The organism is Roseixanthobacter glucoisosaccharinicivorans (genome assembly GCF_043195095.2).
Taxonomy (GTDB): domain Bacteria; phylum Pseudomonadota; class Alphaproteobacteria; order Rhizobiales; family Xanthobacteraceae; genus NCEH01.
Genome location: NZ_CM195538.1, coordinates 1,420,688 through 1,875,715 on the forward strand (window position 1 = coordinate 1,420,688; position 455,028 = coordinate 1,875,715).

The 455,028-nt window shown below is 65.8% G+C and carries 414 protein-coding genes, 7 tRNA genes and 1 riboswitch (2 of these 422 only partly in view); of the genes, 302 read left to right on the forward strand and 119 right to left on the reverse strand.

What is annotated here, in order from left to right:
• On the reverse strand, positions 1-1,993 hold the 5' portion of the coding sequence (locus V5F78_RS06280) for a pseudouridine synthase (protein ID WP_394069205.1). It extends 245 nt beyond the left edge of the window; only the first 1,993 of its 2,238 coding nucleotides appear in the window; the start codon lies at positions 1,991-1,993; its stop codon lies beyond the left edge, outside the window.
• 66 nt (positions 1,994-2,059) lie between these two features.
• Between V5F78_RS06280 and V5F78_RS06285 the strand changes: the two genes are divergently transcribed.
• Positions 2,060-2,488, forward strand: a complete 429-nt coding sequence (locus V5F78_RS06285) for a nucleoside deaminase (protein ID WP_394015173.1) — start codon at positions 2,060-2,062, stop codon at positions 2,486-2,488.
• Positions 2,489-2,707: 219 nt separating this feature from the next.
• Here V5F78_RS06285 and V5F78_RS06290 read toward each other — a convergent pair whose 3' ends face one another.
• Positions 2,708-3,607, reverse strand: a complete 900-nt coding sequence (locus V5F78_RS06290; RefSeq protein WP_394069207.1) for an alpha/beta fold hydrolase — start codon at positions 3,605-3,607, stop codon at positions 2,708-2,710.
• Between the two features lie 95 nt (positions 3,608-3,702).
• Positions 3,703-4,959: a phosphoribosylamine--glycine ligase gene (gene purD, locus V5F78_RS06295; protein WP_394069208.1), complete on the reverse strand. Its 1,257-nt coding sequence runs from the start codon at positions 4,957-4,959 to the stop codon at positions 3,703-3,705.
• 132 nt (positions 4,960-5,091) lie between these two features.
• Between purD and xseA the strand changes: the two genes are divergently transcribed.
• Together xseA and V5F78_RS06305 are read left to right on the forward strand one after the other, a co-directional pair.
• Complete coding sequence (gene xseA, locus V5F78_RS06300; RefSeq protein ID WP_394069209.1) at positions 5,092-6,711, forward strand: exodeoxyribonuclease VII large subunit; 1,620 nt, start codon at positions 5,092-5,094, stop codon at positions 6,709-6,711.
• Between the two features lie 80 nt (positions 6,712-6,791).
• A complete protein-coding gene (locus tag V5F78_RS06305; protein ID WP_348845273.1) occupies positions 6,792-7,019 on the forward strand; it encodes a DUF2093 domain-containing protein in 228 nt (75 codons plus the stop codon).
• Here the strand turns inward: V5F78_RS06305 and lpxK are convergent.
• From lpxK to V5F78_RS06340, 7 genes are all read right to left on the reverse strand, one after another.
• On the reverse strand, positions 6,991-8,103 hold the full coding sequence (gene lpxK / locus V5F78_RS06310) for a tetraacyldisaccharide 4'-kinase (RefSeq protein ID WP_394069211.1): 1,113 nt from the start codon (positions 8,101-8,103) through the stop codon (positions 6,991-6,993). The two genes, V5F78_RS06305 and lpxK, sit on opposite strands and share 29 nt — an antisense overlap.
• Positions 8,103-9,395, reverse strand: a complete 1,293-nt coding sequence (locus V5F78_RS06315; protein WP_394069213.1) for a 3-deoxy-D-manno-octulosonic acid transferase — start codon at positions 9,393-9,395, stop codon at positions 8,103-8,105. Before V5F78_RS06315 ends, lpxK begins: the two co-directional genes overlap by 1 nt.
• Positions 9,392-10,096 (reverse strand): lysophospholipid acyltransferase family protein, encoded by a 705-nt coding sequence (locus V5F78_RS06320; RefSeq protein ID WP_394069214.1) that lies wholly within the window; start codon positions 10,094-10,096, stop codon positions 9,392-9,394. The genes V5F78_RS06315 and V5F78_RS06320 overlap by 4 nt, the downstream gene beginning before the upstream one ends.
• Before the next feature lie 189 nt (positions 10,097-10,285).
• Complete coding sequence (locus tag V5F78_RS06325) at positions 10,286-10,534, reverse strand: DUF4170 domain-containing protein (RefSeq protein ID WP_394043842.1); 249 nt, start codon at positions 10,532-10,534, stop codon at positions 10,286-10,288.
• A 27-nt stretch (positions 10,535-10,561) separates the two neighbouring features.
• Positions 10,562-11,401, reverse strand: coding sequence for a 3'(2'),5'-bisphosphate nucleotidase CysQ (locus V5F78_RS06330; RefSeq protein WP_394069216.1), 840 nt, complete (start codon positions 11,399-11,401; stop codon positions 10,562-10,564).
• 138 nt (positions 11,402-11,539) lie between these two features.
• On the reverse strand, positions 11,540-12,508 hold the full coding sequence (gene ubiA, locus V5F78_RS06335) for a 4-hydroxybenzoate octaprenyltransferase (protein ID WP_394069218.1): 969 nt from the start codon (positions 12,506-12,508) through the stop codon (positions 11,540-11,542).
• A 10-nt stretch (positions 12,509-12,518) separates the two neighbouring features.
• Positions 12,519-13,016: a hypothetical protein gene (locus V5F78_RS06340; protein ID WP_394069219.1), complete on the reverse strand. Its 498-nt coding sequence runs from the start codon at positions 13,014-13,016 to the stop codon at positions 12,519-12,521.
• Between the two features lie 405 nt (positions 13,017-13,421).
• On the opposite strand from V5F78_RS06340, the gene V5F78_RS06345 reads away from it, so the two are divergent.
• The 3 genes from V5F78_RS06345 (at position 13,422) to ilvC (ending at position 17,114) form a co-directional block, all read left to right on the forward strand.
• Positions 13,422-15,182 (forward strand): acetolactate synthase 3 large subunit, encoded by a 1,761-nt coding sequence (locus tag V5F78_RS06345; protein WP_394069221.1) that lies wholly within the window; start codon positions 13,422-13,424, stop codon positions 15,180-15,182.
• A 158-nt stretch (positions 15,183-15,340) separates the two neighbouring features.
• On the forward strand, positions 15,341-15,856 hold the full coding sequence (gene ilvN / locus V5F78_RS06350) for an acetolactate synthase small subunit (RefSeq protein ID WP_348844863.1): 516 nt from the start codon (positions 15,341-15,343) through the stop codon (positions 15,854-15,856).
• Positions 15,857-16,094: 238 nt separating this feature from the next.
• Positions 16,095-17,114, forward strand: a complete 1,020-nt coding sequence (ilvC, locus tag V5F78_RS06355) for a ketol-acid reductoisomerase (protein ID WP_394069222.1) — start codon at positions 16,095-16,097, stop codon at positions 17,112-17,114.
• A 540-nt stretch (positions 17,115-17,654) separates the two neighbouring features.
• Here the strand turns inward: ilvC and acuI are convergent.
• Entirely contained in the window at positions 17,655-18,647 is a 993-nt protein-coding gene (acuI, locus tag V5F78_RS06360; protein WP_394069224.1) for an acrylyl-CoA reductase (NADPH), read from the reverse strand.
• 49 nt (positions 18,648-18,696) lie between these two features.
• Positions 18,697-19,437 carry a FadR/GntR family transcriptional regulator gene (locus V5F78_RS06365; protein WP_394069225.1) on the reverse strand — a complete coding sequence of 247 codons (741 nt, stop codon included), beginning with the start codon at positions 19,435-19,437 and terminating at the stop codon, positions 18,697-18,699.
• A 164-nt stretch (positions 19,438-19,601) separates the two neighbouring features.
• Between V5F78_RS06365 and V5F78_RS06370 the strand changes: the two genes are divergently transcribed.
• The 18 genes from V5F78_RS06370 to V5F78_RS06455 all read left to right on the forward strand — a co-directional run bounded on the left by V5F78_RS06370 (position 19,602) and on the right by V5F78_RS06455 (position 40,425).
• Entirely contained in the window at positions 19,602-20,819 is a 1,218-nt protein-coding gene (locus tag V5F78_RS06370; protein WP_394069227.1) for an ABC transporter substrate-binding protein, read from the forward strand.
• Positions 20,820-20,858: 39 nt separating this feature from the next.
• Positions 20,859-22,070 (forward strand): MFS transporter, encoded by a 1,212-nt coding sequence (locus tag V5F78_RS06375; RefSeq protein WP_394069229.1) that lies wholly within the window; start codon positions 20,859-20,861, stop codon positions 22,068-22,070.
• A 14-nt stretch (positions 22,071-22,084) separates the two neighbouring features.
• Complete coding sequence (locus V5F78_RS06380) at positions 22,085-22,906, forward strand: enoyl-CoA hydratase/isomerase family protein (protein WP_394069231.1); 822 nt, start codon at positions 22,085-22,087, stop codon at positions 22,904-22,906.
• Positions 22,903-24,303 (forward strand): class I adenylate-forming enzyme family protein, encoded by a 1,401-nt coding sequence (locus V5F78_RS06385; RefSeq protein ID WP_394069233.1) that lies wholly within the window; start codon positions 22,903-22,905, stop codon positions 24,301-24,303. Before V5F78_RS06380 ends, V5F78_RS06385 begins: the two co-directional genes overlap by 4 nt.
• A 379-nt stretch (positions 24,304-24,682) precedes the next feature.
• The gene (locus V5F78_RS06390; RefSeq protein WP_394069235.1) at positions 24,683-24,931 is read left to right on the forward strand and encodes a sulfurtransferase TusA family protein; all 249 of its coding nucleotides are present in this window, start codon (positions 24,683-24,685) and stop codon (positions 24,929-24,931) included.
• Between the two features lie 24 nt (positions 24,932-24,955).
• Positions 24,956-25,318: a DsrE family protein gene (locus tag V5F78_RS06395; RefSeq protein ID WP_394069236.1), complete on the forward strand. Its 363-nt coding sequence runs from the start codon at positions 24,956-24,958 to the stop codon at positions 25,316-25,318.
• A gap of 22 nt (positions 25,319-25,340) precedes the next feature.
• Positions 25,341-25,880: a hypothetical protein gene (locus tag V5F78_RS06400; protein WP_394069237.1), complete on the forward strand. Its 540-nt coding sequence runs from the start codon at positions 25,341-25,343 to the stop codon at positions 25,878-25,880.
• Between the two features lie 13 nt (positions 25,881-25,893).
• Positions 25,894-27,474, forward strand: a complete 1,581-nt coding sequence (locus V5F78_RS06405; RefSeq protein WP_394069239.1) for a hypothetical protein — start codon at positions 25,894-25,896, stop codon at positions 27,472-27,474.
• A gap of 34 nt (positions 27,475-27,508) precedes the next feature.
• A complete protein-coding gene (locus V5F78_RS06410; RefSeq protein WP_394069241.1) occupies positions 27,509-29,008 on the forward strand; it encodes a 5-methyltetrahydropteroyltriglutamate--homocysteine methyltransferase in 1,500 nt (499 codons plus the stop codon).
• 256 nt (positions 29,009-29,264) lie between these two features.
• A complete protein-coding gene (locus V5F78_RS06415; RefSeq protein ID WP_394069243.1) occupies positions 29,265-30,710 on the forward strand; it encodes a UbiA family prenyltransferase in 1,446 nt (481 codons plus the stop codon).
• Positions 30,710-32,071 (forward strand): FAD-binding oxidoreductase, encoded by a 1,362-nt coding sequence (locus tag V5F78_RS06420; protein ID WP_394069245.1) that lies wholly within the window; start codon positions 30,710-30,712, stop codon positions 32,069-32,071. The genes V5F78_RS06415 and V5F78_RS06420 overlap by 1 nt, the downstream gene beginning before the upstream one ends.
• On the forward strand, positions 32,068-32,820 hold the full coding sequence (locus V5F78_RS06425; protein ID WP_394069247.1) for an SDR family oxidoreductase: 753 nt from the start codon (positions 32,068-32,070) through the stop codon (positions 32,818-32,820). Before V5F78_RS06420 ends, V5F78_RS06425 begins: the two co-directional genes overlap by 4 nt.
• A gap of 150 nt (positions 32,821-32,970) precedes the next feature.
• A complete protein-coding gene (locus V5F78_RS06430; RefSeq protein WP_394069249.1) occupies positions 32,971-35,109 on the forward strand; it encodes a sodium-translocating pyrophosphatase in 2,139 nt (712 codons plus the stop codon).
• Between the two features lie 239 nt (positions 35,110-35,348).
• Entirely contained in the window at positions 35,349-36,638 is a 1,290-nt protein-coding gene (locus V5F78_RS06435) for an NCS2 family permease (protein ID WP_394069250.1), read from the forward strand.
• A 157-nt stretch (positions 36,639-36,795) separates the two neighbouring features.
• Entirely contained in the window at positions 36,796-37,212 is a 417-nt protein-coding gene (gene secG, locus V5F78_RS06440) for a preprotein translocase subunit SecG (protein WP_394069252.1), read from the forward strand.
• A 110-nt stretch (positions 37,213-37,322) separates the two neighbouring features.
• Positions 37,323-38,951, forward strand: coding sequence for a CTP synthase (pyrG, locus tag V5F78_RS06445; protein ID WP_394069253.1), 1,629 nt, complete (start codon positions 37,323-37,325; stop codon positions 38,949-38,951).
• Between the two features lie 31 nt (positions 38,952-38,982).
• The gene (locus V5F78_RS06450) at positions 38,983-39,861 is read left to right on the forward strand and encodes a VOC family protein (protein WP_394069255.1); all 879 of its coding nucleotides are present in this window, start codon (positions 38,983-38,985) and stop codon (positions 39,859-39,861) included.
• A 243-nt stretch (positions 39,862-40,104) separates the two neighbouring features.
• Positions 40,105-40,425: a DMT family transporter gene (locus V5F78_RS06455; protein ID WP_394069257.1), complete on the forward strand. Its 321-nt coding sequence runs from the start codon at positions 40,105-40,107 to the stop codon at positions 40,423-40,425.
• Positions 40,426-41,061: 636 nt separating this feature from the next.
• On the opposite strand, the gene V5F78_RS06460 is transcribed toward V5F78_RS06455, so the two are convergent.
• Both V5F78_RS06460 and queF read right to left on the reverse strand, forming a co-directional pair.
• Entirely contained in the window at positions 41,062-42,069 is a 1,008-nt protein-coding gene (locus tag V5F78_RS06460) for a hypothetical protein (protein ID WP_394069258.1), read from the reverse strand.
• A 2-nt stretch (positions 42,070-42,071) separates the two neighbouring features.
• Complete coding sequence (gene queF, locus V5F78_RS06465; RefSeq protein ID WP_394069259.1) at positions 42,072-42,524, reverse strand: preQ(1) synthase; 453 nt, start codon at positions 42,522-42,524, stop codon at positions 42,072-42,074.
• A 182-nt stretch (positions 42,525-42,706) separates the two neighbouring features.
• Between queF and eno the strand changes: the two genes are divergently transcribed.
• The 12 genes from eno (at position 42,707) to V5F78_RS06525 (ending at position 53,381) form a co-directional block, all read left to right on the forward strand.
• Positions 42,707-43,990, forward strand: a complete 1,284-nt coding sequence (gene eno / locus V5F78_RS06470) for a phosphopyruvate hydratase (protein ID WP_348844876.1) — start codon at positions 42,707-42,709, stop codon at positions 43,988-43,990.
• A 327-nt stretch (positions 43,991-44,317) separates the two neighbouring features.
• Positions 44,318-44,632: an FtsB family cell division protein gene (locus V5F78_RS06475; RefSeq protein ID WP_394069260.1), complete on the forward strand. Its 315-nt coding sequence runs from the start codon at positions 44,318-44,320 to the stop codon at positions 44,630-44,632.
• 164 nt (positions 44,633-44,796) lie between these two features.
• Complete coding sequence (gene pdhA, locus V5F78_RS06480; RefSeq protein WP_394069262.1) at positions 44,797-45,810, forward strand: pyruvate dehydrogenase (acetyl-transferring) E1 component subunit alpha; 1,014 nt, start codon at positions 44,797-44,799, stop codon at positions 45,808-45,810.
• Positions 45,811-45,820: 10 nt separating this feature from the next.
• The gene (locus V5F78_RS06485; protein ID WP_394069263.1) at positions 45,821-46,156 is read left to right on the forward strand and encodes a hypothetical protein; all 336 of its coding nucleotides are present in this window, start codon (positions 45,821-45,823) and stop codon (positions 46,154-46,156) included.
• Positions 46,157-46,165: 9 nt separating this feature from the next.
• Positions 46,166-47,575 carry a pyruvate dehydrogenase complex E1 component subunit beta gene (locus V5F78_RS06490; RefSeq protein WP_394069264.1) on the forward strand — a complete coding sequence of 470 codons (1,410 nt, stop codon included), beginning with the start codon at positions 46,166-46,168 and terminating at the stop codon, positions 47,573-47,575.
• A gap of 13 nt (positions 47,576-47,588) precedes the next feature.
• A complete protein-coding gene (locus V5F78_RS06495) occupies positions 47,589-48,977 on the forward strand; it encodes a pyruvate dehydrogenase complex dihydrolipoamide acetyltransferase (RefSeq protein ID WP_394069266.1) in 1,389 nt (462 codons plus the stop codon).
• Positions 48,978-48,987: 10 nt separating this feature from the next.
• Entirely contained in the window at positions 48,988-49,575 is a 588-nt protein-coding gene (locus tag V5F78_RS06500; protein WP_394069267.1) for a hypothetical protein, read from the forward strand.
• 119 nt (positions 49,576-49,694) lie between these two features.
• Complete coding sequence (locus V5F78_RS06505; RefSeq protein WP_394069268.1) at positions 49,695-49,931, forward strand: HP1242/YdcH family protein; 237 nt, start codon at positions 49,695-49,697, stop codon at positions 49,929-49,931.
• 161 nt (positions 49,932-50,092) lie between these two features.
• Positions 50,093-51,511 carry a dihydrolipoyl dehydrogenase gene (gene lpdA, locus V5F78_RS06510; RefSeq protein ID WP_394069269.1) on the forward strand — a complete coding sequence of 473 codons (1,419 nt, stop codon included), beginning with the start codon at positions 50,093-50,095 and terminating at the stop codon, positions 51,509-51,511.
• A gap of 41 nt (positions 51,512-51,552) precedes the next feature.
• Positions 51,553-51,831 carry a GlsB/YeaQ/YmgE family stress response membrane protein gene (locus tag V5F78_RS06515; RefSeq protein WP_394069271.1) on the forward strand — a complete coding sequence of 93 codons (279 nt, stop codon included), beginning with the start codon at positions 51,553-51,555 and terminating at the stop codon, positions 51,829-51,831.
• Between the two features lie 124 nt (positions 51,832-51,955).
• A complete protein-coding gene (gene lipA / locus V5F78_RS06520; RefSeq protein WP_394069273.1) occupies positions 51,956-52,909 on the forward strand; it encodes a lipoyl synthase in 954 nt (317 codons plus the stop codon).
• 4 nt (positions 52,910-52,913) lie between these two features.
• The gene (locus V5F78_RS06525; protein ID WP_394069275.1) at positions 52,914-53,381 is read left to right on the forward strand and encodes a type II toxin-antitoxin system RatA family toxin; all 468 of its coding nucleotides are present in this window, start codon (positions 52,914-52,916) and stop codon (positions 53,379-53,381) included.
• A gap of 3 nt (positions 53,382-53,384) precedes the next feature.
• On the opposite strand, the gene V5F78_RS06530 is transcribed toward V5F78_RS06525, so the two are convergent.
• Both V5F78_RS06530 and V5F78_RS06535 read right to left on the reverse strand, forming a co-directional pair.
• Positions 53,385-53,879, reverse strand: coding sequence for a CinA family protein (locus V5F78_RS06530; RefSeq protein WP_394069277.1), 495 nt, complete (start codon positions 53,877-53,879; stop codon positions 53,385-53,387).
• A complete protein-coding gene (locus V5F78_RS06535; RefSeq protein ID WP_394069279.1) occupies positions 53,876-55,057 on the reverse strand; it encodes a bifunctional 2-C-methyl-D-erythritol 4-phosphate cytidylyltransferase/2-C-methyl-D-erythritol 2,4-cyclodiphosphate synthase in 1,182 nt (393 codons plus the stop codon). The genes V5F78_RS06530 and V5F78_RS06535 overlap by 4 nt, the downstream gene beginning before the upstream one ends.
• Before the next feature lie 194 nt (positions 55,058-55,251).
• Between V5F78_RS06535 and dusB the strand changes: the two genes are divergently transcribed.
• From dusB to V5F78_RS06595, 12 genes are all read left to right on the forward strand, one after another.
• Positions 55,252-56,286, forward strand: coding sequence for a tRNA dihydrouridine synthase DusB (gene dusB / locus V5F78_RS06540; protein WP_394069281.1), 1,035 nt, complete (start codon positions 55,252-55,254; stop codon positions 56,284-56,286).
• Positions 56,283-57,410, forward strand: a complete 1,128-nt coding sequence (locus V5F78_RS06545; protein WP_394069283.1) for a two-component system sensor histidine kinase NtrB — start codon at positions 56,283-56,285, stop codon at positions 57,408-57,410. The genes dusB and V5F78_RS06545 overlap by 4 nt, the downstream gene beginning before the upstream one ends.
• Before the next feature lie 7 nt (positions 57,411-57,417).
• The gene (gene ntrC, locus V5F78_RS06550) at positions 57,418-58,860 is read left to right on the forward strand and encodes a nitrogen regulation protein NR(I) (protein WP_394069285.1); all 1,443 of its coding nucleotides are present in this window, start codon (positions 57,418-57,420) and stop codon (positions 58,858-58,860) included.
• A gap of 130 nt (positions 58,861-58,990) precedes the next feature.
• A complete protein-coding gene (locus tag V5F78_RS06555; RefSeq protein ID WP_394069287.1) occupies positions 58,991-61,189 on the forward strand; it encodes a putative bifunctional diguanylate cyclase/phosphodiesterase in 2,199 nt (732 codons plus the stop codon).
• 123 nt (positions 61,190-61,312) lie between these two features.
• The gene (locus V5F78_RS06560) at positions 61,313-63,550 is read left to right on the forward strand and encodes a sensor histidine kinase NtrY-like (protein ID WP_394069289.1); all 2,238 of its coding nucleotides are present in this window, start codon (positions 61,313-61,315) and stop codon (positions 63,548-63,550) included.
• A gap of 3 nt (positions 63,551-63,553) precedes the next feature.
• Positions 63,554-64,918, forward strand: a complete 1,365-nt coding sequence (ntrX, locus tag V5F78_RS06565; protein WP_394069290.1) for a nitrogen assimilation response regulator NtrX — start codon at positions 63,554-63,556, stop codon at positions 64,916-64,918.
• Positions 64,919-64,975: 57 nt separating this feature from the next.
• Positions 64,976-66,352, forward strand: coding sequence for a Trk system potassium transporter TrkA (gene trkA, locus V5F78_RS06570; protein WP_394069291.1), 1,377 nt, complete (start codon positions 64,976-64,978; stop codon positions 66,350-66,352).
• Positions 66,353-66,364: 12 nt separating this feature from the next.
• Positions 66,365-67,783: a hypothetical protein gene (locus V5F78_RS06575; RefSeq protein ID WP_394069292.1), complete on the forward strand. Its 1,419-nt coding sequence runs from the start codon at positions 66,365-66,367 to the stop codon at positions 67,781-67,783.
• Between the two features lie 15 nt (positions 67,784-67,798).
• Entirely contained in the window at positions 67,799-68,659 is an 861-nt protein-coding gene (locus V5F78_RS06580) for a D-amino-acid transaminase (RefSeq protein ID WP_394069294.1), read from the forward strand.
• A gap of 146 nt (positions 68,660-68,805) precedes the next feature.
• On the forward strand, positions 68,806-69,063 hold the full coding sequence (gene hfq, locus V5F78_RS06585; protein WP_348844899.1) for an RNA chaperone Hfq: 258 nt from the start codon (positions 68,806-68,808) through the stop codon (positions 69,061-69,063).
• Between the two features lie 6 nt (positions 69,064-69,069).
• Positions 69,070-70,458, forward strand: a complete 1,389-nt coding sequence (gene hflX / locus V5F78_RS06590; protein ID WP_394069296.1) for a GTPase HflX — start codon at positions 69,070-69,072, stop codon at positions 70,456-70,458.
• A gap of 74 nt (positions 70,459-70,532) precedes the next feature.
• The gene (locus V5F78_RS06595) at positions 70,533-70,886 is read left to right on the forward strand and encodes a hypothetical protein (protein WP_394069298.1); all 354 of its coding nucleotides are present in this window, start codon (positions 70,533-70,535) and stop codon (positions 70,884-70,886) included.
• A gap of 33 nt (positions 70,887-70,919) precedes the next feature.
• Here the strand turns inward: V5F78_RS06595 and mazG are convergent, their stop codons facing one another.
• Positions 70,920-71,750, reverse strand: coding sequence for a nucleoside triphosphate pyrophosphohydrolase (mazG, locus tag V5F78_RS06600; RefSeq protein WP_394069300.1), 831 nt, complete (start codon positions 71,748-71,750; stop codon positions 70,920-70,922).
• 160 nt (positions 71,751-71,910) lie between these two features.
• Here mazG and V5F78_RS06605 point away from each other — a divergent pair, with 160 nt between their 5' ends.
• On the forward strand, positions 71,911-72,417 hold the full coding sequence (locus tag V5F78_RS06605; protein WP_394069302.1) for an SAM-dependent methyltransferase: 507 nt from the start codon (positions 71,911-71,913) through the stop codon (positions 72,415-72,417).
• A gap of 43 nt (positions 72,418-72,460) precedes the next feature.
• Positions 72,461-73,087 (forward strand): hypothetical protein, encoded by a 627-nt coding sequence (locus tag V5F78_RS06610; protein WP_394069304.1) that lies wholly within the window; start codon positions 72,461-72,463, stop codon positions 73,085-73,087.
• Here V5F78_RS06610 and V5F78_RS06615 read toward each other — a convergent pair.
• Genes V5F78_RS06615 through V5F78_RS06625 form a run of 3 tightly spaced genes read right to left on the reverse strand, consistent with a single transcriptional unit; the run spans position 73,045 to position 76,092 of the window.
• Positions 73,045-74,097, reverse strand: coding sequence for a YcjF family protein (locus V5F78_RS06615; protein ID WP_394069306.1), 1,053 nt, complete (start codon positions 74,095-74,097; stop codon positions 73,045-73,047). The two genes, V5F78_RS06610 and V5F78_RS06615, sit on opposite strands and share 43 nt — an antisense overlap.
• 14 nt (positions 74,098-74,111) lie before the next feature.
• The gene (locus V5F78_RS06620; protein WP_394069568.1) at positions 74,112-75,560 is read right to left on the reverse strand and encodes a YcjX family GTP-binding protein; all 1,449 of its coding nucleotides are present in this window, start codon (positions 75,558-75,560) and stop codon (positions 74,112-74,114) included.
• Positions 75,561-75,570: 10 nt separating this feature from the next.
• Entirely contained in the window at positions 75,571-76,092 is a 522-nt protein-coding gene (locus tag V5F78_RS06625; RefSeq protein WP_394069308.1) for a SixA phosphatase family protein, read from the reverse strand.
• Between the two features lie 208 nt (positions 76,093-76,300).
• Between V5F78_RS06625 and V5F78_RS06630 the strand changes: the two genes are divergently transcribed.
• The 4 genes from V5F78_RS06630 (at position 76,301) to dksA (ending at position 81,380) form a co-directional block, all read left to right on the forward strand.
• Complete coding sequence (locus V5F78_RS06630; protein ID WP_394069310.1) at positions 76,301-77,941, forward strand: ATP-binding protein; 1,641 nt, start codon at positions 76,301-76,303, stop codon at positions 77,939-77,941.
• A 517-nt stretch (positions 77,942-78,458) separates the two neighbouring features.
• On the forward strand, positions 78,459-79,751 hold the full coding sequence (locus V5F78_RS06635; RefSeq protein ID WP_394069312.1) for an NAD(P)/FAD-dependent oxidoreductase: 1,293 nt from the start codon (positions 78,459-78,461) through the stop codon (positions 79,749-79,751).
• A 163-nt stretch (positions 79,752-79,914) separates the two neighbouring features.
• Positions 79,915-80,769 carry a MipA/OmpV family protein gene (locus V5F78_RS06640; RefSeq protein ID WP_394069314.1) on the forward strand — a complete coding sequence of 285 codons (855 nt, stop codon included), beginning with the start codon at positions 79,915-79,917 and terminating at the stop codon, positions 80,767-80,769.
• 194 nt (positions 80,770-80,963) lie between these two features.
• Complete coding sequence (gene dksA / locus V5F78_RS06645; protein ID WP_394069316.1) at positions 80,964-81,380, forward strand: RNA polymerase-binding protein DksA; 417 nt, start codon at positions 80,964-80,966, stop codon at positions 81,378-81,380.
• Positions 81,381-81,492: 112 nt separating this feature from the next.
• Here the strand turns inward: dksA and V5F78_RS06650 are convergent, their stop codons facing one another.
• Complete coding sequence (locus V5F78_RS06650) at positions 81,493-83,679, reverse strand: flagellar biosynthetic protein FliO (protein ID WP_394069318.1); 2,187 nt, start codon at positions 83,677-83,679, stop codon at positions 81,493-81,495.
• Positions 83,680-83,912: 233 nt separating this feature from the next.
• Between V5F78_RS06650 and V5F78_RS06655 the strand changes: the two genes are divergently transcribed.
• Positions 83,913-86,474 (forward strand): response regulator, encoded by a 2,562-nt coding sequence (locus V5F78_RS06655; RefSeq protein WP_394069319.1) that lies wholly within the window; start codon positions 83,913-83,915, stop codon positions 86,472-86,474.
• Between the two features lie 68 nt (positions 86,475-86,542).
• On the opposite strand, the gene V5F78_RS06660 is transcribed toward V5F78_RS06655, so the two are convergent.
• Positions 86,543-86,929, reverse strand: coding sequence for a hypothetical protein (locus tag V5F78_RS06660; RefSeq protein WP_394069321.1), 387 nt, complete (start codon positions 86,927-86,929; stop codon positions 86,543-86,545).
• Between V5F78_RS06660 and V5F78_RS06665 the strand changes: the two genes are divergently transcribed.
• The 23 genes from V5F78_RS06665 to V5F78_RS06775 all read left to right on the forward strand — a co-directional run bounded on the left by V5F78_RS06665 (position 86,928) and on the right by V5F78_RS06775 (position 109,256).
• The gene (locus V5F78_RS06665; RefSeq protein ID WP_394043885.1) at positions 86,928-87,293 is read left to right on the forward strand and encodes an NADH-quinone oxidoreductase subunit A; all 366 of its coding nucleotides are present in this window, start codon (positions 86,928-86,930) and stop codon (positions 87,291-87,293) included. The two genes, V5F78_RS06660 and V5F78_RS06665, sit on opposite strands and share 2 nt — an antisense overlap.
• The gene (locus tag V5F78_RS06670; protein ID WP_394014934.1) at positions 87,284-87,868 is read left to right on the forward strand and encodes a NuoB/complex I 20 kDa subunit family protein; all 585 of its coding nucleotides are present in this window, start codon (positions 87,284-87,286) and stop codon (positions 87,866-87,868) included. Before V5F78_RS06665 ends, V5F78_RS06670 begins: the two co-directional genes overlap by 10 nt.
• Before the next feature lie 32 nt (positions 87,869-87,900).
• Positions 87,901-88,527 (forward strand): NADH-quinone oxidoreductase subunit C, encoded by a 627-nt coding sequence (locus V5F78_RS06675; protein ID WP_394069322.1) that lies wholly within the window; start codon positions 87,901-87,903, stop codon positions 88,525-88,527.
• Positions 88,528-88,538: 11 nt separating this feature from the next.
• Complete coding sequence (locus V5F78_RS06680) at positions 88,539-89,747, forward strand: NADH-quinone oxidoreductase subunit D (protein ID WP_394069324.1); 1,209 nt, start codon at positions 88,539-88,541, stop codon at positions 89,745-89,747.
• Positions 89,744-90,106 carry a hypothetical protein gene (locus V5F78_RS06685; RefSeq protein ID WP_394069326.1) on the forward strand — a complete coding sequence of 121 codons (363 nt, stop codon included), beginning with the start codon at positions 89,744-89,746 and terminating at the stop codon, positions 90,104-90,106. The genes V5F78_RS06680 and V5F78_RS06685 overlap by 4 nt, the downstream gene beginning before the upstream one ends.
• Positions 90,106-90,975 carry an NADH-quinone oxidoreductase subunit NuoE gene (nuoE, locus tag V5F78_RS06690; RefSeq protein ID WP_394069328.1) on the forward strand — a complete coding sequence of 290 codons (870 nt, stop codon included), beginning with the start codon at positions 90,106-90,108 and terminating at the stop codon, positions 90,973-90,975. Before V5F78_RS06685 ends, nuoE begins: the two co-directional genes overlap by 1 nt.
• Before the next feature lie 3 nt (positions 90,976-90,978).
• Positions 90,979-92,286: an NADH-quinone oxidoreductase subunit NuoF gene (nuoF, locus tag V5F78_RS06695; RefSeq protein WP_394069330.1), complete on the forward strand. Its 1,308-nt coding sequence runs from the start codon at positions 90,979-90,981 to the stop codon at positions 92,284-92,286.
• A 3-nt stretch (positions 92,287-92,289) separates the two neighbouring features.
• Positions 92,290-92,496 (forward strand): hypothetical protein, encoded by a 207-nt coding sequence (locus tag V5F78_RS06700; RefSeq protein ID WP_394069332.1) that lies wholly within the window; start codon positions 92,290-92,292, stop codon positions 92,494-92,496.
• Positions 92,497-92,505: 9 nt separating this feature from the next.
• The gene (gene nuoG, locus V5F78_RS06705) at positions 92,506-94,584 is read left to right on the forward strand and encodes an NADH-quinone oxidoreductase subunit NuoG (RefSeq protein WP_394069334.1); all 2,079 of its coding nucleotides are present in this window, start codon (positions 92,506-92,508) and stop codon (positions 94,582-94,584) included.
• Positions 94,585-94,697: 113 nt separating this feature from the next.
• On the forward strand, positions 94,698-95,717 hold the full coding sequence (nuoH, locus tag V5F78_RS06710; protein ID WP_394043781.1) for an NADH-quinone oxidoreductase subunit NuoH: 1,020 nt from the start codon (positions 94,698-94,700) through the stop codon (positions 95,715-95,717).
• 52 nt (positions 95,718-95,769) lie between these two features.
• Positions 95,770-96,258, forward strand: coding sequence for an NADH-quinone oxidoreductase subunit NuoI (gene nuoI / locus V5F78_RS06715; RefSeq protein WP_348844923.1), 489 nt, complete (start codon positions 95,770-95,772; stop codon positions 96,256-96,258).
• A 172-nt stretch (positions 96,259-96,430) separates the two neighbouring features.
• Positions 96,431-97,045 (forward strand): NADH-quinone oxidoreductase subunit J, encoded by a 615-nt coding sequence (locus tag V5F78_RS06720; RefSeq protein ID WP_394069336.1) that lies wholly within the window; start codon positions 96,431-96,433, stop codon positions 97,043-97,045.
• Between the two features lie 9 nt (positions 97,046-97,054).
• A complete protein-coding gene (gene nuoK / locus V5F78_RS06725; RefSeq protein WP_348844925.1) occupies positions 97,055-97,363 on the forward strand; it encodes an NADH-quinone oxidoreductase subunit NuoK in 309 nt (102 codons plus the stop codon).
• A 4-nt stretch (positions 97,364-97,367) separates the two neighbouring features.
• On the forward strand, positions 97,368-99,293 hold the full coding sequence (gene nuoL / locus V5F78_RS06730) for an NADH-quinone oxidoreductase subunit L (protein ID WP_394069337.1): 1,926 nt from the start codon (positions 97,368-97,370) through the stop codon (positions 99,291-99,293).
• 2 nt (positions 99,294-99,295) lie between these two features.
• Entirely contained in the window at positions 99,296-100,810 is a 1,515-nt protein-coding gene (locus V5F78_RS06735) for an NADH-quinone oxidoreductase subunit M (protein WP_394069339.1), read from the forward strand.
• A gap of 14 nt (positions 100,811-100,824) precedes the next feature.
• Positions 100,825-102,252: an NADH-quinone oxidoreductase subunit NuoN gene (nuoN, locus tag V5F78_RS06740; RefSeq protein WP_394069341.1), complete on the forward strand. Its 1,428-nt coding sequence runs from the start codon at positions 100,825-100,827 to the stop codon at positions 102,250-102,252.
• A 3-nt stretch (positions 102,253-102,255) separates the two neighbouring features.
• Positions 102,256-103,023, forward strand: coding sequence for a biotin--[acetyl-CoA-carboxylase] ligase (locus tag V5F78_RS06745; RefSeq protein ID WP_394069343.1), 768 nt, complete (start codon positions 102,256-102,258; stop codon positions 103,021-103,023).
• Between the two features lie 8 nt (positions 103,024-103,031).
• Positions 103,032-104,699: a ribonuclease J gene (locus V5F78_RS06750; protein WP_394069344.1), complete on the forward strand. Its 1,668-nt coding sequence runs from the start codon at positions 103,032-103,034 to the stop codon at positions 104,697-104,699.
• Between the two features lie 59 nt (positions 104,700-104,758).
• Positions 104,759-105,163 (forward strand): methylmalonyl-CoA epimerase, encoded by a 405-nt coding sequence (mce, locus tag V5F78_RS06755; protein ID WP_394069346.1) that lies wholly within the window; start codon positions 104,759-104,761, stop codon positions 105,161-105,163.
• Positions 105,164-105,176: 13 nt separating this feature from the next.
• Entirely contained in the window at positions 105,177-105,449 is a 273-nt protein-coding gene (locus V5F78_RS06760) for a DUF1467 family protein (protein WP_394069348.1), read from the forward strand.
• Positions 105,450-105,916: 467 nt separating this feature from the next.
• Complete coding sequence (gene proS / locus V5F78_RS06765; protein WP_394069350.1) at positions 105,917-107,239, forward strand: proline--tRNA ligase; 1,323 nt, start codon at positions 105,917-105,919, stop codon at positions 107,237-107,239.
• Between the two features lie 14 nt (positions 107,240-107,253).
• Positions 107,254-108,546 (forward strand): lipoprotein-releasing ABC transporter permease subunit, encoded by a 1,293-nt coding sequence (locus V5F78_RS06770; RefSeq protein WP_394069351.1) that lies wholly within the window; start codon positions 107,254-107,256, stop codon positions 108,544-108,546.
• The gene (locus V5F78_RS06775) at positions 108,546-109,256 is read left to right on the forward strand and encodes an ABC transporter ATP-binding protein (protein ID WP_394069353.1); all 711 of its coding nucleotides are present in this window, start codon (positions 108,546-108,548) and stop codon (positions 109,254-109,256) included. Before V5F78_RS06770 ends, V5F78_RS06775 begins: the two co-directional genes overlap by 1 nt.
• 171 nt (positions 109,257-109,427) lie before the next feature.
• Here V5F78_RS06775 and V5F78_RS06780 read toward each other — a convergent pair whose 3' ends face one another.
• A complete protein-coding gene (locus V5F78_RS06780; protein WP_394069355.1) occupies positions 109,428-109,862 on the reverse strand; it encodes an EamA family transporter in 435 nt (144 codons plus the stop codon).
• A gap of 205 nt (positions 109,863-110,067) precedes the next feature.
• On the opposite strand from V5F78_RS06780, the gene dnaE reads away from it, so the two are divergent.
• Together dnaE and gcvA are read left to right on the forward strand one after the other, a co-directional pair.
• The gene (dnaE, locus tag V5F78_RS06785; RefSeq protein ID WP_394069357.1) at positions 110,068-113,523 is read left to right on the forward strand and encodes a DNA polymerase III subunit alpha; all 3,456 of its coding nucleotides are present in this window, start codon (positions 110,068-110,070) and stop codon (positions 113,521-113,523) included.
• A 15-nt stretch (positions 113,524-113,538) separates the two neighbouring features.
• A complete protein-coding gene (gcvA, locus tag V5F78_RS06790) occupies positions 113,539-114,450 on the forward strand; it encodes a transcriptional regulator GcvA (protein WP_394069358.1) in 912 nt (303 codons plus the stop codon).
• On the opposite strand, the gene V5F78_RS06795 is transcribed toward gcvA, so the two are convergent.
• A complete protein-coding gene (locus tag V5F78_RS06795; RefSeq protein ID WP_394069359.1) occupies positions 114,435-115,232 on the reverse strand; it encodes a crotonase/enoyl-CoA hydratase family protein in 798 nt (265 codons plus the stop codon). The genes gcvA and V5F78_RS06795 overlap by 16 nt on opposite strands.
• 283 nt (positions 115,233-115,515) lie before the next feature.
• On the opposite strand from V5F78_RS06795, the gene V5F78_RS06800 reads away from it, so the two are divergent.
• The 14 genes from V5F78_RS06800 to lpxB all read left to right on the forward strand — a co-directional run bounded on the left by V5F78_RS06800 (position 115,516) and on the right by lpxB (position 130,357).
• The gene (locus V5F78_RS06800) at positions 115,516-116,517 is read left to right on the forward strand and encodes a 30S ribosomal protein S2 (RefSeq protein WP_394014915.1); all 1,002 of its coding nucleotides are present in this window, start codon (positions 115,516-115,518) and stop codon (positions 116,515-116,517) included.
• Positions 116,518-116,622: 105 nt separating this feature from the next.
• The gene (gene tsf, locus V5F78_RS06805; RefSeq protein ID WP_394069360.1) at positions 116,623-117,549 is read left to right on the forward strand and encodes a translation elongation factor Ts; all 927 of its coding nucleotides are present in this window, start codon (positions 116,623-116,625) and stop codon (positions 117,547-117,549) included.
• A gap of 20 nt (positions 117,550-117,569) precedes the next feature.
• Positions 117,570-118,286, forward strand: a complete 717-nt coding sequence (gene pyrH / locus V5F78_RS06810) for a UMP kinase (protein ID WP_348844942.1) — start codon at positions 117,570-117,572, stop codon at positions 118,284-118,286.
• A gap of 221 nt (positions 118,287-118,507) precedes the next feature.
• Entirely contained in the window at positions 118,508-119,071 is a 564-nt protein-coding gene (frr, locus tag V5F78_RS06815; protein ID WP_394069361.1) for a ribosome recycling factor, read from the forward strand.
• A 34-nt stretch (positions 119,072-119,105) separates the two neighbouring features.
• On the forward strand, positions 119,106-119,870 hold the full coding sequence (locus tag V5F78_RS06820) for an isoprenyl transferase (RefSeq protein WP_394069570.1): 765 nt from the start codon (positions 119,106-119,108) through the stop codon (positions 119,868-119,870).
• Positions 119,867-120,679, forward strand: a complete 813-nt coding sequence (locus V5F78_RS06825; RefSeq protein ID WP_394069362.1) for a phosphatidate cytidylyltransferase — start codon at positions 119,867-119,869, stop codon at positions 120,677-120,679. The genes V5F78_RS06820 and V5F78_RS06825 overlap by 4 nt, the downstream gene beginning before the upstream one ends.
• Before the next feature lie 10 nt (positions 120,680-120,689).
• Complete coding sequence (gene dxr / locus V5F78_RS06830) at positions 120,690-121,862, forward strand: 1-deoxy-D-xylulose-5-phosphate reductoisomerase (RefSeq protein ID WP_394069364.1); 1,173 nt, start codon at positions 120,690-120,692, stop codon at positions 121,860-121,862.
• A gap of 197 nt (positions 121,863-122,059) precedes the next feature.
• Positions 122,060-123,205, forward strand: coding sequence for an RIP metalloprotease RseP (rseP, locus tag V5F78_RS06835; RefSeq protein WP_394069366.1), 1,146 nt, complete (start codon positions 122,060-122,062; stop codon positions 123,203-123,205).
• A 193-nt stretch (positions 123,206-123,398) separates the two neighbouring features.
• Positions 123,399-125,804, forward strand: a complete 2,406-nt coding sequence (bamA, locus tag V5F78_RS06840; protein WP_445322281.1) for an outer membrane protein assembly factor BamA — start codon at positions 123,399-123,401, stop codon at positions 125,802-125,804.
• A 62-nt stretch (positions 125,805-125,866) separates the two neighbouring features.
• Complete coding sequence (lpxD, locus tag V5F78_RS06845) at positions 125,867-126,934, forward strand: UDP-3-O-(3-hydroxymyristoyl)glucosamine N-acyltransferase (RefSeq protein ID WP_394069370.1); 1,068 nt, start codon at positions 125,867-125,869, stop codon at positions 126,932-126,934.
• Positions 126,931-127,437 carry a 3-hydroxyacyl-ACP dehydratase FabZ gene (fabZ, locus tag V5F78_RS06850; RefSeq protein WP_394069372.1) on the forward strand — a complete coding sequence of 169 codons (507 nt, stop codon included), beginning with the start codon at positions 126,931-126,933 and terminating at the stop codon, positions 127,435-127,437. The genes lpxD and fabZ overlap by 4 nt, the downstream gene beginning before the upstream one ends.
• 1 nt (position 127,438) lies before the next feature.
• A complete protein-coding gene (lpxA, locus tag V5F78_RS06855) occupies positions 127,439-128,245 on the forward strand; it encodes an acyl-ACP--UDP-N-acetylglucosamine O-acyltransferase (protein WP_394069374.1) in 807 nt (268 codons plus the stop codon).
• Between the two features lie 4 nt (positions 128,246-128,249).
• Complete coding sequence (locus tag V5F78_RS06860) at positions 128,250-129,185, forward strand: LpxI family protein (RefSeq protein WP_394069376.1); 936 nt, start codon at positions 128,250-128,252, stop codon at positions 129,183-129,185.
• On the forward strand, positions 129,182-130,357 hold the full coding sequence (gene lpxB / locus V5F78_RS06865; protein WP_394069378.1) for a lipid-A-disaccharide synthase: 1,176 nt from the start codon (positions 129,182-129,184) through the stop codon (positions 130,355-130,357). Before V5F78_RS06860 ends, lpxB begins: the two co-directional genes overlap by 4 nt.
• 193 nt (positions 130,358-130,550) lie before the next feature.
• Here the strand turns inward: lpxB and gltA are convergent, their stop codons facing one another.
• From gltA to V5F78_RS06880, 3 genes are all read right to left on the reverse strand, one after another.
• Positions 130,551-131,861, reverse strand: a complete 1,311-nt coding sequence (gltA, locus tag V5F78_RS06870; protein WP_394069380.1) for a citrate synthase — start codon at positions 131,859-131,861, stop codon at positions 130,551-130,553.
• 324 nt (positions 131,862-132,185) lie between these two features.
• Positions 132,186-134,813: a glycosyltransferase gene (locus V5F78_RS06875; protein ID WP_394069382.1), complete on the reverse strand. Its 2,628-nt coding sequence runs from the start codon at positions 134,811-134,813 to the stop codon at positions 132,186-132,188.
• A 214-nt stretch (positions 134,814-135,027) separates the two neighbouring features.
• Positions 135,028-135,483, reverse strand: a complete 456-nt coding sequence (locus tag V5F78_RS06880; protein WP_394069384.1) for a hypothetical protein — start codon at positions 135,481-135,483, stop codon at positions 135,028-135,030.
• A 214-nt stretch (positions 135,484-135,697) separates the two neighbouring features.
• On the opposite strand from V5F78_RS06880, the gene V5F78_RS06885 reads away from it, so the two are divergent.
• Positions 135,698-137,323 carry a glycoside hydrolase family 17 protein gene (locus V5F78_RS06885; protein ID WP_394069386.1) on the forward strand — a complete coding sequence of 542 codons (1,626 nt, stop codon included), beginning with the start codon at positions 135,698-135,700 and terminating at the stop codon, positions 137,321-137,323.
• Here V5F78_RS06885 and V5F78_RS06890 read toward each other — a convergent pair.
• Entirely contained in the window at positions 137,283-137,672 is a 390-nt protein-coding gene (locus V5F78_RS06890) for a hypothetical protein (protein ID WP_394069387.1), read from the reverse strand. The two genes, V5F78_RS06885 and V5F78_RS06890, sit on opposite strands and share 41 nt — an antisense overlap.
• Before the next feature lie 326 nt (positions 137,673-137,998).
• On the opposite strand from V5F78_RS06890, the gene glmU reads away from it, so the two are divergent.
• Together glmU and glmS are read left to right on the forward strand one after the other, a co-directional pair.
• Positions 137,999-139,342, forward strand: a complete 1,344-nt coding sequence (glmU, locus tag V5F78_RS06895; protein ID WP_394069389.1) for a bifunctional UDP-N-acetylglucosamine diphosphorylase/glucosamine-1-phosphate N-acetyltransferase GlmU — start codon at positions 137,999-138,001, stop codon at positions 139,340-139,342.
• Between the two features lie 138 nt (positions 139,343-139,480).
• The gene (glmS, locus tag V5F78_RS06900; RefSeq protein WP_394069572.1) at positions 139,481-141,304 is read left to right on the forward strand and encodes a glutamine--fructose-6-phosphate transaminase (isomerizing); all 1,824 of its coding nucleotides are present in this window, start codon (positions 139,481-139,483) and stop codon (positions 141,302-141,304) included.
• Positions 141,305-141,490: 186 nt separating this feature from the next.
• Here the strand turns inward: glmS and V5F78_RS06905 are convergent, their stop codons facing one another.
• From V5F78_RS06905 to recG, 3 genes are read right to left on the reverse strand one after another with little or no spacing between them, the layout of a single operon-like run.
• Entirely contained in the window at positions 141,491-143,665 is a 2,175-nt protein-coding gene (locus tag V5F78_RS06905; RefSeq protein ID WP_394069391.1) for an acyltransferase family protein, read from the reverse strand.
• A gap of 50 nt (positions 143,666-143,715) precedes the next feature.
• The gene (locus V5F78_RS06910) at positions 143,716-144,129 is read right to left on the reverse strand and encodes a YbaN family protein (protein WP_394069393.1); all 414 of its coding nucleotides are present in this window, start codon (positions 144,127-144,129) and stop codon (positions 143,716-143,718) included.
• Positions 144,130-144,150: 21 nt separating this feature from the next.
• A complete protein-coding gene (recG, locus tag V5F78_RS06915; protein ID WP_394069395.1) occupies positions 144,151-146,259 on the reverse strand; it encodes an ATP-dependent DNA helicase RecG in 2,109 nt (702 codons plus the stop codon).
• A gap of 258 nt (positions 146,260-146,517) precedes the next feature.
• Between recG and V5F78_RS06920 the strand changes: the two genes are divergently transcribed.
• The 16 genes from V5F78_RS06920 to V5F78_RS06995 all read left to right on the forward strand — a co-directional run bounded on the left by V5F78_RS06920 (position 146,518) and on the right by V5F78_RS06995 (position 164,532).
• A complete protein-coding gene (locus tag V5F78_RS06920; protein ID WP_394069397.1) occupies positions 146,518-147,171 on the forward strand; it encodes a protein-L-isoaspartate(D-aspartate) O-methyltransferase in 654 nt (217 codons plus the stop codon).
• Between the two features lie 88 nt (positions 147,172-147,259).
• Positions 147,260-148,531, forward strand: a complete 1,272-nt coding sequence (locus V5F78_RS06925) for an alpha/beta fold hydrolase (protein WP_509276679.1) — start codon at positions 147,260-147,262, stop codon at positions 148,529-148,531.
• Between the two features lie 125 nt (positions 148,532-148,656).
• The gene (locus V5F78_RS06930) at positions 148,657-149,829 is read left to right on the forward strand and encodes a peptidoglycan DD-metalloendopeptidase family protein (RefSeq protein ID WP_394069401.1); all 1,173 of its coding nucleotides are present in this window, start codon (positions 148,657-148,659) and stop codon (positions 149,827-149,829) included.
• Between the two features lie 131 nt (positions 149,830-149,960).
• A complete protein-coding gene (gene nagZ, locus V5F78_RS06935; protein WP_394069403.1) occupies positions 149,961-150,974 on the forward strand; it encodes a beta-N-acetylhexosaminidase in 1,014 nt (337 codons plus the stop codon).
• Between the two features lie 4 nt (positions 150,975-150,978).
• Complete coding sequence (locus V5F78_RS06940; protein ID WP_394069405.1) at positions 150,979-151,785, forward strand: segregation and condensation protein A; 807 nt, start codon at positions 150,979-150,981, stop codon at positions 151,783-151,785.
• On the forward strand, positions 151,782-152,501 hold the full coding sequence (gene scpB, locus V5F78_RS06945) for an SMC-Scp complex subunit ScpB (protein ID WP_394069407.1): 720 nt from the start codon (positions 151,782-151,784) through the stop codon (positions 152,499-152,501). The genes V5F78_RS06940 and scpB overlap by 4 nt, the downstream gene beginning before the upstream one ends.
• Complete coding sequence (locus V5F78_RS06950) at positions 152,498-153,589, forward strand: ABC transporter ATP-binding protein (RefSeq protein ID WP_394069409.1); 1,092 nt, start codon at positions 152,498-152,500, stop codon at positions 153,587-153,589. Before scpB ends, V5F78_RS06950 begins: the two co-directional genes overlap by 4 nt.
• A 173-nt stretch (positions 153,590-153,762) precedes the next feature.
• Positions 153,763-153,993: a twin-arginine translocase TatA/TatE family subunit gene (locus V5F78_RS06955; RefSeq protein ID WP_394069411.1), complete on the forward strand. Its 231-nt coding sequence runs from the start codon at positions 153,763-153,765 to the stop codon at positions 153,991-153,993.
• Positions 153,994-154,048: 55 nt separating this feature from the next.
• On the forward strand, positions 154,049-154,660 hold the full coding sequence (tatB, locus tag V5F78_RS06960) for a Sec-independent protein translocase protein TatB (protein ID WP_394069413.1): 612 nt from the start codon (positions 154,049-154,051) through the stop codon (positions 154,658-154,660).
• Complete coding sequence (tatC, locus tag V5F78_RS06965; RefSeq protein ID WP_394069415.1) at positions 154,657-155,457, forward strand: twin-arginine translocase subunit TatC; 801 nt, start codon at positions 154,657-154,659, stop codon at positions 155,455-155,457. Before tatB ends, tatC begins: the two co-directional genes overlap by 4 nt.
• A 103-nt stretch (positions 155,458-155,560) precedes the next feature.
• On the forward strand, positions 155,561-157,009 hold the full coding sequence (serS, locus tag V5F78_RS06970; protein WP_394069417.1) for a serine--tRNA ligase: 1,449 nt from the start codon (positions 155,561-155,563) through the stop codon (positions 157,007-157,009).
• 303 nt (positions 157,010-157,312) lie between these two features.
• On the forward strand, positions 157,313-158,080 hold the full coding sequence (surE, locus tag V5F78_RS06975) for a 5'/3'-nucleotidase SurE (protein WP_394069419.1): 768 nt from the start codon (positions 157,313-157,315) through the stop codon (positions 158,078-158,080).
• A gap of 82 nt (positions 158,081-158,162) precedes the next feature.
• Complete coding sequence (locus V5F78_RS06980) at positions 158,163-158,492, forward strand: hypothetical protein (RefSeq protein ID WP_394069421.1); 330 nt, start codon at positions 158,163-158,165, stop codon at positions 158,490-158,492.
• Between the two features lie 136 nt (positions 158,493-158,628).
• On the forward strand, positions 158,629-158,931 hold the full coding sequence (locus V5F78_RS06985; RefSeq protein WP_394069423.1) for an FAD assembly factor SdhE: 303 nt from the start codon (positions 158,629-158,631) through the stop codon (positions 158,929-158,931).
• A 99-nt stretch (positions 158,932-159,030) separates the two neighbouring features.
• Positions 159,031-162,543: a transcription-repair coupling factor gene (gene mfd, locus V5F78_RS06990; RefSeq protein ID WP_394069425.1), complete on the forward strand. Its 3,513-nt coding sequence runs from the start codon at positions 159,031-159,033 to the stop codon at positions 162,541-162,543.
• Between the two features lie 348 nt (positions 162,544-162,891).
• Positions 162,892-164,532, forward strand: coding sequence for an EAL domain-containing protein (locus tag V5F78_RS06995; RefSeq protein WP_394069427.1), 1,641 nt, complete (start codon positions 162,892-162,894; stop codon positions 164,530-164,532).
• Positions 164,533-164,605: 73 nt separating this feature from the next.
• On the opposite strand, the gene V5F78_RS07000 is transcribed toward V5F78_RS06995, so the two are convergent.
• The gene (locus V5F78_RS07000) at positions 164,606-165,055 is read right to left on the reverse strand and encodes a hypothetical protein (RefSeq protein WP_394069429.1); all 450 of its coding nucleotides are present in this window, start codon (positions 165,053-165,055) and stop codon (positions 164,606-164,608) included.
• 262 nt (positions 165,056-165,317) lie between these two features.
• On the opposite strand from V5F78_RS07000, the gene greA reads away from it, so the two are divergent.
• Positions 165,318-165,797, forward strand: a complete 480-nt coding sequence (greA, locus tag V5F78_RS07005; RefSeq protein ID WP_394069431.1) for a transcription elongation factor GreA — start codon at positions 165,318-165,320, stop codon at positions 165,795-165,797.
• Between the two features lie 775 nt (positions 165,798-166,572).
• On the opposite strand, the gene V5F78_RS07010 is transcribed toward greA, so the two are convergent.
• Positions 166,573-168,357, reverse strand: coding sequence for an extracellular solute-binding protein (locus V5F78_RS07010; RefSeq protein WP_394069433.1), 1,785 nt, complete (start codon positions 168,355-168,357; stop codon positions 166,573-166,575).
• Between the two features lie 236 nt (positions 168,358-168,593).
• Here V5F78_RS07010 and V5F78_RS07015 point away from each other — a divergent pair, with 236 nt between their 5' ends.
• Entirely contained in the window at positions 168,594-169,286 is a 693-nt protein-coding gene (locus V5F78_RS07015) for an invasion associated locus B family protein (RefSeq protein ID WP_394069435.1), read from the forward strand.
• 129 nt (positions 169,287-169,415) lie between these two features.
• Here the strand turns inward: V5F78_RS07015 and hspQ are convergent, their stop codons facing one another.
• Entirely contained in the window at positions 169,416-169,739 is a 324-nt protein-coding gene (gene hspQ / locus V5F78_RS07020; RefSeq protein WP_394069574.1) for a heat shock protein HspQ, read from the reverse strand.
• A gap of 158 nt (positions 169,740-169,897) precedes the next feature.
• On the reverse strand, positions 169,898-170,938 hold the full coding sequence (locus V5F78_RS07025) for an HpcH/HpaI aldolase/citrate lyase family protein (RefSeq protein WP_394069437.1): 1,041 nt from the start codon (positions 170,936-170,938) through the stop codon (positions 169,898-169,900).
• A gap of 169 nt (positions 170,939-171,107) precedes the next feature.
• Between V5F78_RS07025 and V5F78_RS07030 the strand changes: the two genes are divergently transcribed.
• A complete protein-coding gene (locus V5F78_RS07030) occupies positions 171,108-172,067 on the forward strand; it encodes an AEC family transporter (protein ID WP_394069439.1) in 960 nt (319 codons plus the stop codon).
• Positions 172,068-172,075: 8 nt separating this feature from the next.
• On the opposite strand, the gene V5F78_RS07035 is transcribed toward V5F78_RS07030, so the two are convergent.
• The gene (locus V5F78_RS07035) at positions 172,076-173,254 is read right to left on the reverse strand and encodes a UbiH/UbiF family hydroxylase (RefSeq protein ID WP_394069441.1); all 1,179 of its coding nucleotides are present in this window, start codon (positions 173,252-173,254) and stop codon (positions 172,076-172,078) included.
• Positions 173,255-173,433: 179 nt separating this feature from the next.
• Between V5F78_RS07035 and V5F78_RS07040 the strand changes: the two genes are divergently transcribed.
• The 10 genes from V5F78_RS07040 (at position 173,434) to V5F78_RS07085 (ending at position 185,902) form a co-directional block, all read left to right on the forward strand.
• Entirely contained in the window at positions 173,434-174,408 is a 975-nt protein-coding gene (locus V5F78_RS07040; RefSeq protein WP_394069443.1) for a quinone oxidoreductase family protein, read from the forward strand.
• Positions 174,409-174,539: 131 nt separating this feature from the next.
• Positions 174,540-176,756: a RelA/SpoT family protein gene (locus V5F78_RS07045; protein WP_394069445.1), complete on the forward strand. Its 2,217-nt coding sequence runs from the start codon at positions 174,540-174,542 to the stop codon at positions 176,754-176,756.
• A 12-nt stretch (positions 176,757-176,768) separates the two neighbouring features.
• The gene (locus V5F78_RS07050; protein WP_394069447.1) at positions 176,769-177,542 is read left to right on the forward strand and encodes a pyridoxine 5'-phosphate synthase; all 774 of its coding nucleotides are present in this window, start codon (positions 176,769-176,771) and stop codon (positions 177,540-177,542) included.
• Positions 177,539-177,955 (forward strand): holo-ACP synthase, encoded by a 417-nt coding sequence (gene acpS / locus V5F78_RS07055; protein ID WP_394069449.1) that lies wholly within the window; start codon positions 177,539-177,541, stop codon positions 177,953-177,955. Before V5F78_RS07050 ends, acpS begins: the two co-directional genes overlap by 4 nt.
• 218 nt (positions 177,956-178,173) lie before the next feature.
• Positions 178,174-178,926 (forward strand): signal peptidase I, encoded by a 753-nt coding sequence (gene lepB / locus V5F78_RS07060; RefSeq protein ID WP_394069451.1) that lies wholly within the window; start codon positions 178,174-178,176, stop codon positions 178,924-178,926.
• Complete coding sequence (gene rnc, locus V5F78_RS07065) at positions 178,923-179,633, forward strand: ribonuclease III (protein ID WP_394069453.1); 711 nt, start codon at positions 178,923-178,925, stop codon at positions 179,631-179,633. The genes lepB and rnc overlap by 4 nt, the downstream gene beginning before the upstream one ends.
• Entirely contained in the window at positions 179,630-180,565 is a 936-nt protein-coding gene (gene era, locus V5F78_RS07070) for a GTPase Era (RefSeq protein WP_394069455.1), read from the forward strand. Before rnc ends, era begins: the two co-directional genes overlap by 4 nt.
• Positions 180,566-180,572: 7 nt before the next feature.
• A complete protein-coding gene (gene recO, locus V5F78_RS07075) occupies positions 180,573-181,328 on the forward strand; it encodes a DNA repair protein RecO (protein WP_394069457.1) in 756 nt (251 codons plus the stop codon).
• Between the two features lie 562 nt (positions 181,329-181,890).
• On the forward strand, positions 181,891-184,131 hold the full coding sequence (gene parC / locus V5F78_RS07080) for a DNA topoisomerase IV subunit A (RefSeq protein ID WP_394069459.1): 2,241 nt from the start codon (positions 181,891-181,893) through the stop codon (positions 184,129-184,131).
• Positions 184,132-184,207: 76 nt separating this feature from the next.
• Positions 184,208-185,902, forward strand: a complete 1,695-nt coding sequence (locus V5F78_RS07085; protein ID WP_394069461.1) for a chloride channel protein — start codon at positions 184,208-184,210, stop codon at positions 185,900-185,902.
• Between the two features lie 20 nt (positions 185,903-185,922).
• Here V5F78_RS07085 and V5F78_RS07090 read toward each other — a convergent pair whose 3' ends face one another.
• The 3 genes from V5F78_RS07090 to V5F78_RS07100 form a co-directional block, all read right to left on the reverse strand.
• Positions 185,923-186,630 (reverse strand): MarC family protein, encoded by a 708-nt coding sequence (locus V5F78_RS07090; protein ID WP_394069463.1) that lies wholly within the window; start codon positions 186,628-186,630, stop codon positions 185,923-185,925.
• An 86-nt stretch (positions 186,631-186,716) separates the two neighbouring features.
• Positions 186,717-187,466: an arginyltransferase gene (locus V5F78_RS07095; protein WP_394069465.1), complete on the reverse strand. Its 750-nt coding sequence runs from the start codon at positions 187,464-187,466 to the stop codon at positions 186,717-186,719.
• Between the two features lie 82 nt (positions 187,467-187,548).
• Complete coding sequence (locus tag V5F78_RS07100; protein ID WP_394069467.1) at positions 187,549-188,076, reverse strand: RDD family protein; 528 nt, start codon at positions 188,074-188,076, stop codon at positions 187,549-187,551.
• A 187-nt stretch (positions 188,077-188,263) separates the two neighbouring features.
• Between V5F78_RS07100 and ggt the strand changes: the two genes are divergently transcribed.
• Positions 188,264-190,033, forward strand: a complete 1,770-nt coding sequence (gene ggt, locus V5F78_RS07105) for a gamma-glutamyltransferase (protein ID WP_394069469.1) — start codon at positions 188,264-188,266, stop codon at positions 190,031-190,033.
• Between the two features lie 117 nt (positions 190,034-190,150).
• On the opposite strand, the gene V5F78_RS07110 is transcribed toward ggt, so the two are convergent.
• Together V5F78_RS07110 and hemB are read right to left on the reverse strand one after the other, a co-directional pair.
• Positions 190,151-191,410, reverse strand: coding sequence for a threonine ammonia-lyase (locus V5F78_RS07110; protein ID WP_394069471.1), 1,260 nt, complete (start codon positions 191,408-191,410; stop codon positions 190,151-190,153).
• Positions 191,411-191,583: 173 nt separating this feature from the next.
• The gene (gene hemB / locus V5F78_RS07115; RefSeq protein ID WP_394069473.1) at positions 191,584-192,630 is read right to left on the reverse strand and encodes a porphobilinogen synthase; all 1,047 of its coding nucleotides are present in this window, start codon (positions 192,628-192,630) and stop codon (positions 191,584-191,586) included.
• Positions 192,631-192,852: 222 nt separating this feature from the next.
• On the opposite strand from hemB, the gene V5F78_RS07120 reads away from it, so the two are divergent.
• From V5F78_RS07120 to V5F78_RS07135, 4 genes are all read left to right on the forward strand, one after another.
• On the forward strand, positions 192,853-193,923 hold the full coding sequence (locus V5F78_RS07120; RefSeq protein ID WP_394069474.1) for an enoyl-CoA hydratase/isomerase family protein: 1,071 nt from the start codon (positions 192,853-192,855) through the stop codon (positions 193,921-193,923).
• On the forward strand, positions 193,920-194,351 hold the full coding sequence (locus tag V5F78_RS07125) for a DUF6163 family protein (protein ID WP_394069476.1): 432 nt from the start codon (positions 193,920-193,922) through the stop codon (positions 194,349-194,351). The genes V5F78_RS07120 and V5F78_RS07125 overlap by 4 nt, the downstream gene beginning before the upstream one ends.
• Before the next feature lie 51 nt (positions 194,352-194,402).
• Positions 194,403-195,092, forward strand: coding sequence for an O-methyltransferase (locus V5F78_RS07130; RefSeq protein WP_394069478.1), 690 nt, complete (start codon positions 194,403-194,405; stop codon positions 195,090-195,092).
• Between the two features lie 140 nt (positions 195,093-195,232).
• Entirely contained in the window at positions 195,233-195,676 is a 444-nt protein-coding gene (locus tag V5F78_RS07135; protein ID WP_509276685.1) for a DUF4142 domain-containing protein, read from the forward strand.
• Positions 195,677-195,809: 133 nt separating this feature from the next.
• Here V5F78_RS07135 and V5F78_RS07140 read toward each other — a convergent pair whose 3' ends face one another.
• The 5 genes from V5F78_RS07140 to panC form a co-directional block, all read right to left on the reverse strand.
• Positions 195,810-196,028, reverse strand: coding sequence for a hypothetical protein (locus tag V5F78_RS07140; RefSeq protein ID WP_394046263.1), 219 nt, complete (start codon positions 196,026-196,028; stop codon positions 195,810-195,812).
• Between the two features lie 140 nt (positions 196,029-196,168).
• Positions 196,169-196,441: a helix-turn-helix domain-containing protein gene (locus tag V5F78_RS07145; protein WP_394069482.1), complete on the reverse strand. Its 273-nt coding sequence runs from the start codon at positions 196,439-196,441 to the stop codon at positions 196,169-196,171.
• 33 nt (positions 196,442-196,474) lie between these two features.
• Positions 196,475-198,586 carry a hypothetical protein gene (locus V5F78_RS07150; RefSeq protein WP_394069483.1) on the reverse strand — a complete coding sequence of 704 codons (2,112 nt, stop codon included), beginning with the start codon at positions 198,584-198,586 and terminating at the stop codon, positions 196,475-196,477.
• Between the two features lie 111 nt (positions 198,587-198,697).
• Positions 198,698-198,937, reverse strand: a complete 240-nt coding sequence (locus tag V5F78_RS07155) for a DUF6894 family protein (protein WP_394069484.1) — start codon at positions 198,935-198,937, stop codon at positions 198,698-198,700.
• Positions 198,938-198,969: 32 nt separating this feature from the next.
• Positions 198,970-199,815 (reverse strand): pantoate--beta-alanine ligase, encoded by an 846-nt coding sequence (gene panC, locus V5F78_RS07160; RefSeq protein ID WP_394069486.1) that lies wholly within the window; start codon positions 199,813-199,815, stop codon positions 198,970-198,972.
• Positions 199,816-200,026: 211 nt separating this feature from the next.
• Here panC and V5F78_RS07165 point away from each other — a divergent pair, with 211 nt between their 5' ends.
• Together V5F78_RS07165 and V5F78_RS07170 are read left to right on the forward strand one after the other, a co-directional pair.
• Positions 200,027-200,734 carry a VWA domain-containing protein gene (locus V5F78_RS07165; protein WP_394069488.1) on the forward strand — a complete coding sequence of 236 codons (708 nt, stop codon included), beginning with the start codon at positions 200,027-200,029 and terminating at the stop codon, positions 200,732-200,734.
• Between the two features lie 45 nt (positions 200,735-200,779).
• The gene (locus V5F78_RS07170; protein WP_394069490.1) at positions 200,780-201,517 is read left to right on the forward strand and encodes a J domain-containing protein; all 738 of its coding nucleotides are present in this window, start codon (positions 200,780-200,782) and stop codon (positions 201,515-201,517) included.
• A gap of 20 nt (positions 201,518-201,537) precedes the next feature.
• On the opposite strand, the gene V5F78_RS07175 is transcribed toward V5F78_RS07170, so the two are convergent.
• Positions 201,538-203,256, reverse strand: coding sequence for a serine hydrolase (locus tag V5F78_RS07175; protein WP_394069492.1), 1,719 nt, complete (start codon positions 203,254-203,256; stop codon positions 201,538-201,540).
• Between the two features lie 301 nt (positions 203,257-203,557).
• On the opposite strand from V5F78_RS07175, the gene V5F78_RS07180 reads away from it, so the two are divergent.
• The 3 genes from V5F78_RS07180 (at position 203,558) to clpA (ending at position 207,164) form a co-directional block, all read left to right on the forward strand.
• The gene (locus V5F78_RS07180) at positions 203,558-203,887 is read left to right on the forward strand and encodes a phasin family protein (RefSeq protein WP_394069494.1); all 330 of its coding nucleotides are present in this window, start codon (positions 203,558-203,560) and stop codon (positions 203,885-203,887) included.
• Between the two features lie 269 nt (positions 203,888-204,156).
• Complete coding sequence (gene clpS / locus V5F78_RS07185; protein ID WP_394069576.1) at positions 204,157-204,492, forward strand: ATP-dependent Clp protease adapter ClpS; 336 nt, start codon at positions 204,157-204,159, stop codon at positions 204,490-204,492.
• A gap of 158 nt (positions 204,493-204,650) precedes the next feature.
• Positions 204,651-207,164 carry an ATP-dependent Clp protease ATP-binding subunit ClpA gene (gene clpA, locus V5F78_RS07190; protein WP_394069495.1) on the forward strand — a complete coding sequence of 838 codons (2,514 nt, stop codon included), beginning with the start codon at positions 204,651-204,653 and terminating at the stop codon, positions 207,162-207,164.
• A 117-nt stretch (positions 207,165-207,281) separates the two neighbouring features.
• Here the strand turns inward: clpA and V5F78_RS07195 are convergent, their stop codons facing one another.
• Positions 207,282-208,073: an aminotransferase class IV gene (locus V5F78_RS07195; RefSeq protein WP_394069497.1), complete on the reverse strand. Its 792-nt coding sequence runs from the start codon at positions 208,071-208,073 to the stop codon at positions 207,282-207,284.
• Entirely contained in the window at positions 208,070-209,464 is a 1,395-nt protein-coding gene (gene pabB, locus V5F78_RS07200; RefSeq protein WP_394069499.1) for an aminodeoxychorismate synthase component I, read from the reverse strand. The genes V5F78_RS07195 and pabB overlap by 4 nt, the downstream gene beginning before the upstream one ends.
• 201 nt (positions 209,465-209,665) lie before the next feature.
• Between pabB and V5F78_RS07205 the strand changes: the two genes are divergently transcribed.
• Both V5F78_RS07205 and V5F78_RS07210 read left to right on the forward strand, forming a co-directional pair.
• Positions 209,666-210,442, forward strand: coding sequence for an AzlC family ABC transporter permease (locus tag V5F78_RS07205; protein WP_394069501.1), 777 nt, complete (start codon positions 209,666-209,668; stop codon positions 210,440-210,442).
• On the forward strand, positions 210,439-210,786 hold the full coding sequence (locus V5F78_RS07210) for an AzlD domain-containing protein (RefSeq protein ID WP_394069503.1): 348 nt from the start codon (positions 210,439-210,441) through the stop codon (positions 210,784-210,786). The genes V5F78_RS07205 and V5F78_RS07210 overlap by 4 nt, the downstream gene beginning before the upstream one ends.
• A 176-nt stretch (positions 210,787-210,962) precedes the next feature.
• Here V5F78_RS07210 and glnA read toward each other — a convergent pair whose 3' ends face one another.
• Both glnA and V5F78_RS07220 read right to left on the reverse strand, forming a co-directional pair.
• On the reverse strand, positions 210,963-212,372 hold the full coding sequence (gene glnA, locus V5F78_RS07215; RefSeq protein WP_394069505.1) for a type I glutamate--ammonia ligase: 1,410 nt from the start codon (positions 212,370-212,372) through the stop codon (positions 210,963-210,965).
• 42 nt (positions 212,373-212,414) lie between these two features.
• Entirely contained in the window at positions 212,415-212,753 is a 339-nt protein-coding gene (locus V5F78_RS07220; RefSeq protein ID WP_348845278.1) for a P-II family nitrogen regulator, read from the reverse strand.
• Between the two features lie 215 nt (positions 212,754-212,968).
• Between V5F78_RS07220 and V5F78_RS07225 the strand changes: the two genes are divergently transcribed.
• Positions 212,969-214,462 carry an NAD(P)H-hydrate dehydratase gene (locus V5F78_RS07225; protein WP_394069507.1) on the forward strand — a complete coding sequence of 498 codons (1,494 nt, stop codon included), beginning with the start codon at positions 212,969-212,971 and terminating at the stop codon, positions 214,460-214,462.
• A 92-nt stretch (positions 214,463-214,554) separates the two neighbouring features.
• Here the strand turns inward: V5F78_RS07225 and V5F78_RS07230 are convergent, their stop codons facing one another.
• Positions 214,555-215,814, reverse strand: coding sequence for a multicopper oxidase family protein (locus V5F78_RS07230; RefSeq protein WP_394069509.1), 1,260 nt, complete (start codon positions 215,812-215,814; stop codon positions 214,555-214,557).
• 263 nt (positions 215,815-216,077) lie between these two features.
• Between V5F78_RS07230 and V5F78_RS07235 the strand changes: the two genes are divergently transcribed.
• The 7 genes from V5F78_RS07235 (at position 216,078) to V5F78_RS07265 (ending at position 223,894) form a co-directional block, all read left to right on the forward strand.
• Positions 216,078-216,162 (forward strand) — tRNA-Leu (locus V5F78_RS07235).
• 112 nt (positions 216,163-216,274) lie between these two features.
• Entirely contained in the window at positions 216,275-217,624 is a 1,350-nt protein-coding gene (gene tig, locus V5F78_RS07240; RefSeq protein ID WP_394069578.1) for a trigger factor, read from the forward strand.
• 79 nt (positions 217,625-217,703) lie between these two features.
• Positions 217,704-218,336, forward strand: a complete 633-nt coding sequence (locus V5F78_RS07245; protein WP_348845026.1) for an ATP-dependent Clp protease proteolytic subunit — start codon at positions 217,704-217,706, stop codon at positions 218,334-218,336.
• Between the two features lie 402 nt (positions 218,337-218,738).
• On the forward strand, positions 218,739-220,007 hold the full coding sequence (clpX, locus tag V5F78_RS07250) for an ATP-dependent Clp protease ATP-binding subunit ClpX (protein ID WP_394046229.1): 1,269 nt from the start codon (positions 218,739-218,741) through the stop codon (positions 220,005-220,007).
• Between the two features lie 330 nt (positions 220,008-220,337).
• On the forward strand, positions 220,338-222,755 hold the full coding sequence (gene lon, locus V5F78_RS07255; RefSeq protein ID WP_394069511.1) for an endopeptidase La: 2,418 nt from the start codon (positions 220,338-220,340) through the stop codon (positions 222,753-222,755).
• Positions 222,756-222,966: 211 nt separating this feature from the next.
• Positions 222,967-223,245, forward strand: coding sequence for an HU family DNA-binding protein (locus V5F78_RS07260; RefSeq protein WP_348845029.1), 279 nt, complete (start codon positions 222,967-222,969; stop codon positions 223,243-223,245).
• 573 nt (positions 223,246-223,818) lie between these two features.
• Positions 223,819-223,894: transfer RNA gene (locus tag V5F78_RS07265), tRNA-Val, on the forward strand.
• 117 nt (positions 223,895-224,011) lie between these two features.
• Here V5F78_RS07265 and V5F78_RS07270 read toward each other — a convergent pair.
• Together V5F78_RS07270 and V5F78_RS07275 are read right to left on the reverse strand one after the other, a co-directional pair.
• Complete coding sequence (locus V5F78_RS07270) at positions 224,012-224,896, reverse strand: hypothetical protein (protein WP_394069513.1); 885 nt, start codon at positions 224,894-224,896, stop codon at positions 224,012-224,014.
• A 112-nt stretch (positions 224,897-225,008) separates the two neighbouring features.
• The gene (locus V5F78_RS07275; RefSeq protein ID WP_509276686.1) at positions 225,009-225,998 is read right to left on the reverse strand and encodes a hypothetical protein; all 990 of its coding nucleotides are present in this window, start codon (positions 225,996-225,998) and stop codon (positions 225,009-225,011) included.
• Positions 225,999-226,082: 84 nt separating this feature from the next.
• Here V5F78_RS07275 and V5F78_RS07280 point away from each other — a divergent pair, with 84 nt between their 5' ends.
• Together V5F78_RS07280 and V5F78_RS07285 are read left to right on the forward strand one after the other, a co-directional pair.
• Positions 226,083-227,009 (forward strand): GSCFA domain-containing protein, encoded by a 927-nt coding sequence (locus V5F78_RS07280; protein ID WP_394069517.1) that lies wholly within the window; start codon positions 226,083-226,085, stop codon positions 227,007-227,009.
• A gap of 180 nt (positions 227,010-227,189) precedes the next feature.
• Positions 227,190-227,266: transfer RNA gene (locus V5F78_RS07285), tRNA-Asp, on the forward strand.
• 134 nt (positions 227,267-227,400) lie between these two features.
• On the opposite strand, the gene V5F78_RS07290 is transcribed toward V5F78_RS07285, so the two are convergent.
• On the reverse strand, positions 227,401-228,480 hold the full coding sequence (locus V5F78_RS07290) for an alpha-hydroxy acid oxidase (protein WP_394069518.1): 1,080 nt from the start codon (positions 228,478-228,480) through the stop codon (positions 227,401-227,403).
• A 131-nt stretch (positions 228,481-228,611) separates the two neighbouring features.
• Positions 228,612-228,688, reverse strand: a tRNA-His gene (locus V5F78_RS07295).
• A 363-nt stretch (positions 228,689-229,051) separates the two neighbouring features.
• On the opposite strand from V5F78_RS07295, the gene V5F78_RS07300 reads away from it, so the two are divergent.
• Positions 229,052-229,426 carry a hypothetical protein gene (locus tag V5F78_RS07300; protein ID WP_394069520.1) on the forward strand — a complete coding sequence of 125 codons (375 nt, stop codon included), beginning with the start codon at positions 229,052-229,054 and terminating at the stop codon, positions 229,424-229,426.
• A gap of 66 nt (positions 229,427-229,492) precedes the next feature.
• Here V5F78_RS07300 and thiC read toward each other — a convergent pair whose 3' ends face one another.
• Positions 229,493-231,358 (reverse strand): phosphomethylpyrimidine synthase ThiC, encoded by a 1,866-nt coding sequence (thiC, locus tag V5F78_RS07305; protein WP_394069522.1) that lies wholly within the window; start codon positions 231,356-231,358, stop codon positions 229,493-229,495.
• A 93-nt stretch (positions 231,359-231,451) separates the two neighbouring features.
• Positions 231,452-231,586: riboswitch (TPP riboswitch) on the reverse strand.
• A 187-nt stretch (positions 231,587-231,773) separates the two neighbouring features.
• Between thiC and V5F78_RS07310 the strand changes: the two genes are divergently transcribed.
• The 3 genes from V5F78_RS07310 to V5F78_RS07320 all read left to right on the forward strand — a co-directional run bounded on the left by V5F78_RS07310 (position 231,774) and on the right by V5F78_RS07320 (position 234,351).
• Positions 231,774-232,568 carry a thymidylate synthase gene (locus V5F78_RS07310; protein ID WP_394069524.1) on the forward strand — a complete coding sequence of 265 codons (795 nt, stop codon included), beginning with the start codon at positions 231,774-231,776 and terminating at the stop codon, positions 232,566-232,568.
• A gap of 88 nt (positions 232,569-232,656) precedes the next feature.
• Positions 232,657-233,547, forward strand: a complete 891-nt coding sequence (locus V5F78_RS07315) for a protein-methionine-sulfoxide reductase heme-binding subunit MsrQ (protein WP_394069526.1) — start codon at positions 232,657-232,659, stop codon at positions 233,545-233,547.
• Positions 233,548-233,724: 177 nt separating this feature from the next.
• The gene (locus V5F78_RS07320) at positions 233,725-234,351 is read left to right on the forward strand and encodes a hypothetical protein (protein WP_509276687.1); all 627 of its coding nucleotides are present in this window, start codon (positions 233,725-233,727) and stop codon (positions 234,349-234,351) included.
• 9 nt (positions 234,352-234,360) lie between these two features.
• Here V5F78_RS07320 and miaA read toward each other — a convergent pair whose 3' ends face one another.
• Complete coding sequence (miaA, locus tag V5F78_RS07325; protein ID WP_394069530.1) at positions 234,361-235,275, reverse strand: tRNA (adenosine(37)-N6)-dimethylallyltransferase MiaA; 915 nt, start codon at positions 235,273-235,275, stop codon at positions 234,361-234,363.
• Between the two features lie 21 nt (positions 235,276-235,296).
• On the opposite strand from miaA, the gene serB reads away from it, so the two are divergent.
• Positions 235,297-236,196 (forward strand): phosphoserine phosphatase SerB, encoded by a 900-nt coding sequence (gene serB, locus V5F78_RS07330; RefSeq protein ID WP_394069532.1) that lies wholly within the window; start codon positions 235,297-235,299, stop codon positions 236,194-236,196.
• A 72-nt stretch (positions 236,197-236,268) separates the two neighbouring features.
• On the opposite strand, the gene V5F78_RS07335 is transcribed toward serB, so the two are convergent.
• The 6 genes from V5F78_RS07335 to V5F78_RS07360 form a co-directional block, all read right to left on the reverse strand.
• Positions 236,269-237,777, reverse strand: coding sequence for a DegQ family serine endoprotease (locus tag V5F78_RS07335; RefSeq protein ID WP_394069534.1), 1,509 nt, complete (start codon positions 237,775-237,777; stop codon positions 236,269-236,271).
• 118 nt (positions 237,778-237,895) lie between these two features.
• On the reverse strand, positions 237,896-238,081 hold the full coding sequence (locus tag V5F78_RS07340; RefSeq protein WP_394069536.1) for a DUF2065 domain-containing protein: 186 nt from the start codon (positions 238,079-238,081) through the stop codon (positions 237,896-237,898).
• A gap of 17 nt (positions 238,082-238,098) precedes the next feature.
• Positions 238,099-239,055: a protease modulator HflC gene (gene hflC, locus V5F78_RS07345; protein ID WP_394069538.1), complete on the reverse strand. Its 957-nt coding sequence runs from the start codon at positions 239,053-239,055 to the stop codon at positions 238,099-238,101.
• Complete coding sequence (hflK, locus tag V5F78_RS07350) at positions 239,052-240,188, reverse strand: FtsH protease activity modulator HflK (protein ID WP_394069540.1); 1,137 nt, start codon at positions 240,186-240,188, stop codon at positions 239,052-239,054. Before hflK ends, hflC begins: the two co-directional genes overlap by 4 nt.
• A 194-nt stretch (positions 240,189-240,382) precedes the next feature.
• Positions 240,383-240,661 carry a ribbon-helix-helix domain-containing protein gene (locus V5F78_RS07355; protein ID WP_394069542.1) on the reverse strand — a complete coding sequence of 93 codons (279 nt, stop codon included), beginning with the start codon at positions 240,659-240,661 and terminating at the stop codon, positions 240,383-240,385.
• Positions 240,658-240,927 (reverse strand): DUF4169 family protein, encoded by a 270-nt coding sequence (locus tag V5F78_RS07360; protein ID WP_394069544.1) that lies wholly within the window; start codon positions 240,925-240,927, stop codon positions 240,658-240,660. The genes V5F78_RS07355 and V5F78_RS07360 overlap by 4 nt, the downstream gene beginning before the upstream one ends.
• Before the next feature lie 187 nt (positions 240,928-241,114).
• On the opposite strand from V5F78_RS07360, the gene fumC reads away from it, so the two are divergent.
• The 43 genes from fumC to V5F78_RS07575 all read left to right on the forward strand — a co-directional run bounded on the left by fumC (position 241,115) and on the right by V5F78_RS07575 (position 271,678).
• On the forward strand, positions 241,115-242,506 hold the full coding sequence (gene fumC / locus V5F78_RS07365) for a class II fumarate hydratase (RefSeq protein ID WP_394069546.1): 1,392 nt from the start codon (positions 241,115-241,117) through the stop codon (positions 242,504-242,506).
• Between the two features lie 72 nt (positions 242,507-242,578).
• Positions 242,579-243,184: a ParB-like protein gene (locus tag V5F78_RS07370; RefSeq protein ID WP_394069548.1), complete on the forward strand. Its 606-nt coding sequence runs from the start codon at positions 242,579-242,581 to the stop codon at positions 243,182-243,184.
• Between the two features lie 88 nt (positions 243,185-243,272).
• Positions 243,273-243,884, forward strand: coding sequence for a LemA family protein (locus V5F78_RS07375; protein WP_394069550.1), 612 nt, complete (start codon positions 243,273-243,275; stop codon positions 243,882-243,884).
• Between the two features lie 56 nt (positions 243,885-243,940).
• A complete protein-coding gene (locus V5F78_RS07380) occupies positions 243,941-244,720 on the forward strand; it encodes a TPM domain-containing protein (RefSeq protein ID WP_394069552.1) in 780 nt (259 codons plus the stop codon).
• A 1-nt stretch (position 244,721) separates the two neighbouring features.
• Positions 244,722-245,381, forward strand: a complete 660-nt coding sequence (locus V5F78_RS07385; RefSeq protein WP_394069554.1) for a TPM domain-containing protein — start codon at positions 244,722-244,724, stop codon at positions 245,379-245,381.
• Between the two features lie 470 nt (positions 245,382-245,851).
• On the forward strand, positions 245,852-246,223 hold the full coding sequence (gene rpsL / locus V5F78_RS07390) for a 30S ribosomal protein S12 (RefSeq protein WP_012171083.1): 372 nt from the start codon (positions 245,852-245,854) through the stop codon (positions 246,221-246,223).
• A 17-nt stretch (positions 246,224-246,240) separates the two neighbouring features.
• Entirely contained in the window at positions 246,241-246,711 is a 471-nt protein-coding gene (rpsG, locus tag V5F78_RS07395; RefSeq protein WP_394014820.1) for a 30S ribosomal protein S7, read from the forward strand.
• A gap of 18 nt (positions 246,712-246,729) precedes the next feature.
• Positions 246,730-248,805 (forward strand): elongation factor G, encoded by a 2,076-nt coding sequence (fusA, locus tag V5F78_RS07400; protein WP_394069556.1) that lies wholly within the window; start codon positions 246,730-246,732, stop codon positions 248,803-248,805.
• Between the two features lie 56 nt (positions 248,806-248,861).
• Entirely contained in the window at positions 248,862-250,052 is a 1,191-nt protein-coding gene (gene tuf, locus V5F78_RS07405; RefSeq protein ID WP_509276235.1) for an elongation factor Tu, read from the forward strand.
• Positions 250,053-250,117: 65 nt separating this feature from the next.
• The gene (gene rpsJ / locus V5F78_RS07410) at positions 250,118-250,426 is read left to right on the forward strand and encodes a 30S ribosomal protein S10 (RefSeq protein ID WP_348845050.1); all 309 of its coding nucleotides are present in this window, start codon (positions 250,118-250,120) and stop codon (positions 250,424-250,426) included.
• Positions 250,427-250,448: 22 nt separating this feature from the next.
• Positions 250,449-251,183, forward strand: a complete 735-nt coding sequence (gene rplC / locus V5F78_RS07415) for a 50S ribosomal protein L3 (protein WP_394071628.1) — start codon at positions 250,449-250,451, stop codon at positions 251,181-251,183.
• Positions 251,183-251,803 carry a 50S ribosomal protein L4 gene (rplD, locus tag V5F78_RS07420; RefSeq protein ID WP_394071627.1) on the forward strand — a complete coding sequence of 207 codons (621 nt, stop codon included), beginning with the start codon at positions 251,183-251,185 and terminating at the stop codon, positions 251,801-251,803. The genes rplC and rplD overlap by 1 nt, the downstream gene beginning before the upstream one ends.
• Positions 251,800-252,108, forward strand: a complete 309-nt coding sequence (locus tag V5F78_RS07425; protein ID WP_348845054.1) for a 50S ribosomal protein L23 — start codon at positions 251,800-251,802, stop codon at positions 252,106-252,108. Before rplD ends, V5F78_RS07425 begins: the two co-directional genes overlap by 4 nt.
• A 22-nt stretch (positions 252,109-252,130) precedes the next feature.
• Positions 252,131-252,964 (forward strand): 50S ribosomal protein L2, encoded by an 834-nt coding sequence (rplB, locus tag V5F78_RS07430; RefSeq protein ID WP_394071626.1) that lies wholly within the window; start codon positions 252,131-252,133, stop codon positions 252,962-252,964.
• 11 nt (positions 252,965-252,975) lie between these two features.
• Complete coding sequence (gene rpsS, locus V5F78_RS07435; RefSeq protein ID WP_209105111.1) at positions 252,976-253,254, forward strand: 30S ribosomal protein S19; 279 nt, start codon at positions 252,976-252,978, stop codon at positions 253,252-253,254.
• Between the two features lie 6 nt (positions 253,255-253,260).
• Positions 253,261-253,641, forward strand: a complete 381-nt coding sequence (gene rplV, locus V5F78_RS07440; protein WP_348845056.1) for a 50S ribosomal protein L22 — start codon at positions 253,261-253,263, stop codon at positions 253,639-253,641.
• Entirely contained in the window at positions 253,641-254,384 is a 744-nt protein-coding gene (gene rpsC / locus V5F78_RS07445) for a 30S ribosomal protein S3 (protein WP_394045012.1), read from the forward strand. The genes rplV and rpsC overlap by 1 nt, the downstream gene beginning before the upstream one ends.
• A gap of 29 nt (positions 254,385-254,413) precedes the next feature.
• Positions 254,414-254,827, forward strand: coding sequence for a 50S ribosomal protein L16 (rplP, locus tag V5F78_RS07450; RefSeq protein WP_348845058.1), 414 nt, complete (start codon positions 254,414-254,416; stop codon positions 254,825-254,827).
• Positions 254,828-254,837: 10 nt separating this feature from the next.
• Complete coding sequence (gene rpmC, locus V5F78_RS07455) at positions 254,838-255,047, forward strand: 50S ribosomal protein L29 (RefSeq protein WP_348845059.1); 210 nt, start codon at positions 254,838-254,840, stop codon at positions 255,045-255,047.
• A 7-nt stretch (positions 255,048-255,054) separates the two neighbouring features.
• The gene (gene rpsQ / locus V5F78_RS07460) at positions 255,055-255,303 is read left to right on the forward strand and encodes a 30S ribosomal protein S17 (RefSeq protein ID WP_394045010.1); all 249 of its coding nucleotides are present in this window, start codon (positions 255,055-255,057) and stop codon (positions 255,301-255,303) included.
• Positions 255,304-255,461: 158 nt separating this feature from the next.
• Positions 255,462-255,830 carry a 50S ribosomal protein L14 gene (gene rplN / locus V5F78_RS07465; RefSeq protein ID WP_029006297.1) on the forward strand — a complete coding sequence of 123 codons (369 nt, stop codon included), beginning with the start codon at positions 255,462-255,464 and terminating at the stop codon, positions 255,828-255,830.
• A complete protein-coding gene (gene rplX, locus V5F78_RS07470; protein WP_394045008.1) occupies positions 255,830-256,147 on the forward strand; it encodes a 50S ribosomal protein L24 in 318 nt (105 codons plus the stop codon). The genes rplN and rplX overlap by 1 nt, the downstream gene beginning before the upstream one ends.
• Complete coding sequence (gene rplE, locus V5F78_RS07475; protein ID WP_394071625.1) at positions 256,140-256,697, forward strand: 50S ribosomal protein L5; 558 nt, start codon at positions 256,140-256,142, stop codon at positions 256,695-256,697. Before rplX ends, rplE begins: the two co-directional genes overlap by 8 nt.
• A 138-nt stretch (positions 256,698-256,835) precedes the next feature.
• Entirely contained in the window at positions 256,836-257,141 is a 306-nt protein-coding gene (gene rpsN / locus V5F78_RS07480; RefSeq protein WP_394071624.1) for a 30S ribosomal protein S14, read from the forward strand.
• Positions 257,142-257,151: 10 nt separating this feature from the next.
• Complete coding sequence (rpsH, locus tag V5F78_RS07485) at positions 257,152-257,550, forward strand: 30S ribosomal protein S8 (RefSeq protein ID WP_394045005.1); 399 nt, start codon at positions 257,152-257,154, stop codon at positions 257,548-257,550.
• A 19-nt stretch (positions 257,551-257,569) separates the two neighbouring features.
• The gene (gene rplF, locus V5F78_RS07490; protein ID WP_394071623.1) at positions 257,570-258,103 is read left to right on the forward strand and encodes a 50S ribosomal protein L6; all 534 of its coding nucleotides are present in this window, start codon (positions 257,570-257,572) and stop codon (positions 258,101-258,103) included.
• 12 nt (positions 258,104-258,115) lie between these two features.
• The gene (gene rplR, locus V5F78_RS07495) at positions 258,116-258,478 is read left to right on the forward strand and encodes a 50S ribosomal protein L18 (RefSeq protein WP_348845066.1); all 363 of its coding nucleotides are present in this window, start codon (positions 258,116-258,118) and stop codon (positions 258,476-258,478) included.
• An 18-nt stretch (positions 258,479-258,496) separates the two neighbouring features.
• Positions 258,497-259,054 carry a 30S ribosomal protein S5 gene (gene rpsE / locus V5F78_RS07500; RefSeq protein WP_348845067.1) on the forward strand — a complete coding sequence of 186 codons (558 nt, stop codon included), beginning with the start codon at positions 258,497-258,499 and terminating at the stop codon, positions 259,052-259,054.
• 28 nt (positions 259,055-259,082) lie between these two features.
• Positions 259,083-259,301 carry a 50S ribosomal protein L30 gene (rpmD, locus tag V5F78_RS07505; protein ID WP_394071622.1) on the forward strand — a complete coding sequence of 73 codons (219 nt, stop codon included), beginning with the start codon at positions 259,083-259,085 and terminating at the stop codon, positions 259,299-259,301.
• 10 nt (positions 259,302-259,311) lie between these two features.
• Positions 259,312-259,788, forward strand: coding sequence for a 50S ribosomal protein L15 (gene rplO, locus V5F78_RS07510; RefSeq protein ID WP_394071621.1), 477 nt, complete (start codon positions 259,312-259,314; stop codon positions 259,786-259,788).
• Between the two features lie 291 nt (positions 259,789-260,079).
• On the forward strand, positions 260,080-261,414 hold the full coding sequence (secY, locus tag V5F78_RS07515; protein ID WP_394071620.1) for a preprotein translocase subunit SecY: 1,335 nt from the start codon (positions 260,080-260,082) through the stop codon (positions 261,412-261,414).
• Positions 261,411-261,995 carry an adenylate kinase gene (locus V5F78_RS07520; RefSeq protein ID WP_394071619.1) on the forward strand — a complete coding sequence of 195 codons (585 nt, stop codon included), beginning with the start codon at positions 261,411-261,413 and terminating at the stop codon, positions 261,993-261,995. The genes secY and V5F78_RS07520 overlap by 4 nt, the downstream gene beginning before the upstream one ends.
• Before the next feature lie 196 nt (positions 261,996-262,191).
• On the forward strand, positions 262,192-262,560 hold the full coding sequence (gene rpsM, locus V5F78_RS07525; RefSeq protein WP_348845283.1) for a 30S ribosomal protein S13: 369 nt from the start codon (positions 262,192-262,194) through the stop codon (positions 262,558-262,560).
• A 133-nt stretch (positions 262,561-262,693) separates the two neighbouring features.
• The gene (gene rpsK, locus V5F78_RS07530; RefSeq protein WP_348845071.1) at positions 262,694-263,083 is read left to right on the forward strand and encodes a 30S ribosomal protein S11; all 390 of its coding nucleotides are present in this window, start codon (positions 262,694-262,696) and stop codon (positions 263,081-263,083) included.
• Between the two features lie 127 nt (positions 263,084-263,210).
• Positions 263,211-264,236 carry a DNA-directed RNA polymerase subunit alpha gene (locus V5F78_RS07535; protein ID WP_394044992.1) on the forward strand — a complete coding sequence of 342 codons (1,026 nt, stop codon included), beginning with the start codon at positions 263,211-263,213 and terminating at the stop codon, positions 264,234-264,236.
• 75 nt (positions 264,237-264,311) lie between these two features.
• A complete protein-coding gene (gene rplQ / locus V5F78_RS07540) occupies positions 264,312-264,728 on the forward strand; it encodes a 50S ribosomal protein L17 (RefSeq protein WP_394071618.1) in 417 nt (138 codons plus the stop codon).
• 227 nt (positions 264,729-264,955) lie between these two features.
• Positions 264,956-266,380, forward strand: a complete 1,425-nt coding sequence (locus V5F78_RS07545; protein ID WP_394071635.1) for a Do family serine endopeptidase — start codon at positions 264,956-264,958, stop codon at positions 266,378-266,380.
• A gap of 22 nt (positions 266,381-266,402) precedes the next feature.
• On the forward strand, positions 266,403-267,713 hold the full coding sequence (locus V5F78_RS07550; protein ID WP_394071617.1) for a replication-associated recombination protein A: 1,311 nt from the start codon (positions 266,403-266,405) through the stop codon (positions 267,711-267,713).
• 105 nt (positions 267,714-267,818) lie between these two features.
• Positions 267,819-268,205, forward strand: a complete 387-nt coding sequence (crcB, locus tag V5F78_RS07555; RefSeq protein WP_394071616.1) for a fluoride efflux transporter CrcB — start codon at positions 267,819-267,821, stop codon at positions 268,203-268,205.
• 61 nt (positions 268,206-268,266) lie between these two features.
• Entirely contained in the window at positions 268,267-269,340 is a 1,074-nt protein-coding gene (locus V5F78_RS07560; protein WP_394071615.1) for an RluA family pseudouridine synthase, read from the forward strand.
• Between the two features lie 227 nt (positions 269,341-269,567).
• Positions 269,568-270,188, forward strand: coding sequence for a hypothetical protein (locus tag V5F78_RS07565; protein WP_394071614.1), 621 nt, complete (start codon positions 269,568-269,570; stop codon positions 270,186-270,188).
• The gene (locus V5F78_RS07570) at positions 270,185-270,877 is read left to right on the forward strand and encodes an HAD-IA family hydrolase (protein WP_394071613.1); all 693 of its coding nucleotides are present in this window, start codon (positions 270,185-270,187) and stop codon (positions 270,875-270,877) included. The genes V5F78_RS07565 and V5F78_RS07570 overlap by 4 nt, the downstream gene beginning before the upstream one ends.
• Before the next feature lie 30 nt (positions 270,878-270,907).
• Positions 270,908-271,678, forward strand: a complete 771-nt coding sequence (locus V5F78_RS07575) for an ATP12 family chaperone protein (protein WP_394071612.1) — start codon at positions 270,908-270,910, stop codon at positions 271,676-271,678.
• Between the two features lie 13 nt (positions 271,679-271,691).
• Here V5F78_RS07575 and V5F78_RS07580 read toward each other — a convergent pair whose 3' ends face one another.
• Entirely contained in the window at positions 271,692-273,677 is a 1,986-nt protein-coding gene (locus V5F78_RS07580; protein ID WP_394071611.1) for a tetratricopeptide repeat protein, read from the reverse strand.
• Positions 273,678-273,817: 140 nt separating this feature from the next.
• On the opposite strand from V5F78_RS07580, the gene V5F78_RS07585 reads away from it, so the two are divergent.
• Positions 273,818-274,615, forward strand: coding sequence for a mechanosensitive ion channel family protein (locus tag V5F78_RS07585; protein ID WP_394071609.1), 798 nt, complete (start codon positions 273,818-273,820; stop codon positions 274,613-274,615).
• Positions 274,616-274,640: 25 nt separating this feature from the next.
• Entirely contained in the window at positions 274,641-275,057 is a 417-nt protein-coding gene (locus V5F78_RS07590; protein ID WP_394071608.1) for a TfoX/Sxy family protein, read from the forward strand.
• Positions 275,058-275,177: 120 nt separating this feature from the next.
• Here the strand turns inward: V5F78_RS07590 and V5F78_RS07595 are convergent, their stop codons facing one another.
• Positions 275,178-276,716 carry a DEAD/DEAH box helicase gene (locus tag V5F78_RS07595; protein ID WP_394071607.1) on the reverse strand — a complete coding sequence of 513 codons (1,539 nt, stop codon included), beginning with the start codon at positions 276,714-276,716 and terminating at the stop codon, positions 275,178-275,180.
• A gap of 222 nt (positions 276,717-276,938) precedes the next feature.
• Between V5F78_RS07595 and V5F78_RS07600 the strand changes: the two genes are divergently transcribed.
• Entirely contained in the window at positions 276,939-278,189 is a 1,251-nt protein-coding gene (locus V5F78_RS07600) for an MFS transporter (RefSeq protein ID WP_394071606.1), read from the forward strand.
• 9 nt (positions 278,190-278,198) lie between these two features.
• Here V5F78_RS07600 and parE read toward each other — a convergent pair whose 3' ends face one another.
• The gene (gene parE / locus V5F78_RS07605; RefSeq protein ID WP_394071605.1) at positions 278,199-280,235 is read right to left on the reverse strand and encodes a DNA topoisomerase IV subunit B; all 2,037 of its coding nucleotides are present in this window, start codon (positions 280,233-280,235) and stop codon (positions 278,199-278,201) included.
• Between the two features lie 232 nt (positions 280,236-280,467).
• On the opposite strand from parE, the gene argC reads away from it, so the two are divergent.
• The 10 genes from argC (at position 280,468) to V5F78_RS07655 (ending at position 290,071) form a co-directional block, all read left to right on the forward strand.
• On the forward strand, positions 280,468-281,523 hold the full coding sequence (gene argC / locus V5F78_RS07610) for an N-acetyl-gamma-glutamyl-phosphate reductase (protein ID WP_394071604.1): 1,056 nt from the start codon (positions 280,468-280,470) through the stop codon (positions 281,521-281,523).
• Between the two features lie 226 nt (positions 281,524-281,749).
• Entirely contained in the window at positions 281,750-282,037 is a 288-nt protein-coding gene (gene gatC, locus V5F78_RS07615; protein WP_394071603.1) for an Asp-tRNA(Asn)/Glu-tRNA(Gln) amidotransferase subunit GatC, read from the forward strand.
• A complete protein-coding gene (gene gatA, locus V5F78_RS07620) occupies positions 282,034-283,518 on the forward strand; it encodes an Asp-tRNA(Asn)/Glu-tRNA(Gln) amidotransferase subunit GatA (RefSeq protein WP_394071602.1) in 1,485 nt (494 codons plus the stop codon). The genes gatC and gatA overlap by 4 nt, the downstream gene beginning before the upstream one ends.
• On the forward strand, positions 283,506-283,844 hold the full coding sequence (locus V5F78_RS07625) for a chorismate mutase (RefSeq protein WP_394071601.1): 339 nt from the start codon (positions 283,506-283,508) through the stop codon (positions 283,842-283,844). The genes gatA and V5F78_RS07625 overlap by 13 nt, the downstream gene beginning before the upstream one ends.
• A gap of 141 nt (positions 283,845-283,985) precedes the next feature.
• Positions 283,986-284,858, forward strand: coding sequence for a bifunctional methylenetetrahydrofolate dehydrogenase/methenyltetrahydrofolate cyclohydrolase FolD (gene folD / locus V5F78_RS07630; RefSeq protein ID WP_394071600.1), 873 nt, complete (start codon positions 283,986-283,988; stop codon positions 284,856-284,858).
• Positions 284,859-285,012: 154 nt separating this feature from the next.
• On the forward strand, positions 285,013-285,393 hold the full coding sequence (locus V5F78_RS07635; RefSeq protein WP_394071599.1) for a 4a-hydroxytetrahydrobiopterin dehydratase: 381 nt from the start codon (positions 285,013-285,015) through the stop codon (positions 285,391-285,393).
• A gap of 217 nt (positions 285,394-285,610) precedes the next feature.
• Entirely contained in the window at positions 285,611-286,726 is a 1,116-nt protein-coding gene (locus V5F78_RS07640) for a formylmethanofuran dehydrogenase (RefSeq protein WP_509276691.1), read from the forward strand.
• The gene (locus V5F78_RS07645; protein WP_394071597.1) at positions 286,723-288,372 is read left to right on the forward strand and encodes a formylmethanofuran dehydrogenase subunit A; all 1,650 of its coding nucleotides are present in this window, start codon (positions 286,723-286,725) and stop codon (positions 288,370-288,372) included. The genes V5F78_RS07640 and V5F78_RS07645 overlap by 4 nt, the downstream gene beginning before the upstream one ends.
• The gene (fhcD, locus tag V5F78_RS07650) at positions 288,369-289,268 is read left to right on the forward strand and encodes a formylmethanofuran--tetrahydromethanopterin N-formyltransferase (protein ID WP_394071596.1); all 900 of its coding nucleotides are present in this window, start codon (positions 288,369-288,371) and stop codon (positions 289,266-289,268) included. The genes V5F78_RS07645 and fhcD overlap by 4 nt, the downstream gene beginning before the upstream one ends.
• Entirely contained in the window at positions 289,265-290,071 is an 807-nt protein-coding gene (locus V5F78_RS07655) for a formylmethanofuran dehydrogenase subunit C (RefSeq protein ID WP_394071595.1), read from the forward strand. The genes fhcD and V5F78_RS07655 overlap by 4 nt, the downstream gene beginning before the upstream one ends.
• Before the next feature lie 8 nt (positions 290,072-290,079).
• On the opposite strand, the gene V5F78_RS07660 is transcribed toward V5F78_RS07655, so the two are convergent.
• On the reverse strand, positions 290,080-291,390 hold the full coding sequence (locus V5F78_RS07660) for a PAS domain S-box protein (protein WP_394071594.1): 1,311 nt from the start codon (positions 291,388-291,390) through the stop codon (positions 290,080-290,082).
• Positions 291,391-291,512: 122 nt separating this feature from the next.
• The gene (locus tag V5F78_RS07665; RefSeq protein ID WP_394071593.1) at positions 291,513-292,550 is read right to left on the reverse strand and encodes a glycosyltransferase family 2 protein; all 1,038 of its coding nucleotides are present in this window, start codon (positions 292,548-292,550) and stop codon (positions 291,513-291,515) included.
• Positions 292,551-292,781: 231 nt separating this feature from the next.
• On the opposite strand from V5F78_RS07665, the gene gatB reads away from it, so the two are divergent.
• Both gatB and V5F78_RS07675 read left to right on the forward strand, forming a co-directional pair.
• Positions 292,782-294,281 carry an Asp-tRNA(Asn)/Glu-tRNA(Gln) amidotransferase subunit GatB gene (gene gatB / locus V5F78_RS07670; RefSeq protein ID WP_394071592.1) on the forward strand — a complete coding sequence of 500 codons (1,500 nt, stop codon included), beginning with the start codon at positions 292,782-292,784 and terminating at the stop codon, positions 294,279-294,281.
• Between the two features lie 43 nt (positions 294,282-294,324).
• Positions 294,325-294,786 carry a hypothetical protein gene (locus V5F78_RS07675; protein WP_394071591.1) on the forward strand — a complete coding sequence of 154 codons (462 nt, stop codon included), beginning with the start codon at positions 294,325-294,327 and terminating at the stop codon, positions 294,784-294,786.
• A 185-nt stretch (positions 294,787-294,971) separates the two neighbouring features.
• On the opposite strand, the gene lipB is transcribed toward V5F78_RS07675, so the two are convergent.
• The gene (lipB, locus tag V5F78_RS07680) at positions 294,972-295,709 is read right to left on the reverse strand and encodes a lipoyl(octanoyl) transferase LipB (protein ID WP_394071590.1); all 738 of its coding nucleotides are present in this window, start codon (positions 295,707-295,709) and stop codon (positions 294,972-294,974) included.
• A gap of 169 nt (positions 295,710-295,878) precedes the next feature.
• Between lipB and V5F78_RS07685 the strand changes: the two genes are divergently transcribed.
• A tRNA-Leu gene (locus V5F78_RS07685) sits at positions 295,879-295,963 on the forward strand.
• 190 nt (positions 295,964-296,153) lie between these two features.
• Here V5F78_RS07685 and V5F78_RS07690 read toward each other — a convergent pair.
• Positions 296,154-297,443, reverse strand: coding sequence for a polysaccharide deacetylase family protein (locus tag V5F78_RS07690; protein WP_394071589.1), 1,290 nt, complete (start codon positions 297,441-297,443; stop codon positions 296,154-296,156).
• A gap of 99 nt (positions 297,444-297,542) precedes the next feature.
• Positions 297,543-298,331, reverse strand: coding sequence for a polysaccharide deacetylase family protein (locus V5F78_RS07695; RefSeq protein ID WP_394071588.1), 789 nt, complete (start codon positions 298,329-298,331; stop codon positions 297,543-297,545).
• Between the two features lie 187 nt (positions 298,332-298,518).
• Between V5F78_RS07695 and mgtE the strand changes: the two genes are divergently transcribed.
• From mgtE to V5F78_RS07715, 4 genes are all read left to right on the forward strand, one after another.
• Positions 298,519-299,928 (forward strand): magnesium transporter, encoded by a 1,410-nt coding sequence (gene mgtE, locus V5F78_RS07700; protein ID WP_394071587.1) that lies wholly within the window; start codon positions 298,519-298,521, stop codon positions 299,926-299,928.
• 153 nt (positions 299,929-300,081) lie between these two features.
• Positions 300,082-302,229, forward strand: a complete 2,148-nt coding sequence (locus V5F78_RS07705) for a putative bifunctional diguanylate cyclase/phosphodiesterase (protein ID WP_394071586.1) — start codon at positions 300,082-300,084, stop codon at positions 302,227-302,229.
• A 184-nt stretch (positions 302,230-302,413) separates the two neighbouring features.
• Positions 302,414-303,586, forward strand: a complete 1,173-nt coding sequence (locus V5F78_RS07710; protein ID WP_394071634.1) for an isovaleryl-CoA dehydrogenase — start codon at positions 302,414-302,416, stop codon at positions 303,584-303,586.
• Positions 303,587-303,710: 124 nt separating this feature from the next.
• Positions 303,711-304,511, forward strand: coding sequence for a YdcF family protein (locus tag V5F78_RS07715; RefSeq protein WP_394071585.1), 801 nt, complete (start codon positions 303,711-303,713; stop codon positions 304,509-304,511).
• 193 nt (positions 304,512-304,704) lie between these two features.
• On the opposite strand, the gene V5F78_RS07720 is transcribed toward V5F78_RS07715, so the two are convergent.
• Complete coding sequence (locus V5F78_RS07720) at positions 304,705-305,007, reverse strand: DUF3253 domain-containing protein (protein WP_394071584.1); 303 nt, start codon at positions 305,005-305,007, stop codon at positions 304,705-304,707.
• A 225-nt stretch (positions 305,008-305,232) separates the two neighbouring features.
• Here V5F78_RS07720 and V5F78_RS07725 point away from each other — a divergent pair, with 225 nt between their 5' ends.
• Genes V5F78_RS07725 through V5F78_RS07735 form a run of 3 tightly spaced genes read left to right on the forward strand, consistent with a single transcriptional unit; the run spans position 305,233 to position 306,644 of the window.
• Positions 305,233-305,361: a hypothetical protein gene (locus tag V5F78_RS07725; RefSeq protein ID WP_394071583.1), complete on the forward strand. Its 129-nt coding sequence runs from the start codon at positions 305,233-305,235 to the stop codon at positions 305,359-305,361.
• Positions 305,362-305,406: 45 nt separating this feature from the next.
• Complete coding sequence (locus V5F78_RS07730) at positions 305,407-306,096, forward strand: glutathione S-transferase family protein (protein WP_394071582.1); 690 nt, start codon at positions 305,407-305,409, stop codon at positions 306,094-306,096.
• A complete protein-coding gene (locus V5F78_RS07735) occupies positions 306,093-306,644 on the forward strand; it encodes a DUF1489 family protein (protein WP_394071580.1) in 552 nt (183 codons plus the stop codon). Before V5F78_RS07730 ends, V5F78_RS07735 begins: the two co-directional genes overlap by 4 nt.
• A 256-nt stretch (positions 306,645-306,900) precedes the next feature.
• On the opposite strand, the gene sseA is transcribed toward V5F78_RS07735, so the two are convergent.
• The 4 genes from sseA to V5F78_RS07755 form a co-directional block, all read right to left on the reverse strand.
• The gene (gene sseA, locus V5F78_RS07740; protein ID WP_394071579.1) at positions 306,901-307,746 is read right to left on the reverse strand and encodes a 3-mercaptopyruvate sulfurtransferase; all 846 of its coding nucleotides are present in this window, start codon (positions 307,744-307,746) and stop codon (positions 306,901-306,903) included.
• A gap of 36 nt (positions 307,747-307,782) precedes the next feature.
• Positions 307,783-308,814 (reverse strand): cysteine synthase A, encoded by a 1,032-nt coding sequence (locus V5F78_RS07745; RefSeq protein WP_394071578.1) that lies wholly within the window; start codon positions 308,812-308,814, stop codon positions 307,783-307,785.
• A 77-nt stretch (positions 308,815-308,891) separates the two neighbouring features.
• Positions 308,892-309,968 carry an acyltransferase family protein gene (locus V5F78_RS07750; protein WP_394071577.1) on the reverse strand — a complete coding sequence of 359 codons (1,077 nt, stop codon included), beginning with the start codon at positions 309,966-309,968 and terminating at the stop codon, positions 308,892-308,894.
• A 171-nt stretch (positions 309,969-310,139) separates the two neighbouring features.
• On the reverse strand, positions 310,140-311,594 hold the full coding sequence (locus V5F78_RS07755; protein WP_394071576.1) for a cryptochrome/photolyase family protein: 1,455 nt from the start codon (positions 311,592-311,594) through the stop codon (positions 310,140-310,142).
• Between the two features lie 108 nt (positions 311,595-311,702).
• Between V5F78_RS07755 and V5F78_RS07760 the strand changes: the two genes are divergently transcribed.
• Positions 311,703-312,647, forward strand: coding sequence for a glutaminase (locus tag V5F78_RS07760; protein WP_394071575.1), 945 nt, complete (start codon positions 311,703-311,705; stop codon positions 312,645-312,647).
• Positions 312,648-312,673: 26 nt separating this feature from the next.
• Here the strand turns inward: V5F78_RS07760 and hutC are convergent, their stop codons facing one another.
• Entirely contained in the window at positions 312,674-313,396 is a 723-nt protein-coding gene (gene hutC, locus V5F78_RS07765) for a histidine utilization transcriptional repressor HutC (RefSeq protein WP_394071633.1), read from the reverse strand.
• Between the two features lie 32 nt (positions 313,397-313,428).
• Positions 313,429-314,826 carry a formimidoylglutamate deiminase gene (locus V5F78_RS07770; protein ID WP_394071574.1) on the reverse strand — a complete coding sequence of 466 codons (1,398 nt, stop codon included), beginning with the start codon at positions 314,824-314,826 and terminating at the stop codon, positions 313,429-313,431.
• A gap of 107 nt (positions 314,827-314,933) precedes the next feature.
• Between V5F78_RS07770 and hutI the strand changes: the two genes are divergently transcribed.
• From hutI to V5F78_RS07795, 5 genes are read left to right on the forward strand one after another with little or no spacing between them, the layout of a single operon-like run.
• The gene (hutI, locus tag V5F78_RS07775) at positions 314,934-316,139 is read left to right on the forward strand and encodes an imidazolonepropionase (RefSeq protein ID WP_394071573.1); all 1,206 of its coding nucleotides are present in this window, start codon (positions 314,934-314,936) and stop codon (positions 316,137-316,139) included.
• Positions 316,136-317,671 carry a histidine ammonia-lyase gene (gene hutH, locus V5F78_RS07780; protein ID WP_394071572.1) on the forward strand — a complete coding sequence of 512 codons (1,536 nt, stop codon included), beginning with the start codon at positions 316,136-316,138 and terminating at the stop codon, positions 317,669-317,671. Before hutI ends, hutH begins: the two co-directional genes overlap by 4 nt.
• Before the next feature lies 1 nt (position 317,672).
• Positions 317,673-318,506 carry an N-formylglutamate deformylase gene (gene hutG / locus V5F78_RS07785; protein ID WP_394071571.1) on the forward strand — a complete coding sequence of 278 codons (834 nt, stop codon included), beginning with the start codon at positions 317,673-317,675 and terminating at the stop codon, positions 318,504-318,506.
• A gap of 28 nt (positions 318,507-318,534) precedes the next feature.
• On the forward strand, positions 318,535-320,202 hold the full coding sequence (hutU, locus tag V5F78_RS07790; RefSeq protein WP_394071570.1) for a urocanate hydratase: 1,668 nt from the start codon (positions 318,535-318,537) through the stop codon (positions 320,200-320,202).
• A 3-nt stretch (positions 320,203-320,205) separates the two neighbouring features.
• A complete protein-coding gene (locus tag V5F78_RS07795; RefSeq protein WP_394071569.1) occupies positions 320,206-320,799 on the forward strand; it encodes a HutD/Ves family protein in 594 nt (197 codons plus the stop codon).
• A 288-nt stretch (positions 320,800-321,087) separates the two neighbouring features.
• Here the strand turns inward: V5F78_RS07795 and V5F78_RS07800 are convergent, their stop codons facing one another.
• From V5F78_RS07800 to V5F78_RS07820, 5 genes are all read right to left on the reverse strand, one after another.
• Positions 321,088-322,470 carry a UbiD family decarboxylase gene (locus tag V5F78_RS07800; RefSeq protein ID WP_394071568.1) on the reverse strand — a complete coding sequence of 461 codons (1,383 nt, stop codon included), beginning with the start codon at positions 322,468-322,470 and terminating at the stop codon, positions 321,088-321,090.
• 76 nt (positions 322,471-322,546) lie between these two features.
• Positions 322,547-323,557: an ornithine cyclodeaminase family protein gene (locus tag V5F78_RS07805; protein ID WP_394071567.1), complete on the reverse strand. Its 1,011-nt coding sequence runs from the start codon at positions 323,555-323,557 to the stop codon at positions 322,547-322,549.
• A gap of 201 nt (positions 323,558-323,758) precedes the next feature.
• The gene (locus tag V5F78_RS07810; RefSeq protein WP_394071566.1) at positions 323,759-324,790 is read right to left on the reverse strand and encodes an ABC transporter substrate-binding protein; all 1,032 of its coding nucleotides are present in this window, start codon (positions 324,788-324,790) and stop codon (positions 323,759-323,761) included.
• Positions 324,791-324,816: 26 nt separating this feature from the next.
• Positions 324,817-325,704, reverse strand: a complete 888-nt coding sequence (locus V5F78_RS07815) for an ABC transporter permease (protein WP_394071565.1) — start codon at positions 325,702-325,704, stop codon at positions 324,817-324,819.
• Positions 325,705-325,711: 7 nt separating this feature from the next.
• Positions 325,712-326,506 carry an ABC transporter ATP-binding protein gene (locus tag V5F78_RS07820; RefSeq protein ID WP_394071564.1) on the reverse strand — a complete coding sequence of 265 codons (795 nt, stop codon included), beginning with the start codon at positions 326,504-326,506 and terminating at the stop codon, positions 325,712-325,714.
• 483 nt (positions 326,507-326,989) lie between these two features.
• Here V5F78_RS07820 and V5F78_RS07825 point away from each other — a divergent pair, with 483 nt between their 5' ends.
• The 8 genes from V5F78_RS07825 to V5F78_RS07860 all read left to right on the forward strand — a co-directional run bounded on the left by V5F78_RS07825 (position 326,990) and on the right by V5F78_RS07860 (position 333,787).
• Positions 326,990-327,397, forward strand: coding sequence for a hypothetical protein (locus V5F78_RS07825; protein WP_394071563.1), 408 nt, complete (start codon positions 326,990-326,992; stop codon positions 327,395-327,397).
• An 89-nt stretch (positions 327,398-327,486) separates the two neighbouring features.
• Positions 327,487-329,850, forward strand: coding sequence for a YadA-like family protein (locus tag V5F78_RS07830; RefSeq protein WP_509276694.1), 2,364 nt, complete (start codon positions 327,487-327,489; stop codon positions 329,848-329,850).
• A gap of 136 nt (positions 329,851-329,986) precedes the next feature.
• Positions 329,987-330,493: an invasion associated locus B family protein gene (locus tag V5F78_RS07835; RefSeq protein ID WP_394071561.1), complete on the forward strand. Its 507-nt coding sequence runs from the start codon at positions 329,987-329,989 to the stop codon at positions 330,491-330,493.
• A gap of 245 nt (positions 330,494-330,738) precedes the next feature.
• Positions 330,739-331,215: a hypothetical protein gene (locus V5F78_RS07840; protein ID WP_394071560.1), complete on the forward strand. Its 477-nt coding sequence runs from the start codon at positions 330,739-330,741 to the stop codon at positions 331,213-331,215.
• A gap of 202 nt (positions 331,216-331,417) precedes the next feature.
• A complete protein-coding gene (locus tag V5F78_RS07845; protein ID WP_394071559.1) occupies positions 331,418-331,831 on the forward strand; it encodes a VOC family protein in 414 nt (137 codons plus the stop codon).
• Between the two features lie 35 nt (positions 331,832-331,866).
• Positions 331,867-332,949, forward strand: coding sequence for a WD40/YVTN/BNR-like repeat-containing protein (locus V5F78_RS07850; protein WP_394071558.1), 1,083 nt, complete (start codon positions 331,867-331,869; stop codon positions 332,947-332,949).
• A 21-nt stretch (positions 332,950-332,970) separates the two neighbouring features.
• On the forward strand, positions 332,971-333,273 hold the full coding sequence (locus V5F78_RS07855) for a ubiquitin family protein (RefSeq protein WP_394071557.1): 303 nt from the start codon (positions 332,971-332,973) through the stop codon (positions 333,271-333,273).
• A gap of 130 nt (positions 333,274-333,403) precedes the next feature.
• Positions 333,404-333,787 (forward strand): hypothetical protein, encoded by a 384-nt coding sequence (locus V5F78_RS07860; protein WP_509276695.1) that lies wholly within the window; start codon positions 333,404-333,406, stop codon positions 333,785-333,787.
• 10 nt (positions 333,788-333,797) lie between these two features.
• Here V5F78_RS07860 and V5F78_RS07865 read toward each other — a convergent pair whose 3' ends face one another.
• Together V5F78_RS07865 and V5F78_RS07870 are read right to left on the reverse strand one after the other, a co-directional pair.
• Entirely contained in the window at positions 333,798-334,244 is a 447-nt protein-coding gene (locus V5F78_RS07865) for an RrF2 family transcriptional regulator (RefSeq protein WP_394071555.1), read from the reverse strand.
• A 143-nt stretch (positions 334,245-334,387) separates the two neighbouring features.
• Complete coding sequence (locus V5F78_RS07870) at positions 334,388-334,711, reverse strand: hypothetical protein (RefSeq protein ID WP_394071554.1); 324 nt, start codon at positions 334,709-334,711, stop codon at positions 334,388-334,390.
• 261 nt (positions 334,712-334,972) lie between these two features.
• Here V5F78_RS07870 and V5F78_RS07875 point away from each other — a divergent pair, with 261 nt between their 5' ends.
• Complete coding sequence (locus tag V5F78_RS07875; protein ID WP_394071632.1) at positions 334,973-336,412, forward strand: class II 3-deoxy-7-phosphoheptulonate synthase; 1,440 nt, start codon at positions 334,973-334,975, stop codon at positions 336,410-336,412.
• Positions 336,413-336,515: 103 nt separating this feature from the next.
• On the opposite strand, the gene V5F78_RS07880 is transcribed toward V5F78_RS07875, so the two are convergent.
• Positions 336,516-337,022, reverse strand: coding sequence for a GNAT family N-acetyltransferase (locus V5F78_RS07880; RefSeq protein ID WP_394071553.1), 507 nt, complete (start codon positions 337,020-337,022; stop codon positions 336,516-336,518).
• A 337-nt stretch (positions 337,023-337,359) separates the two neighbouring features.
• Between V5F78_RS07880 and V5F78_RS07885 the strand changes: the two genes are divergently transcribed.
• Together V5F78_RS07885 and V5F78_RS07890 are read left to right on the forward strand one after the other, a co-directional pair.
• Positions 337,360-338,289 carry a ring-cleaving dioxygenase gene (locus V5F78_RS07885; protein ID WP_394071552.1) on the forward strand — a complete coding sequence of 310 codons (930 nt, stop codon included), beginning with the start codon at positions 337,360-337,362 and terminating at the stop codon, positions 338,287-338,289.
• Between the two features lie 64 nt (positions 338,290-338,353).
• Entirely contained in the window at positions 338,354-339,001 is a 648-nt protein-coding gene (locus tag V5F78_RS07890; protein WP_394071551.1) for an alpha/beta hydrolase, read from the forward strand.
• A 20-nt stretch (positions 339,002-339,021) separates the two neighbouring features.
• On the opposite strand, the gene V5F78_RS07895 is transcribed toward V5F78_RS07890, so the two are convergent.
• Positions 339,022-340,044 carry a hypothetical protein gene (locus tag V5F78_RS07895; RefSeq protein ID WP_394071550.1) on the reverse strand — a complete coding sequence of 341 codons (1,023 nt, stop codon included), beginning with the start codon at positions 340,042-340,044 and terminating at the stop codon, positions 339,022-339,024.
• Between the two features lie 198 nt (positions 340,045-340,242).
• Here V5F78_RS07895 and V5F78_RS07900 point away from each other — a divergent pair, with 198 nt between their 5' ends.
• The 6 genes from V5F78_RS07900 to V5F78_RS07925 all read left to right on the forward strand — a co-directional run bounded on the left by V5F78_RS07900 (position 340,243) and on the right by V5F78_RS07925 (position 342,592).
• Positions 340,243-340,566, forward strand: coding sequence for a hypothetical protein (locus V5F78_RS07900; RefSeq protein WP_394071549.1), 324 nt, complete (start codon positions 340,243-340,245; stop codon positions 340,564-340,566).
• Positions 340,567-340,598: 32 nt separating this feature from the next.
• Complete coding sequence (locus V5F78_RS07905; RefSeq protein ID WP_394071548.1) at positions 340,599-340,874, forward strand: hypothetical protein; 276 nt, start codon at positions 340,599-340,601, stop codon at positions 340,872-340,874.
• Positions 340,875-341,047: 173 nt separating this feature from the next.
• Positions 341,048-341,353 (forward strand): ETC complex I subunit, encoded by a 306-nt coding sequence (locus tag V5F78_RS07910; RefSeq protein ID WP_394071547.1) that lies wholly within the window; start codon positions 341,048-341,050, stop codon positions 341,351-341,353.
• A gap of 74 nt (positions 341,354-341,427) precedes the next feature.
• Positions 341,428-341,504 (forward strand) — tRNA-Arg (locus V5F78_RS07915).
• A gap of 143 nt (positions 341,505-341,647) precedes the next feature.
• Complete coding sequence (locus V5F78_RS07920; RefSeq protein ID WP_394071546.1) at positions 341,648-342,358, forward strand: hypothetical protein; 711 nt, start codon at positions 341,648-341,650, stop codon at positions 342,356-342,358.
• A gap of 30 nt (positions 342,359-342,388) precedes the next feature.
• Positions 342,389-342,592: a hypothetical protein gene (locus V5F78_RS07925; RefSeq protein WP_394071545.1), complete on the forward strand. Its 204-nt coding sequence runs from the start codon at positions 342,389-342,391 to the stop codon at positions 342,590-342,592.
• A gap of 19 nt (positions 342,593-342,611) precedes the next feature.
• On the opposite strand, the gene V5F78_RS07930 is transcribed toward V5F78_RS07925, so the two are convergent.
• Positions 342,612-342,905: a hypothetical protein gene (locus V5F78_RS07930; protein WP_394071544.1), complete on the reverse strand. Its 294-nt coding sequence runs from the start codon at positions 342,903-342,905 to the stop codon at positions 342,612-342,614.
• 149 nt (positions 342,906-343,054) lie between these two features.
• Here V5F78_RS07930 and V5F78_RS07935 point away from each other — a divergent pair, with 149 nt between their 5' ends.
• The 11 genes from V5F78_RS07935 to V5F78_RS07985 all read left to right on the forward strand — a co-directional run bounded on the left by V5F78_RS07935 (position 343,055) and on the right by V5F78_RS07985 (position 356,254).
• A complete protein-coding gene (locus V5F78_RS07935) occupies positions 343,055-344,836 on the forward strand; it encodes a potassium/proton antiporter (protein ID WP_394071543.1) in 1,782 nt (593 codons plus the stop codon).
• Between the two features lie 51 nt (positions 344,837-344,887).
• Entirely contained in the window at positions 344,888-345,184 is a 297-nt protein-coding gene (locus V5F78_RS07940) for a hypothetical protein (protein WP_394071542.1), read from the forward strand.
• Between the two features lie 112 nt (positions 345,185-345,296).
• Positions 345,297-346,496 carry an aminotransferase gene (locus V5F78_RS07945; protein ID WP_394071541.1) on the forward strand — a complete coding sequence of 400 codons (1,200 nt, stop codon included), beginning with the start codon at positions 345,297-345,299 and terminating at the stop codon, positions 346,494-346,496.
• 179 nt (positions 346,497-346,675) lie between these two features.
• The gene (locus V5F78_RS07950) at positions 346,676-347,836 is read left to right on the forward strand and encodes an efflux RND transporter periplasmic adaptor subunit (RefSeq protein WP_394071540.1); all 1,161 of its coding nucleotides are present in this window, start codon (positions 346,676-346,678) and stop codon (positions 347,834-347,836) included.
• A gap of 3 nt (positions 347,837-347,839) precedes the next feature.
• Positions 347,840-350,959, forward strand: coding sequence for an efflux RND transporter permease subunit (locus V5F78_RS07955; RefSeq protein ID WP_394071539.1), 3,120 nt, complete (start codon positions 347,840-347,842; stop codon positions 350,957-350,959).
• Between the two features lie 278 nt (positions 350,960-351,237).
• Positions 351,238-351,426, forward strand: a complete 189-nt coding sequence (hemP, locus tag V5F78_RS07960) for a hemin uptake protein HemP (RefSeq protein WP_394071538.1) — start codon at positions 351,238-351,240, stop codon at positions 351,424-351,426.
• A 148-nt stretch (positions 351,427-351,574) separates the two neighbouring features.
• Positions 351,575-352,393 carry a hypothetical protein gene (locus V5F78_RS07965; RefSeq protein WP_394071537.1) on the forward strand — a complete coding sequence of 273 codons (819 nt, stop codon included), beginning with the start codon at positions 351,575-351,577 and terminating at the stop codon, positions 352,391-352,393.
• Between the two features lie 154 nt (positions 352,394-352,547).
• Positions 352,548-354,278, forward strand: a complete 1,731-nt coding sequence (locus V5F78_RS07970; protein ID WP_394071536.1) for an ArnT family glycosyltransferase — start codon at positions 352,548-352,550, stop codon at positions 354,276-354,278.
• Entirely contained in the window at positions 354,275-355,180 is a 906-nt protein-coding gene (locus V5F78_RS07975) for a phosphatase PAP2 family protein (RefSeq protein ID WP_394071535.1), read from the forward strand. The genes V5F78_RS07970 and V5F78_RS07975 overlap by 4 nt, the downstream gene beginning before the upstream one ends.
• Positions 355,177-355,932, forward strand: a complete 756-nt coding sequence (locus tag V5F78_RS07980; protein ID WP_394071534.1) for a glycosyltransferase family 2 protein — start codon at positions 355,177-355,179, stop codon at positions 355,930-355,932. The genes V5F78_RS07975 and V5F78_RS07980 overlap by 4 nt, the downstream gene beginning before the upstream one ends.
• A complete protein-coding gene (locus V5F78_RS07985) occupies positions 355,922-356,254 on the forward strand; it encodes a lipid-A-disaccharide synthase N-terminal domain-containing protein (protein WP_394071533.1) in 333 nt (110 codons plus the stop codon). The genes V5F78_RS07980 and V5F78_RS07985 overlap by 11 nt, the downstream gene beginning before the upstream one ends.
• Positions 356,255-356,318: 64 nt before the next feature.
• On the opposite strand, the gene metC is transcribed toward V5F78_RS07985, so the two are convergent.
• Positions 356,319-357,497 (reverse strand): cystathionine beta-lyase, encoded by a 1,179-nt coding sequence (metC, locus tag V5F78_RS07990; RefSeq protein WP_394071532.1) that lies wholly within the window; start codon positions 357,495-357,497, stop codon positions 356,319-356,321.
• A gap of 174 nt (positions 357,498-357,671) precedes the next feature.
• Here metC and V5F78_RS07995 point away from each other — a divergent pair, with 174 nt between their 5' ends.
• The 6 genes from V5F78_RS07995 (at position 357,672) to V5F78_RS08020 (ending at position 363,229) form a co-directional block, all read left to right on the forward strand.
• On the forward strand, positions 357,672-358,682 hold the full coding sequence (locus V5F78_RS07995) for an amino acid ABC transporter substrate-binding protein (RefSeq protein WP_394071531.1): 1,011 nt from the start codon (positions 357,672-357,674) through the stop codon (positions 358,680-358,682).
• Positions 358,683-358,821: 139 nt separating this feature from the next.
• Positions 358,822-360,114, forward strand: coding sequence for an amino acid ABC transporter permease (locus V5F78_RS08000; RefSeq protein WP_394071530.1), 1,293 nt, complete (start codon positions 358,822-358,824; stop codon positions 360,112-360,114).
• 7 nt (positions 360,115-360,121) lie between these two features.
• Positions 360,122-361,513: an amino acid ABC transporter permease gene (locus tag V5F78_RS08005; protein WP_394071529.1), complete on the forward strand. Its 1,392-nt coding sequence runs from the start codon at positions 360,122-360,124 to the stop codon at positions 361,511-361,513.
• Positions 361,514-361,524: 11 nt separating this feature from the next.
• Positions 361,525-362,316 (forward strand): amino acid ABC transporter ATP-binding protein, encoded by a 792-nt coding sequence (locus tag V5F78_RS08010; RefSeq protein WP_348848003.1) that lies wholly within the window; start codon positions 361,525-361,527, stop codon positions 362,314-362,316.
• Positions 362,317-362,386: 70 nt separating this feature from the next.
• Entirely contained in the window at positions 362,387-362,581 is a 195-nt protein-coding gene (locus tag V5F78_RS08015) for a hypothetical protein (protein ID WP_394071528.1), read from the forward strand.
• Positions 362,582-362,635: 54 nt separating this feature from the next.
• Positions 362,636-363,229: a nucleoside 2-deoxyribosyltransferase gene (locus V5F78_RS08020; protein ID WP_394071527.1), complete on the forward strand. Its 594-nt coding sequence runs from the start codon at positions 362,636-362,638 to the stop codon at positions 363,227-363,229.
• 37 nt (positions 363,230-363,266) lie between these two features.
• On the opposite strand, the gene V5F78_RS08025 is transcribed toward V5F78_RS08020, so the two are convergent.
• On the reverse strand, positions 363,267-364,043 hold the full coding sequence (locus V5F78_RS08025) for a VOC family protein (RefSeq protein WP_394071526.1): 777 nt from the start codon (positions 364,041-364,043) through the stop codon (positions 363,267-363,269).
• A 48-nt stretch (positions 364,044-364,091) separates the two neighbouring features.
• Positions 364,092-364,835, reverse strand: a complete 744-nt coding sequence (locus V5F78_RS08030) for a class I SAM-dependent methyltransferase (protein WP_394071525.1) — start codon at positions 364,833-364,835, stop codon at positions 364,092-364,094.
• A gap of 151 nt (positions 364,836-364,986) precedes the next feature.
• Between V5F78_RS08030 and V5F78_RS08035 the strand changes: the two genes are divergently transcribed.
• The 3 genes from V5F78_RS08035 to V5F78_RS08045 all read left to right on the forward strand — a co-directional run bounded on the left by V5F78_RS08035 (position 364,987) and on the right by V5F78_RS08045 (position 371,069).
• Positions 364,987-365,076, forward strand: a tRNA-Ser gene (locus V5F78_RS08035).
• Positions 365,077-365,549: 473 nt separating this feature from the next.
• A complete protein-coding gene (locus V5F78_RS08040; protein WP_394071524.1) occupies positions 365,550-369,236 on the forward strand; it encodes an autotransporter domain-containing protein in 3,687 nt (1,228 codons plus the stop codon).
• Positions 369,237-369,533: 297 nt separating this feature from the next.
• The gene (locus tag V5F78_RS08045; RefSeq protein WP_394071523.1) at positions 369,534-371,069 is read left to right on the forward strand and encodes a helicase HerA domain-containing protein; all 1,536 of its coding nucleotides are present in this window, start codon (positions 369,534-369,536) and stop codon (positions 371,067-371,069) included.
• A gap of 49 nt (positions 371,070-371,118) precedes the next feature.
• Here the strand turns inward: V5F78_RS08045 and V5F78_RS08050 are convergent, their stop codons facing one another.
• Both V5F78_RS08050 and V5F78_RS08055 read right to left on the reverse strand, forming a co-directional pair.
• On the reverse strand, positions 371,119-371,343 hold the full coding sequence (locus V5F78_RS08050) for an FmdB family zinc ribbon protein (RefSeq protein ID WP_394071522.1): 225 nt from the start codon (positions 371,341-371,343) through the stop codon (positions 371,119-371,121).
• A gap of 258 nt (positions 371,344-371,601) precedes the next feature.
• A complete protein-coding gene (locus V5F78_RS08055; protein WP_394071521.1) occupies positions 371,602-376,764 on the reverse strand; it encodes a tandem-95 repeat protein in 5,163 nt (1,720 codons plus the stop codon).
• 642 nt (positions 376,765-377,406) lie between these two features.
• Between V5F78_RS08055 and V5F78_RS08060 the strand changes: the two genes are divergently transcribed.
• The 7 genes from V5F78_RS08060 (at position 377,407) to V5F78_RS08090 (ending at position 387,244) form a co-directional block, all read left to right on the forward strand.
• Positions 377,407-379,503 (forward strand): methyl-accepting chemotaxis protein, encoded by a 2,097-nt coding sequence (locus tag V5F78_RS08060; protein ID WP_394071520.1) that lies wholly within the window; start codon positions 377,407-377,409, stop codon positions 379,501-379,503.
• A gap of 330 nt (positions 379,504-379,833) precedes the next feature.
• On the forward strand, positions 379,834-380,850 hold the full coding sequence (locus tag V5F78_RS08065; RefSeq protein ID WP_394071519.1) for a septal ring lytic transglycosylase RlpA family protein: 1,017 nt from the start codon (positions 379,834-379,836) through the stop codon (positions 380,848-380,850).
• 130 nt (positions 380,851-380,980) lie between these two features.
• Positions 380,981-382,129 carry a D-alanyl-D-alanine carboxypeptidase family protein gene (locus V5F78_RS08070; RefSeq protein WP_394071518.1) on the forward strand — a complete coding sequence of 383 codons (1,149 nt, stop codon included), beginning with the start codon at positions 380,981-380,983 and terminating at the stop codon, positions 382,127-382,129.
• On the forward strand, positions 382,126-382,791 hold the full coding sequence (gene tmk / locus V5F78_RS08075) for a dTMP kinase (protein ID WP_394071517.1): 666 nt from the start codon (positions 382,126-382,128) through the stop codon (positions 382,789-382,791). Before V5F78_RS08070 ends, tmk begins: the two co-directional genes overlap by 4 nt.
• Positions 382,788-383,825: a DNA polymerase III subunit delta' gene (locus tag V5F78_RS08080; RefSeq protein ID WP_394071516.1), complete on the forward strand. Its 1,038-nt coding sequence runs from the start codon at positions 382,788-382,790 to the stop codon at positions 383,823-383,825. The genes tmk and V5F78_RS08080 overlap by 4 nt, the downstream gene beginning before the upstream one ends.
• A gap of 44 nt (positions 383,826-383,869) precedes the next feature.
• Entirely contained in the window at positions 383,870-385,438 is a 1,569-nt protein-coding gene (gene metG / locus V5F78_RS08085; protein ID WP_394071515.1) for a methionine--tRNA ligase, read from the forward strand.
• 144 nt (positions 385,439-385,582) lie between these two features.
• Positions 385,583-387,244, forward strand: a complete 1,662-nt coding sequence (locus V5F78_RS08090; RefSeq protein WP_394071514.1) for a Na/Pi cotransporter family protein — start codon at positions 385,583-385,585, stop codon at positions 387,242-387,244.
• A gap of 7 nt (positions 387,245-387,251) precedes the next feature.
• Here the strand turns inward: V5F78_RS08090 and V5F78_RS08095 are convergent, their stop codons facing one another.
• The 4 genes from V5F78_RS08095 to phaC all read right to left on the reverse strand — a co-directional run bounded on the left by V5F78_RS08095 (position 387,252) and on the right by phaC (position 393,280).
• Complete coding sequence (locus V5F78_RS08095) at positions 387,252-388,643, reverse strand: GntP family permease (RefSeq protein ID WP_394071513.1); 1,392 nt, start codon at positions 388,641-388,643, stop codon at positions 387,252-387,254.
• Between the two features lie 389 nt (positions 388,644-389,032).
• Positions 389,033-389,413 (reverse strand): hypothetical protein, encoded by a 381-nt coding sequence (locus V5F78_RS08100; RefSeq protein WP_394071512.1) that lies wholly within the window; start codon positions 389,411-389,413, stop codon positions 389,033-389,035.
• 38 nt (positions 389,414-389,451) lie between these two features.
• Positions 389,452-391,188 carry a Vps62-related protein gene (locus V5F78_RS08105; RefSeq protein ID WP_394071511.1) on the reverse strand — a complete coding sequence of 579 codons (1,737 nt, stop codon included), beginning with the start codon at positions 391,186-391,188 and terminating at the stop codon, positions 389,452-389,454.
• 283 nt (positions 391,189-391,471) lie between these two features.
• Positions 391,472-393,280: a class I poly(R)-hydroxyalkanoic acid synthase gene (phaC, locus tag V5F78_RS08110; RefSeq protein ID WP_394071510.1), complete on the reverse strand. Its 1,809-nt coding sequence runs from the start codon at positions 393,278-393,280 to the stop codon at positions 391,472-391,474.
• A 200-nt stretch (positions 393,281-393,480) separates the two neighbouring features.
• Between phaC and V5F78_RS08115 the strand changes: the two genes are divergently transcribed.
• The 7 genes from V5F78_RS08115 to recJ all read left to right on the forward strand — a co-directional run bounded on the left by V5F78_RS08115 (position 393,481) and on the right by recJ (position 401,613).
• The gene (locus tag V5F78_RS08115) at positions 393,481-393,783 is read left to right on the forward strand and encodes a hypothetical protein (RefSeq protein ID WP_394071509.1); all 303 of its coding nucleotides are present in this window, start codon (positions 393,481-393,483) and stop codon (positions 393,781-393,783) included.
• Entirely contained in the window at positions 393,780-394,868 is a 1,089-nt protein-coding gene (waaF, locus tag V5F78_RS08120; RefSeq protein ID WP_394071508.1) for a lipopolysaccharide heptosyltransferase II, read from the forward strand. The genes V5F78_RS08115 and waaF overlap by 4 nt, the downstream gene beginning before the upstream one ends.
• 56 nt (positions 394,869-394,924) lie before the next feature.
• Positions 394,925-396,142: an LL-diaminopimelate aminotransferase gene (locus tag V5F78_RS08125; RefSeq protein ID WP_394071507.1), complete on the forward strand. Its 1,218-nt coding sequence runs from the start codon at positions 394,925-394,927 to the stop codon at positions 396,140-396,142.
• A gap of 23 nt (positions 396,143-396,165) precedes the next feature.
• Positions 396,166-397,461 carry a homoserine dehydrogenase gene (locus V5F78_RS08130; protein WP_394071506.1) on the forward strand — a complete coding sequence of 432 codons (1,296 nt, stop codon included), beginning with the start codon at positions 396,166-396,168 and terminating at the stop codon, positions 397,459-397,461.
• A 3-nt stretch (positions 397,462-397,464) separates the two neighbouring features.
• Positions 397,465-398,448 carry a class II fructose-bisphosphatase gene (glpX, locus tag V5F78_RS08135; RefSeq protein ID WP_394071505.1) on the forward strand — a complete coding sequence of 328 codons (984 nt, stop codon included), beginning with the start codon at positions 397,465-397,467 and terminating at the stop codon, positions 398,446-398,448.
• Positions 398,449-398,516: 68 nt separating this feature from the next.
• On the forward strand, positions 398,517-399,761 hold the full coding sequence (locus V5F78_RS08140) for an MgtC/SapB family protein (protein WP_394071504.1): 1,245 nt from the start codon (positions 398,517-398,519) through the stop codon (positions 399,759-399,761).
• 19 nt (positions 399,762-399,780) lie between these two features.
• Positions 399,781-401,613: a single-stranded-DNA-specific exonuclease RecJ gene (recJ, locus tag V5F78_RS08145; RefSeq protein ID WP_394071503.1), complete on the forward strand. Its 1,833-nt coding sequence runs from the start codon at positions 399,781-399,783 to the stop codon at positions 401,611-401,613.
• Positions 401,614-401,941: 328 nt separating this feature from the next.
• Here recJ and V5F78_RS08150 read toward each other — a convergent pair whose 3' ends face one another.
• The 3 genes from V5F78_RS08150 to V5F78_RS08160 are packed head-to-tail and all read right to left on the reverse strand — an operon-like array spanning position 401,942 to position 404,185.
• Positions 401,942-402,484: a hypothetical protein gene (locus V5F78_RS08150; protein WP_394071502.1), complete on the reverse strand. Its 543-nt coding sequence runs from the start codon at positions 402,482-402,484 to the stop codon at positions 401,942-401,944.
• On the reverse strand, positions 402,468-403,373 hold the full coding sequence (locus V5F78_RS08155; RefSeq protein ID WP_394071501.1) for a ParA family protein: 906 nt from the start codon (positions 403,371-403,373) through the stop codon (positions 402,468-402,470). The genes V5F78_RS08150 and V5F78_RS08155 overlap by 17 nt, the downstream gene beginning before the upstream one ends.
• Complete coding sequence (locus tag V5F78_RS08160; protein ID WP_394071500.1) at positions 403,373-404,185, reverse strand: hypothetical protein; 813 nt, start codon at positions 404,183-404,185, stop codon at positions 403,373-403,375. The genes V5F78_RS08155 and V5F78_RS08160 overlap by 1 nt, the downstream gene beginning before the upstream one ends.
• A 355-nt stretch (positions 404,186-404,540) precedes the next feature.
• On the opposite strand from V5F78_RS08160, the gene V5F78_RS08165 reads away from it, so the two are divergent.
• Positions 404,541-405,479, forward strand: coding sequence for an AEC family transporter (locus V5F78_RS08165; protein ID WP_394071499.1), 939 nt, complete (start codon positions 404,541-404,543; stop codon positions 405,477-405,479).
• Positions 405,480-405,586: 107 nt separating this feature from the next.
• Here the strand turns inward: V5F78_RS08165 and V5F78_RS08170 are convergent, their stop codons facing one another.
• A complete protein-coding gene (locus V5F78_RS08170; protein ID WP_394071498.1) occupies positions 405,587-406,027 on the reverse strand; it encodes a hypothetical protein in 441 nt (146 codons plus the stop codon).
• A 295-nt stretch (positions 406,028-406,322) separates the two neighbouring features.
• Here V5F78_RS08170 and V5F78_RS08175 point away from each other — a divergent pair, with 295 nt between their 5' ends.
• Genes V5F78_RS08175 through dprA form a run of 4 tightly spaced genes read left to right on the forward strand, consistent with a single transcriptional unit; the run spans position 406,323 to position 410,335 of the window.
• Positions 406,323-407,270 carry an aspartate carbamoyltransferase catalytic subunit gene (locus tag V5F78_RS08175; RefSeq protein WP_394071497.1) on the forward strand — a complete coding sequence of 316 codons (948 nt, stop codon included), beginning with the start codon at positions 406,323-406,325 and terminating at the stop codon, positions 407,268-407,270.
• Complete coding sequence (locus tag V5F78_RS08180; RefSeq protein WP_394071496.1) at positions 407,263-408,576, forward strand: dihydroorotase; 1,314 nt, start codon at positions 407,263-407,265, stop codon at positions 408,574-408,576. Before V5F78_RS08175 ends, V5F78_RS08180 begins: the two co-directional genes overlap by 8 nt.
• A gap of 33 nt (positions 408,577-408,609) precedes the next feature.
• Positions 408,610-409,221, forward strand: a complete 612-nt coding sequence (gene plsY / locus V5F78_RS08185) for a glycerol-3-phosphate 1-O-acyltransferase PlsY (protein WP_394071495.1) — start codon at positions 408,610-408,612, stop codon at positions 409,219-409,221.
• Positions 409,222-409,225: 4 nt separating this feature from the next.
• Complete coding sequence (gene dprA, locus V5F78_RS08190) at positions 409,226-410,335, forward strand: DNA-processing protein DprA (RefSeq protein WP_394071494.1); 1,110 nt, start codon at positions 409,226-409,228, stop codon at positions 410,333-410,335.
• Position 410,336: 1 nt separating this feature from the next.
• Here the strand turns inward: dprA and V5F78_RS08195 are convergent, their stop codons facing one another.
• Positions 410,337-410,540 (reverse strand): hypothetical protein, encoded by a 204-nt coding sequence (locus tag V5F78_RS08195; RefSeq protein WP_394071493.1) that lies wholly within the window; start codon positions 410,538-410,540, stop codon positions 410,337-410,339.
• Positions 410,541-410,736: 196 nt separating this feature from the next.
• On the opposite strand from V5F78_RS08195, the gene topA reads away from it, so the two are divergent.
• Positions 410,737-413,436 carry a type I DNA topoisomerase gene (gene topA, locus V5F78_RS08200; RefSeq protein ID WP_394071492.1) on the forward strand — a complete coding sequence of 900 codons (2,700 nt, stop codon included), beginning with the start codon at positions 410,737-410,739 and terminating at the stop codon, positions 413,434-413,436.
• Positions 413,437-413,532: 96 nt separating this feature from the next.
• Here the strand turns inward: topA and V5F78_RS08205 are convergent, their stop codons facing one another.
• The gene (locus V5F78_RS08205; RefSeq protein ID WP_394071491.1) at positions 413,533-415,038 is read right to left on the reverse strand and encodes an MDR family MFS transporter; all 1,506 of its coding nucleotides are present in this window, start codon (positions 415,036-415,038) and stop codon (positions 413,533-413,535) included.
• Between the two features lie 409 nt (positions 415,039-415,447).
• Here V5F78_RS08205 and rnr point away from each other — a divergent pair, with 409 nt between their 5' ends.
• From rnr to V5F78_RS08240, 7 genes are all read left to right on the forward strand, one after another.
• Positions 415,448-417,871 (forward strand): ribonuclease R, encoded by a 2,424-nt coding sequence (rnr, locus tag V5F78_RS08210; RefSeq protein ID WP_394071631.1) that lies wholly within the window; start codon positions 415,448-415,450, stop codon positions 417,869-417,871.
• A complete protein-coding gene (locus tag V5F78_RS08215) occupies positions 417,868-418,341 on the forward strand; it encodes a DUF983 domain-containing protein (RefSeq protein ID WP_394071490.1) in 474 nt (157 codons plus the stop codon). Before rnr ends, V5F78_RS08215 begins: the two co-directional genes overlap by 4 nt.
• A complete protein-coding gene (locus V5F78_RS08220; protein WP_394071489.1) occupies positions 418,338-419,072 on the forward strand; it encodes an NUDIX hydrolase in 735 nt (244 codons plus the stop codon). Before V5F78_RS08215 ends, V5F78_RS08220 begins: the two co-directional genes overlap by 4 nt.
• Positions 419,073-419,117: 45 nt before the next feature.
• Positions 419,118-420,293 (forward strand): MFS transporter, encoded by a 1,176-nt coding sequence (locus V5F78_RS08225; RefSeq protein ID WP_394071488.1) that lies wholly within the window; start codon positions 419,118-419,120, stop codon positions 420,291-420,293.
• A 119-nt stretch (positions 420,294-420,412) separates the two neighbouring features.
• Positions 420,413-420,580, forward strand: a complete 168-nt coding sequence (rpmG, locus tag V5F78_RS08230; protein WP_132033308.1) for a 50S ribosomal protein L33 — start codon at positions 420,413-420,415, stop codon at positions 420,578-420,580.
• 741 nt (positions 420,581-421,321) lie between these two features.
• Positions 421,322-423,502: a fibronectin type III domain-containing protein gene (locus V5F78_RS08235; RefSeq protein WP_394071487.1), complete on the forward strand. Its 2,181-nt coding sequence runs from the start codon at positions 421,322-421,324 to the stop codon at positions 423,500-423,502.
• A gap of 96 nt (positions 423,503-423,598) precedes the next feature.
• A complete protein-coding gene (locus tag V5F78_RS08240) occupies positions 423,599-424,432 on the forward strand; it encodes an aldo/keto reductase (RefSeq protein WP_394071486.1) in 834 nt (277 codons plus the stop codon).
• Positions 424,433-424,438: 6 nt separating this feature from the next.
• Here the strand turns inward: V5F78_RS08240 and V5F78_RS08245 are convergent, their stop codons facing one another.
• From V5F78_RS08245 to cobS, 4 genes are read right to left on the reverse strand one after another with little or no spacing between them, the layout of a single operon-like run.
• Positions 424,439-425,350 (reverse strand): cation diffusion facilitator family transporter, encoded by a 912-nt coding sequence (locus tag V5F78_RS08245; RefSeq protein WP_394071485.1) that lies wholly within the window; start codon positions 425,348-425,350, stop codon positions 424,439-424,441.
• A complete protein-coding gene (locus V5F78_RS08250) occupies positions 425,350-426,072 on the reverse strand; it encodes a TIGR02281 family clan AA aspartic protease (protein WP_394071484.1) in 723 nt (240 codons plus the stop codon). The genes V5F78_RS08245 and V5F78_RS08250 overlap by 1 nt, the downstream gene beginning before the upstream one ends.
• A gap of 3 nt (positions 426,073-426,075) precedes the next feature.
• Positions 426,076-426,345 (reverse strand): DUF1289 domain-containing protein, encoded by a 270-nt coding sequence (locus V5F78_RS08255; RefSeq protein WP_394071483.1) that lies wholly within the window; start codon positions 426,343-426,345, stop codon positions 426,076-426,078.
• Positions 426,346-426,393: 48 nt separating this feature from the next.
• Entirely contained in the window at positions 426,394-427,194 is an 801-nt protein-coding gene (cobS, locus tag V5F78_RS08260) for an adenosylcobinamide-GDP ribazoletransferase (protein WP_394071482.1), read from the reverse strand.
• Between the two features lie 198 nt (positions 427,195-427,392).
• Here cobS and yajC point away from each other — a divergent pair, with 198 nt between their 5' ends.
• The 5 genes from yajC to V5F78_RS08285 are packed head-to-tail and all read left to right on the forward strand — an operon-like array spanning position 427,393 to position 431,763.
• A complete protein-coding gene (gene yajC / locus V5F78_RS08265) occupies positions 427,393-427,737 on the forward strand; it encodes a preprotein translocase subunit YajC (protein ID WP_394043474.1) in 345 nt (114 codons plus the stop codon).
• 20 nt (positions 427,738-427,757) lie between these two features.
• Entirely contained in the window at positions 427,758-429,365 is a 1,608-nt protein-coding gene (secD, locus tag V5F78_RS08270; RefSeq protein WP_394071481.1) for a protein translocase subunit SecD, read from the forward strand.
• Positions 429,366-429,378: 13 nt separating this feature from the next.
• Positions 429,379-430,440 (forward strand): protein translocase subunit SecF, encoded by a 1,062-nt coding sequence (gene secF / locus V5F78_RS08275; protein ID WP_394071480.1) that lies wholly within the window; start codon positions 429,379-429,381, stop codon positions 430,438-430,440.
• Between the two features lie 17 nt (positions 430,441-430,457).
• Positions 430,458-430,838, forward strand: coding sequence for an Mth938-like domain-containing protein (locus tag V5F78_RS08280; protein WP_394071479.1), 381 nt, complete (start codon positions 430,458-430,460; stop codon positions 430,836-430,838).
• Positions 430,839-430,854: 16 nt separating this feature from the next.
• Entirely contained in the window at positions 430,855-431,763 is a 909-nt protein-coding gene (locus tag V5F78_RS08285) for a phytoene/squalene synthase family protein (protein WP_394071478.1), read from the forward strand.
• Here the strand turns inward: V5F78_RS08285 and V5F78_RS08290 are convergent.
• The 5 genes from V5F78_RS08290 to uvrA form a co-directional block, all read right to left on the reverse strand.
• The gene (locus V5F78_RS08290; protein WP_394071477.1) at positions 431,744-432,847 is read right to left on the reverse strand and encodes a serine/threonine protein kinase; all 1,104 of its coding nucleotides are present in this window, start codon (positions 432,845-432,847) and stop codon (positions 431,744-431,746) included. The genes V5F78_RS08285 and V5F78_RS08290 overlap by 20 nt on opposite strands.
• Positions 432,848-432,856: 9 nt before the next feature.
• Complete coding sequence (trmFO, locus tag V5F78_RS08295) at positions 432,857-434,272, reverse strand: methylenetetrahydrofolate--tRNA-(uracil(54)-C(5))-methyltransferase (FADH(2)-oxidizing) TrmFO (RefSeq protein ID WP_394071476.1); 1,416 nt, start codon at positions 434,270-434,272, stop codon at positions 432,857-432,859.
• Positions 434,273-434,403: 131 nt separating this feature from the next.
• Complete coding sequence (locus V5F78_RS08300) at positions 434,404-437,298, reverse strand: autotransporter family protein (protein ID WP_394071475.1); 2,895 nt, start codon at positions 437,296-437,298, stop codon at positions 434,404-434,406.
• Between the two features lie 525 nt (positions 437,299-437,823).
• A complete protein-coding gene (locus V5F78_RS08305) occupies positions 437,824-437,985 on the reverse strand; it encodes a DUF1127 domain-containing protein (protein ID WP_394071474.1) in 162 nt (53 codons plus the stop codon).
• 333 nt (positions 437,986-438,318) lie between these two features.
• A complete protein-coding gene (gene uvrA / locus V5F78_RS08310; protein ID WP_394071630.1) occupies positions 438,319-441,261 on the reverse strand; it encodes an excinuclease ABC subunit UvrA in 2,943 nt (980 codons plus the stop codon).
• Positions 441,262-441,643: 382 nt separating this feature from the next.
• Here uvrA and ssb point away from each other — a divergent pair, with 382 nt between their 5' ends.
• From ssb to V5F78_RS08325, 3 genes are all read left to right on the forward strand, one after another.
• Positions 441,644-442,216, forward strand: coding sequence for a single-stranded DNA-binding protein (ssb, locus tag V5F78_RS08315; protein WP_394071473.1), 573 nt, complete (start codon positions 441,644-441,646; stop codon positions 442,214-442,216).
• Between the two features lie 268 nt (positions 442,217-442,484).
• The gene (gyrA, locus tag V5F78_RS08320) at positions 442,485-445,304 is read left to right on the forward strand and encodes a DNA gyrase subunit A (RefSeq protein ID WP_394071472.1); all 2,820 of its coding nucleotides are present in this window, start codon (positions 442,485-442,487) and stop codon (positions 445,302-445,304) included.
• On the forward strand, positions 445,304-445,930 hold the full coding sequence (locus V5F78_RS08325; RefSeq protein WP_394071471.1) for a LysE family translocator: 627 nt from the start codon (positions 445,304-445,306) through the stop codon (positions 445,928-445,930). Before gyrA ends, V5F78_RS08325 begins: the two co-directional genes overlap by 1 nt.
• Here the strand turns inward: V5F78_RS08325 and V5F78_RS08330 are convergent.
• Complete coding sequence (locus V5F78_RS08330) at positions 445,851-446,804, reverse strand: AraC family transcriptional regulator (RefSeq protein WP_394071470.1); 954 nt, start codon at positions 446,802-446,804, stop codon at positions 445,851-445,853. The genes V5F78_RS08325 and V5F78_RS08330 overlap by 80 nt on opposite strands.
• Positions 446,805-446,998: 194 nt before the next feature.
• On the opposite strand from V5F78_RS08330, the gene V5F78_RS08335 reads away from it, so the two are divergent.
• From V5F78_RS08335 to V5F78_RS08350, 4 genes are all read left to right on the forward strand, one after another.
• Complete coding sequence (locus tag V5F78_RS08335; RefSeq protein ID WP_394071469.1) at positions 446,999-447,775, forward strand: SDR family NAD(P)-dependent oxidoreductase; 777 nt, start codon at positions 446,999-447,001, stop codon at positions 447,773-447,775.
• Between the two features lie 88 nt (positions 447,776-447,863).
• Complete coding sequence (coaD, locus tag V5F78_RS08340) at positions 447,864-448,385, forward strand: pantetheine-phosphate adenylyltransferase (protein WP_394071468.1); 522 nt, start codon at positions 447,864-447,866, stop codon at positions 448,383-448,385.
• A gap of 34 nt (positions 448,386-448,419) precedes the next feature.
• Entirely contained in the window at positions 448,420-448,983 is a 564-nt protein-coding gene (locus tag V5F78_RS08345) for a peptidylprolyl isomerase (protein WP_394071467.1), read from the forward strand.
• Between the two features lie 81 nt (positions 448,984-449,064).
• On the forward strand, positions 449,065-449,523 hold the full coding sequence (locus V5F78_RS08350; protein WP_394012436.1) for a peptidylprolyl isomerase: 459 nt from the start codon (positions 449,065-449,067) through the stop codon (positions 449,521-449,523).
• A 97-nt stretch (positions 449,524-449,620) separates the two neighbouring features.
• On the opposite strand, the gene V5F78_RS08355 is transcribed toward V5F78_RS08350, so the two are convergent.
• From V5F78_RS08355 to V5F78_RS08375, 5 genes are all read right to left on the reverse strand, one after another.
• The gene (locus tag V5F78_RS08355) at positions 449,621-450,391 is read right to left on the reverse strand and encodes a proteasome-type protease (RefSeq protein WP_394071466.1); all 771 of its coding nucleotides are present in this window, start codon (positions 450,389-450,391) and stop codon (positions 449,621-449,623) included.
• 117 nt (positions 450,392-450,508) lie between these two features.
• Entirely contained in the window at positions 450,509-451,684 is a 1,176-nt protein-coding gene (locus V5F78_RS08360; protein WP_394071465.1) for a GNAT family N-acetyltransferase, read from the reverse strand.
• A gap of 45 nt (positions 451,685-451,729) precedes the next feature.
• Entirely contained in the window at positions 451,730-452,785 is a 1,056-nt protein-coding gene (locus tag V5F78_RS08365; protein ID WP_394071464.1) for a DUF4424 domain-containing protein, read from the reverse strand.
• A 126-nt stretch (positions 452,786-452,911) separates the two neighbouring features.
• Positions 452,912-453,655 (reverse strand): glycerophosphodiester phosphodiesterase family protein, encoded by a 744-nt coding sequence (locus V5F78_RS08370; RefSeq protein WP_394071463.1) that lies wholly within the window; start codon positions 453,653-453,655, stop codon positions 452,912-452,914.
• A 12-nt stretch (positions 453,656-453,667) separates the two neighbouring features.
• Positions 453,668-454,132, reverse strand: coding sequence for a RidA family protein (locus tag V5F78_RS08375; protein WP_394012432.1), 465 nt, complete (start codon positions 454,130-454,132; stop codon positions 453,668-453,670).
• Positions 454,133-454,228: 96 nt separating this feature from the next.
• Here V5F78_RS08375 and V5F78_RS08380 point away from each other — a divergent pair, with 96 nt between their 5' ends.
• Positions 454,229-455,028, forward strand: partial view of a cell envelope integrity EipB family protein gene (locus tag V5F78_RS08380; protein ID WP_394071462.1) — the 5' portion only. The gene runs 28 nt beyond the window's last position; 800 of the gene's 828 nt are visible here — the first part of the coding sequence; the start codon lies at positions 454,229-454,231; its stop codon lies beyond the right edge, outside the window.

Here is a 455,028-nt window from a genome sequence, read left to right on the forward strand (position 1 = left end):
TGCCATGGCCGCTGCGGGGTTTGCCACCACCGAAGCCGCCGCGCTCATTGCCCTCGCGCGGCGGGCGATCGCCGAAGCTGCCTCGGCCTCGCGGGGCGTCGGGCCGTTGGGGACGCGCGCCGGAAAAGCCCACGTCATCAGAACTGCGTCCGCGTTCGGGAAAGCCGCCGCCGCGCGGGCGCGGGCTGCGGCCCGGCTCGTCGCGGCGCGGGGCGCGCTCGGGCCGGTCAGCGCTGAAGGGCTTCGGGCGCTCCGCGCGATCCGAGCGGAACCCGCCCGGCTTGCCGGCGCTGCCTTCGCGGCGGGGCGGGCGCTTGTCGTCATAGGCCGGGCGGTCATCACGGCGGGGGGCGCGCTCCGGCCGGTCGGCACTGAAAGGCTTCGGGCGCTCCGCGCGATCCGAGCGGAAGCCGCCCGGCTTACCGGCGCCACCCTCGCGGCGGGGCGGGCGCTTGTCGTCATAGGCCGGGCGGTCGTCACGGCGGGGGGCGCGTTCAGGCCGGTCGGCACTGAAGGGCTTCGGGCGCTCCGCGCGATCCGAGCGGAAGCCGCCCGGCTTGCCGGTGCCGCCCTCGCGGCGGACGCCGCGTTCGGCACCGTCAGGGCGGCCACGGCCGAAGATCGGCTTATGCGGCGAAGCGCCAACCCCCTCCCGGCGCGGACCGCGTGCGGGCGCGCCGTCGCGGCTGTCCTCGCGTTGGAAACGGGCCGGGCCGCGCTTGGGGCCTCCGTCCTCGGAACGGGCCGCACGCGGACGCTCCTCGTCGCTCCTGAAACGACCCTCGGGCCGCGACGGGCGGGCGCCGAATTTCTGGCCCATGGCGGGGCGTGCGGGCCGGCGAGGGTCGGAACGCTCGGCAAAGCGCTCGTCCTGCGGTTCGGGCACGAAGCGTTCCACCTTCACCTGCCGGCCCTTGCGGTCGGCGACGGTTCCGGCGCTGACGGTTTCGCGCTCGTCCTTGCGGCGGCTGCGTACACGGAACGCACCGCCCTCGGTGTCCCCATCCCCATGGGGATGGCGCGAGCGGCCGCGATGTTCGATTTCCGTATCGTGCCGCACGGCCACGGTCTCGCGGCGCGTGGGCCCACGGCGGACCGGGCGATCGTCCAGATCCTCGGGGCGCGGCGTGAAGCGCTGGGCTTCCTCCATGGCGCGCTCGAACAGGGGCGCGTCGAAATCCACCCCGGCGGCGGCGGAAAGTTCCTCGCCCAGCTGGTCGCGCAGGATGCGCGTGCGCACCTCCTCGATACCGTTCTCGGGCACGTCGCCCAGCTGGAACGGCCCGTAGGACACGCGGATCAGCCGGTTCACGCGCATGCCGAGGGCGGCGAGCACGTTGCGCACTTCGCGATTCTTGCCCTCGCGCAGCGAAACGCTGATCCAGGCATTGGCCCCCTGCACGCGGTCGAGCGTCGCTTCGATGGGGCCGTATTCGATGCCTTCCACCGTGATGCCGCCCATGAGCGCGTCGAGCTTGGCCTGGTCGATGGCGCCATTGGCGCGCACGCGATAGCGGCGCAGCCATCCGGTTTCCGGCAGCTCCAGCGCGCGGGCGAGCCCGCCGTCATTGGTGAGCAGCAGCAGGCCTTCCGAATTGAGATCCAGCCGCCCCACGCTGACGAGGCGCGGCAGGCCCTTCGGCAGGATTTCAAACAGAGTGGTGCGGCCTTCCGGGTCGCGGTTGGTGGTCACCACGCCCTTGGGCTTATGGTAGAGGTAAAGACGGGTGCGCTCGCGCTCCGGCAGCGGCTGGCCGTCCACCTGGATGGAATCCTTCTCCGTCACGGTGAAGGCAGGGCTGGTGAGGACGATGCCGTTGACGGCGATCCGCCCGGCCTCGATCCAGGTTTCGATCTCGCGCCGCGAGCCGAGGCCTGCGCGTGCGATCACCTTTGCGACGCGCTCGGCGTCATTGGTCTTGGGCTGCGGCAACGCGCGCTTGTCGCGCGGGACGCGGTTCTTGTCCTTGCGGGGAGGTTGTGTACGGGGCATGGAAGGCCGATAGCACGAACCGTGCGGCGACACGAGGTGCAGGAGCGCGGGTTGGGCGAGACTTTCATGCAGATGGCGCTCAATGAGGCGCGCGCGGCGGCCGAGCGGGGCGAGGTTCCGGTCGGCGCGGTTCTGGTGCGCGGCTCGACCGTGGTCGCCCGCGACGGCAACCGCACGCGCGAATTGGCCGATCCCACGGCGCATGCGGAAATGCAGGTGCTGCGCGCCGGGGCCAAGGTGCTCAGCGCCGAGCGGCTGTTGTCCTGCGATCTCTATGTGACGCTGGAGCCGTGCGCCATGTGCGCGGCTGCGATCTCATTCGCCCGCATCCGCAGGCTGTATTATGGCGCGCCCGACCCCAAGGGCGGCGCGGTGGAGAGCGGCCCGCGCTTTTATACCCAGCCGACCTGCCATCACGCACCCGAAGTCTATGGCGGCATCGCCGAGCGGCAGGCGGCGGACGTGCTGCGCGCGTTTTTCAAGGACCGGCGCTGAGGCTGTCGGGAGTTTGGCCGGTTCTGCGCTTATTTCCTGGCATATTCCCCCTCCCTAACCCTCCCCCGCAAGCGGGAGAGGGGACTGTGGTGGGATCGCGGGAAATACGCGGCCAAAAAGAACGCGCCCGCTCCCTCTCCCGCTTGCGGGGGAGGGCAGGGGGAGGGGGCAGGGGGAGGGGGCAGGTCTTGCGAGACCCCCGCAGCCCATGCCGCGCCTTTAGCCCAGAAAGCCCTGCAGCGCCTTCAGCGTCGCCGCGGGATTTTCCTCGCACAGGAAATGCCCCGCCTCCACGGCCTGTCCCTCGATCTTCGGCGCGAACACCCGCCACGCGTCCAGCGGGGTGACGCCCCGGCTCGGAATGCCGTGGGCGCCCCAGATCGCGAACACCGGACATTCGATCACCCGCCCGGCGGCAAGGTCGGCTTCGTCATGGGCAAGGTCGATGGTGGCGCCGGCGCGATAATCCTCGCACATGGCGCGGATATGGTCCGGCGAGGCGTAGGCCGCGCGATAATGGTCGAGCGCGCGCGCATCGAAGGCGGAGAGGTCCTTCGCCGCGGTCCAGCTTGCCAGCGTGTGGTCGAGATAGAAGCGCGGATTGCCGCCGATCAGGATTTCCGGCAGCGGATAGGGCTGGGCGAGGAAGGCCCAGTGATACACCTGGAGCGCGCGCGCCCGGTCCATGCCGTGCCACATGGCGAGCGTCGGCACGATGTCCAGCACCGCGAGCCGGTCCACCCGCCCGGGGGCATCGAGCGCCAGCCGATAACCGACGCGCCCCCCGCGATCATGCCCCGCCAAGGAGAAATGGGCATGGCCGAGGCTCTCCATGAGCGAAACCAGGGCGGCGCCGGTGGCGCGCTTGGAATAGGGCGCATGGTCCTTGCCCGGTGCGGGCGCCGCGCTCCAGCCATAGCCCGGCAGGTCGGGAATGACGAGGCGATGGGTTTTCTCCAGCTCTCCCGCCAGGCGATGCCACATCACGCCGGTCTGCGGATAGCCGTGCAGCAGAAGCAGCGGCGGCCCCTCACCGCCGACCCGCGCGAACAGGCGGCCGGCGGGCGTGTCCACATTGTGGGACGAGAAGCCGGGAAACAAATCGGCGAGATCAGGCATGGTCATGCTCCGCGCGGGGAGGGCGGCACTGGGAGCGCCGAAGGTGGCACGACCGGACGGGTGGGGCCAGAGCCCCCCGCTGGCGCGAGCGCCACTCAGTCCAGCGCGCGCCAGCCGATATCGTTGCGATAGAAGCCGTCCGGCCAATCGATGCGGGCGGCGGCGCGATAGGCCCGGTCGCGCGCTTCGCGCAGGGTGTCGCCGGTGGCGGTGACGTTCAGCACGCGCCCGCCGTTGGAGACGATCTTGGCGCCCGACCGCTTGGTGCCCGCCTGGAAGACGATCACGCCCTCTTCCTTTTCGGCGTCCTCGATGCCGCGGATCTCCGAGCCGGTCTGGTGCGGGCCGGGATAGCCGCGGCTGGCGTAGACCACCGTGATGGCGCTCTTGGACGACCATTGCGGCGCGGCGCCCGCGAGTTCGCCGTGGGCGGCGGCGTTGAGCAAAGCGAGGAGATCGCTCTCCAGGCGCGGCATCAGCACCTGGCATTCCGGATCGCCGAACCGGCAATTGTATTCCACCAGCTTCGGCCCGCTCTGCGTCAGCATGAGGCCGGCATAGAGGATGCCGCGATAGGGGTTGCCCTCAGCCACCATGGCGCGTGCCGTGGGCACGACGATTTCCGCGATCGCGCGTGCTTCCAGCTCGGCGGTCAGCACCGGGGCCGGGGAATAGGCGCCCATGCCGCCGGTATTGGGGCCGAGATCGCCGTCGAAGGCGCGCTTGTGGTCCTGGGCGCTGCCGAAGGGAATGACGGTCTCGCCGTCCACGAGGCAGAACAGACTGGCCTCCTCGCCCTCCATGAATTCCTCGATCAGCACTTCCTGCCCACCGCCGGCGAACACCTGGTCGATGGCGGCGATCGCCTCCTCCACCGTCAGCGCGACCACGACGCCCTTACCGGCCATCAGGCCGTCCGCCTTGATGACGATGGGGGCGCCCTCTGCGGTCACATAGGCCCAGGCGGCTTCCGGCTTGGTGAAGCGCGCAAATGCAGCGGTGGGAATGCCGTGGGCGCGGCACAATTCCTTGGTGAAGAGCTTGGATCCTTCCAGGCGCGCAGCGGCGGCCGTGGGGCCGAAGGCGGGGATGCCGGCCTCGGTCAAGCGGTCCACCAGACCCGCCACCAGGGGCGCCTCGGGGCCGACGACCACCAGTTCGATGCCGTTCTTCATGCACCACGTCACCAGCGTGTCGTGGGCGGAGAGCGCTATGCCTTCCACCAGTTCGGCAAGGTCCGCGATGCCGGGATTGCCGGGCAAGGCATAGAGCTGACTGATGCTAGGGCTCTGCGCGAGCTTCCAGGCGAGGGCATGCTCGCGGCCACCGGAACCGAGCAGAAGCACATTCATGCGGCGTCATCTCCCTTTTTAACTTGGCTATCGGCTTGCGCGCTTCCAAACAAGGGGGGAGGCATTGCGCTCGCCGCATATGAGATGATGCCGCTATGCTCTTGCCAAGATCATATGCAGCGATGTGAGTCGATGGTCCAACTGCCCGAACCCCATGCCAACGCTCCCGAATGGAGCGTTTCGGAACTCTCCGCCGCGCTCCGCCGCACGGTGGAGGAGGCCTATGGCCATGTCCGCGTGCGGGGTGAAATTTCCGGTTACCGCGGGCCGCATTCCTCCGGCCACGCCTATTTCTCGCTGAAGGACGAGGGCGCCCGACTCGATGCCGTGGTCTGGAAAGGCAATTTCGCCCGCCTCAAGCTGCGGCCGGAAGAGGGGCTGGAGGTGATCGCCATCGGGCGCCTCACCACCTATCCGGGCAAGTCGGGCTATCAGATCATCATCGAATCCCTGGAATTCGCCGGGGCCGGCGCCATCATGGCGATGCTGGAGGAGCGCAAGCGACGCCTCGCGGCGGAAGGCCTGTTCGATCCCGCGCGCAAGGCGCTGCTACCCTATCTGCCGAACGTCATCGGCATCGTCACCTCGCCCACCGGCGCCGTCATCCGCGACATTCTTCACCGCCTCGCGGATCGTTTCCCGCGCCGGGTCGTGGTGTGGCCGGTGCGGGTGCAGGGCGACACCTGCGCGGCCGAGGTGTCCGCCGCCATCCGTGGCTTCAACGCCCTGCCTCACAACGGGCCGGTGCCGCGGCCGGACGTGATCATCGTCGCGCGCGGGGGCGGCTCGCTGGAAGACCTGCTGGGCTTTTCCGAGGAAGCGGTGGTGCGCGCCGCCGCCGAAAGCGAAATTCCCCTGGTCTCCGCGGTCGGCCATGAGACCGACGTGACGCTGATTGATTTTGCCGCCGACGTACGCGCGCCGACCCCCACTGCCGCCGCCGAAATGGTGGTGCCGGTGCGGGCGGATCTGCTGGTGGCGGTGGAAGGGCTGGGTGGCCGGCTCATGGCCGCGCCCTTGCGCCTGCTGGAGCGCCGGCGCGGCGAATTGCGCAGCCTGGCGCGCCTGCTGCCTTCCGCCGACGCACTTTTGGCAATTCCCCGCCAGCGGCTCGATGCGGCATCCGGCCGCCTGCCGCGCGCCTTGCGGGCGAATGCATTGGCCCATCGTATCCAGTTCCAGAAGGCAAGTGCGCGCCTGTCGCCATCTGCCCTGAAGACCCGGCTGGAGCGCGCGCGGGAGCGCTCGGCCACTCTCGGCACCAATCTGGAGCGCTGCCTGCGGCGGGCGGTGGAGCGCAAGCGCGAGCGCTTTTCCGCCATCGGAGCCGGGCTCGATGCGGCCCGCCGCGCGCAGCGGGTCCACATCGCCCGCAATCGCGATCGGCTGGAAGGGCTCGGCGATCGCGCGACCCGGGCGGCGCGCATCCTGCTGCGCGAGCGGCAGCGCCAGCTTTCGAGCGCCGCGCAGGTGCTAGAGGCTTTGTCCTATCAGGGCGTGCTCCGGCGCGGCTTCGCTTTGGTGCGCGATGCGCAGGGCGTGGCCGTGCGCACTGCCGGGGCGGTCGCACCCGGCGCGGCGCTGGAATTGGAGTTCGCCGACGGGCGTGTGGGAGCCGTGGCCAACGGGGCCGGCCTTGCTCCCGTTCCGCCTTCGGGCGGGCAGTCCATCGCCCCGCCCGCGCGGGCCAAGCCGGCGCGGACGCGCAGCGGCGAGAAGGCCAAATCCCAGCCGGGCCTGTTCGACCTCTGACAATGGATGCAACTGCCCTTTCGGTCGGCGCCGGTTGGGCTTATGTTGTTCCGGCTAGATGAGGCCTTGTTTCAATCGTGATGAACAGATTCGAGCGTTTTCCCGAAGGCAATGGCGAAGCCGAGCTGCGCTATCTGGATGGCGAATTCCGCATTGTGCGCCCCGGCACCTTCGTGCGCTGCGCCGTGACCGGCCAAGGGATCGCGCTTGACGAGTTGCGCTATTGGAGCGTCGACCTGCAGGAAGCCTATGCCGACCCGCAGGCGGTGCTGACGCGCGTCAATCAGCTCCGCCGCCAGCAGGGCTGAGCCGGCGCGCCGCGCGCGTCTCTGCCAGCGTGATAAGCGCCGCGAACCCGCGCGCTTCCTCCGTCTCTGCCTCTGCCTCCCGCGCCTTGACGCCATCGGCCTTGACGCCATGGGCCTTGGTGCTTGCTGCGTCCTCAAGCTCCAGCCCCACGCGCAGAATCTGGACATGCGCCCGCACGTCCGCGAACTCCGGTGCCTCAAGGCGCGCGGCATCCTTCGCGGTCGTCACCAGGCTGAGGCCGCCGGCGCGCGCGTCGCGGTGCAAGGCGGACAATTCGGCGGGCGTATAGGGGTGATGATCGGGAAACGCCCGGCATTCGGCCACGTCGAGACCGAGGTCACGCAGGGTCTGGAAGAATTTCCCCGGCCGCCCGATGCCGGCGAAGGCGAGAATGCGCCGTCCGGCGAGCGCGGCGGCGTCGCCTGCGTCCGCCACCAGGTGTCCGCGTAGCACATTGACCTGCAACGCGGCCCGCGCGGCCACCGCCGCGCCGGCCGCGCCCGCACCGATGATAAGCAGGCCATCCGCCCGCGCCGCCTGACCGGGGAAGGGCGCGCGCAGCGGCCCCGCCGGCAGGACATGCCCGTTGCCGAGCCCGGCCGCGCCATCCACCACCAGCAGAGCGGCGTCCTTGTGGAGGGACGGGTTCTGAAAGCCGTCATCCATCACGATGTGCGAGGCGCCCCGTGCCACGGCGAGCCGCGCGCCCGCCACCCGGTCGCGCGCGACAATCGTTGGCGCGGCCTGGGCGAGGAGCAAGGCTTCATCGCCCACCGCCGCCGCATCGTGGCGGGCCGGATCCACCAACAGAGGCCCCGCCTCGCGCCCGCCATGGCCGCGCAGCAGGGCGAAGGGCGTCGCGCCGCGCGCCTTCATCTGCGCGAGCAGCGCCAAGGCGGTCGGCGTCTTGCCCGCGCCGCCAACGGTGGGATTGCCGATGCAGATCACCGGCACGCCCAGTTCGGCGCCCGGCTTCGCCATCCGCCGCAAGGTGATGGCGCCGACGATCCAGCCGATGGGCGCGAGCAGCCGGCCGGGCAGGGTGTGCGGGTGCGACCAGAAGGCGGGCGCCCGGGCGAACATCAGCGCGCGAGGCGAATATGCAGGAGATACGGCTCTATGGCCGAGAGCGTGCGGTCCAGCGCGCCGCCGAGCATGTCCACCGTCTGGCGGGCGGCGGCGGCGGTCTGCGCATGCAGATGGCCGTCGAACAGCAAAGCGGACACGCACTGGGCGATGTCGCCGTCATTCTGCACCAAGGCGGCGCCGTGGCGCTCGTCGAGCCGGGCGTAGATGGAGCCGAAATTCCACACATGGGGCCCGTGCAGTGCCACGGCGCCGAGCTTGGCGGGCTCGATTGGGTTCTGCCCGCCATGGCGCACCAGCGAGCCACCCATGAACACCACTGGGGCGAGGCGATAGAACAGGCCGAGTTCGCCGATGGTGTCGGCGACATAAATTTCGGTCCCGCCGTCCGGCAGATAGCCTTCGCTGCGCTGCACCGCCGCCAGGTGCGCGGCTTCCGCGAGCGCGCGCACGTCCGCGCCCCGTTCGGGATGGCGCGGGGCGATGATGGTGAGCAGGTCCGGAATTTCCTGCGCCAGCCGCTGGTGGGCAGCAAGCACGATCTCTTCCTCTCCCGGATGGGTGGAGGCCGCGAGGAAAATCGGCCGGTTGCCGCATTCCTCGCTCATGCGGTCGAGCGCCTTGGCATCGGCGGGCGGGGCGGGGGCGTCGAACTTCAGATTTCCCACCACTTCCACGCGCGGCGCGCCCAGCGCCCTGAAGCGCGCGGCATCGTCGCGGCTCTGGGCGAGGCACAGGTCGACCCGCGAGAGCAGCGCGCGCGCGCTCCTCGGCAGATGGGCCCAGCGCTCCGCCGAACGGCGCGACAAGCGTCCGTTCACCAGCACCAGGGGCGTGTTGCGGCGGCCAAGCTCGCTCATGAGGTTCGGCCACAATTCCGATTCCGCCAGCAGCACCAGGTCGGGCTTCCAATGGTCCAGGAACCGGCCGACGAAGCGGTGGGCGTCCAGCGGCATGAACTGGTGGATCACCGAGGGGTGCGCGCGCCGGGCCGCGATGCGGCTGGAGGTCAGCGTCCCGGAGGTGAGCAGGATGCCGTAGCCGCGCCCGGCCAGCCGCTCGATCAGCGGCAGGACGCAGACGATCTCGCCCACGCTCGCGCCATGCACCCAGATCAGCGGGCCACGCGGGCGGGGGGCGCTTGCGACGCCGCGGCGTTCCGCCAGCCGCGCGGGATCTTCCTTGCCCTTGCGCACGCGATAGCCGAGCCATGCGGGCGTGAGCAGCGCCGCCGCCGATGTGACGCCCCGGTAGAGGCGCAGGGGAACCGGCAAGCGGATGCCCTTCATGCCGGCGCCCCCTGTGGGCGGCCGACCATGGCCTCGGCGCGGGCGGTGATGGTTTCGAGGCTGAGCTGCAATTGGGCACGCGCCGCCTGCATGCCGGCCTCGTCCACATCGCGATCGACGAAGATCGGATCGCCGACCACCGCCGCGCCGCGCCCGAACGGCAGGTTGAGGCTGGCCTTGTCCCAGCTTTTCAGCGTGATGCGATTGGCGGTCGCCATGGCGATGGGCAGGATCGGCCGGCCGGAATGGCGCGCGATGGTGATCACGCCCAGGCCCGCCCGGCGGGCGATCTTCGGGACGTCGGCGGTCATGGCCACGTTGATGCCCTCCCGCAGGGTCTCGATCATGGCATAGGTGGCCGAGACGCCGCCCTTGCGATGGAAATCCCCCGGCGAGGTCGCCCCCGAGCCGCGAATGGTGCCGACCCCGAGCCGTTCCGCGGCGATGGCGTTGATCTCCGCGTCCGCGTGGCGGGAAATCAGCACCTTGGCCTTGTGGTGCGGCTTCATGATGAAGGGGGTCAGGAAATGCTGGCCGTGCCAGAAAGTCATGATCAGCGGCAGGTGCGCGTCGATGCGCTCGTAGATGTCCGCTGGCTCGACGTCGAAACGCGTGGTCCGCGCCACCAGCGCGAAATAGGACGCGAAGGTCGTGCCGGCGGCGATCTGGAAGCCACGGTTCGTGCGAAGACGGCGCCACATGCTCAAAAAGCGTCCTGCTCCTTGCGTGGGCACGGTTCCGAAAGGGGGAACGCGAACACACCCACATCCCCACGGGGGGCCTATTTGGACGGAGGGGAAGTAATACCCTCATGATACCGCCAAACACAAGCTTGGCGGCGGTTCCACCGGCTGCGACCCTGCACGGGTGCGCAGCCGGAAGGCTTTGGGCTAGTGGCCCGGGGTGTGGGTGTCCGGGTCCAGCAGGCGATGCATGTGCACCACGAAATAACGCACCAGGGCATTGTCCACGGTCTGCTGGGCCTTCGCGCGCCACGCGGCGGCGGCGCTCGCGTAGTCGGGATAGATGCCGACAATGTCAACCTTCGACAGATCCTTGAACTCGACCCCGTCGAGCTCCTTCAACTCGCCCCCAAAAACCAGGTGCAGCAATTGTTTCGGTTCGGAAGAGGTGGTCATGGTGTCAACGTTCCCCAGCGGTGACGGTCAGAAGATGGCCCCGAACTCGCGTTGCGCGAGCGCGAGGGTGTGGGCGTGAAGCAGGGGTCCCGCGCACACCAGAGGACGGTGAAGCGGGACGGGTGCGTTATAGATCGGCGCGGTGCCGTCGAGCCCGGTCAGCAGCCCGCCCGCCTCGTGCACGATCAGGTCCGCGGCCGCGATGTCCCAGTCGGCGCTGTTGCCATGGGCGAGGGCGATATCCAGCTCGCCGGTGGCGATGCGCGCCAGCCGCAGCGCCAGCGAGCGCAGGCGCGGCGGGCGGGTCACGCGGGTGTGCCGCGCGACACGGTCCAATATGGAAGCGGGGCCCGCGACCACGGAGCCATCCACGGCGACGCGCGCCCCGGCGGCGATCGCCGCCCCGTTGCGGGTCGCGCCGCCGCCGAGGGAGGCGACGAACAATTCGTCCGAGACCGGCGCGAACAGGGCGCCGGCGATCGGGCGGCCGTTCTCCACCAGGGCTGCCGAGACCACCCAGTCCGCTCCGCCGGCCATGAAGCCGCGCGTGCCGTCGATGGGATCGACCACCCACACCCGGCGGGCGCCGAGACGTTCGGAGGAATCGGCGCTTTCCTCAGAGAGCCAGCCGTAATCGTTGGCCAGCGCGCTCAGCCGCTCGCGCAGGAAGCGGTCGACGGCGATGTCGGCCTCGGTGACCGGGGAGTCGTTGTCCTTGGTCCAGCTGGTGACGCCGTTGCGGAACATGGCGAGCGCAATCGCGCCGGCCGCCGCGACGGCGTCGGCGAGATGGCGGGCCGCAATCGCGGGCACCTCGATCGCCGGTTCGGAAGCTCCGGTCGCGGTCGGGGGATCAAGCAGGCTCATGGCGCAGGCAATAGGCGGAGGCGCCTGTCGGCGCAAGCGAAGATCGCCCCGTCCCGGGGGGAATTCGGCGCTGCGGCCGCATTCTGCGTGCGGTGCACAATGAGGTGATGCCGCCCGCGCGGTCACGGGCCGGAGCGCTCAGAGCAGGCCGAGCGCCACCGCATGCTGGAGCGCGGCATCGAGCGCGAGACCGGCGAACAGAACGAGGCCCGCGTCGCGGTTGGATTTGAACAGGGCGAGACAGCGGTCGGGGTCGTCGATGTCCAGCCGCTTCACCTGGATGAAGAGATAGCCCGCAAAAACCGCCAGCCCCAAGGTGGCGAACAGGCCGGCCTGGGCGGAGGCCAGGGCCATGGCGAACAGGATCAGGGTGGCGCCATAGGACAATGCGAGCGCGATCCAGCTGCGGCGGCCGAACAGGAGCGCGGTGGAGCGCACGCCGACGATGGCGTCGTCCTCGCGGTCCTGGTGGGCATAAATGGTGTCATAGCCGAACACCCAGCACACCGAGCCGGCGAACAGCAGGAGCGCGGGATCCTCGATGCTGCGGAACACGCTCGCCCAGCCCATCAGCGCGCCCCAGGAAAAGGCGATGCCAAGGGCCAGCTGGGGCACCGAGGTGATGCGCTTCATCAGCGGATAGATGGCGACCACCCCGAGCGAGGCGATGCCGGTGATTACTGCGAAGCGCGGCAGGGAGAGCAGCACCGCGAAGCCGACGAGGCACTGGAAGATCAGGAAGGCGAACGCGGCGGGCAGGCCGATCTGGCCCGAGGCCAGCGGGCGGTTGCGGGTGCGCGCGACCTTGCGGTCGATGTCCCGGTCGAGAATGTCGTTCCAGGTGCAGCCGGCCCCGCGCATCGCCACCGAGCCGACGGCGAACAGCGCCAGCAGCTTGGGATCGGGATAGGGCTGCCCGGCCGCGATGGCGGCGAGCGCCGTGGACCACCAGCAGGGAAGAACCAGCAGCCAGCTGCCGATGGGACGGTCCGCACGCGCGAGGCGCAGATAGGGACGGATCGGAGCGGGGGCGTAGCGATCCACCCAATTGTTGACGGGCGCATCGGCGACCGGCGCCACCGCCCCGTCTCCCCCCCAGCTGGTCATCGGGCGACCCTCACTTGCCGAGGGCGTTGCCGCTCAAAGTATCGAAGATGCCGCCGCCCTTTGAGCTCTGGCCGGGAACATATCCGGTGGTGACGCCCAGCGCGCTGGAAATGGAGCCCTGCGGCGGCGGCTTGACGCCCGCGGCATCGCCGCCGGCGGCGCCGGAGGCCGCTGCGGCGCAGATTTTGTCGCGCAAGGCGGCGGTCTTGGTGTTGTTCGCCTTCGCGGAGTTCACGGCCTGTTCGGGGATCTGGCACCAGTCCTTATTGTCCGCGAGATATTTGGCGAGCTTGCCTTCCACCGCCGTATAGGTGCGGAACAGGCCGCACAATTCCTGCGGCGGCGCCTTGCGCTTGCCGGCGGCCTGGAGCGCCTGGCCCTTCTCTTCCATCTCCTGGCGCAGAGCGGTGAAGTCGGTCTGGCAGTCCGCGCGCGCAACGCCGGCTCCCGTCAGGAACAGGGCGAAGGTGATCGCCGACAGGCGCGCGCATTTGGTGTTCAAGAGCATGAGGTCTTCCGCAGCGTCCGCTGATCCAGCTTTTCCCCCTTATATTGCCACGAAAGATTGGGCAATATCGGGGCGAAGCGCGGACAATGGCGTTTCCTTGCGCGCGCGTCACAAAAAAGTGGCAGGGCGCCTTGACGGAGATTTCGTGCGCGGCTAGGTTCGCGCAACTTTTGGAAGGCTATGTGCAGTCATGCGCAAGATCGTTACCATCCTTGTATGCAGGAGCGCCACCGGCGGAGCAGCTTGAACGCTGCTTCGGGGTCTGGTGGCGCGTGACGAGGGGCCTTCGGGCCCCTTCGTCGTTTCTGGGCCGCCGTGCGGATCGGGTGTCCGGCGCGCGGCGGGTGGATGAAGAACAAAAGCGCGCGAATGCCTCTTGGGCACGGGCGCAGAGGAGTGGATGAGATGAGCAGGGAAATGACGGGCGCCGAAATGGTCATGCAGGCGCTGGCCGACCAGGGTGTCGACCATCTGTTCGGCTATCCCGGCGGCGCCGTGCTGCCGATCTATGACGCGCTGTTCCAGCAGAACCAGGTGGAGCATATCCTGGTGCGGCACGAGCAGGCGGCGGTGCATTCGGCTGAGGGCTATGCCCGCTCGTCCGGCAAGGTCGGCGTGGTGCTGGTCACCTCCGGCCCCGGCGCCACCAATGCGGTCACCGGCCTCACCGACGCGCTGATGGATTCGATCCCCATCGTCTGCATCACCGGGCAGGTGCCGACCCATCTGATCGGCAATGACGCGTTCCAGGAATGCGACACGGTCGGCATCACGCGCCCCTGCACCAAGCATAATTATCTCGTCCGCGACGTGAACGACCTCGCGCGCGTGCTGCACGAAGCCTTCTACGTGGCGCAGAACGGGCGGCCCGGCCCGGTGGTCGTCGATATTCCCAAGGACGTGCAGTTCGCCACCGGCACCTATGTCGGCCGCGAGAACATCCAGCATAAGACCTACCGGCCGAAGCTCGTCGGCGATGCCGACAAGATCGCCGCGGCGGTGGAGATGATCGCCGGCGCCAAGCGGCCGGTCTTCTATACAGGCGGCGGCGTGATCAATTCCGGCCCGCAGGCGAGCCGGGCGCTGCGCGAGCTGGGGCGCCTCACGGGCGTGCCGGTCACCTCGACCCTGATGGGCCTCGGCGCGTTTCCGGCGGCGAGCCGGCAATGGCTCGGCATGCTGGGCATGCACGGCACCTACGAAGCCAACATGGCCATGCACGGCTGCGACGTGATGGTGTGCATCGGCGCGCGCTTCGACGACCGGATCACCGGGCGGCTGGATGCCTTCTCGCCCAATTCCAAGAAGATCCACATCGACATCGACCCCTCGTCCATCAACAAGAACGTCAAGGTCGACCTGCCGATCGTCGGCGACTGCACCAAGGTGCTGGAGGCGCTGGTCGCCGAGTGGAAGGCGAAGGACAAGCAGATCGAGCGCGACGCGCTGGACCTGTGGTGGAAGCAGATCGACCGCTGGCGCGGGCGCAACAGCCTCGCCTATCGCCAGGGTGCGGACATCATCAAGCCGCAATACGCCATCGAGCGGCTTTATGAGGCCACCAAGGACAAGGACGTCTACATTTCCACCGAGGTGGGCCAGCACCAGATGTGGGCGGCGCAATTCTTCCGCTTCGAGGAGCCGAACCGCTGGATGACCTCCGGCGGCCTCGGCACCATGGGCTACGGCCTGCCCGCCGCGATCGGCGCGCAGATCGCCCATCCCGGCGCCTTGTGCGTGGATATTGCGGGCGAAGCCTCGATCCTGATGAACATGCAGGAAATGTCCACGGCGGTGCAGTTCGAGCTGCCGGTGAAGATCTTCATCCTGAACAACCGCTACATGGGCATGGTGCGCCAGTGGCAGGAGCTGCTGCACGGCGGGCGCTACGCCCATTCCTATTCGGAAGCCCTGCCGGACTTCGTGAAGCTGGCGGAAGCCTATGGCGGCGTCGGCATCCGCTGCGACAAGCCGGCCGATCTGGATGCGGCAATCGCCGAGATGATCGACATCAAGCGCCCGGTGATCTTCGACTGCATCGTGGACCAGCAGGAGAACTGCTTCCCCATGATCCCGTCGGGCCGCGCCCATAACGAGATGATCCTCGGCGACATGGCGGTGGATCTCGACGATGCCATCACCGACGAGGGCAAGATGCTGGTGTGAGGGCTTCGGTCCACCGACCCGTTACCCCCTCTCCCGCGTGCGGGGGAGGGGGCAGACGCACCCTCATCCCATCCCGCCTTTTCCGGCCTTTGGCCTGCCCCCTCCCTGACCCTCCCCCGCAAGCGGGAGAGGGGACTCGCCTGATCAGAGACACCCAAATGTCCCATCCTCCCGAACGCATCGAACGCCATACCTTGTCCGTCCTGGTGGACAACGAGCCGGGCGTGCTCGCCCGCGTGATCGGCCTGTTTTCCGGCCGCGGCTATAATATCGACAGTCTCACCGTGTCCGAGGTGAGCCACGAGGGCCATCTCTCGCGCATCACCATCGTCACCACCGGCACGCCCATGGTGATCGAGCAGATCCGCAACCAGCTGGACCGCCTCGTGCCGGTGCACCGGGTGCGCGACCTCACCGTGGAAGCCACCTCCATCGAGCGCGAGCTGGCCATGGTGAAGGTGCGCGGCACCGGGGACGCCCGCAGCGAGGCGCTGCGCATCGCCGAAGCCTTCCGCGCCCGCGTGATCGACGCCACCACCGAGAGCTTCGTGTTCGAGATCACCGGCAAGTCCGACAAGATCGACCAGTTCGCGGTGCTGATGACGCCGCTCGGACTGGTCGAGGTGTCGCGCACCGGCATCGTCGCCATTTCCCGCGGACCTGAGGCCATGTGAGGTGGCGCGCCCGCCGCAGGGCTGGGCGCGCGGCCATGCGAGGCCGCGCTTGCGCTGATGCGAGGGGCTGGGATACCTGAGGGCCGAAAAGAAAGCCGTCGAATGGTGTGAGGGGTCTGCGCGCCGCCGCAAGCCAGGTCGCGCCGGCCCTTCGTCCATTACGGCCCGTCTCGATGGTGGGTCCCGCCTTCCGCCTTGAGTAACGAACAATCCAAGAAACGCCCAACAGGAGAGAATGATGCGCGTTTATTATGATCGTGACGCCGACCTGAACCTCATCAAGGGGAAGAAGGTTGCCGTCGTCGGCTATGGCAGCCAGGGCCATGCCCATGCGCTGAACATGCGCGATTCCGGCGTCAAGGATGTCGTGGTCGCGCTGCGCCCCGGTTCCGCCACCGCCAAGAAGGCCGAGGCCGAAGGCTTCAAGGTGATGTCGCCCGCCGACGCCGCCAAATGGGCCGATGTGGTGATGATGCTCACCCCCGACGAGCTGCAGGCCGACATCTATAAGGAAAGCCTGCACGACAACATGAAGACCGGCGCGGCGCTGCTGTTCGCCCACGGCCTCAACATCCACTTCAACCTGATCGAGGCCCGCAAGGATCTCGACGTGCTGATGATCGCCCCCAAGGGCCCCGGCCACACCGTACGCTCGGAATACCAGCGCGGCGGCGGCGTGCCGACCTTGATCGCCATCGCCCAGGATTCCTCGGGCAATGCCCATGACCTCGGCCTTTCCTATGCCTCCGCCATCGGCGGCGGCCGCGCCGGCATCATCGAGACCACCTTCAAGGAAGAGTGCGAGACCGACCTGTTCGGCGAGCAGGTGGTGCTCTGCGGCGGCCTCGTGGAGCTGATCCGCGCCGGCTTCGAAACCCTGGTCGAGGCGGGCTATGCCCCCGAAATGGCCTATTTCGAGTGCCTGCACGAAGTGAAGCTGATCGTCGACCTCATCTATGAGGGCGGCATCGCCAATATGAACTACTCCATCTCGAACACCGCCGAATATGGCGAATACGTCACCGGCCCGCGCATCATCACGCCCGAGACCAAGGCCGAGATGAAGCGCGTTCTGGCCGACATCCAGGGCGGCAAGTTCACCCGCGACTGGATGCTGGAGAACAAGGTCAGCCAGACCTCGTTCAAGGCCACCCGCGCCAAGGCCAATGCCCATCAGATCGAGGAAGTCGGCGAGAAGCTGCGCGCCATGATGCCCTGGATCAAGGCCAAGGCCCTGGTGGACAAGACCAAGAACTGAGCCATTCCGCTTCCAGCGGTTCGCGAGGCCCCGGCGTGTCCGGGGCCTTTTTCTTTGCCGATTATATACTCCGCGCACCACGCGTGAATCGGACAGCCTTATCCATCATCAAGTTGGGGAAGGCGTGACCGATTCTTTGAACGTATCGTCGGGAAAGGGGACGGGATCTGATCGCGCCGCTGATCCCCGAAGCGCAGGCGGGCCGGCGCCCTAGGAAGGCTGCGTCGCGGGAGCTGGTGAACGCCATCTTCTATTTCCTGCGGGCCGGCTGGGCTGGCCGCGCGGCTGGCGGCGTAGCACGCCGATCGCCACCGCCGCAGGGGAGCGGCGTTCGAAGCCTTGAAAGCGGCTGTGAGTTCAGGAAGCGGAAGGGATATTGCGGCGGCGACCCCGATGGGGCCGAGCAATTCGCCCGCACCCACAGCGCCAGCTCAGAGGAAATCCTGGTGCGGCATCTGCGGGAACAAGAAGAGGCCCTCGCCGAAGGGGGTAACGGAACCGCGTTGAGACGCGGTTCCAATTGACCGATCGGCGCGCCGTTCAGCTGTGCGTCTTCACCACGGTGCGCCCGCGCACCTGCCCCTTGAGGATGTCGTCCGCCAGCGTCGGCAGGTCGTCCAGCGTGGCCTCGCTGGTCAGGGAGGCCATGTCGGCCTCGGTCAGCTCGCTGGCGATCCGGGCCCAGGCCTCTTCCCGCCGCGCCTTGGGGCAGTTGACGGAATCGACCCCCAGCAGGGCGACGCCCCGCAGGATGAAGGGGAACACGCTCGAGGGCAGGTCTGCTCCCCCGGCGAGGCCGCAGGCCGCAACGGCGCCGTCATAGGCGCTCGATGCCAGAATGTTTGCGAGCACGTTTCCACCGACGGTATCGACCGCGCCGTTCCAGCGCTCCGCCTGCAGCGGTTTGCCCGCCGCCTGATAGTCCGCCCGGTCGACGATCTCATGGGCGCCGAGAGACTTGAGGAAAGCCTCCTCGCTGCGCCGTCCGGTGAGGGCGAAGACGCGATAGCCGCGGCGCGACAGCAGGCGCACGGCAACGCTGCCCACCCCTCCGGCGGCACCGCTGACGATGACGTCGCCGCCCGCCTTGATGCCGTGCTTTTCGAGCGCAAGGACGCACAGCATCGCGGTCAGGCCGGCGGTGCCCACGGACATGGCGTGGCGGGTTGAGATTGCATCGGGCAGCTTCACCAGCCACTCGCTTTTCACGCGCGCCCGCTCCGCAAAGCCGCCCGACCAGTTTTCGCCCACGCCCCAGCCGGTCAGCACCACACGGTCGCCGGGGGCGAATGCGCTGCTTTCGCTCGACCGAACCGTGCCGGAGAAATCAATGCCTGGCACCATTGGATACGCGCGTAGAATGCGGTTTTGCCCTTTCAGGGCGAGGCCGTCCTTATAGTTGAAGGACGAATATTCGACATCAACGGTCACGTCCGCTGCCGGAAGTTCAGCTTCGGTGATTTGCTCAAGGGCGATCGCCTGCCCGGTGTCGGTCTTGCGAGCCATGAGAGCGCGGAACGTATCGCCAGCCATGAGCGGCTCCTCCAGATGATGTGGTGCGGATTTGCGCAGGAGGCTTCGGCTAGCGCGTCTTCTCGGCGCGCAATTCCATAACCTTCGCGTATTGGGCGCGGATATACTGCATGAGGCCGCCCAGCGCCTCGACGGCGGCATCCCCATTGTGGGCCTCGAGGGCCTTCAGGATGCGTTCGTGATGGGCGACGATATCGCGCCGGTCGCGGACGCGAAAAATGATCATGTTGCTGACGGGCATCAGCGTCTCGACCATCGCGTTCATCATGAAGCGGAGCAGGGCGTTGCCGGCGGCATCCACCACCGCGCGGTGGAAGCGCACGTCCGAGGCGCAGAAGTCCTGATCACTGATGGCGCTGTTGTTCTGGATTGCGAGCTCGGCCCGTAGCGCATTGAGGTGATCTTCGGTGCGGTTGCCAGCGGCGAGGCGGCAGCAGATCGCTTCCATCTCCATGCGGGCGACCGCCATTTCCTCCAGTGTCACGCCGTCGGTCGCCATCAGCAGCGTGACCGACGTGCCGAGGCTCTGGCTGAGTTCCTCGGGCGAGGGGCCCGCGACGAAATTTCCACCCGTAGGACCCCGGCGTGAGCGGATGAGATGGCGCGCGGCGAGCCGCTTGAGCGCTTCGCGCACGGTCGGTCGCGAGACACCGAACCGACTCGCGAGTTCCTCCTCGGTCGGCAGGCGTTCGTCCATCTTCAGGCGCCCGTCCAGAATGGCCTTCTGGATCTGGTCGGCGATCTGGCTCGCGGCGCTGGTGGTGACGATCGTGCCGTAGGTGGCTTCCATGACCTCAGAATCCGCTGTGTCGGGAGATCCGTTCCACCAGACCTCATCGGTAAAATCAACTCTTAAATTATTTGTTTGACAAATAGCGAATGTCATCCCGTCATAAGTCACGGCCGCCAGAGCCGCGCAAAGATCCATCAAGGAAACGACTTAAGGAGAGGGACATGCGCATCAGCATCCTCGCGACCGCGTTCATTTCGGTCGCAACAACGGCTTTCGCAGCGGATTTGCCTGTGTTCCGAGTGGGGGTTCTCAACGACCAGTCCGGCCTTTATGCCGACATCGCGGGCCCCGGCGCCGTGGTCGCGGCGCAGATGGCGGTGGAGGACTTCAAGCCCGAGACCCACGGCTTCAAGGTCGAGATCGTCGCCGCCGACCACCAGAACAAAGCAGACGTGGGCGCCGCCATCGCCCGGCGCTGGTACGACCAGGAGAATGTCGACGTGGTGGTCGACGTACCGACCTCCTCGGTGGCCCTCGCCGTCGCCCAGATCGCGCGAGAGAAGAACAAGGTGCTGCTCGTCACCAGCGCCGGCACGTCCGATCTGACAGGAAAGGCCTGTACGCCAAACACCGTGCACTGGACCTACGACACGTGGGCTCTCGCCAACGGCACCGCCCGGGCCGTGACGTCGCAGGGTGGCAAGAGCTGGTTTTTCATCACCGCGGATTATGCCTTCGGCCATGCGCTGGAACGCGACGCGGCGGATATCGTGAACGCCAGTGGCGGCAAGGTGCTCGGCCATGTGCTGGCGCCGTTCCAGACCACCGATTTCTCTTCGTTCCTGCTCCAGGCGCAGGGCAGCAAGGCCCAGGTGATCGCCCTGGCGAGTTCCGGCGGCGATACCATCACCACCGTGAAACAGGCGGGTGAATTCGGCATCACCCAGGCGGGGCAGAAGCTGGTGGCGCTGCTCGCCTTTATTTCCGACATCCATGCCATCGGATTGAAGACCGCCCAGGGCCTGATGCTCACGAGTGCCTTCTATTGGGATCTCAACGACGGCACCCGCGCCTTCGGCAAAACGCTGGCGGCACGCAATGCCGGCAAGTATCCGACCATGAACCAGGCCGGCACCTATGGCGCCCTGCTGCATTGGATGAAGGCCGTTTCGGCGATGGAAAAGGACAAGGCACACGACGGTGCCGCCGTGGTTGCCAAGATGAAGGAGATTCCCACCGATGATCCGCTGTTCGGCAAGGGGAAGATCCGCGAGGACGGCCGCACCATTCACGACATGTACCTGTTCCAGGTAAAGTCGCCGGAAGAGTCCAAGGCGCCCTATGATTATTACAAGCTCGTTGCGACCATTCCCGGGGATGAAGCCTTCCGGCCCATGTCGCAAAATCCCTGCGCCTTCGTAAAGAAGGCCTCGAACTGACGGACCGGCGGCGTGCGATATTCACTGACTTCGCGCGCCGTGTCCGGCGCTCACACCAAGACCATCTCGCTGACGATCCTGGTCTTCAGCGAGGTGGCGGCCATGTCGGCGTGGTTCGCCACCACGGCCTCGCTGTCCGCAATCCGGGAGCACTGGACGCTGACGCCCTTCCACGAGGCGCTTCTGACGAGTTCGGTCCAGGCTGGTTTCGTGGCGGGCACGCTCATCAGCGCCATCCTGTCCCTGGCTGACCGGGTCGATCTGCGACGGCTGTTCGCCGCATCGGCCTTCATCGCCTTCCTCGCAAATGTGGCGATCCTTGCATTCGAACCCACGTCGCCGATGGTGCCGGTGCTGCGTTTCATCACCGGCATGTGCATGGCCGGTGTCTATCCGGTCGGCATGAAGATCGCCTCCACTTGGGCAAAGGGGGATCTCGGCCTCCTGATCGGTTTGCTGGTGGCCGCTCTTACCCTCGGGTCGGCCTCGCCCCACGCCATCGGCGCACTCGGTGGGCTCGACTGGCGCCTGCCGGTGGTCGGGGCCGCAACTGGGGCGCTCGCGGCGGCCGTGCTGATCAATTTCGCGGCCCTTGGACCGAACCTTGCCAAAGCACCCCCGCTGCGCTTCGACAGTGCGCTGAAGGCCTTCCGCATGCGGGCGGTCAGGCTCGCCAATTTCGGTTACTTCGGCCACATGTGGGAATTGTACGCCATGTGGTCCTGGATCGGCGTCTTCTTCGCCGCCAGCTTTGCCGCGCGCTACGGCGCCGCGCCTCCCTTCGATCCGCGTTATGGCGCCTTTGCCGTGATCGCAGCCGGCGCGCTGGGCGCCCTGATCGGCGGCTGGTGCGCGGACCGACTCGGTCGCACCACCGTCACCATGGGCTCCATGGTCCTCAGCGGGTGCTGCGCCGTGCTGATCGGCTTCAGTTTCGGCGGGCCGGCCGTGGTGACGCTCGCGATCGCCCTGGTGTGGGGGGTCACGGTGATCTCGGATTCCGCGCAATTCTCCGCCGCGGTGGCGGAATTGAGCGAGCGCGGGCTCATCGGCACCATGCTGACCGTGCAGACCTGCGTCGGCTTCCTGTTGACGCTCGTGACCATCCACCTCATTCCCTATGTCGTGGCCCTGGTGGGGTGGCAGTTCGCCTTTGCGGTGCTGGCGATCGGCCCCTTTTTCGGCGTGCTGGCGATGGCGCGCCTGCGTCGTCTTCCCGAGGCCGCCGCCATGGCCGGCGGCAACCGCTGATCGAAGAGGAGCAGATGGAATTCTCGACCCTCAAATACGAGACGTTCGACGGCGTGTGCCGCATCACGCTCAGCCGGCCCGAGCGCACCAACGCTCTGAACCAGACGATGCTGGGCGAGATCTGCACCGCCATGGACTCGGCCGAGGCCGATGATGCGGTGCGCGCCATCATCGTGCGCGGAGAAGGCAAGGCCTTCTCCTCCGGCTTCGACCTCAAGGAGCAGATGGAGCGGCAGCCGAGCGGGGTTGCCCAGTGGCGCCCGCTGCTGCGGAAGGATTTCGACACGGTGATGCGCTTTTGGCGCTCGCCCAAGCCCACCATCGCGTCGGTGCGCGGGCCCTGCCTTGCCGGCGCGTGCGAGCTGGCGCTCGCGTGCGACATCACCATTGCCGCAGAGGATGCGTTCTTCGGCGAGCCAGAGCTTAAGTTCGGCGCCGGCATCGTGGTGATGATCCTGCCCTGGCTGGTCGGCCCCAAGGTGGCCAAGGAGATCATCCTGACCGGCGCCGACCGGATCAGCGCCAGCCGCGCGCGCGAAATCGGCATGATCAACAGCGTGGTTCCAGATTCCGATGTGGACGCCGAGGCATTGCGCCTTGCGACCCACATCGCTGCGATTGATCCCGACCTCGTCAAGCAGACCAAGCGCGCCCTGAACCGTGCCATCGAGGCCCAGGGCATGCTGGAGGCGCTGGAGAGCGCGCTTGATATCGACCTTGCCATCGAGGGCGCCGGTTCTCCCGACAAGATCCAGTTCATGGATATCGCGCGGCGGGACGGGCTCAAGGCGGCGCTGGTCTGGCGTGACGGGCGTTTCCCAAAGGTGCCGCAATGACGGCCGCACTCGCCGGTCTGCTGGAAGAGGCCCTCGCCTCCTATCCGCATGAGATCGAAAGCACGGACGGCACCGCCGCCCCGGCTGACGTGGTCGCCGCCGCCCGCCGGCTCGCCGAGACGCTGCGGGACAGGGGCCTTTCGCCCAACGAACCGGTGCTGGTGCAGGTGGCGAACCGCCCTGGCGACATCGCCGCCTTTCTCGGCGTGTGGCAGGCGGGCGGCGTCGCCGTGCCGCTCCACGCCCTCGCCGCGCCATCCACGGTCGAGGCGGTGCAGGCGCAGAGCGCGGCGCGCTTTTGTGTCGAGTGCGAAACCCTCACGCAGATCGCATCTCTCGCCCCGCCCGCCCGCCCGCTGCTTGAGGGAGCGGCGCTGGTTATCTTCACCTCGGGCTCGACCGGAACGCCGAAGGGCGTGGTGATCGGCCATGATGCGTTTGCCGGCAAGCTCGACGTGCTTGACCGCATGCTGCGGCTTCGACCGGACGACACGGTGCAACTGCCGCTTCAGCTCATCTTCATCTTCGGCTTGTGGGCGCTGCTTCTCGCGCTGCGCAGCAAGGCGCGTCTGATCCTGGTCGGCAAGTTTACGGCCGACACCGTGATCGGCCTCATGCCCCGCACCACCGTGTTCGTCGGCGTGCCGTCCATGATGCGCGCCATCTTCGCCCGCCCGGCGGTGGCTGCCGACGGGCTGCGGATCGTGCTGACGGGCGGGGAGGCGCTGGGTCTCCCGCTTTCCGAAGCCCTGAGCGCCGCATATCCCAGGGCAGGGGTGTTCGATCTCTATGGACTCACCGAGACCGGTTCCTGCGATTTCTGCCTCGCTCCGCGCGATGCCCTCACCGGGGCGGGCACGATCGGGCGACCGACAGAGAATGTGGACATCCGTCTTGGTGCCTGCGCCCAGGCGGTCGACGAAGGCTGCGGCGAACTGCTGATCCGCACGCCTTATGGCATGCTCGGCTATCTCGATAATGCGCAGCTCACCGCCGCCGCCTTTGAGGACGGCTTCTTCCGCACCGGCGATCTCGCCCGCGTTCGGCCGGACGGGCTCGTCGCCATTGTCGGCCGACTGAAGGACATCATCTCGCGGGGGGGCAACAAGATCGCGCCGGCGGAGATCGACCTGCTGCTGGCGCGACACCCCGACGTCGCGGCGGCGCTGTGTTGCGGGGTCCCCGACCCGCGCCTTGGCGAGACGGTCCACGCGGCGGTGGTGTTGCGGGACGGTGCCTGCGCGGACGCGGAGGACCTGCGGGCGTGGGTCGCAGCGCGCACCGAGCGGTTCAAGGTACCGGATGCGATCCATATCGTCGCCGCCCTCCCGGTCGGACCAACCGGCAAGGCGCTGCGGGCCGGCGTCGCTCTACTTGCCGCGGTCGGCGCCCCCTGATCCCCAGGGCGCCGCGATCCCGGCGTCCGCCTCGATCACCCGGGCCGGGGCGGTGTTGCCGCGCCCGGACCATATCGTTTCCCCGTGGGGGAGAGGTGGGGAACGGGAGACGGGGCCTGCCGCTCCCCCATGTCAGCGAGCAGGCGCCGCGCCCGGCCGGGCGCGCGGCGCGGCGAAGGGCCTTGACGGCGCCCGGCGCCCTGTTACCTTCCCTGTCGAGTGGTCTCCTTCCGCAACGCTATGCCCCGTGAGGGCTGGCTCCTGCCGTGAAATCCGCAGGGCGTCGACGACCGGACACCGCTCCTCTTCCCAATCCATAGGTCCATCGGCCCGAAACGGCGGCTAACGCCGTTCGCAGGCCGTTGCGTGAGGAATACGCATGGGCGGGAACGCATCGCACGAGGCGGTGGAGAGCTTTGACGCCGGCCACATGGGCTGCGGCGAACTGGTGATGCTGCTGCGCATCCGCCTCAAGGCCATGCCCGGCCGGGTGCTGGAGGTGATCGCCCACGATACCGGCGCGCCGGAGGACCTGCCGGCCTGGTGCCGCATGACCCGCAACGAATTGATCCGCCACGATCCGCAGACCCACAGCTTCCTGATCCGGTCGCGGCTGGACTGGAGCTGAACCCAACCCAAGGAGTGAGCCCGCATGCCCGGCAAGTTCGTCATTTCCATCAGCTGCGCCAAGAACGACACCGACAAGGCGACGGTCGGCTTCGTCATCGCCAATGCCGCCGTGGCCTCCGACAAGGAGACCGTGGTGTTCCTCTCCATCGAGGGCACGCGGCTGTCGCAGAAGGGCTATGCCGACGACATCCACGAGGAGGGCTTCGCCCCCCTGAAGGAGTTGATGACCAATTTCGCGGCAGCCGGCGGCACCATCTATGTGTGCTCGCCGTGCTTCAAGAAGCGCGCGCTCGACGAGACGGCCCTGGTGGACGGGGCGAAGATCGTCGGCGGCGCCAAGCTCGTCGAATTCATGAGCGAAGGCGCGCCTTCCATCAGCTACTGAGCGAAACCGGGAGGCCGTGACGATGATTCCGATCCGGATGATGCTGGCCGTTTTCCTCGTCGCGGCGCTCGGCTATGTCGGCGCCTCGTTTGCGCTGTTCAAGATGCCGGCGAGCGCGCAGGCGGCCGAGGAATGCGGCTTCCTGCCCGAGGAATACGTGTCGCAGGGCACACTCACCTATGAGCGCTCGCAGGCCTTCCTCGTGAGCTTCCAGCGCAAGCAGGAATATTTCACCGCCGCCACCATCGGCCTCGCGGCGGCCTTCGCGGCCTTCGCCCTGCGGGTGGGGCGGCGGGGTGGGGCCGGGGCCGCCGGCCTTGCCGCCGGGGGCGGCCTCCTCGCCGTCTCGGCCCTGTGTATCGGTTGCCTCGCCCCGGCGCTCTCGGTGGTGGGCATCGGCATCGCCGGCAGTTTCCTCGTCGGGGTGCCGAAATGGCTCTTGTTCCTCAACACATTGCTGCTGACCGGCTGGGGGACCTTGTTCCTGGCGCGCCGCGCCAGTGCCTGTCCGCTGCCCGGCGCTCGCGCCGTCCCGACCTGCGAGCCGCAGGCCCACGCCTGAAGGGAGAACGCCCGTGAAACAGGTCCTGATCGCCTTCGCTTCCGCCGCGCTGCTCGCCGGTCCCGCCGTGGCGGCCGATTATTCGACCATCCTGACGCCGGCCAAGCCGGGCTGGCCGCTCGCCCACCCCATCGCCACCAGCGAAATCGCGCCGCCGCCCTTCTCTCTGCCCTCGGAGCGCGGCGTGAACCCGGCCTATGTGCCCGGCCTTCCCGGCCTGCCGCAGGGCCGCGCCGTGACCGACGATTTCGGCCGCAAGCCACTGAAATATGACGCGGTCTTCATTCGTAAGAGCCGGGTCGAGAACGGCGAGGTGGTGATCCCGCCCGGTGGCTTGGCTTTCATGGAAGACACCTGGGGCGGCGAGGTGGCGTTGCGCGGCGAGCAGGTGCCGGTGCTCGGCCGCCTGCCCACCTATGTCGATTACGACATGACGATCGAGGTGAAGGAGAACGTCACCATCCCCGCCGGCGGCAGCGTGGTGGTGGGCGGGCAGGTCTATAATTATTACGCCACCGTCGGCCATGAGAAGATGGCCAACCATTCGCTGCATGTGCGCACCATCGCCGGCACCGACTGGGAATGGGCGTTCGGCGCGCCGGAATTGTCGAGCACCGAGACCGGCTGGTGGGGCAATCGCTTCGCGCAGCTCTACAACCAGGGGCAGGCGCGCGAAATCTCCGGGCAGAAGCTGGTGTTCGACTGGATTTCCGGTGTCCGCATGGACCGCATCCTGCTCGCCGAGGACAAGGTGTTCGCCGGCCTTGCCGGGGCCGGCGAGAGCTGGCCGGTGGGTGATCGCAAGGTGCGGGTGGCGGCGGTGGACGCTGCCGCCGGCACGGTGACACTGGAGCTGCTGGAGGGCGGCACGGTCAAGGGATCGAAGACCCTCGGCCCGGTCAAGGCGGACCTGCTGATCGAGGACACCACCGCCCGCAAGGCGCTGGTGTTCGAGGACGGCGACATGGTGGCCTTCCTCTCGCCCTGGCCCAATGCCTTCGAGGGCGACAAGGCCAATCTGAAGGTCTACGGCAAGGCATTCAGCCTTTCCTACGGCACCGATTACGCCCGCGATCCGCGCTTCGCGGTCTATCCGGTGGGCTGCCCCACCGGGCACAATTTCGGCTTCCTGCTGGTCAACAAGAGCGAGATCCGGCTGAAGCCCGGCACCTCGGTCGATGGCCCCGAGGGCTATTTCAAGATCGCGGTGGACCGGATCGCGGGCGATGCCGTCACCGCCTGGCATGTGGAAGACGCCCAGGGCAACCGCTCGATCAATCTCGGCGGCCCGCAGGTCGCCAATGTCGATCTGGTGCTCGGGCAGGGGCGGGTGGCCGGACAGGCGATCCTGAAGGACGTGGGCCGCGCCATGCTCACCCGCTCTTACGCCACCGCCGCCCGGCTGGAGACCGCCGCATTGCCCGCCGACCAGAAGACGCAGGCGGCGGCCGCGCCCCCCGTCGCCGCGTCTGCGGCCGCGCAGCCGCACGTCGTCGAAGCCGGAATCTCGCCCGCGCTCGCAATCGCCGTCGGCATCCTCGCCATTGGCGCGGGCGCGGTCGGCTACGAGGTCGGGCGGCGCCGCAAGGCGTGAGCGCCGTGCCCGCCCATCAGCTGAGGATCGCGCCATGACCTTGGGCGAAAGCCAAATCCATAAGCCCGACGTCTCCTTCGACGGCGGCGATCTCGATTGCGGCAACGGGCTGCTGCTGCTGATCCGCCGCCATATCGATCCGCTGCCGCGCGGGGGGCTGCTGGAAATCTTGTCCTCGGAAATCTCGGTGGACGAGGATTTGCCCGCCTGGTGCCGGCTCACCGGCAACGAGCTGGTGTCCTTCACCAAGGTGGAGCGCCAGCGCTCGTTCCTGGTGTGCAAGGGTACGCTCGCTGAGCGCGCGCCCGCGCCGCCGCCCGCCGCGCCCATGGCCGCCCCGGTCCCCGCCGCGCCGGCGTCCCGGCGCGTTCCGGTCGAGCCGCCGGCCATCCCGCCTTTGGCCGTGACCGGCATCGGCTCCTGGCCGCGCCCGCGCTGGATGATCGAGGCGATGCACGCTTATGTGGAGGGTCGCCTGTCCGAGGCCGCGTTCCAGGAGACCGCCGATGATGCGGTGCGCCTCGCCATCGCCGCGCAGGAGAAGGCAGGCGTCGACATCGTGACCGACGGCGAGCAGCGGCGCGACAGCTATGCGAGCTTCGTCGCGAGCCGGCTCGACAATTGCCAGCTCATCCCGCTCACCGATCTGCTGCCCCTGGTCGACGATCCCGAGGAGTTCCAGGCGGAATTGCGCGCGCTCGACATTCCGGCCGGGGACGTGCGCCATCCGGCGGTGTTCGGCAAGCTGGCGCGCTCGCGCCCGCTGGTGGCCCATGAGGTGGATTTCGCGCGCGGAATCACCGCCAAGCCGGTGAAGGTGGCCTTGCCCGGCCCCTATCTGCTCACCCGCACCATGTGGATGGAGTGCATTTCCGACCGCGCCTATGACACCCGCGAGGCACTCGCCGAGGACATCGTGCGGGTTCTGCGCGAGGAAGTGGCCGAACTGATGGATGCCGGCGCGGCGCTGGTGCAGTTCGACGAGCCGGTGCTGTCCGAGGTGGTGTTCTCCGGGGCCAAGAACAAGCGCAGCTTCATGTGCGGCGCGCTCTCGGAATCGCTCGCGCCGGAGCATGAACTCGGCTTCGCCCGCGACCTGCTCAATGCGGTGCTGGAGGGCGCCCCGCGCCATCGCACCGCCTTGCATGTGTGCCGGGGCAATTGGACTCCCGACGAAAGCGTCGCGCTCGCCGGCAGCTATGCCCCGCTGATCGAGACTTTGGCGCAGGTGAAGGTGGGCGCCTATCTCCTGGAAATGTGCACCCCGCGGGCCGGGGAGATGGAGATCCTTCAAGCCCTGCCGCGGGAGGCGCGGATCGGCGTCGGGGTGGTCAATCAGAAGGACCCGCACGCCGAGGGTGTGGACGAGGTCGCCGCCCGCATATCCCATGCCATCAATCTGTTCGGCCGTGAGCGCGTGCTGCTGCACCCCGATTGCGGCTTCGCCACTTTTGCCGACAACCCGATCTGCTGCACCGGCTCGGCGCAGGAGAAGCTCTCCGCCATCGCCCAAGCGGCCGCGCGGTTCCGATAAAAGGGCGGAAGGGCGCGCGGCCGTGCGGAAAGCCGGCTCGCGGAAAGGCGGGGTGGCGGCGGCGGTGCGGGTCGGCTTTGCCGAAATCAGCCCGTGCGCGCGAGCGTCGGCGGCAGTCCGCAGCGTTGCCCGCTCGGGTTGCGCGTGGGCAGGTCAAGTGCAATAAGCCAGTGCCGTATCGGTCCGCGCGGATCATGTTCGCGCGCCAGGAATGTCGCACGGGACGCCTTCAGGCGTCTTCGGAGGCTGTGAGCAGGTGCAAGGGCTGGCCGCGAAAGAAGATGCGTCTCTCCCACCCCTCGCGGTGGATCTCGACGGCACCTTGACCTTCTCCGATACCCTGCACGAGGGCTGCCTCGCTTATGTGAAGACGGGGCTGCAGGATGTCGTCGACCTCGCGGCCCGGCTCGGCGAGGGCAAGGCGGCGTTCAAGCGCGCGGTCGCCGACCGCACCGATTTCGATCCCGCATTGCTGCCCTACAACACGGACCTGCTGAATTATCTGAAGGCGCAGAAGCGTGCCGGGCGCACGATCGCCTTGGTCACCGCGGCCGATCAATCCATCGCCGATGCGGTGGCGGCCCATCTCGGCCTGTTCGATCTGGCGCGCGGGTCGCAGCATGGGGTCAATCTCTCCGGCACGCGCAAGCTGGCGGCGATCCGGGAGATGCTGGGAGAGCGGTTCGTCTATGCCGGCGATGGCCCGGTGGACACGCCCATCTTCGCGGCGGCGGAAGCGGTGATCCTGGTGGGCAATGTGGAGCGCTTGAGGCCGCTGCTGCCGGCGGGAAAGCCCATCGAGCAGGCGTTCGCGGTGAAACGCGCGGGCGCGCGCACCTGGGCGAAGGCGCTGCGCATCCAGCATTGGGCGAAGAACACATTGGTGTTCGTCGCCCCCGTGCTCGGCTTCAGCTATGCGACGCCGGTGCTGGCGATGAACGCGGTCCTGCTGTTCTTCGCCATGGGCATCCTGGCCTCGGCGACCTATATCGTGAACGACCTGCTGGACCTGCCCTCGGATCGGCAGCATCCGCGCAAGCGCTCGCGTCCGTTCGCCGCCGGCGCCATCCCTCCGCGCGACGGCGCGTTCGCGGCGATCGCCCTGTTCGCGCTCTCGGCGCTGATCTCGCTGGCCCTGCCGATCGCCGCCGCGGCGGCGCTCGCGGCTTATGCGGTGGTCACGCTGACCTATTCGCTGATCCTCAAGCGCCAGCCGATCATCGACGTGTTCGTGCTGGCGGGCCTGTTCACCTTGCGGGTGCTTGCCGGCAGCCTGCTGGCGCCGCAGCCGGTTTCGCCCTGGCTGCTCACCTTCTCCATGCTGATCTTCCTCGGCCTGGCCATGGTGAAGCGCTATGCGGAATTGAACCGCGTGGTGCAGGCCGGCGGCACGGCCGTGGTGTCGCGCGGCTATACGGTGCGCGATCTGCCGCTGCTGCTGGCGGCGGGCGTCGCCTCCAGCTTTTCCGCGATCGTGATCTTCATGGTCTATCTGATCAATGAGCAATACCCGCGCGACATCTACACCCACCCCGGCATGCTGTGGGCGCTGATGCCGCTGGTGCTGATCTGGATCCTGCGGGTCTGGCATCTCACCGTGCACGGGCGCATGAGCGAGGACCCGGTGGTGTTCGCGCTGAAGGATCGCTTCTCGCTCGTGCTGGGCCTTCTGGCCCTGCTCACCTTGCTGGCGGCGACCTGATGGAGCCGGTCCGGCGCGCCTATCGCTCCTGGGGCGGCGTCTTGCGCGCCGAGGGCGACGTGGTGCGCCCGCGCGATCCGGAAAGTGCAGCGCGCCTGCTCCAAGGGCCGCCTGCCGCGCCGGCCATCGCCTATGGCTGCGGGCGCTCCTATGGGGACGTGGCGCTCAATCCCGGCGGGCTGCTGGTGGAGACCCGCCATCTCGACTGCTTCATGGCGTTCGATCCCCAAAGCGGCCTCTTGACCTGCGAAGCCGGGGTGCGGCTCGCCGATATCTTCGCGGTGATCTCCCGCCCGCTGGCGGACGGCTCGGGCTGGATGCTGCCGGTGGTGCCGGGCACACGCTTCGTCAGCGTGGGCGGGGCCATCGCCAATGACGTGCACGGCAAGAACGACCACGCCTGCGGCAGCTTCGGCAATCATGTCGAGAGCCTGGAGCTGGCGCGCAGCGATGGCAGCCGCCTCATCTGCTCGCGCACGGAAAATCCCGGCCTGTTCTGCGCCACCATCGGCGGGCTGGGCCTGACCGGGCTGATCCTCTCCGCCACGCTGCGCCTGCGCAAGGTGAGCGGGCTGGCGCTGGAGAGCGAGGAGATCCGCTTCGGCCATCTCGACGATTTCTTCGCCCTGGATGCGGAAAGCGCCGAGGCATGGGAATATACCGCCGCCTGGGTGGATTGCCTCGCCGGCGGGGCGCAGCTCGGGCGCGGCATCTATGTGCGGGCGCGCCATGCGCCGGGCGTCGGCGCGCCGCCGCCCTCGCGCGAAACGAAGATCGCGGTGCCCTTCGCCCCGCCCATCTCGGCGGTGAACGCGCTGTCGCTGCGCGCGTTCAATGCCGCCTACTTGCGCAAGCTCGGCCGCTCGGGCCGAAAGACGCGCATTGCCTCCTATGAGAAGACTTTCTTCCCGCTGGACGCCATCGGCCAGTGGAACAAGCTCTATGGCCCGCGCGGCTTCTACCAGTTCCAGGCGGTGATCCCGCCGCAGGCGGCGCGCGATGGCACGGCGGATCTGCTGCGCGCCATCGCGGATGCCGGGCAGGGCTCCATGCTGGTGGTGCTGAAGCGCTTCGGCAGCGTGGGTTCGCCCGGCCTCATGTCGTTTCCCATGCCCGGCGTGACGCTGGCCCTGGACTTCCCCAATCTGGGCGAGGGCACGCTGCGCCTGCTGCGGCGGCTGGAGGATATCGTGGTCGTCGCGCGCGGGCGCATCTATCCCGCCAAGGATTTCTCCATGTCGGCCGAAACCTATGCGAAGGGCTATCCGGCCCTGTCCGCGTTCCGGCATTTCCTCGATCCCGCAATGTCCTCGGCGTTTTCGCGCCGCGTCGGCATTCACCCGGCGGAGGCCCAGACATGACCGAGACCGCACGCCGCGTCGCCATCTTCGGCGCCACCTCCGACATCGCCATCGCCTTTGCCCGCCGCTGCGCCGAGGCGCGCCAGCGCCTCGTGCTGGTGGGCCGCGACCGCGCCGCCCTCGACCGCTTGGCGGCGGACCTCAGCGTGCGCGGGGCGCCGCAGGTGGAGGTGCAGGAGGCCGATTTCGCCCGCACGGCCGCGCTTGCGGCGGTGGCCGAAAATGCCTGGACCGCGCTCGGCGGGCTGGACGTGGCGCTCATCGCCTACGGTTCGTTGCCCGACCAGGCCCGTGTTTCCGCCGATGCGGCGGAAGGGGAAGCGGCGCTCGCGCTCAATTTCGTCAGCCCGGCTTTGCTCGCAGACGCGCTCGCGGCGCGCTTCGAGGCGCAACGGACGGGCACCATCGCCGTGATCACTTCGGTGGCCGGCGACCGGGGGCGGCAGAGCAATTATCTCTACGGCGCCGCCAAGGGCGGGCTGCAAAAATTCCTGGAAGGCCTGCGGCATCGCCTGTTCAAGGCCAATGTCGCGGTGCTCGATGTGCGCCCCGGTTTCGTCGCGACGAAAATGACCGCCCATCTGCCGCAGGGCGGCCCGCTGTGGGCGACGCCGGAGAAGGTGGCGGGCGATATGGAGGCCGCCATCGCCAAGCGCGGCGCGGTGCTCTACACGCCCTGGTTCTGGTTCGGCATCATGGCCATCGTGCGCAATGTGCCGCGCCCGCTGTTCCACCGCAGCAAGCTCTGACGGCGCGGGCGCTTTTCGGCTTCGCCAACCTGTTATGCCGCACGCCGCCCAGGCGAATACCGCAAAGAGACGGATTGCGACTTTCCAGCGCACCCCTCACACTCCCCCCATAAGACAAGAAAACCTGGGTGGAAACGTAGAGGTGGATTCATGTTGGCATTGGTGGTGATCATCGCCTGCGGCCTGCTGGCCGTCGGCTACGGGGTCTGGGCCGGGCGCGCGGTCATGTCCGCCGATCCGGGAAACGCGCGGATGCAGGAAATTGCCGCCGCCATCGCGGAGGGCGCGCAGGCCTATCTCAAGCGCCAGTACACGACCATCGGGATTGTCGGCGTCGTCATTTTCATTGCGGTTGGATTTTTGCTGGGCTGGCTGGTGGCGGTCGGCTTTGCCGTGGGCGCGATCCTTTCGGCGCTCGCGGGCTTCATCGGCATGAACGTCTCGGTCCGCGCCAATGTGCGCACCGCCCAGGCGGCAACCAAGTCGCTCGCGGGCGGGCTCGACCTCGCGTTCAAGGCGGGCGCGGTGACGGGCCTGCTGGTGGCGGGGCTCGCTCTGCTGGGGGTGACAGTTTATTTCGCCGTGCTCACCAAGGGCCTCGGCATGGCGCCGGGCAGCCGCACGGTGGTCGATGCGCTGGTGGCGCTCGGCTTCGGCGCCTCGCTGATCTCCATCTTCGCGCGTCTCGGCGGCGGCATCTTCACCAAGGGTGCGGACGTGGGCGGCGATCTCGTGGGCAAGGTGGAAGCCGGCATCCCGGAGGATGATCCGCGCAACCCCGCCACCATCGCGGACAATGTGGGCGACAATGTCGGCGACTGCGCCGGCATGGCCGCCGATCTGTTCGAGACCTATGTGGTCACCGTGGTGGCGACCATGGTGCTGGCGGCGATCTTCTTCGCCAATACGCCGGCCCTGGAATCCATGCTGCTCTATCCGCTCGCCATCGGCGGTGTGTGCATCATCACCTCCATCGCGGGCACCTTCTTCGTGCGGCTCGGGCCCACGTCCTCGATCATGGGGGCGCTCTATAAGGGGTTCGGCGCGAGCGCCGGGCTCTCGGTGTTCGCCCTCGCCCTCGTCACCTGGCTGCTGGCCGGGTTCGGGCCCATCGCGGGCAGCGCCATCACCGGCACCAGCCTGTTCCTGGCGGGCGTGACCGGGCTCGCGGTGACGGGCGCGATCGTCGTCATCACCGAATATTACACCGGCACCGGCTATCGCCCGGTGGTGTCGATCGCCCAGGCCTCGGTGACCGGGCACGGCACCAACATCATCCAGGGGCTCGCCATCTCGCTGGAATCCACCGCGCTGCCGACTTTGGTGATCATCGCCGGCATCCTGGTGGCCCATGGCCTCGCCGGCCTGTTCGGCATCGCGATTGCCGCAACCACCATGCTGGCGCTCGCGGGCATGGTGGTGGCGCTCGATGCCTTCGGCCCGGTGACGGACAATGCCGGCGGCATCGCGGAAATGGCCGGCCTTCCCCCGGAGGTGCGCCATTCCACCGACGCGCTGGACGCGGTGGGCAACACCACCAAGGCGGTGACCAAGGGCTATGCCATCGGCTCCGCCGGCCTCGGCGCGCTGGTGCTGTTCGCGGCCTATAGCCAGGATTTGAAGTTCTTCACCAGCACGGCCGCTCCCGGCACCTATTTCGCCGGGGTCACGCCGAACTTCTCGCTGGAAAATCCCTATGTGGTGGTGGGCCTGCTGTTCGGCGGCCTGCTGCCGTTCCTGTTCGCGGCCATGGGCATGACGGCGGTGGGCCGGGCGGCCGGCGCCATCGTGGAAGAGGTGCGGCGCCAGTTCCGCGAGCATCCCGGCATCATGACCTATGCCGAGAAGCCCGATTATTCCCGCGCCGTGGATTTGCTCACCAAAGCGGCCATCAAGGAAATGGTCATTCCCTCCCTGCTGCCGGTGCTCTCGCCCATCGTCTGCTATTTCCTCATCTATCTGGTGGCGGGCGGCGGGGTGGCGGGCAAGTCCGCCGCCTTCTCGGCGGTGGGCGCCATGCTGCTGGGCGTAATCGTCACCGGCCTGTTCGTCGCCATCTCCATGACCTCGGGCGGCGGCGCCTGGGACAATGCGAAGAAGTCGTTCGAGGACGGCTTCGTCGATAAGGACGGCGTGCGCCACTATAAGGGCTCGGAGGCGCACAAAGCCTCCGTCACCGGCGACACGGTGGGTGATCCCTACAAGGACACGGCGGGACCGGCCGTGAACCCCATGATCAAGATCACCAACATCGTCGCTTTGCTGCTGCTGGCGGTGCTGGCGCATTAGGCGGCGCACGCTCACCCCTCACCCTAACCCTCTCCCCAGCGGGGAGAGGGGATTCGGCCCGGGTGGAGGAAGCGGTCTGTTTCTTACCCCCTGTTCCCCACCTCTCCCCGTGGGGGAGAGGTCGACCGCGCAGCGGGCGGGTGAGGGGCGCAAATTTGCGCTGTTCGCATCTGCGAAGGGCTGGCGGGACGCCGGCTTCCTGCTAGCCTCGCCGCATCAGCAAACGGGGACCGGGCGGCATGCTGGAGCGGGTGTTTCATCTCCAGGAGAACGGCACGCGGCCGGCGACCGAGATCCTCGCCGGCCTCACCACCTTCCTGACCATGAGCTACATCATCGTGGTCAATCCGCAGATCCTGGCCGCCGCCGGGATCGACCATGGCGCCGCCTTCACCGCCACCTGCCTTGCCGCCGCGCTCGGCACGCTGGCCATGGCGCTGCTGGCCAATTATCCCATCGCGCTCGCCCCCGGCATGGGGCTGAACGCCTATTTCGCCTTCACCGTCGTCCTGGGCATGCAGATTCCCTGGCAGGTGGCGCTCGGCGCCGTGTTCCTGTCGGGCCTGCTGTTCCTCGCCATCAGCGTGCTGCACATCCGCGAATGGCTGATCAATTCCATTCCCCTGTCGCTGAAGCTCGGCATCGCGGCCGGCATCGGGCTGTTCCTCGGCCTGCTGGGGTTCCAGGGCATGGGGCTGGTGGTGGCGAAGCCCGCGACCATGATCGGCCTCGGCGATCTGGAGAAGACCACGACCCTGCTTTCGGCGCTGGGCTTCCTGCTGATGGCGGGGCTCTCGGCCCGCAAGGTGCCGGGCGCGATCCTCATCGGCATCGCCGTCACCACGCTGCTCGGGGTGCCGCTGGGCCTGACGAAATTCGACGGCTTCGTCGCCCTGCCGCCCTCGCTCGCGCCCACTTTCCTGCAAATGGACATCGCCGGCGCCGTCAAGCTCGGCGCGGTCAGCGTGGTGTTCACCTTCTTCCTGGTGGATGTGCTCGACAACATGGGCACGCTGATCGCCACCACCTTCCGCGCTGGCCTGATGCGGGAGGACGGCACGGTGCCCCGCCTGCGCGAGGTGCTGCTGGCGGACAGCGGCGGGGCGATGCTCGGCGCCGTGCTCGGCACCAGCACCACGACCTCCTATATCGAGAGCGCGGCCGGCATCCAGGCGGGCGGGCGCACGGGCCTTGCCTCGGTGGCGACAGCGCTCCTGTTTCTCGCCTGCCTGGTGTTCGCGCCCCTGGCCATGGCGGTGCCGGCCTTTGCCACCGCGCCGGCCATGGTGTTCGTGGCGTGCCTCATGGTCTCCGCGCTGCGCGCGGTGGATTTCGACGATCCGTGCGAATCGCTGCCGGCGGCAGCCACCGCGCTCGGCACCGTGTTCAGCTTCTCCATCGCCTCAGGCATCGGCATCGGCTTCATTACCTATGTGGCTGTGAATGTCGTCGCCGGCCGCGCCCGCAGCGTCAGCGGAGCGGTATGGATCATCGCCTTTGCCTCGGTCGTGAGCTTCGCATTGGAATGAGATCCGCGTGCCATGCAGGGCGCGGGGAGGTGCTGCGAAATCAGGCACTCTTTCATTGCCCGGCGCGATCGTGTAGGAACGCGCCCGACTGACATTTTCCGGACCTGTGCGCGGTTGCCGGCCTTTTGGCGGACGCCGGCGCGAAGACGTGGATTCCATGCAGACTGTTTTGATCGTCATTCATCTGATGGTGGTGCTCGCGCTGATCGGCGTGGTGCTGATCCAGCGTTCCGAGGGCGGTGGCCTGGGCATCGGCGGCGGGGGCGGCGGCTCCGGCGGCGGCTTCTTCACCGCGCGCGGAAGCGCCAATCTGTTGACGCGTGTCACCGCGATCCTCGCCGGCATCTTCTTCGTCACCTCCATTTCGCTGACCATTCTGGCCGGCTGGGGCCGCACCCCGCCGGCGCTGCTGACCCCGGCTGCTCCGAGCGGCCCGTCGGTTCCCCAGAGCGGCGGCACGATTCTCGATCAGCTCCGCCAGCAGGCGCCGGCTGGCCAGGCCGCTCCCGCGCCCGCGCCTGCCCCGGAAGCCGCACCGGCGCCGAGCGGCCCGCAGGTTCCGAAGTCTCAGTGATCGTGTATCGCGGCGTTCGCGCCGCGATATGAGGTTCTCCACAGGCGAGGCGATGCCGGAACGGCATTGCTCTCGCCGAATCGCGTTTGCGCGGATTAGAGTTTAAGCCCATGGCGCGCTATATCTTCATCACCGGCGGCGTCGTGTCCTCGCTGGGCAAGGGCCTCGCTTCCGCAGCCTTGGGCGCGCTTCTTCAGGCGCGCGGCTATACGGTCCGGCTGCGCAAGCTGGATCCCTATCTGAACGTCGATCCGGGCACCATGAGCCCGTATCAGCATGGCGAAGTGTTCGTGACCGACGACGGGGCCGAGACCGATCTCGACCTCGGCCATTACGAGCGCTTCACCGGCCGCCCCGCCACCAAGCGGGACAATGTCACCACCGGCCGCATCTATCAGGACATCATCACGAAGGAGCGGCGCGGCGACTATCTCGGCGCCACGGTCCAGGTGATCCCGCATGTCACCAATGCCATCAAGGACTTCGTCCTGGAGGGCAACGAAACCTATGATTTCGTGCTCATCGAGGTGGGCGGAACCGTGGGCGACATCGAGGGCCTGCCGTTCTTCGAGGCGACCCGCCAGCTCAAGAACGAGCTGCCGCGCGGCCATGCCATCTTCATCCATCTCACCCTGATGCCCTTCATCCCCTCCGCCGGGGAGTTGAAGACTAAGCCGACCCAGCATTCGGTGAAGGAGCTGCGCTCCATCGGCATCCAGCCCGACATCCTGCTGTGCCGCACCGACCGGGCGATTCCGCGCGAGGAGCGGCGCAAGCTCTCGCTGTTCTGCAACGTGCGGGAAAGCGCGGTGATCGAGGCGCGGGACGTGGACAATATCTATGCCGTGCCCGCCGCCTATCATGCGGAAGGCCTCGATACCGAGGTGCTGGCCGCGTTCGGCATCGACCCCGCGCCGGCGCCGAACCTCAAGCGCTGGTCCACCATCGAGAACCGCGTGCGCAATCCGGAAGGCGAAGTGACCATCGCCGTGGTCGGCAAATATACTGGCCTGAAGGATGCCTATAAGTCGCTCATCGAGGCTTTGGCCCACGGCGGCATCGCCAATAAGGTGAAGGTCAATCTCGACTGGATCGAGAGCGAGACCTTCGAGCACGAAGACCCCGTGCCGTTCCTGGAGCATGTGCACGGCATCCTGGTGCCGGGCGGCTTCGGCCAGCGCGGGGCGGAAGGCAAGATCCGCGCGGCCCAGTTCGCGCGCGAACGCAAGGTGCCCTATTTCGGCATCTGCTTCGGCATGCAGATGGCGGTGATCGAGGCGGCCCGCAATCTCGCCGGGGTGCAGAATGCCAATTCCACTGAATTCGGCGAGACCAGCGAGCCGGTGGTGGGCCTGCTCACCGAATGGCTCAAGGGCAACGAGCTGGAGCGCCGCTCGGCGGCGGGCGACCTCGGCGGCACCATGCGGCTCGGCGCCTATCACGCGGTGCTCAATCCTGGCAGCCGCGTCGGCGAGATTTACGGCGAGAGCGACATTTATGAGCGCCATCGTCATCGTTACGAAGTGAACACCGCCTATAAGGACCGGCTGGAACAGCACGGCCTCCGCTTCTCCGGCATGTCGCCCGACGGGTTGCTGCCGGAAATCGTGGAATATGCCGACCATCCCTGGTTCATCGGGGTGCAATTCCACCCCGAGCTGAAGTCGCGGCCGTTCGAGCCGCATCCCTTGTTCGCGTCCTTCGTCGGCGCGGCGATGGAGCAAAGCCGGCTGGTCTAGCGCGGCATCCCACGGGTAAAAGGAGTTCCCCATGCGCAGAGGTCTCGATCACGTCGTCCATGTGGTGCGCGATCTCGATGCGGCAGGGGAGATCTATGATCTGCTCGGCTTCACCGTCAGCCCGCGCAACCGTCACCCCTGGGGCACCCAGAACCGCATCGTGCAGATGCCGGGCTTCTTCATCGAGCTGCTGGAAATCTCCGAGCCGGAGAAGATCCCGGCCGGCACCGCGGACCATTTTTCCTTCGGCGCCTTCAATCGCGATTTCCTCGCCCGCAATGGAGAAGGCCTCTCCATGCTGGTGCTGGAGGGCACCGACCCGGCCGGAGAGAAGGCGACCTTCGACGCCGCCGGCTTCGGCGGGTTCGATCTGTTCGAGTTTTCGCGCATGGCGCGCCGCCCCGATGGCAATGATGTGGAAGTCGGCTTCTCGCTGGCGTTCGCGGTCGATCCCCTGGCGCCCGACGTGGGCTTTTTCACCTGCACCCAGCACCGGCCGGAGAATTTCTGGTCGCCCGATCTCCAGCGGCACGCCAATGGCATCACCGGCGTGTCGGGGGTGGTGCTGGTGTCGGAAAGCCTGGTGGATCACGTCACCTTCCTCGATACGCTCACCGGCGTGACGCCGCGCCGCGCCAGCGATGACTGGTATGTGGCGCAGACGCCGCGCGGCGAGATCGACCTGATGACCCGGGCCAATTTCACCCAGCGCTACGGCGTGCCCGCCCCCGCCGGCGAAGGCATGCGGCTCGCCGCCATCCGCTTCGACTCGCCCGGCGCCGCCAGCCTGCGCCGCTCGCTTGAGGCGCGCGGCATGGTGGAAGAAGCCATCGAGGGGATCGTGGTGGTGAAGCCGTCCAGCGCGCTCGGCGCGGCCATTGTGGTGGAGCGTCCCGCCGGAGCTGCTTGAACTGGCGAAACTTGGCGCTAGAGTATTCTTATTGAGAAAATAATATTCTCAATAGGCGTGCCGTGCAGGCGCGCTGGCGCATTTTCGAGCGAAGCCGAACCGGCTCGCGTGAAGAAAGTGCACCAAAACAAGGTGTTAGTGCATTTCACCGTTTCAGAGAAACGATGAAATGCACCGGGGCGGGACGACCTTGCCCTTTTCGGTGGTTCGGCGGGGACGACCCCGCCTGTACCGGAGCGTCTCATGTCCTGGGTTTACCTGGCTCTGGCCGGGATTGCGGAAATCGGCTGGGCCTTTGGGCTGAAGCATGCGGAAGGCTTCACCCGCCTGTGGCCGACCCTGTTCACAGCCGTCACCTTCACTGCCAGCATCGGCCTGCTCGGCCTTTCCCTGCGCGATCTCCCCTTGGGCACGGCCTATGCGGTGTGGACCGGCATCGGCCTTGTCGGCTCCGTGCTGGTCGGCATCTTCGTTCTGAACGAGCCCGCCGGCGCCCTGCGCCTCGGCTGCATCGGCCTGATCGCCGCCGGCATCGTGGGGCTGAAGCTGCTCACGCCGGCCTAGGACCAATCGACATTCAGCGGCGAGGTGCAGCGTCGCGGCGCCTGACGTCGGGTGCGCGCGATTGTCTTTCTTTCACCGGTCGTCATGGCCGGGCTTGCCCCGGCCATCCACGTGGGGCCGCCCGCGCAGGCCTTGAAAAGTCGATGCCAGCGGGGCCGCGTGGATGCACGGGACAAGCCCGTGCATGACGCAGCTCTGCTGCAAGGGCGTCAGGCCCTAAATGTCGATCGATCCTAGGGGCCGAGCGACATTCATGGTCCATCACGCCGCTGAATGTCGATCCGTCCCAGAGGCCCGGGCTGGAGCCGCCGTCATGCGCCGGCTTGTCCCGTGCATCCACGCAGAACCGCTGGCGCTGGCGTTCACGCATGGCGCGGGTGTCGAAGCGGGATGGCTGGGTCAGGCCCGGCCATGACGCCAGGCCGGGACACGCCATCGAGGCGGCGCGGGCAACGTTTGCGGAAAAGTTCGTTCTCTTGCCGAAATTCATCGCCCGAAGTTCGGCCGAAAGCACGGTTTGGTCGGCCCGACGGGTGCGGAGATGACCCTTCAAACCGCTGTTCGTCTACGCTAAGCCATTGTTTCACGTGAAACATTTTGCGGGAGCGGCGGCCATCCCCACTTCCGGCGGCCCCCTCAATTGGGGTCGATCAGCCGTTCCGCATTGCGGTCATACCGCCACATGGCGCCGGGTTGGAGGCGCGTTCCCCCCAGCCAGCGGTCGATGGCATTTTCGCAGGCATGGTCGAAACTGCCTTTCAGTGCCGCATGCCCGGCCTCGGTCAAGGCGATCTCGGCGGTTGCGAAGGTGCGATAGGTGATTTCCTCCGGGCCCGCGGGCGTACTCGCCTGGAACGGCTTGCATTCGCTGGAGGCGAACGGCAGGCCCTCGATCAGGGGTTCGTGAGCGAACGCAAGTCCGTCCAATCGCAGGAAAAACGGCAGGTCGGCCAGGAATTGCGCCTCGTCCATCTTGTGCACGGCGCCATAGACATGGGCGACTCTCTGGGGTCCGTCCAACAGCTGGCGCAGGATGCGTTCCTCGGTCAGCGAAAGGCCGGTGCGCGGGGCGGGCAGTTCGGCCAGCGCCCGGCGCAGGGCCGGCACCAGGAAGGGCAGGGCCGCGCTCTGCTGCTTGACGAACCGGGCGAGCGCCCGCGGCGTCGGCGCCGTGAACGCCTCCCAGGCGTCGCTTGCGGTCTCCAGCTGCACGGCGCTGACCGCACTGGCGCGCTGCGCCAGCTCATTCACCTGCGCTTCGTCCATCACCCCGAGATAATGGTCCGCCTGCACCAGCCGCAGGCCCAGACGCTCCGGCTCGCGGGCGAAATAATTGAGCAATTGTATCAGCTGGAGCTGGTCGTAGAGGTCGTGCTCGAACCACAAATCCACGCAATTGAAGGCGATGTGGATCTCCAATTGCCCATCCCGCTCGGCGAAGTCCGCCCGGACGGAATCGAACTCCAGCCCCAGCGACTGGGCGAGAAACGCCGCGCGGGCATCGGCCACGATGGCCAGGGACGGATCTGCGGGCACCGGGCCGTCGTGGAGCATGTCCCGCCAGGGCAGGAAGTGGCCGGCAATCCCGCCGGCCTTGAGGCGCTCCACCGCCGCATCCCCATTGGTGATCACCAGATTGGGCATGGCTATCCCCTTCCGCGATAGGGCGCGACCCCGGTATCCGGCAGCCAGGCGCCCGTCGGCAGGCTGCCAGTCTGCCAGAAAACATCAATGGGTATGCCTCCCCTCGGATACCAATAGCCGGCGATTCGCAAAAACCGCGGCGCGAGCAGCGCCACCAGGCGCTTGCCGATGGCGATGGTACAATCCTCGTGGAAGGCGCCATGGTTGCGGAAGCTGGCGAGATAGAGCTTCAACGACTTGGATTCCACCAGGAACTGGTCCGGCACATAGTCGATGACCAGATGGGCGAAGTCCGGCTGTCCGGTCACCGGGCAGAGCGAAGTGAATTCGGGACAAGTGAAGCGGGCCACATAATCCACATCCGGGTGCGGGTTGGGCACGCGATCCAGCACCGCCGTTTCCGGGGAGGCGGGCAGGGCGGTCTCGCGACCGAGCTGGAGGTCGGCGGAAGTCATGACAAGTCCTTGTTCGGCAAAAGAGGCGGTCCATCGGATTCTGGAACAGGACATTAGCCGAAAACGGGCAAGGTGCCGCTCCCATCGCCCCTTCGCAGCCGCGCACGTTCGCGCTAGAAGCGGCCGCGACATCGGGCGCGCCTGGACATCTCGGCTCCAGGACCAAAGGGAGGGATATTCCAATGACCGCCATCGTCGATATCATCGGCCGCGAAATCCTCGACAGCCGCGGCAATCCCACGGTGGAAGTGGACGTGGTGCTGGAAGACGGCTCCCTCGGCCGCGCGGCCGTGCCCTCCGGCGCCTCCACCGGCGCGCATGAGGCCGTGGAACTGCGCGACGGCGACAAGTCCCGCTACGGCGGCAAGGGCGTTCTCAAGGCCGTGGACGCGGTGAACGGCGAGATCTTCGATGCCGTCGGCGGCTTCGATGCCGAGGACCAGGCCAAGCTCGACGCCACCCTGATCGCCCTCGACGGTACGCCCAACAAGGCCCGCCTTGGCGCCAACGCCATTCTCGGCGTGTCGCTGGCGGTGGCCAAGGCGGCCGCGATCTCCAACAATCTGCCGCTCTATCGCTATGTGGGCGGCGTGAACGCCCGCACCTTGCCGGTGCCGATGATGAACATCGTCAATGGCGGCGCCCATGCCGACAATCCCATCGACTTCCAGGAATTCATGATCCTGCCGGCGGGCGCCCCCACTTTCGCGGACGCGCTGCGGATCGGCTCGGAAATCTTCCAGACCCTCAAGAAGGGCCTCAAGGACGCCGGCCACAACACCAATGTGGGCGACGAAGGCGGCTTCGCGCCGAACCTGCTGAGCGCGGACGATGCGCTCTCCTTCATCATGAAGGCGATTGAGAAAGCCGGCTATCGCCCCGGCGAGGACGTGTTCCTCGGCCTGGATTGCGCGGCGACCGAGTTCTTCAAGGACGGCGCCTATCATTATGAAGGCGAGAAGCTGGTCCGCGATATCGACGCCCAGGTGAAGTATCTGGCCGATCTCGTGTCGCGCTATCCCATCGTCACCATCGAGGACGGCATGTCCGAGGATGACTGGGCGGGGTGGAAGCTGCTCACCGACACCATCGGCTCCAAGTGCCAGCTGGTGGGCGACGATCTGTTCGTCACCAACGTGACGCGCCTGTCGCGCGGCATCAAGGAAGCCACCGGCAACGCCATTCTTGTGAAGGTGAACCAGATCGGCTCCCTCACCGAGACGCTGGAAACCGTGGAAATGGCCCACAAGGCGGGTTATCGCGCCGTGATGTCCCACCGTTCGGGCGAGACCGAAGATTCCACCATCGCCGACCTGGCGGTGGCGACGAACTGCGGACAGATCAAGACCGGCTCGCTCTCTCGTTCGGATCGCACCGCCAAGTACAACCAACTGCTGCGCATCGAGCAGGAATTGGGCGATGCCGCGAAATATGCCGGCAAGGCCGCGCTGAAGGCGCTCGCCTGAGTTTTCGACCGGGGCTTTTGGGATAGCGGAAGGCGGGGCGGCAGCGCCCCGCCTTTTTTGCGTTTTCGAAAGGCCGGCGCCCGCCTAACTCTCCCGAATTCCTCCTTACGGACTCTCTCCATTCCCCCTCCCTAACCCTCCCCCGCAAGCGGGAGAGGGGGATCGCGGCGGAACGGAAGGGATATGTTCTGTGCGAAGCGCCGGAGGCTCCCTCTCTCGCTTGCGGGGAACGGGGGAGGGGCACGAGCTAACGGTTGCCGACGGCACCTTTAAATCCGTCCCCCGACTCTTAACCCCCCGGCAACCGGGATGGGGCAAGATGGGGCCATGCAAACACGCTCGCGCCTGCGCTCCTTCCTGTTCGCACTGCTGCTCTACAGCCTCTCCGGGGGTGTCATCGGCTATTTTGCGTACCATGCCTATAACGGCCAGCACGGGCTGATGGCGAAGCGCAATTTCCAGGTGGAGATGGCGCAGCTGGAAGGCGAGCTAGCGGCCCTGAAGGCCCAGCGCCGTGCAATCGAGAACAAGGTCTCCTTGCTCCAGGCCAGCCGGTTGGATCCCGACCTGCTGGATGAGGAGGGGCGCCGGCAGCTCGATTTCGTGAATGCGAAGGACCTTGTGCTGCTAAAACCTCACTGATGAACTTGTTATAAGTTCATGATGTCAATTAACTGAAATTCGGTTCAACTCAACAGAGTCAAGCGTTTGCAACGTGTTGCGGTGCAGCACGACGCAAATGTCGCTTTGAGTCATCTCGGAGGTGCGCTAGAGACTCCTCGGTTCCAGCGTGTCCCGAGGATGAGATGGCCGTAAAAAAGGCAGCCGCCCGCACCGAAGCCGCGCCCGGCGCGATACCGGATTTCACCAAGGAGCAGGACCTTCACGCATATCGCGAGATGCTCCTGATCCGCCGCTTCGAGGAAAAGGCCGGCCAGATGTATGGCATGGGTCTGATCGGCGGCTTCTGCCACCTCTATATCGGCCAGGAGGCCGTGGTGGTCGGCATGCAGATGGCCATGAAGAAGGGTGATCAGGTGATCACCGGCTATCGCGACCACGGCCACATGTTGTCCACCGGCATGGAAGCCAAGGGCGTCATGGCCGAGCTCACCGGCCGCCGCGGCGGCTATTCCAAGGGCAAGGGCGGCTCGATGCACATGTTCAGCATCGAGAAGCAGTTCTTCGGCGGCCACGGCATCGTCGGCGCCCAGGTCTCGCTCGGCACCGGCCTCGCGTTCGCCAACCATTACCGCGACAACGGTTCGGTCTCGGTGGTCTATTTCGGCGACGGCGCGGCCAACCAGGGCCAGGTCTATGAGAGCTTCAACATGGCCGAGCTGTGGAAGCTGCCGGCCGTGTACGTGATCGAGAACAACAAGTACGCCATGGGCACCGCGGTCAATCGCGCCTCCGCCCAGACCGACTTCTCCAAGCGCGGCACCTCGTTCAACATTCCCGGCGAGCAGGTGGACGGCATGGATGTGCGCGCCGTGAAGGCGGCCGCCGAACGCGCGCTCGGCTTTGCCCGCGACGGGAAGGGCCCCTACATCCTGGAAATGCAGACCTACCGCTATCGCGGCCACTCCATGTCGGATCCGGCAAAATACCGGTCGAAGGAGGAAGTGCAGAAGATGCGGACCGAGCACGATCCCATCGAGCAGGTGCGGGCCCGCCTTTTGGAACAGGGCCTTGCGAGCGAGGACGAACTGAAGGCGATCGACGGCGAGATCCGCGAGATCGTCAACGCGGCCGCCGATTTCGCGACCCACGATCCCGAACCCGATCCCTCCGAACTGTACACGGACATTCTGCGCTGAGGCGGCGGCCATGGCGATCCCGGCCCTCATTCTCCTTCTGGCCTCGCTCGCGGGTGCAGCCGCGAGCTGGGGCGTTGCGATCCGCGAAGGGATGAGGGCCGAGGCCGCCTCCGGCTCGTTGAGCGCAGGCCGCCAGGCGCTGCTGGTGCTCTGGCCCTTTTCCGCCCGTCTGCGCGAAGGCGCGGCGGGCGATCATGCCCAGCGGGTCGGCAAGGCCCTCATCCTGTTCATCGCCTCCCTCATGGTCGCGGCAGCCGCGGCCTCCGCCTACACCAATCTCACGAGACAGCGTCCCGCCCCACCCGCCCCGGCGAGCGTGAGCGAGCCCGCGTCGAGCAAGAGCTGAGCAGAAGCCATGCCCATCGATATCCTCATGCCGGCCCTTTCCCCCACCATGGAGAAGGGCAATCTCACCAAATGGCTCAAGAAAGAGGGCGATAGCGTCAAGTCCGGCGACGTGATCGCCGAGATCGAGACCGACAAGGCCACCATGGAAGTGGAAGCGGTGGACGAGGGCATTCTCGGCAAGATCCTGGTGCCCGAGGGCACGCAGGACGTAGCCGTGAATACGCCGATCGCCTCGATCCTGGGGGAAGGCGAGGACGCAAGTGCCGCCCCCGCGCCGACCCAGAAGGCGGCTGAGAGCGCGCCGCCGGCTGCCGCTCCGCAGCCGTCTCCCACGGCCGCCGCCGCGCCCGCCCCGCAGGCGGCCGTGCCATCCGCCGTCGCCAATCCGCCCCAGGTGAAGAGCCAGCCGGATCCGGAAGTACCGCCCGGCACTGAAATGGTCACCATGACCGTACGCGAGGCCCTGCGCGACGCCATGGCCGAGGAAATGCGTCGGGACGCCGACGTGTTCGTGATGGGTGAAGAGGTCGCCGAATATCAGGGCGCCTATAAGATCACCCAGGGCCTGCTTCAGGAATTCGGCGCCAAGCGCGTGGTGGACACCCCCATCACCGAGCACGGCTTCGCCGGCATGGGCGTGGGCGCCGCCATGGCGGGCCTCAAGCCCATCGTCGAATTCATGACCTTCAACTTCGCCATGCAGGCGATCGACCAGATCATCAATTCCGCTGCCAAGACGCTCTATATGTCCGGCGGACAGGTGCATTGCTCGATCGTATTCCGCGGCCCGAACGGCGCCGCCGCGCGCGTCGCCGCCCAGCACAGCCAGGATTACACTTCCTGGTACAGCCACATCCCGGGCCTCAAGGTGATCGCGCCCTATAGCGCCGCCGACGCCAAGGGCCTGCTGAAGGCGGCGATCCGCGATCCCAATCCCATCATCTTCCTGGAAAACGAAATCCTCTACGGCCACTCCTTCGAGGTGCCGAAGCTGGACGATTACGTGCTTCCCATCGGCAAGGCGCGCATCGCCCGCGCCGGCAAGGACGTGACCCTGGTGGCCTGGTCCATCGGCATGACCTATGCGCTGAAGGCGGCCGAGGAATTGGCCAAGCAGGGCATCGAGGCGGAAGTCATCGACCTGCGCACCATTCGCCCCATGGATACCGCGACCATCATCGAGTCGGTGAAGAAGACCGGCCGCTGCGTGACCATCGAGGAGGGCTGGGCCCAGTCCGGCGTCGGCGCCGAGATTTCCGCCCGCCTGATGGCCGATGCGTTTGATTATCTCGACGCCCCGGTCCTGCGCGTGACCGGCAAGGATGTGCCCATGCCTTATGCCGCCAATCTCGAAAAGCTCGCTCTGCCGACGGTCGCCGACGTGATCGAGGCCGTGCGCGCCGTGACCTATCGCTGAGGGGGACGACCAGATGCCCATCGAAATCCTGATGCCGGCCCTGTCTCCCACGATGGAGAAGGGCAACCTCGCCAAATGGCTCAAGAAGGAAGGCGACAGCGTCAAGTCCGGCGATGTGATCGCCGAGATCGAGACCGACAAGGCGACCATGGAAGTGGAAGCCGTCGATGAAGGCGTGATGGCGAAGATCCTGGTGCCCGAGGGCACGCAGGACGTGCCTGTGAACCAGCTCATCGCGGTTCTGGCCGGCGAGGGCGAGGACGCCAAAGCCGTGGCCTCGGGCGCCGGCGGCGCCAAGGCACCTGCGGCTGCTCCGGCCCCGGCGGCTGCTCCGGCTCCGGCCGCCGCTGCTTCGGCGCCCGCCGCGCCCGCCGCTGCCCCGGCACCTGCGCCCGTATCCGCACCCGCGCCGGTTGCCGCCGCCCCGGCTGCGAACGGCCAGGGTGGACGCGTGTTCGCGTCTCCGCTCGCCCGTCGCCTCGCCAAGGAGAAGGGCATCGACCTTGCCGCGCTCCCCGGCTCCGGCCCCCATGGCCGTGTCGTCGCCCGCGATGTGGAAGGCGCCCAGCCCGGCGCGAAGCCGGCTGCTGCGCCCGTGGCTGCCGCCGCGCCCGCGCCTGCCGCAGCGGCGCCCGCTCCGGCGAAGGCTGCCGTTAGCGGCCCGACCGCCGACCAGGTCAAGGCCATGTTCGAGGCGGGGTCCTTCGAGGAAGTCCAGCTCGACGGCATGCGCAAGACCATCGCCAAGCGGCTGGTGGAGAGCGAGCAGCTCACCCCCACCTTCTATCTCAGCGTGGATTGCGACCTCGACGATTTGATGAAGCTGCGCGAGACCGTCAATGCCATGGCGTCCAAGGACAAGGACGGCAAGCCGGTCTATCGCGTGTCGGTCAACGACTTCATCATCAAGGCCATGGCGCTGGCGCTCCAGAAGGTGCCGGCCGCCAATGCGGTGTGGGCCGAGGACCGGATCCTGCGCATGAAGAATTCCGACGTGGGCGTGGCGGTGGCCATCGACGGCGGCCTTTATGCCCCGGTGATCAAGAAGGCCGAGACGAAGACGCTCTCCGCCATCTCCAACGAGATGCGCGATCTTGCCTCGCGGGCCCGCAACAAGAAGCTGAAGCCGGAGGAATATTCCGGCGGCTCCACCTCCATCTCCAACCTCGGCATGATGGGCGTGCGCGATTTCGTGGCGATCATCAATGCCCCGCAATCCTCCATCATCGCCATCGGCACGTCCGAGCAGCGCCCCGTGGTGCGCGGCGGCGAGATCAAGATCGTCACCCAGATGACCGCCACCCTCACCTGCGATCACCGGGTGATGGACGGGGCTTTGGGCGCGGAGCTTCTGGGCGCGTTCAAGGAGTTCGTCGAGAAGCCCATGACCATGCTGGTGTGAGGTAGGCTCGATGGAAGACGCTGTATTTAAGAAATTCATCGCTGACAATTGGCCGATATATACTCATATATTTGGGGGAAACGAGTCCTCGCCCTGGTTAAGGGCGAGGCCAAAACTGGTTGGAGATGTTGGAACCTTACCCTACCTATACATTGCTGGGCAGGGGAAGTATTCTATGATTCCGGATGGTTTCTATCTTAAATTTCATAACCAAGGTGAGTATTGTGATTCAATAATTATTGAATGTTGTCAAACGGTTCAGAATTTTCAACAGAAACGTGGTAAATATGCTCCGTCCATGATTGCGACTTTAGCCCACATTCCTGCGCAGTGGATGAAGCAATCTGCTGGGTCAGGTGTGAGTCGATTTAATTTAATGGGTCTTGATGTGTCTCAAATTGAGGATTTTCCTTGTCCAGTTCGAGCGTCGAATATTTTATATGTATTGCCAGATGGTTTGTATGATGAACTGCGAGAAAGTTGCGTGCCTCATCATTTCGAATATTTTATGTCTGATGCAAATTTCAGAAGCCCTTCAAGGAATGACGTTAAAGAATTTTTGCGCAGGTTGGATCTTTGGTCCCGTTTTTTTGCATGAATACGCTGCGTATTGTGAAGTGGCGGAGTTATGGCAAATCAAAGGTCGCAAGGCGGCTTCGGTGTAGCAGGGCACATGCGGCGCGCATGCCGCCGCGTCCAAGGTAGAACGAGGCACTCATGTCCCATACGCCCCATCAGCTCGCCGCCGATTTTCCGGACCTTGCCGGCAAGCTCCACGAATTGCGCGAGAGCGACCCGCACTTTGCCCATCTGGTGGCCGAGTACGACAAGGTGAACGATGTGGTCCACAAGGCCGAGACCAATCTTGAGCCCATGGACGATCTCGCGCTGGACACCGTGCGCAAGGAGCGCGTGCGGCTGAAGGATGAAATCTACGCCTATCTGACCCGCTGACGGCTGGGGTTCGGCGCGGTTGCGCCGGGCCCGGCCCCGCCGGCCCTGCCGCCCGCCGAGGCTTTTTGCCGGCGCGCGCGGGGCGGGCACGGCCCCATTCCCACCCGGTCCCTTCTGCCGATGCGGTGCGTCCGGCGGCCCAGGAGGGGAAGGAGAGATCCATGGCTGAGACCAATTTCGACATCATCGTCATCGGCGGCGGCCCGGGCGGCTATGTGGCCGCCATCCGCGCGGCCCAGCTCGGCTTCAAGACCGCCGTGGTGGAAAAGAGCCATCTCGGCGGCATCTGCCTGAACTGGGGGTGCATCCCCACCAAGGCGCTGCTGCGCTCGGCCGAAGTGTTCCATTATATGGAGCACGCCAAGGATTACGGCCTCTCCGCCGAGAAGGTGGGCTTCGATATCGGCGCCGTGGTGAAGCGCTCGCGCGGCGTCGCGGGCCAGCTCTCCACCGGCGTCGGCTTCCTGCTGAAGAAGAACAAGGTGGACGTGATTTGGGGCAAGGCGACCCTGTCCGCACCCGGCAAGCTGAAGGTGGAAGCGGCCGAGAATGCGCCCAAGGGCGCGCTCGGCGGCGGCGATTACACCGCCAAGCACATCATCGTCGCCACCGGCGCTCGCCCGCGCGCTTTGCCGGGCCTGGAGCCCGACAAGAAGCTGATCTGGACCTATTTCGAGGCCATGGTGCCGGACATCATGCCCAAGTCGCTCCTGGTCATGGGTTCGGGCGCCATCGGCATCGAGTTTGCGTCCTTCTACAAGACCATGGGCGCCGACGTGACGGTGGTGGAAGTGCTGCCGCAGATCCTCCCCGTGGAGGATGAGGAGATCGCCGCCCACGTGCGCAAGCGCCTGGAAAAGCAGGGCATGAAAATCCTCACCGGTGCCAAGGTCAGCGGCGTCACCAAGCATGGCGAGAACCTCACCGTCCATGTGGAGGACGACAAGGGCGCCAAGCACGATTTTGCCGTGGACCGGATGATCTCCGCCGTCGGCGTGGTGGGCAATGTGGACAGCCTCGGGCTCGAAGCGGTGGGCGTGAAGATCGAGCGCGGCATCGTCGTGACCGACGGCTACGGCCGCACCAATGTGCCCGGCATCTATGCCATCGGCGATGTGGCTGGCGCGCCCATGCTGGCCCACAAGGCCGAGCATGAGGGCGTGATCTGCGTGGAGACCATCAAGGGGCTGCACACCCACCCCATCGACAAGAACAAGATCCCCGGCTGCACCTATTGCAACCCGCAGGTCGCCTCCATCGGCCTCACGGAAAAGAAGGCCAAGGAGCAGGGGCGCGAAATCCGCGTGGGCCGCTTCCCGTTCATCGGCAACGGCAAGGCGATCGCGCTCGGCGAGCCCGAGGGCCTGGTGAAGACCATCTTCGACAAGAAGACCGGCGAACTGCTGGGCGCCCATCTCGTGGGCGCGGAAGTCACCGAGCTGATCCAGGGCTTCATGATCGCCATGAATCTGGAGACCACCGAGGAAGAGCTGATCCACGCCATCTTCCCGCATCCCACCCTTTCGGAAACCATGCACGAGAGCGTGCTGGACGCGTACGGCCGCGTTATCCATATGTGAGGGGGCGCGGCGCGGGTCGGGCGGAAATGAGAGGCTGATCCATGAACGGCGAGACCTATGCAGCGTTGAGCCAGCCGGGGGTCGGCTTATTCACCATGATCCTGATCGGCCTGATTGCCGGCTGGATCGCGGAGCGGATCACCGACAGCGACCACGGGCTGCTGACGAACCTCGTGTTCGGCCTGATCGGGGCGTTTGTCGGCGGCAAGCTGGCGGAATGGGCGAACGTGCCGGTCTATGGCTTCTTCCGCACACTGATCGCCGCCGTGATTGGCGCGATCATCGTGCTGTGGGTGTGGCGCCGCATCCGCGCGCGCTAAAGGCCCGGGCCGGTCCGGCGCTGCCGGCAGGTCAGCACTGCATCGCGCCGGCTCGACGCTGGCGCGATGGAAGACTAGGTTTTGAAGCGAATGCTTTTATCGCGCGCGAAAGTCGCCTGAAGATATGGTCACGCTCGTCAACACCCTGAACCGGCCGCGCCATCCGGAAAAGGCGCATCGGCCCGAAAGCGAGATCCTGCGCAAGCCGGAATGGATCCGTGTGAAGGCGCCTGGCTCCGCCGGCTGGTCGAAGACGGCGGACATCGTGCGCGCCAACGGCCTGCACACGGTGTGCGAGGAAGCGGGCTGCCCCAATATCGGCGAGTGCTGGGAAAAGAAGCACGCCACCTTCATGATCATGGGCGACACGTGCACCCGCGCCTGCGCCTTCTGCAATGTGCGCACTGGCCTGCCGCAGGCGCTGGACCTCGACGAGCCGCAGAAGGTGGGCGAGGCGGTGGCCAAGCTCGGCCTCTCCCATGTGGTCATCACATCCGTGGACCGGGACGATCTGGCGGACGGCGGCGCCGAGCATTTCGCCCGCACCATTCGCGCCATCCGGGCCGCAAGCCCGGGCACAACCATCGAAATCCTCACGCCTGATTTCTTGCGCAAGCCGGGCGCCATCGAGGTGGTGGTCGAGGCCAAGCCCGACGTGTTCAACCACAATCTGGAAACCGTGCCGGCAAAGTATCTCACCGTGCGCCCCGGCGCGCGCTATTTCCACTCACTGCGCCTGTTGCAGCAGGTGAAGGAGCTGGACCCCTCCATCTTCACCAAGTCCGGCATCATGGTGGGCCTCGGCGAGGAGCGGAATGAGGTGCTCCAGCTGATGGATGACCTGCGCTCGGCGGAGGTCGATTTCATCACCATCGGCCAATATCTTCAGCCCACCCGCAAGCACCACAAGGTGGAGCGCTTCGTGACGCCGGACGAATTCTCCGCCTTCGAGACGGTGGCTTATGCCAAGGGCTTCCTGATGGTGTCGTCGAGCCCGCTGACGCGCTCCTCGCACCATGCGGGCGATGATTTCGCGCGCCTGCGCAGCGCCCGCGAGGCGAAGCTCGGTCGGGTGTGAGCGCGTGCCGTCTTTTTCCAGCAAGCGCGTGGTAAACCATTCCGCGTCCGAGATGTTCGATCTCGTGGCGGATGTGGACCATTACCCGGAATTCGTTCCGCTCTGCCAATCCCTGCGGGTGCGCCGCCGCTCGCCGGGCGGGGAGGGCCAGGAGGTGCTCGTGGCCGACATGACGGTCGCCTACAAGCTGATCCGCGAGACCTTCACCTCCCGCGTCACCCTGGACCGGCCGAAGCTCACCATCCACGTGGAATATCTGGACGGGCCGTTCAGCCGCCTCGACAATCGCTGGGAGTTCCGCGACCTGGAGGGCGGCGAGGGGGCGCGCAAGTGCGAGGTGAGCTTTTTCATCTCCTACGAATTCCGCTCGCGCACCCTGGGCCTGCTGATGGGCGCCATGTTCGACGCCGCCTTCCGCCGCTTCGCCGATGCGTTCGAGAAGCGGGCGGATAAGGTCTACGGGGCGGCCTGACGCCTAAAACCGCGCCAATGTCTCCAGCATTTCCAGCGCCACAAGCACGGAGCGGGAGCGGATCTCCGCGCGCTCCAGCGGGCCGAAGCGCTCCTCGCGGTGCACCAGCAGCCCGCCGCGCTTGGCGGCCGCGAAATGCACCAGCCCCACAGGCTTTTCCTCAGATCCCCCGCCCGGGCCCGCGACGCCGGTGATCGAGACCGCAAGGCCCGTCCCGGCCGCCGCCAGCGCACCCTTCGCCATGGCCCGCGCGGTCTCCTCGCTCACCGCGCCATGGGCGGCGAGGATCGCCTCGGGCACGCCGAGCATCGCCATCTTGGCGGCGTTGGAATAGGTGACGAAGCCACGATCCACCACGTCGGAGGAGCCGGCGATGTCGGTCAGCGCGCCGATCACCAGCCCGCCGGTGCAGGATTCGGCGGTGGCGAGGGTCAGGCCGGCGGCGCGGCAGGCTTCGAGCACGCGCCGGGCGCGGTCCTGGGTTTCCAGATCGCTCACAGCAAATCCTCCTCGGGCAGGCGGATGGTGGCGGACGCCATGGCGGCGATGCCCTCGCGTCGGCCGGTGAAGCCAAGCCGCTCGGTGGTGGTGGCCTTTACGCTGATGCGGCCGAGGGCGACTCCCGTGATTTCGCTGATGCGCGTGCGGATCGCGTCGCGGTGGGGGCCGATCTTCGGGGCTTCGCAGATTAGCGTCAGGTCGAGATGGGCGACCATGCCGCCCCGCGCGCGCACCTTGTCGAGCGCAAACACCAGGAAACGGTCGGAGGTGGCGCCCTTCCATTGCGGGTCGGAGGGCGGAAAATGGGCACCAATGTCGCCGTCGCACAGCGCGCCCAGCACGGCGTCGGTGAGCGCATGCAGGCCCACGTCGGCGTCCGAATGGCCGTCCAGCCCCTTGTCGAAGGGAATGGCGAGGCCGCCGAGCATCACATGGTCGCCGGGACCGAAGGCGTGCACATCGAATCCCGTGCCGGTGCGCACATCGGTGAGCGGGGCCGCGCCCGCGCGGGCGGCGCGGGCAAGATCGTCGGCGGAAGTGAGTTTCATATTGCCCGCTTCTCCTTCAAAGGTCGCGACCTTGTGCCCCGCCCATTCCATCACGGCGGCGTCGTCGGTGAGGCTGGCGATGCCGTCCGCCTGCGCCGCATCGTGGGCGGCGCGCAGCATGTCATACCGGAAAGCCTGGGGAGTCTGCACCGCGCGCAGCGTGGCGCGCACAGGCGTGGAGAGGACGGTTCCCATGCCGTCCACCACCTTGATGGTATCGGTCACGCCGGTCACGGGCACCGCAGCGCCGTGGGCGGCTGCCGCTTCCACCGCGCGGGAGATCAAGGCGGCGGTGACGAACGGGCGGGCGGCGTCGTGCACCAGCACGAGGTCTGGTGCCTCGCCCCCTAGCGCTTCGAGGCCGGCCCGCACCGAATCCTGCCGCTCGCTTCCGCCCGCCACCGCCGGACGCACTTTCGCGAGGCCTTCGGCGGCGCCGGCGAAGCGCGCCTGATCATCGGGATGGATGACCACCTGTATCGTCTGTATATCCGCGTGCTCAGCGAACAGGCGCAAGGTGCGCCGCAGGACGGTTTCCCCACCGAGCAGGTGATATTGTTTGGGCAACGGGCCGCCGGCGCGGGTGCCGCGGCCCGCCGCCACCACAATGACCGCGCACGTTGCCATGAAGACCATTCCCTTTTTGCGTCATTTGCTCCTTGAACAGCGCCGGAACCCGCCGCGCAAGGGGACAAAAAAGCGGCGGTCGCCTGTGCCTTCGGCAGCCTTCGCACTGCACCATGGCTCTCATTGCAAAGCTGCCCTTGCGCGTGCATCGCAATTGTCTAGAATGTAGGCACTCCCTAGGTGGCCTAAAATCTGTGCAAGAGCTTCTTCCTTCATCTCTTTCGGTTGTTCGAATCGGCCCCCATGCCCTGCCGAACCCGGTCGTGCTCGCCCCGATGGCGGGTATTACCGATGCACCGGTGCGGCGCATGGCGGTCCGGTATGGGGCCGGGCTCGTGGTGTCCGAGATGGTCGCCAGCGAAGCGCTGCTCGAGGGCCATGGCGAGACCACCCTTCGCGCCGAGCGAGCCGGCATTCCGCTCCACGCCGTTCAGCTCGCCGGCAACGATCCCCATTGGATGGGGGAAGCGGCCCGCATGGCGGAGGCGGAAGGCGCCGATATCATCGACATCAACATGGGCTGCCCGGCCAAGCGCGTGACCACGGGCGCTGCGGGTGCGGCGCTGCTGCGCGACCTGCCGCTGGCGGCGCGGATCATCGCGGCGGTGCGCGCGGCGGTCTCGGTGCCAGTCACGCTCAAGACCCGCCTCGGCTGGGATGGGGAGGCCCGGATCGCGCCGGTCCTGGCTCCCATCGCTGAGGATGCGGGCATCGCCCTGTTGACCATCCATGGCCGCACCCGTTGCCAGTTCTATACCGGCGAAGCGGACTGGGCGGCGATCGCCGAGGTGAAGGCGAAGGTCTCCATTCCGGTACTCGCCAATGGCGATCTCACCCGCTGCGCCGATGCCGGTGACATGCTGGCCGCCTCGGGCGCGGACGGTGTCATGATCGGCCGGGGCGCCCAGGGGCGGCCCTGGTTTCCCGGCCAGGTGGCGGAATTTCTCGCAACCGGCCGCACGCCGGCCGCGCCGAGCCTTTGCGAGCAGCGCGACGTGCTGCTGGAAATGTATGAGGGCTGGCTCGCCCTCTATGGCGCCGGGCTCGGCATGCGGCAGGCCCGCAAGCATATCGGCTGGGCGCTGGAAGCGGCGGCGGAGAGCGCCGGCCGCGAGCAAGACTGGGTCAAGCCATGGCGGGCAAGGCTGCTGCGCGCGGAAGACCCCGATGCGGTCGTGGATGGGATTCACGCCGCTTTCGATGATGCGAACTGGAAGGCCGCGGCATGAAGGCAGATGCAAAGCGCCGGCCCGAGCCGGAGTTGAATTTTACCCGCGCGATTCTCGACGCGGTGCCCCATCCGGTGATCACGGTTTCCGACACCGGGCAGATCGTCGATGCCAATGTGGCGGCGGAGGCATTCTTCGAAGTGAGCCTGCCGGTGCTGCGGCGCCGGCCGTTCGCCGAATTCGTGCCGTTCGGCACGCCGCTGCTCGGCTTGATTGATCAGGTGCGGGCGCGCGGCGCGCCGGTGAACGAATATCGCGTGGATCTGGGCACGCCCAAGAACGGCGGCGAGCGGGTGGTCGATATCCATGTCGGGCCGGTCTCCGAGCGGCCAGGCCATGTGGTGGTGATGATCCAGGAGCGCACCATCGCCGACAAGATGGATCGCCAGCTGACCCATCGCGGCGCCGCCCGCTCGGTGAGCGCGCTCGCCTCCATGCTGGCGCACGAGATCAAGAATCCGCTCTCCGGCATTCGTGGCGCCGCCCAGCTTTTGGAACAGTCCGCGGGCGACGAGGATCGCGCGCTCACCCGCCTCATCACCGACGAGGCGGACCGGATCGTTAAGCTGGTGGACCGCATGGAGGTGTTCTCCGACGAGCGGCCGATCGCCCGCGAGCCGGTGAACATCCATGCGGTGCTGGAGCATGTGCGCACGCTCGCTTCCTCGGGCTTTGCGCGGCACATCCGCTTCATCGAGGAATATGACCCCTCCCTGCCACCGGTCTACGCCAACCGGGACCAATTGGTGCAGGTGTTCCTTAACCTCGTGAAGAACGCGGCCGAAGCCATCGATTCGGAGACGGACGGGGAAATCCATCTCACCACCGCCTTCCGCCCCGGCGTGCGGCTCACCGTGCCCGGCGCGTCCTCCCGCGTCAGCCTGCCGCTGGAATTCTGCGTCAAGGACAATGGCAAGGGGGTGCCGGACGACCTGCTGCCCCATCTGTTCGACCCGTTCGTGACCACCAAGCCGACGGGAAGTGGCCTCGGCCTTGCATTGGTAGCGAAGATTATCGGCGATCATGGCGGGATCGTCGAATGCGACAGCCAGCCCCGGCGAACCAGCTTCCGGGTTCTCCTTCCCATGTATCGCGGCACACGTGTCGCCTCCGAGGACAACTGAGGTATCCATGCCCACGGGAAGCATTCTGGTCGCCGACGACGATGCTGCGATCCGCACCGTGCTCAATCAGGCCCTGTCCCGGGCCGGATATGAAGTGCGCTCGTGCGGGAATGCGGCCACCCTCTGGCGCTGGGTGAGCCAGGGGGATGGCGATCTGGTCATCACCGATGTGGTGATGCCGGACGAAAACGCCTTCGACCTGCTGCCGCGCATCAAGAAGGCGCGGCCGGACCTGCCGGTCATCGTCATGAGCGCGCAGAACACCTTCATGACGGCGATCCGCGCTTCGGAGCGCGGGGCCTATGAATATCTGCCCAAGCCGTTCGACCTGAAGGAGCTGATCTCGATCGTCGGCCGCGCGCTGGCGGAGCCGAAGAAGTCCGATCAGCATCCGCTCGGGTCCGAGGAGCAGGACAATATCCCGCTCGTCGGCCGCTCGCCGGCGATGCAGGAAATCTATCGCCTGCTGGCGCGCCTCATGCAGACCGACCTCACGGTGATGATCGCCGGCGAGAGCGGCACCGGCAAGGAGCTGGTGGCGCGGGCTCTGCACGATTACGGCAAGCGGCGGACCGGCCCGTTCGTGGCCATCAACATGGCGGCGATCCCCCGCGACCTGATCGAGAGCGAATTGTTCGGTCACGAGAAAGGCTCGTTCACCGGCGCAACGGCCCGCAATACCGGCCGGTTCGAGCAGGCGGAAAGCGGTACGCTGTTCCTCGACGAAATCGGCGACATGCCCATGGAGGCGCAGACCCGCCTGCTGCGCGTGCTCCAGCAGGGCGAATATACCACGGTGGGCGGGCGCACCCCCATCAAGACCGACGTGCGCATCATCGCCGCCACCAACAAGGATCTGCGCACGCTGATCCAGCAGGGCCTCTTCCGCGAAGACCTGTTCTTCCGCCTGAACGTGGTGCCCCTGCGTCTGCCGCCGCTGCGCGAACGCTCCGAGGACGTGCCGGACCTGGTGCGGCACTTCTTCCTTCAGGCGGAGCGGGAGGGCCTGCCGGCGAAGCAGATCGACACCGCCGCCCTTGATCGTCTGAAGCGCTATCGCTGGCCGGGCAATGTCCGCGAGCTGGAAAACCTGGTGCGCCGGCTCTCGGCCTTGTACCCGCAGGAAATCATCACGCCCGGCATCATCGAGGCCGAGCTGTCCGAGCCGGTGCCGAGCGCGGGCACCGAGGACGGGCCGGTGGATGCCACCCTTGCCGCCTCGGTGGAGCGGCATCTGAATACATATTTCGCGGGCTTCGGCGAGGATTTGCCCCCGCCCGGCCTCTACCACCGGATTTTGCGGGATGTGGAATACCCGCTTTTGTCGGCGGCTCTTGCTGCAGCGCGGGGTAATCAGATCAAAGCGGCGGAATTGCTTGGTCTGAACCGCAATACCTTGCGCAAGAAAATCCGAGATCTGGATATTCAGGTCATTCGCACCAGCCGTTAATCTGGATTTTAGCGACATCTTGTGCGTGCAAGGTGCAAATCGAAGGAATAAGATCTCATCAGGGGGCGGTCCGGATATGCGATAACGCATAAGGCACCGCGTTTGTTGATGTCTTATGCAAGGACCCGTGATGTCTGAAGTCGCTTTGAGTCAGCTGCTCTGGGCGATGAATGCGTTCATCGCCCAGAGCGATGACGGCGAACTTTGGACCGATGCGCTGGAACGTGTCTGCGCCGGTATTGGCGAGGCGTTCGGGCTCAGCCGCGTCGCGTTATTTGAAGTTCACAAGGACGGGCAACCGGGTCTCGGCGTGATCTGCCGGGCCGATTGGGCGCGGCCGGGCCTTGCCCCGATCGGGCGCACCCACCATCGCACCCTCGCCCCCGACGGCCCTGACGACCTTCAGCGCGAGTGGGCGAGCCGGCGCATCCGCGGCGAGGTGATCGAGGGGCTGACCCGCGATCTCACGGGCTATCTGCGCACCTATTTCGAGGCCCGTCAGATCGTGCGCTTCTACACCGTGCCGGTCATGGCGACAGGCCATTGGTGGGGTCATTTCTGCATCGCCCACGACGACGACACCCTGCCGTGGGACGAGACCGTCAAATCCCTGTGCCATCTGGTGGCCGGCATGGTGGCGCGCTCGGCCGAATGCCTGCGCGCCGAGCGGGAATTGAACGACGTCACCTTGCGCAGCATGCTGGGCTCGGCGCTCGATGCCGTCGTCACCATCGACGAAGCGGGCATGATCCTGGAGTTCAATCCGGCCGCCGAGCGGATCTTCGGATTTCGACGTGAGGATGCCATCGGCCGCTCGCTTGGCGCCACCATCATTCCGCCGCGCTATGCGATGTCGCACCAGTCGGGCCTCAAGCGCTATCTGGAAGACGGTTCGCCCCACATTCTCGGCCGGCGTGTGGAGCTTCAGGGCCGGCGGGCGGATGGCAGCCTGTTTCCCGTGGAACTGACCGTCACGGAAATTCGCGGCGCGACGCGGCGGGTCTTCACCGCCTATCTGCGGGACATCTCAAATTTCGTGGATGCCCAAGAGGCGCTGGAGCGGCTCGCCTATCACGACGCCATGACCGGGCTGCCAAATCGAGCCGGGCTCATGCGCCTGGTCGCCGAAGCGCCGAACGCGCCAACCGGGGTGGTGGTGGTGCATTTCCGCGATCTCGACGTGCTCGCCGCGAGCCTCGGGCGCGAGTTCACCGAGCCGGTGGCCGCGCAGCTGGCCTTGCGGCTGCGCCTCGCGCTCCGTGACGATGCGATGCTGGCGCGCACCGGCGAGCGGGAGTTCGCCATCATCCTGTTTCGCGGCTCGGATGCGCTGGCGACCGGGCGCAGCGTCGATGTGCTGTTCCAGGCGCCGCTGGAAAGCGAGGGCCGCCGCTTCTATCTGCGGGCGCGCATTGGCATCGCCCGCGAGCAGGGGCAATTGGAGCACATGTTGCGCGATGCCGAGATGGCGCTCCACGCCCAGGGGCGCGGCCATGCGGTGGTGTTCGACCAATCGCTGCGCGCCGACCACCAGGAACGCCTGGCGCTGGAAACCGACCTGCGGGACGCCATTTTGCGGCGTTCGCACGATCTGTACATGGTGTTTCAGCCCATCGTCTGCTGCAAGACGGGAACGGTGATGGGCTTTGAGGCGCTCGCCCGCTGGAGTCATCCCACGCTGGGAAATGTGGAGCCCAGCGAATTCGTGGCCATTGCCGAATCCTCTGGCCTGTCCGAGCAATTGGGCGAGCTGGTCCTGGAGCGGGCGGTGGCGGCCTGCGCACGCTGGAACCACGATCGCGCATCGAAGGGCCTCGGTCCGCGCTATGTCTCGGTCAATCTGTCCGCGCCGCAGGTGATGGCTCCCAATCTCGTGGCGCGCATCGCGAACATTTTTCAGCAGGTGAACCTGAAGGGCGAGCAGGTCTTGTTCGAGCTCACCGAGAGCACCTTGCTGTCGGAGCCGGAAAAAGCGGTCGAGGTGATGGTTCAGCTGCAATCCCTGGGCAGCAAAGTGGCCATCGACGATTTCGGCACCGGCTATTCCTCCTTCAGTTATCTCCAGCGCCTGCCGGTGAACGTGCTGAAGATCGACCGCTCCTTCATCCGCGAGATCATCGACAATTCCCGCTCCCGGCGCATCGTCGGCGTGATGGTGGATCTGGCCCACGCGTTCGGCATCGAGGTGGTGGCCGAAGGGGTTGAGAATGACGCGGCCCTGAACGAGGTGGTGGCGCTCGGCAGCGATTGTGTCCAAGGCTACCTGGTGGGACGCCCCATGCGCGAGGAAGACGCGCGGAACTGGCCGGACGGCGGCCGCGACCCCTGACACTTTTTGTTCGATGGCCCTGACAAGCTGTGGGACCGGTCGCAATAGTCACATTTTTGCACCAGTGTTGTCCCATTGCATCAGTCGTACCGATTCCCGGTGCGTCTCAGGACCCTTTCCTCCATGACGAATGCCAGCCTGGACACCGCCGAAAACCGTGCCACGGGCGGGGGGATGCCAGGAGCGAGCCCGTTGCTGAGCGTGGGGATATTCGCCCCGGCGATGGTGGTGCTGGCGCTCTGTTCGGCCTTGGCCACCTTCCTGATCCTGATGGGCCTGACGCCGGTGGTGCCGAGCCACGAGGTGGTGATCGGCCTGCTGGCCGGCAACGCGCTGGCGGTGGCGATCCTGTCCACCATGGTGGGGCGCGAGGTGTGGCGCATCGTCCGGGCGCGGGCGCGGGGCCGGGCCGCCTCGCGGCTGCATGTGCGGATTGTCGCCTTGTTCGCCGTGGTCGCGGTGGTGCCCGCCATTCTGGTGGCGGGGGTCGCGAGCCTGACCCTGGATCGCGGGCTGGACCGGTGGTTTTCCGTGCGAACGCAGGAGATCGTCGCCAATGCGGTGCAGGTGGCGCAAACCTATGTCCGCGAGCATGCGCTGAACATTCGCGGCGACGTGCTCGCCATGAGCGCCGATCTCAATCGCCTCAAGCCGCTCTATGACACCGACCGGCCGCGCTTCCGGCAGATCCTCACCGCCCAGGCGGCGCTGCGCAATCTGCCGGGCGCGCTGATGATCGAGCGCGACCTGAAAGTGGTCGAGGGCGCGCAGGTGATGACGGGCCGGGAATTCCTGGTGCCCGCCAATATCGCCATTGATGAGGCCACCGCCGAGCAGCCGATCATCTATCTGCCGTCCGATGCCGATTTCGTCGGGGCGCTGATCAAGCTGAAGGATTATCCCGATCTCTATCTCTATGTGGCGCGGCCCATAGATCCGCGGGTGATTGGCTATCTGAAGACCACGCGGGAGACGCTGGCGGATTATCAGAGCCTGGAGGAGCGCCGCTTCGGGGTGCAGGTGGCGTTCGCGCTGATGTATGCGGTCATCACGCTGATCGTGCTGCTGTCGGCGGTCTGGCTCGGCATCAATGTGTCGAAATGGCTGGTGGCGCCGATCCGCCGGCTGATGTCGGCGGCGGACCACGTGGCGGCGGGCAATCTCGACGTCCAGGTGCCGATTTATCGGTCCGAGGGCGATTTCGCGACGCTGGGCGAGACCTTCAACAAGATGACCGCGGAATTGCGCAACCAGCATGACGCGCTGCTGCGGGCGCGCGACCAGATCGACGTGCGCCGCCGGTTCACGGAGGCGGTGCTCTCGGGCGTCGGGGCGGGTGTGATCGGGCTTGATTCCGACGAGCGGGTCACGATCCTCAACCGCTCGGCGGAGAAGCTGTTGGGCGTGAAGGAGGCCGATGCGCTCGGCCATCCCCTGGCCGAAGTGGTGCCCGAGACCGCCTCCCTGATCGGCGAGGCGGAGAGCGGGCGCGAGCGCGTGGTCCAAGGCAATATCACGGTGCAGCGCGAAGGGCGCGAGCGGGTGTTCGCCGTGCGCGTCACCACCGAGCAATCCTCCGAGGCCGATCACGGCTGGGTGGTGACCCTGGACGACATCACCGCGCTCATCTCGGCGCAGCGCACCTCCGCCTGGGCGGATGTGGCGCGCCGCATCGCGCACGAGATCAAGAATCCGCTGACGCCCATCCAGCTTTCGGCGGAGCGGCTGAAGCGCAAGTACGGCAAGCACATCACACAGGACCGCGACGTGTTCGACCAGTGCACCGATACCATCATCCGCCAGGTGGGCGACATCGGTCGGATGGTGGACGAATTCTCCTCCTTCGCCCGCATGCCGAAGCCGGTCGTGGACAGCCAGGATCTCGCCGAGACCCTGCGGCAGACGCTCTTTTTAATGAAGGTCGGTCATCCCGAAGTCACGTTCGAGGCCGACATCCCTTCCTCCCTTCCGGCGCGGTTCGACCGACGCCTGATTTCCCAGGCCCTGACCAACATCCTCAAGAATGCCGCCGAGGCCATCGAGGCCGTTCCGGCGGAACAACGTGGCAAGGGGCTGATCCGCGTGAAGGCGGACCAGTCCGGCGAAGATCTGGTGGTTGATGTGATCGACAACGGAACCGGCCTGCCCCAGGAGAAGCGCAATCGTCTCCTGGAGCCGTATGTGACCACGCGTGAAAAAGGCACCGGCCTCGGCCTCGCCATCGTCGGCAAGATCATGGAAGAGCATGGCGGCGGCATCGAGCTGTACGACTCGCCCGAGGGACGCGGCGCCTGGATCCGGCTGCGCATGCGCGCCGACGGGCCGATCCTGGTGCCGGCCGAGCAGAAGAAGGGGGCTTGAGCCATGGCCCATGACATTCTGATCGTCGATGACGAAGCCGACATCTGCGGCCTGGTGGCCGGCATCCTCGAGGACGAGGGCTATTCCGCCCGCACCGCGCGGGACGCCGACAGCGCGCTTTCCGCCATCGCCACCCGCCGGCCCAACCTGATCTTCCTGGATATCTGGCTCCAGGGCAGCCGCATGGACGGGCTGGAACTGCTCGACACCATCAAGCTGGCGCATCCCGACGTGCCGGTGGTGATGATCTCCGGCCACGGCAATATCGAAACCGCCGTGGCCGCCATCAAGCGCGGCGCCTATGACTTCATCGAGAAGCCGTTCAACGCCGACCGCCTGATCGTGATCACCGAGCGCGCGCTGGAAACCCTGCGCCTGCGCCGGGAAGTGCGCGAACTCAAGCAGATGACCCAGCCGCAGACCCTGGTGGGCCGCTCCAGCGCCATCCAGCAGCTGAAGGCGACCATCGACCGGGTCGGCCCCACCAACAGCCGCATCCTGATCATCGGTCCGTCGGGATCGGGCAAGGAGCTGACAGCGCGCATGGTTCATGCGGTGTCGAGCCGCAACCAGGGGCCGTTCATCGTCATCAATGCCGCGGCGATCACGCCCGAGCGGCTGGAATATGAATTGTTCGGGGTCGAGGAAGGCGAGGGGCGCGAGGCCCGGCGCGGCGCGCTGGAGGAGGCCCACGGCGGCACGCTGTTCCTGGACGAGATCGCCGACATGCCGCGCGAGACCCAGAACCGGGTGCTGCGCGTGCTGGTGGAGCAGACCTTCACCCGCATCGGCGGCTCGGACAAGGTGAGCGTCGACGTGCGCATCATCTCCTCCACCGGCCGCAACCTGGAGGAGGAGATCGCGCAGGGGCGGTTCCGCGAGGATCTCTATCATCGCCTCAGCGTGGTGCCGATCCGCGTGCCGCCGCTGGCCGAGCGGCGCGAGGACATTCCCGACCTCGTGGATTTCTTCATCGACCTCATCTCCCAGACCACCGGCCTGCCGAGCCGGAAGATCGCCGATGATGCTATGGCGGTCCTGCAATCCCACGACTGGCCGGGCAATGTGCGCCAGCTGCGCAATAATGTGGAACGGGTGCTGATCCTGGCGGGCGGAGACCCCGATGCCATCGTCACCGCCTCCATGCTGCCGCCGGATGTGGGGGCGCTCGTGCCCAACCTGCCCAACGGCAATGGCGGGGAACATCTGATGGGCCTACCGCTACGGGAAGCGCGCGAGGTGTTCGAACGCGAATATCTCGCCGCGCAGATCAACCGGTTCGGCGGAAATATTTCCCGCACGGCGGAATTCGTGGGAATGGAGCGCTCGGCTCTTCATCGAAAGCTCAAGGCTCTCGGCGTAGGGTAGGCATAGGCGCTGCGGCGCCGAGGGGATAAGCTTAGGACGGGTGAGGGGGAATCGCGCATGAAGGTCGTGATCTGCGGGGCGGGGCAGGTGGGGCTCGGCATTGCCGAGCGCCTCGCGAGCGAGCAGAACGACGTCTCCATCGTCGATGCCAGCGCGCGACGCATCCAGATCGCTACCGAGCAGTTGGACGTGCGCGGCGTGGTGGGCCACGGCTCGCACCCCGACGTGCTCGCCAAGGCCGGCATCGAGCAGGCGGACATGCTGATCGCCGTGACCTTGCACGACGAGGTGAACATGGTCGCGTGCCAGGTGGCGCACTCCCTGTTCAACGTGCCGACCAAGGTCGCCCGCATCCGCGCCCAGACCTATCTGATGCCCGAATGGCGCGACATGCTCTCGCGTGACCATCTGCCCATCGACGTGGTCATCTCGCCGGAGATCGAGGTGGGCGAAATGGTGCTGCGGCGCCTGTCGCTGCCCGGGTCCATTGATACGGTCACCTTCGCCGACGGCGCGGTGGTGGTGGCGGGCGTCTATTGCTCCGAGGAATGCCCGATCCTCGACACGCCGCTGCGCGAGCTGACACAGCTGTTTCCGGACCTGCGCGCCACCATCGTCGCGGTCAATCGCGGCGGCAAGCCGATCGTGCTCACCTCGCGCGATACCATCCAGGCCGGGGACATCGCCTATTTCGTCGCGCGGTCCGATCAGGTGCGGCGCACCCTGTCGATCTTCGGCCATGACGAAGTGCCGGGGCAGCGCATCGTCATCGCCGGCGGCGGCAATATCGGCCTTTATGTCGCCGACCAGCTGGAGAAGCGCAATCCGATCGCCAAGATCAAGATCATCGAGACCGCGCCCGAGCGCGCGCAGGCGATCGCGGAGATCCTGTCGCGCTCGGTGGTGCTGAACGGCGATGCCCTCTCACGCGAAATCCTGGACGAGGCGGGGGTCGGGGACGCCGACACCATGATCGCGCTGACCAATGACGACCGCATCAATATCGTTGCCTGCCTGCTCGCCAAGCAGATCGGCGCGCGGCGCATCCTCGCGCTGCTGAACGAGCCGGGCTACACGACCTTCGCCCGCGGCCTCGGCATCGACGCGCATGTGAACCCGCGCCAGATCACCGTTTCCAAGGTGCTCCAGCACGTGCGGCGCGGGCGCATCCGCGGCGTGCATTCGCTGCTCGACGGCGCGGGCGAGATGATCGAGGCGGAAGCGCTGGAAACCTCGCCTCTGGTGGGGCGGCCGCTGCGTGATATCGACCTGCTGAAGGGCCTGCGGGTGGGCGCGCTGGTGCGCAACGGGGAAGTGCTCCTGCCCACCGGCGACACGGTGGTGCGCGCGCAGGACCGGGTGATCCTGTTCGCCCTGGCGGAGCGCATCAAGCGCGTGGAACAGCTGTTCCGCGTGAGCCTCGAATTCTTTTAAAGCATCGCCTCCATGCCCTCCATCCTCCGGCTTCTCGCGCTGGCGCTCCTGTGGGTGGGGGGCGCGGCGCTTTTGCCTGCGCTGGTCTCGGTGCGTAACGGGGAGGGCCAGGCGCCGATCTTCCTCGCGACCACGCTCGCCTGCGTGTTTCTTGCCGGGGCGATGCGGCTTTCGTGCGCGGGGGTAAAGGTGCGGATGCGCCGCCTCCATGCGTTCGCCGCGCTCGCCGCGCTGTGGCTGCTGGTGCCCGTGGTGGCCGCGCCGGCGGTAGCGGTCGCGAGCGGCCTCGATCTGTGGCGCGCCTGGTTCGAGGCACTTTCCGCCTTCACCACCACTGGCTTCACGGCGGTGCACGAGGCGCCGCGCAGCCTGTATGTGTGGTTCGCGCTGCTGCAATGGAGCGGCGGCCTGCTGACCATCGTGTCCGGGGTGGCGGTGCTGGCACCGGCGGGGCTTGCGGGCCTGCCCCATCGCGCCCAGGCGGGGGTCGATGGGCTCGAAATCGTCGATACGGCCGGCGTGGTGCGCGATATCGCGCCGATCTATGCCGCCGCGACCCTGCTGGCGCTGATCGTTTTGCTGGCGAGCGGCAATTCGCTCTATGTGGCCTTGTGCCTTGCGTCGGCGGCGACGTCGTCCGGCGCCCATGTGCCGCCCCAGGCGGTTGAGGCGCTGCGCACCAGCGTTGCCACCCCGCTGGCCATGATCCCCTTCCTGCTGTGGTCGGCCACCAGCGTGCGCTGGCACCGCGCATTGGTGACACGCCGCATCCATGCCGCGCCCGAGCAATCGGAAAGCCTGCTGCTGCTCGGCTATTGGCTTGTGGCGGCGATCGTGATCGGCGCCATCATCTTTCGCGATCCCTCGATCGTCTCGGTGCGGGCGTCGCTTGAGCTGGGCGCGTTCGCGGCCGCCTCGCTGATCGCGACCAGCGGTCTCGTGAGCGGCCCGGAGGTGTATGGCATCGTGCCGCCGACCCTGGTGCTGGGCATGGCGCTGGTGGGCGGCGGGGCGCTTTCGGTTACCGGCGGCATCAAGCTTCTGCGGCTTCGCGCCATGCTGCTGCGCGCCCAGGGCGATTTGATGCGGCTCATCTCCCCGCATTTGGTGCAGCCCGCGCGCACCGGCGAGGGGGGCGTCGGCTCCGCCATGCGCGGGGTGTGGGTGGGACTGGTTTCGGTGCTCGCAACCCTCGCCGTCACGATCATCCTCATGAGCATTTCCATGCCCAGCCTCCAGGCCGGGATCACGGCGGCGGTGGCGGCGCTGACCAACACCGGCCCGATCTATGACGCGGCCGACCCGGACTGGCCCGCCATTTCCGCCCTGCCGCCGCTGTCCGTGCTCGGCGCCGCCTTCGCCATGATCGCCGGCCGGCTGGAGACGGTGGGCGCGTTCGTGCTCATTCACCTTGCCTTCTGGCGCAGTTGAGGTTCGAATTCCGCCATGTCCCGCATTGCCTATGTGAACGGCCGCTATGTGCCCCACCGCGACGCTTCCGTGCATGTGGAGGATCGCGGCTATCAGTTCGGCGACGGCGTGTATGAAGTCTGCGAAGTGCGCGGCGGCAAATTGATCGACGAGCGCCGTCATCTCGACCGGCTGGATCGCTCCTTGAAGGAATTGCGCATCGCCGCCCCCATGTCGCGGGCGGCGCTCGCGACGGTGCTGCGCGAGACCGTGCGGCGCAACCTGGTGCGCGACGGGCTGGTCTATCTTCAGGTGACGCGCGGCGTCGCGCGGCGCGACCATGGCTTTCCCGCCGCCAGCGTGCCGCCGAGCATCGTCGTCACGGCCCGCTCGGCCAATTTCGCTAAGAGCGATGCCGTGGCTGCCGCCGGCATCAAAGTCATCACCTTGCCGGAAAACCGCTGGGACCGGGTGGACATCAAGACCGTCGGCCTGTTGCCGAACGTGCTGGCCAAGCAGGCGGCGCGCGAAGCGGGCGCGACCGAGGCCTGGTTCGTGGACGCGAACGGCTGCGTCACCGAGGGCGCGTCCACCAATGCCTGGATCGTCACGCAGGATGGCGCGCTCGTCACGCGTCCGGCGGAGCACGGCATCCTGCGCGGCATCACCCGGGCGGTGGTGATGGAAGTGGCGGCGGCGATGCAGCTTCGGGTTGAGGAACGCGCCTTCACGCTGGATGAGGCACGCGCGGCGAAAGAGGCCTTCATCACCTCCGCGACCTCCCTTGTCACGCCGGTGGTGCGGATCGACGAAACGCCCGTCGGCGACGGTGCGGTGGGCCCTGTCGCACGCAATCTGCGGGCCGAGTTCCACAATTTCGCCGAGGCCTCCGCTTGATGCAGCACAATATGCTGATGCTGCGGGGCAAAAATTGCAGTTGCACCGATTTCTCGCTGTGCCATCCTAGGCTGCTAACTCCCGCCCTTCGATCGCTGCTTCGCGTCGGGTAGGGCGGGGCAACGCCGAAAGAAACGGATACGAAAATGGCGGCGGAACGGACACAAAACCTGCAGGACACATTCCTCAATCACGTCCGCAAGAACAAGACTCCCCTCACGATCTTTTTGGTGAACGGGGTGAAGTTGCAAGGTGTGGTGACGTGGTTCGATAATTTTTGCGTCCTGCTGCGGCGCGACGGCCACTCTCAGCTTGTCTACAAGCACGCGATTTCGACCATCATGCCCGGTCATCCCGTGCAATTGTTTGACCCGACCGACGAGGTCGCGGCGGAGAAGGCGTAACGATACGTGGAGCATAAGGACGAACGGGGCGCATCGAAGGTTGGGGCAAAAAGCGTTGAACGCCAGGCCCCGCCGACCCGATGCGCTGTCATCACGCCGTTTTCATCCAACCGGGCCCGGTGGACGCAGAAGGGTGCGGCGCACGAGCGCCGTTCCCCTGAAGCGCGGCTCGACGAGGCGGTGGGCCTTGCCATGGCGATCGACCTCGATGTGGTCTATCGCGGCCTCGTGCCTTTGGCGGAAGTGAAGCCCGCCACTTATCTCGGCTCCGGCAAGGTGGATGAAATCGCCGGCATCGTGCAGGCGGAAGAGATCGGCCTCGTCTTCTTCGATGCCGCGCTCTCCCCCGTGCAGCAACGCAATCTGGAAAAGGCGTGGTCCACCAAGGTGGTGGATCGTACCGCCTTGATCCTGGAAATCTTCGGCAGCCGTGCCCGCACCAAGGAAGGCACGCTTCAGGTGGAACTCGCCCATCTGAATTACCAGCGCTCGCGCCTCGTGCGGTCCTGGACCCATCTGGAGCGCCAGCGCGGCGGCTTCGGCTTCCTCGGCGGTCCCGGTGAAACCCAGATCGAGGCCGACCGCCGGCAGATCGGGGAGCGCATCATCCGCATCGAGCGCGATCTCGAACAGGTGAAGCGCACCCGCGCGCTGCACCGCACAAGTCGCAAGCGCGTGCCCTATCCCGTGGTTGCATTGGTGGGATATACCAATGCGGGCAAATCCACGCTGTTCAACCGCCTCACCCGGTCGGAAGTGATGGCGCAGGACCTGTTGTTCGCGACCCTTGATCCGACCCTGCGGGCGGTGGACCTGCCGCACGGCACGCGGATCATTCTGTCCGATACCGTGGGCTTCATCTCTGACCTGCCGACCCAGCTGGTCGCGGCCTTCCGTGCGACGCTGGAAGAGGTGATCGAGGCGGACGTGATCCTCCACGTGCGCGACGTCTCCCACCCCGACAGCCAGGCGCAGGCGGACGATGTGAAGGACGTGCTCACCGACCTCGGCATCGACATCGAGGCCAGCGGGCGCGTGCTGGAAGTGTGGAACAAGATCGACCTGCTTTCGCAGGAAGCCCGCGAGGCGATGGAGAACACCGCCGCGCGCAGCGATCTGGCAGACCGGCCGATCCTGGTCTCCGCCCTCACCGGCGCCGGCACGTCGGACCTCCTGGATGTGGTGGAACGCCAGATCACTGCCGGCCGTGTGACACTGGACGTGACGGTGGCCGCCGACGACGGCGAGGGCCAGGGCTGGCTCTACCGCCACGGGGAAGTGCTGGAGCGCCGCACCGATGAGGACGGCGTGATGCATTTCGCTTTGCGCATCCTGCCCGAGCGCGCGCCCCTGGTGACGCGGCGGTTCGGCGCGGGGCGCGTCCATCAGATGTGAATGGAGGCGCGCGGCGGCGGCCAAGCCGGAAGCGGCCGCGCGCAGGCGAAGCGACCGGGATGAGCGGAGACGACGTGGCTGACGAAGCCGAGGCGTTGAAGGTGCGCCTACGCAAGGACCTTCGCGACGCAATGGTCGCCCGAGAGCCGGTTCGCGTGCGTGTGCTGCGCCTGCTCGTGAGTGAACTGGACAATGCCCAGGCGGTGCCGCTCGCGTCCGAGCATAAAACCTATGTGGTGCGCGACTTCGGGGACCCTTCGGTGGAAGTGCCCCGGCTGTCGCTGACCGCCGATGCGGTCAGGCGTCTTCTCGAGTTGGAAATCGCCGCGCGACATGCGGCGGCGGCGGAGATGGCGGGCGTCGGCCAGTTGGCGCAGGCGGACGTGCTTCGCGAGGAGGCGCGGATTATCGACGCCTATCTTAGGTAGGACGCCGCCGGGAATCCGCCAGCCGCGCCGTGCTCACACCTCCCGCTCGATGCCCTTCGCCGCCACCCACAAGGCTTCCATCTCATCCAGGCTCGCCTCCCTCGGGGTGCGCCCCGCCTCGGCGAGCCGGTCTTCCACGAAGGCGAAGCGGCGGGAGAATTTCTCATTGGTGCCGCGCAAGGCCGCTTCCGGGTCCACGCCGGCATGGCGGGCAAGGTTTACCAGCGCGAACAGAAGATCGCCGATCTCGTCCTTGATGGCCTCCGGGCCGCCGGCATCGAGCGCCTCGGCGACCTCGTCGGTCTCCTCGCGGATCTTGGCCAGCACCTGCCGCGCATCGTTCCAGTCGAAGCCTACCCTGCCGGCCTTTTCCTGCAGCTTCAGCGCGCGCGTCAGTGCCGGCAGGCCCACGGGCACGCCGTCGAGCGTGCGTCCGTCATCCTCGGCGGGAAGGCCGGCGGCAGCGCGGCGCCGGGCGCGCTCGGCCTTTTCCTGCGCCTTGATCTCCCCCCACAGGGCCTTCACGGCCTGCGGGCCCAGATCGCGCGCATCGCCGAACACATGAGGATGGCGGCGGATGAGCTTGGAGGTGATGGCCTCCACCACGTCGCCCAGATCAAACAGGCCCTGCTCCTCGCCGAGCCGGGAATGGAACACCACCTGAAGCAGCAGGTCGCCCAGTTCGTCGGGCAGGTCCGCCATGTCGTTGCGGGCGATGGCGTCCGCCACCTCATAGGCTTCCTCGATGGTATAGGGGGCGATGGTGGAGAAATCCTGCTCCAGGTCCCAGGGGCAGCCGGTGCCCGGCGTGCGCAGCGCGGCCATGATCTCCACGAGGCGGGCGAGGTCGCGGGACGGCTGCATCGGGAGGTCTCCGGGCACAAGGGCGCCGCATGGCGGCGCGGGGGACAGGTGGCGCCGCATGGCGGCGCCGGGGGGCAAGGGCGCCGCATGGCGGCAGCGGGCAGGTGGGTCTATCATCACGGCGGGTTTGCCGCGAACGCGGGTCTGCCGAGGATAAAGCATGAGTTCCCTTTCAACCGAAAGCGCGGCCGCGCCTGCACCGTCCGAGGATGACGCGGGGATCCGCCCGGGAGAGATCGCGGTCGCGCTGCCGCCGGCTTTCGACGCCGGGCTTTATTTCATCGGCCGCATCCGCACGCCCTGGGCGCGGCGGGAGGATTGCCCCAAGCGCGGCGGCGAGGACGGCCCCATCTGCCGGCTGGAGATCGACCCGCGCTGGGAAGCCGCGCTCGAAGGCGTCGGGCGCGAGCCGCGGCTGCAGGTGCTCTATTTCATGGACCAGGCCCGGCGCGACCTTGTGTTGCAGATGCCCCGCCGCGCCAGTGCGGCCTCCGGCACCTTCGCGCTGCGCTCGCCGGTGCGGCCGAACCCCATCGCCTCCTCGGTGGTGCTATTCGTCGCCCGCGAGGGGCTGAGCGTGCTGGTGCGCGGGCTCGATTGCATCGACGGCACGCCCCTGGTGGACCTCAAGCCGCAATATTGTACCCTGGCGCACGATGTGACTTAACGTCATGCCGTGTCCGCACGCTTGAGCTTTCGCGAGGTTTGCCTTGACGACATCCACCGGCCTTTCCTTCGGCACGGGTCCAGCGGACGGCGCGCCGCCGCCGGAAGAGGGACTGATCTACAGTTTCCGGCCGCGCCTGATCGGCTCGGGCTCACGCTTCCGTCTCGATGGCGAAGTGCTGCATTGGGCGGTGGGCGCGCGCTCCGGCGTGCTTCATCTGCGCGACGTGGCGCGAGTGCGGCTGAGCTATCATCCCGGGCAATTGGCTTCGCCCAATTTCGAGACCGTGATTCACGGCAAGGGGGGTGTGAAGCTCACCATCGGCTCCCTGTCGCGGACCTCCATCACCAATGTGGATGATCACCGCAAGGCCTATGCGGCCTTCGTCGCCGCCCTGCACGGAGCGTTGCGTCCCTATGCGCCCGGCATCGTGTTCGACGGCGGGCTGTCGCCCTGGCGCTGGTGGCTCATGAGCGGTCTGGCTGTTATCACCGCGCTCGGACTGATGGCGGTGCTGGCGAGCGCGCTGGGCAACGCCGACTGGACCGTGGGCGCGCTGATCCTGGTGCTGTGCCCCCTGCTGGCCTGGCCGCTCTGGGAGATGCTGTGGCGCAACCGGCCGGAGCCTTATTCGCCCTCGGCCTTGCCGGTGCGCCTGCTGCCGAGCTGAGGGCGCACCTGGTCTTCCTGCGCCTTCTTCATCAGCCCCGCCGCCACATCGGCGACGCGGGGCGCGGGCAAGGCGGTGAAGGGCAGGGGGCGGGTCACCGCGATCGCGGCGAGGCCGAGGCGGGCTGTGAGCAGGCCGTTCACCACCCCTTCGCCGAGCCGCGCCGAGAGGCGCGCCGCGATGCCCGAGCCCACCAATTCCTGCACCAGCGTATCGCCGGCCGCCATCCCGCCGGTCACGGCGAGGTGGCTCAGCACGTGGCGCACCAGCCGCAGCATGCCGAGCGCGCCGGGGCGCCCGCCATAGAGTTCCGCCAGCCGGCGGATCAGCACGAAGGCGCTGTAGAGCACGAACAGCAGGTCCACCACCGCGCGCGGTGAAACGGCGGTCACCACCGACACCCGCTTGGCCGTGTCGGAAACCAGCTGCCGCGCCCGTGCGTCGAGCGGGGCCATCAGCGTGCGCTCGGTGAGCTGCACCAGATCCGCCCCGTCGATGATCGCGCCGAGATGCGAGGAGAGATCGGCGCGCGCGCGGGCGAGCACGGGCATTTCCTTGGAGATGCCGAGCAAATCGTGCGTCACCGCCTCGGCGAGCGGGCGGTCGTCGGTGGCGAGTGCGAGCACCGCGCGTTCGCGAATGGAATCCAGGCTGGAAAAGCGCATCAGCCCGGCGATCTCGCGGCCGATGATCGCCGCCACCGTCACCGCCAGCAGGCCCGCCAGCGCCAGGCCGAGATAGCCGAGCGCCTGGGTCTGCGCGAACAGATCTTCGATCAGCCGTGTCACCGCAAGGCCGATGCCGAGGCTCGCGAGCCCGCCGAGGGCGGTCCAGAACAAGGCACCGAGCGAGAAGCCCTTGCGCCGCGCGGGCGGGATTGGCGCGACGATCTCGTCTGCCTCGTCCATGGGCGCCGGCGCCTCGGTCACGACGATGCCGGCCTCGTCCAGGCGGAACACCTGGGGCCGGGCATTTTCGGGCCGGTGCCGGTCGTTGTGCGGTTCTGGCATGTAGGCGCCTGATCTCACTTCAGCCGGTCGCCCAGCAGGAACTGGAGCGCGCGGTCGAGGCGTATATGGGGCAGCGGGCTGGTCGCGCCAATGCCGGCGGGCGGGCGGAAGCGCAGGAAGCGGAAATCCGCCTCGCTGTCCGGCCCGCTCGCCAGCCCGCGAAAAGCCGCGCCCTCGGCGGCGAACAGCGCGTCGGGATCGGCCGGCAGCGCGCCGGGAAACAGCGCCACCTCGCTGCTGCCGTCGAACACTTGCCCGCCGGCTTCCTGCCCGGCCTCCGGCGTGCCGATGATGGCGGCGATGCTGCGTCCGCCCTTGGAAACATCGGCCTCGCGGGTGGCGCGGATGGCGGCGAGCGCGGCGACATCAATGCGCGCCCCACCTTCCTGGGCGCGGGAGAGCGCGCGCTCCACGAGCCGCCGCAGAATCGCTTCCAGCCGGTCGTGGCTGGCGCGGTGGAGATGGTCGGCCTTGGTGGCGGCGAACAGCACTTTCTCGATGCGCGGGCGCAGCAGGGCGCTGATCAGGCTGTTGCGGCCCACGCGGAACGCCACCAAGATCGAATCCAGCGCCCGCTCCAGGTCGGCGAGGGCCGCAGGCCCGGCATTGAGCGCGGACAGCGCGTCCACCAGCACGATCTGCCGGTCGAGCCGGGCGAAATGATCGCGGAAGAAGGGGCGCACCACCGCGCTTTTGTAGGATTGGAACCGCCGCTCCATCATGGCGCCGAGCGCGCCGGCGGGCAGCGCCGCGCCGTCCGCCAGATCGAGCGGCGCGAAGGTCAGCGCCGGGGAGCCTTCCAGGTCCCCCGGCATGAGGAAACGGCCCGGCGGCAGCAGGCTCATGCCCACCCGCTCGCCCCGGCAAGCGGCGAGATAGGCGGTGAAGACGGCCGCGAGCTCGCGCGCCTTGGTCTCGTCCGCCGGCCCCGCGGGATCGGCGGCGGCGAGCGCGGCCAGCAGCGCCCCGGCATAGGGCAGGCGGGCCGGGGCGCGCGCCAGCTCCAGCGCCTGCCGGCAGAAATCGGCATAGCTCATGTCCAGCAACGGCAGGTCCAGCAGCCATTCGCCGGGATAATCCACGAGATCGAGCGTGAGGCGCCGCATGCCGCCCTTGAGAGGCGCGTAGGAAATCTCCAGCCGCAATTCGCTGATGCGGGTGGTGGAGGCCGGCCACTCGCGCTGCGTGGCGAGCCGCGCCAGATGGTCCTCATAGGGAAAGCGCGGCACCGCGTCGTCAGGCTGGGGCGCGAGGCGCGCGCCGGCGATGCGGCCGGAATTCATGGCCTCGAACACCGGCAGCCGGCCGCCGTGCATCAGGGCATGGATCAGCGCGGTGGTGAAGATGGTCTTGCCCGAGCGCGCAAGCCCGGTGACGCCCAGGCGCAAGGTGGGATGAGCAAGGTCCTCGAACCGGTCCGCGACCGCGCGCAGGCCGATCCAGGCTTCATCGAGCAGGCCCATGGCCAAGGCGCTACATCTCCAGCATCAGCGAGCGCGGGGTGACGAAGCGGTCGAGCCGGCCGGTCTGCGGCATCACGTCGGCCCAGTCGTCGATGGGCAGGTCGATGATCGCCAGCGCGCCGGTGGGGAATTTTTCCGCCATCAGGGCACGTGTGGCCGCCGGGCCCTGGTCGGTCAGGACATCGGCGATTTCTTCCAGGCCGGGATTGTGCCCCACCAGCATCAGCCGGTGGATTTCGCGCGGCTGTTCGCGCAGCACGGAGAGAATGCGGCTGACGCTGGCGTCATAGAGGCGCGGCTCGCTGGCCACGCTGAGGGAAGCGGGCAGGGCGGGGGCGACCAATTGCCAGGTCTCGCGGGTCCGGCGGGCGGGCGAAATCAGCACCCGGTCGGGCACCAGATCCTGCGCGGCCATGTAGGACCCGATCACCGGAGCCGCCGCGCGCCCGCGCTGGGCGAGCGGGCGCTCGGCATCGACAATGCCCTCGGGCCAATCGGATTTCGCGTGGCGAAGCAGAATGAGGCGGCGCATGAACCATCCGGGGCGTGGCGAGGATTCGCACCTTATCACGCGGGGTCCGTTGGTGCAGTGCGGCGATCGGTCGGTGCGCAGACCGGCTGGCACGGGCGATGACCCACCCTCCCGCAACAGGTATCAAGCTAGGGCGAGACTTTTGTCTCGATCCTGAATAATCTGTGCTGCGTCGCGCAGAGCGGCGGCGGCGGGGGACGGGCGCTCGATGACATTCGCTGGGCTATCCGAGGCCGTGCGCGCGCGCCCCTGGCTCGCATATTTGCTCGCGGTGTTGCTCAGCGCCCTCGCCTTGATGATACGGCTGGCCGCCGGCGATGTCTTCTCGGGCTATCCGTTCATCACTTTCATCCCGGCGATCTGCCTGGCGGCGTTTCTCGGCGGCTTTTGGCCGGGGATGCTGGCGGCGCTGATGGGCGGCCTGATGGTGGCCTATTATCTGGTCACCCCGCAGGACGGGTTCGGGCTGGACTGGCCGTCCGGCTATCTCGGCATGCTGTTCTATGCCTTGACCGCACTGCTCATTGTCGCCCTGGCCAGCAGCGTGATGGCCACGCTCCAGCGCTGGAAATCGAGTGAGGAGGCGCTGCGGCGCCTGAATGCGGAGCTGGAGGCGCGGATTGCCGCGCGCACCAGCGAACTGCAGCAGGAAATGACCGAGCGATTCATCGCCGAAGCGCAGATCCGCCAGATGCAGAAGACCGAGGCGATCGGCCAGCTGACGGGAGGAATCGCACATGATTTTAATAATATGCTGGCGATCGTCATCGGCTCGCTGGATATCGCGCGCCGTCGGCTGACCGGCGCGGAGCATGAATTGGTGCACACCTGCCTCGCCAATGCGCTGGAGGGGGCCCAGCGCGCCGCCGCGCTCACGGCGCGGTTGCTCGCCTTCTCGCGCCAGCAGCCGCTGGAGCCCCAGCCGGTGGATGCCAACAAGCTGGTCGGCGGCATGTCCGAGCTGCTGCGGCGCACGCTCGGCGAGACCATTCAGGTGGAAACCGTGCTGGCCGGCGGGCTCTGGCGCGCATTTGCCGATCCCGCGCAATTGGAGAATGCCATCGTCAATCTGGCGGTGAATGCGCGCGACGCCATGCCCGACGGCGGCCGGCTCACCATCGAGACCGCCAATACCGACCTGGACGAGCGCTATGCCCGCAACCATACGGAGGTGACCGCGGGCCAATATGTGCTCGTGAGCGTTTCCGACACCGGCACCGGGATGGGGCCGGACGTGATCGAGCGGGCGTTCGATCCCTTCTACACCACCAAGGGCGTGGGCCGTGGCACTGGCCTCGGCCTCAGCCAGGTGTACGGTTTCGTCAAGCAGTCCGGCGGCCATGTGAAGATCTATTCGGAAATCGGCCAGGGCACGACCGTGAAGCTGTACCTGCCACGCCTGGTTGGCGAACTGGCCATGGCGGGAAGCACGAGCAGGAGCGAAGGGGATCTGCCGCAGGGTCGCCCCGAGATCACCATCCTGGTGGTGGAGGACGAGGAGAACGTGCGCCACATGAGCGTCGATGCCCTGCGCGAGCTGGGCTACACCGTGGTGCAGGCGAGCAGCGGCAATCAGGCGATGGAGCAATTGGTTCTCCAGCCGCGCATCGACCTCCTCTTCACCGATATCGTCATGCCCGACATGACCGGCCGGCAGCTGGCGGAAAAGGCGGCTGCCGCGCGGTCCGGCCTGAGGATCCTCTACACCACCGGCTATACCCGCAACGCCGTGGTGCATAACGGCATTCTCGACCATGGCGTGGCCTTCCTGCCGAAGCCCTTCACTCTGGACCAATTGGCTCGCAAGGTGGACGACGTGCTGGCGGATCGCGGTATCAACCGGCCCTGAGCGACCAATCGCGCGCCTTCGGCGCAGCTTTAAATTCACGGAATGTGGAGAGGCATCCGACAGCGGATGCGCGCCCTTTTCCTGCTTCCCTCGCGCATCGCCCTTCGTGCGTCATGGCCGGGCGCGCCCCGGCCATCCACGCGGTGCCGGCCTCACGATGCTTGAAATGCTGGAGCGAGCGGGGCGGCGTGGATGCACGGGTCAAGCCCGTGCACGACGAATGTGTCTTGCAGACGCTGTCATCTTGGCACTGACCTCCGGTGGGGAATGCCGCTCCGTCGCAGAGGTGTTAAAATACCATAATAGGGCATTTCCGTCACCGATTCTCGCTCGGCAGCCACATGATACCGTTGGTTCGTGATCGCCCCTTGGACCCGGCGTAAGGCAATGCTACGCCTTATCCTTGTTGGATTTATGCCACCTTCTTGCCCTTATCTAAGGGGTGGCACCGACGTTGGAGATTTGAAGGCGGGACTTCTGAAAACGGGAATGGGGGCACCATGACCCTTTCGGCACCATGAGCACGGCCGTGCGCGCGACCGGGCCGGGCATCGCCCCGGCCGAGCCCCTGCCTGCGGTGCGGGGCGATCTCGATTGCGATGTCTGCGTCATTGGCGACGGCACGCCCGGGCTTTGGATTGCGCTGGTCCTGGCCCTGCGCGGCCGCTCGGTGGTGTTGCTGGAGACCAAGGCGCCGGAAGCCGGGCGGCAGGAGAGCGTCGTCGCCGCCGGCCTCGATCTGACCGCCACAGACTTGTGCGCGCGGGCCGACCGGGACCGGGCGCGGGCGCTTTATGATCTTTCCGCCGACGCGGCCCGCAGCGCCCTGCGCCTGCTGGACGTGCTGCGCCTGGAGGAGACGGGCGAGGGGGAATTGCTGGTTCCCGGGCCCGCCGGGCTTGCCGATTTGCTGGACGAGGCGGCCGCGCGCGACGTGCTCGGGCTTCCCGAGCTTTCGCGTGTGGGCGAGGCGGACCTGTTCGAGCGCATCGGCACCGATCTGTATTCCGGCGCGCTGTTCGATTCCCATGCCCGTCGCTTCGACGTGGGACCGCTGGCCCGGCTGCTGGGCGAGGCCGCGGCCGCCGCGGGGGTGCGCCGTTTCCTGCGTGCGCCGGTCGAAAGCGTCGATCTCGATGGCGTGCGCAAATATATCCAGCTCGCGACGGGGCGGGTGCGGGCGGACCATGCCATCTTCTGCGCCACGCGCGGGCTGGGGCGGGTGGCACCCTGGCTCGCCCGGGCGGTCTATCCGGCCACCTTCGTCACCGGCAGCTTCCATGTGTCGGGGGGCGGCTATGGCGGCCCGGCCGTGCGCGAGACGGGCGCGCGGCCGGTGCGCTTCGCCCTCGATGGCGGGCATCTCACCTTCACAGCTCCGACCGCAACCTATCAGGGCCGGGAGGTCGCCGCCGCATGCGCGTTGCGGCGCCAAGCCGGAGTGCTCTATCCGCGCCTCGCCTCGGCCATGGTGGGCCATGCCTTCGGCTGGCGCGCCGCGCGCGCACCCTCCGGCCTGCCCCTGATCGGCCGCTACCGGCCGGGCGTCTGGTATGCCCTTGCCCTCGGGCAGGATCCGCTCGCCAATGTGAGCCTCGCCGCCGACCTGATCGGCGACGCCATCGTCGAGCGCGACGACCGGATCACCCTGTTCGGCGCCCCGCCGCTGCCCTCCACCTGGGGCGCCCTCGGCGCGGGCGTGCGCTGGACGGCCTACTGGGCCGGCCGCCTCGCCGATCGGGGGGAGCGCCGTCGCGCCCGGGTCGCGGACCGGCAGGAAGTCAGCACGGTGGAATTTTCCAGCGCCTGACGCTCATGCGACGGACGTTTGGGATTCATTGACCTTATCCGCAGCGAAAAGCCTGCGTAAGTCGCGCGAGGAGCGCGTTAATTACCCATGCGTGACATATTTGGCACCAATCGAATGGAGGGTGCGGGGTAGGGTGCATCCTTCGATTTAAACTGGGTGGACCATGGCCGAGCCGCGCCTTCTTTCCTTCGTAACGCTCTGTGCCACGGGCCTTTTTATCGCCGCCTCCGGCCCCGTCGCCGCCGCGGATGTCGCACCCGGCCTGATGGCGCCGGCCCCCGCCAAGCCGAAGGAAGACTGGTATCTGACCATCGGCGGGTCCGGCAATATCATACCTCAATACCCGGGCAGCGAGACCTATGAATTCCGTCCCGGCTTCATTTTCAGCATAGAAAAAGCGAGCGAACTCAACACGTTCCACAGTGTGGACGACAATCCTTCGATCGCCCTGTTCGACACCGGCAAATTCCGCATCGGCGCCGTTGGCCGGATCGACTGGGGTCGGGACGAGGATGATTCGGACCGCCTGAACGGCATCGGCAACCTCGACCCCTCGCTGGAAATCGGTGGCTTTTCCGAATGGTATCCGGTTGACTGGCTGCGCCTGCGCGGCGAGCTGCGCTATGGCTTTGGCGGTTATGAGGGCTGGGTCGGCGATCTCGGCGCGGACGTGATCGTGCCCTATGAAACCTGGCGTTTCGCCATCGGCCCGCGCCTCGCCTTCGGCTCCTCCGCGTACCAGAACGCTTATTTCGGAGTCACGCCGTTCCAGGCCTTCAGCGCCAATTTCCTCGGCAATCCCTTGACCCCCTATCAAGCCAGCAGCGGCCTTTATTCCTGGGGCGCGACCGCGCAGCTGACCAAGGATTTCGGCAGGGGCTTCACCGCGGGCGTGTTCGGGACCTACGGCCGGCTGGTTGGAGATGCCGCCGATTCGCCTCTGACCCAGAGCGCCAACCAGTTCACCGCAGGCGTCTCCCTCGCCTACACCTTCAACATCGGCAAGGCTTGGTGGTGAGCCGCCTCTGACGCGCCCCAGGGCGCAGCGGCTTACCTGGCGGTACTTACGTACATGAGGGGAACGAGCGCGCCGCGCTTGAGTTTGTCTGGCGAGTGCCCCCGGCGTTGATGGCGGTTGTCGTGAGGCGAGGCGGTGGATATAAGCGCGGCGACCCGGTGGGGATCAGCGACGCTGTATCGAGGACATTGCTGATGTCGGTCCAAATCGACCAGGACTATCGCCCCCGCGAGGACGAGCCCTTCATGAACGACCGCCAGCGGGAATATTTCCGGCTGAAGCTGTTGTCCTGGAAGGACGATATCCTGCGGGAGGCGCGTGAAACGCTGCAGCACCTTCAAGACGAGAACCAGAATCACCCCGACCTTGCGGACCGTGCGTCTTCCGAGACGGATCGTTCGATCGAGCTGCGGGCGCGCGATCGCCAGCGCAAGCTGATCTCCAAGATCGATGCCGCCCTGGGCCGAATCGAGGACGGGAGCTACGGCTATTGCGAAGATACCGGCGAGCCGATTTCGCTAAAGCGCCTGGAAGCCCGGCCGATTGCAACGCTATCGGTGGAAGCTCAGGAGCGACACGAGCGGCGCGAGCGTGTCTATCGCGACGATTGAGGCCCTCGAGAACCGGCGTGCCGGTTCGTGTGAGGCCGTAATCAGGGTCGAAACCAAAACAAAAGCCGGGCCCTGGAGCCCGGCTTTTCTATTTTCGCACCAACCGTCGCGCTCAGCGCGGCCCGGTGCCCCGGCCGAGCAGATTGGCCATTTCGGCTTCCAGGTCCTCGAACGGGTCCTTCTCCGCCTCAGCTTCGGGTTTGGCGGGCGGGGTAGGGGCCTTGGTCTCCGCCACCGGGGGCGTGAGCGTGGGAGCGTCGATGGAGACCATGCCGCCGGAATCCAGGGCGAACGGATTGTCCAATTCGCGGGCGAACGTGTTCGGCTGCGGCGCTGCCGGCGGGGTGGCGCGCGGCAGCACCCAACGGCGCGGCGGAGCAGCGGGAGTGGGGGGCGCGGCAGCGACTTGGGCGGATGCTGCCACGTCGGGCACTGCGGGCTCCACCACGAGCGCAGGCGCAGGCGGCGCCATCCTCACCTTGAGGTCTCTCGGGTCGACCGGCCGCGCGCGCACCTCCGGTGTGGGTGGAACCGATGGGCGCTCCGCGTCGGGCTTGGGGCGGTCCGGTGCGATGGTGGGAAGGTCGGCGGGTTCCACCACGCGGGCCGCCGCCGGGCGGGCCATCACTTCAAGGGCCGCCGGTTCGGGCGCGGGGGGCGCGGCGGGTGCCTGCTCGGGTACGTCGGTACGCTCCCCTTCGGGACGCGCCTTCAGGTTGGCGGTGCGGAACAAGGACCCCAGGCCGCGGCGCGCCGGTGCGGGTGGCTCGACCGGCGGTGGTGCGGCCTCGGCGGGTTCGGCTGGAATCTCCGCCGCATCCGGCCCCAGAAGGTCCTCGAGTGTCAGCGCGGGAATGATTTCCGAGGATCTCGTCGGCGCCGCTTCAAGATCGGGCACAGGCGTCGTCACCGGCGGCGCGGCGACCGGCGGCGCGGCAGGGCGCTCCTGCGCGGAGGCGGCGAGGCGCGGCTCGGTGCGCGGCGCTTCCGCCGGGCGAGCGTCCTTGCCGAGGGTGAAGGTCGTTCCCCGGCGCGGTGTCGGCGCGTCGGCCCGCGCTGCGGCCGGAACCGGAGCGGACGGGGCCGCGGGAGGAACCACGGGTGCAGGGCGCTCGACCACCGGGGGCGCCACCGGCGGTACAACCGGCGAAGGGGCGGGCGGCAGGTCCAGCGTCACTTCGGGCGCCGCGGTATGTTCGATCTCACGCGGCGCGTCAGGCGCGACGCTGACCGGGGGGGCAACGCCCGCCGGCGCGGCGGTCTCCGGCTTTGCGGCACGTGCTCCCACCTGCACCGGTGCAGGTGGTGCGGCCACGGCGGCATCGGGGGTTTCCACGGATACGGCGACGGAGGGGGCGGCTCGGACGGGATCGAGGTTTGGGTCGATACGCGGCGGGCGCGTGAAGGGCGCGCGGGGTGCGCCGGCATCGGGTCGGCGGGGCGTGTCGATCGCGGGTGCGTTCCGGTCGGTGGTCCGCCGGGTCGGGAGGGGACGGCGGATCTCGGGCACCAGGGCCTCGGCATCGAGCGCCGGGGCCGAGGCGGGTGCCGGGGCCGGCTCGCGTGAAGCGCCCGCCAACAGGGGCGCGGATTCCTCCGGCTTTTCAGCAGTTGGAGCGGACGGCGCGGCGGTGGTTTCCCCAGTCGCGCTGTCAAGCACAGGCGTAGAGACTACCGGCGGGCTTAATGGCCTTCGGGGCGCCTGGGGCGCGCGCGCGTAGATGGAGTCGCGTTGCGCAAGAGGCTCGCGAGGGACTGGAGCCTCCCGGGGGGCTGGGGCCTCGCGTGGGGGCGGAGCGTCCCGCGGCGGCAGGGCTTCTCGGGGTGGCAGGGCTTCTCGGGGCGCCATGGGCTCGCGTGCGGGCAGGGCTTCGCGGCTTTCTCGCGGCGCAAAGGCTTCGCGCGGCTCGCGGGGCGGTAGCGCCTCACGCTGATCGCGCGGCGGCATGGCTTCGCGTGCGGGTTCACGGGCGATGGCTGGCTCGCGCAATACCGTCGGTTCGCGCGCCGCAGCACGCGAAATCGCGGGCTCCACGACAATATCGGTGGAGCCGCCGACCAACAGAAGGTGTTCGACCTCATCGCGCCGGACCAGGACCAGGCGCCGGCGAGGATCTATGGTGACGCTGTCTAGAACCGCCAGACGCGCCTGGCGGGAGCGCGCCGCGCCGCCCCGTCCGTCGCGCCCGAGGTGGCGTACGATAAACACGGTCAGGCCCAGCAGCACGCCGATCACCAGCAAGGCGATGGCCAAGCGCACGGGCAGATCGAGTTGCGCCCCAAACAAATTCTGCAACATCGTGTGTCCTCTTCGCTGCCGGTGCGATGTACCACGTCCCGAGCCCGGCACCCCAGCGCCGTGCGATCGGGCCAGGGGCGCCCGCAGGGTACAACATCAACCAGCGAACCAAGAAATTGTTGACGATCATGGCATGATTTCAACCAATGCCGTAACTTTGCGTTAATTTTCGCGGATTCGGAGCGGTTTATGGCCGCAAAGGGCGTTTCTGCGCTCCCTGGAAGGACGACTTCATGAGCACCGACGCGGGCGATGCGCGCTCGGGTTTTTTGAGCGGGGTGTTCAGCCGCAGGACGTCCGGGCGTGAACGTTTGGTGGTCGGCGGCGCGGCTTTCGCCGGCGGCATCGTCGTCGCTGCGCTCGAAGGCAGTCCGGGCGGCGGGATCACCGCGATCCTCGCCGCGCTCGCCGCCGTCGGCATCTTTGCCGTGGTCAGCGCAACCATGCGGCTGTGGAGCGGCACCGACAAGCGCAGCGATGAGCTGGTGCAGGCGCTGCTGGCCAATATGAGCGATGCGGCAATCGTCGTGGAAGCCGGCGAGCGCATGCTCGCCGTCAACACCCCTTATCTCAATCTCAGCCGCAGCGCGGCCGGGCAAGTCCCGATGCCGGACCGCTTTCTCGGCCGCATTCCTGGCGGGCAGGCCATGGTTGGCCTGCTGTTGCGTAGCGCGGCGGATGGCGTCAGGGGCATGCAGACTTTCCCCTTTGATCCCAATCCGGCGGGTCGGCGCCTTGTGGTTTCGGTGCAGCCGCTCGCCGGTGCGCGGCGCGCCTTGTGGGTGCTGCATCTGGCTGGCGAGACGGTTCCTTCGGCGCCGCTTGCACAGGTGGCCGGGGGCACCCCCCTTGCGCGTCCCAGTGCGGCGCAGACCTCCGCGCCCTTGTTGCCCGCCGAGGGTGCCCTGGCGCTTGCTGAAATCTGGGAGCAGGCGCCGGTCGGCATGGTGTTGCTTTCTTCTGCCGGCGGGCGGCTGGCGAATGCCGCTTTCGCCCGCTGGCTCGGCTACGGACTGGCCGAACTTGGGGCGGGCGTGCTGCCGTTTGTCGAGCTCATCGGTCCACAGAGCACGACCATCGCGCGCGCCGTGCTCGAGCGCGGCCAGACCGGCCCGCGCGGAATCGACCTGGATTTCGTGCGGCAGGACGGCTCCATAGTCTCCGGCCGGGTGTGGATCGGCGGACGGGCGGGAGCGGATTGCATCGCCGTCGTGATCCCGCGCGGTGACGCAATGGCCGTGTCCGCCGTGGTGGAGCGCCAGGCGCAGGAACCGCCACAGCGCATGTCCGGCGGTTCAGACGCCTCGTTTTTCTCGCGCTCGCCGCTCGCAATGGCGAATGTCGATGGGGCAGGCGCGGTGCGCGAGGCCAACGGCAGCTTTGCCCGCCTGTTTGCGGGCAGCGACCGCATGCTCGCAGGCACCAAGCTGGAGCAATTGGTCGCCGAGCGCGACGTTCCGGCGATGGAAAGCCTGGTGCGCGAGACGCTGTCTGGCCAGGCGGGCGGCGCGCCGGTGGATGTTGGCATAGCGGGGCAAGGGGGACGCTCGGCGCGCCTCTATGCCGCCAATCTCGGGCCGGGCGGCGCCGGGGCGGCGATCTATGCGGTGGACACGACCGCGCAGCGCGCGCTTGAGGCGCAGTTCGCCCAATCGCAGAAGATGCAGGCGATCGGGCAGCTCGCCGGCGGTGTGGCGCATGATTTCAACAACGTGCTCACCGCCATTCTCGGCTATTGCGATCTCTTGCTGGCCAATCACCGGCCGAGCGATCCGTCCTTCCCCGACATCATGCAGATCAAGCAGAATGCGAATCGGGCTGCCGGGCTGGTGCGCCAGTTGCTCGCCTTCTCGCGCCGGCAGACGCTGCGGCCGCAAGTGATCCAGCTCACCGACGTGATCTCCGACCTTTCCATGCTGTTGCGCCGCCTGATGGGCGAAAGCATCTCGCTGCAAGTGGAACACGGGCGGGAGTTGTGGCCGATTCTCGTGGATGTGAACCAGTTCGAGCAGGTGATCGTGAATCTCGCGGTCAATGCACGGGACGCCATGCCGTCGGGCGGCGTCGTGACGTTGCGCACGCTGAATGTTCCGGCGGCGGCCTGTGCCGCCTATGGCGACGCCAGCAATCTTGCGCCGGCGGATTATGTGTTGGTCGAAGTCGGCGACACCGGCACCGGCATGCCGCCGGATATCTTGGAAAAGATCTTCGAGCCGTTCTTTTCCACCAAGGACGTGGGCAAGGGCACGGGGCTTGGTCTTTCAACAGTTTACGGCATCGTCAAGCAGACCGGCGGCAGCGTGCTGGCCACCAGCGAACTCGGCAAGGGCAGCCTGTTCCGGGTATTCCTGCCGCGCCATGAGGGTGCGGTCGAGGAGACGCCGGCGCGTCCCGCCGAACCGGAAGCCAAGGTGCCGGACCTGACCGGGCAGGCCTCGGTGCTGCTGGTGGAAGATGAGGACGCGGTCCGCGCCTTCGCCGCCCGCGCCCTGAGCGCGCGCGGCTATCGCGTTGTGGCGGCGGCGAACGGCGCCGAGGCCCTGGAGGCGATGGACCAGCCCGGCACGAACTTCGATGTGGTGGTATCCGATGTCGTGATGCCCGAGATGGATGGGCCGAGCCTGCTGCGCGAATTGCGGCGTCGCGATCCCAAACTGAAGATCATCTTCATTTCGGGCTATGCGGAGGAGGCATTCGCCAAAAATCTCCCCGAGGGCGAGCGTTTTGCCTTCTTGCCCAAGCCGTTCTCGCTCAAGCAATTGGTTGCGGCGGTGAAGGAGGCGACCCGTCCCTAACGGCAAGCGGGCGTTTGAAGGTTTTTCCCCTGTCAAACTGTCGCAGCCTGACCTGAGCCGTGGAAAGCTCACAGACGTGCGCTGCGCTGCGTCAAGCCGATTGACGCGACGGTATTGCACTGCAAACAGGCATCGGGGTGAAGATCGACACGCGGGCTCGCGAAGATCTGCTGAAAGATCGGCTGCGCGGCGCATTTTCCTGTCGCCGCAACGGCCTTGAAGCGTTGCGGCGAAAATCGACGACACAGAAAAATTCTCGTGGCTTTTGCGCGGTATGGGCGATGTCGTTCCGGCATGTCGGTGAGTTTGGATGGTTCTACACGCGTCAAAGGCAAGGTCGCACTTGCCACCCATCTGGCGCTGCGATAAGCCTCGCTCGTTTCGAACTCCTCCAACCGAGGCCGGCGCGGTAACGCTTCAAGCGGATCGCCCATGCGCCCCAAGGTGCGGATCATGAACCTGCTGCTCCAGGATTATCTCCCGGTCGTCATCTTCATCGGGGTCTCGGTGGTGATCGGCCTTGCTCTGCTCATCTCGCCGTTCATAGTCGCGTACAGCAGCCCGGATCCGGAGAAGCTTTCAGCCTACGAATGCGGCTTCAATGCGTTCGACGATGCGCGCATGACGTTCGACGTGCGCTTCTATCTCGTCTCCATCCTCTTCATCATCTTCGATCTGGAAGTGGCCTTCCTGTTCCCCTGGGCGATTTCGTTCGGTGGCCTCGGCGATCTCGGCTTCTGGTCCATGATGCTCTTCCTCGGCGTGCTGACCGTCGGGTTCATCTACGAATGGCGCAAGGGAGCACTCGAATGGGATTGACCCCTTCTGCGACGAAGCCGCTGGTGGCGCAGGCGCCGCGCGGCCTCGTCGATCCCAATACCGGCCGTCCCGTCGGCTCGGACGATCCCTTTTTCCAGGAGATCAATTCCGAGCTCGCGGACCGCGGCTTCCTGATGACCAATGTGGACGATCTCATCACCTGGGCGCGCACCGGCTCGCTCATGTGGATGACGTTCGGCCTTGCGTGCTGCGCCGTGGAAATGATGCAGGTTTCCATGCCGCGCTACGATGTGGAGCGTTTCGGCTTCGCGCCGCGCGCCTCCCCGCGCCAGTCGGATGTGATGATCGTCGCCGGCACGCTGACCAATAAGATGGCGCCCGCGCTCCGCAAGGTTTACGACCAGATGCCGGAGCCGCGTTACGTGATCTCCATGGGCAGCTGCGCCAATGGCGGCGGCTATTATCATTATTCCTATGCCGTGGTGCGCGGCTGCGACCGGATCGTGCCCGTGGACATTTATGTCCCCGGTTGCCCGCCCACCGCGGAAGCGTTGCTCTACGGTGTTCTTCTTCTTCAGAAGAAGATTCGCCGCATCGGAACCATCGAACGCTGAATCGCTGAACGCGCGGCGACGGGAAGAGGCAGATGGACGAGACCTTGAAGGACCTCGCGGTTCACGTATCGGGCGCGCTCGGCGAAGCGATCCGCGCGACGCACATGGCGTTCGGCGAATTGACCCTTGAAGTCGAGGGAGCGGAGATTGTGAAGGTCGCGACATTCCTGCGCGACGACCCGGCGTGCCTGTTCCACGGCATCGTGGATGTGTGCGGCGTGGATTATCCGGCCCGCGAGCTGCGATTCGACGTCGTCTACCACCTGCTTTCTCTGAAGCACAACATGCGCATCCGCCTGAAGGTGCAGACCGATGAGTCCACGCCCGTGCCCTCCATCTGCGGAGTGTTTCCGGGCGCGAACTGGTTCGAACGGGAAGCCTACGACATGTATGGCATTCTGTTCACCGGTCATCCCGAACTGCGCCGCCTGCTGACGGACTATGGTTTCGACGGCTATCCCCTGCGCAAGGACTTCCCGCTCACGGGCTTCGTCGAGGTGCGCTATGACGACGAGGTCAAGCGCGTGATCTATGAGCCTGTCCGGCTTCCGCAGGAATTCCGCAACTTCGACTTCCTCTCCCCGTGGGAGGGTGTCGAATATGTTCTGCCCGGCGACGAAAAGGCTGCTTCGCAGCCCGGCGCCCCCAAGGCGAGCTGAAGGAGCGCCCCATGGCCCACACCCTCGACTCGCCGAAGACCGAAAACCCGGTCCGCAACTTCCAGATCAATTTCGGCCCGCAGCATCCGGCGGCCCACGGCGTGTTGCGCCTGGTGCTGGAGCTGAACGGCGAGGTGGTGGAACGCGTCGATCCCCATATCGGCCTTCTGCATCGCGGCACCGAGAAGCTGATCGAGGCGAAGACCTATCTCCAGGCCGTGCCCTATTTCGATCGGCTCGATTATTGCGCGCCGATGAACCAGGAGCATGCCTATTGCCTGGCGGTGGAGAAGCTTCTCGGCATTGAGGTGCCGATCCGCGGCCAGCTGATCCGCGTGCTCTATTCCGAAATCGGCCGCCTACTCTCGCATATCCTGAACGTCACGACCTTCGCGATGGACGTGGGCGCGCTCACCCCGCCGCTGTGGGGCTTCGAGCAGCGCGAAAAGCTCATGATGTTCTATGAGCGCGCGTCCGGAAGCCGCATGCATGCGGCCTATTTCCGGCCCGGCGGCGTGCACCAGGACCTGCCGACCAAGCTGGTCGAGGATATCGGCGCGTTCTGCGATCCCTGCCTTCAGACCCTCGACGACCTTGATGCCCTGGTCACCGGGAACCGAATCTTCAAGCAGCGCACCGTCGATATCGGCGTGGTGACTCTGGAAGAGGCGCAGGCCTGGGGCTTTTCCGGCGTGATGGTGCGCGGCTCCGGCGCTGCCTGGGATCTGCGCCGCGCGCAGCCTTATGAGTGCTATTCCGAGCTGGACTTCGACATTCCCATCGGCAAGCACGGCGATTGCTATGATCGCTACGTGGTCCGCATGGAAGAGATGCGCCAGTCCATCAAGATCATGAAGCAGTGCGTGCAGCGCCTGCTGAAGGAGCCGGGTCCGGTTGCCACGGTCGACAACAAGGTGGTGCCGCCCAAGCGGGGCGAGATGAAGCGCTCGATGGAAGCGCTGATCCACCACTTCAAGCTGTACACCGAAGGTTATCACGTGACGGCCGGCGACGTGTATGCGGCGGTGGAAGCTCCGAAAGGCGAGTTCGGCGTCTATCTGGTTGCCGACGGCACCAACAAGCCCTACCGCTGCAAGATCCGCGCTCCCGGTTTCGCGCATCTCCAGGCGATGGACTTCCTGTGCCGCGGCTACATGCTGGCGGACGTTTCCGCGATCCTCGGCTCCCTCGACATCGTGTTCGGGGAGGTGGACCGGTGAAGGTTCTTCTGACCGCCTCCGCCCTTCTGCCGCTGGCGTGCGGTGCCGGTGAGGCTGCCGATTACGGCCGCGCACCCACCACACTCGATGTGGTGGTTCCGCTCGGGACTCCTGCTGAAGCGCCACGGGCGATGGTCGTGCAGAAGCTCACCATGTACAGCTTGCTGAACGGCGGCTGGCAGCCGGTGGATGCGGCGCTCATCCCCGAAAGCGGCATTCCCGGCACGCGGGGCAGCTTCGCCCATGCGGACGGGGCTGCGGTGAAGCTCTACAAGGATGGCGTCTACGCCTATTGCGGCATCGCCCAGGTGGGCGGCGCCTATAATGATTGTCACATTGTCAGCCCGGGAAGCCGCTGATGTCCGTCCGCCGCCTCGCAGCTGAGCAGCCCGCAAGCTTCGCCTTCACGGCGGAGAATGATGCCTGGGCCGATCGTCAGATTGCCAAATACCCCGAAGGCCGCCAGGCCAGCGCCGTGATTTCGCTCCTGTGGAAGGCGCAGGAACAGTGCGGCGGCTGGTTGCCGGAGCCCGCGATCCGCGTTGTGGCGGACCGGCTCGGCATGCCGAATATCCGGGTGCTGGAGATCGCCACCTTCTACACCATGTTCAATCTGGAGCCGGTGGGGCGCCACTTTGTGCAGCTCTGCGGCACCACGCCCTGCATGCTGCGTGGCGCCAACGAGCTGAAAGAGGTCTGCCAGCGCAAGATCGGTCCGGAGCGCCATGTTTCCGCCGATGGTGCGCTGTCGTGGCTGGAAGTGGAATGCCTTGGCGCCTGCGCCAATGCGCCCATGGTTCAGATCAATTACGATTATTTCGAGGACCTGAGCCCCGAGATCCTGGAGAGGATTCTGGATGATCTCGCCGCTGGCCGCCCGGTGAAGCCGGGCCCGCAGACGGGCCGCCAGTTCTCTGCGCCGGCCGGGGATCTCACCTCGCTCACCGATCCGCAGATCTATGAGCCGCGCGCCGCCGGATCAGCCGTGCCAGCGGCCGACGAGCAGCCGGATCTGTTGCAGGCCGGCCGTCCGGGTGCGGCGGTGGAAACTCCGATCGATCCTGTCGGCATCGCGTCCGCCGCGCAGGAAAAGGCCGTCAATGGCCAGCATGCCGGCGAAAAGCGGGAAGAGGTGGCGCGCGCCGCCCAGGAGAGCAGCCCCTCCGTCACGGGCTCTGAGCGCGAGGTGCCGAAGACCGGCACCGGCGTGCGCGATCCGGAGGCTTGAGCCATGCTCCAGGACAAGGACCGCATCTTCACCAATCTCTACGGGCTGCACGATTGGGGCCTCAAGGGCGCGCTCGCGCGCGGCAATTGGGACGGCACCAAGGGCATTCTGGAAAAAGGCCGTGACTGGATCATCAATGAGATGAAGGTCTCGGGCCTGCGCGGCCGTGGCGGCGCAGGCTTTTCGACCGGCCTCAAATGGTCCTTCATGCCGAAGGTCTCGGACGGGCGCCCCCATTATCTGGTGGTGAATGCGGACGAATCCGAGCCGGGCACCTGCAAGGACCGGGAGATCATGCGGCATGATCCGCATCTCCTGATCGAAGGCTGTCTCATCGCCTCCTTCGCCATGGGCGCGCATGCCGCTTACATCTATGTGCGTGGCGAATATGTGCGGGAGCGCGAGCAGCTCGAAGCTGCCGTCGAACAGGCCTATGAGGCCAAGCTCATCGGCAAGGACAATGTCCACGGCTATCCGTTCGATCTTTATGTGCATCACGGTGCCGGGGCTTATATCTGCGGCGAGGAAACCGCGCTGCTGGAGAGCCTGGAAGGCAAGAAGGGCATGCCGCGGCTGAAGCCGCCATTCCCCGCCAACATGGGCCTCTATGGCTGCCCGACCACGGTCAACAATGTGGAATCCATCGCGGTCGCGCCCGACATCCTGCGGCGCGGCGCGGCCTGGTTCGCCGGCATCGGCCGTCCGAACAATGTGGGCACCAAGCTGTTCGGCATTTCCGGCCACGTGAACACGCCGTGCGTGGTCGAAGACGCAATGGGCACGCCGTTCAAGGAATTAATCGAGCGCCACGGCGGCGGCATCCGCGGCGGCTGGGACAATCTGCTCGCCATCATCCCCGGCGGCGCGTCCTGCCCTGTGATTCCGGCGGACCAATGCGAAGACCTGATCATGGATTTCGACGGCACCCGCGCCGCCAAATCCAGCCTCGGCACCGCCGGCATCCTGGTGATGGACAAGTCCACGGATATCGTGCGGGCGATCGCGCGCATCTCCTATTTCTTCAAACATGAGAGCTGTGGCCAGTGCACGCCGTGCCGCGAGGGCACGGGCTGGATGTGGCGCGTGCTGAACCGCATGGCCGAAGGCCGCGCGCAGAAGCGTGAGATTGATCTGCTTCTGGAAGTGACCACCCAGATTGAAGGCCACACCATCTGCGCGCTTGGCGACGCGGCGGCTTGGCCGGTGCAGGGCCTGATCCGGCACTTCCGTCACGAGATCGAAAAGCGCATCGACCAATATGCGGCCAATCCTCATTCCGACCCGGTGCATATGCCGGTCGCGGCGGAGTGAGGGATGTCCAACGAAGCGGATCATTCTCTCCTGACGCTCCTGCGCCGCATGGATGCGCGCACCGAGCGGATGGCGGAGGATATCCATCATTTGGAAGTTCGCGTGACCGCGCTTGAGGAGGCCGTTGTTGAAAACAGTCGCCGCTTCGAACGCCTGGAACACCGCGTCGGCCGGATCGAGCGTGCGCTTGATCCGATCGATCTGCAGTAGGGACCTGTCATGGCCAAGCTGATTGTCGACGGCACCGAGGTAGACGTCCCCGCCGAATACACGCTGTTGCAGGCGTGCGAGGTGGCGGGCGTCGAAATTCCGCGCTTCTGCTTCCATGAACGGCTGTCCATCGCCGGCAATTGCCGCATGTGCCTGGTGGAAGTGAAGGGCGGCCCGCCCAAGCCGACGGCGTCGTGCGCCATGGCGGTCAAGGACCTGCGCCCCGGCCCGAACGGCGAGCCGCCGGTGGTGCTCACCAAGAGCCCCATGGTCAAGAAGGCCCGCGAAGGGGTGATGGAGTTCCTCCTCATCAATCACCCGCTGGATTGCCCGATCTGCGATCAGGGCGGCGAGTGCGACTTGCAGGACCAGGCCATGGCCTATGGCGTGGACACCTCCCGCTTCGCCGAGAACAAGCGGGCGGTCGAAGACAAATACATCGGGCCGCTGGTGCGGACCTCCATGAACCGGTGCATCCATTGTACCCGTTGCGTGCGCTTCACCACGGAAGTCGCCGGTGCGGCGGACCTCGGTGCCATCGGGCGCGGCGAGGATATGGAGATCACCACCTATCTCGAACATGCCATGCATTCGGAATTGCAGGGCAATGTGGCCGATCTCTGCCCGGTGGGCGCTCTGACCCACAAGCCCTACGCCTTCCATGCGCGGCCCTGGGAATTGACCAAGACCGAGTCCGTCGACGTGATGGACGCAGTCGGCTCCAACATCCGTATCGACACCCGCGGCCGCGAAGTGATGCGCATCCTGCCGCGCACCAACGAGGCGGTGAACGAGGAATGGATTTCCGATAAGACCCGCTATGTGTGGGATGGCCTGAAGGCGCAGCGCCTGGACCGCCCCTATGTGCGCAAGGACGGACGGCTCGTGCCGGCCAGCTGGACCGAAGCTTTTGCGGTGATTGCGGCCAAGGTGAAGGCGACCGCGCCGGCCCGCATCGGCGCGGTCCTGGGCGATCTCGCCAGCGTTGAAGAAGCCTTTGCCTTGAAGGGGCTGTTCGACAAACTCGGCTCGAAGAACATCGACGCACGCCAGGACGGCGCGGCGCTCAACCCGGCGCTTGGACGCGCCAGCTATATTTTCAATGCCGGTATCGACGGCATCGAGGCGGCGGACGCGATCCTGCTCATCGGGACCGACCCGCGCCATGAGGCCAGCGTTCTGAACGCCCGCATCCGCAAGCGCTGGCGCGCCGGCGGTCTGAAGGTGGGTGTGATCGGTCCGCGCGTCGACCTGACCTATCCCTATGAATATCTCGGGGCCGGCCCCGAAACGCTCGCTGAACTCGCCGGCTCCGGCACCTTCGCCGAGGCGCTGAAGGCGGCCGAGCGACCGCTCGTGATCGTGGGGCAGGGCGCTGTCGCCCGGGCGGACGGTGCCGCGGTGCTCTCGCTTGCGGCTCGGGTGGCCGTGGCGGTTGGCGCGGTGAAGGAAGGCTGGAACGGTTTTGCGGTCCTGCACACCGCCGCCGCCCGCGTCGGCGCGCTCGATGTGGGCGTGGTTCCGGGCGAAGGCGGTCTTGACGTCGCGGGCATGACCGCGGCCGGCGCACTGGACGTAGCCTTCCTGCTGGGCGCGGACGAAGTGGACGTGGCGCCCGGCGCCTTCGTCGTCTATCTCGGCACCCATGGCGATCGCGGCGCGCACCGGGCGGATGTGATCCTGCCGGGCGCGGCTTATCCGGAAAAGTCCGGCATTTATGTCAATACCGAAGGGCGTCCCCAGTTCGCCAATCGCGCGGCGTTCCCGCCTGGCGATGCGCGCGAGGATTGGGCGGTGCTGCGGGCCCTGTCCGAGGTGATCGGCCATAAGCTGCCTTACGACACGCTTCTTGCGCTCCGGGGGGCCATGGTGGCGGCCCATCCGCATCTCGGCCGGCTGGACCAGGTGGAGCCGGCGGAGGCCGGGTCCATCGCCGCGCTTGCCGGCATGGGCGGGACGGCCGACAAGGGCGCGTTCGTTTCCACCATTGGTGATTTCTTCCTGACCAACCCCATCGCCCGGGCCTCCGCCGTGATGGCGGAATGCTCGAAACTGCGGCTCGGCAGCGATGCCGTGGCGGCGGAGTAGGAACATGGCGGGCAGGACGGGACACAGGACATCGGGTGAGCGGGCCTCGGCCTGCTGGAAGCCGGCGGGGCATGCGCCTTGCCGGATGACGGATTGAGGGGCGGGAAGAACCCATGAGCTGGCAGGATACCCTTATCCAGGTGCTGATCATCCTCGGCGCGAGCCTCGCGCTGCTGGTGGCACTGCTGATCTTTATCGCCTTCATCCTCTTGGCGGACCGCAAGATCTGGGCGGCGGTGCAGATGCGCCGCGGCCCCAATGTGGTCGGCCCGTTCGGCCTGCTGCAATCCTTTGCCGACCTGCTGAAGTTCGTGCTCAAGGAGCCGATCATTCCGGCGGGCTCCAACAAGGGCATCTTCATCCTGGCGCCGCTGGTCAGCTGCGTGCTCGCCCTCTCCGCATGGGCAGCCATTCCCTTGGCCTCGGGCTGGGTGATCGCCGATCTGAACATCGGCATTCTCTACATTTTCGCGATTTCCTCGCTCGGCGTGTACGGCATCATCATGGCCGGCTGGGCGTCGAACTCGAAATATCCGTTCCTGGCAGCGCTGCGCTCGGCGGCGCAGATGGTGTCCTACGAAGTGTCCATCGGCTTCGTCATCATCACGGTGCTGATGTGCGCGGGGTCGCAAAACCTTTCCGCCATCGTCGAGGCGCAGAATGGGCGGCTGGGCCTGCTCAACTGGTACTTCCTGCCGCTGCTGCCGATGTTCGTGATCTTCCTGGTTTCGGCCCTCGCTGAAACCAACCGTCCGCCGTTCGACCTGGTGGAAGCGGAATCCGAGCTCGTCGCCGGCTTCATGGTGGAATATTCCTCCACCCCCTACCTGCTGTTCATGCTGGGCGAATACGTGGCGATCATGACCATGTGCGCCCTGGGCACGATCCTGTTCCTCGGCGGCTGGCTCTCTCCACTGCCGTTCGCGCCCTTCACGTGGGTGCCGGGGATCATCTGGTTCGTGCTGAAGCTGTGCTTCATGTTCTTCCTGTTCGCGATGGCGAAGGCGATGGTGCCCCGCTATCGCTACGACCAGCTGATGCGGCTCGGCTGGAAGATCTTCCTGCCGATCTCGCTGGTGGCCGTGGTGGTGGTGGCGAGCGTCCTTCACTTCACCGGGACGGCGCCCCAATGATTGAGATTTGTTACTTTTCATTCGGCCGCGTCGGCGCGGCGGGAGCGATGCCATGAAACTGGATCAAGCGGCCCGCGCCGTTTTCCTCACCGAGTTTCTCTCGGGTTTTGTGCTCGCCATGCGCTATTTCTTTGCGCCCAAGGCGACCATCAACTACCCGTTCGAGAAGAACCCCATCTCGCCGCGCTTCCGGGGCGAGCATGCGTTGCGCCGCTATCCCAACGGGGAAGAGCGCTGCATCGCCTGCAAATTGTGCGAGGCCATCTGCCCCGCCCAGGCCATCACCATCGAAGCCGGCCCGCGTCGCAACGACGGCACGCGGCGCACCACGCGCTACGACATCGACATGGTGAAGTGCATCTATTGCGGCTTCTGCCAGGAAGCCTGCCCGGTGGATGCCATCGTCGAGGGGCCGAACTTTGAGTTCGCCACCGAGACCCGTGAGGAATTGTACTACGACAAGGAACGCTTGCTCGCCAATGGCGACCGGTGGGAGCGCGAGATCGCGCAGTCCATCGCGCTGGACGCGCCTTATCGGTGACAGGTTCGCCCGCTTTCGGCGGGCGGTGAGGGTTGGGGCTGAGGGTGCGCGCGTCCTGCGGGCAACCGAGACAGTGGACTAATGTGATGGGTACGGGCTATCGACGGGCCGGCCGCCACGCGCGGCCGCATAGGATCGGCGCCGTGGCGCCGCGGAGAGGGGAGCTCGGCGCATGAGTGTCGCGGCAGTATTTTTCTATCTCTTCGCCGGCGTCCTCGTGGCGTCGGCCTTCATGGTCATTTCCTCCCGCAACCCGGTCCATTCGGTCCTGTTTCTCATTCTGTGCTTCGTCAATGCGGCGGGCCTGTTCATCCTGATCGGCGTCGAGTTCCTCGCCCTGATCCTGGTGGTGGTCTATGTCGGCGCAGTGGCGGTGCTGTTCCTCTTCGTCGTGATGATGCTGGACGTGGACTTCGTCGAGCTGCGGCAGGGGTTCCTGCAATATCTGCCGGTGGGCGCCTTGGTCGGCGTGGTGTTCCTGGTGGAGCTGATCCTGGTGGTGAGCACCTGGGCGACCGCGCCTGCTGTTGCGCAATTGCCGAAGGTGGCGGCGGTCGGCGGTGTGGTGATCAGCAACACCAAGGCGCTCGGTCACGTGCTCTACACCGATTACGTCTACTTCTTCGAGGCCTCGGGCATGGTGCTGCTGGTGGCCATGATCGGCGCCATCGTGCTCACGCTGCGCCACAAGGTGAATGTGAAGCGCCAGAACGTCTCCGCCCAGGTTGCCCGTACGCCCGAGACCGCGATGGAAGTGGTCAAGGTGCGCCCGGGCCAGGGCATCTAGGAGGGAAAGATGGACATTTCGCTTTCCCACTATCTCACGGTCGCGGCGATCCTGTTCACGCTGGGCACGCTCGGCATCTTCCTCAATCGGAAGAACGTGATCGTCATCCTGATGTCGGTGGAGCTGATCCTGCTCGCCGTGAATATCAATCTGGTCGCCTTCTCCGCCTTCCACGGCAGCATCGTCGGCCAGGTGTTCGCGCTCCTGGTGCTGACCGTCGCTGCCGCCGAGGCGGCCATCGGGCTCGCCATCCTCGTGGTGTTCTACCGCAACCGCGGTTCGATCGCCGTCGAGGACATCAATGCCATGAAGGGCTGAGGCCATGTATCAGGCGATCGTCTTTCTTCCCCTCATCGGCTTTCTCATTGCCGGGCTGTTCGGCCGCGTGATCGGTGCGCGCCCGGCGGAAATCGTCACCACGGCGTTTCTCTTCATCTCCTGCGTGCTCGCCTGGGTGGCCTTCTTCCAGGTGGGCTTCGGGGGACACGACGCGCACGTGCAGGTGATGCGCTGGATCCATGTGGGCGACCTCAAGATCGACTGGGCGTTCCGCATCGACACCATGACCGCGATCATGTTGATCGTCGTAACGACCGTGTCTTCGCTGGTTCACCTCTATTCCATCGGCTACATGCACGAGGATCCGAGCCGCCAGCGCTTCTTCGCCTATCTGTCCCTCTTCACCTTCGCCATGCTGATGCTGGTGACGGCGGACAATCTGGTCCAGCTGTTCTTCGGCTGGGAAGGCGTGGGCCTCGCCTCCTACCTGCTCATCGGCTTCTGGTACGAGAAGCCTTCCGCGAACGCGGCGGCCATGAAGGCCTTCGTGGTGAACCGCGTGGGCGACTTCGGCTTCATGCTCGGCATCTTCGCCGTGTTCGTGATGACGGGCTCGGTGACGTTCGACGCGGTGTTCGCCGCTGCTCCCTCGCTTGCGGGCAAGAGCATCAATTTCCTCGGCCACGCCTGGGACGCGCCGACGGTGATCGCGCTGCTGCTGTTTGTCGGCGCGATGGGTAAGTCGGCGCAGTTCCTGCTGCACACCTGGCTGCCGGACGCGATGGAGGGGCCGACCCCGGTGTCCGCCCTCATCCATGCCGCGACCATGGTGACGGCCGGTGTGTTCATGGTGGCGCGCATGTCGCCCATTTTCGAGCTCTCGCACACCGCCCTGAGCGTGGTGATGCTGGTGGGTGCCACGACTGCCATGTTCGCGGCCACCGTCGCCCTGGTGCAGAACGACATCAAGAAGGTGATCGCCTATTCCACCTGTTCCCAGCTCGGCTACATGTTCGTGGCCATGGGGGCGGGCGCTTATTCGGTCGGCGTGTTCCACCTCTTCACCCATGCCTGCTTCAAGGCGCTGCTGTTCCTCTGCGCCGGCTCGGTCATCAATGCGATGCATCACGAGCAGGACATGCGCCACATGGGCGGGCTCTATAAGAAGATCCCGTTCACCTATGCCATGATGCTGATCGGGACGCTGGCGATTACCGGCTTTCCGTTCCTGGCGGGTTATTATTCCAAGGACGCGATCATCGAAGCGGCCTGGGCCAGCGACAACAGCTTCGCACTCTATGGTTGGGTGATGACCGTGGCGGCCGCCGCGCTCACCTCCTTCTATTCCTGGCGCCTGGTGTTCATGACCTTCCACGGTCATCCCCACGATCATCACCATTACGAACACGCCCACGAATCCCCGCTGGTCATGACCATTCCGCTCGGCGTCCTGGCCGTGGGATCGGTGTTTGCCGGCATGGTGTTCTATGGCGACTTTGTCGGGCACCACGTGCAGGACTTCTTCCGTCAGTCCATCTTCATGGGCGCGGAAAATCACATCCTGCACGAGATGCACGAGATCCCAGGCTGGGCGGCCTATGCGCCAACGATCATGATGGTGCTGGGCTTCCTCGTCGCCTTTTGGTTCTATGTGCTTGATCCGACGGTGCCGGTGGCGCTCGCCCGCAGCCAGGATGCGCTGTACCAGTTCCTGCTGAACAAATGGTACTTCGACGAGATCTACAATTTCATCATCATCCGCCCCGTCCTGTGGATCGGCCGCGTGCTCTGGAAGCAGGGTGACGGCCGCATCATCGACGGCATGGGGCCGGACGGGATTTCCGCCCGCGTGCTGGATGTGACCGCCTCGGTCGTGCGTCTGCAAAGCGGCTATCTCTATCACTATGCCTTCGTGATGCTGATCGGCGTCGCCGCCTTCATCACCTGGTTCATGTTCGCCGGAGTGTGACGATGACCACATGGCCCATCCTCTCCGTCGTCACCTTCCTGCCCTTGGTGGGAGCGTTGTTCATCCTGGTGGTCAGGGGTGACGACTTGGTCTCCGCCCGCAACGCCCGCTGGGTGGCGCTGTGGACGACGCTCGTCACCTTCATCGTGTCCCTGCTGCTGCTGCCGGGCTTCGACTCCAAGGCGGCCGGCTTCCAGTTTGTCGAGAAGCATCCCTGGTTGGGCGATATCGCCGCCTATCACATGGGCGTCGACGGCATCTCCCTGCCGCTGATCATCCTCACCACCTTCCTCATGCCGTTCTGCATCCTGGCGAGCTGGGAGAGCGTCAAGAAGCGCGTGAAGGAATATATGATCGCGTTCCTGGTGCTCGAGACCTTGATGGTCGGCACCTTCTGCGCGCTCGATCTGGTGCTGTTCTACTTCTTCTTCGAAGCGGCCCTGATCCCGATGTTCCTCATCATCGGCATCTGGGGCGGTCCGCGCCGCATCTATGCCAGCTTCAAATTCTTTCTCTACACGCTCGCCGGTTCGGTGCTGATGATGCTCGCCATCATGGCGATCTATTGGCAGGCCGGCACCACGGATGTGCCGACCCTCCTCACCCACGGCTTCCCGGTCGGAATGCAGACCTGGCTCTGGCTGGCTTTCTTCGCCTCTTTCGCGGTGAAGATGCCCATGTGGCCGGTCCACACCTGGCTGCCGGATGCCCACGTGGAAGCGCCGACCGCCGGCTCGGTGATCCTGGCGGGCGTGCTGCTGAAGATGGGTGGCTACGGCTTCATCCGCTATTCGCTGCCCATGTTCCCGGATGCCTCGCATCTGTTCGCGCCGCTGGTGTTCACGCTGTCGGTCGTGGCGATCATCTACACCTCGCTGGTGGCGCTGGTGCAGACTGACATCAAGAAGCTGATCGCTTATTCGTCCGTCGCCCACATGGGGTTTGTCACCATGGGCCTGTTCGCGATGAACGAGCAGGGCTTGCAGGGTGCCATGTTCCTCATGATCTCGCACGGCTTCGTGTCGGGTGCCTTGTTCCTCTGCGTCGGCGTGATCTACGACCGGATGCACACCCGCGACATCTCCGCTTATGGCGGTCTGGTGAAGCGCATGCCGCTGTATGCGACCGCCTTCATGATCTTCACCATGGCCAATGTGGGCCTGCCCGGCACCTCCGGCTTCGTCGGTGAGTTTCTCACCATGCTGGCGGCGTTCGAGCGCAACAGCTGGATCGCCTTCTTCGCGGCGACTGGCGTGATCTTCTCGGCGGCCTATGCCTTGTGGCTCTACTGGCGCGTGATCTTCGGGCCGCTTGAAAAGGACAGTCTCAAGGACATCCTCGACCTTGGCCCGCGCGAGATCGCCATCCTCGTTCCGCTCGTTGTGATCACCATTCTGTTCGGCTTCTGGCCGGCGCCGATCCTGGACATGACGTCCACGGCGGTGAATGCAGTGGTCGCGCGTACCGATACTGTCGCGTCGGCGGTGAAAACCGCCACGCTGATGTTCAGCTTCTGACCCGAGGTCGCCCGATGTCGTCCCTGCCCCCGCTCGGCGCCGTTCTTCCCGAAGTCACGCTCGCCGTTTCGGCGATCGTGCTGCTGCTGGTCGGTGCGATCCGCGGCGAAGCGGCCGCCAATCTGGTGAACGGCCTCGCCATCGCCGTGCTCGCGGCCGCCGGCATACTTGTGCTGGTGGCGCCGCACACCACACTCTCGGCGTTCGGTGGCAGCCTCGTGATCGACGATTTCAGCCGATTCATGAAAGCCCTCGCGATCCTCGGGGCCCTGGCGTCGCTGATCTTGTCGGTGCATTGGCTGAATCGCGAGCGGCAGAGCAAGTTCGAATATCCGGTGCTCATCCTCATCGCCACGCTCGGCATGTGCATGCTGGTTTCGGCCGGGGATCTGATCGCGCTGTATCTTGGCCTCGAACTGATGAGCCTCTCGCTCTATGTGGTGGCCGCGTACAATCGGGACTCGGTGCGGTCCACCGAGGCGGGCCTGAAGTATTTCGTGCTCGGCGCTTTGTCCTCCGGAATGCTGCTCTACGGCGCTTCGCTGATCTACGGCTTCACCGACTCGGTGAATTTCGGGGCCATCGCCGCGGCCGCAACGACGCCCACCATCGGTCTGGTGTTCGGTATCGTGTTCCTGTTCGCCGGCTTGTGCTTCAAGGTCTCGGCGGTTCCGTTCCACATGTGGACGCCCGACGTGTATGAAGGCGCGCCGACGCCGGTGACGACCTTCTTCGCGACCGCTCCGAAGGTGGCGGCCATGGCCGTGTTCCTGCGCGTTGCCACCGAAGCGTTTCCGCACATCACCCATTCCTGGCAGCAGATCATTGCCTTCGTCTCGATCGCCTCGATGGTGCTCGGCGCGTTCGCCGCGATCGGCCAGCGCAACATCAAGCGCCTCCTGGCCTATTCCTCCATCGGTCACATGGGGTTTGCCCTGGTGGGCCTCGCCGCCGCGACCCCGCAGGGCATCCGTGGCGTTCTGATCTATATGGCCATCTATGTCGCCATGACTCTTGGCACGTTCGCTTGTGTGCTCGCCATGCGCCGCAACGGCAATGCGGTCGAGAATGTGGACGAGCTGGCTGGCCTCGCGCGGACCAATCCGGTGATGGCGCTGCTGCTGGGCGGGCTGATGTTCTCGCTCGCTGGCATTCCGCCGCTGGCCGGGTTCCTGGCGAAATATTACGTGTTTCTCGCGGCGATTGAGGCTGGCCTCTATGGCCTCGCGGTGATCGGCGTGCTCGCCTCGGTGGTGGGGGCCTATTATTACCTCCGGGTTGTCAAGATCATGTATTTTGACGAGCCGGCGGAAGCCTTCGACCCCATGCCCGGTGAACTGAAGGCGGTGCTGGGCCTTTCCGGTCTGTTCACCATCTTCTATTTCGTTTATCCCTCGCCGCTGATCAACGCGGCCGGGGTGGCCGCCCGGGCACTTTTCTGAACTATGGCGGCGCAGCGTTTTCAAAGCTCCACGATTCCCATCGTCCGATTCACGGAGATCGGTTCCACCAACGCGGAAGGTCTCGCGCGGCTCGGCCGTGGCGAGGCCATGCCCGTTTGGCTGGTCGCCGACATTCAGAGCGCGGGGCGCGGTCGGCGCGGGCGGCCCTGGACGAGCGAACTCGGCAATCTGTTTGCGACGCTCGTTTTGCCGAATCCGGCCCCGGTCGCGCATGTGGCGCAGCTCTGCTTCGTCGCCGGCCTGGCGTTGCGCGATGCCGTGCTGGCGGCCGCGCCGTTGGTGACGACCGAAGGGCTCAAGCTGAAATGGCCCAATGACCTGATCTTGGATGGCGGCAAGCTTGCCGGCATCCTGGTGGAAGGCGGCACCGACGCGGCGGGGCGCCCGGCGGCGGTCATCGGGTTCGGCGTCAACTGCCTTCATCACCCCGAGGACCTGCCGTACCGCGCCACCAGCCTGGAAGCGGCGGGCGCGCCCACTGCACCCGATCGCGTTCTGGAAGCCCTGGACCGGGCCATGGCGGTGCGCCTCAACCAATGGAATGGCGGCAACGGCTTTCCCTCGGTTCGTACCGACTGGATGCGCCATGCCCTCGCCATCGGCGATACGGTGAGCGTGCGCATCGGCGAGCGGGAAGTGACGGGACGTTTTGAGAGCATTGATGCCCGCGGCGCCATGATGTTGCGGCGGCGGGACGGAATTGCAGAGATCATCACCGCCGGCGATGTCTCCCTGCCGAAGGCGGAATGATAGGTCACATGGCGGAACAGAATGAGCTGGTCTTCGCACCCCTGGGCGGGGTGGGCGAGATCGGCATGAATCTTGGTCTTTACGGTTTTGGTCCGCGTCGCGCCCGCAAATGGCTGATGATGGACCTCGGCATGAGCTTTGCCGGGGACGAGGCGCCGGGCGTTGATCTGGTGTTGCCGGATATTCGTTTCCTGGAGAAGGAAAAGGCGAACATCGTCGGTCTCATCCTCACGCACGGTCACGAAGACCATGTCGGCGCGGTGATTGACCTGTGGCCGCGCCTGAAATGCCCGGTCTACACCACGGCGTTCACCGCCGGTCTGCTCGAAGCCAAGCGCTGGGGCGAACCCGGCGCGCCGAATATCCCGGTCAATGTGGTGCGGGCGGGTGCGCGGATATCCATCGGCCCATTCGAGGTGGAATTCATTCCCGTCGCCCATTCGATTCCCGATAGCCATGCGGTGGCGATCCGCACGCCGGTCGGGCTCGTGTTGCACACCGGCGACTGGAAGCTCGATCCCACCCCGGTGGTGGGCTCGGTTACGGATGTTGCCCGGCTGAGCGCGCTGGGCGATGAGGGCGTGCGCGCCATCATTTGCGATTCGACGAATGCCATTCGCGATGGCGTTTCGCCTTCGGAGGCCGATGTCGGCGCGACGCTGAGGGAAATCGTCGCCAACGCCAAGCACCGCATCTGTTTCACCACCTTCTCGTCCAACGTGGCGCGGGTGCGCTCCATCGCCGAGGCCGCGCTTGCGGCTGATCGCGAAGTGGTGGTGGTGGGGCGGGCCATGGAGCGGGTGATTGGTGTCGCCCGCGAGCATGGCATGCTGGATGGCATTCCCCCGTTCCGGGGTGCGGATGCCTATGGCTATTTGCCGCGCGACAAGGTCGTGGCGCTGTTGACCGGTTCGCAGGGCGAGCCCCGGGCGGCCCTCAGCCGCATCGCCACCGATGATCATCCGGAGATCGCCCTCTCCAAGGGCGACCTCGTGGTCTTTTCCTCCCGCACCATTCCCGGCAATGAAAAGGTGGTGAACACCGTCATCAATGGCCTGGTGAAGCGCGGCGTGCGGGTGATGACCGACCGCGATGCCCTCGTCCACGTCTCCGGCCATCCGCGTCGGGGCGAACTGGAACAGATGTACGGCTGGGTGCGCCCGCAGGTGTCCGTGCCCGTGCACGGCGAGCCTCTCCATCTTGCCGAGCACGCCGCCCTTGCGCGTCGCCTCGGCGTTCCGGAAGTGGTCAATTGCTACGACGGCAACGTCATTCGGCTCGCACCCGGTCCGGCCGAGCGGGTCGACGATATCCCATTCGGGCGTCTCTATAAGGACGGGCGGCTGCTGGTATCCGACACCGCCCAGACCATCCCGGAGCGTCGGCGCCTCGGTTTCGTGGGTGTGGTTTCCGTCGCCCTGGCGGTGGACCAGAAGGGCGCCCTCGTCGGCGAGCCCGCGCTCGAGCTGACCGGCATTCCCGAGCGCGGGGAAGGCGGCATCGACATGCTCGATCATGTGTTTGATACGGTCGTGGCGACCATGAACGGCCTGCCGCGGGCCCGCCGTCGCGATCCCGATGCCCTCGCCGAGACCATCGAGCGCGCGGTGCGGGCTGCGGTGAATGGGCTGTGGGGCAAAAAGCCAGTTTGCCACGTCCACATTCTCGAAGTTTGATAGGGACCTGCGGGGCGCCAAGCGGTGCCCGCGGCCTAATGGTGGTTCAGGAGGGGTTCATGATCGGCCGGCTCAATCATGTGGCCATTGCGGTGCGCGACATCGCGGCGGCCTCTGCCCTCTATCGCGACACGCTCGGGGCGGATGTCTCCGAGATCGTGCCGCAGCACGAGCATGGCGTGAGCACGGTCTTCATCAACCTGCCCAACACCAAAATCGAACTGCTTGAGCCGCTCGGCGCGGATTCGCCGATTTTGAAATTCCTGGAGCGCAACCCGGACGGTGGCATCCACCACATCTGCTACGAGGTCGAGGATATCCTTGCGGCGCGTGAGCAGCTCAAGGCGACGGGTGCGCGGGTGCTCGGCACCGGGGAGCCGAGAATTGGCGCCCATGGCAAGCCAGTGCTGTTCCTGCACCCCAAGGATTTCAACGGGACGCTGGTGGAGCTGGAACAGGCGTGAGGACGCGAAGCGCGTGAAGATCGGATCGGTACTCGCCATTTATTTCATCGTGTGGTGGACCGTGCTGTTCGCCATCCTTCCGTTTGGCGTGCGCTCGCAGGCCGAGGCGGGCGATGTGGATCCGGGCACTGATCCCGGCGCGCCGACGCGGCCTTTCCTGTTGCGCAAGGTGGCGGCAACCACGCTGGTGGCGGCCGTCGTGACGTTCGGGCTCTTCTATGTGGTGATGAACGGCATCGTCACGCTGGAGGATTTCCCCATGCCCTTCAGCACCACTGACGAGTGATTGGCCGGGCGCGGGAATATTCGCTCCGTTTCCGGAGATTGGGCGGGCTGGCCACCGGCGGGGCTGGGAGCCCGGCCGGATGAAAAAAGAAAGGCGAGACCGAGGTCTCGCCTTTTTCTCGTTTTATTGCACCATATTCTGGTTCGCCGCGGGTGCAGCCGCTCGATCCTTCAGTGCTGCCGTTCCCGAATTGCGCGCGCCATCTTTGGGGGTCGTCGGTCGGCTTGTTGTTGATGATCCTCCCGAGACCCGGACCCTCCCCATCGCGCCGCTTGGGCACAATGGCGGTCCCCTTTCTTTTGGCGGGTTCAAAGTAGAACAAGATTTACGCCTTTGTCATCCTTGCGCCGCAATAGATCATTTGTTGCGTCGCAGCACGGATGCGGGCGGGGCGGGCTTGTATTTTGCCAACCGTTCCGCTTTCTCTCCGCCACGCTTTTGAAACGTCCAGCCGCAGAGTCATCCAGATGCGCTTGTCCCGCTATTTTCTGCCGATCCTTCGTGAAGTGCCGAAGGAGGCGGAGATCGTTTCGCACCGGCTCATGCTGCGCGCCGGCATGGTGCGGCAGGAGAGCGCGGGCATCTATGCCTGGCTGCCGCTCGGTCACCGGGTGCTGACCAAGATCTGCAACATCATCCGCGAGGAGCAGAACCGGGCCGGCGCCAATGAAATGCTGATGCCGACCATCCAGTCGGCGGACCTGTGGCGCGAGAGCGGGCGCTATGACGATTACGGCAAGGAGATGCTGCGCATTCGCGACCGTCACGATCGCGAGATGCTGTTCGGCCCGACCAATGAGGAAATGATCACCGAGATCGTGCGGGCCTATGTGAAATCCTACAAGAGCCTGCCGCTGAACCTTTACCATATCCAGTGGAAGTTCCGCGACGAGGTGCGCCCGCGCTTCGGCGTTTACCGCTCGCGCGAGTTTTTGATGAAGGATGCCTATTCCTTCGACCTCGATGCGGAAGGCGCCCGCCATTCCTACAACAAGATGTTCGTCGCCTATTTGCGCACCTTCTCGCGGATGGGGCTGAAAGCGATTCCCATGGTGGCCGATACCGGGCCGATCGGCGGCAATCTCTCGCATGAATTCATCATTCTCGCTTCCACCGGCGAGAGCGAGGTGTTCTGTCATGCCGATTACCTGGATCTCGCCCCGCCGGCCGCCGACGTGAATTTCGACGATGCCGACCAGCTCCAGGGCGTGTTCGACCAGTGGACGAACCTCTACGCGGCGACGTCCGAAAAGCATGACGAAGCCGCCTTCGCCGCCATCCCCGAAGCGCGCCGCATGGCCGCGCGCGGCATCGAGGTGGGCCACATTTTCTATTTCGGCACGAAATATTCCGATCCCTTCGGTGCCAAGGTGCAGGGTCCCGATGGGGCCGAGCATCCGATCCACATGGGCTCCTACGGCATCGGCCCGTCGCGGCTGGTGGCGGCGATGATCGAAGCCTCGCACGATGACAACGGCATCGTCTGGCCGGATGCGGTCGCGCCGTTCCAGGTGGGCATCCTCAACCTCAAGGTGGGTGATGCGGCGGTCGACGGCGCCTGCGCCGAGCTTTACGCGAAGCTCACCGCCAGCGGCGTCGATGTGCTCTATGACGATACCGAGGAGCGCGCCGGTGCGAAATTCGCCACCGCCGACCTCATCGGCCTGCCGTGGCAGATCCTGGTGGGGCCGAAGAGCCTCGCCGAGGGCAAGGTCGAACTGAAGCGCCGCTCCGACGGGTCGCGCGAACTCATGTCCATCGCGGACGCCTATGAAAGGCTCAAGAAATGACGGGAGGCCAGCGCATGGCTCCAGCTTCTGCGGCCCGCTCGGAAGAACCGACGGGCACGCGGCCGTTTTCGGCCTTCGAATGGATGCTGTCCCTGCGCTACTTGCGGGCACGCCGCAAGGAAGGCTTCATCTCGGTGATTGCCGGCTTCTCGTTTTTGGGCATCGTGCTCGGGGTCGCCACCCTCATCATCGTTATGGCGGTGATGAATGGCTTCCGGCAGGAATTGCTCGGCAAGATCCTGGGGCTCAACGGCCATCTGCTGGTGCAGCCGCTGGAAACGCCGCTCACCGATTATATCGCGGTCGCCGACCGGATCGCCAAGCTCAACGGCGTGCGGCTCGCCGTGCCACTGGTGGAAGGGCAGGCGCTCGCCTCCTCGCCCTATAACGCCAGCGGTGTGCTGGCGCGCGGGCTTTCGGAAAAAGATCTGCGCGGCCTGCCCTCGATCGCCAACAATATTCGCCAGGGCAGCCTGGAAGGCTTCGACAAGGGGCAGGGGGTCGCGATCGGCAAGCGGCTCGCGGACCAATTGGCGCTGCGGGCGGGCGACAACATCACGCTTGTGGCGCCGCGGGGTGCGGTGACGCCCATGGGCACGTCGCCGCGCATCAAGGTCTATAAGATCGCGGCGGTGTTCGAGATCGGCATGTCGGAATACGACAGCGCCTTTCTTTTCATGCCGCTGCCGGAGGCGCAGGCCTATTTCAACCGGCCCAATGATGTGAACGCCATCGAGGTCTATATCGACAATCCCGATGACGTGGCGATCCTGAAACCGGCGATCCAGTCGGCGGCGGAGCGGCCGGTCTATTTGGTGGATTGGCGCCAGCGCAACGCCACCTTCTTCAATGCGCTCCAGGTGGAGCGCAACGTGATGTTCCTCATTCTCACGCTGATCGTGCTGGTCGCCGCGTTGAACATCGTCTCCGGCCTCATCATGCTGGTGAAGGACAAGGGGCGCGATATCGCGGTGTTGCGCACCATGGGCGCGACGCAAGGGGCGATCATGCGCGTGTTCCTCATCACCGGCGCCAGCATTGGCGTGGTGGGCACGATGGTGGGTCTGGGGCTCGGGGTTCTGGTGTGCCTGAACATCGAGGAAATCCGCCGCTTCATCTCCTATCTCACGTCCACCGAGCTGTTTTCGCCGGAGCTGTATTATCTCAGCCGCCTGCCGGCGGAGATGAATGCCGGGGAAACGACCTCGGTCGTGGTCATGGCGCTTGTGCTGTCGCTGCTTGCCACCCTTTATCCCTCCTGGCGGGCCGCGCGGCTCGATCCGGTGGAAGCGTTGAGATACGAGTGATGGCGACCTCTCCCTTCCAGACCGAGCCCACCCCCGCCGCTCTGGCGCTTGCCGGAGTCGGGCGGCGCTACGCCCAAGGCGCGGGCACCATCGAGGTGCTGCGCGGGGCGGATCTCGTGGTCGAGCGCGGCCAGTCGGTGGCGCTGGTGGCGCCCTCGGGCTCGGGCAAATCCACCCTTCTGCACATGGCGGGCCTGCTGGAGCATCCCGACGAGGGCGAGGTGTTCATCGACGGGCAGCCCACGGTGAAACTCCCCGACCGCGAGCGCACGCGCATGCGGCGGGTGCATGTGGGCTTCGTCTATCAATCCCATAATCTGCTGGCGGAATTCTCCGCGCTGGAAAACGTGATGATGCCGCAGATGATCCGCGGCCTTTCAAAGAAGGACGCGTCCGCGCGGGCGAAGGATCTGCTGAGCTACCTCGGCCTCGGCCATCGCCTGACCCATCGCCCGTCCGAACTGTCCGGCGGCGAGCAGCAGCGGGTCGCCATCGCGCGCGCGCTCGCCAATGCGCCGCGCCTGCTGCTGGCGGACGAGCCGACCGGCAATCTCGATCCCAAGACGTCGGACCATGTGTTTTCCGCGCTCGCCGAACTGGTCCATGCCACCGGGGTTGCTGCGATCATCGCCACGCATAATCTGCAATTGGCGGCGCGCATGCACCGCCGGGTGACGGTGTTCGAGGGGCGGATTATCGAGCTGGACTAGGCGCGCGCGTAAAAATGTTTCACGTGAAACAATGGCTTAGCGCAGAAGAACATCGGTTTGGTGGCCCATCTCGCAGCTCCTCGGCCGGATGAAGCGCATGTTCGGTGAAAGTTCGGCGCCATTTCGGCGCCCCTTCGCGCCGTTCGGGATATGCGGGGTGTCCGGCGCTGGTCAGCGCAGGGCGACCAGGATGGCGCCGGCGGCGATCAGCGCGACGCCCGCCCAATTCACCAGCGAGAGGCGCTCGCCGAGGAACAGCGCGCCGAACACAGCCACCATCACCACGCTGAGCTTGTCGAGCGGCGCCACCTTCGCCGCCTCGCCGATTTGCAGGGCGCGGAAATAGCAGAGCCACGACGCGCCCGTGGCGCTGCCGGACAGCACCAGGAACAGCCAGGTCTTTGCGGAGATGGTGTCGAGCGGCTGCCAGGCGCGCCCCGCCAGCACCATGAGCGTGATGATGATGAGAATCACAATTGTGCGGATGAGGGTCGCAAGGTCGCTATGGACCGCGCTGACGCCGATCTTGCCGAAGATGGCGGTGAGCGCCGCGAACACGGCCGCGCCGAGCGCCCAGAACTGCCAGCTGCCGATGAATGTCCGCACTTTTTCCCCCTTCGCCGCCGCGGCCAGCCCGACTGTCGCGGATCGCGCGGCTCGGACAAAGGAAAATGCTATACCAGTGCCGCGCGGGAGGTTGGACTTGCCCTTGGCGGTTTGGACTTGCCCTTGGCGATCGGGCGTCCGATCTGAATAGAATGCGAGATCGCGACTCGCACGCGGCATCCGCGCGTATCGCCCTGGAAGATCCATGCGCACTCCCGGCTTTGTCCATCTCCATGTCCATTCCTCCTATTCGCTGCTGGAGGGCGCGCTTTCGCTCGGCAAGCTGGCGGATCTGGCGAAGGCGGATTCTCAGCCCGCTCTGGCCTTGACCGATACGGGCAATCTGTTCGGTGCGCTCGAATTCTCGGAAAAGATGGCGGGGGCCGGCATCCAACCCATCATGGGCTGTTCCCTGGCGGTCGATCTTCCCGAGGCGCCCGGCCCGCGCGGTGCCCTGCCGCCCAAGAAGCCGCGCCTGGTTCTGCTCGCGGCGCGTGAAACCGGCTGGCGTAATCTCATGAAGCTGGTCTCCCGCGCCTTCATGGAGACGCCGAGCGACGAGGAATCACGCATCTCGCTCGACTGGCTGCGCGAGGCGAACGAGGGGCTGATAGCGCTGACCGGCGGGCCGAACGGCCCGATCGACCGGGCGCTCGCCGGCGGCCATCCCGATCTTGCCGCCGAGCGGCTGGACATGCTCGCGCAGATGTTCGGCGACCGGCTCTATGTGGAGCTCCAGCGCCACGGCATGGAGCGCGAGCGCATCGTCGAGCCGCAATTGCTGGAGCTCGCCTATTCCCGCGCGCTGCCGCTGGTGGCGGCCAACGAGCCGTTCTTCGGTTCGCACGGCGATTATGAGGCCCATGATGCCTTGGGCTGCATAGCGGAAGGCCGGGTCGTGGCCGATGGCGAGCGTCCGCGCCTGACCCCCGACCACCGCTTCAAGACCCGCGAGGAGATGCTGACCCTGTTCGCCGATCTGCCTGAGGCGACGGCGAATACGGTGGAGATCGCCCAGCGCTGCGCCTATCGGGTGCGCACGGTGAAGCCGATCCTGCCGCGCTTCACCACAGGCGGCGGCGATGGCGATCCGCTCGCCGAGGAGGCGGCGGAACTGGAGCGGCAGGCGCAGGAAGGGCTCGTGGCCCGTCTCGCCAAGCATGGGCCGGCCCCGGGGCTCGAGGTCGCCGTCTATCAGGAGCGCCTCGCCTACGAATTGTCCGTCATCACCAAGATGAAGTTTCCCGGCTACTTCCTCATCGTGTCGGACTTCATCAAATGGGCGAAGGCGCACGACATCCCGGTGGGACCGGGCCGTGGTTCGGGCGCCGGCTCGCTGGTGGCCTATTCGCTCCAGATCACTGATCTCGATCCGCTGCGCTTCGGCCTGCTGTTCGAGCGCTTCCTGAACCCGGACCGCGTGTCCATGCCCGACTTCGACGTGGACTTCTGCCAGGAGCGCCGCGACGAGGTGATTCACTATGTGCAGCAGCGCTATGGGCGCGCGCAGGTGGCGCAGATCATCACCTTCGGCACGCTCCAGGCGCGCGGCGTGCTGCGCGATGTGGGCCGGGTGCTGGAAATGCCCTATGGCCAGGTGGATAAGCTCTGCAAGCTGGTGCCGCAGAATCCCGCAGCCCCGGTGACCCTGAAGCAGGCGATCCACGACGAGCCGCGCTTGCAGGCCGCCCAGGCCGAGGAAGAGGTGGTCAAGCGCGCGTTCGACATCGCCGTGCGCCTGGAAGGGCTGAACCGCCACGCCTCCACCCACGCCGCCGGCATCGTGATCGGCGACCGGCCCCTGCATGAACTGGTGCCGCTCTATCGCGACCCCAAGTCCGACATGCCGGTCACCCAGTACAATATGAAATGGGTGGAGCAGGCCGGCCTCGTGAAGTTCGACTTCCTCGGCCTGAAGACGCTGACCACCATCGAGAAGGCCGTGAAGCTGGTGCACCAGCGCGGCATCGAGCTCGATATCTCGAAGATCCCGCTCGACGATCCCAAAACCTACGCCATGCTAGCGCGCGGCGAGACGGTGGGCGTGTTCCAGGTGGAAAGCGCAGGCATGCGCCGGGCGCTCGTGGACATGAAGGCCGACCGGGTGGAAGACCTGATCGCCCTCGTGGCGCTGTATCGTCCCGGCCCCATGGCCAATATCCCGGTCTATTGCGATTGCAAGCACGGGCGCGCGGAGCCGGACTATATCCACCCCAAGCTCGAGCCTTACTTAAAGGAAACGTTCGGGGTCATCATCTATCAGGAACAGGTGATGCAGATCGCGCAGGCGCTGTCGGGCTATTCGCTCGGCGAAGCCGACCTGCTGCGGCGCGCCATGGGCAAGAAGATCCGCGCCGAGATGGAGAAGCAGCGTGAGCGCTTCGTCTCCGGCGCCAGCGAGCGCGGCGTGCCGAAGGCGCAGGCCGACACCATCTTCGACCTCTTGGCCAAGTTCGCCGATTACGGCTTCAACAAATCCCACGCGGCGGCCTATGCGTTGGTCGCCTACCAGACCGCATGGCTGAAGGCGAATTACCCCACCGAATTCCTCGCCGCCTCCATGACGCTGGACATGGGCAATACCGACAAGCTGGCGGAATTCCGCCAGGAGGCGCAGCGGCTCGGCATTGAGGTGGTGCCGCCCAACATCAATCTCTCCACCCGCGAATTCGCCGTGGTGGACGGCAAGATCATCTATGCCATGGCGGCCATCAAGGGCGTGGGGGGGCATGCCGTGGAGGCGCTGGTGGCGGCGCGGGGCGAGCGGACGTTCAAGAGCCTCTCCGATTTCGCGGATCGCCTGCCGGCCAAGCTGGTCAACAAACGCACGCTGGAAAGCCTGGTGGCGGCAGGCTGCTTCGACGTGCTGGAGAAGAATCGGGCGCGGGTCTTCGCCGCCCTCGATTCCATCGCCGCCCATGCCCAACGCGAGGAGCAGGGGCGGGCGCTGGGCCAGAACGATATGTTCGGCTCGGGTCCCGTGAAGGCCGAGTTGCCCTTGCCGGATGCCTCGCCCTGGGAGCCGGCGGAGCGGCTGCAGCGCGAATATGATTCCATCGGCTTCTTCCTCACCGGCCACCCGCTGGACGATTATGCGCAATCGCTGAAGAAGCTGCGGGTGCAGCCGTTCAGCGATTTTGCCCGCGGCGTGCGCGCCGGTGCGGCGGCCGGGCGGCTCGCCGCCACCGTGGTGTCCAAGCAGGAGCGGCGCACCAAGTCGGGTACGCGCATGGGCATCGTCGGCCTGTCGGACCCCTCCGGTCATTTCGAGGCGGTGATCTTTTCGGAGGGCCTCGCCCATTATCGCGACCTGCTGGAGCCGGGCACGCCGGTCCTCATGATGGTCAATGCCGAACTCCAGGGCGAGGATGTGCGGGTGCGCATCCAGACCTGCGAGCGGCTCGACGCGGCTACGGCCAAGCATCACAAGAGCCTGCGGATTTTCGTGAAATCCGTCGATCCCCTGGAAGGAATCGCCAAGCGGCTGTCGGGCGGCAAGGGGCTCCCGGGAAACGGCGATGGCGAAGTCAGCCTGATCCTGATGATGGACCAGGGGAAGGCGGAGGTCGAAATCCGCCTCGACGGCCGCTATCCGGTTTCGCCGCAGATCGCCGGGGCGCTCAAGGCGATCCCGGGCGTGGTCGCGGTGGAAGCGGCCTGAGCGGCGGGGTGGCCCATGGCCTACCGGCTGCCGCCGCTCAATGCGCTGCGCCTGTTCGAGGCGGCGGGCCGACACCTCTCGTTCAAGCTGGCGGCGGAGGAACTCAACCTCACGCCGAGCGCGGTGAGCCACGGCATTCAGGGGCTTGAGGACTGGCTCGGCGTGCCGCTGTTCGCCCGCAGCCACCGCCAGTTGAGCCTGACGCGGGCGGGGCTCGCCTATCTCCCCCGGGTTCGGGAGATCCTGGCGCAGATCGCCTCCGCCACCGAAGCTGTGCCCGGGCGCCGCCCGGCGGATCGGTTGAGCGTGAGCGTCGCGCCGACCTTCGGCCAGCGCTGGCTCATTCCCCGTCTCTCCCGCTTCCAGGCCTGTCATCCGGGCATCGACGTGAGCCTCGACAGCGCCCACCGTAAGATCGAGTTTCCGCGCGACGGCGTGGATATTGCCATTCGCATGGGGGAGGGTGGCTGGGAGAACGTTTCCGCCGATCTGCTGGCGCGTCAGCACCTGGTGCCGGTGTGCGCGCCCCACTTGGCCGCCGCTGTGCGGGCGCCCGCGGATCTCGCGGGGCATACCTTGCTGCATGTAACGGACGTGTCCGAGGATTGGGCCGCCTGGGCGGCACTGCGCGGGATCGCGGCCCCCGATCTGGAGCGCGGATTGCGCTTTGATTCCATCCATCTGGCCTGGGAGGCGGCGATACAGGGGCTCGGGGTGGCGCTGGGGCGGCTTCCCGTGGTCGCGGGGGATCTTGAGGCGGGCCGTCTGGTGGCCGTGCTCGGACCGCCCGTGGAGGCGCGCACCGCCTATTGGCTGCTGGCCGATCACGCCTCGCTGCATCGCCCGGAGGTGGCGGCGTTTCGGACCTGGCTGCGGGAGGAACTCGCCGCCCCGCAGCCGGGAACGCAGCCTCAGCGCCCCATGTAGCGCGGCTGGCGCCGCTCGATCCAGGCTTCCAGTCCCTCGCGCAGGTCGTGGGTCGGCACCATGCGAGCGAACTGCTCGCTTTCCACCTGAAGACCCTCGCCGATGCTCTGGTTGATGCCGCGCGTCACCGCCGTGAGCACGCTGGTCACCGCCACGGGCGAGTGGCGCATGATGCGCTGTGCCAACGCCCGGGCTGCCGGGATGAGCTCGGCCGCCGGCACGATCTGATTGATCAGCCCCAGCGCAAGGGCGTGTTGCGGCGAGAAGCTGTCGCCGGTCAAAAGCAGTTCGAGCGCGCGCTTGCGGCCGGCGAGGCGCGGCAGGCGCTGGGTGCCGCCGAAGGTGGGCGGCATGCCGAGCTTGATTTCCGGCTTGGCAAACAGCGCAGTCTCGCTTGCGATGGCGAGCGGCGCGGCTTCGGTGATCTCGCATCCCCCGCCGAAGGCGATGCCATTGACCGCCGCGATGATGGGCTTGGGAAAGGCCTCGATGCGCGAGGTCAGCGTCTGGCCGCGCCGCACGAAATCGCGCACCGCCCCAAGCGGGCCGAGCCGCACGCTGCGGGAGAATTGATGGATGTCGCCACCGGCAGAGAAGGCCTTCTCCCCGGCACCGGTGAGAATCACCGCCTTCACGGTCTCGTCGGTCTCCAGCGTGTCGAGAAAGGCGAGCAGCGCGTCCGCCAGCGCATAGTCGATGGCGTTCAGCTTTTCCGGGCGGTTGAGCGTGAGGGTGGCGATTCCTTCGCGGATGTCGCAAAGGACCGGGTGCAGGGTGGACATGGACGGCTCCATCGGGGCTGACATTGAATGTGCCCCAAGCTGGCCGTTGGCGGAGGGCGCGGGCAAACGCGAAAAATCCATGCGCGGGTGAGAAAATCTCACTTAACCGGCGCAATGCCTGGGGAGGAGAGGGCGAAAAGCTGTGGTGCCCTTGCCCTTTTGCCCCCCTTCGCCTATAAGCCGCGCCATTCCGCACGCGGACAGTCGGCCAATTGGCCAATCCGGTGCCTTCGTCCCTGACGGGCCGAGGGTACGTCCGCGGAGGCTCAACCGGAGAGTAAAAGTGGCAATTCCTGATTATTCCATGCGCCAGCTTTTGGAAGCTGGCGTGCATTTCGGTCACCAGTCCCACCGCTGGAACCCCAAGATGGCGCCGTATATCTTCGGCGTCCGCAACAATATCCACATCATCGACCTGTCGCAGACCGTGCCGGCGCTTCACCGCGCCCTCCAGGCCGTGTCCGACACGGTGGCCAATGGTGGCCGCGTGCTGTTCGTCGGCACCAAGCGCCAGGCCGCGGACCAGGTGGCCGACGCCGCCCGCCGCTCCGCGCAGTATTTCGTGAATTCCCGTTGGCTGGGCGGCATGCTCACCAATTGGAAGACGATTTCCAATTCCATCGCCCGGCTCAAGAAGCTGGAAGAGATGCTGGCCGGCCCCGAGGCGGGTTCCGGCTACACCAAGAAGGAGCGCCTGACGCTCTCCCGTGAAAAGGAGAAGCTGGAACGCGCCCTCGGTGGCATCCGCGACATGGGCGGCCTGCCCGACCTGCTGTTCGTGATCGACACGAACAAGGAAGACATCGCCGTGAAGGAGGCCCAGCGCCTCGGCATCCCGGTGGCCGCCATCCTCGACACCAATTGCGATCCCGACGGCATCGCCTTCCCGGTTCCCGGCAATGACGACGCCGGCCGCGCCATCCAGCTCTATTGCGACCTGGTCGCCCGCGCCGCCATCGACGGCATTTCCCGCGGCGCCGGCGATTTCGGCGATGTGGGCGCGGCTGAAGAGCCCCTGATCGAGGATCTGCCCGCCGAGCTGAGCGTGTGGTCCACCTTCGAGCCCCTGTCCGGTCCGCGCGGCGTCGCCGACGACCTGAAGAAGCTCACGGGCGTGAGCCCGGAGATCGAGCAGAAGCTCAACGATCTCGGCATCTTCCACTTCACCCAGATCGCCGGCCTGGATGCCCAGGACGCGCATCACATTGGTGAAGAAGTGGGCCTGCCGGGCCGCGTTGACGGCTGGATCGCCCAGGCGAAGGAGTTCTCCGCCGAAGTGGAGTGATCCCTTCTTTCGGAGGTCATTTGAGTGAAGGGGCGATAAGCGCCCCGGCGGCCGGCTTGGGCACCCCCTTGCCGGCCGTGGCATGAGAAAAAGAGGAAGCTGAGCATGGCCGCGATCACTGCAGCTCTCGTGAAGGAACTGCGCGACAAGACTGGCGCTGGCATGATGGACTGCAAGGCCGCTCTCACCGAGACCGCCGGCGACATCGAGGCCGCCATCGACTGGCTGCGCAAGAAGGGTCTCGCCAAGGCCGCCAAGAAGGCCGGCCGCGTGGCCGCCGAAGGCCTCGTTTCGGTGGAATCCTCGGGCCATTATGCGGTCGCGCTGGAAGTGAACGCCGAGACCGACTTCGTCGCCCGCAACGCCGATTTCCAGGCGTTCGTGCGCGAAGCCGCCAAGATCGCCCTCAACACCGACGGCTCGCTGGAAGCCCTGGCCGCCGCCCATTTCCCGGGTGAGAGCGTGACGGTGTCCGAGAAGCTCGCGACCCTGATCGCCACCATCGGCGAGAACATGACGCTGCGTCGCGTCGCCAAGCTCCAGGTCGAGCACGGCGTGATCGCGTCTTATGTGCATGGCACGGTGTCCGAGGGCCTCGGCCGCATCGGCGTGCTGGTCGCGCTCGAATCCAAGGGCGATGTGGACAAGCTCTCCACCCTCGGCCGCCAGATTGCCATGCATGTCGCGGCGCTGAGCCCGCTGGCGCTCGATGCGTCGGGCATCGACGAGAGCGTGGTCGCCCGCGAGAAGGCGATCCTGCTCGAAAAGCACCAGGGCAAGCCCGCCAATGTGCAGGACAAGATCGCCGAAAGCGGCATGAAGACCTTTTTCAAGGAAGTCACCCTGCTCGAGCAGCCGTTTGTGCATGACGGCTCCAAGTCGGTGGCCCAGGTACTGAAGGAAGCCGAGGGCGGCGTCGGCGCGCCGGTGAAGCTCACGGCCTTCGTGCGCTATGCGCTCGGCGAAGGCATCGAGAAGGAAGAGAGCGACTTCGCGGCCGAAGTCGCCGCTACAGTCGCGGGTCAGTCCTGATCGGGGCGGGGGAGGGCGCCGTGTCCGACCTTCCCTATCCCCGCGTCCTCATCAAGGTCTCCGGCGAGGCCTTGATGGGACCGGAGCCGTTCGGGCTCCATCCCCCGACCGTGACGCGGATCGCCCGCGATCTCGTGGCCGTGCGCGCGCTCGGCTGCGAGGTTGCCGTGGTTGTCGGCGGCGGCAACATCCTGCGCGGCGCGCGCGTGGCCGGCGAGGACCTCAATCGGTCCACGGCCGACCATATGGGCATGCTCGCCACGGTGATGAACTGCCTGGCCCTGGAACAGGCGGTGGAAGCTGCCGGCGAGCCGGCCCGCACCATGTCCGCCATTCCCATGCCCACCGTCTGCGAGCCCTATGCCCGCCAGCCGGCCATGCGGCATCTGCGGCGCGGGCGGATCGTGCTGCTGGCGGGGGGCACGGGCAATCCGTACTTCACCACTGACACCGGCGCGGTGCTGCGCGCGGCGGAATTGAGCTGCGATGCGGTGCTGAAGGCGACCAATGTGGACGGCGTCTATACCGCCGATCCCAAGCTCGACCCGAACGCCCGCCGCTATGACCGCCTCACCCATGATCAGGCGCTCGCCTACGATCTGAAGGTGATGGATGCCGCAGCGTTCGCCCTTGCCCGTGAAGCCGCCTTGCCGATAATCGTCTTTTCTATTCGCGAGCCGGGTGCCATCGTGGCGGCCGCCAAGGGCGAAGGGCACGTTACCGTGGTTGCGCCGTAAAGGCGTAAGTCGGGGAATAGCGGCGCGTTGCGCTTTGCCGGTCCGCATCCAGCGGGCGCCGGCGGGGCGGCCCTCTCGCCGGTTCGCGGCGCCGGGTGGTGCCGCGGGTTTGCCGGGTGCCCCGCGTTTCAGAGACCTTGGCCTTCGGCCTTGTCGTCAGGCGGGGCGGGAAGGACAGAACCGGCATTTCGCGCCGGGAAAATGAAGAACAGGAATTTGCCATGAGCACCGACGCATTCGACCTTGCCGATCTCAAGCGCCGCATGCAGGGCGCGGTTGGCGTGCTGAAGCAGGAACTCGGCGGCCTGCGGACCGGCCGCGCGTCGGCCAGCCTCCTGGAGCCGATCCAGGTGGACGCCTACGGCACCCATATGCCCATCAGCCAGGTCGCGACGGTCTCGGTTCCCGAGCCGCGCATGCTGTCCGTCCAGGTGTGGGACCGCTCCATGGTCAGCGCGGTGGAAAAGGCGATCCGCGACAGCAATCTCGGCCTCAACCCCTCCACCGAAGGCCAGGTGATGCGCATCCGCATTCCCGAGCTGAACCAGGAGCGGCGCCAGGAAATGGTGAAGGTCGCCCACAAATATGCCGAGGCGGCGCGCGTTTCGGTGCGCCATGTGCGGCGCGACGGCATGGACCTGCTCAAGAAGCTCGAAAAGGACAGCGAAATCAGCGCCGATGACCTCGACCGCTTCTCCACACAGGTGCAGAAGGCGACGGACGAGGTGATTTCCGAACTGGACCAGACCCTCGCCCACAAGGAAAAGGAAATCCTCTCGGTCTGAGGAGCATGGCATGAAGGGGGAAGGGGCCATGTCGGTGCGCAACGGCGCCTCAGCGACGCCAGCCATGGGGAGCGCGTGCATTCCGGTGCACGTGGGCGTCATCATGGACGGCAATGGGCGCTGGGCGACGGCCCGCAACCTTCCCCGCTTCGAAGGCCACCGGCGCGGGCTCGAGGCTTTGCGCCGGTGCGTGCGCGCGGCGCGCGAGATCGGCATCCGCTTTCTCACCATCTACAGCTTCTCCAGCGAGAACTGGTCGCGCCCGGCGAGCGAGGTTTCCGACCTCATGGGCCTGCTGAAGCGGTTTGTCCGGCACGATCTGGCCGAGCTGCACAGCGCCAATGTGCGCGTACGCATCATCGGCGAGCGGGCGGAGCTCGCCCGCGACATCTGCCAATTGCTGGATGAGGCCGAGGCCCTGACCAAGGACAACACCGGCCTGACCCTCGTGGTCGCGTTCAATTATGGCGGGCGGCAGGAGATCGCCGCCGCCGCCGCGCGCCTTGCGGCCGATGCGGTGGCCGGCAAGATCCGGCCGCAGGACATCAGCGCGGACATGATCACCGCCCGCCTCGACACCGCCGGCATTCCCGATCCGGACCTGATCGTGCGCACCAGCGGCGAGCAGCGCCTCTCCAATTTCCTGCTGTGGCAGGGCGCCTATTCCGAACTCGTGTTCCTGCCCATCTATTGGCCCGAGTTCGACCACGCTGCGCTGGTGGGCGCCATTGAGGAATATGCCCGGCGTGACCGTCGGTTCGGCGGCATTGCCGCCCGCGCCGGCAGCGTGCGCACGTGATCGGCGGAAAAGACCTTCCCCAGCGCACCCTTTCCGCCGCCATACTGGCGCCGCTTGTCCTGGCGCTCACTTGGTTCGGCGGCTGGCCGTTCGCCCTGATCTGGGCGCTCGCGGGGATAGCCATCGTCTATGAATGCGGCACTGTTGCGCGCGTGATGCCACGCTTGGCGCCGATCGCCATTGGCGGGGCGGCCGTGCTGGCCGCGAGCGCGGTGCTGGCCGCGACCGGATCCGGGGCGGGCGCGGCTCTGATTTGCCTTTGCGGCGCGGGGCTCGCCATTCTGGTCGCGCGCGGCCGCCTTTGGGCCGGCGCCGGCGTTTTATGCGGAGCGGTGGCCAGCCTGCCGATCGTTGCGCTGCGCGATACCGACCAATTGGGCTTCGTCGCCGTGCTGTTTCTCTATGCGGTGGTGTGGAGCACGGACATCGGCGCCTATTTCACCGGCCGCACCCTCGGCGGCCCCAAGCTGTGGCCGCGCCTCTCACCCAACAAGACCTGGTCCGGCGCGGTGGGCGGCGCGATCTGCGGCATGGCGGCGGGCATAGCCCTGTTGCTCGCGGCGGGCCTCGTGTTCAACCCGATGTGGGCGGCGCTCGGAATCGTGCTGAGCGCGGTGGCGCAGGCGGGTGATCTTGCCGAATCGGCCTTCAAGCGGGCGTTCGGCGTGAAGGATACCGGAAGCCTCATTCCCGGACATGGCGGCGTGCTCGACCGGCTGGACGGATTCCTCGCCGCGGTGCTGCTCGCCGGCCTGATCGGCTTCGCCCGCAACGACCTCGCCCCAGCGGCGGGTCTGCTTTTGTGGTAGGTCTTTCGCCATGACCGTCATTTCCATCCTCGGGGTCACCGGCTCGGTGGGCCGCAGCACGATGAAGGTGCTGAGCGAAGCGCCCGGCCGCTATCGCGTGGAAGCGGTGGCGGGTGGGCGCGATCCTCATGCCCTCGCGCAGGTCGCGCGCGATCTCAACGCGCGCTTTGCGGCCATCGCCGATCCGGCCTTGGGCGCGGAGCTTGCGGCTCTGCTCTCGGACACCGGCATCGAAAGCGGGGCAGGGCCGTCCGCCGTCATCGAAGCGGCGCAGCGCGAGGCGAATCTGGTGGTGGCCGCCATTTCCGGCGTTGCCGGCCTTGCGCCCACGGTTGCGGCCTTCGGGCCCGGCCGGCGGCTCGCGGTGGCCAACAAGGAATGCCTGGTTGCGGCCGGCGCGTTCTTCATGGCCGAGGCGGCGCGCACCGGCACCACTTTGCTGCCCATGGATTCCGAGCATAACGCCATCTACCAGGCGCTCGGCGCCGGGCCGCGCGCGGATGTGGAGCGTGTGACCATCACCGCCTCGGGCGGACCTTTCCGCACCGCGCCGCGCGAGCAGATTGCCCGCGCCCGCGCCGCCGATGCGCTGAAGCATCCCAATTGGTCGATGGGCGCCAAGATCACCATCGATTCCGCCACCTTGATGAACAAGGGGCTGGAGCTGATCGAGGCGCACCATCTGTTCGGCATCCCCGCCAGCCAGCTGGAAGCGGTGGTGCATCCCGAATCGGTGGTGCATGGCCTCGTTTCGTTCCGCGACGGGTCGGTGGTCGCCGGGCTCGCAATGCCCGACATGTGCGTCCCCATCGCCCATTGCCTCGGCTTTCCCGACCGGCTGGACACCTCGTGCCGGCGGCTGGATCTCACCAAGGTGGGTCGGCTGACCTTCGAGGCTCCGGATCTCGAGCGATTCCCCGCCCTGCACCTTGCCATGCAAGCCATGGAAGCGGGCGGCAGCGCCCCCACGATCCTCAACGGCGCGAACGAGATCGCCGTCGCGGCCTTTCTTGAGGGGGCGATCGGCATGTTCGGCATCGCGGCCATCGTCGAGGAGACGCTGGCGACGCTTCCTGCCGGCAGCCCGCCCGCCTCGCTGGCCGAGGCATTGGCGCTGGATGCGCAGGCGCGCCGCCTCGCGCAGTCTCTGCTGCCGAAATATGCCGCAGCGGCCGTCGCCTGAATGCACTTGCGGCCAATATCGCTTTCGCGCTTGCCTAAGTTTGCCGCAAAGGCATCCTAAGGCTCTGCGCTGGGGCGTTCGGCCTCATCTCCTATGGATCGCGAAGGCCGCGCGGCGCGGCCTTTGCCCAACATTCGGTGCCAACGGCTGCGCGGCGCTTCGCCACGGGCCGGCGCGGCGCGCGCGAGGAACGGACGATGGAAGTGTTTGCGAGTCTGGGCGCCTGGGGCACCTCGCTCCTCGGCTATGTGGTGCCGTTCCTCTTCGTGCTGACCCTGGTGGTGTTTTTTCACGAGCTTGGCCATTTCTGGGTGGCGCGGCGCGCGGGCGTGCGGGTCCTGACCTTCTCCCTGGGCTTCGGTCCGGAGATCGCCGGCTTCAATGACCGCCACGGCACCCGCTGGCGCCTCGCCGCCGTACCGCTCGGCGGCTATGTGCGATTCTTCGGCGATGAAGACGCGGCCAGCACGCCGAACACCGAAAAGCTGCGGCAGATGACGCCCCAAGAGCGCAAGGAAAGCTTTTTCTATGCGCCGCTGGCGTGGCGGGCCGCCATCGTCGCGGCAGGGCCGATCGCCAATTTCATCCTCGCCGTGGTCATTTTTTCCATGGTGTTCATGGTGTTCGGCCGCCAGGTGACAGCGCCGCGCGTCGATCAGGTGGCCGCCGGCAGTGCCGCTGAGCAGGCGGGATTCGTGCCGGGCGACCTGGTGCGTTCGATCGACGGTACGCCGGTGGAAAGCTTCGCCGACATGCAGCGCATCGTCGGCTCCAATGCCGGCGAGGCCTTGAATTTCAAGGTGGAGCGCGGCAATGCCGAGCTTTCGCTGACCGCGACTCCGCAATTGCGCGAAGTGAAGGACGCGTTCGGCAATACCCACAAGATGGGCCTGCTGGGCATTTCCCGTTCACTCGCGGCAGCCGATGTGACCACGCGCCGCTATGGCCCGGTGGAGGCGGTCACCATGGGCGCGCAGGAGACCTGGTTCGTGGTCGCGCGCACCTTCGACTATCTGGGCGGCCTGATCGCAGGGCGAGAATCGGCCGATCAGTTGGGCGGCCCGATCCGCATCGCCCAGGTGTCCGGGCAGGTAGCCACCTATGGAATCGGCGCGCTGCTCTCCCTCGCGGCGGTTCTTTCGGTTTCGATCGGACTTCTTAACCTCTTTCCGATCCCGCTGTTGGACGGTGGGCATCTGCTGTTCTACGCTGTGGAAGCGGTGCGCGGGCGGCCGCTCAGCGCCCGCACGCAGGACATCGGCTTTCGCATTGGCCTCGCTATTGTGTTGATGCTGATGGTTTTCGCCACATGGAACGACGTGCTGCACTTGGCAACCATGTGACAAAGGGGCCAGTCGTGGCGCAGCGGCCACGGTCGGCGGAAAAGCGGAAGCTGCTGGTGGGACAGGCGTTTGCAGTGCGGGGAAAAGCCTGTACAAGCGCCTCGACGGTGAGAATCCGAGCGCCCTGGCGCCCGGGTTTGAGAACAACGAATTCAAGGTTGCGCGCCATATGACTTCCCGGGTCCGAGTCATCGTGAAACTGGCCGCCGTCCTCGGCATCGCGCTCAGCGCCGCGATGGCGACGACAGCCGGTTCCATCCTCATCGCGGGTCCCGCGGCCGCTCAGTCGGCATCGAACATCGTGGTCGAAGGCAATCGCCGCGTCGACGCGGCGACGATCCGGTCTTATTTCGCGGTCAAGCCCGGCGAGTCGCTCTCGCCCGCCAAGATCAACGAGGGCCTCGCCGCCCTCTATGCCACCGGCCTGTTCTCGGATGTGAATATCTCCCAGCAGGGCGGCCGGCTGGTGGTGCGCGTCTCCGAAAACGAGGTGATCAATCGCGTCGCCTTCGAGGGCAACAAGAAGCTCAAGGACGACGCCCTCCTGGCGGAAATCCAGTCCAAGCCGCGCGGCACGCTGTCCAAGGCGGTGGTGCAGGCGGACACGCAGCGCATCATCGAGGTTTACCGCCGCGCCGGCCGCACCGACGTAAAGGTCAATCCCGTCACCATCGATCGCGGCAATGGGCGTGTCGATCTGGTGTTCGAGATCACCGAGGGTGAGAAGGTCGGCGTCAAGGAGATCAAGTTCGTCGGCAACAAGGCGTTCTCGGACTACAAGCTGAAGGACGTGATCACCACCACGACCACCAATTGGCTCTCCTTCCTCAAGTCCACGGACGTCTATGATCCGGACCGCGTGAATGCGGACCAGGAATTGCTGCGCCGTTGGTATCTGAAGAATGGCTATGCCGACTTCCGCATCGTCTCCGCCACGGCTGAATTGATCCCCGCCACCAGCGGCTCGCCGGCCGGCTACGTGATCACCTTCACGCTGGACGAGGGTGCGCAGTATCGCTTCGGCAAGGTGGATGTGGTCTCCAATATCCGCGACGTCCCGGCCGCCAATCTGCGCAGCGCGCTGCGCATGAGCGAAGGGCAGGTCTATAACGCCGAGCTGGTCGAAAAGTCGGTCGAGAACGTCACGATCGAAGTGTCGAAGAGCGGCTATGCCTTCGCCCAGGTTCGGCCGCGAGGCGATCGCGACTTCGAGAACAAGCGCATCAACGTGCTGTTCGTGGTGGAAGAGGGGCCGCGGGTTTACGTGGAGCGCATCGAGGTGCGCGGCAACACCCGCACCCGCGACTGGGTCATTCGTCGTGAATTCGATATCGGCGAAGGCGATGCCTATAATCGCGTGATGGTCGATCGCGCCGAGCGCCGCCTGCGCAATCTCGGCTACTTCAAGAGCGTCAAGATCACCAACGAGCCCGGCTCTGCACCCGACCGCATCATCCTGGTGGTGGATGTGGAAGATCAGCCGACGGGTGAGTTTGCGGTGTCGGGCGGCTATTCGACCTCGGACGGCTTCATTGCCGAAGTCTCCCTGGGCGAGAGAAACTTCCTTGGCCGCGGCCAGTATGTGAAGATTTCCGGCTCCTTCGGCCAGAATGCCCAGGGCGCGGAATTCTCCTTCACCGAGCCTTACTTCCTCGGCTATCGGCTCTCGGCTGGCATCGACTTCTATTGGAAGGAAACCAGCGCGACCAGCTACACCTCCTATAACACCAGCACGCTGGGTGGGGGCTTCCGCTTCGGTCTTCCGATCACCGACGAAATCACGCTGGCGCTGCGCTACAACCTCTACCAGCGCGAGATCAACCTCGACTGCGCCGTGTGGGGCGACCCCTTCCTGACCTGCGCGGGAACGGCCTCCTGGGCGATCATCGAGGCGGTGGCGCAGGGTGCGACCATCACGTCGGCGGCGGGCTACACGCTCTCCTTCAACGGGCTGGACAACAACATCAATCCGACCTCCGGCCTTTATGCGGAACTGAAGCAGGATTTCGCGGGCCTCGGCGGCGACGTGAACTTCATCCGCACCTCGGCTGACGTGCGCTATTACTATCCGCTGATCAGCGACTGGGTGCTCTTGCTGCACGGTCAGGCGGGCCACGTGAATGCCTGGGGTGACCAGGATCTGCGGATCATGGACAACTTCTTCATGGGTCCGAACCTGGTTCGTGGCTTCGCCCCGAACGGCATCGGCCCGCGCGACATGGCCTCGCTCTCCCAGGACTCGCTGGGTGGTACGTCCTACTGGGGTCTGTCGGCTGAAGTTCAGTTCCCGCTCTCCTTCCTGCCCAAGGACATCGGCCTGAAGGCTGCGGTGTTCGCGGACGCCGGCTCGCTGTTCGACTACCAGGGTCAGACCACCTTTGCGGGTGCCCCGGCGCCGTACACCTGCCCGCCCGGTGCCCAGAACGCGACCGGCAATATCTGCGTGTTCGACGACAACGGTATCCGGTCTTCGGTCGGTGCGAGCTTGATCTGGCAGTCGCCGTTCGGTCCCCTGCGCTTCGACTATGCCTGGGTGCTGAGCCAGCAAGCCTACGACAAGGACCAGGCGTTCCGCTTCTCGGGCGGCACCAAGTTCTAATCCTGTCCTCTTATGCGGGCGTCGGCGGTCATGCCGCCTGACGCCCGCAGCGTATCTAAATCATGAGCGATCCTCTCTTTTTCCCCCTGCCGTCACCGCTGACCCTCGCGGAGGTTACGGCACTGAGCGGAGCGCGCCCTCTGGCGGGCGACCTGCCCGAGGCCTGTCTTGTCCGCGGGGTCTCGACCCTTGCAGACGCGGGGCCAGGCGACCTGGTCTTCTTCGATGCGCCGCGCTACCGCAGCGAGTTCGAAGCGACCCGCGCCAGTGTCTGCATCACCACCGAGAAACTGGCGGAAGGCGCGCCGGCTGGGCTGATCGTGCTGGTGTCCCCGCGCCCCGCGCTGGCTTTCGTCAATATCACCCGCACCCTGTTTGCGACCGCGCTACGCCCGCAGCCGGTGTTCGGCCATCAGGGCATTGCGCCCGGCGCCTTCATCCATCCCACCGCGCGACTCGAGGACGGGGTGACGGTGGATCCCGGCGCGGTCATCGGGCCGGACGTCGAGATCGGCGCGCAATCGGTGATCTGCGCCAATGCGGTCATCGGCGCCGGTGTGCGCATCGGCCGGGAGACCTCGGTCGGCGCCGGGGTCACGCTGATCCACGCGCTCGTGGGCAATCGCGTCATCCTCCACAGCGGCGTGCGCATCGGGCAGGATGGCTTTGGCTATCAGCCGAGCCCGCGCGGTCATCTCAAGGTGCCGCAGATCGGCCGGGTCGTGATTCAGGACGATGTGGAGATCGGCGCCGGCACGACCATCGACCGGGGCGCGCTGCGTGATACCGTGATCGGCGAAGGCACCAAGATCGATAATCTCGTGCAGATCGCCCATAATGTGGTGATCGGCCGCCATTGCGTGATTGTCTCGCAGACCGGCATCTCCGGCAGCACGACGCTGGGTGATTTCGTCATGCTCGGGGGCCAGGTGGGCGTGATCGGCCACGTGCGCATCGGTGACGCGGCGCAGATCGCGGCCTCGTCCAACGTGAAGGACGATGTTCCGCCCGGCGTGCGCTGGGGTGGATCGCCCGCAAAGCCCGTGCGGGAGTGGTTTCGGGAATTGACCGCGCTGAAGAAATTGGGTCAGGCAAGTACCCGACGCAGCGATGAAGGGGGGGACCAATGAGCGACACCGGCAGCAGCCCCGAGGCCCTTTCGGCCGAGAGCGAATGCAAGGTGCTTGCGAGCGCCGATCTTCAAAAGATCCTCCAGTGCCTGCCGCACCGTTATCCGTTCCTGCTGGTGGACCGGGTGGAGCGCATCGACAGCGACAATTCCTGCGTCGGCGTGAAGAATGTCACGGTCAACGAGCCGCACTTCCAGGGCCATTTTCCCGGCAACCCGGTCATGCCCGGCGTGCTGATTATCGAGGGCATGGCGCAGACCGCCGGCGTGATCTGCATTCTCTCCAAGCCCGAGCGGCCGGCCGACCAGCCGCCGCCTTTGGTCTATTTCATGACCATCGACGAGGCCAAGTTCCGCCGTCCGGTGGTGCCGGGAGACGTGCTCGAATATCACATGACCAAGATCTCGCGCCGCCGCAACATGTGGTGGTATCGCGGCGAGGCGAAAGTGGGCGGCGAGCTTGTCGCCGAGGCGCGCCTTGGCGCGATGATTACCGGATTCTGATGTGCCCCTGATTGATCCTCTCGCGCGTGTTTCCGACGGCGCCATCCTCGCCGACGACGTTCAGATCGGCCCGTTCTGCACCGTCGGAGCGGACGTCACGCTTCATGCCGGCGTCCGGCTGATCTCCCATGTGAACGTGCAGGGGCAAACCACCATCGGTGCGCGCACGGAGGTCTATCCCTTCGCTTCGCTCGGCACGCCGCCCCAATCCGTGCATTACAAGGGCGAGCGCACGGCGCTGACAATCGGCATGGATTGCGTGATCCGCGAACATGTAACGGCCAATATCGGCACCGCCGGCGGGCGCGGCGTCACCCGCATCGGCGATGGCTGCATGCTGATGACCGCCGCCCATGTGGGGCATGATTGCAACGTCGGCAATCACGTGATCTTCGCCAATAATGCCACCCTCGGTGGGCATGTGGACGTCGGCGATCACGTGTTCCTTGGGGGCCTGTGCGCGGTGCACCAATACACCCGCATCGGCGCCCAGGTCATGGTCAGCGGCATCACCGGGGTGCGCGAGGATGTCATTCCCTACGCCTATGTGCTCGGCCAGGCCGGGCGCCTGGTTGGGCTCAACACCATCGGCATGAAGCGGCGGGGATTCACGCGGGCGGATCTTCATGCGGCGCGGGCCGCCTATCGCGACCTGTTCTTCGGGTCGGGCGTTTTTGCCGATCGTCTCGCGCGGCTCCGCGAGCAGACCGAGAGCTCGCAATTCGCGCGTGAGATTGTGGAATTTATCGATGCGGGCAAGAATCGCTCGCTCTGCCAGCCCGCGCGCGGCGTCGTAACCGAGGAATGATCCGGTGACCCCCGCGCCGGCACAGCATGGGCTTCCGGCGCAGGGACTTGCCCCGGCTGAGGACGGACAGGGCCTTGCCACCACGGCCCGTACGCCGGAGGGGCCTTTGGCCATCGTCGCGGGCGGCGGCGCGTTTCCGGCCGCTGTCGCGGAGGCGGTGCGCGCCCAGGGGCGCGATGTGCTGATGCTCTTGATGAAGGGCTTCGCCGATCCCGCGCTGGAACGCTATCCCCACCATTGGTTCCGCCTCGGCTCGCTTGGCAGCGTCTCCGCTGTCGCCCGCGCGCGCGGCGTGCGCGATGTCGTGATGGTGGGAACGCTCACGCGCCCGCGCCTGTCTGATCTTGGGCTGGATTGGACCACCATCCGCTTGCTGCCGCGCGTCGCGCGCCTGCTGCGCGGCGGCGACAATCACCTGCTGTCCGGGGTCCTGGGCCTCGTGGCGGAGCAGGGCTTTCACCTGATCGGCGCGCACGAGGCGGTGCCGGGGCTTCTGCTGCCGGAAGGCGTGCTCGGCCACGTGCAGCCGAGCGACGCGCAGCAAGCCGATATCGCGCTAGGCCTTTCGGTGGTGCACACCCTTGGCCCGTTCGACGTGGGGCAGGGGGTGATCGTGGTCAACGGCTTCGTCGCCGCCGTTGAGGCCGCCGAAGGCACGGATGCGGTGCTGGCGCGCTATGAAGCCTTGCGGACCAGCGGGCGGCTGCGCTTTCCCATGCGGACGGGCGTGCTGGTGAAGGCGCCGAAGCCGGATCAGGATCGCCGGGTGGATCTGCCCTCGCTTGGCCCCGCCACCGTCACTTGCGCCGCCAAGGCCGGCCTTGCTGGCATCGCCTTCGAGGCCGGCGGCGTCATTGTCCCCGATCCGCAGGAGCTGGTTCGCGCGGCCGACGCCGCCGGCCTGTTCGTGCTCGGCGTCGCGCCGGGGGCACGGGCGTGAGCAGCGGCCTGCCGGCGCGCCCGCTGCGCGTTTTCATCCTGGCGGGCGAGGAATCGGGCGACGTGCTGGGCGGCGCTATCATGGCTGGCTTGCGCCAGCTTGCACCCGCCGGCGTGGTGTTCACAGGGGTCGGTGGCGCGCGCATGCAGGCCGCCGGGCTGGTCAGCCTGTTTCCCATGGATGACCTGACGGCCATCGGCTTCGGTCAGGTGATCGGCAAGCTGTCCACCATCCTCAAGCGCATGCGCGAGACGGTCGATGCCATCTGCGCCGCGCCGCCGGACGTCCTGGTGCTCGTGGATGCGCCGGACTTCACCCATCGCGTGGCCGCGCGCGTGCGGCGGCGCAATGCGCAGATCCCCATTGTGAAATACGTCTCGCCCACGGTCTGGGCGTGGCGGCCGGGCCGGGCGCGGGCCATGCGGCCCTCCATAGATCATCTGATGGCCTTGTTGCCGTTCGAACCGGACGTGCATCTGCGCCTCGGCGGGCCGCCCACCACATATGTGGGCCATCCCCTGCTGGAGCGGCTCGCCGAATTGCGGGCCGACGCGACGCAGCCGGCCCGTGCCCCGCACGAGCCGCCGCTGGTGCTGGTGCTGCCGGGCAGCCGGCGCAGCGAGGTGGAGCGGCTGGGTGCCGTGTTCGGGCAGGCGCTCGGGCATCTTGCAAGTCAGCGCCCGCTGGATGTGGTGCTGCCGACGCTCCCGCGCCTCCTGCCCATGGTCGAGGCCATCGCCGCCGATTGGCCGGTGCGCCCGCGCATCGTGACCGACCCGGAGGAGAAATATGCCGCGTTCCGCATGGCGCGCGCCGCGCTCGCGGCCTCCGGCACGGTGACGCTGGAACTGGCGCTGGCGCGTGTGCCGACCGTCGCGGCCTATAAGGTTGCGCCGTGGGAAGCCGTGATCGCGCCCTATATCCTGAAGCTGCCCAGCGTCATCCTGCCCAACCTCATCCTCGGGGAAAACATCGTGCCGGAATTTCTCCAGCACGATTGCACGCCCGAGCGGCTTTCGATCGCCCTGGGGCGGCTGCTGAAGGATGGGGCGGATCGGGACCGGCAGATCGAGGCGTTCGCGCGGCTGGACGAGATCTTCGGTACCGAGGACGAAGCCCCGAGCCTGCGCGCCGCGCGGGTGGTGCTTGCCACGGCCGCGGCCCCTCGCTGATATTCCCGCGCTTCCGTCCGTGTCCCGACGGCGTGCGCAGCGCCGCTCAGCCCGTGGCAATGCGCGACCGTGCGGCGCGACGATCCCACACCTTGCTTAAAACGAAAAACGCGGCCTTTCGGCCGCGTTTCTATTGGCATGTAAAACGCCGGAAGACGGTGCCGCGCGCCGCGAAGGGCTCACGCGGCCCACATCACTTGCGCTTGGCCATCGGTACGTAGTCGCGACGCTCGGCGCCGGTGTAGAGCTGGCGGGGGCGGCCGATGCGCTGGCCCGGATCCTCGATCATTTCCTTCCACTGGCCGATCCAGCCGACCGTGCGGGCGACCGCGAACAGCACCGTGAACATGGTGGTGGGGAAGCCCATCGCCTTCAGGGTGATGCCGGAATAGAAGTCGATGTTCGGATAGAGCTTCTTCTCGATGAAATATTCATCGTGCAGCGCCACGCGCTCCAGCTCCACGGCCACGTCCAGCAGAGGATCGTCCTTGATGCCGAGCTCGGCGAGAACCTCGTGGCAGGTCTGCTGCATGATCTTGGCGCGCGGGTCGTAATTCTTATAGACCCGGTGGCCGAAGCCCATGAGGCGGAACGGATCGTTCTTGTCCTTGGCGCGGTTCACGAACTCAGGAATACGCTCGGGACGGCCGATTTCCGTGAGCATCTTCAGCGCGGCTTCGTTCGCGCCGCCGTGCGCCGGTCCCCACAGGCAGGCGATGCCGGCGGCGATACAGGCGAAGGGATTGGCGCCCGAGGAGCCGGCAAGCCGCACCGTGGAGGTGGAGGCGTTCTGCTCGTGGTCGGCGTGGAGGATGAAGATCCGGTCCATGGCGCGGGCGAGCGTCGGGCTCACCTTGTAATCCTCGCACGGAACGGCGAAGCACATGTTCAGGAAGTTGGAGGTGTAGTCCAGGGAGTTCTGGGGATACACGAACGGCTGGCCGATGGAATATTTATAGGCCATGGCAGCGAGGGTCGGGATCTTCGCGATCATGCGGATCGAGGCGATCAGGCGCTGCTGCGGATCCGAGATGTCGGTGGAGTCGTGATAGAAGGCGGAAAGCGCGCCGACCGAGGCCACCATGATGGCCATGGGGTGGGCGTCGCGGCGGAAGCCCTGGAAGAACCGGGTCATCTGCTCGTGAACCATCGTGTGACGGGTCACGGAATAATCGAAATCGGCCTTCTGCGCGGCGGTGGGCAGCTCGCCATAGAGCAGGAGATAGCAGGTCTCAAGGAAGTCGCCGCCCTCGGCGATCTGCTCGATGGGATAGCCGCGATAGAGCAGAACGCCCTCGTCGCCGTCGATATAGGTGATCTTGCTCTCGCACGACGCCGTGGAGGTAAAGCCGGGATCGTAGGTGAACATCCCGGTCTGGCCGTACAGCTTGGAGATGTCGACGACCGAGGGGCCGATGGTTCCGCCGTTGACCGGCAGCTCCCAGCTCTTCTCACCCACTGTCAGCTTGGCGGCTGAACCTGCGGTTTTGGTGGTGGCGTCCATAAGGTCTCCCATCTGTAAGCGGGGAAATGGTACCACCTTCGCGGATGCGAAGGGTCTGGCGCGCAGTCGTAAACCCTCCCCAATTTTGCCGCAAGCGTGACCATGCCCGCGCAGGGCGCAACACGCGGTGTAGCGGCACGAAACCCTTTGCCGCGTCTTGATTCCAGTGTGGCGCCGGGTGCGGATTTTTCGCGTCCAAGCCGGTGATTTCCATCCGCGACATGGGAAAAACCGTGGTCAAAACGCGCGCAAACCGGGTGCTCGGGCCCAAATGAAAACGCCCGGCGCAGGGCCGGGCGTTCGATGAGGGGGCTTTCGCCAGGTTCAGTCGGCCACGGCCGGCAGGCGGCGGGCGACCGTCGCGATCCGGGTCCGCATGGCGCGCCAGGTGGCGAAGTCGTTTAGCCGCGAGGCTTCCCCGAGGCCGATCAGCGCCGCCGCGACGAACGGCAGGCTCTGGACCACCAAAGCGAGGGCATAAAGGTCAACCTCGCGCACCGTGTGCCAATTGGTCATGTGCAGGGCCACGCCCGAGCCCAGCAGCAAGGTGCCCACCACCGCTTCCGGCAAAGCGGGGAAGGAGCGCGCCGCACCCGAGAGCCAGCCACCGCCCTTGGCCGTGCGGGCGAAGGCGAGGTCCTTGTAGCGGAACCCGTCGAACACCGCCTTGGCGACCGTGAACTGCACCGCCATGGCGGCGATTGCCGCGCCGAGCATGCGCAGCGGCGTTGTGGCGACGCGCATCCGGTACATGGCGATGAAGTGCAGCACATAGACCACGAAGGTGGCGATGATCGGCAAAGTGAGCACGTGCGCCGGAACGGCGATGCCGAAGGCGAACACGAACGGCACGAAGGCCAGCGAGAGGATGGCCGCGAGCGCGCCCACCGATTCGGCTCCGAGCCAGGCCACCCAGCCGAGCAGGAAGTGGCGGCGCTGGGCCGTGGTCAGGCGCGAGCGGGCCGGCAGGAACCGGGACCAATGCTTGCGAATGATCTGGAAGCCGCCGTAGGCCCAGCGATGACGCTGTTTCTTGAACGCCTCGAACGTGTCGGGCAGCAGGCCCCAGCCGTAGCGGGTGCGGGTGTAATGGGTCTTCCAGCCGTTCTCGGCGATGGTAAGGCCGAGGTCGGTATCCTCGCAGATGGTGTCGGACGACCAGGAGCCGGCCTCCATCATGGCCGCGCGGCGCACCAGGCACATGGTGCCATGGACGACGATGGCGTCATCCTCGTTGCGCTGGACCATGCCGACATCGAAGAAGCCGGCATATTCCGCGTTCATGGCCTCGTGCATGGGGCTGAGGTGGGCGTCGCGATGATCCTGCGGCGCCTGGACGAGGCCCACCGTGGGGTCCTCGAACACCGGCACCAGATCCTTCAGCCAATTGGGGGCGACCACGTAGTCGGCGTCAATCACGCCGATGATCTCGGCATCGGGGGCGGTGTGCTCCAGGGCGATGCGCAGGGCACCGGCCTTGAAACCCGTGATCTTCTCAAGGTTCAGGAACTTGAAGCGCTCGCCGAGGGTGGCGCAATGGGCGCGGATCGGCTCCACCATCGCCGGGTCGGGCGTGTTGTTGAGCGCGACGACGCATTCAAGGTTGGGATAATCCAGCCGCGCGACCGCATCCAGGGTCTGCTTCAGCATCTCCGGCGGTTCGCGATAGGCGGGGATGTGGATCGAGACCTTGGGATAGCGCGAGAGCGTGGCGGCGGGCCGCGCCTCCACCAGGCGCGAGGGGGCGGGGCCGAAGGCGACCGCGGCCAGTTCCTCGATGCGGTAGAGCAGCACGATGACCAGCGGTACGAGCAGCACAAGCGACAGCAGCAGCGTCACGTAATTGCCGCCGGTGACGTAATGCGTCGCCCAATGGTTGAAGACCAGGGCGACCCAAGCACCGACGCCGTTCGCCGCAGCGGCGAGCACTGCGCCTTGCGACACCGTCACGGTCTGCGAGGCGCGCAGCATGGGCAGCGAGAACACCAGGCCCAGCAGCAGCGCGAGGATCGCCGTCTGGTTGAACGTGTTCGGAACGATCGGGCCGGTCAGCGGGAACTTCAGGTGGCGGTTGGCGTCGAACACGCCCCAATATTGCCCGACCGAGCCTTCGAAGCTCTTCCACGGGGCGTCGAACGCCTCGATGATATTATATTCGATGCCCATGGCCTCGGCGCGGGCCGTGAAGGTGCGGATCACGTTCGCCTGGGCGAGTTCGCCCGGCACCGCGCCGTCGCGATTGAAGCCCGCGCTCGGCCAGCCGAACTCGGCGATCACGATGCGCTTGCCCGGGTATGCGGCGCGCAGGCGATTATAGATGTCGATGGAGCGGTCCACGACCTGCTCGGCGCTGACGCCTTCCCAATAGGGAAGAATGTGCGCGGCGATGTAATCCGACGCCGAAACCAGCTCGGGATGGTCGAGCCACACGTTCCAGATTTCGCCGGTGGTCACGGGCGTGCTGGTCTCGCGCTTCACCTTGCGGATCAGCTCGGCCATCTCGGCCGCGCTCTTTTCACCGCGGAAGATGGTCTCGTTGCCGATCACCAGGCCTTCGACGTTGGGATTGCGCTTCGTGAGTTCGACCGCCGCGCGGATTTCCTTCTGGTTGCGAGCCTCGTCCTTGTCGATCCAGGCGCCGACCGTCACCTTCAGCCCGCGCTCGGCGGCGATGGCGGGGATCTGCTCCAGGCCCATGGTGGAGGAATAGGTGCGGATGGCGCGGGTGTAGGGGGCCACCGCATTCACGTCGGCGCGAATCTGCTCCGCAGTGACCGGCGGGCCCTTGTCCGGGTGGCGCACGTCTCGGCTATAGGGCGCGAAGGACAGGCTCGAAAAGCGTTCCGTGACGCTCGGAGCGTGAACTTCCGGGCGCACGGAATACCAGATCGCGGCGTGAAATCCGATCACAACCGTGATGATGGCTGCAGCAGCAGCAAGGCCGGGACGCATTGGCGGAGACCCACTCGAAAGGGAAATCGAACCGTTAACGCAGGCTTAAGATATCGGTTCCTGATCTTAAGCTACGGAGCACCCTTTCGACCTGCCCCTAGGTCGGCAGCGCCTCTTTCGCGGCACTGCACCGAGACACTAAACCTCTCAAATCAAGAGGTAAATGGGAAGTGTGGCGGGCGGTGGGCGGCCGGGAGGCCGCGCCGTGATCTAATTATTGCGCCGGTGCAGCAACATAGTCGGGGTTAACCCAACATTGATGAACCCGCGCGCCCAAACGCTCCTGCGCTTTTTGATCTATGTTGCCCTGGCGCACCAGGCAGCGGAACGCGAGTTTCAGGTGTTCGGTCGGGCAGCCGAACCGCTCGTACATGTCGAGGTGCCGGCGCGCGGTGTCGATATCGTCGCGCCATAGCAGCGCGGCAATGCGCCGCCCGGTCCAGACACATTCCGGCAAGCCGGCATTGCCCGGCAGTTTCGCGGCTTCGGTGAATTCCTCCACGGACCGGCGCTGCGCATCCCGCGCCGCCTGCTGCTCCGGCGTGATTTGCTCGGCGGGGGTTGCGGGCTTCTGGTCGGATCCCTGCGACTGGGCGGAAACCGGACCGGCGAACGCGAGGAACAGGGCGCCCGCGAGGAGCGTGAGACGGAAACGGTCCATATTGGCCATTGGGTTCGAAGGCTGAAGGGCGGAAGACGATCCGCGACGGCACCTTAGGAGAATGTCGGGAATTTGTCAGCATGAGGACGCGCCGCAAACAAGGTGCCGTCGCATCGCTCCGCCGGCCGGGCTTGCCCTGGTTGCACCGCAATGACTTCACAGGGTTGTCGTGAAGCTTTATGTCGCTGCTCACGCGCTGCGGCCCCAGCCCTCGGGAGATTTCATGACATCGTCTTTGCGGTTGCCGCTCCTGCTGGCACTGGTGGTGGGCGCGGCGGTTGTGGCGCTCGCCGGCTGGATGGGACGGCCCGTGCCCATGCCGCCGTCTCCGCTGGCCCCCGGCGAAAAACTGCAATGCGTGTCCTACGCCCCCTTCCGCGACGGACAGTCTCCGCTGATCAAGGGCCTCGTCATTCCCGAACAGCAGATCGACGAGGATCTGGCGCAATTGGCGAAGATCACCGATTGCGTGCGCACCTATTCGGTGGAGATGGGGCTCGACAAGGTGGCGCCGCTGGCCCGCAAGCATGGCTTGAAGATGTTCCAGGGCATCTGGCTCGGCTCCGAGCGGGCGCGAAACCGGATCGAGATCGAGTCCGGGGTCAAGCTCGCGCAGCAATATCCCGATGTGATCCAGGGGGTGATCGTCGGCAATGAGGTGATGCTGCGGGGCGAACTCTCCTCGTCCGACATCTCGGCCATCCTGCGGGAGGTCAAGTCCCGCGTCGGCGCAACTCCCGTCACCTATGCCGATGTGTGGGAGTTCTGGGAGCGCGCGCCGGCCCTCGCGGCGGACGTGGATTTCATCACGGTCCACATCCTGCCCTATTGGGAAGACCTGCCGGTCTCGGCCGACCAGGCGGCCCGGCATATCGACGAAACCCGCCAGCACGTGGCGAAGATGTTTCCCGGCAAGGAAATCCTGATCGGCGAGACCGGCTGGCCCAGCGCCGGGCGTATGCGCGAAGGTGCGCTCCCCGCGCCCTCCGAGCAGGCCCTGGTGATGCACGAGCTGCTGAAGCTCGCGAAGGAGAAGGGCTATCGGGTCAATGTCATCGAGGCGTTCGACCAGCCCTGGAAGCGGGCCAATGAAGGCACCGTGGGCGGCCATTGGGGCTTGATCGACGCGGGGACGCGGGAACCGAAATTCCATTGGGGCGAGCCGGTTTCGGATCACCCCTTCTGGCGCGCCCAGGCTGGGGTGGGATTGGCGATGGTGGCCCTGGCTTTCGGCGCGGCGCTGTACGGCGCGAAAAAGCGGGCGCGGGCCGTGCGCCCGCGCGACTGGCTCGCGGTCGCCCTGATCGCCTTTGCCGGCGGGGCGACGTTCGGCCCCGCGCTCGCGGCGCTGCCGCTCGAGAGCCTCGGCTGGATCGGCTGGACGCGCAATCTCGCGTTCGTCGGCGTCTCGCTCGCGGCGGTGGCTGTGATCCCCGCCGCGATCGGCGCCGGCGTGCGGTTGCCCGCGCTCGCCACCGTGCTCGATGGCGCGCGGCGCCGGCAGGCGGACGGCTTCGCCGTGGCGGCCGCGGCCGTCCTCGCGCTCGGTGTGCTCGCCATCGGCGAGGCGGCGTTCGAACTGGTATTCGACCCGCGCTATAAGGATTTCCCGTTCAACGCGCTGACCCCGGTGGCGGCGGCGCTTGCGGTCCTCGCCTTGCTGCGGCTGCCGGCCGGGGCCGGGGCGGGCATGGCGGAGCGCGCGGCCTTCTGGTGGCTGCTCGTCGCAGGCGTTTTCGTTCCGCTCAACGAAACGCTGCAGAACTGGCAGGCTCTGTGGTTCGGCCTGATCTGCCTGGCGCTCGCCGCTACGCTGTGGCGGGTCCGGGCCGCGCGAGCGACAGGATGAGCAGCATCGCCGCGACCGCACCGGCGATATTGTTGTAGAGCACCAGCGCGATCCCGGCGAACGCGATCCCGACCGCGAAGGTGACGAGGCGCGGCCGCCACAGTTGCACCAAAGCGGCGGCAAGGGCGATGCCGCCGAATACCGACCATCCGAACAGGGCGATGGTGGCCGCGCGCAGCTTGCATTGGAAGGTGGCGAGCCCGGCATCGCAGGCGAGGCCCACCGTGGACGGCTCGATAATCAGATAGCGCACATAGATCGCCCAGCCGGTGGCGCCCATGCCGATCGCGATCAGCCAGTTCATGGCGCGCGGTCCGGGGCGGAAGCTGCGGTCTGTGGCGGTATCCATAAGCGGCGTCCTGCAATGGTGTCCCTGCCAGATGGCATCATCCCCGCCGCGAGACAACTCCCAAGGCGGCCCTTTGGTCCTCGCAGCCGCCCTTCAGGCGCGATCGACCCGCAATGCACCCGCACGGCCTGCGGCGAATAGGGCCGCGGCCGCCCCGCCGCGATCGCTCCGTTCACCGGGCGCTTCGCTCTCACCTTCGCTTAAGGTTTAGTTTCCATCATTTTCCCAAGCCGGCGCGGATCCTGGCGCGCCGGCGAGATCGGATGGCGACAAGGATGCCGTTTTGGCTCTAGAAGGGCCGCGTTGGTCGTGGCGCGAGGATTCCCATGAGCGAACGCAGTCTTCTTGTCGTGATTCTGGCTGCCGGCGAAGGCACGCGGATGGCATCGCGCGTGCCCAAGGTGCTCCATAAGATCGCCGGCCGCACCATGTTACACCATGTGCTGGAAGCCACCCGCGGGGCCGGCGCGACGCGCGTCGCCGTGGTGGTCGGTCCCGGCCGCGCCGATGTGGCCGAGGAGGCCCATCGCATCGCCCCCCACGCCCAGGTGTTTCTCCAGGAAGAGCGGCTCGGCACCGCCCATGCGGTGCTCGCTGCCCGCGCCGCGCTGGAGCAGCCGGTGGACGACGTGCTGGTGCTCTATGCCGACACGCCGCTTGTGCGCTCCCAGACCCTGCTCGCCCTGCGCGCGCCGCTTGCCAGCGGCGCTGCCGTCGTGGCGTTGGGCTTTTATACCGCCGATCCCACCGGCTATGGCCGATTGATCACGCACGGCGGGGAATTGCTGGCGATCCGGGAAGAGAAGGATGCGAGCCCCAGCGAGCGGCAGATCGACTTCTGCAATGCCGGGCTGATGGCGCTCTCCGGCGCCCATGCGCTGGACCTGCTGGACCGCATCGGCAACGACAATGCCAAGGGCGAATATTATCTCACCGACGCGGTGGAGATCGCCCGCGCCGAGGGCCATGCCACCATCGCCGCCGAGGGCGAGGCGGAGGATGTGGCGGGCGTCAACAGCCGCATCCAGTTGGCGGAGGCGGAAGCCATCATCCAAAAGCGGCTTCGGCTCGCGGCCATGGCGGGCGGCGCCACCCTGGTCGCGCCCGAAACCGTGTTCTTCAGCGCCGACACCGAGCTTGGCCGCGACGTGGTGGTGGAGCCGCACGTGGTGTTCGGACCGGGGGTGAGCGTCGGCAATGACGTGGTGATCCATTCCTTCTGCCATCTTGAAGGCGCCCATCTGGAAAGCGGCGTCACAATCGGCCCCTATGCGCGGCTGCGGCCGGGCACGCGGCTCGATACCGGGGTGCGGATCGGCAATTTCGTCGAGACCAAGGCGGCCCACCTTGAACGCGGCGTCAAGGTGAACCATCTGTCGTATGTCGGCGACGCCCATGTGGGCGCCAACAGCAATCTCGGGGCCGGCACCATCACCTGCAATTACGACGGTTTCACCAAGTCGCGGACGGAGATCGGCGCGGGCGCCTTCATCGGCGTGCATTCGGCGCTGGTGGCGCCGGTGACCATCGGCGCCGGGGCCTATGTGGGCACCGGCTCGGTGATCACCGATAACGTGCCGGACGATGCGCTGGCGATCGCCCGCGGGCGGCAGGTGGTGAAGCCCGGCTGGGCGCCGGAATTCCGCGACCGCGCCAAGCATAAGGAATGATCGCTCCGGCCGCCGGGCGACCGGCGGTCAGGAAGCGAAAGAGGAAGTGATGCTGCGCTGCGCCGCAAGGGCTGGCGGCGCAGCATGAAGCGGGCTTTAACCAGCCTCGGGTGTGACATTTTCGGAGCGCAATCGGTCATGTGCGGCATCGTCGGCATTCTCGGTAAGACACCCGTGGCGGAAAACCTGGTGGAATCGCTCCGCCGGCTGGAATACCGCGGCTATGATTCCGCCGGCATCGCGACCCTGGAGGACAATCACCTCACGCTCTGCCGCGCCGAAGGCAAGTTGCGGAATCTCGAGAAGAAGCTGGATCGCCACCCGCTGCACGGCCATACCGGCATCGGCCATACCCGCTGGGCCACCCACGGCAAGCCCTCCGAGCGCAATGCGCACCCCCACGCCACCAAGCGCGTTGCTGCGGTGCACAATGGAATCATCGAGAATTTCCGCGAGCTGAAAGAAGAGCTGATCGGCCGCGGCATCACCTTCAAGAGCGACACCGACACCGAAGTTGTGGCCCAGCTCGTGGACCGGGAGCTGCTGGCGGGGCTGGATCCGGTGACCGCGGTGGGTGCGGTGCTGCCGCGCCTGAAGGGGGCGTTCGCGCTGGCCTTCGTGTTCGACGGCTTCGACGATCTGATGATCGCCGCCCGGCGCGGTTCGCCGCTCGCCATCGGCTATGGCGAGGGCGAGATGTTCCTCGGCTCGGATGCGATCGCGCTCGGGCCGTTCACCGACACCGTCTCCTATCTGGAGGAAGGCGACTGGGCGGTCCTGCATCGTGGGGGCGTCGAGGTGCGCAACGAGCGCGGGGCGATCGTTCAGCGCGCGATCCAGAAGGTCGCCGCCGGCACGCTGGTGGTGGACAAGGGCAACCATCGTCATTTCATGGCGAAGGAAATTTACGAGCAGCCCGAGGTCATCGCCCACACCTTCAGCCATTATGTGGACATCGCCGAGGAGGTGGTGTGCCTGCCCGAGCTGCCGTTCTCGCTCGCCGATATCAACCACATGTCGATCACCGCCTGCGGCACGGCGCTCTATGCCGGCGCGGTCGCCGAATATTGGTTCGAGCGGTTCGCGCGCATTCCGGTGAGCACCGACATCGCCTCCGAGTTCCGCTATCGCGAAACCCCCTTGCCCCCGGGCGGCGTGACGATCGTCATCTCCCAATCGGGCGAGACCGCCGATACGCTCGCGTCCCTGCGCTATGCCAAGGAGTGCGGGCAGAAGGTGGTTGCGGTGGTGAACGTGCCCACCTCGACCATCGCCCGCGAGGCGGACGTGGTGCTGCCGATTCTCGCCGGGCCGGAAATCGGCGTCGCCTCCACCAAGGCCTTCACCTGCCAGCTGGCGACGCTTTTGTGCCTGGCGGTGGCGACCGGCCGCGCCAAGGGCAATCTTTCCCTTGAGGACGAGCATCGCTTGGTGCGCGCCATGATGGAAGTGCCGCGCCTGATGACCGAGGCGCTCAAGCTGAGCCCGGAAATCGAGGTGCTCGCCCGCACGCTCTCCAAGGCGCAGGATGTGCTTTATCTCGGCCGCGGCACCAATTATCCGCTGGCCCTGGAAGGCGCGCTGAAGCTGAAGGAAATCTCCTACATCCACGCCGAGGGCTATGCCGGCGGCGAGCTGAAGCATGGACCCATCGCGCTGATCGACGAGAAGATGCCGGTGGTGGTGATCGCCCCCTCGGACCGCATCTTCGACAAGACCGTCTCCAACATGGAGGAGGTCGCGGCCCGTGGCGGCAAGATCATCCTCGTCACCGATCCGGCTGGCGCGGCGCAGGCGAATGTGGATGCGATCCAGAAGCTGATCCTGCCGGAGATGCCGGCGACCGTGGGGCCGCTGGTCTATTCCATTCCCGTGCAGCTCATCGCCTACCACACGGCGGTGATCATGGGCACGGACGTGGACCAGCCGCGCAATCTGGCGAAATCCGTCACCGTGGAGTGAGGGCGCGGGAGTGAATGGGCCGATCTCACCCCGCGAAAATTGCTCTCAGCTGCTCCGCATGGGTGGCCGGGACATGCTTGGCCATGACGGGTGTGAGGTGCCCGAGAGGCTGGCAAGCGCCCAGGCCGGCAATTTCCGAACAGGCTCATAATGGTAACAAATACGCGTCGTGGCGGCATCGCACCCCTACCGGAATTTGTCCCATAAACGGCGAACAACATATTCTGAACCACGACGACTAAGGTGATTGTCATCAATGTAAAATAGAATGCCGTCTTTCCCTCCATAGCAGTACTTTTCGTCACACAAAGCTTCTGACAAATCAACAACTTTCACATATGGTCGTGAATTTAAAATATTATCTACGCCTGATCTAAATTCACGATTTCTAGCCTCGAATTCAGATCTTAGAACCGCACAAGGTTCTTTCACTTTTGAAGTTAAAGTTATCGGCCTTTTAATCAAGCACGACCTGATATCAAAATCTAATTCTGGAACATCGCGTAAGTACGTAACCTTCTTTCCGGCGGAAACAAGGGTATCAATCGTGGATTCAAGACCCCCAAAGAAGACATCTGAATTGCTCCTCATTCCTTGCTGTTCGTTTTCATAATGCAGAACCCATTTTCCGAATCTATCGCCATGAATATCGCCGAAGACTTTGGGCTCCGTATATAGAGGGCCTCTTGAAGTAAGTATTACCTCTTCAATTCCCGGGGTATCAATTATCTTTTTAATAGCTTGCGTTATTTTTACTAAACAATTTTGGGTGTCGTCGCCTGAATCGGGCTTGCTTACTACGTTTAGTAGCGGCGGGCAGCCTCCGCCGCCGCCAAATACGCCTACACCTTTGCCCTGGGAGGCGTAGAATTCTCTAAGACCCCAATAAATCCTTGCTGCGTGGCTATCCCCGAGAATAACAACAGAGGGGTTTACGCCAGTATAAAAACATCTAGAACCTTTATAGGTGAGAGTGTCGCAAATCCAACCGCTCATCATTCTTTCAAATTTAAAATCCAAATCGGCAGCTTGATTCTGAACAAGCGTCACAGAATTTCTAAATTTGAACCCATCACACGCATACGCAGTGTAGCCAACGGCGCCGATAACGGACATTAAAATAGCTAGAACCGTAACTTTGGCCTTGCTGTCGCCACCTAAGCGCATGGGGCGTTCGACAAAATTATAGGTGAGCCAAGCAAGCGCGACTGCAAGAGCAATAGCCGCAATGCGAATGTTGAGGCTTGGAACCTCACTCTCCATTATTCTGGCGAAGGATAGCAACGGCCAGTGCCACAAATAAAGCGGAAAGCTGATTAGGCCAAGCCAAACGGCAATCTTATTTGATAGTATATTTCGATTTATCCAAGCGCCAGATCCTGCCGAAATGATCAAAAGAGTACCTAAAACAGGAATTGCCGCCCACACTCCAGGAAAATTAAACTCCTTTGTGATTCGAATAAATCCATAGGCTAAAAATAAGCTACCGACTAAAGAGATTGCGTTTGAAAATATTTTACCGTCAATCTTTGCTGGTTCTCGATAAAATAACCTATAAATAAGAGTGTCAAATTTTAAACTGCACTCGGTAAAATAATCATTCCTGTAGAGTGCGAGCCAGGCCAAAATGCTTCCACACAACAGCTCCCAAAATCTGGTTTGAGGTGCGTAGAAGGTGGTCGCTGAGTTTTGCCCGGCGCTGCTAAGATTCAATGCAAACGAAATAAGGGTGATGATAATAGTAATGGTAAATAGATTGATTTTATTTTTCCAAAAAATCCATAAAAAAAGTGGCCATATGATGTAAAACTGTGACTCGATACCTAAGCTCCACAAATGTAAAAGCGGCTTGGTTTCATACGAGTTATCGAAATAACCTGCCTCCCTCCATGATACAAGATTAAGAATAAATCCGGCGCCTGCGGCAATGTGCTTACCGAGCTTCTTGTACTCGTCCGCTAACAGTGCGAACCAGCCGAAAGCAAAACTTGCAACGAGCACCAGCAGCAAAGCTGGGAATATTCGTTTGATACGCCTTGCGTAAAACTCAGAGAAGCTGAACGTACCCCTATCAATATTTTCAAATATGATTGTTGAAATCAGGAAGCCGGAAATAACAAAAAAAACATCAACACCAATGAATCCGCCTTTCATCCAATCCGGGAATGCGTGGAAAGCGACGACAGACAGCACGGCGACAGCTCTCAAGCCGTCAATGTCAGGGCGATACCTGGGATGCGACATATGCGGAGTCTGTGTTGTCATTCCAGTTTTTTGGTCCTGTTTGGAATTTTTGCGGACTGGGCGCTGCCGACCTCTCAGGCAGCTTATAAAAGTCGTGGCCGAGCTTGTCCCGGCCATGACAGGGGCGGTTGTGCCCTTTGCATTTCAAAAAAGGCTCTGAGCCCGCCTCACCGCGACGGCCGCGTCACCATGAAAAGCGCCAGCACCGAGAAGAAAATCCCCAGCCCGATCAGCACCGCCATCGGCGCGCCCATGTACCAGGATGCGCTCCAGGTGCCGACGAAGCTGGTGAGCGCCAGCAGCTTCACTGGCCAGGGAATGGCGCCGGTCTCCTGCCAGCGGGCGACGCTCGGGCCGAGATAGCGATGGTTGAGAAGCCAGGCCTCGAACTTCGGCGAGGTGCGGGCGAAGCACCAGGCGGCGAGAATCAGGAACACCGTGCCCGGCATCATGGGCACCACCATGCCGATGGCGCCGAGGGTGAGAAACACGCAGCCGGCCGCGAAAATGGCGCGGTGCAGGAGCAGGGCGCGCAAATCGGCGGGGCGCGGGCGGGGCTCGGGGGAGGGGGCGGCTGGCATGTCGGGCGGGACCATCGTCCTTCAGCCGGCCGAGAGCAAGCGCATCGCGGCATCGCGCTCGTGGAGATACAGCATCATGCGCACCGCCGCGCTCTGCGCCCCGCCGAGCGTGGGATCGGCGCCGACGATGCGCGCGGCAACCTCCCGCGCCTTGGGCACCAGCGCCGCGTGCACATCGAGGCGCGCGAGCGCGAATCCGGGAAAGCCGCTCTGGCGGGTGCCGAGCACATCGCCCTCGCCGCGCAGGCGCAGATCCTCCTCCGCGATGGCAAAGCCGTCCTCGCTCTCGCGCAGAATCGCGAGGCGCGCCTTGGCGGTTTCGCTCAAGGGGCCACGATACAGCAGCAGGCAGGTGGAGGCCTTGTCGCCGCGCCCCACGCGCCCGCGCAGCTGGTGCAATTGCGCGAGGCCGAAGCGCTCGGCATGCTCGATCACCATGATGGTGGCGTTCGGCACGTTCACGCCCACTTCCACCACCGTGGTGGCCACCAGAATGCGCGTTTCCCCGCTGGCGAAGCGGGCCATCACCGCATCCTTCTGCGCCCCGGAAAGCCGACCGTGGACGAGCCCGGCCTTGTCGCCGAAATAATGCTGCAGGCTCTCGTGGCGCTCGCTGGCGGCAGCAAGGTCGGAAACGTCGCTTTCCTCCACCAGCGGGCAGATCCAATAGCATTGCGCGCCCTGCATGAGCGCGCGCCCCACGGCGGCCACCACCTCGTCGAGCCGCTCGATGGAGACCGAGCGCGTGTCGATGGGCTGGCGCCCTGGGGGCTTCTCCCGCAGCTCGCAGCTGTCCATGTCGCCGAACAGGGTGAGCACGAGCGTGCGTGGAATGGGGGTGGCGGTCATCAACAGCATGTCCACCGCCTCCCCTTTGCGGGAGAGCGCGAGGCGCTGCTCCACGCCGAAGCGATGCTGCTCGTCCACGATGGCGAGCGCGAGGTCGGCGAAAGCCACATCGTTCTGGATCAGCGCATGGGTGCCGAGCACGAGGCCGATGCGCCCCTCCCGCAGGCCGGCCAGAATCGCCTCGCGGGCACGGCCCCTCTCGCGGCCGGTGAGGATGGCGGTTTCGATTCCGGCCTTTGCGGCCAGCGGAGCAATGGTTTCCAGATGCTGGCGGGCGAGGATCTCGGTGGGCGCCATCAGCGCCGCCTGCCTGCCGGCCTCGATCACGCCGGCGGCGGCCAGCAGCGCCACCACGGTCTTGCCCGAGCCGACATCGCCCTGGAGCAGGCGCAGCATGCGCTTGTCCGAGCCGATATCGGCCGAGATGGCGGCGAGCGCGGCTTCCTGCGCGCCGGTCAGCGAGAAGGGCAGGGCGCTTCGCACGGCGCGGGAGATATGCCCGTCGCCGACGCTTGCCCGTCCGCCGGTCTCGATCTGCCGCGCCCGCACCAGGGCCAAGGTGACCTGATGGGCGAGCAATTCCTCAAACGCGAGGCGCTGCCAAGCGGCGCCGGTGGGTTGCGCCTCGGCGAGGTCCGCCGGCCGGTGCACGCGCTGAAGCGCCTCGCGGAAGCTCGGCCAGCGGCCGTCCGCAAACAGGTCCGCCGGCATCCCGTCCAGGGGGATCATCTCCGGCAGATCCGGAATGCGGGCCAGCGCCGCCTCGATCGCCCGGCGCACATGGCCGGCGGCGAGGCCCTCTACGAGGGGATAGGTGGGCTCGATGGGCGGCAACTTGGCAAGGCCCGCCGCATCGAGGATGCGGTCGGGGTGGGTCATCTGCCGCATGCCGTCATAGAGCGTGATGCGGCCGCACAGCCAGCGCGTCTCGCCCACCGGCAGCAGGCGTTCGATGCGCGCGCGCTCGATGTTGAAATGCACCACCGTCAGGTCGCCGCTTGAATCGCTTACCAGCGTGCGATGGGGGGCGCGGCGGCCGGGCGGGGGCGCCTGATGGTCCTCCACCAGCACCTCAACCGTCACATCGGTATCGGGCGGAGCATCCGCGATGCGCGGCCGGGCGCGGCGGTCCACATAGCCGGAGGGCAGGTGGAACAGAAGGTCGATGACCCGCGGCGTCTCCCGCGCCAGGAGGCGGGCGAACGGCTTTTCCAGTTTGGGGCCGATGCCCGAAAGGCTGGTCAGGGGCGCGAAGAGGGGATCGAGCAGAGCCGGGCGCATGCGCGGGGAAAGTGGCCGAGGCGGCCCGCGCGCGCAAGAGCATCGAAAGCGCGGCATGCGCGGGAAAGCGCGCGCTGGGGGAAACTGAACCGCGGCCGGGGGCGTTGAACCGCGCGCGGGCGATCCCATCTGTCCAGGAAGCCCGGAATGTCCCTGCCATCAAGATGTTGGCGGTCTGGCGCGCGAAAAGCCGGCGCCAGACGCTTTTGAAAGTGGTGTAATATGTCCGGCGAGCAATCTGTGGAGCAGGACGGCGCGATGGCGGATACTGACGCCGAGAAGCAGGAACGCATTTCGTTCGTGCTCGGTCTGCGCCATCGCGGCATCCAGGATCTGGCGGTGCTGCGCGCCATGGAACTGGTGCCGCGCGCCCTGTTCGTGGACCCGTCATTGCGCCGGCATGCCTATGACGACGTGGCCCTGCCCATCGCCTGCGGACAGACCATGTCGCAGCCGAGCGTGGTTGCCGCCATGACCGAGGCGCTGGCGGTGAATGCCCAGCATGGCGTGCTGGAGATCGGCACCGGCTCGGGCTACCAGGCGGCGGTGCTCTCCCATCTCGCCGGCCAGGTGACCACCATCGACCGCTACCGCCAGCTGGTGAGCGAGGCGCAGGTGCGCTTCAACGTGCTGGGCCTGCGCAATGTCACCGCTTTCGTGGGCGACGGGCGCACCGGCCTGCCGGCCCGCGCGCCGTTCGACCGCATCCTCATCACCGCCGCGACGGCGGAACTGCCGCAATCGCTGGTGGATCAGCTGCGGATCGACGGAATCCTGGTCGCCCCCATGGGCGATCCGAGCGACGTTCAGACCCTGACGCGCTTCGTGAAGGGCCCGTCCGGGCTTGTGGCCACGCAGATGATGCCGGTGCGATTCGTGCCGCTTGTCGCTGGGGCAGCCGCGACTTTGTAAATAAATCCCCCTCTCGGTGCATTGCCCCGACCGCTCTGCTCCTCTATCCACATGTCTCCGCGCCCGATGCGGAGGGAATGCAGGGGACATGATGCGGCTCGGATCGTACGGTCGCGCCGTAGGGCTCACTCTGGCGCTCAGTCTCGGGCTGGCCGCATGCGGGGGGCGCCCGCCCGGCATATTGGTGCCGGTGGAATATACGGTGCCCGGCGCCAGCGTGGTCGAGATGGTCGTGGCTACGACCCGCGCGCCTGCCAAGAACCTCGACATGTTTTCCGGCGACCGCGGCACCACGCTCAGCTATGCCGAGATTGCGGTGTCCATCCCGCCCGCCGCCAACCGCAAGGTGGGCGATGTCCAATGGCCGAAGAGCGTGCCGGGCAATCCCGCCACCGATTTCGTGACCATGCGCGCGGACGTCCTGACCCAGAGCGCCGCGCTCGACTGGTTCAACAAGCGCATCAAGAAGACGCCGCGCCGCCAGGCCCTGATTTTCATCCACGGCTATAACAACCGCTTCGAGGATGCCGTCTTCCGCTTCGCGCAGATCATCCACGATTCGAACGCGCCCGTGACGCCGATCCTGTTCACCTGGCCCTCGCGCGGCAGCCTGCTCGCCTATGGCTACGACCGCGAAAGCGCCAGCTATTCGCGCGATGCGCTGGAAAAGCTGCTGGCGAACCTCGCCAAGGATCCGGACGTGGGGGAGATTTCCATCCTCGCCCATTCCATGGGCAATTGGGTGACGCTGGAAGCGCTGCGCCAGATGGCGATCCGCAACGGCCGCATCGCGCCGAAGATCCGCAACGTCATGCTGGCGGCGCCGGACGTGGATGTGGATATCTTCCGCACCCAGTTTTCCGATTTCGGCAATCCCAAGCCCAGCTTCACCATCTTCGTGTCGCAGGACGATCGCGCGCTCCAGGTGTCCAAGCAGGTGTGGGGCTCGGCCGCGCGCCTGGGGCAGGTGGATCCCGAGCAGGAACCGTTCCGCACCGAGTTCGAGCGCGACCACATCACGGTGCTGGACCTCACCAAGCTCCAGACCGACGACAGGCTCAATCACGGCAAGTTCGCCGAGAGCCCGGAAGTGGTGCAGATGATCGGCGGCCGCCTCGCCCAGGGCCAGACCATGACCGACGGCCGCGAGGGCGTGGGCGATCGCATCATCCAGGTCACCGCCGGCACCGCGACCACCATCGGCACCGCGGCGGGCGTGGTGCTCTCCGCCCCGGCGGCGGTGCTCGATCCCTCCACGCGCGACAATTACGGGGCGCAGGTGGAGAGCCTGGGCGGTCAACTCTCGTCAACCGCAAGCTCGACAGGGCGCCTTTTGACGACCGCGCCGAAGGTAGAGTGATCCGCAGCGACGTTGCGTAATTGTCACACTGAAGGAAATGCTGAGGAAGGCTCGGGAGCTTAAGGCGCCGTTTACTGCTGGGGCTCTTAAGTGGCCGCATGTTCGTTGCGTGCGAGTTCGGTCACATGCTTTCTTCCCGCGAAACCTTGGGACAAAACGTCTTGGCGCGGCTCGCCATGGTCGGGCTCGTCTCCGGTGCGCTCGCCGGGTGCAGCTCGGATTCGGCGCGCTTCTCCGCTCCCGGGCCTATGGCAAGCCAGGGCTCGCCGGAGGTGACGGGTTCGCTCGGCGCCGCGCCGACGGGCCGGGTCGATTCCGGTCCCATCGCCTCGGCGCCCTTGGCTCCGGCCGGTCCGCCGGTCGCCTATGCCGCGCCCCCGCCGCCGCCCTCGGGTGGCCAGCCCCTGTACGGTGCCCCCAATTACGGCGCCGCAACCTATGCCTCCGCCCCGCCGGCGCCGGCGCCGACCCATACGGCGGCGCGTGGCGCCAGCCATGTGGTGACCTCCGGCGAAACGCTGACCTCGGTGGCGCAGAGCTATGGCATGACCCGCGCCCATCTCGCGCAGGTCAACGGCATCTCCCCGGACGCGCAGCTGAAGATCGGCCAGACGCTCGTGGTGCCGCCCGGCACCGCCGGCAATCTGGCGCAGATTCGCCCCGCGCCGGCGGCCGCCAAGCCGAGCGTCGTCGCGGTGGCCCCGCCGCCGCCCGCCCCTCCGCCGGCCGCGCCCAAGACCGTGGTTGCCGCCAAGCCCGCGACCGCGCCCTCAGCGCCGACCTCCACCGTCACCGCTGCGTCCCCGTCCGCCGCCGCTCCGGCCAAGGTGGCGTCCGCCGGCCCGGCGAAGGTGGAGACCGCCGCCAAGGTGACGCCGGCGGATGATGCCGATGAATCCACCCGCGCTCCCGGTTCCGGTCCCCAGTTCCGCGCCCCGGTGCGCGGCCGGGTGATCTCCGGCTTTGGTCCCAAGCCGGGCGGCGCCCGCAACGATGGCGTCAATTTCGCGGTGCCCGAAGGCACCGGCGTGCGCGCCGCCGAGGATGGCACCGTGGCCTATGCCGGCAATGAGCTGAAGGGCTATGGCAATCTCGTGCTCATCAAGCATGCGGACGGCTATGTCACCGCTTATGCCCATAACAGCGAGCTGCTGGTGAAGCGTGGCGACACCGTGCGGCGCGGCCAGATTGTCGCCAAGGCCGGCCAGAGCGGCGGCGTCTCCACGCCCCAGCTTCACTTCGAAATCCGCAAGGGCTCCCAGCCCGTGGACCCGAGCCAATATGTGGCGGGCCTCTGAGCCAGGGCCGTCCGACGCTGTTCCTCCAAGAACCACCTTAAGGCCGGGCATCGTCCCGGCCTTTTTTCGTCGATGCGGCCCGGGGCGAGCCGTACCTTGACGCGCGCAAAATGCCCCGATAGGCCGATCCCATGACCGCGAATGCTTTCATCGTCGGGCTCGCCGGCCCCCGCCTGCTGCCGCAGGAGCGTGACTTCCTGCGGGCACGCGCGCCCTGGGGCCTCATTTTGTTCGCGCGTAATGTGGAGACGCCCGACCAGGTGCGGCTGCTGGTGGCCGAGGCGCGCGATGCGCTCGGCTGGCACGCGCCGGTGCTGATCGACCAGGAAGGCGGGCGGGTGCAGCGCCTGCGCCCGCCGCATTGGCCCGAATATCCGCCGGCCGAAGTGTTCGGCGTGCTCTATGGCCGCAGCCGCGAGGCGGGGTTGGAAGCCGTGCGCCTCAATTCCCGGCTGATCGCCGCCGATCTTTCCGACCTCGGCATTGATGTGGATTGCCTGCCGGTGGCGGACCTGCGCCTGCCGGAAGGCCACGGCATCATCGGCAATCGCGCCTACGGCGAGACGCCCGAGCAGGTGGCGACGCTGGCCCGCGCCGCCGCGGGCGGCCTGCTGGATGGCGGCGTGCTACCGGTGGTGAAGCATATTCCCGGACACGGCCGCGCCCGCGTCGACAGCCACGAGCGGCTGCCGGTGGTGGACACTGACCGTGCCGAGCTGGAACGCACGGATTTCGCCGCTTTCCGCCCGCTCGCCCATCTGCCGCTCGCCATGACCGCCCATGTGGTCTATGCGGCGCTGGATGCCAGGCGGCCCGCCACCACCTCGCCCGTGGTGATGGAAGAGATCATCCGCGGCTTCATCGGCTTTTCCGGGCTCGTGATGAGCGATGACCTGTCCATGGGCGCGCTTTCGGGAAGCGTGGGGCAGCGCGCCGCCGCCTCCATCGCCGCAGGGTGTGACATGCTCCTGCATTGCAACGGCAAGCTGGAAGAAATGGAGCAGGTGGCCGAGAATGCCCCGCCGCTCGCCGGCCTCGCCGCCGAGCGGGCGGACCGGGCGCTGGCGCTGCGCGTCGTGTCCGACCGGTTCGACGCGATGGAAGCGCGGCTTCGGCTTGCCAGTCTATTGGGAGTATCCAGATAAGGCCATGTCCACCGCCTCCGACACCCCCGAATTTGCCGAGGACATTCCCGCCTCGGCTGGGGATGGCGCTTTCGTGGTGGACATCGACGGTTTCGAAGGCCCGCTGGACCTTCTGCTCGCCTTGGCGCGCACCCAGAAGGTGGATTTGACGCGGCTGTCCATCCTGGCGCTGGCGGACCAATATCTCGCCTTCATCGACGCCGCCCGCAAGGTGCGGCTGGAGCTGGCTGCCGACTATCTCGTCATGGCGGCGTGGCTTGCCTATCTCAAGTCGCGCCTGCTGCTGCCGCTGCCGCCGCAGGAGGATGGCCCGACCGCCGAGGAGATGGCCGCCGCCTTCGCCCGGCGCCTGCGGCATCTGGAGCGCATCCGGCAGGCGGCGGCGCGGCTGATGGCCCGCGAGCGGCTCGGGCGGGACGTGTTTCCGCGCCTTGTGCCGGAGCGCCCGCGCGGCGCCGATCAGCCGGTGACTTATACGGCGACGCTGTACGATCTGCTTTCCGCCTATGCCGCCCAGCGGCAGAAGCAGGCGCTCTCCTATGTCACGCTGAAGACCCGCGCGGTCTGGTCGCTGGCCGAGGCGCGGGCGCGGCTGGAGCGCCTGCTCGGCGGGGTTGCCGGCGATTGGATGCGTCTCGACCACTTCCTGCTAGACTATCTCACCACGCCCGAGCAGCGGGCGACGGCGCTGGCCTCCAGCTTTTCGGCCAGCCTGGAGATGGTGAAGGACGGGACATTGGACATTCGCCAGGACGCGCCCTTCGCCCCGCTCTGGCTGCGCAACCGGGCGGCGGAGGAGGGCGGGGCATGAACCGCGCCGCGCCGCGCGTCGATCTGTTCGACGCCCGTCCCGAGGACGAGCGGGCGCTGGCGCTCGCGCGCGACCTGCGGATCATCGAGGCGCTGCTGTTCACCTCCGCCATGCCGCTGGACGCCAACGCGCTGCGCCTGCATCTGCCGGCGGACGCGGACATTCCAGCGCTCATGGACGCGCTGACCGCCGATTATGCCCGCCACGGCGTGAATGTGGTGAAGGTGGCCGGCGGCTGGATGCTGCGCACCGCGCCGGACCTCGCCCCGGTCGTCGCAGCCGGCGCCCCGGAGCCGCGCAAGCTCTCGCGCGCGGCCATCGAGGTGCTCGCCATCATCGCCTACCACCAGCCGGTGACGCGGGCGGAAATCGAGGAGATCCGTGGCGTTTCCACCTCCAAAGGCACGCTGGACGTGCTGCTGGAAAGCGGCTGGGTGCGCCTGCGCGGTCGCCGCAAGGCGCCGGGTCGCCCCGTGACATATGGAACCACGCCCACCTTTCTGGTCCATTTCGGCCTCGACGGCGTGCAGGATCTGCCTGGCCTGGACGAGCTGAAGGGCGCGGGACTGCTGGATGGGCGCATACCCTCCGGCTTCTCCATTCCGCTGCCGTCCGATGATGACGCGCTGCGCGAGGACGAAGATCCGCTGGAGGCCGACCCTCTCGACTTCGCCCTTGCACCGCCGCCGCAGCCGGGCGACGAGGACGAGGAATGAATATCGAGACCAAGACCGTGCGCCAGCGAACCCCCGCCGCAATCGCCAAGGGCCTGAGCTTCGAGGATGTGCGCCTGTCCTATGGCGAGGTGGAGGCCGTGCGCGGCATCACCTTGCATGTGCGGCCCGGCGAGGTGCTGTGCCTGCTCGGCAATTCGGGCTGCGGCAAGACCTCGCTGCTGCGCCTCGCGGCGGGCATCGAGCGGCCGGACAGCGGGCGCATCAGTGTCGATACCATCGAGATGGCGGGGCCGTCCGCTTTCGTGCCGGCGGAGCGGCGCGGCATCGGCCTGGTGTTCCAGGATTATGCGCTGTTTCCGCACCTCACCAATTTGCAGAACGTGATGTTCGGCCTTTCGGGCCTGCGCAAGGCGGAAGCCGAGGGGGAGGCGCTGCGCGCGCTCGCCCGGGTCGATCTGGAGCGCTATGCGGGCGCCTATCCCCATGAATTGTCGGGCGGTCAGCAGCAGCGCGTGGCCCTGGCGCGGGCGCTTGCGCCGCGACCCGGTATCCTGCTGCTGGACGAGCCCTTTTCCGGCCTCGACCGGCGCCTGCGCGACCAGGTGCGGGCCGACACGCTGGCGGTGCTGCGCGACGCGCGCGCCACCTGCATCATCGTCACCCACGATCCCGAGGAGGCGATGCGCCTGTCGGATCGCATCGCGTTGCTGCGCAATGGCGAGCTGGTGCAGGTGGGGCCGCCGGAGGAATTGTATCGCGCGCCCCGCGACCTTGGGGCGGCGCGCTTCTTCTGCGAATTGAACGAGATGGACGCGATGGTGCAGGGCGGATGGGTGAACAGCCCGCTCGGCAGCTTTCCCGCGCCGCGCGGCACGGCGGACGGCGCGGCCGTGCTCGCCGTGCGGCCGCAGGGCATCTCGCTCACCGCCAATCCGTGTGGGATTCGCGGCCGGGTGGTGGAGCGGCGGTTCCTCGGCGAGCTTGATCTCGTCGAAGTGATGGTGGCGGGGCGCGACCGGCCCGTGGTGGCGCGGCTGCGCGCGCCGCCCGGCGCAATGCCCGGACGGGACGTGGGCGTCATGGTGGACCCGTCCGAAGTCCTTGTTTTCGCCGCTTCCGGGGGATAACGCTGGATTTTGGGCGCGCAGGCCGGGCGGATGCCGCAAGGTGAATGCAACGACGCTTCCGAGCGGGAAAAGTCGTTCAACTTTGTCGGGACATGCTCTAGAGTCGGTGGCATGAGAGCGGCGCTAAGCCGCGCGATCGGCGCCATGCGCGCGACGTTTTTGGAGGAAGTGGTATGGGTTCGTTGAGCATCTGGCACTGGATCATCGTGCTGGCCGTGGTGCTCCTCCTGTTCGGTCGCGGCAAGATCTCCGACCTGATGGGCGACGTGGCCAAGGGCATCAAGTCCTTCAAGAAGGGCCTGGCTGAGGATGATGCGCCCGCGCCGGCCGCCGCGCCGGAGGCGCCGCGCCCGATTCCGCACCAGGCATCGGCTGCACCCGAGGCAGAGAAGAAGGCCGTCTGAGGCTTCAATCGGGCGCTAGAGGAGGCCGCGGCTGAGCCGCAGGCATTGAGCCGTCATGTTCGACATCGGCTGGTCTGAGCTCATGTTGATCGGCGTTGTCGCGCTGATCGTCATCGGGCCCAAGGAATTGCCATCGGTTCTGCGCACCGTGGGGCGCACGGTCACCAAGCTGCGCCGCATGGCGGGCGAGTTCCAGGGGCAATTCCAAGATGCCCTTAGGGAAGCGGACCTGTCGGATATGCGCAGCGAGATCGGCAATATCGCCGAGAGCGCGAAATCCTCTTTCCCCGGTTCGGACGTGTTCGACCCGCTGCGCAGCATCCGCGAGGAGATTCGCTCCACCGTGGAGGGCGTCGCCAAGCCCGCCGCGCCGGTCGATGCGCCGGCGGTGGAGGTGCCCGCTGTGGACGTACCGGCGGTGACCAAGACCCTCTCGCCCCACGAGGCCGCCGCCATGAGCGCCGCGGCTGCGATCACCGCCGCGACGGCGCAGATCGCTCTGCCCGCGCAGGCCGCGCCCACCGTCGCCGTTTCCAGCGAGCCCCTTGTGCCGTTACCGCCCCCCGCCGCAGAGCCTGACCTTCTCGCGCCCCCGGCCGAGGCCGTTGCGCTGCCCGCGCCGTCTTCGGAGACGGACGACGCGCGGACAGAAGGGCCCCGGGCATGACCACGGACGAAATCGACGCCTCGAAGGCGCCGCTCATCGAGCATCTGGTCGAGCTGCGGGCGCGTCTCATCAAATCGGTGATCGCGTTCCTGATCGCCTTCTTCGTCTGCTTCATGCTGGCGAAGCAGATCTACAACATCCTTCTGTGGCCCTATGAATTTGCGTCCGGCTTTTCGTCGGGCGTGAAGCTCATCTATACCGCGCCGCAGGAATTTCTGTTTACCCAGATCAAGCTCGGCATGTTCGGGGCGGCGTTCATCTCGTTTCCGGTGGTGGCGACGCAGATCTACATGTTCGTGGCGCCGGGCCTGTACAAGCACGAGAAGAATGCGTTCGTCCCCTATCTGATCGCGACGCCCATCTGCTTCATGATTGGCGCGGCGTTCGTCTATTTCGTCGCCATGCCGTTGGCCATGACCTACTTCCTGGGCATGCAGCAGGTGGGCGGCGACGGGCGGGCGGAAATCTCGCTGCTGCCGAAGGTGAGCGAATATCTCTCGCTCATCACCACGCTGATTCTCGCGTTCGGCATCTGCTTCCAGCTGCCGGTGGTCCTCACCTTGCTGGCGCAGGTGGGCGTGGTCACGGCCGAGATGCTCACCAAGGCGCGGCGCTATGCCATCGTCGGCGTGTTCATCCTGGCCGCCGTGCTCACGCCGCCGGATGTCATCAGCCAGCTGTCTCTTGCGATCCCGACGCTGCTTCTCTACGAGATTTCGGTCTATCTGGTGCGCATCGTCGAGAAGCGGCGGAACGCGGCGGAAGCGGCCCGCGAGGCTGCCGAAGCCGCGGACTGAGGCTCCCAAGGGGCGCATCCCACACTGTTCGGCGAGGGATGAAGCCTCACCGTCCCGAGGGGGCGGCGCGGCCCCGTCGCCTTTTCGCGGCGGAGCCGGTTTCATGCACGATATCAAATGGATCCGCGAGCAGCCCGAAGGCCTCGTCACGGCCCTGACGCGCCGCCGCGTCGATAGGGCGGAGGCGACCGCCCTGCGCGACAAGCTCCTTACGCTCGACGGGCAGCGCCGCGCCACGCTCACCACGCTGGAGGGCCTGCTCGCCCGCCGCAATGCCGCGTCCAAGGAAATCGGCCAGGCCAAGGCGGCGAAGGATGAGGCCCGCGCCGCCGCCCTCATGGAGGAAGTCGGCCGGCTGAAGGTGGATATTCCCGCCCTGGAGCAGGAGGCCAAAGCGCTCGACGCCGCGCTCACCACCGAGCTTGCCGCCATCCCCAATGTCCCGCTGGACAGCGTGCCCGACGGCGCGGACGAGCACGACAATGTGGAGAAGAGCGTCTCCGGCACCAAGCCGATTTATGATTTCGCGGCGAAACAGCATTTCGAGGTGGGCGAAGGCCTCGGGATGATGGATTTCGACACGGCGGCGAAGCTTTCGGGCGCGCGCTTCGTGGTCAACAAGGGTCCGCTGGCGCGGATGGAGCGGGCGCTCGGCCAGTTCTTCCTGGACGTGCACACGGAAGAGCACGGCTATACGGAAGTAAACCCGCCGCTGCTGGTGCGGGACGAGGCCATGTTCGGCACGGCGCAATTGCCGAAATTTGAGGATGATCAGTTTAAAGCACACCGCACACTTTCAAAGGAAGACATCGCCGCCGCTGAAGAAAAATTTTTGTTCGACTTGGGCAGTGGTAAGATAAAGACGGCACAACAGGCCGACGCAGAGATTTTTCTTCCGTACCTTGATCGTGTGGAGGAAGATCGAGCGAAACTCTGGCTCATCCCCACCGCCGAAGTCCCGCTAACGAACCTCGTCCGCGAATCCATCCTCTCGGAAGAAGAACTGCCCCTGCGCCTCACCGCCTGCACGCCGTGCTTCCGGGCCGAGGCGGGGTCGGCGGGGCGCGATACGCGCGGCATGATCCGCCAGCACCAGTTCACCAAGGTGGAATTGGTCTCCATCACCGCGCCGGAAAAATCGCTGGAGGAGCATGAGCGCATGCTCGCCTGCGCCGAGGCGGTGCTGAAGAAGCTGGACCTGCATTATCGCGTGGTGACGCTCTGCACCGGCGACATGGGCTTCGCCTCGCAGAAGACCTATGACATCGAGGTGTGGCTGCCGGGGCAGGGGATGTATCGCGAGATTTCCTCCTGCTCGGTGTGCGGCGATTTCCAGGCCCGCCGCATGGAGGCGCGCTATCGCCCGAAGGATGCGAGCGGAAAGCCCGGCGCGCCGCGCTTCGTCCACACGCTGAACGGGTCGGGCGTCGCGGTCGGCCGCGCGCTGGTGGCGGTGCTGGAGAATTACCAGCAGGAGAACGGTGCGGTCGCCGTGCCGGAGGCGCTCGCGCCTTATATGGGCGGGCTGAAGGTGATCGAGAAATTGAAATAGGGGCGGCGCGGGCGTTCGTTCGGAAGCGGCGGCGGCCGGAACCAGGGACCGGTCGTCATCCCCGGGCTTGTCCCGGGGACCCACGCGTCGCCGATTGCGCTGATCTCACCTGCCGATATCCGGCGGCGCCGCGCGGATGGCCGGGACGCGCCCGGCCATGACACCCTGTGCCTTCGTCGCCTTTCCGAGCGGTCTTCGCCCGCGTTGCAGCGGCCGCCCACTCCGGGTAAGCAGCGCTCTTCGGGCGCCGCCCGTCATTCCACGCGACCGGCACCGGCCGGTCGGACACGAGGACCCGTTCCCATGCGCATCCTGGTCACCAATGACGATGGCATCCACGCGCCTGGGCTCGACGCATGCGCGCGCATTGCCCGCGCCCTGTCGGACGACGTGTGGGTGGTGGCGCCGGAGACCGACCAGTCGGGCGTTGCCCATTCGCTCTCGCTCAGCGATCCGCTGCGCCTGCGGCAAGTAGAAGAACAGCGCTTCGCGGTGAAGGGCACGCCGACAGATTGCGTCATCATGGCCGTGCGCCACCTCATGGAAGGCAAGGCGCCGGATCTCGTACTCTCGGGCGTCAATCGCGGGCAGAACATCGCCGAGGACGTGAGCTATTCCGGCACGGTCGCGGGCGCCATCGAGGGGACCATCCTCGGCATTCCCTCCATCGCCTTGTCGCAGGCGTTCGGCCCGGCGACGCGCGCCAATCCGTCCTACGACACCGCCGAGGCCCATGCGCCGGAGGTGATCCGCACCTTGCTGAAGGAAGGCATCCCCGCCGGCATCCTGGTGAATGTGAATTTCCCCGATCGTCCGCCGCAGGACGTGCAGGGGATCGCCGTGACTGCCCAGGGCCGGCGCGACCAGAATCTCATGCGCATCGAGGCGCGCCAGGATGGGCGCGGCAATGCCTATTATTGGATCGGCTTCGAGCGCCGCGTCTTCGGCACCGTGCCGGGCTCGGACTTGCGCGCGCTCGACGAAGGCCGCATCTCCGTCACCCCGCTGCGGCTCGACATGACCGACGAACCCTTCATGACCCGGCTCGCCCAGGTGTTTGAGGAAAAGTAACGGTAAAATAGCTTCAGCTTCACTATAAAGGGCATCGTGCGCCGTCTAATCTTCGACGTGGAATCACCCGAGGGGGAGTCGAATGCGCGCGAAATGGATTGTGGCAACACTGGCGGTTGCCGGCATGTTGAATGGGGTCTGCGCCTCGGCCTATGCCATGGCGCCGCCGCCGCCGGTGCCGGTGGAGCCCGTGCATCTGGCGGGGAAGACCGGCGTTGGCATCACGACGCTGGGCGGTATCGCCCTCGGCATGGGCTTCGCTTTGCCAACGTCCATGATCCTGACCGCCGGCTATGTGGCCGTGACGCAGCATCGGGAACTGACTCAGAAAGAGGCGACCGAGACCTTCTTCGGCACGCTCATCCCGCCGCTTGGCCTCTATTATCTCGGCCGCGACCTCTCGAAGAAATAGCCGCCGCGCGGGGTCTGGCCGGGCACTGGCCAGCGCGCTTCAAAAGCGACTATAAGCATCGGCACGGACGGGCGCCAAAGGGGCCCGGCCGCGCTTTGCTGTTGCACGCGCGGGATCGCGCGGGAGGATGCCAATCGTGACGGGAACCGAGAAATCGAGCGCAGGGCTGGACGTCCGCCGCAGGCGCATCCTGTTCCGGGCCTGGCATCGCGGCACGCGCGAAATGGACCTGCTGATGGGTCGCTTCGCCGATGCCGAGATCGAGAGCCTCACCGAGGACGAGGTGAGCGCGTTCGAAATCCTCATCGAGGTGGAAGACCCCGACCTGATTTCCTGGATCGGCGGCAATGTGCCGGTGCCGCCCGACCATGACACCGAGATATTTCGTCGGCTCAAGGGCTTTCATCTGTCCGGCCGTGGCGTCCCGCGCGGTCTCTAGCGCCGGTCGTATTCCTCCCCTTTCCCTTCGAGATGCCGGACCCCTAGGGGTCCGCAGGACGGGCGCCGGTTCGCCCGCCCGCGCAATTGGAACCGATCCGTGAAGCGTCCCCGTCCCCTTGCCGAAGACATCGCCCCCGGCGCGCCGCTGACCCTCTCGCGCGTGCCGGACGGGCTGGAAGGTCTGATCGTCGCCGATCTCGCCCGCTCGCTTGCCGCCAAGAAGGATGCGCCCTGGCCGAGCCTTGTCGTGCTGTGCCGGGACGGCCAGCGCATGGCGGCGCTGGAGCGGGGATTGGCCTTTTATGCGCCCGAGCTGGAGGTGCTGACCTTCCCCTCCTGGGATTGCCTGCCCTATGACCGCGCCTCGCCCAACGGCGCCATCGTGGCGCGGCGCATGTCCACGCTGGCGCGGCTCGCGCGCGTGCGCGGCGGGGAGGCGAGCGTCCTGCTCACCACGGTGAATGCGAGCGTGCAGCGCGTGCCGGCGAAGGAGGTGCTGGCCGCCCAATCGCTCGCCGCCAAGCCCGGCAATGCCATGGCGTTGGAAGGCATCGTGGAATGGGCGGAGCGCAACGGCTATCTGCGCACGCCCACTGTGCGCGACACCGGCGAATATGCCGTGCGCGGCGGTTTGATCGACCTGTTCCCGCCGGGATTGGTGCAGCCCATCCGCCTGGATTTCTTCGGCGACACGCTGGAAAGCATCCGCGCCTTCGATCCGGAAACGCAGCGCACCTCCGGCCAGATGTCGTCGCTGGAACTGGTGCCCATGGCCGAGTTCCAGCTCACCAGCGACACCATGCGCCGCTTCCGCATGGCCTATCTCGCGGAATTCGGCGCCAACACCAAGGGCGACACGCTCTATGAGGCGGTCAGCGAAGGCCGCCGCCATGCCGGCATGGAACATTGGCTGCCGCTGTTCCATGAGGGGCTGGATACGCTGTTCGACTATCTCGAAGGCGTGCCGCTGGTGGTGGATCCGCTCACCGAGGAAGCGGCGGGCGAGCGCATCGGCCAGATCGAGGAATATTACGCCGCCCGCAAGGAAGCGCTGGCGCTCGCCGGCGGTGGCGCGGTCTACAAGCCTTTGCCGCCGCACCGGCTGTATCTCTCCGGCAAGGAATGGAGCGACCGGCTCGCATCCTCGGCTTTGGTGCGCATCTCCTCCTTCGCGACGCCGGAGACATCCCGCGGGAAGGTGATCGACATCGGCGGCGTGCAGGGCCGCTCGTTCGCGGCGGAGCGGGCCGACCCGGAGGTGAATGTGTTCGACCTCGCGGTGGAGCACGTGCGCACGCTGCAGAAGACCAAGAAGGTGATTCTCGCCGGCTGGTCGGAAGGCTCGCGCGAGCGTCTCGGCACCGTGCTCGCCGACCATGGGCTGAAGGACACCACGGCGATCTCCCGCTTCGCCCTGCTGGACGCCCTGCCGAAGACCAAGGCGGCGCTCGCGGTCTATGGGCTGGAGGTGGGGTTCGAGACGCCCGACTTCGCCATCATCGGCGAACAGGACATTCTTGGCGATCGCCTCGTGCGGCCGAAGCGCAAGGCGCGGCGCGCGCAGGACGTATTGTCCGAGCTGAACGCGCTCACCGCCGGCGACCTCGTGGTGCATGTGGATCACGGCATCGGCCGCTTCATCGGGCTCAAGGCCATCGAGGCCATGGGCGCCCCGCACGATTGCCTGGAGATCCACTATGCCGGCGGCGACAAGCTGTTCCTGCCGGTGGAGAATCTCGAACTCCTGACGCGCTACGGCTCGGAGGACACCGAGGCTCAGCTCGACAAATTGGGCGGCGGCGGTTGGCAGACGCGCAAGGCGCGGATGAAGAAGCGCATCCGCGAAATGGCGGGCGAGCTCATCAAGATCGCCGCCGCGCGCCAGCTCTCCGAAGCCCCGCGCCTCGTCCCGGCGGCCGGGCTCTATGACGAATTCCGCGCCCGCTTCCCCTATGAGGAGACCGACGACCAGCAGGCGGCCATCGAGTCGGTGCTGGACGATCTCGGCTCCGGCCATCCCATGGATCGCCTCGTGTGCGGCGACGTGGGCTTCGGCAAGACGGAAGTGGCGCTGCGCGCCGCCTTCGCGGTGGCGCTTTCCGGCAAGCAGGTGGCGGTGGTGGTGCCGACCACGCTGCTCGCGCGCCAGCATTTCCGCACCTTCACCGAGCGGTTCAAGGGCCTGCCGGTGAACATCGCCCAGGCTTCACGGCTCGTGACCGGCAAGGACCTCACGGCGGTGAAGGCGGGGCTCGCGGACGGGCAGGTGGACATCGTCGTCGGCACCCATGCCCTGCTCGGCAAGGGCATCCATTTCCGCGATCTCGGCCTCGTCATTGTGGACGAGGAGCAGCATTTCGGCGTCGCCCACAAGGAGCGGCTGAAGGCGCTGCGGGCGGAGGTGCACGTCCTCACCCTGACCGCGACGCCCATTCCCCGCACGCTGCAACTGGCCATGACCGGTGTGCGCGAACTCTCCCTCATCGCCACTCCGCCGGTGGATCGCCTCGCGGTGCGCACCTTCATCACCCCGTTCGACCCGCTCACCATCCGCGAAGCCTTGCTGCGCGAGCGCTATCGCGGCGGCCAGAGCTTCTATGTGGTGCCGCGCATCGACGATCTCGCCGAAGTGCGCGAGTTCCTGGAAAAGCAGGTGCCGGAACTGAAGGTGGCGGTGGCCAACGGCCAGATGGCGGCAACCGCGCTGGAAGACATCATGTCCGCCTTCTACGATGGGCAATATGACGTGCTGCTCTCCACCACCATCGTGGAAAGCGGGCTCGACGTGCCGAACGCCAACACGCTGATCGTCCATCGCGCCGACATGTTCGGCCTCGCCCAGCTCTATCAGCTGCGCGGACGCGTGGGCCGGGCGAAGGCGCGCGCCTATGCGCTGTTCACCACGCCCGCCTCAAAGCCCATGACCACCCAGGCCGAGCGGCGGCTGAAAGTGTTGCAATCGCTGGAGACGCTCGGCGCCGGCTTCCAGCTCGCGAGCCACGACCTGGACATCCGCGGCGCCGGCAATCTCTTGGGCGACGAGCAGTCCGGCCATATCAAGGAAGTCGGCTACGAGCTGTATCAGGAGATGCTACAGGAGGCGATCGCCCACCTGAAGGCCGGCATCACCGAGATCGCCGCCGACAAATGGTCGCCCAACATCACCATCGGCATGCCGGTGCTGATCCCGGAAGATTACGTCACCGATTTGCACGTGCGGCTCGCGCTCTATCGCCGGCTCGCGGACATCGAGACCGAGGCGGAGTTGGATTCCTTCGGGGCCGAGCTGGTGGACCGCTTCGGCCCGGCGCCGGAGGAGGTGACGCACCTCATCCGACTCACCCAGATCAAGGCGCTCGCGCGCCGCGCCAATGTGGGGAAGGTGGATGCCGGCCCCAAGGGCGTGGTGCTGGCGTTCCGCGACAACCAGTTCGCCGACCCCGCCGGCCTCGTGCAGATGATCAATGCCGAGGGGCCGCAGGCCAAGGTGCGGCCGGACTTCAAGGTGGTGTTCCTGCGCGAATGGCCCACAGCCGAGGCGCGGCTGAAGGGCACGCTCTCCGTGCTCAAGAAGCTTGCGGCCCTCACGGAAAAACGCAGGGTTGTCTGACTGCGATAAGACCTATTATCTATATGTATCGCCGCGCGATCATTCCGCCTGGGGCAGAAGGCGCACGGGCGGAGTGAGAGGGGGAGGTCCATTCGTGCAGGTCGGCCCCGGAAGAGCTCGGGCCGGCAAGACGGGCTGAACGACACGCAGCCACGACAACGGCCTTTTCGTGCCAGGCGGCACATCTTTCGCACAAGGGCGGCGGAAGGTAAGTTGGCTGAGGGTTGGCTTGTCGCGTCGCGTGACGGTGTTCAGATGCCCTGTTGACGCGGCAGTGCTCGTGGTTAGGTTGTGTTCTGGAAAACTTCCTGTGACACACGGCGTTCGCAAACGTGCGGCTGCGGGGTATTGAGTTGGTTCCGCCCGGAGGATGAGAAGTTCCGTTTTTTGCGGGTCTTTCTCTTCGTGTTCTGTGATTTCGCGTTCAACTCTTCGCATCTAACAAAGAATACGAAAGCCGGTGTTATGTTTCCCACAACGAAGAGGGCTGAAGCGAGTCTGATTATTGTATTTATCGGCGTGATTTCGTTCTTTTTTCTGTTGTCTTGTTTTATTGATTACCGCGCCACGCGATCCGATGCATTGTTGAATGCGCGCAACCAGACAAGCGGGATTGTATCGTGGTTCGATCGCAACCTGAATCTGACCGCGCAGGCCATGCGCTCCGTGGCGGAGGAGACTCGCTCGGATTGCCGCCAGAGCCAGATTGCCACCATCGTCGGTCGCCTCCTGCGCACCGTGTCGGTGAAGGGCATCGAGGTGCGGTCGGAAGAACAGGTCCTGTGCCGTTGGGTTCCCCCTGTGGACACTGCGGTGGGCGAAAGCCTGTGCCCGCCCCAGCGTGGCGAGAGTGTCATCGTCAAAGTGCGGGCGCGCGGCGAGAACGGCCTGACGGCGACGGCGCTCGTGGATACCCAATGCCTGCTGACGCCCTTCCTCCTGTCCCAGGCCGATTCACTCATGACGCTGCACGTCGCGGCGGGGGTGCCGGCCGGTGACGGGCCGGTGCAACCGGCGATGGACCTGCCGCCGACGCCCTGGTGGGCCCCGCAGGCCGTGGTTTCCGATACATCCGCCCGCTGGGCGCTGACCGTCGGCGCGAGCCTGCCGGAACTCACGCTCGCCGAGCGCTGGGCCGCGCGCCTGCCGTTGCATATCGCTATTTTCGTGGCTCTGGGCGCCGTGTTCTGGGTGGGGCCGCTTTCCATGATGCGGCGCCGCCTGTCCATCGCGGGGCAAGTGCGGGCCGCACTGCGCCGCAGCGAATTCTATCTGATGTATCTGCCCACGGTGCAGATCGAAACCGGCGCGTGGATAGGCGTCGAGGCCCTGCTGCGCTGGCGCCACGCCCAATTCGGGATTCTTCAGCCCTCCGCCTTCATCCCCTGGATCGAGAAAAGCCCGCTCGCGCACGACACGACCGAATGGGTGATGCGGCAGGCCTCCACCGACCTGCAGCGCCTGCGCAGCCTGAACGACGATATCTATGTGGGGATCAACGTGCCCCCGAGCCAACTCGCGGACCCGCGCCTGGTGGAGGCGGCGGCATCGGCCTTCGGCGGGGAAGACCTGTGCCTCAGCCGGGTGATGTTTGAACTGACGGAGCGCGAAATGGTCGATTACGCGCTGCCGGTCGTGCAAGAGGTGGTGAAAAGCCTGCGCAGTTTGGGCGCACAGATCGCTTTGGACGATTTCGGCGTCGGCTATTCCAATATCGGCTGCCTGCGCTCCATACGAGTGGATGTGATCAAGGTCGACAAATCCTTCACCCATGATCTGGAGACACTCGGCAACGAGTCCAATATTGTGGACGTCGTGGTAAGGCTCGCGCGGGACTTTGGCGTCAAGGTCATCGCCGAGGGTGTGGAGACCGAAAGCCAGCTAGAATCCCTGCGGAACACCGGTGTTCAAGTGGCCCAGGGCTTCCTGTTTTCCAAGCCGCTGGAAGTGGACGCGGTGCTCGTGCACCTGCGTGCCCAGGCGGCCTGATCGGCGCCTGGGTCGCATGCCTTTGGTTCGCGGCGCGGCTTTAGCCTGAGCCCGCCTTAGGGATTGCGCCCGCTCAATTGCTGGACGGCGTGGTCGCCGTGCCGGGAATGGTCCCGCTGGTGCTGGACGGCGGGGGCGCCGCCGCACTCGGGGCTGTCGTGGTTGTGGCGGGTGCAACGGGGGCTGTGGTCGCCGTGCCGCTCGGTGCCGCCGGGGCGGGCGCGGGGGCGGGCGCCTTCGCGTTGCTCGTGGTGGTCGTGTGCTTCTTGGTCTTGGTGCTCGATGAATGGGTGGTGTGCTTTTTCACCTTGGTGTTCTGGGGAATGCCCAGCACTCCCTTGACACCGCCCACCACGCCTCCGGTCACGCCACCCACGGCGCCGCCCACGGCTGCGCCCACTGGACCGGCGGCATTGTTACCAACTGCCGCGCCTTCCTGGGCGCCGCGCACAACGCCCTGCGCGGCCACGGGGCCGGTGAGGGCAGCAAGGCCGACGAAGGCCAATACGATGCTCGTCTTCATGGGATGGTTCTCCTTCTGAAAGAGAACGCGCCGCCGCTGCCGCGGTTCCGCTGGGGCCGGTTGAGCGGGCCGGTTCTCCTGCTGCGGCCGACCAAGGGGCGCGCGCGGGCGGGGCGGGGCACAGCGCCGGTCGGCGCGCCCTTGGGGAAAGCAGGTCTCGGCGTGCCGCAGGGGGATGGAACGCCCTGCTTTGCTGACTATATGAAACCAACGCTCCCTTTTTCCGCGCCCGTGCGGCGCCCAGCCCTGAAACCTTGGTGCGATGTCTGTTGCCTTCACCCGCGAGAACGATCTTGAAGCCACGGCCGCCGATCTGCCGGACCGCCCCATTTCGCCCCATCCCAATCTGGTGACGGTTGAGGGGCTGGCGGCGCTGGACGCGGCCCTGGCGGACGCACGGGCGGCCTATGGCGCGGCCCAGGCGCAGGGCGAGGTTCAGGCGGACCGCACCGCCATGGCGCGGGCGACGCGAGACCTGCGCTATTTCACGGCCCGCCGCGCCACTGCCCGGCTGGTGGAGCCGGAGCCCGGCGCGGAAACGCTTCAGTTCGGCATGCGCGTGACCTTCGAGCGCGCGGACGGCCGCCGCCAGACCTATCGCATCGTCGGCGAGGACGAGGCGGACCCGGCGCATGGGTCGGTGTCCTACGTCTCCCCGCTCGCCCGTGCGCTCATGGGCAAGGCCGTGGGCGATGTGGCACAGGTCGCCGGCGCCGAGGTGGAAGTGGTGGAGATTGGCTGAGGGGTCGGGTGCCGGTGGGCAGGCGACGCACGACGGTGTCGATCATGCCCCGCCCGCCTTTATTTCGATCCCCGCCCCAGTGAAGATCCACGCCCCAGTGAAGGGGCGACCTCATTCTGAATGTCGGTGTTCGCGTCATGGATGTTTCGATCCACGCCCCCGTGAGGGGGCGACGACCGGCTCCTACAGTCAGCCGGCCGCTCGGCTGTTTCGATCCACACCCCCGTGAGGGGGTGACGCGAGCCACCAGGTGCAGCTCACCATCTGCGTCAAGTTTCGATCCACACCCCGTGAGGGGGTGACGATGAAGATCGGCGTTCTTCGGATGGTCTTCCAGGTTTCGATCCACACCCCCGTGAGGGGGTGACGCGCGCTATATCCAGCGGCTTTCGGATACGAACCAGTTTCGATCCACACCCCCGTGAGGGGGTGACCAAGGCCACGGCCAGCTCGGAACATGCCGGCCTGGTTTCGATCCACACCCCCGTGAGGGGGTGACTCAGATCTTTCACGCTGGCGAAAATGCCTGCGTCGTTTCGATCCACACCCCCGTGAGGGGGTGACGGCCTAATGTGTAAGATGCTGAAGTCACGCACAAGTTTGGTACCGTTCCGCGAACCTTGGCCGGCAAGGCCGGCAGGCCCAGGAGGCGGGCCGTCGGGCGTGGTCTTGGGGCAATGAAATCAAGCGGTTGGCGACGGCGCGATCTGCCGGGGAAAACGATGCGCGCTTGGGGTTCGCGCCAGTCTTCCGGCGGTGGCCGCCGTGCGCCGCTTCATTGTGGCGTATGCCACCAGGTTTCCGGCAAGGTCCCATAAAGCGAGGGCTGGCTCGGCAGGTGGATCGAGGTCCAGCGGGCGAGCCATTGGCCGGGCGCGTGGAACAGCGGCACCCCATAGGCGCCGGAAATCAGCACCCGATCCAGCGCCCGCGAGGCCGCCACGAGATCCGCCCGGCTGTTGGCGGCAATCATCGCCGCGATCAGCGTATCGGCGGCGGCGCTCTTCATGCCCATGTAATTGCGCGTGCCCGGCTGGTCTGCGGCCGCGGAACCGAAATAGAAGGCTTGCTCATTGCCGGGTGAGAGAGATTGGCCCCACACGAAGGGCACCATGTCGAAATCATAGGAATTGCGCCGCGCATCGAACTGCACCGCATCGACGATCCGCACATTGGCCGTGATGCCGGCGCGCGCCAATTGGCTGGCGAAGGCGAGGCATAGGCGCTCCTGCTCGCGGGTCGTGACCATGATTTCGAAGCGGAGCGGCTCGCCGGTATCGACACGGCGCAGCTTCGTGTCCTTCAGCTGCCAGCCGGCCTCGGCGAACAGGTCGAGCGCCGCCTTCAGCCGCAGCCGGTCGCGCCCGCTCCCGTCGGCGGCGGGCGGCGCATAGGTGCCCTCCAGCACGTCCGCGCGCACCGCCCCGGGAAAGGCGGCGAGCATGGCCCGCTCGGCGGCGCCCGCCTTGCGCCCGATGGCGGAAAGCTCCGAGCCGTCGAAGAAGCCGGCGGTGCGGGTATAGAGGCCGTGGTAAAAATTGCGGTCGAGCCAGGCGAAATCGAACAGCTCGATGATCGCCCGGCGCACCCGCACGTCGGCGAACACCGGACGGCGCGTGTTGAACACCAGGGCATAATGCGGCTTTGGTAACCCGGTAGGAATCACCTCCCGGATGACCTCGCCTGCGCGGGCGGCGGGAAAATCATAGCCGGTTTCCCACCGCCCCGGATCGCTCTCGAAGCGGGCATCGACCAGATGACGTTTAAAAGCTTCGAATTCGCTGTTTTGTTCGCGGAAATAGTCGAATCGAAGCTGCGAGAAGTTGTTGAATCCGCGATTCGTCGGCAGGTCGCGGCCCCAATAGGACGGGTCCTTGGCCAAGGTCACGCTCGCGCCCGGCTCGACCGCCTCCACCTTATAAGGACCCGATCCGAGCGGGGGCTTGAGGCTGGTTTCCCCGAATTTTTCCGGGTCGGTCGCATGCCGCGCGAACACCGGCATCAGCCCCATGATGAGTGGCAACTCTTTGTCGGGGTTTATAAAATCGAACCGTACCACCCGCTCGCCCAAGACCTCGGCACGGGCGATCTTGCCATAATAGAGCCGATGGTTGGGCCGCCCCTTCTCGCGCAGCAGCTGGAAGGAAAACACCACGTCGTCGGCCGTCACCGGCGTCCCGTCGGAGAATTTGGCGCGAGGGTCCAGGGTGAAGGTGACAAAGGAGCGCTGGGGGTCCGTCTCCACCTGCTGCGCCAACTGAGCATAGAGGGTGAAGGGCTCGTCGTAGCCCCGCGCCATCAGGCTTTCCACCACGTTGCCGCGGATGAAGGGAGTTGACGACCCCTTTATAATGAAGGGGTTAAGGCTATCGAACGTGCCAGGGAGCGAGAGCGTGAGCCGCCCGCCCTGGGGCGCGGCGGGATTGGCATAGGCGAAATGATCGAACCCCGGCGGGTAAGCCGGCTCCCCATGCATCGCAATGGCATGCGCCGGCTGGGCGCGGGCAGGCCCGAGCCCAAAAGTGAGCAGTGCGAGGAGGATAGCGGCAGCCTGTCGCATGGGTGGGTGTTTATCATCTCCAGCGGCGACGCTGTCGTGTGACAGCCGCAATGTTGAGCAAGGTATCACATCCGCACACGGAAGCGGTTCCCCGTCACCGTGTTGCCTCAATTGACACCGACAGAGCCGAGGTTAAGAGGGGTCCAGCCGATCCACCCGGCCGGTGCCACGCGACAGGGAATTTTTGAAATATGATGAAAGCGAAAATTTTGCGCCGTGTTGGCGGCCTAGCCGTCATGGCACTGACCCTCGGCGTCGCCGGCGGCGCGTTCGCGCAATCGCAGCCCGCCAAGCCGGCCAAACCCGCCGCTCCCGCGCAGGCGGCGCCCCAGCAGGCTCAGGGCGGCGCCCCGGCCTCCGTGGCGGTTCCCGGCATCAACACGCCCTGGACCAAGGTTTGCGGCAACGACCAGCAGGCCAACAAGCAGATTTGCATGACCACCCAGGACTTTACGGCCGAAACCGGCCAACCGTTGGCCTCCGCGGCCATCCGCGAAGTCCAGGGCGACCCGACCATGAAGTTCATCGTCTCGGTTCCGATCGGCATGATGGTTCAGCCCGGCACCCGCGTGATCATCGACCAGCAGCAGCCCCTGGCGCTGAAGTATGAGATCTGCTTCCCGAACGGCTGCTTCGCCTCCATGGACGTGAACGCCGAGTTCGTGAACAAGCTGAAGAAGGCCCAGACGATCACCATCCAGGCCCTGCAGATGGGCGGTCGCACGCTGAACTTCCAGCTGCCGGCCAAGGACTTCGCCAAGGCTTACGAGGGCCCGGCCTCCGACCCCAACGTGGTCGCCGCCGAGCGCCAGAAGCTGGCCGAGGAACTCCAGAAGCTGGCCCAGAAGAAGCTTGAGGAGCGCGGCGGCCAGCCCGGCCAGCCGGCCCCCGCAGCAGCAGCCCCCGCTGCCGCACCCGCGGGCAAGTGAACCTGCGCCAGCGCGCGGCATAGAATTGGTGGAAAAAGAAACGGCGCGCCCCAGGGCGCGCCGTTTTCGTTTTAATTCCTAGTCTCTACCGGACGGCGGCCGAAAGCGACACACCAACGGTGATCGCGCTCAGTTCAGAAGATCGCGCCGCATGCGCCAGCCGCCTTCCCCATCTTCGGTCAATGCCTCCGAGACGCGGGGATGGCGCACCGGCTCGCCCGAATGGTCGGCTTCGAGATTCTGTTCGGAGACATAGGCGACGTATTCGTTCTCCGCATTCTCCGCCAGCAGATGGTAGAACGGCTGGTCCTTGCGCGGGCGGATTTCCTCGGGGATTGCCTGCCACCACTCCTCGGTATTGTCGAATACCGGATCGACATCGAACACCACGCCCCGGAAGGGGAAGTGCTTGTGACGCACCACCTCGCCGATGCGAAACTTGGCGAGGCGCATGGTGTCGGTCGGGGGTGTCGCAAACGCGTCACGCACCTCGCCGATGTCGCGAGTCATCATCGCCTTGTCGGCGCGCGAGGGGGACGCGGTGCGCTCCCGGGGTTTCGGATCGCGTGGCATGTGACTCTGAACCTCTCAACCTATCCGGCGCTCCTCGTCTAGAGGCCGTAAACCTTTGCCATTTCGGCATCTTTTTCCGACACGAGCTTGGCCAGGTCGACGATGACCTTGGCCTGCTTCCAGGTGGCGTCGTCCTGCATCTTTCCGTCGATCATCACCGCTCCTGCCCCATCGGGCATGGCTTCGAGGATTTTCAGGGCGAATGCTACCTCACCAGGATCGGGACTATAAACCTTCTTCGCAATGGCAATCTGTGTCGGATGCAAGGACCATGCACCGACGCACCCTTGAAGAAAGGCGTTGCGGAACTGGCTTTCGCAGGCGGCCAGATCGGCGAAGTCGCCGAACGGCCCGTAGAAGGGCTTGATGGCATTGGCCGCGCACGCGTCCACCATCTTGCCCACGGTGTAGTGCCAAAGATCCTGCTGATAGCCTGCGCGGGGCTTGTCGCCCTCGGGATCGGCGAGAACCTGGTAGTCGGGATGGCCGCCGCCGACGCGGGTGGTCTTCATGGCGCGGGAGGCGGCAAGGTCGGCCGGGCCAAGGCTCATGCCATGCATGCGCGGCGAGGCGGCGGCAATTGCCTCCACATTCTTCACCCCTTCCGCGGTCTCCAAAATGGCATGGATGAGGATCGGCTTGCCGATGGCGTGCCTGGCTTCAAGCTGGGCCAGCAACTGGTCAAGATAGGCGATGTCCCAGGGGCCATCGACTTTCGGCAGCATGATGACGTCCAGCTTGTTGCCGATGGCGCCGACCACATCAATGATGTCGTCCAGCGCCCAAGGGCTATTCAGGGCGTTGATGCGGGTCCACAGGCCGGTGGAACCGAAATCCACTTTCCGCGCCATTTCGATGAAGCCGGAGCGCGCCGCCTCCTTGGCGTCGATGGGGATCGCGTCTTCCAGATTGCCCAGCACCACGTCCACCTGCTTGGCAAGGTCGGGCACTTTGGCGCGCATCTTCTCCATGTGCGGGGGCACGAAATGAATCATGCGCTCCAGCCGCACCGGCAGCTCCCGATACGGCGCGGGCGCGCCAATGGCGAGCGGCTTGAAGAAGTTGCGCGGCAGTTTCATGCGAGATCCCCCCAGACGGTCCTGCTTCAGCATGACCATGCCCACGGCACGCGGCAAGTCCCAAGATGCGCTGCAACATGCCGCTGGGTTGCGCGCGCGGGCCGCTGCACCGTTTGACCTGCGACGCTAAAGCCGCTAGCAGGCGGATCCCTTTCGCAGTGCACAATCCATGTCCGACCTCTTCGGCCTCGCCTTTCCGTTCTTCGGCCTGATCTTCCTCGGCTATGCGTGCGGGCGCTTCGTGCGCCTGCCGGAGGAGGGGCTCGCCTGGCTCTCGTTCTTCATCATCTATATCGCGCTGCCGGCATTGTTTTATCGCATCGTGGCGCAGACCCCGTTCGCCCAGCTCATCAATCCGGGCTTCATCCTGGCCGTGGCGGTCTCGACCTCATTCTGCGCACTGCTCGCCTTGATGCTGGCCCTGTGGCTGCGGAACGGCAATGTGGGGGAGGCCGCGATCGCTGCCACGGTCGGCGCTTATGCCAATGTCGGCTATATGGGCCCCGGCTTGACGCTCGCTGCGCTGGGACAGGATGCCGCGACCCCCGCCGCGCTCATCTTCGCCTGCGACAGCCTGTTCTTCTTCACGCTGGTGCCTTTGCTGATGGGCGTGCACGGCCGCAGCGAAAGCGTACTCCACACGCTCGCTGGCGTGCTGAAGCGGGTGGTCACCCACCCGTTCAACGTGGCGACCTTGCTCGGCATCGTTTCCGCCGCGTTCGAATTCCGCGCGCCGGGCGCGGTGGAGCGCATGCTGGATTTCCTGAAGAACGCCGCCGCGCCTTGCGCCCTGTTCACCCTTGGCGTGACGGTGGCACTGCGGCCGCTCGGCCGGGTGCCGCGCGAGCTCGCGCCTTTGCTGGCGCTCAAGCTCCTGGTTCACCCGGCGGTCGCGCTGATGGCGCTGACCACGCTCGGGGTGTTTTCGCCCACCTGGGTCAAGACCGGCGTGCTCATGGCCTCCCTGCCGCCGGCGCTCAATGCCTTCGTGCTGGCGCGGCAATATAAGGTGTATGTGGAGGAGGCCTCGGCCGCGGTGCTGCTCGGCACCGTCCTTTCGGTGGTGACGGTGACGGGCGTGCTCTATCTCATCCAGCAGAATCTGCTGCCGCTGCACATGATCCGCTGAATTGCGCCTCAGGCGGCGCGGGCGCCGATACCAAGGCGCATCAGGCCGCGCCGCAGCGGGCCGACGCGATCGAGAAGATACAGCCCCAAGCCGCGCACGCCCTGGATCGGCACCAAATCGGACAGCAGCGAGCGATTGAGCAGATCCACCGCCGCCATGCGTCCGCTCACATCATTGCGGCGCTCGCGGGCATAGCGCTCCAGCACCGCAGCGCTGCCGGGGTCAGCGCCCTGCGCCACCGCTTCGCTCGCAAGTGTCACCAATGTTTCCGCATCTCGCAGGCCCAGATTGAGGCCCTGTGCGCCGATCGGCGGCATCACATGAGCCGCCTCGCCCATCAGGGCGACACGCGGCGCCGTTACCTTTTCCGCCGTTTCTGCGGCGAGCGGATAGGTGCCGCGTCCGCTTTCCACCTCGAACGCGCCAAGCAAGGAAAAGGCCCGCCGCTCCATCTCGCGCGCGAAGGCGTCGGCATCGAGGCCCAGCAGGTCCACGGCCTCGCGCTCGCTCACCACGCAGACGATGGAAGAGCGGTTGCCCGAAAGGGGCACCAGGGTGAACGGTCCGTGCTCCATGTGAAATTCGGTGGAAATATCGTCATGCGGGCGCGTATGGCGCACGGTCATGGTTAACGCGACCTGGGGGTAGGCCCGGCGCCGCATGCCGATCCCTACAGCCTCCCGCACCCGCGAATTGCGTCCATCGGCGGCGATCACGAGGCGGGCGGTCAGGCGCGCTCCGGTATCCAGCACGAGATGGGCCGCGTCATCCTGGCAGGCCAGATCATCGAGCGATGCGGTGAAAAGATCGAGGCCGGGCATCGCCTCGCACAGGGTGCGCAGCGCGCCGCGTAGCGCTTCGTTTTCCAGATTATAGCCAAAGGCGTCGAGCCCGATTTCGCTGGACCGGAACAGAACCTCCGGCGCGCGGACCAGACGGCGCGTGCCGTCCACGATTCTCAGGTCGCGCAGCGGTGTCGCCTGGGGTGCGAGATCCTCCCAGGCGCCGAATTCGGAGAGGATTCGCACCGAGCCTTCCAGAAGGGCGGTGGTGCGATGATCCTGGCCACGCTCGGGCCCGGTGACGAGGGCGGTGCGCAGCCCCTTGCGCGCAAGGCCGAGGGCCGCGGCGAGGCCAGCCGGACCGGCACCGATCACCGCAACGTCATAGGACATCGACTGAGACATCTGGGCTTCCCGGTGCGCGTTGATCTTTCAGGGGGTTATTTTATCGCCATGCCGCCGGCCTGTCGCGCGCCCTCTCGTCTCAGGCCATAATCGCGCAGGGTGTTTCAGTGGCGTGCGGCTTGCCGCCGGGCCGCGAGCGCCTATCATCCGCGCAAAATCGGAATGCTGGGAGCGGAAAAATGGTGGGCATCGTGCGCGTGCACCGGATCGGTGGTCCGGAAGTTCTCAGTTTTGAGGACGTGGAGATTGCCCCACCCGGTCCGGGGGAGGTGAGGATCCGCCACACCGCCATCGGCCTCAATTTCGTCGATACCTATTTCCGCACCGGCCTCTATAAAGCACCGCAGATGCCGTTCACGCCCGGCAGCGAGGGCGCGGGCGTGGTCGAGGCAGTGGGCCCGCATGTGAATGATTTCCATGCGGGGGATCGCGTCGCCTATGCCACCGCGCTCGGCGCCTATGCGGAGGTGCGCAATGTACCGGCCTCCGCATTGGTGCACCTGCCTGCCTCCATCGACGACCGCACGGCGGCCGCCATGATGCTGAAGGGCATGACGGCGCAATATCTCGTGCGCCGCACGTTCGAGGTGAAGCAGGGCGATACGGTGCTGATCCAGGCCGCGGCGGGCGGCGTGGGGCTCATCCTCTCGCAATGGGCAAGCTTCCTCGGCGCGACCGTCATCGGCACCGTCGGCTCGAAGGAGAAGGCGGAACTGGCGCTCGCCAATGGCGTGGATCACGTCATTCTCTACCAGGACGAGGATTTCGTGCATCGCGTCAAGGAGATCACCAACGGCAAATTATGCGACGTGGTCTATGACGGGGTGGGGCAGGCGACCTATCCCGCATCGCTGGACTGCATCAAGCCGCGTGGCCTGTGGGTCAGCTTCGGCAATGCTTCGGGCGCGATCAAGAATTTTGATCTGCTGACCCTGTCGCAGAAGGGCTCGCTCTATGCGACCCGCCCGACCCTTGCCACCCATGTCGCAACCCGCGCCGACCTTCTGGCGACCGCGAATGATCTGTTCGAGGCGGTGATCAAGGGGGCGGTGAAGATTCCCGTCCACCAGACCTATGCCTTGAGGGATGCGCAGACCGCCCATCGGGACCTGGAATCGCGCGCCACTACCGGATCGACGCTGCTTCTTCCTTGAGGACATTCATAAATTTACCTTCCGCCCCGGTTCAGCCTTGCGCCGGGGCGCGCCGTCCATGATATGGTTTGGAATGTCTCAAACGGGGCGGCGTCCCGCTGCTCCCTCCTGCTTCGACGGTCCGTTGCGCCATGATGCGCCAATACGAACTCGTCGAGCGTGTACGCCGGTATAATCCCAACACCGACGAAGCATTGCTCGACCGCGCCTATGTCTACGCCATGCGGGCGCACGGCACGCAGCTTCGCGCCTCCGGCGATCCCTATTTCTCCCATCCGCTCGAAGTCGCGGCGATCCTCACCGACCTGAAGCTGGACGACGCGACGATTATCGCGGCGCTCCTGCACGACACGATCGAGGATACCGGCGCCACCAAAGCCGAGATCGAGCGCCTGTTCGGCACCCAGATCGCGACCTTGGTGGAGGGCCTCACCAAGATCAAGAAGCTGGATCTGGTCTCCAAGCAGGCGAAGCAGGCGGAAAACCTGCGCAAGCTGCTGCTCGCCATCGCCGATGACGTGCGCGTGCTCTTGGTGAAGCTTGCGGATCGCCTGCACAACATGCGCACCCTGAAATGGGTGCCGCAGGAAAAGCGCGATCGCGTCGCCCAGGAGACGCTCGATATCTACGCGCCCCTCGCCGCCCGCATGGGTATGCAGGACATGCGCGAGGAGCTGGAGGATCTCTCCTTCCGTCAGCTCTCGCCGGAGGCCTATGCCTCGATCACCGCGCGCGTCTCCGAACTGCGCGAGCGCAATGGCTTGCTGGTGGAGGAGATCGAGCGCGAGCTTCAGGACGAGCTGGCCCGGCGCGAGATCAAGGCGGATGTGAAGGGGCGCGAGAAGCGGCCTTATTCCATCTGGGGCAAGATGGAGCGCAAGGCCATCGGCTTCGAGCAATTGTCGGACCTGTACGGCTTCCGCGTAATTGTGGAAACCGTGGAAGACACGTACCGCGCGCTCGGTGTCGTGCACACCAAATGGCCCATCGTTCCCGGCCGCTTCAAGGATTATATCTCCACCCCCAAGCCCAACGACTACCGATCGCTCCACACCACGGTGATCGGCCCGCGCCGCCAGCGCGTGGAATTGCAGATCCGCACCCGCGACATGGACGATATCGCGGAATACGGCATCGCGGCGCACGCGCTCTACAAGGATGCCTCCGGCGCCCAGGTGGCGATGCTCTCCAATGAGAGCCGCGCCTACGCCTGGTTGCGCAAGACCATCGAGAATCTCGCCCAGGGCCTGAGCCCGGAAGAATTCCTGGAACACACCAAGCTCGAGCTGTTCCACGATCAGGTGTTCTGCTTCACCCCCAAGGGGCGGCTGATCGCGCTGCCGCGCCGGGCAACGCCCATCGACTTTGCCTATGCCGTGCACACCGATGTCGGCAACACCGCCGTCGGCTGCAAGATCAACGGCACCGTGGCGCCCCTGGTGTCCGAGCTGAAGAATGGCGACGAGGTCGAGATCATCACCTCCAAGGCGCAGACGCCGCCCGGTGCGTGGGAGACCATCGCCGTCACCGGCAAGGCGCGCGCTGCGGTCCGGCGGGCGACGCGCGCCGCGGTGCGGGCGCAATATGCCGGGCTCGGTCGCAAGATTGCCGAGCGCGCCTTCTCCAAGGCCGGCAAGGCGTTTTCCGACGACTCGCTCTCCAAGGCCCTGCCGCGCCTTGCCCGCATGGCGCTGGACGACGTGTTCTCTGCCGTGGGGCGCGGCGAGATCAAGACCGACGATCTGATCCGCGCGGTCTATCCTGACTGGACCGCCGTGCGCCCCGACGAGCGCACCTCGGCCGAGAAGGCGCCGAAGGGGGAAGGTTGGTTCGAGCTGAAGCAGGGGCAGAATCTCAAGTTCAAGATTCCCGACGGGCCGGAGGAAACGCAGGTCGGCCCGATCCCCATTCGCGGCATCAATGGCGAATTGCCGGTGCGCTTTGCGCCCGACGGCGGCGCGGTGCCGGGCGACCGGATCGTCGGCATCCTCACGCCCGGGGAAGGCATTACCATCTATCCCATCCAGTCGCCGGCCTTACAGAATTTCGAGGACGCGCCCGAGCGCTGGCTCGATGTGCGCTGGGACGTGGACGAATTGAGCGACGGGCGCTTTCCCGCGCAGATCGTGGTCACGGCGGTGAACGAACCTGGGTCGCTCGCCCAGGTGGCAACCGTTATCGGCTCGCGGAACGGGAACATTCAGGGCATCAACATGCGCTCGCGCTCGCCGGACTTCACCGAGCTGGTGATCGACCTGGAAGTGTTCGACCTGCGCCACCTCAACGGCATTTTGTCCGAGCTGCGGTCGAAGCCGGTGGTATCCAGCGCGGAGCGCGTCAACGGCTGAGGAGTTGAGACCATGCAGGGTGTGCGTCCGGTGCGGCTCGGGGTGAATGTCGATCATGTGGCGACGGTGCGGAATGCCCGAGGCGGCAGCCATCCCGATCCCGTGCGCGCGGCCGCGCTCGCCATGGCGGCCGGCGCCGACGGCATCACCGCCCATCTGCGCGAGGATCGCCGCCACATCCGCGATGCCGACATGGCGCGGCTGAAGGCGGAAATCGGCCTTCCGCTCAATTTCGAGATGGCGGCGACCGACGAGATGGTCGAAATCGCCCTCAAGACCGCGCCGCATGCGTGCTGCCTGGTGCCGGAAAAGCGCGAGGAACGTACCACGGAGGGCGGGCTGGACGCTGCCGGCCAGGCGGGTGACCTCGGCCCGAAGATCGCCGCGCTGAAGGCCGGTGGCATTCGCATTTCCTTGTTCGTTGCACCTGATCCAGTGCAGATCGAGGCTGCGCGCGCCCTGAACGCCGACATCGTCGAACTGCACACGGGCACCTGGTGCGATCTGCGGGCGGCGGGGAAGGATGCCGATGCGGAAAGCGAATTCGCCCGCCTCGCCGCCGCCGCCGCGAAGGCCGCGGATCTTGGCCTTGAGGTCCACGGCGGCCACGGGCTGGACTATGTGACCGCGAGCCAGATGGCGCGCCTGCCGCAGGTGGTGGAACTCAACATCGGCCATTACATCATCGGAGAGGCCGTGTTTCACGGGCTCGAAAGCGTCATCCGGCGCATGCGCGATGCCATCGCGCGGGGCCGGGCGCATCTGCGAACGGAGCAGGCCGCATGATTCTAGGCATGGGCTCGGATTTTACTGACGCGCGCCGCATCGCGCGCTCGATCGAGCGGTTCGGCGACCGCTTTCTCGATCGTGTATTTACGCCGCTTGAGCGCGCCAAGGCGGATCGGCGCATGCGCCGCGTGGAGACCTATGCCAAGCGGTTCGCCGCCAAGGAGGCCTGCGCCAAGGCCTTGGGCACAGGGCTGAGCCACGGGGTGTTCTGGCGCGACATGGGGGTGGTGAACCTGCCCAGCGGCAAGCCGACCCTGGCGCTGACCGGCGGCGCCGCGACCCGGCTCGCCGCCATGGTCCCGGACGGCTATGAGCCGCGCATCGAATTGAGCCTGACGGACGAGGGGCCGCTCTCCGCCGCCTATGTCATCATCAGCGCGGTGCCGGTGGGCACGGCCGCATTCCGGTGACCGCGGTCGCAAGGTCAGTGCGTGAACGCAGCCTGCGCCGCACGCGCACGTTTGCGCGATGCCCGCGTCTGGCGCATGGCGGCTGCGTTGCCGCCTGGAACTGAACGGTCTATAGCTGCCCTGCGCTGCGGGGCATTGCAGTTCCGCGCGTCCATGCGACCGCCTTCTGGGCAATGTTTGCGGCACAGTGTGCGCGCACACCATACATCGGACCCTCAATGACCGCAGCCAGCGATTCCAAGAAGGAAGGCGGTTTCCTCGAAACCGTTAAGGTCATCATCCATGCGCTTTTAATCGCGCTGGTGATTCGCACCGTTCTTTTTCAGCCCTTCAACATCCCCTCGGGGTCCATGAAGGACACGCTGCTGATCGGCGACTACCTCTTCGTTTCGAAGTTCAGCTACGGCTATTCCCGCTTCTCCATTCCTTTCTCGCCAAATCTGTTCTCCGGCCGGATTTTCGGGGCCGAGCCGACACGTGGCGACGTGGTTGTGTTCAAGCTGCCGCGCGATAATGAAACCGACTATATCAAGCGTGTCGTGGGCATGCCCGGCGATGCCATCCAGATGATTGACGGCGTGCTCAACATCAACGGCGTGCCTGTGAAGCGCGAACGCCTCTCGGACATTACCGAGGATGATGGCAGCGGGCGCGTCGTGCCGGTCAAGCGGTGGAAGGAGACTTTGCCGAACGGGGTCTCCTATGAGACCCTCGATCTGGTGGACAACGGATTCTACGATAACACTCAGGTCTATAACGTGCCGGCCGGCCATTACTTCATGATGGGCGACAACCGCGACAATTCAGCGGATAGCCGTGTTCTGAGCCAAGTGGGCTATGTGCCGTTCGAGAATCTCATCGGCAAGGCGCAATTGATCTTCTTCTCCATCGACGATCACGCGCAGGCCTGGCAGGTCTGGACGTGGCCCTGGTCGGTGCGGTGGTCGCGCTTGTTCAGCATGGTCCGATGAGCAGCGTCGGGTCAGACCTTTCCGCGCTCGAAGCCCATCTCGGCTATGCTTTCGCGGATCACAGCCTGATCGAGCTTGCCCTGACGCACATCAGCGTGGTCAAGGGCGATGCACCGCGCGTGCGCTCGTATCAGAGGCTCGAATTTCTCGGCGACCACGTGCTCGGCTCGATTGTGTCGCACATGCTCTATGCCGCCTTCCCGCAGGCGGAGGAGGGGGAGCTTTCCCGTCGCTTGGCCGATCTCGTGCGCGAGGAAGCCTGCGCGGAAGTGGCCGAGGACATGAACATCGGCGCCTTCATCCGGCTCGGTAATGGCGAAACCCAATCGGGCGCGCGCAGCCGCCGCACCATCCTTGCCGACGTGGCCGAGGCGGTGGTGGCCGCGGTGTATCTCGATGGGGGCTATGAGGCGGCGCATGCGCTGGTGGAGCGGTTCTGGCGCGCCCGGCTGCTGGCCCCGCGCCGGCCGCTGCGCGATGCCAAGACCCATCTGCAGGAATGGGCCCAGGCCCGTGGACTGCCGCCGCCCTCCTATCGCGACGTGGAACGCAGCGGACCGGACCATGCGCCGAGTTTCCGGGTACGGGTCGAACTTCCTGGCCTTGCCTCTGCGGAAGCCATAGGATCATCTAAACAGGCGGCGCAGAAGGCTGCAGCCGCCGCATTTCTCGCCCGCGAGGGCGTGCCCACCGGGAGCGAAGCATGAACGACGCGGTCACCCCGCCGAGCACGGCCGAGGGACAGACGCGCTGCGGTTTCGTCGCTCTCCTCGGCGCGCCCAACGCCGGCAAGTCCACCCTCACCAATGCTTTGGTGGGGACCAAGGTCTCCATCGTTTCCCACAAGGTCCAGACGACGCGGGCGATCGTGCGCGGCATCGTGCTTGAAGGCCCGGCGCAGATCATTCTGGTGGACACGCCCGGCATTTTCTCGCCCAAGCGGCGGCTGGAGCGCGCCATGGTCTCCACGGCCTGGACCAGCGCCTCGGACGCCGATCTGGTCGCGCTCCTGGTGGATGCCAATCGCGGTGTCGATGCGGAGATCGAGGCCCTGCTGGAGCCCTTGAGCCAAGTGCGCCATCCGCGTGCGCTGATCATCAACAAGATCGACCTCGTGAAACGCGAGTCGCTGCTCGCGCTCGTGGCGCGGCTCACGGAGCGCCTGCCGTTCGAAAAGGTGTTCCTGATTTCCGCGCTCAAGGGCGACGGGATCGACGACATCAAGCGCTGGTTCGCACAATCCATGCCCTACGGGCCGTGGCTCTATCCCGAAGACCAGATCACCGACGCCCCCATGCGCATGCTGGCGGCGGAAGTGACGCGCGAGAAGCTGTTCCTGCGGCTGCACGACGAACTGCCCTACCGCTCCACGGTCGAGACCGATTCCTGGAAGGAATTGCGCGACGGCTCGGTGCGGATCGAACAGACGATTTTCGTCGAGCGCGAAAGCCAGCGCAAAATCGTGCTCGGCAAGGCGGGCGCGGCCATCAAGGCGATCTCCACGGAAGCCCGCAAGGAGATTTCCGAAATTGTCGAAAGCCCGGTGCATCTGTTCCTGTTCGTGAAGGTGCGCGAGAACTGGGCCGACGATCCCGAGCGCTATCGCGAAATGGGCCTGGAATTCCCACGGGGGGACTGACGCCGCCGTGGAATGGACCGACGAGGGCATCGTGATCGGCGTGCGGCGGCACGGGGAGAGCAGTGCCATCGTGGAATTGATGACGCGCCAGCATGGGCGTCATCTCGGGCTGCTGCGGGGCGCCACCTCGAAGCGCCAGGCGCCGCTTCTGCAGCCCGGCAATGTGATGCGGGCGGTCTGGCGCGCGAGGCTCGACGGTCAATTGGGGTTCTATGCGCTGGAGGCCCTCACGGCGCGCACGGATCTGATGATCCGCGTGCCGCATGCCGCCTTTGGCATGAGCCATATGGCGAGCCTGCTGCATTTGCTCCCGGAGCGCGATCCCCATCCCGGCCTCTATGAGGTGTTGGCGGCGATCCTGGATGCCATCGAAGATCCGGAGGCCGCAGGAGTGCTTCTTGCCCGGTTTGAGCTGGCGATGCTGGCCGAATTGGGCTTTGGGCTGGAGTTGGACGCCTGCGCCGCCACCGGGAGGCGCAATGACCTGGTGTTCGTCTCTCCGCGCACCGGGCGTGCGGTGTCGGAGGGGGCCGGCGCGCCCTATGCGGAGCGGCTGTTGGCCCTGCCGAGCTTTCTGATTGGCGGCCCCGTCCCGCCTCCAGCTGAGGAATTGGCGGCGGCCTATCGGTTGACGGGCTATTTTCTGACCCAGCGGGTCCTGGAGCCGCGTGGCCTTAAGTTGCCGGATGCGCGCGATAGTTTCCTCTCCGCCCTGAAGAGGGAGGCCGCGCGGGCCTCCCAATTCCGGCGATCACATCAATAGGGGCGGGGGCCGTAATAGGGACCCGGACGGCCCGGACCGTAAGCACCACGCGGCGGACCAACCCAAACCCGGGTGCAGCGGGTGGTGACGATCCGGCGGCCATAGGCCCAGCGGGTCACCGGACGGCAGACCCGACGCCACGCCACCGACTCGGCCTGAACGCCACTTTGCGCGAGACCGAGGGGCATTGCGGGCGTCAGCGGCGCGGCGTTTGCGCCGCTTGCCAGCGAGACGAGTCCGAGTGCTGCCGCACCACAGAAAGCAATCATAAGACGTTTCATTTTTAGCTTCTCCTCCGAAGCTCCGAGCGACGCCATTTGGCGTATGGACACAAGGTGAAACGCTCGAGTGTCGGGGTTATGTTCCCTCACATCACTTCAGATTAATTCGTGGTAACGAAAAACCTAATGTCGCCAATGATTTTTGAACGGACGTTCACATAGATAAATCAAATCGGCGATTTTGTTCAGTCTTGCGGCCTGAGGGTGTTTCGCCTGTGACAAACCTGTGCACCAAGATTCACCGGCTTGTGCGGCGGCCCAGGGCGCGCTAGTGCGATCCCATGGCGACCCGCACACTTCCCCCCCCAGGCGATGGCAATATCGAGCCGGTCGAACTGAAGGCGGCGCTCGAAGAACGCTATCTGGCCTACGCTCTCTCCACGATCATGCACCGCGCGCTGCCCGACGCGCGCGACGGGCTGAAGCCGGTTCACCGCCGCATCCTCCATGCGATGCGCTTGTTGAAGCTGGATCCGGAAGCCGGCTTCAAGAAATGCGCGCGCGTCGTGGGCGACGTGATCGGCAAGTTCCACCCGCACGGCGATCAGGCGGTCTATGACGCATTGGTGCGTCTCGCTCAGGATTTTGCCCAGCGCTATCCGCTGGTGGACGGCCAGGGCAATTTCGGCAATGTGGACGGCGATAATGCCGCCGCCATGCGCTACACCGAAGCGCGCCTCACCGAGACCGCGCGCCTGCTGCTGGACGGCATCGACGACGATGCGGTGGATTTTCGCCCCACCTATGATGGCTCCGAGGAAGAGCCGGTGGTGCTTCCAGCCGCCTTCCCGAACTTGCTGGCCAATGGCTCACAGGGGATCGCGGTCGGCATGGCGACCTCGATCCCGCCGCACAATGCGGCCGAATTGCTGGACGCCGCCCTCCATTTGCTGGACCACCCCGACGCACCGGCTTCCGACCTGCTGCAATTCGTGCCCGGCCCCGATTTCCCCACGGGCGGTGTGCTGGTGGAGGATCCCGTCGGCGCGGCGGAAGCCTATGCCACCGGGCGCGGCTCCTTCCGGGTGCGGGCGCGCTGGCACAAGGAAGACACCGGGCGCGGCACCTATCTGGTGGTGGTCACGGAAATTCCCTACGGCGTGCCCAAGTCGCGCTTGGTGGAGAAGATCGCCGAGCTGCTGACCGACAAGAAGCTGCCGCTGCTCGCCGATGTGCGCGACGAGAGCGCGGAGGACATCCGCCTGGTGCTGGAGCCGCGCACCCGCGCGGTGGATGCCGAAGTGCTGATGGCGAGCCTGTTCAAGCTCACCGAGCTTGAAGCCCGCGTTTCGCTGAACATGAACGTGCTGGTGCGCGGGCAGATTCCCAAGGTGTTGTCGCTTGCGGACGCCCTGCGAGAGTGGCTCGCCCACCGCCGGGACGTGCTGCTGCGCTCCTCGCGCCATCGCCTGGGCGAGATCGCGCACCGGCTGGAGGTTCTGGGCGGCTATCTGATCGCCTATCTCAACCTCGACGAGGTGATCCGCATCATCCGCGAGGAGGAGGAGCCCAAGACCTCGCTCATGTCCACGTTCGAGCTTACGGACGTTCAGGCGGAAGCCATCCTCAACATGCGCCTGCGCTCCCTGCGCCGCCTGGAGGAGATGGAAATCCGCAAGGAGCACGACAAGCTGAGCAAGGAGCAGGACCAGCTCAACAAGCTCGTCGGATCCGAGCCGGCCCAGTGGAAGGCGATCGGCAAGCAGATCCGCGAAACGCACAAGCTCTATGGACCGGACACCGCCATCGGTCGCCGCCGCACCAGCTTCGGCGTCGCCCCGGTGTTTGATGAGGACGCCTTCTCAGAGGCGCTGGTGGAGCGCGAGCCGGTCACCATCGTCGTCACGCAGAAGGGCTGGATCCGCGCGCTGAAGGGCCATGTGGCGGATCTCTCTGGCCTTCAGTTCAAGGGCGATGACAGCCTCGCCCACGCCTTCTTCGCCGAGACCACTTCGCGCGTCATGGTCTGGGCCACGAACGGCCGCTTCTACACCTTGGATGCCTCCAAGCTGCCGGGCGGGCGCGGCCACGGCGAGCCGATCCGCCTCATGATCGACCTCGAGCAGGAGGCGGAGATCGTCAGCGTCTTCGCCTATCAGGGTGGGCGCAAGCTGCTGGTGTCCTCGCGCGAGGGGCGCGGCTTCCTGGTGGCGGAGGATGATTGCCTCGCCAATACCCGGAAGGGGAAACAGGTGCTCTCGATGGATCCGCCGGACGTCGCCACCGCCGTGGTGCCGGCGGTGGGCGATTGGGTGGCGGTGATCGGCGATAACCGCAAGCTGCTGCTGTTCCCGCTCACCCAAGTGCCGGAAATGGTGCGTGGGCGCGGTGTGCGGTTGCAGCGCTATCGCGAGGGTGGCCTTTCCGACGTCAAGGTGTTCACCATCGCAGACGGCCTCACCTGGGAAGATACCTCCGGCCGCACCTGGACTGTGAATGACCTGCTGGAATGGCAGGGCGAGCGGGCCTCTTCCGGTCGCCTGCCGCCCAAGGGATTCCCGCGCACCAATAAGTTCGCCTGACGCCATGACCGATGCGGTCGAAACGCAACCTCGCGCTTCTACCCCCGGTTCCGGCTTCGCGGCTCTCGCGGCCAGCATGCATCGGCGAGGGGAACTGCGGCTGGTGCTGCTCGCGGCCGTGGTGGGCATCCTCTCGGGCGCCGTTGCGATGGCGATTAGCACCGGCGCCAAATGGATGCACAGCATGCTGTTCGGCGCCGGTGCGGACGGCATGCTCAGCCGTCTTCCCAGCCTGTCGCAGCCTTATATGTATCTGATCCCTGCGGCTGGCGGCCTGACGATCGGCCTTTTGGCCTGGATCGTGCGCAAGGTGCGGCCCGGCGGGATCCGCGACCCGATCGAGGCGAATGCGCTGTATGGCGGACAAATGTCACTGCTCGACAGCGCCATTCTCTCGGTCCAGGTCATGCTCTGCAACGGGTTCGGCGCGTCGGTCGGCATGGAGGCCGGGTATAGCCAGGCTGGGGCCGGCATAGGCTCAGCCTTCGCCGCCCGGCTCGGCCTCAGCCGGGGGCAATGCCGCGTGCTGGTCGGCTCCGGTGCGGCGGCCGGCATCGCCGCCGCGTTCCACGCCCCCCTGACCGGCGCCTTCTACGGCTTCGAGCTGATCATCGGGGTTTACGCCATTCCCTCCGTCGCGCCGGTGATGACTGCGGCTTTGCTCGCGGTTCTGACGGTCCGGACCCTTGGAGCGGAACCGTTTCCTATCATCGTGCCGCCAATTCCCGAGCTGACGCTTGTGGATTACCCGCCCTTCATCCTGCTCGGTCTGATCGGCGCGGGGGTCGCGATCGCCATCATGCGGCTGGTGACCCTGGTGGAGAAGGGGTTCCAACTCAGCGGCGTGCCCGCCCCGTTGCGGCCCATGATCGGCGGACTGGGCGTGGGGGTGCTTGCCCTCTACAGCCCGCAGATCATGTCGAGCGGCGAGGGGGCGCTGCATATCCAGGTTGGGACCGGCGTCACTCTTTCGGTGCTTCTGGTCTTCCTGTTCAAGATCTGCGCCTCTTCCCTGTCGCTGGGATCAGGGTTTCGTGGCGGCCTGTTTCTGGCTGCCCTGTTCCTCGGTTCGCTCATGGGCAAGCTGTTTGCCGGCGGCGCCGCGCTCGCGGGAGTCCCGGTGGATCCCGTGGTCTCGGCCGTGGTTGGCATGGCCGCGCTCGCCGTCGGCATCGTCGGCGGGCCGTTTACCATGACCTTCCTGACCCTGGAGACGACCGGCGATCTCGCCATTTCCGGCCTGGTTCTGACTGCCGCCATCGCCTGCTCGCTCACTGTGCGGGAAACCTTCGGCTATTCCTTCTCCACCTGGCGGCTGCACCTGCGCGGGGAAAGCATCCGCGGGGCACACGATGTCGGCTGGCTCCGCGACCTCACGGTCGGCCGATTGATGGAGCCGGTGCGCGCGACCTTTTCCGCCGATGGCACCCAAGCCGCCTTCCGCGCGGCTTTCCCGCTCGGCCAGACCCGTCACGTCACCCTGCTGGACGCCGAGGGACGTTATGCCGGGCTGGTGCGGGTCGCGCGGGTTTATTCGGCCGGGCAGGACGGGCCGATCGGCGCCTTTGTCCAACACCGCAACGCCGTTCTCCATCCGGACATGAACGTCACCGAGGCGGCGGGCGTGTTCCGCAGCGCCGGTGCGGAGATGCTGGCCGTGGTGGACCCGGATACCAGCCGAACGCTCGGCCAGTTGCACGAGGTCGAAGCCCTGCGGCGCTATGCGCATGAAGTGGAAGCCGCCCGCCGCGATCTCTCCGGCGGCGATTGAGGCTCATCCGCCCGAGGGCCTTATCCGCCAAGGGGCCTTGCGGCCTGGTGGGGAATGGGCAGGCTGCTCAGCAATTCGCTCGCCCCCGCCCACATGATCTGGAGGCCGATGCACAGCAGCACGAAGGCGAACAGGCGCACCAGGATGTTGGTGCCATTGGGCCCGAGGATGCGCTCGATATCGCCGGCATAGCGATAGGCCAGCAGGATCGTGACCGCGATGGCGATCAGGCCCAGCAGCGCCGCGCCGACTTCAATCACCAGCATCTCGTAGGAGAAGAAATTGTTCTCCGACACCTGGCTGCCCAGGGCGATGGCGGTGGCGATCGAGCCTGGGCCCACGGTGAGCGGCATGGTGAGGGGATAGAAGGACTGGTCCTCGATACGCAACAGGTCCACGTCCTCGGTGGAGGAGTGGTCGGTTGCGCGGTCGGCGGTGGTATTTCCCTGATGCAGAATCTGCCAGCCGACGAACGCCACCACGAGGCCGCCGCCCACCCGCACCACCGGCAGGCTGATGCCGAAGAAGGTGAGGATGTGCGAGCCCAGAACCATGGAGCACAGCAGCAGGACGAAGCCGTAGGTGGCGATCTTGCGGGCGATCATCGCCCGCGTCGGCGCCGGGGCGCCGCGTGTGAGCTGATAGAAGATGGGCGCGCCGCCGAGGGGGTTCACCACCGGGAACAAGGCGGCGAACACCGCAAGAAAGACATTGATGAACTGGCCCACTCAAACGCCTCCCACGGCGATACCACCGCAAGCCGTTTGCGACTTTCCGCGCGGGTTTACAAGATAGCGGGCGTGGTCTCGCGCGCTCAAGCCTCGACCCGCTCCCAGCCCTGCGGGGAAAGGCGTTCCTGCGGCAGGAAGCGGCGCTTGTAGTCCATCTTGCGGGAGCCGTTCACCCAATAGCCGAGATAGACATAGGGCAAGCCCATGGTCCGCGCCTTGGCGATGTGATCGAGAATCAGGAAAGTGCCGAGGGAGCGGTCGGGGATATTGGGGTTGTAGAAGGAATAGACCATCGAAAGCCCGTCGCTCAGCACATCGGTCAGCGCCACCGCGAACAAATCGCCGATGCCACGCCCGTTGATGCGCGTGTCCGGGCCGAGCTTGCGATATTCAACCAGGCGCGACTGCACATGGGTGTCCTCCACCATCATGGCGTAGTCGAGCACGCTCATGTCGGCCATGCCGCCTGACCCGTGGCGGGTGCTGACGTAGGAGCGGAACAGCGCATATTGCTCGGAGGTGGGCACCGTCTCGCGCAGCGCCCCGGCGATGTCGGCATTGGCCGCCAGAACGCGGCGGAAGCTCCGGCTCTCCTTGAACTCGTCCACGCAGATGCGCACGGACACGCAGGCCCGACACCCTTCACAGGCCGGGCGATAGGCGATCGACTGGCTGCGCCGGAACCCGCCTTGGGTCAGGACGTCGTTGAGCGTGGTCGCGCGCTCGCCCACAAGGTGCGTAAACACCTTCCGCTCCTCCTTGCCCGGCAGATACGGGCAAGGCGAAGGTGCGGTCAGATAGAATTGCGGTGTGTCACGCGGGTGCTCGGTCACGACACTCAGGCCTCGAATTTTATGAGCATCGCTCCCAGGGTCGAGTCGGTCAAAAGAATTTGCGCGCTCTGCCTCGCGAAATTTAGCTGCGGCGCAGCAGCGCGGCCCGCGATTCGGTGTTCACCACCACCGCGCCCACCAGGAAATCATGCAGCAGGCGACGGCGATCATTGAACAAGGCCACCAGCAAGACGAATGGGGTGAACACGCTCACCGACACCCAGAACGCCACCGCGTGCACGCCGCCGAGCACGGCATAGGCCGGGGCGCCGTACCAGGTGCGCATTTGCAGGTCCATCAGCCGCATGCCGAGCGTGGCCGAGGCCGGAGAGCCCAGGGTCAGTGCGTTATAGCAGACGGCCCAGACCACGAACGCGGGTCCCAGCAGGGGAAACAGCATCCATCCGAGGCTCAAGGTGAAGATGCCGAACACGAAGATGAACGCGGCCAACAGAACGATCGGGCCGATGATCATCGTCGCGTCGACGGCGAAGGCCAAAAGGCGGCGCGAAAGCACGCCCTCGAAATATTCCGGCTGTGTCACCGGATCGAAGGCATGCGGGCGCGCGGAATCCGAATAGGGACGGCTGTCACCGGGGGTGTATGTCATCTCGTGTCGCTCCATGCACAATAAGGTGGTGTGCCTCACCTTGGGGCGCAAGAACCGCCCAGGGGTACGAGCGCCCTGGATGCGCGCCCGGCATTCTGGCAAACCCGGCCGGCCCGCCACGCCCTCGCCCATGTGGCGGCGGAAAAGGGCGGCGCACGCGTGATCTTCTCTGAGGACTGGATTGCCCATGGATGTTTTCGCCACCGCCCGCCGTTCCGTTTTGCTCATGCTTCTGCTTCTCGGCCCGACGTGCGAGGCGTTCGCCATTTCTCCCCGGCCGGTTGAGGGACAGCGCGGGATGGTGGTGAGCGAACAGGCCATTGCCGCCCGGGTGGGCGCCGACATCCTGCGGCGCGGGGGCAATGCGGTGGATGCGGCGGTGGCGGTGGGGTATGTGCTGGCCGTGGTGCATCCGTGCTGCGGCAATCTCGGCGGTGGTGGCTATATGGTGGTGCGCCTCGCCGACGGGACGGCGACCTTCATTGATTTTAGGGAAGCCGCGCCGGGCGCAGCCACGGCCGGCATGTTCCTGGATCGTGACGGCAATCCGATTCCCGACGCCAGCCTGAAGGGCTGGCGCGCCGTGGCCGTGCCGGGATCGGTGCTGGGTCTCGATACCGCGCTGGAGCGCTTCGGCACCATGTCCCGCACCCAGGTGATGGCGCCGGCCATCGCACTGGCGCGCGAAGGCTATGCGCTTTCGGCCGGCGACGCGGCCATTCTCGCCACGGGTACGGAGGCTTTCCGCGCCGATCCCACGCTCGCCGCGATCTTCCTGAAGGATGGCGCCGCGCTCAAGGCCGGTGACCGGTTGGTGCAGAGCGACCTTGCCTCAACCCTGGCGGCGATCGCCGCCGTTGGTCCTGCCGCTTTCTACCGTGGCGAGATCGCGCAGCGCATCGTCGCCGCGAGCACGGCGGGCGGCGGCCTGCTGAGCGCGGAGGATTTCGCGCGGTACGCGGTGCGCGTGGGGGAGCCGCTTCGCTGCACCTATCGCGGCTACGACATTCTCACCGCTGCGCCCTCCAGCGCCGGGGGGACGGCCATCTGCGAGATCCTGAACATCCTGGAAGGCTATCCGTTGTCCGCGTCCGGCGCGGGTGCGGCGGAGACGGTGCATATCATGGCCGAGGCGATGCGGCAGGCCTTCATCGACCGCAATTCCGCGCTCATTGATCCGGCCTTCGGGGCCAATCCGCTGGAGCGTCTGCTGTCCAAGGATTATGCGGTGGCGATTCGGGCGCACATTGATCTGTCCCGAGCGGCGGTCTCGACGCTGGACGATCCCTCGTCCGCCCCCCACGAGGGCACAGAGACGACGCATTATTCCATCGCCGACGCGGCCGGTAACACGGTTGCGGTGACCTATTCGCTCAATGCATATTTCGGCGCGCGTGTCATGGCGCCGGGCACCGGGGTGTTCTTGAACGACACCATGGACGATTTCACCACAAAGCCGGGCAATTCCAACGCGTTCGGCCTCGTTCAGGGCGCTCGAAACGCGATCGCCCCAGGCAAGCGGCCCCTCAGTTCCATGGCCCCGACCATCGTTGTGCACGACGACAAGCCCTATCTCGTGCTCGGCTCGCCCGGGGGATCGCGGATCATTTCCTCCGTGGTGCAGACGCTGGTGAATGTGATCGACCACGGCATGACGGTTCAAGAGGCAGTGGACGCGCCGCGCATTCATCACCAATGGCTGCCCGACGTGCTGTTCGCCGAGCCCTATGCCCTGTCGCCCGACACCATTCGCCTGCTGGTGGAGAAGGGGCACAAGGTGGTGGTGCAACGCCCATGGAGCGCGGTGGAGGCGATCCAATTCCCGGACGCAGGCCCGGCCCAAGCGCAGCAGCCGGCCTTCGGTTCGGATACGCTGCGGCTCTGGAAGCCGCGGCCCGACACAGTCTATGGCGCCAACGACAACCGCCGCCCGGCCGGTGCCGCTGCGGCGCCGTGACAGGGTTTTGCTTCATTGCGAGTCGCGTGCGATGCGCGCGGCCGACGGGGCAAAGGCGTTTGCCCGGGCGATCGCCACCCGGATCGGCTTCGAGCCCTGATCGGATTCAGGCGTGGCTCACCATTCGCTGCCACCGGCACCCAGCCGCTCGACGGGCAGGCCTTCGGCCTCCAGCGCGCGCTGGATCTGCTCCGCATGCTGCGCGTCGCGGGTTTCCACCGTCAGATCGAGCCGGGTGCCCTTGGCCGGTACATCCAGGAAGGTGCGGCGATGGTGCACTTCCAGGATGTTGGCGCCAAGCTGGCCGAGCAGCGTGGTGATCATGCCGAGCATGCCCGGCCGATCCAATATGGTGAGGCGAAACGAGACGATGCGCTGCTCGCGCTCCAGCTCGCGCACCAAAATGCTCGCCAGCACCCGCGGGTCGATATTGCCGCCGCAGAGGATGAGGCCCACGGTCTTGCCCCGGAACCGCTCCTTATCGCTGAGCATGGCGGCAAGGCCTGCGGCGCCGGCGCCTTCGGCCAGCACTTTCTGGTTGGTCAGAAGGGCGTTGACCGCCTGCTCCAGGCGCGTCTCCTCCACCAGCACGACATCGGACACGAGGCGGCGGATGATTTCAGCGGTCATGGTGCCGACGTTGCGCACCGCGATGCCTTCTGCCAGCGTCGGGCCGCCGCAAGGCCGGGCAATGCCTTTCAGCACAGACCACATGGCGGGATAGAGGGCGGCCTCCACGCCAATCACCTCGGTCGCCGGCGACAGGCCATTGGCCGCCAGCGCAACACCTGAAATCAGCCCGCCGCCGCCGATCGGCACGACGAGTTGGTCGAAGGCCGGCCCGTCCTCGATCATCTCCAGGCCGATGGAGCCCTGGCCGGCGATCACGTCCGTGTCCTCGTAGGGATGGACAAACACGCGGCCTTCTTCCGCCGCGATGCGCAGGGCTTCCAGCTCGGCATCGCCGACCCCCTCGCCGTGCAGCACCACGCGCGCGCCGAACGCCTCGGTGGCCGCCACCTTCACCTGCGGCGTGCTCTCGGGCATCACGATGGTGGTGGAAATGCCGAGCCGGGTGCCGTGATAGGCCACCGCCTGGGCATGGTTTCCCGCCGACATGGCGATGACGCCGCGCCTGGCTTCCTCCGGGGTGAGGCGGGACAGCTTCACCACCGCGCCGCGTTCCTTGAACGAGGCGGTCATCTGGAAGGTCTCGTATTTCACCCAAACATCCGCGCCGGTAAGGGCGGAGAGGCGCGGCGCGCGCAGCGTGGGGGTGCGCACCACGGCAGCTTCAACGATGCTTCGCGCCGCCAGGAGATCTGCCAGTGTGACGGGCAGGAGCGCAAGATCGGTGGAAAGCGCGTCGGCGCGCATGGGCAGTCCTCGGATTGGGCGAACGAAGCGCGGGCGACGCGCTCGGAGTTCAAAGTGTCATCCGCGAGTGCCGCGCGCCACCCGATACCTGCGTGGCACAGCCAATATCGCAGCGACCGCAGGCCCTGCGGGCGGCATCTCCCGCAACGGCGGAAGCCCCCAACAAGAACCGCTCAGCGGCGGGCTGCGAGGCGCTCGGCCATGCGGGGCGCGAAATAGGTGAGGATGCCGTCCGCGCCCGCCCGCTTGAACGCCATCAGGCTTTCCTCGACCACCCGTTCGCCGTCGAGCCAGCCATTGCGGATCGCGCCCTCGATCATCGCGTATTCGCCGGACACTTGATAGGCGAAGGTCGGCAGGCCGAACGCCTCCTTCAGGCGATAGACGATGTCGAGATAGGGCAGGCCGGGCTTGACCATCAGCATGTCGGCGCCCTCTTCCACGTCGAGCGCGGCTTCGCGCAGGGCTTCGGCACCGTTGGCCGGGTCCATCTGATACGTGCGCTTGTCGCCGGTGAGGGTTTTCGCGGTGCCGATGGCGTCGCGGAACGGGCCGTAGAAGGCGGACGCATATTTCGCCGCATAGGACATGATCTGCACGTCCTCGAAGCCGGCGCGGTCGAGGCCGGCGCGGATCGCGCCGACGCGGCCGTCCATCATGTCGGAGGGAGCGATCACGTCCGCACCGGCCTGGGCCTGGACGATCGCCTGATGCACGAGAACGGCCACGGTCTCGTCGTTCAAAATCCGCTCGCCCTCCAGCAAGCCGTCATGGCCGTGGCTGGTATAGGGGTCCAGCGCCACGTCGGTGATGAGGCCGATGTCCGGTACCTCGGCCTTGATGGCGCGCAGGGCGCGGCAAACCAGATTCTGCTCGTTCAGCGCCTCGCTGCCGGTCGGGTCGCGGAGCGTGGGTTCGGTATAGGGAAACAGGGCGATGGCGGGGATGCCGAGCTTGGCGGCATTTTCAGCGGCGCGCACGATCTCGTCCACCGACAGGCGATCCACGCCCGGCATGGAGGCGATGGGTGTGCGCGTCGCGGTGCCTTCAACAACGAACACCGGCCAGATCAGATCGTCCACCGTCAGCGTGTTTTCGCGCACCAGCCGCCGCGCCCAGCCCGATTTGCGATTGCGTCGCGGACGTTGCACCAGATCAAGCCGTTCGGCGGCCGGAGTGTCGGGCAGGGCGGAGGGGAAACGGGCGACGGGAGACGACATGGACGGGCACTCGCAATAGTGCGGCGGGCCTTGAAGGCCGCAAGGCGTTCCTTATAGGCCTAGATCCGCGCGAGGGCGAGACGATGGCGAGCGGCGGGGTGACGCGCACCCCGCGCTTCGGTGCGCGTCAGCCTCCGTTGACGCACGCTGACGCGCCGTCTAACCCTCGCGGGGCCTGATCCGGCGGGCGCGCGCCCGCATCATCTCTCCTAAGGAGCTGCCGTGAGCACCGAGCCAGACGTCCTGCTGGAGCGCCGGGGGGAAGCCGGCGTCATCACCTTGAACCGTCCAAAGGCCCTCAACGCGCTGAACCATGCCATGGTGCGCGCCATCCACCCCCAGATGAAGGCATGGGCACAAGACCCGAACGTGACCCGCGTCGTCATCAAGGCGGCGGGCGAGAAGGCGTTCTGCGCCGGCGGCGACATCCGCGCCATCTATGAGCATGGGCGCGTCGGGCAGGTGGACGATGCGTTGCGGTTCTGGTTCGAGGAATACCAGCTCAACCATTATATCGGCACCTATCCCAAGCCCTATGTGGCGCTGATCGACGGCATCTGCATGGGCGGGGGATTCGGTCTCTCCGCCCACGGCCCCTATCGCGTGGCGGGCGAGCGCTATCTGTTCGCCATGCCCGAAGTGGCGATCGGCCTGTTTCCCGACGTGGGCGGCACCCATGTGCTGCCGCGCTTGCCGGATGCGAAGGGCGTGTACCTCGCGTTGACCGGCGCGCGCATCAAGGCGGCGGACGCGCTTTCCGCCGGCCTCGCCACGCATTTCGTTCCCTCCGCCGGGTTTGCGGCCCTGGAGGAGGCGCTTGTTGACGGCGGCGATGTCGTGGCGACCCTGGCGGCTCATGCGGCCGATCCCGGCCCCGCGCCGCTCGACCGGCACAAGGCCGTGATCGCCGATGCGTTTGGACGGCCGGATGTGTGGGCGATCCTCGGGCGGCTGGACGAGATCGGTGCCGGCCCGGGCGAGGATGCCGCCTTCGCCCGTGAGGCGGCGGCCACCGTTCGCGCCAAGTGCCCGACCTCGGTCGCCATCGCCATGGAGCAGATGCGGCGCGGGCCCTCCCTGGATTTGGCGGAATGCCTTGTCGCCGAATATCGAGTGGTGAACCGGGTGGCGCGCGGCCACGATTTCTACGAAGGTGTGCGCGCCGTGATCGTCGACAAGGACAATGCCCCACGCTGGGAACCCGCGCGGCTGGAAGATATTGATCCGGCGGTCATCGCCGGCCATTTCGCGCCCATCGACCATGAACTGACTCTCACGCCGGACCCTGCATGACCCATTACGATCCCATCGACGCCAGTGCCCGCGCTCATCTGGAGCGCCTTACGCCCTGGCGTCGGCGGCTGGTGTTCTTTCTGCGGGCGGTGGCGCTCTTCCTGCTGGCGGAGGGCGTCTATCACTGGGCGATCATCTGCGGCATCGGCGACGGTGCCGCCAATTCCTTCGAAAGCCTGCCGCCGTCGGTTCAGGCGGCAATCATCTGGGCGGCGATCATCGACCCCATCGCCGGGGTCGGCCTGTGGCTCGGCGCCGGCTGGGCGGTGGTGCTATGGCTGCTGGCCACGCTGAGCCAGGTGATCCTGGGCGCCTGGGCCCCGGCGGGCATGGGGCGCCTGCTGATCCTGACGCTGTTCGAGCTCGGGCTGGTGGTGGCTTATGCGGTGCTCTCCATCCGCGCGGCGCGCGAGAGCGACGAGGATTAAGTACCGCTTCGTGTTTCACGAGGCACGAGGCGGTTCCGACGGGGAGGGGATATGAGCGACGCCGATCTCAACCAGCAGCGGTGGACCCGCGTCGATGATTACATCGTCAACGCACTCGTGCCCGCCGATCCGCTGCTCGAAGCGGTGCTGGAGACGAGTGCGGCCGCCGGCCTGCCGCCGATCAATGTTTCGCCGGCGCAGGGGCAGATGCTGGCCCTGTTCGCACGCATGGTGAATGCGCGGCGCATCCTCGAAATCGGCACGCTCGGCGGCTACAGCACCATCTGGCTCGCCCGCGCCTTGCCTGCCGACGGCAAGCTGGTGACGCTGGAGGCCGATGGCGCTTATGCGCAGGTGGCGCGCGCGAATTTCCAGCGCGCCGGCCTTGCGGAGCGGATTGACCTGCGTGTCGGCCGCGCGGTGGAGAGCTTGCCAGGCGTGGAAGCCGAAGGGATCGGGCCGTTCGACTTGATTTTCGTGGATGCCGACAAGCCGAGCAATCCCGACTATCTCGCTTGGGCGCTCCGCCTGTCGCGGCCGGGCACGCTGATCGTGTGGGACAATGTGATCCGCGACGGCGCGGTGGTGGATGCGGCCAGTGTAGATCCGCGCGTCCAGGGGGTGCGGCGGCTGTTCGACCTGATCGCGGCCGATCCACGCCTGATCTCGACCGCAATCCAGACGGTGGGCAGCAAAGGATATGACGGCTTCGCCCTGACCTTTGTGGCGGCTCCCGCGTAAGGGCAGGGCGCGCGGCGGGGAACCGCCGGCCGGTGCGAAAGGTTTTTCCGCAACGGAAGGAGGCGCCCATGCCCCACATCAAGACCTTTATCCTTGCCGCTCTCGCGCTCTTGCTCGCGCCGGCGCTGGCGCAGGCTCAATTGGCCGGCACGCTGTCCGGCCCGAAATTCGTGGAGGCGGCCGCGATCGCCGACCGGTTCGAGATCGAGGCCGGCCGTCTCGCGTTGGAAAAAACCGAAAGTCCGCAAATCAAGATCCTGGCGACGCGGCTTGTCGCCGATCACACGCACGCATTGGCGGGGCTCAAGGCGGCCGCAGCCAAGGCCGACGGGCAGATCGTGGTGCCCGGTTCCCTTGATACCAAGCATGAAGCGAAAATCGAACAGCTCAAGGCGGCGACCGGCGCGGATTTCGACACGCTGTTCGTCCAGATGCAAACCCGCGCGCATGAGGCGGCGATCGGCATCTTCGCCAGCTTCGCCAAGGAGGGCGATCAGACGGTGCTGAAGGATTATGCCGGCCAGACGCTGCCTGTGCTGGAGCGTCATCTGGAAGAGATCAGGCAGATTCAGATTCGCACCTGAGTGCCTGGTGCAACACGTGCCGCGCGGCACGACGCTCAAGGCCCAAAGGCTTAAACGCCAAAAGTCTTCCGCGTAGGTCTTCCGCGCGGCACCGGAGGAGCCTGGTGCCGCGCCGTGTCAGGGGAAGAGCATCTCAGTTCGAGGCGGATTTTTCCGTGAGGACGGCAAGCAAGGCGGTGGCGACTTCGCGCGTCACACGCTTTTTATACTTGGAATGAACCATCTGGCCGTTGTGGTAGACGTCATATTCCACATAGACCATGTCGCCGTCCCACCGAAGGATATTGTCGGTCTGGGTGGTCTCGATGACGCCGAGGCCTTCGATGAACTGTTCACGCGGCTGCTTCAGCATTTCTGTCTCCCAAACCCGCGCTCCGCCTCCAGGATGAAGGTGGTGCGTTCTTCATGCGCGCGCGCGGCCCAGGTCGAAGATAGACCATAGCGGGCCGCCGACAAGCGCGGGCTTTTTAGCCCTGGCGGGCGAAGAACGGGTTAATCGTCATTCGAGGCATTGAGCTGGTCCGCGCGCAGGCCTTCGCCCGTGGGACGCAGCCGCACCCCCGCTTCGATGAACTCCACGCCGGCGGCATCGAGCGCCGCACGCATGCGCTGCAATGTCTCGGGCTGGTCGCTCAGGCCGCCGGTCTCTGCGGCCTTGATGGTGGCCGTCGGGATTCCGCTGGTGCGTTCAAGATCGCCCTTGGTCCAGCCCAGAAGCGCGCGGGCGGCTTTGATCTGCTGGCGGAGGATCGGGGCATTGGGCATGTGGGCTCCGTCTGGGCTGGAGATAGGGACGTCTCAGGCATCGTCCTGCGGCGGATTGCGGGGCGGGACGTCGGGAACGAGCCATTTCGCGATTTTGGAGCCGAGCAGCTTGCGCGCCCGCCGCCGACTTGCGGCGCGAAGCGCCAGCACGCGTTCAAGTTCGGCCTGGACGGCTGTGGTCTGGCGCTCGAGGTCCACGTATTCCGAGCGCGCGGTGCTTAGGCCGCGCTCCATGCGCAGCGAATGGGCATGCACAGCATCACGATCCGCTGTCAGTGCGGCGACTTCCGCATGCAGGACCGTCACTTCCTCGCGCAGACGCACATGTTCCGCCGATCCGGCTTCCTCGCCAAGCGACTTCGCCGCGATTACGGCCCGCAGTTCGGAAAGCTCGGTCTCCATACGCCGAAGATCGGCTTGCGCGATATCGTGATCGGCCCGCAAGACATCCGCCCCGCCGGCAAGGCTCTGAATTTCGTCACGCAACCCGCGTGTTTCTTCCTTAAGCGCTTCTTCCTGAAGGGCCTTCGTTTCCAGCGCGGCACGAAGCTCGGTGAGTTCGACTTCGTAGGCGGCGGCCCTGTTGGCGTCATCGTTCTGCCGGCGCGTTTCCTCGAAGATGCGCTCGACATCGTGCGCCTGGGCACGGGCCGCATCGCGATCCGCAATCGCGTTGGCCAATTCGCTCCTTATGGCAGCGACATCGCCCTCCATCTGCTCCAGCATTGCCTGGAGATTGAGGGCATGGGCGTGAACGGCGTCGCGGTCTCGGGTGAGGGCCGAGATTTCCTCGATCCATGCCGCGGATTGCTCTGCCTCGGCATCCGCCCGCGCCTGAGCGTTGGAATAGTCCGCCCGTGCCGCTTCGAGGGCGGCTGCCAGAACCTGCCGCGCCTCGATTTCCTGGGCGAGACGCGCCTCCACCGCGGCGAGATGCACCTCTTCCGCTTGCTGGGCGGCGTTCTGCCGCGTGCGTTCCGCTGCGGCGATGCCCTCCCCGGCGGATTGAAGCGCGGTAGTCAAACGCTCGATCTCGGCTGCCAGCGCCGCGCTTTCCGCCTCGAAGGTGGCTGGGTTGGCGCCGGCCGCTTCAAGGGCGGCGTGCAGCTTGTCCACATGCGCGCGGATCGCATCGCGGTCCGTGGTGAGGGCGATAAGCTCCGCCTCCAGCACGCGGATTCGTTCGCGAAGGGCCTCCATTTCGAGGCGGGCGGCCTCAGCCGTTCTGTCGAGGTGCTCCACATGGAGATCGAGTTGGCCGACGCGGGAATCGGCCCGTTCCAGGCGGTCCTGCAAGAAGGCGAGCGCGGGCCCGTAGATGACGCAGGCTCGATCGAATTCGATCCGCACCCGGTCCAGCGTCTCCATGGCGCTGTTGGAATTCGGGGTCCGGCTCAGCTCCTCCAGCGCGTCATAGGCGAGACGGACCCATTCATGGATCTCCGACCGCGTGCGCCAGTTGGAATCGTCCACCCGCTGGTGACGCAGCGTGTCCGAGAGGAAGCCGTCGATCTCGATGGCGGAGAAATCGGACCAGCGGGGCCAGGCCAGATGAAGCCGGGTGCCGCTGGTTTCCAGCGTGCCGCGCCAGTCGGAAAGGAACGTCCGCCACGAAATCACGTCCCGTGGCGTCGCGCGGGACGCATGTTCCGCGTCCAGGCTATGGCGCAGCCAGGTGAGCAGGCCATGGGCAAGGGGCAGTTGGTCGCGCGCGCGCAGCGAGAGTGCGACCTCAAGCGGATTGCGGATTGGCAAGAGGACATGAGGCGTATAGCCGCTGGCCTTCAACGCCTCGAACCAGAACGGCGCCAGCCGGCTGATGCGAGGATCCTTGAGCATGATCAGCGGTGCGCCGCCAAATTCATCCTCGAGCGTTTGGCGAGCGGATTCGGAGAACGATCGGGCGACCGCGCTTTCCCTCCACTGCGGATTGAATGCCCGCCAGTCGCTCCAGTCCGATCCGCCGGATTTGAGAATGGCCTCGTTGAGTTCAAAGACCGGGGTTGATTCAAAATAACCAAGCGCATTGTGTTCTGTCGGCGGCATCAGCGTCTTCGGCGGTGCCGCGCCGAGATGCACCAGTGTACCCGCGAGGGACGAGGTGCCACCGCGGTGCATGCCTAGAACTACAAGCGCGTCCTTCATTGAACCCTCGCCTTTGCCAAACTGGCGGCGTGACATACAAACCTGAGATTGCACTTACGCTAGCGGTCCGCGCGATGGCGGGAAAGCCCGCCGCGCGCGCGGCGGCAAGGCTTACTGCCCCTCGTGCCGTACCGCCTCGGAAACCGGGAATTCGAGCACGATCTCCCCCGCCTCATCGTACACAGCTATGACCGCCGCGAGCAGGCGCGCATCACCCGCTTGTGTCGCCAGCAGCGCGGCGGCAAGCGCCTGGGCTTTTTCCCAGGCGGCGTCGGGATCGCGCAGCACGAGGCCGCTTTCGTCCTTCAGCATCTCTTCGCCGAACTGGGTGTGGAAGAAATAGCGAGGCATGCGCGCGGCTCCTGCCCGTGGGTGCCTGGGTGTCAAACGCCGATATTATCTATGAGCCGGGTCTTGCCGAGCCAAGCGGCTGCCAGCAGCCGGACGGGTTCGTCCGGCCCCGAGAGCGGCGCGAGGCTCTCGGCATGGCGCGCGGCCACATAATCGACCTTCAGCCCGGCGGCGGCGATGCGATCGGCAGCAGCGGCGGCGGCCGAATCGGCGTGAGTGCCGGAGCGGATCGCGGCGGCCGCTTCCTTCAGGGCCTGCTGGATCACCGGCGCAATCGCCCGCTCCTCGGGCGAGAGATAGCGGTTGCGGGAAGACAGGGCGAGCCCGTCATGCTCGCGCACCGTGGCCCCGGGTATGATTTCGACCGGCAGGTCGAGATCGGCGGCAAGGCGCGTGACCACCTTCAATTGCTGATAATCCTTCTCGCCGAACATGGCGTAGTCCGGTCCGGTGCGGATCAGCAGCTTGCTCACCACGATCGCGACGCCGGCGAAGAAATGGGTCCGGAAATCGGTCTCAAGCCCAAGCGCCGGGCCGCCCATGGCGAAATGGGTCGCGAAGCCCGGCGGATACATGTCGGCGGCCGTCGGGGCATAGACCACGTCCACGTCTTCTGCGGCCAAGAGGGCGACGTCATTTTCGAATGTGCGCGGATAGCGGGAGAAATCCTCATTGGGCGCGAACTGGGTCGGGTTGACGAAGATCGAGACCACGATCCGCCGCGCCAGCGCCTTGGCTTGGCGCACCAGGGCGATATGGCCTTCGTGCAGCGCGCCCATGGTTGGGACCAGAGCGATCTTCTCCCCCGCGGCGCGCCATGCGGCCACACGGGCCCGCAGTGCATCGACCGTTTCCACCACCTCGGGTTTGCCCGCCATCGTGTCTCTCCCGCGGGCCGTGACCGCCCGCCATTCTTTTTGCGGCGCAGACCCTAGCGGCAGAAACCTGCGGGTCAACCGCGCGATGGCGGTTGGGCCGCCATCGCCAAGCGCCCCCTGGTGCCGGGCGCGAGAACGCCTATTTTGCTGGAATGGATCAGGATTCTCTTCCGCCTTGCCGACCCGGCTCGATGCATGGGGCGGTTGCCCCATGAACGGACCCAAGAAGCCCCTGGCGCCCGCAGGGGGCGCGAGCGAGGCGGAGCTTTCGGCATTTCTCGCCGCCGCGCGCGATCTTGGGCCCACGCGTCCCGATGGGCGGCGCGGCCGGCTCGCCTTCGCCATGGATGCGACCTTTTCGCGCCAGCCGACGTGGGACCTCGCCTGCCGCATACAGGGCGATCTGTTTTCCGCCGCCGCAGAGCTCGGCGGGCTCGATGTCCAGTTGATCTATTATCGCGGCCTCTCCGAATGCCGGGCTTCGTCCTGGGTGTCCGACCCCGCGCGGCTCGGCGCCCTGATGGGTGCCATCGCCTGCCAGGGCGGGCACACGCAGATTTCCCGTGTGCTTGGCCATCTCGCCAACGAGGCGCAGCGCTCGGGATTGAAGGCGGCGGTCTTCGTGGGGGACGCGGTGGAGGAAAATCCCGATGCCCTCGCCGCGAAGGCCGGGGAACTCGCCGTGCTGGGCGTGCGCCTGTTCCTGTTCCAGGAGGGCGAGGACCGGCAAGTGGAAGCCGTGTTTAAGGAACTGGCCCGCCTGACCTCGGGTGCCTGGTGCCGGTTTCGCCCGGGTGCGGACGAGGAATTGCGGGCGCTTCTGCGAGCGGTGGCCGCTTATGCCGCCGGCGGCCGGCAGGCGCTTCTGGCGGGGCGGGAGGCGGGAGCGGCGCGCCTGCTCACGGCCATGGGTCAATGACCGGCCGATCTGGCACCGGCATGTTAGGCAAGGGAGAGCGCTGTGGTGACTTTGATCGCGGGAGCGCTTCTGCTGCTGCTTGGCCTTTACGCCCTGAAGCTGTGGACCAAAGCCTCGCCCCAGGCTCTGGCGACCGCGCTCTATAAGATCGCGGGCTATGTGATGCTCGTGGGCGCCGTCGTGTCCTTGGTGACGGGCCGGATTGCGGCGGCGATTCCACTCGCGATGCTGGGCGCCGGGCTGCTGTCTCAGGTTAATGCAGGCGGGATCGGTGGATGGCTGTCCGGACTGTTCGGCCAGGGTCGATCCACCGGGCCACGCACGCCGCGCGTGTCACGCGTGTCCTCGCCCGTGTTCGAGATGGAACTGAACCACGACACCGGAATCCTGACCGGACGAGTCCTTGCCGGTCCACGCGCAGGCGCTGTTCTGGACGATCTCGCGGTTTCCGAACTGCTGGCGATGCGCGGCGGGCTAGATGCCCAGTCGCTGGCGCTAATCGAAGCTTATCTCGACCGCAGGGCGCCCGCATGGCGTGAAGACTCGCAAACTAATGCGGGTGGCAGGGGCGGGAGCGGAAACAATATGAGTGCGCGCAACAGTGCGATGACGGAAGAGGAAGCCCATCAAATACTTGGGCTTGAACCGGGGGCGGGCGAAGCTGCGGTTCGAACCGCGCATCGCGCCTTGATGAAAAAGCTCCACCCCGATCATGGCGGATCCAGTTATCTTGCTGCGAGGGTGAATCAAGCGAAAGATGTCATTCTCAACAAACATCGCTGATTCTCTCCAAACGCACTACATCAATTGCGGAAAATCATGCAGGCGAAATCATTGCGTTGCAGTAAACGGCAGGCTTCCTTTGCGCCTTTTTCATCCAGGCCGGCAAACCGGGCGCGGTAAAGATCGGTCGAGCCCTTGGAGACTTTCTGCGTAAAACCATCGGCTTGGGCCAGAAGGCTCTTGGCCTTCGCTTGCGCCACATCCAGCCTTGCACGCGCCTCCTTCTCGGCACCAAAGGCGCCGATCTGAATGCCCCAGCCCGAATGACGGGGCTGGCTGGTGCTTTCTGCGGCCGCTCGGGAAGCCGGCTCTGCGGCGCGCGACGCGGGTTCGAAGGAAGAGGCAGGGAGCGCCACCGGGCCCGCGGATGCGGTGCGGATGGGCCTTGCAGGCTCGCTGGTGGCTGCGGTCGCGATCGGGGCGGCGTGCACCTGCGGCGCCTGGAGCGGGGCCGGGGGCTGCGTGGGAATGTCAGCGGCGGCCACCGGCGAACCGTTGGAGCCGATGAAGCCCAGGGTTCCATTGCCGGGCGTGAAGCTCGGCGCCGGCACCGGAGCTGCCGCCGGGCGCTGGATCGACACCGTCTTCACCGCCACCGGCTTGATGGGCTCCACCGAGCCCGGCGCGGGACCGCGGACGGGAATGCTCGCCGTCACCACCGGGTCGGCCCCGGCATATGCGAGACGCTGGGGCGCCGGCAGCGGCGCGATGGGATAGGACGGAGCTGCCGGACGCGCTGCCGCCACGACGGCCGGGGAGGCCTCCTCCTCGTTGGAGGCGGTCTCGGTGACCTTCGGCGCGATGCGGTTGCCGGCATAAGCGCGGTTGTAATTGTTGGCGATCAGGCTTGCCATGCGCGCATCGCGGGACGATGCGCTGCTGCCGCCCAGCACCACGCCGATGAGATAGCGATCATCGCGATGGACCGAGGTGAGAAGATTGAAGCCGGACGCGCGGGTATAGCCGGTCTTGATCCCATCCACGCCTTCGATGCGGCCCAACAGGCGATTGTGGTTGCCGATGGTTTCGCCTTTGTAGGTGAAGGAGCGGGTCGCGAAATATTTGTACTGCCGCGGGAAGCGCTCCTGGATCGCCCGGCCCAGGATGGAGAGGTCACGCGCGGTGGTCACCTGGCGCGGATTGGGCAGGCCGTTGGCATTCTCGAAATTGGTGCGCGACATCCCGAGGGCATGGGCCTTTCGGGTCATCATGTCGGCGAACCTCTCCTCGGTGCCGCCGACGGTTTCCGCGATCACCACGGCGACGTCGTTGGCCGAGCGGGTCACGATCGCCTTGATCGCGTCCTCGACATCAATGGTCGAGCCGGCGCGCACGTTCAGCTTGGAGGGCGACTGGGCGGCGGCGCGGGCGGAGACCACCATTTCGCTGTCGAGCTTCAGCCGTCCGGCTTCCAGCTGCTCGAACAGCAGGTACAGCGTCATGACCTTGGTGACCGAGGCGGGATGCCGCAGGGCATCGGCATTATCCTCGTAGAGCACTTTGCCGGTATTGCCGTCGACGATGATGGCGGAGGTGCCGGTTTTCCAGCCAGGGCCGGTGTTCTCGTCCGAACGGTCGGCGGTCGCCTTGGCCTTCTTGGAATGGGATTGCGTCTGCGCGCTCTTCTGCTTGCGCGGCTTTGCATCCGCGCCACTGGCGCAAGCCATCACCATCACTGCGGCAAGAGCCGCCGCGACGAGCTTGGCGGAGAAGGAGCCGTTCGCGAGCGCAATACGCATGAAACCGTGTCCTGTGGGTCAGTCCAGGAAAGGGAGCGGCTTGGAGTGGAGCATCTCAATCTCGCGCGAGAGCACGAAGAATGAGGGTGGCTCGGGTCCATGAACCGGGGAATGACTGGGCTACAGCCTAAAAACCCGCGGTTACCAAGCCGTAAACCAAGCCAAAATGAGGCATGGTGCAGTGCACAATTTTGTTGACGAGTTTGCTGCAATGCATCTTAATGCAACTGGGGCGGATCCGAATGGCCCACCGCACCGCACGAAACGAGTGGCAGCCTTAACAAACGCAATGAGGACACCCATGGCCCAGAATATTGAAGACTTCCAGAAGCTCGGTAAGGAAAACGTCGAAATCGCCATGAAGAGCTTCGGCACCTTTTCCAAGAGCGCCCAGGCGATCGCCCTTGAAATCGCCGACTACACCAAGAGCTCGTTCGAGCTCGGCACCGCAACTCTCGAGAAGCTGATGAGCGCCAAGACGCTCGAGCAGGCCGTCGAGATCCAGCAGTCCTACCTGAAGACCGCGTACGAAGGCCTGGTGGCCGAAACCACCAAGCTCGGCGAGCTGTACAAGGACCTCGCCAAGGAAGCCTACAAGCCGTACGAGAGCGCCTTCGCCAAGGTTCAGTGATCGCGTCCGACACGCTTAGGCTCCCACGGGAGCCTTTCGCGTGGCTTGCCAAAATGCGCCGCCAAGCGTCATTTTGAAGCCTAAGGCCAACGGTGGTCTGGCATTGCCGGGCCCCCGTTCCTATTATCTGGCACGTGCCCGACGCCCGACCGCATCCGCGCGGCCCGTCAAAACCTGGCACGGATGCCGATGAAATGATGCAGTCCTTTTCCCGCCCCGCTCTTTCCCGTTCCCCGTCGCGCCTGGGGCGTCCGGCATATGTGCCGGCCATGGCCGCAGGCGAACCGCCGCGCCGTGGCGGCGGCGACAATCCCGGAACGGCCGTCATCACCCGCACGAAGACGCAGACCAAGCGGCCCAGCCTCTATCGCGTCCTGCTGCTGAATGACGACTACACACCCATGGAATTCGTGGTCCACGTGCTCGAGCGCTTCTTCAACAAGGGGCGCGAGGAGGCGAACACCATCATGATGCACGTCCACCAGAACGGTGTCGGCGAGTGCGGTGTGTTCACCTATGAGGTCGCCGAGACAAAAGTGACGCAGGTGATGGACTTCGCGCGCAAACACCAACATCCTCTGCAATGTGTGATGGAAAAAAAATAGGTGCATTCACGTCGGCTGGCGTCTCAAATTGGTGATGGAGATGTTCGGGCAAGGCTCTTGCGTAATCTGGGAGCCGGTACAAAGTTTGAAGGAGCGCGTGCGCAAACGCAGCCGACGGACGTTCCGGGCTTCGGGTGGCGCACGAGATAGAGGTCTAGATGCCAACTTTCTCACGCAGCCTCGAACAATCGCTTCACCGGGCGCTCGCCCTTGCCAATGAGCGCCACCATGAATACGCGACGCTCGAGCATTTGCTGCTGTCTTTGGTCGACGATCAGGACGCCGCCGCTGTCATGCGGGCTTGCAACGTCGATCTCGATAAGCTGCGCCGTAATCTCATCGAATATGTGGACAGCGAACTGGAGAATTTGATCCAGGCTGCCGGCGACGATTCCAAGCCCACCGCCGGCTTCCAGCGCGTCATTCAGCGCGCGGTCATTCATGTCCAGTCCTCGGGGCGCGAGGAAGTGACCGGTGCCAATGTGCTGGTCGCGATCTTTGCCGAGCGCGAGAGCCATGCCGCCTATTTCCTGCAGGAGCAGGACATGACGCGGTACGATGCGGTCAATTACATTTCCCACGGCATCGCGAAGCGTGCCGGCCTTTCGGAGAGCCGGCCGGTGCGCGGCGCTGAAGAGGAGACCGAGACGAAATCCGGAGACGACACCAAGAAAAAGGCTGATGCCCTCGACGCTTATTGCGTCAACCTCAACAAGAAGGCGCATGAGGGAAAGATCGATCCCCTCATCGGCCGCGACAAGGAAATCCAGCGCACGATTCAGGTTCTCTGCCGCCGGCAGAAGAACAATCCCCTGTTCGTGGGCGATCCCGGCGTCGGCAAGACCGCCATCGCCGAGGGCCTCGCGCGGCGCATCATCAATGGCGACGTTCCGGAAGTGCTCGCCACCGCCACCATCTTCTCGCTCGACATGGGCGCGCTGCTCGCCGGGACCCGCTATCGCGGCGATTTCGAGGAGCGCCTGAAGCAGGTGGTGAAGGAGATCGAGGCCTATCCCAACGCCATCATGTTCATCGACGAGATCCACACCGTCATCGGCGCGGGTGCGACCTCCGGCGGGGCCATGGATGCGTCCAACCTGCTGAAGCCGGCGCTCGCTTCCGGCACGCTGCGGTGCATGGGCTCGACCACCTACAAGGAATATCGCCAGTATTTCGAGAAGGACCGCGCCCTGGTGCGGCGGTTCCAGAAGATCGACGTGGCGGAACCGACCGTTCCGGACACGATCGAGATCCTGAAGGGCCTCAAGCCCTATTTCGAGGACTATCACAAGCTGCGCTACACCAACGAGGCCATCAAGGCCGCGGTGGAACTGTCCGCGCGCTACATCCACGACCGCAAGCTGCCCGACAAGGCGATCGACGTGATCGACGAGAGCGGTGCGGCCCAGATGCTGATGCCCGAGAGCCGGCGCAAGAAGACCATCGGCTTGAAGGAGATCGAGGCCACCATCGCAACCATGGCCCGCATCCCGCCCAAGACGGTTTCCAAGGACGATGCGGAAGTGCTCGCCCATCTGGAAAGCACGCTGAAGCGGGTGGTCTACGGGCAGAACAAGGCCATCGAGGCGCTCTCGGCGTCCATCAAGCTGGCGCGCGCCGGCTTGCGGGAGCCGGAAAAGCCCATCGGCTCCTATCTGTTCTCCGGGCCCACCGGCGTCGGCAAGACCGAAGTGGCCAAGCAGCTCGCCTCCATTCTCGGGGTGAACCTGCTGCGCTTTGACATGTCGGAATATATGGAGCGCCACACGGTCTCGCGGCTGATCGGCGCGCCTCCCGGCTATGTCGGCTTCGACCAGGGCGGCTTGCTTACGGATGGTGTCGACCAGACCCCGCATTGCGTGTTGCTGCTGGACGAGATCGAAAAGGCCCATCCGGACCTGTTCAACATCCTGCTCCAGGTCATGGATCACGGGAAGCTCACGGACCACAACGGCAAGACCGTGGATTTCCGCAACGTGATCCTGATCATGACCAGCAATGCGGGCGCGGCGGACCTGTCGAAGGAGGCCTATGGCTTCACCCGCACCAAGCGTTCGGGTGACGACATCGAGGCCATCAACCGCACGTTCGCGCCGGAATTCCGAAACCGTCTCGACGCGGTGGTGACCTTCGCGCATCTGCCGCACGAGGTGATCGGACAGGTGGTGGAGAAGTTCGTCCTCCAGCTGGAAGCCCAGCTCGCGGACCGCAACGTCACCATCGAACTCTCCGACGAGGCGACCGCCTGGCTGGTGGAACGCGGGTATGACGAGCAGATGGGCGCCCGCCCCATGGCGCGGGTGATCCAAGAATATATCAAGACGCCACTGGCCGACGAGGTTCTGTTCGGCCGGCTCAAGGGTGGCGGGCATGTGCTCGTGGTGGTGCAGGGCACCGGCAAGGAATCGAAGCTGGGCTTCGAATTCCCGGACGGTCCCGTGACGCCGAAGCCGGACAAGATCGTCTCCGCCCCGGCCAAGCGCGCGCCGCGTCGCAAGGCGGAAAGCGTGTCCGCCAAGCCGGGGGCGTCCCGGTCCGGTGGGCCGAAGGGCGGCACCAAGCCTGCACCGAAGACGCCGCGTTCCGGCGGCGGTGGTGGCGGCGGCGGCACCACGGGCTCCGGCCCGCGGCGTGGCAGCCATGTGCCCAAGGTGCCCCTCGTCAAGGCGTGAGCCGAGCGGTGGATTGAAATGCGAAACGGGCGGCCGATTGGCCGCCCGTTTTGTTTCAAAGTGCCGCGTCTGCGCGCCGCGCCCGACCCCCCGACGCAAGCGCCTTCCTCGCCGAGCTCAGAGGCCGAGCGACGCGCGCAAACGCTCCGCAACCGGATAGGTGGCCAGAAGGTCCCGCCCGTCGAGGTGCGACACGGACCGGATGCCGAGGCTGCTGGTGAGGAACATCTCCTGCGCCTGCGCCAGATCCTCGACACTCAGGGTCGCTTCGCTGCCGTGCTCGCGCAGCACCTCCGCGCGCATGATGCCGGGCAGGGCGCCGTCGCACACGGGCGGCGTCAGCACCATGTTGCCGATCACCACGAACAGGTTCGCGATGGTGCTTTCCGCCACCCGTCCGCGCGTATTGAGTAACAGGGCATCATCCGCCCCCTGTGCCGCGGCTTCCTGGCGCGCGAGGATATTGTCCAGGTAATTCAGGGATTTCACCGCATGCAGCGGTGACAGCTCGTTGCGCCGTGTCACACGGGCAATGATGAGGCGGGCCGGAGGAGCCGGCGGCGTGGCGGGTGCGGCGGTGATCAGCAAAGTGGGTTCGGGCTTGGCCGGCGGCAGCACGCCGCGCGGACCGGACCCCCGGCTCAGCGTGATGCGCACCACGCCGTCGGACAGCGTATTGGCCTCCAGAACCGCGCGCGCTGCCGCCGTGAGATCCACTTGCGGCAGCGGCAGGCCCAGCACGCGTGCCCCGGCGGCGAGGCGCGCCAGATGGGCATGCATGTGCCAGAGCGCGCCATTCCTGGCGCGCACGGTCTCGAACAGACCGTCGCCAAGGGTGAAGCCCCGGTCATCGGGCGCGACGCGCGCGGCCGTATGATCCACCAGTGCGCCGTTCAGCCACACGATCATGTCGGCTCTCCCGAAACCGCCCGCAGCAAGGGCGCGATCTTGACCATGCTTTCCTCATATTCGTCCGCGGGCACGGAATCCGCGACGATCCCTCCACCCGCCTGGGCGATCAAGGTCTCGCCGGAGCGCGCCAAGGTGCGGATGACGATGGACGTGTCCATCGCCCCGTCGAACCCGATCCAGCCGATGGCGCCGCAATAGATGCCGCGCGGCAGCGGCTCCAGTTCGTGAATGATCTCCATGGCGCGGATCTTCGGCGCGCCGGTGATGGAGCCGCCGGGGAAGCAGGCGCGCAGCACATCGACGGGCCGGACGCCGGGGCGCAGCCGGCTTTCCACGACCGATACCAAATGGTGGACCGACGCGAATGTCTCCAGCCCATTCAGCACCGGCACCCCTACGCTGCCGATGCGCGAGACCCGGCCGAGGTCGTTGCGCATCAGATCGACGATCATCAGGTTTTCCGCCCGGTCCTTGGGGCTCGCCAGCAGGGCGGCGGCGTTGGCCGCGTCTTGGGCGGGGTCAGGATCACGGGGGCGCGTGCCCTTGATGGGCCGTGTCTCCACCGCGCCCTCGGCGGTGAGGCGCAGGAAGCGCTCGGGCGAGGCGCTGAGGACGGCGTGCGTGCCATCACCCGTGAGCAGGGCGGAGAAGGGCGCAGGGCTCAGCTCCAGCAGGCGCAGATAGAGATCGTAATCAGTGAGGCCGGCGGGACGCTGCGCCAGCATGGCCTGGGTGAGGTTGGCCTGAAAAATGTCGCCAGCGCGGATATATTCGATCACGCGGGCAATGCCGGCCTCGACCTCGGCCCGTGGCTGCATCGGTGTCCAGGATGCGCGGGCGGACCAGTCCGCCGGGCGGCGCTGCGGCGCGCCATGGGCGAGACGGGCCAGCATATGGTCGGCCCGTGCGTGCGCACGCCTGCTGCGCGCAGGGCCCTCCGCCTCGGGAAGGCCGCTCGCCAGCACATAGGCCGCCGCTTCCTGGTGATCGAAGGCGAGCACCGTGTCGTAGAGGCCGAACAGCAGCTCGGGAAACGGCGCGGAGCTCGGCTTCGGCGCGGGAAGCCGCTCCAGATGGCGACCAAGCTCGTAGGACATGAATCCAACGGCGCCGGTGGCGAAGGGTACCGGGCTTTCGCTCTCAGGCAGGGTGCAGCGATGGAGCGCGCGCTCAAGCGCAGTGAAGGGATCAAGATCCAGCACGACTCCGTCGATCCGCACGCCGCTTTCATCGGCGATGAGGCGCAGGAACGGGTCGGCGGCAATGTAGGAATAGCGCCCGCGTTCGCCATCGCGCGCGCCGCTGTGGAGCAAGGCCGCGAAAGGTTCGCCCGCGAAGGTCTCGAACAGCGCCACTGGATCGGCATAGGGGAAGGGAACGACGCGCACGGGACTCGCTGGAAAGCTGGAGAAGACGCCGTTCCTTCTAGGCCTGAACGGCTGGGGGCGAAAGGCGTCCGCGCGGGTGCGCCCGTCCCCGCGGGTATCCCGCATGGCGATGGGGCGAGCTCTGCAAAGGATGCAGACGCCGCCCCGGCATGTGATGCTAATTTGCGAACAACGCACTCCAGAACGGACCAGAAGCCGCCCGTGCCGCCCCCCGCCTCCGCTCCCGCCGAACCACCGCCGCTTCCCCCCGAAGTCGAACGCCTTGACACGCTGACGCCCCTCGCCTGGGCGGGGCGCGGCGCGCGGCATGCCATCTCTGTTCCCGGCGTCGTATTGTTTGCGGGCTATGTCGGCTTAGGCGGCCTGCTGCATGGCGTCGGCTTCCCCTTTTTCGCTGGCATGCTGTCCACGCTCCTGATCTGGGCGCTTCCGGCGCAGGTGATCCTGGCGGGCGGCATCGGGGCGGGAACGGCATTGCCGGCGCTCGCCCTCGCCATCGGCCTGTCGTCATTGCGATTGTTGCCCATGGCCGTGGCCATCGCCCCCTTCATGCGTGGCCACAGGCGCAATTTCTGGGCGGAGCTGCTGTGTTCCCACTATGTGGCCATGACCTTCTGGGTCGAGGGGCTGCGCCTGTTGCCCAAGATTCCCGGGGAAGGGCGGGTCGCGTTCGCGCTCGGGCTCGGCAATGCGCTGCTCGCCATCAGCCTCGCCGGCACGGCGGTGGGCTTCTTCCTCGCCGGCGAATTGCCGCCGATCCTGGCGGCCGGGCTGCTGTTCCTGACCCCGGTGTCGTTCTCGCTGATGATGATCCGCAATGCCGGTCATGATCTGATGGACTGGCTCGCGCTCGCAGCCGGCCTGCTGAGCGTGCCGTTCGTGGTCGGGTTGTCTGGCGGCGCGGACCTCATGATCAGCGGCATCGGCGGGGGAACCGTGGCCTATCTCATCGGGCGTATTCTGCGGAGGCGCGCATGACCACGCTTTCCGCAGAGGCTGCGGCGATCCTGGTGGTGATATTTGTCGGCTTCCTGCCCACGGAGATGTGGCGGGCGCTGGCCATGGTGGCCGGACGCAAGGTGGAGGCGGGCAGCGAGTTATTCCGCTGGGTCAAGGCGGTGGCGACCGCTTTGCTGGCCGCCGTGGTGGGCCGGCTGATCTTCGCGCCGGCCGGTGCCCTGGCCGAGATGCCGTTGTCCCTGCGGCTTGCCAGCGTCGCCATCGGGGTCGCGGTCTTCTTCGCCTGCCGGCGCTCGATCCTGCTTGGAGCGCTCGCCGGCGAAGCGATGCTGCTGGGCGGGGCCTGGTGGTTTCTGGGCTGAGACCGCTCGCGGGGTGCGATCCGGCAAAAAAGAAGGGGCGCCAAAAAGAAGGGGCGCCAAAAAGAAGGGGCGCCAAAAAGAAGGGGCGCCAAAAAGAAGGGGCGCCACTTGGGCGCCCCAGCCGGGAGAGTCACATCTGAAAAGAGACCGGCGGCGCACCGCCGGCCGGATCGGCATCAGACCGAATAATACATCTCGAATTCAACCGGGTGCGGCGTCATTTCGAAACGCATCACTTCGGTCATCTTGAGATCAATATAGGCTTCGATGAAGTCCGAAGCGAAGACGCCGCCCTTCTGGAGATAGGCATTGTCGTCTTCCAGCGACTTCAGCGCTTCGCGCAGCGAACCGCAGACGGTCGGGATCTGCTTCAGCTCCGCCGGGGGCAGGTCGTACAGGTCCTTGTCCATGGCCGCGCCGGGGTCGATGCGGTTCAGGATGCCGTCCATGCCGGCCATGAACAGGGCGGCGAACGCGAGATAGGGGTTCGCGCCCGGATCGGGGAAGCGGACCTCGACGCGCTTGGCCTTGGGATTGTTGGTGTAGGGGATGCGGCAGGAGGCCGAACGGTTGCGCGCGGAATAGGCGAGCAGAACCGGGGCTTCATAGCCGGGCACCAGGCGCTTGTACGAGTTCGTCAGCGGATTGGTGAACGCGTTCAGCGACTTGGCATGCTTGATGATGCCGCCGATGTACCACAGGCATTCCTGTGAGAGGTCGGCGTATTTGTCGCCGGCGAACAGCGGCTTGCCGTCCTTCCAGATCGACTGGTGAACGTGCATGCCCGAGCCGTTATCGCCGAACACCGGCTTGGGCATGAAGGTCGCGGTCTTGCCATAGATGTTGGCGACCTGGTGGATGCAATACTTATAGATCTGCAGATGGTCGGCCATGGTGACGAGCGGGCCGAACTTCAGGCCCAGTTCGTGCTGGGCGGAGGCGACTTCGTGGTGGTGCTTTTCCACCTTGGCGCCCATCTTGGCCATGGCGCCGAGCATCTCGGAGCGCATGTCCTGCGCGCTGTCGAGTGGCGGGACGGGGAAATAGCCGCCCTTGGTCTTGATGCGGTGGCCGAGGTTGCCGCCTTCATATTCGGTGTCGCCGTTGGACGGCAGCTCGACGGAATCGAGCTTGAAGCCCGTATTGTACGGGTCGGCCTTGAAGCGCACGTCGTCGAAAATGAAGAATTCGGCCTCGGGGCCGAAATAGACCGCATCGCCGATGCCGGTGGACTTCGCGTAGGCTTCGGCCTTCTTCGCGATGCCGCGCGGGTCGCGCGCATAGGGCTCGCCGGTGGTGGGCTCCAGCACGTCGCACACGATCGACATGGTGGTTTCGGAGAAGAAGGGGTCGATGCAGGCGGTCGCCGGATCGGGCAGGAGCTGCATGTCGGATTCGTTGATGGCCTTCCAACCGGCGATGGACGAGCCGTCGAAGGCGGTGCCTTCGCTGAACAGGTCTTCGTCAACCATGGAGAGGTCGAAGGTCACATGCTGCCACTTCCCGCGCGGGTCGGTGAAGCGCAGATCGACGTATTTCACGTCATTGTTCTTGATGGAGTCGAAGACATCCTTGACCGTAGACATGCTGGTAAGTGCCTTTCCTCTAGTACTATTCTTGGTACTTTATTAAATGGCGTCGAGACCAGATTCGCCCGTACGGATGCGGATCGCTTCCTCAATGTTGGAGACGAAGATCTTGCCGTCACCGATGCGGCCGGTCTGCGCGGCGCGACGAATCGCGTCAACGGCTTTTTCGACCATGTCGTCGGCGATAACCACCTCGATTTTCACTTTCGGGAGGAAATCGACCACGTATTCGGCTCCGCGATAAAGCTCGGTATGGCCCTTCTGCCGCCCGAAGCCCTTCGCCTCGGTCACGGTGATGCCCTGGAGACCGACATCTTGCAGCGCCTCCTTCACCTCGTCGAGCTTGAAGGGTTTAATGATGGCCTCGATCTTTTTCATGCGCTCCGTCTCCCTGGCCCGTCCCACCGGCAAATTGGCCGAGCCGGTTTCCCCTTAAGCAGGATGCGTGCCATGCGCGGCAATACATGACCTCTTCCCGGCTCATTGGCAACCGCGCCCAATAAATAGACAATGTGAGTAAGAAATAGGCAATTTTTAATATGCGTATCGACAGTTAATGGACGGGAATTAGGCAAGGGGCGAGGGAGACCCAAATGATCGAGCTTCTGGACCCCGTAGAAATGGGTCAGGCCGACCACCTGGCCATGGCTGCCGGAATCGCAGGCAGCGTGCTTATGGAGCGGGCCGGCACCGCGGTGGCCGATACGGTGGGCCGGCAGGCGCTATCGACGCGGGTCACGATCCTGTGCGGACCGGGAAACAATGGCGGAGACGGATTCGTCGCCGCACGGGTGCTGAAACAGCGCGGTTTTCGCGTCCGCCTCGCCCTGCTGGGAGATCGCGCCGCGCTGAAAGGCGATGCCGCCGGCGCGGCGGAGCGCTGGAGCGGCGCGGTGGAGGAGGCGGCCACTTTCGATCTGGCAGAGACCGACCTGATCGTGGATGCGCTCTTCGGTGCCGGCCTTGCCCGTAATCTTGACGGCGCCGCGCGCGCCCTGGTGGAGCGCGTGGCGGCAAGCGGCAAGCCCATCGTCGCGGTGGATCTGCCGTCGGGCCTTGATGGCGCCACGGGCGCAGTGCGGGGTGCGGCGGCACAGGCGGTCGAGACGGTCACGTTCTTTCGCCGCAAGCCGGGCCACCTGCTGCTGCCGGGCCGCACGCTCTGCGGCCGGGTGCGGGTAGCGGATATCGGCATTCCCGACACGGTGCTCGAAACCATCCGACCGCTCACATGCGTGAACGCGCCGGCCGCATGGGGTGCGCATTTTCCGGTTCCGGGCACGATGGGCCACAAATATGCGCGCGGCCATGCGGTGGTGGTGAGCGGCGGCGCCTGGACGGCGGGCGCGGCGCGGCTGTCGGCGCGCGGGGCGCTGCGGGCGGGGGCGGGGCTGGTCACCGTTGCCTGCCCGAGCGAGGCGCTGGCGATCCATGCCGCATCCTATGCCGCGATTATGATGCGCCCGTGCGAGGCACCGGCCGATCTGGGCGCCTTGCTGGAGGATCGTCGCCTGTCCACGGTCGTGCTCGGGCCGGGGCTCGGGGTCGGCGCGCGGACACGGGACCTGCTGGAAGCGGCGGCCGGTGCGCACCGCAGCCTTGTGGTGGACGCCGATGGCCTCACCAGCTTTGCCGGGGCGGCGGACCGCCTCGCCGATCTGCTGGGCCGCTGCGCCGGGGCGGTGGTCACTCCCCATGACGGGGAATTCGCCCGCCTGTTTGCCGGGCACGCCGACATTCTCGACGCCCCGTCGAAGCTCGCGCGGGCGCGGGCGGCGGCGCGCATGCTCGGAGCGGTGGTGGTGCTGAAGGGCGCCGATACGGTGGTCGCCAGCCCGGACGGGCACGCATCCATAGCCGAGAACGCCCCGCCGATGCTGGCGACGGCAGGTTCCGGCGATGTGCTCTCCGGCTTCATCGGCGGGCTGTTGGCGCAGGGCATGGAGCCCTTCGCGGCCGCGAGCGCCGCCGTCTGGCTGCACGGCGAAGCTGGAAACGAGGCCGGGCCGGGCCTCATCGCGGACGATCTGCCGGAGTCCCTGCCGGCGGTCTATAGCCGGCTTATCACAGATCTTCCGTCCCGCTGAGCGGCCGTCGGTGGGTGACGGCGGCGCGGGGGCCTCCCGCGCCGTGTGATCATCGGGTCAGGCGAGATGCCGACCCCGTCCGCTCGACTCCGTCAGGCCACGTCGTAGGACTGGGCCGCGACGATGGCGCCGTCGCCGCCGCGCTGGCCGATCACCGCCCATTTGCCCGCCGTTCCAGCCACGAGGGCCGCACGGACCGTGGCGCGGGGCGCGACGGGAATGGCATCGTGCCACCAGGGCTTCCAGCCGTCGTCCACGCCGTCCAGGATGCGGGCCGGGCTGCCGTGCAGCAACACCGCGACCGGCGCATCCAGCTTGTTCACCAGCGAGAGCACAACGCTTTGCCCCAGCTTCACCGTGCCGAGACTCGGGAAAGACGAGAGCGAGGCCTCACCGGAGAGCGGCACTTCGAAGCGCGCGGCATTCTCCAGCGGGATCTTTTCCGGCAGGCCATTGGAGGGCAGGGCCTCCGGCGCCGGCAGGGCCTGGCCCTGGGCGGAACTGCCGGCACCGACCGGCACCACCAGGGCGAGTTGGATGGGCAATTGGGTGGTTTCCACATCCAGGCGGATGGGGTCGGCTGTGCCCACGTCGAGGGTGAGGTCGATGCGCCCGCCGGGGGTCAGCTGGACGCGGCCGTCCTTCAGCGCGAACGGTTGCACCGGCTGGCCATCCACCGCCAGCACGAAGCACGGGGCATCGCCGATCTTCAGGCGCAGGAACTGCGCGCTCGCATTGATCAGGCGCAGCCGCGCGCGCCCGCCGGCCGGGGCTTCCAGGGTTGGGGAGACGGCGCCGTTCACCGTGAGCAACGGCACGGTCATCTTCGGATCGGGCGACCAGGCCTGGACCAGCAGTGTCAGGTCGGCGGAGAAGGGCGAGGGCTGCGCCTCCTCCACGATGAACGCGCCGACCAGCGTGCGCGACGCGCGCTCCGGCACGAAGGCGCGATAGAGGAAGGTGCCGGCGTCGGGCGGGGTGAAGGCGATATCGCCCGTCGCGCCGCTGGCAATGGCGTTGCCGGTGAGGCCGGGCACGCCGTCCACCGCGTTGGGAACGCGCACGCCCTGCCAGTGCAGGGACAGCGGCGCGCCGATGGCGTTTTCCACATGCACCGCGAAAGCCGCGCCCCGCTTCACCCGCAGCACCGGGCCGGGAATGGATTCGCCGAACAGGGCGATGGGGGACTGCCCACCAAGCTCGGCGCGCACGGTGTCGGCGGCCTTGAGCCGGTTCGCTGTGTCGGGCGGGCTTTCCACCTGGGCGCGTGCGGCGCGCGCGAACGGGGCGCTGAGCGCCAAAGCGGCGGCTCCGGTGAGAACCGCACGACGGGAAGGGGCCGGGACGCGCAAGGCAGCTCTCCTGGAAATGAACGGTTGAGCGGAGCGGACCTTCTCCCGCCGCCGGGCAAAGGGCAAGCCAGATTTACCATCGCGGCCGGCGCGCGGGAAAATTCCCGAGGATGGCCGCGAGACCGGCGCTCTGCGGTGCTTTTTCTTGCTGCACGGTGACGGCGGCATGATATAAGCCCCAGCCCGGCCGGTGCCGATTCAATCGGTCGCGCACCAGGAGAAGCGCGCCTCGCGCGGCTCCCGAGTGCGTGAAACTCGGGCACGCGGGCGTGGCGGAACTGGTAGACGCGCGGGATTTAGGTTCCCGTGACGAAAGTCGTGGGGGTTCGAGCCCCTCCGCCCGCACCACGTCACCGGACCGCACCCTTTCAGGATGCGCCATGCGCCTTGCCGGACGCGGCGCACTTTGAGTTTTGATGGAATGACACCGCCGCGGCGGAAAATGAACGAAGGCAAGACGATGCAGGTGACCGAAACCCAGGCCGACGGCCTCAAGCGCGCCTTTCGCGTGGTGCTTCCCGCGGCGGACCTGGATGCCAAGGCCAATGGCCGCCTGACCGAGCTCAAGGGCCAGGTCCGTCTGAACGGCTTCCGCCCCGGCAAGGTGCCGGTCGCCCATCTCAAGCGCGTGTACGGCAAGTCCGTCATGGCCGAGGTGATCGAGCAGGCCGTGACCGAAGCCAACGGCAAGATCGTCGAGGAGCACGGCTTCCGCCTCGCGCTTCAGCCGCGCGTCGAGCTGCCGAAGGATGAAGCCGAGGTTACGAGCGTCATCGAGGGCAAGACCGACCTTGCCTATACCGTCGAGCTTGAAATCCTGCCGGTGATCGAGCTTGGCAACTTCAAGGACATCTCCATCGAGAAGCTGGTGGCGAACGTGTCCGACGCGGAAGTGGACGAGACCCTGAACCGGCTCGCCGATTCCAACCGCCCCTATAGCGAGAAGCAGGGCGCCGCCGAGAATGGCGACCGCGTCACCACCAATTTCGTCGGCACCATCGACGGCGTGGCGTTCGAGGGCGGCTCGGGCGAAGGCATCCAGGTGGTGATCGGCTCGAACAGCTTCATCCCCGGCTTCGAGGAGCAGCTGCTCGGCATTTCCGCCGGCGAGACCCGCACCGTCAACGTGTCCTTCCCCGAGGCCTATGCGGCGCGCGAGCTGGCCGGCAAGGCGGCCGCGTTCGAGGTGACCGCGACGCTCGTGGAAACGCCCGGCGAACTGGTTCTGGACGACGAATTCGCCAAGAGCCTCGGCCAGGAGAGCCTGGACAAGCTCAAGGAGCAGGTGCGCGCCCGCATCACCCAGGAGCATGCCGGCGCCAGCCGCCAGAAGGTGAAGCGCGCGCTGCTCGACGCGCTCGACGCGCAGCACAAGTTCGACGTGCCCCCGACCCTGGTCTCGCAGGAGTTCGACGGCGTGTGGCAGCAGGTTCAGCAGGACCTGACCGCGCAGGGCCGCACCTTCGAGGACGAAGGCACCACCGAGGACGCCGCGCGCGGCGACTATATGCGGATCGCCGAGCGTCGCGTGCGCCTCGGGCTGGTTCTTGCGGAAATCGGTGAGCGCAACAATATTCAGGTCAGCGACGATGAAGTGACGCGTGCGGTGGTGGAGCGCGCGCGGCAGTTTCCCGGACAGGAACAGCAGGTGTGGGATTACTATCGCCGCAATCCGCAGGCGATGGCCTCCGTCCGTGCCCCCCTGTACGAGGAGAAGGTCGTCGACTTCCTCCTCGAGCTCGCCAACGTGACCGAAAAGCCGGTTTCCCGCGAAGAGCTCTACAAAGAGGAAGACGAGAAGGCGGCCTGAGCCTCAGGTCGTCACCTGCTTCCACTGCGACGATATCGCGCGGCGCACCCTTCCGGGTGGCCGCGCCTGAGGATGCGAGATGCGCGACCCCATTGAGACGTACAACAGCTACCTGGTTCCCATGGTGGTCGAGCAGACCAACCGCGGGGAGCGGTCCTACGACATTTATTCGCGCCTGCTGAAGGAGCGGATCATCTTCCTCACGGGGCCGGTCGAAGACGGCATGTCCACCCTGGCGGTGGCGCAGCTCCTGTTCCTGGAAGCCGAGAATCCCAAGAAGGAAATCTCGATGTACATCAACTCCCCGGGTGGAGTGGTGACGTCGGGCCTCGCGATCTACGACACCATGCAGTTCATCCGCCCGCCGGTGTCCACGCTGTGCATCGGGCAGGCGGCTTCCATGGGGTCGCTGCTGCTGACGGCGGGCGAAAAGGGCCTGCGCTTCGCGCTGCCGAACGCGCGAATCATGGTGCACCAGCCCTCCGGCGGGTTCCAGGGCCAGGTCACGGACATCATGCTCCACGCCCAGGAAATTCTCAGCCTCAAGAAGCGGCTGAATGAAATCTATGTGAAGCACACCGGCCGCACCTTCGGCGAGATAGAGAACGCGCTTGAGCGTGACAACTTCATGACCGCTGCGGCCGCGCAGGAATTCGGCCTGATCGATTCCGTGCTCGACCAGCGCCCGGCGGAAGAGCCCGCCAAGGCCTGATCCGCCCCTTTTTAGGGGCCATTTGGACGCACGGCTCTTGCGTGCAGTGCAAGATCGCGCTTGCATGGGGCCATGAGCCGGCATTCGAACCGGCTGTGGCGGTACCCTGTGGTTCTTCCCGCCTAGGGACACTGTTCAGGGATTCCGCCACGGCAGGCCGTGTCGAGTGGCGTCACTGCATTGATCGGGAAGCTTCACCTCTTTTCGACGATGCCATCCTCAGGCAAGCGGTCTGGGCATAATCTGTGCATGTGCCTTGATTGCAACGCGAGAGGGTGATTGGCTGAACATCGGCCGAAAGCCGAACGGTTCCGGATGCGGCCCAAGCCGCCTCTGGTCCTGAATTTGGTCCAACGTCAGCGCGCCACGGCGGGCGGACGGGCAGACCGGACGGAGAAGAAGATGAGCAAGACCGGCGGCAGCGACAGCAAGAACACGCTTTACTGCTCGTTCTGCGGCAAAAGCCAGCACGAGGTCCGCAAGCTCATCGCAGGACCTACGGTCTTTATTTGCGACGAGTGTGTCGAACTGTGCATGGATATCATCCGCGAGGAGTCGAAATCCTCGTTGGTGAAGTCGCGGGATGGCATTCCGACCCCGAAGGAAATCCGCAAGGTCCTGGATGACTATGTCATCGGCCAGGAGCATGCGAAGAAGGTCCTCTCGGTGGCCGTGCACAACCATTACAAGCGGCTCAACCACGCCACGAAGCATGGCGACGTCGAACTGGCCAAGTCCAACATCATGCTGATCGGGCCCACCGGCTCGGGCAAGACGTTGCTGGCGCAGACGCTGGCGCGCATTCTCGACGTGCCGTTCACCATGGCCGACGCCACCACGCTCACCGAAGCGGGCTATGTGGGCGAGGATGTGGAAAACATCATCCTCAAGCTGCTCCAGGCCGCCGATTATAACGTCGAGCGGGCGCAGCGCGGCATCGTCTATATCGACGAAATCGACAAGATCAGTCGCAAGTCCGACAATCCCTCCATTACCCGCGACGTGTCGGGCGAGGGCGTGCAGCAGGCGCTGCTGAAGATCATGGAAGGCACGGTCGCGTCCGTGCCGCCCCAGGGTGGCCGCAAGCATCCCCAGCAGGAATTCCTGCAGGTGGATACGACCAACATCCTGTTCATCTGCGGCGGCGCGTTCGCCGGGCTCGACAAGATCATCTCGACCCGCGGCAAGGGCGGCACCTCGATCGGCTTCGGCGCCAAGGTCGCGCCGGTGGAGGAGCGGCGGCCCGGCGAAGTGTTCCGCGAGGTGGAGCCCGAGGACCTGCTGAAATACGGCCTGATTCCCGAGTTCATCGGCCGTCTGCCGGTTCTGGCGACGCTCGGCGATCTCGACGAGGCGGCTCTCAAGCAGATCCTGTCCGAGCCCAAGAACGCGCTGGTGAAACAGTATCAGCGCCTGTTCGAGATGGAGAACGTGGATCTGACCATCCACGAGGAGGCGCTCGGCGCCATCGCCCGCAAGGCGATCGAGCGCAAGACCGGCGCCCGTGGCCTGCGCTCCATTATGGAAGGCATCCTGCTCGACACCATGTTCGACCTCCCCGGCCTTGAAGGCGTGGAGGAAGTGGTGATCAGCAAGGAGGTGGTCGAGCAGGGGGCCCGGCCGCTTTATATCTACGCCGACCGTGTCGGCGATGCCGGCGCCAGTGCGTGACGCTCCGCATTCCGCTCAAGCCCCTCGCGCCGAGCGCGCGGGGGTGGTGTCTAAGCTTGCCCACGGCGCGGCGTTTCTTTCCGGCGGAACGGGATCCGGCACTTTCGAGCCGAACCGCCTGAGACTTGATCCGGCGATCTTGAAACCCGTGGGTCGGCTCTCCATTTCAATTTCGAAGAATCCGGTCTCCGGGCTCGGTACTCGTGCCTCTCGCGGCTTTGCCCCTTCTGCACTGTCCGCTCCAGCATTGAAATCCCGCTCCCGTCCCGGCTGCGCTGCGCAGGCGGACAGGCGTCCGTCTGTGCCGGCGTCAATAGAAAGGATTGGGTCATGACGAGCCAAAAGCCGCGCCCCGCGCTCGTTGCCGGCGTCTCTCAGACGTTCCCGGTGCTTCCGCTTCGGGATATTGTTGTTTTCCCCCACATGATCGTTCCCCTCTTCGTCGGCCGCGAAAAGTCCATTCGCGCCCTGGAAGAGGTCATGCGCGGCGACACCTATATTCTCCTGGCGACCCAGGAGAATGCCTCCGACGACGATCCGGCCACCGACGCGATCTACAATGTCGGCACGCTCGCCACCGTGCTGCAATTGCTGAAGCTGCCCGACGGCACCGTGAAGGTGCTGGTGGAAGGCATCACCCGCGCGCAGGTGGTCAAGTACACCGAACGCACCGACCTCTACGAGGCCGAGGCGATCACGCTCGACGACGAGGTCGGTGACCGCGTCGAGGGCGAGGCGCTGGCCCGCTCGGTGGTCAACGAGTTCGAAAATTATGTGAAGCTCAACAAGAAGGTGTCGCCCGAGGTGGTCGGCGTCGTCGGTCAGATCGACGACCATTCCAAGCTCGCCGACACCATCGCCTCCCATCTCGCGGTGAAGATCCCCGAGAAGCAGGGCGTGCTGGAGACCATCAAGGTCGCCGAGCGCCTGGAGAAGGTGCTTGGGCTGATGGAGAGCGAAATCTCCGTGCTCCAGGTGGAGAAGCGCATCCGCACGCGGGTGAAGCGCCAGATGGAGAAGACCCAGCGCGAGTATTATCTCAACGAGCAGATGAAGGCGATCCAGAAGGAACTCGGCGACGAGGACGGCCGCGACGACCTTCAGGAGCTGGAAGACCGCATCAAGAAGACCAAGCTCTCCAAGGAAGCCCGTGAAAAGGCGACCCACGAGCTGAAGAAGCTGCGCCAGATGTCGCCCATGTCGGCGGAAGCCACCGTGGTGCGCAATTATCTGGACTGGCTGCTGTCGATCCCGTGGGGGATCAAGAGCAAGGTCAAGAAGGACCTGCCGTTCGCCCAGTCGATCCTCGATGCCGATCACTACGGCCTCGACAAGGTCAAGGAGCGGATCGTCGAGTATCTCGCCGTGCAGAGCCGCGCGAACAAGCTCTCGGGTCCCATCCTGTGCCTCGTCGGCCCTCCGGGCGTCGGCAAGACCTCGCTGGGCAAGTCCATCGCCAAGGCGACGGGCCGTGAGTTCGTGCGCGTCTCCCTCGGCGGCGTGCGCGACGAGGCGGAGATTCGCGGTCACCGGCGGACCTATATCGGGTCCATGCCCGGCAAGATCGTGCAGTCGATGCGCAAGGCGAAGAAGTCCAACCCGCTCTTCCTGCTCGACGAAATCGACAAGATGGGCGCGGACTTCCGCGGCGATCCGTCCTCGGCCCTGCTGGAAGTGCTGGATCCGGAGCAGAACTCCACGTTCAACGACCATTATCTGGAGGTCGATTACGACCTGTCGAACGTGATGTTCGTGACCACCGCCAACACCCTCAACATCCCGCCGGCTTTGCTGGACCGGATGGAGGTGATCCGCATCGCCGGATACACCGAGGATGAGAAGGCGGAGATCTCGCGCAAGCATCTGATCCCGAACGCGATCCAGAAGCACGGCCTGCAGCCGAAGGAATTCGCCATCGACGATGGCGCCCTGATGCTGCTGATCCGCCGCTACACCCGCGAGGCGGGCGTGCGCAATCTGGAGCGCGAGCTCTCCACACTGGCCCGTAAGGCCGTGAAGGAGCTGGTGATGTCCAAGCGCAAGACCGTCAAGGTCACCGCCAAGAACCTCGAGGAATTCCTCGGCGCGCCGCGCTTCCGCTATGGCGAGATCGAGGGCGAGGATCAGGTGGGCCTGGTGACCGGCCTTGCCTGGACCGAGGTGGGCGGCGAATTGCTGACCATCGAAGGCGTCATGATGCCCGGCAAGGGCAAGATGACGGTGACGGGAAACCTGCGGGACGTGATGAAGGAATCCATTTCGGCGGCGGCGTCCTACGTCCGTTCGCGCGCAGTCGATTTCGGCATCGAGCCGCCGCTGTTCGAGCGTCGGGATATCCATGTCCACGTGCCCGAAGGCGCCACCCCCAAGGACGGTCCCTCCGCCGGCGTCGCCATGGCGACCACCATCGTCTCGGTGCTCACGGGGATCGCGGTGCGGCGCGACGTGGCCATGACGGGTGAAATCACCCTGCGCGGCCGTGTCCTGCCCATCGGCGGGTTGAAGGAAAAGCTGCTCGCGGCGCTGCGCGGCGGCATCAAGACGGTCCTCATCCCTGAGGAAAACGCGAAGGACCTGGCCGATATTCCGGCCAATGTGAAGAACGCCATGGAGATCATTCCGGTCTCGCGGATGGACGAAGTGCTCAAGCATGCGCTGATCCGCAAGCCTGAGCCCATCGAATGGACCGAACGGCCCATCACCGCCGCCGTGCCGGACGACGATGCCGCTGGCGTGGTCGCTCACTGAGCGATTTCAAGTACTTAGCATATGAGGAGAGGCGGCCCCGAAAGGGTGCCGCCTCTTTTGTTTTGCGTCACGGAATGCGGGAAATCGTGCATTGATGCGGGTTTGTGGCGGATCGCGCTTGCAAAAGCCGCATTTTCCGTAAAGCTTCCCGCCCATCGCTGCGGGCTTTGATGTCCCTCGATTCGAAGATAACAACGGAAGGAACGGTCACATGACCACCAAGAACGAACTGATCGCCGCGGTGGCCGACGAGGCCAAGCTGACGAAGGCGGCTGCGGCGGCCGCGGTGGACGCGACGTTCGACATCATCGCCCAGGCCCTGCAGAAGGGTGAAGAAGTGAAGCTCATCGGCTTCGGCTCCTTCTCGGTGGTGAGCCGCGCGGCGCGCGAAGGCCGCAATCCCCGCACCGGCAAGCCGGTGAAGATCAAGGCTTCCAAGGCTCCGAAGTTCACGCCCGGCAAGGGCCTGAAGGAAGCCGTTAACGGCTGATCCTCCACCCGTGGGGGTGCTGCTTTGTCGCAAAGACCAAGAAGCGCCCCCCGGGGTCGCGGCGGCGGAACCGGGTGAAGGCGAGCGCTCTCTTCCCGCCCGCGCCCAGCGCCCGCCGCTGGAGCCCTTTGAGGCGCGCCAGAGAGGGCGGTTCGGCTTCAGGGCCCATCGCCGCCGGCACGGCCCATCGTCGATTCCAAGGGGTGTTTGACGCCTCCTGAGAGCCAAACCTATTTATCCGCGCCGGCTTGTTACTGATGCGCCGGAAGGCGCCGCAGGCCTTTGCGCGGCGAGCACCTTCGGGATGTGCGGTCGGAGGCGGGCAGGGGCCTTTTCCGGGACATGGGCATTGCTGCGCTGTCCCTCGCGCGGACGGCCCCGAACCGGCGCCCAATGGCGCTTCAAGCCCATTTCGTGGGCCTTGTTCGTGCGCGGCGTTGCTTTTGGGGATGCCGGCGCGCACGGCTTGCGCGTGGAGCGCACGACGCTTAAAGCTTTTCTCGCGCCTGGGCATCGGGCGCGCGGCCCGCATGCCGCATGGCGGGGCGGCGAACGGGACTTACCCGTCAGGCCGGGCGGTTAGCTCAGTTGGTAGAGCATCTCGTTTACACCGAGAGGGTCGGCGGTTCGAGCCCGTCACCGCCCACCATTTTTCCCCTGCGGCGACCCACCCCGGCTGTGTGGCATCGGCGCTTGGCATGCGATGCGCACCCTCAAGACCACGAACGCGCAGCGCGCCTTGCCAGATGCTGGCCGGCACCTTGCCTTAGCGGGCGGCCAGATACAGGGCCCTTAGATGCGGATGATCGTCTTCGCGCATCTGCCGGTTCGCCGTCTCAACCGCCGTCCGTTCCTCCGGCGTGAGGGCGATCGGTGGCGCGATCTCCCCCGCGCCATTCATGCTGATGTCGTGATAATGGATCAGGCAAATCGGATCCTGCGACCTGTGATGCCGGGGCGCGGGCTTTAGGTGCACGAAATAGTTCAGGTTTGAGGGAGCGGGCGAAAAAGGCACCCCGGAGACCCGGAACGCCAGCATCGCGCTCACCTGATCAACGTGGGAGGCTTTGCCGTCCCGGCGCAGCGGCGCGCTGTGATCCAGCAGCCAGAGCGCCCACCGCTTCCACTCGGTCTGAAAGCTGCGCGCCAGGCCGCTTGGAATGCCATAGAAACCGCCATTGGCGTTTCCGACCACTGTCTGGTCCCCCGTCGCGTCCGTGAGCATGAGAGGGGCGGGCGCGCCGCTGGCCGCCGCGAGGATCTCCAGCAGCGTATCGAGGCGGGGATTGGGGCCGTCGACCACCTTTGCCTGGATGGAATCGCCCTGGAGAAGGGGTCTTGGATCGCCAACCGCGATCATGTCGGTGTCGAGCAGGACGAACCGCTCGCACGCCTGATCCCAAATATTTGGCAATTGGGAGATCTTATTGCACCATTTTCCGTCGCCGAACGGTTCGAGCGGGTGCACGGCATAGCCCTGGGCGCGAAAGATCTCTCCGATTTCCGCCGACACGCGCGGGGTGATCTGAATGGTCACGTCGCTGCTGTTCGTGGCGCCGTGGCGTAAAAGAGATTTGGCAAGGTGCCACGCTTGAAAGGCGTATTTAGGATGTTCATCGACGATGAATGAATAAATGACGCGCCCGCTCATGGCATCACGTGTTTTGCCGCGCCAGATGCTTTCGTCTGATCATGGGCACGTGGCGCCGGCATCGGTCCCATTCGTTTTATCTAAAGATAATTTGTGGGCTTAATTGAACTTTTTACACGGGCATTGTCAAATTCGGCGACCCATCATGGGGTGGCGTGGCCAAGTCCAAGCTATAGATATCCCGAAAGGCGGAGACGCTCTCGGCCGCCAAGGCCTGAATGCGGGTGATCTCGCCGGGCTCGATCTGCAGGGGCCGTGCGGCGCCGTCGGCCAGCCGGTCCAGTTCCTCGACCAGCCGCACCGCGTCCTGTTTTTGTTGAACCCCGAGCGTCTCACGGTTCATCACGCGAAGCAAAGCCACGCCAAGTGAGCCGACCGTTCTATTCTCTCGGGGAGCGGCGGGGTCCAGATCCCTGATGCCGAGCGCGGCCAGGACATCGCCGACGGTATTTCCGCCATAGCGGAACGGGCGCACCGTTCCCGCTCCCAGTGCCTCCTCGACCGCACGGATATAGCCGATGTAATCGAGATGAATGGAAAACCGGGGGCGATCGAGCATTTCGCCGAGGGAGAGGTCTTCGCCATAGCAGGGCCCGCTGCCCCGTGGATTTTTCAGCATCTGAATGTAGAAGCTGCGGATAAAGGATACGGGCTCGCGAAAAAAAGCCCAGACCTCCAGCGGAAAGCGCGCGGACAATTCTTGCAGCGCGCCGCGCCCTTCCGGCGAAAAATCCCACCACCGGTGAAACAGGCCTTCGGACGACAAGATCATCGTGTGGGTATCCGGGCGGGCCTCCTCAAGCGCTGCGGCGAGCATTCCCCTAAAATCGCGCGGATCTTCCCTCATCAGGCCGCCGATCATCCATTGATGCTTCGGTTCCGGCGGCGGGGTGATGCCCGCGCTTGGATACAAGACGCCTCGGTCGCGCAGCGCATCGCGGTGCCGGTGGAGAAAGAGTTGCAGCGATGTCGTCCCGGTCTTGGGCGTGCCGGCGTGCAGGATGATTTTCAGCCGCTCCTCCTTCTTCTTACGCTGCGAACAGCGGCGGCGGGCATCCGGCTGCCGAAGCCTCATTTTGACGGCGCTTTGCCCGACGCGCATTCGTCCATATGTTTGAGCGCGTCAGGTTTGCCATTCTGGAGGCTGCATGGCCAGCTTGCCGATGTGTCGATGAAAGGACGCCAGATGGTCGCACTGGAGCAGATCACCAGCAACCGAAACGGTCATCGGGCGGTGTTCAATGGATCATGGTATCGCGGTCCTGAGACCAATTTCATCGCCTCCAAGGCAGAAATTGAGCACACGCCCGCCTGCGTCGATCGCTTGGTCATGCACGGATGGGTGCCGCAAACCAAGTTCATTACAAAGAACGTTTGTATTACAGCATTTGGAAGCTGTTTTGCTGCTTACGTGACACGGTATCTCCTGGATAAAGGCTATCATGTCAGCGGGGGAGACCTGAGTAAACAATCCCATATCGTCCGCTTTGGAGAGGGGATGGTGAACACCTTCGCCATTCTCCAGCAGCTTGAATGGGCGCTGGAAGGCAAGCAGTTTCCCGAAAATCTGTGGTTCTCGGAGGACAAGGAAATCGCGTCCCTGGATCCGGCGGTTCAGGACGCCACGCGGCGGATCATTCAAGATACGGATGTGTTTATTCTCACCCTCGGCCTCGCAGAGATCTGGATGGATAAGCGCTCTGGTGATGCCTTGTGGCGGGCGGTGCCGGCGCACCTGTTCGATGATGCGATCCATGGATTTCGCGTCTCGTCCCATCAGGAAAACCTGGACAATCTGCGCAGGATTTGTGCGATCATCCACGCCGCCAAGCCGCAGGCGAAGATCATCTTCACGGTCTCTCCCATTCCGCTGATGGCGACCTTCCGGCCGGTCTCCTGCTTCACGGCAAATTCGGTCTCTAAGAGTATCCTGCGCTCCGCGGTGGATGAACTCATCCGGGACAGCAAGGATGACCGACTGTTTTATTTCCCGTCCTATGAAATCGTGAAAGATTTCTTCAACGATGCCTTTGCGGAGGACAATCGCCATCCCCGCGATGAAGTCGCTGCATTTACGATGCAGACCTTCGAACGTCATTTTTGCGGGGACTGATCGCCCAAAGGCGGAGCATATGGGATTGGCGGGCGCCAAGCCCCGCCACAGCGTGCCGCCTGGGGGAAGGGCGAGTTTTGCACAGGCCGGCTAAAAATGCGGGCGGTTCGCTTGACTTGATCCGGGCCGCGCCTTATCACCCGCCATCTCGACGCGCCGCCACGAAGGCAGCGTCGCTCGGGGGGTGTAGCTCAGTTGGTTAGAGCGCCGGCCTGTCACGCCGGAGGTCGCGGGTTCGAGCCCCGTCACTCCCGCCATTTATTCCCCATATCATGATCCGACCTGAGCCTGGCCCCGCGCCGCGCGACTTGCGTGCGCCTGCTGAAACGCCTCAAGGGCGCGGGCCGCCTCGGTCATGCTCAAGGCGGGCTTGGCGCCAAGATCGGCGCACTCACGCCCGCCACAGCACGCCGGAATCGATCTGCGCGAGGCTGGCGCGGCCGGTGAGCGCCATGGCGACTTCCAGCTCCGCCCGCAGCAGATGGACGGCATGCGCCACCCCCGCCGCCCCGGCCACGGCAAGGGCGTGGATATGGGGCCGGCCGATCAGCACGGCACGCGCGCCGAGGGCCAGGGCCTTGAGAATATCGGTGCCGCGCCGCACGCCGCCGTCCAGCAGCAAGGGCAGGGCGCCCGCCGTCGCCTCGGCGATCCGGGGCAGGGCATCGATGGTCGCCGGAACCGTATCGAGCGCGCGGCCGCCATGGTTGGAGACAATCAGCCCGGCCGCGCCCGCCTCCACCGCCCGCCGGGCATCGGCGGGGTTGAGAATGCCCTTCAGCACGATCGGCAGATCGGTGAGGCCCGCGAGCCAATCCAGGTCGCGCCAGGTGGGCGCGCCCTCCAGGAAGCCGGAGAAGAGCGGGCTGCGCCCGATTTCGGCGGAGGCGGGCGGCCCGGCGCGCATGCCCTGCAGATTCACCGGCGCGATGCCCGGCGGCAGGCGGAAGCCGGCGCGCTGCTCGCGGTTGCGCAGACTCGCCGGCGCGTCCACCGTCACCACCAGGGCGCGATAGCCGGCCGCCTTGGCGCGCCCCACCAGATCTGCCGTGAAGCCCCGGTCGTGCTGGATATAAAGCTGGAACCACAGGGGCCCCGTGGCGGCGGCGGCGATGCGCTCCAGGCTCTCGCTGGCCTGGGTGCTGACGACCGCCAACGCCTTGGCCGCGCCCGCGCCCATCACGCTCGCGATCTCGCCTTCCGGATGTACCAGCCGGTGATAGGCTACCGGCGCCAGCAGGATCGGATGTTCCAGGTCGAGCCCCAGCAGCGAGAGGCGGGTATTGGCGCCGGATAGGTCCGCGAGCACGCTGTTCTGAAGTTTCAGGCGAGCGAAGGCGGCGCGGTTTTCCCGCAGCGAGAGTTCATCGGCCGCGCCACCGTTCACGTAGGCGCGCGCGCTCTCGCTCATGCGCTGCTCGGCGCGCGCTTCATAATCGGCGAGGGCGACGGCGGGGGCTGAGGTATCCATGCCCCGCTTCATACACCAGCCGCGTCCGCGATGCGCGGATGGCCGGGATGCGCGCGCGGGGGCAGCGCATGCGCCTTATCGCCCGCGCCGCGAGCGGCGCGTGGCATGTGGCGAAGAGAAGAGATTGGCAATGGTACAGGTGGGTGGGCTCGAACCACCGACCTCCGGTTCCACAGACCGGCGCTCTAACCAACTGAGCTACACCTGCGAAGCTCCGGCACGCGGGGGCGCCGAAGAGAGCGCGGAACCTACTCGGGACGTTTCAGCATTTCAAGGGGGGCGGCGCGGATTGTCCAATGCCGTTTTGCGCTTTCCAGCCGCGGGCAAGCGCAAGGAACCTGCAATAAGCCGCCAGAACGCCAGACCTTGGCCGCCGTCCCGGATTCGGGCCTGCCGCCTTGCCAGGTCAAGCCCGCTCCGCCTGCAATCAGGCGTCGCGGGTATCCCCCGGCAGCTTAACCTTTGCCGCCGCGATCCACGTTTTTACATACGACAAAGCGTCACCATTGACGGCGGGAAATAAGAACCTAAACAAAATCCACCCAATCGGGGCGCATTATAGGGGGAGGTAATGAAATACGTGTTTTCCAGTCTCTGGATTGCTTTGTCCTGTCTGATGATGATCGCTGCACCCGTGCATGCGGCCGGAAAGCAGGATTTCGTTCTGGTGAATAAAACCGGCTATGACATCAGCCACGTCTATGTCTCTCCCGTCAAATCTGATGACTGGGAAGAGGATGTCCTTGGAAAGGACGTTCTTGAAGACGGGGACACTTGGACGATCAAGTTTAATCGCAAGACGAGCGCCTGCAAGTGGGACTTGAAGGTCGTCTATGACGACGATGATTCGAGCGCAGTCTGGCAGAATATTGATCTCTGCAGCGTGGCGAAGATTACGATTCGCTATAATCGCAAAACGGATACCACCAGCGCGTCATTCGACTGACCCAACCATCGTTCCGGTGCCAGCCCCGCCCTGTGAAGGGCGGGGTTTTCTTTTGAGGCGCGCGGCTCAGGCGGAGGGTGGTTCGGCGACGTCAGGGGCGGGGGTGTAAATCTTGCCGCCGCCGTCGCGGAATTTCTGCGCCATTTCCGCCATGCCGGCGGCCGCCTGGTTGTCGGCTTCGGCGCGGGCAATATCGCCGGCTTCGATCTTCAGCTCCTGGGAGATTTTCATGGAGCAGAATTTCGGCCCGCACATGGAGCAGAAATGCGCCACCTTGGCGCCCTCCGCCGGCAAGGTCTCGTCGTGGAAGGATTCCGCCGTCTCCGGGTCGAGGGAGAGCGCGAACTGGTCGCGCCAGCGGAAGGAGAAGCGGGCCCGGGAAAGGGCATCGTCCCGGATGCGCGCAGCCGGATGGCCTTTCGCAAGGTCTGCCGCATGGGCGGCGATCTTGTAGGAGATGACGCCGGTCTTCACATCGTCCCGGTTGGGCAGGCCGAGATGCTCCTTGGGCGTCACGTAGCAGAGCATGGCGGTGCCGAACCAGCCGATCATGGCCGCGCCGATGGCCGAGGAGATGTGGTCGTAGCCGGGCGAGATGTCGGTAACCAACGGGCCAAGCGTATAGAACGGCGCCTCGTGGCAGACCTTCAGCTGCTTCTCCACATTCTCGCGGATGAGGTGCAGCGGCACATGGCCCGGCCCCTCGATCATCACCTGGCAATCGTGCCTCCAGGCGATCTCGGTGAGCTCGCCCAGGGTCTCCAGCTCGGCGAATTGGGCAGCGTCGTTGGCGTCCGCGATGGAGCCTGGGCGCAGGCCGTCGCCGAGCGAGAAGGCGACGTCATATTGGGCGAAGATCTCGCACAATTCCTCGAAATGCTCGTAGAGGAAGCTCTCCTTGTGGTGCGCCAGGCACCACTTGGCCATGATCGAGCCGCCGCGCGAGACGATGCCGGTGACGCGGTTGGCGGTCAGCGGCACATAGGCGAGGCGCACGCCGGCATGGACGGTCATATAGTCCACGCCCTGCTCAGCCTGCTCGATCACCGTGTCGCGGAAGATCTCCCAGGTGAGGTCCTCCGCGACCCCGTTCACCTTCTCCAGCGCCTGATAGATCGGCACCGTGCCGATGGGGACGGGTGAATTGCGGATGATCCATTCGCGGATGGTGTGGATGTTCTTGCCGGTGGACAGGTCCATGACCGTGTCGCCGCCCCAGCGGATCGCCCACACCAGCTTGTCCACCTCCTCGGCAACCCCCGAGGTGACGGCGGAATTGCCGATATTGGCGTTGATCTTCACCAGGAAGTTCCGGCCGATGGCCATCGGCTCGGTTTCGAGATGGTTGATGTTGTTGGGGATGATGGCGCGGCCGCGCGCTACTTCCTCGCGTACGAACTCGGCCGTGATATCGGTGGGAATGGCCGAGCCGAGGCCCATGGCCTTGTGGTGCGGGTGGGCGCCGCCATTGGCGCGGGCGAGATTTTCGCGCGCGGCCACATATTCCATCTCGGCGGTAATGATGCCGGCACGCGCATAGGCCATCTGGGTCGGCCGCTTGCCGGGCTTGGCCTTCAGGGGCTTGCGGCCGGTGCGGTCGAAGGCGGGCAAATGGCTGGTCTGGCCGGGTTTCAGGCCATCGTCTTCCGGCTTCTGCGCGCGCCCTTCCACTTCCTCGACATCGCCGCGCTCCAGCACCCAGCTACGGCGCAGCTCGGCAAGGCCCTTGGTCAGGTCGATCAAGGCCTCGGGGTCGGTATAGGGGCCGGAGGTGTCATAGACGCGCACCGGGCGTTCGGCGGGATCGGACAGGCTGACCTCCCGCATCGCCACCCGCACGTCGGGACGGTCGGCGGGCACGAACACTTTGCGGGACTGGAGCAGGGGGCCTGTCGTCACCTTCAGGGATGAGGTGGAGGCTTCGTCGAGCATACGGATCTCCTTCAAGCTCGCGCTTCAAATGAGATCCGGGAATTCGAGCTTAGGAGACGGGTGGCCTCTGTGGAGATTCGCGGACGAATCGCGGCGGAGGCCTATTCCGATCCCTTCGCCGGCATGACCCGGATCAGGTTCGAAGGGTCATCGCGGCGCCGGTGATCATGACGACCAATCCGGAAGGCGATCTCTCAGCCCCCTCGCGGGGCTCCCCTTGGAATGCGTCCACAGTGGGCAGCGGATTGATCCATGTCAACGCTGCGACGCAGCGAGGACGGAGTCGATAATGGTGCGTCGCAACACGAATTTGTGTGGGTCCGGAGGCGGCTTCGCGACCTGCGGCCATGACTTTTCCGGTTGGAGTGCATAAATCTCACGGAGAAGCACGGAATTGGGACGGAGAAGGGCTGAGATGCGCCAGTACCACGACCTTCTTCTGCGCATTCTGGCCGAAGGCGTCCGCAAGGAGGACCGCACCGGCACCGGCACGCTCTCCGTGTTCGGCCATCAGATGCGGTTCGACCTGGCTGAGGGCTTCCCCCTGGTCACCACCAAGAAGCTGCATCTGAAATCCATCGTCCACGAGCTGCTGTGGTTTCTGGCTGGCGACACAAACATCAGATATCTCAAGGAAAACGGCGTTTCCATCTGGGACGAGTGGGCGGATGCGAACGGCGATCTCGGCCCCGTGTACGGCCATCAGTGGCGCTCCTGGCCTACCCCGGAAGGGGGCGTGATCGACCAGATCGCCCAAGTGGTCTCCGACATTAAGCGCAATCCGGATTCTCGGCGCTTGATTGTAACCGCCTGGAATCCGACCGATGTGCCAAAGATGGCGCTGCCGCCATGCCATTGCCTGTTCCAGTTTTACGTCGCGGAGGGCAAGCTTTCCTGTCAATTGTACCAGCGTTCCGCCGATGTTTTTCTTGGCGTTCCTTTCAATATTGCATCCTACGCTCTATTGACCGCGATGGTGGCTCAGGTAGTGGGCTTAAAAGCTGGCGATTTCGTTCATACGTTCGGTGATGTTCACCTGTATTCCAACCATATGGAGCAGGCGCGGGAGCAATTGTCCCGCCCCTTGCGCCCCTTGCCGCGCCTGGTCCTGAACCCGCAGGTGCGCGACATCTTTGCATTCCGCTATGAGGACGTGGCGATTGAGGATTATAATCCCCATCCCGCCATTAAGGCGCCCGTGGCCGTATGATGTGTGGCCTCACGGCCTTGTGTCATGGCGGTCGTAACTTTGACGCGGCGCCTTGCGTATCTTGAGCGACAGCGAGAGAGCACGCATCATGGCTTTGTTTCACGAACGCAATGGCAAGTTCAGCCCGGAATTGACGCTTAGTCTTCTTGGAGGCGCTGTCCCCGTACTGTGGTTGGCGGGGTGGGCGCTGGCGGGGGATCTCGGGGGGCGGCCGGTTGCGGCGGCGATCCATTTCACCGGCCTGTGGGCGGTGCGTTTCCTCCTCCTCAGCCTCGCCGTCACCCCGGTCCGGCGCCTGTTCCATTGGCCGAAGCTGGTCCTGGCGCGCCGCAATCTCGGCCTCGCGGCCCTGTTCTATGCCGTGTTACATCTTGGATTGTTCGTTGTAGATCAGGGCTATAGTGTCACGGCGGCGGGCCGTGAGATCATCTTGCGCTTCTATCTCACCATCGGGGCGGTGGCGGTTGCGCTGCTGCTGGCGCTGGGAGGCACTTCGTTTGATCGCGTCATCCGCCGCATGGGCGCCAAGCGCTGGAATGCCCTGCACGCCAGCGTCTATGCCATTGCAATCCTTGCCATTGCCCATTTCCTGATCCAGTCGAAGCTGGATGTGACAGAAGCCGTAATGATGGGCGGCTTGCTGATCGCCCTGTTCGTCTATCGCATCGTCTTCCATTTCACGAATCGCGTCGGTCCGCTGCTATTCGCCGGGGTGACGCTTGTCAGCACCCTCCTAACAGGGCTTGGCGAAGTCGCGTGGTACGGGCTGCTGACGGGCGTTAACCCCTGGCTGGTCGCGGCTGCGAATTTCCAGCCGCAGCTTGGGGTTAGCCCTGCTGGATGTGTGCTGATCGCGGGCCTTTCGCTGGCGCTGGCGGCGGCGGTGCGGCAGGTTGTGTTCCCGCCCGCAAAGGCTGCGCGCGCCAAAAAGCCGGCGGGCCCAAAAGCGCCATCGCCCCAATCCACGCTCGCGGGATAGGCTCCACCCCGCTCCGTTTCGGCAGGCCGCCGTTTCGGCTAAGCTGTTATGGGATCGGGGGGAGTCATGGACCAGAAGATCAGGGGGTTCCTATGGTGGGCGTGCCTTGTCGCGGCACCCCTTGTTCTTGCCGGCATGGAGCTTTTCCATCCGGCCGGCTTTACCAGAAGCCCGGGCATGTACGCCTATCTGTGCACGTCCCAGCCGTTCGACCCGCGCTATTGGGCGCTCGGCTATTTCGGGCCGAACTGGTGGTTCACCATGCACATGGTCCAGCTTCCCATGCTCGGGCTGGTTTCGGTGGGCCTGTGGATGGCGGTGGCCGGCATTGAGGATGGCTTCGCGTGCCTCGTGGCCTGGGTCTCCCGGGTGGCGACCTTCATATTCCTGATCTGCTACACGGCGCTCGATTCCATCGGTGGAATCGGCCTTGGCCGCAGCATGCTGAACATCGAGGCCATGCGTTCGGCCGGAACTCTGACACCCGAGCAGGAGCAGGGGGCCATCGCGCTGCTGAATGCGGATTGGGTCGACCCGTGGGTGGGCGGCGTCGGCTCGTTCATCAGCCTCACCGGCTCCTGGATTGTCCTTGTCGCCGCCGTGTGCGTTGCTCTTGCTCTGCACCTCACGCGTCGTGCCCCCTGGCCCGCGCTGGTTTTGCTCATCGCGTTCGGTTGGGAAATCCAAACCTCCCATGCGAGCCCGCACGGGCCCATCGGCTTCCTGTTCCTGGCGGTCGCGGGCGCTTGGATCCGCCTTGGCGGCCGGCCGGCGCCTGCACGCAGCGGACTTGCAACCGCATAGCGCGCTGAGTCAGGCGGCGATCTCGGCCATCAAGCCGTCCAGGGCCGCCTGGGGCGAGGTTCGAGGCCAATCGGGCATCTGGTTGCGAAACCAGGTCTCCTGCCGCTTGGCATAGTGGCGCGTGTCGGTCTGGCCCTGAGTGATCGCGTCGGCGCGGGACAGATCGCCAGCCAGGTGACGCATCAGCGGAGGCACGCCGCAGGCCTTGAGCAACGGCCGGTCGGCGGCGAGATGGCGGGCGGCAAGCCGTTCCACCTCTTCCAGGGCGCCGCCCTCCATCATCGCCTCGAAGCGCCGGTCGATCTGGCGCCGCAGGACCTCGCGGTCGAGATGAAGCACCCGCTGCACCAGCCCTTCCGGGGCAAGGGCGGGCGGCTGCGTGCTTCGCTGCCAAGCTGCGAGCGAGCGCCCGGTCGCCTCGACAACTTCGAGCGCGCGCAAAATGCGCTGGCGATCGTTCGGCGACAGGCGGAAGGCGGTTTCCGGATCCAGGGTTGCCAGGCGGCTGTGGAGCACGGGCGCGCTCTCCCCTTCGGCCGCGGCGCGAATGGCGGTGCGCATTTGCGGCGGGATCGGCGGAATCGCGACCAGCCCCTGGGTCAGCGCGCGGAAATAGAGCCCGGTGCCGCCGATCACGATGGGAAGCTGGCCCTCCTGCCGCGCCGTGGCGATGGCCGCGATCACATCGGCAAGCCAGCGGCCGACGGAATAATCGTCGTTCGCCGCCGCATGGCCATAGAGCCGATGGGGAACCCGCGCTTCCTCCTCACGGCTGGGGCGCGCGGTCAGAACGCGCAGATCCCCATAAACCTGCATGGAATCAGCGTTGATGACGACACCGCCCATGCGCTCGGCAAGGGCCAGCGCCACCGCGGACTTGCCGCTGGCCGTTGGACCTGCGATGAGCACCGCCGACGGTTTCAAGCTTTCCTCACTGGAGAGACCATGGTGTATGTCGCGACACTTATCGCAAATCCCTCTGACGCGACCTTAACGCGCGAAATGATTCACGCCGCGCGTGCCGTGTTGCCCGGTGCGGAAGAGGAGCGCGTTCTCGCCGCCGACGTGGCGGTGGACATTCCCTTCGATCCGGAACTCGGGGCAGATACGCGCCTGCTTGCCGACAGCGTGCGGGCCGCGCTTGCCGGCGCGCCGGTGGATGTGGTGGTGCAACTGGCGGCCGCCCGGCGCAAGCGATTGTTCATCGCCGACATGGATTCCACCATGATCGGCCAGGAATGCATCGACGAGCTCGCGGATGTGATCGGCGTCAAGGCCCATGTGGCAGGGATCACCGAGCGGGCGATGCGCGGCGAGATCGCGTTTGAACCCGCGCTGCGCGAGCGCGTCGCGCTGCTGAAGGGCTTGCCGGTGCAGGTGGTGGGTGAGGTTCTGCGCAGCCGCATCTCTCTGACGCCCGGTGGCGTCGAGTTGGTCGCCACCATGAAGGCGAACGGCGCTTATACCGCGCTGGTGTCCGGGGGCTTCACCCTGTTCACGGAAGCCGTCGCGGGGCAGCTCGGCTTCGACGAGAATCGCGCCAACCGACTGCTGGTCGAGGCAGACCTGTTCGCAGGCTTGGTGGAGGAGCCGATCCTCGGTCGCGATGCCAAGACCGCATCCCTCGTCGAACTGCGGGACCGGCTGCATCTTTCCCCGTCCGAGACCCTCGCTGTTGGCGATGGCGCGAACGATCTCGGCATGCTGGGCGAAGCTGGGCTTGGCGTTGCCTTCCATGCCAAGCCGAAGGTCGCAGAGGCAGCACATGCCCGTATCGACCATGGTGATCTCACCGCGCTATTGTATCTCCAAGGCTATTCCGCCGAGGAAATCCGCCACGCCTGAAACGGTCCGCAGATGATGCGGGGGAAGAAAGGCCCGGCATGTCCGGGCCTTTTCGGTTCCTGAGGCTTCAGCTCAGTTCAGCGGGATCGCCGCGAACTGGACCTGCCCGTCCGCGTCGGAAATCAGCAGGAGGGCGGATTTCTTCCCGTCCTTCTTCAGTCCCTCGACGCGCTTCTGCACATCGTCGGGGCTGGAGACCGCTTCCTGGCCCACTTCAACCACGATCTGTCCGGGCTTGAGGCCTTTTTCGGCCGCAGGCGAGTTGCGGTCCACGTTCAGGATCACGACGCCCTTGACGGTGTCCTTGATCTTGAAGCGCTTGCGCAGTTCATCGCTCATGGGCGCAAGTTCCAAGCCGAGAGATTTCTTGGCTTCGGGCTTTGCCACATCCGTCGGCGCCTTTGCGGCGGCCGCGGCCTTCTCGTCGTCGGGCATGCGCGCGATTTTCAGGCGCAGGGTCTCTTCCTTGCCCTTACGCACGACCACCACGTCCACCTCCTTGTCCACCGCCGTGTCGGCGACCAGGCGGGGGAGGTCGCGCATTTCCTTCACGTCCTTGCCGTCGAAACGCACCACGACGTCACCGGCCTTGAGGCCGGCCTTCGCGGCGGGCCCGCCGTCGTTGACGCCGCCCACCAGCGCGCCGCGGGGCTTGCCGAGGCCGAGGCTTTCGGCGATTTCGTCGCTAACGGTCTGAATGCGCACGCCGATCCAGCCACGGCGTACTTCCTTGAACTCCTCAAGCTGGGCAATCACCGGCGTGGCCGTGGAGGCAGGAACGGCGAAGCCGATGCCGATCGATCCGCCCGAAGGAGAGATGATCGCCGTGTTGATGCCGATTACCTCGCCGTCCATGTTGAACAGCGGGCCGCCGGAATTGCCACGATTGATCGCGGCGTCGGTCTGGAGGAAATTGTCGTAGGGGCCGGCATTGATGTTCCGGTTCCGCGCGGAGACGACACCCACCGTCAGCGTGCCGCCGAGGCCGAACGGATTGCCGATGGCCATCACCCAGTCACCGACCCGCATCTTGTCGGAATCGCCGAACTTCACGAAGGTCAGCGGCTTGTCGGGCTTCACTCGCAACAGGGCGAGATCGGTCTTGGTGTCGCGCCCGACCAGCTCGGCCTTCAGCTTCGAGCCGTCGTTGAAATTGGCATAGATCTCATCGGCATCCGCGATCACGTGATTATTGGTCACGATCAGGCCCGACGGGTCGATGACGAAGCCGGAACCGAGGGAAGAGACCTTGCGGCCGCGTCCACCGTCGCGACCCTCCCCATTCTGATCACCGTCCTGCTGCTGACGGCGCTTGAAGAACTCGTCGAAGAAATCCTCGAACGGCGAGCCCGGGGGGAGTTGCGGGGCGGGCACGCTGCGCGAGGCCGCCACATTCTGCGAGGTGGAGATGTTCACCACCGCATCCATGACCTTCTCAGCCACGTCGGCCACGGTATCGGGGCCCTTGCCCGGAGCCGCGAGCGTCGGCGCCGACCAGGCGAGCGGCGCACTCAACGCCATGGCGAGCAGCGGCATCTTGAGTGCGCAGAGAAGGCGAGCGGACATGAAGCGAGCGGACATGGCCTCTCCTCAGGGGCGGGGCGGAAAAATACCCAGGCAAAGCCGCATGGAACGGCGATGACCCTAGGCCTCGCCTGCCAATGCGGCGGAAACGGGACGCGGCGTCAACTGGACCCGTTTATCCGCGGACCAGCCAAACCAGAACGACGCCCACTGCGCCGGCCACCAGCCCGGCAATGCGGACTGGGGTTTCCGGTGCTTGCAGCACCGCCTTTATGGCGCTGCGCCACGCCGCCGGGAAGGCGGCGAGGCAAAGACCCTCGATAACGAGGACCAAACCGAGGGCGGCAACCAGATCGCGCATCGACCCTCGCGCCGCGATCAGCGCGCGGGCGCGGGCAGCGCCGGCGCGGCGGAGGCGCCGGCCGCCGGTGCGGGCACCGAAGGCGTCGGGACCGGCTTTCCACCATTGCCGAACGGGTCGGCGAAATAGCGGAAGAAAGTCGAATCCGGACTGATCAGCAGACGCGTGTCGCCGGGCTTGAGGCTCGCCTCATACGCCTGCATGGAGCGATAGAAGGCGAAGAAGTCCGGATCGCGCCCGAAGGCATCGGCGAAGATGGCGTTGCGTTCCGCATCGCCCTGACCGCGCAATTGCTCGCCGCGCGAGGTGGCCTCGGCCACCACGATGGTGGCTTCCCGCTCCGCCCTTGACCGCAGGCGCTGGGCCGCTTCCGCACCCTGCGCCCGGATTTCGGCCGCCTCGCGCTGGCGTTCCGTCTGCATGCGCTGGAACACCGCCTGGCTGTTGGCCTCAGGCAGGTCGGCACGACGGATGCGCACATCCACGACCACGATGCCGAAGTTGGAGGCTTCGCGATTCACCTGTTCGGCGATCCGCCGCATCAGGCCCTCGCGCTCATCGCGCACGACGCTGGTGAAGGTGCTCTCACCCAGCACGCGACGCAGAGACGAGTTGAGCACCGTCGCGAGCCGGGAATTGGCCGCCTCGATGGTGCCCACCGCTTGGTAGAACCGCAGCGGATTCGCGATGCGGTAGCGGGCGAAGGCATCCACCACCAGACGCTTCTGGTCGGACGCGATCACTTCCTGGGAGGGGTTTTCCAGGTCGAGAATACGCTTGTCCAGATAGACCACACTGTCGATGAACGGGATCTTCCAGTGCAGGCCAGGGGTGGTGATGGGCGTAAGCGGATCGCCCAGGCGCAGCACCAAGGCCTGCTGGGTCTGGTTGACGATGAAGGCTGAGGAATAAAGGCCGATCAGGACGACCACGGCGATGACGGCAAGGATGCCGCCGAGAACGGGATTTTTCATCGGGCGGCTCCTTGGGGCTGGGTGGTGCCCTGGGGCGCCGTCGATCTGCGTCCGATGTCGCCGAGCGGTAGCACCGGCACCACGCCGCCTTCGCGGGCGGTGGAATTCTGATCCACCAGCACCTTGTCCATGCCGCCGAGCACCCGCTCCATGGTTTCGAAATACATGCGCTGGCGCGTCACGTCCTTCGCCTTCACATATTGATCATAGATACTGATGAAGCGCTCGGCCTGGCCGCGGGCTTCCACCACGGTGCGCTCGCGATAGGCTTGCGCCGCGTTGTCGATCTGCGCCGCTTGTCCGCGCGCCTCGGGGAGGACACGGTTGGCATAGGTCTGCGCTTCGTTCTGGGCGCGCTCCGCATCGGCGCGGGCGGCCTGGACGTCACGGAAGGAATCGATGACCTGGGAGGGCGGGTCCACCTTCTGCATCTGCACCTGGGTGATCTGCACCCCTGCGCCATAGCTGTCGAGGGTGCGCTGCATGAGGTCATGCACGTCCTGCTCGATGGTCTGGCGGGCGCCGGTGAGGATGGGCTGGATGTTGGTGCGGCCGATCACCTCGCGCATGGCGCTTTCCGCCACCGCCTTGATGGTGCCTTCGGGATTCTGAACGTTGAACAGGTATTTCTCGGCGCTGCTGATCACCCAGAACACGGCGAAATCCACATCGACGATATTTTCGTCGCCGGTGAGCATCAGGCTCTCTTCCGGGATGTCACGCATCACGGTGCTGCCGCGGCGCGGATCCTCGGTCAGGCGCATGCCGATGTCGAGCCGGTTCACTCGCGTCACCTTGGGCGTGATCACCGTCTCGATGGGATAGGGCAAGTGGTAGTTGAGGCCCGGCTGGGTGATCTCGACGAACCGGCCGAAGCGGAGCACCACGCCCTGCTCGTCTGGCTCGACCCGATAGAAGCCCGACAGCAGCCAACCGGCCACCACGAGCGCCACCACGAGAATTGCTCCCTTTGTGCCCATGGAGCCCGGAAGCATGCTCTTGAGCCGATCCTGACCGCGCCGGATCAGGTCCTCAATGTCCGTTGGCGTTGGTCCCGAAGAGGAAGGCCCCGTACCCCAGGGACCGCGAGGCCCGCTTCCCCATGGGCCACCGCCCTGATTCTTCCACGACATCCGCCGTCTCCCGTTGGAGCGCCACACACGGGCGGTCCACCACAATCGAAACCGCCTGCGTCCTGAAGCTCCAGCGACTCGCTCAAAAGGCGCGTTCTGGATCGACCGACTGGCAGCGGGTTATAGAAAGGCACGCGCCACGTTTCAACGCAGCGCGTGCTTCACAAGAGAGTCAGATAGGGGGCCGACCAAGCTTACGCAACGGGAGTTCCGGTCGCTCCAGTGCGGTCGGAGGTACTCGAGGCGCGACTGGGTGCCGCATGGCCGCGATAGTGGTCGAGGACGAAGAGGCGGATTGCGGAGGACAGATTGCCCTGTGTGCGCGACGAGTCGATGGTCGCGACAAGGTCAGACAACGTCAGGCGGCGACTGCTCGCGATTTCCTTCAAGGCATCCCAGAAGGCATCTTCGAGGCTCACGCTGGTCTTGTGACCGGCGATCACGATGGACCTTTTCACTACGGGGCTTTTCATGTGTTTTCCCTCTTCGTGAGCAAATGGCCTTCTAGGCGCAGGGCTTTAATCCGCTGTTCGGCGGCCTCAGCTTCCCGCTCAGCCTTGGTGCGTCCGAACCGAAGCCGGTTCTCAGCGGCCTCAGCCTGCGCCTCGCTGCGTGCGCGCTCTTTACGCACACGCCGAAGATTCACGATTTCGCTCACTTCAAGCCTCGACGAGCGGCATGGTTCCCCCCAAACCGAGCCGAGTTTCACGAGCTTCCGGCAGGAAAAGACCTTGGTCAATCTGCCCTCAGCGCGATCAGGTAACATCACGCCTGATCCACGGCGAACCTATGGCAAATCCAGTGAGAACCGCCCTCCCTGGGTACCTTTCTGTAACTATTTTACCATCGGAGCGGACTCGGCCTCGTGACAGGCTGTGCTAGAAGCCTCGTCGCTCCCAGAATTTTGGCGACAGGGGACCCTCATTATGACTGCGACCCGTACCGAGACAGACACGTTCGGCCCCATCGAGGTGCCGGCAGACCGCTATTGGGGCGCCCAGGCCCAGCGGTCGCTGGGCAACTTCAAGATCGGCTGGGAGCGTCAGCCCCTGCCCATCGTGCGGGCGCTCGGAATCGTCAAGCGCGCGGCGGCGGAAACCAACATGGGTCTGGGCCGCCTCGACCCGGCCCTCGGCGCCGCGATCGTTACCGCCGCCCAGGAAGTGATCGACGGCAAGCTCGACGATCATTTTCCGCTGGTGGTGTGGCAGACCGGGTCCGGCACCCAGTCCAACATGAATGCGAACGAGGTGATCTCGAACCGCGCGATTGAGATCCTCGGCGGCGAGCGGGGCTCCAAGAAGCCGGTTCACCCGAACGATCACGTCAACATGAGCCAGTCGTCGAACGACACCTATCCCACGGCCATGCATGTGGCCTGTGCGGAAGAGATTGTTCATCGCCTTCTGCCGGCCCTCAGCACGCTTCATGCGGCCCTGGACGCAAAGGCAAAGGAATGGTCCACGATCATCAAGATCGGCCGGACCCACACCCAGGATGCGACGCCCCTTACGCTCGGCCAGGAGTTTTCCGGCTATACGCAGCAGGTCGGCAATGCCATCGCGCGCCTCGAATCCACTTTGCCGGGCCTTATGCAGCTTGCGCAGGGCGGAACGGCGGTCGGCACCGGCCTGAATGCGCCGGTCGGCTTTGCGGAGAAGGTGGCGGAGCAGATCGCGGAGATCACCGGCCTTCCGTTCACCAGCGCGCCCAACAAGTTCGAGGCCCTGGCGGCGCACGACGCCATGGTGTTTTCGCACGGCGCGATCAATTCCGCGGCGGCTGCGCTGTTCAAGATCGCCAACGATATCCGCCTGCTGGGCTCGGGCCCGCGCTCGGGCCTTGGCGAGCTGTCGCTGCCGGAGAACGAGCCCGGCTCGTCCATCATGCCGGGCAAGGTTAACCCGACCCAGTGCGAGGCGATGACCCAGGTGTGCGTGCAGATCTTCGGCAATAATGCCGCGCTCACCTTCGCTGGCAGCCAGGGCCATTTCGAACTGAACGTCTATAACCCTGTGATGGCCTATAATTTCCTTCAGTCGGTGCGGCTGATGGCGGACGCGGCGAACAGCTTCACCGAGCATTGCGTGGTCGGCATCGTGCCACGCGAGGACAATATCAAGGCGGCGCTCGAGCGGTCCTTGATGCTGGTCACCGCGCTCGCCCCGAAGATCGGCTACGATAACGCCGCCAAGATCGCCAAGACCGCGCACAAGAACGGCACAACCCTGCGCGAAGAGGCGGTCGGCGGTGGCTATGTGACGAATGAAGAGTTCGACGCGGTGGTGCGGCCCGAGCAGATGATCTCGCCGGGCTGATCTTCGCTTAACACCTGAAGGCAAAACCGTCGGGTCGCGCAAGGCGCGGCCCGCACCTCAAAGAGGGGCGCCATGGGAAGTCGTACGATTGCGATCGACGATCTGCATCCAACCCAGCTGACCCTCGGCATGGCCGAGGTCACGCGGCGCGCAAAACGCATGGCCGGGCTCGACAAGGACGATCTCGACGAACTGGTCCGCAAGCGGCCGGTGCCCTGCGTGATCGGGCCCAAGGGCCAGCTTTATATGATCGACCATCACCATCTGTGCCGCGCGCTGCTTTTGTGCGGGCACACGACGGCGGTGCAGGATGTCGCGGCGACCCTGGACTGGTCGCACATGGATGTCGACGAATTCTGGCCCGCAATGGATCGTGCCGGCATGTGCTGGCCGATCGACGCCGACGGGAATCGGCGCCCCTATGTGCGCATCCCGAGCCATGTGCGCGAACTGACCGACAATCCCTGGCGCACCTTGGCCCGCGGCGTGCGGGGCACGGCATTCCGCGACGATGACGACACGCCCTTTAAGGAATTCATGTGGGGCGAATATTTTCGCACCTTCATGAGCAAGCGGCTGATCGAGACCAGCCTGGACCTGGCCGAGAACCTGGCGCTCAAGCTGGCGCAACTCGACGAGGCGCAGGATCTGCCAGGATACATCCCCAAGGGAAAATAGAATCGAGCGGCTTGGAACTGGCGACGCCGCACGTTCATTCATGCTCGCTATGATCGTTCGCCCAGACGTTTGCCGAGAAAGGCTTGTCATGTCCTCCATCAGCGCATTTGCCGGTCGCGTGAAAATTCCCTCCCTGATGGTGCTCGTGGCGCTGGTCCTGGCTGGGTGCGGCGTCAACGCAATCCCCACCGAGGAAGAGCGGGCGAAGGCGGCCTGGAGCGAAGTGCTTAATCAGTACCAGCGCCGCTCCGATCTCATCCCGAACCTCGTCGAGACCGTGAAGGGCTATGCCGCCCAGGAAAAGGACGTGCTGACGTCGGTGATCGAGGCGCGCGCCAAGGCAACATCCATTCGCGTGGATGCCTCCACCATCACCGATCCGGCACAATTCAAGCAATTCCAGGACGCTCAGTCGCAGCTTTCCGGAGCACTCGGCCGGCTGATCGCGGTATCGGAGGCCTATCCGGACCTGAAATCAAACCAGAACTTCCTCGCGCTCCAGTCGCAGATCGAAGGCACCGAGAATCGCATCGCGGTGGCGCGCCGCGACTACATCGAGGCTGTGCGCGTCTATAATACCGAGCTGAGAACGTTCCCGGGTTCGATCTGGGCGGCGACTCTGTATCGCGCCAACAAGCCCATGGAGACCTTCACCATCTCCGAGCAGCAGATGCAGGTGCCGAAGGTGAAGTTCAACTGATGCGCGGGAGGGGGGCCATGGGCCCGACCTATCCCCCGGAACCAGGGAGCCGGCGCATGCCGGCCCGGCGGGACTGGGCGGGCTTGCTGCTGGTTTGGGCCTTCCTCGCCTTCAGCACCGCAGCTTGGGCCGAGCTGAGCTTTCCCCCGCTTAGCGGGCGCGTGGTGGACGATGCCGGCATTCTCGATGCCGACACCGTCCGCAGCCTTGATACGCAGCTGGCGGCCCAGGAGGCCAAGGCGACAGATCAGTTCGTGATCGCGACCGTGCGCTCGCTTCAGGGAACATCCATCGAGGATTATGCGAACCGGCTGTTCCGTTTTTGGCAGCTTGGGCAGGCACGCAAGAATAACGGCGTGCTGCTGCTGGTGGCTCCGACCGAGCGCAAGGTCCGCATCGAGGTGGGCTATGGGTTGGAGGGGATCCTTACGGACGCTGTGTCCGGAACGATCATCCGGACTGCGATCCTGCCCTCCTTCAAGGCGGGAAACATGCCCGCCGGCATCGAGGCGGGCGCTGCCGCGATCCTGGAGATTCTCAATCTGGATCCGGAGGAGGCGAAGGCGCGCGCGAGCGATGCGGAGCCGCATGGCGGATTGACCGAGGACGACTGGGTACAGATCGTCGTTTTCGCAGTCATGGTGCTGCTGTTTCTCTATTTCATGTCCCGCGGCTCCGGCGGCGGACGCGGGTTTGGCGGGCGGCGACGCGGCGTGTTCGTGCCCGGCCCCATGTCCGGTGGTTGGGGCGGCGGCTGGGGCGGCGGTTCGGGAGGCGGCGGGTTTTCCGGCGGCGGTGGCTCGTCGGGCGGCGGCGGCGCCTCAGGAGGGTGGTGAGATGAGCCGCGGAACGACCGAATGCCCCTCATCGCCCACCGGGCGCCCCCTCCTGACGCCCGAGGACCTGGAGCGGATCGCCGAGGCGGTCGCGCAGGCCGAGCAGGTGACCCGTGCCGAAATCCGCGTCGCGGTCGCGTCGGGCAGAATGGTCGTGCATTCGTTTCACGGAATCATGTGGGCCGCACTTGCGGCCTTGATCGTGCCCTGGGGGATTATCGCAGTCTTGCCGATGCGTCCGGTGTCGCTCCTGGCCCTTCAGGCGGGGTGCTTCATCGTGCTTTGCGTGTTGCTTACCTGGCCGCCGGTCGCTGCCCGTCTCGTTCCGCTCGCGGCGCGGCGCCACGCGGCCCGCGCCATGGCGTTGGAAGTGTTCCGCGCCCATGGCCTGCACCAGACCGAGGCGCGCAGCGGCCTGCTGATCTTCGTCGCCCCGCAGGATCGCCTGGTCGAACTGGTTGCGGACGAAGGGGTCCAAGCGGCAATCCCACACGAAGCCTGGATAAAGCTCTGCGGCGCGGTGGTGGAGCGGGCGGGGGCGGGGGCTCTGGCCGAGGGAATCACGGCCGCCGTCGCGCAGGCGGGCACCCTGCTTGCGCCGCATCTTCCGGCGGTACCGGGAGACAGAAATGAACTCTCCGACAGGGTCGTGTTAATATAATATGACTGGGGCGGCGGGTTTGCCCCGTGAAGCGGGCCGAAACTTGCAATAAAGCTGTCACGAAGCTTGCGAGCCCTTGACGCACGGCGACTCTGCGGCTACACCACGCTCCACTTCCACGGCAGACGTTCGCGTCTGAGCGATCGGAGCAGCTTTCCCGGTATCCGGGGCGCCCTGATCAAATAGCCAAAAGCTGCCTGGAAGAGCACTGCGAGACAAGGGTGCACGATCGCGGCGCCAATCTCCGCAAGGAGATGGAGTGGCGTGATCCTCTGTCGCGAACGAAGCGGAAAGCTGTTCAGTCAGCTTTCCATGCTTGGGCGTTTGCGGTGCCGCTGAAGGGCGAAAGCCTTTCGGCGTCGAAACTGTTTTGTGGCGGCTTCGGCCGTTAAATCGTAGCGGTCCCCGAGGGGGTCGCAAAATTCATGGATGCGGTGAAAGCCGCAGGTCAGGACGAGGCGAAGGCGTACATGCCGACGATCAACCAGCTGATCCGGAAGCCGCGGGAAGCGCAGAAGGCGCGGGACAAGGCTCCTGCTCTTCAGTCGAGCCCGCAGAAGCGCGGCGTTTGCACCCGCGTTTACACCACGACCCCGAAGAAGCCGAACTCGGCGCTTCGTAAGGTTGCCAAGGTGCGGCTGACCAACAGCTACGAAGTGATCGGTTACATCCCCGGTGAGGGACATAACCTTCAGGAGCACTCGGTGGTCATGATCCGCGGCGGCCGCGTCAAGGATCTGCCCGGCGTGCGTTATCACATCCTCCGCGGCGTGCTGGATACCCAGGGCGTGAAGAACCGCAAGCAGCGCCGTTCGAAGTACGGCGCGAAGCGGCCGAAGTGATCAGGGGAGCTTGAGCTATGTCTCGTCGTCATAAAGCCGAGCGCCGCGAAGTCATTCCGGACGCCAAGTACGGCAGCCTCGTGCTCAGCCGTTTCATGAATTCCGTCATGCGTGACGGCAAGAAGTCGGTTGCGGAAACCATTGTGTACGGCGCGCTCGACGTGGTCGAGTCCAAGGCCAAGCACGATCCTGTCGAGGTGTTCGTCACCGCGCTGGAAAATGTCGCTCCGGCCGTGGAGGTTCGGTCCCGCCGCGTCGGTGGCGCTACCTATCAGGTGCCCGTCGAAGTGCGTGTCGAGCGTCGCCAGACCCTGGCGATCCGCTGGCTCATCGCCTCGGCCCGTGCCCGTAACGAGAAGACCATGGTGGAGCGTCTCTCCGCCGAGCTGCTCGATGCCGCGAACAACCGTGGCAACGCGGTGAAGAAGCGTGAAGATACGCACCGGATGGCGGAAGCCAACCGTGCCTTCTCTCATTATCGCTGGTGATCGGAGAGGACCTCAGTCATGCCGCGCATTAACGCCGTCGAGGACTACCGTAATTTCGGCATCATGGCCCACATTGATGCGGGCAAGACCACGACCACCGAGCGGATCCTCTATTACACCGGCAAGAGCCACAAGATCGGCGAAGTCCATGATGGCGCCGCCACCATGGATTGGATGACGCAGGAGCAAGAGCGTGGCATCACGATCACCTCTGCTGCGACCACTGCCTTTTGGAACGGCAAGCGTCTGAACATCATCGACACCCCCGGCCACGTGGACTTCACGATCGAAGTCGAGCGTTCGCTGCGTGTGCTCGACGGCGCTGTCTGCGTGCTCGACGGCAACCAGGGCGTTGAGCCCCAGACCGAGACCGTGTGGCGCCAGGCCGACAAGTACAACGTGCCCCGCATCGTGTTCGTCAACAAGATGGACAAGACCGGCGCTGATTTCTACCGCTGCGTCGAGATGATCATCGACCGCGTGGCCGGCAACCCCGTGTGCTGCCAGCTGCCGATCGGCTCTGAGAACAATTTCAAGGGTATCATCGACCTGGTCCGCATGAAGGCGGTCGTTTGGGAAGACGAGGCCCTCGGCGCGAAGTTCCATGACGAAGAGATCCCCGCGGATCTCGCCGACAAGGCCGCCGAATATCGCAACAAGCTGGTGGAAGCCGCCGTCGAGCTCGACGACGACGCCATGGCTGCTTACCTCGACGGCACCGAGCCGGACGAAGCGACCCTCAAGTCGCTGATCCGCAAGGCCGTCGTGACGCGTAAGTTCAACCCGGTGTTCTGCGGCTCGGCCTTCAAGAACAAGGGTGTCCAGCCCCTGCTCGACGCGGTGGTCGACTATCTGCCGAGCCCGATTGATCGTGGCGCGATCAAGGGCATCGACTTCAAGACCGAGGAAGACACCGTGCGTCTTCCGAGCGACGACGAGCCGCTGTCGGTTCTCGCGTTCAAGATCATGGACGACCCCTTCGTCGGCACCATCACCTTCTGCCGCGTCTACTCGGGCAAGCTCGAGACCGGCATGGGCCTGCTGAACTCCACCCGCGACAAGCGCGAGCGCGTCGGCCGGATGCTGTTGATGCATGCCAACAACCGTGAAGATATCAAGGAAGCCTATGCGGGCGACATCGTCGCCCTGGCGGGTCTGAAGGACGTCCGCACCGGCGATACGCTGTGCGACACCGTCAAGCCGGTCATCCTTGAGAAGATGGAATTCCCGGAGCCGGTGATCGAGATTGCCATCGAGCCCAAGTCCAAGGCGGACCAGGAAAAGCTCGGCATCGCGCTCTCCAAGCTGGCGGCGGAGGATCCGTCCTTCCGCGTGTCGACCGATTTCGAAAGCGGCCAGACCATCCTCAAGGGCATGGGCGAACTGCATCTCGACATCAAGGTCGATATCCTGCGCCGGACCTACAAGGTGGACGCCAATATCGGCGCCCCCCAGGTGGCCTATCGCGAGACCATCACGAAGAAGACCGACGTCGACTACACCCACAAGAAGCAGACCGGCGGTACCGGCCAGTTTGCCCGGGTGAAGTTCACGGTCGAGCCGAACGAAGTGGGCAAGGGCTTCAGCTTCGAGAGCGTGATCGTCGGCGGCGCGGTGCCGAAGGAATATATCCCTGGCGTCCAGAAGGGTCTCGAGAGCGTGCTCGGTGCGGGCGTGCTGGCGAACTTCCCGGTGGTGGACGTGAAGGTTCAGCTCACCGACGGCGCGTATCACGAAGTGGACTCGTCCGCTCTCGCGTTCGAAATCGCCTCCCGTGCGGCATTCCGTGAAGCCCTTCAGAAGGGCGGCTCGGTGCTGCTGGAGCCGATCATGAAGGTCGAGGTGGTGACGCCTGAAGACTATACGGGTTCGGTGATCGGCGATCTGAATTCTCGCCGTGGCCAGATCCAGGGCCAGGACATGCGCGGCAATGCGAACGTCATCAATGCGATGGTGCCGCTGGCCAACATGTTCGGCTACGTGAACACGCTGCGGTCCTTCAGCCAGGGCCGCGCCACCTTCACCATGCAGTTCGACCACTACGAACAGGTGCCGTCGAACGTCGCGCAGGAGGTTCAGGCGAAATACGCCTGAACTTCATAACCGAACCCTGACCGAGAAATCGCCAGAGAGACCCAACGGAGAGTCCCATGGCCAAAGCAAAATTTGAACGCAACAAGCCGCACTGCAACATCGGCACGATTGGTCACGTTGACCATGGCAAGACGTCGTTGACGGCTGCGATCACGAAGGTGCTTGCGGAAGCGGGCGGCGCGACGTTCACGGCGTACGACCAGATCGACAAGGCGCCTGAAGAGAAGGCGCGCGGCATCACGATTTCGACGGCGCACGTGGAATATGAGACCACGAACCGCCACTATGCCCACGTGGACTGCCCGGGCCACGCCGATTATGTGAAGAACATGATCACCGGCGCGGCGCAGATGGACGGCGCGATCCTGGTGGTTTCGGCGGCCGACGGCCCGATGCCGCAGACCCGCGAGCACATCCTTCTGGCGCGCCAGGTCGGCGTTCCCGCGCTGGTGGTTTTCCTGAACAAGTGCGACATGGTCGACGATCCCGAGCTCCTGGAGCTCGTGGAGATGGAAGTGCGCGAGCTTCTGTCGAAGTACGACTTCCCGGGCGACGACATCCCGATCATCCACGGTTCGGCGCTGATGGCGCTCGAAGGCAAGTCGCCCGAGCTCGGCCATGAAGCGGTGCTGAAGCTGATGGCGGCTGTCGACAGCTACATCCCGCAGCCGGAGCGTCCGGTTGACCTGCCGTTCCTGATGCCGATCGAAGACGTGTTCTCGATCTCGGGCCGCGGCACGGTGGTGACGGGTCGCGTGGAGCGCGGGATCATCAAGGTTGGCGAGGAAGTCGAGATCGTCGGCATCCGTCCGACCACCAAGACGACGGTGACCGGCGTTGAAATGTTCCGCAAGCTGCTGGACCAGGGGCAGGCGGGCGACAACGTGGGCATCCTGGTGCGCGGCACCAAGCGCGAGGACGTGGAGCGCGGCCAGGTCGTGTGCAAGCCGGGTTCGGTGAAGCCGCACACGAAGTTCAAGGCCGAAGCCTATATCCTGACGAAGGAAGAAGGCGGCCGTCATACGCCGTTCTTCACCAACTACCGCCCGCAGTTCTACTTCCGCACGACGGACGTGACGGGCATCTGCACGCTTCCCGAGGGCACCGAAATGGTGATGCCCGGGGACAATGTTTCGATGGACGTGGCCCTGATTGTCCCCATCGCCATGGAGGAGAAGCTGCGCTTCGCCATCCGTGAAGGTGGCCGGACCGTCGGCGCTGGCGTCGTCGCTTCCATCATCGAGTGAAATAGAAGTTTGAACGGGGGCGCGTGGTTCGCCCATGCGTCCCTCTTTCGTGGAGCCCTAGAGCCATGAACGGCCAGAACATTCGAATCCGCCTGAAGGCGTTCGATCATCGCATCCTCGATGCGTCAACACGCGAGATCGTCGCCACGGCCAAGCGCACGGGCGCGCAGGTGCGCGGCCCGATCCCGCTGCCGACGCGGATCGAGAAGTTCACCGTCAACCGGTCTCCGCACGTCGATAAGAAGTCGCGCGAGCAGTTTGAGATGCGTACTCACAAGCGGTTGCTCGATATTGTCGATCCGACGCCCCAGACGGTGGACGCGCTGATGAAGCTCGACCTCGCCGCCGGCGTTGACGTCGAAATCAAGCTCTGAAGTGAGGCGAGGAGACACGACCATGCGGTCAGGCGTCATCGCCCAGAAGGTCGGCATGACACGCATCTTTACGGATGCTGGTGAACATGTCCCGGTCACTGTGCTGAAAGTTGAGAGCTGCCAGGTGGTTGCCCACCGCACGCTCGATAGCAACGGATATGTCGCGGTTCAGCTCGGTGCTGGCCGTCGCAAGCCGAAGAACACCACCCGCGCAGAGCGGGGCCACTTTGCCGTGGCCGAGGTGGAGCCCAAGCGCAAGCTCGCGGAGTTCCGCGTGGATGCCGAAGGCCTCATCCCGGTCGGCGCCGAGATCACCGCTGACCACTTCGTCGTGGGCCAGTATGTGGATGTCACCGGCACCACCATCGGCAAGGGTTTCGCCGGCGGCATGAAGCGGCACAACTTTGGCGGTCTGCGGGCCACTCATGGTGTGTCGATTTCCCACCGCTCCATCGGTTCGACCGGTGGTCGTCAGGATCCCGGCAAGACCTTCAAGAACAAGAAGATGCCTGGGCACATGGGCGACGTCACCGTCACCACCCAGAACCTCAAGGTCGTGATGACCGACGTCGAGCGCGGTCTGATTGCGGTCGAGGGTGCGGTTCCCGGTCACGCCGGCGGCTGGATCACGGTGCGTGATGCGGTCAAGAAGCGCCTGCCCACCGAAGCCCCCAAGCCCGGCGCGTTCAAGCTGCGCGACGGCAATGGCGGCGCGGCCGAGGTGCAGGCTGAAGCGACGAACGGGGAGGGCGCGTGATGGAAATCGCCGTCAAGACGCTCGATGGTACCGACGCAGGTTCGGTGACGCTCTCGGACGAGATTTTCGGTCTCGAGCCCCGTGCGGATATCCTGCATCGGTGCGTGACCTGGCAGCTGTCGCGTCGCCAGGCCGGTACGCATCGCACCAAGGGTCGTTCGGAGATCAACCGTACGTCCAAGAAGCTCTATAAGCAGAAGGGCACGGGTAATGCCCGTCATGGTGCGGCGTCTGCGCCGCAGTTCCGTGGCGGCGGCCGCGCCTTCGGTCCGGTCGTGCGGTCCCACGCCATCGACCTGCCGAAGAAGGTGCGCGCCCTGGCACTGAAGCATGCGCTTTCGTCCAAGGCGAAGGCGGAGCAGATCGTCGTTCTCGACCACATGTCGCTGACCGACCCCAAGACCAAGGCCCTGAAGGAACAGTTCGCGAAGCTCGGTTGGGCTTCGGTGCTGATCGTGGACGGCTCCGAGGTGGAGGCCAACGTCGCCATGGCGGCGCGCAACCTCCCCTACGTGGACGTGCTGCCGATCCAGGGCATCAATGTTTACGACATCCTGCGGCGTGACACCCTGGTCCTGACCAAGGCAGCCGTGGACGCGCTGGAGGCGCGCTTCAAATGAGCCCGCAGCGGAACATCGAGCCACGTCATTACGACGTGATCCTGTCTCCCGTCATCACCGAGAAGGCGACGGCGGCGAGCGAATTCAACAAGGTCGTCTTCAAGGTCGCCCGCACCGCCACCAAGCCCCAGATCAAGGAGGCGGTGGAAAAGCTGTTCGACGTGAAGGTGAAGAGCGTCAACACTTTGGTCCGCAAGGGCAAGGTGAAGATCTTCAAAGGCCGTAAAGGTGTGCAGTCCGACGTGAAGAAGGCGGTCGTGACCCTCGAAGAGGGCCAAACCATCGACGTCACCACGGGCCTGTGAGCAGAGGGACGGGAATAAGACCATGGCGCTGAAGCATTTCAAGCCGGTCACGCCGAGCCTCCGCCAGCTCGTGATTGTGGACCGCTCCGGCCTCTACAAGGGCAAGCCGGTGAAGACGCTGACCGAGGGCAAGAGCTCCTCGGGTGGCCGCAACAATAACGGTCGCATCACGGTTCGTTTCCGTGGCGGCGGCCACAAGCAGACCTACCGCCTGGTGGACTTCAAGCGCGCCAAGCGCGATATGGCGGCCGTGGTGGAGCGGATCGAATACGATCCCAACCGTTCGGCCTTCATCGCCCTGGTCAAGTACGAAGACGGTGATCTGGCCTATATCCTGGCGCCGCAGCGCCTCGCCGTGGGCGATAGCGTGATCGCCGGCGAGCAGGTGGACGTGAAGCCGGGCAATGCCGGGCCGTTGTCGAACCTGCCGGTCGGCACGATCGTGCACAATGTCGAGCTGAAGATCGGCAAGGGCGGCCAGATGGCCCGTTCCGCCGGCGCCTATGCGCAGATCGTCGGCCGCGACCATGGGTATGTGATCGTTCGCCTGAACTCGGGCGAGCAGCGCCTGGTGCACGGCGCGTGCTACGCGACGGTGGGTGCGGTTTCGAACCCGGACCACATGAACATCTCTCTGGGCAAAGCGGGTCGTAACCGCTGGCTCGGACGCAAGCCGCACAACCGCGGCGTGACCATGAACCCGGTCGATCACCCCCACGGCGGTGGTGAAGGACGGACCTCGGGCGGCCGCCATCCGGTCACCCCGTGGGGCCTCCCGACCAAAGGCAAGAAGACCCGCAACAACAAGTCGACGGATCGGTTCATCGTGACCAGCCGTCACAAGCGGAAGAAGTGAGGGCCTGACTTATGTCAAGAGCGATTTGGAAGGGCCCGTTCGTCGACGGCTATCTGCTCAAGAAGGCAGACACCGCGCGTGCTTCGGGTCGCAATGATACGATTAAGATCTGGAGCCGTCGCTCCACGATCCTCCCCCAGTTCGTGGGCCTTACTTTCGGCGTTTATAACGGCCAGAAGCACGTCCCCGTTTATGTGTCGGAAGACATGGTCGGCCACAAGTTCGGCGAATTCTCGCCGACCCGTACCTATTACGGGCACGCGGCCGACAAGAAGTCGAAGCGGCGGTGATAGGCCATGGGTAAGCAGGCAAAGCCCCGCGCTCTCGCGGACAACGAAGCCAAGGCGGTTGCGCGCAATCTGCGTGTCTCCCCCCAGAAGCTGAACCTCGTCGCGGGTCTCATCCGCGGCAAGAAGGTGGCGACGGCGCTCGCCGATCTCGAGTTCTCTCGCAAGCGGATCGCCCGCGATGTGAAGAAGTGCCTCGAGAGCGCGATCGCCAATGCCGAGAACAACCACGAGCTGGACGTCGACGATCTGATCGTTGCCGAAGCGCATGTGGGCAAGGGCCTGGTGATGAAGCGGTTCTCGCCGCGGGCGCGCGGTCGTGCCTCGCGCATCGAGAAGCCGTTCGCTCAGATCACCATCGTGGTGCGTGAAGTTGAGGAGCGGGCCTGATGGGTCAGAAGGTCAATCCGATCGGGCTGCGGCTCGGCATCAACCGCACGTGGGACAGCCGCTGGTTCGCCAACAAGGGCGAATACGGCCAGCTGCTCCACGAGGACATCAAGATCCGCAAGATGCTGTTCAAGCTTCTGAAGCAGGCCGCGGTGTCCAAGGTTGTCATCGAGCGTCCGCACAAGAAGTGCCGCGTGACGATTCATTCCGCTCGCCCGGGCGTGGTGATCGGCAAGAAGGGCGCCGACATCGACAAGCTTCGCAAGAAGGTTGCCGACATGACCAAGTCGGAGGTCTTCATCAACATCATCGAAATCCGCAAGCCGGAAATCGATGCGCGGTTGGTGGCCGAGTCCATTGCCCAGCAGCTGGAGCGCCGCGTTGCGTTCCGTCGTGCCATGAAGCGCGCCGTTCAGTCGGCCATGCGTCTTGGCGCCGAGGGCATCCGGATCAACTGTTCCGGCCGTCTTGGCGGAGCTGAGATCGCGCGCCTGGAGTGGTATCGCGAAGGTCGTGTGCCGTTGCACACCCTGCGCGCCGATGTGGATTACGGCACCGCCACCGCCTTCACGACCTACGGGACGTGCGGCGTGAAGGTGTGGATCTTCAAGGGTGAAATCCTCGAGCACGATCCCATGGCCCAGGACAAGCGCCTGGCCGAGAGTGACGGCCCGAGCGGGCGTCCGCCCCGGCGTGAACGTGATCGCGACCATGGTCGCGACCGCGATCGCGACGCGGCCTGACGCTCGAGCAGAGAGAAAGGCGATAAGCCATGCTGCAACCCAAGCGCACGAAATTCCGCAAGCAGTTCAAGGGACGCATTCACGGCGTCGCTAAGGGCGGCACGGAACTGAATTTCGGCGAATTCGGCCTGAAGGCGCTCGAGCCCGAGCGCGTGACGGCCCGCCAGATCGAAGCCGCGCGTCGCGCGCTGACCCGTCACATGAAGCGTGCCGGTCGCGTTTGGATCCGCGTTTTCCCCGATGTGCCCGTGACCTCCAAGCCCACCGAAGTTCGTATGGGTAAGGGCAAGGGCGCTCCGGAATATTGGGCGGCCAAAATCAAGCCCGGCCGCATCATGTTCGAAATCGACGGTGTCAGCGTCGAGACGGCCCGTGAGGCTCTCACGCTCGCCGCCGCGAAACTGCCCATCAAGACGCGCTTCATTCAGCGCATCGCCGAGTGAGGAGAGGCTCATGAAAGCCGAGGACGTTCGGGCCCTCAGCCCCGATCAGCTCGCCGATGAGCTGCTGAAGCTGAAGAAGGAACAGTTCAACCTGCGCTTCCAGAAGGCGACGGGTCAGCTGGAGAACACGGCGCGGTCCAAGGAGATCCGTCGCGACATCGCGCGGGTCAAGACCGTGCAGACCACCAAGCGCGGCGCGGCCGCGTCGAAGGCGAAGTGAGGGAACGATGCCGAAGCGCGTGCTCCAAGGCGTCGTGGTAAGCGACAAGCAGGACAAGACGGTGGTGGTCCGGGTGGAGCGTCGCTTCACCCACCCGCTGCTGAAGAAGACCGTTCGTCGGTCCAAGAAGTATCACGCGCATGATGCGGAGAATTCGTATCACGTGGGCGATATCGTTTGGATCGAAGAACACCGGCCTCTGTCTAAGCTGAAGAACTGGATCGTGATCCAGGGCGAGAAGCGGGCCGAGGTCTGATAACGAAGCGCTCCGATGCTGGGTCCGTCGAGTTCGGGACGCCTGGACCGAGTGGAGACCGCATCGCAGTGAGAACCGTGTACCGATGAGCGGGCACGGTATGTGGAACGGGCAATGCCGGCTTGCCGGCGGCGCTGGATGACGAGAACAGGTGCGTCATGATCCAGATGCAGACCAATCTCGACGTGGCGGACAATTCCGGTGCGCGTCGCGTCATGTGCATCAAGGTGCTGGGCGGGTCGAAGCGGAAGTATGCTCACGTTGGCGACATCATCGTGGTGTCGGTCAAGGAAGCCATTCCGCGCGGCCGCGTGAAGAAGGGCGATGTCATGAAGGCCGTCGTGGTGCGCACGGCCAAGGACATTCGCCGCGTCGATGGTTCTGTGATCCGCTTCGACCGCAATGCGGCCGTGCTGATCAACAATCAGAAAGAGCCGGTGGGCACTCGTATCTTCGGACCGGTTCCGCGCGAACTCCGCGCCAAGAACCATATGAAGATCATCTCGCTGGCGCCGGAGGTGCTGTGATGGCGGCGAAGATCAAAAAGGGCGACAAGGTCGTCGTTCTCATCGGCCGCGACAAGGGTCGCTCCGGCGAGGTTATTCAGGTGATGCCGAAGGAGGAGCGTGCGCTCGTTCGCGGCGTCAATATCGTCAAGCGCCACCAGCGCCAGACGGCGGACAAGGAAGGCGGGATCATCTCCAAGGAGGCGCCCGTCCATCTGTCCAACCTTGCGGTCGCCGACCCCAAGGATGGCAAGCCGACCCGCGTCGGCTTCCAGGTGCTGGAAGACGGGACGAAGGTCCGCGTGGCCAAGCGTTCCGGGGAGAGGATCGATGGCTGAGGTGAGTTATACCCCCCGGCTGCGTACGCACTACGACGAAGTCGTGCGCCCGAAGCTGATCGAGCAGTTCGGCTATAAGAACCCGCTGCAGGTTCCGACGATCGAGAAGATCGTCATCAACATGGGCGTTGGCGAGGCCACTGCCGACACCAAGAAGGTGACGACCGCCGCCGCGGACCTCGCGCGTATCGCCGGCCAGAAGCCGGTCGTGACGCGGGCCCGCAAGGCGATCTCGAACTTCAAGCTGCGCGAAAACCAGCCTGTTGGCGCGAAGGTCACCCTTCGCAAGGCGCGCATGTTCGAGTTCCTGGATCGGCTCGTCACAATTGCGCTCCCGCGCGTTCGTGACTTTCGCGGTCTGAACCCCAAGAGCTTCGATGGCCGCGGCAATTATGCCATGGGCATCAAGGAACACATCGTGTTCCCCGAGATCAACTATGACCAGGTTGAGCAGATCTGGGGCATGGACATCATCGTGTGCACGACGGCAAAGACGGACGATGAGGCACGGGCTCTGCTGCGCGCTTTCGACTTCCCCTTCCGCCAGTGACGGTATAGAAGAGGCGATTCGCGCCAGGCTTGGGTTAATCCGGCCGGGCGCGGTTCCCTCTCAAATCAAGAGAAGGTTGTGATTTTCCGGCTGTGGAGGGGTTTTGGCCTCTTCAGACGCGGAGAACAGGAGCAAGACATGGCGAAGAAGAGCGCGATCGAGACAAACGAGCGTCGCCGCAAGCTCTCCAAGAGCTTGGCCGGCAAGCGCGCGGGTCTGAAGGCGATCGTGAACGACAAGACCCTGCCGATCGAGGAGCGGTTTGCCGCCACCCTCAAGCTCGCGCAGATGCCGCGGAATTCCGCGCAGATCCGCGTGCGCAATCGGTGTGAAGTCACCGGCCGCCCGCGCGCGTACTACCGCAAGCTCAAGATGAGCCGTATCGCGCTGCGCGAACTCGGGTCCCAGGGACTTGTCCCGGGCCTCGTGAAGTCGAGCTGGTGAGGAGAGGCTCATGTCCATCAACGATCCCATCAGCGATCTGATCACCCGTATCCGCAACGCCCAGATGCGGCGCAAGGAGAAGACCTCGAGCCCCGGTTCGCGCCTGCGTGCTAGCCTGCTCGATGTGCTCCGCGACGAAGGGTATATTCGCGGCTACACCTCGACCGATCACGGCAACGGCCGGACCGAGTTCGAGATCGAGCTCAAGTATTTCGACGGCCAGCCGGTGATCCGCGAGATCAAGCGCGTGTCCAAGCCGGGCCGCCGGGTCTATGCGTCGGTCAAGACCCTTCCGCGCGTTGCGAACGGTCTCGGCATCGCAGTCGTTTCCACGCCCCAGGGCGTGATGGCCGATCACGACGCCCGCGACAAGAATGTCGGCGGCGAAGTGCTCTGCACGGTGTTCTGAGCGAGCGACGGAGAGAAACATGTCGAAGATCGGCAAGCATCCCGTCGCCATTCCCGCCGGCGTCAATGTCAGCGTGGACGGTCAGACGGTTAAGGTGAAGGGCCCCAAGGGCGCCCTCGAATTGACTCTCGTGGAAGAAGTGCTGGCGGAGCTGAACGGCGCCGAATTGCAAGTCTCCATGCGCGGCGAGACGCAGCGGCATCGGGCGATGTGGGGCATGTCCCGCACGCTGGTCGCCAACCTCGTCGAAGGCGTGACGAAGGGTTTCGAGAAGAAGCTCGAAATCACAGGCGTCGGCTACAAGGCCGCGGCTGCCGGCAAGAACCTCAACCTGTCTCTCGGCTATAGCCATGACGTGATCTATGCGATCCCCGAAGGGATCCAGATCGTGACCCCGAAGCCCACGGAAGTGCTGGTTTCGGGTATGGACAAGCAGAAGGTCGGTCAGGTCGCTGCCGAGATCCGCGAGTTCCGCGGCCCCGAGCCTTACAAGGGCAAGGGCGTCAAATACGCAGGCGAATTCATCTTCCGCAAGGAAGGCAAGAAGAAGTAACGGAGGCGAACCATGGCTAAGGATTTGGAGGCGCTGGCGCGCCGCAAGGCCAAGGTGCGCCGTGCGATTCGCGTTGCGGCCAACGGGCGTCCCCGCCTGTCGGTGCACCGCACCTCGCAGCACATCTATGCGCAGATCATTGACGATGCGAAGGGCGAGACCGTAGCGGCCGCCTCGAGCCTCGAAAAGGACCTGCGCGGCACCCTGAAGACCGGCGCAGACACCGAGGCCGCCAAGGCCATCGGCAAGCTGGTTGCTGAGCGTGCGGCGGCGAAGGGCGTGACCGCGGTCGTGTTCGACCGTGGCGCATACATCTATCATGGGCGCGTCAAGGCGCTCGCTGAGGGCGCCCGCGAAGGCGGCCTTCAGTTCTGACGCGAAGGACGTAGCGAAATGGCCCGTGAACGGGAACACCGCGGAGATCGCGAGGATCGTGACAACACGTTCGTGGACAAGCTGGTCCACATCAATCGTGTTGCGAAGGTTGTGAAGGGCGGACGGCGCTTCGGTTTCGCCGCCCTGGTTATCGTCGGCGACCAGAAGGGTCGCGTCGGGTTCGGTCATGGCAAGGCGCGCGAAGTGCCTGAAGCCATCCGCAAGGCCACGGAAAGCGCCAAGCGCGCTCTCATCCGCGTGCCGCTGCGCGAAGGCCGTACCCTGCATCACGACGTGCATGGGCATCACGGTGCGGGCAAGGTCATCCTGCGTGCCGCTCCGGCCGGTACCGGCATCATCGCCGGCGGCCCGATGCGCGCCGTGTTCGAGACGCTCGGCATCCACGATGTCGTCGCCAAGTCGTTCGGGTCGTCCAACCCCTACAACATGGTGCGCGCCACGTTCGACGCCCTGGTCAATCAGGACAGCCCGCGCTCCGTCGCTTCGCGCCGGGGTATCAAGGTGTCGCAGCTCCAGTCCCGCCGCCGCGTCGAAGACGCGGAAGCGACGGACTGAGCCAGGCAGCAACCATTAGGAGCGCGCCATGGCTAAGGCGACCGAAAAGACGGCGGCTTCCACCGCCAAGACCGTAACCGTGGAGCAGATCGGTTCGCCGATCCGCCGCCCGTTCTCGCAGGAGGCGACGCTGGTCGGCCTCGGCCTGAACAAGCGGCATCGTCGCTCCACTCTCCAGGATACGCCGGCCGTGCGCGGCATGATCGCGAAGGTCGGCCATCTCGTCCGTGTGGTCGAGGGCGAGTGAGGGCCATCAAATGAAGCTCGACGAGATCAGAGACAACGTAGGCGCACGCAAGAAGCGCATGCGCGTGGGCCGGGGCATCGGTTCCGGCAAGGGCAAGACCGCGGGTCGCGGCGTCAAGGGTCAAAAGGCCCGTACCGGCGTTGCGATCAAGGGCTTCGAGGGCGGCCAGATGCCGTTGCATCGTCGCCTGCCGAAGCGTGGCTTCAACAACATCTTCGCCCTCGACTTCAATGAAGTCTCGCTGGGCCGGATGCAGACCGCCATTGACGCCGGGAAGCTCGATGCGAACGCGACCATCGACGCCGCCGCGCTCGTGGCAGCCGGTGTCATCCGCCGCGCCAAGGATGGCGTGCGGGTGTTGGGGTCGGGCGAACTGAAGGCGAAGGTGTCGCTTGAGGTGGCCTATGCGACCAAGTCGGCTGTTGAAGCGATCGAAAAGGCTGGTGGCTCGGTCACTATGTCTGCGGTAGCGGTAGAAGCTGCGTGATTTCTGACGGCGGCGGGCAGGATCTGCTTCGCCGTCGTTCTTGCTGCATTACGTAAAATGCATTTCGTTTCAAGAATTTAAGGCTCCACCGGGCATGGGGCCGAAGTTAGAGGCGGTGTTTCCGCCTCATCGCGTAGGCCCGGCGCGTCATCTCGCCAATGGTCTGCCGCGGCGAGTGCGGGTATGACCGATGGAAAGATGCGGTGCGTGCCGGCTCTCGCCCTGACGCCGCGCGCTCCCGCTTCTCATGGATAGGCCGTTCCCACGCGGATGGCCCAAGCGGAGCAAGGCATGGTCTCGGCGGCGGAACAACTCGCAGCGAACCTGAATTTCGGTGCTCTCGGCAAGGCCGAGGAACTGAAAAAGCGCATCTGGTTCACCCTCGGCGCCCTTCTGGTGTATCGCCTTGGAACCTATATCCCCTTGCCGGGGATCAATCCCGACGCGCTCTCGCAAGTCTTTCACGGCGCGCAAAACGGCATTCTCGGCCTGTTCAACATGTTCTCCGGCGGTGCCGTCGAGCGCATGGCGATCTTCGCCCTGAACATCATGCCGTATATCTCCGCCTCGATTATCATTCAGCTTCTCACCACCGTCTCGCCGACGCTGGAAGCGCTGAAGAAGGAAGGCGAGAGCGGTCGCAAGCAGATCAACCAATATACCCGCTACCTCACAGTGGTTCTGGCGCTGTTCCAGGCCTATGGCATCTCCGTGGGCCTCGAAAGCTCGGGTTCGGTGGTGCAGGATCCGGGACTGTTCTTCCGGATTTCGACTGTCATCACGCTGACCGGCGGCACCATGTTCTTGATGTGGCTCGGTGAGCAGATCACGTCGCGCGGCATCGGCAACGGCACGTCTCTGATCATCTTCGCGGGTATCGTTGCGGAGCTTCCCGGCGCTTTCGTTCGGACCTTGGAGCTCGGACGTCAGGGCGCGATTTCGACTCCCATCATCCTTCTCGTGCTGGTCATGGTGATTGGTCTGATCGCCTTCATCGTGTTCATGGAGCGGGCTCAGCGCCGGTTGCTGGTGCAATATCCCAAGCGACAGGTCGGCAATCGCCTGTATGAGGGGCAGTCCTCACATTTGCCCCTGAAGTTGAACACTTCGGGTGTGATTCCGCCGATTTTCGCCTCTTCTCTGCTGCTTATTCCCACGACGATCGCGAGCTTCATGCAGGGGTCGGGTCCGGAATGGCTTGGCGTCGTCACCACCCAGCTGGGTCACGGCCGGCCGCTGTATATGGTTCTCTATGTCGCGCTGATCGTGTTCTTCTGCTTCTTTTACACCGCGATCGTGTTCAATCCGGTGGAGACGGCGGACAATCTGAAAAAGCACGGCGGCTTCATTCCCGGCATTCGCCCTGGTGAGCGCACCGCGGAATATATCGACTATGTGCTGACCCGAATCACTGTCGTGGGTGCTGCTTACATTGCGGCAGTGTGTCTCTTCCCCGAACTGCTCATTTCCTACGCGGCCGTTCCGTTCTATTTCGGAGGGACGTCGTTGTTGATCGTGGTTAGCGTCACGATGGACACCGTATCTCAGATACAGGGACACCTCTTGGCCCACCAGTACGAAGGACTGGTCAAGAAGGCCAAGCTGCGTGGGGGGAGACGGAAATGAGATTGATTCTGCTGGGACCTCCCGGGGCGGGGAAGGGGACTCAAGCCCAGCGACTGGTGGCCCGTCACGGGATTGTCCAGCTCTCGACCGGCGACATGCTGCGGGCCGCGGTTGCGGCCCAGACGCCGGTGGGGCTGAAGGCCAAGGCGGTGATGGAAGCGGGCGGTCTGGTATCGGACGACGTCGTCATCGGCATCATAGCCGAACGACTGGAGCATGCGGACGCACAGAAGGGATTCATCCTGGACGGGTTCCCGCGCACGGTCGCCCAGGCGGAGGCGCTGGACCATATGCTTGCCGAGAAGGGCCTCAAGCTCGATGCGGTGATTGAGCTTGTGGTGGACCAGGCGCTTCTGACCGATCGAATCATGCGCCGCGCCGAAGAGACGAAGGCGCGCGGCGAGCCGGTTCGCAAGGATGATGATCCGGACGTATTCCGGCATCGGCTGGACGCCTACAACCGCGATACGGCGATCGTCGCGCCTTATTATGCGGCACGCGGCCAGTTGCAGCAGATCGACGGTATGCGCCCCATCGACGAGGTGACGAAGGCCATCTCCGAGGTGCTCGAAACGGTCTGAGGGGGATCGGTGGGGGTGCGACTTGACGTCTCCCTCATAAGCGTGTATCAGCGCTCCCTTCATCCGGCATCCGTGCTGCCCGCGCCGCTTTTGGCGACGTGGGACGTGCGGGTTTTGTTTTATCTCCGCATGGGCCGGCCTCCACCGGACGCGGAGACACCGCCCCGCTCCGTGGGCGGTCCACATGGAGAGACACGTGGCTCGTATCGCTGGCGTTAACATTCCGACCAACAAGCGCGTGATCATCGCGCTTCAGTACATTCACGGCATCGGCGCGAAGAAGGCCGAGGAGATCGTGACCAAGGTGAACATCCCGGCCGAACGCCGCGTGAACCAGCTCACCGATCAGGAAGTGCTGCAGATCCGCGAGACCATCGACCGCGATTATATCGTGGAAGGCGACCTGCGCCGCGAAGTGTCCATGAACATCAAGCGTCTGATGGACCTCGGCTGCTACCGCGGCCTGCGCCATCGTCGCGGCCTGCCGGTGCGCGGCCAGCGCACCCACACCAACGCCCGCACCCGCAAGGGTCCGGCGAAGGCGATCGCCGGCAAGAAGAAGTGATCCGCGCCTAGCGCGATCAGGGGAGGCCGGTGCGCCGGCCTTCCTTTTTGTGTTTCGCTCGACCCGCTCCCATGAGGGAGCACCCGTCCCGAGCGCCTGGTGTTACGGGCGCGCCTGAAGGATCAAAGTACAGATGGCCAAGGAAGCTACCCGCGTTAAACGTCGTGAGCGCAAGAACATCGCCTCCGGCGTCGCGCATGTGAACGCCTCGTTCAACAACACCATGATCACCATCACCGATGCGCAGGGAAACACGATTTCCTGGTCGTCCGCCGGTGCCATGGGCTTCAAGGGTTCGCGCAAGTCCACCCCGTACGCCGCCCAGGTTGCCGCTGAAGACGCGGCCCGCAAGGCTGCGGAGCACGGCATGCGCACCCTGGAAGTGGAAGTCTCCGGCCCCGGTTCGGGACGTGAGTCTGCCCTGCGCGCCCTTCAGGCCGCTGGCTTCATGGTGACCTCGATCCGGGACGTGACCCCGATCCCGCATAACGGTTGCCGTCCGCGCAAGCGCCGGCGCGTCTGAGCGTTCCATTGGCTCGCCGGCCCGGTCGGCGAGCCTTCTGCCCGGTTCCTCCCCCCGCATACGGGACGGGTCGGCGCCTCGCGGTCAGAGATCGCACCTGAGTGCAGCGGCCCGGTGAGAAGGCAAGGTGACGCAAGTGATTCAGAAGAACTGGCAAGAACTGATCAAGCCCGAGAAGTTGCAGGTCACGGCTGGCCGCGATCCCAAGCGCCTCGCCACCGTCGTGGCCGAGCCGCTGGAGCGTGGCTTCGGCATGACCCTCGGCAATTCGCTGCGGCGCATCCTGCTGTCCTCGTTGCAGGGCGCGGCGGTGACCTCGGTGCATATCGACGGCGTGCTCCACGAGTTTTCGTCGATCCCCGGCGTGCGGGAGGATGTGACCGACATCATTCTCAACATCAAGGACATCGCCATCAAGATGCAGGGCGAAGGCCCCAAGCGTCTGGTCGCGAAGAAGACCGGGCCCGGCGTGTTGACCGCCGGCGACATCCAGACCGTGGGCGACATCCAGGTGCTCAACCCGCACCTCGTCATCTGTACGCTGGATGACGGCGCCGAGCTGCGCATGGAATTCACCATCGACACCGGCAAGGGCTATGTGGCGGCCGACCGCAATCGGCCGGAAGATGCGCCCATCGGGCTCATCCCCATCGACAGCCTGTATTCGCCGGTCCGCAAGGTCTCCTACAAGGTCGAGAACACCCGTGAGGGTCAGATCCTCGACTATGACAAGCTGACCATGCAGATCGAGACCGACGGGTCCATTTCTGCGGAAGATGCGCTGGCTTATGCCGCGCGAATCCTGCAGGACCAGCTTGAGATCTTCGTGAACTTCGAAGAGCCCAAGCGTGAGAGCGAATCCACCGCCATCCAGGAGCTGCCCTTCAACCCGGCGCTTCTCAAGAAGGTGGACGAGCTGGAGCTTTCGGTGCGTTCGGCGAACTGCCTGAAGAACGACAACATCGTCTATATCGGCGACCTGATCCAGAAGAGCGAGACGGAGATGCTCCGCACGCCGAACTTCGGGCGCAAGTCGCTGAACGAGATCAAGGAAGTCCTGGCTTCCATGGGTCTGCATCTCGGCATGGAAGTGCCGGGCTGGCCGCCTGAGAACATCGAAGAGCTGGCAAAGCGCTTCGAAGATCACTACTGAGCTTTCCATACGCGGCTCGAGCCGCTCAACCATAAGCCGGCTCGAAACGCCGTCGGATTTTAGGAGTTCGCCGTCATGCGTCACGGCAAGGTACATCGCAAGTTCAACCGCACCTGGGAACATCGCAAGGCGATGTTCATGAATCTCAGCGCGGCGCTCATCACCCATGAGCAGATCGTCACCACCCTGCCCAAGGCGAAGGATCTTCGCCCGGTGGTGGAAAAGCTCGTCACGCTCGCCCGCCGCGGCGATCTGCATGCGCGCCGCCAGGCCATCGCCGAGCTGCGCGACGTTGCGGTGGTGAAGAAGCTGTTCGACGTGATCGCGCCCCGTTATCAGGCGCGTCCGGGTGGCTACACCCGCATCGTCAAGGCCGGCTTCCGCTATGGCGACTCGACTCCCGTTGCGGTGATCGAGTTCGTCGATCGCGACGTGGATGCCAAGGGTGCCGCCGATCATGCGCGCACGGCCGCCGAGGCTGCCGCCGCCTGAGGCTGAATTTCATTCCGCTTCCGAACCTTTTGGAAGGGCGGCCGCAAGGTCGCCCTTCTTTCGTTTCAGGCAGGCTCTATATGTGGCATGCGGTGCCGCTTGGCGCCGGTGCGGACCTAAGGTGGCTCATGGCTTCTGGCATCTCCCACTTTTTTCAGCTGAAATCCTTCGTCCAGGCCCTGGCGTCCCGGCCGGCGCGGGTGCCGGCCTTGCTCGCGTGCGCGGGCATGCTTGGGCTCCTGGCGCTCGGCGCGACGGGAGAGGCGCGTGCCCAGGCCGCGCCGGCCCCAAGCCAGACCCAGGGTGCGCAGGTGCCGGCCTCCCGCAGCGAAATCACCCTCAGCTTCGCGCCGGTTGTGGCACGCACCGCGCCGGCGGTGGTGAACGTCTATGCGCTGAAGAGCGCGCCGCGTACCAATCCGTTCTTTGACGACCCATTCTTCCGGCGCTTTTTCGGTGGCGGGCAGGGCGGCGATGCCCCTGGCCTCGGCGGACCCGAGCGGATGCAGCGCTCGCTAGGCTCGGGCGTTATCGTGGATCCAAGCGGCCTCGTGGTCACCAATCATCATGTGATCCAGGGCGCGGACCAGATCCGCATCGCGCTCAACGACAAGCGCGAGTTCGATGCCGAGCTGTTGCTCAGCGATCCGCGCACGGACCTAGCGGTGCTGCGGATCAAGGGTGACCAGAAGACCTATGCGAGCCTCGAACTCGGCAATTCGGACGATCTTGCCGTGGGCGATCTGGTGCTGGCGATCGGCGATCCGTTCGGCGTCGGCCAGACCGTCACTCAAGGCATCGTTTCGGCGCTTGCCCGCACGCAGGTGGGCGTGTCGGACTATCAGTTCTTCATCCAGACCGACGCGGCGATCAATCCGGGCAATTCCGGCGGCGCATTGGTGGACATGGCGGGGCGGCTGATCGGGATCAACACCGCGATCTATTCGCGCTCGGGTGGGTCGCACGGCATCGGCTTTGCCATTCCGACGAATATGGTCCGCGTGGTGCTGGAATCGGCGAAGGCCGGGTCCGCAACCGTGCGCCGCCCCTGGCTCGGCGCCAAGTTGCAGCGCGTGACGCCGGAAATCGCCGAGGGGCTTGGCATCGCCCGGCCAACCGGCGTCCTGGTGCAAAGCGTACTGGCCGCGAGCCCTGCCGCCAAAGCGGGAATCAAGACCGGCGACCTGATCGTCGCGGTGGAAGGGCAGGGGGTCGATGATCCGGAATCCCTTGGCTATCGCTTCGCCACCCGCCCCATAGGTGGAACGGTCACTTTCACCATCAACCGGCAAGGCCGCGAGACTCAGGTGAGGGTCGCGCTGGAGCCGGCGCCTGAAAGCGTGCCGCGACAGGAGATCGTCTTGCGCGGCCGGTCGCCCTTCGCCGGCGCGCGGGTGGTGAATGTATCTCCCGCAGTTGCCGAGGAGATGCGGGTGGACGTTGATGACACCGGCGTCGTGGTGGCCGATGTGGCGGAGAATTCCCCCGCCGCCGCGGCCGGTTTTCGCCCGGGTGACGTCATCCTGGCGGTCAATGGAGCCAAGATCGCGCGCACGGCGGATCTGGAGCAGGCGACGCGCGCGCCCATGCGAGCGTGGCAGGTGAGCGTGGCGCGCCGCGGGCGCGTCATCAATGCGGTGATCGGCGGCTGAGCGCGGAAGGGTTCGGCGGTTCATGGTGAGCTTGTTTGAAGCGGCCGGACTGGAACAGGGGGCGCCGCGCCCCCTGGCGGATCGCCTGCGCCCGGAGAAGATCGCGGATGTCGTGGGGCAAGACCATCTGGTCGGGCCCGATGGCGTGCTCACGCGCATGCTGGAGGGCCGTTCGCTCGGCTCGCTCATCCTGTGGGGGCCGCCCGGCACCGGCAAGACCACGGTGGCGCGCCTGCTGGCCCATGCCACCGACCTGCATTTCGAACAGATCTCCGCCATTTTCTCGGGCGTTGCCGATCTGAAGAAGGTATTCGAGCAGGCCCGCCATCGCCGCGCAACAGGGCGGGGCACGCTGCTGTTCGTGGATGAGATCCACCGCTTCAACCGCGCCCAGCAGGACAGTTTCCTCCCCGTGATGGAGGACGGCACGGTGACGCTGGTGGGCGCCACCACGGAAAATCCGTCTTTCGAGCTCAACGCGGCCTTGCTCTCTCGCGCGCGCGTGCTGGTGTTCCGCGCGCTGGATGAAGAGGCTATTTCCCGCCTGCTGGCGCGTGCCGAGGAGGTCGAGGCTCGGCCGCTGCCGCTGGATGCCGACGCCCGCGCCGCGCTCGCACGCATGGCGGACGGCGACGGACGCGCCGCGCTGACCCTGGCCGAGGAGGTCTGGCGCGCCGCACGCCCCGACGAGGTGTTCGACACGGCCGGTTTGCAGGACGTCGTGCAGCGCCGCGCGCCGATCTACGACAAGAGCGAGGACGGGCACTACAACCTCATCTCAGCCCTGCACAAATCTGTGCGCGGGTCGGACCCGGACGCGACACTTTATTATCTCGCCCGCATGCTGGATGCCGGGGAAAGCCCTTTGTTCCTGGCGCGCCGGCTGGTGCGCATGGCGGTGGAGGATATCGGGCTCGCGGATCCGCAGGCCCTCGTGGTCGCGAATGCGGCGAAGGACGCCTACGACTTCCTCGGCTCCCCGGAAGGCGAACTGGCGCTGGCCGAGGCCGCCGTCTATCTGGCCACGGCGCCGAAATCCAATTCGGTCTACAAGGCGTGGTCGGCGGCCATGCGCACTGCCAAGGCCGGGGGCTCCCTAGTGCCGCCGAAGCATATCCTCAACGCGCCCACCAAGCTCATGAAGGGCGAGGGCTACGGCAAGGGCTATCGCTACGACCATGACGAGCCCGATGCCTTCTCGGGCCAGAATTATTTCCCCGAGCAGCTCGGGCGGCAGAGCTTCTTCCATCCGGTGGAGCGCGGCTTCGAGCGCGAAATCAAGAAGCGCATGGACTATTGGGCCAGATTGCGGGCGGAGCGCGGGGAGCCGTAATGCCGGGATGCGTGCTGCGATGCAAAAATCCCCCAGCGCGCCCTTGATGCCGGGCTCCCCGGAAAGCTAAGACGAAGCGGGTCCTTCATTCGTGCAGGTGCAGCCATGATTCCCGCGCTTCTGGTCTTCGTCGGAGCGGGCCTGGGCGGCCTGATGCGCCACCTTTTCAATCTGGCAGGGATGCGCCTGCTCGGAATGGTGGAATTTCCCTATGTCACGATGTTCATCAACGTGCTGGGATGTTTCATCATGGGGCTGGCGACCATATGGTTCGCCATGAGGTCCGGGGTGAGCTGGTCCCAGCCCACGCGGCTGTTCCTGACCACAGGGATGCTGGGCGGGTTTACCACTTTCTCCACGTTTTCCCTGGAATTCGCCCTGCTGATGGAGCGCGGCGTCTGGGGGCACGCGGCGCTCTATGCCATCGGCTCGCTGGTGCTGTGCATCCTCGCCGTGACGGCCGGCATGGCACTCATGCGCGCCCTTACGTGACAGACGGGCGCGGGACGCGTAAATCTGCGCGCAAGTTCCGACCGTTGCGAGGATGTGACCCATGGCGGTCGAGTTAAAGCAGGTGAGTGCGGATGAGGCCGGGATGCGCCTCGACCGCTGGTTCAAGGCCCATTTCCCGGACCTGTCGTTCGGCCATCTCCAAAAGCTGGTGCGAACCGGACAAGTGCGCGTCGATGGCGGGCGCGTGAAGACGTCCTCGCGCCTCGATCCAGGCCAGAGCGTGCGCATTCCGCCGCTCGGCGTCGATGCTGCGGGGATTGAGCCGGTGGATGCGGCCGATGAGGCAGCGCGGGCCGCCGCACCGGGTGGCGAGGCGGGTGAACGCCCGGCCGCGCCGCGCGGCGTGATTGCTGCCGCAGCGCGCCGCGAGAATGAAGACCTGACCGCGCTGAAAGCCATGATCCTCTATGAGGACAAGGATGTGATGGTGCTGAACAAGCCCATGGGCCTCGCGGTCCAGGGCGGTTCCGGCACCTATCGGCACGTGGACGGCATGCTCGATTCCATGCGGGATCGCGACGGGCAGAAGCCGCGCCTCGTCCACCGCATCGACAAGGACACCGCCGGCTGCCTGCTGATCGCCAAGACCCGCCTCGCCGCGTCGATCCTTACCAAGAGCTTCCGCTCGCGCGAGGCGCGTAAGATCTATTGGGCTCTGGTGCCGGGCGTGCCGAAGCCACGGCAGGGGCGCATCTCCACCTATCTCGCCCGCGAGGAGAGCGAAGAGCGCATGCGTGTCGCCAAGCACGGCGACGACGAGGCGAGCCACGCGCTCACCTATTATGCGGTGGTGGACCAGGCGGCGCAGAAGATGTCCTGGCTCTCGCTCAAGCCGGTCACCGGCCGCACCCATCAGCTGCGCGCCCATATGGCCCACATCGGCCATCCGATCGTCGGCGATCCGAAATATTTCAACATCGAGAATTGGGAGTTTCCCGGCGGCATGCAGAACAAGCTGCATCTGCTGGCGCGCCGGATCGTGATTCCCCATCCGCGCGGGACCGGCGTGATCGACGTTTCCGCGCCGCTGCCGCCCCACATGGCCCAGTCCTGGGCGGTTCTGGGGCTCGACGCCACGCAATACGATCCCATCCTAGAAGCGCCCGAATCCTGATCCGGGCGCGGGGTACTGCGCCCGCCTTGCCCAGCTCAGCTGCGACCGCGCAGGTTTCCCCTGGGGACAAACCGCGCTACATGGGTGCCGGGGGCGCGCCATCCAATCAAGTCAGGAGATGATGCATGAGCCGACAGCCAGACTTGTGTCCCGGCTGCGGAGCACCGACGCATCCCCACGCACATGAATGCGCCGAATGCGGTGCCGTCCTGCCGCCGCGCCGTTCGATGCTTCCCCTTATTGTCGGCGCCACGGGCGTCCTGGTCGCGCTGTTGGCCGGCGCCGGCGTGTGGATCATGTTGAGCCCGCCGCCAGCCGGTACGCAGCAGGAGGCGAGCGCGCCGACAGCCGCGCCACCCGCAGCCGCGCCGCCGGCGCCGGCCCAGCCCGCGCCCGCCGCATCTGCCCCAGCCGCGCCGGCCCCCGCGCAGACAGGCCCCGCAGCGTCCGACTCCCAGCTCGTCGCCCCGCAACTCGTCGCGCCCCAGCTCGTGCCCTCGGCGTCTGTGCTGACCGACACTCCGCAAGCGGAGAGCGGCTTACCGGCCGCTCGCCCGGGCGTACCGCAGCTGTCCGCGGACGAACCGACCCGGCGCGCGTTCGCGAAGACCACTCAGGATAATTTCGTCCAGAACGGGCTCGATCTCCAGGTGACCACCAGCGGACCCGAAGCGACCACCATCGCCATCAAGTTCAACTTCCCGGCCAAGACAGCGGTGGAACTGATCGCCTCGGGCCCGTTTCCGCGCCAGTGCAAGCAGCGTGGCTTCAAGACCATTCAATTCCTTGATCCCAACGCCATATCCTGGACGTACGACCTCGCCACCGACAAGCTGACCCAGAAATGACCTCCGAAGACCGGCTTCCCGCTCTCATCCTGTTCGATTGCGACGGCACGCTAGTGGATAGCCAGCATGCCATCGTCGAGGCCATGAGCGCGGCTTTCGTTTCGTGCGGTGTGGCTCCGCCCACGCGGGAGGAGATTCTCTCCGTGGTCGGCCTGTCGCTGCCCGAGACATTTCAGGTTTTGTCCCGCGGGGCCGTGGATTTCCCCGCGAGCGCCCTGGAGGAGGCGTATCGCTCCACCTACCGCACGCAGCGCGAATCCGCCCCCACCGAGCCGCTCTATCCCGGCGCGCGCGAAACGCTGGAACTGCTGCGCACCCGTGCCGATCTGAGCTTGGGCATGGTCACCGGCAAAGCGCGGCGCGGAGTACGGCGCGTTTTGACCGGCCATGCGATGGAGGGCTGGTTCGCCACAATCCAGACGGCCGACGATGCCCCGTCCAAGCCCCATCCCGGCATGGTGCTCCAGGCGATGGCCGAGATGGGGGCGCAGCCCGCCTTTACCGTTGTGGTGGGCGATACCACCTACGACATGGAAATGGCCAAGGCGGCCGGTGCCTTCGCCATCGCGGTCGGCTGGGGCTATCATCAGCCCGCCGCTTTGCTGGCAGCCGGCGCGGACTTGATGGTGGAGCGCTTCGCGGATCTGCCGGTGGCCATAGAAACCTTGTTCGCGCGCATCCCCGCATAAGCCGCGCCAGGAGAAGACACGAGACCCGACATGCGCGATCTTCTGGAAGGCATTGAGACAACCGGCATTGATCCGGCGGAATCCGTGCGCGCCGCCCAGCGGGTGACGCTGCCGAAGCGTTTCTACACGGCGGCCGGTGTCGGCACCGACGGGGAGGGGTTCACCATTCTCCTGGACGGGCGGCCGGTGCGGACCCCGGCGCGCGATATCCTGCGCCTGCCCACGCGTGCCCTGGCCGAGGCGGTGGCGGCCGAATGGGAGGCCCAGATCAGCGTGATCAATCCGCACGCCATGCCGCTGACGCGCCTCGTCAATGTGGTGCTGGACGGGGTGATGCGCGATCCTGCCGCCTCCGCCGCCGAGGTGGTCAGCTATGCCGGCACCGATCTGCTCTGCTATCGCGCCGATGGGCCGGAGCGGCTGGAGGCGCAGCAGGCGCAGGCGTGGGACCCGGTGCTGGACTGGTTTCGCGACCAGCACGGCGCGCGCTTTTTCCTCAGCACCGGCGTGCGCCATGTGAAGCAGCCGGACGAGACCTTGGCGCGCATCGCCGAACTGGTGCCGCGCGAGCCGTTCCGCCTCGCGGCCGTCACCTCCATGACCGCACTCACGGGGTCGGCCCTGCTGGCGCTGGCGGTGGCCCATGGTGCTATCGACGCTGAAACCGCATGGACCGCCGCCCATGTGGACGAGGCATGGAATCGCGCCCAATGGGGGGAGGATGAGCTTGCGGCCGCCCGCCACGCCGCCCGCAAGGTGGAGATGGACGCCGCCGCGCGCCTGCTTTCGCTGATGGACTGAAGCCGGCAGCGCCTCAGGCGGCGGGCGCGGCCATGCGCCGCTTCACGTCTTCTGCCATGCGCGCGAACACGGTGCTCCAATCGCCCGGCATATCCTGGCGGAACAGGCGAACGCTCGGATACCAGGGGGTATCCTCCCGCACCGCCAGCCAGCGCCAATCGCACCCGGCGATCAGCGCCAGCAGGGCTGGGCGACCGAGCGCGCCGGCCAGATGGATCATGGCGGTATCGCAAGAGATCACCAGATCGCACGCGGCAAGGATCGCCGCGCTGTCGAGGAAGGTCTCGCCCGGCGGATCCATGGCTGCCAGGGTCTCGACCGCGAACGGCAGGCCGGCGGCTTCCGCCTGCTCCTCGCCCGGCCCCTTCTGAAGTGAGAGAATCCGCACGCCGTCCAGCGCCGCGACGGGCGCCAGGGCGGCGAGGGGAAAGGCGCGGCTCATGCCGGCTTCACCCTTGGGATTTCCCGCCCAGGCGACAGCGATCTTGAACCCGCCGTCGCCCAGCCTCTGCCGCCACGCCTCGGTGCGGGTGGGCTGCGCCTTCAGATAAGGCGCGAAGGGCGGCAGCGTCTGCGGCGTGAGATGGAGCAGATGCGGCACGCTCATCAGCGGTGCCCACCTGGCCGGCTCACGCAGCGCCATGGCCTGCTCGATGCTCATGACGCCAGCGATGCCTTCGATCCCCGAGAGGAGGGGCAGCATTTCGGGCGTTGCCGCCAAAGCCACCTTGTGGCCGAGGCGGCCGAGCAGCGGCGCGAAGCGGGCAAACTGGATGATATCGCCGCGTCCTTGCTCCCCCTGGAGCACGAGAAGGCTCTTCTGGTCCGGCTTGTCGCCGGTCCAGCGTGGGTAGGGAAATTCGGCATAGCCCTTCTGGCGCAACTCGTTGCGGCGCTCAAACAGGGGCAGGCCGCGCATCCAGTCGCCGCTGCGCAGCCGTGCGGTGGCCAGCAGGAAGGCGACCTCCGGATGGGGCGGCGCCGCCTGGTGCAGGGTCTCAAGATCTTGCTTACCCGTGTCGAGCCGGCCAAGATCCATCTGGAGCTGGGCCCGCAGAATGCGGGCGCGGATGAAGGTGGGATCGCGCGCGAGCGCGCTGTCGAGATCGGCGATCGCTTCCCCATGCCGCCCGACGGTCGAGAGCAGCAAGGCGCGAGGATAAAGAATCGCAGGCCGGTCGGGCGCCAGTTCCACGGCGCGCGAGGCGCTTTCCACGCCTTCGGAAAAGCGCCGCAGGTCCAGCAGCACGCTGGCGCGGTTGGCGTGCGCCTGCGCGGCGCGGGGATCGAGCGCCAGCGCGCGGTCCAGCAACTCCAGCGCCTCCTGCGGACGGTCCAGATTGCGCAGGGCGAGCGCCGTATTGGACAGCGCGTCCACATTGTCCGGTTCCGCCGCCAGCACGGTCTCGAACGCCGCGAGGGCGGGGGCGTAGCGCATGAGGGCGCTCAGCGAGACGCCCCGGTTGAGATGGGCGGGGCCCATGTCCGGGGCCATGGACAGCGCGGTGTCGAAGGATTTGATGGCGTCCTCGTGCCGCTCCATCTCCTGCAACAGTGCACCACGATTGAGCCAGCCTTCCGGGCGGCGCGGCGCGAGGCGCAGGGATTCATCATAAGCGCGCAGCGCCTCGGTGCGGCGGCCGAGGGCGCCGAGCAGGCCGGCGCGGCTGTCCCAGGCATCGGGATTTTCCGGTGCGAGCGCGATCGCCCGATCATAGGCCGCGAGTGCTTCCGTCAGGCGGCCGAGCCGCTCCAGGGCCAGACCAAGCAGATCGAACGCCCGCGCATCCTGTGGTGCCGCCTGTGTCGCCTGGGTGAGCAGGCGTGCACCTTCTTCCAATTGCCCCGCCTGGCACCGCAGCCGGCCGAGCCGGAACAGGGCTTCGCCCTCTTGCGGCGTCGTGCGCAGAATCTCCCCATAGAGCCCCGCCGCTTCGTCCAATTGGCCGGAATCGTGAAGGGCAATGGCACGGTCGAGCAGGGAGGAGGATTCGGGCATGGTCCGACGCTACTGATAAGGGAGCGGCACCATATTCATTCGCGCGGCGCGCCGGAACCCCGCATGCGCAATGCCGAACTTATTGCGTCGTCGCGCGTTTGCCCCTTCAATCCCTTCAGAACAGCAGCGAGGCCTTGGCGATGGATATTGATACCGAACACCTGGGCGATGTGGCAGTGCTCTACGGGCTCAACATATTCTACGCGCTGGTTATTCTGGCGGTTGGATGGTGGATTGCGAAGACCGTCGAGGGGCTGCTGATGCGCGGCCTGAGTGCGACCGGGCGGATCGACGTGACTGTGGCGAGTTTCCTCGCGAGCCTCGCAAAATACGCCGTGCTGGTGTTCGTGCTGGTGGCCGTGCTCCAGCGCTTCGGCATCCAGACCACCAGCATCATCGCGGTGTTGGGCGCCGCCTCCCTGGCGGTCGGCCTGGCCTTGCAGGGCACCTTGTCCAACATGGCGGCCGGGGTCATGCTGTTGATCTTCCGCCCGTTCCGGGTCGGCGACGCTGTCGAGGTCGCCGGAAAGGCCGGCACGGTGAAGGCGCTGACGCTCTTCACCACCGAACTCGCGGGCGCCTCCAATGTGCAGATCCTGATTCCCAACGGTCAGGTGTGGGGCACTGCGATCCTCAACAAATCCGCTTATCCGGCCGGCGATTCGACGGTGTCGGTGGCCTTGGAGGTGGCGACCAGCGTGGATGTGGACGCGCTTCGGGCGAAGGCGCTGGCGTTCCTCCAACAGGATGCCCGCGTACTGGCGACGCCCGCGCCGAGCGTCGTTTTGGGCAAGCTTGGCTATGATCGCATCGAACTGACCATCGCGGCGACGACAAAGCCCGCCGATGCGGCAGGCGTGAAAGAAGCGCTGCTGGAGCTGCTGCGCCCTCTGCTCTATGTGCCGCCTGCGGAAAAGCCGGCCCTGGTCTCACCCTAGATTCCTCCTCGCCCTCGGACATGCCGTGACCGCAGATGATATCCGCGAATTGTTCGCATCCTTCGGTCCGGTGGAGGTGCGCCGCATGTTCGGCGGGGCGGGTGTCTATGCGGACGGCACCATGTTCGCGCTGGAGGCGGGTGGCGAACTCTATCTGAAGGTGGACGATGGCTTCGCCCTGGACCTTGCGGGGCGTGGCTCGGTGCCCTTCACCTATGAAGCCAAGGGGCGGCGCACCATCATGTCCTACTGGAAGATGCCCGAAGCGGCGCTGGACGACGGCGAGGATCTGGCGGCGCTCGCCCGCCGCGCCCTGGAGATCGCGAGAGCAGCGCGCCGCGCGAAAACCGCCTCCACGGGACGCCGCAAAACCTCCGCCGTCAGCAAAACCCCCTCAAAGCGAGGGAGGCCGCCGCGCGGCGGCACCGCCAGCGGGGAGTGAAGGCGGGGAGTGAAGGCGAAAAAAAGTCCGCCAAAGGGCGGACGAAAAAACTCATTCCCACAAACTCATTCCCGCGCAGACGAGGTGGGGCGGGACCGCATCGGCCCACGCCCCAAAAGGTCAGCTCGTGGCCTTCACGCGCACGGGGCGCAGGAGGAAGGCGGGGAGGTGGGACATGTCCGCCGGCTCGTTGACCGGGGGACGCTCGCGACGCGGCGGACGGCTGGATTCGCGGGGCGCACTCTCGCGCGCCGACACGTCACGCACTGGAGCCTCGCGTGGTTCCCGTGGCGGGCGCGGCGGACGTGCCTCGCGCACCGGGGCGGCTGCGATTTCGGCAGGCGCCGCTTCCTCGCGGGACGCGCCATCGCGCGGTTTGCGATTGCGGGTGTTCTGCCGCTCGGTCCGGGGCACATCGCCATCTTCCGGCCGGGCGGCGCGGCCCTTGTCGCGACCACGGCCACTTTCGCGACCCTTTTCGCGGCCGCGCTTGTCGCCGGCGCCGGTGCGGCGCTCGCGCGGCGGGGCTTCGCCGAGCGGCTCGCCCTGCCAGGGGATGGGATTTCCGATCAGCTTCTCGATGGCGGCCAGCGATTTCAGATCGTCGTGGGTCATCAAGGCGATGGCCATGCCGCTGCGTCCCGCGCGGCCGGTGCGGCCGATGCGGTGGACATAATCCTCCGCATGGTGGGGCACGTCATAATTGAAGACATGGCTGACGGCGGGAATATCAAGGCCGCGCGCCGCGACGTCGGACGCCACGAGCAAGGTAGCCTCGCCGGAGCGGAACTGGTCCAGCGCCGTGGTGCGCGAGCGCTGGTCCATGTCGCCGTGCAGGCACACCACGTTAAAGCCGTGCTTCTGGAGCGAGCGGTGGACCACCGATACCTCGCTCTTGCGGTTGCAGAAGATGATGCCGTTCTGCAGGCCGTCGGCGCCGCGGATCAATTCCCGCAGCATTTCGCGCTTCTCGTAATCCTCGCGTCCGGTGGCGACCAGGACCTGGGTCACGGTCGTCGCGGTGGACGCGGGCTTGGAAACTTCCACCCGCACCGGATTGGACAGGAATTGCGACACGAGCCGCTGAATTTCCGGCGGCATGGTGGCCGAGAAGAACAGCGTCTGCCGAGTAAAGGGGACCAGCTTGCAGATGCGCTCGATGTCCGGAATGAAGCCCATGTCCAGCATGCGGTCGGCTTCGTCGATGACAAGCACCTCGATGCCGGAGAGCAGCAACTGGCCGCGCTCCACATGGTCGAGCAGGCGGCCTGGGGTGGCGATGAGCACATCGACGCCACGCACCAGCTTGGTGTTCTGGTCGCCGAACGACACGCCGCCGATCAGCAGCGCGACATTGAGCTTATGGTTCTTGCCGTAGCGGGCGAAGCTGTCCTCGACCTGGGCTGCGAGTTCGCGCGTCGGTTCGAGGATGAGGGTGCGCGGCATGCGCGCCCGTGCCCGGCCCTGCTCCAGCAGGGTCAACATGGGAAGGGTGAAGGCGGCGGTCTTGCCGGTGCCCGTCTGCGCCAAGCCCAGCACGTCGCGCCGGGCGAGAACGTGCGGAATGGCTTGCGCCTGGATGGGCGTGGGCGTGGTGTAACCGGACGCCGTGACGGCCGAGAGGACTTTTTCGCTCAGGCCGAGTTCGGAAAATGACATATCGTCGCTTAATGCGGCAGCGCTCCGCTTATCGCAGGCCCCGTGCCGTACGGGGCTGGGCGAGCGGTCGTCGCTCGGCGCGCTTGGATTCGAAATAATCGGACGACACGTTGTAAAGTAAGGATTTTGTGCGCTGTGTCAATGCTTCTCATTGAAGCTGCCATGCGCGGGGCGAATTGCAGCCTGCAATGCCATGCGATAGCGCCCTTGACCCCTTGCGGAATGACAGCCAAGGAAGCCGCCCGCGCCCGCCTGTTTTCGGTCGGCGTCCCGTCTCCGTCCGGCAGTGCCGACATGCCCTTCCTCCTGGTTCTGGGTCTCGCCGGGTTTGCCAGCGCGTTCTCCATGCGCGCGGTCGACCCGATGCTGAATCTTCTGGCCGCTGACCTCGCCGTCACGCTGCAACGCGCGGCTTTGCTCGCGAGCGCCTTTTCGCTCCCTTATGCGGCGATGCAACTGGTGTTCGGCCCTATCGGCGATGCCGTGGGCAGGGTGCGGTTGATCCGCGTGACGCTGTCCATGCTCTGCCTCGGGCTGATCGGCTGCGCGCTGGCGCCAAGCCATGACGCGTTGCTGGCGGGCCGGATCTTTTCCGGCGGCTGGGCCGGCGGGGTGATACCCGTGGCGCTGGCGACCGTGGGGGATCGCGTGACCATGCAGCAGCGCCCCCAGGCGCTCGGCCGCCTGCTCATGGCCATCGTGCTGGGCCAGCTTGGCGGTGCCATGGCGTCGGGCATGATTTCGACCCTCGTCGGGTGGCGCGCCGTGTTCTGGTGCACGGCTGCGGTGGCGGGCACGGCGGCCTTCGGCGCGATTTTCTTCCTTCGGGAGACCGCGACCCCGCAGCGTCCCTCGCTTGGCGGCGCACTGGCGCGCTATCGCGTGGTGTTCGGCAATCCCCTCTCGATCCGCCTGTTCCTGGTCGCCGCCATTGAGGGCGCGCTGATCTTCGGCGTGTTCCCGTTCGTGGCCGCCCATATGGTCGGCCGCGCGCTGGGCGATGCGGTGGAAGCCGGGTTCGCGCTCGGCATGTTCGGCGTCGGCGGCGTGATCTACACGTTCCTGGTTGCATTTCTTGTGCGCCGGCTCGGCCTTTCCGGCATGGCCGGGCTCGGGGCGACAGTGGCGGGCCTGTGCCTGATCGCCATTGCGCTGGTGCCTTCGCTCGGCCTGATGCTGGCTCTGTTCGGCGTGCTCGGCTTCGGCTTCTACATGATCCACAACACCTTGCAGATCATGGCCACCGAGCTGGTGCCGGCCGCGCGCGGATCGGCGGTCTCGCTCTATGCGACCTTCTTCTTTTCCGGCCAGGCGCTGGGAGCTCTGCTGGCGGCGCAGCTCATCGGGCTTATCGGGCCGGTGGAATTGTTCGCCGGCGCGGGCGTATGCCTGATCGCGTTGGCCTTTCCCGCCTCGCGCCTGCCGCGCCGGCTCAAGACGGTGGAACCGGAGCCCATCGACCCCTCCGCCTGAGGGCGCGGATCAGATATCCAGCAGATCCTCGCCGGCGAACGCGGCGCGCTCGGAGATGAAGGCGAAGCGCGCCTCCGGCTTGTTGCCCATGAGGCGCTCCACGAGATCGGCCGTATCGGCCTGCGCCGCCGCCTCGATGGTCACGCGCAGCATGGTGCGGGTGCGCGGATTCATCGTGGTTTCCTTGAGCTGCGCCGGCATCATCTCGCCGAGACCCTTGAAGCGGCCGATATCGACTTTGCCGCGGCCGGAGAATTCCTTCTTCAGCAACAGGTCCTTGTGGGCGTCGTCGCGGGCATACAGCGTTTTTGCGCCCTGGGTGATGCGGTAGAGCGGCGGCACGGCCAGGAACAGGTGGCCCTCCTCGATCAGCTTTGGGATCTGCCGATAGAAGAAGGTGACGAGAAGCGAGGCGATGTGCGCCCCGTCCACGTCCGCGTCGGTCATGATGACCACCTTCTCATAGCGCAGGTCCGCCTCGCGATATTGGGCGAGCGTTCCGCAGCCGAGCGCCTGGAGCAGATCGGACAATTGCTGGTTCTGGGCAAGCTTGTCGCGCCCGGCGCTGGCAACGTTCAAGATCTTGCCGCGCAGGGGCAGCACCGCCTGGGTCTTGCGATCGCGCGCCTGTTTGGCCGAGCCGCCGGCCGAATCGCCCTCGACGATGAAGATTTCGGACCCGGCCGCCTCGGTATTGGAGCAGTCCGCGAGCTTGCCCGGCAGGCGCAGCTTGCGCACCGCGGTCTTGCGGGAGACTTCCTTCTCCTGCTTGCGGCGCAGGCGCTCCTCGGCGCGCTCCACCACATGGTCCAGAAGCCGGTTCGCCTGCACCGGATTGGCGGCAAGCCAATGGTCCAGAGGATCGCGCAACGCCTGCTCGACGATGCGCGAGGCTTCCGCCGTGGCGAGGCGATCCTTGGTCTGGCCCTGGAATTCCGGCTCGCGCACGAACACGGAGAGCATGGCCGCGCAGCCGGTGGTGACGTCGTCACCGATCAGGATGGCCGCGCGCTTCGCCTGGCCGATGCGCTCGGCATAATCGCGCAGGCCCTTCAGCAGAACCAGGCGCAGCCCGTTCTCATGGGTGCCGCCGTCGTGGGTCGGGATGGTGTTGCAATAAGAGGAAATGCCGCCGTCGCCGTCGGCGACCCAGGCCACCGCCCATTCCACCGAGCCGTGGCCGCCTTGCTTCTGGATCCGGCCGGCGAAGATTTCGTTATGGACCAGCGTCTGGCCTTCCAGATCGCCGGCGAGATAATCCTTGAGGCCGCCCGGGAAGCGGAAGGTCATCTTCTCCGGCACGCCGGTGGTGCCCACCAAAAGGGACGGATCGCACGACCAGCGGATTTCCACGCCGCCGAACAGATAGGCCTTGGACCGCGCCATGCGGAACACGCGGGCGGGCTCGAAATGCGCACCTTCGCCGAAAATTTGGGGATCGGGATGGAAGCGCACCTTGGTGCCGCGCCGATTGGTGATGCGGCCGACCTCGGACAAGGGGCCGAGCGGCGCACCCTTGGAAAAGGACTGGCGATAGAGCGTCTGGTTGCGCGCCACCTCGATTTCGAGATGGTCAGACAATGCGTTCACCACCGAGACGCCGACACCGTGTAGGCCGCCTGAGGTCTCATAGACCTTGCTGTCGAACTTTCCGCCCGCGTGCAGGGTGGTCATAATGACTTCGACGGTGGACTTGCCGGGGAATTTGGGATGCGCCTCCACCGGGATGCCGCGCCCGTTGTCGGTGACGGTCAGCGTGCTGTCGGCGGCGAGATGCACCTCGATGAAGGTGGCATGGCCGGCCACCGCCTCGTCCATGGAATTGTCGATCACCTCGGCGAAGAGGTGATGCAGGGCTTTGACGTCCGTGCCGCCGATATACATGCCGGGGCGGCGGCGCACCGGCTCCAACCCTTCCAGCACCTCGATATGGGCGGCGGTATAATCGCTCGCCATCTCGGGCACGGCGGGGGGCGCCTTGGCGCGGGGGCTCGGGGCCTTGCGGGCAGGGGCGGGCGCGGCAAACAGATCGTCGTTATCGGACATGAGGCTCTTTAAGTCGCTTTAGGGGCGAATCGCCGCCGGCCATCATGCCAGGGCGAGGGAACGAAAGGGAACATACCGGAAACGCGCGCAGCGCGGGACTGGTCACTTATCCCTGTCTTTCGCCTGATATGGGATCGGTGTACAGACCCCCGACCGAACACGCCCGCGCAGCGTTCGCGCGCAGACATGTTCGGCCTAACGTCGCACGGCCCCCAGCGGGCGGGAGAAGGACATGTCGGATACAGCAAAGGCACGGATCGCGGTTCTTGGCGCCTCGGGTTACACCGGGTCCGAACTCGTGCGCCTTCTGCTGCGACATCCCCGTGTCGAGCTTGTGGCCCTGACCGCCGACCGCAAAGCCGGCCAGTCCATGGCCGACGTGTTCCCCCAGTTCGCGCCCTATGCGCTGCCCAAGCTCGTCACCATCGACGAGGTGGATTTCAACGCGGTGGACCTCGTGTTCTGCGCGCTGCCGCATGCGACCACCCAGGAGGTCATCAAAAAGGTGTTCGAGCAGGCGCCCAAGGTGAAAGTGGTGGACCTGTCCGCCGACTTCCGCCTGCGCGATCCCGGTGCCTATGAAAAATGGTACGGCCACCCCCACGGCGCCCTCGACCTGCAGAAGGAAGCGGTGTTCGGCCTTGTCGAGATCTATCGCGACGAGATCAAGAAGGGCCGGCTGATCGCCAATCCCGGCTGCCACACCACCACCTCCATCCTGCCGGCGGTGCCGCTGCTGGAGGCCGGCGCCATCGAGCCGGAAACCATCGTTATCGACAGCAAGACCGGCATGTCCGGTGCCGGGCGCTCTGCCAAGGAGGCGATGCTGTTCTCCGAGGTGTCGGAGGGCATCCACGCCTATAGCGTCGGCTCGCATCGGCACATGGGCGAGCTGGACCAGGAATTCACCAAGGCCGCCGGCCGCCCGGTCGCGCCCATGTTCGTGCCGCACCTCGCGCCCATGAACCGGGGCATCTATGCGACGCTTTATGTGCGCACCACCGGCGCGAAGGCTGAGGATCTCCACAAGATCCTGGCGGATTTCTACAAGGGCGAGCCGTTCGTCCATGTGCTGCCGTTCGGCCAGGTTCCGCAGTCGCGCCATGTGCGCGGGTCCAACATGGTGATGATGGGCGTTGTCGCCGACCGCGCGAGCGGCCGGGCGATCGTGATCTCCACCCTGGACAATCTGGTGAAGGGTGCTTCCGGCCAGGCGGTGCAGAACATGAACCTGGTCCTCGGCTATCCCGAGACGCTCGGCCTGGAGCAGATCGCGCTCATGCCGTGAGCGATGCGCCATGATCCATCGCGGGCCGCGGCACCATGCGGCCCGCGCTTTCCTGGCCGCCGCCATTGCCTCCCAATTCGCCGACTTGCTATAGCGGCGGGGAAGGGCGCGGACGGTATGCGGAAAATTGCAGCGCTCGCGTTCGGAACATGCTTCAACCGCCTGCGGTTGAGCCATCTGTTGGCGCCGCCCTGTCATCGGGCGCGGTGCGTGCTGGGAGCTGTCCATGTCCGTCGATCAGGCGACCGTCCGAAGGGTTGCGCATCTGGCGCGCATCTCTGTGCGCGAGGAGGAACTCGCGCCCCTTCAGGAGGAGTTGAACGCCATCCTCGCTTTCGTCGAGCAATTGTCGGCGCTTGATGTGTCCGGCGTCGAGCCCATGAGCGGGGTGATTCCGCTCAGCCTGCCCCTGCGCGAGGATGTGGTGAACGACGGCCATTATCCGGAAAAAATCCTCGCCAACGCGCCCGATGCCGAGGGCGGCTTCTTTACCGTGCCGAAGGTGGTGGAATGACCGCGCTCAATCAGCTGACCCTCACCCAGGCGCGTGAAAAGCTGGCGCTGCGCGAGTTCACGGCGGTTGAACTGACCCAGTCCTATCTCGACGCCATGGAAGCGGCCCGCGGCCTCAATGCGTATCTTGAGGAAACCAGCGAGAAGGCGCTCGCCATGGCCGCGGCCAGCGACACCCGCATCGCCAATGGCGAGGCCGGCCCGCTCGAAGGCATGCCGATCGGCGTCAAGGACATGTTCTGCACCGAGGGTGTCGCCACCACCGCCGGATCGAAGATCCTCGAGACTTTCGTCCCGCCCTACGAATCCACCGTCACCGCGCAGCTGTGGCGCGATGGGGCGGTGATGCTGGGCAAGCTCAACAACGATGAATTCGCCATGGGCTCGTCCAACGAGACCTCGGCCTTCGGTCCCGTGGTTTCGCCCTGGCGGCGCGAAGGGGAAACGACCCCGCTCGTGCCCGGCGGCTCCTCCGGCGGTTCGGCGGCGGCGGTGGCCGCGTTCCTCTGCGCCGGCGCCACCGGTACGGATACCGGCGGCTCGATCCGCCAGCCTGCCGCATTCACCGGCACCGTGGGCATCAAGCCGACCTATGGGCGCTGCTCGCGATGGGGCATCGTTGCCTATGCCTCCTCCCTTGACCAGGCCGGCCCGTTCGCGCGTTCCGTGAACGACGCGGCCCTTCTGCTGCGCGCCATGGCGGGACACGACTCGAAGGATTCCACCAGCGTGGATCTGCGCGTGCCCAATTATGAGGATGCCGTGGGCGCCTCAGTGAAGGGCAAGCGCATCGGCATTCCGCGCGAATATCGCGTGGAGGGCATGTCGCCGGAGATTGTCGAATTGTGGGAGCAGGGCGCGGCCATGCTGCGCGATGCGGGCGCCGAGGTGGTGGACATCTCGCTGCCCCATACGCAATACGCCCTGCCGACCTATTACATCGTCGCGCCCGCAGAGGCGTCCTCGAATCTCGCGCGTTATGACGGCGTGCGCTACGGCCTGCGGGTTCCGGGCCGTGATGTGGCTGAGATGTACGAGCGCACCCGCGCCGCCGGCTTCGGCCCCGAGGTGCGTCGCCGCATCATGATCGGCACCTACGTGCTCTCCGCCGGCTATTATGACGCCTATTATCTGCGGGCCCAGAAGGTGCGCAGCCTCATCAAGCGCGACTTCGACGACGTGTTCGCGCAGGGCGTCGACGCCGTGTTGACGCCGACCACGCCTTCGCCCGCCTTCGGCATCGGCGAGAAGAGCAAGGCCGATCCGGTCGAGATGTATCTCAACGACGTGTTTACCGTGACCGTGAACCTCGCCGGCCTGCCGGGCATTTCGGTGCCGGCTGGCTTCTCGGCGGATGGCCTGCCGCTGGGCCTGCAGATGATCGGCCGCCCGTTCGAGGAGGAGACGTTGTTCTCCCTCGCCCAGGTGATCGAGGATGCCGCCGGTCGATTCCCGGTGGAAGACCTGTGGTGGGCCAAGTGAGCCCCGGCGCGCGGCCGCAGCGGGAGGGTATTCCCACAGCCCTTGCGGACGCGCGCGATGCCATTGATGCCATTGACGACCAGATTGTGGATCTGCTGGTGCAGCGCCTCGCGGTGGTCAAGAACGTGGTGAGGGTGAAGGAGCGGGAAGGAATTCCCGCTTTGCTTCCAGACCGTGTGGAAGAGGTGGTGGAACGCGTGGGCCTGCGCGCCGCCGCCGCCGGCCTGCCTCCGGATCTCACAGAGCGCCTGTGGCGCGATCTCATCGAATGGACCATCGCCTACGAAGACAGGCACCTCGGCGAAGCTTCGGACTCTCGCGCTTAAATTTTCTCTTTACGAAACTTTTTATCCCTTTAAGAGATGAATGGCGACGCCGAGCGCGGCTGGACCGATTTCTCTTGAACGTCGCGCGACATCTGCCGACAAGGCGCCCAGCGTGTCAGTTTGTGTTCGCGGGGGACGATTGTGATCGAAACCAAGCTTATCGACGGAAAGGCCTTCGCGGCCGACCTGCGGGCCCGGATCGCGGTCGAGGTCGCGGACCTCGCCGCGCGCGCAGGCGTGAAGCCTGGCCTTGCGGTGGTGTTGGTGGGTGAGGACCCTGCAAGCCAGGTCTATGTGCGCAACAAGGCCGCCCAGACCGCCGAAGCCGGCATGGCCTCGTTTGAATTCAAGCTGCCGGTCGAAACCGCAGAGGCGGATTTGCTGGCGCTGGTGGCCAAGCTGAATGCCGATCCGGCGGTTCACGGCATTCTCGTGCAATTGCCGCTGCCGGCCCATATCGACACCAACAAGGTGCTCTCGACCATAGATCCTGCCAAGGACGTGGACGGTTTTCACGTGGTCAATGCCGGCCGTCTCGCCGTGGGCCTCGACGCGCTGGTGCCGTGCACGCCGCTTGGATGCGTGATGCTTCTTAAGCATCATCTGGGCAATCTCTCGGGAATGAAGGCGGTGGTCGTCGGCCGCTCCAACATCGTTGGCAAGCCGGCCGCGCAATTGCTGCTGCGCGAGGATTGCACGGTCACCATCGCCCATTCGCGCACCCGTGACCTGCCCGGCGAATGCCGGACCGCCGACATCCTGGTGGCCGCCGTTGGCCGGCCAGAAATGGTGCGTGGCGACTGGATCAAGCCCGGCGCCACCGTGATCGACGTCGGCATCAACCGCGTGCGTAAGGGCGATGGCAAGACCCGCCTCGTGGGCGATGTCGCCTTTCAGGAGGCGCAGGGCATTGCCGGGCTGATCACGCCGGTTCCCGGCGGCGTCGGCCCGATGACCATCGCCTGTCTGCTCCAGAACACGCTGACGGCGGCCAAGCGGCAGCACGGACTTTAAAAGTGAACCCGGGCGGGTTTGCGCCTGTCCCGGATGATGTTAGCTCTATTCCCAAGAACGGACGCATGGCCCGGACCTCCGGAGCACTGCAACGACAAGCGGAAAACCGCCGCAGCGTCTTGATCGGGACCCCCCGCTGAAGGAGGCGCGCGACATGCCTGTCGATCGCAAGAAGACGCTTTCCGAAGACGAAATCAGCGCTCGCCTAGCGTCCGAACTGCCTCACTGGCGGCTGGAGGACGGGTGGATCCGCCGGACCTACCGCACCAACAGCTGGAAGGGCACGCTGATGGTGATCAACACCGTTGGCCATCTCGCGGAAGCCGCCTGGCACCATCCAGACATCACCGCCTCCTACGCCTGGGTGGAGGTGCGCCTCATGTCCCACGACGCCAAGGGCATCACCGAACGCGACTTCGCCCTCGCCCGGAAGATCGAGGAGGTGGTGCAATGGCAGCCCGGCGCCGAGGAGGGTGGGCCCCTGGAAGGCACGCCGGCGAGCGATCTGCGTTTCGCCTATCTCAAATATGATTGATCCCCCGATGCCTCCCGTTGCGACGCCTGCCGCCGCGACGTCCCGCATCGTCTCGGATCTCGTATGTGGATTCTGCGGCCTGGGATGCGACGACCTGGAAGTGACCGTCCAGGGCCGGGCGGTGCACCCGCGCGTCGCTTGCCCGCAAGCGGCCGCGCTGCTTCAGCGGACGGACGGCCCGCCGCCCCTTCCGCGCGTCGCGGGACGGGAAACCTCTTTGGAAGAGGCTGCCACGGCCGCCGCCGCTCTGCTCGAGACGCGCCGCTCCACGGTGTTCAGCGGGCTCGGCGCCGATGTGGATGGGCTGCGGGGTGTGTTCGATCTCGCCATGCGGTTCGGCGCCAGCTTCGATCATGCCGCGTCCAGCGGACTGTTCCGCAATCTGGATACGCTCCAGCGGCGCGGCTGGATCGCCACCACGCTCGCGGAGGTCCGCAATCGCTGCGACCTGCTGGTGCTGGTGGGCGCGGACCCGACGCCCGATTTCGCCCGCTTTTTTGAGCGCGCGTTGCCGCCCGCGTTCGGTGAGGCGGCTGATGGCGATGAAGTGCCCTTGTTCACGAACCGCGCGCATCCCCGCCGCGTGGTATTCCTCGGCGATCTCGCGGGGCCAGCCGCCCGTGCGGCCCTTGCCGGCCACGACGTCTCGCACCTCCCCGTGCCTGCGGCTCTGCTTGCGGACGCGATGGCCGGCCTCAATGCGTTCGTTGACGGGCGCTCCGTCAAAACGCTTGGCGGCGCCTTCGACGGCGCGCTCGGCGCGGCGCTGGCGGAGCTTGCGGGCGCGCTCAAGGCGGCGTGCTATAGCGTCCTGACCTGGAACGCCGGTGCGCTCGATCCTGGCGAAGGCGAGCGCATCGTCGGCCATGCCGCCGCCATCGTCGCCAAGCTGAACGAGACCACGCGCGCGGCGGTCTTCCCCTTGGGCGGGCGCGACAATCTCATCGGCGCGCACCAGATGGCGCTCTGGCGGTTCGGCTATCCGCTGCGCACGCGGGTGGCCCAGGGCGAAGCCAGCCACGCGCCGAATCTTTATGCCACCAGCCGGGCGGTGCGGGATGCCGACCTGCTGGTGCATGTGAGCGCCTTTCGCCCCGATCCGCCGCCGGTTTTTTCATCGGGCCCGGTGATCGCTTTGGCGCATCCCCACACCGAATTTGCCCGCGAGCCGGACGTCTTCATCCCCGTGGGCACGCCGGGAATTGACCATGCGGGCCAAGTGTTCCGAATGGACAGCGTGGTGTGCCTGCCGCTCGTGAAACTGCGCGAAGCGGGGCTGGCGAGCGTTGCCGAGGCGGCCGCCGCGATCCTCCAATCGGGGAGAAGGCCGTGAGGGTTCGGATTACGAACGGGCGGATCTTCGACCCTGCCTCCGGCGCGGTGGACCTGCTCGGCAACGTCCTGATCGAGGATGGCCGCATCGTCGCCGACGATCCCGCCCTGCGCGCCGACGAGACACACGATGCCGCCGGTTGCGTGGTGATGGCGGGCGGCATCGACCTGCACAGCCATATCGCCGGCGGCAAGGTGAACCTCGCCCGCCTGCTCATGGGGGAGGATCGGCGCGCCAATCCCGAGCCGTTCGGCGCCTTCTGCGGCTGCGGTGGCGGAAACGCGGCGCCGACAACCCATGTCACCGGCTGCCGCTATGCCCAGATGGGCTATACCGCCGTGTTCGAGCCGGCCATGGTGGGCGCCAACGCCCGTCACGCCCATCTAGAGATGGCGGACATTCCGAACATCGACACCGGCGGGTTCCTGGTGCTGGGCAATGACGATTTCCTGCTGCGCCTGATCGCGCAGGGCGAGGGTCAGACCGCCATCAATGATTATGTCGCCTGGATGCTTGCGGCGACCCAGACCTGTGCCATCAAGATCGTCAATCCCGGCGGCATTTCCGCCTTCAAGTTCAATGCCCGCAGCCTCGATCTGGACGAGGCCGGCCCGCATTACACGCTCACCCCGCGCCGGGTGCTCCAGACCTTGCAGCGCGCGGTGACGGAACTCGGCATTCCCCATCCGATCCACCTCCACGGCTGCAATCTCGGCGTGCCCGGCAATGTGGCGACGACGCTCTCCACCATCGGCGCGACCGAGGGTTTTCCCCTGCATCTCACGCATGTGCAGTTCCACGCCTATGGCAAAGAAGGGGACCGGCGCTTTTCCTCCGGTGCGGCGGAAATCGCGGCGGCGGTCAATGCCAATCCCCATATCAGCGTGGACGTGGGCCAGATCATGTTCGGCCAGACGGTGACGGCTTCCGCCGACCTGATGGCGCAATATCGCAACCATTCCCTAGCCAGCCCGAAGAAATGGGTGGGGATGGACATCGAGTGCGACGCAGCCTGCGGCGTGGTGCCGTTCGCCTATCGCGACAAATCCTTCGTCAACGCGCTGCAATGGGCCATCGGCCTGGAACTGTTCCTGCTGATCGAGGACCCGTGGCGGGTGTTTCTCACCACCGACCATCCCAACGGCGGGCCGTTCACCTCCTACCCCCACCTCATCCGATTGCTGATGGATCGCGATTTCCGCGCCGAGCAACTGGCGCGGCTGCACAAGGCGGCGCGGGCGCATACCAATCTTGCCGAGCTGAAGCGCGAATATACGCTGGAGGAGATCGCCATCGTGACCCGCGCCGCGCCGGCGCGCACGTTGGGCCTGAAGGATCGCGGCCATCTCGCGCCCGGCGCCATTGGCGACGTGGTGCTCTACGCGGATATGGCGGATCGCGAGGCCATGTTCAGCGCACCGCGACTGGTGCTGAAAGATGGCCGGACCATCGTGCGCGACGGCGAGATCGTGGATCTGGTGCAAGGACGCACCTATGCGGTGAAGCCGCCGTTCGATCCGCTCATGGACAAGCGCATGGACCGCTGGTTCGACGAGGCCATCGGCCTCAAGGCCAAGCATTTCCGCATTTCGGACGATGAGATCCGGGGCGGGCAGGGGCCGAGCATCGTGGAGTGCGCGCCGTGAACCTGAACGGGGTCGAGATCCGCGACAGCTTCGCCGAAGCGTTTCCCATGGCCGGTACTCGCCTTGTCATCACCGCCGACACGCCCCGCTGGGCGCGTACCGCCGCCGTGTCGATGACGGGCTTCGCCACCTCGGTGATCGGCTGCGGGTGTGAGGCCGGGATCGAGGGAGAAATCGCGCCGGAGGATTCGCCCGACGGGCGGCCAGGCATTTCCGTGCTCATCTTCGCCATGTCGTTGAACGATTTGAAGAAGATCGTGCCGGCGCGGGTCGGCCAATGCGTGCTGACCGCCCCCACCTCCGCCTGCTATGCCGGTCTCGACGAGGGGCCGCGCGTGCCGCTCGGCCGGGCGTTGCGCTATTTCGGCGACGGACACCAGATCGCCAAAAACATCGAGGGACGCCGGTTCTGGCGCATTCCGGTGATGGAGGGCGAGTTCGTCTGCGACGATATCACGGGCAGCAGCACGGCTTCAGTGGGTGGCGGCAATTTTCTCATTCTCGCCCGCTCCCGCGCGGCCGCGCTGAATGCGGCCGAGCATGCGGTTGACGCCATGGGCGACGTGAAGGGGGCGATCCTGCCCTTTCCGGGCGGCGTGGTGCGGTCCGGCTCGAAGATCGGCGGCAAATATGCCGGCATGATCGCCTCCACCAATGACGCTTATTGCCCGACCTTGCGCGCCAGCGTCGAGAGCGCCTTGCCGGCGGATGTCCAGAGCGTGCTCGAAATCGTCATCGACGGGCTGTCCGCCGCCGAGGTCGCCGCCTCCATGCGGGCCGGCATCTTAGCTGTTTGCGCGCTTGGGGAGTCCGCAGGCATCGTCGCGATAGATGCGGGAAATTACGGCGGCAATCTCGGCCCGTTCCATTTCAAGCTGCGGGAGCTGATGGCGTGAGCGGCTATGAACTCAGACTGCGGGGATCGCTTGCCGCGCGTCTCGACCTGTCCGGGATTACGCCGCACGCGCTCGCCGAGCTCAGCCGCAGCGAGGTGGAGCGCCTGCCCCTTGCCTATGGCACCACGCGGCTGCCGCTCGGCGAATTGTTCGCGGTTGTGCCCGCCGCGGAAGGCGTGCTCCGGATCAGTGGCGACCCGCGTCTGGATTTCGTGGGCGCAGCCTTGGCGCCGGGCGAGATGATGGTTTCCGGGCCGGTCGGGGCGTTCGCGGGCGCGCAGATGGTCGGGGGCGAGCTGATCATCGAGGGCGATGCCGGCGAAGGTGTCGGAAGCGGCATGTCGGGTGGGCGCATCCAGGTGCGGGGACATGTCGGCGCGCGGCTCGGCGGCCCTCTGCCCGGCGCGCGCATCGGCATGTCGGGCGGCACAATCGAAATTCGTGGCGATGCCGGGCCGCTGGCCGCCGCGAACATGCGCGCAGGGCTGATGCTGGTTCACGGCGACGTGGCCGAGCATGCGGCGCGGGGCATGATCGCCGGCACCATCGCCATTGCCGGCACCCTCGGCCCGCAGGCCGGTGCCGGCATGAAGCGCGGCACGTTGCTGCTGGCGCGCGAGCCGCTTTTGCTCGGCCCCGGCTTCGGCGATGCGGGCGAGCACGATCTCATCGCCCTGCACCTTCTCGCCCGCCGCGTCCCGCAACTCGCGGAGCTCTTCGGGGGCGGCATTTCCGGCAGGGCGCGGCGCTACGTGGGTGATCGGCTCGCCGGCGGAGAGGGTGAGTTGCTCTGGCTCTATTGAGCCGGCGCTCAGGCTTCCGGCTTTTTCAGTTCGGCCTGTTCCTTCAGCGCGGCGAGTTCCTTGCGCAGCTTCTTCGTTTCCTCGAAGCGGACATTCACGTCGCGGATGGTGGAAACCATGCCCACGACCTGGCCGTCGGCGTCCTTGAGCAAGACGATGGTAAATTCGATGGAGAAGCGCCGCCCGTCCTTGTGCAGGCCCGGAACGGCGAGCAGATCGCCCGCGCCATAGCGGCTGACGCCGCTCGCGGCCGTCTGGTGATAGCCTTCCCAATGGCGCGCGCGGAACGGTTCGGGAATGATGATGTCGAGGGATTGGCCGAGCGCTTCCTGCTCGGAAAAGCCGAAGATTCGCTCGGCTCCCGGATTCCAGAGCACGATCAGGCCCTCCCGATCGCTCGCGACCACCGCGTCGGCATTGCTGTCGATGAGCGCCTGCGCGATGTGGTCCGCGGTCAGCGTGCTGGGAGAAAACGATTTGGCATGGGTCATGGGGGCCACCTTGGCACCGGGAGAGACAGCGGCCGGCGCGGATTGGGTTTGCGGGTCCAGCAGGTCTTCGATCGGCCCGAAGAATTCGAAGTGAATGCGCTCCTGCGGCACACCGCGCGCGGCCAGCCCCTGGACGAAATGGCGCATGAAGAGCAACGGACCGCAGATGAAATAATCCGCCTGCGCCAGCGGCGTGTTTTGTGCCAGCCAGTCGAGATCAATGAAGCCTGCGCGATCGAAATCGCGGCCTGCCACATCGCCGTCGCGGGGGCGTTCGTAGAAGACCATCGTCGCAAGGCCCGGGCGCTGTGCGGCGAGATCCTTCACATGACTTGAAAAGGCGTGCGTCGTGCCGTCCAGCGTGCCGTGTATGAAATGAGCGGAGGGGCCGGACGCTTGGGCCGCCAGCGCCTCCAGCATGCAGACCATCGGCGTCAGGCCGACTCCGCCCGAGAGCAGAACCACGGGGCGCTCCTGGTCTGCCGGCAGGATGAAGGTGCCGGATGGCGGCATGAGCTTTACGCGTGTCCCTGCGTCCGCCGCATCATGCAGCCATCGCGACGCCGCGCCCTGGGCCTCGCGCTTGACCGAGATGCGATAGGTCTCGCCATTGGCGCGGCCGGAAATCGTGTAATTGCGCTTTAGCGCCGGGCCGCCCTCGGGCTCGATCAGCAAGGTGAGATGCTGTCCCGCCTGATGGCGCGGCACGCCTTTGCCGTCCACGGGGCGGAAGACGAAGGAGGTGATGATTTCGCTTTCCGGCACGCGGCTTTCAATGGTGAAGTCGCGCCATCCGGTCCAGGTCTCGCCGGTCACTGTTTCTGGCATGGCGTTGCGGTCTCCCTGACCTGACTGTGCCGGGGCTCGGATGCTCTCACCGGCCCGGTCTGATTGTTCTGGTTTAATGTATGCCAGAGCCATCTTGCTGGCGAGGCCGACCGGGCAGAATGTCACTTCATGCGCAAGGACAGCCAGCGCTTGAGGAACGAGCGCCGCATCTTGCGCAGCGCGGCGGCAAGCGCGAGGTGGAACGGCGCCTGCGCCTTCGCCACTTGGACCCGCAGGGCATTCAGTTCTGCCGTGCCGGCGCGCGCGCCCTCCACCAGCGCATCGAGGCTCGCGAGCACCCGTCGGTAGGGATAGGTGCGGGCGAGATCGGGATAGCGCGGCGTGGCGCGGCGCTGGACGAAAGGCCGCACCGCCACGGGTCCATCGAGCTGGGGAATATAAGCGAGCAAAAGCTCGTCCGGATGTTCCAGCAGCAGGCCGGGCTCCTTCATCAGCGCGCGCGCGCCCTCGATATGGTGCGAGGCGGTGGATGCCTTGTAGTCCGGCCGGGCGCGCCAGCGGATGTAGCTGACCATGCATTTCGCCACCAATTGATCGTCCGACCGTACCGGGAAATGGGCGAGGTCAGCGGTGGGGAGCAAGGTCACGGGCTGCTCGGCGTGCCAGCGGCTGATAATGTGGTTGCCATCCGAGATCAGCGTTTCGGGATGGCCGGCGAAGGTGCCGGGCACGATCACCTTGCCGGCGCCGCGCGGCAGGTCCAGCACATGGGTCAGGCGTGATAGCGGGTTCGGATCGCTGGCATCGTCATCCGCGTGGGGGAAATAATTGGTCACGGAGAAGGCGCCGATGCGCGGCTCCGGCAGAGCGTCCAGCTCCGCTTCCAGGGTCGCGCGGTCGGTTATCGCGATGAACTCGTCCGCGTCGAGGGCGAATATGAAGTCCCACGCCTCGTCGCGCATGGCCCGGTGCATGAGGCCGGTGGTGCGGCGGCCCTGGTTGTAGGCGGCGTGCGCGCCATCCTCGATCCGCACCACGGGCAGGCCCTCGCCCTGGAGCAGGTCCAGGATGTTGCGGGTCGCGTCGGTGCTGCCGTCGTCGATGATGTACATGCAATCGACGAAATGCAGGTTGTGCCGGACGAAGACTTCGATGATGTCCGCTTCATCGCGTGCGAGAGTGACGGACGCCAGGCGCATATTCTTCCCTTCACACGCTCGAACCATTCAGAATGCGGCTGCGGCTTAGCACGCGCCGCCGAGGGTGGAAACGCCGCAGCCGGACCCCGCGCGTTCTGCGAGACCGTCGCGCCGCCATGCTGGCGGCGCAGGGGCACTGCGCAATGCTCCCAAGGTTGCCAGAGAGAGGGTCGCGGGAGTAGGGACACACATCACCTGCGGCACATGCCGCGCCAGTTGCGAAGGACCGCGATGACCGCTCACGTTCGACCCGCCGATGCCAGGAAGCTCATTCGTGGAGCCACGGGCGATTGGGAGGTGGTGATCGGCATGGAAGTGCATGCTCAGGTGGCTTCCAACGCCAAACTCTTCTCCGGCGCTTCCACGGAATTCGGCGGGCCGCCCAACGACCATGTGTCGCTGGTGGACGCGGCGATGCCCGGAATGCTGCCGGTGATCAACAAGGAATGCGTCGCCCAGGCCGTGCGCACAGGGCTCGGCCTGAAGGCGCAGATCAATCTGCGCTCGGTGTTCGATCGGAAGAATTATTTCTATCCCGATCTGCCCCAGGGCTATCAGATCAGCCAGTTCAAATATCCCATCGTCGGCGAGGGCGAGGTGATCGTCGATCTGCTGGACGGGGAGAGCATCACCGTGGGCATCGAGCGCCTGCACCTGGAGCAGGATGCGGGAAAGTCGATCCACGACCTCTCCCCCACGCTCTCGTTCGTCGACCTCAATCGCTCGGGCGTCGCGCTGATGGAGATCGTCTCCCGCCCGGACCTGCGCTCCTCGGACGAAGCGCGCGCCTATGTGACCAAGCTGCGCTCGATCCTGCGCTATCTCGGCACCTGCGACGGCGACATGGAGAAGGGCAATCTGCGCGCCGACGTGAACGTGTCCGTCCGTCGCCCCGGCGAGCCGCTCGGCACCCGTTGCGAGATCAAGAACGTTAATTCCATCCGCTTCATCGGCCAGGCGATCGAGGTGGAAGCCCGCCGCCAGATCGAGATTCTCGAGGACGGCGGCAAGATCGACCAGGAGACCCGCCTGTTCGACCCCAACAAGGGCGAGACGCGGTCCATGCGCTCCAAGGAAGAAGCGCACGATTATCGCTATTTCCCTGATCCCGACCTGCTGCCGCTGGTGCTGGAAGAACCCTTCGTGCGTTCGCTCGACGAGGCGCTGCCTGAACTCCCGGACGAGAAGAAGGCCCGCTTCATCACCGATTATGGGCTGACCCCCTACGACGCCGCCATCCTGGTGGCGGAGAAGGAGACTGCAGACTATTTCGAGGCGGCCGTGAAGGCGGAAGGCGCAACCACCCGCAACGCCAAGCTGGTGGCCAACTGGATCATGGGCGATCTTTCCGCCTATGCGAACAGCGCCGGCTTGGCGGTGTCCAGCGTGCATGTGACCCCGGCGCAGATCGCCGGGATCGTGGACCTGATCTCGGACAACACCATCTCCGGCAAGATCGCCAAGGACGTTTTGGTGATCCTGCTGGAGGAAAAGACCTGGCAGCATCCGCGCGAGATCGTCGAGGCACGGGGCCTGAAGCAGGTGACCGATACCGGCGCGATCGAGAAGGTGGTGGACGAAATCATCGCCGCCAATCCGGACAAGGTGGCCCAGGTGATCGCCAAGCCCACCATGCTTGGATGGTTCGTCGGGCAGGCGATGAAGGCGTCGGGGGGCAAGGCCAATCCCCAGGCGCTGAACGAGATCCTCAAGAGCAAATTGGGCATCTGAGGCGTTCCGCCGCGTGCGGACGCCGGTTGCAAGGAGCAGGGGCATGCGGAGCGCGGGTGTGGCGGCAGCGGTTCTTCTCGTGCTGCTCGGTCCGGCCTATGCGGCGGACGCGCCGAATATCGTCGGCCTGTGGACGCCAGTTGAGCATGCCGGCTCCAATCTCTCCATCGCCCCCATGGACGATATGCGCCTGCGCGTGGATACGCCGCATTTCTCGAATCGTCCCGGCACCGAGGCCTGGAGCGTGCGTATCGACACGCAAAGCGGCCGCGCCTTCGGCGGCGCCGTGGTTTCCAAGGGCGGCAAGGAACAGGTGCTGCTGGGCACCTTCCGCAGCGACGGGAAGCGCGTGGTCTATGCCACCGATTTCAGTTCCGGCGATGGCGAGGTGAGTGCGGACAGCATGGAATTGTGCTGGGTCGATTCCGTGCCCAATTACATCGCCACCGCCTGCACCACTTATGAGCGCGCAAAGCCCGCGCCGGCTGCGCCTGCGGGAAAATAGAACGGCACTATCGGGCGGCCTCACTTGGCAGCCGGGCCAAGTGTCGGTCAACTCCACGTCGGGCCCAAGCCCGAACACCAGCGCGCGCCAATCCGTTCTCCGTCAGACGGGGCTGCCATGGGAGCTTAGCCGACTTCGCCGCTTCAGCACCTCGAGCACGCTCGGCCGAGGCCGCATGCGAACCTTCAGAGCGGCGCGGCCGCGGCTTGGGTCGCGCCGAAGACTTCCTCGAAGGCGATCCGCAGCACGCTGTCCACCTCGGGCAGGCTGGCGAGGTGCCCGAGATCCTCCAGGCTGGTCACGCCGTGCTCGCGCACGCCGCAGGGAACGATTCCGCCGAAATGCGTCAGGTCGGGGCTCACGTTCAGCGAGATGCCGTGGAAGCTGACCCATTGGCGCACGCGAATGCCGACGGCCGCGATTTTGTCTTCCCGGCCAGGGCGGGCAACCCACACGCCGACGCGGTCCTCGCGCCGCTCCGCACGGATATTGAAGGCAGACAGGGAAGCGATGAGCCAGGTTTCCAGCGCGCTGACATATCGGCGCAGGTCGGCGCTGCGCTGCTTGAGGTTCAGCATCACATAGGCCACCCGCTGGCCGGGTCCGTGATAGGTGAACTGGCCGCCGCGCCCGGTGTCGAACACCGGAAAACGCGCGTCGATCAGGTCTTCACGCTGGGCGCTGGTGCCAGCGGTATAGAGCGGTGGATGCTCCAGCAGCCACACAAGTTCCGGCGCCGTGCCGGCGGCGATCGCCGCCACCCGCGCCTCCATGGCCGCGATCGCCTGTGGATAGGGGACCGGGATGTCGCTCACACCCCATTCCACCGGGGCCGCTCCTGCCACGCTCGGTAGGAAATGCGTCGCGAGTTTGGATCGCGCGATGGAAGGGGCGGCCGGCGACGGGGAAGAAGGTGCAGTCATGGGGCTTCATACGTCTTTGACGGCGCGCGGGACACACGCCATCCACAGGCTACATATAGTTGGCGCATGATCCGCTGTTGAGGCCTTGTGGCGCCCTGGTCGATCTGTTAGACGATGGCCCCCGGCGCCACGCACCTCAGGGTTCGCGGGCGCCGAGCCATCTCTGACTGCGGTCGTGGCGGAATTGGTAGACGCGCTAGCTTGAGGTGCTAGTGGGGAGACCCGTGGAGGTTCGAGTCCTCTCGTCCGCACCAGAAGATGGGGCCGCAAAGGCCGACGCAAAACGGCGCCTTCGGGCGCCGTTGTCGTTTGTGGAGCCGAGACGCGCGCCCCTGTGGAAGCCCGGTCATCGACGATGCCGCCGTGCTTGCTGCTCTGGATGCGCAATGAAAAGCCGCCGGCCGATTCGGCGGGCGGCTCTTCAACCTCGGACGGTTGCGCTTCTCACTCGGTGGGCTGAACGCCCTTCGGGAAGATGTCCGTCAGAATGCGCGGCCAGGACAAGCTGAAGGGCTGCTCGGCCGCCGGGGGATTCGCCTGGGTCGGTGCGACGACGGCGGGGGCCGGTGCCGGCAAGGGCACCCGGCTCGAAGCAAGGCCGCCGGTCGCACTGGCCGTATTTGTCACGCGGGCCGGAGCGGTCGCCGGCTTGGCCGGGGTCGCCGTCGGAGCGCCACCGGTTGCTTGTGCGCTGCCTGGCTGGGCGCCGGCAGAATGGCCGGTCGCGGGCTTCGCAGCCGTACCGGGGCTGGAGACCGGCGCCGGCAGAGCCGCTACCGCGTCGGGACCCTCGCCATAGACCATGTGAACCACCTTGAACCCGCGCGTCTTCAGCTCGTGCAGCAAGGTCGGCAGCATCACGGCGGTGGAAGGCTGGATATCGTGCAGAAGCAGAATGCCGGAGCCACGCGCCTCCAGTCGGTCGAGCGCGCGCTTGAGCACTTCGTCGGGTTTCAGGTGCATCCAGTCGTCGGCCACCAGATCGACGCTGAACACCGCAATGCCGTGCTCCTGGGTATAGGCCTCATAGAATTTGGTACGGCCGAGGCCTGGAAAGCGGAAGAAGGGAACCGTGTGTGCGCCGATCGGAGCAAGGCCCGCATTGACCGAGGCAAAGCCGTGTTCGATCTCGCTGATTCCCGCCGGGTGCGTCAGTTTCGGGAAGATCAGCGGGTGCGTCTGGCTGTGGGTGCCGATGGTGTGGCCGGCTTCATAGACTTCCTGAAGCACGCTCGGATAGGTGGAGGCCATGCGCCCGACGATGAAGAAGGTGGCCTTCACGCAATTGGCGGCCAGCGTGTCGAGCACGCGATGGGTCATCGGGGGCAGGGGGCCGTCGTCGAAGGTGAGAATCACTTCGCCCTTCTGCAATGGCACGGTCTGCTTGTACTGAAGCCGACCGAAGAAGGGCGTCTGCTTCGGGTCGATCTTTACGACGCGCGAAGTGCCGAGCGCATCGGGATTGCCGGGGCAGGCCGCGCCGGGTTGCACGGCGGCCGAGGTGGCGTAGGAGGCCGGATGCGGCGCGGGCGGCAACAGCACGGGAGCAGCGGCCTGAACCGGCGCGGGCTTAGGTGCGGAAGGCGCGGCGGGCTGGCTTGAAGCCTGCGGTGCGCCGCTGGGCGGCACGGAGGATGTGGTCGTTGGGACAGAGCCGGCGAAAGGCGGGTCGCCAGCCGCCTGGGCGGTGCTCGCCAAGGCCACGAGGGCGCCCGCAAGGATAATCGACCGCATTCCTGTAACTCTCTTGACGTCCCACCGGGACGGATCCCAAGGATCGAAGCCTTGACACATCACCAGGTTCGAACCGACGCCCGAAAGAAAGGGTTAATCTCAACGGCCAGACGACCGGTTCGAAGCGGGAACAATGTGCACGACGTGATAACCGCGCTCCGCTAAAGCCTGCAAGAACGCCGGAATCATGGCTGCGGTTTGAGTTTTCGTGTCATGAAATAGGATAATACCGCCTCCGGCTGCGTCGAGACGGCCAAGTACCAGGGCAAGTTCTTGCTCGGGCGTCATTTTATTCCAGTCGCTGGCCCAAAGATCGGCGCCGAAGACAGAAATGCCACGCTTTTCAAGATAAGCGAGCAGGTCTGGCGTCGAGGCAAAACCGGGGAAGCGGAAGAACGGGACGCGGGGCTGAGCGCCCGCGCTGCCATAGGCCGCGACATCGTCGGCGGCGATGCCCCGCTCGATCTCCGCCACCGCTGCCTCATACGGAAGATGGGCGAGCGTCGCGTCCGGATGGGTCATGGAATGATGGGCGATGGTATGTCCCTCCGCCAGGGCCCGGCGCACCAGTTCCGGCCGTGCGCGGGCATTCTCCCCGATCAGGAAGAAGGTTGCCCGCACGCATTGGGCCTTCAGCGCGTCCAGCACCGCGGCAGTGGTCTTTGGCCAGGGGCCGTCGTCGAAGGTGAGCACCACTTCCTTGGGCTTGAGCGCAAGCGTCTGAGGGAAGGATTTCGTGCCGACGCGCACCCCCGCCGGCACTTCCATCACGCGCGCGGTGCCGAGCGCCGTCGGCCGCCCGGGGCAACCTTGCGCCCGCGCAGCAAGCGGCATCAGGAGGGCCGCCAAAGCCCCCATGGTCAAGGCCAAGGTCATGCGGATCTTCATGAATCGGATTTTCCGGCTGGAGCGTTTGCGTTCCTGCCCCCGTATGCCTAGAAGCGCGTGGGCGGACTCCGGCGGCACGCCGTGGTTTCCCAGCTTTCAGCAACAGCAAGCGACGAACGGTTCGTTCAGGTTGGCGGCAACCTAGTCCGAACCTGTGCCGGTTTCCATCCATGACGTGGGGTAGACGATGCGCGAGGACAATTCCGCCGCCGCAGACGAGCGTCCCCCGCTGTCGCCCCGCGATGCGGACGGTACGATCGCCGATGGTTTCCTGACGCAGGTCCAGCACGCGGTCGCGGCCGCGAACGGCGAGCACCTGCGCCGGCTGATCCGCGGGCTGCACGAAGCCGATCTGGGCGACATCATCGAAGCGCTCGATCCGGAGCTGCGGCCCCGACTGATCGAACTGGCGGGCGGCGAATTCGATTTCACCGCCTTGACCGAACTGGACGAGACGGTTCGCGTCCAGATCCTCCAGGCGCTGCGGCCCTGGACCGTGGCGGAGGGTATTCGCGACCTCGATTCGGACGATGCGGTCTACATCCTGGAAGACCTGGATGAGGACGAAAAAGCCGCCATCCTCCAGCACATTCCCGCGCCCGAGCGGGTCGCGCTCCAGCGTTCGCTCGATTATCCCGAGGAAAGCGCCGGCCGGCGCATGCAGACGGAGTTCATCGCGGTTCCGCCCTTCTGGACCGTCGGCCGTACCATCGACCATATGCGCGAGACCGACGATCTGCCGGAGACCTTCTATGAGGTGTTTGTCGTAGATCCCGCCTATCGGCTCATCGGGTCGGTGCCGCTCGACCGCCTGCTGCGCACCAAGCGCGCGGTGCTGTTGACCGCCGTGAAGAGCGACCAGCGCCACATCGTGAAGGCGTCCGAGGACCAGGAAGAGGTGGCTCGCATGTTCGAGCACTACAATCTGGTTTCCGCCCCGGTGGTGGACGATGCCGGGCGGCTCGTGGGCGTCATGACCATCGACGACGTGGTGGACGTGATCCAGGAGGAGGCGGACGAGGATCTGCGGGCCATGGCGGGCGTGGGCAGCGACGAGGAGCTCTCGGACTCCGTGGCTTATACCGCCCGCGGCCGCTTGCCCTGGCTCGTGGTGAACCTTGGGACTGCATTCCTCGCAGCCTTCATCATCGGCCTGTTCTCCGCCACCATTGAGAAGATGGTCGCGCTGGCGGTGCTCATGCCGATCGTCGCCTCCATGGGCGGGAATGCGGCCAACCAAACCATGACCGTAGCGGTACGCGCTCTCGCCACCAAGGACATCAGCTCTCACAATGCGCGCCGCGTCGTGCTCCGAGAAGTTTTGGTTGGTTTGGTAAACGGATCAATCCTTGCGATCCTTCTTGGTGTCATCGCCGCCGCCTGGTTCGGAAATTTGCAACTTGGCGGAGTGATCGCGAGCGCGCTTGTGGTCAACATGCTGGCGGCAGGACTGTTCGGAATCCTGGTTCCGCTGGCGATCCACAAGCTTAAACTCGACCCGGCGGTTGCGTCCGGTGTATTCGTCACCATGGTAACAGACAGCGTCGGATTCTTCGCATTTCTCGGCCTCGCATCTCTGTGGTTTGGGGGTACCTAAGCGAGGGGGCGCTGTCGCGACGCTTGCGCCGACCGCGCGGGCGTACGAGAAAGGTCGGCGGCGACATTGGGTCGGTCGCGCGGCCTTTTCGTGGCTCTCGGTCGGGAGGCTAATATTCCTAGACGGGCGGGCGCCGCAGCGCGCAGCTTCTCGGTGGCGACCATCGCTGCGGTGCTGGTTGTTGTAACGTGCCTGTGCGCGGTCATGGCGTTTGCGGTCGCGAGCAATGACGCCCGCACCGGTGCATTCGAGCGGCAGGCCGTCCGCGCGGCACTGGCCGATCATGCTGCCCTTATGAAGCGCACCGTCAGCCTGATCGAGCCTGATGCGGAAGTCAGCGCGCGGGTGAAGCAGAATGACCGCGCGTGGCTGCACCAGAATCTGGGACTCTCGCTCAACAATCACTTTGGCTATGAGCGGACGTTCCTGCTGGATCGGCAAAATCGCATTCTTTACGCCTATTCGCTGGACCAGGAAGTGGACCGGGATCAGTTCGACGCCCTGCTTCCCGCCCTCCAGCGGATCATGCGCGATCCGCAAAACCGCAGCGCGAAAGCGGCCGGCGAACCTCTTTCCGGATTCGTCGCCACCGGCGACTTCGCGGGCCTGGCGGTGGTGCGCTCCTTCACCCAGACCGGAACGGCCGGCGACGGGCCGGACGTGTTGCAATCCGTGACGGTGGATCTGCTGGACGACGCATTTCTTGCCGAATTGGAACGCCGGGTGAAACTGGCGGGCTTCCGCGTCTATCGCGGGGTGGTGCCGGACGACCGGGAAAATTTCATCACGCTGACCAATTTCGCCGACGCCAATCCGATTGTCCTTGCCTGGATGCCCGAGCGGCCCGGCGTCACCGCGCTTCAGCGCATTGCTCCGGTCATCGCGGTGCTCTCGCTCACGCTGCTCGGCATCTGCGTCATGCTGCTGGTGCAGTCCCGCCGCACCGGCGCAGCCTTGGCCGCCAGCGAGGCGGAGGCCAAATCAATGGCCATGGAGGATTATCTGACGGGTCTGGCCAATCGCGGCGGCTTCGTTGGCCGCCTGCAGGCCCGCATCGCCGCCCTCGCCCGGAACGAGATCCTGGCCATGGCCTTTCTGGATCTCGACGGATTCAAGGACATTAACGACACGCTCGGCCACGGCGTGGGCGACGAGCTTTTGTGCCTGATGGCCTCGCGGGTCCGCCAGACGCTGGGCGATCGGGGCCTTGCGGCGCGGTTCGGCGGCGATGAATTCGTGCTGTATCTGATCTGCGCCGAACGGGCCGAGGTGGAGCCCTTCCTGGTCTCATTGCTGTCGGTGATGCAGCAGCCCGTGCGGCTTGAGGGCCATGAGCTTCAGATCGGCGCGTCCATCGGGGTTTCCTTCGCTCCCGAGCACACGGACAACCCGGGCGAACTGATGCGTCTCGCCGACATCGCCCTGTATCGCGCGAAGGCGGACGGGCGCGGACTGGTGCGCTTCTTCGCGCCCGAGCTGGAGCAGGACATCCGCAACCGCCGCACGGTCGAGCTTGAATTGGCGGAAGCCATTGATCACGGGCAGATGGCGCTGGTGTTCCAGCCTCAGGTGGATGTCGAGAGCGAGCGCATCGTCGGCTTCGAGGCGCTGGTGCGCTGGGATCATCCCGAACGCGGGCGCCTGCCCCCCGAGACCTTCGTCCCCATCGCCGAGCGCAGTCGCCTGATCTGCCGGCTCGACAATTGGGTGATGCGGCGCGCGTGCGAACTGGGGCGGCGGCTCGACGATGTGACCGTCTCGGTCAATATGTCGCCCATCAGCCTGCGTCAGCCCAATATCGCCGATCTCATCCTGGAGAGTCTTGCCGAGACCGGCTTCGAGCCGTCCCGCCTGGAGATCGAGATTACCGAGAGCGCGATCATCCAGGCGGATGTGGAGGTGAACGCCACCTTGCTGCGCCTGCGTGAAAGCGGGGTGCGCATCGCGCTCGACGATTTCGGCACCGGGCATGCGTCCCTGGTGCATATCCGCCGTTTCCCGGTGACCAAGATCAAGATCGACCGCTCGTTCATCTCCAATCTCGGGACCGAGCGGGACGCCGCCGCGATCGTGGAATATGTGGTGCGTCTCGGCCGCTCGCTCGGCATCGTGTTGACCGCCGAGGGGGTTGAGACGCGAGAGCAATTGCGCTTCCTGCGGGCGTTCGGGGCGCAGCAGGCGCAGGGTTTCCTGTTTTCCGGGCCGGTCTCCATCGACGCCGCCGAGGCGATGCTCGCGGATCAGAATGTACCGGGCGGGCGTCCGAGGCCGCCGGGCATGCGCCGCAATGTGGACGCCTGAAGGGCGCTCAGTTTCCTGTTGAATAAACGGCCATACGTTTTATTCTTCAGCTTCCGCCTCCGGATGCCGCTGTGTGCCGTCGGGGGAGGGGATGCCAGTGCCATTGGTTCAGCGCGCGTTCCTCAAGAAGTCCACGGCGGCCGTGCCGCACAGAATGGGCTTCGACGCGGCCGGGAGGAAGATCATGTTGCCCAACGCCCACCGCGGATTCGATTTCGATCTCGGCGAGACCGCCGACATGCTGCGCGACACCGTGCGCGGCTTCTCCCAGGACAAGATCGCCCCCCGCGCCGAAGAGATTGATCGCACGAACCAATTTCCCCGCGACCTGTGGCCTCAGCTGGGCGCTCTCGGCCTGCTCGGCATTACCGTGGAAGAGGAATATGGCGGCTCCGGCCTTGGCTATCTGGAGCATGTGATCGCTATGGAGGAGATCAGCCGCGCCTCGGCTTCGGTCGGCCTGTCCTATGGCGCGCATTCGAACCTCTGCATCAACCAGATCCGGCGCAACGGCAACGAGGCGCAGAAGCGGCGCTATTTGCCCAAGCTCATCTCGGGCGAGCATGTGGGCGCGCTGGCCATGTCGGAGCCCGGAGCCGGGTCCGATGTCGTGTCCATGCGCACCCGGGCGGAGAAGAAGGGCGACCGCTATGTGCTGACCGGCAACAAGATGTGGATCACCAACGGTCCCATCGCCGAGACGCTGGTGGTCTATGCCAAGACCGACCCGGCCGCCGGCGCGCGCGGCATGACGGCTTTCCTCATCGAGAAAGGCTTCAAGGGATTTTCCACCGCGCAGAAGCTGGACAAGCTCGGCATGCGCGGGTCCGACACCTGCGAGCTGGTGTTCGAGGATTGCGAGGTGCCCGAGGAGAACGTGCTCGGCGAGGTGGGGCGCGGCGTCAATGTGTTGATGTCCGGCCTGGACTATGAACGCGCGGTGCTCGCGGCGGGCCCGGTCGGGATCATGCAGGCCTGCATGGACGTGGTGCTGCCCTATGTCCACGAGCGCAAGCAGTTCGGCCAGCCCATCGGCACGTTCCAGCTCATGCAGGGCAAGATCGCCGACATGTATGTGACCATGAATGCCGTGCGCGCTTATGTGTATGCCGTTGCAAAGGCGTGCGATCGCGGCGCCACCACGCGCGAGGATGCGGCCGGGGCGATCCTGTTCGCGGCCGAGAAGGCGACCTGGATGGCGCTCGAGGCGATCCAGACCCTGGGCGGCAACGGCTATATCAATGAATATCCCACCGGCCGCCTGCTGCGGGACGCCAAGCTCTATGAGATCGGCGCCGGGACGAGCGAGATCCGCCGGATGCTGATCGGCCGGGAATTGTTCGACAAGACCGCCTGACGGCCCTTCCAGAGACGCTCCACGACAAAATCGGAACGCGCGAGCGCCGGCGGACGGCTTGCGCGCTTCTGTATCTTCGCGCTGCAACAGGACTAGGCTATTGCTTGGTTGAAGAGGAGCGCTCATGGACGATTTTTACACGCTCTCGAAGATACTCGGCATCCTGGCGGCTCCGTCCAACGTTCTGGTGTTGCTGGCTGTTTTCGGTGTGATCCTGCTGCTGACGGGCCTGCGCCGGACGCCGTCGCTGATTCTCGCCTTCGCGGTGCTCGGCATGTTCCTGACCGGCTTCTCGCCGCTGGCCAATTATCTGGTCTCGCCGCTTGAGGAGCGATTCCCGCCTTATGTGTCGGACGGGAAGCCCGTCGACGGCATCATCATGCTCGGCGGGGCGGAAGTGCCGGACGTGGCGCTGGCGCGCGGTATCACGGCGGTGAATGACGCGGCCGAGCGGATTATCGTGTTCGCCGCCTTGGCGCGGCAATATCCGCAGGCCCGCCTCGTGGTGGCGGCGGGCTCCACCGCGGCGGGCGATATGGTGGCACCGGAGGCGGAGGCGGAACGCAAGGCGCTGCAGGATGTCGGCGTCGATCTTTCGCGGGTGGTGTTTGAGCAGCGTTCGCGCAACACCATCGAGAATGCCGCTTTCAGCAAGGCGCTGGTCAATCCGCAGCCCGGCCAGAAATGGCTGCTGGTGACCTCCGCCTTCCACATGCCCCGCGCAATCGCTTGTTTTCGCGCGGTGGATTTTCCCGTGACCGCCTATCCAGTGGATTATCGCACCGTTCGGACGGACGTGCTGGACACGCCGTTCACGCGGGTGGCGCAGGGGCAGGACCTGATGGACATCGCCACTCGGGAATGGGTGGGCCTTGCCGCTTATTACTTCGCCGGCAAGACCAAGGTGCTGTTTCCCGCGCCCTAGGGACCCATCGGCGCTGCGGCCGCCGGCGAGCAGTGGGAAAATGTTTCACGTGAAACAATGGCTTAGCGCAGACGAATCGAGGTTTTGTGCCCCATCTCCGTGGTTTTCCGAGCGCTAAACCCGGCATTTTCAGCAGAATTCGCGCCATGAATTTCTGCGCACCGCGATCGGCACGCGATGGCCGGCAGACCGCTCAATCCTCGCGTGGCAGGCCGAGCCGGTACACGCCGCGGAACTCCTGCGGGTCCACGGGCTTTCCCTTGCGATAGATCACCAGCCGGCCTTCGAGTGCGAGGCGCACCGCCACCCGGCGCACCGCCGGCAGGGCGCGCTGCCATTGCGCCGGGCCCATCAAGGCGAGGGCGGCGTCGGCGGGGGCTATGGTCTTGCCCGCTTCCTGGGCGGCGAGGGTGAGAATGGCGCGGGCCACGTCGTCCTCGGCGGGCAGGGCGGTGGTTGCGGCCTCGGCCGCGGGCGGGTTCTGCGGGTTGGTCATGGGCCTGCTGTCGCATCGCCGCCAGCGCCGCGCAAGCCCGAGCTGATAGGAACAAGCGCGAGGGGCAGCCATGCGCTTATGGCAGGTGCGGCGCAGCAAGATGGCCTTGCGCTTTCGTTAGGAATTTCTTAGGTATTGTGACGAATGCGTGGCCGAAATGCGCCTCATCCGGAAATCCTGTTTCAGGACGCTTTTTCCTCTCCCTTCAAGCCATAGACAGTCATCATGACCGGAAAGACCGAACGATCCTGCTGGTGCGTCGCGCGCACCGCTCTGGGCGTTGTTGTTGCGACCATTGCCGTGGTCTATCTCTTCGGCGGGTTCGATCCCGTCATCGTCGCTTCGATCCACTGACGGCACGCGGCCCAGTCCCATAGGGTCCTGGGGAACACGACCGCCATGCCGTTGAAGCTGATCATCGGAAACAAGAATTATTCCTCCTGGTCGATGCGGCCCTGGCTCGCCTTGCGGACCGCCGACATCGCCTTCGAGGAGCAGCGCATCGCCATCGGCACCGATGCGTTCAAGGCCGCGCTCGCGCCGCTCGGCACCGCCGGCCGCGTTCCGGTGCTGGTCGATGGCGATATCCCCGTGTGGGATTCCTTGGCGATCATCGAGCATGTGGCAGAGACCCATCCGAGCCGGCCGCTCTGGCCCTCGCGTCCCGCCGCACGGGCCTTCGCCCGCTCCATCAGCGCCGAGATGCACGCCTCCTTCCATCATCTGCGCCGCCATCTTCCCATGAATCTGTGGCGCCCGGTGGCGCCGCTGGCCCTGCCCGAGGCCGTGGAGCGGGATGTCGCGCGCGTCACCGCCATCTTCCGCGAGGCCCGCGCGCGCTTCGGGAGTGGCGGGGACTTTCTGTTCGGCGCCTTCTGCGCGGCGGACGCCATGTTCGCGCCAGTCGCGACGCGCCTGCGCACCTATGCGGTGCCGCTCGACGACGTCAGCGCGGCCTATGTGGCTGCCATTCATGCCCAACCCGATTTCGTCGCCTGGAAGGCCGAGGCGCTGCGCGAAAGCGAGGTGCTGGCCGAGGACGAGGTGGACTGGCCGCAGGTGAAGCGGGAGCCGGTCACCGCGGCATGAACGCGAAATCCCCCGCCAAGCCGGCCAAGACATCGCCGGCCAAGACATCGCCGGCGAAGACATCGCTCGCCAAGACATCGCTCGCCAAGGCGCCGGCCGCCGCAGCATCGCGCCCCCTTCATCTGCTGAAGCTGTGCGTCGGCGCCGAATCCATCGAGGACCTCACCGACTGGATCGCCGAGCGCCTCGCCGACAAGGCGGCGCGCGGCCTGCCTGTGGAACATGGGCATATCACCCGTATGGTGCCGACCCGCACCGAGGAATTGCTCAGCGGCGGTTCGCTCTATTGGGTCATCAAGGGCGAGATCATGTGCCGGCAGCGGCTGGTCGACATCCGCCCGTTCGTGGATGGCGAAGGCATCCGCCGCTGCACCTTGGTGCTGGACCCGCAGGTGGTGCGCGTGGCGCCGCGCCCGCACCGCCCGTTCCAGGGCTGGCGCTATCTCAAGGATACGGACGTCGCCGCCGATCTCGACGCGGCGGGCAAGGGCGCGGCCGGATTGCCGGCGGAGATGGAGCGCGAATTGCGCGCCCTCGGGCTGCTTTAGGCGTATCCGTCGCCCGCCACGGTCTTTCCCTCTCCCTGGCGGTCTTTCCCTGCCGAGCGGTCTTCCCCCTCCCCAACCCTCCCCCGCAAGCGGGAGAGGGAGCGCATCGGACTGTGTGACGTACGGATTTCCCCCCGACACCGCCTTGTCCCCTCTCCCGCTTGCGGGGGAGGGCTAGGGAGGGGGCCTTCCAAGCGAGGGTTAGGGATCTTCCACGCGAGCGCTGGCGAGGGGGACTTCCAAGCGCCGCGAGGTTTTATTCCGCTCCGGTCGCCACCGGCTTTCCGGCGGCCGCCCATTCGGCCCAGGAGCCGTCATAGAGCGCGTGCGGGCGCTTGCCGATGCTGTCCAGCGCCAGCCACAAAATGGCGGCCGAGACGCCGGAGCCGCAGGAGGTGATGACCGGGCGGGAGAGATCCACGCCCGCGCCTTCCAGCGCCGCGCGCAGGGCCTCGGGCTCGGCGAGGTGGCCGTCCTTGACGATTTCGCTGAAGGGCAGGTTGAGGCTGCCGGGAATATGGCCGGAGGCGATGCCGGCGCGCGGCTCCGGCGCCTCGCCCCGGAACCGGGCCGCCGGGCGCGCATCGAGCACCTGGCTGGTGCCGGCGGTCAAGGCGCGCTCCACCTGGGCGATGTCGGCGATGATGGAGCGGTCCAGCCGCGCCATGAAGCTGGCCGTCGGGCGGGTGGAGGGGCCGCTTTCGGTCTCGCGGCCCTCGGCCAGCCATTGCGGCAGGCCGCCATCCAGAATCATCACCTCCGCCACCCCGAAGGCGCGGAAGGTCCACCACACGCGCGCCGCCGAGAACAGGCCGAGCTGGTCATAGACCACGATCCGCAGCCCATCGCCGATGCCGAGCTTGCCCACCGCCGCGGAGAAGGCGAGCGCGTCCGGCAGCATGTGGGGCAGGTCGCTCGAATGGTCGGAAATGGCGTCGATGTCGAAGAACACGGCGCCGGGGATGTGATGCTCCAGGAACTCCGCCTTGCCGTTGCGCCCGGTCGGCGGCAAGTGCCAGGAGCCGTCCACGATCACCAGGTCGGGCGCTCCGAGATTGTCCGCAAGCCATTGGGTGGACACGAGGTAAGGCGAGGAGGTCATGAACGGGATTCCGCGTTGGAGGAGGGGCGGCGAGGATCACACGAGAACGTTCGGCACCTCGCTCTTGCGTTCCAGCCAGCCCGGCACGGGCAGGTCCTTGGAGCGCAGGAATTCGGGATTGAACAGCTTCGACTGATAGCGCGTGCCGTAGTCGCAGAGAATGGTGACGATGGTATGCCCCGGCCCGAGATCCTTCGCGAGGCGGATCGCGCCGGCGATATTGATGCCGGACGAGCCGCCGAGGCACAGGCCCTCGTGCTCCAGCAGGTCGAACACGATCTGCACCGCTTCGGCGTCCGGTATCTGATAGGCGAAATCCACCGGCGCGCCCTCCAGGTTCGCGGTGATGCGCCCCTGGCCGATGCCCTCGGTGATGGACGAGCCCTCCGCGTGCAGCACGCCGGTGGTGTAATAGGAATAGAGCGCCGCGCCGAACGGGTCGGCGAGCGCGATCTTGATGTTGGGGTTGCGCGCCTTCAGGGCCATGCCGATGCCCGCGAGCGTGCCGCCGGTGCCGACCGCGCACACGAAGCCGTCCACCTTGCCGTCGGTCTGCTGGTAGATTTCCGGGCCGGTGGTGTCGATATGCGCCTGCCGGTTGGCCACATTGTCGAACTGGTTGGCCCAGATGGCGCCGTTCGGCTCGGTCTTGGCGAGCGCCTCGGCAAGGCGGCCGGAGACCTTCACGTAATTGTTCGGGTTGGAATAGCCCACCGCCGGCACTTCCACGAGCGTGGCGCCGGCGAGGCGCAGCATGTCCTTCTTTTCCTGGGACTGGGTCTCGGGAATGACGATCACGGTCTTGAAGCCGAAGGGCGCAGCCACCAGCGCCAAGCCGATGCCGGTATTGCCCGCCGTGCCTTCCACGATCACGCCGCCGGGCTGGAGCGTGCCCTTCGCGATCGCATCCTGGATGATGCCGAGCGCCGCGCGATCTTTCACCGACTGGCCCGGATTGAGGAATTCCGCCTTGCCCAGAATGGTGCACCCGGTCTCCTCGGACGCCTTCTTCAGGCGGATGAGCGGGGTGTTGCCGATGGATTCAACAAGGCCGTTACGTATATTCATGGAATAACCGTGCTCCAGATGGCGAGCGAACGTTACCGAAGGCGCTCACCAGCGGCAACCGGCGCGGCTTGCGGCGGTCATCGCGGCACCGGGGCCGGGCGCGGGCCGCGGCGCAGGAGCGCGCTGCGCAAAAACCCGTTCATGGGCAGCTCGATGCAGCGATAGGTCAGGTAGCCGAGCGCCAGCGCCGTGCCGGTGACCAACAGGAAATAGAACCCAAGATATTGCCCGCCCAATAGCTTGCGCCACAGCGGATCGACGAACAGAAAAATGAAGCTGTGGCTGAGATAGAGGCTGTAGGAGGCATTTCCCAGCACCACGAGAATGCCCACCGCCGGGCGTGTGGGATTGGCATCCACGCACAGCACGCATAGCCCCACGGTGAGCATCGCCACCAGCGTATGGGCCGCCGGCACCGCCTGGGGAAAGGCCGTGACCGCGACGATCAGCGCCAGGCAGGCGGGAAGGACATGGCGAAACCCCAGCACGCCCCGCCCATTGCGCATGAGATGCAGCTTCACCAGCGCGAGCGCGATGCCGATGACGAATTCCAGCAGGATCGGATGGGTCCAGGCGCGCATGACGTCCTGCTGCCAGTCCAGCGTTCCCGCCACGGTCAGGCCGAGCAGCGCGGCGATAAGGACACTCAAGCCCAAGGTGCGCCGCAGGAACAGGCTGGCGGCAAAGGCGAGGTAGAAGAACATCTCATAGTTCAGCGTCCAGCCCTGGGACAGGATCGGCCGATGCTGCGCGTAGAGATTGAAGTAGGGAATGAAGACATAGCTCTTCACCACTTCCGGCACGGAGAGAAGCGCCGCGCCCGAGGGATCGCCGAGGCGCGCGAGCAGCAGGAAGACGAGGATCTGCAGCGTCGTCAGCAGCCAATAGAGCGGCACCACGCGCACGATTCGCGCCGCCAGGAACCGCCCCGGTGCCCCCGGCTTTCCGAACGCGTCATGGGCGATATAGACCATGATGAAGCCGCTGATGACGAAGAAGATGCGGACCCCGAGATCGCCCGAAATCCCGAAAATCAGCACCTCCGCGCCATAGCGCTCGCGAAAGCCGGAAAGGCTGTGCTCCACATGGGACAGCATGACCAAGGCGGCCGCAAGGAAGCGCAGGATCTGCAAGGAATAGAGGGTTTCCCGCATCACTTGATCCTCGCCGCGGCCCGGCGCCGCGCGTGCCGCAACATGCCCGCCGGCCCGGCCGGGCGGGGCCGTCTCGCCCCTGAGTCGCCGGCGCGTCCGGTGTAGCGGGAAGCCTTCGGCCGCGCCATAGCCTGCCCTCGCACCACCCCGCCGCAGGCGATGCCTTCGCCTTCATCCGGCCGCTTGCGCCTTGACCTGCTCGAACGCGCGCAGCGCCCGGGCGCGGGCTTGGGCGTGGTCCACGATGGGGTGGGGATAGGTGCTGCCGAGCCGCACGCCGGCCCGCGACAAAGCGGCGGCATCGCCCGTCCAGGGCTTGTGGATCAGCGCCGGCGGCAGCCGCGCCAGCTCGGGCACGAAAGCGCGCACATAGGCCCCGTCCGGATCGAACTTCTCGCCCTGGAGCACCGGGTTGAAGATGCGGAAATAAGGCGCGGCATCCACCCCGCTGCCGGCGACCCATTGCCAATTGCCGGGATTGCTCGCGGCGTCCGCATCCACCAGCGTGTCCCAGAACCAACGCTCCCCCGCGCGCCAGTGCACTAACAGGTGCTTGGCGAGGAAAGACGCGACCACCATGCGCATGCGGTTGTGCATCCAGCCCGTCCGCCAGAGCTGCCGCATGGCGGCATCCACGATGGGGTAGCCGGTGCGGCCGCTCTGCCATGCCGCGCAGTCCTCGGGCGCATCGCGCCAGGGAAAGGCGTCGAAGGCGGCATTGAGATTGCGTGTCGCAAGGTCCGGCGCCGTATTCAGAATGTGGTGGTTGAACTCGCGCCAATAGAGTTCTGCCACGAATTTTTCGCCGTCGCGCGGGGCAAGCCCTTCCGCCTCCACGGCGTGTTGCGTGGCGGAGGCGACCTGCCGGGGTGATATCTCGCCCCAGCGCAGATGCGGCGACAGGCGCGAGACGTGGTCCATGTCCGGCCGGTCGCGCAGCTCCGCATAGCCGGCGAGCCCGGTAGAGAAAAAGGCGTGCAATCGCTCCCGCGCCGCCGCTTCGCCGGCCCGCCATGTGGCGCGCAGGCCCTGCGCCCAATCGGGGCGGGAAGGTTCGAGCGCCCATTGGGCGAGATCATCGCTTTGCTGTGCGTGGCGGGCCGCCTCCAGGCGCGGCGGAACGGGCAGGGGCGCGCGTGGCACCCAATCCTTCAAAGCGGCCCGTTGGAAGGCGGAGAAGGTGCGCGGCAAGGTGCCCGCCGCCGTGCGCACCGATCCCAATTCATGCAGCAGATGGCCGTTGAACAGGTGCACCTCGCGGCCCTCGGCCCGCAAATCGGCCGCGACCTGCACGTCGACCGCGCGCTCGGCAGCCCCCGGCCGGTTGTTGAGGGTGACGAGCCCGGCGCCGAGCGCCCGCGCCAGCGCCGGAACGATCTCGCCCGCCCGTCCCCGGCGCAGGATCAGGGGAATGCCGTGCGCGTTGAGGTCGCGCATCAGTGCTTTCAGAGACTGGGCCAGCCACCAGCGCGCCGCCCCGCCGAGCGGCCGCACGCCGGGCGAAATTTCATCCAGCACATAAAGCGCCGCTACCGGCCGCCCATCCCGCGCGGCGTGGGTGAGGGCGGGATTGTCGCTAAGCCGCAGATCGTCGCGGAACCAGACCAGGGCAGGGGAAGGCGGCATGACGCACCGATTGGGAAACGGGCGCGCAGCATAGCCTGTGCGGCGCGGCCGGCTACCCTTCGCGCCTGCGAGAGCTATAGTCGCTCAGTGTTCAAGGGGAGGACCGGGGTGTCGGATTTCAAGCCGGATTTGAGGCAGGTGGTGGCGGACATCGCCGCCGACATGGCGCAGCGCACCGAGCGCGGCACGGTTGCGAGCTATATTCCCGAACTCGCCAAGGTGCCGCTGGACCAGTTCGCCATCGCCGTGACCACCGCAGACGGCGAGATGATCTGCGCCGGGGATTTCGAGACCGCCTTCTCGATCCAGAGCATCTCCAAGGTGTTCACGCTGACCTTGGCGCTTGGGCAGCTGGGCGACAATCTGTGGAACCGGGTCGGCCGCGAGCCCTCGGGCAATGCGTTCAATTCCATTGTCCAGCTGGAATATGAGAAGGGCAAGCCGCGCAATCCCTTCATCAATGCCGGCGCGATCGCCGTCACCGACGTGCTGCTCTCCGGCCACCAGCCGCGCGAGGCGCTCGGCTCCATCCTGCGCTTCATCCGCTTCATCGCCGACGACGAGGACGTGGCGATCGACGAGAATGTGGCGCGCTCGGAAAAGCAGACCGGCTTCCTCAATACCGCGCTCGCCAATTACATGCGCGCCTTCAACGTGCTGGAGCACCCGGTGGACCATGCGCTCGGGGTCTATTTCCACCATTGCGCGATCACCATGACCGCTCGGCAATTGGCCATGGCGGGCCGCTATATCGCTTTCGGCGGCAAGATCCCCACCACCGGGCGCTCGGTCGTCACCTCGGAGCGGGCGCGCCGCATCGCGGCCCTGATGCTGACCTGCGGCCATTATGACGGCTCGGGCGACTTCGCCTTCCGCGTCGGCCTGCCGGGCAAAAGCGGTGTGGGCGGCGGCATCCTGGCGGTGGCGCCGGGCAAGGCCTCGATCGCGGTCTGGTCGCCGGGCCTCGATCGCTTCGGCAATTCGGTGCTGGGCTCGATCGCGCTGGAGCAATTGGCGCGGGCCATGCGCTGGTCGGTGTTCGGCGCGGGCTAAGCGAGTCCGCCGGGCGGGCCCGCGCTTCAGCCGCCGGAGGAGGCCTGCGAGGGGGTGAAGCGCGCGACCAGGTTGAACAGGTCGCCGCGGAAGGTCTGGCGCACGAACGTGATGTTCTCGTCCCCGCGCCAGGTGCGGCGTTGCAGCTCCAGGCAGGCGGCGCGGTCCGGGATGTCGAGCAGCGTCGCCATTTCGCTCGAGGCATTGACGGCGGTGATGTGGTGCTCGGCCTCGGTCCAGGGAACGTGACCGACCAGCCAGGAGCCGGGAGATTGGCGCGAGAAATCCACGTCCGCCGCCTCGGGCACGGCGGTGATGTTGATGAGGCGTCGTTCCAGGGCAAAGGGGCGCATGCCGGCCATGTGCCGGCACTCCAGCTCCAGCACTTCGCCGCGGGGCGTCAGCTCCCATTCCAGCGCCATGCGCCGGTCCGCGCGGCGGCGCTGCAGACGCAGCAATTCGTAACGATAGGTCTCGCCCCGCAGGGTGATTTCCGCCTCGATATCCGGGATCTGAAGAATCGCCGATTGGATGCGCGGCGCGGCGACGAACGATCCGGCGCGGCGGCGACGCTCCACCAGCCCCGCCGCGGCGAGTTCGGACACCACCTTGTTCACGGTCATGCGGGCGCAGCCATATTGCGCCATCAGCTCGTGCTCATAGGGGATCCGGTAGCCCGGCCCCCATTCGCCGGACAGGATCTTGGCTTCGATATCGGCCCGGATGCGCCGATTGAGCGTCCCCGACATCTTGTCCTTGAGCGGAGTTTCGACCGTTTCGCTCACGCCAGCACTCTTTCCATCACGCGCGCGAACCTGCCGCGTATCCGTTCATGGTCGTGGTGAAGCCCGTTCGTCACATATTTGCGTCCACGACGCCAGACGCCGTCCACCGCGCCGCCCCGCGCCCCGAAAATCCAGCCGTCGAGCCAGGCATCGCCCGCGCGTGCGGCCAGCGCGGACCGGCCGGGATCGAGGGTAACGAGATCGGCCGGCGCGCCGACCGCGATGCCCCAGCCCGCCGCGCCGCAAGGCACCTGGAGCGCCTGCCCGCCCCCGGCGAGCGCCGCATCGAACAGCGCGCGGCCGGTGGAGCGCAGCGCTTCCCCGGCCCGCATCTCGCCCGCAAGCACATTGCGCGCGCGCAGGCGCAGCCGCTGGCCATATTCAAGGGTGCGCAATTCCTCCGCCGCATCCACGAGCACATTGGAATCGGAACCGATGCCATAGCGTCCGCCGGCACGGGCAAATTCGGCGGCCGGAAATATCCCGTCGCCGAGATTGGCTTCGGTGATCGGGCACAAGCCTGCGACGGCCTGACTTTGCGCAAGTTGGCGGGTTTCGCCCTCGGTCATGTGGGTGGCGTGGATGAGGCACCAGCGCGTATCCACCGGGGCGCCCCCGAACAGATGCTCGACCGGCCGCTGCCCGCACCAGGCGAGGCAATCCTCCACTTCCTTGGTTTGCTCGGCCACATGGATATGGACCGGCCCGCCGGCCGCAAGCGGAAGGATGGCAGTGATTTCTTCCAGGCTCGCGGCCCGCAGGCTGTGGGGGGCGATGCCGACCACGGCATCCTCCAGTGGCGCGACCGCAGCCCGGCTCGCGGCCATCAGCGCGGCGAACCCATCGAGATCGTTGATGAACCGGCGCTGGCCGTGGCCCGGCTCAAGACCGCCGAATCCAGAATGGGCGTAAAACACCGGCAGCAGCGTGAGGGCAATCCCGGTTTCGGCGGCGGCAGCGGAAATGCGCGTCGCCAGTTCCGCGCGATCGGCATAGGCCGCGCCGGCGGGGTCATGATGGAGATAGTGGAATTCGCCGACGCGGGTGAAGCCGCTCTCCAGCATTTCCATGTAAGCGAGGGCGGCCAGCGCCTCCACGTCTTCGGGACCGACACGGTCGACGAAGCGATACATGACCTCGCGCCAGCCCCAGAAGCTGTCCTCGCCCGGCCCGCGCATTTCGGCAAGGCCCGCAAGTCCGCGCTGGAAGGCGTGGCTGTGGAGATTGGGAAGCCCAGGCACCACCGGGCCGTGCCTCTCCTCCCCGCTCGCCGGCGCCACGTCGCGCTCGATCGCGGTCATTGCGCCGTCGCGCAGGTGGAGGCGGACCTTCTGGGCCCAGCCATCGGGCAGCAGAGCGTCGGTAAACCAGAGGCTCCGGGAAGGGGACGGCACCATCGCTTTCCTTTTTTCGAAGGGGGCTGGACAAGCGCGAAGTCGCGCATTTATGTATATACATTATCGGCGCCACCGCCAATGGGAATTGGGGACAGGGAACGGCCATGCGCTGCGACCGCATCTGGCGGAATGCCCGCCTTGCAACCCTCGCGCCCGCGCTTCCAGGGCTCGGGGTGGTGGAAGACGGCCTCGTCGCGGCCCGCGACGGCCGCATCCTCTACGCCGGTCCCCGCGCCGATGCGCCGGCGTTCGACGCCATCGAGGCCGTGGATTGCGCGGGACGCTGGATCACCCCCGGCCTCATCGATTGCCACACCCATCTGGTCTATGGCGGCGATCGCGCGAACGAGTTCGAGATGCGCCTCGCCGGTGTCCCCTATGAGGAGATCGCGCGGGCCGGCGGCGGCATCGTCTCCACCATGACGGCCACCCGCGCCGCGGACGAGGACGCGCTCGTCGCCTCCGCCCTGCCGCGGCTCGATGCGCTTCTGGCGGAAGGCGTCACCACCATCGAGATCAAGTCCGGCTATGGCCTGAACCTGGAGGCCGAGCGGCGCCAATTGCGCGCCGCCCGCGCGCTCGGCGATCGCCGGCCGGTCACCGTCACGACCACCTTCCTCGGCGCCCATGCCTTGCCACCGGAGGCCGGCGGCGACAAGGACGCCTTCATTGATGCGATCTGCACGCAGATGCTCCCGGCACTGGCGGGAGAGGGGCTGGCGGATGCGGTGGATGCGTTCTGCGAAGGCATCGCCTTCTCGCCCGCCCAGGTGGCGCGCGTGTTTGAAGCCGCCCGTGCGCTCGCCCTGCCGGTGAAGCTGCACGCCGACCAGCTCAGCAACCTTCATGGGGCCGAGTTGGCCGCGCGGTTCGGCGCCCTGTCGGCGGACCATCTGGAGCATGCGGACGCCGCAGGAGCCGCGGCCATGGGTAAGGCCGGCACCGTCGCGGTGCTGCTGCCAGGCGCCTATTATTTCATTCGCGAAACCAAGACGCCGCCGGTCGATCTCTTCCGTGCCGCCGGGGTGCCGATCGCCCTTGCGACCGATTGCAACCCGGGCACGTCGCCGCTCACCTCGCTGCTGCTCACCATGAATATGGGCGCCACCTTGTTTCGCCTGACGGTGACCGAATGCATCGCCGGCGTGACGCGCGAAGCGGCGCGCGCACTCGGGGTGCTCAAGCGGACCGGCACGTTGGAGCCCGGCAAGGATTGCGATCTTGCGGTGTGGGATATCGAGCGGCCGGCCGAGCTGGTCTACCGCATCGGCTTCAACCCGCTCCACGCCCGCGTCTGGAGGGGCCGATGAGCGTGCGCCTCGATGCCGGAGCGGTGCCTTTGGCGAAATGGCGCGACATCGCCGCCGGCGCCGCCTTCACCCTCGACCCCAGCTGCGCCGAAAATGTGCGGCGTAGCGCAGCGGCGGTGGACGCCATCGTGGCCGCCGGGGCGCCGGTCTACGGCATCAACACGGGATTCGGGAAGCTGGCCAGCGTCCGCATCGACGCCGCCGATCTGGCCACGCTTCAGCGCAACATCGTCGTGTCCCACGCGGCCGGCGTGGGCGAGGCCATGCCGGCGCCGGTGGTGCGGCTGATGATGGCGCTCAAGCTCGCGAGCCTTGCCCAGGGGGCATCCGGCATACACCCGCGCACGCTGGCGTTTCTGGAGGCCATGCTCGCGCGCGGGCTGGTTCCGGTGGTGCCGGCCCAGGGATCGGTCGGCGCCTCCGGCGATCTCGCGCCGCTGGCGCACATGACCGCCGCGATGATCGGCGTCGGGGATTGCCTGTTCGGCACCGAGCGCATGCCGGCCGACGCGGCTTTGGCCCGGGCCGGGCTCGCCCCCTTGGCGCTCGGACCGAAAGAGGGCCTGGCGCTGCTCAATGGAACCCAGTTTTCCACCGCCTGCGCGCTCACCGGTCTGTTCGCGGCGGAAACCGCATTCCGCGCGGCGCTGGTCACGGGTGCCCTTTCCACCGATGCCGCGCGCGGCTCGGATGCGCCGTTCGATCCGCGCATCCATGCCTTGCGCCGCCATCGCGGGCAGATCGAAACCGCCGAGGCGCTGCGCACGCTCATGGAGGGTTCGGTCATCCGCGACTCCCACCGCCTCGGCGACGATCGGGTGCAGGATCCCTATTGCCTGCGCTGCCAGCCCCAGGTGATGGGCGCCGTGCTCGATCTGCTGCGCCAGGCCGCCGCGACCCTCTCAACCGAGGCCAATGGGGTTTCGGACAATCCGCTGATCTTCTGGCAGACGGGGGAGGCGCTTTCGGGGGGTAACTTTCATGCCGAGCCGGTGGCATTCGCCGCCGACATGATCGCCCTTGCGATCTGCGAGATCGGCGCGCTGGCCGAGCGCAGGATCGCCATGCTGGTGGATCCCGCGCTCTCCGGCCTGCCGGCGTTTCTCACCCCCCGGCCCGGACTGAATTCTGGCTTCATGATTGCGCAGGTCACCGCCGCCGCGCTGGTGTCGGAGAATAAGCAGCGGGCCTATCCCGCGAGCGTGGATTCGATCCCCACCTCGGCCAATCAGGAAGATCACGTTTCCATGGCCGCCCATGGCGCGCGGCGGCTCGCCCCCATGGCCGAGAATGCTTTCGGCATCCTCGGCATCGAATTGCTTGCCGCCGCCCAGGGCTGCGATTTCCACGCCCCGCTCGCCTCCAGCCCCCGGCTGGAGCGGGTTCGGGCATGCCTGCGCGCGCGGGTGCCGCACCTTGAGGACGATCGGTATTTCCATCCCGACATGGCGGCCGCCATCGACCTCGTGCGCAGCGGCGCGCTCGCGGAGGCGGCTGGAGCCGATGTGCTGCCTTCCATCAGCGGAGCTTGATGTGACCTCTTCCTCTCCCGATTGGCTGCGCGTCACGCGCGGAACGGCGCCCCTGGTGGTGAGCCTCCCGCACACCGGCACCGAAATCCCGGCGGCTTATTGCGACGCCCTGGTGTCGCTCCCGCTCGCGCGCAAGGATTGCGATTGGTGGATCGACGAGCTGTATGACTTTGCCAGGGAGCTGAACGCGAGCATCGTGCACACGGCGGTGTCGCGCACGGTGATCGACGTCAATCGCGATCCCTCGGGCGTCTCGCTCTATCCCGGCCAGGCGACCACCGAGCTGTGCCCGACCACGACGTTCGACGGCGAGCCGCTGTATCATGCGGGCCGCGCACCGGACGCGGCGGCGGTGGCGGCGCGGCGGGCGGCTTATTTCGATCCCTATCACACGGCGCTCGCCGGCGAGATCGCCGCCGCACGGGAGCGCCATGGCACCGTCGTGCTCTATGACTGCCACTCGATCCGTTCGGTGATCCCGCGCCTGTTCGAGGGCACCTTGCCGGAATTCAACATCGGCACGAACAGCGGCCAGAGCTGCGCGCCCGAGCTGGTGCGGGCGATCGAATCCCTCTGCGCGGCCACCGGCCGGCCGCACGTCACCGACGGGCGGTTCAAGGGCGGCTACATCACCCGCCAGTATGGCCGGCCCTCGGAGGGCGTGCATGCCGTCCAGATGGAGCTGGCGTGCCGCGCCTATATGCACGAGCCGCTGGGTCCGCTCACGCCGGACCAATGGCCGACGCCATACGACGCCGCTTATGCCGCGCCCCTGCGGGCGGCGCTGCGCGCCATCTTCGAGACCTGCCTCGCCTTTGCCCAGGCGCGAGGCTGACCGCATGCACGACCAGGAAAGACCCGCAATGACCCGCATCGACAATGAGCGCCGCATTCGCGCCCCGCGCGGTTCCGATCTGTCGGCCAAGAGCTGGCTGACCGAGGCGCCGCTGCGCATGCTCATGAACAATCTCGATGCCGAAGTGGCGGAGCGGCCCGGCGAGCTTGTGGTCTATGGCGGCATCGGCCGGGCGGCGCGCGACTGGGAAAGCTTCGACCGCATCGTCGGCGCGCTGCAGCGCCTGGAGGCCGACGAGACCCTGCTCGTGCAATCGGGAAAGCCGGTGGGCGTGTTCCGCACCCATGCCGATGCCCCGCGCGTGCTGATCGCCAATTCCAACCTCGTGCCCCATTGGGCCACATGGGACCATTTCAACGCCCTCGATCGCCAGGGCCTGATGATGTACGGCCAGATGACGGCCGGTTCCTGGATCTATATCGGCTCCCAGGGCATCGTTCAGGGCACCTATGAGACCTTCGTGGAGATGGGCCGGCGCCATTATGGCGGGAGCCTTGCCGGCCGCTGGATCCTCACCGCGGGCCTCGGCGGCATGGGCGGGGCGCAGCCGCTCGCCGCGGTGATGGCGGGGGCCAGTTGCCTTGCCATCGAATGCCAGCCGAGCCGCATCGAGATGCGCTTGAAGACCGGCTATGTGGATGTCCTGGCCAAGGATCTCGACGAGGCGCTGGCGATCATCGAGACCGCCTGCGCGACCAACAAGCCCATATCCGTCGCTTTGCTTGGAAACGCCGCCGAAATCCTGCCGGAGATGATCCGTCGCGGCGTGCGTCCGGACGCGGTCACCGACCAGACCTCCGCGCATGATCCGGTCAATGGCTATCTGCCCGTCGGCTGGACGCTGCAGCAGTGGGAAGACCGGCGCGCCAGCGATCCCAAAGCCGTGACGGCGGCCGCCAAGGCGTCCATGGCAACCCATGTGCGCGCCATGCTCGCGTTCTGGAAGCAAGGCGTGCCGACCGTCGATTATGGCAACAACATCCGCCAGATGGCGCTCGAAGAGGGGGTCGCGGACGCGTTCGACTTCCCGGGGTTCGTGCCCGCCTATATCCGCCCGTTGTTCTGCCGTGGCATCGGCCCGTTCCGCTGGGCGGCGCTCTCCGGCGACCCGGAAGACATCTATCGCACCGACGCCAAGGTGAAGGAATTGCTCCCGGACAACGCCCATCTCCACACCTGGCTGGACATGGCGCGCGACCGCATCAAATTTCAGGGCCTGCCGGCCCGCATCTGCTGGGTGGGGCTGGGAGATCGCCATCGGCTTGGCCTTGCCTTCAACGAAATGGTCGCCTCCGGGGAGCTGAAGGCGCCGATCGTGATCGGCCGCGACCATCTCGATTCCGGGTCGGTCGCCTCGCCCAATCGCGAGACCGAGGCCATGCGGGACGGGTCGGACGCGGTATCCGACTGGCCCCTGCTCAATGCCCTGCTCAATTGCGCCTCAGGTGCGACCTGGGTGTCGCTGCACCATGGCGGCGGGGTGGGCATGGGATTCTCCCAGCATGCCGGCATGGTGATCGTCGCTGATGGCACGCCGGAAGCCGCGCGCCGGCTGGAGCGGGTGCTTTGGAACGATCCGGCGACCGGCGTCATGCGCCATGCCGATGCGGGCTATGAAAGCGCGCTCGACTGCGCGCGCGAACATGGCCTCGACCTTCCCGGCATCCTCGGCTGACCCATGCGCATCGTCCGCGCCGCCGATTGCCGCCGCATGGCCTGGAAGAATGGCGGCGGAGAGACCGTGGAGATCCTCACCGTGCCTGAAGGCGCCGGGCTTTCGGATTTCGACTGGCGCATCAGCTCCGCCACGGTCGCAAGCGCGGGGCCGTTCTCGGCCTTCGCGGGCATTGATCGCACCTTGTGCGTGCTCTCAGGCGAGGGGCTTACCCTCGCGGTCCCCCCGCATGCCCCGGTTCGCCTCGATCCCGCCTCGGCACCCTATCGGTTTCCGGGCGAGGCGGCGGTGTTCGGCACGCCGCATGGCGGCCCGGTGGTGGATCTCAACATCATGACCCGGCGTGCGCGCTTCACCCATGAGGTGACGCGCCTGACGCTCGATGCGCCGCTGAGCGTGCCCAGCGCGGGGGCGGACGTCGTCATTTTCGTGGTTCAGGGTGCGGTGTCTGAGCCAAGCTTCGCCGAGAGCGCGGCCAGCTCTGTCGCGCTAGAGGCCGGCGACTGTGCCCTTCTATCGCCCCAGGACGAGATGGCCGTGCTGACCCCGCTCGGCGGGGCGTGCGAAATCATAATGGTGCGGATCACCCCGGCCTGAGACCGAGCGTCCTTCAGCTGCGGGGTGGATCGTCGAGGCGCCCGACGGCATTGCGCGCGATTGCCTTTCCCGCACCGTTCGTCATGGCCGGGCGTGTCCCGGCCATTCACGCCACGTCGCCCGCACGGGCCTTGAAAAGCCGGTGCCGGCGGCGCCCCGTGGATGCACGGGACAAGCCCGTGCATGACGATCTCTCTTGCAGCGGCGCCGTGCCATGAAGGTCGATCCGGCCTAGATCGGTCCTCCCCCTCTCCGCGCGGGAGAGAGGAAGGACCGCATCGCGCCAGCTCACACCAGAGACTGCACCAGCTTGCGGGCCGCCGCCGTCACGTCCGCAGGCAGGCTGTGGCGCTTGGCATAGGGGCGGGTCTTGCAGGTGGCGTCGATCATCAGCTTGGCGGTCGCGCCGTTGCGGTTGGACGGATCGAGGATCGCGCCCATGCCGTTGCGCACGACGTCCATGTCGGAATCGGCCTGGAAGCGGGTGCACACCGCCCACATGACCTGCTCCTCGTCATAGACGTCCACGTCCGCATCCACCACGATCACCAGCTTGAGGCTGAGATTGTCGCCGAACGCGGCCATGGCGATGTTGCTCGGCTCGCCCGGCGCGGGGTCCTTCACCGCCACATAGGCATGCAGCAGGCAGGTGCCGGATTTGGGATAATGCACCGCCGTGACATTGGGATATTGCACCCGCAGCGACTTCAATTGCCGCGCTTCCTGCGAGACCCCGAGTAGCATCGTGTGCTCGTCCGAAATCCCGGGAATGATGGTGTGGTAGATGGCGTCCTTGCGGTGCAGGATGCTGCTCACCTCCACCGCATTGCGGGTGGAGCGCTCCGAGGCATAGCCGGTGAACTCACCGAACGGGCCTTCGTCCTCGTCCGCATCCAGCAGCAGCTTGCCCTCGATGGCGATCTCCGCGAACGCCGGAATCTCGATCGGGCCGGTGACTCCCTGCACGACCTTCAACGGCTCGCCGAGGAAGCCGCCCGCGATCTCGTATTCGTCGGTGCTGATGGGGCCCTTCCACAGGCCGGAGCCGAAGGTGATCAGCGGGTGGCACCCGACCACGATCACCACCGGCAATTCCTTCAGCCCCATGGCGCTGGCCTTGCGGGCATAGTTCCACAGGTGCCGGCGGCTGTGCAGGCTGGTGCCGAAGCGGGTCTTGCCGTTCACCTGCATGCGGTGGAACGAGGCATTGCGCACCCCGGTCTCGGGGTCCTGGGCGATGAACATCGCATTGGTCAGATAGGCGCCGCCATCCTCGACGAAATGGCGCATGATCGGCAAATACGACAGATCGACCGCATCCCCCGTCAGCACGACGTCGAGAATGGGCCCGGTTTCGAGGACTTCCGGCGCGATCGGCGTCGCGTCGGTATTGGCCCAGCGCTCGATCAGCTTGTCTTCCGGCACGCCGAGCGCCGCCGCGAAGCGGTCGCGGGCGCCATACATATTCATCAGCACCGGAAAGCGCGATCCCTTGACGTTCTCGAACATCAGCATGGGGCTGCCGTGCTTCTCGAACTCGAAGGTGATGGCGGTGGTGTCGTAATCGAGGTTCACTTCTTCATTGATGCGCACCAGCTTGTCGGGGCGGTCCGCCTCGAAAGCGGTGAGAAAGCTGCGCAGATCCTGGTGGTCGTAGGATTTCGGATCCATGGGATGGTCTTTCATTCGGTTCGGCGCCGTGTGGATCTGCGCCGCCGGATCAGGAAACGGGTGGACGGGCGCCGCGTCAGGCGAACCTGAGCCGCTGGCCGATGCCCAGACGGGCGGCCTTCTCCAACATGGCGTGGCCGAGCGCGATGTCGGACAGCGACAGGCCCCGGTGCCAGAACAGGATGGTTTCCTCGTCGTTTTCCCGGCCCGGCTTCAGCCCGGCGACGATCTGGCCCATCTCGGCATACAGGGTTTCCGGCGAGAGCTTGCCCGCCCGCACGTGGGCTCGCAGCGATCCGAGTTCGCCCTCGCGGCACTGGCCCCAATCGTCCACGATCAATTTGGACATGATGTCGGTCAGGGAGAGCTCCACCGCGCTCTTGGTGCCATAGGGCACCACGAACGCCCCCGGCTTGATCCATTCGGTCTTCAGCAAAGGCTCGGGCTTGGTCAGGCGGGATGCCTCGACCACGATATCGGCGCCGCGCACGGTTTCTTCCCAGGTGTCGACGGCGCGGATCTTCTTGCCGAGGTCGCGTTCGAGCTTTTCCGCGAACGGGCGGTAGCTCTCGGGGCGGCGGGAATGCACCCGGATCTCATCGAAATCGAACAAATGATCCAGCAGCCGCACGTTCCAATAAGACGAGCCGCGGGCGCCGATATGGCCGAGGATCTTCGAATTCTTGCGGGCGAGATATTTTGCGCCGAGCGCGGTGATGGCGCCGGTGCGCATGTCGGTGATGCCGCCCGCCTCGATGATCGCCTTGGGCATGCCGGTGTCGCGCGACATGAGGGTGAGCACCGCCATCTCGGAGGGCAGGCCCTTCTCATAATTGAGGTAGAAGTCGCTCACGACCTTCACCCCGGCAATGTCCACATCGCCGCCGATGGCACCGCGCAGCACGTTGAAATGCCCTTCAACCGCCGGGTTGGGGTGCAGATGGACGCGCGGCTCGATCACGGTTTCCCCGCGCCCCTGGGCGGCGAGGCTCTTCTCGATGGCGTCGAGAATCTCGGTGTCGGTGATCTCCAGCGCGGCGATATCCGGGCCGTTCAGGAAGGTGATGTAGATCGGCTTGCTGCTCATAATCTCTTCTTTCCACTGCCCGGTATGGCGCCAAGCCAAAGCCTGCGGCAGGCGAGGGGAGGTGGTTTGCTGGTCTTCGGCGGTTGCGGCGGCGCGCGCGAGGCCGCGCGTGAAGGCACTTCGGGTCGGGGTCCAGGGAAGCGCGATCCGCGCGTGCGGCGCGGCGCGCCAGATGCCCGCCGCCTGCACGCCGCGACGGTGCTATTTCGCCTTGTCGATGAAGCTGTTGGTCCAGAGATCGTTCTCCGAGCCCTTGGCGTCGAACTCCTTGCCGAAATCGGTGCCCACCTCCTTGGCGAAGGTCAGCAGGTTCTGGAAGCTCTGAACGTCCAGGCGGCCGCCGTCGGCGACGCCGCTGGACATCGCCTTGACCCCGGCGACGATGCTGTCCGGCTCGGCCTTCGTGAAAAACTGGCTCTGGATGGCGAGCGCCGTGGGCTCGGGCTTTTGCACCAAAGCGGTGCTCGCCGCCTGCATCACCTTGACCGTGCGCACGATCAGATCGGTGGTCTTGGCATCGACGGGCTTCTTCGCCACCAGCACCAGGAACGGCTGGTGGGCAAGCAACGGGAATTCATCGCCCAGCGACACCAGCACGGTACCGGCCCCGGACTTCTCGGCGAGATATCCTTCCGGCGGCGACAGCACGAACGCGTCGATGCGCTTGTTTTCCAAGGCCGCGCGCAGCGCCGGCGGATTGCCCACCTGGGCCACCTTGATGTCGGTCTTCGGATCGAGGCCACCCTTGGCCGCCAGCCAGCGCGCCGCCGTATCCTGGGCGCCGCCGATCGACGACACGCCGACCAGTGCCCCCTTCAAGGCCGCCAGCCGCTTCTCGATCGGATCGCTGGGCTTGACCCCCGTGCGTTGCATCAATTCGTTGGAGACGACCAGCTGGAGCGTGACCTTCGACATCAGCGAATAGACGATCTGGAACGGCTGGCCCTTGGCCGCCGCGCGCAACACCGCCTCCGACCCGACGGCCGCCAGATCAATATCGCCCGCGTCGAGCGCGGCCAGCGCCGAAGGATCGCCGCCCGGCACAACAGCCGTCGTCAGCGTCAGCCCCTGGGCCGCATAGCCGTCGAGGGCCCGTGCGGCCCAAAGGGGCATGAAGCTGAGCGCCGAGGTGGCCTGGCCGATGCGCACGGTCTGCTGCGCGGCAGCGAGGGTCGGGGAGAACAGGAGCGACGCGCCGATGGCCGCCGCAATCAGATTTTGCACCACGCGCATGTTGCCCTCCAGAGACGGTTTCGGGTTCAGATATCGGTGGGGCGCGCGCCGAGGGGCGTACGCCAGCGCAGCAGACGGCGTTCCAGCCGGCCCGCGAGCACATTGGCGGAGATGACGAAGGCGAGAAGGATGGTGATGCCGGCGAACACGCCCGCCGGGTCGTAGGTGGCGGATGCCTCGTGGATGAACAGGCCGAGCCCCTGCATGGAGGAGGTGAATTCGCCCACGATCACGCCGATCACGCTGTAGGGGATCGCCATCCGCATGCCGAGCACCACGAAAGGCGCGGCGGCGGGCAAATAGACGTGGGTGGTCAATTGCCGTTCGTTGGCGCCCATCACCTTGGCGAGATTGACCAGCTCGCGGTCGACACCCTTCACGCCCGAATAAACGTTATAGAAGACCAGGAAGAACACCATGATCGCGGCGAGCGCCACCTTCGACCACATGCCGATGCCGAACCAGATGATGAACAAGGGGGCGAGCGCGATCTTCGGCACCCCGTAGAAACCCATCACATAAGGTTCGAAAATGGCCGAGAGACGCCGCGAGCGACCGAGCGCATAGCCGCCGATCACGCCGCAGCCGACCCCGATCACATAGCCGAGCACCAGTTCCTGGCCGGTGATCCACAAATGGGGGTAGATCTCGCCACTGGAAAACAGCTCATAGAGCCGCGCCACCACCGCGGTGGGTTTGGAGACGTAGATCTCTTTGATCAGCCGTCCGGACGCCCATTGCCAGAAGGCGATCAGCACGATGCCCGGCAGCAATACCAGCAGCCGCTGTCCCCAGATGGCGGCGGAGCGGCGCGCCGAGCGCGGCGCCGGACGGTCCTCGGCGGGCTGCTTTTCAACGGCGTGCGCGGGCTCTTGGAGCGAGTCTCGCATGCGGGATTCGACCATGTCGTTCATGCGCGCCTCAATGCCGCCGGCGCGCGCCGGCGACCTGTGAACTGAAGGCCGCCCAGACGCGCTCGTAGGTCTGATCGAAGCCGGGCGTGCGGAACGGCTCGAACATGTCGCGCGGTCGCGGCAGGTCAATGGGAATATGGGCGAGCAGGCGCGAGGGGCGCTGGCTCAGCACCACCACGTCGTCGGCCAGGAGGATCGCCTCGGTGATGTCGTGGGTGACGAACACGACGGTCGCGCCGGCCTCCATGGACAGGGCCTGGAGATCGGCCTGCATCACCATGCGCGTCTGCGCATCGAGCGCGCCGAACGGCTCGTCCATCAAAATCACGTCGGGGCGGTAGACCAAGGTCCGCGCGATCGAGCCGCGCTTCTGCATGCCGCCGGACAATTGGTTGGGATAATGATCGTCGAATCCGTCGAGCGCGACCGAGCTGATCGCTTCCGCCACCCGCGCCCGGCGTTCGGCGAGCGGGACGCCGCGCAGCAGCAGCGGCAGCTCGATATTTTCAGCCAAGGTCTTCCAGGGAAACAGCTGTGCCTGCTGGGGGACGAAACCGACGTCACGATTGACGCCCTTCACGAGGTGCCCACGATGGCGCACCGCGCCCAACGTGGGCGCGAGCAAGCCAGCCGCCATTTGCAGCAAGGTGCTTTTCCCGCAGCCACTCGGGCCGATCACCGCGGTGAACCGTCCCGCCTGCACCTCGAAGCTGATGCCGTCCAGCACCCGCATCGCGGCGTTCCGGCCGGGGACGGGAAAGTCCTGCCTGATGTCATCGAAGGCCAGAACGGAGTCCTGCACTGCGAGATCCCCATGCCTAAATCATGTATAGACATAATGAGATTTGCCGCCCGTCAAGCAAGCCCAAATAATGTGCACTTGCTGGGCAGTTCAGCGGCAGCGCGCGGCGGCGCCTTGCCCGAAGCCAATGAGGCGCGTGCCGGGACGTCAGGCAAGAGTCAGAATCGTGCGTTGAGGACGTGCAGCGCCACCTGCGCTTTCCGCGCGTCCTTCGGCACGCCTGTGACGGGCTCACGTCGGAAAGGCTGCCCGGCCCTCTCTCCCCCCTTGGCCCGCGACCGCGGGCCTCGCCCACAAAAATGGGTTGCGGCCCGGAAATCTAAATCTTTGAGTTTAGGCCGATTCCCTCCGGCGGGGCCCTGACGGCCTCCAGAGCGGTGAAGATTAATATAACATTTTGATGAATCGCATTTTAGGACTTTGGCAAGGATCGCTTCGTAGGTTGGCGAACCGCGGGGGGCCGCCATCAATTGATGAGGGAATATGATGTCGGTTGGTGATGATCGTCAGCAAGTCGAAGGTAATATGGTATGCATTGACCATATGGCGGATTGCGTTGCCGTATTCAGAAGTAATCTTCTGTCCGAGCGTTTCGATGCGTGGAGCGAGTCTGACGTAAATCTGATATTCATCCATTATGTTATGGGACTTGTTATGTCCGTATGTGGTCAATCAGCTCCGCAAAAGCAGATTCATTTCATTCAACGTTTGGCGGAGCTGGAAATATCAAGGGAAGAAGCCGTCAGTTCCCTGCATGCCGTGCCTCCGGGCGGGCGGGGTGGTTTGGCACGTGCGGTCGAAGCCGCGGAGCAGGCGGGGCGCCATGATGGCGAAGATATAAAAAAGCCGACGGCGACTTTACGTCGAACCATGGAACTGGGGGCGTTTTAGCGAAAACTTATAGCGCGTTATTTTGGGGGGGATCTGTGTCGTATTTGAGTAACGTGCGTAATCGGTGTTCTCCATTTGGGATCACCGCTATGAAATCCTCAGATCGGCGGCGCCTTATTGCAAGTTTGCGGCTTGCTCATAGGAGTCTTGGCTTCCGTCGCAAATCACTTACCCTCGGGTTTGGCCTGGGAGGTGCAGCGGCCGGCTTGCTCGGCTTCGTCACCGTCGCCAATGCCGGCGGCTATGTGATTGGAAGCAGCAGCGGCGCCGGGAGCAGTGCCGGGCTCAGCAATCTCTGCCTCACGCTCGACGATCCTTCGTCCTCTTCCGCAGCCTGGAGCTGTCAAGTCGGCACCGCGAGTGGCGGGCTCGGCTGGGTGTCGGGCGTCGTGGGAAATTCGCTGGCGGTTCAGGCCGCAAATCTTGGCAGCCTGGCGGGGGCGCAGTCGATCGTGATCGGCACGCAGGCCACGAGCGCCACCGGCGCTTCGTCGATCGCGATCGGCGCGGGGGCCACAACCGCAAGCGTGTCGAACGGGGTTGCGCTTGGCACCGGCGCCACCGTGGGCGTCGCCGGGGGAGTTGCGCTTGGGCAAGGCGCGGTCGCGAATACGGCCGCCGGCCTTGATGGCTACGTGCCGACCGGTGCGAGTTCCGCCAACGCCATCGCGGCCACCAAGAGCACATTGGCCGCGGTTTCGGTTGGCGACGCCGCGAGCGGACAGTTTCGCCAGATCAACGGTGTTGCGGCCGGAACGGCAGATTCCGATGCGGCGAATGTCGCTCAGGTCAAGGCGGTGACCGCCAGCGTGTCCAATCTCTCGGATCGCTCGGTGATGTATGACGGCGCGGTTGGCAGCGCGAAGGACACCGTCACCCTTGCAGGCAGCACCGGCACGACGCTGACAAATGTAAAGGCGGGCGCGGTCTCCGCCGCGTCCAGCGACGCGGTGAATGGGGCACAGCTTTATTCCACCAACCAGGCGGTCGCGGCGCTCGGCTCCGATGCCTTGAAATGGAATTCGTCCCTCGGCGCGTATGACGCCAGCCATGGGAGCGGATCGGCGCAGAAGATTTCCAATGTCGCGGCCGGAACGCTGGATACGGATGCGGCCAATGTGGGTCAGGTCAATGCGGTTTCCGCCGGCGTGGCCAATCTTTCGGATCGCGCGGTGCTGTATGACGGCGTTGCCGGAGATCCGAAAACCACCATTACCCTCGCCGGCAGCGGCGGCACGCTCCTGACCAATGTGACGGCGGGTGCGGTTTCGGCAGCGTCCAGCGATGCGGTGAATGGGTCGCAGCTTTTCGGCGTGTCGCGCAGCGCCGCGACGGTCTTCGGCGGCGGTGCCTCGGTCGCGTCCGACGGCACGCTCATTGCTCCCACCTATCGCGTCGATCATGCGAATTACAATAATGTCGGCGACGCCATCGGAGCGGTCGACACCAAGCTGTCGAGCTTGAATACGACGCTCTCGAACGTGGTTGGCAGCACGCCTTATGTTCAGGTCAATGCCACCGGGCCGGTCAGCCGGGCGACAGGCACCGACAGCATCGCCATTGGCTCCTCCGCCCAGGGCGCGGCGGCCAATTCCACGGCGATCGGCCAGGGGGCCAGCGCGAATAATGCGGGGGATGTCGCACTCGGATCAGGCTCCACCACGGCCGCTGCCGTTCAGACCTCGACCATGACCATCAACGGCACCACCTATGCGGTCGCGGGAACGGCAACCAGCACGGTCTCTGTGGGAGCGGTGGGGGCGGAGCGCACCATCACCAATCTTGCGGCCGGCCAGGTCAACGCGACCTCGACGGATGCGGTCAATGGCTCGCAACTCTACGCCACGAACCAGGCGCTTAGCTCGGCTGTCGGCAGCATCGGCGTGCTCGGCAGAACGGCGGTTCAGTACGACACCGACACCAGCGGCAACAAGCTCAACTCGATCACGCTGGCCGGCGGGGACGCGAATGCGCCGGTGGTGATTTCGAACGTAGCGGCGGGCGTCGCAAGCAAAGATGCCGTGAATGTTGCTCAAATGAAGACGGGACTGAGCGAAACTCTCGCCTCTGCCAACACCTATACCGATTCAAAAACCTCCTATGCCATATCAACCGCCAATACTTACACCGATACCAAGTCGCAGCAGACCTTGACGCAGGCGAATGCCTATACGGACCAAAAATTCGCCAGCCTCAACAGCCAGATCGCGACCGCGCGCACCGAGGCGCGTCAAGCCGCGGCGGTCGGCCTTGCCGCGGGATCACTGCGCTATGACGACCGGCCGGGGAAGGTCAGCGCCGCGGTCGGGGCAGGGGCCTGGGGCGGGGAGAGCGCCTTCGCCATGGGGCTGGGCTACACGACCCCGGACCAGAGGATGCGCATGAATATCTCGGGAAGCAGCGCCGGTGGGGATTGGGGCGCGGCCGGAGGTCTGAGCCTCACCCTCAACTGATAGGGGGCGTGTCATGTGGGTCACCCGGGGACGTCGGGGCGCCATGTGCGCCGCGGCTCTCACACTCCATCTGCTCGCGTGCGGGGCGGCGTTTGCCGCCGAGAAAGCCAAAAAACACGAACCGGCTAAGCCTTCCGTGTCACAGGAGCTTTCGCCAGGCTATCTCGTGAAGCCGTCCGATGTGGTTCCGCCACCGGACGTGCCGCTCGGGCAATATTTGCGCACCATCCGCCCGTTCCCCAACTGGACGCTGATTTGCGATGAGAACCGGGTCAAGAAGCGGAAGGTCTGCAATATTTCGCAGGAGATCCTGGGACCTTCGGGTGCAACCGTGTTCAGCTGGTCGCTTGCCGCCATGGACGACGGTCGGCCGGTGATGATTGTACGGACGCCGCCCGCCGCCGGCTCCGGGACGGTCGCGCTCGATCTTCGTGACGGCCAGCCCCCCGTTACGGTTCCGGTTCGCGGGTGCAACGAGCGCCTGTGCATCTCCTATTTGTCCCTGGAGGCCCGCCTGCGTGCGGCAATCGAGGCGGAGCGGGTGATCGGGATTACATATGATCTCCAGGTGAATGGCGCGGCGCGGCACGAGTCCTTTCGCGCCCCGCTCGCCGGCCTCACCCAGGCGCTTTCAGCAATCTGAGCCGAGACGAATGGCGCGCGTTTCCGCGCATCAGGGGCCTTTCTGGAACCACGCTTATGACTGAAAAACAAAGCGTCTACGAACGCATCATCGGATCAAGCCGAAAGCCTGCCGTCGAACCCGGCGGCGGCAAGCATCGCGTCTCCACGCGGCGAATTTTTCTGACGGCGGGCGCTGTGGCCAGCTTGCTGGCTTGTTTCGCTCTCGGGGTAGTGGTGTCGCAGCACGGCGGGATACCGGGCCTGATGAGCCGGTCCGATCAGGCGCCGTCGGGCGCGCTCGATGGCAAGGACCTGTTCACCGCCCATGCCTTGGCCAATGGCGTGCAAACCTGCGCCGCCACCTATGCGAAGCTTGGCAAGGCGCTGACGACCGGGGCGAATTATGCCTTCCAGACCCAGGTGGCGGAAACCGCCCCCAATCAGCATGCGGTGCAGGGCACCGTCGGCATGCAATTCAGCGCCAATTCGCGCTTGGCCGGGCAGGCCGCGGGTGTGATCCTGGTGGCGCCCACGGCAGGCGCCTGCGAAGGCAATTTGGTGCGCGTGGTTCCGATCAAGCAGCGCTGCCAGGATGCGCCCTCGCTTCTGCCTCCTGGCTCGAAGCTCATGTCGCCCCTGTCGGACCTGCCATTCTATGCGCTTCCCACGGGCGAACAGACCTTGTTCCTGCCGGTGGGCGAAAATTGCGTTGCCGTTACGACTTTGCGCTCCGGGTCCTGAGCCAGGGGCGCGCTGCCCTGGTGGGGGGCGGTCGTGGTCCGTCTTGCGAGCGGCGACAGCGTCGGCTCCCCCGGCGCAAAAAAAAGTCACGGCAGCCTGTCGGCCGCGTGCACATTCGTACGTCCTTGCCCAGAACGCCCGCGCGGCATGCACCCGCGCGCGCCGATGCGACGGCAGTGTCGCAGGACAAAGGGAGAATGTGATGCTGGTCCAACCCTACCTGACGTTCGATGGCAAGTGCGAGGAGGCGCTCGCCTTCTACAAGACCGCTCTTGGCGCGGAAGTGGACCTGTTGATGCGGTACAGCGAGGCGCCCGAGCCGCCACCGCCGGGCATGGTTGTCCCGGGTTCCGAAAACAAGATCATGCATGCGAGCTTCAAGATCGGTGAAAGCATCCTCATGGCGTCCGACGGGGGATGCCGGAACAGCACCAGCTTCCAGGGCTTCAGCCTCTCCCTTGCCGTTGCGAGCGAGGCCGAGGCGCAACGTGTGTTCACCGCCCTCTCGCAAGGTGGGCAGATCCAGATGCCCCTTGGACAAACCTTTTTCTCGCCGTGCTTTGGAATGGTCGCGGACCGCTTCGGTATTAGCTGGATGGTCAATCTGGTGCCGTGAGGCCGGGACGGGCTCTTGCTGGGATGGAGGAGACGATGGCGAAGAAAGTCCTGGTGCTGGTGGGCACGAAGAAAGGTGCCTTCATCGCGGAAAGCGATAGTGCGCGGCAAAGTTGGGAGGTGCGCGGCCCGTTCTGCGAGACCTGGCCTCTCAACCACGTGGTGGGCGATCCCCGCACGGGAACCATTCATGCCGCGGGCGGCAACGAATGGTTCGGCCCCGCGGTCTGGAAGTCGAGTGACCTCGGCGCGAGCTGGACCCATTCGAGCGAAGGTCTTGCCTATGATCCTGGTGCGCCGCCGGTGAAGACGGCATGGAGCCTCGCCCATGGCGCCGACGCGCTCTATGTGGGCGTCGAGCCGGCCGGACTGTTCCGCAGCACTGACGGTGGAGAAAGCTTCACCCATCTGCCCGGATTGCAGGCCCATCCGTCCCGCTCCGACTGGCATCCCGGCGGGGCCGGGCTGATCCTGCATTCGCTGGTGCTGAACCCGCAGGACAATGCGCAGATCTGGGTCGGCATCTCGGCCGCCGGCGTGTTTCACTCCGCCGACGGGGGCAAGACGTGGGAACCCCGCAATCGCGGTACGCGGGCGGATTACATGCCGGAGGGACAGAATTATCCCGAATTCGGCCAGTGCGTTCATTGCCTGGTCATGGCGCCCAATCACCCGGAACGGCTGTACCAGCAGAACCATTGCGGCATGTATCGCAGCGATGACGGCGGACGCAGCTGGCAGAGCATCGAGGCGGGCTTGCCGTCCTCGTTTGGCTTTCCGGCCGCCGTGCATCCGCGCGACGACGAGATGCTGTATCTGATCCCCTTGAACGGGGACACGGCGGGCCGCTTCATGCCCGACGCGCAGGCCGCGGTGTGGCGCACCGCCGATGGCGGCCGTTCCTGGGAGAAGCATACCGATGGCCTGCCGCAGCAGGGGGCCTATTTCAACGTCCTGCGCCAAGCCATGGCCACCGATGCGCTGGAACCCGCAGGGGTCTATTTCGGCACCAATTCCGGGGCGTTGTACGCCAGCGCCGACGAGGGCAGCCGTTGGACCTGTATCGCGGCCCATTTGCCGTTGATCACTTCGGTGGAAACCCTGGTGGTCGAGGTGTGACCTCGTGGCAGGATGATGCGCATGGATGACGCCGAAAAGAGCGGCACGCATACGAAGCCCGAGGTGCTCGTGCGCTTGCCGGACCATCTGGTCCGGCTTTTTCCCGGCGCGGAGCGGCGGGTGTGGCTGCGCGGAGCGACGGTTGACGAGATGCTCCATGCGCTCGATGCCCGCTGGCCGGGGATGCGCGACCGCCTGTGTGATTCCACGCCGGCGGTGCGTCGACACATCAACATCTTCGTTGGCGGCCGGCGCGCCCGGCTGGCGACACCCCTGGTTCAGGGCATGGATGTCTTCGTCCTGACCGCCATCAGCGGCGGTTAGATCGAAGATTGGTCGTGGATACGCATGCTGAGTGACGAAGCGACGCCGGGCAGCTATATTCGTTAAGCATAGTCTTTCATATCTGCCATCTGGCGCATCGCGCAAACGCGCGCCTTTTGCGGAGGGCCGGATGGGTTTCAGTTTTGAAGACCGCATCAATATCCGGGAGGATTATGCGGCACGTGGCCCACGCTTCGTTCAGATGTCGAAGGGGCTGGTGCTTTTGCTCCTCTGCTTCGCCATCCCGGCCGGCTGGATCTATTTCAACGAGCGGATCAAGATTCCCGAGGTCGAGCGCGCCATGCCCTATGCAGCGCGCGATATGGTCGGGCTGCTGCGATCTTATAATCACGACGTTCGCGTGGAGCGGCTGGCGGACGGAAAGCTGGTCTATGCAGTGGACGGGCACGCCCCGGCTGACTTGAAAGTCCTGGCGCGAGACTATCCGCAATACGATCTTCAGCGTTTCGCGGCGCAGCCACCGTCGCCGTATCTCGGGCCCAACCGGCACTAATCCCGCGCGCTCAGATATAATCCACGAACGAACCGAGTTGGTCGGCGGAGAGATCGCGCATCTGCGCCAGCGTGTAGGTATCGAGCACGGTGCCGATGGCGTCGCGCACCCGCACCATCAGCAGGCGCACTTCGCAATGGGCGATGTCGCAATCGTCGCACGGCACATAGGCATTGCGACTGGCGCAGGGCAGGGCGGCCAGCGGCCCATCCAGGGCACGGATCAGGTCGCCGACGATGATCTCCTCCGCCGGCCGGGCCAGACGATAGCCGCCGGTGCGCCCCTTCTTGCTGGATAGCATGCCGGCGTTGCGCAATTCACCAAGGATCACGTCCAGGAATTTCTTTGGAATCTGGTTCGCCTCGGCGATATCGGCCACTTGAACGGAGTCGCCTGGGGCGAGGCGGGCGAGATGAACCGCCGCCTTGAGCCCATATTTACCTTTTTTCGTCAGCATGCTTGCTCCCCTCGCCCCCTTTTGGGTCGTCCGCGTACGGGGGTCAACCGGGCTGAGGGGCGCGGCATCCGTCCATCGGCTCAGGGTCTGCGACAGAGGACTGCCGGCGAGACGGTATCTCGTGGCTCGCGGTTCTTATCGGATCAGCGGCGCACTGGCACGCGGGCGGGCGCCGGACGCAAGGCGGGGACGCCCGGGCCGCGAGCACGCCGGCCCCCTTTCGGCGCGGCGGGCTGCCGCGGCTCGTCCTCACCCAGCAGCATGACGGCCACGCCCATCTGCACGCTTGAGAAGGTGAGACCCATCGCGAAGGTTAAGACGAAGGCGGGAAGCCACGCCTCGCCGCTGCCGGTGAGCAGGGTGCGCAGATGCCCAATATCCAGCGCGACCAGCCCGCCCACGAACGCCACGGCGAGGGCAAAGCCAAGCGCGGCGTGCTTGGCGAGGAAGATCACAAGCTTCGGCATCTTCAACTCCCGGACCCTCCGGTGGCCGGCATGGCCAATGCCCCGACACTGCTCTGTGAAGATAATCCGTTCCGCTGCAAACGCTACCCCCCTGCTTTCGTAGCGGAATATTCCCATATGAGGCTGATCTGGCGGCCGGTGACGGGTTCTCTTACGCTGTGCCGGCTGCTGGTGTATAAGCCGCCGTTCCGGCACCGCATCATGGGGTTGGCCTTGCCCAAACAGCCGGGCAGGCCGCCGGACGACCCGATGGAGAGCATCATGACGACCCGCTTCGTATCCGACCGCAACCCTGGCGCCGAGACCTCCTCTCGCCGCGCCGAAGGCTGGCGTCCGGATTCCTGGCGATTTTATCCGGTCGTGCAGATGCCGAACTATACCGACGCGGAAGCCCTCAAGGAGGTGGAGCGCAAGCTTGCCTCCTACCCGCCGCTTGTTTTTGCAGGTGAAGCCCGCCGCCTGAAGGCAGAGCTTGCCAAGGTGGCGAAGGGGGAGGCGTTCCTTCTCCAGGGCGGCGATTGCGCGGAAAGCTTCGACGAGCATTCGGCCGACAACATCCGCGATTTCTTCCGCGTGTTCCTGCAGATGGCGGTGGTGACCGCGTTCTCGGGCGGCGTCCCGGTAGTGAAGGTGGGCCGTATCGCCGGCCAGTTCGCAAAGCCGCGCTCCTCCGACATCGAGACGGTGAACGGCGTGGATTTGCCGAGCTATCGCGGCGATATCGTCAATGACATCGCCTTTTCGCCCGAAGCGCGCCAGCCGGATCCGCGCCGCCAGATCGAAGCGTACCGCCAGTCGGCGGCGACGCTCAATCTGCTGCGTGCGTTCGCGACCGGCGGCTATGCGAACCTGTCCAACGCCCATCAATGGATGCTGGGCTTCGTGAAGGACAGCCCGCAGTCCCATCGCTACCAGGAACTGGCGAACCGCATCACCGAGGCGCTCGACTTCATGCGCGCCTGCGGGATCGACCCCCAGTCCCATCCGGAGATGCGGACTACGGACATCTTCACCAGCCACGAAGCGCTGCTGCTCGGCTATGAGCAGGCGTTGACCCGGGTGGATTCCACATCCGGCGACTGGTACGCGACCTCCGGCCACCTGCTGTGGATCGGCGACCGCACCCGTCAGCCGGACCATGCGCATGTGGAATATTTCCGCGGCATCCGTAACCCGATCGGCATCAAGTGCGGCCCTTCGCTGTCCGGCGACGGGCTGCTGCGCCTGCTGGATATCCTCCAGCCGGACAATGAGGCCGGGCGGATCACGCTGATCTGCCGCTTCGGTGCGGACAAGGTGGGCGAGCATCTGCCGGCCTTGATCCGCGCGGTGGAAAAGGAAGGCCGCACCGTGGTCTGGTCGTGCGATCCCATGCACGGCAATACCATCAAGGCCGGCTCGGGCTATAAGACCCGCCCGTTCGACCGCATCCTGTCGGAGATCAAGACCTTCTTCGACGTGCATGCGGCGGAAGGCACTTTTGCCGGCGGCGTGCACCTGGAAATGACCGGCAAGAACGTCACCGAATGCACCGGTGGCGCACGGGCCATTTCGGATGAAGACCTGCGCGATCGCTACCACACCTATTGCGATCCGCGTCTCAATGCGGAGCAGTCCATCGAGCTGGCCTTCCTGGTGGCCGAGCTGCTGAAGCGGGAGCGTCAGGCACGCGCCCGCCCGGATTTCGCCGCTGCCGAATGAGCTGGCTGGCCCTGTGCCGCCGCCCTAACATGACGACGCCCCCGGAGAGATCCGGGGGCGTTTTCGTTTCCAGAGGCCGGATCTGCCGGGAAACGGCGGCGTGCTACGCCGAGGGGCGCCCGCGTGCCATTCCCGAAACACCCTCGAATGCGCCGGGCTGCAATTCGGCCACCAGAAGCCGGCCGGGGTCCACCGGGCCGGGCAGGGTGACGCGGCCGCTGGCCACGGGCTTGAAGCCGAACCGCTGATAATAGGGCGCATCGCCGACGAGCAGGATCAGCCCATGGCCGGCCGCCCGTGCGGCCGCCATCGAATCCTGCATCAGCCGCGCGCCGATACCCACCGACTGAAACGGCGGTTCCACCGTCAGCGGTCCCAGCAGCAAGGCGGGATGGCTGCCGATCTCGATCGGGGTCAGGCGCACCGATCCCACCATCATGGTTCCGAGATAAGCGACGAAGGACAGCGCGGGATCATGCGGCGCCTGTTCCCGCAGCCGAAAGGCGGTGCGGGCGAAGCGGCCGGGCCCGAAGGTGCGCCGATGCAGCTTGTCGATGGCGGGCGCATCGGCGGGAGATTCGAGCGCAATGGTGACGGGAAGTTCGGTCATGGGAAGGAAACCAGGCAGGAAGCAAGGGGCCGCGCCGGCGGACGGCCGGGCGCGCGGGCAGGCGTCAACGATCACGCACCGGTCCGGCGCGCGCCTTCAGATCGTCGTCGCTGCTGCACCTGCCTCATAATAGGTCCGACCCAAGCAAAAGGAGGCCGGCGGATAGCATGCGCGCGCGGCGCGGTCCAGCACCCCGGACGCCGTGGCTGTGGCTTGAGCCACGGCCGTTTCCCAAAGGGCAAAGTCTGTTTGCGCTTCTGCAATGTTCTGGCCGTTGAAGAATGATTGGCTTGCTCTATTTCAAGGAGGACAGAATTTTCGCTCACAGGAGCCAGCCATGACCAAGCACGGCATTCACCACGTCACTGCGATTTCCGGTCCCGCCCAGCGCAACAAAAGCTTCTACACCGACACGCTCGGCCTGCGGCTCGTGAAGAAGACCGTCAATTTCGACGATCCCGGCACCTATCATTTCTACTATGGCGATGAGGTCGGCCAGCCCGGCAGCATTCTCACCTTCTTCCCGTGGGAACATGCCGCGCCCGGTCGCCTCGGCATTGGCGAGACACAGGAAACCGTGTTCCGCGTGCCGGAAGGCGCGATCGGCTATTGGACGCATCGCTTCGTCGAGAAGGGCGTGACCCATGAGGCTCCGGCGCGGCGCTTCGGGGAGAGCGTGCTGAGCTTCCGCGACCCGGATGGGACCCGCCTTGCGCTCGTCGGTGTGGCCGGCGCGGAGAAGGAGCCGGCCTGGAGCGCCGGGGAGATCCCGGCCGAGGTTGCCATTCGCGGCTTTCACAGTGTCAGCCTGCTGGTCGCCGATGCGGCCCCGACCGGTGCGATCCTGACCGACGTGCTCGGCTTTGCCGAAGCGGCCCGCGAGGGCGGCCTGGTGCGCTTCAAGACCGAGGCGTCCATCGGCGGCATCGTGGATCTGCGCGTAGCCGGGGACTTCCTGCGCGGGCGGGCTGGTGCCGGTTCCGTGCATCACGTCGCCTTCCGCGCCGCCGATGACGCGGCGGAGGCGGAAATGGTGAAGCGGCTGGCGGAGAACCACGGCATCCACACCACCGAGCAGAAGGACCGCAATTACTTCCGCTCGGTCTATTTCCGCGAGCCCGGTCACGTGCTGTTCGAGATCGCGACCGATATCCCCGGCTTTGCCGTGGACGAGCCGGCGGCCCAGCTGGGAGAGGCGCTGAAGCTGCCGTCCTTCCTCGAACCGCGCCGGGCGGACATCGAACAGGTGCTTCCGGCCCTGGTCTGATCCTTGAGAACCATTCCGCACCCGCGCCGCGCATCGGCGCGGGGCCAGCCACGCGAGGTCTGTCATGACCATTTCCACTCAAGGCGCGGACGCCGCGCTCGCCTTCACCCATCGCTTCGAGCCGGCGCCCCGCCCCGGAGCCGCGCCGCTGCTCCTGCTCCACGGTACGGGCGGAGATGAGGGCGACTTGCTGTCGCTCGGCCGCGCCCTGTCGCCGAATTCAGCGCTGCTCTCGCCGCGCGGAAAGGTGCTGGAGGGCGGCAGGCCGCGCTTCTTCCGCCGGCTCGCGGAAGGCGTGTTCGACCACGAGGACGTCAAGCGCCGCGCAAACGAACTGGCGGATTTTGTTGGAGACGCGCGCGCGCGCTATGGCCTCGCCGCGCCGGTGGCGGTCGGGTTCTCCAACGGCGCCAACATCGCCGCCGCCATGCTGCTGCTTCGGCCTGAAGTCCTTTCGGGCGCCGTGCTGCTGCGCGCCATGGTTCCGCTGGACCAGGCGCCGGAGGCGGATCTTGCCGGCGTGCCCGTGCTGATGCTCTCCGGCGCCATGGACCCCATCGTCCCGGCAGACAATGTTGCGGCACTGGCGCGGATGCTGTCGGCGAATGGGGCGGCGGTCGAGCAGGTCACGGTTCCAGCCGGCCACGGGCTGACGCAATCCGACCTCGCCACGGCGCGCAACTGGATCGGAGCCCTGCGGGGCACCCGCTGAGGGCGGGGTTGGTCTTGCGTTCAGGCCCTGATATCGGGACCGCGCCCGGTGTCCGGCAGGGTGGGAATCAGCGGGGGATGGGCCATGGTGCCGGTTCCCCGCTGGTTGAGGGCGTCCATCTCCACCAAGGCGTCGCGTCCGGCGCACATCAGCGTCGAGAAGGCGGCGGCGAAGAAATCTTCCACTGCGGCCTGCAGGGCGGACGTGCCCAAGACCCCGCCTTCCAGCCCCGGAAGACGTTCAACGAGGCCCTCCGCCTCCGCTTCACGCGCCAATTTCAGGACATGGGCCCGGGACACATGGCAGCCGCGCGCCAGCGCCGAGATGGACACGGCGGCGGGCGCCGCGCAACCGGCCGCATGCGCGTCGTTAGCGGCCATGGCGAGCAGAAAAGCCATCATGAACCCGCCGTCCCGGTCCGCGAACAGGCCAAGTGCGGGGGCAGTCTCAAGCAAGCGAAAGCCCGCCACATAGCGCCGGCCGAGTTGCCGAATCAGCGCGCCGAAGAAATCCGGATGTTCCAGCTCAGCGACGATGCGGCCGCCGACCGGATCGAGGCGCGCCAAAGCGCCACCGATGACCATCCAGCGCCGGGTCTGCTCATCCACCAGCCGCGGCGTGGGCACCAAGGGACGCGTGCGGCCGCCGAGCGCGCGCGCATCCGACGCCCGTCCGACTTCAAGAAAGCCGGCCCAACGCATCAGCAGGATCATCGCCTTCGCGCGCCCGCGACTGCAAATTCCGGAGCTCTGGCATAGATTGGTCAGCCGCGTGACGGTGAGGCCCACGCCGTTCTGGTCCGGCTCGTGGTGCAGATAGAGCGTGCACAAGGCGAGGGCCAGACGCCCGCGGTCGTTGAGAATACGGTTTGGCAGCAGGTGGCCACGATACATGCCCAAGAGCCCGCGCATGGCCTCATCGACCGCCATCACGAAGCCGGGCCGCTGGCGCAGCGCCGCCATATGCGTGAAAGCGTCGTCAAACGCCGGGGACGTGCCCGCCTCGCCTTGTGCGTCTCTAGAGGATCGCTGGTTTTCGTCCATTCCGCGCCTCGGTCTCCGGGCTGCGCCAAGTTTGAGACAAGCTGAAATAATTACCGTCATTTAGCACGCCTGCGTCAGGGGGCGAGGCATGTGGGCGGAATTCTTCCCCATTTATTGCTGTGAAGGGTCAAGAATCGCCATTGAGAACGTCCCTCCGCACGCCTAACGCTTAGTACCGATTTCTCTCGGAGTTGAGCCATGCCTCGCCTCGCCGTCATGCTTTCCGCAGCCGTTCTGGCCCTGGCCGCCGGTGCGGTCGTGCCCACTCCGAGCCAAGCCGTCGTCTATTGCACCGGCCCCGGCGTTCCCGTGGGCTGCGTGGTGCGGCCCGCGCCCCGCGTCGTCTATTGCACCCGTCCCGGTTATCCGGCGGGATGTGTTGCCAATCGCACCGGGGTCGGCGTACGTCCTGGTGTGGGCGCCGGTGCCGCCGGCGTCGGCGTTACGCCGGGCGTTGGTGTCGGCGCGCCGGGGTATGGCGCCAATGCCGGCGGACCGGTGAACCGAGTCGGCGTGCGCTGAAGCGGTCCCTTGCCATCACGATGGAGAAGCCTGTGACCTTCAAGACGATCGCGGCCCTGAGCCTTTGCCTTGTCTCCACCTCGGTGTTCGCGGATCGCCCCGCGGCCAATAAATGCGCCGCCGGCCTCACGCCCGATGCGCAGGCGATCTATGCCGCCGCCGCGCCGCAGTTCAAGCCCGGCGTCGACGCGCGCTCGGTCGTTACCGCCCAGACCAAGAGCCTCGTGATGTCTGGCCAGATCAACCAGGGGACGGCCCGCGCTTCCGCCGAAGCTGCCGCCACCTGCCTCAAGATGATCAATTCCTGATCCTGACACGCAAATCCCCACCGCCGGTGTTGCTGGCGGTGGGGGCGCTGGCGCGCATTGCCAGCGCCGTCGTGCCACGCTAGAAGCATTCAACTTACCAATTTTCGGCGGCGCGGCCTGTCGGGGAACGCACCTCCGGCTTCGGGCTGGCGAGACATCGGGGCAAGCGAGCAATGGTGGCACGCATCTTCAAGCCGGCGCGCAACGCGATGCAGTCCGGCGTGGGCAAGACCAAGCATTGGGTGCTCGAATATGAGCCGGAGCGTGCCCGCTCCGTTGAGCCGCTGATGGGCTACACCAGCTCCGCCGATATGAAGAGCCAGATTCATCTGCGTTTCGAAACCAAGGAAGAAGCGGTGGCTTATGCCGAGCGCCGTGGCATTCCCTATCAGGTGTTCGAGCCGCACGAGCCGGTGCGGCGCAAGATCGCCTATTCGGACAATTTCGCCTTCCGCCGCCTGGGTCAATGGACCCATTGAGGGCCGCGCCATCGGTGGATGAGGGCTCGCCGCGGGGCGAAACCGCAGCGGGTTCATGTTAGAACGGCTGCGCCGGCCCCGTAGCTCAGCTGGATAGAGCAGCCGCCTTCTAAGCGGCAGGTCGCAGGTTCGAGCCCTGCCGGGGTCGCCAATGCGACGCCACTGGACCGTTACCTTCCGAACGCGGATCCTTGATCGGACCAAGGCATGCAACTCTGCATGCTGCGTCCCGAGGTTCCACAGTGGCGGCCGGGACAACAGGGTGCGAGTCGGTCCTGAGCGGAGAGCGCGACGGTGATCCAGCGAGCCGGAAGCATCGTCCATATCGGCTTCCACAAGACCGGCACCACTTCGATTCAACATGTGTTGGACGGTGCGCGCGACGCCCTGCTGCAGGCGGGATGCGCTTTTTATAGCGGTCGCCACTTCGCCGATAATCATGTGGAATTGCACGCGGCCGCCATGCGCCTGCACCGCCCCTCCACGTTCCGCCTCGGCAGCGGGCTGGTCTTTGACGAAACCTATCGCCGCACCGTGGCGCAGGAGCTTGCGGCATTCGGTGCCGCCCACACCGGTCGAGCCTGCCTGTTCTCAGCCGAGGGCGTGTGCCTGTTGCGCCACGGGGACGAAGTTGCGTGGCTGCGCAATGCGCTACCCCAGCCGGTGCGGATCATCGCCTGCCTGCGGGAGAAGGCGGCCTACCGGGCGTCCTATCGTGCGCAACTCGAAAGAGTCCGGGATCTGTGGGGCGGTGCCATTCAGCGCGAGGAATATAATTATACCGAGGACGATTCCTGGCTTTGGGATTATGACGCGCGGCTTGCGCCGTTCCGGGAGGGTTTCGGGAGCGATTCGGTGACGGTGCTCGATTATGATGCGCTGACTGCGGCACACGGGTCGATCGTGCCCGGCTTCCTGGAAGCCATCGGCCTGGGCGACGCGCTTCCGCCGCAAGCCTGGGCCGGTCTCTTCCTCAATACCCGCAAGGCGCGCGGATCGCTATGATCGCAGACCCCTTTGGCGTTATACTGCAAAATGATCTGTGCCGAATGCCCAAGATGCCGCCGCCGCTCCATCATCTCCTCTGAGACGCCCCGCCTTCAGCCGGCGGATGCGCAAGACGAGAAGGCGGCGGAGACGATTACCCTGCGCTGCGACCTGTGCGGCAGCAAGAATGTGCGCATCTACAATTTCACGTCGCCGATCGAGGCGGTGCGTTTCATGGCGAATCGCGGCTGACCGGCGATCCGCGCGTCCCTCACGCCGCCGCGATAGCTTTCGTCGCCGTGGGCGTCGGCCAGACCAGGGCGACAGCCTGCGGTGCTGGAATTTGCACGCCCTTGCTCAGCAAAGGAAACCGGCTCAGCACCTGCCCGTCCGCGTCCAGGGCAAACACCGCGACTCCCGCCACGAAGGGAAGATCGTCGCCGGCGATCTGCAATGCCAGGTCGAGATCGAAGCAAACGGTATCCGGTTCCAGGACCGTGGCGCCCGATGCGGTACGCAAGCACGCCCTGACCAGAAAGGCACGGGCAGCGAAATCTGACGGCATGGGTCGTATCCATCTTCGGCTGATCTGCCGCGGCACGTTGTGTTGGCCTTAGCGTCACATGGGGTTTTTATACGCCCAGTGTCGCAATCGGGCTACAGGCAAGCGCCGCATGTCCCAGAACTGAGACGAATGCAGGGATTCAGCCACGTATGGAAGTGATCGGCCTATCGAATCTGGTGCTGTTGGTGTGTGCGGCCCTGGTGGTGGTCGGCACGCTGTCGAGCCTCCTGGCCGCGCGCTTCGGCGCCCCGTTGCTGCTGATCTTCCTTCTGATCGGCGTGCTCGCCGGTGAGGATGGGCCGGGCGGCATTCATTTCAGCGATTACGGGGCGACCTATGTCGTGGGTTCGGCCGCCTTGGCGGTGATCCTGTTCGACGGTGGCCTGCGCATGCGGGCAACCACCATGCGTGGCGCGCTCGCCCCGGCGTTCCTGTTGTCCACGGCCGGTGTCTTCATCACGGCGGCGCTGGTGGCGGGCGCGGCCATGGTGCTGCTGGGCCTCGGGTTTCTGGAGGGTTTGCTGGTCGGAGCCATCGTTGCCTCCACCGATGCCGCCGCCGTTCTGTTCCTGGTGCGGGCACAGGGACTGCGCCTTGGCCGCCGGGTGGGGGCGGTGATCGAGATCGAATCCGCCACCAACGATCCTGCCGCCGTCTTTCTCACCATCATCCTGGTGGAATTGATGATGGCGGGCGCGACCCATGCGGGCTGGGACATCCTGGCCGGGGCGGGACAGGAACTGGTGCTCGGCATTGTGATCGGCGTCGCCGGAGGTTTCCTGCTCACCTTCATGATCAACCGGGTGGATCTGCCGGCGGGCTTGCATCCCGTGTTCGTGGTCGCTTCGGCAATCGTGATCTTCGCCTTCACCTCCGTGCTGCACGGCTCCGGCTTCCTCGCCGTTTATCTGGCCGGCTTGGTGATGGGCAACCGGCCGGTGCGGGCGCTGGCAGCGATTACCAGCTTCCACGATACGGTGACCTGGCTGTGCCAGATCGTCATGTTCGTGATGCTCGGCCTGCTGGTTTCGCCCCACAGCCTGGTCGATTCGATACTGCCGGGGCTGGGTGTCGCCGCCTTCCTGATCTTGCTCGGGCGTCCGGCGACGGTATTCCTCTGCTTGTGGCCGTTCGGCTTTTCGTTCCGGGAGAAGCTGTTCGTGTCCTGGGCCGGGCTGCGCGGCGCCGTCTCCATCTTCCTGGCCACCATCCCCATGCTCGCCGGCCTGCCGGGGGCACACGCCTATTTCAACATCGCCTTCATCGTGGTGGTGACCTCGCTTTTGCTGCATGGCTGGACGCTGGCCCTCGCTGCGCGACGGCTGGATGTGGCACTGGCCGATCCCCTGCGTGAGCCGCAGCGCTTCGAGATCGACCTGCCGGGCCAGAGCGAGCATGAGCTCGTGGCCTATCCCGTGGCGGCGGGAACCGTCGGCATACGCGCAGACCTGCTGCCGGACTGGGCGCGCATGGTCCTGGTGGTGCGGGAGGGGAAAGTCCTCGGCCCCGAAGAAGCGGGTCTTCTGCTGGCGCGCGACTATGTCTACCTGCTGACACCGCCGCAGCGGGTTCACCAATTGGATCGGCTGTTCATGCTGGAGGAACTGGTCTGGGGGCAGGATGCGGCTTTCCCGTTCGCCGGCGATATCCGGCTCGGCGACATCGGTGAGCTTTACGGCCTGCCGATTCCGCCCAGGGATCAGGCGTTCACCGTTGCGGCCGCCTTCGCGGACCGCACCGATGATCGTCCCGCCCCCGGCATGCGGATCGTGTTCGGCCATGCGGCCATCGAGGTGCGCCAAGTGGAAAATGGCCGTGTGACCCTGGCGGCGCTGCGTCTGGAGCGCGAAGACGCCGGGCGCGGAACGCAATTCATCCAGGGATTTCTGCGTCTGGCTCGCAAAGGCCGCAATCAGTCGGACACATTTTGAGCGCCACGTGTGCGGCGCGGCACGGCCGCGACGCAGCCAGGGAGGTATCTTATGGTGCGATTGTTTATGCGGGGCCGCGGCGAGGGGCAGGGTGCGCGCGATGCGAGCCGAACCCTCGCTGACAGCGTCCGGCGCATTCTGGGTCTCGACGAGGACGCTTCGGTTTCGGTCAGCGAAATTGCCTGCGGTGATCCCGCCTGCGGGGGTGCGGAAACCGTGATCCTCGTCATGCGGGCCGGCGAGCGCACGCGGGCGGCGAAGCTGCTGAAGCCCCTCTCCACCGTGACCGACGAGGAACTTGCAGCAGCCCTGGTTCCACTTTCGGCCCCCGAGGTGAAGACCGCATAAGGGCAAAGCATCCGCCGGACTTTGAGCATACGCCTTGACGGGCGCAGGGATTCCCGCTCTGCCACACGCCGGTTCGAATGCCCATCCTCAGAACGATCGCGTGCGTCCCATCATGACCCAGCCAGCCGCCGCCCCGCTCCGCGCCGGGCAAAGCCTCAATCCGGTCTATACCGACCTGCCGACCACCATTTTCGAGGTCATGTCGGGCCTTGCCCGCACCCACGAGGCGGTCAATCTGGGGCAGGGATTTCCCGATGATCCGGGTCCGCTCGATGTGCGCCAGGCGGCGGCCGATGCGGTGCTGAACGGCTGGAACCAATATCCGCCCATGATGGGCCTGCCGCAATTGCGGCAAGCGGCAGCGGCACATTACCGCCATTGGCAAGGGCTCGATCTCGATCCCGAGAGTGAGATCATGGTGACCTCGGGCGCCACCGAGGCGTTGGCGGGGGCATTGTTCGCGCTGATCCGGCCGGGCGATGAGGTGGTGCTGTTTCAGCCGCTCTATGATGCCTATCTGCCGCTGGTCCTGCGGGCCGGCGGCGTGCCCCGCCTGGTTCGTCTGGAGCCACCCTCCTGGCGGATTACGGCCGAGCAGCTGGCGCAGGTGTTCAGCCCCCGCACGAAACTGGTGCTGTTCAACAATCCGCACAATCCCACGGGTGTCGTGCATAGCCGCGAGGAACTGCAGCTTCTGGCCGATCACTGCATCGCCTTCGACGCGCTCGCGGTGTGCGACGATGTGTGGGAGCACGTGATGTTCGACGGGCGCCGGCATTTGCCGCTGATGGCGCTGCCGGGTATGCGCGAGCGCACGGTGAAAATAGGGTCAGCGGGCAAGATCTTCGGCATGACCGGCTGGAAGGTGGGGATGGTCTGCGCCGCACCCGAGCTGATGCGCGTGCTCTCCAAGGCCCACCAATTCCTCACCTTCACGACGCCGCCGAACCTCCAGGCGGCGGTCGCCTATGGGCTCGGCAAGGACGACGCCTATTTCGAGGACATGCGCGCCCAGCTCCAGCGCGCGCGCGACCGCCTGGCCGGTGGCCTTTCCGCGCTCGGATTTCCGGTTCTGCCGAGTGCCGGCACCTATTTCTTGTCCATCGACCTGGCCGCCCTTGATCCCGGCCTCGACGACGAGGCCTTCTGCCTGGATCTCGTGCGCACCTATGGCGTTGCCGCAATTCCGGTTTCGGCCTTCTACGCGCAGGACGCGGTGCGATCGGTGGTGCGCTTCTGCTTCGCCAAGCACGACGCCACGCTCGATGCCGCCCTTGAGCGGCTGGAGAAAGCGATAAAGGTATATGGGTGAGCGATATTTCTCCGCCGGATTTCTGTGATTTCGACCGATCACGGATGCGTTAAGCGGGGTGGGGAGGGCCAAAAGTCGCTTTCTTCAACGTCCAATCAGGGTCAAATGGAGGTAAGCTTACGGAAGGTCGGGCTAGTCGCTCGATCCGGAGTTGTGCGGCATTCGCGGTCGAGGTGTACATGGGTGTGGGACGCAGTGCGAACGGGCGCCGGGTGCTCATGGTGGTTCTCGGCTTTGCTGCGATCGGCGCGGCGGCCTATGCATGGACCCATGGCCTGATCGGAAAAACGGGCGGTGCCACGAGCGCTCAAGCGCAGCAGGAACGGCGGGTTCCCGTTCTGGTGGCGCCGGCGGTCCAGAAAGACATGCCGCTGCGTCTCGAAGCACTGGGCACCGTCGAGCCGCTCGTAACCGTGGCGATCCGCGCCCGCGTGACCAGCCGGGTGGAGCAGGTGCTGTTCGAGGACGGCGCCGCGGTCAAAAAGGGCGACGTCCTGCTGGTGCTGGATGCGCGCGAGGTGGATGCGCAGATCCGCCAGGCCGACGCGACCCTCGCCAAGGACAAGGTTCAGCTCGAGAAAGCGCAGCGGGATGTGGAGCGCTACAGCGGGTTGCTGGCGCGCAGCGCGGTATCTCAGGTCCAGCTTGACGACGCCAAGACCACCGCCGACATGCAGAAGGCCACGGTGGAGCAGGACGAGGCCAATCTTCAGAACCTGCGCGTGCAGCGCACATATTATGAGATCGCTTCGCCGGTGACGGGCCGGATCGGTATTTCCGGCGTGCGTCCCGGAGCGGTGATCCGGGTGGACGATACGCTCGCCACCGTCCGCCAGTTCAAGCCCATCTATGTCACCTTTGGCGTGCCGGAACGCTATGTGGGCGAGGTGCGGGCCGCCATGGGCAAGGCGGAGGTGGATCTGCGCCTCCAGGGCAGCAACGACCGCATCGACGGCGGGCGGGTGGTCGCGATCGACAACACGATTGATCCCCAGACCGGCACGCTGATGGTGCGGGCCTTGTTCGCCAATGACGACGAGCGCCTGTGGCCGGGCACCCTCGGTGACGTCTCCGTGACCCTGCGCATGGAGCCGGATGTGATCGCCATTCCCGCCGAGGCGGTGCAGAACGGACAGAACGGCGCATTCGTGTTCGTGATTGAAAAGGGCTTGGCGCAGGTGCGCCCGGTCTCCGTCGCTCGCACCGTGGATGGCGAGGCGGTGATCACGAAAGGCCTTTCCGACGGGGAGACCGTGGTGACGGAGGGCCAGCTTTCGCTGCGGGCCGGCAGCCGCGTGGATGTGAAGTCCATATCCCCGCAGCGCCCGGCCGGGAGCTGAGTCATGTTCGCGGAACTCTGCATCCGCAGGCCGGTCCTGACGACGCTGATGATGCTGTCGCTGATCGTCTCCGGCCTGTTCGCCTATCGCCTGTTGCCGGTGGCGGCCTTGCCGCGCGTCGACTTTCCCACCATCAACATCAGCGCGACGCTACCCGGCGCCAGCCCGGAAACCATGGCCTCGGCGGTGGCAACGCCCATCGAGCGCCAGCTGTCCACGATTTCCGGCATCACCTCGCTCACCTCGTCGAGCACCCAGGGCTCGACCTCGATCACCATCCAGTTCGACCTGTCCCGCAATATTGATGCGGCCGCGCTCGATGTGCAGTCGGCCCTTTCGGTGGCCCAGCGTCAGTTGCCGGACGAGATGACGACGCCGCCGAGCTTTCGAAAGGTCAATCCCGCCGACGCCCCGGTGATCCTGCTTGCCGTCTCCTCCGACACGCTGCCCCTGTCGTCGGTCAACGAATATGCCGACACGATCATCGGCCAGCAGATTTCCCAATTGCCCGGCGTGGCGCAGGTGCAGATTTTCGGCACGCAGAAATATGCCGTGCGCATCCGCGTCGATCCCGCCGCGGCGGCCACGCGCAATATCTCCGCTTCCGACATCCAGAACGCGATCCAGGCCGCCGCCTCCAACACCCCGATCGGCCAATTGTCGGGCCCGAAGCAGTCGATCACCATCGACATGGGCATTCCCAAGGCCGATGCGGAGGTCTATCGCCGCCTCGTGGTGGCCTGGCGCAACGGGGCGCCGGTGCGGCTCGATGAGATCGCGCGGATTACCAACGGCGTCGAGAACGAGCGCATCGCCTCCTGGTTCAACGACGAGCGGTCCATCGTGCTTGCCGTCGTGCGCCAGCCCGAAGCCAACACCGTCGCGGTGGTGGACGAGGTGCGCAGCCATCTCGCGCAATACCGCGCGCAGCTTCCCGCCTCGGTCAATATCCAGGTGCTGAACGATCGGTCGGTCTCCATTCGCGATGCGGTGGCGGATGTGCAGAAGACGCTGATGGAAGCCATCGTGCTGGTGGTCCTGGTGATCTTCCTGTTCCTGCGCAACGTCCGCGCCACCATCATTCCGGCGCTGGCGCTGCCGATCTCCATCATCGCCACATTCGCCGCCATGTGGGTGCTGAACTTCTCCATCAACAACATGACGCTGCTGGCGCTGACCTTGTGCGTCGGCTTCGTGGTGGATGATGCCATCGTGGTGCTGGAGAACATCTATCGCCACATCGAGAACGGCATGAAGCCGTTCGCGGCGGCGATCCTCGGGGCGCGGGAAATCGGCTTCACCATCATTTCCATGACGCTGTCGCTGGTCGCGGTGTTCATCCCGGTGCTGTTCATGGGGGGCGTGGTCGGGCGTGTATTCCGCGAGTTCGCGGTCACCATCTCGATCGCCATCCTGGTGTCGGGCTTCGTCTCCCTGACCCTGACGCCCATGCTCTGCGCCCGCGTGCTCGAGCCCGTGGACCATCACAAGAAGCCCAACGCCTTCTTCCGCGTGACCGAGGCCATGTTCGACGCCTGGCTCGGCGGCTATCGGCGCAGCCTCGACTTCGTGCTGCGCCACCGCCCGTTCATGCTTGGCGTCACGTTCGCGACCCTGTTCGCTTCGGTCGCGCTTTATATCGCGATCCCCAAAGGGTTTTTTCCCACCGAGGATACCGGCTTCATCACCGGCACGGTGGAGGCCGCAACCGATACCTCGTTCGAAGCCATGGTCGAGCGGCAAAAGCGCGTCGCCGATGCGGTGCGCGCGGACCCGAGCGTGGCCTATCTCGTTTCCACCGCCGGGGCCACCGGCATCAGCCGCACCACCAACACCGGCCGTCTGTTCGTGGCGTTGAAGCCGCGCGCGGAGCGCAGCAAGAGTGCGACCCAGATCATCCAGGACCTGCGCAAGCGCATGGCGGTGATCCCCGGCGTCAACGTGTTCTTTCAGCCGGTTCAGAACATCAATATCGGCGGCGTCGCGTCCAAGAGCCAGTACCAATACACGTTGCAAAGCTCGGACACCGCCGCCCTCTATGCCGCCGCCCCGGCGCTGCTCGACAGGCTCGCCGAGCTGCCCGGGCTGCGCGACGTGACCTCGGATCTGCAGATTTCCAATCCGCAGCTGACCATCGACCTCGACAAGGACAAGGCCGCCGCCCTCGGCATCACGGAAGCGCAATTGCGTGACGCGCTCTATACCCAGTTCGGTAGCCGGCAGGTGGCGACGCTTTACACCTCGACCAACCAATATGCGATCATCGCCGAGGTGCAGCCGCGCTTCCAGCGCGATGCCAATGACCTCAGCAAGGTGTATCTGCGGACCTCGAAGGGTGGGGTGGTGCCGCTGGAATCGGTGGCCGAGATCCGCCGCACGGTCGGGCCGCTACAGATCGCCCACCAGCAGCAGCAGCCCGCCGTGACCATCTCCTTCAACCTCACGCCGGGCACTTCGCTCGGGCAGGCTGTGGAGCAAATCCGCGCCGCGGAACGGGCATCGAACCTGCCGGCGAGCGTTTATACAGGCTTCCAGGGCACCGCCCAGGTGTTCCAGGATTCGCTTTCAAACCAGCCGCTGCTGATCCTCGCCGCCGTGGTGGTGATCTACATCGTGCTCGGCATTCTCTACGAAAGCTTCATCCACCCGCTGACCATCCTGTCCGGCCTGCCGTCCGCCGGCATCGGCGCGATTTTGACGCTGATGGCGTTCGACATGGAATTGTCCGTCATCGCCATCATCGGCATCGTCATGCTGGTGGGCATCGTGAAAAAGAACGCGATCATGATGATCGACTTCGCCCTCGGCCGGCGGCGAGAGGGGGTGGAGGCGCAAGACGCGATCCGGGAAGCCTGCCTGATGCGGTTCCGGCCGATCATGATGACCACGCTCGCCGCAATCTTCGGCGTGCTGCCGATCGCGCTCGGCGCGGGGGCCGGGTCGGAACTGCGCCAGCCGCTCGGCGTCGCGGTCGTGGGCGGGCTGCTGGTGTCGCAATTGCTCACGCTCTACATCACGCCGGTGATCTATCTCTATCTCGACCGGTTCGATCGGATCGTGACCCGCGCGGTCTCCGGCGGAGAAGACCCGCAACCGGCGCCGCCCCCCGCACCGGCCGAATAGCGCGCCCGGCGAATCGGCACACATTAGTGTTGTTCCAAACCTCGCCTGGATCGGGTGGGCGGTGCTGATTTTTCAGCGTTCGTCCAAGATTATTTTGATCCAATTGGCCACGCAGCCTTGTGCGTTGCGAAGCGCTTTGACGCGCTTGCGTTGATTTGCAGGCGACGATGTATTACTGAATATTCATGCAGTCACGACTTAATATTGAATGGTTCTAAGGAGCAGAAAAACTTGTTCTAAGCCATTCTGTGCCAGAATTCGATTTGGAGTAATTAAAAATGGCGAAGCATGAACATGGTGGTGCGGCGTGGGGCGCGGAAAACAAGGCGCGGGCTTTGCCGATGATCGGTCTGCAACTCGATAGTCGGGATTTGTTTGCTGCGGGACGTGTCATCACCATCGCCCACGGAGAGCAAGTCTACCAGCTGCGCCTTACCGCGCAGGGGAAGCTCATCCTGACAAAATAATGCATCGCAATAAAAACGGCGGCATGATTGCCGTTCAATGTGGATGCAATAATCATTAAGGCGGCTTCCGTTATCTTCCAATTGCCGGCTATTGTCCTCGCATCGTTCCGCGAAAACAATGCCGGACCTGAAGGCCGAGACGGAAGACATGAAAGCGATCGACGCACGCACCCTTCATGCGGGGATCGGGACCGCAGGCAGCATTGATCTGGTGGATGCGGGCCTTCACGTGCCGGGTTGCGACACCCTCGTCGCATCCGCTCCGCACGGCGAGCAACGTGTGCGGGCCCTGGCGCGCTTTCTCCTGCGGCGCATGGATCTGACCGGCACGTCGGCAGCCTTGATCAGCATTCCCGCGCCGGCGCTCCTGTGCGATGTCCAGTGGATGGTGACGCGGGCGCCTGCGCGCTTGCGGGCGGTTGTTCCCGGCAATCCCTGGCTGGATGCGGCGACCTTGGCACAGATGGCCCGGCACGGTGTGGTGGCGCTTTCCATTGATGGCGCGACCCTCGCCGCCGCGGGGCAGGCCGCCGCCGGTGCGCTGATGCGCCGCCTCGGCGCCTTCGGGATGCATCTCCAGCTTTGCGGAACCGAGGCGCAGCGAGCCCTGCCGTTCGTGTTGGGGCACGCCGTGCCGGTGCTCATGGATTATTGCATCGGTGACGGACGAGACGACAGTGCCGCGCCCGAGATCGAGCAGAAGGGCCACCCTGATTTGTGGCTGCGCCTGCGGCTTTTGCGCGAAGCCAGCCCGCTGGCCCTGGAGCGCGCGGGACGCCGTCTGCGGGCACATAGTGTCCAGCGCATGGTCTGGGGTGGTGGTTCCGCGGGACCCGGCGCCATTCTCTCCGCCTTGCCGATCCTGATTGCGGAGGGAACGGGGCTGGCCGGCGTGCTCGGCGCCAATGCCCGCTGGCTCGCCTTTGGCGCCGATCTCGACTGGGACGAGTTCGGCGACGCCGCCTGAGGCGCAACGGGGCGGAGCGCCATTCTTCCGCCCATCTGCTCCGCCAGTGCAGTCGTTAGGGAACATGGTCGTGGCCAAGCGGGGAGGTGGCTCTTTCCGGCGCGGGCGTTTCTGCTATGGTCCCGCGCCCTGAACGAGCGGACCGACTGAACGCATGGCCATTTCCGAGCCCGCCGGCACGCGCCGCACCCGGGCCTTCGACATTGGGACCTTCCTGAGCGAGGGTCTCGATCGCGTGGCCGCAAGCCACGGGCGCGCTGTGCTCGCGCTGGTGGTGGTGGCTCTGCTCGCCTTCGTGCCCGGCATTTCCGGCATCTCGCCCATCGACCGGGACGAAGCGCGCTTCGCCCAGGCGACCAAGCAGATGCTCGAGACCGGAAATTATGTGGACATCCGCTTCCACGATCAGGTGCGATACAAGAAGCCGGCCGGCATTCATTGGCTCCAGGCCGCGAGCGTGACCATCGCCGAGGCCGTGGTCGGCCCGTCGGCGCGCTCCTCCATCCTCTTTTATCGTCTGCCGTCCTTGTTCGCCGCCATCGGCGCCGTTTTGCTGACCTATTGGGCCGCGCTGAACTTCGTGTCACGGCGCGGCGCGCTGCTGGCTGGCCTGATGATGGCGAGCTGTGTCCTGCTGGGGGTCGAAGCGCGCCTCGCCAAGACCGACGCCGTGCTGCTGTTCACCACGCTCTGCTCCATGGCGGCGTTGGCGCGAATCTATGTGCGGCCCGACGGCGACAGGACGCGCGATTTTGGCTGGGCGGCGCTGTTCTGGACCGGGCTCGGCGTCGGCATCATGATCAAGGGGCCGATGGCGCCCCTGTTCGTCGGCCTGCCGATCCTGGTTCTGGTGATCATCGAGCGGTCCGGCGGGTTCCTTCGGCGGCTGAAGCCCCTGGCGGGGCTGGCGTGGTGCGCGCTGATCTGCCTGCCATGGTTCATCGCCATTTACTTCGTCACCAACGGCGCCTTCTACAAGCTTGCGGTCGGCGTCGACATGCTGGGGAAGGTGACCGACGGGCAAGAGGGGCATTGGGGGCCACCGGGCACCTATCTGCTCGCCATGTGGGGCACCTTCTGGCCGGCGATCGCCTTGGTGGCGATGGCGGTTCCGTTCGCCTGGCGTGCCCGCAAGGACCGCGCGGTGCGCTTTCTGCTGGCGTGGGTCGTGCCAGCCTGGATCGTGTTCGAGATCACCGCGACCAAGCTGCCCCATTATGTGCTGCCGCTCTATCCCGGTCTTGCGATCCTCGCCGCCCTGGCCATGGAGCGCGGGGCACTCGCCGGGCAGGGCCGGCGGATGCGGGATTTCGCCAATCTCTGGCCCATTCTCGCCGGCCTGTTGTTCATCGCGCTTGTGGTCGGCTTCCATTATCTCGGCAGCGGTCTGGCGCTTGCGGCATGGCCGCTGCTTGCGGTGGCGGTGGTGCTGCTGGTGATCGCCGCGCGCAGCATCGCCGTGCCGGGGCCGCAAGCGGCGTTCCTCGTCGCCGTGCTGGGGGCCTTGGTTCTCTATTGGGGCGTGTTCGGGATTCTGCTCCCGCAAATGCGCGGGGTATGGATTTCCCAGCGCCTCGCCGAGATCGTACGCGAAAGCGGCTGTCCGGCGGCCAATGTCGCCACCGTCCCCTATCAGGAGCCAAGTCTCGTGTTCCTTGTGGGCACGGATATCAAGTTCACCGATCCCCACCAGGCCGGCGACCTGCTGAAAAAGGGCGGCTGCGCGATCGCCTTCATCGGGGCGGACATGAAGCCGTTGTTCGAGGCGCATGCCCGCGATATCGGCCTCTCCTACCGCGCCACAGCGACCGTGGACGGCTTCACCTATAATGGCGGCCGCAAGGTGAGCATCACGGCCTACCGGCCGGCGGAGGGCACGCCATGACCGCCGTCGCGCCACGGGAGAGCGGCGCCGATGGCCGCCTTGCGCGCGTGCTCGCAGATGTTCTGGCGGTCTTCGCAAGCTTGCTCGGCGCCTGGCGCTATCTGTGGCATCGTCCCGTGCGCGGGCCGCGGCCGCGGGTCGGGCTTGCGGGGGCCGTGGAAGGGGTGTCCCTCACCATCCTCGTGGTGAGCCTGATCGCCGCCTTGATGATCCTGGTGGATCCTCTGATCCCCGGCCTGCGGCTGAAGACGCCGATGGGCGTGGTGCATTTCTTCGAGCGGATCACCGCGCTCGGACTTGGGGGCGTGATTTTGTGGCCGCTGGGTCTCGCGCTTCTGTGCGTGCTCGCGCTCAAGCCGCATCTCGACGACATGGGCCAGCGCATCGCGGCCGCCGTGGTCGCGCGGATCGGCTTCGTGTTCCTCAATGTCGCCGGCGTCGGGCTCGCGGTGCTGGTGGTGAAATATCTGCTTGGGCGCGCGCGGCCCTACATGGCGCTTCACCTCACGGGGCCGAACGCGCAGCTGACGTTCGACTGGTTCGCCATGCGCGCCAGCTTCTCCTCCTTTCCCTCCGGACACAGCACCGTGGTGTTTGCCGTGGCCCTGGCCTTCGCCGCTCTCTTTCCCCGCGCACGCGGGGCCTTGATCGCAGTTGCAGCGCTGGTCGGCATATCGCGCGTGGTGCTCGGTTCGCATTATCCCAGCGATGTGCTTGCCGGCGCGGCCTTGGCCTGCCTTTCCACCATCCTTCTGGTGAAGCTGTTCGCGGCGCGCCGCCTGGTGTTCGCCGTGGCTGGGGATGGCACCATCCGCCCCATGGCGGGGCCGGGCGCGCGCCGGCTCGCCCGCCTTATTCCCAAATCCGCACGCATGTCCGCGCTCGAAGAGGCGAGATCTTGAATTCCCCCGCGCCAAATACCCCGCACTGCCCCCGCCTTTCGGTCGTCATCTCGGTCAAGGACGAGGCGGAGAACATCGCCCCCCTGGTTACGGAAATCGACGCCGCGCTCAAGGAGCCGTTCGAGCTGATCTTCGTGGACGATGGTTCCGCTGACGATACGCTGGCTCAGTTGAACGCTGTCGCCGCGACGCGGCCTTATGTCCGCATCCTGCGCCATGCCAAGGCGTGCGGAAAATCCGCCGGCGTCAATACCGGCGCCTGGGCTGCGACCGGCGACATCCTTCTGCTGCTCGATGGCGACGGACAGAACAATCCGATCTATCTGCCGGAGCTGCTGCGCGCGCTCGACGAAGGCGGGCCCCGTGTCGGCATGGCGCAGGGCGAACGGCAAGGACGCAAGGACACGGCCTTCAAGCGCGTCCAATCGCGCATCGCGAATGCGGTGCGGGGGGGATTGCTGCAAGACGGAACCAAGGATACAGGGTGCGGCCTGAAAGTCGTGCGGCGCGAGCTCTATCTGCGCCTGCCGGTATTTGACGGGCTTCACCGCTTCACACCCGCGCTTGTCGCGCGTGAAGGGTATCGCATCGTGACATATCCGGTGGTGGACCGGCCGCGCTGGCACGGTAAATCCAAATATGGCTTCTTCGACCGCCTTTGGGTCGGCATCGCCGATCTGCTCGGGGTCTGGTGGCTGATCCGGCGCCGCCGCGTGCCGGAATTGGTTGAGGTTGATCCGAATGCTCGTTGAACTGGTCCAGGCCGCCGGGGATTATCTGCACGACGTGTTCGTCACGCAGCTTGATTGGTGGGTTGTCCTCGGGTTCGTCGCCCAGATCCTGTTCACCATGCGGTTCGTGGTGCAGTGGCTTGCGAGCGAGCGGGCCGGGCGTTCGGTGATTCCGTTCGCATTCTGGACCTTCTCCCTCGGCGGCGGCACGCTCCTGCTGGTCTATGCCCTGTATCGCAAGGACCCGGTGTTCATCGCCGGGCAGGCGCTCTCGACCTTCATTTACATCCGCAATCTGCAATTTGCGCTGCGCGAGCGCCGGGCGGATCGCGCCGCCACCTGAGCGACCCGGTCCAACTTTGCCGGTCCCTCTCCCGCATGCGGGAGAGGGACATCGAGAAATCGTGCTACACCGCCGACATCTTCGCGAACGCCTGCTCCAGGTCCGCCATGAGGTCGTCGGTGTTTTCCAGGCCGATATGTATGCGGATCGCGGGGCCTTCCGCCTGCCATCTGGTCGCCGTGCGATAGCCTGAGCAATCGAACGCGATGATCAGGCTTTCGTAGCCGCCCCAGGAATAGCCCATGCCGAAATGCACCAGCGCATCAAAGAAGGCTGCCAGCGCCTGATCCGAAACCGGATTGAGGACGGCGCTGAACAAGCCGGAGGAGCCCTTGAAGTCGCGCTTCCAGAGGGCATGGCCGGGGTGGCTCTCAAGCGCGGGATGCAGCACGCGGGAGACCTGCGGCAGGCTTTGCATCCAGCGAGCGACTTTCAGCGCCGACTCCTGATGACGCTCCAGCCGCACCGCGAGGGTGCGCAGGCCGCGCGATCCGAGGGCGGCATCATCGGGGCTGATGCAAATTCCCATGTCGCCGTGCAAGTCCTGCACGCGCTTCCAGCTTGGCCCCACCGCGGAGATGGTGCCGAGATTGAGGTCGGCATGCCCGCCGATATATTTCGTGCCGGCCTGGATCGAGACATCGACCCCGAAATCGTGCGGCCTGAAGAACAGAGGCGTCGCCCAGGTATTGTCGATCAGCGTGGTGATGCCGTGAGCGCGGGCCACGGCGGTAATGGCCGGGATGTCCTGCATCTCGAAGCTCTGGGAACCGGGCGCCTCCAGGAAGATCGCGCGGGTGTTGTCGCGCAAAAGTTTGTGGATGTCTGCGCCGACCAGCGGATCATAATAGCTGGTCTCCACACCCATTTTCTTCAGTATGGTGTCGCAGAAGCGGCGCGTGGGAAAATAGGCGGTGTCCACCATCAAGAGATGATCGCCGGCGGAAAGGGCGCTGAGCAGAGCGACCGAGCACGCCGACAGGCCTGAGGGGGTCAGCACCACGCCATCCGAGCCCTCCAGGGATTTCAGAGCCGTTTCAAGCGCCTCGGTGGTGGGATTGCCGCGCCGGCCATAGCTGTAGCGTCCGCGATGCGCGGACAAGTCGGCATAGGTGGGATAGAGCACCGTCGAGCCGCGAACCACCGGCGGGTTGACGAAGCCATCAAAACGAAACGGGTCCCGGCCGAGGCGAACGACCTCGGTCTCTGGCGCGAAATTTGCTTTAACATCGGTGGGCGTCATCGGATGCTCCGAAATGCCTAATCCTGCATCTGCCCACGCACGCGGCATGCTATTGACCGCCCGGTCGCGAGGGATTGAGATGTATCCCATACGACGTCCCGGACAACGGCGTCGATCCCGAACCACGGGACGTTGTCCGATTGGCTTCAGGTGCAACAAGAGAAGGGACCTTCCGTGAAACGCATCCTGTGTGCAGTGGCTGGATTGATCGCGCTCGGCGTCGGCGCGGGGCATGCCGCGACGCTTGACGACGTAAAGGCGCGTGGCGCTCTCAACTGCGGCGTGACCCAAGGCTTGCCGGGATTTTCCAATCCCGACGACAAGGGCAATTGGACCGGTATCGACGTGGATTTCTGCCGCGCTGTCGCGGCTGCCATCTTTGGTGATGCCACCAAGGTGAAATTTTCCCCCCTCTCGGCCAAGGACCGCTTCACGGCGCTCCAGTCGGGCGGCATCGACGTGCTCTCGCGCAACACCACCTGGACCATGTCGCGCGACACCACCCTCGGCTTCAACTTTGCCGGCGTGATGTATTACGATGGCCAGGGCTTCCTGGTGCGCAAGTCGCTCAACCTCAAGTCCGTGAAGGATTTGGCGGGTGCCTCGATCTGCGTGCAGACCGGCACCACCAACGAGTTGAACGTTGGCGATTATTTCCGCACCAACAACCTTAAATACGAGCTGATCGCGTTCGCCACCATCGACGAAACGGTCAAGGCCTATGATTCCGGCCGGTGCGATGCCTTCACCTCGGACCAGTCGCAGCTCTATTCGGTGCGGCTGAAGCTCACCAACGCGAACGACCATGTCGTTCTGCCGGAAGTCATCTCCAAGGAGCCGCTCGGCCCGCTGGTGCGTCATGGCGACGACCAGTGGTTCGATCTCATCAAGTGGACCTATTTCGTTCTGCTCAATGCCGAGGAACTCGGCGTCACCAGCAAGAACGTGGACGAGATGGTCAATTCCCCGAACCCGGAGATCAAGCGTCTTCTGGGCTCGGACGGCAAGTATGGCGAAGCGGTCGGCGTGCCCAATGACTGGGTCGTCAAGATCGTGAAGCAGGTCGGCAATTACGGCGAAATCTTCGACCGCAATCTCGGCCCGTCGACCCCGCTCGCCATCAATCGCGGCCTCAACAAGCTGTGGAACCAGGGCGGCCTTCAATACGGCATGCCCGTTCGCTGATGCGATGATCCGGCGCCCCGCGTGGGCGCCGGATTTCCTTGCCTCGGCGCCGACACCGCCGCGCCTGACGACCGAACGACCTTTCTCTTTTTTGCATTTTCCAAAAGGGGCCGCAGAGTCCCGGATCTTGAGGGGCTAGATGACAGACGCACGCTGGTCGGAGCCCGCTCCGACGCGCCGGCGATGGTCGTGGACCGACCCGGCGCTCCGTTCCGCAGTGATCCAGATCGCATTGGGCATCGCGCTCATCTGGCTCGCCTGGTCGTTCTTCGCCAATGCCCAGGCCAACCTGGCCCGGCAAGGCATCGCCTCCGGCTTCGGCTTTCTCGACAATTCCGCCGGCTTCGGCATTACGCAGACGCTCATTCCCTATTCGGAATCCATGAGCTATGGCCGCGCCTTCCTGGTGGGCCTGCTCAACACGCTGCTGGTGGCGTTTCTGGGCATCATCCTCGCCACCATCATCGGCTTTCTCGTGGGCGTCGCTCGCCTTTCGGAGAATGTGGTCATCAAGGGCCTGGCCTCCGCCTATGTGGAAGTCACGCGCAACTTGCCGCCGCTGTTCCAGATCCTGTTCTGGTACCTCGCAGTGTTGGCGGCCATGCCGAATCCGCGTCAGAGCTGGGGCTTCGGGCTCCAGCCCCTGTTCAATTTCCTCGCGGACACCTTCGCGAGCATCGGCCTTGCGCCGCTCTCGGCGATGTTCCGCGCGTTCGCCGGCGACGTGGCGGGGCCGTCGGTCTTCATCAACAATCGCGGCCTCGTCGTTCCGCGCCCCCTCTTTGAGAGCGGTTTCGTCTGGGTCGTCGTGGCGTTTTTTGTCGCCATCCTCGCGTCGTTCCTGATCGGCCGATGGGCCAAGGCGCGGCAATTGGCGACCGGCCAGCAATTCCCGGTGTTCTGGACCGGGTTCGGCCTGATCGTCGGCTTGCCTTTGGTCACCTGCTTCGCGCTCGGGGTACCGGTGACGCTTGAAACGCCGCATCTGCAGGGCTTCAACTTCGTCGGCGGCATACGGGTGATCCCGGAATTCGTGTCGCTGCTGCTGGCCTTGTCGATCTACACCGCCGGCTTCATCGCCGAGATCGTGCGCGCCGGCATCCTGGCGGTCTCGAAGGGCCAGACCGAGGCCGCGAAATCGCTCGGGCTGCGCTCGGGGCCGACCCTGCGCCTCGTGGTCATCCCGCAGGCCATGCGCGTGATCGTGCCGCCCCTGACCAGCCAATATCTCAACATCACCAAGAATTCGACCTTGGGCGTCGCGGTCGGTTATCCGGATCTGTTCGCCATCTTCGCCGGCACGACGCTGAACCAGACCGGGCAGGCGATTGAAATCATCGCCATCACCATGGCGGTCTATCTCGCCATTTCTATTCTCACTTCGATGCTCATGGGCTGGTACAACAAGCGCGTCGCGCTCGTGGAACGGTGAGGGCGCCATGAATACCGCACCGCGCCCCGCACCCCAGGCGGCCTTCGTCGCCCCGGCGGACCTGCGCCCGCAAGAGCCGGCGCCCGTCTCCAATCGCGGCATCTATGGCTGGTCCCGCGCCCATCTGTTCGGCTCGGTCGGGCAGGTGCTGTTGACCTTGCTCGGCATCCTCGTGGTCTATGTCACCATTCCCCCGTTGCTGAAGTTCTTCATCTTCGATGCGGTCTGGAGCGGTGCGGGGCGCGACGCCTGCCTGCCGGAAAAGATCGGCCGGCCGGTTGGGGCGTGCTGGCCCTTCATCTATGCCAAGTTCAACCAGATCCTCTACGGCTTCTATCCGGAAAGTGAGCGCTGGCGGGTCAATGTGGTCTATTTCCTGGGTGCGGCGCTGCTCGCCCCGCTGCTGTTCCCCAAGGTGCCTTACAAGCGGTTGAACGCCCTGGCCTTTTTCGGCATCTATCCGGTGGTGTGCTTTGTCCTGCTCACCGGCGGCAATCTCTCCTTCAACAATTTCCTGCTGGGCGGGACAGGGCTCGAAAATATCCAAGGCTCGTTCGCGGGATTGCGCCTGTCCTATTGGGTGCAGTTCTTCCTCGTGACCGCGATCGCTTGCGGAATTGCCGCCTTGGCGGCTCCCGTGTTCGGGGGCACCCGGCGCGGGGCGATCAACGGCACGCTCTCCGCTTTCGGCGTCCTTGCCTTGGTGCTGCTGGCGATGGACCTGGATTTTGGCCTCCAGGAAGTGGAGACGCGCCAATGGGGTGGCCTGCTGGTGACCCTGGTGATCGCAGTCACCGGCATCGTCGTGTCGCTGCCGCTCGGCATTCTCCTGGCGTTGGGGCGGCGATCCGATCTGCCGCTGGTGAAGATTTCCTCGATCATATTCATCGAGTTCTGGCGCGGCGTGCCGCTCATCACGGTGCTGTTCTTCGCCACCTACATGCTGCCCTTGTTCCTGCCGGGGCGCTTCACCATTGATGGTCTGTTGCGGGCACTCGTGGGCGTGGCGTTGTTTGCCTCCGCTTATATGGCCGAGGTGGTGCGCGGGGGACTTCAGGCGATTCCCAAGGGACAATATGAAGGCGCGCAGGCCATGGGCCTGCGGTCGGGCCTGATGATGCGGCTCGTCATCCTGCCCCAGGCGCTGAAATTGGTGATTCCTGGAATCGTCAATAATTTCATCGGTCTGTTCAAGGATACGACGCTCGTCCTGATCGTTTCGATCTTCGACCTGCTGGGCATTCTGCGCGCCTCCTTCACCGATCCGTCCTGGGCGACGCCCACCACCTTGTTCACCGGCTTCGGCTTCGCCGGGCTTGTCTATTTCGTCTTCTGCTACGGCATGTCCCGGTATTCGATGGCGCTGGAAAAGCGGCTCGACCGGTCCAACCGTCATTGAGGGAGCATGCCATGTCTTCAGTCTCTCATACTCAAGATCCGCTCATCGCCGAAGTCGAGGCAACCGCCCCCGCCGTCGCGGTGGAGCTGGTCGCCGTCAACAAATGGTACGGCGATTTCCATGTGCTTCGGGATATCAACCTCACGGTGAAGCGCGGCGAGCGCATCGTCATCTGCGGGCCCTCCGGCTCCGGCAAATCGACCATGATCCGTTGCATCAATCGCCTGGAAGAGCACCAGAAGGGCAGTATTGTCGTCGACGGCATCGAGCTCACCAACGATCTGAAGCGCATCGACGAAGTGCGCCGAGAGGTCGGCATGGTGTTCCAGCACTTCAACCTGTTTCCGCACCTCACCATTCTTGAGAATTGCACCCTCGCGCCCATGTGGGTGCGCAAGATGCCCAAGAAAGAGGCGGACGAAGTGGCGATGCACTTTCTCAAGAAGGTGAAGATTCCCGAACAGGCGAATAAATACCCCGGCCAGCTGTCCGGTGGCCAGCAGCAGCGTGTCGCCATTGCGCGCGCCCTCTGCATGCGCCCGCGCATCATGCTGTTCGATGAGCCGACCTCCGCCCTCGACCCGGAAATGGTGAAGGAGGTTCTCGACACCATGGTGAGCCTCGCGGAGGAGGGCATGACCATGCTGTGTGTCACCCACGAAATGGGGTTTGCCCGGCAGGTGGCGGACCGGGTGATCTTCATGGACGCGGGCCAGATCATCGAGATGAACGAGCCGAACGCCTTCTTCTCCAATCCCCAGCATGAGCGCACCAAGCTCTTCCTCTCGCAGATCCTGCATTGAGGACACCTGGGCGCGGCGAACCGAAACCCGCGTCCGGCGTTACATCTCCGAGATGAATGGGAGATGTGACATGGAAGACCAGAATGAACGGCGCGAGGAAGCGGCTTTCCGCACGCCGGATCAGCGTGGGATCGAAGGAGAAGTGGTGACGCCGGCGCCAAAGGCCAGGCAAGGCGTCACATCCAGCCGCATCGTCACCATTCTCGCGGTGGGGCTGGTGCTGGTGATCATCGGCTTTGCCGCAAGCTATCTGACTTCGGTATAAGGAAAGCCCGGCTCGCTTCCGCGCGCCTGAAGCAGGCAAGGCACGCGCAAGAGAATGGTACGCGTCTATCTCGCAGGCCCGGATGTGTTCCGGCTTGATGCCGCTCAGCATTACGCGACCCTGGTGGGCTTGTGCGCTCGGCATGGGCTGGTGGCGCTGCACCCGTTCGACGGGGGCGACCAGGACAATGCCGTGACCTCCGCCGAGATCCGCGCGCGGTGTATTTCCCAGCTGGATCGGGCCGATGGCATCATTGCCAACATCACGCCCTTCCGCGGCGCCCATATGGATCCCGGCACGGCCTGGGAATTGGGCTATGGCGAGGCGCGGGGCCTGCCCGTGTTCCTGTGGACCAACGATCCGCGCCCCATGGTGGCGCGGATCGACGCGGCGCAAGGCGAATCAGGCTTTCGCGATTTAGACGGGCACCTGGTCGAGGATTTCGGCCATGTGGAAAATCTGATGATCACGCACCCCGGCGCGCCGGTCGCGACCACCGCAGAGGCAGCGGTCGCGGCGGCGGCGGAGCATCTTCACCGGATCGCGCGGGCGCGGGCGTTGAAACTCGGGCTTGTGCCGAAGATCGCGATCGCGCTCCTGGCGTCGTTCGTTCTCAGCTTCATCGTCAACCGCATCGTCGGCTGGTAGGCATGCGCCGCCGATTTGGCTGCGCATGCTGTGTCGGCTAGCTGCCGCGCGATCCCACTAGGGCAAACATGGTCCCCTGCGGGTCCAGCGCCTGGAGGATGAATGCGCCGCCGGGCACCGGCATGGGTCCGTTGATCACCTGACCACCGCCTGCCGTCACGCGCCCACCGGCCGCGTCGATATCGCCGACCACGAAATAATATAGCCAGAACGGCATGGGAACGGCTTCGGGCTTGGTGAACATGCCACCGAGCGCATTGCCGCCCAGGCCGAACAATTGATAGGTGCCCATGGGGCCCATATCCACCGCCTGATCCTTCTTCCAGCCGAACAGCTCGGCATAGAAGGGCAGGGCGGCCTCCCAGTCGATGGCGAGCAATTCGTGCCACCCGACATTGCCCTTGGCCATCTGGTCGGGCAGGGGATGGGCGCTCTCGTCTTCCCACTTGAACAGGGAGATCACCGCCCCCTGCGGGTCGCCAATCACTGCGAAGCGGCCGACGCCGGGGATATCCCGAGGTTCGATATGAATCGTGCCGCCGAGCGCCTTGGCCTTGGTGGCGGCCACGTCGACGTCGTCCACGTGCACATATCCGGTCCAGTGGGGCGGCACACCCCGATCGCGCAAGTCCTGCGGCAGCGTCATGAGACCGGCGACGGGGCCGGAGTCGGTCGTAAACAGCGTGTAGGGCATGTCCGGCATGTCGAGCTTCTGCGCGCCCCAACCCACCACATCGCCATAGAAGGCGACGGCGGCGTCCATGTCGGGGACCATCAGTTCATACCAGACAAAGCGACCGTGAGACGAAGCCATGGGTTTCCTCCTGTTGGACGTTTCGGCAGCATCGGCGTGAGACGCCACCTATCCGGGGGCCTGTGCCGCATCCCCTTCCGTACACTCGAGGGACGGTGCCTTTGTGACCGGCTCCAAGGTCGCCGGTTGCGGTTTGCGGATGCGGCACTTGGTGGGCGAGTGCTCCAGCTCCAGGTGGGTGACGGTGGCCAGTTCATCGAACGCGCGCCGCACGCCGGGAAAATGACCGTCCACCCGATAATCGTCGCCGATCAGGATGCCGCCGGACTCCAGCAGCGGCCACCAATTCAGGATATCGGTCGCGACGGAGCGGTAATCATGGGCGCCGTCGATATGGATCATCTGCGGGCGGATCTTGTGGGCGCGCAGCAGGGCGCAGGCGTTCACGCTGTCCAGCGGCAAAGGCAGGACCAGATCCTGAAGGCCTTCATGAAGGATATTGGCCATGAAGGTGTGATAGAGGCTCGGATAACCCTGTTTTAGATTGAGGTCGGCGAACATCTTCGGGCTGGCCCAATGTTCCGAGCTTCCGAGCCAAGTGTCCACCGCAAGCACCATGCCCGGCACGCCCAGCGCGCGCAGTGCCTTTGCCATGGTGATGACGGACCGGCCCTTCCACACGCCGATCTCGACGATGAGGACCGGGCGGGTCTCGTACACGCTGGTGATGAGGTAGGGATGGGTGGACCCCCAGCCCTGTTTGTCCACCTTGATGCCCGTGGGATCGAAGCCCTCAAAAGGGTCGCTGCCGTGCCATAGTTTGCGCACCAGCGCGGCTCGCATTTCGCTCATTTGGGCTTGGTTCTCCCCGGTAGGGCGCCACCCTATCTCCGATCGGGGCGTCGGGAAATCGGGGACGGCACAGAAGCGCCATCTCGCCACCCTCGACGTCGGCGGCCGGCTTGAGGTATGAGGCACACTGGCACAGCGCAACGACGTGTCGGGAAGGGTGGCCGAGTGGTTTAAGGCAGCGGTCTTGAAAACCGCCGTGGGTTCACGCCCACCGTGGGTTCGAATCCCACCCCTTCCGCCATGTCAGTCCCAAACTGGGGACGCCTGGAGCCGCCGATTTCCCTCCTGAGTCGTCAACATCATCGCTCGGAAGCTTGCGCGCAATTCCGCTCACCGCCCGGCTACGGCCCGGCCCTATCGGCGGCCGCCGGACAGCTGGACGCGCGATCCACGCCCCACATGGCAGCATGAATCCTTGATGCCATGGTCCCGAGAGACGGTCTCGGCGTGGAGGCCTCGCGGCATCCGGCACCGTGGCTCCTGGATGCCGGGCGATTGTGACCGGTCGGCCACATGGGGGGCCTCTTTCCTACCTTTTGTGAATAAGTCCAAAAAGTTTCAGCCCGTTATCCGCCTGTTATGATAGCGAAATTGGACAGCTGTGAGGTGGGGGAGATTTTGATGCTGGGTGCAGATGCCAATCGCCGCGGCACGGATATCGGGCGTCCTGTGGTCCTAGGATGGCTCTCAATCCGGTCTGCCCTTCTGGGATCTGTGGCTGTTCTTTCCGTCCTTACGGCCTCCAGCTTCGCCGCACATGCGGCGGATGGTGACGGTGGCGCGGGCGGGACTAACCTTCCGATCAGCATTGGGGGCAGCGCGAGTGCCACCGCAGCCGGCGGAGACGGGACGGATGGAAGCGGAACGGACCCGGGCAATCTCTCCGGAGGCGCCGGCGGAGGCAGCGGCCTGACGGGTGGCAATGGCGGCTCGGGTGCCAACATCGATGGCGGCTTTGGCGGTGCAGGCGCATCCGCGGCTGGCGATGCTGGATCTGATGGCACCGCCGGCGGCAACAACAGTTCCGGCGGTGGCGGCGGCGGCGGCGCGCATGCCTTTGTCGGGCTCATCACCGATCTGCCCACTTCAGGAACCCTCACCGGCGGCGCTGGCGGCAATGGCGGTGCTGCCGGATTTGCGGGATATGGCGGCGGTGGCGGCGGTGGCGGCTTCGGGGCGGTTGTCACCGGGCTCACAGGCTCGGGCGGCGCCATCACCGTCAGCGCCGCGGGCGGCGCGGGTGGTGGATATGGCTGGGCCGGCGTCGGCGGCAACGGCGGCAGCGGCCTTCTCATTTATCAACCCACCGGCGACAATTTGATCACCATCACGGGCAGTTCGATCACCGGTGGCGCGGGTGGGTCGGGCATCAATGCCAGCTGGAAAGGCGGCGACGGCGGCTCGGGTCTCGTGCTCAGCGGGGGAACTGGCAATACCGGCGTCTTGATTTCTGGAGGTAGCATCACCGGTGGTGATGCTGGAACCGGTGTGATCGGCTCCGCCGGCGGCAATGGTATCCTCGTCGAGAACACGAGTGGCGTCACCAGCCTTGGCATCGCGACGTCGGTGACGGGGGGAACTGGTACAAGTGGGATCTTCGGCGTTGGTGCTGGCGGTGCGGGCATCCAGGGCGCGAACCTTGCTGTGTCTATTGCAGCAGGGGGCTCTGTAACCGGCGGCCTCGGGGGCAATGGAGTTCGCGCGGCCGCGCTGAATTTCGTCGACGGCACCAACAGCCTCACCCTGGCATCCGGCGCGACCCTGACCGGCGACATCGTGGTTGCGACCAATACGACCACGCTCGAATTCGCCCAGTCCACCAATTACACCTTGTCCAGTGTAATTTCAGGTAACGGCTCCATCTCCAAGACCGGCGCCGGAACCCTCATCCTCACCGGCGCAAACACCTATACCGGCGGCACCACCATCTCCGCCGGCACGCTGCAGATTGGCGATGGCGGCACCACGGGCTCGATCACCGGCGACGTGACGAACAATGCGGCGCTCGCCTTCAACCGCTCGGACGCGGTGACCTATTCCGGCATCATCTCCGGCACCGGATCCCTGACCCAGGCGGGCGGCGGCACGCTCATCCTCACGGGTGCCAATACGTACAGCGGCGGCACCACCATCTCCGCCGGCACGCTGCAGATTGGTGATGGCGGCGCCACGGGCTCGATCACCGGCAACGTGACGAACAACGGCACCCTCGTTTTCAACCACTCTGGCAGCGATCTCTTCCTCGGCAATATTTCGGGTTCAGGCCAGGTGGTGAAGGAGGGATCGGGATCGCAAACCCTGTCCGGCACCAACACCTATACGGGCGGTACGACGATCAATGCCGGCACGCTGCAGGTGTCGTCCGACGAAGCCCTCGGCGCCGCAAGCGGCAGCCTGACGCTCAATGGCGGTACGCTGAGCACCTCCGGTACCTTCACTTCGTCGCGGTCGGTGATCCTCGGTTCCAACGGCGGTACATTAAGTACCGCTTCGGGGGTTCTCACCGTTTCGGGCGTCATTTCGGGCAGCGGCGGGCTCACCATCGAAGGGGGGGCGCCCACTGGCGTGATCTTGACCGGGAACAACACCTATACGGGAACGACGACGGTCAACGGTGCGCTCGCCATCGGCTATCTGGGCAATTCCGGGTCGGTGGCCGGTGACATTGTCGTCAATCCGAACGCTGTTCTGCTTTTTGCCCGGTCCGACAGCTATAACGTCGCCAATTCCATCACGAGTGCCGTGGGCTCCAGTTTGGGATTCACCGGCGGCGGCACCTATACCTATTCGGGGGGCGGGTCCATCAACGGTCAGGTCCTTGTCCAGGGTGCAACGCTGCGTCTGACCGGTAGCGAGTTCGCCACCGCCTCTTCCATGAACCTATCGCTTGGCGGCACACTCTCCGGCAACGGCACGGTGTCCAGCCTGGTCGTGGGCGACGGCGGCATCGTTGCTCCCGGCAATTCGCCCGGCACCATCGCGGCCTCCAGCGTGTCCTTCGGCAATGGCTCTCTCTACCGGGTGGACGTAACGCCCGCCGGCGCCCACGACCTCATCACCGCAACCGGGGCGGTTACGATCAATGGCGGTGCCGCCGTTCAGGTGGTGGCGCAGCCGGGACGCTATGCGGTGAACAGCTCCTACGCCATCATCACCACAACGGGCACGTTGACCGGCACCTTCGGAAGCGTGACCAGCGACTATGCGTTCCTGACGCCGTCGCTGAGCTATGATGCGCAGAATGTCTATCTTCTGCTGCATTATGCCGGCGTCGATTTCGCCACCTATGCGCAGACGCCCAATCAGGCCGGCACGGCCATGGCGGCGCAGGCGCTGGGGGCGGGCAACAGCGTGTTCGACGCGTTGGTGCAACAGACGGCGACCTCCGCGCCGGGTGCCTTCAATGCCCTGTCGGGCGAGGCCTATGCCTCCACCGGCACGGTGCTCCAGCAGCAGGCGGTCTATGTGCGCGACGCGGTTGGCGGCCGGTTGCGTCAGGCCCTCACGGCCCCGGGCGTAGTGCCTCTGGCCTATGGCGCCGGCGGTCCGCAGACGGCCGCGCTGGGCGAGGGGCTCACCCCGACGCTGTGGGCGCAGGGCTATGGCGGCTGGGGCAACAGCTTCTCCAACGGCAATGCGGCATCCATCTCCAACTCTATCGGCGGCTTCCTCATTGGCCTCGACGTGGCGGTGGCGCCCAATGTGCGTGGCGGCTTGTTCGGCGGCTTCAGCCAGTCGAAATTCGATGTGCCGGATCGGTCCTCGTCAGGCTCCATCGACAATTACGACATCGGCCTCTATGCGGGCGCGCAGTTCGGCGCTCTCGCGCTGCGGGGTGGCGCCGCCTATACGTGGCACGACGTGTCCGCGACGCGCACAGTGGCCTTCCCCGGCTTCTGGCAGTCTGCCGACGGGGGCTACACGACGGGAACCGCGCAGGTGTTCGGCGAGGCGGGCTATGAAGTGGCCGTGGGCGCCTATGCCTTCGAGCCGTTTGCGGGCTTGGCCTATGTGAACGTGGCGGGGGGCTCCTTCCTGGAAAGCGGTGGTGCGGCGGCGCTCTCGGTTTCCACCGGCGGCATGGATACGGTCTATTCCACCCTCGGCCTGCGGGTTGCGACGACGATGCAGGCCTGGGGCCGCACGCTGACGCCGCACGCGACATTGGGGTGGCAGCACGCCTTCGGCGACACGACGCCCACGAGCGCCATGCAATTTCTCGGCGGGACCTCGCCCTTCTCGGTGTCGGGCGTGCCTATCGCGGAAGATGCGCTGCTGCTGGAGGCGGGACTGTCCTATGCGTTCTCCGAGAAGGCGACGTTTGGGGTCTCCTACACCAGCCAGCTCGCCAGCACGGCGGCTCAGAATGCCTTCACCGCCCAGTTCGCGCTGAAATTCTGAGGACTATCGCCGAAGCCCACGCGGACCGGACGCGCTCACCGTCTGCCCCTTCCGTTAGAGGGGGCAGACGCGCGTCTTGACGCGTTTAAGAACGGCCCATCGGCGCAATTATGATTTTCGCGCTGAGGCTGTCGTCGGGCGACTGGTGGTCGGGCTTGAGGCGGATGGCCTGATCCGCTCGGGCAACCGGCCTGCCGAAACACAGGGTCGACCCGGCGGCGCGGTTGAATACGCGGCGGGAATCGATAGTAGTCGCGCCATGAAGTTTTCCCTGCTCACCACCGGGCGGTCGCCACGATGACGGCGCCCGCCAAGGTGTCCATCGACCTCGGCACCCGCTCAGGCGGGGGCACGGCCGTGCTCGATCTTGAGGAATTGCTGGCAACGCGCCTTCTGGTGCAGGGGAATTCCGGTTCCGGAAAGTCCCACCTTCTGCGTCGGCTTCTGGAGCAGAGCGCGCCGTGGGTCCAACAGGCGGTTATAGATCCGGAGGGCGAGTTTACCGCGCTCGCGGAGCGGTTCGGCCATGTGGTGGTGGATGCCCAAAGGGGCGAGGCCGATCTTCAGCGCATCGCAGCCCGGGTGCGCCAGCATCGCGTTTCGGTGGTGCTAAACCTGGAAGGGCTCGACAGCGATCAGCAGATGCGCGCCGCCGCCGCGTTCCTGGGCGGCCTGTTCGATGCCGATCGCGACGTGTGGTATCCCATTCTGGTGGTGGTGGATGAAGCGCAATTGTTCGCGCCTGCCGCCGCCGGTGAAGTTTCGGACGAGGCCCGCAGGGTATCGCTCGCCGCCATGACGAATCTCATGTGCCGGGGCCGCAAGCGTGGGCTTGCCGGGGTCATCGCCACCCAGCGTCTCGCCAAGCTCGCCAAGAACGTTGCTGCCGAGGCATCCAACTTTCTCATGGGCCGCACGTTCCTGGACATCGACATGGCCCGCGCGGCCGACCTGCTCGGCATGGAACGCCGGCAGGCAGAGACGTTCCGCGACCTGGAGAGCGGCAATTTCATCGCCCTCGGCCCGGCCCTGGCGCGCCGGCCCCTGCCGGTGCGGATCGGTTCCGTGGAGACGGCGGCGCATACCACCAGTCCCAAGCTGATGCCGCTGCCGGACCCCGCCGCAGCCGAGGATGCCCACGACCTGATCTTCACCCCGGGGGCCGACGAGGCACGGCCGCTGGTGCCGCGCCGCCCGCCGGCCGTGGCTCCCACGGCCGATGTCCTCGCGCAGCTGTCCCGAAGCGGACCGGCCATCGCGCCTGCGGCCGCCGAGCCCGCGCCAGGGGTCTCGCCCGAGCAGCGCCAGGCGGCCATCGACCAGGCGTTGCGTGAGATCCTCGCTGAAAGCGACGCCGGCTTTCGGACGATCGCGGTGCTGTATCAAGATTTCCTGGTGAGGTGCCGGATTCGGCGGGTGGGCGGCGAGCCGCTCAGTCTGTCGGCCTTTCGCCGCCGGCTGGCCGTGGCCCATGCCGGCATCGACATGGCCGAGGCGGAAGCGGAGAATTCACCCTGGGCGGAAGTCCTCACCATGGCCGGGGCTCTGCCGGAGGATATGCAGGGGGTCTTCCTTTCGCTGGCGCGCGCGGCGTTCGACCGGCGGCCGTGCCCATCGGATGCGGATGTCGCCCACGCCTATGGCAGCCGCTCGCCCGGCCGTGCCCGGCGGCTTCTGGCCTATATGGAGGAACAGCGGGTGATCGTGTCCCGCCTGGACGGTCGCGGACGGCGCATCGTGGCCATTCCGGGCGTTGCGTGGGAAACCGCGCCGGGCGATCCCAACGCCGCCGCCGGATCGGCGGCGGTTTCCGAGGCCACCTCCGCCGATTGAGTCACCGATCGGGGGCTGATCTCTTGTTATCGCGGGCGCACGCCCGTCCTCAGCGTCGTTCCGACCGGCTGAAATTGCTCAGATGGCCCTCGCGCGCGGCTTGCGCCCGGGCCGATTTGATGATGCCGGCACTCTTGCCCTCCGGCGCCACGCGCGACATCAGCCGCTGCATGTCTGCGCCGCCACATGCCGGGCATTTCGGCTTTTCCGAGAAGCCGATCAGCAATTCGACATCCTTGTCGCATTGCGCACAATGGAAGCTGTAAAGCGGCATATCCGCGCCTCTGCATGTCGCTCGGCGGCATGGCGCCGCCGATGATCCTTTGCGCGGACAGGTCTCGGCGCGGACAGATCCGGCCGGGCCGCCGTGGCGCAAGCCCGGACCATTCCGGGCCGGACCCACGGTGCAGAAAACGCGCCAAGTGTCGTGCCATGCCGCCCTCTCGGCGGCGGCGGCAGGGCAGGGCAGGGGCAGGCAGCCGCAAATCCGGGCCGGGCAGCGGAGCCGCCGTCCGGCCGCAGGAACGCGACGTCAGAGGATCTGATCCTGGATTGTCTTCACGGCGAGGAAATCGAGCTGGACGACGATATCGTTAAAGTCGTTGTCGCCACCGCCGTAGAGATCCTCCCACCCCCAGGTGTTGAGACCATAGCTCCACACATGGGCCACATGCTGGCCGTTCACGATCTCATTGGCATCGGCGAACGCGTAGAAGGTCGATCCGCCGGAGGACAACTTCATGGCGATGAGATCGTTGGCATTAATGTGCGTGAGCGTGGCTTCGGAATATTTGCCATATCCGCCGCCAGAGACCCAGGTGCTGCCCGTATCGGTCTGATAGGCGTGGGCGCTGCTGGCGGCATCATAGCCGGCGTCGCCAGGCTTCAGGCCATTCACCGTGCCGGCGAAATCATCGACCTTGTAGAACATGACGGAAGAATCGTTGGCGCCAACCTGGCGCATCCGAACCACCGCATTCTGGTCGTCGGCCCCGCCCGCCGTTTCCGCCACCGCCACCGGACGGGCGATCTCGACGGCGCTGCCGCCGTCGTCGGAAACGAACTCTCCCCCGCTCAAGGCGAGCGCCGCCTTTGACACGGCGGTTGAGACGCCATCCAGCGTGACGGCGAGAGCGGCGTCTTTTCCGACAACCGACTGATACAGCTTGGCTTGGGACTGATGATCATATTTCGTCACCTGGTCGTCCGAGAACCCTGCGCTCAGAACCGATTGAGCGAAGGCCTTCGACCAGGCACTCGCGGCGGAGGCGGCGGAAGCGAAATCCTGCCCGCCGTGGCCATCGTCAATATGCACCTGGCTGCCGCTTTTCAGATAGCTCTGGAACAGCAGGCTTTGATTGACCGAACTCGTCACGGCGCCTTGCGCACCCAGCTTCGCGACCGAAGGCGTGTTGAAATAAGTCTGGCCGTTGATCAGCGCCGCCAGGGCCTTGGACAAGACGCCCGTGTCCGGGGTGGTGGCGTTGAGGTCGAGATCATATCCGGCCGCTGCGTGATAGCCGCCCAGGGGACCCTGCCCGATGCCCACCCCGGCGGTGGCAAAGGCGGCGGGAGCGAGATAAGTCGCCTTCGCGAGCAGATCGTTCAAATTGCCGGGCTTTGAAAGGCCAAGGTCGTCAAGAACCTTATCCAGCTCGGTGCCGAAACTGGTCCAGCTCTCCACCGCGTGCACCTCGCCCTTGAGCTGCGCGCTCTGCGTGCCGCCGTGGTCGTCGGTCAGCGTGTAGGAGAAGCTGGTGGTGCCGGAGAATGTTGCGAACGGGCTGAAGATCAGATTGCCGTCGGCGGCGAGTGATACCGTGCCGCTGGTGAGCGCGACGGGGGTGTTGGCGGTGATCTCCTTGCCATCCACCGCAAGCACGCGAACCAGATCCCCGTCGATATCCCTGGTGCCGGCGCCGACGTCGATCCGCTGGGATTTGACGCCGGCGGCAACGGCGAACGAGACGTCTTGGGCGGTCGGTGCGTCGTTGACCGGTCTGACGTCGAGTGTGACGGTGGCGGTATCGCTGCCGCCTCGCCCGTCCGAGACCGTGTAGGTGAAGCTGGTTTCGCCGTTGAAATTGGCTTTTGGCGTGAACACCAGGACGCCGTCTTGGTTCAGCGTCACGGTTCCATTGGCCACTTCGACCGACGCCTTGATGGAACCATCGCTGCCGGCCATCCGCGAAATGGTGCGGCCGTCGATGGCCACCACGCGCAGCAGGTCGCCTTGGGCATCCTTGTCGTTCTCCAGGACGGATACGACGATCCCGCTATCCTCAAGCCCGGTAATGGTGTCGTCGCTCGCGACCGGTGCTTCGTTGACGGCTATCACCGTGCCACGAACCGTGCCGGTGCTCTCTCCGCCGCGACTGTCCGAGACGGTGTAGGTAAAAGAAACGTCGCCAGTGTAGTCGGCGTCGGCGCTGAACGTCACTTTGCCATCGCTTCTGTAAACTATCGTCCCGCCAACCCACCGCGCCTCGAAGCCCCCCGGAGTCACATCCATTCCGATGATCTTCGCGATTGCGAGGGTGTCGTTTTCCGGATCGCTGTCGTTTGCGAGCAGGTCGAGAACGATTGTCTCGCTTTCGGCGATCGTAAAAAAATCTGCGCCGATCACCGGCGCATCGTTGACCGGCGACACGGTGATGTCGACCTGACCGTCGCTGAGGCCGCCGTGTCCGTCGCTGAGCGTATAGGTGAATTTGACCGGACCGTTATAATTCACGGTCGGAGTAAAGAGCAGGGCACCCTGCGCGTTGAGCGTCACGACCCCGCCGGCCACCTGGACGCCATCCCCCGTCACGATCTTGCCGTCCACCGCGGTGACCAGGAGCGCGTCGCCATCGGCATCCGTGCTGTCCTTGGCCACATCAAGGATCAGAGCCTGATCTTCCAGGCTAGAAATGGTATAGATTTTGGCTTCGGGCGCGTCGTTGACGGGAAGGACATTCACCGTGACCGTCGCGGTTTGCGTGCCGCCGAACTCATCGGCAACCGAATAGGTGAACGACGTGGTTCCGTTGAAATCCGAACTTGGCGTGAATGTCAGGCTGCCATCAGGATTAACTTGAACGGTTCCGTGATCGACCGGGACGACCTGATGACTGCTTGCTGAAGCGCTTGATTTCGCTGCGAAGTCAGCGGATTTTTCTTCTTCCTTCACCGCTGCGTTCACGGCCACGCCGTTGATGGCGCGGATGGTCAGATGTGTTCCATCCACATCGCTGTCGTTCGCGAGGACATTAAAGGTCGCCGCAGTGTCCTCATTGATTGAGAAGGCGTCATTTTCGGCCACCGGTGCGTCATTGACCGCAAGCACTTCGATGTGTCGGGCCAGGGCGCTGCTCTCGTGGGTTCCGTCGCTCACAACCAGGGTAAAGGTCCGCTCGGCGAGATCTGGCGTGTCCGAGGTGTTTTCGAAGGTGATGGTGCGAAGCGCCGCCTGCCATTCGGCGAGCGTCGCGCTGGCTCCAGCCGATGTCAGCGTCAACATCCCCGTGTCGGGATCGAAGCCGCCGGCGATATTGCCGATGCCGCTGGTGGCGGTCATCGCGAGGATATCCTCGCCCGCCGAGAAATTGGCGAACACAATGGTTGCGGACGCGAGCGAGGTGCTGTCCGCGTCGGTCAGATCCAGGTCGCCAAAGACCGAAATCGGGCCGGATTGCTCAGCATAGTCTATGGCGCTTGCGTCGGGCAGCGTCACCACCGGAGCGGGATCGGCACCGACGCGAATGTCGCTGCTGGCCGAAAGAGAACCGGTCTCGCCGGGGGCCGGAAGGACCAGGGTGGCAGGAACGCCGGTGGCCGGAGAAACAATGCGCCCTCCATTGAGGTCAAGCGCATGCACTCCCGCATAGCTTAGATCGGCGGACTCATCGCCGGCCACGATCGTATAGGTGAATGTCAGGCTATCGGTGCCAGAGCCTGACGCGTAGGTGGCGTAATGGTCGTTTTCGCCTGTTTCCAGCAGCAGGCGAGGGGCGCCGCCGGTTGTATTGACACTCACCAAATCCGAGAATGTGACGGTGATCGAGAGGGTGTCGCCGGCCTTATAGAAGCCGTCCGCGCTGGATGAGGCGATGGATGCGATGGTGGGGCTGCCACTCCCCGCGCCGCCATAGACGACATACGCCGCGCCCGCATCGACCTTTGCGGGCAAGACGGCGCCGGTGTCGTCGCTTCCGCCGCCCGCATCGACCCCGAAGGCGCCCACAATCACGTCGGCGAAGCCGTCGCCGTTCACGTCCCCGGCGGCGCTGACCGCAAAGCCGCTTTGATCGCCGGCATGAGCGCCCGCGATCTTGAAGCCCTGGGACGGAGATAAGTGCGACAGATCAATGATGAGCGGACTATTCGGCCGGCCGTAGACCACATAGCTCGCGCCCGCGGCGTAGTCACTAGTTCCTTCATAAAATGCGCCCACGATCACGTCGTCGTAGCCGTCCCCGTTCACATCCCCCGCTTCACTGACCGACGCCCCGGTATAGGCCGATTCCGGCACGCCGGAGATCGTGAATCCGCGATTGGAAGACAGGCTAGCCAGGTTGATATTGCCGACACCGCCGACCTTTCCATAGACCACATAGGCTCCGCCCAATTCGCCATACCCAATCGCCCCAATAATCAGATCGTCAATACCGTCGCCATTGACGTCCCCGGCGCCACTGACGCTGTAGCCCGCCGTGTCGGGGGATCGGGCGCCGGAGATCTTGAAGCCGGGATCGTTGGAGGTGTCGGAATCTTCGAATGCCGCGAGGTCAATGTTCGCGAGGCCGCCGTCCGCCTGCGACTTCCCGTAGATCACATAGCTTGCGCCGGCCAAGTTGTTGGCCTGCGGGGCGCCGATAATAACGTCGTCGACGCCGTCCCCGTTTACATCGCCGGCGGCACTCACGGTATAGCCGCTCAAATCTCCAACCTTGGCGCCGGAAATTTTGACGCCGGACGCGTTTTCAGAATCTTCACCATCAAAAATTTCGAGATCAATATTGTGAAGCCCGCCAGATTCCTCCGAGGCGCCGAAGATCACATATGCACTCTCGGTAATTGTGTATTTCGACGGGTGGGCGCTGACGGCTCCGATAATAAGGTCGCCGATACCGTCGCCGTTAACATCACCCGCGTTGCTTACAGATCCGCCCGCGAGGCTGCCGGATACACCGGAAATCTTAATTCCGGTGGCGTTTACCGGCGCTTCGCCGTCGAACACCGACAGATCAATCTGGTTGAGACCGCCGGTCGCAGCGGTCTTGCCGAAAATTACATAGGCCTTTCCACCATTGTCGTCGAAATCAGCATCCCGATCCGCATAGGGAACCCCGATAATAAAATCCGCGACGCCGTCGCAATTGACATCACCGGCACCGCTTACCGATGCGCCGGCGAAGTCGTCGCCGTGGGCGCCGATAATCTTGAGGCCGGGATCATTCGTGGCGTCGTCATCGTCTAGCGCCGCAAGATCAATAGTTCCAAGCCCGCCGTCGCGGCCGAAGATGATATAGGCTTCCCCAATTCTGGGTGCGCCCACCAGAATGTCGTCGATGCCGTCGCCATTCACGTCTCCCGCACCGCTCACCGAATAGCCGGCATAATCGCCGGCCGCCGCGCCAAAAATGGTCGCACCGTTCCCTGGACCAAGGGTGCCGAGGTCGATGACGCGTGTGGGATTGTAGGTGCTGGCCATGGGCGCCCCCTGATGACTCAATTGAAATCGAGTGAATCCATCCGCCCCGCTGGCGGAGGCGAACCGACTGGGGTGCAGGCCGAACGGCGCGCGATCACGCCATCTAAACCGCCATCAACGCACGTTATGCGTGTCATGGACTTCCCCCTTACGCTGGGTACTGATTGCAGCGCAGCAAAGAGGTAATCAAGTCCTGAAAAGTAGGTAAAAACAGTAATCTGCAATCTCAGAACGTAATGTTCTCCGAGGAAAACGGTGTTCGAATTTGTCATCTCCGCGTTAAGGCGATGTATTCTGCAATCCATATATGTTGCATCGCACGAATTGCGCGCATATGGCACCGGCTCAACGGTTTGTCTTTAAATTGTCGCGGAGAGTGAAAGTCGATGGAGCCGCGTTGGAAATCACATCTGCCGACATGGCTATGACAGATCGGCCGAAATAACTGCAACTTGAGAGGGTGTAATTTTCAGACGCGATCCTGGAATGAAAAGCCGACGCAAGGAGGCCGCCTCGCCCCCTTCAGCCGCCGCAAATATTTTTCTCGAACGCCCGATCCTTTTCCGGTGAGGAAACGCAAGTGTCAGGTCCAGGCAAGCCAGCGCCCCCAGTCTGCCCCAAAGCTCTTACCCAGGCAGGCACATGCGCATTTCCATCAAAACCACCTTGGTCTCCCTTTTCTGCCTGATGAGCCTGATGGTCGCCGTGTTGTGCAGCGGTGCCCTGATCAACGCCTATCGCAACTTCACAGCGGCTCGGAACGTCTCGCTCTATGCGGGCATCGAGCGCAATCTGTTCCAGGCGCTGTCCGTATTTCGCTACGAGCGCGGCGGCAGCGTGAGCGCTCTGTCGCTGCCCAATGGCGACAATCCCGCCGGCCTGAAGCAGCTCGCCGAGCGGCGGGAGCGGGTCACGCTGGCTTTGAACGCTGCCTTGGCCGGAGCGGACGCGGACATCGACCCCGCGTTGAAGCCGTTGTTCGAGCAGCTCAAGCGCGGCTACGAACAGCTCAGGATCCTGCGCCAGCAGATCGACGAGCAGCTTGCCCGTCCGCGAGAGCAGCGCGACACACGTGTCGCCCAGCGCATGCTGACAGATGGCGCGGGGCTGCTGGCGACGCTTGAGGAAGCATCCACCGCCGTAGAAGCGCAGATCCGCAGCATTGATCCGGCGTTGTCGCAGCTCATTCTCGCCCGCGCAATGGCATGGGCGACCCGCGCCGAGGTCGGGGCGGGAAATCTGATGCTGAACGAGGTGGTCGGTGAAGGACGCGCCTTGAATGAGCAGGAATGGAAGACCCTTCTCATCAACAATGGTCGCTTCACCTTCTCCTGGGCCACGGTCCGCGAGATCGGCCTTGCCCCGAACGCTCCGCCGGAATTGAAGGCCGCGATCGACGCCGCGCAGAACGCCTTTTTCTCCGGCCCCTACAAGACCTTGCGCGACGAGGTCATCGCAAATGTCAGCAACGGCCGGCCGGCGGGCATAGCGCTCCAGGCGTGGCGCGATCGCTCCGAGCCGGGCCAGACCGCGATCGCCAACGTCGCGGCGGTTGCCGTCGATGCGATCGCGTCCCGGGCGGCGCGCGCGGAAGCCGATGCGGAGCGCCAACTGGCGATCTATGGGTTCGTTCTTCTCGCTGCGATTGTGCTCGCGGTTGCCGGCCTCGTGGTGGTCGTGCGTCGCGTCACCGGGCCGCTCAGCCGGTTGACTGGCGTCATGACCCAGGTTTCCGGTGGGAACCTGAGCATCAACGTCCCCTATATCGCGCGGACCGACGAGGTCGGGGCGATCGCGAAGGCTTTGATGGTGTTCAGGGAAAGCCTCACCCGCACCCGCGCGCTGGAAGAAACCGCCGAGCACGACCGACAGGCGGCGGATGAGAAGCGGCGCCGGGCCATGAACGATCTGGCGGCCCGGTTCGAAGATGCGGTCGGTGGCATCATCGGCAACGTCTCCTCGGCTTCGGCCGAGTTGCATCAGACCGCGCAGCAGATGACGGTTGCGGCAGACAAGACGTCCTCGCGCTCCACCGCGGTTGCCTCCGCGGCGGAAGAAGCCTCGACGAACGTCGTGATGGTGGCTTCTTCCGCTGAAGAACTGGGCTCCTCCGTGGACGAAATCGCCCGACGCGTGGAATATTCCGCCCAGATGTCGGCCGCCGCCGTCGACGAGGCGGCCAAGACCGGCGACGTCATCCGCGAGCTGTCGCAGGCGGCATCCCGCATCGGCGACTTCATCGTCCTGATCTCCAATATCGCATCTCAGACCAACCTTCTGGCCTTGAACGCCACCATCGAGGCCGCGCGCGCCGGCGATGCGGGCAAGGGCTTCGCCGTCGTCGCATCGGAGGTTAAGGCACTGGCGACCCAGACCGCGAAAGCCACCGAGGAGATCGAAGCCCAGATCACCGCGATCCAGGACAGCACGCAGGAGGCGGTCAAAGTGATCGAGCGCGTCGGGGCGCAGATCCGCAAGATGAGCGATGTCGCCAACGAGATTTCCGCCGCCGTGGAGGAGCAGGGCATGGCGACCAAGGAGATCGTGCGCAACGTGGATCAGGCGGCGACCGGCACCAATTCGGTCACCTCCCACATCTCCGACGTCGCCAAGACCGCGGACGAGACCGGGTCCGCCGCCGTGCTCGTGCTCAGCGCGTCCGCCGCTTTGACCGACCAGGCCGCGCGCCTGGAAGGGGAGATGCAGCGCTTCCTCGGCACCATCCGCGCGGCGGCCTGAGAGCAGGCCTCACCGCCGGCGGTGCAACTTAAGGGCGGCCGGCGCGCGGGCCGCCCTTCGCCTGTCCCGATGGTGGCAGCACATGCCGCAAGGAGATCGTCGAAAAATGGCACGCAAGGTGGGGTTTGCCGCTAAGGAAGCTTGTGCTTTCAAACCCTTGGCAAATAACGTTTCATTACCGAACATTAACCATGGCCGTAGCTGCGCCGCATTTTCGCCGTGTTCTCCAGTCCATTTCTGTCATATCGAAGCCTGCCGTGACATAGTGACGGCGATCCATGGGGCGGACGGCGAGTCGGATTTCCGGCACGTCGGTGAGACAGGGCGCACATGACGACAGAGCAGACGATCGCATCGCGGCTCCGCATCTGGCGCGGCACTTTGAGCCTTGGCGCGGTTTGCCTTGTTCTGGCCGGTTGCAGCAGTGCCAATAAGCTCGGCTCCACGGTCGATCCCAAATATGGTGTCTCCGCAAGCCCGCGCGTGGTGGCGGACGGCCAGTCGGTTCCCAAGGGTGGCGGTGCCTATCGCGTCGGCAAGCCTTATGTGATCGCCGGGCGCACCTATGTTCCGGCGGAAAACCCCAATTATAAGGCTGAAGGCATCGCCTCCTGGTATGGCGACGACTTCCACGGGCGCCTGACCGCCAACGGCGAGGTGTTCGACCGCGATTCCATTTCCGCCGCGCATCCCACGCTGCCCATGCCCTGCTATGTGCGCGTGACCAATCTGAACAACAATCATTCCATCATCGTGCGGGTCAATGATCGCGGCCCCTATCACCAGAACCGGGTGATCGACGTCTCCCACCGCACCGCTGACCTGCTCGGCTTCTCCGGCCGGGGTGTCGCGAAGGTGCGAGTGGAATATGTCGCCCGCGCTCCGCTCGACGGGTCGGACGATCGCAAGCTCTCGGCCTCGCTCAGCATCAACGAGCCGGCGCAGGTGCCGAGCGGATCGGCCGTCATGGTGGCGTCCGCGACCCCGTTCGTGCCCTCTCTGCCGCGCGCGGTGCCGGAAACCACCAGCTCCGGCGCCATTCCCGAGCCGCTCCAGCGCCCGTTCGATCTTGGGCACGAGGATGGAGAGGAAACTTCCGCCCCGGCCGTGCGCCAGGCCGAAGCCGCGCCCGCTCCTGCTCCGGTGCGCACCGCATCCGCCACGGTTCCGGCGCGCTCCGCTTTCCCGGCTCCGGCGCCCGCGCCCGTCGCCCCGCAGCAGCGGGTTGCCTTCCAGGCGCAGCCTGTGGCACGCAGTGCGGCTCCTTCTTCCGGCTGGAGCGTGGGCCCGGCGCCCGTGAGCGGCCTCAGCTACGCAGGTGTGGCAACCGATGGCTCTGGGCGTTAATCTCGGCGGGCGCGACCGTCGCATCATCAAACGCGCAATCGGCACCCTCGCTCACCTGAGCCTTTCCTTTAAATCCCGTGCTTTGAAGCCTGTCGCCCTGGCGGCAGGTTTTGCCATTCTGGGCGGGGCGATGAGCGCGGGCCCAGTGCGTGCCCAATCCACTTTCCAGACCGTGGTGCCGAGCGCGATCCTGGTGGATTTCTCCACCGGCGCCATTTTGTTCGACAAGGATTCGGAAAAGCGCGTCGCGCCCGGCGGTATCGTCAAGATCATGACGGGCGCCATCGTGTTCGATGAGATCCGCTCCGGCCGGATCACGCAGGACACGCTGTTCACGGTGAGCGAGAATGCCTGGCGGCGCGGCGGCGGCCCTTCGGGTGGCGCGGCCATGTTCGCGGCGGTGAAGAGCAATGTGCGCGTCGGCGACCTGCTGATCGGCGCGCTCGCCATCTCCGGCAATGATGCGGCCATTGCGCTGGCCGAGGGCGTGGCGGGCACCGAGGGCGAATTCACTGTCAAGATGAATGCCAAGGCCGAGGAACTCGGCCTTACCGGAACATCCTTCCGCAATTCGACCGGCTTTTCCGATCCTGGCCAAGTCACCACCGCGCGCGACATGGCGCAGCTCTCGCGCTACATCATCCGCACCTTCCCGAACCTCTATCCGATCTTCGCGACCCCCGGCATCGAGTGGAGCAAGATCAAGCAGCGCAACCGCAACCCCCTGCTGGAGGCGGGCGTCGGCGCGGACGGGCTCCATGCCTCCTGGGTGAAGGACGTGGGCTATCACCTCGTTGGGTCGGCGGTGCAGAACAACCAGCGCCTGATCGCCGTGGTGATGGGCGCATCCTCGGAAAAAGTACGCCTGGAAGAGATGCGCCGGCTGCTGGACTGGGGCTTCCATTCCTTCGAGCATCGCGCCCTGTTCGCGGCCGATGCCGAGCTGGCGCGGGCGGCGGTGTTTGGCGGCGAGGCCGGTTCGGTCGGCCTTGCTGCGCGCGAACCCATTTCCCTGCTCATGCCACGCAACAGCCAGGACAAGCTGGTGGCGCGCATCACCTATCACGGTCCGCTCCGCGCGCCCGTGGTAAAGGGCACCGAAGTGGCGCAGTTGGAGATCACGCGCGGCCAGCTGAAGGTGCTGGACGTGCCGCTGGTGACGACGGCCGATGTGCCCGTGGGCACCATGTGGCAGCGCGCCATGGACGGTGCCGGCGTCTTGGTCGGTGACACGGCGCGCGACCTTGGCGCCAAGCTGATGGCCAAGATCCAGAAATGACCGCCGCGCGCGGCCGCTTCATCTCGCTGGAAGGCGGGGAGGGCACGGGAAAGTCCACGCAGGCCCGCATCCTCGCGGCAGCGCTCGAAGCGCGCGGCTTGCGGGTGCGCGTGACGCGCGAGCCCGGCGGTTCTGCTTTTGCGGAGAAAGTCCGCGAGGTGCTGCTGTCCGGCCTTGCCCAGCCCTTAGGCCCGCAAGGCGAGGCTGCCTTGTTTGCGGCCGCCCGCGCCGATCATGTGCGCGAAACCATCGCACCGGCGCTTGAGGCGGGCGAATGGGTGATCTGCGACCGCTTCACGGATTCCACACGCGTCTATCAGGGCGCCGTCGGCAAGGCGGATCCGCGCCTGTTGCGCGCGCTTGATCGCGTCAGCGTGGGGACGTGCGCGCCAGATCTGACCCTGGTGCTCGATGTGCCGCCGGAGATTGGCCTTGCCCGTGCCGTCGCGCGCGGAAAAGGCGCCGCGGCGGACCGGTTCGAACGCGAGGGCGCCGATTATCATGCCGCCATCCGCGCTGCGTTCCTGGCGCTTGCCGCAGCCGAACCGGAGCGGTGCGTGGTGATCGACGCCCAAGGCGACGTGGAAAGCGTGGCCGCTCAGATCCTGTCTGCGGTGAGCGCGCGCCTGGCCTTGCCCGCCATCGAGAGTGCGCCGGCATGAGCGCTCCGGTGGAGGGCGACCGCCTGGCGGGTGCGCTGCATCCGCGCGAGCAAAGCTTCCTGTTCGGCCATGAAGCGGTCGAGGCGGACCTGCTCGGGGATTGGCGCTCCGGGCGGTTTCCCCATGCTCTGCTGATCGGCGGCGCCGAGGGCATCGGCAAGGCGACGCTCGCTTATCGTATCGCCCGCTTCGTGCTTTCCGGTGCGCAGGCCGGACCGGATCGGCACGATTTCGCCGTGGATCCGCACCATCCGGTCGCCCGGCAAGTGGCGGCATTGACCCATCCGGATCTGCTCGCCATCCGCCGCGTGCCGGAAGCGGGGGAAGATAAAATTCCCACCATGATTCCCGCCGAGATGGTGCGGCGGGTGCGCAGCTTCTTCGGCGCAACGGCCTCGTCCGGTGGCTGGCGGGTGTGCATCGTGGATGCGGTAGACGATCTCAATGCCGCCGGCGCCAATGCCCTGCTGAAGACGCTGGAGGAGCCGCCGCCGCGCTCGCTGTTCCTCTTGGTGTCGCATGCGCCCGGCCGGGTGTTGCCGACGATCCGCTCGCGCACACGCCTCGTGCGCCTGCGCGCGCTCGGGCCGCAGGATGTGCTGGTCGCGCTCGATCATCTCAAGGAGGAAATTCCAGAGCTTGAGAGCGCGCGCCTGCCGCAGGCGGCGGAAGCCAGCGGCGGCAGCGTGCGGCGTGCTTTGATCCTGGCGCGGGGCGAGGGCATGGAGGTGCGCGCCGCGACCCTGCGGCTGCTGGAGCAATTGCCGAAGGCGCGGCCCGAGGAAATGCACGCGCTCGGCGCCCGGCTCCAGGGCGACCGGGGCGACGGCTTCGATCTGTTCGTCGAGGCGGTCAGCGACTGGATCGCGCAAACCGCGACCGGCGGGCAATGGGAGCGCGGGCGCCTTGTCCGCTTGGGTGAGGTGTGGGAGAAGGTTCGGCGCGCGGCGGGCGAGGCGGACACGTTCAATCTCGACCGCAAGGCGTTGGTCTTTCGCATTTTCACCGAGCTGGCCGAGGCCGCGCGCGCCTGAGCGCGAACCAAGGCGAGCCTCCTCGCGCATTCAAGCGGGCCGCCATGTCGTCGAAGCCGAAGTTCTACATCACCACCGCCATCGCCTATCCCAATGGCGTGCCCCATATGGGCCATGCCTATGAGGCGATCGCCACCGATTGCATCGCCCGCTTCAAGCGGCTCGACGGCTATGACGTGCGCTTTCTCACCGGCACGGACGAGCATGGCATCAAGATGCTCCAGACCGCGCAGAAGGCGGGCTTGACGCCGCGCGAGCTGCTGGACCGCAACGTTCCCCGCTTCCAGGCCATGGTGGAGGCGTTCGGCCTCTCCATCGACGACTTCATCCGCACCACGGAGGAGCGTCACAAGAAATCCTGCCAGGCGATCTGGGAAAAGATGGCGGCGAACGGGGACATCTATAAGTCCACCTATGCCGGCTGGTATTCGGTGCGGGACGAGGCCTATTACGCCGAGGACGAGACCCAATTGAATGCCGATGGCGTTCGCCTCGGACCCCAGGGCACGCCGGTGGAATGGGTGGAGGAGGAGAGCTATTTCTTCCGCCTCTCGGCCTATCAGCAGAAACTGCTGGACCATTACGCCGCCAATCCCGATTTCATCGCCCCCGACGCTCGCCGCAACGAAGTGGTCAGCTTCGTATCGGGCGGGCTTCAGGATCTCTCCATCTCGCGCACCACGTTCGACTGGGGCATCCCGGTGCCGGGGGATCCCAAGCACATCATGTATGTGTGGGTGGACGCGCTGACGAACTACATCACCGCGCTCGGCTATCCCGACACGCAGGGCGAATTGTTCGCCAGATACTGGCCGGCGGACGTGCATGTGATCGGCAAGGACATCACGCGCTTCCACGCGGTCTATTGGCCGGCCTTCCTCTGGTCAGCGGGACTTGCCGCCCCGCAGCGCGTGTTCGGCCACGGCTTCCTGTTCAATCGCGGGGAGAAGATGTCCAAGTCGGTGGGCAATGTGGTCGATCCGTTCGACCTCGTGAAAGCCTACGGCGTGGACGCGGTGCGCTATTTCTTCCTGCGCGAGGTCTCTTTCGGCCAGGACGGGTCCTACAGCCACGAGTCCATCGTCACCCGCATGAATGCGGATCTGGCCAACGACCTCGGCAATCTCGCCCAGCGCTCCCTGTCCATGATCTCCAAGAACCTGGACGGCGTCGTGCCGCAGCCCGGCCCGCTTTCGCCCGAGGACGAGGCGATCCTCGCGGCGGCGGACGGCATGCTCGCCAAGGCCCGCGAGGCGATGGAGGTGCAGGCGATCCACCAATATCTGGCGGCCGTGTGGGCGGTGGTGGCGGACGCCAATCGCTATTTCGCCGCCGCTGCTCCCTGGGCGCTGCGCAAGACAGATCCTGAGCGCATGAAGACCGTGCTCTGGACCACGGCGGAGGTGATCCGCCAGGTGGCGATCCTCGCCCAGCCGGTGATGCCGGACAGTGCCGGCCGGATGCTGGACCTGCTGTTGCTGCCGGCGGACGAGCGGGATTTCTCCCGCCTCGGCGGCGCGCACCGCCTGGCGGGCGGCATCGTCATTCCCCCGCCGGTCGGCATTTTTCCGCGCTATGTGGAGCCAGAGGGCGAGGCCGGTCCGGCGGCCTGAGCCGACCCTGTCAAAACGGAACGGCCGCCGCTTGATCGCGGCGGCTGCGGGTGAAACGCTCCGGATGCGGGCGGCATGTCGTGGAGACAAGCCGGTGCCGGGCCGGCGCAGGTGCCTGTGAACGGAACAAGGCGACCCTTCAGGATGAACATCTCGCTCACCCTTCTGAATCTCGCCGGCGCCATCGCCCTGCTGCTGTGGGGCACGCACATGGTGCAGTCCGGCATCCAGCGCACCTTCGGGCCGAAGCTGCGCAGCGTGCTCGGCAATGCCTTGAAGAGCCAGCCGCGCGCCTTTCTCGCGGGCCTCGGGGTGACGGCCGTGCTCCAATCCAGCACCGCCACCGGGCTGATGGTGTCGGGCTTTGCCGCCGCCGGGCTCGTGGACCTCGTGCCGGCGCTCGCGGTGATGCTGGGCGCGAACGTGGGCACGACGCTGATCGTCCAGGTGCTCTCGTTCGACGGCGCGGCGTTTTCCCCGGTGCTCATCCTGGTGGGGGTGATGATGTTCCGGCGCGGCAGCGTCGAGCGCACGCGGGACATCGGGCGTGTGTTCATCGGCCTCGGGCTGATGTTGCTCGCGCTGCATCAATTGTTGGAACTGATGACGCCGTACGAGGATGCGCCGAGCCTGCGCATATTCCTCGGCGCGGTGGCCACCATGCCGCTGATCGACGTGTTGCTGGCGGCCGTGGTGACCTGGGCGGCGCATTCCAGCGTCGCGGTGATCCTGCTGATCATGTCGTTTGCGAGCAAGGGCGTGGTGCCGCCGGACGCGGCGTTCGCCTTGGTGCTGGGGGCGAACATCGGCTCTGCGATCAATCCGGTTCTGGAAGGCGCGTCCGGGGGTGGGGCGGCGGCGCGCCGTCTGCCGGTGGGCAATCTGCTCAACCGCATCCTCGGCACCATCATCGCCTTGGCCTTCCTCGGGCCGATCGGCGAATTGATGGTGGTGATTCAGCCGGATAATGGCCGGGCGGTCGCGGATTTCCACACCTTGTTCAATCTGGCGCTGGCGCTGCTGTTTTTCCCGGTCCTGGGTCCATTCGCCAAGCTGCTGGAAAAGCTGATGCCGGCCCATGTGGATCTCGCCGATCCCGCACGCCCGCTCTATCTCGATCCGGCTGCGCGCGAGGTGCCGGTGGTCGCGCTCGGTGCGGCTGCGCGTGAGGCGATGCGCCTCGCCGATTTGCTGGACACCATGCTGAAGGACGCCCAGGCGGCGGTCGTCGGCGGCGATCTCAGCCATGTGGCGCAGATAAAGCGCAACGAGGACATCATCGACAGCCTCAATTCGGCGATCCGCAGCTATCTCATGGGGCTCGATCCGCACGATTTGTCCGAGGCCGATCAGGCCCGGCTCCAGCGGGTGCTCACCTTCTCCACCCAGATGGAGCAAGCCGGCGATATGGTGGAGAGCAATCTGCTGATCCACGCCGACAAGCGGGTGAAGCGCGGCCTCGCCTTCTCGCCGCAGAGCGAGGCGGAGGTGCGCGCGCTCATGGAACGGCTGAGCACGAACCTGCGCCTCGCCTCGTCCTTGTTCATGACCGAGGATCCACGCGCCGCGCGGATGCTGGCCGAGGAGAAATCGGTGTTCCGCAATGCGGAGGCCGAGGGTACGAAATCCCATCTGGAGCGCATGCGCGGCGGCCAGACGGATTCCATCGAGACGTCTTCGCTGCATCTCGACCTGCTCAGCGACATGAAGCAGATCAACAGCCACATCGTGGCGGCCGCCGCCTATCCCGTGCTGGAACAGAGCGGCGACTTGCTGCCGAGCCGGATCGCCTCCGACCCGGCATGACCGGGCCTCAATACAGGCCGGTCAGATAGTAGAATCCGATCACGAAGAACACCGCCAGCGTCTTCACCAGCGTGATGGCGAAGATGTCGCCATAGGATTGGCGATGGGTGAGCCCGCACACGGCGAGCAGGGTGATCACGGCGCCGTTGTGGGGCAGGGTGTCCATGCCGCCGGAGGCCATGGCGGCAACACGGTGCATCACTTCCATGGGGATACCGGCCGCATTGGCGGCGGCGATGAACTGCTCCGACATGGCCGCCAGCGCGATCGAGAGGCCGCCAGATGCGGAGCCGGTGATGCCGGCCAGCGCCGTGATCGAGATCGCCTCGTTGATCAGCGGGTTCGGGATCGCGGTGAGGGCGCTCTTGATCACAAGGAAGCCGGGCAGGGCGGCGATCACCGCGCCGAAGCCGTATTCCGATGCCGTGTTGAGACCGGCGAGCAACGCACCCGCGACCGCAGCCTTCGAACCGTCCGCGAACTGCGCGGCTACCCGGCGGAAGGAGAAGACGAAGACCGTGAGAATGCCCAGCAGCAGCGCGCCCGCCACCGACCAGATCGCCACCACCGAATTCACCGCAAGACTGATTTCCGGGGTGCCCGGTGTCAGCGCCGCGCGGGCCGTGTCGCCATAGGCGTGCGGAATCGCCCAGCCGATCAGCAGGTTGGAAACGCCCACCACCACCAGCGGCGAGATGGCGATGAACGGGTTCACCAGCGGCTCGTCGGCGCGCACGGTCGGTTCGTTGGAATGGTTTTCGCCATAGGTCTCGCCCGCCTTCGCCGCCTGGCGGCGCCGGAAGTCGAGATAGGCAAGGCCAAGCGCCAGCATGAAGACCGCGCCCACCAGGCCGAGGATCGGCGCCGCATAGGCCGTCGTGTGGAAGAAGGTGGTGGGGATGATGTTCTGGATTTGCGGCGTGCCCGGCAGGGTGTCCATGGTGAAGCCGAAGGCGCCGAGCGCGATGGCCGCGGGGAGCAGCCGCTTGGGAATCCCCACCTGGCGGAACAGCTCCGCGCCGAACGGATAGACCGCGAACACCACCACGAACAGCGAGACGCCGCCATAGGTGAGCACTGCGCCCACCAGCACGATGGCGAGCATCGCCTGGCCCGCGCCGAGGATGCCGATGATGGCCGACACGATGGCGCGGGAAAAGCCGGAAAGCTCGATCACCTTGCCGAACACCGCGCCGAGCAGGAACAAGGGAAAGTAGAGCTTTATGAAGCCCACCATCTTATCCATGAACAGTCCGGAATAGATGATGGGGACGGCGGCGGGATCAGTGAGCAGCACAGCGCCGAGTGCGGCGACCGGTGCAAACAGGATCACGCTGAAGCCGCGATACGCGACGAACATCAAAAACGCGAGCGCGCCCAAGCAGATGAGGAAACTCATCGTCTATCCCTTAAGCCCTGAGGACATGAGCCGGCCGCCAGCCCCCTGGCGCGCCGTCGACGGTGTGCAAGTGCGAACGTTCGCACCTGCACACCAGTCACTAGAGGGCTAACCTGACCGGCGTGCGACATATGTGCAAGCCCGGCGGAGGGATGTGCGGCAGGGGGAATATGGCCAGCCTGGTTCGCGTTAGGGAACGTGAGGATGGGCGAGACCGCGCGGAAATCTGGGGCGGATCGAGGGTGCCCGCCCGGCCCCGTCAGTGCCAGCTTTCGGGGCCGGAACGGCTATGCGGCTTGGATGGCCGGGGCGAGCCCGGCCATTACGAGCGAAAGACGGGAGTAAGGCGCATGCTTTCGAACGGCGCGGCGCCAGAACGTCGACAAGAACTAGCGGGGGCAGGCGCGGGAGCTGGAAGGCAGTTTGGAAACCGCATTTTCGGTGATCCGAGTCCGCTGCACGGATTCTGCAGGCCAGCCGTGGCATTTCAGCTCTCCCCGCACCTGAAAGCTGGTGCGCCGGCCATCGCAGGTCACTGGGAAAGTCCAGGTGACATAGCTTCCCGGGCCGAAAACGTTGTTGCAGTTGTGGCAATACTGAACGCTGTCACGGGATTTATCCCCGTTGCGGCAGAAATAGTTCAGCCGTTCTCCGATGCGCCATGTACCGGCCTCGGCGAGGCCGGACCAACCGAGCAAAAGGGCGACGGCGAGCGCAGCGCCCACACCGGGCAGCACACGCCGATGCGTGCCCATCGAAACAAGGGTCATGGTTATCTCCATCGTTGCGGTGAAAAAGGCGGGACGTCTCAGCCCTCGAGCAGGCTGGATTTGAGCGTGACGGGCGTGCCGGACGGGTTGTTCCAGTAGTCGAAGGCGTGGAACAGGTTCAGCGCGATGCCGCTCGCCGGTGTCTTCGGCTCGATGCGGTAGATCTCGGCTTCCCGGTCGCCGACGCGAACCGCCCCGCCCACGTCCCCGGCGCTCAACATCCGCCAGCCGGATCCCCACAGATTGGTACCGGTGGTGATAAAATTCATCTTGCCGATGCTGTTGGACCAAACCGAGTCGCTATAGCGCGCGGCCTCGGTATCGACCTCGCGGACGCAACGGAAATCGTCCAGCGGGGGGGCTTTCCAGGAGGGCGAGATGATGTGCCCGAGGGCGACATAGCCGTCCGGCGCCACCATTCTCCAGATGCTGAATTCGCGAAATCCGCTGCCCACCGAGGACCAGATCTGGATGCAGCTGACCGGGGGCTTCAGCAAGGTCTGGTTCGGGCTCGGGTCCTTCACCAGATAAGTGGTGCCGCGCGCCTGGCCGTAATGGTTCTCAACCACATGGCCGAGCAGGAAGAAGTCTTTCTGCTGCGCGGTCCGGACCGGCACGAAGACCGACATGTCGTTCTTCGTGCCCATGCCCTTGTCGGTCAGAAGGGTGGTGAAGGTCTCGCACTTCACCAGCTTCAGCCGGCTCTCGGTCGCATAGATGATGCCGGCGTTGCGCTGCTTCAAAAACTGCCGGGCCAGAGCCTCGACCTTCTGGGCGCGCTTGGGTGAGGTGCACAAGGTCCAGATCGGCACCAGCGCATTATTGGTTTCGAAGCCGCAGAGAGTGGGGGCCTCGTCGATGCTGGCGGCCCATTGGGGGATCTGATCCTGGTTCAGCACCGCGCTCTTGCCGCCAACGGAGAGCCAGGCGACGGATTCCGTCTCCTTCTTGAAGGTCTCGCTGGTTTCCTTATTGCGTTCCGCGCGCGCGGTAACCGATCCGGTCTTGACCTTGGGCGTGCCCTCCGCGCCCTCGCCGAGGCCGGCCGCGCTGTCGAACGAGGCCTTGATGGAGGATTCCACCTTCTCCACGCGCGAACTCTCGGCGGATTTGAGCACGCTCGTGCATTCGCAATAGCCCCCATAGAGGCTCTGGCGGACGAAATGGGTGCCGTACTGGTCGAAAAATTCGGTCAGAGTTTCTTCGTCGCCGTTCAGGATCGCGGCCACTTCCGGTCGCACGAAGGATTTGAAATTGGCCGGAAGCTCAACCCGCGCGATGGTGCGCACGAAGCGCAGCGTCAGCAGGCTGCTGGTGGTCTTCAAGGTGCGCGCGTTGGTGACGGCATTGGAGATCGCGCCGGAAAAACCGCCATAGGAGGCATCCAGGCCCAGCTTCTCCGATACTTCAGAGGTGTATTGATCGGCGGTCGAGCCGAAGATGCGATTGAACCCCTGCGTCGGCAGGACGGTCCATTCCAATTGGGAGCGCGCCGTCACGCTTCCGTCGGCGCCGCGCTTGACGATGACGAATTCGAAATCATCGTCGCCCGTGGATTCGACTTGCAGGTCGAACAGCTGGCTACGCAGCGCCTGCTGGAGGTTGAGGCCCCGGCTCACATCATAGCCGTGGCCAACACCGGCGTCGTTTTTCCTATTGGCGATCTGGGAGAGCCGGTTCGCGCCCCCGGAGCCTGCGCCGCCGCCGCCGCCCTTGGCTTTGGTCTTCTTTTCACTTTTCTCAGCCCCGATGGGCTCCAGTTCTCCGTCGGTCATAGATCCCTCCTCAACTGCCGGAGAAACGACCGGGGGCCAGGCAGCAGGGGGCATTCCAAGGCTGCATCCCCGTTCGAGATGCGCGGCAATGCAGCGCCGGTTGAGACCTACAGCGGGCGCGATCTGATGTGGTCCGGGCGGGCGTCGTCCGTGGGAGGGACTATGCGAGATGCACTAAAAACGTGCAACAAATATTATATACAACCTAATGGTTCAGGGCGTGCCTGCGCTCTGGCGCGACGGCGGTCTCCGCGCCGGCGTGGCCCTGGTTCCGCAGCGGAGGCTAGGACCGTTCGCGGACGTAGCGGCCAGGCGCGTTTTCAATGGGTTGCAGAACGCCGCCGCCCGGTTCGCGGGCGGGCACTTCCTCATTATGCATGGCGCTGAACCATTGCATCCAGTCCGGCCACCAGGAACCGGGGTGCTCCTGCGCCGCGCCCAGCCACTCCTCATAGGCGCCGCCCACGGCGCCGCCGGTCCAGTGCTGGTACTTGACCTTGGCCGGCGGGTTTACAACCCCCGCTATATGTCCCGAGCCCGCCAGCACGAACCGGACCGGGCCGCTCAGGAGGCCGGCACCGATGAAGGCGGATTTGGGCGGGGCGATATGATCCTCGCGGGTGGCGAGCGCATAGACGGGAATATTCACCTTGTGCATGTCGATGGGCACGCCGGCGATCCGCGCGAGGCCCTTTGCGATGTTGTTTTCCAGGTAGCAATTGCGCAGATAATAGGAATGGTTCGCGGCCGGCATGCGGGTGGAATCCGCGTTCCAGTAAAGCAGGTCGAACGGGAAGGGCTGCTGGCCCTTCATGTAATTGTTCACCACATAGGGCCAGATCAGATCATTGGACCGCAGCATGTTGAAGGCGGAGGCCATCTTGCGGCCTTCCAGATATCCGGTCTCCTGCATCTTGCGCTCGATCACCGCAAGCTGTTCCTCATCGACGAACACCTTCAGATCACCGGCAAAGGTGAAGTCGATCTGGGTGGTGAGGAAGGTGGCGCTCGGAATGCGCGTATCGCCGGCGGCCGCCAGATAGGCAAGCGTCACCGCGAGCAGGGTTCCGCCGACGCAATAGCCCATCGTGTGCGCCTGCTTCTCGCCGGTCGCCTTCTCGATCGCATCGAGGGCGGCCAGGATGCCTTCACGCATATAATCGTCGAACCCCTTGGCGGCGAGGCGCGCGTCGGGATTGACCCAGGAGATGACGAACACCGTCAATCCCTGGTCCACCAGCCATTTGATGAAGGATTTTTCCGGGTTCAGGTCGAGGATGTAGAACTTATTGATCCACGGCGGCACCAGCAGCACCGGCAGCTTTTTCACGTTCGGCGTGGTGGGCGCATATTGGATGAGCTGCATCAGCTCGGTTTCGAAAACCACCTTGCCGGGGGTGGTGGCGAGGTTCCGGCCCACTTCGAAGGCGGAGAGGTCGGTCTGGCGAATGCGCAGGTCGCCATTGCCCTCGATCAGGTCTTCGGTAAAGTGCTTCATGCCCCGCACCAGGTTCTCACCGTTGGAGTTCAGCGTCTCGCGCAGCAGCTCCGGATTGGTGAGAATGAAATTGGACGGGGAAATGGCGTTGGTGAGCTGGCGCACCAGGAACTCGGCCTTGTGCTTCACATGGGGATCGAGGCCGTCGGCCTCCTTCACCATGGCGTCGGCCCAGTGGGTGGTGACGAGATAGGTCTGCTTCAGCGCGTCGAAGAAGGGATTGGAATTCCATTCCGGGTCCTTGAAGCGCGCATCCTTGGGGTCGGGCGCGGTCACGGGCGCGGCAGGTTCACCGGACATCTTCTTCAACGCGGCCGACCACACCGAGATGTAATTGGTCATCAGGCGGGATTGCGCCTCGGCCGTGCGCTGGGGGTCGGCCATCCAATATTCCGCGACCTGGCCGAACGTCTTGAAGGCGTCGGCGATGTCGTCGGCCATGTCGTCTTTTTTGGTGCCGGCCTCGCGCGGGCGGATATAAGCCGCCATGGCCTTGCCGCCTTCCTCGATCAATTGAGCAAGGTTGCGGGCGAAGGCGTCCATATCGAGCCGGCCGGCGCGGGTCGCGGGTGTGAGGTCCTTTGGCGCGGACATGGTCAATCCTTGGGCGGCGCCCCGCCAAATGTCGGATCTTTTTCAGAGATCGTGACGGGGCCTGTTTCGCGTTTCCTGCTTCGGGCATATTAGCGGGCCGCATGGCGAGGGGCGAGGTGCTTCGTCTGCGGCGGATGAGCGGTATGGAAGATTTATGCGGGGAAAAGATGAATAGCGCACGGCGCCAGACATTTTCGGCCATGCGCACGCGCGCGGCCCCCTCCCTGCGCCGCGGCGCAGCCGCTTGCGGCCTGCTCATGGCGCTTGCCCTCGCGGGTTGTGCCGGCGAATCGAGCATCCCCTTCCTGGAGCCCAAGGTGCCGGACGTGCCGAAGGTGGAAGCCGGCAATTTTCCGAATTTCAGCGTTCCGCCCACCCCCCGCCCGCCGGCCATGACTCCAGATCAACTGGCGAAGGTTCAGGCCGAGCTTGAGAATGCCGCCAATGACGCCCAGCGCCGCCTCCAGCAGGCCGACGCGGACGCCCAGAAGGATCAGCCGTGAGCCTTGCCGCCCGCACGTCCCCGGTTAAAGGCGAAGGTGGCGGCGCGCCGGGATCCGAGCCGGCCGGAAATGCCAGGGGGAGCGGTGAGGCTTTCCTGATCGCGGGTTTCGGCGGGATCGGCGATCATGTCCGCTGTTTCGCGCTGGCCCGCCATGTGGCGCGGCGCTTTCCCGGCGTGGCGATTGATTTCCTCTGCCGCAGCCCCACCGACCGCCTGGTGCGTTTCGTTCCGGAATTGCGCAAGGCCTGGGTCGACAACACGCCCCATCGCGCGCTCGGCCTGCAGCAGAAGCTGGACCTCGCCCGGCGCCTGCGCGGCGAACATTATCGCCGGGTCTATGTGGTGAGCCGCACCTATAAGGCCGCCATCGTGCCTTTCCTTGCCGGCATTCCCGAGCGGGTCGGCTGGTTCGGCGAGGGGCGCCTGTTCCTCATCAATCAGGTGCGCTGGGGCGAGGGGAAGGTCCATGGCGAGACCGAGAAGGTCTGCGCCCTGGCGCGCGAGCCCGGCGAGGTGATGGAAGCCATTCTTCCCCCGCGCCTCAGGGTCGAGCCGACCGATCTCTATGCCTGGCAAAAAAGCGCCCAGGCGGTTCCCGACGGCCGGCCGGTGATCGCCCTTGCGCCCGGCGCCTATAATGTGAAGCGGCTCTGGCCGGCCCAGCGCTTCGCGGAGATCGCCGCGGCCTTCGCCGCGCGGGGCTTCGCCGTCTGGGTGCTGGGCGGGCCTGCGGAAGCGGAAGCCGCCCGCATCATCGCCGCCGCCGCCCCGGTGCGCGATTTTACCGCGACGCCGCTGGAAGAGGCGGTGTTTCAAGCCGCAAGCGCAAACGTACTGCTCGGAAACGATTCGGGCATTCTGCATATGGCGGCGGCGCTAGAGGTGCCCTGCGTTGGTTTGTTCGGGCCAACCGTCTGCGCCATCACCGGCCCGAGCAACGCCTGTGTGCGAGAGGTGCGTCCGCCGCAGGGCAGCCTTGACCTCTCGCAAATCGCGACCCGGACGGTGGAAGATGCGCTTTTGATGCAAATCTCGCACTTGCAGCATTCGATGAGCACTTTTTCCTTCACCGAACAGTGGTAGAACGCTCGTTCGCCGCGCCGGGAGAGAAGGGCGCGCGGCTTGGGAGCTTGACTGAGATGACCGATTTCCACCGCATTCGCCGGCTGCCGCCTTACGTGTTCGAGCAGGTGAATCGTGTGAAGGCCGCCGCTCGTAACAATGGCGCCGACATCGTCGACCTCGGCATGGGAAATCCGGATCTCGACGCGCCGGCCCATGTGATCGAGAAGCTGAAGGAAACCATCGGCAAACCGCGCACCGACCGCTACTCCGCCTCCAAGGGCATTCCCGGTCTGCGCCGCGCCCAGGCCGCCTATTATGCCCGCCGGTTCGGCGTCAAGCTCGATCCGGATCGCCAGGTGGTGGCGACGCTCGGCTCCAAGGAAGGCTTCGCCAATATGGCGCAGGCCATCACCGCGCCGGGCGATGTGATCCTGACGCCGAATCCGAGCTATCCGATCCACGCCTTCGGCTTCTTGATGGCGGGCGGGGTGATCCGCTCCGTGCCGGTCGAGCCGGACGCCGGCTTTTTCCACGCCATGGAACGCGCGGTGCAGCATTCCATCCCGAAGCCGATCGCGGTGGTGCTTTGCTACCCGTCGAACCCGACGGCGACCGTCGCGAGCCTGGATTTCTACAAGGATGTGGTCGCCTTCGCGAAGAAGAACGATCTCATCATCCTGTCCGACCTCGCCTATGCGGAGCTGTATTACGGCGATACCCCGCCGCCGTCGGTGCTGCAGGTGCCGGGCGCCATGGACGTGACGGTGGAATTCACATCCATGTCCAAGACCTATTCCATGGCCGGCTGGCGCATGGGCTTTGCGGTCGGCAATGACCGGTTGATCGCCGCCTTGTCGCGGGTGAAATCCTATCTCGACTATGGCGCCTATACCCCGATCCAGGTCGCGGCGACCGCTGCGCTCAACGGGCCGCAGGACTGCATTGCCGAGATGCGCGAGACCTACAAGCGCCGCCGCGACGCGCTCGTGGAAAGCTTCGGCCGCTCCGGGTGGACGATCCCGGTACCGGAGGCGTCCATGTTCGCCTGGGCCCCGATTCCCGAGCCGTTCCGGGCCATGGGCAGCGTTGAGTTCGCCAAGCTCTTGATCGAAAAGGCAGAGGTCGCGGTCGCCCCGGGCGTCGGCTTCGGCGAACACGGCGATGATTTCGTCCGCATCGCCGTGGTGGAGAATGAGCAGCGCATCCGCCAGGCGGCCCGCAATGTGCGTCGCTTCTTCGAGACCGCCGGCACCACATTGCACAATGTCGTGCCGCTGAGCGCCGCCCGCTGATCAAACAGGAAGCCTGATTTCCCATGAGTGACTTGAACGTGGGGCTGGCTGGCCTCGGCACCGTCGGCGTCGGCGTCGTGAAGATGCTGGAGCGTCAGTCGGCAGAGATAGCGGCTCGCACCGGCCGTACCGTGAAAGTGGTGGCGGTCAGCGCCCGCGATCGGGCCAGGGATCGCGGCATTGATCTCTCCGGCGTGCGCTGGTTCGACGATCCGGTGGCGCTGGCGAACGATGCCGGCATCGACGTGTTTGTGGAACTCATGGGCGGCGAGGGCGACCCGGCCAAGGCTGCGGTCGCCGCCGCCCTGGCGGCCGGCAAGCCGGTGGTCACGGCCAACAAGGCCCTGCTCGCGAAGCACGGCATGGCGCTTGCCGCCGGCGCGGAGGCCACCGGCGTCGCGCTCAATTTCGAGGCGGCGGTGGCCGGCGGCATTCCGATCGTGAAGACCTTGCGCGAGGCGCTGGTGGGCAATCGCATCGCCCGCGTCTCCGGCATTCTCAACGGCACCTGCAATTATATCCTCACCCGCATGGCGGACGAGGGACTCTCGTTTGAAACCTGCCTCGCGGAAGCTCAGCGCCTCGGCTATGCGGAGGCGGACCCGACCTTCGACATTGACGGCTACGACACGGCGCACAAGCTGGCGTTGCTGACCTCGCTGGCTTTCGGCACGCAGGTGGATGCCGATGCAATCTATGTGGAAGGCATTCGTTCGCTGACCCTGGCCGATCTCCGGGCCGCGGACGAACTGGGCTACAAGGTGAAGCTGCTCGGCGTCGCCGTGCGCACCGACGATGGCATCGAGCAGCGCGTTCATCCCACCATGGTGCCCAAACATTGGCCGATCGCCCAGGTGTCCGGCGTCACCAATGCCGTCGCCGTGGACGGGGATGCGGTTGCGCTTACCCTGGTCGGCCCCGGCGCGGGGGGCGCGGCGACCGCGTCCGCCGTGGTGGCGGATCTGGTGGATCTGGCGCGGGGCACGCAGGGCTATCCGTTCGGCCTGCCGAGCGCGGCGCTCCAGGTGCCGCGCCGCGCGCCCATGCAATTGCACGAGGGCGGCTATTACATCCGCCTCGCGGCGGTCAATAAGCCGGGAACCGCCGCCACCATCGCCGGCCGCATGGCGGACGAGGGCATTTCGCTGGAATCCATCGTGCAACACCGCCCCACGCGCTTGGGGGCCGGCGAGCAGGCGACGGTGATCCTCATCACCTATGCCACGACGGAAGAGGCGGTTCGACGCGCCGTGGCGGCGATCGAGGCGGAGGGCGTGATCGCCAATCCGCCCCAGGTGATCCGCATCGAAAAGGACTGATCCATGCCCGAAACCCGTGCGGCCCAGGTGCTGGATCGCCGTTTTGCCCTGGAACTCGCGCGTGTGACCGAGCGCGCCGCGGTGGCGGCGGCCCGGCTGCGGGGACGCGGGGATGAACAGGCCGCCGATGAGGCGGCCAGCGCCGCCGCCTATCGCGAACTGTCCAAAATGCCCCTGAGCGGACGGGTGGTGATTGGCGAGGGTCTGGAAGGGGAAGTGCCCCACCTGTTCCTCGGCGAGGAGGTGGGCGAGGGCGGGGATGCGGTGGATATCGCCGTCGATCCGCTCGAAGGCACCACTTTGTGCGCCAAGAACATGCCCGGCTCCATCTCGGTGATTGTCATCGCCGAGACTGGCTCGCTGCTCGCCGCGCCGCCGGTCTATATGGAAAAGATCGCCATCGGCCCCGGCTATCCCGAGGGAATCGTCTCGCTGGCCGCAACACCGCAGGAGAATATCCAGGCGCTCGCGAAGGCGCGCGGACTCTCCCCCACGGAGATCACGGCCCTGGTGCTCGATCGGCCCCGCCATGCCGCCCTGATCGAGGCGGTGCATGCGGTTGGGGCCTCGGTAAAGCTGATCACCGACGGCGACGTGGCGGGCGTCATCCACACCACCAATCCGCAGGACAGCGGCGTGGACATCTATCTCGGCAGTGGCGGTGCCGCGGAAGGTGTTCTGGCCGCCGCCGCGCTCAGCTGCATCGGCGGCCAGATGGAGGGGCGCCTGGTGCTCGACACCGAAGCCAAGCGCACCAAGGCCAAGCAGATGGGCATTCGCGATTTCTCCCGCATCTACAAGCTTTCCGACCTGGTGCGCGGGGATTGCCTTGTGTCGGCGACCGGGGTGACCAACGGCGCGCTGCTCCAGGGCGTGCGGTTCGGCCGCGAGGTGATCGAGACCGATACCGTCCTCATGCGCTCATCCACGGGAACCGTGCGGCGGGTGAAGACCGAGCATCGGGATTTCTCCAAGTTCATATTCTGACGCGCGTCGTGTGAGGCGTATCCGGGTCCGCGTGGCGGGCTGTTCCGCGACAAGGGAGGGCCGGCGCGATGCAAGATCTGCTGTTGCGGCTTGCGACCGCCCTGGCCATCGGTCTCATTGTCGGGATCGAGCGCGGTTGGCAGGCGCGTGAACGACCGGCCGGCAGCCGCACCGCCGGGGTCCGCACTTTCTCTCTCGCCGGCCTGCTGGGCGGCGTGTTCGCGGCGCTCGCGCAGGCGCTGGACAGTCCGCTGCTGCTGGCCACCGGCTTTTTCGTCTTCGCCCTGGCCTTCGGCGTGTTCACCTGGCGCGAGCTGGAGCGTCAGCGCGCGTTTTCGATGACCGGGCTGGTGGCCGGCCTGCTCGTGTTCGCGCTCGGCGCGTTCGCCGTGGTGGGCGATCCACGGCTGGCCGGGGGCGCGGCGGTCGCCAGCGCCGGGCTACTTGCGGGCCGGGGCATGTTGCACGCCATGGTGCGGCGTCTGACCTGGGTGGAGTTGCGCTCCGCGCTCGTGCTGCTGGCCATGACGGTGATCGTGCTGCCCCTTCTGCCGGACCGTACCATCGACCCGTTCCACAGCCTCAATCCGCGCCAGATCTGGTTGTTCACGGTGCTGACCGCGGCCATTTCCTATGCCGGCTATGTCGCGGTGAAGGTGGCGGGGCCGCAGCGGGGCATCCTGTTCAGCGCCCTGGCGGGGGCGCTGGTCTCGTCCACTGCCGTCACAGTGGTCTTCGCCCGGCGCGCGGCGGCGGGCGAGCCGCCGATGCTGCTGGCCGGCGGGGCGTGCCTTGCCGGGCTGGTTTCCATCCTGCGGGTGCTGACCTTGCTCGCGCTCCTCGCCCCGCACGTGCTGGCGCAGGTGGCGGCGCCCGCTGGCGTCGCAGCCCTCGTTCTCGCGCTCAGCGGCTTCTGGCTGATGCGGCAGGCGGGCGGGCACAGGCCCAAGGCCACGCGGCTCGGCAATCCGTTCGATCTCAAGCCGCTTTTGCTTTTCGCGGCGGGGTTTGCGGGGGTGGCGGTGCTGAGCGCGTGGCTGTTGCAGGCGAGCGGCGCCGGAAGCCTGCTTCTGGTCAGCGCTTTCACCGGCCTTGCCGACGTGGATGTCGCCACGCTGAATGCCGCCCGCCTGGCCGGCAACGGCATTTCGGTGAGCGAAGCGGCCCATGCGGTACTCGCGGCCCTCGGAGTGAACGCCCTGGCCCGCGCGGCCTATGGCGCCGGGGCAGGCCCGCCGGCGTTCGCGCTGCGCCTCGGTGTCCCGACGGGCATAGCGGTCGCGGCCGGCGGCGCGCTAGCGCTGCTCGCATGAGCGCTCTCGACGCCGGGGCATGGCTCTGGCTTCATGGGGCGTGACCGTGCATCCGACGAATCGCCCCTTTCTCGGCGTCACCACCTCCGCCACCGGGCGGACGTGGCGTGACCGGCTGGACCTGCGCGCCGCCCAGAGCGCGCTCGCCATCACCCAGCGCTATGATCTGCCGGAGCTTCTGGCGCGCATCCTGGCGGGACGTGGCGTCGCCATCGAGGATGTGCCGGCCTATCTCGACCCCGCCATCCGTACCCTGCTTCCCGATCCCAACACGCTGACCGACATGGAATCAGCGGTGGAGCGTCTCGCCGCCGCCGTCTGCACCGGGGAGACCGTGGCGGTTTTCGGCGATTATGATGTGGACGGCGCCACCTCCACCGCTTTGCTGGTGAGCGTGCTGCGCGCCGGCGGGCTGGACCCGCTGTTCCATATTCCCGATCGCATCTTCGAGGGCTATGGCCCGAACATCGCCGCCATCGAGCAATTGGCGGCGCGCGGCGTGACGCTGCTGGTGACGGTGGATTGCGGCACCACCAGCCTGGAGCCGCTGGCCGCCGCGCGGCGCCTTGGGCTCGACGTGGTGGTGATCGACCATCACCAGGCCGGCGAGACCCTGCCCGAGGCGGATGCCATCGTGAACCCGAACCGGGAGGACGATCTGTCCGGCCTCGGGCACCTGTGCGCGGTGGGCTTGGTGTTCATCACCATGGTGGGCCTCGTGCGTCGCCTGCGTGAGGAGGGCCATTGGACCTCCGAGCAGCCGGCACCGGACTTGCTCTCCTCGCTGGACCTGGTGGCGCTCGGCACGGTGGCGGACGTGGTGCCGCTCGTCGGCCTTAACCGGGCCTATGTCACCAAAGGGCTGATCGCCCTGCGCCGGCGCCAGCGGCCGGGCCTCACGGCGTTGATGGACGTGGCGCGGCTCGATGGACCGCCGCGCCCCTGGCACCTCGGCTTCCTGCTCGGCCCGCGCATCAATGCGGGCGGGCGGATCGGCGATGCCACGCTCGGCACGCGCCTGCTGCTGGAGCAGGACCCCGTGGAAGCGAAGATCATGGCGGCCGAACTCGACCGCCTCAATACCGAGCGCCAGGAGGTGGAGCGCGCCATCCTCGCCAGCGCCGAGGCCGAGGCTTTCGCGGCCCATGGCGATGAAGCCGGCGCCGCCGTGGTGGTGAGCGGGGAGGGGTGGCATCCCGGCGTGGTGGGGCTTGTGGCCTCGCGCCTGAAGGAGCGCTTCAACCGCCCGGCGCTGGCGATCGCGTTCCTCGGCGAAACCGGCACCGGCTCGGCCCGCTCCATTCCCGGTGTTGACCTTGGGCGAGCCGTTCGCGGCGCGGTGGAAGCGGGATTGCTGGTGAAGGGTGGCGGGCACGCCATGGCGGCGGGCCTCACGGTGGAGCGCAAGCGGCTCGGCGATCTGCGCGCCTATCTGGAGCGCGTGCTTGCCGAAGCGGTGGATCGCGCCCGCTCCGAAGGCGCGCTGACCATCGACGCCGCCCTGACCGCCTCAGGCGCGACGCCGGAATTGGTGGATCTGGTGGCCAAGGCGGGACCCTACGGCGCCGGCAATCCCGAGCCGGTGTTCGCCTTTCCGTCCCATCGGCTCGCTTATGTGGAGACGTTCGGCGCCGGCCACATGCGCGCCCGTCTCACCGCCCGCGACGGCTCGACTTTGCGCGCGGTCGCCTTCCGCTGCGCCGAGGAGCCGCTCGGCCGGGCGCTGACCGAACTGCGGGGCCGCACGGTGCATGTGGCCGGATCCCTGGATCTCGACCACTGGCAAGGCGAAGCCCGCGTGACGCTGCGCCTGCGCGATGTCGCGGAGGCCGGGCCCGACGGGCAGGGGTGAAGGGCGGGAAAGGGGGCTTTCCGGCTTCTCCTGGTTTTCCGGGTAGCAGGGGGGCTCCGCCGCTGCCGATCTTCTTTTCCGCTTGTTATTCATGCCCTTGGCCGCTTGCCCGAGCGTGACCTTCCTGTCTCCTCCCTAACCCTCCCCCGCACGCGGGAGAGGGGAGGTTACTGCTCTTGGGAAGATCGATTGTTCCATAAGGCGCCACAGCGCTCCCTCTCCCGCGTGCGGGGGAGGGCTGGGGAGGGGGATCGGCGGAGGGTCAGGCGGGGGCTTCAGCCCGGCTCGAGGGCGCGGAGTCTCCCTCGTCTATTCCCCGGACCTCCACCTATGCCTTCTTCGCCCGCCCACCCCGGCCGCCCGGCTTTGCCGGCGCCGCTGGAGCCTCGGCCGGCAGCTTGGCCGCTGCTTTTGGCGCAGGTACCGGTTTCTCTGCCGATTCGCGCGTTCTGGTAGCTTCGAACGCGTTAGTGGTTTCCATCAGGCCCTTAATCGGCTTCTTTTTAGTTGCCGGCTTCGACTTGGTCGGAGGTTTGGGTTTGTCGGCTTCAGGCTCACTCAGTCCAAGGCCGAGCGCGTGAAGCAGGGCGCGGGCCGGCGCGGGCTCCAAGCCGGCGCGGTTTTTATCCAGCTTCTTCACCAGAGCCGCGACGTCAGTATCCTTCAGCGTATCGAGAAGCACGGTCGCGAGATCGCTGCCGATGGCTTTGAACAGCGCGCGCAGGCCGTCGAGGGTCAGCCCCTTGGCCTTGATTTGTTTAACCAGCAGCTTCTCGGCAGCGACCGCGACATCGGTTGAGAGGTCCGGGAAAGCTGCCGGATGGGCGCCGATCGCCGCAAAGACGGCATGCCCGTCAAGATGGATGGCCATCGAGAATGTCCTTCATTTCACCGAGAAGTTGGTTAAGCGCTGTGGTGATCACCGGTCCGTATTTGGCCTGAAATGTCCGTCCTGCGCGGTCCTTGCAAACGTCGGCTAGGATTGCGAGCTGAGGGATTCCGGTTTTTAGGAGACGATAAGGGGGTTCGTTCGATCCGGCGTCGATCTGCATGACCGCCAGGGTCTCCTTGTGTGCCCGAATGCTCTGGCAGCGAGAGGCGAGCACACACGGAATGCGCTGGGGCAGAGGTAGAGGGGTCATTTTCGCCAGCGGTCCGCGCCAGAACGTGTTGCAGAAGGCCGAAAGGCCGAGCGTCGAGAGGGGATCGGGGATCGTCGGCACCAGCACAAGGTCAGCACTCCGGATCGCGACTTCCGTCATGAGAGAGATCCCAGGCGCGCAATCGAAGAAAATATAGTCGTATTCCTTACGTAAAGGCGGCATTTCCCGTTCCATACGGTTCCAAATCCGCTTGGAGAGTGCATCAATGTCGAAGCCCTTCTTGACTAGGGCTGCCATGAGATGACGCTCCACATAGCGCAGGCTCGGGTCCGCCGGAACCAACGAGATATCAAGGAGATGACTACCGCGCGTGGTGGTGCTGACTTGATTGCGTATCACCTGGCGCAGTGTCCTCCGCGAGCCATCCACAAACACATCTTCAAGGAAGGAACTGATCGTGCACCCTTCCCGGATCAGTTTGCCCAATAACTCGTTGCCCGCCAGGCAATGCGAAACACTGGCCTGCGCATCCAGGTCGATGACGAGCACCCGGTTTCCGTCCGCCGCCAGGGCTTCCGCCAGCATCACCACCGTGGTGGTCTTGCCGACGCCGCCTTTCATGTTGGCGACGGCAATCACGCGTCCGAGCCGGGGCATCAGGCGTCCTCCTTCAGGGCTCTCTTGAGCGCGGTGCGGTTGTGCGGGTTCAGGCGGCTTTCCAGAAACCCGTCCACCGTCTTCGGCGACGTCGCCTTGCGCTTGGGATCGAGCAGAACCTCGTAGCTTTCCGGGTCGTGCGGCCGCACCGCGAGGATCAGGCCGATGCCGTGCTCCTCGCATTGCTTGTGCACGTCCGGCAGGCGCGCCCGGGCCCTGGACTCTTCCGGCAAGTGCCAGATGAGATGGCCGAAATGGGTGAAGCGCGTCTGTGCCAGGGCTTCGTGCACCGCAAGAACCGAGCCGCCGGCCTCGGTTTTCAGTTCGAAGGCGTGCACATCGAGCTGCGAGCCCGGCATGAAGGTGAAGCGCATCAGGCTCACCAGCATGAAATCCGGCCGCGCCCATTGGCCCGAGCTGGGGCCGATGGCGGAGATATCCTGCATCAAGGCGAGCCCGCCCTTCGGCAGGTCGAGATTGCGCACGAAAATGGTGGAGAGATAGCGCGCCACCGGCGCCATCAATTCCGCTTCCAGCGGCGCAGTCGCCGAAACCGGGGATGGCGCGGGGGCCGCCGGTTCCGCAGGAGGGGCCTTGAGAAGAAAGATCTTGCCGCCCTGGCCCCGCTCGCGCCCGACCCGCCCGCGCTTCAGCAGCAGGTCGCGGGCGAGAAAGAAATCCTCGGTGGAGATCTGTTGGGCGAGCCGCCGGGACAGCATGGCCCGCAGCACTCGGTTTAGCACCGGAGCGCCGTCCGGCGGCAAAAGGTCAAGCATCTGCTCGGCGAGTCCGGCAGCCGTACGATCTGACATGCGGCCCCGTTCCCCGAACCCGATGCACTCATAGGTTAAGGAGTTCAACAATATGCCGCCGGCGAATGCAAGCATTCCAGGGCGCCTTTTGTCCGTGAAAAGGCTTGCCGGCGCATATGTCTCAGGGCCAAGGCACAGCTGTTCCGATTGTGCGCGGCGCGCCGTACGCAGCATGCGAAGATTGTGTACGAAGCCACATGCGCGTCGAACCGAGCCGGGCGGCGGACGGCTTGAGTCCGAAGCGCCACGGGCGCATGGATGGAGCGCCGCGTGACGCACCTGTTTCGGGATTCGCCGCAGCGCGGTTCCCACCCCGCGCCGGCCGGCGCGGTCTTCCTTGTCTCACCGGTCGCCCATGGAAACGATTCTCGCGTCTCTGCTCCCCGTCTTCTGCGTGGTCGCCCTGGGCACGGGTCTGCGACGCTGGGTTCTCCCGGATCCGGCCCATTGGGTCGGCCTCGAGCAGATCACATATTATGTGCTGTTTCCTGCCCTGCTGCTGGTTTCAGCGATCCGGGCGGACATGTCGCGGGTGAGCTTGATCGGCACGGTCGGCGCAATGGGGCTCTCGCTCGCCGTCCTGTGCGTCGGGCTGCTGGCCGCACGCGGCTTGCTGGAGCGGCTGCAAGGCATCGACGGGCCGGCGTTCACCTCCGTGTTTCAAGGCACGGTGCGCTGGAATACCTATGTGGCGCTGGCGCTCGCGGACGGGCTGTATGGCACGTCGGGCGTGGCGGTCGCGGCGGTGATGCTGGTGTGCCTGATCCCCGCGATCAATGTGGTGGTGGTCGCGGTTCTGGCGCGCTACGCGGGGGCGGAAGCGCCCACGGCCGGGCGCATCCTGCGCCAGCTCATCCGCAATCCGCTCATCGTCTCCTGCCTGGCGGGCGCGGTGATCAACATCGCCCATGTGCCGATGCCGCATATGGCGCTCGAGGTTGCCGACATCCTTGGTCGCGCCTCTTTGGCGGTCGGGCTGGTGGTGGTGGGCGCGGGCGTCAGCGTGCGGCATCTGGTGCGGCCGGCGGCCGGGGCACTCGATTCCATCGTGCTGTGTCTGCTCGTGAAGCCGGCGCTGGCGCTGGCCTTCGGGCTGGCGCTCGGCCTGCGGGGTATGGAGCTGGTGGTGGCCACGGTCATCTGTGCCGTGCCCTCGTCGCCGGCCGGCTATGTGCTGGCGCGCCAGATGGGCGGCGATGCCCCCCTGCTGGCGCAGATCCTGACGTTACAGCTGATCGGCGCCGCTGCGACCTTGCCGCTCGTGATCGCGGCGGCGCTCGCCATCGGCGGCTGAAACTGGCCGCGGCCGAAGTTCGGGCGAAATCGCGGTTTCAAGCGCGGAACAACGCAAAAGGGCGGCCGAAGCCGCCCCTGATCGCGTGTTCGTCCTTCTCGCCGGCCTCAGCAGGCGCCCCAATAGCCGTTGCCGTGGGTATCGGTCGGGAACCAGCATCCCCCCCGGGCCTGCGGGGCATAAACCACGGGCGGAGCAGGGGCATAGAGGACCGGCGGGGGCGGGGCATAATAGACCGGCGGGGGCGGGGGAGGCGCGCTGGCCGCTCCGGCGATCGCCGCCGCGCCGAGAATGCCGAGCGCAATGCCCGCCCCTACCGCCGCACCATTGTTGTTATTGTTGTAATAGCGGCCGCAATTCCAGCATCCGCCGCGGCCATAGCCGTAGCGCGGCCCCCAATATTGAACCTGGGTCACGCCGTTCGGCACGGCTGCGGAGAGGCTCGCCGCGCCGGTGCCGATCGCGCCGGCCGTGGCCGGGGTCAGCGAGATCACGCCAAGGGCCGCCACCAGCCCCAGCGCCGCGACCTGCTTGGTGAGAATGGACATGGTGAACATCTCCTGAACGTTGGAACGTCCCGCGCTCGAAACCTGAGCCGCCAGAACCGTTTCATTTGGTATCGGCCACGATCTAAGCCGAATTGTGTCTGCGCTTTCGAGCCTCAATACTGCGCCGCACGCTGTGAATGCGCTGTGAACGAACAATGGCGCTGAAACGTCAAATTTCTGTTCTCCCGGCGAACTGGCGGGTGCGCATGGTGACACGGATGGCCGAATGGCCTGTGGCTCGCGCACGTTCTACCCTTGCGGCTGGGGCCGAGTGTGGTTAAGCCTGCCGCCTGCCATGCAACCTTCCCTCGCCTTCACCCTTGATCGCCGCGACCTGATCGGCATCGAAGGTCTTTCAGCCGGCGAGATCGTCGGCCTGCTGGATCTTGCCGAGGAATTCGTCGATCTCAACCGGCAGATCGAGAAGAAGCGCAACACTTTGCGTGGGCGCACGCAGATCAATCTGTTCTTCGAGGCCTCCACCCGCACGCAATCCTCTTTCGAGATCGCTGGCAAACGCCTCGGCGCCGACGTGATGAACATGTCGGTGGGCACCTCGTCGGTGAAAAAAGGCGAAAGCCTCATCGACACCGCGATGACCCTCAATGCCATGCATCCCGACATATTGGTGGTGCGCCACCATGCCTCCGGCGCCGTGGCGCTGCTGGCGCGCAAGGTGGATTGCTGCGTGGTTAATGCCGGCGACGGCGCGCATGAACATCCCACCCAGGCGCTGCTGGATGCCCTCACCATCCGCCGCAACAAGGGGCGCATCCAGGGGCTGACGGTCGCGATCTGCGGGGATGTCCTGCATTCGCGCGTGGCGCGCTCGAACATTCACCTGCTGGCGACGCTCGGCGCGCAGGTGCGGGTGATCGCGCCCTCCACCCTGCTGCCGAGCGGCATCGAGCAGTTCGGGATCGAGGTCCACCGCTCCATGGACAGCGGGCTTGAGGGGGCGGACATCGTGATGATGCTGCGCCTTCAACGCGAGCGCATGGCGGGCTCTTTCATTCCCTCGGTGAAGGAATATTTCCATTATTTCGGCCTGGATCAGGCCAAGCTTCGGCGCGCCAAGCCCGATGCCCTAGTGATGCATCCCGGCCCCATGAACCGCGGCGTCGAGATTGATTCCAGCGTCGCCGACGGGCCGCAGTCCCTGATCCGGGAACAGGTGGAAATGGGTGTCGCGGTCCGCATGGCGGTGCTCGATGCCCTGGCGCGGAAACTGCCAAATGCGTGAGACCGTCCGCCCGTCCGATAGCCGCCCGGTGGTTCTCGCGAACGCACGGGTGATCGACCCCTCCCGCGGTTCGGATTTCCACGGCGACGTCCTGATCATCGAGGGGCGGATCGAGGACAGCGCCTTCGGCATCGCCGCCGCCGGTGTTCCGGATGGGGCGGAGGTGGTGGATTGCCGGGGCGCGATCGTCGCACCGGGCCTCGTCGACATGCGCGCCTTCGTCGGTGAGCCGGGCGCGGAGCATCGCGAGACCCTGGCCACCGCAAGCCGCGCGGCAGCGGCAGGCGGCGTCACCACCATCGTGTGCCAGCCAGATACCGACCCGGTGGTGGACGATCCCGCGATCGTCGACTTCATCCTGCGCCGCGCCCGCGATACCGCCATCGTGCGCGTGCACCCCATGGCCGCCCTGACCAAGGGCCTCAAGGGCGAGGAAATGACCGAAATCGGCCTGCTTCAGGCGGCGGGCGCGGTGGCCTTTACCGACGGGCCGCATTCGGTGAAGAGTGCGCAGGTACTGCGCCGCTGCCTGAGTTATGCGCGCGATTTCGATGCGCTGATCGTGCATCACACCGAAGACGCCTCGATGTCGCAGGGCGCCATGAACGAAGGCGCCTTCGCTACCCGGCTCGGCCTGCCGGGCAATCCGAAATCTGCCGAAGCCATTGTGCTGGAACGCGATCTGCGGCTCGTCGATGGAGCGCGCGGACGGTACCACGCCGCAGCTCTCACATGCGCCGAATCGCTGGAGGTGCTGGCGCGGGCAAAACATGCCGGGCTGCCGGTGACAGCGTCTGTGAGCATCAACCATCTCAGCTTCAACGAGCTGGATATCGGCCAGTACCGGACCTATTTCAAATTGAACCCGCCCTTGCGCGGAGAAGAGGATCGCCAGGCGCTGATCCATGCGCTGGCGTCCGGCCTCATCGACGTGGTGGTGTCCGACCATATCCCGCAGGACGTGGAGATGAAGCGGCTCCCCTTCTCGGAGGCCGAGCCCGGCGCGATCGGCATGGAAACCCTGCTCTCTGCGGCCCTGCGGCTGGTGCATTCGGACCAGGTGGACATCGTGAACGTGCTGCGTGCGCTCTCCACCCGGCCGGCGGAATTGCTCGGCCTGCCCACAGGAACGCTGCGGCCCGGCGCACCTGCGGACCTCGTTGTGTTCGATCCCGAGATGCCCTGGCTGGTGGATCCCGCCCAGCTCAACTCGCGCTCGCGCAATACGCCGTTCGATGAAGCCCGCATGAGCGGACGGGTGCTGCGAACACTGGTTGCCGGGCGTACGGTATACGAATACGTTTGATCGGTCGGCGCGGCCGGCACGTGGGGCTTGTGCATGCAGCTTTCCTGGACTCTCGCCTTGCCGTGGACGCTGGCGGCGTTTGCCCTCGGCTATATCCTGGGCTCAATCCCTTTCGGCATCATCATCACGCGCCTTGCCGGCACGCGCGATATCCGGACCATCGGCTCGGGGAATATCGGCGCGACGAATGTCTTGCGCACCGGCCGCAAGGACCTTGCCGCTCTCACCTTGCTCGGAGACGCCCTGAAGGGAACGGCCGCGGTGCTCATCGCGCGCGCATGGCTCGGGCCGGACGCAGCTCTCGTCGCCGGTCTCGCGGCATTTCTCGGCCATCTGTTCCCGGTCTGGCTCGGTTTCAAGGGGGGCAAGGGAGTTGCCACCTTCCTTGGCGTTGCGCTCGGTCTCTCCTGGATGTCTGCCCTGGTCTTCGCCCTGGTCTGGCTCGGCATCGCCGCGCTGACGCGCTATTCCTCACTCGCCGCCCTGGTCGCCTCGGCGGCGACGGCGCTGGCCGCTTATTTCGCGAGTGGACCGGAAATGGGGCTGCTGATGGCGGGCCTCGCGGTGCTGCTCTGGGCCAAGCATCACGCCAATATCGCCCGCCTGCTGTCCGGCACCGAAGGCCGTATCGGCGCGAAGGGGTGAGCGCATGGCACGGCGGGGCGTCACCCTTTCGCCCCGGCAGCGCGCCGATTGGCTGCGGTTGATTCGCACCGAGCAAGTGGGGCCGCGCACGTTCCGAGCTCTCATCAACCAGTTCGGCGGGGCGGCCGCCGCGCTTGAAGCCCTGCCGACCCTCGCCCGCAAAGGCGGACGGCTGATTCCCCCTCGCGTTCCGAGCCTGGCCGAGGTCGAGGACGAAATCGCGGCCCTCGCGCGCATCGGCGGCCGGCTGGTCGCCATGGGGGAAGAGGATTATCCCCACCCCCTTCAGGAAATCGACGATGCGCCGCCGCTGCTCTGCGTGCGCGGCAAGGGGGCGGCATTACGAGCGCCGAAGATTGCCATCGTCGGGGCTCGCAATGCCTCGGCTGCCGGTCGCACGCTGGCCGGCCGCTTCGCGCGCGACCTTGGTGCGGCGGGCTATGCCATTGTGTCGGGTCTGGCACGCGGCATAGATGCGGCAGCCCACGAAGCCAGTCTTGCAAGCGGCACCATCGGCGTATTTGCCGGCGGGTTGGCACGGCCTTACCCGCCCGAAAACCTCAAACTGATAGAGGCGGTTGCCGACCAGGGCGCGCTGCTGTCCGAAATGCCGCTGAACTGGGAGCCGCGCGCGCGCGATTTTCCGCGCCGCAATCGCCTCGTCTCGGGCATGTCGCTCGGGGTGGTGGTGGTGGAGGCGGCGGAGCGTTCCGGGTCGCTCATCACCGCGCGCCTCGCCGCCGAGCAGGGCCGCGAAGTCTTTGCGATTCCGGGTTCTCCGTTGGATCCGCGCGCCGGTGGCACCAATTCACTGCTGAAGCGGGGGGCAACCCTCGTCACCTGCGCCGACGACGTGGTTGAGGCGCTGACCCCCCTGTTCGCGCGTCTGCCCGTGCAGGATCTGGAAGCGCCCGCCGCTCCGCCCGAGCCGTCCCCTCCCGACGATACGGTGCGCGCGCGCATCGCCGAGCTGCTCGGGCCTGTGCCGACCCCCATGGACGATCTCGTGCGATTCTCCGGTGCGAGCGTCAGCGATGTGCAATGGGTGCTGCTGGAACTGGATCTGGCGGGGCGGCTTGAGCGGCATGGCGGGGGATTGGTGAGCCTGCGCTAGGCTATTCGCGCGCCTCCTGGGGTTTGCCCACCGGCCGCGGCTGGGCAATACCGCGCGCCTCCATTCTCGACATTTCCAGCAGATAGGCGAGGGTGGAGAGCCGGTGCCGGTGTGCCAGGCGCGACAATTCGGCAGTCAACGACGCCACATAGGCCGCGAACTCGGCGGCCTGATCCTCGTTAAAGTCTTCGCGCGCCCCAGACATCCCGACATCCTCTTGCCCCGTCCATATTTGCGCATCCTGCGAGTTGGGGGTGGTTAAACAAGCTACTCAGGGTTGTATTCACGAAAGGATGGTTTGGATGGTGGCTTGCCGCCTGCGGATTTGACAGGCCGTGCGTCGCACCCCATGTTGCCGCCGCCGCCAGGGGCCGCGGCGTTTTCAAGAGACAGCAGCCGTCATGCAGGTCGTCATCGTCGAATCGCCCGCAAAGGCGAAGACGATCAACAAATATCTTGGTCCGGATTATGAGGTCATCGCCTCCTACGGACACGTCCGCGATCTCCCGTCGAAGGACGGCTCGGTTGATCCCGAGGCCGACTTCCGCATGCTTTGGGAGGTCGATCCGAAATCGCAGAAGCGCCTGAGCGACATCGCCAAGGCGGTGAAGGCGGCCGATGGGCTGATCCTTGCCACCGACCCGGATCGCGAAGGCGAGGCGATTTCCTGGCACGTGCTCGAGGTGCTGCGCGAGAAGAAGGCGCTCAAGGGCCAGAAGGTCGAGCGCGTGGTCTTCAACGCCATCACCAAGCAGGCGGTGCTGGAGGCGATGAAGCAGCCGCGCGCGGTCGACATCGCGCTGGTGGATGCCTATCTCGCCCGCCGCGCCCTCGACTATCTGGTGGGCTTCACCCTTTCGCCGGTGCTGTGGCGCAAGTTGCCGGGCGCCCGCTCGGCGGGCCGGGTGCAGTCCGTCGCGCTGCGCCTCGTCTGCGACCGGGAGCGGGAGATCGAGACCTTCGTTCCGCGCGAATATTGGTCGATCGTCGCCCAGCTCGCCACGCCGCGCGGAGAAACGTTCGAAGCGCGCCTGTCCGGCGCGGACGGCAAGAAGATCACGCGCCTGTCCGTCGGCACAGCCGAGGAAGCCGCCGCCTTCCGCGCATCGCTGGAGAGCGCTGCCTTCTCGGTGCGCAATATCGAGGCGAAGCCGGTCAAGCGGCATCCCCAGCCGCCCTTCACGACCTCCACCTTGCAGCAGGAGGCGAGCCGCAAGCTCGGCCTTGCACCGGCTCGCACCATGCAGATCGCCCAGCGCCTGTATGAAGGCGTGGACATCGGCGGCGAGACCGTGGGCCTCATCACCTATATGCGTACCGACGGCGTGGACATGGCGCCCGAAGCCGTGGAGGCAACCCGCAGCGCCATCGGCAAGCAGTTCGGCGACCGCTATCTGCCGTCGGTTCCGCGCAAATACACCACCAAGGCCAAGAACGCCCAGGAGGCCCACGAGGCCATCCGCCCCACCGATTCCCATCGCAGCCCGCGCGAGGTCGCGCGCCACCTCGATGCCGACCAGGCCCGCCTCTACGAACTGATCTGGACCCGCACCGTCGCGAGCCAGATGGAATCGGCGGCGCTGGAGCGCACGACCGCGGACATCATCGCCCAGGCCGGCCCGCGTACTTTGGACCTGACCGCCACCGGCACGGTGGTGAAGTTCGATGGCTTCCTGGCGCTGTATCGCGAAGGCAAGGACGACGACGACGAGGACGAGGAGAGCCGCCGGCTTCCCGCCATGTCGACGGGCGAGAAGCTGGACAAGCGCGAGATCGCCACCGCCCAGCATTTCACCGAGCCGCCGCCCCGCTTCTCGGAAGCCTCGCTGGTCAAGCGCATGGAGGAGCTCGGCATCGGCCGTCCCTCCACCTATGCGGCCGTGCTCGCGGTGTTGCAGGACCGCGAATATGTGAAGCTTGAGAAGAAGCGCCTCGTCGCCGAGGACAAGGGGCGGCTCGTGACCGCCTTCCTGGAGAGCTTCTTCAAGAAGTACGTGGAATACGACTTCACCGCCGATCTGGAGGAGAAGCTCGACCGCGTGTCCGCCGACGAGGTGGACTGGAAACAGGTGCTGCGCGAATTCTGGGCGGATTTCTCGCTTGCGGTCGATGCCACGAAGGATCTGCGCGTCTCGCAGGTGCTGGATGCGCTCGACGAGATGTTGACCGCGCACATCTTCCCGCCGAAGGCGGACGGCACCGATCCGCGCCTGTGCCCGACCTGCGGCACCGGGCGGCTCTCGCTCAAGATGGGCAAGTTCGGCGCCTTCATCGGCTGCTCCAATTATCCCGAATGCCGTCACACCCAGCCGCTCAGCGGGGAAGCGCCGCAGGAGGGCGAGGGGACCCGCAAGCTGGGCGCCGATCCCGAGACCGGACTGGAAGTCACCATCCGCGACGGCCGGTTCGGCACCTATCTGCAATTGGGTGAGGGCGTCGACGGCGCCAAGCCCAAGCGGTCGAGCCTTCCCAAGGGCTTGAAGCCCGCCGATGTGGACCTTGATACGGCGCTGGCGCTGCTCGCGCTGCCGCGCCCGATCGGGGTGCATCCCGAGGATGGCGAGCCTATTCTCGCCGGCATCGGGCGGTTCGGGCCTTACATCCAGCACGGCAAGGTCTATGCGAACATTGAGGACGGCGACGATATTCTCGCCATCGGGCTCAATCGCGCGATCACCCTGCTGGCGGAGAAGCAGGCGAAGGGCAGGGGCGCGCGTGGCGGCGCCACCGCAGGCCGCAATCTCGGCGATCATCCGAGCGGCGGGGCGATTACCGTGCGGCCGGGCCGGTTCGGGCCCTATGTCAATCACGGCAAGATCAACGCGACCTTGCCCAAGGCGCTGGACCCCGACCAGCTTACACTGGCGGAAGCGATCACCCTGATCGACGCCAAGGCGGCGACCGCGCCGGCAGCCAAGACGGCGCGCAAGGCGCCGGCAAAGAAGGCGGCGGCGCCCAAGGCCAAGGCCGCTCCCGGCGAGGATGGGGACACGGTCGCGGCAAAGCCCAAGGCTGCGGCCAAGAAGCCGGCCGCCAAAAAGCCTGCGGCAAAGAAGGCCTCGAGCCCAAAACCCGCCGCGAAGGCCAAGCCCGCCTCCTGACGGGCAGCTCCCTCTCGGCCGGAGCCTCGCGGCTTCGGCCTCCGGCACGGTTGGGCGAGCTCCCTCGGGCAAAAGGCCCGGCGGAGCACCGGCGTCTCACTCGGCGAGGGCCGGCACCTCTTCTGCGTCGCGCACGGTGCGGCGGAGCGGGCGTTCCTCCATGGCGATCAGGAAGCCAAGACCGCACAGCATCGCCGCGGCCGCCGCCGCAAACACCAAGCGAAAGGCGTGGCTCAACACCGCCGGATCGGCGTCGTGGGCCAGCATCGCGATGTCGCCCTGTTGGGACACGCCCAACGCTCCGAGCAGAACCGCACCCAGCATCGCCACGAAAATGGCTGCGCCGAGTGCGCGGAAGAAATTAGAGGTGCCGGTAGCGGTGCCCAATTGGTGCGGCAAAACCGCGTTCTGGATCGCGACCGTGGATACCGGCAACACGGTTCCGATGCCGGTGCCCATGAGCCCCAGCATCACCAGCAGCAGGGCGGTGGGCAGGTGCTCCGGCATCAGGGCGAATGCCACCAGGCACGCGCACGAAATGGACAATCCGATCATCGCCGGCAGTTTGTAATGGGTCAGCCGGGCCATCGCACGGCCCGAGATGGTCGCGCCCAACACAACCCCTGCCGATTGCGGGATCAGGGCGAGGCCCGACTGGCTGGGCGTGAACAGGCGCACGGTCTCGAAATAGAGCGGCACATTGATCGACAGCGCGATCATGATGCCGGCCACGAAGAACACCGAGCTGACGCTCATGCTGACCACGCGATTGGCGAGGATCGAAAGTGGCAGAAACGGTTCCGGCGCGGTCCTCATGCGCCACACGAAGGCGATCGAAAGCACCAGCGCGACCGCGAACAGGCAGAGGATCGGCGCGGAGCCCCAGGGATAATGCACGCCGCCCCAGGTCAGGGCGAGCAGCAAGGTGGTAGCCGCCGAGATCATGAGCGCGCCGCCCAGCACGTCCACCTTGTGGCGCCGTTCATGGCGCGGCAGGCCACGCAGGGTCCGCTCGGTCATCAGGAAAGCGGCAAGGCCTAAGGGCAGGTTGATCCAGAAAATCAGCGACCAGTGGAGGTGGTCGGCAATCAGGCCGCCCAGTACCGGGCCGGCAATGCTGCTGGCGGCGAAGACGCTGGCGATATAGCCCTGGTAGCGTCCCCGTTCGCGCGGCGAGACGACATCGGCGATGATGGTTTGCGCCAGCGAGATCAGTCCGCCGCCCCCCAATCCCTGAAGGCCGCGCGCCAGGACAAGCGCCAGCATGCTCGGCGCCAGGGCGCAGGCCAGCGAGCCCAGGATGAACACGCCGATGGCGAACAGCAGCACCACGCGTCGGCCGAGGACGTCGCTGAGCTTGCCATAGAGCGGCGTTACCGCAGTGGAACTCAGCAGATAGGCCGTGACGACCCAGGAGAGATTGACGAAATCGTTGAGGTCCGAGCCGATGGTGGGCAGGGCGGTCGCGACGATGGTCTGGTCCAGCGCGGCCAGCAGCATCGCCAGTGTGATGCCGATGATGATGGTGAGGATCTCCGCGTGGCTCAGAGCCGGCGACGCGGGAGACGGGGCGGAACTGGACGGTTCGGTGGGTGCGCTCATGAAATACTCATCGAAGGCGGCTGAGCCACGAGCCCGGATGATGCAGGCGGGCGGGAGAGCGCTGCACTGTCTGCCTGCTGCGCTTTGCGTTCAACGCCCGAAATCGCGATTTAGGTACCAAAATTTTCGAACTCGCTTTTTCGTGACAGCGACGGCCCCTGCGGAATGGGCCCCATCAGTGTCGCAATCGAAAAAACCGGGCGAGAGCGCAGGCCCGCGCCGTGCGCATGGGCAAACGCTGGCAGAAGGTCGCCCGCTCAGGTAGGTTCGGCCCGATCAATGGACCCTTGCCTTGCCGAAATCCTCAACTCCCGCCGGCCGTTCCCCCCGTTCCCGTCCCAAGGCGGGAGGTAAGACGCGCGCCGGCCGCCGCCTCGCAGCGGTCGAGGCGGAAGCGCGCGCGGCATTCGTGCCGCCGGCCCGCCAGGGCGAGGTGCCCACCAAAGCGGAGCTGACGGCTTTTATCGCGGCACGCGGCGGCGAAGTGGACAAGCGGGAGATCGCCCGCGCCTATGGGCTCAATTCCGCGCAGAAGATCGAGCTGAAGGCGCTGCTGCGCGATCTCGCCGAAGACGGTGCCGTGGAGCGCCGCCGCCGCAAGGTGCATGTGCCTGGCGCCCTGGGCGGCGTGCTGCTGGCGGATATCTCCAGCCGAGATGACGATGGCGACCTGATCGCCGTTCCGGTGGAATGGGACGAGGAGCAGCACGGCGAGCCGCCGCGCATCCGTGTCGTTACACCCCGGCGTGGGCAGGGGCCGGCGCCCGGCCTGTCGGACCGGGTGCTGCTGCGGATCTTCGACGATCGCGCGCAGGAGGGATTGCCCACCGGCCGCGTCATCAAGGTGCTGGAGAAGGCGCGCAAGCAGACCATCGGCATTTTCCGCGCCGCTCCGCATGGCGGCGGCGGGCGCATCATCCCCGTGGACAAGAAGAATCTCGGCCGCGAATTGCAGGTGCCGCCCGGCGCCGAGCAGGAGGCACAGGACGGCGATTTGGTTTCGGTCGAGCTCATGCGCCAGCGCGTGTTCGGCCTGCCCACGGCGCGGGTGAAGGAACGGCTCGGTTCGTTAGCGACGGAGAAGGCGATCTCGCTGGTCGCGATCCACGCCCACGGCATTCCCCACGTCTTCCCGCCCGCGGTGCTGGAGGAAGCCGCCGCCGCCAAGCCGGTGAAGCTCACCGAGCGAGAGGATTGGCGCAAACTGCCGCTTGTCACCATCGACCCGCCGGACGCAAAGGACCATGACGACGCGGTCCATGCGGAGGCGGACGAGGACCCAGCCAACAAGGGCGGTTTCATCCTCACCGTCGCCATCGCGGATGTCGCGGCTTATATCCCGCCGGGCTCGGCGCTGGATCGCGAGGCGCTGCTGCGGGGCAATTCGGTCTATTTCCCGGACCGGGTGGTGCCCATGCTGCCGGAGCGCATTTCCAACGACCTGTGCTCGCTGCGGCCGCACGAGGACCGCCCCGCGCTCGCGGTGCGTATGATCATCGGCGCCGACGGCCGCAAGCGCGGCCACACCTTCCATCGCGTCCTCATGCGCTCGGCGGCGAAACTGGCCTATGCCCAGGCGCAGGCGGCCATCGACGGGCAGGCGGACGAGGTCACCGACCCGCTCGTGGAGGGCGTTCTGCGCCCGCTCTATGCCGCCTATGCCTGCCTCAAGATCGCGCGGGAAGCCCGCCAGCCGCTGGATCTCGATCTGCCCGAGCGCAAGATCGTGCTTAAGGACGACGGCACGGTGGACCGGGTGATCGTGCCGCAGCGCCTCGATGCCCACCGCCTGATCGAGGAATTCATGATCCTCGCCAATGTGGCGGCGGCCGAGACTTTGGAAGAGAAGCGCACGCCGCTGGTCTATCGCGTCCACGACGGCCCGACGCTGGAAAAGCTCTCGATCCTGCGGGAGTTTTTGGCGACGCTCGACATCAAGCTGCCCAAGAGCGACCAGGTGCGGCCCTCCAATTTCAACCACATCCTGGCGCAGGTGGTGGGCAGCGATGTCGCGCCCATGGTCAACCAGGTGGTGCTGCGCAGCCAATCCCAGGCGGAATATTCGCCGGAAAATTATGGGCATTTCGGCCTGAATCTGCGGCGTTACGCGCATTTCACCTCGCCGATCCGTCGCTATTCGGACCTGATCGTTCATCGCGGTCTGGTGCGCGCGCATCATTTCGGCAAAGACGGTTTGCCGGAGGGCATGACCTCCGAGCAACTGGCCGAGATCGCCACCGCCATCTCCGGTACCGAGCGGCGCGCCATGGCGGCGGAGCGGGAGACGGTGGACCGCCTCATCGCCCATCATCTCGCCGACCAGATCGGCGCCACCTTCGCTGCCCGCATCACCGGAGCGACCAAGGCGGGACTGTTCGTCGCACTCGACGAGACCGGCGCCGACGGCTTCATCCCCGCCTCAACGCTGGGCGCGGATTATTACCGCTTCGATGAGGCGCGGCAGGCCCTGGTGGGCGATCGGACGGGCGAGATGCACCGCATCGGCGACCGGGTCGAGGTGAAGCTGGTGGAAGCAGCGCCTGTCGCCGGCGCGCTGCGATTTGAGCTTCTGTCGGAGGGCGCCTATGTAAAGGGCAGCCGCGCCGGGGCTCGTCCCGGCCGACGGCCGGGTCCGGGAAAGCCGGGGGGCGGTAAATCGGCGCCAGGGCGGGCGCGCAGCTTCAAGTCGGCTGGCGATGCCGCAGGCGCGACCCGCGCAAGCCCGGGAACGCCAGGGCGGGGCAAGCCGGGATCGGGTAAGATCGAATCCGGTAAGCCCGGTCCATCCAAGTCGGGCCCGTCGGGGGCGGGCGGGGGACGCAAACGACCATGAGTGCCATTGATCCGACCGGCCGGTCCTATGTTTATGGGAAGACGGCTCCTGTGTCTGGCGGCGAGCGTCCTCTCGGCCGTGCGCTCGCGCGTGGCGCGCTCGGTCGCTGCCCGCAATGCGGCACCGGCCGCTTGTTCAGCTCCTACATCAAGGTGAACGAGGCCTGCCCCGTCTGTGACGAGGAGTTTTACCACCACCGCGCCGACGACGCGCCGCCCTACGCGGTCATTTTCGTGGTGGGGCATATCGTCGTACCGTTGCTGGTATTGGTCGAGGAAGTGTTCCGCCCTGAGGTCTGGGTCCACCTCGTCACGTTCCTTCCCCTCACTCTGGTCTTGAGCTTGGTGCTGCTCCCGGTATTGAAGGGAGCCCTCATCGCGCTGCAATGGTCGCGGCGCATGCATGGCTTCGACCCAAACAGTCCCGAACGCGAACCGCGCCCCTCCGCTCTCCCAACGGCCTCACAATGACTGATCTTGCTGCACGCCTTTCCGCTGTCGAACGCCAGCAGACCAGCCCGAACGTGCGCCCGCGCGACGCGGCCTCGCTGATCCTGCTGGATCGCAGCCGCAAGGAACCCCGCGTGCTGATGGGGCTGCGGCACCCCGGCCACCGCTTCATGCCCAACGTGTTCGTGTTTCCCGGCGGCAGCCTTGAGGTGAGCGATCGCGCCATGCCGGTGTTCGGCATGCTGGATAATGAAAGCGAGCGCCGCCTTCAGGAACAGACGCCCCGCGCCAGCGCCCAGCGCAGCCGGGCGCTCGCCGCCGCCGCCATCCGGGAGATGTATGAGGAAACCGGCATTATGGTGGGCACCACGGAAGCAGGCGCGCCGGAAAGCCCGGCAGAGGGATGGAACGCCTTCCGTGAGCATGGCGTGTTCCCAAATCTCGAATCGCTGACCTTCGTGCTGCGCGCGATCACCCCGCCGCGCCGCCCCAAGCGCTTCGACACGCGCTTCTTTGCTGCCGATGTCAGTGCCATCGCGAAAAAGGTGGACGGCATGGTGGGACCGGATTCCGAACTCATCGAAACCCGCTGGCTCACCTTCAAGGAAACCGAGAAGGCGGAACTTCCCGCCATCACCCGCGTCATCCTGGAAGAGGTGCAGGCCCGGCTGGATGCCGGCTTCCGGCGCGAGACGCCGGTGCCGTTCTACAGCGTGCGCTACGGCAAGTTCGTGCGCGCCCTGCTCGATTAAGCCGCCGGCGGCGGGACACTCTTCAGGAACGTCTCAGGAATTCACATGCATGCCCCCCAGCAGTCCGGCGCTCCCATGAGCCGGACTGCCTCAATTACCGCAGCGATCTCCGCCATATCGGTGGTCGGCATCGGTATCAGCCTGTCGATTCCGCTCCTCGCGCTGGAATTGGAATCGCGTGGCATCTCGAACACCTGGATCGGCATCAACACGGCGGTCGCCGGAGTGGCGACGGTCGCCACCGCGCCTTTCGTGCCGCTGATGGTGCGCAAGCTCGGCGTTCGAGCGCTGCTGACATTGGCGATCGCGGTGACCGCCGTGAGCTTGCTGGCGTTCAAATTGGTGCCGTCGTTCGTGCTGTGGTTTCCGCTGCGCTTCGCCTTCGGTGCCGCGCTCTGCATCCTGTTCGCGGTCAGCGAATATTGGATCAATGCGGTCGCGCCGCCGCATCGACGCGGACTGATCATGGGAATCTATGCCACCGGCCTTTCGGTGGGCGCAGCCATCGGGCCGGCGATTCTCGGCCTTCTCGGCGCGCGCGGCTGGCCACCTTATGTGGCGGGGGCGATCATGCTCGCGGCCGGCGCGATCCCCATTCTCATGGCGCGCGGCATGACGCCCAAGATCGCCGATGGCGACCATCACGGCGTGCTGATGTTCATCCGCCTCTCGCCCGTGGCGACCCTGGCGGCCCTGGTGTTCGGCGCCATCGAAACCGCGGTGATGAGTTTTCTGCCCCTCTATGGCGTGCGGCTCGGCCTGCCGGAGGGGGGCGCCTCGCTGCTGCTCACCATCGCGGTGCTGGGCAATGTGGTGTTCCAGATCCCACTCGGCCTCGTGAGCGACCGAATCGACCGCCGCATCCTGCTGCTGGGCTGCGCGCTGTTCGGCACCATCGGGGCGCTCATCATGGTGCAGATCGCGGTCGATACGCTGGCCTTCAAGGTTGCGGTGTTCCTGGCGACGGGTGTCGTGGGCAGCCTCTACACGGTGGGGCTCGCCCATCTCGGCGCGCGATTCCATGGAGCGGACCTTGCGGCCGCCAATGCAGCGTTCGTGATGCTCTATTCGATCGGGCTCATTGTCGGTCCGCCGCTGGTCGGGCTCGGCATGGACATCTACAATCCGTATGGTTTCGCTTATGTGATGGCCGGCATGCTGGGCATGTATGTGCTGGTGGTGGCGGGCCACATGATGGTGGAAAAGCGTGCCCACGCTTGACATTCGGGCCGTGATGAGTGAATTTCCGCGCCCACGTGCCGCCAATGCGGTGGCGCGAGCGTAATTCTTTTCCGCGACCGCTTTCGGTTCGCGCGCCGTAGCGGCATCAAGGATAGACCATGGCCAAGGCTGCAACCATTAAGATCAAGCTTCTGTCCAGCGCGGACACGGGCGTGTTCTATGTCACCAAGAAGAACTCCCGCACCAAGACCGACAAGCTGGTGCTGAAGAAGTACGACCCGGTGGCGAAGAAGCACGTCGAATTCCGCGAGACGAAGATCAAGTGATCTGACCCGTTCATCGTGACTGACCAGGGCGCCTCTCGGGGCGCCCTTTTCTTTTTGTGAGCCCCTACCACCCGCGCGGCTGACGCTCGATGGCGTGGACCGATGCGCGGCACGCACCCAGCGCACCCAGGTCACGCGCGGCGACCCCCATGTGAAGCGCGCGCCAGGCCGACAGGTCGGCGATGCCGTGATCCCGCCTTGCGCCCAGGCTCACAGATGCCGGCCTTCGTCCGGACCGGCAATTGCTCCCCTCACCAACAGACCCATAGGGGGCAATCTTCTATTGGGCCCTCCTCATCGCATTTCGGGAACGTCGCAGCCGCAGCCGGCGCGACCGATCAATCTGATCTGTCTCCACTGCGGGGCGCGGGCGGGACGAGGCATAATATGCCGGCAAAACAAATGAAGTACATTTGCTCATTACTTCGGCCGTCAACTCTCCGTAATGTCTGTAAAAATGATGGTATATTTATGTAATAATTACTTATAAGGTGATAATCTCTCAATTACTCGAAATTATTTCATGATGAATGTCGGGTTTCGGCGACAAATCGAAAATCTTAAAACGGCCTGTTCTCCGCATAAGCGTGCCGTTCGAAGGTGCTGGGGGGAAAACGAACGAAAACGGCCATTGTGAACTAAGTTCAGCTTGAACATGACGGCCAGATAAGAAAGCCTGATCTGGAAATAGCCTGGGTCTCGCTGGGGCGAGGGGCCCGTGGGCGCGCAGAAGGATGTGTGATGACAACGGGAACGACGACCGCAATAAATTGGGCCTGGGGCAAGAACACCGTTCTGGCCTTCAACCCCGCCACCGACGTGCTGGATTTCGGCTGGTTCCAGGCCGATCAGTTCACGGTGACGGAGGTGAACGGCTCGGTCGTCATTTCCATTCCCTCGAACAATGAGACCTACACGCTGCAAGGCGTTCACCTCTCTCAGCTGACGATGGCGAACATCACGGCCAAGGATTCCAGCGCGCTCGCGGAATGGACCTCGGCCCTCGCGACCCCGGGGACCGGCGGCGGCACCGGGACCGGCGGCACAGAAACGGGTGGTACTGAGACCGGAGGCACCGGCACAGGCGGGGAAACCGGCACGGGTGGAGACACCGGTTCCGGCCATGCGGGCGATGGGGTCGCCACCGTCACCACGATTACCTGGGCCTGGGGCACCAACACGGTGCTGAATTTCGACACAGCTTTGGACAAGCTGGATTTCGGCTGGTTCTCGGCGGACAATTTCACCCTGTCCGAGGTCGCGGGCTCGGTGGTCATCTCCATTCCCAGCAACAACCAGACCTATACGCTCACGGGCGTTTCGCTCGCCGACCTGAGCCTTGCCAATATCATCGCCAAGGACAGTTCGGCCGTCAGCGAATGGACCGATGCGCTGACCGGCACCACGGGATCCGGCGGTACCGGAACCGGTGGAACGGGGACCGGCGGCACCGGTTCTGGAGGTAGCGGCGAGTCCGGCACCGGCGGGACAGGCACCGGCGGCACGGGCACCGGCGAGTCGGGCACCGGCGGCAGCGGCACTGGCGCGCCCGGCACGGGCGGCACTACCATCTATGCCGACCCCTGGTCCGCCACCAAGGTCTATAACAGCGGCGATCTCGCGAGCGAGAACGGCGTGGTCTACAAGGCCGGCTGGTGGACCCAAGGCAGCGATCCCGCCGCCAACCACGGCACCGAGGGCAGTGGCGAAGTCTGGAGCTTCGTCGGCTATCTGGACAGCACGCCCGTGGTGCCGAACGCACCCGAGGACCTGTTCGCGGCGAGCACCACCGACACCTCGACCGTGCTGGTCTGGGATGCGGCGACGGTCTACGGCGTCGGCACAGTGACGGGCTATGGCGTCTACATGAATGGGGCGCTCATCGCGACCACCACCGACACCCATTACAAGGTCGCCGATCTGGACGCTTCCACCAGCTATGACTTTACGGTGGTCGCGATCGACGAAGCGGGAACTTCGGCCACCACAAGCCCGATCCATGTGACGACCGGTGTCGCCGGCAGCTCTGACCATCTCGAACAGGTGTTCGCGCCTTACATCGACATGTCCCTCAGCACGAGCCAGGACCTGCTCGCGATCGCCAAGAATTCCGGCGTGCTCGATTTCACGCTGGCCTTCATGCTCAGCTCCGGGACCGACCAGATCGGCTGGCAGGGCACCGGGACCATCGAGAACGATACGCTGTGGAATGGCTCCACCATGCTCGCGCAGATCGAGTCGATCCAGGCTGCCGGCGGAAACATCACCATCTCGTTCGGCGGTGCCAACGGCCAGGAAGCCGCGCTCACCGCCACCAGCGCGGCCAAGCTGACGGCGGAATATCAGTCCGTCATCGACCGCTATCACGTGAATTCCATTGATTTCGATATCGAGGGCGCGGCTGTCACCAACACGGCCGCCAATCATCTGCGCGACCAGGCGCTGGTGGCGCTCGACCAGGCGAACCCCGACCTCACCATCTCCTTCACCTTGCCGGTGCTGCCGACCGGCCTCACGCAGGACGGAATCAATCTGCTGAAGCAGGCCGCCGCCGATGGCGTGCACATCGACGTGGTGAACATCATGGCGATGGATTACGGCGCGTCGGTCGACAGCGGGGACATGGGCAAGGACGCCATTTCCGCCGCGATCGCCACGCTGGCCCAGCTCAAGGAGATCGGCATTGACGCCAAGCTCGGCATCACGCCGATGATCGGCATCAATGACGTGAGCAGCGAGGTCTTCACGCTCCAGGACGCCCAGGAATTGCTGGATTACGCAGACGGCAATCCGGATATCGCCCGCCTCGCCATGTGGTCGCTCGGCCGCGACAATGGCAGCACGGTCGGCGTCGTCTCCCCGCTCGGCAGCGGGGTCGAGCAGACGGCGTACGAATTCAGCCACATCTTCGGCAATTTCTAATCCCGTATGACGCTTCGCACCCGCTGCCACGGTGCGGCGGGTGCCTTTTCACCCTGCGACGGGTCGGTTAGGGTCCGGCCCAAACGGGGATACAAAATGCCAAGAACTGTGAAGCTTCCGGGTGGTGAAACCGTTCCGGCCATCGGGCAGGGCACCTGGTTCATGGGCGAGCAGGCGGGCCGTCGCGCGCAGGAGATCGCATCCTTGCGCCTCGGTGTGGACCTCGGCGCAACCCTCATTGACACCGCGGAAATGTATGGCGACGGCCGCACCGAGGATATGCTCGGCGAGGCGCTTCAGGGCTACCGGGACAAGGTGTTCCTGGTGTCGAAGGTCTATCCCCACAACGCCAGCCGGCGCGGCGCGGTCGAGGCGTGCGAGCGCAGCCTCAGGCGCATGCGCACGGATCGTATTGATCTCTATCTGCTGCATTGGCGCGGCAGCCATCCCTTCGAGGACACCGTGGCCGCCTTCGAGGCGCTCCAGGCGGCGGGCAAGATCCGCCATTGGGGCGTGAGCAATCTCGATACCGACGACATGGAGGAGCTGCTCGACTGTGGCGGTGGCGCCTGCGCGGTCGATCAGGTGCTCTACAACCCCACGCGCCGGGGGCCGGAATTTGATCTGTTTCCGTTCCTCGCGGAGCACGGCATTCCGATCATGGCCTACAGCCCCATCGAGCAGGCGCGGCTGCCGCGCTCGGGTGCGCTGGGCGCGGTGGCGCGCAAGCATGGGGTCGATCCCTATCAGGTCGCGCTCGCCTGGGTCATCCGCCGGCCGGATGTGATCGCCATTCCCAAGGCCGCCACGCCGGATCATGTACGCGCCAATATCGCGGCCGCCGATATCGTGCTGGATGCCGAGGATCTCGCGGCCATCGACGCGGAATTCCGCCCGCCCACCCTCAAGCGCGGCCTGGAAATGCTCTGAGACGCGTTACGGCAGGGCGCGGGCGATCAGCACCGCGTCGATGTCGGGAATGTCGCGCTTGAGCTGGCGCTCCATCCGGCCGAGAACGTCGGACACCTCGCCCATGGACCGCTTCGCCGCAAAGCCGACGGTGATCTCCACATGGGCGACGCGGCCTGAGCGGCGCGTCCGGACGCCCAGCAGGGCATCGTAATCGTCGAAGAAGACCGCGAGCGCTCGGTTGACCTTCTGCTGGATCGGTTCGGCAAGAGAACGGTCCAGAAGGTCGGGCAGCGCCTCGCGCACCATGGACGCTCCCACCACCGCCATGAAGCCGGCGCCGATCAGCCCGCCGATGGTATCGGCCATCCGCGCGATGTCGGGATTGGACGAGAGCGCGTCGATGACGACGCACAGCACCACTGGCGCGGAGGCCACGGCCTTTGCGACATGCGCGCGCAGCTGGGCCTGGACGATCATGGAGCCGCCGGCTCGGCTCGCCTTCCATAAGGGCGCGATGGGACCCGCGTTTACCAGGAAATTATAGCCGACGAGCACGATGGCGGCCGCCGCCCAGAAATCGTCCTTGGGCTCTCCGCCGCCTTCAGTGAAGGCGCGGCTGACGATGAAACCAGCAGCCAGCACCAGCAGGACGCCGATCAAGAAGCCCAGCCCGCGCTCGACCTTGCCGATTCCGTACTCATAGGCGGAGACCCGGCCGCGATGCAGGTTGCGCAGGGTCTGGAGCGAGGCGATGGCAACCACCAGAAGCAAGGCGCCGCGCAACATCTCCGACAGCATGGACAGGGAGCCGATCACCAGGGTGGCGATCCCGTAAGGTACGGCAAGGCTTAGATCGAGCAGGATCGCGATGAGGATCGCGCGCTCGGCGTCGCGCTCGGGCGCGCTGGGCTGGCGAGGGCGGGAAAGCGCTTCCATCAGCGGCCCGCCAGCGGCCCACGCATTACGAGTTTCTCGCCGCGAATCTCGAAACTGTCGAGCCTTTGCAGAAAGCTCATGCCGAGCAAGCTGGTCCGCAGCACCCCGGCCGGAGAGACGAGCGCCGGCACCCGCCGTTCGACGATGGTGCCGATGGTGATCTTGTCGAGCACCACCGAGGCCGCCTTGGTTCGCCCGTTCGCGGTATCCACCGGCACGTCATATTTCAGGAAGTCCACCGGAAGGCCGGCGGAGCGGGCGGCTTCCAGCGTGAGCACCACGGAGGAGGCTCCGGTATCCACCAGCATGTGCACCGGCGCATCGTTGATCGCGGCTCGGACAGCGAAATCCCCATCGGCGCCCCGCGCGATCTCCACCGTCGCGGTCGGGCCACCGCCACCGCCCACATAGCCCGGAATGAGCTGCACCAACACCTTGTCGGCCACCTGCCGCAGCGGGTCGCGATAGGTGTAGCCCATGGCCAGAACCACGGCGACGATCACCCAGAACAGAGCCGCCAACAGCGCTTCGCCGATGCGGCCGCGGAACATCGACCACGCCACCGCGCCGACGAAGATGAGAATCGCGAATTTCGAAATCAGGCTCGCGAACTGGCTCAGGTCGAGCCCCGCCACCTCGCCCTGCTCATGATGGACGGCAAGCACGATCACGCCGCCGAACAGGCCCAGCAGCAGAATCCACAGAAGACGGTCGCCGCGCATGTCTTAATCCGCAAAGGCTTCGGGGCGTTGCCGGCGCAGGTTTTCCAGGCGTGCCGGCAACTGGTCCATCACAGCGGTGCGTCGTTCGGCGGACATGGAGGTCCAGGCGCCGATCTCCTGCGTCGTCCGCCCGCATCCCAGGCACAGGCTGGATACGGGATCAACCTGGCAGATCTTCACGCATGGCGTTGCGATCGCCTGTGATGCGACAGAACGTCCGCCAGGAAAGGGGGAGGTCGAGGGGGAGGGGAAAACGGATTTGGCGTCGCTCATCTGCGCTCTTCGGGCCGTTGCGGGCCGCTCAACCGGGTGGCGGATGCCTCAAACGGCTTTCGCGAACATAAGCACCGCCAGCAGGAAGGCAATCTCCGCGACCTGCTGGGTGGCACCGGCGACATCCCCCGTCTGTCCGCCAATCAGGCGCGCGGAAAGTCGCGCCATGGCGAGCCCTGCCAGTGCCGGGGCGATCAGCCCTGCAAAGGTGGCGCCCACGCCGAAGCTCGGCACCAGAAGCACCGCCACGACGAGCGCGGCCATGAGCGCGCAAGCCATCGCGGCATCGGCGCCCGGCTGTCCCGCACCCGCCGAAGCACCGTCCGAGCGGGCGGCGGGCAGAACCTGAAGCAGAACAATTCCCGCCGCCCGCGAGGCCGCGCCGGCCGCGACCAGCGCAAGCACGGCGCGCACCGGCCCGCCGAGCACCAGCAGCGCCTCGAGGCTTGCCACCCTGATCAAAAGTGAGAGAGCAAGCGCGCACGCGCCATAGCTGCCGATGCGGCTGTCGCGCATGATTTCAAGCCGTCGTGCCTTGTCGCGTCCCCCGCCGAATCCGTCGGCGGTGTCGGCGAGCCCATCCTCGTGGAAGGCGCCGGTGGCCAGCACCAGAGTGGCGATGGAGAGGCACGCGGCCAGAAAGGGCGGAAAGCCGAGGGCCGTTGCCAGCAACAGCACCAAGGCTCCGAACAGGCTGATGGCCGCACCGGCGAGGGGAATCGCATAGGCAATGCGTGCGAGGGGGGGCGCCCCGAAAGGCGTATCCTCCCCATTCCGGACCGGCACCGGAAGGCGCGAGAAGAAGCGCAGGGCGACGAACAGGTCCTCGATGAGGCGATTGCGGGTCATGCGCCGGATCCGGTACGGCCGCGCAGCTCGGCGGCCGCTCTTTGGGACCCTTATTTGCGCTTTGGGTCAAGCAGCTGCGCACAAGCTGGCGCGTCGCGTTTGCATTCGGCGGCTCCGCCGGTATAGTCCCGCCGCTTCGCCCGGCCTTGTGCCATCTGCGCGCGGCCTGGCCTTTCTTCAGATAGAACGAGGATGCACATGTTCATTACGCCCGCTTTCGCCCAGGGCGCCACGGCCGCCGGCGGCGGGACCGACATGCTCATTCAGCTTGCCCCGTTCCTGTTGATCTTCGTGGTCATGTACTTCCTGATCCTGCGTCCCCAGCAGAAGCGCGCCAAGGCGCATCAGGAAATGGTGAACTCCCTGCGCCGCGGCGACGTGGTGGTCACGGCAGGTGGTTTGGTCGGCAAGGTTGCGCGTGTGGTCGACGAGGCCGAGGTCGAGTTGCAGATCGCCGACAATGTGAAGGTGCGCCAATTGCGCTCGCAGATCACGGTCGTGCGGTCCAAGGCCGAACCCGCAAAGGATGAGGCGGCCTCCTGAGGCCGTAGAATCGCAAGACGATGCTGCACTTTTCCCGGCTAAAGACGACGGCGATTCTCGTCATCACGGCGATCGGTATTCTGTTCGCCCTCCCCAATCTGCTTCCGCCCGCTGCCCTGGCGGTGCTGCCGTCGTGGCTCGCGTCGAGCCGCGTGACGCTCGGCCTTGATCTTCAGGGCGGCTCGCACATCCTCCTGGAGGTGGACGGCGCGGCCCTGCGCAAGGAGCGCGCCGAGCAGATTCGGGACGAGGTTCGCAATGTGCTGCGCGAGCAGCGCATCGGCTATAGCGGGCTGACGATCCGCGACACCGCGATCCAGCTGCGTCTGCGTGATCCCAACGACACGACCAAGGCGGTGGCGGAGCTGCGCAAGCTCGCGGCGCCCATCACCAACAGCCTGCTCGGCGGCAGCTCTGGCGAAATGGACCTGACGGTCGCCAGTGCGAGCGAAGGGGCCGTTACCGTCACGCTGACGGACGCCGGCCTCACCGCCCGCATTCGCTCGGCGGTCGATCAGTCGATCGAAATCATCCGCCGCCGTATCGACCAGCTCGGCACGGTGGAGCCGAACATCCAGCGCCAGGGTGCGGACCGCATTCTGGTGCAGGTGCCCGGCCTGCAGGACCCGCAACGCCTGAAGGCCCTGCTCGGACAGACCGCCAAGCTGTCGTTCCGCATGGTGGACCAGTCCATGTCGCCCCAGCAGGCGCTGGAAGGCCGCGCGCCGCCGGATTCCGAAGTGCTCCAGGGGCAGGATGGCATTCCCTATCTGGTCGAGAAGCAGGTTCGGGTTTCGGGTGAGGATCTGGTGGATGCCCAGCCCGGCTTCGACCAGAACACGCGCCAGCCCATCGTGACCTTCCGCTTCAATTCCAATGGCGCCCGCCGTTTTGCCGCAACCACCCAGGCGGCCGTGGGACAGCCTTTCGCCATCGTCCTCGACAATCAGGTGATTTCTGCGCCCCGCATCAACGAGCCGATCCTCGGCGGGTCGGGCCAGATTTCGGGATCCTTCACCGTCCAGCAGGCCAACGACCTCGCCATCCTGTTGCGGGCCGGCGCGCTGCCGGCGCCGCTGAAGGTCGTCGAGGAGCGCACCGTGGGGCCGAGCCTCGGACAGGATTCGATCGAGGCCGGCAAGCTTGCTGCCTTCGTCGCCGCCGGGCTCGTGGCGGTGTTCATGGTCGCCGTCTACGGCCTGTTTGGCATCTTTGCCCTGGTGGCGCTGGCGGTGCACGTCACCTTGATGTTCGCGCTCCAGTCGGTGCTGGGCGCCACCCTGACCTTGCCGGGCATCGCCGGCGTGGTGCTGACAATCGGCATGGCGGTGGATTCCAACGTCGTGATCTTCGAGCGTATCCGCGACGAGGCCCGCGAGGGCCGATCCGCCATCGCCGCCATCGACAAGGGCTTTACCCACGCGCTCGGCACCATCATGGACGCCAACGTGACCTCCCTTGCCACGGGCTCCATCCTGTTCCTGCTGGGCGGCTCGGGCCCGGTGCGCGGCTTCGCCGTCACCTATATCCTTGGCCTTCTGACCACCGTGTTCACTGCTTACACCCTCACCCGGCTCATGATCGCATGGTGGGTGAAATGGCAGCGCCCGGCGAAGCTGCCCATCTGAAGGTGCGCCGTAAATGCCTTTGATCGATTACATCCCGGCGCAGACCCACATCGGTTTCATGCGCCTGCGCCATTTCACCTTTCCGCTTTCGGCGGCGGCGATGGTGCTGGCTCTCGTGTGCTTCGCCACCTTCGGCTTCAACCTCGGCATTGATTTCCGGGGCGGTACGTTGGTGGAGGCGCAGACCAGCCAGGCGTCGGCCGACATTTCCGGCCTGCGCGAACATCTCGGCGACCTTGAACTGGGCGACGTCCAGATCCAGGAATTCGGCTCCCCTCGCGACGTGCTGATCCGCGTGGGTGAGGCCGGCACCTCGGACGCCGCCCAACAGGCGATCGTCGGGAAGATCTCTTCCGCCCTCGGCACGGACTACACCATCCGCCGCGTGGAAACGGTCGGCCCGAGCGTGTCGGCGGAATTGGTGCGCCAGTCCATCATCGCGCTGCTGCTGGGCGCGGTGGCGGTGCTGGTCTATCTGTGGTTCCGTTTCGAATGGCAGTTCGCGGTGGGCGCCATCGCCACCACCGCACACGATATCTTCGTGACGCTGGCGATCTATTCGATCCTGGGCATTGATTTCGACCTCACCTCGATCGCCGCCATCCTCACCATCATGGGCTATTCGCTCAACGATACGGTGGTGGTGTACGACCGTATCCGCGAGATGCTGCGCCGCTATAAGCGCATCCCTCTGCCGGAGATGCTGGACCTCTCGGTGAACGCGACCTTCTCGCGGACCATCATCGTTTCCCTCACCACCTTCCTGGCGACGCTGGCGCTCTATTTCTTCGGCGGCGAAGTGCTGCGCGGCTTCTCGCTTGCCATGGCGGTCGGCATCATCGTCGGCACCTATTCCACCATCTTCGTGGCGGCGCCGATGCTGATTCACCTCGGCTTGCGCCCGAGCGCGGTGGAGGGCGAGAAGAAGCCGCAAGGCATCGCCGCCCGCGTCGATGACGTGATGGCGCCCCTGCCGGAGGAAGCGGAGATCTTGCCCGCCGCCCCCGAAGCGTCGAAGCCTGCGCCCGCTCCCTCGGCGAGCCGTGCGCGCGGGCGCGGCAAGCCGCGCAAGTAACAGGCGAGACGGAGCAGATGGCGGAGCAGAAGACCGAGGCGTTCCTGCCCCGCCAGGTTCCCATCGACGGCTATGGGGACCGGTTCTTCCATTTTTCCGGCATGTCCCATTCCGGCTCGATCCTGGCATTGCCGTCCGGGATCCGGCCGTGGCCGGTCGAGACCTTCTCGGCGCTTGACGCCGCGGCCCTGGCGCCGATCATCGCCGAAGCCAAGGACTTTGAACTGCTGTTCCTGGGTACCGGCCGCGATCCGGCGCATCTGCCGGAGCGGCTGAAGGAGCGGCTGCGTGCGGCGCATCTGCGCTTCGAACTGATGCCGACGCCCGCCGCTGCCTCGACCTATAATGTATTGCTGGCCGAAGGCCGGCGCGTGGGCGCGGCGCTGATCGCATTCTGAGACCGAGAGGCGCGTCATGAGCGAGGAAGCCGGCGCATCCGGTGCGCCCGATCTGGAAACCGCCTATTCCCATTGCGCCGATCTCATCCGCACCCATGATCGCGACCGATTTCTCGCCGCCCTGTTTGCCGCCGCGTCGCCCCGCCGCCACCTGATGGCGCTTTATGCCTTCAACCTGGAAGTGGCGCGGGTGCGTGAGGTGGTGCGCGAGGCGCTTCCCGGCGAAATGCGCCTGCAATGGTGGCGCGAAATCATCGAGGGCCTGGGGCGCGGCGATGTTTCCGGCCATCCGGTGGCGGCCGCCATGCTCGATACCATTGCCGCCTGCGACCTGCCGCGTGGCGCATTGCTGAACCTGATTGATGCCCGCACCTTCGATCTTTACGACGACGCCATGCCCACCCTCAATGATCTGGAGGGCTATGCGGGCGAGACCTCGTCGGTGCTGATCCAGCTCGGGGCGACGATCCTCCTGGGGCGCGCCGATCCCGCTCTCGCGGATGCCGCCGGCCATGCGGGGGTGGCGATCGCGCTGACCGGCCTGATGCGGGCGCTGCCGCTGCACGCCGGGCGCGGCCAGTGCTTCCTTCCACTCGACATTCTTCAGCGCCACGGCCTGACGCGCGAGGATGTGGTGAAGCGCAACGCAGGTCCCGGGCTTGCAGCCGCGCTGGGTGAATTGCGCGCCCGCGCGACCCACCACGTGAAAGCGGCGCAGGCGGCCTTGACGCGCGTTCCGGCGCAGGCGGTGCCCGCGTTTCTGCCGCTGGCCCTGGTCCCCGGGGATTTGAAGGCTCTGGCGCGGGCCAGCGATCCTTTCACCCGCATCGTCGGTCTGGCGCCCTTTGTGCGGGCCTGGACGCTTTGGCGCGCGGCCGCCAAGGCGCGCGCCGGCCGCGATTGGATCACGCTGCCGGCCGCGTGATCCGGTCGGTCAGGTTGAGCCGCCCGCGCGCGATCTCATCCACCAGCTCGCGCGTGACCTGCGAGCCGGAGAGGCTCTCCAGCATCTCGATCTGGTTGCGAGCCACCAGCAGCAGGAGATCGTCCCGCACCACGCCATTCGCGTCGCGCGGAAGCTGTGGCACGAGCTGCAGATGGTCGAGGTGCGGCCGATCCGGCAAGGCTGTGGCCAGATGGGTGCGCAAGGCATCGGCGGTCAGATCGTCGCGCGTTTCCACAAAGGCATAAAGGCCGACCTTGCCGCCGAGTGTCTGGAAATCCGCCATATGCACGTCGCTCACCGCCGGATGGGCGAGCAGAGCCTCGGCGATACGCGGCCCCACCTGCGTCACCCGGGGACCCCGGCCCTCCGTGTCCGAATAGGACATGAGCCGGCGCGTGACGAAGCGGTAAACGCGCTTGCCGGTGGCCATCCACACGCGGGCGAAGCCGCTCTTCGTGGCCAGCATCTTGCGTTCGCGGGGGGTGAGCGCATCGGGGCAATAGGTGCGCTTGTGCTTGAGCAGGTGACGCACATCCTCATAGGCGAGGATACGGCCCAGCCGCGAGCGCCGGGATATGGGCAGCGCCAGCTGAAAATCCATCAGCCAGGCTTCGCCATCCGCGCCACGCAACCAATTCTGCTGCTTGGCGAGATCGTTATGGGCAAAGCCTGCGGCATGCAGGGTGCGCAGGGCGGCCTTGGCCGACCGGAAGAAGCCGAGATCGCCATAGGGCCGCGCAATCTGCAGCGGTGCCCCCTCGATCCATCCGCGCACCAGGAAGCGATGTCCCACCGCCAACAGCGGCGTGGTGACCCCCGTGGCGCTCACGCGCTCCAGGGCTTTCACCTCGCCGGCGGCAAGGCGCGCCGCGATCGGAAAGAACCAGGGCGACACCGCATTCCACCGACGCAGAACCGCGGGATGCTCACCACCGACCTGGTCGACCCAGGTCCCGCGTTCGACGGTCGAGAATACATCGCGCTTGAGCACGGTATCCACGGTGAAGCGGGCGAGGTCAGCATTGTGCTCGACCGGGGTAAAGGGGCGCAGGTGCCTGGGCATGTGGGCCTCTTAAGCCGCCTCGGCCGGGCTGTCGAGCCAGGCATCCAGGTCCGCGAGCGCGCGCGCGGCGATGGCGTGCTTTTTCGCCAGCGTCTTCTCCGTGCCCCGCAGGCGCTTTTCGTCCTCCCCCTTGGGATTGATCTCAAGCGGCGGAAACAGGCCGAAATTGATGTTCATGGGCTGGAACGAGCGCGGCCCGGCGTCAATGGTTTCGATATGGCCGCCAGTGATATGGGCGAGCAAAGCGCCGTGGGCGGTGGTGAGCGGCGGCAGGCTCAATGCCTCCCCCCGCCGCTCGGCTGCGGCAAAGCGCCCCGCGAGAAGGCCGACGGCCGCGCTTTCCACATAGCCTTCGCAACCGGTGATCTGACCGGCGAAGCGCAGGCGCGGATCGGCCTTCAGGCGCAACGTCTCGTCCAGCAGGCGCGGCGAATTGAGATAGGTGTTGCGGTGCAGGCCGCCCAGACGGGCGAACTCGGCATTCTCCAAGCCGGGAATGGTGCGGAACACCCGCACCTGCTCGCCATGCTTCAGCTTGGTCTGGAAGCCCACCATATTATAGAGCGTGCCGAGCTTATTATCTTGGCGCAGCTGGATGATGGCATGGGCCTTCACATCCGGCGCATTGGGATTGGTCAGGCCGACCGGCTTCAGCGGGCCGAAGCGCAGGGTCTCGCGCCCACGTTCCGCCATCACCTCGATGGGCAGACAGCCGTCGAAATAGGGCGTCTTGGCTTCGAAATCGCGCAATGGCGCCTTTTCTCCGGCCAAGAGGGCGTCGATGAACGCCTCGTATTGGTCCTTGTCGAGCGGGCAATTGATATAGTCCGCGCCGGTGCCGCCGGGGCCAACCTTGTCGTAGCGCGACTGGAACCAGGCCTTGCTCATGTCGATACTGTCGAAATGAACGATCGGTGCGATCGCATCGAAGAAGGCGAGGGCGGTCTCGCCCGTCAGCTCCAGCACCGATTGTGCCAGTGCCGGCGAGGTCAGGGGACCGGTGGCGATGATCACCTTGTCCCACTCCGCCGGCGGCAGGCCGGCTATCTCCTCGCGGCGGATCTCCACCAGCGGATGGGATTCGAGCGCCGCCGTCACGGCCTCCGCAAAACCGACGCGGTCCACGGCGAGCGCACCCCCCGCGGGCACCTGGTTGGCGTCCGCGCATTGGAGAATCAGCGAGCCGGCGCGGCGCATCTCCGCATGGAGGACGCCGACGGCATTGCCCTTAGGATCGTCGGACCGGAAGGAATTGGAACACACCAGTTCCGCCAGTGCCTCGGTGTGATGGGCTTCCGTCGTGCGGACCGGACGCATTTCGTGCAGCACCACCGGTACGCCGCGGGTTGCCAATTGCCAGGTGGCCTCCGAGCCGGCAAGGCCGCCACCGATCACATGCACCGCGCTTACATCACTCATGAGCATTCCTGAAGCCGGGCATAAAGCCCGGCGCGGGGCCGCCGGAAGCGCGCCCGAAAAACCGATCTGGCTCAATGCCCGATCACGGCCGCCGCTTCAAGGTCTGCGACCAGATTGTCCCGGTCAGAAGGCCGGTATCAGAAGGTCCAGGTCAGGCTGCCCTTCACCGCGTTCTCGCTTACGTCCGAGGCGAGCTGGCCGGAATAGAAGATGCCGAACGCCATGCTCTCTCCCATCTTCGCGGACAGCCCCGCGCCCACCAGCAGGGCGTCGCGCGCGAGCGGGGCGCCGGAAACGGTGAACGGCAGGGAGCCGGAGGAGAAGGCAAGGGTCGCGGTTGGCGCGAGATAGCCATAGGCATGCTGCCATCCGAGCGTTCCCGAAAGCGTCATGGGCGCGAGCCCGGGTGCCGGAAGCACCAGTGCGGCACGCACGCCGAGGCTCGTGCTCAGCGTGTCGAACGTGCCGGATTGGGCCGTGAGCGCCGCAGCCCCCAGCCCCTCGGAGAAGCTGTCGGTCGAAAGGCTCGCATAGGTGAGGCCGGCGAACGGCTCGATGCTGGCGGGCAGGTTCCCGGCCATGCCCTGCATCTGATACCCCAGCTCGCCAAACACCTGGCCCGTCTGCCCGGAATAGCCCGGGCTATAAGCCTGCGCGAAGCCCGGCAGCGCCACCGTGCGATCCACGGAAATGTCGTGCCAGGAATAAGCCGCGCCCAACCGCACGGCGAGCGCACCGGCGCCCGCCATGGGGAAGCTGCGGCCGGCGTAGAGGGCAAAATCGTAATTGTCGCTTGTGCCGTTGGAAGTGGAATTTCCCAAATTGAAGCTCGACTGGCCGAAGCCGGCGGCAACGCCGATACGCCAATCGGACAGCGTACCGTCAAGGCCCATCAGGAACCCGCCAATGGAATCGCTGACCGAGCTTGTACCCGGGGCGGCTGAGAAATTCCCCCAGCCGCCGTAGCCCTGGCCCCACAACGCGGTGCCTTGCGGGTCCACCTCGATGGTGCGAGGCGCGCCTGCGGCCGCAAGGCCGGGCGCGGCGGCTTGGCGCAAGCGCGCGCCCACGGCGTCACGCACATAGGTGGACTGCATCATGAGGACGCTCTGCACCGAGGCATAGACCTCGCCGGACAGAGAGGCATAGGCGGCCGGCGCCGTCGTGGCCTGTAGGCTCGCCAGCACCGAGGTGAGCGGCGCGCCGGGCGCGAGCGTATCGGCCGCCGTCGCGACCGCCCATGTGTTCGCCGTGGTCGCGAAGACCGAGAAGGGGACCCCGCTGCGCGCCAAGCTTACGGTCGCCTGAGTGCCCGCCGTATCGACGCTCGGCGAGAGGAAGGGATAGAGCGCAGCCGCCGTGCCGAATGCGCTGGTGTTGACCGTGAAATTGCCCGTGATGCCGCCGGCGGCGGTCAGCACGGTGAAGCTTTGCCCAAGGGTGGGCACATAGCCGGCCACCGGCACCAGATCGAGCTGCGCGCCATTCAGCGTCGCCGTTCCGCTGACGACAATGAGATCGCTGCTGTTCGCCCCGATCTCGGCGCGATAGCTCCCTTGTTGGGAGAAGGCGAGATCGCCGTTCACCGTCAGCAGGCCGATGGAATGACCGGGGCTGAGGACGCCGGAATTCACCAGCGTGCCGTTCACAGTGCCGTTTCCGCCCACGAAGCCGCTGTTGGTCAGGCTTCCGAAGAGGGTGCCGTCATGCATCAGAACGCCGGCGTTGGCGACATTGCCGACGATGTTGGCCGCGTCCAGCACCCATGCGCCTTGGGCGATGGAGAGGGAGGCCGTGACGGTATTGGAGAAGGAGACCGTGCCGCTGCTCACCGTAATGCCGGCCGGCAGGTTCACCTCTCCCAGCACCGAAATGAATCCGTTTCCGGTAAAGACCAAGGCGCCCGGGCCGCCGATGGAGCCGAACAGCGTCGCCAAGCCCCCCGCCGACATCTGCGTATCGCCTCGCACATAGACCGGCAGGTTCGTGGAAAATCCGCCGGGCACGGCGAAGGAGCCCATTGTCGAGAGATAGGGCGAGAAATAGACCCCCGCAGTATCCGGATTGATGGCTTTGAGCCCTTCATAGCCGCCCACGGCATCGAACATATATTCGAACTGCGAGAAGGGATGAATTCCGGTATTTGCGAGGTCGCTTTCGTTGATCCGGGAGTACCAGGGGGCAGCTGTATTGTTGTCGTCGCCATCGACTTTGTAGGAGTAACCGACGTTGGTGTTGCCGCCGATATAGACGGTCACCTCGGTGCCCCTGGGAGCACACGAAAAATCGGGATTGGCGGCGCAAGCCACGGAATTGTCCGCGGCGTTCTTGCCAAGGTCGGACCATAGATAGGAAATGCCGGTATCCATCAGCACGCTGTCGACATGGGTGACCTTCGTGCCGTCCACCACCACCGTTCCCGGCGCGGTCTGCCAATTCACGCCCGCCTGACCCGCCGGGGTATCCTGCACAAGCTTCACATAGGAAAAGCCGGAGCCGGCATTCTGCGCGGTCAGGCCAGCTTGAATGCCTTGCGGGGTGATCACATAGCCGGCGCGAACCGTGCCTTCGTCCATGCCGGCGAGATGCAGCAGCGGATTATTGACGAGCGAGGGCAGATAATCCGGCCCCCAGCCGGAATCGGGGCGACCATAGCCCACGCCCATCAATGTGGTGCAGGCGGCGCCGGGCACCGAGCAATCGGTTCTCACCGATCTTCCATCCACCACCGTGTAGGAGGCTGATTCCACCAGCACCGGTATCGTCGCCACGGCCTCGTTGCCGTTGGCATCATGGCTGCCGGGGAACCGCACTTGAACCGTGGTCCAGGTGCCGATCGAGTAATTGCCGCTGGAAGAATAAAGGATCTTCTGCTGGTTGGGCGATTGCTGGAAGTTCGGGATCAGATACTGGGGCACCACCATGCCCTGCGAGCCCGTGTCGAGCTGAAACACCAGCGGGGCGCTGTCGCCGATGGCGGCCGAGACGAAGATGCCGGCCTTCGGAGAATCATAGCTCGGCTGAGTCCCCACGAAGCCGGAATCCGGATGGGGCTGGGCGAAGGGAATGAAATAGGAGTCGCTGTATTGCTGATACAGATTCCAGGAAGGGGTTTGCGCGAGCGCGGCAGTCCCTCCGGAAGATAGGCCAACACCCGCGGCCAAAATACAGAGAAGGCGAGAATTCGAGTCCCACACCGACGCCATCGCGAAGCCCCCAAGCAAACGCTGGGCGGGACTATAGAACCTCCGCAAGGAAACACCAGACCTTCGTCCGCAATTTTATTCAACAATTGCAACGGCTAAGGTCTTCTGTTCTGACCTAACGTCAAACTGCATCTGTATCCGAGCGCATCAGCGCTGGCAGGCAAGACGCCGCATCGGGAGCCGGGATTCAAATTGGGAAAAAGCAGAGGTTGGCGAAGCGCCAGGGTCGGGAGGGTCGCGGACCGCACTCCCGAAACCAGCCTCGCGGCCCGGTGCCTGGAAGCATCGGCGCCGTCGGGGCCAGGACATTTTTCATCTCGCGTGCCGCCATGCTGGCGACCCGCATGCCATTCAGGCGGCGAGGGACGCCTGACGCGCGATCGACCGGATTTCCGAACGGCTGACATTGATGTCGCCGAGAGCGCGGTCATCGAGCTGGGACAGTTCGGCAACCGTGCGATTATAAGCCTGCCAACGGCGCACCTGGCGGGCAAGAAGACCCCAAAGCAACATGATTTCTCTCCTTTGTGCGGCCTGCGCTTTCGCGCCCCGCATCGTTGGGGAAGAGATAAGCCTGTTCGGAGCCATAGCCAATGCATGTTGCCGCAACGCAGCATTGCGGCAATCGCATATAATTTATACCAGCTGATAACTTTTGTGGCAGCGCCGTCGGCTCGGAACTGCCCAACCCGAAGGCTTTTCGCGGCCTCCGGCTCGCGGCGATCGACCCCGGGGCGGAGGGCGCCGAGGGGTCAGGCGCTTCCAGCAGCCCCCATCCATTGCACTGCATCATGCGCCGGAGGCACGTGTGAAACCCTGGTCGGGCCGGAGAGAAGCGGGGCTGACTTATTCCGCTGCCGCCTGGCGCCGGCCGCGCCTGACCTTGGGCGGCAGGGCGGGAACCTTGGATTTCATGGGACGTCGCGCGAGCACCTCCGCGAGGAAGGCGCCAGTGTGGGAGCGCTTTGACCGGGCGATCTCCTCCGGCGGACCCACCGCGACGATTTCACCGCCGCCGTCTCCCCCCTCCGGGCCGATGTCGATCACCCAGTCGGCGGTCTTGATGACTTCGAGATTATGCTCGATCACCGCCACGGTGTTGCCTTGCTCCACCAATTCATGGAGCACCTCCAGGAGCTTGGCCACGTCGTGGAAATGCAGGCCGGTGGTCGGCTCGTCCAGGATATAGAGCGTGCGGCCGGTCGCGCGTTTGGACAATTCCTTGGCCAGCTTCACCCGCTGGGCTTCACCGCCCGAAAGCGTATTGGCCTGCTGGCCGACCTTGATATAGCCGAGCCCAACCCGCGAGAGCGTTTCCAGCTTCTCGCGCACGCTGGGCACCGCCTTGAAGAAATCGGCGCCCTCGTCGACCGTCATGTCGAGCACGTCGGCGATAGATTTTTCCTTGAAGGTGACCTCAAGCGTCTCGCGATTGTAGCGTTTTCCCTTGCAGACATCGCAAGTGACATAGACGTCCGGGAGGAAATGCATCTCGATCTTGATGACGCCGTCGCCCTGGCAGGCTTCGCAGCGCCCGCCCTTGACGTTGAAGGAGAAACGGCCCGGTCCATAGCCGCGCGCCTTGGCCTCCGGCAGGCCGGAGAACCATTCGCGCATGGGCGTGAAGGCGCCGGTGTAGGTTGCGGGATTGGAACGCGGCGTACGGCCGATGGGCGACTGGTCGATGTCGATGACCTTGTCGAGATGCTCCAACCCCTCCAGCTTGTCGTAGGGAGCCGGCGCCTCGCTCGCATTGTTCAGCCGCCGGGCCACCGCCTTATATAAGGTGTCGATGAGCAGCGTGGATTTTCCCCCGCCCGAAACGCCGGTCACGCAGGTGAACAGGCCGAGCGGAATTTCCGCCCGCACGTTCTTCAGATTGTTGCCGCGCGCGCCGCTCACGGCCAGCATCTTGCGCGGGTTCGGCTGACGGCGCGTCGGGACGCCTACGGCCAGGGCGCCGGTAAGATATTGGCCAGTCAGCGAATTGGGGTCAGCCATGACCTGTGCTGGCGTCCCCTGAGAGACGATGCGCCCGCCGTGCACGCCGGCGCCGGGGCCGACGTCGACGACATAATCGGCAGCGAGGATGGCATCCTCGTCGTGCTCCACCACGATCACGGTATTGCCCAGTTCCCGCAGGCGCTTCAGCGTCTCGAGCAAGCGCGCGTTGTCGCGCTGGTGCAGGCCGATGGATGGCTCATCCAGCACATAGAGGACGCCGGAAAGACCCGACCCGATCTGCGAGGCCAGGCGAATGCGCTGGCTCTCGCCGCCGGAAAGCGTGCCGGAGGAGCGGGCGAGGGTGAGATATTCCAGCCCCACGTCCATCAGGAAGCGCAGCCGGTCGCGGATCTCCTTGAGGATGCGCACCGCGATCTCGTTCTGCTTCGCGGTCAGCACAGAAGGCAGGGCCTCGAACCAGGCGCTCGCCGCGCGCACGGAGAGCGCACCGGCCTCGCCAGCGTGCATGCCACCCACCTTCACCGCCAAAGCCTCTGGCTTAAGCCGATAGCCGTGGCAGACCGCGCAGGGCACGGTGGAGAAATATTTCGAAATCTCCTCCCGCGCCCAGTCGCTTTCGGTTTCCTTCCAGCGCCGGTCGAGATTGCGCACGATGCCTTCGAAGCTCTTGTGAGTCTCATAGGCCCGCAGGCCGTCGTCATAGGCGAAGGCGATCTGCTCGTCGCCGGACCCATAGAGGATCACGTCGCGCGCTTTCTCCGGCAGATCGGCGAATGGCACCGTGAGCTTGAATTTGTAGTGCTTGGCGAGCGCATCCAGCGTCTGCCCGTAATATGGCGAGGTGGATTTCGCCCAAGGCGCGATGGCGCCCTGCTTCAGGGTGCGGGATTTGTCCGGCACCACCAGATCGGGATCTATGGTCTGCTCGACCCCGAGCCCGTCGCAAGCCGGGCAAGCGCCGAACGGATTGTTAAACGAGAACAGGCGGGGCTCGATCTCCGAAATGGTAAATCCAGAGACCGGGCAGGCGAACTTTTCCGAGAACATGATGCGCTTCGGCGCACCGTCTGCGTCCTTTTCGTCGGCGAATTCCACAACGGCGATGCCGTCGGCGAGGGCGAGCGCGGTCTCGAAACTGTCGGCAAGGCGGGTTGCGATATCGCCGCGCACCACAAGGCGATCCACCACCACGTCGATGTCATGCTTGAATTTCTTATCGAGCGCGGGCGCCTCGGCGATCTCATGGAACGTGCCGTCGAGCTTCACGCGCTGAAAGCCCTTCTTCAGGAACTCCGCGAGCTCCTTGCGATATTCGCCCTTGCGGCCCCGGACCACCGGCGCCAGCAGATAAAGCCGCGAGCCTTCCGGCAGCGCCAGCACCCGGTCGACCATCTGGGAGACTGTCTGGCTCTCAATGGGCAGGCCCGTGGCGGGCGAATAGGGAATGCCGACGCGCGCCCAGAGCAGGCGCATATAGTCGTAGATCTCCGTGACCGTGCCCACCGTGGAACGCGGATTCTTGGAGGTGGTTTTCTGCTCGATGGAAATGGCGGGCGAGAGGCCGTCGATCTGGTCGACATCCGGCTTCTGCATCATCTCCAGGAACTGGCGGGCATAGGCCGAGAGGCTCTCCACATAGCGCCGCTGGCCCTCCGCATAGATGGTATCGAAGGCCAGCGAGGACTTTCCCGAGCCGGACAGGCCGGTGAACACCACCAAGCTGTCGCGGGGGATATCCAGATCGACGTTTTTCAGATTGTGCTCGCGCGCCCCGCGTACGGAAAGCAGACGGGCGTCTCGGCGATCGGACGGCGAAGCGGGCATGCGGGGAGGGGGCGCGCGATCAGTCATGAGGCTCGGGCTTAGGGTAAGCGGGGCAGTGAGGGCAAAGGCGTCCGGCAAGCGGAGCGCGGCGCCTTCCGGCCCGCCACCTTGGTTAATTTAGGACGCGGTGTGCGCTGCGGTAGGGAACGGAAACGGAACATAGGTGGCAAAACCGAAAAAAGGAATGTGCAGCCTTCAGACTCATCTTGCGGCCAGTGTGCGCGATTGCTAGAACAGATCAAGAACATTTGTACTCATGCGCCGGCCTTCGGGACCTTTTGGTGGAAAAGGGGCGGGTGCCCCTCGCTTCGCAGAAGGGGGGCGCTAGGGTGCAGCTTCGGTTCAGCCGGCATCGCCCGGCACGCAAGACAGGGAGCGGGCGATGGCCGGCAGCGTCAACAAGGTGATCCTGATCGGCAATCTGGGCCGCGACCCGGAAATCCGCTCGTTCCAGAACGGCGGTCGGGTGGCGAACTTTTCCATCGCCACCTCCGAGACCTGGCGCGACAAGGCCTCGGGCGAGCGCAAGGAGCGCACCGAATGGCACCGCATTTCGGTGCTCAACGAAAACCTGGTCGGCGTGGTGGAGCGCTTCGTGAAGAAGGGCTCCAAGGTCTATATCGAGGGCCAGCTCGAGACGCGAAAATTTGAGAAGGACGGCCGCGAGCAATATACCACTGAGGTCGTTCTGCGCCCTTACCGGGGCGAACTGACCCTTCTGGACGCCCGTGGCGGCGGTTCCAGTGAGGGCGGCGGCGATGATTATGCCGGCGGCTCCGATTTCGGCTCATCGAGCCCGATGGGTGGTGGTGGCTCGTACGGCGGCGGCGGCGGTAGCTATGGCGGCGGGTCCGGTGGGCGCCGGTCCAGTGGCGGTGGCGGCGGCGGCGCTGGTGGCTCGGGTTCTGGCGGCAGCCGCCCTTCCGACGACATGGACGACGAAATCCCATTCTGACCGGGATCTACGGCCCCTCGCATGTTGAGGCGGGCTCGACGCGGCCCATCGACCAATGACGCACGCCCCAGCAGGGAGTATTTCGTCCGGTTTCGGGCCGTGGTGGCGGTACAGGCGGAGGCGCTGCGGTGCCCGACTTGAGGCCTCCGGTGTAACGCATTGTAAAAACGAGGATATTTATACCGGCGCCGGCGGTCTTTCGCTGGCGCCGCGAGCATGAATCGGCTAAAAGACAGAGCTTACAAGCTCATTATGAGAGACCCGTCTTTTGGCTGACAACGAGACGCCGCGACAGGGAGGCGACCTGCCTTCCGACATCCGGCCCGTATCCATCACCGAAGAATTGTCCCGCTCCTATCTCGACTACGCCATGAGCGTGATTGTCGCGCGGGCGCTGCCGGACGTGCGCGACGGGCTGAAGCCGGTGCATCGGCGCATTTTGTTCTCCATGCACGAGAACGGCTACGAGTGGAACAAGTCCTATCGCAAGTCGGCGCGCGTGGTGGGCGATGTCATTGGTAAATACCATCCCCACGGCGACCAGTCGGTTTATGACGCCCTGGTGCGCATGGCGCAGCGCTTCTCGATGCGGCTGCCTCTGGTTGATGGCCAAGGGAATTTCGGCTCCGTGGACGGCGATCCGCCTGCGGCCATGCGGTACACCGAGGTGCGCCTGGAGAAGGTGGCCAACGCGCTGCTGGATGATCTCGACAAAGACACCGTCGACTATCAGGAAAACTACGACAACAGCGAGCGCGAACCCTCGGTCCTCCCGGCCAAGTTCCCGAACCTGCTGGTAAATGGCGCCGGCGGCATCGCGGTCGGCATGGCGACCAACATTCCTCCGCACAATCTCGGCGAAGTCATCGACGCCGTGCTGGCGTTGATCGACGATCCCTTGCTGGATCCCGAGGCTTTGCTGGATGTCGTGCCCGGTCCGGATTTCCCCACCGGCGCGCTGATCCTCGGCCGTTCCGGGATTCGCCAGGCTTATTTGACCGGCCGCGGCTCCATCATGATGCGGGCCAAAGTCTCCATCGAGGCTGTCCGCAAGGACCGCGAAGCGATCATCATTACCGAAATTCCCTATCAGGTGAACAAGGCGACGATGATCGAGAAGATCGCCGAGCTGGTGCGCGAAAAGCGGCTGGAGGGCATCGCCGAAATCCGCGATGAATCCGATCGCGAAGGGATGCGCGTCTACATTGAAATCAAACGCGATTCTCAGGCCGATGTGGTATTGAACAACCTTTACCGCATGACGCCGCTGCAGACGTCGTTCGGTGTCAACATGGTGGCGCTTTCCGGCGGACGGCCTGCCGTGATGACGCTCCATGACATGCTCACGGCCTTCATCTCGTTCCGGGAAGAGGTCGTAAGCCGGCGCACAAAATTCCTGCTGCGCAAGGCGCGGGATCGCGCGCATGTGTTGGTCGGCTTGGCCATCGCCGTCGCCAACATTGATGAAGTTATTCGCTTAATTCGCGCCGCGCCCGATCCCGCCAGTGCGCGTGAAGCCCTCATGGGACGTGATTGGCCGGCTAAGGATATGGCCCCGCTCATCGCCCTGATCGCCGATCCGCGCCATACGCTCGCGGCGGACGGGACCTATCGGCTCTCGTTCGAGCAGGCGCGCGCCATCCTCGATCTGCGCCTGCAGCGCCTCACCGCCCTGGGGCGCGACGAGGTCGCAGACGAACTGAACAAACTCGCCGTCGAAATCGCCGATTACCTCGAAATTCTCGCAAGTCGCGCGCGTGTTCAGCAGATTGTTCGCGACGAGCTCAATGCCATCAAGGCCGAATTCGGCACCCCGCGCCGGACCGAGATCGTCGAGGGCTTCGGTGACCTGGACGACGAGGATCTCATCCAGCGCGAGGAGATGGTCGTCACCGTTTCACATGCCGGCTATGTGAAACGCGTTCCGCTGTCGACCTATCGCGCCCAGCGGCGCGGCGGGAAGGGCCGGTCGGCCATGCAGACGCGGGACGAGGATTTCGTCACCCGCCTGTTCGTCGCCTCCACCCATGCGCCCGTGCTGTTCTTCTCCTCCAAGGGGCAGGTCTACAAGCTCAAGGTGTGGCGCCTGCCGGCGGCCGCCCCCCAGGCGCGCGGCAAGGCGCTCATCAACATCCTGCCGCTGGACCCGGACGAGCGGATCACCTCCATCGTGCCTTTGCCCGAGGAGAGCGAGGAGCACGGCCGCTGGCAGATCATGTTCGCCACCACCGGCGGCACGGTGCGCCGCAATGAGCTGGCGGATTTCAGCCAGGTGAACCGCAACGGCAAGATCGCCATGAAGCTGGAGGTGGGCGAGGCCATCGCCTCGGTCCAGCTTTGCACGGAGCAGGACGACGTGCTCCTCACCACCGCGAACGGCGCCTGCATCCGCTTCCCAGTCACGGATGTGCGCGTGTTCAAGGGCCGCGATTCGGTGGGCGTGCGCGGCATCCGGCTTGAGGGAGAAGACCGGGTCATCTCCATGGCCATCATCTACCATTCGGACGCAACGCCGGACGAGCGTGTGGCCTATCTGCGCGCGGCGAACGCCGAGCGGCGCGCATTGGGCGGAGCCCCGGGCGCGGCGAGCGAGGAACCGCCGGTTCTCGAGGCCGATGCCGAAGAGAGCGGAGCCGAGGGCGCGCAGGGCGAGGGCCCGCTGGATGAAGCCAAGCGCATCCAGATGACGGCGCTGGAACAGTTCATCCTGACCTTGTCCGAGAACGGCTACGGCAAGCGGACCTCGTCCTACGAATATCGCGTCACCGGCCGCGGCGGCAAAGGCATCGTCGCCATGGCGGTGAACGAGCGCAACGGCAAGCTCGTCGCCTCCTTCCCGGTGAAGGATCCGGACCAGATCATGCTGGTGACCAATGGCGGCCAGCTCATCCGCTGCCCGGTGGAAGGCATCCGCATCGTCGGCCGCTCCAGCCAGGGCGTCATCGTGTTCAACACGGCGGCGGACGAGCATGTCGTCTCGGTGGAGCATATCAGCGAGGATGAGGAGGCGACCGGCCTTTCCGCCGAGCCAGGCGAGGACAATGGCCCGTCTGACGAGGCCGGCCCTGGGGAGGGCGGTGAAGACTGATGCCGGGCGCGGGCCTCATCTCGGCTGAAAACCTCGCCCTGTTCGTGCTCGCCTGCGTGGCGCTCGCGGCGACGCCTGGGCCCAACGTGGCCCTGATCGTCGCCACGGCGCTCAAGCATGGGCGCCGTGCCGGCATGCTCTCAGCCGCCGGGGTCAATGTGGGGCTGGTGCTGCAGCTCGCCGTCGTCGCCGCGGGGCTTGCATGGCTGGTGGAGCTTTTTGCCCGCCATTTCGATCTCGTGCGCTATGCCGGCGCCGCCTATCTCGTCTGGCTTGCGGTTCGCCAGTGGCGGAAGGCCGGGGAAGCAACGCGGGAAACAGCGCCCTCGGGCCGGGCCGCTTTCGCGCGCGGCCTGGCCGTTGCCTTCGCCAATCCCAAAACGCTGCTCTTCCATGCGGCCTTCCTGCCGCAATTCGTCACCAATCCTTCCGATCCCGTGCCCCAGATCGCTTTGCTCGCCGCCATATTCGCGATGATCGCCTTGGTGGGCGACATGCTGTGGGCCATCGCAGCCGATCGCGCCCGCGCGGCCCTCACGGGCCGCTTTACGGCACTGGCGGACCGGGTATCTGCCGTGATCCTGGCGGGGGGCGCCGCGATCCTGATGGCAGCGGGCCGTCGCTGAGGGAAAGGGCCTCCAGGTCCCTGCGGGGCGGGGCACCGAACAGGCGGGCGTAGTCGCGGGTGAAGTGGGACACGCTCTCATAGCCCACGTCGAATGCCGCGTCGGCAATGGCGACCCCTTGCCCATGCAGCCGCCGCCGCGCCTCCACAAGGCGTAGCCGCTTCTGGAACTGGAGCGGCGAGAGGGATGTCACTGCCTTGAAATGCGCGTGGAAGGACGAGACGCTCATGCCCGCCGCCTCGGCGAGCCGTCCCACCGGCAGCGGGCGGGCATAGTCCGCGCGCAGCAGCGCCACGGCCCGCGAGATGCGCGCCGCATGGCTGTCCGGCAGGCTGAGTTGCCGCAGCATGGGGCCGTGGGGGCCGCGCAGCAGCCAGTAATGCAGTTCACGCAGGATCGAGGGGCGCAGCACCGCGAGCGCGTCAGGCGTGTCGACGAGCCGCACCAGCCGGGCGACGCAGTCCTGCACCGCGCCCTGAGTCTCAGCAACCGCAACCCGGGCCGCCGGCTGCGGCGGGGACACCGCTGCGATGTCGCTCATCAACTCCCGCAGCAACGGCACGTCGATGTCGAGTGCCACTGCCAGATAGGGCGCCGCGGCGCTTGCCTGCCGGACCCGTCCGGATACGGCAAGGTCCGTGCCCACGATCAGCGTTTCCCCCGCCTTGAACGACCAGGTTTGCATTCCCGAGGTCACGTCCTTTGCCCCTTGGAGAACCAGGCAAAGCAGGGGCCGGTAGAGGGCGTGCACATAGGGCGTGGGCGCGCGGGCGCAGGCAAAGCCAATGCCTCCGGCTTCCGCCAGAAGCAGGCCCTCGGGCGCTTGTAAGCCTGCCGTGTGGCGTGTGGCGGCGGCGCGCAGATCGTCGGTCATGGCGGCTTTTTCCCTGGCCGGCAGCGCGGCATGGCACGGCGGCGCGTCACGCGAAGCCGGGCAGGGTGAAGCATAGTCTATCGGCGGCATGGGAAAAGCGGGTTTGGAGAAATGGGCAAGCCTTCGACAGCTTCCGGCAAGAGATGCGGAAGGTCGGGCTCTAGAAGTCTCCCATCGCTGATGGAGACCGTGTCATGACCCATACCCCCGCTTCTTCCACACCCATCGCTCTCGTCACCGGCGGTAGCCGGGGCCTTGGGCGCAGCACCGTGCTGGCCCTGGCGCGCCGAGGCATGGATGTGATCTTCACCTATCATTCCCGCGCCGGGGAGGCCGAGGCGGTGCGCGCCGAGATCGCGGCTTTGGGCCGTACCGGCCTTGCGCTTCAGCTCGATGTGGAGCGCTCGGCCACCTTCCCGGCCTTCGCCGCGACCGTGCAGGCGGCGCTGAAAGACACCTTCGGGCGCGATCGGTTCGACGTGCTCGTCAATAATGCGGGCATCGGCATCCATGCCTCCTTCATGGAGACCACGGAAGAGATGTTCGACCAACTGGCAAACATCCACCTGAAGGGCACCTTCTTCCTCTCCCAGGCGCTGCTGCCGCTGATGGCCGACGGTGGGCGCATCATTAATTTGTCCAGCGGCCTTGCCCGCTTCTCCATGCCGGGCTTTGCCGCCTATGCGGCCATGAAGGGCGGCATCGAGGTGCTCACCCGCTATATGGCCAAGGAGCTGGGTGCGCGCGGCATTCGCGTCAACACCATCGCGCCCGGCGCCATCGAGACCGATTTCGGCGGCGGGCTGGTGCGCGACAATGCGCAGGTCAACGCGGTCATCGCCGGCGAGACGGCGCTCGGCCGCGTCGGCGTGGTCGACGATATCGGCCCGATGATCGCGACTTTCCTGGCTGAAGAGAATCGCTGGGTGAACGGCCAGCGCATCGAGGTGTCGGGTGGCATCCATCTGTGAGGATGCCACTGCTGTGACCCTAAGAGGCGGTGCCGCGCGGCACCGCCCCATTGCGCGTGGGCGCGCGGCGCGATAACGCTTGCGCCCCATGAGCGCCCCGCAAGCCCACACCACCCGCGCCGCCATTTATGCCGGCTCGTTCGACCCGCCCACCAATGGGCATCTGGACGTGGTGCGCTCGGCGTGCCGCCTCGCCGACCGGCTGGTGCTCGCGGTCGGCATCCATCCCGGCAAGACGCCCTTGTTCACCGCCGCCGAGCGGCTCGACATGCTGCGCGAAGTCTGCGAGCCGGTGGCGGCCGAGGAGGGGGCGGTCCTCGAAGTGGTCACCTTCGACAAGCTGGTGGTGAGCGTGGCGCAGGAGACCGGCGCCGGTCTGCTGATCCGCGGCCTGCGCGACGGCACGGACCTCGATTACGAAATGCAGATGGCGGGCATGAACGGCACGCTCGCTCCGGACATCCAGACCGTTTTCCTGCCGGCTTCCCCCCGGGTGCGCCCCATCACCGCCACCTTGGTGCGGCAGATCGCGTCCATGGGCGGCGATGTCTCCGCCTTCGTGCCGCCGGTCGTGCTCGCGCGGCTGCACGCGAAGTTTCCCAAACGCTGATGTCCAACAGCTGATCGGTTCCAAGGAGATACCCATGCCCCGCTTTCTCGGCCGCGTCCTGGCCGGCCTTGCCGTCGCGCTGATGTTCGTGCTGCCCGCCGCCGCGCAGAGCAAGATCGACCCCCAGAACACGCTTTATCTCGACACCACCTACGGCCGTGTGGTGATCGCGCTGCGCCCGGACATCGCGCCCAAGCACGCGGAGCGGCTGAAGCTGCTGGCGCGCGAGGGCTTCTATAATGGCGTGCCGTTCCACCGCGTGATCGACGGCTTCATGGCGCAGACCGGCGACGGCCAATATGGCAATGGCACCGGCGGTTCGAAATATCCCAACCTGCCAGCGGAATTCTCCAACGTCCCGTTCGAGCGCGGCACCGTGGGCATGGCCCGCTCGTCGTCGCCGGACAGCGCCAATTCGCAGTTCTTCATCAATTTCGACGCCACCCCCTCCCTGAACGGCCAATATACCGTGGTCGGCAAGGTGGTGTCGGGCATGGAGTTCGTGGACAAGATCAAGAAGGGTTCGTCAAGCCAGAACGGCACGGTCGCGAACCCGGACAAGATCATCAAGATGCAGGTGGCCGCCGACGCCAAGTAATCCCGCGTCCGTTCGCGCAACCGCTCTTCAGAGCGCGGCACAAAAAGCCGCGACACCATCGACCAACCAAGGAGACTGGCCATGGCCGACGAGGTTATCGTTCTCGAAACCACCAAGGGCGAGGTGGTCATTGCCCTGCGTCCCGATCTGGCCCCCGGCCATGTGGCGCGCATCAAGGAACTGGTGGCGGAAGGCTTTTATAACGGCGTGCCGTTCCACCGCGTCATCGACGGCTTCATGGCGCAGACCGGCGATCCCACCGGCACCGGCATGGGCGGTTCCGGCAAGAAGCTGAAGGCCGAGTTCAACGCCGAGCCGCACAAGCGCGGCACGGTCTCCATGGCCCGCGCGCAGAACCCGGATTCCGGCGACAGCCAGTTCTTCATCTGCTTCGGCGATGCCGGCTTCCTCGACCGCCAGTACACGGTGTGGGGCCAGGTGATCTCCGGCATGGAGAATGTGGACAAGATCAAGCGCGGCGAGCCCGTGAAGGATCCCGACAAGATCGTTTCCGCCAAGCTCCAGCCCGCAGCGGCCTGAGCCTTCGATCCAGATGCGAAAACGCCGACAGCGATGCCGGCGTTTTTGTTTTAAGAGCAATGTTCTTTGGATCTCGCCGCGAATGCCGGGCGCAGGGTCAGCCCTGGCCGTTCTCGCCGCGCCGGCCGTGCTTGAGATAGGGTGGGCGCGGGATCGAGGTGTGCGCCGAGCGCAGCGCCGCCGACCAGCGCTCCCGCAGATCGTGGAAATAAGGCTCGCCCGGCTCGACGCGATAGCTCAGCTCGGATTCCAACGTATCGGGGCACAGCACCAGAACGTCGATCGGCAGGCCGACGCCGAGGTTCGAGCGCATGGTGGAATCCATGGAAATCAGGCTGGTCTTCAGCGCGTCGGCGATCTCCATGTCGAAGGTTACGGCGCGATCCAGCACCGGCTTGCCGTATTTGTGCTCGCCGATCTGGAGGAACGGAGTATCGGTGGTGCACTCGATGAAATTGCCGGCCGAATAGATCATGAACAGGCGCAGCGGCCCGCCGATGATCTGGCCGCCGAGCAGGAACGACACGTCGAAGCTGACATTGCTCTGCTCCAGCGCATTGCCGTCCACCGTGTGGACCTGCCGGATCGCGCGGCCGACCAATTGGGCGGCCTGGAACATGGTCCTGGCGTCGCGCAATTGCTGGCGCTCGCCGGCGTCGTGATCCTCCACGCCCTCGTGCAGAAGGCTGAGCACGGACTGGGAGACCGACAGATTGCCGGCCGAGGCAATGGCGATCACGTGATGGCCCGGCTCCTCGAACACATGGAGCTTTCGGAAGGTGGAGATGTTGTCGAGGCCAGCGTTGGTGCGCGTGTCCGCGATCATCACCAGACCGTCCCGCACCAGCACACCGCAACAATAAGTCATCACCTTCCCCCACCGCAGGCCGGAGTTATAGCGAGCCTACCCCGCGGGCCGCAATCAGCGTTATGCCCCCCTGGGCCATTCTATCCGCCTTTTGGCGCAGGCGCGGCAGGAATGCCGCTAATCGCCTTCCGGGACACCGCCGCGGCGGAACGGGCCAAGCTCCGTCAACTCCTCCCCCATCTCCGCCACATGGGCGCGCTCGCGCTCCAGATAATGCGCGACGCCGCGCCGCAGGCCGGAATCGGCGATCCAATGGGCGGAATAGGTCGGGGTGGGCAGATAGCCGCGCGCCAGCTTGTGTTCCCCCTGCGCCCCCGCCTCCACCACCTTGAGCTTGTGGGCGATGGCATAATCCACCGCCTGATGGTAGCAGACCTCGAAATGCAGGAACGGATGCTCCTCGATCGCGCCCCAATAGCGGCCGTAGAGGGTTTCCGCGCCGATCATGTTGAGGGCGCCGGCAACATAGCGGCCCGCCCGCTTCGCCATCACCAGCAGCACCTGGTCGGCCATCCGCGCGCCCAGCAACGAGAAGAACTGGCGGTTGAGATAAGGCCGGCCCCATTTGCGCGAACCGGTATCCATGTAGAAGGCGAAGAAGGCATCCCAGGCGGCTTCGGTGAGCGCGCTGCCGGTCAGCCATTCGATCTCGATGCCGCTTGAGAGTGCCTCGCGCCGCTCGCGCCGCAGCGCCTTGCGCTTGCGGGAGGCGAGGGCCTCCAGGAACTCCTCGTAGCTGGCATAGCCCGCATTGCCCCAATGAAACTGCTGGTCCGTGCGCTTGAGAAAGCCAAGTGCGGCCAGCCTTTCCCATTCCGCCTGCGTGGCAAAGGTGACGTGAACGGAGGAGGTCTTGTGCAGGCGCGCGAGCTGCACGAGGCCGGCGCCCAGGAGATCGGCATTGCCGACTGCATCGGGACCCGGCCGGGTCAGCAGGCGGCGCCCGGTGACGGGGGAGAACGGCACGCTTACCTGGAGCTTGGGATAATAGCGCCCGCCGGCCTGCTCATAGGCGTCGGCCCAGCCTTGGTCGAAGACATATTCGCCGCGCGAATGGGACTTCAGATAGGCCGGCACGACACCGGCTGCGGCGCCGTCTTGCCTCTCAAGCAGAAGATGCTGCGGCAGCCAGCCGGTGCGCGCGCCGACGCAGCCCGATTCCTCCAGCGCCTGAAGGAAGGCGTGGGAGACGAAAGGTTCCGGCCGCGCGGCTTCCCCTGCCGCGCAGGCATCCCAATCGGTGGCGCTGATCTCCGTCAAGGCGGAGAGGACGCGAACGCGGGCCTCGGTCATGCAATATCGCCCATACCCTCAACTTGGCGGCATGGTGCGGTGCAATCAAGGGGTGGGGCTGGGCTTGAGGATCAAAATCGAGAGGTCTTCCGCAGGGTAAAAATCGGTCGCGTTCATCTCGAACGTGGTGGGGCCGGTCTTCTTAACCCCGGTGCCGCAGAAGCTGACGAGATTGTTCGGCGCACCCTTGTCCACGGTGAGCCTGAACGTGCCGATGGGTCCCGACCAGTTCGCCCCGGTGGTGAGGATGTAGCCGATGCGTTCCTCGGAGAAGGCGATGCCGTCCTTCGGGGCCTTCTTGATGCCGGCTTGGACTGCCGTCATGAAGGCGCGGTCGATGCAGAATTTCTGCTCATAGGTGCGTTGCTCGCGCTTCAGATAGCTGTCGTCGCCTCGCGCCGTCATGCCGATCGTGGTGCCGACCGAGGCACCGACGCTGGGCTTATAGGCGTGCTCGATGATGGTGTCGGCCTTCGGCGGGAAAGTCTGCATCCAGTAGAAGGTGGTCTTCAGCGTCCATTGCGGCTCAAGATGTTCCTTCATGCCCTGGCCCACATCGTATTCATCCACGCGGGCAAGGCCGATCTTCGCCCATTCGTCCCAGAGGGGGCGGGGCAGGGCGTCCAACACCTGGCGGGTGGATTGCAGGTGCGGGGCGAGGGGCACCTTCTGATCCAGAAGCATGGCGGTGCGGTCGATGCCGAGCACGAACACCTTCTGCTCCACATCCGTGCGCACCGGCGTGCCGTTCACGCGGGTCTTGAAGTCGAGAATATTGACCGGATCGTCGGTCGGGATCGAAATATTCGCCTCGCTCGCCGTGATGTCCGGCATGGGAAAGGCGATGAGGCCGGTGACCGGCTTATCGCTGGCATTGTGGAATACATAGCGCACCCGGACTTCGCGGGTGGAGATGAACAGGTCCTCCGAGCGCATCTCCACCTCGAGATTGCGGATGAGGACCAGGCCACCAGCAGACAGCTCGGCGCTGGAATCATTGGCGCGTGCGGATCCGGCGCAGAAAAGCGCGGTGGCGCAGGCAAAGGAGAGGCTGGCGAAGGACAGGCAAGCGTTGGATAGGGCTGAGCGAAGCGTCGGCACGGTGCGATCTCCCGGGCGAGGCGGTGTCGGCGGCCCGAGCCGGCCGGCGCCCATTCCTGTGAGCCTCATAACCCATTGTGCCAAGGGTCGCATCTGCGAATGCGCGGCCGGAGCCCGGCATGTGCCTTAGGGGCGGAAGCCTTCGAAAATCATCTGGTCGGCGAAGGTTTTCGCCGCCTCCCAATCGGCGGGCCGGCGTACGGTCCAGGCCAGCACGGGAAAGCCGAGGGCGCGGGCGAGGCGGATCGGAGGGACGGGCAGGTCGGCCGCGCGATAGGCGATGAACTGGAAGCGCGTCTTGGGCCAATGCAGCAGATGGCGCAACACGCGCTTCGTGCCCGCTGAGAGACCGTCCCATTCGCCATGGACGTAGCGCCGTTCCGCCACGATGCCGCGCGTGAGGTCGGGGGCCGCGTCGCGGACCGCCGAGAGCATCTCGGGGTCGAATGACATCAGCGCGGCCGGACCGCGATAGCCCGCCAGCAGGCTCGCGGCGCGCAGCGCAAGCCGGACGTCGCCGGTGAATGCGCTCTTGATTTCGATCAGCAGCGGCGCCCGCCCGTCCACCCGTGCCAGAAGATCGGGCAGGCTCATCATGCGGTCGTCGGTGGCGCGGAAGCGGACCTGTTCCAATTGCGCGCGCGACTGTTGCGCGAGCGGGCCGGCGCCCTGCGTCAGGCGATCCAGCACGAAGTCATGATACACCATGGCCTCGCCGTCGCGGGCCAATTGGATATCCACCTCGACCGAGAAGCCGGCGGCGATCGCGGCTTCCACCGCGCTCGGCGAATTCTCGATCACCCCGCACGATGCATCGTGCAGGCCGCGATGGGCGACGGGTCGTTGGATCAGCCAGGACAGGTCGCCCATCTTGGTGTGGGATCAGGCCACTTCGACCACGGCCTCGACCTCCACCGCCGCGTCGAACGGCAGGGCGGCGATGCCGACCGCCGAACGGGCATGGCGGCCCTTGTCGCCGAGAACCTCAACCAGGAGATCGGAACAGCCGTTCATCACCTTGGGTTGATCCACGAAATCCGGCGTGGAGTTCACGAAGCCAACCAGCTTCACCACCCGCACGACCTTTTCCAGATCGCCGACGGCGGCCTTCACCTGGGCGAGGATGTTGATGGCGCACTGGCGCGCGGCCGCGCGGCCGGTCTCGATCTCAACGCCGCCGCCGAGCTTTCCGGTGGTGATCTTGCCGGCGCCGTCGATGGAGACCTGGCCGGACACGAACAGGAGGTTGCCGGTGCGCACGACGGGCACATAATTGGCGAGCGGGGCGGTGGGCGTGGGAAGCGTGATTCCCAGATCCGCCAGTTTCTGCTCGATGGTTTGCGACATTCTCGTCTCCTGCCACACCTTGCGCGTAAATGTGCGCCTTCTTCGCCGAAGCAGGGGCGGGGCGCAAGCCGTCCGGACGACTATGAGGAGACAGGAATGGTGGATTGCTCGCGGATGCTCGCAAGGCTCGCCCTGACCGCGGGGCTGGCGGCCGTGCCTCTCGGCCTTGCGCATGCCGATCCGCTGCTCGCGCACCGCACCAGCTATATCCTCTCGCTCGACGGGACCCGTCCCTCGCAGAAGCTGGAAGGCGCCGACGGGCGGATTGATTACGAGATGCGCGGCGACGCCTGCGAGGGCTATACGGTGAAGCTGCGGCAGACCAACCAGCTGGATACCGGAGAGGGCCCGTCCGTCAGCAGCGAAATGCTCTCCACCAGCTGGGAGGATGGCACCGCCACCGCCTATCGCTTCAAGACCTTGAGCCGCCAGCAGGACGAGGTGAAGTCGGACGTCGACGCCACCGCCACCCGCACCGATACCGGCCTCAGCGTGAAGATCACCAAGCCCCGCAAGGCCACGGTGGAGCTGACCGGCAAGATCTTGCTGCCCACCGAGCATCTGCAGAAGGTGATCGCCGCCGCGAAGGCCGGAGAGACGGTGCTGGAGGCGCGCGTGTTCGACGGCTCGGATGATGGCGTGAAGGTGTTCGACACGCTCGCGGTGATCGGTCGCCCCGCCAAGGATGAGCCCGGCTTGCCCGAAGCCGCCAAGGCGGCGCTTGCCGGCCACACCTATCATCAGACCAGCGTCAGCTATTTCGAGCCGGGCGGCTCGGACCAGACTCCGGACTATGTCATGAGCTTCTCTCTGTATGACAATGGCGTCATCGGTGCTTTGACGATTGATTATAACGACTTCGTCCTGCGCGGGCGGATGGAGCAATTCGAGGCGCT

Excerpts from the sequence above, each read along its gene's own strand:
- V5F78_RS06655 (WP_394069319.1), top strand. The coding sequence starts at position 83,913 with ATGAGCACCGACGCGGGCGATGCGCGCTCGGGTTTTTTGAGCGGGGTG.
- rpsJ (WP_348845050.1), top strand. The coding sequence starts at position 250,118 with ATGAACGGCCAGAACATTCGAATCCGCCTGAAGGCGTTCGATCATCGC.
- V5F78_RS07870 (WP_394071554.1), bottom strand. The coding sequence starts at position 334,711 with ATGCCGAAGCTTGTGATCTTCCTCGCCAAGCACGCCGCGCTTGGCTTT.
- V5F78_RS07015 (WP_394069435.1), top strand. The coding sequence starts at position 168,594 with ATGGCACTGACCCTCGGCGTCGCCGGCGGCGCGTTCGCGCAATCGCAG.
- lon (WP_394069511.1), top strand. The coding sequence starts at position 220,338 with ATGACGAGCCAAAAGCCGCGCCCCGCGCTCGTTGCCGGCGTCTCTCAG.
- serS (WP_394069417.1), top strand. The coding sequence starts at position 155,561 with ATGCACGATATCAAATGGATCCGCGAGCAGCCCGAAGGCCTCGTCACG.
- rplR (WP_348845066.1), top strand. The coding sequence starts at position 258,116 with ATGGCTAAGGATTTGGAGGCGCTGGCGCGCCGCAAGGCCAAGGTGCGC.
- V5F78_RS08280 (WP_394071479.1), top strand. The coding sequence starts at position 430,458 with ATGGCGGAGCAGAAGACCGAGGCGTTCCTGCCCCGCCAGGTTCCCATC.
- serB (WP_394069532.1), top strand. The coding sequence starts at position 235,297 with ATGGTGTATGTCGCGACACTTATCGCAAATCCCTCTGACGCGACCTTA.
- V5F78_RS07010 (WP_394069433.1), bottom strand. The coding sequence starts at position 168,357 with ATGCGACAGGCTGCCGCTATCCTCCTCGCACTGCTCACTTTTGGGCTC.
- V5F78_RS07320 (WP_509276687.1), top strand. The coding sequence starts at position 233,725 with ATGTACGCCTATCTGTGCACGTCCCAGCCGTTCGACCCGCGCTATTGG.
- rpsE (WP_348845067.1), top strand. The coding sequence starts at position 258,497 with ATGGCCCGTGAACGGGAACACCGCGGAGATCGCGAGGATCGTGACAAC.
- clpA (WP_394069495.1), top strand. The coding sequence starts at position 204,651 with ATGCCAACTTTCTCACGCAGCCTCGAACAATCGCTTCACCGGGCGCTC.
- V5F78_RS07900 (WP_394071549.1), top strand. The coding sequence starts at position 340,243 with ATGCCTCGCCTCGCCGTCATGCTTTCCGCAGCCGTTCTGGCCCTGGCC.
- V5F78_RS07810 (WP_394071566.1), bottom strand. The coding sequence starts at position 324,790 with ATGCGCGTGGTGCAAAATCTGATTGCGGCGGCCATCGGCGCGTCGCTC.
- V5F78_RS06330 (WP_394069216.1), bottom strand. The coding sequence starts at position 11,401 with ATGAGCCTGCTTGATCCCCCGACCGCGACCGGAGCTTCCGAACCGGCG.
- V5F78_RS07520 (WP_394071619.1), top strand. The coding sequence starts at position 261,411 with ATGAGATTGATTCTGCTGGGACCTCCCGGGGCGGGGAAGGGGACTCAA.
- queF (WP_394069259.1), bottom strand. The coding sequence starts at position 42,524 with ATGACTTCCGCCGACCTCCAGCTCGGTCGCGAGACCGCCCTGCCCGCC.
- V5F78_RS06925 (WP_509276679.1), top strand. The coding sequence starts at position 147,260 with ATGATGCGGCTCGGATCGTACGGTCGCGCCGTAGGGCTCACTCTGGCG.
- V5F78_RS08045 (WP_394071523.1), top strand. The coding sequence starts at position 369,534 with ATGACGGCGCCCGCCAAGGTGTCCATCGACCTCGGCACCCGCTCAGGC.
- hfq (WP_348844899.1), top strand. The coding sequence starts at position 68,806 with ATGGCGGCGGAACGGACACAAAACCTGCAGGACACATTCCTCAATCAC.
- rplB (WP_394071626.1), top strand. The coding sequence starts at position 252,131 with ATGGCGCTGAAGCATTTCAAGCCGGTCACGCCGAGCCTCCGCCAGCTC.
- rpsL (WP_012171083.1), top strand. The coding sequence starts at position 245,852 with ATGCCGACGATCAACCAGCTGATCCGGAAGCCGCGGGAAGCGCAGAAG.
- V5F78_RS08070 (WP_394071518.1), top strand. The coding sequence starts at position 380,981 with ATGAGCGCGGGCCCAGTGCGTGCCCAATCCACTTTCCAGACCGTGGTG.
- gatC (WP_394071603.1), top strand. The coding sequence starts at position 281,750 with ATGTCCGTCGATCAGGCGACCGTCCGAAGGGTTGCGCATCTGGCGCGC.
- rpsG (WP_394014820.1), top strand. The coding sequence starts at position 246,241 with ATGTCTCGTCGTCATAAAGCCGAGCGCCGCGAAGTCATTCCGGACGCC.
- V5F78_RS08000 (WP_394071530.1), top strand. The coding sequence starts at position 358,822 with ATGACAGACGCACGCTGGTCGGAGCCCGCTCCGACGCGCCGGCGATGG.
- V5F78_RS07600 (WP_394071606.1), top strand. The coding sequence starts at position 276,939 with ATGACAGCCAAGGAAGCCGCCCGCGCCCGCCTGTTTTCGGTCGGCGTC.
- secY (WP_394071620.1), top strand. The coding sequence starts at position 260,080 with ATGGTCTCGGCGGCGGAACAACTCGCAGCGAACCTGAATTTCGGTGCT.
- V5F78_RS06420 (WP_394069245.1), top strand. The coding sequence starts at position 30,710 with ATGGAGCCGGTCCGGCGCGCCTATCGCTCCTGGGGCGGCGTCTTGCGC.
- uvrA (WP_394071630.1), bottom strand. The coding sequence starts at position 441,261 with ATGCCCGCTTCGCCGTCCGATCGCCGAGACGCCCGTCTGCTTTCCGTA.
- hutU (WP_394071570.1), top strand. The coding sequence starts at position 318,535 with ATGACCCGCATCGACAATGAGCGCCGCATTCGCGCCCCGCGCGGTTCC.
- V5F78_RS06535 (WP_394069279.1), bottom strand. The coding sequence starts at position 55,057 with ATGGCAACGTGCGCGGTCATTGTGGTGGCGGCGGGCCGCGGCACCCGC.
- V5F78_RS06410 (WP_394069241.1), top strand. The coding sequence starts at position 27,509 with ATGACCTTGGGCGAAAGCCAAATCCATAAGCCCGACGTCTCCTTCGAC.
- dprA (WP_394071494.1), top strand. The coding sequence starts at position 409,226 with ATGGCACGGCGGGGCGTCACCCTTTCGCCCCGGCAGCGCGCCGATTGG.
- hutI (WP_394071573.1), top strand. The coding sequence starts at position 314,934 with ATGCGCTGCGACCGCATCTGGCGGAATGCCCGCCTTGCAACCCTCGCG.
- V5F78_RS08080 (WP_394071516.1), top strand. The coding sequence starts at position 382,788 with ATGAGCGCTCCGGTGGAGGGCGACCGCCTGGCGGGTGCGCTGCATCCG.
- V5F78_RS08140 (WP_394071504.1), top strand. The coding sequence starts at position 398,517 with ATGCAAGATCTGCTGTTGCGGCTTGCGACCGCCCTGGCCATCGGTCTC.
- V5F78_RS07225 (WP_394069507.1), top strand. The coding sequence starts at position 212,969 with ATGATCGAGCTTCTGGACCCCGTAGAAATGGGTCAGGCCGACCACCTG.
- V5F78_RS07130 (WP_394069478.1), top strand. The coding sequence starts at position 194,403 with ATGAGCGACGCCGATCTCAACCAGCAGCGGTGGACCCGCGTCGATGAT.
- V5F78_RS07965 (WP_394071537.1), top strand. The coding sequence starts at position 351,575 with ATGAAAGCGATCGACGCACGCACCCTTCATGCGGGGATCGGGACCGCA.
- V5F78_RS06515 (WP_394069271.1), top strand. The coding sequence starts at position 51,553 with ATGAACGGCGAGACCTATGCAGCGTTGAGCCAGCCGGGGGTCGGCTTA.
- V5F78_RS07970 (WP_394071536.1), top strand. The coding sequence starts at position 352,548 with ATGGCCATTTCCGAGCCCGCCGGCACGCGCCGCACCCGGGCCTTCGAC.
- V5F78_RS06875 (WP_394069382.1), bottom strand. The coding sequence starts at position 134,813 with ATGCGTCCCGGCCTTGCTGCTGCTGCAGCCATCATCACGGTTGTGATC.
- rpsH (WP_394045005.1), top strand. The coding sequence starts at position 257,152 with ATGTCCATCAACGATCCCATCAGCGATCTGATCACCCGTATCCGCAAC.
- V5F78_RS07660 (WP_394071594.1), bottom strand. The coding sequence starts at position 291,390 with ATGCCAGAAACAGTGACCGGCGAGACCTGGACCGGATGGCGCGACTTC.
- V5F78_RS06340 (WP_394069219.1), bottom strand. The coding sequence starts at position 13,016 with ATGCTCTTGAACACCAAATGCGCGCGCCTGTCGGCGATCACCTTCGCC.
- V5F78_RS07715 (WP_394071585.1), top strand. The coding sequence starts at position 303,711 with ATGGACGATTTTTACACGCTCTCGAAGATACTCGGCATCCTGGCGGCT.
- V5F78_RS08165 (WP_394071499.1), top strand. The coding sequence starts at position 404,541 with ATGGAAACGATTCTCGCGTCTCTGCTCCCCGTCTTCTGCGTGGTCGCC.
- rplF (WP_394071623.1), top strand. The coding sequence starts at position 257,570 with ATGTCGAAGATCGGCAAGCATCCCGTCGCCATTCCCGCCGGCGTCAAT.
- nuoI (WP_348844923.1), top strand. The coding sequence starts at position 95,770 with ATGAAACTGGATCAAGCGGCCCGCGCCGTTTTCCTCACCGAGTTTCTC.
- V5F78_RS06980 (WP_394069421.1), top strand. The coding sequence starts at position 158,163 with ATGCGCGCGAAATGGATTGTGGCAACACTGGCGGTTGCCGGCATGTTG.
- V5F78_RS07035 (WP_394069441.1), bottom strand. The coding sequence starts at position 173,254 with ATGTCTCAGTCGATGTCCTATGACGTTGCGGTGATCGGTGCCGGTCCG.
- glnA (WP_394069505.1), bottom strand. The coding sequence starts at position 212,372 with ATGTCTACGGTCAAGGATGTCTTCGACTCCATCAAGAACAATGACGTG.
- nagZ (WP_394069403.1), top strand. The coding sequence starts at position 149,961 with ATGACCGCGAATGCTTTCATCGTCGGGCTCGCCGGCCCCCGCCTGCTG.
- V5F78_RS06890 (WP_394069387.1), bottom strand. The coding sequence starts at position 137,672 with ATGGATACCGCCACAGACCGCAGCTTCCGCCCCGGACCGCGCGCCATG.
- V5F78_RS07875 (WP_394071632.1), top strand. The coding sequence starts at position 334,973 with ATGACGACCCGCTTCGTATCCGACCGCAACCCTGGCGCCGAGACCTCC.
- V5F78_RS07000 (WP_394069429.1), bottom strand. The coding sequence starts at position 165,055 with ATGAAGACGAGCATCGTATTGGCCTTCGTCGGCCTTGCTGCCCTCACC.
- rplD (WP_394071627.1), top strand. The coding sequence starts at position 251,183 with ATGGAAATCGCCGTCAAGACGCTCGATGGTACCGACGCAGGTTCGGTG.
- V5F78_RS06885 (WP_394069386.1), top strand. The coding sequence starts at position 135,698 with ATGACATCGTCTTTGCGGTTGCCGCTCCTGCTGGCACTGGTGGTGGGC.
- V5F78_RS07335 (WP_394069534.1), bottom strand. The coding sequence starts at position 237,777 with ATGTCCGCTCGCTTCATGTCCGCTCGCCTTCTCTGCGCACTCAAGATG.
- V5F78_RS06580 (WP_394069294.1), top strand. The coding sequence starts at position 67,799 with ATGTCCCGCATTGCCTATGTGAACGGCCGCTATGTGCCCCACCGCGAC.
- V5F78_RS06545 (WP_394069283.1), top strand. The coding sequence starts at position 56,283 with ATGAAGGCAGATGCAAAGCGCCGGCCCGAGCCGGAGTTGAATTTTACC.
- V5F78_RS07800 (WP_394071568.1), bottom strand. The coding sequence starts at position 322,470 with ATGGATCCGAAATCCTACGACCACCAGGATCTGCGCAGCTTTCTCACC.
- pdhA (WP_394069262.1), top strand. The coding sequence starts at position 44,797 with ATGGCCGTAAAAAAGGCAGCCGCCCGCACCGAAGCCGCGCCCGGCGCG.
- V5F78_RS08290 (WP_394071477.1), bottom strand. The coding sequence starts at position 432,847 with ATGCCCAGGCACCTGCGCCCCTTTACCCCGGTCGAGCACAATGCTGAC.
- V5F78_RS06560 (WP_394069289.1), top strand. The coding sequence starts at position 61,313 with ATGACGAATGCCAGCCTGGACACCGCCGAAAACCGTGCCACGGGCGGG.
- rpsQ (WP_394045010.1), top strand. The coding sequence starts at position 255,055 with ATGCCGAAGCGCGTGCTCCAAGGCGTCGTGGTAAGCGACAAGCAGGAC.
- V5F78_RS08025 (WP_394071526.1), bottom strand. The coding sequence starts at position 364,043 with ATGGCTTCGTCTCACGGTCGCTTTGTCTGGTATGAACTGATGGTCCCC.
- V5F78_RS07165 (WP_394069488.1), top strand. The coding sequence starts at position 200,027 with ATGAACGGACCCAAGAAGCCCCTGGCGCCCGCAGGGGGCGCGAGCGAG.
- hutC (WP_394071633.1), bottom strand. The coding sequence starts at position 313,396 with ATGTCGGGGACGCTCAATCGGCGCATCCGGGCCGATATCGAAGCCAAG.
- frr (WP_394069361.1), top strand. The coding sequence starts at position 118,508 with ATGAGCACCGACGCATTCGACCTTGCCGATCTCAAGCGCCGCATGCAG.
- V5F78_RS07845 (WP_394071559.1), top strand. The coding sequence starts at position 331,418 with ATGCTGGTCCAACCCTACCTGACGTTCGATGGCAAGTGCGAGGAGGCG.
- V5F78_RS08305 (WP_394071474.1), bottom strand. The coding sequence starts at position 437,985 with ATGTTGCTTTGGGGTCTTCTTGCCCGCCAGGTGCGCCGTTGGCAGGCT.
- lpxK (WP_394069211.1), bottom strand. The coding sequence starts at position 8,103 with ATGTTCGCCCGGGCGCCCGCCTTCTGGTCGCACCCGCACACCCTGCCC.
- V5F78_RS07745 (WP_394071578.1), bottom strand. The coding sequence starts at position 308,814 with ATGAATATACGTAACGGCCTTGTTGAATCCATCGGCAACACCCCGCTC.
- V5F78_RS08250 (WP_394071484.1), bottom strand. The coding sequence starts at position 426,072 with ATGCGCGGCGACCGTCTTCTGTGGATTCTGCTGCTGGGCCTGTTCGGC.
- V5F78_RS07300 (WP_394069520.1), top strand. The coding sequence starts at position 229,052 with ATGAAATACGTGTTTTCCAGTCTCTGGATTGCTTTGTCCTGTCTGATG.
- secF (WP_394071480.1), top strand. The coding sequence starts at position 429,379 with ATGCCTTTGATCGATTACATCCCGGCGCAGACCCACATCGGTTTCATG.
- tuf (WP_509276235.1), top strand. The coding sequence starts at position 248,862 with ATGGCCAAAGCAAAATTTGAACGCAACAAGCCGCACTGCAACATCGGC.
- fusA (WP_394069556.1), top strand. The coding sequence starts at position 246,730 with ATGCCGCGCATTAACGCCGTCGAGGACTACCGTAATTTCGGCATCATG.
- V5F78_RS07975 (WP_394071535.1), top strand. The coding sequence starts at position 354,275 with ATGACCGCCGTCGCGCCACGGGAGAGCGGCGCCGATGGCCGCCTTGCG.
- phaC (WP_394071510.1), bottom strand. The coding sequence starts at position 393,280 with ATGTCCGCGCCAAAGGACCTCACACCCGCGACCCGCGCCGGCCGGCTC.
- lpxD (WP_394069370.1), top strand. The coding sequence starts at position 125,867 with ATGAGCGATCCTCTCTTTTTCCCCCTGCCGTCACCGCTGACCCTCGCG.
- V5F78_RS07750 (WP_394071577.1), bottom strand. The coding sequence starts at position 309,968 with ATGCGGGAAACCCTCTATTCCTTGCAGATCCTGCGCTTCCTTGCGGCC.
- recG (WP_394069395.1), bottom strand. The coding sequence starts at position 146,259 with ATGCGCCCGGCTCTGCTCGATCCCCTCTTCGCGCCCCTGACCAGCCTT.
- acuI (WP_394069224.1), bottom strand. The coding sequence starts at position 18,647 with ATGGCTGGCGATACGTTCCGCGCTCTCATGGCTCGCAAGACCGACACC.
- V5F78_RS08245 (WP_394071485.1), bottom strand. The coding sequence starts at position 425,350 with ATGGAAGCGCTTTCCCGCCCTCGCCAGCCCAGCGCGCCCGAGCGCGAC.
- acpS (WP_394069449.1), top strand. The coding sequence starts at position 177,539 with ATGATTCTAGGCATGGGCTCGGATTTTACTGACGCGCGCCGCATCGCG.
- V5F78_RS08155 (WP_394071501.1), bottom strand. The coding sequence starts at position 403,373 with ATGCCCCGGCTCGGACGCGTGATTGCCGTCGCCAACATGAAAGGCGGC.
- V5F78_RS07950 (WP_394071540.1), top strand. The coding sequence starts at position 346,676 with ATGGGTGTGGGACGCAGTGCGAACGGGCGCCGGGTGCTCATGGTGGTT.
- V5F78_RS06395 (WP_394069236.1), top strand. The coding sequence starts at position 24,956 with ATGCCCGGCAAGTTCGTCATTTCCATCAGCTGCGCCAAGAACGACACC.
- V5F78_RS06485 (WP_394069263.1), top strand. The coding sequence starts at position 45,821 with ATGGCGATCCCGGCCCTCATTCTCCTTCTGGCCTCGCTCGCGGGTGCA.
- V5F78_RS07945 (WP_394071541.1), top strand. The coding sequence starts at position 345,297 with ATGACCCAGCCAGCCGCCGCCCCGCTCCGCGCCGGGCAAAGCCTCAAT.
- V5F78_RS07425 (WP_348845054.1), top strand. The coding sequence starts at position 251,800 with ATGAGCCCGCAGCGGAACATCGAGCCACGTCATTACGACGTGATCCTG.
- nuoL (WP_394069337.1), top strand. The coding sequence starts at position 97,368 with ATGTATCAGGCGATCGTCTTTCTTCCCCTCATCGGCTTTCTCATTGCC.
- nuoG (WP_394069334.1), top strand. The coding sequence starts at position 92,506 with ATGGCCAAGCTGATTGTCGACGGCACCGAGGTAGACGTCCCCGCCGAA.
- V5F78_RS06905 (WP_394069391.1), bottom strand. The coding sequence starts at position 143,665 with ATGGCCGGGACAAGCTCGGCCACGACTTTTATAAGCTGCCTGAGAGGT.
- V5F78_RS06660 (WP_394069321.1), bottom strand. The coding sequence starts at position 86,929 with ATGATCCGCACCTTGGGGCGCATGGGCGATCCGCTTGAAGCGTTACCG.
- hspQ (WP_394069574.1), bottom strand. The coding sequence starts at position 169,739 with ATGCGCCTCGCCAAGTTTCGCATCGGCGAGGTGGTGCGTCACAAGCAC.
- V5F78_RS08065 (WP_394071519.1), top strand. The coding sequence starts at position 379,834 with ATGACGACAGAGCAGACGATCGCATCGCGGCTCCGCATCTGGCGCGGC.
- V5F78_RS07545 (WP_394071635.1), top strand. The coding sequence starts at position 264,956 with ATGCTTGGGCTCCTGGCGCTCGGCGCGACGGGAGAGGCGCGTGCCCAG.
- V5F78_RS07710 (WP_394071634.1), top strand. The coding sequence starts at position 302,414 with ATGTTGCCCAACGCCCACCGCGGATTCGATTTCGATCTCGGCGAGACC.
- tatC (WP_394069415.1), top strand. The coding sequence starts at position 154,657 with ATGACCACGGACGAAATCGACGCCTCGAAGGCGCCGCTCATCGAGCAT.
- V5F78_RS08205 (WP_394071491.1), bottom strand. The coding sequence starts at position 415,038 with ATGAGCGCACCCACCGAACCGTCCAGTTCCGCCCCGTCTCCCGCGTCG.
- greA (WP_394069431.1), top strand. The coding sequence starts at position 165,318 with ATGTCTGTTGCCTTCACCCGCGAGAACGATCTTGAAGCCACGGCCGCC.
- V5F78_RS06770 (WP_394069351.1), top strand. The coding sequence starts at position 107,254 with ATGGCTCCAGCTTCTGCGGCCCGCTCGGAAGAACCGACGGGCACGCGG.
- ubiA (WP_394069218.1), bottom strand. The coding sequence starts at position 12,508 with ATGACCAGCTGGGGGGGAGACGGGGCGGTGGCGCCGGTCGCCGATGCG.
- V5F78_RS06650 (WP_394069318.1), bottom strand. The coding sequence starts at position 83,679 with ATGTTGCAGAATTTGTTTGGGGCGCAACTCGATCTGCCCGTGCGCTTG.
- V5F78_RS07260 (WP_348845029.1), top strand. The coding sequence starts at position 222,967 with ATGACCACCAAGAACGAACTGATCGCCGCGGTGGCCGACGAGGCCAAG.
- V5F78_RS07955 (WP_394071539.1), top strand. The coding sequence starts at position 347,840 with ATGTTCGCGGAACTCTGCATCCGCAGGCCGGTCCTGACGACGCTGATG.
- V5F78_RS06625 (WP_394069308.1), bottom strand. The coding sequence starts at position 76,092 with ATGCGCCGCCTCATTCTGCTTCGCCACGCGAAATCCGATTGGCCCGAG.
- rplN (WP_029006297.1), top strand. The coding sequence starts at position 255,462 with ATGATCCAGATGCAGACCAATCTCGACGTGGCGGACAATTCCGGTGCG.
- V5F78_RS08350 (WP_394012436.1), top strand. The coding sequence starts at position 449,065 with ATGGCCGACGAGGTTATCGTTCTCGAAACCACCAAGGGCGAGGTGGTC.
- V5F78_RS06940 (WP_394069405.1), top strand. The coding sequence starts at position 150,979 with ATGTCCACCGCCTCCGACACCCCCGAATTTGCCGAGGACATTCCCGCC.
- V5F78_RS08170 (WP_394071498.1), bottom strand. The coding sequence starts at position 406,027 with ATGTCCATTCTCACCAAGCAGGTCGCGGCGCTGGGGCTGGTGGCGGCC.
- clpS (WP_394069576.1), top strand. The coding sequence starts at position 204,157 with ATGGCCGCAGGCGAACCGCCGCGCCGTGGCGGCGGCGACAATCCCGGA.
- V5F78_RS06435 (WP_394069250.1), top strand. The coding sequence starts at position 35,349 with ATGCTGGAGCGGGTGTTTCATCTCCAGGAGAACGGCACGCGGCCGGCG.
- crcB (WP_394071616.1), top strand. The coding sequence starts at position 267,819 with ATGATTCCCGCGCTTCTGGTCTTCGTCGGAGCGGGCCTGGGCGGCCTG.
- rpsK (WP_348845071.1), top strand. The coding sequence starts at position 262,694 with ATGGCCAAGGAAGCTACCCGCGTTAAACGTCGTGAGCGCAAGAACATC.
- gatA (WP_394071602.1), top strand. The coding sequence starts at position 282,034 with ATGACCGCGCTCAATCAGCTGACCCTCACCCAGGCGCGTGAAAAGCTG.
- V5F78_RS08115 (WP_394071509.1), top strand. The coding sequence starts at position 393,481 with ATGCGCACGCGCGCGGCCCCCTCCCTGCGCCGCGGCGCAGCCGCTTGC.
- V5F78_RS06630 (WP_394069310.1), top strand. The coding sequence starts at position 76,301 with ATGACATTCGCTGGGCTATCCGAGGCCGTGCGCGCGCGCCCCTGGCTC.
- rpmG (WP_132033308.1), top strand. The coding sequence starts at position 420,413 with ATGGCCAAGGCTGCAACCATTAAGATCAAGCTTCTGTCCAGCGCGGAC.
- sseA (WP_394071579.1), bottom strand. The coding sequence starts at position 307,746 with ATGACCTCCTCGCCTTACCTCGTGTCCACCCAATGGCTTGCGGACAAT.
- V5F78_RS07180 (WP_394069494.1), top strand. The coding sequence starts at position 203,558 with ATGGCCCAGAATATTGAAGACTTCCAGAAGCTCGGTAAGGAAAACGTC.
- V5F78_RS08005 (WP_394071529.1), top strand. The coding sequence starts at position 360,122 with ATGAATACCGCACCGCGCCCCGCACCCCAGGCGGCCTTCGTCGCCCCG.
- hutH (WP_394071572.1), top strand. The coding sequence starts at position 316,136 with ATGAGCGTGCGCCTCGATGCCGGAGCGGTGCCTTTGGCGAAATGGCGC.
- V5F78_RS07940 (WP_394071542.1), top strand. The coding sequence starts at position 344,888 with ATGGTGCGATTGTTTATGCGGGGCCGCGGCGAGGGGCAGGGTGCGCGC.
- rnc (WP_394069453.1), top strand. The coding sequence starts at position 178,923 with ATGAGCAGCGTCGGGTCAGACCTTTCCGCGCTCGAAGCCCATCTCGGC.
- V5F78_RS06675 (WP_394069322.1), top strand. The coding sequence starts at position 87,901 with ATGGACGAGACCTTGAAGGACCTCGCGGTTCACGTATCGGGCGCGCTC.
- V5F78_RS07575 (WP_394071612.1), top strand. The coding sequence starts at position 270,908 with ATGCGCGATCTTCTGGAAGGCATTGAGACAACCGGCATTGATCCGGCG.
- V5F78_RS07730 (WP_394071582.1), top strand. The coding sequence starts at position 305,407 with ATGCCGTTGAAGCTGATCATCGGAAACAAGAATTATTCCTCCTGGTCG.
- V5F78_RS07935 (WP_394071543.1), top strand. The coding sequence starts at position 343,055 with ATGGAAGTGATCGGCCTATCGAATCTGGTGCTGTTGGTGTGTGCGGCC.
- lipA (WP_394069273.1), top strand. The coding sequence starts at position 51,956 with ATGGTCACGCTCGTCAACACCCTGAACCGGCCGCGCCATCCGGAAAAG.
- V5F78_RS06370 (WP_394069227.1), top strand. The coding sequence starts at position 19,602 with ATGCGCATCAGCATCCTCGCGACCGCGTTCATTTCGGTCGCAACAACG.
- nuoF (WP_394069330.1), top strand. The coding sequence starts at position 90,979 with ATGCTCCAGGACAAGGACCGCATCTTCACCAATCTCTACGGGCTGCAC.
- V5F78_RS06745 (WP_394069343.1), top strand. The coding sequence starts at position 102,256 with ATGGCGGCGCAGCGTTTTCAAAGCTCCACGATTCCCATCGTCCGATTC.
- V5F78_RS07270 (WP_394069513.1), bottom strand. The coding sequence starts at position 224,896 with ATGAGCGGGCGCGTCATTTATTCATTCATCGTCGATGAACATCCTAAA.
- hemB (WP_394069473.1), bottom strand. The coding sequence starts at position 192,630 with ATGTCGTCTCCCGTCGCCCGTTTCCCCTCCGCCCTGCCCGACACTCCG.
- V5F78_RS06380 (WP_394069231.1), top strand. The coding sequence starts at position 22,085 with ATGGAATTCTCGACCCTCAAATACGAGACGTTCGACGGCGTGTGCCGC.
- V5F78_RS06880 (WP_394069384.1), bottom strand. The coding sequence starts at position 135,483 with ATGGCCAATATGGACCGTTTCCGTCTCACGCTCCTCGCGGGCGCCCTG.
- proS (WP_394069350.1), top strand. The coding sequence starts at position 105,917 with ATGCGCTTGTCCCGCTATTTTCTGCCGATCCTTCGTGAAGTGCCGAAG.
- V5F78_RS07275 (WP_509276686.1), bottom strand. The coding sequence starts at position 225,998 with ATGCGCGTCGGGCAAAGCGCCGTCAAAATGAGGCTTCGGCAGCCGGAT.
- tmk (WP_394071517.1), top strand. The coding sequence starts at position 382,126 with ATGACCGCCGCGCGCGGCCGCTTCATCTCGCTGGAAGGCGGGGAGGGC.
- V5F78_RS06775 (WP_394069353.1), top strand. The coding sequence starts at position 108,546 with ATGGCGACCTCTCCCTTCCAGACCGAGCCCACCCCCGCCGCTCTGGCG.
- V5F78_RS07930 (WP_394071544.1), bottom strand. The coding sequence starts at position 342,905 with ATGCCGTCAGATTTCGCTGCCCGTGCCTTTCTGGTCAGGGCGTGCTTG.
- rplX (WP_394045008.1), top strand. The coding sequence starts at position 255,830 with ATGGCGGCGAAGATCAAAAAGGGCGACAAGGTCGTCGTTCTCATCGGC.
- V5F78_RS06285 (WP_394015173.1), top strand. The coding sequence starts at position 2,060 with ATGCAGATGGCGCTCAATGAGGCGCGCGCGGCGGCCGAGCGGGGCGAG.
- nuoK (WP_348844925.1), top strand. The coding sequence starts at position 97,055 with ATGGACATTTCGCTTTCCCACTATCTCACGGTCGCGGCGATCCTGTTC.
- rplP (WP_348845058.1), top strand. The coding sequence starts at position 254,414 with ATGCTGCAACCCAAGCGCACGAAATTCCGCAAGCAGTTCAAGGGACGC.
- V5F78_RS06320 (WP_394069214.1), bottom strand. The coding sequence starts at position 10,096 with ATGTGGCGCCGTCTTCGCACGAACCGTGGCTTCCAGATCGCCGCCGGC.
- V5F78_RS08240 (WP_394071486.1), top strand. The coding sequence starts at position 423,599 with ATGCCAAGAACTGTGAAGCTTCCGGGTGGTGAAACCGTTCCGGCCATC.
- V5F78_RS08255 (WP_394071483.1), bottom strand. The coding sequence starts at position 426,345 with ATGAGCGACGCCAAATCCGTTTTCCCCTCCCCCTCGACCTCCCCCTTT.
- V5F78_RS07125 (WP_394069476.1), top strand. The coding sequence starts at position 193,920 with ATGACCCATTACGATCCCATCGACGCCAGTGCCCGCGCTCATCTGGAG.
- dxr (WP_394069364.1), top strand. The coding sequence starts at position 120,690 with ATGACCGTCATTTCCATCCTCGGGGTCACCGGCTCGGTGGGCCGCAGC.
- hemP (WP_394071538.1), top strand. The coding sequence starts at position 351,238 with ATGGCGAAGCATGAACATGGTGGTGCGGCGTGGGGCGCGGAAAACAAG.
- pyrG (WP_394069253.1), top strand. The coding sequence starts at position 37,323 with ATGGCGCGCTATATCTTCATCACCGGCGGCGTCGTGTCCTCGCTGGGC.
- ntrC (WP_394069285.1), top strand. The coding sequence starts at position 57,418 with ATGCCCACGGGAAGCATTCTGGTCGCCGACGACGATGCTGCGATCCGC.
- rplC (WP_394071628.1), top strand. The coding sequence starts at position 250,449 with ATGCGGTCAGGCGTCATCGCCCAGAAGGTCGGCATGACACGCATCTTT.
- V5F78_RS08175 (WP_394071497.1), top strand. The coding sequence starts at position 406,323 with ATGCAACCTTCCCTCGCCTTCACCCTTGATCGCCGCGACCTGATCGGC.
- V5F78_RS07050 (WP_394069447.1), top strand. The coding sequence starts at position 176,769 with ATGCAGGGTGTGCGTCCGGTGCGGCTCGGGGTGAATGTCGATCATGTG.
- rplE (WP_394071625.1), top strand. The coding sequence starts at position 256,140 with ATGGCTGAGGTGAGTTATACCCCCCGGCTGCGTACGCACTACGACGAA.
- V5F78_RS07150 (WP_394069483.1), bottom strand. The coding sequence starts at position 198,586 with ATGAAGGACGCGCTTGTAGTTCTAGGCATGCACCGCGGTGGCACCTCG.
- argC (WP_394071604.1), top strand. The coding sequence starts at position 280,468 with ATGTCGGATACAGCAAAGGCACGGATCGCGGTTCTTGGCGCCTCGGGT.
- V5F78_RS07985 (WP_394071533.1), top strand. The coding sequence starts at position 355,922 with ATGCTCGTTGAACTGGTCCAGGCCGCCGGGGATTATCTGCACGACGTG.
- rseP (WP_394069366.1), top strand. The coding sequence starts at position 122,060 with ATGGAAGTGTTTGCGAGTCTGGGCGCCTGGGGCACCTCGCTCCTCGGC.
- nuoH (WP_394043781.1), top strand. The coding sequence starts at position 94,698 with ATGAGCTGGCAGGATACCCTTATCCAGGTGCTGATCATCCTCGGCGCG.
- V5F78_RS07315 (WP_394069526.1), top strand. The coding sequence starts at position 232,657 with ATGGCTTTGTTTCACGAACGCAATGGCAAGTTCAGCCCGGAATTGACG.
- V5F78_RS06430 (WP_394069249.1), top strand. The coding sequence starts at position 32,971 with ATGTTGGCATTGGTGGTGATCATCGCCTGCGGCCTGCTGGCCGTCGGC.
- rplV (WP_348845056.1), top strand. The coding sequence starts at position 253,261 with ATGGGTAAGCAGGCAAAGCCCCGCGCTCTCGCGGACAACGAAGCCAAG.
- V5F78_RS07045 (WP_394069445.1), top strand. The coding sequence starts at position 174,540 with ATGATGCGCCAATACGAACTCGTCGAGCGTGTACGCCGGTATAATCCC.
- V5F78_RS06720 (WP_394069336.1), top strand. The coding sequence starts at position 96,431 with ATGAGTGTCGCGGCAGTATTTTTCTATCTCTTCGCCGGCGTCCTCGTG.
- hflC (WP_394069538.1), bottom strand. The coding sequence starts at position 239,055 with ATGAAAAATCCCGTTCTCGGCGGCATCCTTGCCGTCATCGCCGTGGTC.
- V5F78_RS08330 (WP_394071470.1), bottom strand. The coding sequence starts at position 446,804 with ATGACCGACGATCTGCGCGCCGCCGCCACACGCCACACGGCAGGCTTA.
- topA (WP_394071492.1), top strand. The coding sequence starts at position 410,737 with ATGCAGGTCGTCATCGTCGAATCGCCCGCAAAGGCGAAGACGATCAAC.
- V5F78_RS07040 (WP_394069443.1), top strand. The coding sequence starts at position 173,434 with ATGGTGGGCATCGTGCGCGTGCACCGGATCGGTGGTCCGGAAGTTCTC.
- V5F78_RS07840 (WP_394071560.1), top strand. The coding sequence starts at position 330,739 with ATGAGCCGGTCCGATCAGGCGCCGTCGGGCGCGCTCGATGGCAAGGAC.
- glmU (WP_394069389.1), top strand. The coding sequence starts at position 137,999 with ATGAGCGAACGCAGTCTTCTTGTCGTGATTCTGGCTGCCGGCGAAGGC.
- glmS (WP_394069572.1), top strand. The coding sequence starts at position 139,481 with ATGTGCGGCATCGTCGGCATTCTCGGTAAGACACCCGTGGCGGAAAAC.
- V5F78_RS07280 (WP_394069517.1), top strand. The coding sequence starts at position 226,083 with ATGGTCGCACTGGAGCAGATCACCAGCAACCGAAACGGTCATCGGGCG.
- V5F78_RS08015 (WP_394071528.1), top strand. The coding sequence starts at position 362,387 with ATGGAAGACCAGAATGAACGGCGCGAGGAAGCGGCTTTCCGCACGCCG.
- V5F78_RS07720 (WP_394071584.1), bottom strand. The coding sequence starts at position 305,007 with ATGACCAACCCGCAGAACCCGCCCGCGGCCGAGGCCGCAACCACCGCC.
- V5F78_RS08020 (WP_394071527.1), top strand. The coding sequence starts at position 362,636 with ATGGTACGCGTCTATCTCGCAGGCCCGGATGTGTTCCGGCTTGATGCC.
- V5F78_RS07375 (WP_394069550.1), top strand. The coding sequence starts at position 243,273 with ATGTCCTCCATCAGCGCATTTGCCGGTCGCGTGAAAATTCCCTCCCTG.
- V5F78_RS07890 (WP_394071551.1), top strand. The coding sequence starts at position 338,354 with ATGACCATTTCCACTCAAGGCGCGGACGCCGCGCTCGCCTTCACCCAT.
- V5F78_RS08150 (WP_394071502.1), bottom strand. The coding sequence starts at position 402,484 with ATGGCCATCCATCTTGACGGGCATGCCGTCTTTGCGGCGATCGGCGCC.
- scpB (WP_394069407.1), top strand. The coding sequence starts at position 151,782 with ATGAACCGCGCCGCGCCGCGCGTCGATCTGTTCGACGCCCGTCCCGAG.
- glpX (WP_394071505.1), top strand. The coding sequence starts at position 397,465 with ATGCCCGAAACCCGTGCGGCCCAGGTGCTGGATCGCCGTTTTGCCCTG.
- V5F78_RS08060 (WP_394071520.1), top strand. The coding sequence starts at position 377,407 with ATGCGCATTTCCATCAAAACCACCTTGGTCTCCCTTTTCTGCCTGATG.
- V5F78_RS06450 (WP_394069255.1), top strand. The coding sequence starts at position 38,983 with ATGCGCAGAGGTCTCGATCACGTCGTCCATGTGGTGCGCGATCTCGAT.
- ilvN (WP_348844863.1), top strand. The coding sequence starts at position 15,341 with ATGTCCCATCCTCCCGAACGCATCGAACGCCATACCTTGTCCGTCCTG.
- V5F78_RS08225 (WP_394071488.1), top strand. The coding sequence starts at position 419,118 with ATGCATGCCCCCCAGCAGTCCGGCGCTCCCATGAGCCGGACTGCCTCA.
- V5F78_RS07550 (WP_394071617.1), top strand. The coding sequence starts at position 266,403 with ATGGTGAGCTTGTTTGAAGCGGCCGGACTGGAACAGGGGGCGCCGCGC.
- V5F78_RS07580 (WP_394071611.1), bottom strand. The coding sequence starts at position 273,677 with ATGCCCGAATCCTCCTCCCTGCTCGACCGTGCCATTGCCCTTCACGAT.
- V5F78_RS07815 (WP_394071565.1), bottom strand. The coding sequence starts at position 325,704 with ATGAACGACATGGTCGAATCCCGCATGCGAGACTCGCTCCAAGAGCCC.
- V5F78_RS06920 (WP_394069397.1), top strand. The coding sequence starts at position 146,518 with ATGGCGGATACTGACGCCGAGAAGCAGGAACGCATTTCGTTCGTGCTC.
- V5F78_RS07385 (WP_394069554.1), top strand. The coding sequence starts at position 244,722 with ATGAGCCGCGGAACGACCGAATGCCCCTCATCGCCCACCGGGCGCCCC.
- V5F78_RS07735 (WP_394071580.1), top strand. The coding sequence starts at position 306,093 with ATGAACGCGAAATCCCCCGCCAAGCCGGCCAAGACATCGCCGGCCAAG.
- V5F78_RS07370 (WP_394069548.1), top strand. The coding sequence starts at position 242,579 with ATGGGAAGTCGTACGATTGCGATCGACGATCTGCATCCAACCCAGCTG.
- V5F78_RS06955 (WP_394069411.1), top strand. The coding sequence starts at position 153,763 with ATGGGTTCGTTGAGCATCTGGCACTGGATCATCGTGCTGGCCGTGGTG.
- V5F78_RS07100 (WP_394069467.1), bottom strand. The coding sequence starts at position 188,076 with ATGACATACACCCCCGGTGACAGCCGTCCCTATTCGGATTCCGCGCGC.
- V5F78_RS08090 (WP_394071514.1), top strand. The coding sequence starts at position 385,583 with ATGAACATCTCGCTCACCCTTCTGAATCTCGCCGGCGCCATCGCCCTG.
- V5F78_RS07855 (WP_394071557.1), top strand. The coding sequence starts at position 332,971 with ATGGATGACGCCGAAAAGAGCGGCACGCATACGAAGCCCGAGGTGCTC.
- V5F78_RS07675 (WP_394071591.1), top strand. The coding sequence starts at position 294,325 with ATGCGGAGCGCGGGTGTGGCGGCAGCGGTTCTTCTCGTGCTGCTCGGT.
- lipB (WP_394071590.1), bottom strand. The coding sequence starts at position 295,709 with ATGACTGCACCTTCTTCCCCGTCGCCGGCCGCCCCTTCCATCGCGCGA.
- secD (WP_394071481.1), top strand. The coding sequence starts at position 427,758 with ATGCTGCACTTTTCCCGGCTAAAGACGACGGCGATTCTCGTCATCACG.
- V5F78_RS06425 (WP_394069247.1), top strand. The coding sequence starts at position 32,068 with ATGACCGAGACCGCACGCCGCGTCGCCATCTTCGGCGCCACCTCCGAC.
- V5F78_RS07860 (WP_509276695.1), top strand. The coding sequence starts at position 333,404 with ATGGGTTTCAGTTTTGAAGACCGCATCAATATCCGGGAGGATTATGCG.
- V5F78_RS06795 (WP_394069359.1), bottom strand. The coding sequence starts at position 115,232 with ATGTCCACCCTGCACCCGGTCCTTTGCGACATCCGCGAAGGAATCGCC.
- mazG (WP_394069300.1), bottom strand. The coding sequence starts at position 71,750 with ATGCAGCCGTCCCGCGACCTCGCCCGCCTCGTGGAGATCATGGCCGCG.
- V5F78_RS08335 (WP_394071469.1), top strand. The coding sequence starts at position 446,999 with ATGACCCATACCCCCGCTTCTTCCACACCCATCGCTCTCGTCACCGGC.
- V5F78_RS08010 (WP_348848003.1), top strand. The coding sequence starts at position 361,525 with ATGTCTTCAGTCTCTCATACTCAAGATCCGCTCATCGCCGAAGTCGAG.
- hflK (WP_394069540.1), bottom strand. The coding sequence starts at position 240,188 with ATGTCGTGGAAGAATCAGGGCGGTGGCCCATGGGGAAGCGGGCCTCGC.
- V5F78_RS08055 (WP_394071521.1), bottom strand. The coding sequence starts at position 376,764 with ATGGCCAGCACCTACAATCCCACACGCGTCATCGACCTCGGCACCCTT.
- V5F78_RS07910 (WP_394071547.1), top strand. The coding sequence starts at position 341,048 with ATGGTGGCACGCATCTTCAAGCCGGCGCGCAACGCGATGCAGTCCGGC.
- V5F78_RS08160 (WP_394071500.1), bottom strand. The coding sequence starts at position 404,185 with ATGTCAGATCGTACGGCTGCCGGACTCGCCGAGCAGATGCTTGACCTT.
- V5F78_RS08180 (WP_394071496.1), top strand. The coding sequence starts at position 407,263 with ATGCGTGAGACCGTCCGCCCGTCCGATAGCCGCCCGGTGGTTCTCGCG.
- V5F78_RS06950 (WP_394069409.1), top strand. The coding sequence starts at position 152,498 with ATGAATATCGAGACCAAGACCGTGCGCCAGCGAACCCCCGCCGCAATC.
- V5F78_RS06640 (WP_394069314.1), top strand. The coding sequence starts at position 79,915 with ATGGCCGAGCCGCGCCTTCTTTCCTTCGTAACGCTCTGTGCCACGGGC.
- V5F78_RS06930 (WP_394069401.1), top strand. The coding sequence starts at position 148,657 with ATGCTTTCTTCCCGCGAAACCTTGGGACAAAACGTCTTGGCGCGGCTC.
- V5F78_RS07380 (WP_394069552.1), top strand. The coding sequence starts at position 243,941 with ATGCCGGCCCGGCGGGACTGGGCGGGCTTGCTGCTGGTTTGGGCCTTC.
- V5F78_RS08130 (WP_394071506.1), top strand. The coding sequence starts at position 396,166 with ATGAGTGACTTGAACGTGGGGCTGGCTGGCCTCGGCACCGTCGGCGTC.
- V5F78_RS06315 (WP_394069213.1), bottom strand. The coding sequence starts at position 9,395 with ATGAAGGGCATCCGCTTGCCGGTTCCCCTGCGCCTCTACCGGGGCGTC.
- gatB (WP_394071592.1), top strand. The coding sequence starts at position 292,782 with ATGACCGCTCACGTTCGACCCGCCGATGCCAGGAAGCTCATTCGTGGA.
- tig (WP_394069578.1), top strand. The coding sequence starts at position 216,275 with ATGCAGGTGACCGAAACCCAGGCCGACGGCCTCAAGCGCGCCTTTCGC.
- V5F78_RS07155 (WP_394069484.1), bottom strand. The coding sequence starts at position 198,937 with ATGCCTCGCTATTTCTTCCACACCCAGTTCGGCGAAGAGATGCTGAAG.
- rpmD (WP_394071622.1), top strand. The coding sequence starts at position 259,083 with ATGGCTAAGGCGACCGAAAAGACGGCGGCTTCCACCGCCAAGACCGTA.
- V5F78_RS07795 (WP_394071569.1), top strand. The coding sequence starts at position 320,206 with ATGCGCATCGTCCGCGCCGCCGATTGCCGCCGCATGGCCTGGAAGAAT.
- V5F78_RS08325 (WP_394071471.1), top strand. The coding sequence starts at position 445,304 with ATGCCGGGCGCGGGCCTCATCTCGGCTGAAAACCTCGCCCTGTTCGTG.
- parC (WP_394069459.1), top strand. The coding sequence starts at position 181,891 with ATGGCGACCCGCACACTTCCCCCCCCAGGCGATGGCAATATCGAGCCG.
- V5F78_RS08095 (WP_394071513.1), bottom strand. The coding sequence starts at position 388,643 with ATGAGTTTCCTCATCTGCTTGGGCGCGCTCGCGTTTTTGATGTTCGTC.
- V5F78_RS06605 (WP_394069302.1), top strand. The coding sequence starts at position 71,911 with ATGAGTTCCCTTTCAACCGAAAGCGCGGCCGCGCCTGCACCGTCCGAG.
- V5F78_RS06615 (WP_394069306.1), bottom strand. The coding sequence starts at position 74,097 with ATGCCAGAACCGCACAACGACCGGCACCGGCCCGAAAATGCCCGGCCC.
- era (WP_394069455.1), top strand. The coding sequence starts at position 179,630 with ATGAACGACGCGGTCACCCCGCCGAGCACGGCCGAGGGACAGACGCGC.
- eno (WP_348844876.1), top strand. The coding sequence starts at position 42,707 with ATGACCGCCATCGTCGATATCATCGGCCGCGAAATCCTCGACAGCCGC.
- V5F78_RS06455 (WP_394069257.1), top strand. The coding sequence starts at position 40,105 with ATGTCCTGGGTTTACCTGGCTCTGGCCGGGATTGCGGAAATCGGCTGG.
- V5F78_RS06345 (WP_394069221.1), top strand. The coding sequence starts at position 13,422 with ATGAGCAGGGAAATGACGGGCGCCGAAATGGTCATGCAGGCGCTGGCC.
- ntrX (WP_394069290.1), top strand. The coding sequence starts at position 63,554 with ATGGCCCATGACATTCTGATCGTCGATGACGAAGCCGACATCTGCGGC.
- tsf (WP_394069360.1), top strand. The coding sequence starts at position 116,623 with ATGGCCGCGATCACTGCAGCTCTCGTGAAGGAACTGCGCGACAAGACT.
- V5F78_RS07755 (WP_394071576.1), bottom strand. The coding sequence starts at position 311,594 with ATGCCGCCTTCCCCTGCCCTGGTCTGGTTCCGCGACGATCTGCGGCTT.
- V5F78_RS07290 (WP_394069518.1), bottom strand. The coding sequence starts at position 228,480 with ATGGATACCTCAGCCCCCGCCGTCGCCCTCGCCGATTATGAAGCGCGC.
- gltA (WP_394069380.1), bottom strand. The coding sequence starts at position 131,861 with ATGGACGCCACCACCAAAACCGCAGGTTCAGCCGCCAAGCTGACAGTG.
- purD (WP_394069208.1), bottom strand. The coding sequence starts at position 4,959 with ATGAATGTGCTTCTGCTCGGTTCCGGTGGCCGCGAGCATGCCCTCGCC.
- ssb (WP_394071473.1), top strand. The coding sequence starts at position 441,644 with ATGGCCGGCAGCGTCAACAAGGTGATCCTGATCGGCAATCTGGGCCGC.
- V5F78_RS07140 (WP_394046263.1), bottom strand. The coding sequence starts at position 196,028 with ATGCTGAAGCAGCCGCGTGAACAGTTCATCGAAGGCCTCGGCGTCATC.
- V5F78_RS07865 (WP_394071555.1), bottom strand. The coding sequence starts at position 334,244 with ATGCTGACGAAAAAAGGTAAATATGGGCTCAAGGCGGCGGTTCATCTC.
- V5F78_RS06505 (WP_394069268.1), top strand. The coding sequence starts at position 49,695 with ATGTCCCATACGCCCCATCAGCTCGCCGCCGATTTTCCGGACCTTGCC.
- V5F78_RS07805 (WP_394071567.1), bottom strand. The coding sequence starts at position 323,557 with ATGAGCAGCAAGCCGATCTACATCACCTTCCTGAACGGCCCGGATATC.
- V5F78_RS07850 (WP_394071558.1), top strand. The coding sequence starts at position 331,867 with ATGGCGAAGAAAGTCCTGGTGCTGGTGGGCACGAAGAAAGGTGCCTTC.
- rpsS (WP_209105111.1), top strand. The coding sequence starts at position 252,976 with ATGTCAAGAGCGATTTGGAAGGGCCCGTTCGTCGACGGCTATCTGCTC.
- V5F78_RS07110 (WP_394069471.1), bottom strand. The coding sequence starts at position 191,410 with ATGCGCGCCGACGCGCTTTCCACCGATCTTGCGCTCCTGCCCGTCACA.
- V5F78_RS07175 (WP_394069492.1), bottom strand. The coding sequence starts at position 203,256 with ATGCGTATTGCGCTCGCGAACGGCTCCTTCTCCGCCAAGCTCGTCGCG.
- fumC (WP_394069546.1), top strand. The coding sequence starts at position 241,115 with ATGACTGCGACCCGTACCGAGACAGACACGTTCGGCCCCATCGAGGTG.
- clpX (WP_394046229.1), top strand. The coding sequence starts at position 218,739 with ATGAGCAAGACCGGCGGCAGCGACAGCAAGAACACGCTTTACTGCTCG.
- V5F78_RS06460 (WP_394069258.1), bottom strand. The coding sequence starts at position 42,069 with ATGCCCAATCTGGTGATCACCAATGGGGATGCGGCGGTGGAGCGCCTC.
- V5F78_RS08125 (WP_394071507.1), top strand. The coding sequence starts at position 394,925 with ATGACCGATTTCCACCGCATTCGCCGGCTGCCGCCTTACGTGTTCGAG.
- ilvC (WP_394069222.1), top strand. The coding sequence starts at position 16,095 with ATGCGCGTTTATTATGATCGTGACGCCGACCTGAACCTCATCAAGGGG.
- surE (WP_394069419.1), top strand. The coding sequence starts at position 157,313 with ATGCGCATCCTGGTCACCAATGACGATGGCATCCACGCGCCTGGGCTC.
- V5F78_RS07825 (WP_394071563.1), top strand. The coding sequence starts at position 326,990 with ATGATGTCGGTTGGTGATGATCGTCAGCAAGTCGAAGGTAATATGGTA.
- V5F78_RS06325 (WP_394043842.1), bottom strand. The coding sequence starts at position 10,534 with ATGACCACCTCTTCCGAACCGAAACAATTGCTGCACCTGGTTTTTGGG.
- metG (WP_394071515.1), top strand. The coding sequence starts at position 383,870 with ATGTCGTCGAAGCCGAAGTTCTACATCACCACCGCCATCGCCTATCCC.
- V5F78_RS07355 (WP_394069542.1), bottom strand. The coding sequence starts at position 240,661 with ATGAAAAGCCCCGTAGTGAAAAGGTCCATCGTGATCGCCGGTCACAAG.
- V5F78_RS08220 (WP_394071489.1), top strand. The coding sequence starts at position 418,338 with ATGACTGATCTTGCTGCACGCCTTTCCGCTGTCGAACGCCAGCAGACC.
- V5F78_RS07195 (WP_394069497.1), bottom strand. The coding sequence starts at position 208,073 with ATGATCGTGTGGCTGAACGGCGCACTGGTGGATCATACGGCCGCGCGC.
- V5F78_RS07880 (WP_394071553.1), bottom strand. The coding sequence starts at position 337,022 with ATGACCGAACTTCCCGTCACCATTGCGCTCGAATCTCCCGCCGATGCG.
- V5F78_RS07210 (WP_394069503.1), top strand. The coding sequence starts at position 210,439 with ATGACCACGCTTTCCGCAGAGGCTGCGGCGATCCTGGTGGTGATATTT.
- V5F78_RS06475 (WP_394069260.1), top strand. The coding sequence starts at position 44,318 with ATGCAAACACGCTCGCGCCTGCGCTCCTTCCTGTTCGCACTGCTGCTC.
- trmFO (WP_394071476.1), bottom strand. The coding sequence starts at position 434,272 with ATGCTCATGAGTGATGTAAGCGCGGTGCATGTGATCGGTGGCGGCCTT.
- V5F78_RS06620 (WP_394069568.1), bottom strand. The coding sequence starts at position 75,560 with ATGGGCCTGCTCGATGAAGCCTGGATCGGCCTGCGCGCGGTCGCGGAC.
- gcvA (WP_394069358.1), top strand. The coding sequence starts at position 113,539 with ATGGCCTACCGGCTGCCGCCGCTCAATGCGCTGCGCCTGTTCGAGGCG.
- V5F78_RS06735 (WP_394069339.1), top strand. The coding sequence starts at position 99,296 with ATGACCACATGGCCCATCCTCTCCGTCGTCACCTTCCTGCCCTTGGTG.
- V5F78_RS07220 (WP_348845278.1), bottom strand. The coding sequence starts at position 212,753 with ATGAAAAAGATCGAGGCCATCATTAAACCCTTCAAGCTCGACGAGGTG.
- V5F78_RS07585 (WP_394071609.1), top strand. The coding sequence starts at position 273,818 with ATGGATATTGATACCGAACACCTGGGCGATGTGGCAGTGCTCTACGGG.
- lpdA (WP_394069269.1), top strand. The coding sequence starts at position 50,093 with ATGGCTGAGACCAATTTCGACATCATCGTCATCGGCGGCGGCCCGGGC.
- rpsC (WP_394045012.1), top strand. The coding sequence starts at position 253,641 with ATGGGTCAGAAGGTCAATCCGATCGGGCTGCGGCTCGGCATCAACCGC.
- V5F78_RS07570 (WP_394071613.1), top strand. The coding sequence starts at position 270,185 with ATGACCTCCGAAGACCGGCTTCCCGCTCTCATCCTGTTCGATTGCGAC.
- V5F78_RS08105 (WP_394071511.1), bottom strand. The coding sequence starts at position 391,188 with ATGACCGACGGAGAACTGGAGCCCATCGGGGCTGAGAAAAGTGAAAAG.
- V5F78_RS07690 (WP_394071589.1), bottom strand. The coding sequence starts at position 297,443 with ATGCGGTCGATTATCCTTGCGGGCGCCCTCGTGGCCTTGGCGAGCACC.
- dksA (WP_394069316.1), top strand. The coding sequence starts at position 80,964 with ATGTCGGTCCAAATCGACCAGGACTATCGCCCCCGCGAGGACGAGCCC.
- V5F78_RS08100 (WP_394071512.1), bottom strand. The coding sequence starts at position 389,413 with ATGACCCTTGTTTCGATGGGCACGCATCGGCGTGTGCTGCCCGGTGTG.
- V5F78_RS07635 (WP_394071599.1), top strand. The coding sequence starts at position 285,013 with ATGCCTGTCGATCGCAAGAAGACGCTTTCCGAAGACGAAATCAGCGCT.
- parE (WP_394071605.1), bottom strand. The coding sequence starts at position 280,235 with ATGTCCGATAACGACGATCTGTTTGCCGCGCCCGCCCCTGCCCGCAAG.
- V5F78_RS07895 (WP_394071550.1), bottom strand. The coding sequence starts at position 340,044 with ATGGACGAAAACCAGCGATCCTCTAGAGACGCACAAGGCGAGGCGGGC.
- V5F78_RS06635 (WP_394069312.1), top strand. The coding sequence starts at position 78,459 with ATGAGCACGGCCGTGCGCGCGACCGGGCCGGGCATCGCCCCGGCCGAG.
- secG (WP_394069252.1), top strand. The coding sequence starts at position 36,796 with ATGCAGACTGTTTTGATCGTCATTCATCTGATGGTGGTGCTCGCGCTG.
- V5F78_RS07340 (WP_394069536.1), bottom strand. The coding sequence starts at position 238,081 with ATGCGCGATCTGGTTGCCGCCCTCGGTTTGGTCCTCGTTATCGAGGGT.
- V5F78_RS07830 (WP_509276694.1), top strand. The coding sequence starts at position 327,487 with ATGAAATCCTCAGATCGGCGGCGCCTTATTGCAAGTTTGCGGCTTGCT.
- V5F78_RS08360 (WP_394071465.1), bottom strand. The coding sequence starts at position 451,684 with ATGACCGAGGCCCGCGTTCGCGTCCTCTCCGCCTTGACGGAGATCAGC.
- V5F78_RS08375 (WP_394012432.1), bottom strand. The coding sequence starts at position 454,132 with ATGTCGCAAACCATCGAGCAGAAACTGGCGGATCTGGGAATCACGCTT.
- V5F78_RS06490 (WP_394069264.1), top strand. The coding sequence starts at position 46,166 with ATGCCCATCGATATCCTCATGCCGGCCCTTTCCCCCACCATGGAGAAG.
- V5F78_RS06670 (WP_394014934.1), top strand. The coding sequence starts at position 87,284 with ATGGGATTGACCCCTTCTGCGACGAAGCCGCTGGTGGCGCAGGCGCCG.
- V5F78_RS08285 (WP_394071478.1), top strand. The coding sequence starts at position 430,855 with ATGAGCGAGGAAGCCGGCGCATCCGGTGCGCCCGATCTGGAAACCGCC.
- trkA (WP_394069291.1), top strand. The coding sequence starts at position 64,976 with ATGAAGGTCGTGATCTGCGGGGCGGGGCAGGTGGGGCTCGGCATTGCC.
- V5F78_RS07565 (WP_394071614.1), top strand. The coding sequence starts at position 269,568 with ATGCTTCCCCTTATTGTCGGCGCCACGGGCGTCCTGGTCGCGCTGTTG.
- dnaE (WP_394069357.1), top strand. The coding sequence starts at position 110,068 with ATGCGCACTCCCGGCTTTGTCCATCTCCATGTCCATTCCTCCTATTCG.
- V5F78_RS08345 (WP_394071467.1), top strand. The coding sequence starts at position 448,420 with ATGCCCCGCTTTCTCGGCCGCGTCCTGGCCGGCCTTGCCGTCGCGCTG.
- V5F78_RS06750 (WP_394069344.1), top strand. The coding sequence starts at position 103,032 with ATGGCGGAACAGAATGAGCTGGTCTTCGCACCCCTGGGCGGGGTGGGC.
- V5F78_RS07310 (WP_394069524.1), top strand. The coding sequence starts at position 231,774 with ATGCGCCAGTACCACGACCTTCTTCTGCGCATTCTGGCCGAAGGCGTC.
- V5F78_RS06665 (WP_394043885.1), top strand. The coding sequence starts at position 86,928 with ATGAACCTGCTGCTCCAGGATTATCTCCCGGTCGTCATCTTCATCGGG.
- V5F78_RS07725 (WP_394071583.1), top strand. The coding sequence starts at position 305,233 with ATGACCGGAAAGACCGAACGATCCTGCTGGTGCGTCGCGCGCACCGCT.
- V5F78_RS07245 (WP_348845026.1), top strand. The coding sequence starts at position 217,704 with ATGCGCGACCCCATTGAGACGTACAACAGCTACCTGGTTCCCATGGTG.
- plsY (WP_394071495.1), top strand. The coding sequence starts at position 408,610 with ATGCAGCTTTCCTGGACTCTCGCCTTGCCGTGGACGCTGGCGGCGTTT.
- V5F78_RS07025 (WP_394069437.1), bottom strand. The coding sequence starts at position 170,938 with ATGAAACTGCCGCGCAACTTCTTCAAGCCGCTCGCCATTGGCGCGCCC.
- ggt (WP_394069469.1), top strand. The coding sequence starts at position 188,264 with ATGGATGTTTTCGCCACCGCCCGCCGTTCCGTTTTGCTCATGCTTCTG.
- rplQ (WP_394071618.1), top strand. The coding sequence starts at position 264,312 with ATGCGTCACGGCAAGGTACATCGCAAGTTCAACCGCACCTGGGAACAT.
- rpsN (WP_394071624.1), top strand. The coding sequence starts at position 256,836 with ATGGCGAAGAAGAGCGCGATCGAGACAAACGAGCGTCGCCGCAAGCTC.
- V5F78_RS07145 (WP_394069482.1), bottom strand. The coding sequence starts at position 196,441 with ATGCCCAATGCCCCGATCCTCCGCCAGCAGATCAAAGCCGCCCGCGCG.
- V5F78_RS06495 (WP_394069266.1), top strand. The coding sequence starts at position 47,589 with ATGCCCATCGAAATCCTGATGCCGGCCCTGTCTCCCACGATGGAGAAG.
- coaD (WP_394071468.1), top strand. The coding sequence starts at position 447,864 with ATGAGCGCCCCGCAAGCCCACACCACCCGCGCCGCCATTTATGCCGGC.
- V5F78_RS08030 (WP_394071525.1), bottom strand. The coding sequence starts at position 364,835 with ATGAGCGAAATGCGAGCCGCGCTGGTGCGCAAACTATGGCACGGCAGC.
- nuoE (WP_394069328.1), top strand. The coding sequence starts at position 90,106 with ATGTCCGTCCGCCGCCTCGCAGCTGAGCAGCCCGCAAGCTTCGCCTTC.
- V5F78_RS08050 (WP_394071522.1), bottom strand. The coding sequence starts at position 371,343 with ATGCCGCTTTACAGCTTCCATTGTGCGCAATGCGACAAGGATGTCGAA.
- V5F78_RS06500 (WP_394069267.1), top strand. The coding sequence starts at position 48,988 with ATGGAAGACGCTGTATTTAAGAAATTCATCGCTGACAATTGGCCGATA.
- rplO (WP_394071621.1), top strand. The coding sequence starts at position 259,312 with ATGAAGCTCGACGAGATCAGAGACAACGTAGGCGCACGCAAGAAGCGC.
- V5F78_RS06700 (WP_394069332.1), top strand. The coding sequence starts at position 92,290 with ATGTCCAACGAAGCGGATCATTCTCTCCTGACGCTCCTGCGCCGCATG.
- V5F78_RS08370 (WP_394071463.1), bottom strand. The coding sequence starts at position 453,655 with ATGGGCGACCTGTCCTGGCTGATCCAACGACCCGTCGCCCATCGCGGC.
- V5F78_RS07595 (WP_394071607.1), bottom strand. The coding sequence starts at position 276,716 with ATGTCATTTTCCGAACTCGGCCTGAGCGAAAAAGTCCTCTCGGCCGTC.
- V5F78_RS06290 (WP_394069207.1), bottom strand. The coding sequence starts at position 3,607 with ATGCCTGATCTCGCCGATTTGTTTCCCGGCTTCTCGTCCCACAATGTG.
- V5F78_RS06400 (WP_394069237.1), top strand. The coding sequence starts at position 25,341 with ATGATTCCGATCCGGATGATGCTGGCCGTTTTCCTCGTCGCGGCGCTC.
- yajC (WP_394043474.1), top strand. The coding sequence starts at position 427,393 with ATGTTCATTACGCCCGCTTTCGCCCAGGGCGCCACGGCCGCCGGCGGC.
- V5F78_RS06305 (WP_348845273.1), top strand. The coding sequence starts at position 6,792 with ATGAACAGATTCGAGCGTTTTCCCGAAGGCAATGGCGAAGCCGAGCTG.
- metC (WP_394071532.1), bottom strand. The coding sequence starts at position 357,497 with ATGACGCCCACCGATGTTAAAGCAAATTTCGCGCCAGAGACCGAGGTC.
- rpmC (WP_348845059.1), top strand. The coding sequence starts at position 254,838 with ATGAAAGCCGAGGACGTTCGGGCCCTCAGCCCCGATCAGCTCGCCGAT.
- V5F78_RS06555 (WP_394069287.1), top strand. The coding sequence starts at position 58,991 with ATGTCTGAAGTCGCTTTGAGTCAGCTGCTCTGGGCGATGAATGCGTTC.
- V5F78_RS06385 (WP_394069233.1), top strand. The coding sequence starts at position 22,903 with ATGACGGCCGCACTCGCCGGTCTGCTGGAAGAGGCCCTCGCCTCCTAT.
- V5F78_RS07885 (WP_394071552.1), top strand. The coding sequence starts at position 337,360 with ATGACCAAGCACGGCATTCACCACGTCACTGCGATTTCCGGTCCCGCC.
- mce (WP_394069346.1), top strand. The coding sequence starts at position 104,759 with ATGATCGGCCGGCTCAATCATGTGGCCATTGCGGTGCGCGACATCGCG.
- mgtE (WP_394071587.1), top strand. The coding sequence starts at position 298,519 with ATGCGCGAGGACAATTCCGCCGCCGCAGACGAGCGTCCCCCGCTGTCG.
- V5F78_RS08195 (WP_394071493.1), bottom strand. The coding sequence starts at position 410,540 with ATGTCTGGGGCGCGCGAAGACTTTAACGAGGATCAGGCCGCCGAGTTC.
- V5F78_RS07085 (WP_394069461.1), top strand. The coding sequence starts at position 184,208 with ATGCATCGGCGAGGGGAACTGCGGCTGGTGCTGCTCGCGGCCGTGGTG.
- V5F78_RS07925 (WP_394071545.1), top strand. The coding sequence starts at position 342,389 with ATGATCTGTGCCGAATGCCCAAGATGCCGCCGCCGCTCCATCATCTCC.
- panC (WP_394069486.1), bottom strand. The coding sequence starts at position 199,815 with ATGGCGGGCAAACCCGAGGTGGTGGAAACGGTCGATGCACTGCGGGCC.
- V5F78_RS06365 (WP_394069225.1), bottom strand. The coding sequence starts at position 19,437 with ATGGAAGCCACCTACGGCACGATCGTCACCACCAGCGCCGCGAGCCAG.
- V5F78_RS06910 (WP_394069393.1), bottom strand. The coding sequence starts at position 144,129 with ATGCCAGCCGCCCCCTCCCCCGAGCCCCGCCCGCGCCCCGCCGATTTG.
- V5F78_RS08215 (WP_394071490.1), top strand. The coding sequence starts at position 417,868 with ATGAGTGCCATTGATCCGACCGGCCGGTCCTATGTTTATGGGAAGACG.
- fabZ (WP_394069372.1), top strand. The coding sequence starts at position 126,931 with ATGAGCGACACCGGCAGCAGCCCCGAGGCCCTTTCGGCCGAGAGCGAA.
- V5F78_RS07695 (WP_394071588.1), bottom strand. The coding sequence starts at position 298,331 with ATGAAGATCCGCATGACCTTGGCCTTGACCATGGGGGCTTTGGCGGCC.
- V5F78_RS06680 (WP_394069324.1), top strand. The coding sequence starts at position 88,539 with ATGGCCCACACCCTCGACTCGCCGAAGACCGAAAACCCGGTCCGCAAC.
- recJ (WP_394071503.1), top strand. The coding sequence starts at position 399,781 with ATGGCTCTGGCTTCATGGGGCGTGACCGTGCATCCGACGAATCGCCCC.
- cobS (WP_394071482.1), bottom strand. The coding sequence starts at position 427,194 with ATGACCCGCAATCGCCTCATCGAGGACCTGTTCGTCGCCCTGCGCTTC.
- V5F78_RS08235 (WP_394071487.1), top strand. The coding sequence starts at position 421,322 with ATGACAACGGGAACGACGACCGCAATAAATTGGGCCTGGGGCAAGAAC.
- thiC (WP_394069522.1), bottom strand. The coding sequence starts at position 231,358 with ATGCTCGACGAAGCCTCCACCTCATCCCTGAAGGTGACGACAGGCCCC.
- V5F78_RS08355 (WP_394071466.1), bottom strand. The coding sequence starts at position 450,391 with ATGACTTATTGTTGCGGTGTGCTGGTGCGGGACGGTCTGGTGATGATC.
- V5F78_RS06390 (WP_394069235.1), top strand. The coding sequence starts at position 24,683 with ATGGGCGGGAACGCATCGCACGAGGCGGTGGAGAGCTTTGACGCCGGC.
- V5F78_RS07560 (WP_394071615.1), top strand. The coding sequence starts at position 268,267 with ATGGCGGTCGAGTTAAAGCAGGTGAGTGCGGATGAGGCCGGGATGCGC.
- V5F78_RS07030 (WP_394069439.1), top strand. The coding sequence starts at position 171,108 with ATGTCCGACCTCTTCGGCCTCGCCTTTCCGTTCTTCGGCCTGATCTTC.
- V5F78_RS07665 (WP_394071593.1), bottom strand. The coding sequence starts at position 292,550 with ATGCGCCTGGCGTCCGTCACTCTCGCACGCGATGAAGCGGACATCATC.
- lepB (WP_394069451.1), top strand. The coding sequence starts at position 178,174 with ATGACCGCAGCCAGCGATTCCAAGAAGGAAGGCGGTTTCCTCGAAACC.
- nuoN (WP_394069341.1), top strand. The coding sequence starts at position 100,825 with ATGTCGTCCCTGCCCCCGCTCGGCGCCGTTCTTCCCGAAGTCACGCTC.
- tatB (WP_394069413.1), top strand. The coding sequence starts at position 154,049 with ATGTTCGACATCGGCTGGTCTGAGCTCATGTTGATCGGCGTTGTCGCG.
- V5F78_RS06575 (WP_394069292.1), top strand. The coding sequence starts at position 66,365 with ATGCCCTCCATCCTCCGGCTTCTCGCGCTGGCGCTCCTGTGGGTGGGG.
- xseA (WP_394069209.1), top strand. The coding sequence starts at position 5,092 with ATGGTCCAACTGCCCGAACCCCATGCCAACGCTCCCGAATGGAGCGTT.